The following is a 461,373-nucleotide window of genomic DNA, read 5'->3' on the forward strand; positions in this document are numbered from 1 at the left end:
TGGCCTGAAAAATCTTCGATAAATAAATTTTTAATGAACTCCACTTCTTTTAATCCGTAAACCTTATAGAGTGCTTCTTTTGCTGCCCAAAGCGTAATCAGTTTATCTGCTTTATCCTTTGCAAAAGAGAGCTCCGTTTCACTTAAAAACTTAAATTGAACGTTTTTTACTTTGTCGCGAATCTGTTCAATATCTATTCCTGTATTTTCTTTTTTATTTAAAATAATGACGAGTTTGTCGTGCGAATGCGAAATTGAAATATGTTCGTTTCTTCCCTTAAGAAAAGGTTTGTTCTCGGCTGTATAATTAAGCTCATAATCGTCTGATTTTAACAAATTTCTTAAAAGATGTCTGGTTCCTGCCCTTTCTAAATCGCGTTTAACAGCGATGTTTTGTCCAAGAGCAAACGCCCTCAGATCAAGCAGCGCTATTGATATATTTTCGTTTATAGTTCGTATTTCTACCACCAAATAAATAGTTGAGGATTACAAACTTATGACTTATCTTTGTAATCCTTAAAAAAAATAAATAATAACCTATATAACATGTCAGCAACAGCAACAAAGTACGAAGCGTACAAAGTAAAAGACATCTCATTAGCAGAATGGGGTCGTAAAGAAATTAAATTGGCAGAAGAAGAAATGCCAGGATTGATGTCACTTCGTGCAGAGTACGGTGCATCACAACCGTTAAAAGGAGCGCGTATTGCAGGTTGTCTGCACATGACTATTCAAACTGCTGTATTAATTGAAACACTAACAGCTTTAGGTGCTGAAGTTACCTGGAGTTCATGTAATATTTTCTCTACACAAGATCACGCAGCAGCAGCAATTGCAGCAGCGGGTATTCAGGTGTATGCCTGGAAAGGTATGACTGCTGAAGAGTTTGACTGGTGTATTGAACAAACCCTCTGGTTTGGCGAAAGTCGTCAGCCTTTAAATATGATCTTAGATGACGGTGGTGATTTAACGAATATGGTTTTTGACCAATTTCCTGAATTAGCTGCTGGTATCCGCGGTTTATCTGAGGAAACTACCACGGGTGTTCACCGTTTATACGAACGTATGAAAAACGGAACATTAATGTTACCTGCAATCAACGTTAACGATTCGGTTACCAAATCGAAATTTGATAACAAATACGGTTGCCGTGAATCATTGGTAGACGCGATTCGTCGTGCTACTGATGTAATGATGGCCGGTAAAGTTGCAGTAGTTGCTGGTTATGGTGACGTTGGAAAAGGTTCTGCACAATCTTTATCTTCTCAGGGCGTGCGTGTTATGGTAACTGAAATCGATCCTATCTGCGCTCTGCAAGCTGCAATGGACGGTTACCAGGTTGTAAAAATGGATACCGCAGCTAAAATTGCTGATATTCTTGTAACAACTACCGGTAACAAAGACATTATTGTAGGCCGTCATTTTGAAATGATGAAACACGGTGCTATTGTTTGTAACATCGGTCACTTCGATACAGAGATCGATATGGCATGGTTAAACAAAACTTACGGTAAAACTAAAGATGTAATTAAACCACAAGTTGATAAATACACAATCAACGGTAAAGATATTATCGTTTTAGCCGAAGGACGTTTAGTTAACTTAGGTTGCGCTAACGGTCATCCAAGTTTTGTAATGAGTAATTCATTCACAAACCAAACGATGGCTCAAATTGAATTATGGACAAACACAGCAGCATACGAGAAAAAAGTATACGTGTTACCAAAAATTCTTGATGAAAAAGTAGCGCGTTTACACCTTGCCAAAATTGGTGTTGAATTAGACACTTTAAATAAAGATCAGGCTGATTATATTGGTGTAAAAGTAGAGGGTCCATTCAAATCGGACGCTTACAGATACTAAACGCTGCGCTCAGGCTGGCTCAAAAGATCTTTAACTCTTTTGCCCTGCTAAGTTTGACGTATCCATAGCACTCGAAGTGACAATTCACTTCCTGGCGAATAGCTTCATAAAACCCCCAACATTGCTGTTGGGGGTTTTTTATTGACCGAAAAACCTTTGCATTTAAGAACCCCCCTTTTTCCGAAAAATCTTACATATGAAAAGAAGGCAGTGAATTCCAATTTATTAGCGCTGCCTCTCTCCGTAATTTTGTTGGGACGATAAACTCAGATATAAAATGAAAAAGGACTTTACAAAAGTATTTAAAACATTGGTGCTTAGTTGTGCCTTTGCTATTTCAAATCATTTGATATCACAGATCAGTATTACTGCTGTGCCTTTTACGCCAGCTTCAACAGATTTTAATTCCTTTAATCCAAACAGTGCCTCTAATGCCACTGCCACTATTCCAGCCGGTTGGTCTTTATCAAGTAGTGGAACTCCCGCCTATAACGGTCAGTCTATATCCGGACCTTCTGCCGGAGGTTATTGGTCGTACACTTACCTTCTTTCAGGAGACTATAACCTTGGGGGTTTGCGTGATGCCTCTGTAGGCAATATTACTTACCATGTTGATTATGTAAACAATACAGGCGGGTTAATTACAAGCCTGGTTTTATCGTGGGATTATGAGCAATGGCGCTTTGCGAATTTTTCGGGTTGGAGCTGCTTTGGAACAGGCGCTTTAGCAGGTAATTCTGTTTTAACTACGAAAGGATATATTGGAGCGAACAATAGTTTTTTAAATCCGGCAACTTCTACTCCGCTAGCCACTTTTACACTATCAGGTCTGTCTATCGCGAATGGAGACACATTCGGCATCTCCTGGATTACCAACGATGACACTGGTGCAGATAATGGTATCGCTATCGATAATTTTTCGCTTAATGCTTTTGCCACTCCTTCTATAACACTTGCTAATCAGACTATAGCTGCGGGAAACATGTATCAAACTTCCGTAAATAATGTCCTTTACAGAACGGATGTAACCGTTGCTGTTAGTCCCGCTACATTAACCTCAGCGGTTCTTGCCACCAGCGGCACTTACCTGTCGTCGAACATTAGTAATTTAAAACTATGGTATTCTACAAACGCTGTATTCTCAACATCCACAGCCACTTTGCTTTCAACAAAAACAACTGGTCTTGGAACCGGCGCAAAAACTTTTTCAGGACTTTCTCAAAGATTTGACATTGGAACATCTTATGTGTTTATGACAACCGATGTACCCTGCGCTACCACACCAGGAAATATAATTGGAGTAAATGCGATGACCCTCGGAAATTTTTCTTTTGCCAATGGTACTAAAACAGGGTCTGGATTCACAGCGACAGGATCTCAGTCTATAACCGCATTAACTCTGAATGCCGTGGCAAATCAATCTATTTGTTCCGGCAAATCTGTTGCGGCGATAAATTTTGTAACCTTTCCTTCCGGAAGTACTGTTAATTGGGCCAATACAAATACTTCTACAGGACTTGCCGCAACCGGAAGCGGTAACATTTCTTCTTATGCGGCGCCTGCAGTATCTTCTAATGAAAACGCCACTATATCAGCAACCATTTCTAATGGTGCTTGCATTGGTACATCAAGCTCATTCAATCTCCAGATTAAAAAAACTAATCAGGCTAATAGTGCCTGGACAGGGGCTGTCTCTTCCGACTGGACAGACTCCGACAACTGGAGTAACTGTGTTTGCGGCAGTGCCACTGATGTAACCGTTTCCACCACCGGATCTAATCCGGTTATTAATAGTACCGCGAACGTGAAAAATATTCAGATTAATGCGGGATCAAGCTTATCCGTTCAAAGTTCACAGGCTCTGAATGTTCAGGGAAATTGGGTAAACAATGGCAGTTTTAATGCCCAACAAGGCTCTGTAATTCTTTCTGGTACCACTCCGCAGACTTTATCAGGAAGCAGCACAACCTCTTTCTACGATCTTGTTTTAAGTAATTCTAATGGCGCCTTCTTATCTTCCGTACAACAAATAAGAGGAACACTTTATTTGAATTCAGGAGTATTTAATACTAATGACCTTTTAACCTTGGCTGCAAACGCTACAGAATCAGGTAAAATAGGCCCAATTAATGCGAGCGCTGATATTATCAATAAAGTAACCGTGCAACAGTATGCGCCGGGTGGAGCAACAGGCTGGGCGTTATTAGGTTCACCCATTTCTTCTTCTCTAACTATGGCTGACTGGAATGATAATTTCCCTATTACTTGCCTAACTTGTCCTGACGGTTATATGAACTTTCCATCGATCTATACTTATAACGAAAGTACTCCTGGTGATAACAGCAATCCGGCAAAATATACTCCTATAACAAGCATTACAGACCATATAACGCCTGGAGTTGGTTACTGGGCGTATATTGGAAACGGTTCTACCACTACTTCGGCCATAAATTTTGATGTGTTTGGAAATGTTGCGAAAAGTACCTGTTTGAGTTGCACGGGTGACATTACTATTCCCTTGTCTTTTACTTCGAATAACGGACTTGCTGATGATGGATGGAATTTGATAAGCAATCCGCTTCCTTCTCCTATAAGCTGGACAGCATTAAGAAATGGTAATCCAGATGTGGATGATGCCATCTATGTTTATAACCAGGATCTTAATAATGGTCAGGGCGCACATACCAGTTTTATTAATGGTGTAAGCAGCGATATTTCTGGTGGTGTATCTGATAATATTGGTATGTGCCAGGGTTTTTATGTACACGCAAAAGCCAATACCACTTTAACTGCAGGAGAAGATGTAAAGACAGATTCAAATCCTGCTTTTTTACGTCCTGCGGCCACCAAACCTATTTTTAGACTGGCTATGCATTCCTCTTCGTCACAGGATATGACCACTTTTTATTTTCAGCAAGGTGGTACAACTCATTTTCAAAATGATTTTGATGCGTACAAATTAAATTTTTCGTCAGGCGCATATATTGGGAGTATGAGTGATTCTATACTGACGAGCATTAGCGGGCTACCTGAATTGACTGCTAACACGTCTGTTTTGGTTAAGGTCATTACGCCTTCCACTGAGAGCTTTACTTTTTCTTCTTTAACGAAAGATTTTCCTACAGGTGTTTGTGTGAAACTTTATGACAGTTATACAGGCGCATCTACAAACATTTTAACCAATAGTTATGTTTGCACCCTATACGATACAACAACTGTTTCACGCTTTAAAATCAGCTTCTATTCTACTATTTCAACTGGAATAAGTCATATCAACCAACCAAGCTGCAATTCCTTAAACGGCTTTGTCAGTGCTAATGGCTCAGGTAATGGTCCGTGGGATTATGTTTGGAAAAGCGGTAATACTGTAGTTAAAACGAGTTTAAATAAAGCAACAAGTGATAGTCTCACAAATTTAAATGGTGGAAATTATTCTGTTGAAATTATTAACTCAGGAGGTTGCGATCATTTTTTAAAATCTTTTACGGTTGATCTTATTTCTGTTTCGAATGCTTCTTTTAGCGCTGACAGTTATCAAACCACTCTTTCAAATGCAGGCCTGATAAACTTTGTAAATCAATCTGGTAATTCACAATTCAGTTCCTGGGAATTTGGCGATAACAGCGGCACCTTCTTTGTTCCGTCGCCTTCTCACAACTACACTTCGCCAGGTACTTATACGGTAAAATTAATCACAGAAAGTAACACCCATTGTAAAGATACTGCTCAACAAGTAATAGTTGTCGTTGATGACGTAACCGCACTCAAATCATTTTCTAAAAACAATGAGGTTACATTAAGCACACTTTCACGCGGAAATTATGAACTAGCCATTTCTTTCGCCGATGCAAAAGATATAGAGATCAGTTTATTTGATTTGAGAGGCACGCTTCTTCAAAAAACCGATCTGAATCAGGTAAGCACGCTTCGTCACAGCATAGATCTGCAAGATCTTTCTCCAGGCATGTATCTTTTGAAAACAAACTCTGGTAAAGACTTTCAAAAGACCTTTAAACTACTAAAATAAACTTTTTATCAGCGAAATTTTAAACTCCCGAACTTTGTTCAGGAGTTTTTAGTTGGATCCTTTTCAGATTCCAATTACTCTGATTCATTGCGCATGTAAGATTCACAGCGTTTCCGACAAAATATTCACTCCAGGTCTCAATACATTTGACTCATAAACTTACCATTATGAAGCTCATTTACGCCACTTTACTTTTCGTATTATTATTGAGTTCGAAAACCATCAGCTCACAGTCTGCCAGTCCCGTGGTAAGACTCTTTATGAATACTTCTGGTTTTAACGATGAGACTGTATTTTATTTCCAACAAGGTGGCACAACAGCTTTTCAATCTGATATGGATGCTTACAAGTTAATTCCTAATCAAGGTCAATTTCCTTACATGGGAAGTTTAAGTGATTCTGTTTTAACAAGCATCAGTGGTTTACCTCCATTACCTGTTAATCTTACTATCGCTGTTAAAGCTATTAGTCCTGCAACAAAAAGTTTTACTTTTTCAGCAGAATCTACAGATTTTCCTGGCAGCGTTTGTGTAAGTTTATTTGATTGCTATACAGGTATAAGCACAAATATTCTTGCGGATAAATATGTTTGTACACTGTACGATACAACTACTTGCGCACGGTTCAAAATGAAATTTTTTACCTCGCTGGCACAAGGTATCAGCTCACTTAAACAGCCTGCTTGCAGCTCCCCGCAAGGTGGCTTAATCGTAGCTGCGGGCTCAGGTTCTGGTCCCTGGAATTTTGAGTGGAGTATTGGAGATAGCGTGATCAAAACCTGCTATAACAAAACAGTTTCCGATTCGCTAAACAATTTATCTGGCGGCATGTATTCACTAAAAGTTAGTAACGTCGGTCAATGTTCTGCCTTTACGAGAAATTTTGAAATCATTAGCGTAGTTATTCCCAGTGCTTCTTTTGTTGCAGATTCTTATACAACCTCTCTTTCTGATCTTGGAAAAATCAGTTTTACAAATACTTCCTCAGGAAATCAAATTAACAGCTGGGAATTTGGGGATAATAGCGGCACCTGGTTTATGCCGAATGCAAGCCACAATTACATTTCTTCAGGTACTTACACGGTTACTTTAACAACCGAAAGCATTCATCATTGCAGGACAAGTTCAAGTAAACTAATAACCGTAATTGATGATGTAACAGGCATGTCAGAATTGGATCTTAATAACCAGGTTCTAATAGCCACACTTTCACAAGGCAATTACGAATTAAAGTTTCAACTTAAACAGATGACGGATGTGCAATTGTATATCACCGACTTAAAAGGATCTATTATACAAAGCTCAGAACTCAGAAATATTAGTTCGGCTAGTCAGGCGATTAACCTGAGCTCATCGCCACAAGGAATTTATATAGTAAAGCTCGTGAGTAAAGAGGGTGCTCAGAAAAACTTTAAAGTCATCAACTAATTATTTTTCTTTTGCAGACTTCGGATCATTTCTCCGAAGTCTTGCTTTTTAAGCATAGCGTTAATGCTTTGTACAATCCTCCCCGCCTTAGTATCTATACCCTTTGCTGCGTTGATGTGATTGTGAAAATAATTTTGGTGAGCCATAGTCAAAGAATTAAACTGAGCTAAAGCAAGTGGTTCTTCTTTCAGTGCATCAAGAAAGTCTTGTGATTTTAAAACACCCGAATTGTCTTTTTCGAACTTAACAGAAACCAGCGCGCCCTCGTTCTTTCCAAGTTTTTTCCGAATTTCGGCTTTTAAAACTAGTATAAAGTTTCCTTCACCGCTTGGGAAACAAGTCATGCGTTCAAACTTAACGTCATCCACCAGGCCCTTTATCCTGAACTCTTTCCTGTTTTTAAGTTTTAGTTTTGTGATGATATCCGGGGGAACTTCCACATAATGCCAGCCGGTTTGCTGACCTTTAGTGTTGAATTTTTGGATGGACGCTTTGAAGGAATGCATTGTCAAATATAGAACATGTAAGTTGTATATGGAAGCTTGTGCCTTGTCTTAATGCCTATTTGTTCGCTCTCTAGCTTACAGGCAAGGTGCAGTTTACAAGTTACCACCTGCAATTCTGTATCTAAACCTTCTGCAATTCAATAACGGTAATCTCAGGCCAAATGCCCAAACGTCCTGGATATCCTAAAAATCCAAGCCCACGGTTAACGTATAAAAATTGCTTGCCTTCACGATAAAGTCCAGCCCACTCTTTATAGATCCACTTTGCAGGACTCCATTTAAACCCAGGAATTTCAATTCCCAATTGCATGCCATGTGTGTGACCACTTAAAGTAAGATCAATACTTCCGTACTCCGGACGCACTTGTTTGTCCCAATGGCTTGGATCATGGCTCATCAAAATTTTATAGGGATAAATCTCTGTTCCTTTATAAGCCTGATCTAATTTACCATAGCGGGGAAAACGCAGACTACCACCCCAATTTTCAATTCCTAATAACCCAATTTGCTGACCATTTTTTTCAATAGGAACATGTTCGTTCATTAAAAGTTTCCAGCCAAAAGATGCTTGAAGTTGTTTAAGTTTATCAAGGTTATCTTTCTTCTGCTGCGGTGTTTCCCACTCCACATAATCGCCGTAATCATGATTTCCAAGCACAGAAAAAACACCATGCGGCGCTTTTAGACGGCGAAACGAATCTTCATAACCTAGTGTTTCGTCTGCTACGTTATTTACAAGATCGCCCGTAAATAAAATTAAGTCGGGGTTCTGTTTTAAAACAATATCAAAAGCTTTGTTTATAGGATCTTTATCCATAAATGAACCTATATGAATATCCGAAAGTTGAACGATTTTAAATCCGTTAAACTCCTCAGGCAAATTCGGGGCAGGCACCTTTACATTGTGAACCCTGTATTTATAAGCTCCACGTACTATGCCGTACAAAAAGCCAATAGCCGGAATCACGGTAAATGTAATGGCTACCTGGCTTAAAAATTTTAACCTGCTAATGCCTTCGGTGGCCGTAGCGGTTTCTGTCGGTTTATCTTTAAATAAAGATATTATCCAGCGTAAAAGCCTAATGAGATCGTCGATAATTAAAAAGGTACATCCTAACAGTTTGCAAACAATGATGATAAAAGCAGCCGAAGAAATAAATCTCAAAAAAGTATTCCATTTTCCCGGAGGATAAACAATAGCCATTAATCCAATTGCTATGCTAAATCCAGCGAAAACGTATGCTGTCCATAAAATCCAATGTTTTCTGCTTTGAGAAAAATCCTGCGCAAAGGTTTTAACCGCCTGTAAGAAATAAAATTCTATCAGGAGTATGATAATAAAAAATATAATAAATCTACCTGTCATAAGGCTTCAAATGTACTAATTCCAAAAAGTCCGGTATTTACAAATCAATGTTAATTAATTCCAAAATCGGCCAACTGTACCAACGGAGTTTCTTTTAAATTTGAATAATAATCAATTTTGTAGTCTATTTCAATCATGGCAAAAACCCGCATAGGAATTATTTTCGGAGGACAGAGTAAAGAGCGTGAAATATCATTTGCCGGCGGTAGAACCGTGTACGACAATTTAAACAAATCTCTTTTTGAAGCAGTGCCTGTTTTCGTAGACAGCTTCGGAAATTTTATTGAACTGAATTGGGAATTTATTTACAAAGGTACCGTTCGTGATTTTTATCCTCCTGTTGAGTTTTTACCATCAGGCTCATCTTTTCAATTGTATGCTGAAAATTTAGGCAACTTAGATGAGAGACAACAAACTACCCTGATTGAAAAAATTGGAAAAAAATTAAGTCTTTCTGATCTTAAACACAAAATTGATTTTGCTTTTTTATGTCTTCATGGCCCGTATGGCGAGGACGGCCGCATACAAGGCCTTTTTGAATTCAATCATATTCCTTACAGCGGTTCCGGAATTTTAGCCTCTGCTATTGGCATTGACAAAGCAGTGCAAAAAGAAATGATGGTAAACAAAGGGTTTAATAGTCCAAACTACATTACCATTAAAAGAAACGATTGGATAGACGGCACTTCAAAAAATACTTTTAAAACTGTTAAAGAAAAGATCGGATTTCCCTGCGTTGTGAAACCTGCAAATCAAGGGTCCAGTATTGGCGTGAGTATATTAAATTCAGAAAACGAGCTGGAATTTATGATTGCCGTTGAAAAAGCGCTTTTTACAAGATGGCTCGATGCTAAGGAATGGCAGGCACTTTCGGCAGCACAAAAACATGATTTGGTAAAAAGTCTCGCTGACATTCGCGAAGGTATCGGTATGCCTTTGATGATTAGTCATCCTAAAGAACTAAATGCTCCGGTAATTTATGATCCAAATGAGTTGATCAGATATTTAGATGCAAATTTAAAAACCGAGGGATTTGTTGTTGAAAGTTTAGACGGGGAAAGCACTGTTTTAGTAGAAGGCTTTATTGAAGGAAAAGAATTTAGTTGTATTGTTCTCGAAGACGAACATGGCAAAGCAATCGCTTTACCGCCAACGGAGATTCGCAAAGGCAAAGAATTATTTGACTACCGTAGTAAATATTTGCCAGGCTTATCGCGTAAGATCACTCCGATTGATATTCCGGATGAGCAAATTGAAGCCATTCGCAAAGAGTGCGAGAAACTATTTTACGACTTACATTTTGATGTCTATGCACGTATAGATGGTTTTTTAAGCACAGACGGAAAAATATTTTTGAATGATCCGAACACTACAAGTGGGATGATGCCTTCATCGTTTTTCTTTCATCAGGCAGCGGAGATCGGCCTAAATCCCTCTCAATTTCTAACTTTCATCATTCGAACTTCTCTTTCAAAAAGAAGTATTCAGTCGAAGGGAAATGTCACTTACAAAAAACTGCTGACGAACTTAGACGAGGCTATTATAAAAGACAAAAATGCGTTAGGTCACAAAACCCGCGTAGCTGTAATTCTTGGAGGTTATTCTTCTGAACGTCATATTTCCGTTGAAAGCGGAAGAAATGTTTTTGAAAAATTAGCATCTTCTGAAAAATATGCTCCGTTTCCTGTTTTTTTAACCGGTGATAATTCTGCTCATCAATTGTATCACATTCCTATTAATTTACTATTAAAGGACAATGCAGATGACATAAAAGAAAAGGCAGAACATTTTAAGGTGCATCCGGTGATAAATAAAATAATGAATGAGTGCGCTGAAATTACTAATAAATATGCGGCTGCAAATCATACACTTTCTCCCGAAAAATTATCCTTTGAAAGTTTAAAAGAAAAATCAGACGAAGTGTTCATCGCCCTTCACGGACGCCCTGGCGAAGACGGAGCAATACAGGAAAAGCTGGATGCGATTGGACTTCCCTATAATGGTTCGAGCAAAGAAAGTTCCTCTATAACTATTGACAAGTACCGCACCAATGAAATTCTAAAAAACAACGGATTTCTTGTTGCAGAACATATTCTAATTACTAAAGACGATTGGCATTTTAATAAAGGTAAATTCGTTGAGCTCCTTCAGGATAAAATAAAATATCCTTTCATTGCTAAACCGGTTGATGATGGTTGTAGCAGCGCAGTGAAAAAAATAAAAACATTAGAAGAGTTCGAAGCCTTTTGCACATTGATCTTCAGAGCCACTGAAGATTTTGATTCAGCAGCAGCGAATACTTTAAACATTAAACCCAAAGAAGAATTTCCTCAAAAACAAGTGGTGCTTGTAGAAGAACTCATCAGTAAAAAAGATGCAGATCACTTTTTGGAAATTACGGGTGGCATGTTGACGCGTTACAATAGAAACGGAGAACTCGAGTACGAAGTTTTCGAAGCTTCAGAAGCTTTAGCAGATGGAGAAATTTTAAGTCTCGAAGAAAAATTCTTAGCAGGACAAGGTCAGAATATCACTCCTGCGCGTTATGCAAAATCCGCAAGTGACCGTCAGAAAGTAAGCGACCAGGTGAAGGCTGCATTGGGCGGTGCTGCGAAAGTTCTGGGAGTAACCGGGTATTGCCGCATAGATGCCTTCGTTCGTGTTTATAAAGATTGCAGTGCTGAAATTATTTTCATCGAAGTTAATTCATTACCGGGCATGACTCCTGCTACATGCATTTTTCATCAGGCTGCCATTAACGACTATAAACCTTACGAGTTTATAGATAACATTCTTGACTTTGGTAAAAAACGTCTAGCAACCGTTTAAAAATCTCTTAAATTTCTTCGGGCACATCCTTTGCAGGATTACCTTGAATTTATCTGTAGAAATGGAAAAAGAAAGTTTACTTAAATTATTTATGGTAATGATCGGCTGTAGACCAAAAGGCAGGCTTACCGAGCAGCACGATATTTTTTTCGGGATTGCAGAATCAATGAAAGAATTAATTCCACACATGAACGCTTTTTGGCCGGAAGCAAAAGGAAATATTCATGTAGACGCTTATCGTGAAGTCACCTTTGTAAACGGCTACAGTATTAAAGTACTCCCAAAAACAAATGAGAAAAAAAATGCTTCTCCAGAAAATTTATTTTTCCTGAATCTCGGTGGTTACAAAGTAAACGAGTTTGAGGAGTTTCATTACAAAGTCCTTGCAGTATCAGAGACCTCCGGAGAGGCCATTCAGCAAGCTAAACAAACGGCTTTCTATAAACATTTCGGATTTAAAGGAGCCACTTCACACATCGATGACAAATACGGCGTAGATGTAGATAATATCTATAGGATTACCGATATTCTAAATTCGTTTTTTAAAGAGCGTTATTCTTTGCAGATCACTAAAGAAGAAAGTCCTGAAGATCTACTTCATATTGGCTACTTCCCGCTTAAAAAACTTACTTAAGAATTTTATCACTTAATATAGAGAAGCGCTCTGCAATTTCTTTGTTACATAAATTATGAATACTTCCTTCGTGTGTGTGATGAATTTCTTTAGTAAATTCAAAAGTAGTACTTGCAATGTCGGCTCCTACCTTTTGGTAAGCTTCTCTGAACGAAAGTCCTTCTGTCACTAGTTGATTAACGGCTTCCACACTGAAAATAAATTTATATTTTTCTTCCTTTACACTGCTTTCGTTAACATGAATTTCCTTTAACATGTTCACAGAAGCCTGCAAACAGGCCTGCAATTCTCTGAAGGCAGGAAACAGCATTTCTTTTGTCAATTGAAGATCGCGGTGATACCCGGAAGGTAAATTGCTTAATAATAAAGTAAATTCATTTGGTAGAGCTTGCAGACGATTACATTTGCCGCGTATCAATTCAAAAACATCCGGATTCTTTTTGTGTGGCATAATACTGCTACCCGTTGTTAATGCATCGGGAAAAGAAACAAAACCAAAATTCTGCGAATTATACAAACAGATATCCATAGCAAGCTTAGAAAGTGTTGCCGCTATGCTTGCCAAAGCTGTCGCAGTAATTTTCTCACTTTTACCCCTTGTCATTTGCGCATAAACAACATTGTAATTCATGCCTTCAAAATGCATAAGCTCCGTTGTAAGAGTTCTATTAATCGGTAGAGATCCGCCATATCCCGCACCGGATCCTAAAGGATTTTTATTCGCCACATTATAAGCCGCAATTACAAGCTCCATATCGTCGCAAAGACTTTCTGCATAAGCGCCAAACCAGAGTCCGAATGAAGAAGGCATTGCGGCTTGTAAATGCGTATACCCTGGAATTAAAATGGCTTTATATTCTTCGCTCTTTTTCTGAAGTAAATTAAAAAGCTCCCCTACCAGAAGACTTGTTTTTTTTAGTTGGGCCAAAGAGTATAATTTTATATCCGTCAAAACCTGGTCGTTGCGCGAACGCGCGGAATGAATTTTTTTTCCCACGTCTCCAAGCTTCCTGGTCAATAAAATTTCAACTTGAGAATGTACATCCTCCACTCCTTCTTCAATTATAAACCCGCCCTTTCTTATGATTACTGCAATCTCTTTCAGCTCCTTTTCCAGTGCGGTAAACTCATCTGCTGAAAGTAAGCCAACTTTCGAAAGCATTTCTGCATGGGCCAAAGAACCTGTTACATCAAACTCTGCCAATTCCAAATCCAGCAACTGGTCATTACCAGCTGTAAAATCCATCAACCACTGCGGCGTAGTACTATTCTCTTTTTCCCAAAGTTTAGTTTTCATTTAATTTATTTAAAATCTTTATATAAATATCAATTCCTTCTTCTATTTCCTTCACATAAATAAATTCGTCGGCACTATGCGAGCGCGCGGACTCGCCAGGCCCCATCTTTAAAGAAGGCCATGGCATCAAGGCCTGGTCACTCATAGTTGGCGAACCATAAGTGCCACGGTTTAATTTTATTCCTTCCAAAACAAATGGATGATCTTTACGAATCTTTGACGGTTGTAAGCGAAACGAACGCGCGGTAATTTCACAAGGCACTCCCTTTTTTATGATCTCAAAAACCTGTTCATTGGTGTAAGCGTCTGTTGTCCTCACATCCACCGTAAATTCGCAGAGCGCCGGAACAACGTTGTGCTGCTCGCCCGATTTAATTACCGTTACACTCATTTTAATGTCTCCAAGAATTTCAGATTTCTTAGGGAATTTAAAACTGCTGAACCATTTAATATGTTCAAAAGCTGCGTAAATAGCATTCTGACCTTCATTGCGGGCAGCATGACCAGCTTTTCCCAGCACTTTACAATCCAACACCATCAAACCTTTTTCTGCGATGGCCATCTGCATTCCCGTAGGCTCTCCCACCACGGCAAAAGCAATTTTTGGTAAATCTTCGATCAAGGCCGCGATACCATTTGGTCCCGAAATTTCTTCTTCCGCCGTTGCGGCGAAAATAAAATTGTATTTTAATTCCTCCTTTTCATAAAAAAATAAAAACGCCGCAAGTAACGACACTAAAGGCCCCCCGGCATCATTGCTTCCAAGGCCATATAATTTTCCTTCTTTTATAAATCCTTCATATGGATTATTTGTATAACCTGAATTTGGCTTTACAGTATCATGATGAGAATTTAAAAGTATAGTTGGTTTAGCTGCGTTGAAATGTTTATTTCTACACCAAACGTTATTCAACTTTCGGGTAAGAGAAATGTTTTTATTACTAAGAAATTTTTCAATCAGATCTGCGCTCTCATTCTCCTGCCTGCTAAAAGACGGAATAGAAATAAGCTCCTGTAATAACCCTATTACTTCTTCTTTGAGCAGGGGGCCAGCAAGTCCATCATTATTTATAAAGTCGGGTTCCTTCATAATCGTTTTTATTCATTAGGTTTGGTAGTTTTTCTGCTTTACCAATCTGCACAAAATTAACGCCATTTTCCAATGCCTTAAAAGCATTATCCATTTTGGGAATCATTCCTGCATTGATAATTCCTTTATCTTTTAATTCTAAATAATTTTGATGGGTTATTTCTTTAATAACACTTTTTTCATCAGTTATATTTTGAAGGACGCCGTTTTTTTCAAAACAGTAAATTAACCGCACACTGTAATTTTTAGTTAATGCCATAGCAAGTTCCGACGCAATAGTATCGGCATTTGTATTTAAAAGCTGACCAGATTTATTATGTGTGATCGCAGAAAAAACGGGACTTAAATTATGCTCGAGGCAGTTAGAAATAAAACCAGAATTTATTTCATCGATATCTCCAACAAATCCATAATCTATTTTCTTAGTCTCGCGTTTATGCGAAACAATACTATTGGCATCTGCTCCCGAAAGTCCAACAGCATTGCAGTTCAGAGCCTGTAGTTTTGCAACAACTGTCTTGTTAATGTAACCCGCGTAAACCATAGTTACGACCTTCAACGTTTCAGCGTCTGTTACTCTTCGTCCTTCAATCATATTCACTGCAACGCCAAGTTTTTCCTGTAACTGGTTAGCAAGCTTCCCGCCACCGTGCACAAGAATTTTCTTTCCTGCCAGCAAACTAAAATTTTTCAAAAAAGAAAACAATGCGTTTTCATCATCAATAACGTTCCCGCCTATTTTAACTATACTTAGTAATTCCATTTACCTTTGAACCTCTTGATTAAGTTGAACACTGCTCTCTATTTTATAATTGGTTTCCAGCATCTTTTTTAAAACTGCTTGGGCAGCAAACACTCTGTTCTCAGCTTGTTGAAGAATTAAAGACCTACTGCTGTCTAAAATAGAATCCGGCACTTCCACATTCCTTCTTACAGGCAAACAATGCATAACTTTAGCGTTGTTAGTTGCTTTCATTTTAGTTTCACTCAAAAGCCAATCGCCTTTTACTTCGGGCATCATGCCGTACTCCTCATAAGACGACCAGTTTTTCACATAAACGAAATCGGCGTCTTTAAGCGCTTCCTCCTGATTATGGATAACTTTCGTTTGCTTGGTGAACTCTACAGATAAGTTATATCCTTCCGGATTCGTGATAACGAAATCTACTTCACGCGTCTGAATCCATTCGCAAAAAGAATTACTCACAGCTTGCGGTAAGGGTTTAATATGGGGGGCCCAGGTTAAAACAACTTTAGGCTTTTTACCGGCAGGTCGGTTTTCCTCTATAGTGATCATGTCCGCCAGACTTTGCAAGGGGTGACGCGTGCCTGACTCAAGACTAATTAAGGGTTTGTTGCAATACTTCATAAACTGAAGTAAAATTTTCTCACTGTAATCTTCCTGCTGATCCTTTAATCCAGGAAAACAACGCAAAGCAATGATATCGCAATATGAGCCAATAACAGCCGCCGCATCTTTAATATGCTCTACCGAAGTTCCGTTCATGATAGCGCCTTCATTGTACTCCAAAGCCCAACCTTCCTGGTTGATATTTATAACCATAGTATTCATGCCAAGATTTTGCGCCGCTTTTTGTGTGCTTAAGCGTGTACGCAGACTAGGATTCATAAAAACAATTCCTATTGTTTTATGTTTGCCCATATTCTCGTGAGCGAAAGGATTTGCTTTTAATTCAAGAGCTTCTGAAATCAAAGTGCTTGAATCTTGTATATCATATACTGTAGTGAAATACTTCATTTAGTTAACTTGTAATTGTTGTTGTAAAATCTTGCTTATAGCGTTTAGAAAAGTTTCTATCTCTGCTTTCCCAATGTTTAGCGGCGGAAGCAGACGGATAGTATTTTTTCCAGATGAAAAGCCAGTAAATACTTTTTCTTCGTCTAGAAGTTTTTTGCGGATTGAAGACGCGTCGCCTTCTGTTTCAATACCTATCATTAGTCCAAGGCCACGCACCTCTTTAATTCCGTCTATCTTCCTAAGCCCTTCCATTAAAAGGGTTCCGGCCTCTTCAGCGTTTTTAATAAGACCTTCATTCTGCATAACTTCTAAAACCGAAAGCGAAGCTGCACAGGCCAGGTAATTTCCGCCGAAAGTTGTTCCCAACATACCATGTTTTGCTTTTATGTTTGGGTTAATCAATACACCTGCCACCGGAAAGCCATTACCCATGCCTTTTGCAGTAGTAACTATATCCGCTTTTATATCTGAATGTTGATGCGCGAAAAATTTCCCACTTCTGCCATAACCCGATTGTATTTCGTCAAGGATTAAAATGGTGCCTGATTTTTTACAAGCTTCTTCCACTACTTTTAAAAAATTTGTAGTAGGAATATTTATACCTCCAACTCCTTGAATGCCCTCCACAATCACTGCACAAATGGTTTCGTCTATTGCGTTTAAGAAAACATTTGTATCATTTAAGGGTAAAAAAACTGTTTCATGATCTTTATTAATGTTAGCGGAGAGTTTAGCATCGTCTGTAGCACCTAAAGATAATGAGGTACGACCGTGAAAAGAATCCCTGAACGCAATTACTTTTTTTCTGCCATTATGGAAAGATGCGAGTTTTAATGCGTTTTCATTTGCTTCGGTTCCAGAATTACACAAAAATAAATTGTAATCTACATAGCCACTTTGTGCTCCTAATTTTTCTGCCAGCAAATTTTGTGAAGGCATTTTAACGGCGTTAGAATAAAAAGCAATTTGATTTAATTGTTCATTCAAAGCCTTTACATAATGAGGATGCGAATGTCCGATGGAAATCACAGCATGTCCACCATACAGGTCGAGGTATTTTGTCCCTTGCTCATCCCAGATATAAGAGCCCTGGGCTTTTACGGGGGTGATGTTGAATAATGGATAAACGTCGAATAAATTCATTTTTTTAAATATTAATAGTTAATTGCTTTTAGTTTTAATCCCGCTTGTTCTTCGAATCCAAACATCAGGTTCATATTCTGAACTGCCTGCCCGGCTGCTCCTTTCAATAAATTGTCGATCACACTTGTTACCAAAACGTAACGTCCATTCTTTTTAACATCAATAAAACACTTGTTCGTATTCACCGCCATTTTCATATCTACAGTTTTATCTACCAAAAAAGTAAATGGATGATTTTCGTAAAATTCTGTAAAAAGATTTTTTATTTCTGCTTCTGAAAGATCACTTTCCAGAACGGTAGTAGCCAAAATGCCTCTTGCAAAATTTCCTCTTTGTGGAATGAATAAAAATTCGCCATCGAAGCTTTGTTGCAGTTGCTTTAAACTTTCCTGTATCTCAAAATTATGTGCGTGCTCAAACGCCTGGTAAACAGAAATATTATTTTGTCTCCATGAAAAGTGAGTGGTGTCTGAAAGCTTTATGCCTGCTCCCGTTGAACCGGTAATAGCATTTACCTGAATTGTTCCTTTCAATAAATTATTATGAGCAAAAGGTAAAATCGCTAACTGAATCGCCGTTGCAAAACAACCTGGATTCGCAATGTAATTGGCCGATTTAATTTTTTCTTTGTTTAACTCCGGCAGACCATAAATAAACTGACCACTTGCTACAGTATTGTTAGAAATCAATCTGAAGTCACGACTCAGATCAATAATTTTACTCTTTAGTAAATCAGGATTTGTTTTCAAATAAGAAGCCGAGTCGCCATGTTGAAGACACAAAAAAACAAGATCAGAATTTTTAGACGCCTTATCTGAAAACAAAAGATCAGTTTCTCCGGCCAGATCTGTGAAGACGTCGCTTACTCTCTTGCCCTGTTGTGATTGACTTACCGCGCAAAGAGAATTCACTGCCGGATGATTAACGAGTAATCTTACCAGTTCGCCACCTGTGTATCCTGCCGCGCCAATAACGGTAACATTTACTTTTTTCATTGTACTGAATTAATCTGGTGGTAAATGCTCATTTGATTGCTCATGATTTTCGTAAACCCTTTCACATCTTGTCCGCTCCAGGTATTATTCATCTCGCCATAGCTTCCAAATTTGTTGCTCATCAGGTCATGTGCCGATTCAATTCCAACAATTGAAAAATTATAGGGCGAGAATTTTACGAAAACTTTTCCAGTCACATTTTTTTGTGTCGATTCGAAAAAACACTCTAAATCGCGCATCACAGGATCTAAAAACAAACCTTCATGCAGCCAGTTGCCATACCACATAGATTGTTGATCTTTAATGATCAATTGTAGTTTTGTAAGAGTGTGTTTTTCCAAAGCATGGTGAGCTTTAATGGTAATAAGGGCTGCGGCGGCCTCAAAACCAACTCTTCCTTTAATACCGATGATCGTATCTCCAACATGAATATCTCGTCCAATAGCAAAAGGACTCGCTTCTTTTTCCAAAGCCTGGATTGCTAAAGTAGGATGCCCAAAGATTCTTCCGTTGATTCCATGCAGTTCACCTTTTTCAAAATAAAGTTCAATATCTTTTTCTCCTGTCTCAGAAAGCTGAGTTGGGTAAGCTAGACCCGGCAAAGAAGAATGCGAGGTAAGCGTTTCTTTTCCGCCAACAGAAGTTCCCCAGATCCCTTTATTAATGCTGTATTTAGCCTTTTCAGCATTAATGTTGACGCCATTTTTAGCCAGGAAGGCAATCTCTTCTTCGCGTGATAATTTGTTGTCACGGATGGGAGTTAAAATCTGGATGTTTGGAATCAATATGTTGAACACCGCATCAAATCGCACCTGGTCGTTTCCTGCGCCTGTACTTCCGTGTGCTACATAATCTGCCTTTAATTTCTTAGCATAATTGGCAATAGCTGTTGCCTGTGAAATGCGTTCTGCGCTCACGGATAAAGGATATGTATTGTTCTTTAAAACATTGCCGTAAACCAGATACTTCACAACGCTGTTATAAAAGTTTTTTGTTTCATCCAAACACACAAAAGATTTTACGCCAAGCGCGCTGGCCTTTGCCTCAATTACTGAAATTTCTTCTGCGTCAAATCCTCCTGTGTTTACAATTACTGCGTGTACCTCAAGATTTAATTCCTGCGCTAAATAAATTGCGCAATAAGACGTGTCCAGTCCGCCGCTGAAGGCGAGTACCACTGATTTTTTCATGTGTTCTAAGTTTACTTTGTTTTAAATAAATAGTTGCTTTCATTTTTGTAACGCGTTCAAAAATTTTTGAATACTTTTTGAAATTCAAAAACTTGTGTGTCTTATCCGAATCTTTTTTCTCGTCTGGATTGTAAAGCATGGCCGTGCATAAACAGTTTTTTCGCTCTTTGCTTTTCAGAATTTCGAAATTCACGCAGCTCTGGCATCCTTTCCAAAAAGCCTCATCTTGTGTAAGCTCCGAGTAAGTCACGGGTTCATAACCGAGGTCAGAATTAATCTTCATTACGGCCAGTCCTGTGGTGAGACCGAATATTTTTGCCTCCGGATATTTTTTACGCGAGAGTTCAAATATCTTTTCTTTTATACTTTTCGCCAGTCCGCTTTTTCTGAATTGGGGAGAGACGATCAAGCCTGAGTTGGCCACGTAGTTACCATGACTCCACGTTTCGATGTAACAAAAACCTGCCCACACTTTATCGGAAGAAAAAGCAATGACGGCCTTTCCTTCGAGCATTTTTTGTTCAAGATATTCAGGCGAACGTTTAGCAATGCCAGTTCCCCTTGCTTTTGCTGACGATTCCATTTCGTCGCAAATAGTTGCTGCGTAGTGCAAATGACTGGAGTCAGCCAATTGCACAATGAATTTTTCCATTGTGAATGAATTAAAAATAAATAACACTACTTCCCCTTAGGAGAAATAATCACTTTTTTGGTAGTTTGGAAATTTAGACGTTTAAATCAACGTCTAATAGAATAGATAGCTCTAACCGGCACTGGAGTAACGGTTAATTGATTATTAAACAAAAACACACTCTTTAGCAAAGAGTGCAACCCGCGAAGGATTGAAACTGTTGTAAAAGTTTTTGTTTTCACTTTTTTTCGTGATTTTAAATTAGTAAAACACAAATGTATTAAAAAAATAAACGGTGTCTGAAAAAATTTGATCCTTAATCACAATAAAACTTAAAGTGCTATACAGTTGATTTATTAAGAAATCCAAATTACATTTACAGAGATGGAATTTGAAATAAAGCCGCAGAATAAACTGAGTCTTGGATTGAAGGAACTGTGGGAGTACCGGGAGCTTTTCTACTTTTTTACACTTCGTGATATCAAGGTAAAATACAAACAAACAGTTCTTGGTTTTCTGTGGGCCGTTCTGCAGCCACTTATTATGGCGCTTCTTTTCTCTTTTTTTCTTGGCAAAGCCATTACAAATTATACGGCACTTGATCTACCTTACGATATTTTTGCCTTAAGCGGGCTTGTTATTTGGGGAATTTTCTCTTCCGGACTTAACAATGCCGGAAACAGTATGGTTTCCAACGCTAACATTATTAAGAAAATTTACTTCCCTCGTTTAATAATTCCCATCTCTTCTGTACTCGTTGGTGTTTTCGATTTTGTGATGGCCTTTGCTGTTTTTATTATTTACACTTTATTAAAGGGAATAGCATTTAATGCCATCGCATTCATTTATTTCCCGCTTGCAATCCTATTAACGTGTGTAGCAACTTTTGGAGCCGGAAGTCTGCTTGCAGCGTTGAATGTAAAGTACCGCGATTTTCGTTACATCATACCTTTCCTTATCCAGCTCCTCTTATTCTTAACACCTGTTATTTACCCGGTAAGTATTACGAATAATATTTATCTTAATTGGATTCTCGCCCTAAATCCAATGACTGCGCCTCTTGATATTTTCAGAGCATCATTGGAAGGTGGAAGTATTCATTATTCACAAGATCTAATAAGCATTACAGCTTCTTTAATCCTTTTCATTACAGGATTAGTCTACTTCCGGAAAACAGAAGCCTATTTTGCAGATCTTGCTTAATTCGATTACTTATTAGGTTTCAAACCTTTGTCAACATAGAATTTCTCAATATCATCCCAAGGACCAAAAGCATGTTGTTCTTCTGAGAAAGGATCGATATATGGCCCTTTGAAATAATCTATTGGCTTGTGACTTAAGTTCGCATAGTCGATGTGATGTGGAACTGGTCTTGGATGAATGCTTCCGTCATTAATAAATGCGGCCACATCCAGAGCTTCCTGATCGCTAAGAACAGGCTTGTCGAGTGTCGCGATCAAATTAGGCATGTTGTATTTTATAAAGCTGGCGGCTTTCAGCACGCGGTGCATACTTGATCCTTCCTGGTAACTTTTTGGTCCCCATAAAGGAGGATAGGTATAGGTGGTATTATCACCGTTCATTTTCCCTTGCCCGTCTGCCTGGTGACAGCTTTTACACTGCGCCATGTAAACTTCCTCTCCTTTTTTTGGATCGGCATGAAGACCTTTAAATTCAACATACTTGAGAGCGTAGCCTTTATGCTTTTCAGTATCATATCCTTCGCCAACCCATTTAATATAAGAAACTATAGCATTCATTTCACGCGAGTCCATTTTTAAAGCTTTACCATTGTGTGGCCTTTCTACACAATTATTTACGCGGTCTATCATAGTAAGAATTGCATCTTCACGCGCACGGTATTGTGGATAGGTTTTATGCGAATTAAAAAAATTAAGTCCAAAAGCCTTGGTACCACTATTCAAGTGACAGTTGGTGCAATTCATTTTGTTTCCAAGGTTTTTGCTTACAACACCATCCGGACCAATATAATAACTTGTGTTTTGAACGAGGCGACGTCCGTATTTAACCTGCCTTCCCCATTCGTCATCTTTTAAAGTACTTGTATCGGGAACTTCGTAAATCTCTAATTCGGCTTTCTCAAGCGTTTTCGGAGCGGGTTGTTTATGACCTTCGGTATCACACGCATTCAAAATGGTGAGAATACCAAGTAGGGAAAGGATTTTTTTCATTTACTCAAACTTTAAAAAATTGTGTTGCGCTAATTTAGTTAATAATTTATTTTCTAAATAAGACTTAGTTCCCTTTTTAAAATAAAAAAGCCTCTCCGGTGAGGGAGAGGCTTTTTAACTTTCGTTTTCTTAAGTTATAGTTTTGCTTTAATTTCGATCATGTCGTACCCTTCAATGATATCTCCAACAACAATGTCATTGAAATTTTCAATATCGAGACCACATTCGTAACCTGCAGCAACTTCTTTTACGTCGTCTTTGAAACGTTTTAACGACCCGAGAGAACCTGTGTGAATCACTATACCATCACGAATTACGCGCACTTTTGTATTACGTGTAACTTTTCCATCCAACACATAACATCCTGCAATTGTACCAACACGCGTAATTTTAAATACTTCGCGTACCTCGATATTACAAACGATTTTCTCTTCAAATTCTGGAGCTAACATACCTTCCATCGCTGCTTTGATTTCGTTGATAGCATCGTAAATAATAGAATATAAACGGATATCAATTTCTTCAACCTCAGCTAATTTGCGGGCACTTGTACTTGGGCGCACCTGGAAACCAATGATAATAGCGTTAGAAGCTGAAGCTAACAATACGTCACTTTCACTAATGGCACCCACTGATTTGTGAATGATATTTACAGCTACTTTTTCTGTAGATAATTTTAATAAGGAATCTGCTAATGCTTCAATAGATCCATCCACGTCACCTTTTACGATTACGTTTAATTCTTTAAAATCACCAATAGCCAAACGTCTTCCGATTTCATCAAGCGTAATATGTTTGTGTGTTCTGATGCCTTGTTCCCGCTGTAATTGTAAACGTTTATTTGCGATTTCACGCGCTTCACGCTCATCCTTCATCACATTAAATTTATCTCCCGCTTGTGGAGCACCACTTAATCCTAATACTTTTACTGGATGCGATGGGCCTGCAGTATCTACTTTCATACCACGTTCGTTGAACATCGCACGCACGCGTCCGCTGAAACTACCCGCTAACATAATGTCGCCGACTTTTAAAGTTCCTGCCTGAACAAGAATTGTAGATACATATCCACGCCCTTCTTCCATACTGGCTTCAATCACCGATCCCACTGCATTTCTATCCGGATTTGCTTTCAGATCCATCATATCTGCTTCGAGTAAAACTTTTTCTAAAAGCAGATCAATATTTTTCCCTTGTTTTGCAGAAACTTCCTGGCACTGATATTTTCCACCCCACTCTTCTACCAGAATATTCATTGCTGATAAACCTTCGCGTATCTTATCTGGGTTTGCTCCCGGTCTGTCAATTTTATTTATAGCAAAGATCATAGATACACCCGCCGCTTGTGCATGGTTTATCGCCTCTTTAGTTTGAGGCATGATGCTGTCATCCGCAGCAATCACAATAATTGCAATGTCGGTTAACTTCGCTCCACGGGCACGCATGGCGGTAAACGCCTCATGACCCGGAGTATCTAAAAAAGTTATACTTCTTTCGCTGCCAGCTAACTTTACATTGTATGCACCGATATGTTGTGTAATACCACCCGCTTCACCAGCAACTACATTGGCTTTACGAATAAAGTCAAGTAACGATGTTTTTCCATGATCAACGTGTCCCATTACAGTAACAACCGGAGGTCTCTGGATCATGTCTTCAGGAGCGTCTTTTTCGTCTTCTTTAATAGACTCGAGTTCTTCTGCAGAACCAAACTCTACTTTATATCCAAACTCTTCTGCTACTATCGAAATTGTTTCTGCATCCAAACGTTGATTTATGGACACAAATAATCCAAGTGACATACAAGTAGAGATAATTTGCGTTACCTGAACATTCATCATCTGCGCTAACTGATTCGCACTTACAAATTCAGCTACCGTTAATAATTTTTTGTCAGCTTCAGCAATCTCAGCTCTCTCAGCCATTTTATCGCGAATCTCTCCACGTTTTTCACGACGGTATTTTGAAGTTTTAGATTTATTCCCTTTTTCACTTAAGCGTGCAAGTGTTTCTTTAATTTGTGCCTGAATCTCTTCTTCAGTTAATTCATGGCGCGGTTTGCCAGGGGTTGTTGCACCACCAGTACCCGGCTTTTTAGCACGTGGATCGCCGTATTTTTCTTTGGCACGTTCGCGCGCAATTGCCGATTGTTCTTTACCAACTTTTTTAATTTCCTCTTGCGACAATCCGCCTTTACGAATGCGTTTTCGTTTTTTCTTGTCAGCTGCACTTGCAGCCGCATTGTTCGCTGCAGTCTTTTTAGGCGTTTCTTTTGCAACCGGTAACTCTACTCTTCCTAAAATTTTAGGGCCTTCGAGCTTTTCGTATTTGGTTTCTAAAAACTCTTCCTTTGCTTCTTCCTTAACCTCTGCAACTTCCTCTTTCTTCTCTACAACTGGTTCTGGTTTTACTACTTCTTTTACAGAAGCAACTATCTCAGGTTCTGGTTTGGCAATCTTTTCAGATTCCTTTTCTCTTTTCGGCTTTTTATCTGGTTTAGTTTTAAGATTCATTGAATCCAAATCAACTCTACCAATAACTTTAGGACCACCTTCGTTAATTTCCGTTTCTTTTTTTGGCGGATCAATGATAACAGTGGTCTCTTTTTTTACTTCTTCGGCAACAACCTTTGGCAACTCTTCTTCTTTTTTAGATAAGGTCAGGTCTTTGATCACAACCTCGTCAACCTCATCTTCTTTCTGCTTTTTTGGTTTAATCTCATCAAGCACAATAGTTTCGCGCTTTAGCTTGCTGCTATTCTGCGCAACGGTTTCAGCTTCTTCGCGAGCCGATTTATCACTTGAAAATTCTTTCAGCAAAAGACGGTATTCGTCATCGCCAATTTTGGCGTTGGGATTACTATCTACAGGTTGCCCCTTAGAGGCAAGAAATTCAACAATCTTTCCGAGGGAAAGGTTGAATTCTTTGGCTACCTTGCTTAATCGAAGTGTTTTAGCTCCTTCTGACATATTTTACTTAAATCTTTCTAAATTAATTTGTCCTGCTTATCAAGGAAGCCGGAAAACCTTTGTTCAGTGCTTATTCTTCGAACTCAGCACTCAACACATCACGAACACTTTTAATCATCTCTTCGCTGATGCCTGTGCGGCGTGTTAATTCTTCGTCGCTCAATTCAAGAACTGATTTTGCCGTATCGCATCCAATGGCTTTTAATTGCTCAATGATGTCTGCTTCAATCTCATCTGAGAATTCTTCCAAATCAACGTCTTCTGTTTCAACATCAATATCTGTATCACGGAATACATCAATTTCGTAACCTGTTAATTTCCCCGCTAATTTAATATTAAATCCGCCTTTTCCAATGGCAAGGCTAATCTGATCGGGTTTAAGGAAAACTTCCGCGCGTTTTGTGTCTTCGTCAATTTTAATGGTGGTAATTTTTGCCGGACTTAGTGAACGTTGAATTAATAACATTGAATTGGTCGTGAAGTTGATCACATCAATGTTCTCGTTTTTCAATTCACGAACAATTCCGTGAATTCTCGATCCTTTCATCCCTACACAAGCTCCAACCGGGTCAATTCTATCATCATAACTTTCAACTGCCACTTTAGCTCTTTCTCCTGGCTCACGAACAATTTTCTTAATAGTGATTAATCCATCAAAAATTTCAGGAACTTCTGTTTCAAATAAACGTTCTAAAAATACAGGTGAAGTACGAGATACAATAATAGAAGGTGTTCCGTTTTTTAAATCAACTTTAGAAACAACCGCTTTAACAGTATCTCCTTTTTTGAAAAAATCAGAAGGAATTTGCTCCGTTTTTGGTAACAACAATTCGTTTCCTTCATCATCCATTAACATGATTTCTTTTTTCCAAACCTGGTAAACTTCAGCAGTAATAACATCGCCAACTTTCTCCTTGTACTTGTTATAGATTTCACTTTTTTCTAATTCAAGAATTTTTTGAACTAAGTTTTGACGCACCGACAATACAGCGCGACGACCAAAATCTTCTAATTTTACTTTTTCAGATACATCTTCTCCAATTTCAAAATCAGGTTCTATCTTTTGAGCGTCAGCAAAACTAATGTGCTTATTTTCATCAAAATCGAAAGAATCTTCCGCGAAATCATCATCAACAATCTTACGGTTTTTATAGATCTCCACGTCACCCTTATCCGGATTTACAATAATATCAAAGTTCTTATCGCTACCGTATCTTTTTATAAGCATACTACGAAATACATCTTCAATAATGGTCATCAACGTCGCACGGTCTATGTTCTTAATATCTTTAAATTCCGAGAACGACTCTATAAGGTTTACGCCTTCCATGGTTTTGTTTTTTTATTTTATTATTAGTAATTTTTTATCCAGGCTTAGTTAAATTGCCTAAAACTTTAATTTAATTTTTGACTCTTTTATTTGATCGTATTTTAAAATCTGTTGTTTTGTAACGGTTATCTTTCCTTTTCCAACAGGCTTATTCTCGCGAGAAGTAGATTCCAGTGTAATTTCATGCTCACTCCATTCTACCAGGTCACCTTCAGTTTTAGTGCCATCCACTAACTTTATTTCAAAAGTTCTCCCGATGTGTTTTTTATACTGACGGGGCATCACCAAAGGAGTAGTAGCACCGTGTGAACTCACATCAAGCGCATAATCTTCCTTTTCCCTGTCAAGGTTGCCCTCAATAGCACGACTAACCGCCACACAGTCTTTAATAGTTACACCTTCATCACCATCTAAAAATACATTGATGTGATTGTCAGAGCCAATTTTTATCCCGGTAACATACATGTTTGTTCCGTTCAAATACTGGTTCGCCAGCGCTATAATATGTTCTTTTGTTATCAAAATTTTTGTCAATAAAATAGGGGACTTCTGTCCCCTTCCCTTGCAATCCTATTTTCCGGCCACAAATATAGGCATTTATTTATATATATAAAAACAAAAAAAAGGATAAAAATAGCGTTCCTAACCAACCTTTTGCCCAAAATATACGTCTATGTATTTAAACAACGTACTAAATCCCGAATAAAACAATGAAAAAAGCAACCCTTCGAGTTATAATAATCCTGGTAGGCTTATTATTTGTTAACATAGAGGCTGCGCACGCAGGCCTGATTCACAAAGTTAAAATTTACATTCGTCACGAATTTTCTGACAACCAGTTTCTATACTTCGTTTGCGCTACATTATTTCTAGGCTTTTTAAGCTACATTATTTTCACGCCTGTACTTATTGGTAAACGCAAATGGGCATGGTTAAGTTACTATTCCTATACTCCAACACGCAACGATTATCAAAGCAAGCGCGATATGGTGAAAAAAATCGCTGTTATTCTTAAAAATGGCGAGTTCGGTAATCAATCTCATCCTTAGTCAGTTAGCGGTTTTGCTCTGTTAAAATTGAAGAATTTTCTAAAAAAGATCTGCAATTCTCAAGTTAAAGTTTTGTTTTAGCACCGATATTTTTATTTTTGTGCCAAATTTTTAAATCTAAAAATAATGTCTGACATTGCAAACAAAGTAAAATCAATCATCGTAGATAAATTAGGTGTTGATGAAAAAGAAGTAACTCCAACAGCTAGCTTTACTAACGATTTAGGTGCTGATTCACTGGATACAGTTGAACTTATCATGGAATTCGAAAAAGAATTTAACATCGCTATTCCTGATGAACAAGCTGAGAAAATTGGTACTGTGGGCGATGCTATCTCTTACATTGAGGCTAACGCAAAAAACTAATTCCACCATATGCAATTAAAACGTGTAGTAGTTACAGGTCTGGGCGCTGTAACCCCATTAGGCAATAGTGTTAATGACTATTGGAATAATCTTATTAATGGAGTAAGCGGAGCTGCGCCTATTACACGTTTTGATGCATCTAAATTTAAAACCCAGTTCGCCTGTGAGGTGAAGGGCTTTAATCCTGAAGATTATTTCGACAAAAAAGAAGCTCGTAAACTGGATGCTTATTCCTGGTACGGGATCGCCGCAAGCGATCAAGCCATGAAGGATAGCGGTTTATTAGCAGAAAATATCGATAGAAATGAAATTGGTGTTATTTGGGGAAGTGGTATCGGAGGTTTAGATACTTTTCAAAACGAAACTTTCGCTTTTGCAAAAGGTGATGGTACTCCCCGTTTTAATCCTTTCTTTATTCCCAAAATGATTGCTGACATTTGCAGCGGTCATATTTCCATGCGCTTTGGTCTTAGAGGGCCTAATTTTACAACCGTTTCAGCTTGCGCTTCCTCTACCAATGCCTTGATAGACGCATTTAATTACATTCGTTTAGGCAAAGCAAACGCCATTGTAACAGGCGGAAGTGAGGCTGCCATTAACGAAAGTGGTATTGGTGGTTTTAACGCCTGCCAGGCCATGAGCACACGCAACGACGATGCCGCAAAGGCTTCTCGTCCCTACGATAAAGACCGTGATGGTTTTGTTTTAGGAGAAGGCGGAGCTGCTATTATTCTTGAAGAATTAGATCATGCTCTCGCAAGAGGTGCAAAAATATACGCAGAAATTATTGGCGGAGGCATGAGTGCCGATGCCCATCATATCACTGCCCCACATCCTGAAGGATTAGGTGCTACTTTAGTAATGAAACGTGCATTAAAAGATGCAGGCCTTACAGGAACCGAAGTGGATTACATAAACACGCACGGAACCAGCACTCCGCTTGGAGATACAGCTGAATTAAAGGCGATTGTAAATGTGTTTGGCGAACATGCCTACAAATTAAACATCAGCTCTACAAAAAGTATGACCGGGCACCTTCTTGGTGCTGCAGGAGCAATAGAGGCAATAGCGGCTATCATGGCAGTTAAAACAGGTATTATTCCTCCTACTATTAATCATACAACTCCTGATCCTGAAATTGATCCAAAATTAAATTTAACGCTCAACAAAATGCAGACGCGTAATGTGGATGTAGCTATCAGCAATACTTTTGGCTTTGGTGGACACAACGCAGCGGTTGTGATTAGAAAATTTAATCCATAATATTTTGGCTTTAAAAAGACTATTATCGCTATTAGGTACCACTGATATCAAGAGCGATAAGGGTTTTAAGAACTGGATCAAAACCACTACGGGTTACTCTCCAAAAAATATTTCTTTATACCAACAAGCCTTTTTTCACAGTAGCATTTCTGTAAAACGAAGTGGTACCACTGTTAGCAACGAACGTCTTGAATTTCTTGGCGATGCGATTCTTGGCGCTGTGGTAGCCGATTACCTTTTTAAAATGTATCCATTTAAAGACGAAGGTTTTTTAACGCAGTTAAGAAGCAAAATCGTAAATGGTCAGAATTTAAAAGAGCTTGCTCTGAAGTTTGGGTTCAATCATTTTTTGAAAGCAAGCCTTACTAAGGACGAAAAAACTAAATCCAGCGCCTATGGAGATGCCTTTGAAGCTTTTATTGGCGCGGTGTATCTCGATATGGGTTATAACAAAACAAAAACGTTTGTTATCTCCCGTATTATAAAAATTCATGTAGACACCGAGAACCTCGCCAAAACAAATGAAGATTACAAAAGTCAATTACAAATTTATTGTCAGAAAAATAAATATGCACTGGAGTACAAGTTACTGAGTGAAGAACGGCAAGGCGCCAATAAAATGTATGTAATTGAAGTTTACGTTAACGGAAAACCCTATACAAAGTTTGAAAGTTATAGTAAACGTACAGCTGAACAAAAGGCAGCACAGCTTACCTTAGAGCAATTAAGCATAGAAGGTGGCTAAATACGTTTTACATAGCAGCGAAGACGATCTCGATTTTGTGCTGATTGGCATAACTTGTCCCGAAAATCAGTACGCTGTTCTCAGTATTGTAGATGATGCTTTAAAAATCAATTTAGTCCTCAGCGACTACATTCCTTTTAATTTAAAAGAAGGTCGAATTTTTAAGTTCTCTCTTTATCGCTTTCTGGATGAAGAACTCGGACTAGAATACTATTTTATACCTAATATCAGCAATTTCGAAGAGCCTAATTTAAGCGTGTCGGCAACCCGCGATCTATTCGCGGGACTTGAAATTGAAGAGAGTGTTAGGCTGATAAAAGAACTACCCAAAACTGATTATTTCCTCATTCTTAAAGGAGAAGATCTGCATAATTACCAATTCAAAATTATAGAACGTTTAAAACACTTTCCGGACATAATTCAAATCCAGGCTATAGAGCCCCAGGATCTTCCAAGTAAAAGAAATTTGATTTTTTAACCCTGGTCCTTTGTGCCTCGAAGCAGTGAACTAACGCCAGAAAAAATGCCTTGTTTAGTTTTTATAATTGTTGGCATTCTGTAACCCCAATTATTTCATTTTTCTAAATATCTTTACGCTATGGAAGACTTGAAAAATCACATCACCAAACTGAGAGAAGACTTTACAAAAGGAACTCTTAGCGAAGCCGATGTTAGCACCGAGCCGCTAAATCAGTTTACGCTGTGGCTACAACAAGCTGTAGATTCAAGGATTCCCGAAGTTCAGGCGATGAATCTTTCTACCGTTTCACAAAATGGACGTCCCTCTTCCCGAATAGTTTACCTCAGAGAATTTGATCAAGCGGGTTTTTCTTTCTATACAAACTACAATTCTAAAAAAGGAACTGAACTTCAGAATAATCCCTATGCAAGCCTCACTTTTTTTTGGCCAGAATTAGAAAGACAAATTCGCATTGAAGGCAAAGTAGAAAAAGCAAGCGCTGTACAAAGTGATGCCTATTATAATGCGAGACCTTACGATTCCAAAATTGGCGCATGGGCAAGCAATCAAAGTCACAGTATTTTTTCACGTGGCGATTTAGAAATAAAAATTGAAGAAATAAAAAAACTGAATACTCCTGAAGCCATTAAACGTCCTGACTTCTGGGGAGGATTCGTTTTGCAGGCAGACTATTTTGAATTCTGGCAGGGAAGAAAAAGTCGTCTTCATGATAGAATTGTTTACACCTTAGAAAATAACTACTGGAAAATTACAAGACTCGCACCCTAATGTGTCAACTACACTCTGCATGACAGTTTCCAAAGCAAACTATCACTTCTAACGTAGCCGGGAATGATTAAGCAAAGAATGCCATGACCGAGAGGGTAAAAAGAAAAATAACTAATATGACTAGAGAAGAAAAAATAAAAAACTTTGACGCAAACGGAATTGGTCAATTAAACGATGGAATGTTTGGTTTACCTTTTTCATTAGAAGAATGTGAAACGGTACTAATTCCTGTTCCATGGGAAGTTACAGTGAGCTACGGTGGCGGCACCGCTGATGGCCCCAAAGCCATATTAGACGCAAGTTACCAGGTAGATCTCTATGATCCATTTGTAAAAGATGCCTGGAAAAAAGGAATCGCCATGGATGAGTTGAGCGACGAGGTAAGAACTAAAAGCAATGAGTTACGTCAATCTGCTGAACGTTATATCGATGCGCTTGCTAATGGTGCTAACGAACACAATGAAGATATGATCAAAGTTTCTGCACACATTAAAAACGAATGTTTGTGGTTAAACACCTGGGTGAAAAACCGCGTGCTTCATTTTTTAAATCAAAACAAATGTGTTGGACTGGTTGGTGGCGATCACTCCACACCACTGGGAATGATGCAGGCTTTAGCAGAAAAATTCGAAAACTTCGCCATCCTTCAAATAGATGCCCATGCCGATCTTCGTGATGCATACGAAGGTTTTGAGTTTTCTCACGCTTCTATTATGTTTAATGCTTTAAAAATTAAACAGGTTGAAAAATTAGTGCAGGTTGGTATCCGCGATTACTGTGAAGATGAACTGAACATTATAAATGATAGTAATGGAAGGGTGAAAACGTTTTTTGATCGCGACATTAAATACGCGCAATATAATGGAGATAGCTGGGACCGGATTTGTAACCGCATTGTAAACGAGTTACCTCAGCATATTTATTTGAGCTTTGATATTGACGGACTTGATCCGAAATTATGTCCGAATACTGGAACCCCTGTTGCTGGTGGATTTGAAACGGAGCAAGTTTTGTTTCTACTCGAAAAAATCGTAAGCAGCGGTAGAAAAATTATTGCTTTCGATTTAAACGAGGTTAGTCCTGCTGAGGAAAATGACTGGGATGCAAATGTGGCCGCCCGTTTACTTTACCGTATTGCCAACATGGCTGCACTAAGTCAAAAAAAATAAATCTGTGAAATCTGTATCAAAACTTATACTTCTATTAATGCTGATTAGCACGAGCCTATTCTCTAAAAAGTTAAAACAAGGGGTATATCGTGGGGTCCTTTTTCTCAACGAAGAAAAAGGTATTGAGCTTCCCTTTAATTTTAGCGTGAATTACAAAGGTAAAAAACCCATCATTGTTATTACTAATGCTGACGAAAAAATAAGCATTGATGAAATTACCATAAAAGGGGATTCGGTAAATTTTAAAATGCCAGTATTTGATACAGAATTCAAAACTGTAATTGTTGGCGATAACCTCGAAGGCCTATGGATCAATAACTACAAGAGTGGCAACAATAAAATAAAATTTAAGGCCACTTTTGGAGAAGCAAGGCGATTTCTATTTACACCTGAAAAATCTGTCCCCTTATTTGAAGGAAAATGGGAAGTTGTGTTCTCTCCCGAAAATCAAAACGTTACTAAAGCTATTGGCGCCTTTCATCATACCGAACAAACAGAACAAGTTACCGGAACTTTTTTAACCGAAACCGGTGATTACCGCTACCTTGAAGGAATGCAGAGCGGCAATAAACTGTTTCTTTCTTCATTTGACGGCTCTCATGCATATTTATTCACAGTAGAACAAAATAAAGGTTTTCTCATAAATGGTAAATTTTATGCTGGCAGTACATGGGAAGAAAACTGGGGCGCCAGACTGAACCCTGATTTCAGGTTAGCGGACCCTGAGGAAATAAGTTTCGTAAAAAATAAAGATGAAAAAATAAATTTCACTTTCCCTGATTTAAATGGAAAACAAGTTTCATTAAACGATAAAAAATTTGAAAACAAGCCCGTAATCGTGCAGGTTATGGGAAGTTGGTGTCCTAACTGTATGGACGAAAGTCTCTATTTCTCTTCCCTTTATACAACTTATAAAAAAGAAGGTTTAGAAATAGTTGCCTTAGCTTTTGAAAAAACAACTGATTTTGAAAAAGCGAAAATACAGGTTGCACGAATGAAAAAACGATTGTCGATTGGTTACGATATTCTTATCACGCAGCAAACAGGTAAAGATAAAGCCGGTGAAGTGTTATCTGCATTAAATAAAATTACAGCTTTTCCTACCACTATCTTTTTAAACAAAGAACATAAAGTAGTTAAGGTTCACACGGGGTTCAGCGGGCCCGCCACGGGTAATGAATACGAAATTTATAAACAAAGAACCGAAAACCTAATTAAATCTTTATTAAAAGACTAATGTTTACAGGAATTATAGAGACACTTGCGAAAGTTGAAAAAATTGAAAAGGAGGAGTCAAATGTGCACTTTACCTTTTCGAGTAATATAACCGGCGAATTAAAGATAGATCAGAGTGTAGCTCATAACGGAGTTTGTTTGACCGTCGTCAAAATTGATGGTAATCGGTATACTGTAACTGCTATTGATGAAACACTTAAGAGAACCAATCTCGGAGAACTGCTAATTGGCTCACTTGTAAACTTAGAGCGTTGTATGCCTGCAACAGGTCGCTTCGACGGGCATATTGTACAGGGACATGTAGACACCACTGCTACCTGTAAAGAAGTGAATGATCTAAAGGGAAGTTGGGAATTTACATTCGAACATCAAAAATCAAATACAAACATCACTGTCGAAAAAGGAAGCATCACTATTAACGGTGTTAGTTTAACAGTTGTAAAATCTACAGACACTGGTTTTTCTGTGCATATTATTCCTTACACCTTTGAACATACAAACTTTAAATCTTTTAAACCTGGCTCTGTCGTTAATCTTGAATTCGATATCGTTGGAAAATACGTTGCCAGGCTTCTTGCCCGATAAAGTTTATTGCTTTCATTAGGCCTCTGATTAATTTTTTTTTTAAATAAAAAATTTCATCTTTACATAAATGAAGCTCAGAGCACTCATAGTGGATGATGAAATTCACGCAAGGGAAAATATAAAGTACTTACTCGAAAATTTTTGTCCCGAAATTGAAATTGTTGCCATGGCCGGCGACCTGGAGACCGCAAGAAGTTACGTTAAGAATTTGACTCCTCAAGTTCTGTTTCTGGACATCTGCATGCCTTCAGGCACCGAAGGTTTTGACTTTTTAGAGTCTCTTCCCGATAAAAAATTTCAGGTAGTATTCGTAACTGCCTTCAAAGATTACGCGATTCGGGCTTTGAACGCTAATGCCATTCATTATTTACAAAAGCCCGTAGATGTTGACGATCTAAAAGTCGCTGTAAAAAAGTTAGTTGCTACAAATCAACTCTTTATTGAAAATCAGGAGCAACTTTCAAATTACATCAAGTCACTTGAAAATCTTTCAAAAGCTCTTATCCCCTCTCTCGGCGTATCGCGCATCACTATTAATCACTCCAAAGGCTTTAAAATAGTCGACCCAAATGATTTTATGTATCTGGAAGGCGAAGGAAATTATACTTCGATAATTTTTGTAGATGGTACAAAGTATGTAGATACAAAAACTATTGGCATTTACGAGGACATGCTTGATCCCCAGCGTTTTTTTAGAATTCATAAATCACACATAGTAAACGTTTTATATGTTAAGGAATATCTCAACGATGGCGGACATTTTGTTGTAATGAAAGACAATTCCAAACTAACTATCTCGCGATTAAGAGTGCCGCAATTTCTCGAATTTTTTAAGCGCCGGAAAAAGTTATAATACATTTAAATACATCAATCCTACATTTTAACTGCTAAGAGCTACATTCCACGCAATCACAGTTAATTTTCGTTTTCCACCATTTTCTGTAAGAATATTTATCGTATTTTTAATCATATGTATCAAGCCATAAACAGGTCGGCGAAGCGCATGCGACTCATACTCACATTTTTGCTGATTTTTATTTCTAGTTTAACTCCCTTACTGGCGCAGCATTACAATTTTATTAATTACTCAACCGAATCCGGACTAGCACAATCTCAAATCAGATCTATTGCCCAGGATAGAAATGGCTATCTCTGGCTAGGAACACTTGCCGGTTTAACCAAATACGACGGCAAAAAATTCGTGAACTATTCCATTCAAAATGGCCTCATCGATAACCAGATTTTTTCCTTAACAGAAGACAAATCCATGGGGCTTTGGATAGGAACCCTGGGCGGGCTTAATTATTTTGACGGAGAAAAATTTAAGTCCTATCTATTTAAAGAAGATATGGCCGAAAACTCTGTTACCTCCCTCGGACAAGATCTGCAAGGGAACTTATGGCTGGCAACGGATGGTTCAGGAGTTTGCAAATTCAGCGGAAATAAATTTGAATATTTTACGGAGGAAAGCGGTATTATAAATAACAACGTACGGAGCGTTTGTGTTGACGAAAAAGGCTGGGTGTGGTTTGGAACAAAAGGAGGTATTTGTTATTACGATGGAAAAGGATTTAAAACACTCGACACTACTATTCTTCAGCCCCGAAACGTAAGTCATATTTTCACGGACAAACATAAAAAAATATGGTTCAGTACCTTTGGCGAAGGAGTATACAGCTTCGATGGCAAGAGTTTTAAAAATTACAACGAAACACATGGATTGATAAATGATTGGATTCGCTCAGCAATAGAAGATTCTGATGGTAACATTTGGTTCGCTTCAAAGTTTGGTCTCTCCCGTTATGACGGAAAAACTTTTATGAACTTCACAGAATCGGAAGGTTTGCCCGTTGACAACACGAATATTGTTTTTGAAGACAAAGAAAAAAATATCTGGATCGGCTCTGATGGAAAAGGCCTCTGCAAATTCTTGGGAGAAACCTTTACTTACCTTACAACGAAAGATAGCTTAAGCAGCAATTTTGTTTTGTCTATTGTTGAAGATAAGGATGAAAATCTTTGGTTTTCTACCTTTGGTAAAGGAATCACCAAAAAAGAAAAAGGGCACACTAAAGTTTACACAACAAATCAAGGCTTAAACAACAATACCATCTGGGCCAGTTTAAAAGACCGTGAAAATAATTTATGGTTTTGTACATCTGATGGGATTAGCAAATTCGACGGCAAAAAATTTAAAAATTACAGTCTTGATGATGGTTTAGGCGCAAAAATAGTTTACTCTATTTGCCAGGATTATAAGGGTAATTTATGGTTGGGAACCAGCAAAGGGGTTTCTGTTTTCGATGGCCAGCATTTTAAGAATTATATTTCAGGGGAAGATAATATCGGAAAAGAAGTTACAAGTATTGTAGAAGATAAAAACAAGCGTCTATGGTTTGCAACAAGAAATGGGCTCTTCAAATTTGAAAATGGCGTGTTTTCTAAATACACCACAGCAGATGGATTATGCAATATTCATTTGCTTTCTTTAGTCGTTGACAATGACAACAATCTATGGATAGGATCAAGAGCCGGAATTAATTATTACGATGGTAAAACATTTTCTAAAATTTTAATAGGAGATATTTTTAATTCAAACAATGTTTGTTTTCTCGCGCTTGATAAAAAAGAAATGCTTTGGATAGGAACAAACAGTGGCGTTTTTCTATTGGATTCCAGAGAATATATCCGCACAAAAAAAATTAAATTTCGTCACTACACCATTTTTGACGGATTACCAGGCATGGAATGTAACCAGAATGCAGCATTCAAAGATCACCTTGGAAACATTTGGATGGGTACTACAGAAGGGCTTATCAAATATGATCCGAATATAAAAGATTTTCACTCCAGCGATTTTGAACCCATCACACATATTTCAGGAATCAGATTATTTTTAAAAGATACCAATTGGACTAATGTCACAACAGAAATTGATTCCCTAACCCTATTACCGAAAAATCTGAAAGTAAAATATCAAACTACTCATTTTACTTTTGATTATATCGGTATAAAACTCAGCAATCCTTCTTCTGTTAGGTATAAATATATGCTTGAAGGGTTTGACGATAACTGGTCGGCTGTTACCGAAGCAAATTTTGCAACCTATTCAAATTTACCCAGTGGCAAATACACTTTTAAAGTTATAGCAGGAGATCTTGTGGGTAACTGGAACAAAATTCCTACTGCTTTTAGTTTCGAAATTCTTCCTCCATTCTGGACCACCTGGTGGTTTATTTTGTTGTGCGTGTTAAGCTTCCTGTTTCTTCTTTGGCTGCTTTATAAATGGAGAGTAAACGAGATCCGTAAAAAACATCAGACGCAGCAGCTCGAATACAAATCGAAACTCATGTTACTTGAACATCAAAGTTTGAATTCGAGTATGAACCGGCATTTTATTTTTAATGCGCTCAACTCTATTCAGTATTACATGAATAAAGAAGATAAATTGTCTGCTCACAAATATCTATCCCGCTTTGCAAAACTCATCCGCATGAACCTCGACAGCTCTATGAGTAATCTTGTTTCTGTGTCTGAAGAAATCGAAAGACTTGATCTTTACCTGCAAATAGAGTTGATGCGCTTTGAAGACAAATTCGAATACGACATTCACATTGCAGATGATGTAGATATTGAATCCATTGAAATTCCGCCCATGCTCCTGCAACCCTATGTTGAGAATTGTATTTTGCATGGCATATTACCTTCAGGTAAAAGCGGAAGAATAGATATTCGTGTTGAACAAAATACGACAGATGATGGAATTGTTTTTAGTATCGAAGACAATGGGATTGGAATTGAAGAAAGCAAGGCAAGAAAATTACTTACAAAAAACCCCCACGTTTCAAGAGGTACTTCCATAACGGCCCAAAGAATTCAATTATTGGGCGCTATGAATAATGTAAATATTACTATAAATGGTCCATTTGAGCTCAAAAATGTTAAAAATGAGGTCCTTGGCACCCGGGTCGAACTTATTATTCATTAAAAGTGTTAAATATTTGCATGTTAATAACTTGTTATGTACATTTATTGTCAGTTCAAGGAGGTTCCAAATGAGAATTTTAAAAATACTATTAATACTACTAATTCCTGCGATGGGATTTGTTGCTTGCGAGAAAGCAAATACAAGACCATGCAGCGAAAAATCTTCAAACACATCGTCAGGTAATTCTGATGTTAGTGGTAAAATTGTTGGTGGAGTTTATGTTGACGATAATGCTAATTCCGGAACCGGTACTACCATTGTTGGTTCAGGAGATGACGACAGAGATGGTGGAGACAAGAAAAAGAAAATTCGTTAAGAAATTAAATAAAAAATTTAAAGCCCTTTCTTAAAGGGCTTTTTTTATGTTCATAAAAGTTTTCCTATCCTCTATTAATTTATTTTAATTGCTTTTTAGCATTCCGAAAATCTGGAGAATGGCATAAAAAAATAAAGCCAGCAACAGCAGAAACAATAGGCTTTTTAAGCGCGCTTTAAATCCTGCAGGCCTTTTATCTATCTCTGTATTATCTTCAGCCCGATCATCGGTATCAGTTACACCCAAATGTTTGCGATGCCGGGCTATATAATCTTGTTTGCTTTCTTCCTGCATTTCTCAATACTTAAATCTAATCTATTAAATTACAATTTTTTATTTAGCTGTAAACAAAAAAACCATCCTTAAATAGGATGGCTTTTAATATGAAGCTTAATGAAAGAATTATTTATTTGTGATGATTAATTTTCGTTTAATAAAATTACCCTCCGAATAAGAGTTGATAAAATAAATTCCTTCGCTCAAATCGATTAATGGTTGAGTAAAATTATTTGTTTCATTGAGAGAAATAGTCTTGATCACCTGGCCTAATTCGTTTGTAATTTTAAGTTCCATGTTTACCAATGATTTCAGAGTTGTGTTACCATTGCTTGGATTAGGCATGATGATTAATTGCGAATTAGTGTTCGTTTTAAGAGTTTCAATGCCCACCGTTTCGGCCTCACGCTTGTACTTTTTACATTCTTTAAAAGAAATTCCGTCAAGCATAAGATCCATGCCATAAGTTCCATCATTGTAATTGCCATATATTCCCGTTGCAATTCTTATAGTAGCGGAAGTTGATGGACCTGAGTTCCAGACATAAGTTTTCTTTTTCCAAACGCCGCAAGTGCCAACCACATCACTTACCATTGAGCCATTTATATACACGTCAAAATTTGTACCGGATGGCTGCACTGCACAGTTTCCATTTGGTTCATATACCCAAAAAACAAGCACGTAAGTTGTATTTGGTGTAATGGAAAGAACAGTTTGTTTCCAAAAGTCCCAACCTACTTTTGAGCCATCAATATCCGGAAAGTGAAGAACATTGCCATTTGCACTGAAGCGATCTGTAACACCATAGCAGGTAGTAATTGCGTTAATATTATAATTCCCTGTCGTTCCATCTCCTTGAATTCCCCCTGGTGCGCAACCTGAATAACTTGCATAGCTGGATGTAATTACTGTTGTACTATCAAAATCTCCATCGCCAATTAGCTCTCCCAACAGATTTTCACAAGGAGTGGGCGGAATACATTTTCTCAAAGAGATATCATCTAATAAAAGATCCATTCCCGCCAAATTGACGTTTCCGTTTCCTGACCCGTTTCTTATTTCTATTTGAGCTAAGGTAGATGGGCCCGAAGACCAGGTATAAATTTTATTATGCCAACCTAAGCAATCAACAGTATTATCTGAAACTTGTACGGGCATGCCGTTAATATAAATATCAAAGATAGTACCTCCGGCCTGGAAACCGCAATTACCAGACGGCTCACGTACCCAGATAGACAGCTTATATACATTTCCAGGTGTTACCGTAATACCGGTTTGCTTCCAAAATACCTGGCCAACATTTGCCCCCTGTATATCCGGAAAATGCATCACATTCCCATTACCTCCATTGTGGTCTGTGAGTGAATAAGCGGTGGTAATCGGGTTAATGTTAAACGTATTGATAGTTGACCCGTTTCCATAGAGCCCAAGTGAACTTCCACCCATATAGGTAAAACCAGAGGTATAGCCCGTCGGGAAATCAAAATCACCATTTATAATTAAATTTGTGTCTAGCGAAGAGCACGGAAATTGAGCAGGTGCTACGTCGGCCTTTAATGGTGACGCAAGTGTAAGGCTCAAGAGACTTCCTAATAAAAAATTTGTTTTCATAATAATTGAGTTATTGAGTTTCTCCTACTTATGTTTTAAGCGTTTGTTCGGAAAATTCCGCTTTACCGGATTGCGCAATCCGTAACAAAGTAAGAAAAATGAAAAATGATTTTCAGCGTAAGTTTGCGGGAGAATACTTTAAGTTTACAGGAGAGGGAACTGAGTTGATATAGCGTTGAACTATTTTTTTTAGATGCCTTTTAGTTTTTCTAAAAAAATCTCTTTGTTTTTTCTTGTTATTTCAGGCATAGAGCCATCTGTCATTTGCGCGAAAAGTCCATCAGAGCTTACCATTTTAACTACCCTGTGCAAATTAATAATATGCGACTGATGACATCTGTAAAAAAAAGATTGGTCTAATAAAGGCTCGCACTCTTTCAAATTTTTAGATGCCATGTGTTTTACCTGGTCTACAAGATAAAAAACAGTATAACTGCCAGACGCTTCAAGGCGTATCACATCTGAAGGCTTGATAAAAATGATGCCATCTTTCACCGGTAACTCTATAAGATTTAAAGCAGTTGCTTTCTTTAATTCTATTTTCGGTTGAAGTTTCTCCGTTAGCCGGGCTGCGCAGTTTTTTAATTCGTCAATATCTATTGGCTTAAGTAAATAATCATCAGCTCCTTTTTTTATTGCTTTTATAGCATGCTCTTGATGCGCAGTTGTAAAAACCAGTTTAAAATCTTTATAGTTTAGCTGCTCCAGCAGATCAAATCCGTTCATCTTTGGCATGCTAACGTCTAAAAAAACAACTTCTGGTTGATAATCTTCTATGGCTTTAATGCCTTTATCCGGCTCAGTGGCCGTAGCTACAATCTTTATATCAGGTGTGTGTTTCTCTATCAGTACTTTTAGAGTATTTATACCTATTAGCTCATCATCAATGATTATTGCTCTGACTATTTTATTCATTCTTAAATATTGGAATGTTAATTGTGACTTTTGTTCCTGTACTTTTTCCTTCGCTATTTGTTTTATCAGTAATGACAAGGTCGTACGTTTCCTTATAAATTTTACTCATGAGTTGAAGTCTTTGCCTGATAAAATTAATTGCTAACGAGCGGTCACCTTTATTTATTGACTTCTCAACAGAAAATTTTCTTCCCACCCCGTTATCTTCTATAATGCAGCAAAGTGTTTTTTCTCCGCATTTTTCGAAGGAAATATTTAGATGTTTACCTCCGTCTTTCGGTAGAAGGCCGTGCCAGATCGCATTTTCAACAAAAGGCTGAATCAAAAAACGGGGAACGAAAATGGAGGTAGGATGTAATACTTTTTCAATATTAATATCATATTTAAATACACTATTAAATCTTATGGATTCAATTTCCAGGTACTGTTCAATGATCTTTATTTCTTCAGTTAGAGAAATTTTATCTTTTAAATTACTCTCTAAAATCATCCTTAATAATCTTGAAAATTTTGAAAGATATAGCTGTGCCTTATCGTTTTCGTTTATAATAATAAATTGCTGTATGGTATTTAAAGAATTAAAAATAAAATGCGGATCCATTTGGGCTGTAAGTACTTTGTTTTCCTGTTCATACCAATTATTTCTGAGCTGATTTTTTTCCTTTTCTTTTTTTATCGCCTTAGCAATGCGCCATTTAAGTAATACTGCGATCGAAAATATAAATGTAACCAGTGCCAGAACATACAAAATCCATTTTATAATTACAGAAGACTTTTTGGGGTTAGAAGCATTGTAAAGATCAAGAACTTCCAATGGGCTTAGTACTTTATCATAAATAAAAATATCATCAACGGTTCCCTGGAAATAACGTTGGTTTCTGGATCCATGTCGCCTGCCGACAAGTACCGAGTCGTCTTTTAAAAATTTACTTTTAAATTTTTTAGAAGCCGACCCTTCTAAAACCCCATTTATATATAAAGAAATATTGTCGTCATCATATGTCATTACTACATGATACCATTGTCTTAAATAATTTGTTTTAGGTGGGTAAAGGTGAACCATATTATATTTTGAAAGCGTAGTATTACAACACAGTTTGCGAATGTTAAACTGATAGGCTATGGTGTATGCGTCTGTAAAATCATCGTCCACCTGCGACCTTGCAAAAATTATAGGGTTATTATCTGCTCCGAAACCCTTATACACCACCTGGTCTATTGTGACCCACAACGAAATAGTTGCCTTTTCAGGTTTTAAAACTGAGTCTGTTCCAAGGTTAAGGTAACTGTCGTAATTTCCCTGCAAATAACACGCGGATCTGGGGTTACCGAAGCGGTCTTCAGCCCATATTGCACCATAAGCTTTTGCATCGTTTTTACCTACCTCATCTTTACTGTTTGCTTCATTAAATGAATATCTGGCTACTGGTTTTACCGAAGGCTGTGCCACAGAACAACAAGCTATGAAAATAAAAATTAAGTTTATTAAATACTTAGACATAGACTAGGCTAATTGAGATGTTGCTGATTGCTCTAAACTATTAATTAGCTCTTAAACATTCACTTATGGTTTGTAGGGAGGCCATTTTAGTTTATGAAATGAAGGTTTGAGTTTATATCACGCTATTAGTTATAGATTTTTAATTCTCTCTACAATCTCAAGAACAGCCGGACAAACCAAAGTATTTCTAAAAGTAATATCAAGAATTTGATGCATTTTTTTTCGATCTGTGTGAGGGTATTCTCTGCATGCGCTGGGACGGTCCTCGTAGATGGAACAATAGTTTTCGTGGTCTAAGAAAGGACATGGGGCCTGTTTAAGCACAAAGTCGCCATCTTCGTCCATGAATAAATACTCCTGGAGAAACTCGCCAGGCTTTTTATTAAGTGCTTTTGCTGCTCTTTCTATATCACGCTGGTAAAATATAGGGGATGTTGTTTTACAACAATTAGCGCATTTTAGGCAATCTGTTTTTTCAAAAACTTTTTGATGGTTATCGTGGAAGAGCCGATCCAGGTTTTTGGGAGGCTTGGCTTTCAACTTCTTAAAAAAAATTTGATTTTCTTTTTTCTGCTGTTGAGCTTTTTTATTAAAATCCTCAAGGTCCATTTTCCTCTATTACTAAAAAACCCCGGCTGACCGGGGTTTCGTTTTTAATGTTATTCTGCTTTTTTAGCGGCCTTTTTTGGAGCAGCTTTTTTAGCAGCAGCTTTTTTCGGAGCAGCTTTGGCACTAGATTTTTTAGCGGCTTTACTCTTTTTTGGACGCGTTACACCTGTTGAACCAATATGAATTTTGCCACGTTTAGTTCTTTTATCACCTTTTCCCATAATAATAATTTAGTTTTGTGTAAAAGTAAAAAATTATCTTTACCAAACAAAAAATTAGAAAAGCGCGAAGCCTTTCTGTAAGCACCTCACTTAAGTATACAAAAAATCAAAAATACCTTTCATAAACAGGAACGCTTATGCAGCAGAAAGCAAATGGAACTTCTGTTTAGCAAAGGAAAATCGCTAACCTCTTACCCGGTGAAATTGGTGTACACTGAAACTCCAGTGGAACTCATATTTCCGGCGCAGGCCATGTTTGTAGCTCCTAAGAGAAGTTTTAAGCGTGCACACGACCGCAATAAACTCAAACGCCGTATGCGGGAGGTTTATCGCTTGCATAAAGGTCCCTTTTACGAAAACCTAAAATTAAATAGCAAAAAACTCTTAGTAGCGTTTATTTATATAGGCAAAAAGCAGGAAGAATATCCTGCTATTGAAAAATCAATTTTAAAATTAATTTCGGGAATAGGTAAGCCTAAGATAAGCTGATTACTTTTTATTAGCTTCTTTTATATAATTGTCTAATGCTCCCGTCATACTAGGATTCTGAGGATTAGGAGCAAAAATATCCAGGCGAAAACCAAGATTTTTTACCATTTGAGCAGTTGCATGTCCAAAGGCAGCAATTCTTGTATTAGCTTGTTTAAAGTTTGGAAAGTTATGTTTTAAAGATCGGATTCCTACCGGTGTGAAAAACACAAGAATGTCATAATCGGCCAGAGACTTCATATCACTAAGGTCGGCGCTGACAGTTTTGTAGAAAGTGGCTTTTGTAAAAGTTATTTTCACTTCATCTAAAAAATCAACAATCTGCTCTTTGTGAACGTCACTTGCAGGAAGAAGAAACTTCTCTGCCTTGTTTTTACGGATTACATCCACAAGATCAATGATGGTGCCGTGTCCGAAAAATATTTTACGTTTACGGTATTGGATATACTTCTGTAAATAATAGGCAGTTTGCTCGTTAATGCAGAAATATTTCATGCTTTCCGGAACAGTTATGCGCATTTCATTACAAATTCTGAAGTAATGATCTACTGCTAATTTGCTGGTTAAAATTACTGCACCATGTTCTAAAATATCAATGCGTTGAGCTCTGAATTCCTGAGAAGTAAGGCCTTCCACTTTAATAAACTGCCTGAATGTTACACCCAAATTATGCTTTTTAGCAAGATCCAAATAAGGGTTTTTATCATTTTCAGCCGGCTTTGGTTGAGAAACAAGAAGGTTGCGAACTTTGGTTTTAGGATGATTACTTATTTCAATTGCAGGAGGAGATGGTAAAGTAATAACTTGTTTTTTTGAAGATTTTCTAACTCTTTTTACGGCCTGAGCCTTTTCAATACTCTCTTTATCTTCAGAATTGGTTATTAGCTTTTTCTCTTTTAGGGGTTTAACTGCCGTTTTAAGCTCTTTTTTAGAAGGCTTTGCTATCACAGGTTTTACTGCTTTAGCCGGCGCTTTCTTAACTGCTGCTTTAGATTTTTTTGCAGGAGGCCTGGCTGCTTTATTCTTCTTAGCCAAAGATGTTTTTACACTCTTTGTCGACTTTTTAACTTCCTTTTTTGCCTCTTTTTTTTTGGCTGGGCTTCTCTTTGCTGACATTAATTGTCCTGTGTTTAAAAAGTTTCAATTATATATTTTACCAAAACAAAAATTGGCAAAATTTCCAAACCGCAAAAGTAAGAGAAAATCTGCAATAATCCTATTCTTTCTTCAACCAGTCCCATTATTATTCCCCTATACCACTTAAGCAAGATGGCGCCAATAAGTACAAGCAGAGCGCCGATCACAAAAATACCAGGATTAAAGGGGCTAAATTCAATGAGAACTATTAAGGGGAAAAGGAAGAGTCCGAAACTCTGATTAATTAAGGTAGAACTTGTTACGTATTCAGAGATGACTTTTTTTTGCTCGGTAAAAAAAGCCAGTACCACATTCACAAAAGCTTTTAAAAGAAAAACCAGCGCAACAATAAAAAAGAAAAAACAAAACTGAGCAAATTGACTAGCGTCAACGAGTACATATTTATTCAGACTGTTTATTTTGTAGGCAAGAAAAGAAACATTCAGAATAAAAATGGCATTGAGAGCTATAGAATAAAACTTATAAGGATTAAACTCTTCGCGCTCAAGTTGCTGCAGCATCTGCGAGCTAAAGGTAGATTGTACGATTCTTACCACCTTTGGAAAAGCGTTTAATTTTATTACAACCAGCAAATACAAACAAACGAGCACGAAAATAGAAGGCCACACCTGTTCCGTACTAATTCTTAATACGGGTAATGGATTATGCGTTTGTAAAAGGTGTGCGTAAAATATATTATCGGTTGCTGAAGGGATCACATTATAATGCGAAAGTACGTGAAATACAGAATCCAAATTTTACCTGCCCCTTAGCCCAACTATCTGTAGTGTAAGGAATGTAGTTGTTTTCTATAAGTCCGCTTGCATTGGTGTAAAATAAACTGAATACATGGCCCCCCGTTTCGATTTCAATACCAAGTGATAATGGATTAAAAACCTTATCATTTTTTTGATAGAAAGCTGGCGTATTATAAAAGTAGTCTCCAATTAAACTTAAGCGTTTGGTTAACTTAACCCTACCACCTATTCCCATGCTAAAAAAACCATTTACATCTGCTGCGTTTCCATTTTTAGTGTTTACGTTTTCTTTGATGAAATTACGATACATGTAACTCGGCAATAACTCTACCGACAACCAGTCACTCACTTTACTTGCAATAATAAACTGGCTGAAGTAATTAAACCGGTGTGCTTCCTTAGTTGGAAAATCTTTTACGATGCCGTTGTAGATAGCAGACGTTGGCGCGTGAGAATATCCCATACTTGTAAAAAAAGCAAGTGAAATGGGCATATGAAAATCTGTGGTTTGCTCAAGGATTTTCCATTTTACATTGGCGTCTGCCAACTTGTTCAGCTTGCTTCTCCCAATACCAACACTTAGATTGTCAAGTATTCCGTAATCAAAACTTAATCGTATATCGGAGGCATTATCAAATCCTAAAGACGTTTGAAAGGTTTCGTTAATTGGATTTTTGTTGTTAGAGTCGTAAACATTTCCAAACCGGTGACTAATACGAAAGTCGAGGTGCTTTTTCTTCACCGTTTCAATAGTTTGAGCATTCCCTATTCTAACTGTTTTAAAGGTTGCGTAAACCTTTTTATGTCCTTCTTCTTTTTTATCATCTACAAGGCTAAGCAAGTCTTCCTGACCGAAACTCAGTTGTGAGTAAACGCTTAGGGTGAAAAGAAAAATTGATTTTTGTACTAAATTCATATGTGTGAATGCTGATTATTTTTTTTGAAGGGGTTCCAGAGTGCTGCTAACTGTAACATCTACTTCTTCCGCAATGTTTTTTACATACATAGAAGGGACCTTAATATTATAATCTGCTACTTTAACTCTGAACTTACTATAGATAATTACCTCTGTGCCTTTTTTTGTAACTGTGCCATTAAGCGTCACATCTTTGGTAACACCGTGCATAGTGAGTTTTCCTGTAATTGTTACTTTAGTTTCGCCGTCTTTGGAATAATCAACAGGTTCATTTATTTTACCTTTAAATTCTCCATTACGGTTGGGATAGGCTCCATCCACTTTCTTCTCAGTTTCCATGTAGTTTTCGTTAAAATGCTCTTCCATAAGTGCATTTTTAAACTTAAAATTTTGCATGGTAACTCTTATTTGAATTTCATTTGAAGACGCTTTTAAAACAATTATCGCCCCTTTATTGAGAGCTTCAATATTTTCCATTGGCGCTTCAGAATAAAAAGTAATAGCTGTGGCACCGGTCTTAGCTGTGTATATCTGAGCGTAAGTGCTTAGACTGAATACAACAGCCAAGAGAATAAGAATTTTCTTATTTAGCCTTTGTGGCGTTAAATTTAAAGCTTCGTGATTCTTTGATTTCATGGGGTTAATTTTAATCAAATTTATACTATTTCTTTTAAATCACAATCATCTAAAAATTTTCCGGTTAAACGTGGAAAGGCAAAGTCATTTAATTTGTCGATATTGGTAAGAATAGAGCTTCCACTACCTGTTTTTATGGAAGATTTTTTAAATACCTCCGATATCATTAAAACATAAAACTTTGCGTACAAATGTTGGTGACTCAAAATGTGTTTGTATTCAACCGATGTGTACTTAACGGTAAATGTACTTTTAAGGCCCTCTTTAAATTGTTTGGTTTTAAAAAGCTGTTGCTGAGTTAAGGCAGTATCCGTTTCTATAAGCGTAAACTCATACAAACCCTGCCAAATGTCGCCTGCCTGCCTTTTATGAATCACAAGATTTCCTTTCTTATCTATAGGTACGAGGTAATTAAAATGGCGCTTCCTGATTTTGACTTTTTTTGCCTTGATAGGAAGCTCAGCTACCAAACCATGTTTGAATGCGTAACACTTATCATTTAAAACACAACTTTCACAATCCGGATTCGAGGGTTTACAATACTGCGACCCAAATTCCATAATTGCCTGGTTATACCGAGCCGGATTTTTTTTATCCAGAAGCTGGTCTGCAAGTTCCTGAAATTCTTTTTTTGCCTTTGAGGCGTCGATAGGTGTTTTAATTCCAAACACCCTGCTTAAAACTCTGTAAACATTTCCATCCACTACGGCATGCGGCAAATCGTACGCAAAACTGGCAATAGCCGAAGCAGTATAATCGCCAACACCCTTTAACTCTTTAATTTGCGAATACGAGGACGGAAAAATACCTTTAAAATTCGCATGAATCAGCTTTGCCGAAGCGTGCAGATTGCGAGCGCGCGAATAATAACCTAAGCCCTGCCACAGTCTAAGCACCTCGTCTTCGGGCGCCATAGCAAGATCTTTTACGGTTGGATACTTTTGAGTAAACTTTAAATAGTAATTAAGGCCCTGAACAACCTGGGTCTGCTGAAGAATTATCTCAGAAAGCCAGATCTTATAAGCATCTTTTTCTTGTCGCCACGGCAAATCTCTCTTGTTTTTAAGATACCAGCCGGTAATATGCGTTCCAAACCAATTTTCCATCCCTTGAAGCCCTAAAAATACTGCATTTACAGATGGTTTTGGGCTTAATTTTGTAAAAACCAAAAAAAATTTTCAATTGATAATAATAGTAGTATCTTTGCTGCCCGTTTTAAAATACAATTAATTGATTTTAAATAGTTTGTAAAAATGACCAAGGCAGATATAGTTAATGAAATTTCAGAAAAAACCGGCATAGAAAAGATGGCTGTGCAGGCTACCGTAGAAGCGTTTATGAAAACCATACGCAACTCGATGGTAGAAGGTAAAAATGTTTATTTAAGAGGTTTCGGGACGTTTGTTGTAAAAAAACGTGCTGAAAAAATTGGCCGTAATATTTCCAAAAATACTACAGTTGTTATCCCCGCACATTATATACCAGCTTTTAAAGCTGCTAAAACATTCTCAGACAGAGTTAAGCGTAATGTGAAAACCGCTGAACCTTTGCCAAAAAACCTTGATTAACAAAAAAAATGAGCGCTAAAAAAACTCAGTTACTCTTAATAGTTGGCGCTCTTGTTCTATTCGTTCTTTTATTTATTGCTCCTAAAATAGCCCTCCAACATTCAGACGATGACGGTCATGATCATGCGGTTGAATCGCCGGCAGTATCGTCAGATGCAAATCTGGATGTGTATTTAAGCATGGCAATCAAAGTGGCAAATGCCGATCAAAAAGTAATTTTTGAAAAGTTAATTGCAGCCAAGAACTATGATAGTTTAACCGTAAGCTGGAACAAACTTAAACGCCCTGATCTAGCTGCCCATTATGCAGAAGAGTCTGCAAAAGTGAAAAATACGGCAGAAAGTTGGTTTAACGCCGGTAACCGCTACTATTATTCTGTTCAATTTACCCAGGATAAATCAGAAGTTCCGGTACTTTATCAAAGCTCAATGCGCTGTTTTGAAAAAGGCCTAAAACTTGATCCGAAAAATGTTGACGCACGCATTATGCTTGCTTCTTGTTATGTAGAAGGTTCGTCAGATCCAATGCAAGGCGTGAGCAAACTCAGAGAAATTGAAAAAACGGACAGTAACAATGTAAAATTGCAGTTAACCTTTGCTTTTTTCTCTGTAAAAAGTCAGCAGTTAGATAAAGCTATTGTGAGGTTTAAAAAAGTAATCCGTATTGATAGTAATTACGTGGAAGCGTATTTACATCTTGCAGATGCTTATGAGCAACAGGGAGAGACAGGTAAAACAATTGAAATGCTGGAAAAATATGCTGCAAAAACAAAGGATATAACAGCAAAGGTTGAAATTGAGAAGTACATACAACAATTAAAGCAGTCTAAGTAGAATGCTTTTAGTTTAATGAAACAGAAGAAAATTAATAAATTAAATAATAACAATTAAAATTTAGCATTATGCCAAGCGGAAAGAAAAGAAAAAGACATAAAATGGCAACTCACAAACGCAAAAAACGTTTGAGGAAGAATCGCCATAAAAAGAAATAATCTGATTCTCTCTTAATTCACTTTTAGTGGATAGAGATGATTATTTAAAACTACTATTACGGAAGAGCCGATGGCTTATTCCGTTTTAGTTATTTACCGTAATAAACAATTTTGTGTTTCTGAGCTTGCGAATCATACGCATTAGCGTGCCTTAAACACTGCTTGTTATCGGCTTTTAAGATTTTATAAATTAAAAATATTGAGCGCGTGAATCAAGAATTAATAATTAATTCCACGCCTAACGAGGTTGTAATAGCTTTACTACACGATAAACGTCTGGTAGAGCTTCACCGCGAGAAAAATAATTCAAAATTTTCGGTAGGCGATATTTATCTGGGAAGGGCTAAAAAGGTTATGACCGGCCTTAATGCTGCTTTTGTGGATGTTGGATATGAAAAAGATGCTTTTTTACATTACCTGGATCTTGGCCCTCAGGCCAATTCATTAATAAAATATGTTGAGACTACTCAAAACGGAAAACAAAACGTGAGTAACCTGATGTATTTTAAGAATGAGCCGGAAATTAAAAAGGACGGAAAAATTAATGAAATTGTAAAATCCGGTCAGAATTTATTGGTTCAGGTTGCTAAAGAACCTATCAGCGCTAAAGGACCTCGTATCACCACTGAAATTAGTCTTGCTGGTCGTTACCTTGTTTTAATTCCTTTTTCTGATAAGATTTCTGTTTCTTCAAAACTCAGAAATTTTGAAGAGAAAGCCCGTTTAAAAGACTTGATGCAAAAGATTAAACCAAAGAATTTTGGTGTAATTGTACGCACAGTAGCTGAAGGAAAATCTGTTTCAGATCTTGAAGGCGATTTAAATGATCTTATTGCCCGTTGGGACGAATGTTACAATGCTATTAAAACTTCTCAACCACCCATGCGTGTGTTGGGTGAAGTAGACAGAAGTAATGCTATTCTTCGCGACTTCTTAAATGCCTCTTTTAATGCCATTCACGTTAACGATGCAACTGTGTTTGAAGACCTTAAGGGATATATCAAAACTATTGCGCCGGATAAAGTTGACATCCTGAAATTATATAGCGGAAAACTTCCCATTTTTGACGGATTAGGTATTGAAAAACAAATTAAGAGTTTGTTTGGTAAAACCGTTCACATGAAAAGTGGCGCTTACCTGGTTATAGAGCATACAGAAGCTTTACACGTGTTTGATGTAAATAGCGGAAATCGCGCAAAGAGCGATAATACACAAGAACAAAATGCACTCGATGTAAACCTCGAAGCAGCAGTAGAAGTAGCGCGCCAATTGAAGTTACGCGATATGGGTGGAATTATTGTTGTGGATTTTATCGACATGCATAGCCCCGAAAATCGCAAATTACTCTTTGATAAATTAAAAGAGGAAATGAAAAGCGATCGTGCAAAACACAATATTCTTCCTCCAAGTAAATTTGGTTTAATTCAGATTACCCGTCAGCGTTTACGTCCTGAAGTAAACATTGAAGTATTGGAAACCTGCCCTAGTTGTGGTGGAACAGGACAGGTGCAACCAAGTGTTTTATTTGTAGATCAAATTGACAATACTTTACGTTTTATTGCGAAAGAGCAAAATCAAAAAAACATTACACTCCATACACATCCTTATGTAGAAGCTTACATTAAAAAAGGTGGTTTTTTAAGAAGTCACCAATGGAAATGGTACTTCGAGCACAAACAATGGATTAAAGTTGAAGGAATGGCAAGCCAGGGAATGTTGGAATTTAAGTTCTTCAATAAAGACATGGACGAAATCGTCGTATAATCCCTCATCAGTTTTTTAAAAACCTCTTCATCCTGATAAACATTGGAAGAAGGGGTTTTTTTATGCCACTTCCGAAAAATGCAAAACCAATTGCGTATGCTTACCCAGGCGTCGAAATATGGCTGGCTCTTCTACTTTTGAAAATTGTTTTTCAAGATGCATCACAATACGTTTTGCCGAATCTGTATTTTTTAAAAGAGGCGTTTCGTTATTTTTAGAGCCATTCAAGACATTTAAAAAACTTGCCCACTCTTGTAATGTTGAGGTTTTACCTGATGCTATCTGACTATTCATTTTTTAGTGTTTATAATTTCATAACAAAATTACTACGATTAGTAGCTATTTCTTGCTACGGTTTATAGCATTGTGCATAATAGCTGTATTTACAGGGGTTTTAATAGCTTCATTTCGGTTAAAAACTATAGCTTTATTTAAAAACTGCAAGTTTGATTTTAGGTATTTAATGCCTTATTTTGAACGTGAGCGAACATCACTACCATGGCTAATATTTTTGAATTCAACGGTTATAAACCGATTATAGACCGAAGTGCTTTTATTCATCCGAATGCTACTGTTACAGGGAATGTAATTATCGGTAAAAACGTTTATGTAGGGCCGGGAGCTGCTATACGAGGCGATTGGGGACAAATAATCATTGAAGACGGCTGTAATGTGCAGGAGAATTGCACAATACATATGTTTCCAGGCACAACAGTACTTTTAAAAGAAGCTGCACATGTAGGGCACGGAGCCATTATTCACGGAGCCACGCTTGGAAAAAACTGCTTAATAGGGATGAATTCTGTGATTATGGATAACGCAGTTATTGGCGATGAGTGTATTATTGGCGCCCTAAGCATGGTTCCTGCAGAAATGGTTATTGAAAAAAGAAAAATAGCTGTAGGAAATCCTGCAAAAGTAATTAAGGATGTAAGCGACGATATGATTGCCTGGAAAACCAAGGGCACACAACTTTATCAACAATTGCCGGCTGACTGTCATGCTACATTAAAAGCTTGCGAACCACTGCGAAGAATGCCTGCTTACAGACCCCAACAACAGGACGAATATAAAACCTGGCAAAAAGAGAAAAAAAAGTAAATTTTTCTTGTAACTTTTGAATAGAATTACCGGAAAAAACATTTGCAGTACTCTCTGTAAACGGCGATCAGGATAGCTATGGGGAGTGGCTTTTATCACGAAAATCTACTTTCAGAATTCATTTTTTTTACGTTAATTTAAAGTTCTTAAATAGTTAATTTTTTATGGCAAAAACCAAATCCATTATAACCGCAAACGCTACCAAATTTCTCTACGAATACCTTAATAATCCTTCTCCAACAGGTTTTGAAAGCAGCGGTCAAAAAATATGGCTCAATTATATAAAACCTTACATTGATGAGTATTTTGTTGATACCTATGGTACGGCAGTTGGGGTTATAAATCCAAAAGCAGAATATAAAGTGGTGATCGAAGCCCATGCAGATGAAATAAGCTGGTTTGTGCATTACATTACCAAGGACGGATTTATATACCTCCGTCGCAACGGTGGATCAGATCATCAAATTGCACCTTCCATGCGCGTAAACATTCACACCGATAAGGGAATTGTAAAAGGTGTATTTGGCTGGCCTGCAATACACGTGCGTGATGCAGCAAAAGAAGAAACGCCAAGTTTAAAAAATATTTTTTTAGACCTTGGTTGTAAATCAGACAAAGAAGTGGAAGACCTGGGTGTACATGTAGGCTGCGTAGTAACTTACCAGGATGAGTTAATGGAACTAAATGACCGTTACTACACGGGACGCGCTTTGGATAACCGCATCGGAGGTTTTATGATTGCTGAAGTTGCGCGGATGTTAAAAGAAAATAAAGACAAATTACCTTTTGGTTTATACATTGTAAATTCTGTTCAGGAAGAAGTTGGCCTCAATGGTGCCACTATGATTGCACGCAAAATAAATCCAAATGTGGCTATTGTTACCGACGTATGTCACGATACACAAAGCCCTATGATGAGTAAAATCACGAGCGGTGACCTGGCGTGTGGAAAAGGCCCGGTATTGAGCTATGCTCCGGCTGTTCAAAACAATCTTTTGAAACTGATTGTAGATGCTGCGAAGAAAAATAAAATAGATTTTCAGCGCCAGGCAGCTTCCAGGGCTACAGGCACAGATACGGATGCTTTTGCTTATGCAACAGATGGCATTGCTTCTGCGTTAATCTCTTTGCCTTTGCGTTACATGCACACAACTGTTGAAACAGTGAACAAGCAAGACGTGGAAGAAGTCATTAAACTTATTTATCACTCGTTAAAAAGCTTAAAAAACAACCACGATTTCAGATACATAAAATAGTTGCGCTCTTTTTAAAGCTATTCATTATCTAAAAATTATAACTACTAATGCCAATACTTGGTTCCATAATTAAAGGTGCTATCGACATCCGGTCCAGAATACCTGGAAGAAAAAATGTTTATAAGCAGCAGGTAAAACAACTTCACAAGCTTATTACCAAAGCAATGTTTACCGATTTTGGCACGGAGTTTAAATTCAGTGAACTTGCTTTACAAGAAGACCCAGTTAAGACTTTTCAAAACACGGTACCAATCTACGATTACCAGAGTATTTTCGATGCGTGGTGGCACAGGGCCTTAAAGGGCGAACGAAATGTTTGCTGGCCCGGCAAAATTAATTACTTTGCCCTAAGCTCCGGAACATCAGAATCGTCAAGTAAACATATTCCTGTAACGAAAGACATGATCAAGTCTATTCAAAAAGGAACCATTAAACAAATTCTTTCTACCAAACATTTTAACTTCACAAAAGAACAATACGAAACGGAAGTTTTATTTGTGGGAGGGAGCACAAATTTAAATTTTAATGGGACGTATTTTAGTGGCGACCTCAGCGGAATAACTACAGGCACTCAACCCCGTTGGTTTCAGAATTTCAGTTTACCAGGCCCTGATATTCGTTCATTGACGAACTGGGAAAATAAACTTCAGGAAATTGTGGATAACGCCAAGCAATGGAATGTCGGTTTTATTTGCGGTGTGCCGGCATGGATACAAATTTTGTTTGAACGTATCATTGAGCATTACAAAGTCAAAACCATACATGATGTTTGGCCGAATCTTGCCATTTTCGTGCATGGTGGCGTTGCAATTCATCCGTATAAAACAAGTATAGAGGCTTTGTGTGCTAAACCGTTGATTTATCTTGATACTTACATGGCATCGGAGGGGTTTCTTGCCTACCAGGAAAGGCCTAACGCACAACAAGGCATGAAGCTTATTACGGACAATAAAATGTTCTTCGAGTTTATACCATTTACTGAAGAATATTTTGATGCTGATGGAAATGTAAAGCCGGATGCGCACCCTCTTAACATAACGGAAGTGGAACTGAATAAAGATTACGCGGTTCTTATTACAAACTGTGCAGGTGCATGGCGTTATATGATAGGTGATACCATAAAATTCACAGATCTTAAACGTTGCGAAGTAATAGTTACAGGCCGCACTAAGCACTTCCTTAGCCTTTGCGGCGAACACTTAAGCGTTGATAATATGAACCAGGCGGTTAAGCTTACTTCCAATGATCTCGGTATTCATATTAATGAGTACGCTGTTGTTGGAACTCCCTATCAGGGATTGTTTGCCCACCATTGGTATGTAGGAATTGACAAGTCTGTAGATGAGAACGAATTAAAGGAAAAGCTCGATCATTATTTGAAGACTTTGAATGATGATTATGCCGTAGAAAGAAAACACGCTTTAAAAGAAGTTCTTATCACCGTTCTTCCTAACCAGGCATTTATTGATTTTCTTGCGAGCAAAAATAAACTTGGCGGCCAAAGTAAATTTCCGCGCGTACTAAAAGGTAAACAACTCAATGAATGGCTTGCCTTTTTAAAAACTTATAAAAGCTAATTTTTTTGATCTTAAGTTTAATATATCAAACGGTTGTAATTGTTTTGTTGCTGACTTTTTCTTTTGGTCCGGCCTTTTTTGCTCTTATAAATACGGGTATAACGCATGGCTACAAAACCGGCTCTCTACTTGCTATAGGGGTAGTAGCCAGTGATTTCCTGGTATCCATTCTCATTATTTTTCTGATCCATTTTGGGGCCAGTAACTTTATTCAGGACGAAAAAAGCCAAAGATTTATGGGCATCCTGGCCGGAATTATTTTAATTGTATTTGGTGTATTACACTTCAAACAACCTGCCCCAAAAGAAAACAATACTATTCAAATTGTTGCGCCCTCTGCACAAGCAATGATTTTAAAGGGCTTTCTGCTTAACTGCCTTAATCCGGCGGTATGGCTTTTATGGCTCGGCAATGTAACAGCCGTTAGTAAAACACTGGATTATAAAATTTTAAACATGATTGTTTATTTCAGCATAACGCTTGGCCTTGTTCTTCTTGTAGAGTTCGGCAAAGTAGCTGCTGCAGGGAAATTAAAGCAAATTTTAACTCCTAAAACCATGTACATTGTAAATGTAATAACCGGCGGATTATTGGTTATTTTTGGCCTTGTACTTATTTACAATCATTTTTTTGATACAAAATGACAGAAGAAGATCTAGAAAAACTCAGACTAAAACTTGTTGAAACGACCACCTTTCCAAGTGTATATATGTTTAAACTTATTGTTCCCAGCGACAACCGAACAATTGCCCTCGTTGAAAATATTTTCGAAGCCGAAACCGATATTCATACTAAAGAAAGCGACAAGGGAAAGTATACCAGCATTACCGCAAAACAAGTAGTTATGACTGCTGAAGAGATTATTGAAGTCTATAAAAAAGCAGGCGCCATAAAAGGGGTAATGATGCTTTAAGAAAGATGAAACATTTTCTTTCCTCAGAGTCGCTTGATGTATGCCTGCTTTTTTCAGGTGCTGAACTTTGCAGTGTAAAAAATAAAAACGGAGTGGAGTTCATCTGGCAAGCAGACAAAGACGTCTGGCCAAGACATGCCCCGGTTCTATTTCCTATTGTAGGAAAGTTAAAAGATAATTTTTTTATTTTCAAAGACCAACGCTACGAACTAGGTCAGCATGGCTTTGCGAGGGATCGCCACTTTCAACTTATTTCCAGCGGCAAAGATCACGCGACATTTGAGTTAGTATCTGATGAAAAAAGTAAGACAATTTTTCCTTTTGATTTCATTTTTCAGATAAAATATAATTTGATAGGGAATACATTAACAACAGAATATAAACTATTAAATTTCTCAGAAAACAAGCTTCTATTTAGCGTAGGAGCACATCCCGGCTTTAAATGTCCTTTATCAAACTCTGAACAATTTGATGACTATTACCTGGAATTTGAATCTTCTCATTATCAGGTTACCGCATTAAACAATGGACTTCGTAAATCAACCAAAGCCGATCTGGAATTGAAGGGCAAAAGACTTCAGCTTTCAAAAACGTTATTTGACAGAGACGCGCTGGTTTTTGAAAACAACCAGATCAACAGCATTTCCTTAAAATCTGATAAGTCTTCTCACAACATAACGATGGAATGCAAGAATTGGCCTTATTTCGGAATCTGGGCCAAAAAAGGCAGTGAGGAATTTATTTGCCTCGAACCCTGGTACGGCATTGCTGACCGTGAAAACAGTACACAAGATCTCGAACAAAAAGACGGGATCATTTCACTTGATGCGAAAAAAGAGTTTGCATGTAGCTTTTCCGTATCATTTCTTTGAATTTTGTTAATTTTCTCTTTTTCAACGGGTTAAAAGGCCAAATAAATAAAGAAAATTCCTTATTTTTGCCCTCCTAAAAATTTACTACTATGAATATTACAAAGCACGATATTGACAATTTAAATGCTGAGATAACAATTTCTGTAACACCTCCAGATTACGAAAATCGCGTGAGTGAAGGCATTAAAAAAGTGCAAAGACAAGCAAATATGCCAGGTTTCAGACCAGGTAAAGTGCCAACAGGTTTAATTAAAAAACAATATGGCACTCAAATTTTGGTTGACGAGATTAATAAATTATTGAACGACACCATTAATAAATACATTGAAGAAAACAAAATCGAGATTCTTGGAAATCCCTTACCAAAAGATCAGACTTCTGTTGACTTTAACAACCAAAAAGATTTTGAATTTGTTTATCAATTAGGGCTTGCGCCTGATTTTAAAATAAACTTAGACACCAAAAATACTTTTACTTACAAAACGGTAAAAGTAGACGATGAATTAATAGAAAAATATCTGAAAGACATTCGCCGTAATTATGGCAAGCCAACAACGCCGGATGTTGCGGGAGAGAAAGATGTAGTGTTTGTTGACATCAACGAGTTAGATGAAACCGGAGCTATTAAGCCAGGCGGAATTTTTAAGAGTACGACTGTAAGTTACGAGCGTACTAAAAATGAATCGGCAAAAGCAAAACTAGTAGGCCTTAAAAAAGATGATAAGGTGGTAATTAACATCAACGATCTTTATGAAAGTGCTTTAGATAAAAGTGTTTCATTAGGAATTGATAAAGACTCTGCTGAAACCGTAAATTGTGATTTACAATTAACTGTAAAAAACATTTCCCGCTTAGAAGACGCTGAACTTAATCAAGATCTTTTTGACAAAGTTTATGGTGAAGGAAAAATTACGAGTGAAGAAGAATTCAAAAACAAAATTCGCGAAGAGTTAGGATTAATGTTTAGCGCGGATTCAGAAAAATTTTTGAGAACGGAAGTGGAAAATAAACTGGTAGAAAAAACCAATCTTCAGTTGCCCGATACTTTCCTGAAAAAATGGTTGGCAGTTGCAAACGAAAAACCAATTACCCAGGAAGAAATTGAAAGTGATTATCCGAATTACTCTAAAGCCATGCAATGGCGTTTGATTGAAAATAAAATTATTAAGGATAATAACATTCAGGTAACTGGTGATGAGGCTAAGGAAGAAGCTAAAAACTTTATTAAAAGTGAATATGCCCGTTACGGACAAGTACCAACCGAAGATGATTTGGAAAAAATTTCTAAAGATCTTTTAAGCAAAGAAAAAGAAGCGCAACGTATCTTCGAAAACCTTTACAGCAAAAAAGTTTTAGGTTTGATTAAAGAAAAATGTACACTCGACACTAAAGAAGTTAGCTACGAAGAGTTCTTCAAAAACTAATTTCATATTAAAAATAAAACCCCGTTCTGAAATCAGGACGGGGTTTTTTATTTCTGAGAAGTTTTTTATTGTTTATCGCGCATTAAATAACCAGCCACCTGGATCCATTGTTTTCTGACCCTTCCAAATCTGGAGATTCATTGAAGTTTTATCTTCATCTTCATTGTACATCACTGTTCCTATAACCTGTTTCACACTTACCTTCTGCCCTGTTTTTACAAGAATATCTCCCAGGTTACAATACACGCTTAAATATTCGCCATGCCTGATAATTACGAGTTTTCCTCCTGTGGGTGAGACTGCGATACTAGTAACTTCGCCCTCAAACACTGCACGCGCCTGGGTACCTTTAGTGGCGCATATTTCGAGGCCGTTATTAAACATCATAAATCCTTTTATAGCTGGATGCTCGTGTTCGCCATAAGTTTCGCAAATAACGCCTTTTGCTACCGGCCAGGGAAGTTTACCGCGGTTGTTTGAGAAGTCAGCGCTTAAAGCAACTGCTTCCTCGCTGAGTTCAGGTACAGAAGGGTTTGACTTTTCGGGTTTTTCAACCTTTTCAGGTTTAACAGGAACTTCCGGCTTCACGTCTTTAGTATCGGGATGTGTTTTCTGACCCGCCTGCTTTTTCTTCTTCTCCTCTCTTTCCTTGTCTTCCCTCTTCTTTATTGCGGCCGCCTCGCGCGCTTTTTCTGCACGCACAGCCTCTTCCATTTTACGTTTTATCTCTGCTTCGATAAGTCGCTTAATTTCACGCTGCAATTCGGTAGCATCTTCTTTTTTCTTTTCAAGCTCTGTCTTTAATTCTTTCTCCTTTTTTTGAAGATCTGTAAGCACTTGTTCTTGTTCTGATTTTTCGCCACTGAGTTGTAATTTCTCTTCTTGTTCGTTTCCAAGCAGCACATTTTTTTGATGACGCTGCTCTTTTAATTCGCTAAGCTTTGCAAGTAAACTTGTTTGTGTATTTATGATTTCAATCGCCTGCTTTTTCCTGAATTCGGAATACTGTTGTAAATATTTTAAACGTGAATAGGCCTGATTAAAATTTTCGGCGGCAAAAATATACATCAGCACACTGTATGAATCCTGATTTCTTTGGGCAAATACAATCATTTGTGCGTATTCTACTTTTAACTTCTCAAGATTGTTTTTTAACTGAAGACTCTCGGTCTCATTGCGCTTAATATCACGGTTAACCTCAGCGAGCTGCAAATTAATGGTATTAATAAGCTCCTGGCGTTTTTCCAGTTTCATATTAATGTTTACGAGTGCTCCTATCGACGACTTTTTATTTGCTTTAGTCTCCGTTAAAATGGCATTGATCTCCTTAATCTCTGCATCGATCCGGCGACGTTTAGCTTGTAAATCCTGCTTCGAATTTTTAGAAGAGTGTTGGGCACGACCAGGAAAAGCAAATACAATAAAACAAACAAATGCTGTAACCAGCACCCACTTATTTTTTTTGTATTTGTATTGGATCATACTTTGATGGAATATTTAGAGTCAGTTTTTGAGGTGTATTTTTCTCCATGCGAACATAGTCAATTTTTATGTTTGCTTTCTTTTGCGCCACTATATCAATATCAACATGGTATGGTGCATAAACACTGTCCTTCTGCGTGAAGTTGGAGTAGTTTGCAATGAAAATCCTGTTGGTGGTTGACTCTATAAATTCATTTTTTAATATTTTATAATTATCAGGGTTAAGTGTTAATGTTTGCAGTGAGTTTTTAACGTCTGAGGCTCCTGTTTGAATTCTTTTTAAGCGGCGTTTACGCTCAGTACTAAGCAAATAATGACAATTCTGCCTATCGGTTACAGGTTTTAACTTTGTTTCGTCTTCCTGAAATTCGGCACTGTTTCCAAAAAGCACAGCTTGCAAAAGGTCAAAGTCCAGGTCGGCATTTAAAAGTTCGTTAATATATTTAAAGTCCCCCACAAAATATTGCTTCTTAATATCGATGCGCATTTTAACAGAATCTCTTGTAATCAAGATTTTCGCAATATCGATCGAGAGTTTTTCTATGGTAATAAAGATTGCACTGTCTTTTTTGCACTTCACTCTTACATCAAAACTTTCTTCATTGCCATCAACATTCGATTCTACATTGGCCTTGGCATTAATCCATTCAAACTTAAACTCGTTTTCTTTTACGTAACGGCTTAATGCCCTTGCATTTTTATAGTCTAAACGGCATTTGATATTGGATGTATCTTCTGTAACCACAACAGGAGCCTCTACAGTTTGCAGTTTCTTTTTGCTTTTACATGATGTGATAACAAGTATTAAAATGGAAGTACAAACAAGAATTGAAATATATTTAACGAAGGAACTAGTCATTTAATTTTTTACTTTTTATTTTATTCAGGAGGCTTTCTGAATTACCACCATTTTGTTTTGCTATCTCCCATTGCTTAACCGCCTCTGTAACTTTGTTCACTTTATAAAGGGCATCGCCGTAGTGTTCAAGAATTGTTGGATTCTTAGGGCCAATAGCAGCCGCTTTTGCTAAGAACTCTTCGGCCTCGGTATATTTTTTTTGCTGAAATAAAATCCAACCATAGGTATCGAGATAACTTCGATCATTTGGCCTGAGATCATTTGCACGTTTCGATAATTTTTCTGCTCTCTCAAGGTTTTCTGAGCGCAACGAGAGATAATAAGCATAATTATTAAGAACGTAGGTATTGTCGGCATTTATTTTTAATGCTTCTTCAAAACTGGTATCTGATTTTTGATAGTCTTTGTTATAATAGTATGCATCACCTAATAAACTTAGAAAATCAAGTCTCTGTGTATTATCAGATGCGAATTCCATGCCGTCTTTTAATGATTGAATTGCTTTTATGTAATTCTTTAACTCTGAGTTGGCTATGCCGTTGTATTTGTAATTGGAAGGCAGGCTGGGGAAAAGTTCCAGGGCTTTAGCACTGTGATGCTCAAGCGAATCGAACTGATGCAATTGATAGTCTATGTACAATAAATTATCCCAGATTCTAAAATCTTTTCTTTCGTTGAGGGCTGCTTTGTAGTAATAGATAGAAGCTTCTTTTATTTTTTTATCAAATCGCAAAAAATCGCCGTACATGGCATTTGCCTGAGTTGACTGAGGATGAGCTTCCAACATAATCACGGCTAATTCTACACCACGTTCAAAGGCACCTTTCTCTCCCGATTCAGCCCTTGTGTAAAAAGAAGATAAAATACTAGTTTTAGTTTCAATATCAAGATCAGGATTTAGAAAAGCTTTTTTTAAATTTTCATATGCCAATTCTTCATTTCCTTTTGCGCTGTAATAATTATGCAGTGCTAAATTAATTTCAGGATTTGCAGGATCAAGAAGTTGAATCTTATCATACATCAGTTTTGCATTCTCCAGATCATTTTGTTCCTGGTAAAACTCTGCCAAATAGCCATAATAAAGGGGTTCAGATGGGTTAGAAGAAACCAGCTTTTTTAATTCTGCTTCTGCTTCTTTCGTTTTTTTCTGGCTCTTTAATAATTTTACTTTATTGAGGATAATTTGTTCGTTGATGCCATATGTTTTTTCAAGCTCTTCATAAATTTTATAAGACTTGTCGTACATGCCCATTACAGCGTACTCGATAGCAAGATCCTCTTTAAACTCTGTTTTTTCAGGAAACTTTTTTATCAGCGCTTCTCTTATTTTTACTGCCTGTGAATATTGTTTGGTGGCATTGTAACAATCAATAAGCAATAGCTGATACCATTCGTTACCTGGGTTGGCTTCAGCACTATACTTGGCGTAAGCAAGGGCTTGTTCATTTGATCCCAGTAATTTGTAAAGCGTGGCCAATTCGTAATAAATAGCAGGATCTTTAGGTTCAATTTTTCTGCACTCCTCAAACATGCGAAGCGCTTCTTGTAAATTCCCTTTTTTTCTTTGCAGGCAGGCCTCTACATACAAATATCCCATGCGGGCATAATTGAGCTCCGTTCCCGCCTGATCGTTTCCTTTAATGGCAGGATCTTTTACGGCTTCTTTCTTTGTCTTACAGGCTACAAAAACCGTAAGGAGAATAACAAGTGCAAGACTAAGAAGGCTATGGTTTTTTGTTTTATACAAAGAGTTGAGTGTAGTCGCTAATGCTTATGTCTATTGGCTTACCATTTACTTCAGCACCAATACCCAGCATACTGTTGCTGATATTTGCGTTATTTATTTTAGCGTCTGATTGAATGATTGAATTTTTTAAAATACTGTTGCTAACCTTAGTGTTAGGGCCAATACTTGCGTGCGGACCAACGATTGAATCTTTTAATTCAACATTGTCGCCTATAAAACATGGTTCTATTATAATGCTGTTTGTGTTTTTTATGTTTTTACCTTTTAAATGTGCTTTTCCCTTGTCAAATTCAAGCACGCGTTGATTGGTGTATACCGTTGCGTTTTTATTTCCACAATCAAGCCATTCGGTTACCTGACCCGGCATAAACCTTGTGCCTTTGGTCTTCATATTTTCCAAAGCGTTGGTCAATTGAAATTCTCCTTTTTCAGTAATGTTATTATCGAGCAGATATTGTAGTTCGCTTTTCAGATAGTCGCCATCTTTAAAATAGTAAATGCCAATAATTGCGAGGTCACTTACAAAGGTTTCAGGTTTCTCAACAAAATCTGTAATCATCCCCTTTGCATCTAACTTCACTACACCAAACTGGCTAGGGTCCTCGATCTTTTGAACCCAGATCACACCTTCCTGCTCAGTATCCATCACAAAATCTGCTTTGAATAAAGTATCGGCAAAAGCTACAACTGTTTTACCTTTTATTGCATCTTTGGCACACATAATTGCATGGGCTGTTCCAAGGGCTTTATCCTGGTAATAAATGCTTCCTTTAGCGCCCTGACTTTCTGCCACTTTAATAAGATTCTGCTCAACATCTGCACCAAAATCCGGACCAATTACAAACGCTATCTCATTTACCTTTTGGCCACAAACCTGTGTAATATCTTCTACAAGACGTTGAACGATTGCTTTGCCTCCAACTGGAATTAAAGGTTTTGCGGTAGTTAGCGTATGCGGACGCATTCGTTTACCTTTGCCCGCCATTGGAATAATAATTTGCATAAAATTTTATTGTCACGCAAAAATAGCATATTTACCGGATGTTTCCTTCAAAATGACGCCAAAAAAGTACTTTCTTGCTATTGTAATTCCTGAGCCTCTGTTCTCTGAGATCGAGGCTATTAAACAAAACTTGTTTGAAGAACACCATTTAAAAGGAGCCTTAAGAAGTCCGGCCCATATTACGCTTCACCGGCCCTTTGAATGGAAAGAAGAGAGGGAATCAGAGCTCATTCAAAAGGTTTCTGATTTCAAGTTTTCAGTTCCTTTCCCCTTGCAAATTAAAAACTTTGCCTTTTTTGAACCACGGGTTATTTATGCAGACGTTCTTAAAAACGAGTTGCTTTACCAGTTGCATGCTGAACTCACACTTTACGCAAAAAAAGAATTAAAATTATTTAATGAATCTGAAGATATGAGGGGCTTTCATCCGCATATAACAGTGGCTTTCAGAGATCTTAAAAAGCCGAAATTCTATGAACTTCAAAAGACGTTTGAAAGTAAAAAACTGGAAGGGACTTTGGAATATACTGGTTTTAGTTTGTTGAAATTGGAGAAGAGATGGGAAGAGATTAAGTATTTTAAGCTGTAGTGGTTCTCCCTTATTGCCTTTTCAGAAAAACAAATTCAATTGTCCATTTCGATTCAAATTATTCTTGCATTACTAAGAACCAATCGAAAGAAAAATTTATTGTCTTCAAAATACTAAAACAACAGTGTCTACTGCTTTAAAGCGCAATTCTAATATTTAAATCTATTCTAAATAAGGAGTCTGAGCCTAAAAGCATCAGTTTCAGGCTGTTTTAGACTTTATGAGTTTACGGGGGTTCAAATCATTTCCAGCAAAACTTGATTGTGTAGCTTTTGCTTAATACATTTGCCTAGCATATTTTTCACGCAACATTAAGTCAAAAGCATTATGAGTAAAAAATCAGGTTTTCTATATTCTTCTATTGGAAAAAAAGTAATTATGGGCTTAACCGGCCTTTTTTTAATTTCCTTTCTCGTTGTTCACTGTTTTTTAAACTCTTTTATATTCTTCAATGACGGGGGAGTAATGTTTAATGAAGGAGCTCACTTTATGGCCACTAACTGGATAATCAGGGCTTTTGAAGTAGTTTTAATGGGTGGGCTTTTACTTCACATCATCCAGGCGCTTTTATTAACGATTGAAAATAAAAAAGCGCGTCCGATTGGTTATGCCAAATACAATGGCGCTGCCAACTCAAGCTGGTACAGTCGCTCTATGGGACTTTTAGGGACTTTATTATTGATCTTCCTTATCATCCACCTTGCACATTTCTGGGTTAAATCACGTTTTACGGGTCTGCCAATCGACGAAAACACTGGTCATGACAACCTATATATTATAATGGTAGAAACATTCAAATACTCCTGGGTAGTTATTGTTTATTGTCTTGCTATGGTTTCATTAGCTTATCACTTAATGCATGGTTTTCAATCAGCGTTCCAGACTTTAGGATTAAATCATAAAAAATACACCCCGCTTATTAAAACCGTAGGGATGGCATTTTCAATCATTGTTCCTCTGATTTTCGCTGCAATGCCTATCGCAATGCATTTCGGAATGATCAAATAATTTTTAAAATCAAATTGTAATATTCTAATATGGCTTCATCACCAAAATTAAACGCAAAAATACCGGAAGGAACTATTGAGAACAAATGGACCAAATACCGTTCTACTGTTCACTTAGTAAACCCTGCCAACAAACGTAGCCTTGAAGTTATTGTTGTAGGTTCAGGATTAGCAGGATCTTCTGCCGCTGCTACTTTAGCTGAAATGGGCTACAAAGTAAAAGTTCTTTGTTTCCAGGATTCACCGCGCCGCGCGCACAGTATTGCTGCACAAGGTGGTGTTAATGCTGCAAAAAATTATCAAAACGATGGTGACAGTGTTTACCGTTTATTCTACGATACAATTAAAGGTGGCGATTACCGTGCCCGCGAAGCTAACGTACACCGTCTTGCCGAAGTGTCGGGAAACATTATTGACCAATGTGTGGCACAAGGTGTTCCATTTGCACGTGAATACGGCGGAACTTTAAGTAACCGTTCTTTTGGTGGAACTCAGGTACAACGTACTTTTTATGCTGCAGGACAAACAGGTCAGCAATTGTTGTTAGGTGCTTATAGCGCGCTTCAACGCCAGGTTGGAATGGGTGCAGTGCAATTATTAACCCGTCATGAAATGATGGACGTTGTGAATATCGATGGCAAGTGCCGCGGTATTATTGCGCGCGATTTGGTGACTGGTAAATTAGAGCGTCATTTTGGACATGCAGTTTTATTATGCACGGGTGGTTACGGAAACGTATTCTATTTATCTACCAATGCCATGGGAAGCAATGTTACAGCGGCCTGGAAAGCTCACAAAAAAGGGGCTTTTTTTGGTAACCCTTGTTATACACAAATTCACCCTACTTGTATTCCTGTGTCAGGAGATCACCAGTCAAAATTAACTTTGATGTCAGAGTCTTTACGTAATGACGGAAGAATCTGGGTTCCAAAGAAAAAAGACGATAACCGCAAGGCTACAGATATTCCTGAAGAAGAAAGAGATTATTATTTGGAACGCAGATATCCGGCTTTCGGTAACTTAGTGCCACGTGACGTTGCGAGTCGTGCTGCGAAAGAGCGGTGTGATGCAGGTTATGGTGTAGGAGCCAGCAAAATGGCTGTCTATCTTGATTTTGCTGCTAACACAGAACGTTATGGAAAAATTGAAGCTACCAAATTGAATCTTCACAATCCAAGCAAAGAAGAGATTATGCGTTTGGGTAAAGATGTTGTGAAGGAAAAATACGGTAACTTATTTGACATGTACGCACAAATCACAGGAGAAAATCCTTACGAAGTGCCAATGCGTATTTATCCTGCTGTTCACTATACCATGGGCGGACTTTGGGTAGATTATAACTTAATGACTACCGTTCCAGGCTTATATGCTATGGGCGAGGCTAACTTCAGTGATCACGGAGCTAACCGTTTGGGAGCTTCCGCGTTAATGCAAGGTTTAGCAGATGGTTATTTTGTTATTCCCTATACTATCGGAGATTATTTATCTGAAGAAATTCGTACCAAAGCAATTCCTACCGACAACGAAGCATTTGTAAAAGCAGAAGCGGAAGTTCAGGAGCGTATTACCAAATTGATGACAATTAAAGGAAGTAAGTCGGTAGATAATTTCCATAAACGTCTTGGTAAAATTATGTGGGACAAGTGTGGTATGGCCCGTAACAAGGAAGGTTTAACCTGGGCAATTGCAGAGATTAGGAAACTAAAAGAAGAGTTTTGGAAAGATGTTCGCGTGCCAGGCGAAGCTAATGAATTTAATCCCGAACTGGAAAAGGCTCACCGCGTTGCCGATTTTATTGAATTAGGAGAACTTATGTGTATTGACGCCTTAGACAGAAATGAAAGCTGTGGCGGTCACTTTCGTGAAGAGTTTCAAACCGAAGAAGGAGAAGCTTTACGTGATGACGAAAATTACGCTTACGTTGCTGCCTGGGAATATAAATCTGATAGCAACTTCGAGTTACACAAAGAGGAATTAAAATACGAGAACATTAAAATAGCTGCGAGAAGTTATAAATAATTTGAAGCAGGAGGCGAGAATCAAGACACAAGTAGTCTTGACTCTTTACTCTTGATTCTTGAATCAAAAAATAAAAGACTATGAGTCACGGAAATATGAATCTAACCTTAAAGGTTTGGAAACAAAAAAATAAAAACGAAAAAGGTCGCTTCGAAACTATGGAAGCTAAAGGCATTTCGCCTGACATGAGTTTTTTGGAGATGTTTGACGTAGTGAACGAACAATTAATCAGCAGCGGTAAAGAGCCTGTTGCATTCGACCACGATTGTCGCGAAGGCATTTGCGGGATGTGCAGTATGTACATCAATGGTCGTCCGCACGGGCCAAAGCAAGGTGTTACTACATGTCAGTTACACATGCGTAGCTTTAAAGATGGCGATACTATTGTTGTAGAACCTTGGAGAAGCGCTGCTTTCCCTGTTATCAAAGATCTTGCGGTTGACCGTTCTTCTTTTGACAGAATAATGGCTTCCGGTGGATTCGTTTCTGTGAACACGGGTAACGCTAAAGACGCTAATAATATTTTAATTAATAAAGACGATGCGGATACTGCTTTTAATGCAGCAGCTTGTATCGGTTGTGGGGCCTGCGTTGCAGCTTGTAAAAATTCAAGCGCCATGTTATTTGTTTCTGCAAAAGTTTCTCAATTATCTTTGTTACCACAAGGTCAAATTGAAAAGAGAGACCGTGTATTAAACATGGTAAAACAAATGGATGAAGAAGGGTTTGGAAACTGCACTAACACCGGAGCCTGCGAAGCTGAATGTCCTAAAGGAATTTCTCTGGAGAATATTGCCCGCATGAATCGCGAATATATTGGATCCAGCTTAAAATAAAAGATAATTTTTTGAGATGAGTGAACCGTTCTTCGAAAGAGGAACGGTTTTTTTAGTGCTTTGAATGAGGCTAAACAAAAAGCCCCGCGGATAAACATCGCGGGGCTTTAGAACTTAAGATTAAATTATTTCGTCACAATAACTTTTTGATTTATTTTTCCATTAGTATTTTGTCCCACGAGGAAATAAACGCCGCCCGCTAAATTTGTTACTAAAGCTTTAAAGTTATTTTCTGACGTAAGAGAGAGTGTTCTTACTTCTTGTCCTAGTTCATTGATAACTTTTAAAGTAATTTCTGAATCGGTGCTCACATTAAAGTCACCGTTGCTAGGATTAGGATAAACGATTACACTATTTCCTATACCTTTTAACTCTTCGATGCCCGTGCAGGTTCTCACGTTTATGGTTACCGAGCCCGAGTTGATACAGCCATTTGCATTCATACCTGTAACAGAGTAAATGTTATTGTTTAAGGTTGTAGGGTGTACACTCACATTGCTTGCCGTTGTACTTGCGCTATTCGTGTTCGCACTCCAGCTATAAGTTACACCACCAGAAGCCGTTAATGTAATGTTAGCATCCGTTCTGCACACTACAGTTTTTGTAGCAATAACTGTAATTGTAGGGTTACTGTTAACCGTAATAGAAATGTTTGTTGTGCTTGGACAACTTAATCCCGTAACGGTTGTACTAGCAGTTACAGTATAGACAGTAGTTGTAGCAGGACTAACCATTGCAACCCCTTGTGAAGATGGAATGCCTGTCCATGTATAAGTATTTGCGCCACTTGCCGTTAGAGTTGTGCTTAAACCCTGACAAATGCCTGTCGTTGAGGCGCTCACAGATAAATTAGTAGCAAGCGTATTGATAGTAATCATATACTCGGCACTAGTGCAACCGTTTGTGCCAGTACCCACAACCGAATAAGTTGTTAACCCCGCAGGATTAACAAGGTTTCCCGCTGTTAAAGGTCCATTCACCCAGGCATAACTACTTGCGCCGTTCGCCGTAAGATTTACTGACCCTCCAACACAAACCAAAGTTTTTGTAGCCGCAACGGTTAATACCGGAGCTGCTTTCGTTAATATGATTTGTCCACCATTTGCAGAACAGCCAAATGAATTAGATCCGGAAACCTGGTAATTCGTTGCTCCAACCGGTGTTACAGAAATCACCGCACTATTAGAACCTTGACCCGTCCAGGTAAATGTGGACGCTCCACTCGCTGTTAGGGTTACTACCGAGCCGTCGCAAACTAAGCTGTTACTGGCAACCACGTTAATTGTTGGAACCGGATTTGTGTTTACCGCCACTGTTGCCGTTCCAATACAAGTGCCATCAGAGGCCGTAACCGTATATATTGTGTTAGCCTGAGGGGCTAAAGTCAGAGGGTTTGTAGCAACATTCTGAGGTGCCCAGGTATACCCGTTCACGGCAGAAACTGCTGTAAGCACTACGGTACTTCCTTGACAAACCAATGAAGAAGTTGTACTTGCTGTTACCACTAAAGGAGCAATTGTGATAGTAGCGTTAGCAGTGCTTGATCCACAACCATTTGTTCCTGTTACCGTATAAATTGTTGTTGCTATTGGAAAAAACCCAACACCATTTGTAACTGTTGTTGCTCCACCAGCCCATGAATAGGCAAGAGCTCCAGATGCAGTTAATGTAGCTGACTTTCCTACACAAATTCCGCTAGTAGCACTCGCTGTATTAACAATAGACAAAGATGGTACAGCGCCGTTTACAGTAATGCTTACGGATGCAGAAGAATTGCATCCAGCTGTACTTGTACCCGTTACTGAATAGATGCCACTTGCACTAGGTGAAACAACAATAGATTGTGTTGTGGCTCCTGTACTCCAGGAATAATTACTTATTGCATTTGTAGTTAAAGTTACAGAGTTACCGCTGCAAAGAGAATTATTTGCCATTAACCCGGTAGCACTTAATGTAACACTGCAGAGTTCGTTAATAATCACCAAACCGTCTGCCGTGCTGGTAGGACTTGACACAAAACCTGTCTGACCGAATGCTACGGTCGTGCCATTAGCCACCCCACCAATGTAACCTGAGCCTCCACTTTCACAACCGCCGCCGTACCAACCGCCGCCGCCGCCGCCATAGCTACCTCCACTTGAACTAGCATCCCAACCCTGGCCAAAACTAGCGCTTCCACCTGTAATAGCTGAAGTTCCTGCTGAACTCTGCGTTCCACCGGTGCAACCACTTCTGGTACTATTTCCTCCGGTTAATGCTCCACCGTCTCCAGGAGTTATACCTGTGCAACCACCTGCGCCGCCACCTGCAACTATAATAACAGCAGATGTGTTACTCGATAAGGCACTCAGAACTCCCGTTAAAGTGGCAACGTGTGAAGCCCCACCTCCGCCATTAAAGGCATAAGTGTAATATTTTCCGGGACCACCACCATTCCAACCACCTGGAACACTATTACTCGTTTGAGCCCCACCTGATCCACCAACTGATATGTAAAGAGTTGTAGTGGCAGTTAATGAGAGGGTTCCTTTTGAATATCCCCCTTTTCCTCTATACGAATTTGCATCATTGTTGTGCCAGCCCCCAATTGCTCCCCAACAGCTTATGGAATAGTTCCCTGCCGGAAGGCTCACAGTTTGTGTACTTCCCGTGTAATTAAATGTGTAGGTTGCCTGTGAGTACACTGTACTCGAAAATAAGATCAATGCCAGTGTACATATCACTTTAATTGTTCCTGATAAGAATTTGTAGATATTTACTTTCATAGTTTCGTGGGTTATATTGTTTTTATTTTAAAGCGTTTGTTCTACAAATCTAATCTCTTTTAGAACTAAAAAAAGAGATTTAACACAGCTTTTTGATTTTATGAATTCTGGTGCTATTTATTTTTTAACTTATCCAAGGACATAGGCAAACACTTTGTCACTTATTCCAAAAAAAAGCCCTGCTGAAATATTTCAGCAGGGCTTTCTTAATTAAGAAAATCTATTTTGTCACAATAACCTTCTGATTTATTTTTCCAGAAGCATTTTGTCCAACAAGGAAATAAACGCCGCCTGCCAGATTTGTTACTGAAGCTTTAAAGTTGTTTTCTTTTGTAAGAGAAAGTACTCTCACCTCTTGTCCCAGTTCATTTATAACTTTTAAAGTGATTTCTGAATCGGTACTCACATTAAACTCACCATGACTTGGATTTGGATAAACCATTACGCTGTTTCCAATACCTTTTAACTCTTCGATGCCGGTGCAGGTTTTCACGTTAATGGTCACTGAACCAGTATTAACGCAACCATTTGCATTCATCCCTGTAACAGAGTAGATGTTGTTATTTAAGGTGGTAGGATGTACACTTACATTTCCGGAAGTTGTACTTGCACTATTTGTATTTGCACTCCAGCTATAAGTTACACCTCCAGAAGCCGTTAATGTAATGTTAGCATCGGTTCTGCACACTACAGTTTTTGTAGCAATAACTGTAATAGTGGGATTACTATTAACCGTGATAGAAATATTTGTAGTGCTTGGACAACTCAATCCTGTAACCGTTGTACTAGCCGTAACTGTGTATACGGTGGTAGTAGCAGGGCTTACCATTGCAACCCCTTGTGATGATGGAATGCCTGTCCATGTATAACTATTCGCTCCGGTAGCTGTAAGGGTTGTACTTCCTCCTTCACAAATAGCAGTTGTTGCTGCGCTCACCGATAAATTGGTTGATAGTGTATTAATAGTAATCATATATTCTGGGCTCGGGCAACCATTTGTGCCAGTACCCACCACCGAATAAGTTGTTTGTGAAGTAGGATTAACTAGGTTGCCAGGTGTAGCTGGTCCATTTACCCAGGCGTAAGTACTTGCACCGTTAGCTGTAATGTTTACAGAGCCACCAACGCAAACTAAGGTTTTGGTTGCGGTTACCGTTAATACCGGAGCAGCTTTGGTTAATACAATCTGACCTCCATTTGAGGAGCAGCCGAAAGAATTACTCCCCGAAACCTGGTAATTCGTTGCGCCAATAGGTGTTACAGAAATCACAGCACTATTAGAACTTTGACCAGTCCACGTAAATGTTGAAGCACCACTGGCTGTTAATGTTACCACTGAGCCATCACACACTAAAGAACTGCTCGCTACAACGTTAATAGTTGGGATTGGATTAGTATTTACCGCAACCGTTGCTGTTCCAATACAGGTGCCATCCGAAGCAGTAACTGTATAAATTGTATTTGCCTGAGGCGCTAAAGTAATAGGATTGTTTGATGAAACGATAGGAGCCCAGGTATAACCATTCACGGCAGAAGTCGCTGTGAGCACCACGGTACTTCCTTGACAAACCAATGAAGAAGTTGTACTTGCTGTTACCACTAAAGGAGCAATTGTGATAGTAGCGTTAGCAGTGCTTGGTCCACAACCATTTGTTCCTGTTACCGTATAAATTGTTGTTGCTGTTGGAAAAAACCCAACACCATTTGTTACCGTTGTTGCTCCACCTGCCCAGGAATAAAATAGTGCTCCACTAGCAGTTAATGTTGCCGACTTGCCAAGACAGATCCCGGTTGTTGAACTTGTCGTATTTGCAATAGTTAATGATGGCGCAGCTCCATTTACTGTAATACTTACGGATGCGGAAGAGTTACAGCCAGCTGTACTTGTACCGGTTACCGAATAAATGCCGCTTGAACTAGGGGAAACAACAATAGATTGAGTTGTGGCTCCGTTACTCCAGGAATAATTACTTGCGGCATTTGTAGTTAGGGTTACAGAGTTGCCACTACATAAAGAATTTCCTGCATTAAGACCTGTAGCGGATAAGCTGATACTACAAAGTTCTGTAATTAATATATAACCGTTGCCTGCAGTAACAGGATTGGTAATGAAACCGCTTTGACCAAACATGATAGTTGTAGCACTGGTTACACCACCGATGTAGGAAGAACCGCCGCCGCCGGCACCACCATCACCACGACCGCCTCCACCACCATAATATCCGGCACCACCGCCTCCAGCATGGTCATTTCCTCCGGTAAAAGTACAGCCGCCACCGCCACCATTCCATCCACCATTGCCACCATTGCCACCCGAACCACCTCCAGCATGCATAGTTCCTGATGGTGAAGCTGCATTGGAAGTTCCATTTGCTGAACCGCCACCAAATCCATATCCACCTGGACTTCCTCCTCCATAACTGCCTGCTGTTGCAGACCCGCCGGCACTTTGTGATCCGCCGGTAGCTGCTGATCCTGTTGAAACCTGTGAACCATCTGTGGCAGTGGCTCCAGTTAAACCTCCTCCGTCTCCGCCAGTGCTTTCTTCTCCAGAAACACTACCTGAAGTGCTACCACCTCCGCCTCCGGCTGCAATTATAATTAAAGTGGAGTTAGATGCAGGTGCTATGTCGGACATTCCACCGCCACCGCCGCCAAGATTAGAAGCACCGGAAGCATTCCCTCCATGTCCACCAACGTAGATGTTAAATGTTGTAGTAGTTGCATTCGAATAAGTGCCTCTTGCATAGCCACCTATTCCGCCCGTTGTGGAATTTGTTCCACCAGTGGCATCTCCTCCATTAGCTCCCCAGCATTGGATTGAATAATTACCAGCAGGTAGGCTAATGGTTTGCGTACTTCCCGTATAATTAAAAGTATAAGTTGCTTGTGAATGCATAGTAAAAGAAAATAGAGTCAATACAAGTGCGAACAATCCCTGTTTCGAACCCGATAAGAATTTGTTTAGTTTTGTTTTCATAGAGTAGTAGTGTTTATGATTAATACTATTGATAGAACAAATGTCGTCGCCTAAAACAAGTAAGTTTTGGTTGTCCATTTTTCTACAGATTTTGTGTGTGTCAGGTAGTTTTGTTTCATGTTGTAGGATTTTTGTATGTGTTAATTATATACAAATCTAAACTCTTTTCATTTTAAAAAAAGACTTTTAACATTCATGTTCGGATTTGGAGTAGAATAAAAAAGCCCACACAATACTATGCGCGGGCTTTCATTATTTAAAAAACAGATCTTATTTCGTCACAATAACTTTCTGATTTATTTTTCCAGAAGCATTTTGTCCGGTGAGGAAATAAACACCGTTAGGTAGATTTGTTACTGAGCCTTTAAAGTTATTTTCTTTTGTAAGAGAAAGTACTCTCACTTCTTGTCCAAGTTCGTTAACAACCTTTAAAGTGATTTCTGAATCATTACTCACATTAAACTCACCATGACTTGGATTTGGATAAACCATCACGCTGTTGCCAATACCTTTTAACTCTTCGATGCCGGTGCAGGTTTTCACGTTAATGGTTACTGAACCAGTATTAATACAACCATTTGCATTCATCCCGGTAACAGAGTAGATGTTGTTGTTTAAGGTGGTAGGATGTACGCTTACATTTCCGGAAGTTGTACTTGCACTATTTGTATTTGCACTCCAGCTATAAGTCACACCACCAGAAGCCGTTAATGTAATGTTAGCATCCGTTCTGCAAACAACAGTTTTTGTAGCAATAACTGTAATTGTAGGATTACTGTTAACGGTAATAGAAATATTTGTGGTACTTGGGCAGCTTAATCCTGTAACCGTTGTACTAGCGGTAACTGTGTAAACAGTAGTCGTAGCAGGACTTACCATTGCAACCCCTTGTGAAGATGGGATGCCTGTCCATGTATAAGTATTTGCTCCAGTAGCTGTAAGAGTTGTACTTCCCCCTTCACAAATAGCAGTTGTTGCTGCGCTCACAGATAAATTGGTTGATAGTGTATTAATAGTAATCATATATTCTGGGCTCGGACAACCATTTGTCCCAGTACCCACCACCGAATAAGTTGTTAGCCCTGTAGGATTAACTAGGTTGCCAGGTGTAGCTGGTCCATTTACCCAGGCGTAAGTACTTGCACCGTTAGCTGTAATGTTTACAGAGCCACCAACGCAAACTAAGGTTTTGGTTGCGGTTACCGTTAATACCGGAGCAGCTTTGGTAATTACTATTTGTGCACCATTCGAAGAACAACCAAAAGAATTACTCCCCGAAACCTGGTAATTGGTAGAACCAACAGGTGTTACAGAAATAACAGCACTATTAGAGCTTTGACCAGTCCACGTAAATGTTGATGCACCACTGGCTGTTAATGTTACCACTGAGCCGTCACAAACCAAAGTACTGCTCGCTACAACGTTAATAGTTGGGATTGGATTAGTATTTACCGCAACCGTTGCTGTTCCAATACAGGTGCCATCCGAAGCAGTAACTGTATAAATTGTATTTGCCTGAGGCGCTAAAGTAACAGGATTGTTTGATGAAACGATAGGAGCCCAGGTATAACCATTCACGGCAGAAGTCGCTGTAAGCACCACGGTACTTCCTTGACAAACCAATGAAGAAGTTGTACTTGCTGTTACTACTAAAGGAGCAATTGTGATAGTTGTGCTGGCGGTACTTTGACCGCAACCATTGGTACCTGTAACTGTATAAACAGTTGTGGCTGTTGGAAAAAATCCAACACCATTGGTAACCGTTGTTGCTCCACCAGCCCAGGAATAACTAAGAGCTCCCGATGCTGTCAACGTAACAGATTTACCTACACAAATTGCAGTACTCGGTGTATTGGTGATAGCAAGCACAGGCAACCCCCCACTGACAGTTACAGTCATACTTCTTGAAGCTGTGCAGTTAGAAGCTGTTAATGCAGATACCGTATAAACAGTAGTTGCTGAAGGAGAAACAACTATCACAGAACTTGTAGTATTACCATTACTCCATGAAAAACTACTTACCCCGTTGGTTGTTAAGGTTACACTTTGACCCGAACAAATAGAAGGAGCAACGCTGCTGCTAGATCCTGAAGCCACTAAACTCATGTTACATAATTCCTGGATAATTACTGTGCCATTCCCAACACTAAAAGAAGCTGTGTTTACGGGGTTAGTACCGGCATTAAATGATCCCGCTCCACCGCCTCCTGATGCATATCCGTTAGCGCCAGATTGACCAACTCCGCCGGAATATCCGCCACCACCACCAGCTCCAAACGAACTAGAGCAATAACCATTACCACCGCTTGCTCCCCCGAAACCTCCATCACCGGTAACATCGGTACCAGCACATCCATGATAAACAACAATTGCAGTATGAGATGCCCCACCTGTTGTAACACCGCCCACATTCCCTGAACATTTTGCAGTGCAGCTTACTCCCGAAACAAAATCCACACCGTCTGAATACCATCCGGCTCCACCTGGATTTGCTCCGTTCCCTCCGGTTCCTGGCGTGCCATTGCCGTAAGATCCTACAGTTCCGCTTGTAGTAATAACAGCATGAGATCCATCAAATCCTGCGCCAGCTCCGCCGCCGCCGCCAGCAACGATGAGCGGTGTTGATTGTCCGTTTATCCAGACAAAACTGCCACCACCACCGCCGGTGTTATATCCGGAGGACAAATCTTCTCCTTGTTGACCAACAATAATATTAAGGACGGATGTTCCATTTATTTGAAAATCCCCCTGCATACTCACTCCCTTTCCTCCCAAATATCCAGTAGTATTACCACCTCTGGCACCAATAGCAGTAATTCTATATAAACCTCCATTGACAGTAAATGATTGGATTCCATTACTTGCAGTAACCAAGCCCATTAAATTTGTATTAGTGTAAGAAGTATTTACCTGCGTTTGCGTTGGCCCGTACCTGCCGGTTGCACCCGCAACGTTAAAAGTATAAGTGCTTTGAGACTTGGTAGCCCCTGATAAAAAAATAGTGACTATCAAAAACAAAAATGTTTTGACTGTTATTTTTTTACCCAATCGCTGTGTGTGTGTTTGGTAATTTTTTTCCATAAGTTTAAATTTTGTGATTTTGTGGGTGTTATTCGCTAACAAATCTAACCTCTTTTCTTTCTTAAAAAAGATATTTAACAAAAAGCACTCACTATTTTATTTGCGAAAATCAAGCGACATTAAATTAATGGTAAACTTTTTTGCCTTAGGTACGGCGGGACGTGAACTTGGCGCTAACTAAAATTTTAAGGAATTAACTTATTAAATAACTATTTTATTTAGTAAGTATTCTTTCGCGGTATTACACAAGATCAAAAGCCCGGGCATATTCAGAAAGTTCGAATGAAGACTTGATATTGAGTTTCTGATAAATGTTTTTGCGATGGGTTTTAACTGTCTCTGTGGTAATGTGAAGTTTCTCTGCGATCTTAACTGCGGTTAAACCCGTGGCAAGATTTTTCATTACCTCACGTTCTCTGTCTGACAATTTGCTGTAGTGCTTTATATTGGCGCGCAGAAAATTATTTTCTTCAAGTAAACGTGAAACTTTATGAGTAACATGATGCAATGGATCTATAGGAACAGCAAAAGTAATAGAGAGTAAAGGAAGGTTGTCTTCATCACGCAATAAAATTTTAGAAGAGCTAAGGTGCCATTCCCATTCGTGTTTGTCGGAGGGCCTTACCTGTTGAAAGAAAGAAAATATTTCATCCTCTTCGTTCTTCTGAATAAGGTCGTACATCTTTGGCACATAGTCTTTGGCGTCTTCTTCATTAAAAAATTTCTTGTGATAGTCGGCCCCAAGATTTTTGATTTTTTCAATACTCAAGCCAAGGCTTTTTACACCTCTTTCTGAAATGTATTCCACGCGTCCAAACTGGTCGCGTACATTGTGAATAATGACTACTCCGGGAAATTGATCGGCAACTGCGCTTATTTCTGAAATCTTGTTTTCTATCTTTTTGAGCTCCATAAATACCAATCTATTTCCGACTTAAAATTATTGCTTTATTAATTTTACAACTAAATTTTGGCTGCCATTAATTTTAAGATAGTATAATCCGTTAGCATAAGTAGTCAGGTCAATTTCTTCATAATACAGATCGTGGCTTTTAGATAAAACTAGTTTTCCGGTCGCATTGTAAATCTCCAGATTAATTTTTTCAGCAGAAGAAGATAGTTCAACATAAAAAATTCCCGAGCCTGGATTTGGAAATAGCTTAAAGTTAGTAGCATTATATGCGGTGTTTAAACCGGTGCAGTTATCTACAGTTTGTGTAAAAAAAGCCGTGGTCTTGCATCCATTGATATCACTGGCAACTACAGAATAGGTTGCATTTGTTATCGGAGCAATTTGTAGGGTAGTGCTGGTTGACAAGTCGTTCCATACGTAGAAATCTGCTCCGCTAGCTGTGAGGCTTACATTTTCACCAGTACAAATTACGGATGATGTACTAACAATATTCACCACTGGCAAAAGATTAACAAAAATGTTCACACTCGATGTATTTATGCAACCATTAAGGTCTTCACCCATAAGCGAATAATTGACTGAAGCAACTGGATTTACTAAAACAGAATTTCCAACTGATCCGGTATTCCATGTAAATGAGTTGGCTCCATAACTATTAAGCTGAATTTGATCGCCAGAACAAATTGTATCCTTGTCAGCAATTATAGTTAAAGTGGGTTGTGCATATACGGTAATCGTAACTGGTGTTTTTAAATTACTGGCCTCACATGTCCAAGCTTCAGCATAGTAAGTGTATATGCCCGGACTTAAATTAGCTAAATGCAAATTCCCTCCTGTGAAAAGGACTTGTGCTCCCGTTGTATCGTACCATACTATCTCGCTTAGTCCTCCCGAAGCGGAAAGGGTTGTACTGTTTGGAAAGCAAATAAAAGAATTGATAAGGCCAGTCGTATTGGTTGCTGATAAAGGTTTACTGCAGGATCCACCCCACTTTGTAATAAACGCATCAGTCTTTACCCCAGAGCTCAAAGAGTATACTGAAGGAAAGGGATTAAAATCGCCTGTACCCCGAAAGGCTCCTGTTGTATAAATATTTAAATGTCTATCTACCTGAATTGCTCTGGAAAATGAACTGTCTGAAAATGTTCGGGCCCATAGAAACTGCCCTGTAGAGTCAAGTTTAGCAACATATGCTCCTTCGGTGGCCGAGGCAGTATAGCTAGCAGGACCTGGATCAAAATCTGTAAGTCCGAAGAACGGACCAGTTAAATACACGTTTCCGTAATAATCAGAATCAATTATTTTATTACCCCAATAGGTGTTCCAGTTGAATACAAAATTTTTTGCCCATTTAAAATTTCCTGCTGTGTCTAACTTTAAAACAAAAAATGCTGCCCCTGAATCAGGCGATAAAGTATAAGTATTGGGCCCCGGATCAAAATCAGTAGTTCCACCAAAACTTCCATGCATATATATGTTTCCAAAGTCATCTGATTCTATTGCGTTTGAATACTCCAACCCAGAAGAAGAACCAATTTTGTGAATCCATGAAACCACACCTTGTTGACTTAATTTACATACAAAGAAATCCGTTCCTCCCTGTGCATTTAATGTATAAGAAGTTGAGCCCTGATGATATATTGTGCCGAACAAGTTGCCAGTAATGTAAACGTTACCGGAAGCCGAAAGGCTAATTGCCGTCGCATACTGAGAGCCTGGTCCGCCTATCCTGGTTGCCCAGCCAAAGTTTCCTGATGAATCTAACTTACAAACAAAAACATCATCTGAATTAGCTGATGAAAGCATGTATGTGTTAAGGTCCGGATCAAAATCTGCTGTTGACTGAAAAGAGCCGGTAAGATAAATGTCGCCATAAGAATTAACTTCCATATAGTAGGCAGCATCATCTAATGCTCCGCCCAACCTCTTAATCCAGATAAAATTACCATTTGCATCTAGTTTACAAACAAAGGCATCAAAATACCCCGCAGAGTGAGAAGTAATAGAAAATGTACTATTACCCATATTAACATATGCCTGAACAAAATACCCTGCCACATAAATATTTCCAATCGCATCAAGCTTAATGGAAGAGGGATACACGTTAAAACCTTTAATTGCTTTAGCCCAAACATATGCTCCATTGGAGTCTAGTTTACTAATAAAAACATTCGACGTAGAATTATATCCAATCACATTAGCAACGCCCGGACCTGGATCACAATCCACAGAATCTTCAAACGCTCCAAGAGTAAAAATATTTCCTACGGAGTCTGTCGTTATGGAAATCCCGGAGGCATCAGATGGCCCTCCCATACTTTTAGCCCAACGAAATGAAGGGCCTTGACTAAAAAGTTGTTGGCTCGAAATGATAATCAGAATGTAAATAATAAGCTTATTCATGTATTTGGGTATTAAAAAAAGCTAAGATACTCTATTTATAATTTACTTAATCTCTATCTAACTCTATCCTGAAAGTTGTTCCTTTATTAGGTTCGCTGTTAAGCACGTAAATTTTTCCTTTGTGATAAATTTCTATGATGCGTTTACAAAGACTTAATCCTAAACCCCAGCCACGGCTCTTGGTAGTAAAGCCAGGTTCGAACACAGTGGTGAATTTAGATTTAGGAATACCTTTTCCGCTATCTGTAATATCAATAATAAGGGTCTCGGGTATTTCTGTAAGACTTATATGTAGCGTGCCTTTGCCTTCCATAGCATCAATGGCATTTTTACAAATATTCTCTATTACCCATTCAAATAAAGGCTTGCTGAGATGCGCATGCATTATTTCGTCAGGAAGCTCAAGGGTGTATGCTACATTTCTTGATGTTCGTTTTTTTAAATAGTCTACTGCTTCAAATAAAACCTCATTTACGTTTTCTGAAACGAGCGTGGGCTGTGAGCCAATTTTACTAAAGCGATCGGTAATGGTATTCAGGCGCTTCACATCCTGCTGCATTTCATGTATTATAGATTCATCAACGCCTTGCGACAACAAATGTTCGTTCCATGCCATCAGTGAAGATAAAGGCGTTCCTAATTGGTGTGCTGTTTCTTTACTCATTCCCACCCAAACCTGATCCTGTTCTGCTTTACGAGCTGTACTAAATAAAATATAAGCGATGATAAGAAATAACCCTATTACCCCAAACTGTATATAAGGGTAGAATTTTAATTTGGTAAGCAATTCTGATTCGGCGTAAAAAATATAATTGGTTTCACCCTCTCCCAGATCAATAGCGATTGGCTGATTGGCCTGTGCTAGTTCAAGTAGTGTCGCTCTAAGTTTCTCTGGTGTATTTATTTTATTGGTATCAATTTTGTCGCTATGGTCAATCACATGGCGTTTACTGGCATCGGTAAAAATTACCTGTACTTCGGAAGTGGTGACGGCAACTTCTTTAAAAGATTTGATGAGATCTTCAAAAACGGTTTGAATATCCGAAAAAACTTTGCTGTCTTTGTAATAGAGATAAGAATTAAAGTCTTTGTAATAATTAATGACCACGGGATCATATTTTTTCTTCATCAGGTTTAATTCCTTTCGCAAATAGGCGGTATCCTGAGATTTCAGAGAGTCAAGATTTCTTGAGGTAATCTGGCCATTGTCATTCACCATAATTACCGGAACCGTTGTGTTTTCCTGAAGAACTCTTAAAACAAAATTGATATCGGCAGAATTATCATACTGGTTAAGCTGCTTAAAGGCCTCTGCAATGAGTTCCGCTTTCTTTCTTTCTTCAATTTTCATCTCACTAAAAAGATGATTTTCAGACTTAATAAGTTTTGCACGCCTTTGTACAGCGTCAGCCCATACTTTTGCCTTTAATTTTTCATCCTGGGCTATACGCTTCACCAAATTATTGGTGTACCAGAAGGAAGCCACAACAATAACAAGCGCCGCAAGAGCAAGCGCTAATTTCCATCGTTGTTTTTGGGCGTAAATATTCACTTAAAAGCGATTTTCAAATTTGGTATTTATAAATGTAGCGTTTTTAAAAGTCCTCGTCGTCCTCTTTTTTCTTTTTTAACTCAAGCCCTTTTTTAGGCACACTGCTTTCAGGCTTTTCTAACTCAAACGTAGTTTCTTCTTTTTTAGTCTTTTTAAGTGTAGAATCTTTTTTAAATAACTTAAATTCTTCTTTAAAAAGTTGTTTCATGTTAGTTTTCTCCTGACTCATGTCACTTTTAATCTTTTCTTTGAGTCCTTTTTTATCAAATTTTATTTTCGGATTATCGAGCGTTCCTGTCATCAAAATAAAGGCGCTCCGCTTGTTGTCTGGATCATTTTCTATTGGCCCGAATTCTGAATCCTGTACTTTTCTTTTCTTAGCTAATAAATGATTGATCAAAAGCTGAATGTGATAATCAATTCTATTGTCGAACGTGTGTGTGCCCCAAACTTCAATATCTAATGCTGAGTTTTTTATGGACGTTTTTGGAATGGTGATGGTACTGTTCTTGATTTCTACAGCACTTTGAAGTGAAGAGAACTTAACGCGTTTTAATTCTTCCACATCCACAAATTTTGAAAGGCTTAGTAAAGGTTTAAAATCATTGAGTTCTCCTTGCTCAATAGTTAAGTTACAAGTTGCCTGGATAGATCTTGGATCTGACACCAAATTATTATCCCATCGGCCTGAAAACTCTATGGCTGCCCCTGCAGAACCTTTAATGTTTTTTTCAGTTAAAGTAGTTTGCCCGAAACTGTTTAATTGCTGAAAGAGCTCAGAAATATTAATGTTCTTAAGATTACTTTGTAAAACAACATCTAATCTATTTTTTGAGTTGTCCGCAAAGGCATTGATCTCCGCTTCGCCTTGCATAGTTTGCAATTTCACGTCGCTCACCATGGCTTTTTGGTTTTTAATTTCTATTTCTCCTGTGATAGATCCTGCCTCAAATTTTCCAAAATTAAATTTAAGGATGCTTGCGTTTAATTTAAAATTAACATTGGATGGAATGAGTGAAGCATTAGAATTACTTGTGCCGGACTTTTTTCCTTCAGACATAAAATCCTCCAACAGCAATTTACTGGAATACAAATTCCCACTTATTATTAAAGGTGATTTTCTATCCAAAATATAATTAAAGACTCCCGGAATTTTTCCATTTAAAGTGATGTCAGAACTTCCTCTTTTTAATTTAAGATCTTGAACTTCAATTTCCCGTTCTCTGGCCTTGATCAAACAATTTTCAATGGCGTAAATTTTCGCATCGCCTTTGAATTGCGCTTCCAGAGCTGAAACCTTTGCCTCTAATTGAAGCTTTACTTTTTCTGTAAAAGTTTGATCTTTTAATGCGCTCAATAAGCCTTCTACTTCTGTATCAATTTGTAAATTTCCTTTTAACAGGCTAAGGGTATCAATAGGCCAGAAATTAATAATATTCTCCAGCTTGGTAGAAGCTTGCGCCGTGAACTTAATATAAGGATCGGAAAAATTATTAATAAGGCAATTTCCTTTTAATTCATCACTGTTAAGATTGAGGTGAATATTCTTTAAGTTTAAAACAGACGCCAAATTCGAATAATTCAAATAGCCTTCCAAGTTAACATTACTGGCGCTTGCAGACGTGGGTTTATATGAAATTTGCCCGTTTTTGATTCCAAAATCACTGATAAAACTATAAGTGTTTTTATCCAGGTAACGCATGGTTCCGGATGCGTAAAAATTTCCAGAACTTTTATAGTCGCTGATTTTGCCCTTATAATTTTCGGGTAACAACGACAAAAGAGAAGAAATATCAAGATTAGGCGCGTTGTATTTTATATCGGCCCGCTCAAGGCTATCGCTGAAATTAAATTGTCCGCTTAATTCTAACCCTAATTTATTGAGATTGATGTCAGCTTTCTTTAAGGTATAAGAATTGTCGCTAACATCAAGACTTATAGAAAAATCGCAATTTTTAGCCTGCAGATAATTGGTTTTGCCTTGCACTATTTCTTCAATATAGAGTCTTGCGTCACTGGCCATTTCGAAGTTTTCTTCCATGAAATGTCCTTTAAAGCTTAAGCTCTTAATGTTCAATGAGGTTTTAAATACAGTTTTCCTGTTTTTATAGCTCAGTTTACAATCTTCGATGCTTATTAGCTTTAAATCAAATTGTGTACTTGCATTGTCTTGAGCAGATTTCGTTTCAGTCTTTTTCCAAAAAATGTAATTAGGTTTTCCGTCTTTAAGGACGCGTAATTTTACAACTGCATCTTTTAATTTTATTTTTTCAATCTGGTAATTTTTATTCCAAAGGTCTTTGATATTAAAATGCAGATTTAATTGCCCGGCAAACAATAGCGTGTCCCTGTTCTTTATCGGTAAGGCCTCCAGCATCAACAAATTTTTAAACTGTATTGAACAATCGGGAAAAGTTTTGATTATTGTAAGATCAATATTTTTAGGATCTATCTTTACCTCAGCCTTCAAATGTTTATTGAGTTCGCCAACGATGGCTGATTTTACTTCATCTTCATAAATAAAAAGTAAGGCAATAAGTGACATGCAAAAAATTACAGCTATTGAAAAAATCCAAAGCAGAATTTTACGGATCCTTTTTAGAATCGGGGTTTTCGGTTTATTAAAGCTATTCGTCTCTTCCAACAGTATAAAAATGCGTAATTCTTTGCCTGCATTTATAACACTTTCAGGGAAAAATAAACAATTGGGTTTTTATAATTTTAGTTAAATAAGTAAAGTTGCTTTTTTTACTTTGAGATTTAAACTTGACACTTACTCTAACTGTACAGCCCTTCCCCGATAGTTTTCCGAACTATTACCAACGTTTTTTATTTCGTCGGGTTTGTTGGTGTAATAGATATTACCGTCCGATTTGATGTGGTATTCCATTTTTTTTAAGTTGGTAGCGTTAATGAAGCAGTCGCCAATAGTAAGGGTTTCAACAAATACATAGTCTTTTACCAATAAGTTTTGCGCGCGGATGTAATTTGTGCCATTAGTATATACGAAAAGACTATTTGTTTTGCCGCTGAAGTAAAAATCGCCGTTTCCGTGTGTACTTGTTCTTATTTGGTTAAATGTGCCGTTTACATAAGTATCCCCTGAATTTTCAATTCTTAACACTAGTGTATCCTGGTAAAAATCTTCCGCGAACCTTAGAGGAGCTACGCTGATGTTGGAAACCAATTCTATGTAGGGAACGGTTACGTTTACATAAATTTCGTGTTTATATCCTCTTACAAAATTACATTTGTTGTTGTTATCTAATTTTAAAGTGCCATTCGTTACTTTGGTAGAAATATTCCTGATAATATTTTCACCGGCTATTACTTCAACCTTAAACTGTGTGCCTTTGTAAATGGTGACATTAATTTTATCGTTCACCTCGATTTTTTTGAAGCTGCCCGTTTCGCGTATCACAGAAATCGATTTCCCGGTAGATTTAAAACAATCAAGGGCATTTTCCTTTCTGCAGGAAATTAAAATAACAATCACTAAAAAATATAATGAAGTAGCCCTTTTGCGCATTAGAATATCAGCTTCTAAATTACAAAATTTAGTATGGTCTCGCTATTATTGGCAGAAATAATATAGTTAGTGGTATATGTTGGAAATTAAAACTGTGTCAGTCCTCCGCAAGTTCAGTCGAAAACCTTATTCAGAATTTATATATTCGTTTTTTAAATAAAGACTTTCAGATTGATGAAACTAGTTTCTTTACTAAGAAAGAGATTTACATTAAATTACTTACTAATTAGCGTATTTATTGCGGTGACCTGGGTAAATTTTAACCAGGAACGCTGGAAAAGAAAGGACGTTATTGCCAGTGACGTTGCGCACTATTATTCCTATTTGCCTGCAGCGTTCTATGAAAAAGATCTGTCGCTTTCTTTTTTATCGGATAGTATAAATCAGTGGCAGGAAGTTTACTTCTATTCGCCTAACTACACTTCAGAACACAAAGCTGTTATCAAAATGAGCATGGGAATGTCACTAAGTTACCTTCCGTTTTTTGCTTTAGCTCATTTTTATGCACATTTATTTGATTATCCCGTAAATGGCTTCTCAGAGCCTTATCAGTTTGCCATACAATTCGCGAGTTTATTTTATTACCTCATCGGTATTTTCTTTTTATGGAAAGTATTGCGTTTCTATTTTTCACAGGAAGTGGCGTTCATTACACTCTTTTGTATAAGTTTTGGAACAAACGCCTTCTATTATCTTACACTGGGGGCGGGTATGGCTCATGTTACAGACTTTGGATGCATGAGTGCGTTTTTGCTGTTAACCCTGCAATGGCATAAGGAACCGCGTTTGAGCAAGGCTATACTACTAGGTTGTCTTGGCGGTTTTTTAGTTTTATTACGTCCAATAAACGTTTTGGTAGTTCTTTTCTTCTTCTTTTACCGTATTAGTTCAATTGGCAATTTCCGCTCTAAAATAAATTTTTTTCTCTCCTACAAGCTTCAGATAGTTGCAGTTATTTTCTTTTCCATTCTCGTCTTTATACCACAAATGCTATATTGGAAATTTGTGACAGGCCATTTCCTTTTTAATTCTTATGTAGGAGAACATTTCTTTTTTGATAATCCTCACATTTTTAAAGCTCTTTTCGGTTTTAGAAAAGGCTGGTTTATTTATACGCCCATAATGCTGGCGGCTGTAGTTGGTTTCTTTTTTCTTAGGGAAAAACTTAAGGAATTTTCGCTTGCTTTACCGGTATTTTTTATAGTATATCTGTATGTCGCCTTCTCCTGGTGGTGCTGGTGGTATGGCGGCTCATTCAGTCAAAGGGTTTTAATAGATATTTATCCTTTTCTGGCTATTCCTTTTGCTGCAGTTATAAAGTCCGTTCAAAATTTTAAAAAAACAAAGATGATACTTTACACCTTACTTATCTGTTTCATACTTCTCAATCTTTTTCAAACTATACAGGCAAAATATAACATCATTCATTACGACGCCATGACTCGGCAAAATTATTTCAAAGTATTTTTTACAATCACAAAACAAGAAGGCCGCGAAAAGTATCTCGATCATCCAGATTACGATAAAGCAAAACGCGGCGAAGAGGAGGATTAAGAATTAAAGGTTTTATTTTCTCAAAAAAGGTTTAACCCTTTTGAAAGCGAGCTTTACTATTTCCTTCTGGATTAGCTGCGCTGATCCAAAATAGAACCCCTCTTGATATAACAAAACTCCCTCTTTCAGAGGGTTTTTTATTTTCATGCCAATCTTGTTGAAAGCGAGCTTACTATTTCCTTCTGGATTAGCTGCGCTGATCCAAAATAGAACCCCTCTTGATATAACAAAACTCCCTCTTTCAGAGGGTTTTTTATTTTCATGCCAATCTTGTTGAAAGCGAGCTTACTATTTCCTTCTGGATTAGCTGCGCTGATCCAAAATAGAACCCCTCTTGATATAACAAAACTCCCTCTTTCAGAGGGTTTTTTATTTTCATGCCAATCTTGTTGAAAGCGAGCTTTCAAAAGCTTTGCATGAAAATAAAAACGCCGCATAAATGCGGCGAGTTTTGTTCTTATTGTAGTCCCACTTGGATTCGAACCAAGGGCCGCCGGTTTAGAAAACCGGTGCTCTATCCAACTGAGCTATGGAACCATTTTCCTCCAAATTGATGGTGAAACCAATTTTTTGAGAATGCAAAGGTAAAAAAAGAAATTATTTAAACAATTATAATTATTTTAGTGCGTTAAGCCACATCCTGCAACTATCGGTCATTATAGTCAATTACAATGTAAAACACTTCCTAGAACAGTGTCTTTTTTCTGTATTTAAAGCTTTAAAAAACATTGAGGCTGAAGTGTTTGTAGTGGACAACAACTCCGTAGACGGCTCTATTACACTTATCCGCGAAAAATTTCCCAATGTAATCCTGATTCAAAATAAAAATAATGCCGGTTTTTCTGTAGCTAATAATCAGGCTATTAAAGTTGCTAAGGGTAAATATGTGTTATTACTAAATCCCGATACGGTTGTTCAGGAAGATGTCTTTGAGAAGACATTGGCCTTTATGGACGCTCATCCTGATGCGGGTGGCCTGGGAATTAAAATGCTGGATGGCAAAGGAACTTTTTTGCCGGAAAGTAAACGCGGTCTCCCTACCCCTGCCGTGGCCTTTTATAAAATTTTCGGACTGGCAAGACTTTTTCCCAAGTCGCAAAAATTTGGTCAATACCATTTAACTTACCTTGATAAAACAAAAAATCACCAGGTAGATGTACTGAGCGGAGCTTTTATGCTCATGAGAAAAGAAGCCCTGGATAAGGTTGGGCTGCTAGACGAAACTTTTTTTATGTACGGAGAGGACATTGACCTTTCTTACCGCATTACACAGGGCGGATACAAAAATTACTATTTCGCTGAGAGCAGCATCATTCACTACAAAGGGGAAAGTACAAAAAAGAGCAGCGTTAATTACGTGATTGTGTTTTACAAGGCCATGGCAATCTTCGCACAAAAACACTTTAGCCAGAATAACGCGCGCCTGTTCAATATTCTAATTCATTTCGCGATCTATTTGAGAGCCGCCCTGGCTATTGCTGTACGTTTTGTAAAACAATTATTTTTTCCGGCCATCGATTTTATTATTATTTTGATCGGACTTTATTATTGCAAAACAATTTATGAAATCCGGTATAAGCTTTATCCCAATTTTTATTCGCGGGAAATGCTGGATCTCTTTTTTCCCATATATACGCTCATTTGGATGCTTTTCGTTTATCTCAGTGGCGGTTATGATGTGCCTACAAGTCTGAGAAAAATTGCCCGGGGTGTTTTAACGGGGTCTGCTTTCATCCTGATTATCTATTCTTTACTTCCTGAACATTACCGTTTTTCAAGAGCATTGATTTTGATAGGATCAATTTACACGCTATTAATTTACATGGTAACGCGTCTTATTTACCACTTTCTCAAAATTAAACGCTTCAAATTAGGAGCGAGTCGCGCTAATGCCCGCATAGCTATCATTGGCAGCGAACAAGAATTTAATCGCGTTAACGAACTTTTAAAAGAAACGAATATAAACTCTGAATTTATTGGCTTTATAAGCACCGAGACAAATGGTGTAAAAAATGAAGCTTATATAGGCCAGTTCAGCCAAATTGACGAGGCAATTGATATTCACGCGCTTAATGAAATTATTTTTTGCGCGCGCGACATTTCTTCCCGTGAAATTATTGATCAGATGATAAGCCTTGTAACAAAAGGTGTGGAGTTTAAAATAGCTCCTCCTGAAAGCCTTTCCATCATTGGAAGTAACAGCATTGATACTGCGGGCGATCTGTATGTAATAGATGTAAATAATGTGGGACGTGCCGAAAACAAAAGGAATAAACGTTTCCTGGATATACTTGTTAGTCTTTTCCTGCTATTGTTTTTCTGGGTATTTATCTGGTTTCAAAAACATAAATTGAATTTCATAGCCAATATCTTTAAAGTGCTATTTGGTTTTTATTCGTGGGTAGGTTATGGAAAAGGAATGCGAAAAGATTTGCCTTCCTTGCGTCCTTCTGTTTTAACTCCTGCCGACGGTCTCAAAGGAAAACTCAACAACGACCGCATTCACAAGTCACTTCTGAATTATTCTAAAGATTATAAAACTGAAAACGATCTGCAAATTATTTTCCTTGGAATTTCAAAATTAGGGCGATAAATGTTAAACTTTGTTTAGCCTTTTGCTGAACTAAAATAATAAGTTCATCTTAGATTCATCAATCTGAAACCATGACCAAAAAATTTCTTGCGCTTTGCCTATCCCTCTTTACTTTCCTATGTTCATTTTCACAAGCAAAAGATCCTGTAAAATGGACTGCAAGTTATAAAGCTATTTCGGCCACAGAGGGAGAAATTACTGTAGTAGCTACGATTGAAAAAACATGGCACACCTATTCACAAAAGGCAACACCGGATGGTCCGGTTCCTACGTCTTTTAATTTTACCGCAGGCAAACATTACCAATTGGTGGGTAAAACGGAAGAGAGCGAGGCGCATGAAGAATTTGACAATGCCTTTGGAGCTAAAACCTCTGTCTTTTCTGATAAAGCAGAATTCAAACAAAAAGTGAAAATCCTGGCTAAGGGTCCGCAAACTATTTCGTTTAAAGTGGAATATATGTGTTGCGACGATAAAATGTGTTTACCTCCTAAAACTATAGATCTTAGCGTTAAGACCTTATAACAAACTTCTTCATGACATTCCCTCTAAATAATTCTGCTATCAAAACACTACTTCTTTGCATTAGCCTTTTCGTTTTTTCTAAGATCTCTTCACAGAATAATCACATTAGCTGGACGGCCAGTTACAAAACAATCTCTGCTACAGAAGGCGAAGTTTTAATTAGCGGAACAGTAGATAAAGGCTGGCACACATACTCTCAAGAGAAAAACGATGCCGTTCCCTTTCCAACTTTAATTAGCTTTAAAGAAACCAAAAAATTTAAATTGGTGGGTAAAGCTGAAGAGACTAACGCGCACGAAGAATTTGACGCGGCTTTAAATGAAAAACTAATGGTGTTTACCGAGAAAGCATCTTTTAAGCAAAAGGTTGTTTTAACCGGAAAAGGACCTCAAACTATTGCCTTTAAAGTAGAGTACATTTGTTGCGACAATACCATGTGTTTGCCGCCTACAACGATTGACCTCAGCGTAAAGACACAGTAAAAAATTAATAGTACTTTTACCGTCCATTCACACACAGCTATGAAAAAGTTAATACTTCTCTTTCTATTTAGTTTTATCTACTTTGCTAGTGCTTTTTCGCAAGGCAAACAATATGTTACCTGGACTGTTTCCCAGAAAAAAATCAGTGCAGACGAATTTGAATTAATTTTTAAGGCAAAAATTGAACCTACATGGCATCTTTACTCACAAATTGAGTCTAAAGGCGCTGATGTACCTCTTCCAACATTATTTGAATTTGAAAAATCTAAAAATTACAAACTTGTAGGTAAGACCATAGAACCTTTACCTATTGAGCATTCTGAACCCGTTTGGGATGGTGCCGTTTTGCGTTATTTTGAGAATAGTGCAGTTTTTACACAAAAAATAAAGGCACTAACAGATAAACCTTTTACCATAAAAGGATTTATAGATGGAATGGCTTGCAACGATCAACAGTGCCAAAAATTTTCTCCGCCTTTTGATTTTAGTTTTAAGATAGAAGGCGTTACTCTTGCAGCTTCTGTAACTGCAAGCATAGCCGTTGAAGAAAAAACTGATTCTATTGACGTTGATAGCGTCCAAATTTCAGAAGCGAAACAAGATCAAATCGCCGTTACTGAAACGAATGCTAAAGACGAGAAATTAAAAGAAGCTCCACAAGAAAAAAATAATAAAACTTACTGGGGTTTATTTATCGCAGGATTCCTTGGAGGTCTGTTCGCTCTACTTACTCCTTGTGTATTCCCCATGATTCCTATGACCGTAAGTTTTTTTACAAAGCAAAGTAAAACTAAAGTGGCAGGAATTCGTAATGCTTTAATTTATTCTATCTCGATTATCGTAATTTACATTGCATTAGGTTTAGGAGTCACACTTATTTTCGGCGCCGATGCTATGAATAATCTGGCAACTAATGTATGGTTTAACCTCGCATTTTTTGTCCTACTAGTTGTATTCGCAATTTCATTTTTAGGTGCATTTGAAATAACACTTCCTTCAGGATTCGTAAATAAGATGGATGCCAAATCAGATAAGGGCGGTTTAATTGGAATCTTTTTCATGGCTTTCACTTTAGGCCTTGTTTCTTTTTCCTGCACAGGACCCATCATTGGAACTCTTCTTGTACAGGCAGCTTCTACAGGTGCTTTAGCCGGGCCATTCTTCGGTATGTTTGGTTTCTCGCTGGCTCTTGCTTTACCGTTCGGTTTGTTTGCCGCTTTCCCCGGTTGGCTGAATTCACTTCCTAAATCGGGGGGCTGGTTAAATTCTGTAAAGGTAGTTTTGGGCTTTTTAGAGTTAGCGTTGGCTATGAAGTTTCTATCTAATGCAGATCTTGTTGTTCAGGCACACATCATAACAAGAGAAATTTTTATCGTTATATGGATTGTAATCTTTGCACTGCTTGGAGCTTACTTAATGGGTTGGTTCAAGTTGTCACACGACAGCGATATCAAGCATGTATCTGTAGGGCGATTAATGCTTGCAATAGTTGCATTCTCCTTCACCTTTTATCTCGTTCCAGGTATGTGGGGCGCGCCTCTTAAACTTATTAGCGGTTTCCCTCCTGCTGACTTCTATGCGGAATCTCCCGATGGTGTTGGGAGAAAAAACGTTGGATCAGGGAGTGATAGTCAGGTGGATTTACCAGAACATGCTCATAAAGGGCCAAACGGAATTCCCTCTTTTGACGATTACTATGTGGCACTCGCCTATGCTAAAAAAGTTAACAAGCCCCTAATGCTTGATTTTACAGGTTGGGCCTGTGTTAATTGCCGTAAAATGGAAGGCCAGGTTTGGAGCGATCCATCAGTAAAAAGAAGGCTTAGCGAAGATTTTGTGCTTGTTTCCCTTTACGTGGATGATAAAAAAAGCCTCCCCGCTGAACTGCAAAAAGAAGTTGTCTGGAGTGGTTCCAATCGCAAGTTAAGCACTGTTGGAAGCAGATGGAGTTATCTTCAAAACACCAAATACCAGTCGAGTACACAACCTCAATATTGGATCATTGATAGTGAGGAAAATCATTTCAGCGATTCAACCAGTTACAATCCGGATATTGAAAAATATATTCAATGGTTGGACAGAGGGCTTGAAAAGTTTAAGGCGAAAAAATAAAGACTTGAACTTTCTGTTTCTCATGCAGAATTATATTTATTTATATTTGTAAAAAATATTCCTATGTTATCTCCAAAGGTTAGTAAGGCTCTAAACAAGCAAATAGAAGTAGAAGGGTTTTCTTCTCAGTATTATCTTTCAATGGCTAGCTGGGCCGAGACTCAAGGCTTAAATGGTGTTTCTACATTTTTATACCACCATGCTGACGAAGAACGTCTTCACATGCTTAAGCTTATTAAGTTTGTAAACGAACGTGGCGGACACGGTGTTGTTCCTGCATTAAAACAACCTCCGGTAACTTTTAAATCGGTGAAATCTGTTTTTGAAGAAATTCTGAAACATGAAATGATGGTAACAGGCGACATCAATGGATTGGTAGATGCTACTTTACAGGAAAAAGATTATACAACTCACAACTTCCTTCAGTGGTACGTAAGCGAACAAATTGAAGAGGAAGCTTTAGCAAGACAAATCGTTGATAAACTAAAATTGATTGGCGACGATAAGGGAGGGTTATACTTCTTTGACAGAGATCTTGAAAGTATGGCCAGTGAAGTTGCGGCTAAGGATACAGATATCAGAAAAAAACCTTAAAACGAGTTTTACTTTATTTGGTAACGAAGACGAAAACGTCTTCGTTTTCTTTTTTCATTAAGTACTTCTCTCTCGAAAAAGTCTCAAGACTTTTTTTATTGGTTCTCAACTCATTAAGATTTTCCTTATTATTCTCAATTTCAGCGAGGTAATAATTTTTGTCTTTCTCGAGCTTGTGACATTTTTGAATTAACTCGTATTGTGTAAATACATCGTTCTTGTCAAAAAAAACAATCCACACAATGAGCGCAACCACCGTTAAAAAATATTTATTTTTGAGGACTTTAAATAAAAACATGGTAATTTCAATAATCTTCTAAATCTAATAATTTCCTTAACCCCGTATGATTTTCTTTAAAAAGATTATTAAGACCTGCCTGTTAGCTAGTATTGGCTTCCTTTTAGCTTTCCAGGGATCTTTTAAAGCTTCGCAAGTAAAACACAGCCGGGTTAACACAGCATACACGAAACACTGGAGCGATTTGAAGGGCCTTCTGGCCTCAAAAAACATAAATAAAGATCAATTCGGTGTTTATATCCGCGTTTTTAAGGAGGAAGGGATTCTGGAGGTCTGGGCTAAAAACAAGAACCAGGATACATTCACGTTTTTGAAATCCTTTGCTATTTGCGCAAGCAGCGGAACAATTGGTCCGAAAAGAAAGCAAGGTGACGGTCAGGTTCCTGAAGGATTTTACGAGATCTCTGCTTTTCAACCTCAAAGCAGTTATCACCTGGCTTTAAAAGTGGGTTACCCAAACAAAAGTGATCGTTTAAAAACAACTTCCAAAGATCCCGGCGGCGATATTATGATTCATGGCAATTGCGTTACTATTGGTTGTATTCCCCTAAAAGACGAACCTATTGAGGAGCTTTATGTTTTAGCGGTGGAAGCAAAAAACCAGGGGTCGACAATTTATGCCGATATTTATCCTTTCAAATTCAACACAAAGAATACAGGCAGAATACAAAACATTTCAGACATGGAATTAAAGAACTTTTGGTTGGGTTTAAAAAAAGCCTGTGATTATTTTGATTTTGCAAAGAAACGAGCTTCTATTACTACAGACACAAAAGGTAACTACATTGTTAACGGAAAATAACCATGCATTATTCCAAATTTATAAAAGGACTTTTTATTTTTTCTTGCGCCCTGTTATTTTCTAATTGCGGGAAAAACCCGGAAGAAGAAAAAAACACTGTTCCGAAACACATTATGAGTGAAGAAACTTTTACCCGGGTGCTCACCGATTTTGCATTGGCTGAAAGTGCGGCTAACATGAACATTAAAAATGCAGACCTTCAGAAACTGGATTCCATTTATAACTTTAATCCTTTGTTGGATAATGGTGTAACACAGGTAGAATACGATTCAGCCGTAGCTTTCTATGCGCGGCATCAGGTTATCTATAAAAGAATTTACGAAAATGTACTGGCTGCATTAAACGATTTGCAGGCAAAAAGAAACCCAATAGTTAAGGATTCAATTTCAAAATAGCGAACTTTTCAGACCCATCACTGTTGAAATATAAAATCATGTCTTTTTGACTTTCTGAATAATATTTTAAAGGAATAAGCTCAAAACCCTCGTTTTTATAAATTAATTTTTTCTCAAAATCACCGGTAGACTTTAATGTATAAGCCACAATGTTTGCGCCACCCGGACCACTTGCCCTTTTAAAAGATTTGTAATGATAGTTTGCGGCATTACGTTTTAAGTTTCCAGCATTTTCCATAAGCAAAACAGTAAGGCTGCCTTGGTAATGACATACCATGGGTTCGGCAACATTTTTATAGCGGGTGCGGTTTGGGAAAAAAAATATTTTTCTGGGAATTATTTTCTGTGAAACAACTGCTCCCGTTCTAAGATTGGTCTTTCTAAAAAGTAATTCTTTATAATAGTTCAATCCTGCTCTTTCTGACAACGTATACATAAAATCGCCATGTGTGTAAGTGTTTAAAATAAAGTGCTGTTTGTGGTAAGATTCTTTATCGTCAGGTCCGTCGTAAAAAGTAAGCTGTTCCCTTATAGACTCTTCATAAAATGTTGTGGTATTTAGTAACTCCTTTCCTGAGTTGTAATCAAGCATAATATTTCTGAAAAGCTCCTTTGAATGGCGGGTAAGAGTATCGTCCAGCAATCCTTTAATAGAAATAAAAACACTGTGAGTATCAGCTACAACTGAAGTCTGTTGCATATGATCAAGCCCTGAAACATTCAGTTGAATTTCCCCTGGAGCTTTCGCATCCGGTTTCCATCTCCATAACAATAAAGAATCGAAACGCGTTATTCTTCTGGTAAAACCATTATATGTTTCTGTACCTATTATAGAATAAAGCGATTGAAAATAATACAATTCCCCATTGTTGTCACATGAGTATGAATACGTAGAATTAATGTCATTCTCTAAGGGTATTTTTTTCATCCACACCCATTCCCTTTTCTTTACAGAATAAAGCATCGCCACTTTACGCGTAATGCCACCAATTGCAATTTTTGTCGCCACAATTAAAATGTCACCGTTAGTTGTCGGTGTATATGAAAAATAGAAGTCCTCTGTATTCCTGTCGCTTTCAAGATTCGCAAGCTCTATAAAACCTGTTGATCTGCCAGTTGTATCAATAATTTTCAGGTAGAGCGTCTTCTTGGTATTAAGAACTTTCTCAAATAAAAAACACAATTTAGTGTTAACCTCAAAAGTAATGTAATCCAGATTTTCGTAGTCGAACCAAACGTTGTTAACGCTATCTAGTTTTAGAGGCGTAAAATTTAAAATCTCTGCATTGGGTTTAGCCCTGCGCTCTATAGTAATATCATGCACCGCTTTGTTTTGACGCAGCACATAAAAATAAGAAGAATGTGTGTTGATGATCTGTACAGCCAGATTCTTTTTAGGGGAGTCGAAAATCTTGCTAAAATGCAGATCTTGTCCAACTAAAAAAGCGCAGTAATTAACCAGAAAGATAATTACTGCGCTTCGAATCATAGTACCAGGTTTTTATTCAACCGTTACACTTTTCGCCAAATTTCTAGGCTGATCCACGTTGCAGCCTCGCATAACAGCTATATGATAAGATAATAACTGAAGAGGGATTACAGAAATTAAAGGCACAAGGAATTCGTCGGTTTCAGGAATTTCAATGACATAATCTGCCATCGCTTTCACTTCCTTATCACCAGAAGTTACAATAGCTGTAATCTTTCCTTTACGCGCTTTTACCTCCTGAATATTACTCACAACCTTCTCGTAGTTGCTTCCTTTGGTTGCAATAACAAAAACCGGCATTTCATCATCTATCAAAGCAATAGGGCCATGTTTCATTTCGGCAGCCGGATAGCCTTCTGCGTGGATGTAAGAGATCTCTTTTAATTTTAACGCGCCTTCAAGTGCCACTGGAAAAGAAACTCCGCGACCTAAATATAAAGCATTGCGACTGTCTTTGTATACATAAGCAATCTCACGCAACTTGTCGTTCAACTTTAGTACTTCTTCGATCTTTGCAGGAATCGCATCCATCTCATACAACAATTGTCTGTAACGGCTTTCTGTAAGTGTGCCTCTGATTTTGCCCATTTGCAAAGCCATACAAGTTAACACAGTTACCTGCGCTGTAAATGCTTTAGTAGATGCAACACCAATTTCCGGACCAGCATGAGTATAGCTACCACCATGTGTAGCACGGGCAATAGAAGAACCTACCACATTACAAATTCCCAATACAGTTGCTCCTTTTGATTTAGCAAGCTCTACAGCCGCCAGTGTATCTGCCGTTTCACCACTTTGCGATATAGCTATGACGATATCATCTTCATAAATGATCGGGTTCCGGTACCTGAACTCAGAAGCATATTCTACTTCAACAGGAACACGCGCAAATTCTTCAAATAAATATTCCGCTACCAAGCCGGCATGCCATGAAGTTCCGCAAGCAATGAAAATGATACGTTTTGCTTTTTCAAACTTCTTTTCATGATCATCTATACCACCCATTCTCACTTCACCCAGATCTGCCATTAAACGCCCTCTCATACTATCCAAAACTGAACGTGGCTGTTCGTAGATTTCTTTTAGCATGAAGTGATCATATCCGCCTTTTTCAATAGATTCTAACTCTACAGTCAACTCCTGAACGTAAGGCGTAATTTCTTTGTCTTTTAAATTCCGTATTTTTAATTCCTGGCCTCTGCGAATAATAGCTACTTGTTCGTCATCCAGGTAAACTACATTTTTTGTGTATTCGATAATTGGAGAGGCGTCTGAAGCGATAAAAAATTCATCACTGCCAATACCTATTACCATAGGACTTCCCTTTTTAGCCGCTACAATTGTGTCCGGATCGTTTTTATCTAAAACTGCAATCGCATAAGCCCCAATAACCTGTTTTAATGCTGCTTGTACAGCATGTCCCATTTTTACACCTTCATGTTTTTGAATATCTTCTATTAAATGGATTAATACTTCGGTGTCTGTTTGCGACTCGAATGTATGTCCACGTTTTGTGAGACGTTCTTTTATCGCTGCATAATTCTCAATGATACCATTGTGAATCATAACCAGGTTCTTACTTTGGGAATAATGTGGGTGAGAATTCACATCGTTTGGTTCACCGTGCGTAGCCCAGCGGGTGTGGCCAATTCCAATTGTACCACTAATATCTTTATCTTTTGCAAAAGCTATTAATTCACTTACTTTTCCTTTTCGTTTGTAAACATTCAAGTCTCCGCCTTTGTCAATTAGCGCCACTCCGGCACTGTCGTATCCACGATATTCCAATCTTGATAAGCCTTTTATCAAAATGGGATACGCTTCTCTTTTACCAATGTATGCTACTATTCCGCACATAGTTTATAGTTTAGATGTTGTAATTTTTAATCCGTCAAAGGTACGTTTTTTTGGGCGTTCTCTTAAATAGCAGGTGTTTTTTGATTAATGTCAAATCGTGCACTAACGCCTCATAGTTTATCCAATCATTTGTAAAAAGCTGATCTCTTTAGCCGTTAAAAAGCGGTGCTTTCCGCGGGGAAGATCCTTTTTTGTAAGTCCGGCAAAAACAACCCGGTCAAGCTTCAAAACATCATAACCAAGGTGTTCGAAAATTCGTCTTACAATACGGTTTCTGCCGCTGTGAATTTCAATACCAACTTCTTTTTTTCCTTCTCCTACAAAAGCTAAATCATCTGCTTTTACGATCCCGTCTTCCAATTCCAATCCTTCTGAGATCATTTTAAAATCTTCAGGTTTAAGCCCTTTATTTAAGCTTACCTGATATATTTTTTTGACACCATGTTTGGGATGCGTCAATTTCGTTGTCATCTCACCATCATTTGTAAACAATAAAAGACCCGTTGTGTTGCGGTCTAAGCGACCAACCGGGTATATTCGCTCTCTGCAGGCGCCTTTTACCAACTCCATTACCGTTTTACGTTCTTTAGGATCGTCAACGGTTGTGATGTAATCTTTCGGTTTGTTCAGAAGCAAATAAACTTTACGCTCTGCTCTAACAGCGGCATCGCCATAGGTAATTTTATCAGTCGGACTTACTTTTGTTCCTACTTGATCTACTACCACACCATTTACTTTAACTGCGCCACTGATAATTAAATTATCTGCATCGCGACGGGAAGCTACCCCTGCATTGGATAAATATTTATTTAATCGGATTAATCCATCTGCCCCCGTTTGTTTTGCAACAGGCGCTGGTTTCTTAGAACGTTTGTCTCCGAATTTTTCGCGTGAAGCTTGCGGCGTAAATGCTTTTCCCTCTTCAAATTCATCGTGTTTTACGCGTTTGGTAAATTCGCCTTCGTCTGCTTTGCGGGGTTTCGTTAATCGTCTCTTTACAGGTTTATCGCCTCGGTCAGATCTATCGGGAGAGTTAGCATACTTACCTGTTGCTTTTTTAAAGCCTGCAAACTTATCGTCTTTTGTTTTAATGGTTTTTTTGTAAGATTTTTTATCGCTTACATCTTCTGACTTTCTTCGCGGGCGAACATCTTCACTGCGTGATGATCTTTCGTCAAAGTCTCTTCTTGGTCTTTCATCTCCATCACGGGAAGATTTGCGTTCGTCTCTCTCTTTAAAATCACGACGTGGCCGTTCACTAAATTGGTCCTTCCCGAAAGAACCTTTATCATCTCTGTCATTAAAAGATTTTCTTTCTTTAAATTCTCTTTTTGGTTTTTCGCTGTAACTATCTTTTCCGAAGGATTTTTTGTCATCACGATCCCCGAAAGATTTTTTAGGCCTTTCGTCTTTATCACCAAAAACTCTTTTAGGTTTGTCGCTATAGCGTTCTTTTCCGAAAGACTTTTTATCGTCCCGGTCTCCGAAAGACCTTTTAGGTTTATCACCATAAGATTTTTCACCGCCAAAATCCTTTTTAAAAGGCTTGCGCTCGTCGCTTCCTGAAAATGATTTACGCGGTCTGTCGCCGCCTGCGTCTTTAGTATCTCTGAAGCTTTTGTTCTTGGTAAAAGAACGTTTTGCTTTATATTCTTTTTTTTCTTCCGTATCTGTTGTTCTACGTGGTCTTTTATCGCTACGGGAGCCGGATCTTCCTTTTCCCGAATCGGGTCTGCTACTGAATTTACTCATACTACAAATTTAATTTACTTAATTAGCGGATAAAAAGCTCCCTCCAAATGTTTTACAGTTTTATTGTTATTAAGCTGAATAACCGCAATTATATCGAATCTTGACTCTAGGTCAATATTTTTTTCGACAAGATATTGATTGGCGGCGCTTATTATAAAGTTCTGTTTTTGTTTGGTAACAAACAATTCCGGCTCACCAAAGGTATTGTTTTTCCTGGTCTTAACCTCAACAAACACGATGGTTTCTTCTTTTTTGGCGATGATATCTATTTCAAGTTTTTTATACCGCCAGTTTAATTCCAACACATCGTACCCCTGTTTGAGAAGATAGTTTCTGGCCAGAATTTCGCCCTCCCGCCCCTGCTTTTGAGATTTATTTTCCATTTATTCCTCTCTTTATACTAAAATACATAAATTAGTAACCTAAAATCACACATCTAATGAGAAAGCTCTTAATTTTAGTCACGCTACTTTTCAGTGCAAGCTTTTTAAAAGCCCAATTCAGCGGCACTATCGAATTCAGATATGCCAATCAAAAAGATACCTCCTTGAATATCTACTCTGTAAAAAATAAGTTAGTTAAACTGGACCAGTATGGTAAAAAAGGAAATATTGAGGGTAGTTTTCTTTTCGATCTTGCTGCCAACGAAATGAAATTCTTAAATCCCAAACGTAAATTATGGGGCATTCAAAAAAGTGAAACACCACAAGTGATTCGCGGAACGTGCGTTACAAAAAAAGGCCCGGCTACTAAAACAATTGCGGGTGTAAAATGCACAGAATACACTGTTTCAAATACAGAGGAAAATATCTCTATTACCTATTGGATCGCTGAAGGAAAATATCCTTTTTTCGCACCCATGGTAAAACTCTGGAACAAAAAAGATAAACAAAGTATCTATTTCGGACAGATTAAAAATTTACCAGAAGGCAGCATGCCTTTGTTGAGTGAAGAAAAACAGTTAAATGACGGCACCATTCTGACAAAACTTGAAGTTATTAAGATCGTAAATACACCGCCTGCTGATGCTGCTTTTGTTATCCCTGAAGGGTATTCAAAGTTTAATCAGTAGTAAGAAGAAACTAAAAACGCCGGGCAAAATGTCCGGCGTTTTTTTTTAACTAATTTCTTTAATCTTCTTCTTCTTTAGAATTAACACCAAACAACATGTTTAAGATGCCGGTGCAAAGAGAAAGAACGAGGCTGAAAAGCAGGGCAGAAAAAAACGAATTCACGTGAAAACCATTCACCAGCCGTCCGGCGAATATAATAATCAGGGCATTTATTACAAGCAGAAATAACCCAAGCGTAACAATCGTTATGGGAATTGTAAGAATAGTAAGAACAGGCTTCACAATTGTATTTAAAAATGCCAATACAACTGCAACCATTATAGCCGATAAATAATCATCTACAGTGATGCCTGGTAAAATTCTGGCAACAATAAAAACTGCCAGCGCCGAGACAAATATTTTTAATAGAAAATTGATGTGCTAAAATTACGTTTTTTGTTTCTTTTTCTTAGCGGCAGGAAATAAAATATTATTCAAAATCAACCTGTATCCTGGAGAGTTTGGATGCAGTGACAAGTCTGTAGGCGGCTCTTCTACCCTGTGTTGATAGTCTTCAGGGTCATGACCACTGTAAAAGGTCCAGGTGCCTTTGCCTAGATCTCCATGAATATATCTTGCCTCATTATAGGCCTTTGTTTCGCCCATAATCAGAACGTTCTTCTTAATGTATTGTTTGTTGAAGGCCGCAGTTTGTCCCCAGAACCCTTGAATCGTAGTTGCATGATTCTGGCAAAGCATTGTAGGAACAGGATCCCATTTTGCAGAAAATTCAAACAAGGTAAAAAGGTCGGTTTTTTGTGTAGGCCCATATTGATTTCTTGAGGAATAAGTATCAATAGTGGAGTATTCATACTCCATTGGATTCATACTTAACTTATAATCTTCAAAGGCAAAACCTTTGCTGTAATCTAATTTGCTGTTTGCATTTTTATCGGCAGGATCGTGGTCGAAAATACTTTCGCAAATATCAATTCCTTCTGCGGCTAGGGCTATATCGTAGCTATCGGTAGCACTGCACATCGCAAATAAAAATCCACCGTTAAATACAAAGTCTTTTATGCGCTTTGCACTATGCAATTTCATTAATGAAACTTTAGTAAATCCAAGTTTTTTTGCCATTGCTTCGTTATCGCTCACCTCAGCTTGATACCAGGCAGCATTGTGAAATGAACCATAAAACTTTCCAAATTGCCCTGTAAAATCTTCGTGATGTAAATGCAACCAATCGTAATCTTTTAATTTCTCGAGAAAAATTTCTTCGTCATAAATAACATCGTAAGGAATTTCAGCGTACTTTAAAACCAAGGTTACTGCATCGTCCCAGGGTTGCTTACCTTTTGGGGAATACACTGCTATACGTGGAGCCTTCTCTAATTTAACAGCATCCTGATTTATCTCCGGATTTCCAATGTCGGCTAAAATCGAGCTACTTTGTGCGTCTGAAATTGTTTCGTAGCTAATTCCCCGTATCAAACACTCATTCGCTACTGCCTTCACATTTGGTATCATAAAGCTGCCGCCGCGATAATTTAAAAGCCAATGGATCTCGAGTTCTCCTTTAAGTGCCCAATAGGCCAAACCATAAGCTTTCAGGTGGTTTTTCTGCGACTCGTCCATAGGTATAACTATGTATGAGGCAAAAGCTCTGAGACCGACAACAAAGAATAAAAACAGGAAAAGAATTTTTCTCATGATAGTGAAGTACTAAGATAATGATTCTTCATCTAAAGCACCTGCGACGCTTAAGAAAAAAAGTTAAAAGGATTTTTCGACCGCACTCGTTGAGGCATTAGCAACCTCACCAGTGGTATTGGTGATCTTATTCCGAAGTTCGGATATTTTATTGGTAATGCCCTCTATAGCCTTCCTATCAAAGGTTTTAGTGGTTTCTGCGATAGTATAGGTTTTATACAATTCTCTGAGCTCCTCTAAAACAAATTTTGCATTATCTTCTAATGTTACCCCTTCAAGCATAATGATGAGGTTTTTTAAAGACTCTTTTTGTTGCACAATTGCTTTGATAGAACTTTCTGCATTAGCATCCTGCGCGAGTTGACAAGAAACGTACAAACCTTCAACCCAGCATCCGGAAAGAATTATGGCGGATGTTGCAGGACGGTTATTGTATTTTAAAATTTCGTCTACCTTTTTAAATGCTCCGGTAACAATCTCAAGAATAGAATCTTTATTGTTTTCATTAGCATCTATGCGTTCAAACATACGCTGATCAAAAGCGCTATTAACTCCCAAATAACCGGCAAGAACATTTACGCACTTTAAAAAAACCATACTCTCTTGTGTCTGATCAAAAGAGCTGGCAATGCTTAAATCTGCTCCATAAATTCCTAAGTTTATAGCTTTTGAAAATTCTATAGAGTATTTGTTTGCTTTAGTGGGATCGTTTAAAAGATCGGGATTGTACTCAATTTTATTCTCTTCAATCAACCGCATAACCAGCTTTCTGTCTGGTAATGTATTAAACACATTTTGCGCGTTAAATTTACTTTCCTGTACATCAGGTTTACTACGTTCATCGTCAGTAATGATGTCTTCTGACTTTTCGCCGCCGCAAGAAAAAATAAAGAGTAGGGTAAATAAAAAGAGTGCTGTATGGATAATTTTGTTCATGGTTTCCGTCAATCCGTTAAAACAAATATAACAAAATATTCTAGTTACTTGCGGACACCATCCTCATAATTCATACGATTTATCTCTTTTCCATTTTTATCGTAAAAAATCCACTCCCCGTCGGGCACACTCTGTACTTTACCCTTACGGCGATCGTTAACTATTTTGTAATTGCACACACTTTGTATGTTTGAATTTGAGTAATAACTTACACTTTTACCACTTAATTTGCCATCCTTAAAGTTTTGCGTTCGGCTCACCCCACCTGTCTCAAAGTGATAAGTCCATTGCCCATTTTGATGGCCCTTTTTGTAAGACCCCTCTGTATCTACAAATCCACCTTTTTCAAACCATTGTATATATGTACCGTGCTTTACACCATTCAAATAATTAGTGAGTTCACGTGGCTGACCATTCTCATAAAAATAAGACCACTCACCTTTCTTATAACCTTTGTCGTCGTATTCGCCGGTATAATTTGGTTTACCGTTATAGTACCAACCTTGCCAGGAACTAATTAGCATAGTGCCTTTAATTGTTCCTTCGTCTTTTTTGGTGCCATTGTCCCACCAGCTTGTCCATAGCCCGTCTTCTTTTCCGTTCACATAAGGCCCTTCCTGAAGCTTTTGACCGTTTTCCCACCAGGTGGTCCAGGTGCCGGTTTTTATACCATTTTCAAAATTTCCTTGTTTCCATTTTTCGCTGGTTTTGTAAAAATAGTTCCAGGTGCCCGTTTGTTTATCATTTAAAAATTCTCCTTCGCTTTCTATTTGTTTGTTGGAATAATAATATGTCCATTTTTCTTCCCGACTATTATCCTTCAAAGTACCCATCATTTCCAGAGTTCCGGCAGATGTATAAAATTTCCATACACCGTTCTTTTTATTTGCTGTAAAATTACCTTCACTTTTAATGTTATGGTTTTGAAAGTAAGAAGAGTAATAGCCATTTAACATCCCGGCTTCGTAGGTTGCTTCGTAATTGAGCTCACCGTTAGGATGAAAAAACCGCCATACGCCATTTTGCAAACCGTCTTTGTACGCGCCCATGGCACTGATAATGCCGTTATCATAGGTGGCCGTTAGTGTTCCGGTTCCACCTGAAATAATCTTTCTTCCTCTATCGTCCCAAAGATCCATCAAATAGAGCACAGTATCTTTGTATTCTTTTACAGATTTATTTTTTCCGTTCTCGTAAAAATCTTCCCAACGTCCACAAGGTTCGTCGCTGCAATAAGTGTTGCGCGAGGCCAGTTTTCCAGATTTAAAATAGGTCTCTGCTTTGCCATTGCGTCTGTCGCGTTCAAAAGTTCCTTTGCTCTCGGGTAGGCCATTTTCAAAATAATATTCCCATTCACCTTCTTTTTTCCCCATCGCAAATGATTCGCGACTTTTTACGTTTCCGTTTTCGTAATAGGAAGTCCACACACTGTCGGCAATATCGTTGTCTCTGGTACCCGGCTGGTATTTCGTAATCTGCGAAAGCTTGCCCGACTTAAAATAATAATAGTTGGTGCCCGATCTTAATCCGCGTTCATAACGCTCAACTGCTTTTTTGGTTCCATCTTCGTAATAGAAAGTCCACACGCTATCTTCTTTGCCATAATAATAAGTTCCCTTACGACTGAGCTTTCCAGACTTGTAATATTCCCGATGCAAACCATGGGGCATACCTTTATAATAATCTGTTTCTGTTTTTACTTTAGTTTGTTGTACATCGTGGTATTCTTTTTTAACCTGCGAAAGCAGAGAAAGACTAAGAAACAGAGAAGAAATAAGGAATAAAAAACGCATAGGTTAAAATTACTCAGCATAATGAATAATCGGGCTTTTGGTTACGCGTTTTGTGAACAATTTTTTAGTGAAAAGTGGGGGCCGACATCGATAGAAAATAATTTGTGTATTTTTAGAAGCCCAAGTGTGTAGAAAGAAATGAAAAAAAACGCGTTAAAAATAAGCATTTCGTTTTTTCTTTTTCTATATCAAATTGCCGTTTATAGTCAGGCAGCATCCTGCATCCATAGCGGAGGGATTCATTTTCTTTCTGATGCCTACCTAGGTGCATTGGGAGCTTGTGATTGCGTGAGAACGGGAGTTTTTTTAACTTCGTTTGCAAAGTGCAATTCCGATCCATATGAACTCGAATTCGAAGATAACTTTGATGGTGATTCAATTGATCTTTTGAAGTGGCAACTTTCTCCGTCCACACAGGGCAATTATAAAGGCGGGCAAAGTCTTGAATTAAGAACCCTAAATAATGTGAGTGTTTCAAACGGGACGTGTCACATTGTTGCTAAAAAAGAAACAGTTGTAAGCAGACTCATCAATTATAAACCGGATGCTGAAATTCTACAGGATGGAAAACAAAATCTAAGAACATTCGAATATACATCCTCACTTCTCGTCACAAGAAAGGATTTTTTCCATGGTAAATATGAGATCAGATGCAGGATGCCAGAAGGAAAAGGGCTATGGCCTGCTTTTTGGACATTTGGAGGTAAACGATACAATGAAATAGATATTTTTGATTCATATTCAGGAACTAAAGAGTTAATAAACTGTATCTATCACGACTATGATGGAGATGGTAAGCCTTCCGGATGCAATGCGTCGTTTAAAAATTTCGATCTTTCACAGTGGCACACCTATAGCTGTATTTTTGAAACGGATCAAATAACCTTTTTAGTTGACGATCGCCCTGTGAACAATATTTACCGCGTGATGTCTTCAGCAAAAGAACCAATTGTGTGTAACGACAACATTGGTAATGGAACATTTTTTCAATTAGAATCTTATCCTTTAGAGCCAATGAAAATAATCTTTAACCTTGCTGTTACATCTAAAAAAGGTCCCGGCGGATCTTTTCCTGTGGATAACACAACACCTTTCCCAAGCTCTTTTGATGTGGATTACATTAAATTCTGGAAAAGGACGGAGAACACCTTTTATGTTTATCCAAATCCTTCTCATGAAAAAATTACCATTAAAAGTTCGAACAGCGCTATAACAGAACTTAAAATTTGTAATTTGCAGGGACTTAAACTTTATGATGCAGAGGTCAACACTTCTGACGTTGTATTAGACGTATCAGGACTTTCAGAAGGAGTTTACTTAATTGAGATTTTTTATGAGGGCGGGTCGCAAAGAAAAAAAATTGTGAAATTTAATTTACGCTAACATTATTCAGAAATACCGATATAATTGATAATTTGAATCCGGTTTATGATAGATAAAATAAATAGGCTGTTATTTAAACTGAATAGCCAGAAACAATTGCTGTTACTTACCCTTATACTTCTGGTTTTAATACTTTCTATTGTGAATAAAGGCACCCACAATCTGCAAGAATGGGACGAGTCGCGAAACGGAGTTAATGCCTACGAAATGTTACATAACAACGATTGCATTAATCTTTATTATAACAACAAGCTTGACACCTGGAATGCTAAACCTCCCCTAATGATCTGGCTCATTGCTGCCTCTTACAAAGTGTTTGGATTTAATGAATTCGCGCTGAGATTTCCATCCACTATTGCTGCATTTTTATTTTTTATTATTTGTTTCTACACTGTATTATTATTAGATACAACTTTAACAGCGTTTTTAACTTGTATGATTCTTATTGCAACAAAGGCAATTTTTGGAAATCATATTGGACTAACAGGTGATTTTGACGCTTTACTTTTGTTTTTCCTTACTGCCTCGGTCTACTCCTTTATACTTTATATAGAACGAGGAAAAAAATCTGCTATCTATTTTACGGCGCTATTTGTTGGTCTGGCTTTCTACACGAAAGGTCCTGCTGCTTTCGTCTTAATTCCGGGATTTGCTCTATACCTAACGTTTAAGAAAAAAATAATCGCTATTATAAAAGACAAAAATTTTTGGTTCGCAACGTTACTAATGTCTACCATAGTTGCATCTTGGTTTATGCTGGTTCTTATTTATGGAAAGACCAGCAACCAATCCGTTTATGGAAGTAAAAATTCTATCGAAACAATGTTAATTCACGATACCTTCAGAAGACTTACTGCAAGTGATTTCGAGCCCAATGGAACAAACGGTCATAGTCCCTTTTTCTTTTTTCAGGTTTTGGATTCCAGACTTAATTTGTGGAATTATTTATTTTATTTTGTCTTAGCCGTTGGGATTTTCTTTTCAATCCAAAAAAAGAATTTTATAAAATTTCTTTCTGAAAAATCGTCCCGGTTTATATTGTTGTCTTTTTGCCTTATTACTCCATTAACTCTCATTTTAAGTTTGTCTGCAAATCAGCATAATTGGTACCTCGCTCCCATTTTTATGTTTATTGCCTTTATAACCGCTAAAGGTTTGTGTATGATTGGCAAAAAGTGGAATTGGACTTACATAGTCGGTATTTTTTTACTTCTATTCACTCTTTCACGGCATGTGCATTATATCTATTCTCTTGATACAGACGTTCATGAAGCCCTGACCGAAAATAAGTTTCTAAAAAATAAACGACTCTTTGTTGTAAGTCCTTTGCGCCAAGACATTCTGCTTTACTTAAAATGGCTTAATGTCAGTATTTTTCGCACCGAAGACCCAAGTCAAAGTTTTCATCCGGGCGATCTTATCTTAAGCTCCGAACAATTGCCTGGTCTTAGCTCACTGCAAGAATTTGAGGGTTATTATTTGGGGATAAAAAATTAGTGAAGCGTTACTGTTTCATCCAATATTTTTTGGGCGGCCTCGATTCTTACCTTTATTTCTCTTTGAGATGACCGATTTGAAAAATCAAATTCTTCGAATTCTGAATTTATAGTTTTAGATAGAATTTCCGTGCCAGATAGTTCATAGAAAGTAATCTTATAGTTTATTTTTTTTCCTAAGCTCGTAACACTTATTTTCTTATTTAATGCTGGCATGACAGATATAGTAAGGGAATCCTTACTAAACTCGCTTTTGCGATACATAAAACCGATTTTCTTTTTAAGCTTAGAAGTTCCCGCGCTTTCTGATTTTACAAAATCGAAAGATGTATGTTTTTTACCGGCTATTGTATCGTAATCATTCTTTTGTTTGTGCCAAATACGCACATAGTCTACCTGTAAGCTATTTGGAAAGTAGGACTGATCATTGACTCCTGGAGAAAAGGGCTCGCCGTCTTTTCCAGGGCCCGTTCCAGTGATCAAATGCATTTTTTCAGTTGCAAATTCGCCTTTATAATAAGCTATGCCTACGCCATTTAAATACCATTTTACATAACCATCCTGCCATTCACCGGAAACAACATTGAAGCCATTTTTCAAATTCTCATTTGTTTTTATCCAGCCGCCAAAGGATCTTGGAAAAAGATTATTTCCTTTGTAACCATGGTCACAACCTTCCTTGCAATGTACGTCCACATGAATATCATTGTTTCGCTCCCCTTTTAATTCGAAAAAATCTATTTCATCTTTATTCTGTCCATAAAGCCAGAAAGCCGGCCACATCCCATAGCTATCATCATGTTTGAAGCGTATTTCAAAATACCCTTTACCATAAGCGCGTTTGCTTCTTACAATACCTGAAGAAAAATAGTACTTGAATCTATTGCCGTCTACCAAAGAAGACTGATACTTTTTTTTGAATACCGAATCGAGCTGCCAGTCCGGAACGCGATAAAAACCTGTATCCCGAACACAATTAAATTTACAAACTCCATTTTCAAATTGAATTTGCTTTGGATTCATAAAGAAATCAAAGGAGTAGTTAACTTCTGTCCAGCTATACGAAGTCTGCCACTTCTCTTTATCTATAGCCGAATCATTAAATTCATCGCCATCGTGATAATACCACTTAATAACCGTGTCTTTTTTAATCTGCCACATAACTTGTGCATTTAAATAATGCAAGAGAAAGCAGAATATGAAAAGAGTGAATCTCAAATTTTAATCGTTCAACTTCAAAACCGCCATAAAGGCGCTTTGCGGAATTTCTACGTTACCAACAGACTTCATACGTTTCTTACCCTCTTTTTGTTTGTCGAGTAATTTACGTTTACGGCTAATGTCACCTCCGTAACATTTTGCTGTTACATCTTTACGGATAGCGCTAATGGTTTCGCGGGAAATAATTTTTGCTCCAATCGCTGCCTGAATAGGAATTTCGAATTGTTGCTTCGGAATTAATTCTTTTAATTTTTCACAGATCTTTTTACCAAATAAATAAGCGTTGCTTCTGTGAATCAAACAAGACAAAGCATCCACTGGCTCACTCTTTAAAAGAATATCCAATTTCACTAAGTCCGAATCGCGCATGCCTATTGGATGGTAATCGAATGAAGCGTAACCTTTTGAAATTGATTTTAAACGGTCGAAGAAATCGAATACAACTTCTCCTAATGGCATTTCAAAAACCAGTTCAACACGGTCAGCCGTTAAATAATTTTGTGTAACAATTTGGCCGCGTTTTTCAATACACAGACTCATTACAGGACCTATAAAATCAGACTTGGTAATAATGTTTGCTTTGATATACGGCTCTTCGATTCGATCAATACGACCCGGATCAGGAAGATCGCTCGGGTTATTTACCGTTACAACTTCACCATTCGTTTGGTAAGCAATGTACGACACGTTGGGAACCGTTGTGATAACGGTCATGTTGAACTCACGCTCTAAGCGCTCCTGAACAATTTCCATGTGCAACATGCCCAAGAAGCCGCAACGGAAGCCAAAGCCAAGAGCTAAAGACGATTCCGGTTCCCAGGTTAAAGAAGCATCGTTCAGTTGAAGTTTCTCCATACTATAACGCAACTCTTCAAAATCCTCTGTATCTACGGGGTAAATACCTGCGAACACCATGGGTTTCACTTCTTCAAATCCTTGAATAGCGTCTTCACTTGGACGATCGAAATGGGTGATAGTATCTCCCACTTTAACCTCTTTCGCACTTTTAATTCCTGAAATAATATACCCTACATCTCCTGTGCTAAGTTGAGCGCGTGGCTCGGGTTTTAATTTTAAAACACCAATCTCATCTGCATTGTAGAACGCGCCAGTATTTACGAATTTTACTTTCTCGCCTTTTTTGATTGTACCGTTCTCAATTTTAAAATACGCAATAATTCCTCTGAAAGAGTTAAACACCGAGTCGAAGATCAGGGCTTGTAAAGGTGCCGCTGGATCTCCCACAGGAGGTTTAATGCGTTCGATAATCGCCGACAAAATTTCTTCAATTCCTAATCCTGTTTTTCCACTGGCAGGAATTACTTCGCTGCGATCGCAACCTATCAGTTCTACAATTTGGTCAGTAACCATCTCCGGCTCTGCACTCGGCAGATCCATTTTATTTAAAATAGGAATGATGGTTAGATCGTGTTCAAGCGCTAAGTATAAATTGGAAATAGTTTGTGCCTGAATTCCCTGCGCAGCATCTACGATTAACAAAGCGCCTTCGCAGGCAGCAATGGAGCGTGACACTTCGTAACTAAAATCTACGTGGCCGGGAGTATCAATTAAATTCAATACAAATTTTTCGCCTTTGTATTCATAGTCCATTTGGATGGCGTGACTCTTAATGGTGATGCCACGTTCTTTTTCAAGATCCATATCATCAAGCACCTGTGCCTGCATTTCACGGGAAGAGATGGTTTTTGTGAATTCTAATAAACGGTCAGCCAGGGTACTTTTCCCGTGGTCAATATGCGCAATAATACAAAAGTTACGTATGTTCTTCATTTTCTTTCTCTCACTTTTTTAACCACTAAGGCACGAAGAACACTGAGGGTCACTAAGTATTTCTTAGTGTTTCTTGTGGCCTTAGTGTCTTAGTGGTTTTAAGGGGGCACAAATATAGTAAATTGCTGGAAATGAAAGGGATTGTCAAAGTGAATATTCCCTTAATTTCTGCCATTTAAGGTTTAGGTTTGTTAATTTTGTTTTCTAAATTTTTACTTTGTCTTTCGATCCTTTTAAAATAGACCTTCCCGTTACTGAAATTATTTCGCAGGTCCGCGAACTTTTGTCGCAACAAAATACACTCATTGTAAATGCTCCCCCGGGCGCGGGAAAGAGTACTTTGCTTCCACTCGCTTTATTAGAGCAGGATTGGCTGCAAGGCAAAAAAATAATCATGCTGGAACCGCGCCGACTAGCAGCAAGAACGATTGCAGCCCGCATGGCCTCCCTTTTAGGTGAAGAAACTGGCCAAACAGTTGGTTACCGCATACGTTTCGAAAATCGTGTCGGACCAAAAACTATTATAGAAGTTGTAACGGAAGGAATACTCACGCGCATGCTTCACCAGGACAATGCCCTTGAAAATGTAGCGCTCGTTATTTTTGATGAGTTTCATGAAAGAAGCCTGCATGCGGATGTTGCGATGGCATTGTGTCGCGAAGCACAACAGGTTTTGCGTCCTGATTTAAGGATTATGGTGATGTCGGCGACACTCAACATGCCTCAGTTAACCTCCCTTCTAAAAGCGCCGGTTGCGATAAGCGAGGGAAAACAATACCCGGTAGAGATTATTTATACCAATGATGCAGATGAAAAACTTCTCCCCGAACTAACAGCAAGAACCGTAGCACGCGCAGCCACTGAGCATCCTGGCGACATTTTGGTTTTTCTCCCGGGCGAAGGTGAAATTAAAAGAACAGAAGAGCTTTTGAGAAATCAGTTGGATGGCTTTTTAATTCATCCCCTTTATGGCCAGTTGCCGCCGCAGGAACAATACATGGCTATTATGCCAAATAAATTCGGAAAAAGAAAAATTGTTTTAGCGACTTCTATTGCCGAAACTTCTTTAACCATTGAAGGCATTAAAATTGTTGTGGATTCTGGTTTCGGACGAACATCTAAATTTGATTCTAAGTCAGGTTTATCGAGATTAGAAACGATTCGTATTTCAAAAGATTCGGCAGATCAGCGTGCGGGTCGCGCAGGGCGTTTAAGCGCAGGTGTTTGTTACCGCATGTGGACAAAAGCCACACATGAAAGATTATCTGAACACCGGGTTCCTGAAATTGTGGAAGCAGATCTGGCTTCACTGGTTTTAGATATGGCACAATGGGGCGTTACGAATATCAATGATCTGGCCTGGTTGAGTCCACCGCCAAAGTCGGCGATTGCGCAAGCCACCGATACCTTGCAACAACTCAATGCCATTGAAAATGGCAAGATTACCGAGCATGGAAAACAAATTCATCGTTTGGCCTGTCATCCACGTATTGCGCATATGCTACTTTTAGCACAGGAGGAAGCAGATAAACAATTAGCCACCGATATTGCAGCCATTCTGGAAGAGCGCGATCCTTTACCTAGAGACTCAGGTATCGATATTAATTTAAGGATTGAAGCACTTCGCCGTGCCCGTAACAATTCGGGAAGTACTAATAAATTCGGGCGCATAGAAAAAGTGGCCGCCTCTTATCGCAAAATGTTAGGTGTTGAAATCAACAATGGTCCGGTAGATGTTTTTGAAACCGGCTTATTATTAGCTTATGCGTACCCCGAACGCATTGCATCTGCTCGTCCGGGCAATAATGCCCAATTTCAATTAGCTAACGGTAAGATAGCTGCCGCAGGACATAAAGACGATCTTGCCCACGAGCCCTGGTTAGCTGTGGCGCATATGGACTTAAGAGAAGGTCTAGGCAAAATTTTTTTAGCAGCTCCGTTAAATCCAAAAGATCTGCGGGCATTAGTTAAGGAAAAAGAAGTCATAACATGGGACACACGTCGCGGTGGATTGATTGCTACCAAAGATCTCCGAATTGGAAGTATTGTTCTGCAATCAAAACCATTAGCTACACCAAGTCCGGAACACCTTGCAGAAGCAATTTCAAATGCCATCAAAACGGAAGGCGAAAGTCTTTTATCTTTTGATGAAAAGATGACTCAATTGCAAAACCGCATCTTAAGTTTAGCCAAATGGAATCCAGATGAAAATTGGCCGGATGTAAGTACTTCCGAATTACTAGCAATAAATAAAACCTGGTTGGGTCCGTATTTAAAAGAGATTAAAAAACCCGATGATCTAAAAAAATTAGACCTCAGCGAAGCTTTGTATCATTCATTAGAGTGGGAAAAACAACAAGAATTAAATACTTTAGCGCCTGCTAAAATTGAAGTCCCCAGCGGATCAAAAATTAATATCCAGTATTTCTCCAATGGAGCAACGCCAGTATTGTCGGTGCGTCTGCAGGAAGTTTTCGGTTTAAGTGATACTCCACTTTTAAATAAGGGAAAAAATAAAGTAGTGATGCATTTATTGTCTCCCGGATATAAACCCGTGCAGGTAACTTCAGACCTCAATAGTTTTTGGAACAATTTATATTTTGAGGTAAAAAAAGAATTGCAGAGGCGTTACCCAAAACATTCCTGGCCAGATGATCCATGGACGGCGGACGCTGTGGCGAAGGGACGAAGTCAGAAGAAATAAGCAAAGTTTACGCAAACAGTATATCCCACTCTGTAAGTTGATCCCAAAGGGCGGACGAGTAAGCATAAAAATCTTCAACCTTATGCAATCAAAAATCGCAAACAGATGACGAAGGTAGAAGCTTGCTTATCAAATTACACTTTGCGCACCAAACAAATGGGTAATATGTTTAACCTTCAAAAGCCTTGGTTAAACTATGTAGCAGATTTTATGTGTAAAGAATCAAAACTAATCATTGAAGGTGACGGGTATAAACCTTTCCCTGAAGATGTTATTCCAAACCATAGAATGTGGCAAACCAGGGTTTACACCGAATAAGAGCTCAATGATCTACTTCCGCTCCAAATCAATTTTCTCATCGCCCTCCCTATAAGTCATGTAAGTAAAAATAAACTGGAACATTTCTTCCGTAGTTTTCATGCTCTCTACCCCGTTGCCTTGAGTAATAGTTCTTGGCGGATGATAAGGATTTTCAGGATTTTTATTGGTGTTGTCGTAAGTTCCAAAAACATGAACGGTAGTTCCTGCTTCGAGTTTTAAAGGGTTTTTAAAAGTATAATAGTATTGCCAGCGAAAGTCCCACTTATTTATTTTTATGATCGGGATTGTGTCTCCGTTTTGTTTTAAAGCAAAAGCCCAGAATTTTTTTCCTACCAGGTGCATGTGAGGGTTTACAGATAACATGGAGATTGTGGAAGACAATGTCATGCTGGTATGAAATGTTTTTATTTCATTTGGAGGAATTATAAATTCGGGTTCGATCTTTGAAACTCCGAATGTTCCGAGTTGCGTTTCGCTGACACGACGTTCTAATGGCGCTCTACGATAAAAAACATTTATATGGCTGCTATCGGTTAAATCTTTATTGCTCGGGCCATAATGAACGTTGTTTAATAAAAACGCCCCATTCTTCTTAAAGCGATAACCTCCCACTTCTTTAGGATATGCGGGCGGAATATAGCCCGGTAAATAATAAACGGTGTTAGGTGTAAGTGTTGGAAATTCAGATTGTCTCCCGTCTATGTAAGGAATATGCATGGCCCTGTATACATCATTCAACTGTGAGCGGGTATCTGTATGTATTGATTCTCCCGACATGTAATTAAATTTCCGCCCTTCATCATAACTAATCAGATGGCCATTCACATGATGAATTAATTTTCTTTGATCCGGCACAAACTCTACAAAATCAATGAGCGTATCTTTTTCGATCTGGTAAGGATACTTCATGATTAAAAAAACATCGCTGCCATTTCCTTTAACAGAGACGGCCTTTTGCGGATAGATGACCAAATCAGGCTTTCCAAAATAAGAACCTTTATAAAATTCAGGGGCTTTCGGTTCTTTTAGACTATCGCCGCGTTGTAAATTATTATCTACCCAATCTTTAATTAATTCTTTTTCTTCAGCTAAAAGAACTTTTTCTCCGATAAAATGAGAGTAGCTCGCATCTGCTGGCCATGGAGGCATGTAGCCACTCTGGGTAACGAATTTTATCAATTTTGCTTTTTTTACCGCGTCTGAATAGCTGAGTAGATTAAAGGGCCCGCTTTCGCCCGGACGATGACAAGGAGTGCAATTTTTAAAAACTAGTGGGGCAATATCTTCACTCCAGTTTATTTCAACTGCTTTTTTCTTAGCACGGTCATTACAGGAAGCAAACAAAAAAATGAGCACGGGTAGCCAGAGAAGAGTATGGTGCTGATTGTTTCTCATCGGCACTACTCTTCTTTTAATTTCAGATTAATATAAACGATAGTTCCTTCCTTAAGAATAGAATCCAGTTTAATGGTTCCATCGAGCATAGAAACCCTTGAATAGATACTCTTCCAGCCAATTCCTTTACTTTCGTTTATTAAGTTTGTATCAAATCCCACACCGTTATCGCTAATACTTATGTTTAAATTTGCGCCATTTTTTTCAATCTCCATAATGATATGATCTGCCTGAGCATGTTTTATCATGTTGTTCAAAACCTCCTGCACAATTCTGTAAATGGTAATATCCATCGATTTGCCGAGAGATGTCTCTACGTTTGTTGAAAAATCAATAGTCAGTACTTTTGCAGCATTGATGTTGCCTACAAGATCACGAATAGCCGGAATAAGACCTAAACGCATAAGAGCATCAGGCATCATGTTATGAGAAATATGGCGTACTTCGGTGTAAGCGTCATTCAAAATATCCATTGCTTTTTTTGCAAACTGCTTTTCTTTTTCACCTACCATACTCTGCAGGGCACTTACATGCATTTTTGAAGCTGCCAGCATCTGTCCTATTCCATCGTGTAAATCCTGTGCAATACGCGAACGCTCCTTTTCTTCTGCTTCTATAATAGCTCTAAAACGTATTTTTTCCTGTTTGGCAAGCTCTGCTGCCAGAACGGCTTCTTCTTTTTTCTTCCTGCGGTAATAAATAAAATAACCCAGCAAAAGTAAAAAAATGACAATCGAAAAAGCGATGATCAATTGTGTCCGTCTTTTCTGAGTTTCAGTTTTTATAAGTAATTCCTGTACCTGATTTTTTCTTTTTAACTCAAGATTTTCTTTTTCCTTTTTTTCGGTTTCATACTTGGTTTGTATTTCTGCCGTTTGTTGAATAAGGTTTTCACTGTAAAGCTCGCGTTGATTAGCTATATACAAAACGGAGTAACGTCTAGCTTCCTTATAATTTCCAATAGCTTCATAAAGCTCCGATAAAGAAATGTAAGTATCACCTAATATGCTCTTGTGCTGTGTATAGTTAAGACTTCTCTCGAGGTAACTGGCGGCGGTTTTATAGTCTTTTGCTATCTTATAATAATATTGTCCAAGGTTGATACAAATGCTGGCAATGCCGTCTTCATTTCCATCGACCTCCCACACTTTTAAAGCCTTTAAATAGTTGTCCCTGCTTAAATCATATTTTTCAAGATTATCGTAAATGCCGGCAAGGTTAGTGTAATTAACGCCTATCATATAGCGGTCGTTCAATTTAAACGCCATTTTCTGAGACTCTAATTCATACTCAAGAGCTTTTTGGTATTCACCCGTCTCGTCATGCACGCTGGCAATATTATCCAGGGTCATTGCTATCTGTCCTTCATCGTTAATCTTCTTCGCCATATCGAGCGACAAAGTGTAATATTCAAGAGCCTTAGGGTAATTTTTTAGAGAGAGGTTTAAATTGCCAACATTATTGTAAGCTTTTAAAATGCCAATACTATCGTGAAGACTTTCTTTAATTTTTAATGAAAGAAAGTGGCATTCAATGGCTTTTTTATAGTCTCCAATGCGCTCGTAGCAAGCGCCAAGGTTATTGTAACTTTTTCCTAATTTCTTTTGGTGATTTTGATCTTTCCTGATTTTTATTGCAAGGAGATGACATTCTATGGCCTTTTGATAATTTCCTTTCAGATAAAAGGTATTTGCCATATCGTTGTAAACATCCGCAATACCTCTTTGATACTTTAATTCCTCGGCAAGCTTCAGTGCTTTGTTGGCGTAGTCCAGCGCCTCATCATGTTTAGCAGCATTCTGGTATTTAACTCCGATAGTATTTAGAAGCAGTACTTTGTTTGTATCGTTGGCCGACGATTTTAAGACCTTCTCAAGACTATCAATAGCTCGTTCCTGCTGCGCAAAAAGAAAAGAGGGCGCCAGGCAAACCAAAAAAAATAAAACGATTTTCATTACGGGTTTCATGTAACAATCAAACCTTACTAAAGTAACATTTTATTTTAAAGACCGCCAGGCCTTTGCTAATAATTGTAGTAAGGGGAAATCATGAGGTAAACCACTACTCCTGTCACCGTAACATACAACCAAATAGGATAGCTGAACCTTGTCAGCTTTTTATGTTTCTCACGTTGATCTGTAAGGCCGTAATAAAAAGACAAAAGAACCATTGGTAAAACAACAATTGCTAAGAAGATATGCGTCAGAAGTATTACCACGTACAGTGGCTTTATACCGCTCACAGCTGCACTTTCGGCCGCTTCCATAACACCATCATGATTAACATCTCCATACTTGGTATCCGGAATAAAATAATGTGCCGTTACATAGCTTATTAAAAACAATGCGCTTAATACAAAAGCAGTAAGATTTAATTTTTTATGTAATTCGATATTTCTCTTTTTGATGGCCCAAAGCGAAAAAAGTAAAAGAATACTGCATGAACCATTTAACAGAGCATTCAGAGCAGGTAACTTGTAAATAAAATCAGGAAATACATCCGGGTGCGGAATCCATTTTTGATTTAAAATTGTAACCACCGCGCAAATTGCTATAGTAGTAACATAAACTGTAATCTTAACAGGCTTCTCGTTCGAAACGGATAAAATAGACATCGTGAAATTTTTTGTAAAAGTACGGGCTGGGGACTTATAAAAAAAGAAAAAGGCAGAATAAATCTGCCTTTTAAAAATATAAATTCTGAACTCTTATTTGGTCAATTGCTCTGAGCTAACGCCTGTTGACGAATAACCACCATCATGATACAGATTCTGCATTGTAACCATTCTGGTTAAGTCGCTGAATAAAGTTACGCAATAGTTCGCACAATCCTCTGCACTTGCATTTCCTAATGGAGATTGCATTTCTGCGAAGTCAAAAAAGTCCGTAAACCCTTTAATTCCGCCACCCGCAGTAGTTTTGGTGGGAGACTGTGAAACTGTATTAATACGCACTTGTTTGTGTTTTCCGTAATGGTAACCAAACGTACGGGCAATGCTTTCTAACATAGCTTTAATATCGGCCATATCTGTGTAGAACGGATATACTTTTTGAGCTGCTATATACGTAAGTGCTACAACCGAAGCATGTTGATTTAATGCGTCTAATTTATGCGCCACAGCTAGCATTTTATGTAATGTTAGTGCCGAAACGTCAATCCCTTTTTGATAAAAATCGTAGTTTAATTCTGTATAAGGAATGTTTTTACGAATGTTTACGCTCATACCTATGGAGTGAAGTACAAAATCAATTTTACCACCAAGGTGTTCCATCGATTCGGTATAAAGTTTTGTAAGATCTTCAACGCTGGTAGCATCTGCAGGAATAATTTTAGACCCTGTTTGTTCCGCTAATTTATTTATCTCACCCATGCGCATAGCAATAGGCGCGTTTGTTAATACAAAAGTTGCACCTTCTTCGTGTGCGCGTAAAGCTACTTTCCAGGCTATCGAATTTTCATCCAATGCCCCTGTAATAATCCCGCGTTTTCCTTTTAATAAATTATAAGCCATAAGTTTTTTTTAATACTACAAATATAACATTATCACTCTAAAAAGATGATTCTCCGCACATAATAATCTCCTATTGCCACTCATTTCAAAATCAGTTTTTCAATAAGAAAAGTACTCTTTCCTTATAAAATATTCTGCCGCGTCAAGCATCTGCAAAGCTCCCTTTTCCAGACTATCAGCGCGAGATTTGTTTTTTTCGTAAAAATCTTCTTGATTGAGATGATCGTACTTTTTTAGTCGCTTCGTTTTTTGAGTGATCAGATTGTAAAAAAAATATCCATCATCGCTAATACAACCAATTTTATCGTCAGCTGTAAAATAAACGAAGGGATGTTTTACTTTACGAATGTCTTCTCCAAAACTGCGGTTCGTAAAAGAGAGGTTTAAAATACCTGCTACAGTGCTAAGTACATCCGGTTGGTACCCTAAATTATGATTAGTGTCGGCTTTTAATGTGTTGGGCTTATATAACACCAGTGGAACATGATTGTAACTTAAAGGCATTTCATAGGTTCCACCAATGGAATAACCATGATCTCCTAAAAACACAAATAAGGTATTGCTAAACCAACTTTCTTTTTTTGAATTTTTAATGAACTCACCAACCGCCCAGTCGGCATATTGTGTTGAACGTTTTTCTTCTGTATCGGCGTCGGGCTTAAATGGAATATCTTTCGGGATTTGCCATGGACCATGATCCGAACCTGTCATAATAAAACCAAGAAAAGGTTTCGATGGATCTGAATTGCTCATGTTTTTTATAAACAAATTATAGATCTCATGGTCTGCAACACCGGTAACACTTATTGTTTTTTCTTTAGGAAGATCAAACGCACTATACGTTTCCTTGTATCCGTTCTGCGTAAAAAACCCTTCCATGTTGTCGAAGTGAGGATCGTGCGTGCTATAAAAATAGGTTTGGTAATTCTTTTGTAGAAGCAAATTGCCTAAAGTTGTGAATGGTTTTTTTGTATAACGTCTCAGAGCATGTTCGGTTAACATCCCTGGATATCCCGAACAGGTGGAGAACAATCCATTGAATGTGTGAATACCGGAAGAAAAAAACCGGTCAAAATAAAGTGACTCTTTAATCAGCTTATTAAAATTAGGCGTCAGTACTTCATAATTATTTATACCCATTTTATAGGAACTCATACTCTCCATACAAACTATAACTACATTGTAGGGCTTAAAAGCTGAATCGCTTTTTTGAATACGATCTATTGAACGTTGATACGGCTCATTTATTCCAAAATAGGTTCTTGCAAATGCAATACTCTTATCAATATCTTCAGGGACTTTGTAATTTTTTATTTTCTGAAAAAATAAAGAACGAAACAAAGTAAAGTTAGCGTTTAGGGCCACCTGGTTAATAAAAAGGTTGTCACTTACAATTGCCAATCCCTCGTGTGTTGTGCTTTTACTGGATGTGCGTCCACGTGCGCCGATAATTAAAAAAGGCACCAACAAAATTACAGCACTGATTTTTTTTAGAATGCCCTGCGGATAATTCTGTAAACGAATAAGATGATCTGCATAAATTCTTTTTACCAGTTTGTAAAGAATAATTGCCAGAATAATAAAAAGAAACAGGTATCCGTAATAAGAAATGTTTCCGAAAATTAATCCAAAAACAAAAGATGGTGAGTCGGCCCACAAAAAAGCCTGACGGTTTAGATGGCTGCTAAACTGATTGTAATAGGGCAAATCGGCAATCGAAACAAAAGCATAAAGCCATAAAAATAGAATAGTGATCCAAAAACTTATTTTATGAATCCACATAGTGCGTTTAAACAAAAAATCATTTAGAGCCAACAATAAGGCTGGAAGCAACAAAGCATAAGTCGTTACCACCATGTCAAATTCAAAGCCCATTCTGAAGGCTTTAAGAATAATAAAACCGTTTGTTTGTGAACTATCAATAGTTTTAAAACAATAATAAAAAACGAGTCTGAATAATGATAATGTAAAAAACTCAAGCAGAAAAAGCTTTGCCAGGGTAATAACGAAAGCCGGTAAAAAATTAAAGATCTTTTTCAGCATAGGAAAACAAGTAACATTCATTTAAGATTTGTGTGACCTTAAATTTACCGTCAAATGTAAAGATTTTTAATGGAGGCTGAGTAATTCCTTCGCGTTTTTTAATGCTGATTGCGTAGGATTACTTGTACTTAGCATTTTTGCTATTTCAATAACACGATCCTCTTTGCTGAGTTGTTTAATATAAGAAACCGTCTTGTCTTCATCGTCTTTTTTATAAACGAATAAATGATGCTGACCTTTGCTTGCCATTTGTGGAAGGTGTGTTATCGTAATAACCTGCATGGTACCGCCCATTTTTAATAAGATGTTTCCTATTTTGTCTGCAACATCGCCGCTAACACCGGTATCAATCTCGTCAAAAATAATAGTGGGTAATTGCTTTTTAGTAGCCAGCAAGGCTTTTAAACTTAGCATCAAGCGCGAAAGCTCTCCACCACTTGCTACTTTGTGCAACTCGTCAAGATGCCCGCCTTTATTTGCCGAGAACAAAAACTTAACCTGGTCAAATCCGGTTGAACCAATCTCTGTTTGCTGACTTAATTCAATTTTAAAATTTGCGTTCTCCATCGACAAGTCTGTGAGAATTTCCTTAACCTGCTTTTCAATACCAAGGGTCGCTCTAGTTCTAAGCTGCGTTAATTCCTTTGCAATTTTTGTACATCCAGCTGTTAACTTTACAATTTCCTTTTTATTTTTTTCAATCTCATTTTCCAACGACCCAAACTGGCTAAGCTTCTCTTCTATTTCTGTTTTTATTTTAACAAGATCTTCCTCTGTTGTTACCGCATGCTTTTTAAGCAAACGATTCATCTTGTCCATTTTAGAGTTAACCTCCTCGAGTTTCGAATTATCGAAGTGTACCTGCCCCTCCGAATCTTCGAGATCCCCTGCTAATTCTTTTAATTCGATGTATACCGAATTAACGCGCTCATAAAACTCAGCGTAATTTTTTCCGTATTTAGAAATGCTTTGAATAGCATTTTTTACACTGCTTAATGCGCTTAACACATTGGCATCGCCTCCGCTAATAGCTGTAGCTGCTTGTAACAAATTCCCTTTTATTGTTTCAGCATTTTCTAAAGATGTGCTTTCCTCTTCCAATGCATGTAATTGCCCCGGAACAATTTCCACCTGCTCTAATTCATCGAACAAAAACTGGAAGTAGTCAAGTTCTTTTCTTGCTTGCGCTTCCTGATCTAATAAAGATTTCAGGGAACTTGTCAGTCTGTTTAGCTTTGTATATTCTGTTTTATATTCTTTAAATAAACCCAAACTTCCAGCGAAGGCATCCAGAACCTCTAATTGAAAGTTGCCTTGGTTTAATAAAAGTGTTTGATGCTGTGAATGGATGTCAATTAATTTTTCAGATAAATTTTTTAACGCTGCTAAACTAACAACAGAATCATTTAAAAAACTTCGTGATTTTCCATCCACACTTATTTCGCGTCTTAAAATAATTGTAGGCTCGGGATCCAGATCGTTCTCTTCGAAGAAAGATGCCAGATCGAGTTCTTTAGCCTCAAATTCAGCTTCTACAATACATTTTTTGGTTTTATTTTTTAAGGCAGCGAGATCTGCCCTTTTGCCAAGCGCCAGCCCCAAAGCCTCAAGGAAAATTGACTTTCCTGCTCCTGTTTCACCGGTAATAACCGTTAGGCTACCTGGAAAAACAACATCCATTTCATTAATAAGTGCAAAATTACTTATGTACAATCTCTTTAACATTCGCCTAAAATTCGGAAATATCGCAGTAATTACATAAAATAGTTTTACATATTAGGTAAACTCTTTTTTTTGTAAAACAATGCTAAGTTCCATGCCTTGTTTAGAAAGCTTCATATAAAAGCTCATTAGCCTTGACAAAAATTTATTGGAAATAAAAGTATTGCAGGGATAACTTTCAAGAACACAAAGATTCAAATTAGTCATTTTAGCATACACTTTAAACGATAAGGCCGAATACTCGCAACAAGTGAAAGGTTTACGAAGAGCCGAGGTGTAAGGCACGTGCTTTCTGAAAGTAATTCTATATAGAAAAGCGAGTGCTATTTTGTAGAGCCATCTGCTGTTTGTAACCTCCAGATGCAAGTAACCACCCGGTTTAAGCCATTGTAAAGTTTTTTGAATGGCCGCATCAGGATTTTTAAAGTGATTCAGTGGCTCTAAAAAAATAAAGTCGAATGACTCGGCAACAAATGCCGTTGTTTCAAACGAAGCGTGGCTAGACTTATCGCGGTCAGTAAAGCCATTCTCAACCGAAAAATCAAAGAGTTCCTTCTTGGGTTCCACCGCATACACCTTATAACCAGCTTCCCTTAGCGCATAAGCCGTTATTCCAGTCCCTGAACCCATATCCAGTAGTTTTGACCCTTTTGCCATACGGGCAGTGTTTTCTAAAAAGTCAAGAATATCCTTGCATCCGGCCTCTGCTTTTAAACGTTCGGGATCTAGCAGGGTAAATTTCACTAAAGAGTCATCCTCATCAAAAATCTCCTTTTGATTTACAGGCGCCGGATAATTAAAGTAAAGTCCACACTTAAAACAACAATAAACTTTTGCGGCATTAGTATAATCCCTTTTAGGAAAAAGCCCTTGCTGGCCGTTTAATTTCAATCCTGCGAAACGGGCATTATTTTCAGTTCTGCAAAGAGGGCAAATTAAGGTGGTCTTTTGGCTAAGTTCCATTTAACCTGAAATATACCTTGTACTATCTATCTCGTAAAAAATAGTTTTAAACATCCACAATTGCTCGCTGGTTTAATGATTTAGGTTGCGGTTAATTGTTCGTTTACTCAGTCAAAGTGGCCTTTCATAGGTAAAAAGGTATCATTTACAAATTATAGTAAAATTTCACCCAACGTTCTGCCTTCTGTTATCGTATGTAATACAAACCCCCAGTTCTATTCAGCTAAATTTATGAGACAGTTAAAAATTACCAAACAGATCACTAACCGCGAAACAGCGTCATTAGACATGTATTTGCAGGACATTGGACGCGTTGAATTAATCACGGCCCAGGACGAAGTTGTTTTAGCTCAAAAAATCAGAGCCGGGGACCAAAAAGCTTTGGATAAGCTTGTAAAAGCAAATTTGCGCTTTGTTGTTTCGGTAAGCAAACAATATCAAAACCAAGGTTTGAGTTTGCCAGATCTAATTAACGAGGGAAATTTCGGTTTAATTAAAGCGGCTCAGCGTTTCGATGAAACAAGAGGATTTAAATTTATCTCCTATGCCGTTTGGTGGATTCGCCAAAGTATTTTACAGGCTTTGGCAGAACAAAGTCGTATTGTACGCTTGCCCTTAAATAAAATCGGCGCTATCAACAAAATCAACAAAACCATGTCTAAGCTTGAACAAGATTTAGAGCGCGAACCGAGTTATAACGAGTTAAGCGATGTGTTGGATATGTTGCCACAGGATATTCGTGATACGATGCGTAATCAAAGCCGTCACATGAGTATGGACGCTCCTTTAAGCAGTTCTAACGAAGATGGAGGCAGCCTTTACGATCTCATGCAAAATGAAGCTTCGCAAAATCCTGATAGATTACTCTTAACAGAAAGTTTACAACTGGAAATTTTCAGAGCTCTAAATACCCTTACCGAAAGAGAAGCCGATGTAGTAAAATTGTTTTTTGGTTTAGCGGGAAAACATGCTCACTCTTTAGAAGAGATCGGTGAAAAATTTCAATTGACTCGTGAGCGCGTGCGCCAGATTAAAGAAAAAGCCGTGCGCCGCTTAAAACATGGCTCCCGCAGCCGTTTACTCAAAGCCTATTTAGGTTAAAATAAACCCAACAAAACATACAATAAAACGAAAAGTCCTCATTACCCAACGGTGAGGATTTTTTATTTTCTATGCCTGGATTTAGTTTGCGAAAGCACTGAGTATTATTATATTTGATTTAATGACTGACAGAATTCGTTACCTCGATGGTTTGCGCGGCGTATTGGCAATAATCGTTTTTGTACATCATTATTTTTATGCCTTTTGTCCCGAGATGATCTTTGGTGGAACCTACCAGAATTTTCAAAATTCCGGACCATTTTCCTTTTATAAAATTATGGCCCTTACCCCGGTTAATGTTTTTTTTAATCCCGGTATGGCAATTCACTTTTTCTTTTTATTAAGTGGTTACGTTCAAACCCGAAATTATTTTATAAATCCTGATCTCAGCTTTTTACAGAAGAGTCTGTTAAAGCGCTACATTAGGCTGGCCCTTCCCGTCCTTCCGGTGCTAATTCTCGTTTACCTCTTCCACCATTTCTTTTTTATACGCAAAGATCTAATTCCCGCAAACCAACTAACATCCGATTGGATAAAAAGTTTGTTACCGAATAGTCTTCATTTTTTTAATGTTGTAAAAGAAGCGCTCGTCAATTGTTTTCGCGGCAATTCGCGCTACTATCAGGTATTGTGGACAATGCCCACAGAGCTTGTAAATTCATTTGTTGTACTGGCGCTTTTGATGCTTCTTCATAATACAAAACACTCTGTAAAACTTATTGCAGGCGTCCTCTTTGTTCTGTTTATAATTCTGCAGGAATACTATAGTGTGGCTTTTGTAGCAGGAATGTTATTAGCGAAACTCGAAGTAAACTCTGAAAAATTTAGGGTGGTTTTAGCTAATCCTTTTGTCCATTTTTTATGCTTACTCCTTGGTCTTTATTTTGGATCTTACCCTTTCACCGGATACCAAAACGCTGCAGCTAATTCTGTCTATGCTCCTATTTCCTTTTTTGAAGTCTATCCGCACATAATAAGTTATCTTATTGGGGTTATCTTCCTTTTTTGTTTTCTTTTATACTCTGATTTTGTCCAGAGAATTTTGTCAGGAAAAGTGTTTTTATTTCTTGGAGAAATTTCCTTTATGTTCTACCTAATACATTTTTTACTGCTCCTTAGTATAAGTCCTGTACTTTATTCTTGGCTTACGAAACACTATAATAATGGCTTGAATCTATTAATTACAGGGGTAGGATCTTTTGCTGTAATAACTGTAACAGCCGGCGTTTTAACGCAGCTCTTTGATAAGCCTGCCATTAAACTTAGCAAGCGCTTTGCAAAACTTTTTTTCTGAAAAGTTGAGATTATTACTTGCTTAGCATTACAAATGCGCTCCAGTAAAAAGGCTCTTTGTATTTTATTTTCAACTGTTTTATCGCATCTGAAAAAGCCTGGATTTTATTTCCACTCTTAGCGTAATTATTATAAAATAATGTCATCAGTTGCATTGTAGCATCATCACTTACACTCCACAAACTCATTACAATGCTTTTTGCCCCTGCAATTAAGAACGCCCGTTGCAAACCATAAACTCCCTCGCCTTGTTTAACGCTGCCAAGCCCTGTTTCACAAGCACTTAACACTACCAGGTCCGTTTTGTCGAGGTTCAAACTCATAGCCTCATAGGCCGTTAAAATGCCATTCTCGCTATTTGAAGCCGCGCGGTAACTTTCATCAAAAACATTGTCACAATTTGCAAGTAAAACACCACTTCTTAATAAAGGATTTTCTTTAGCAGCAGAGATATCCACGCCTAAAACCTTTGTAGTTTCCATTTGACTAAGATCTGCTAAAAAATAGCCGTGTGTAGCAATATGTAAAATGCTGGGGGAATTGATTTCTTTGATTTTTGCCTCGGTAGCCTTGTCTCCGTATAGAGACGTTGTTTTCACTTTATAAGGCACCAGTAATTTGGTAATGTTTTTTACTTCAGCCTCGGTGCCTGGCAGCTGTGCAATCATCTCATGTTTTCCGTAAAGTGGATTTCCGATCATAAACGCCGTTGCCGGTTTAACTGAAGCGCTTTCATTTTGTTTTATGTCAATAATGTCTTTAGTATTCCCAGCAAAAAGTAACGTATACCTGTCTACTAAATACTTTCCGTTTCCATCTTTTAAAGCGTTTATACTTAGCTGATGATAAGCCCCATCGAGTGACAAATATATTTTGGTTATGCCCTTCAACTGCTCATCCAGCACTTTCCAGGTTATGCCATAAGCTTCGTTCTCAGGTTTCATGTTAATTGTTTTCTCGCGGAAAGCACCAATAGCTGTTTCAATAGTCTTACCGTCGCCTAGGTCTATTAGTTTAATGTCTGCTACTGTTAAAGTAAGGGCTATGTAATTTTGTTTGTCTGTGAACCCATTTTTATATTCATTCAGTTCAACAATCTCTATAGCACATTCATTTGTTTTTAATAATTTTTGAATGGTTTCATACGTTACTGGTTTATCTGTCGTGGTTTCCTTAAACAACGCGCTTTTTTGAGAAAGCTCTCTTTCCAATTCGTCTGCTCTCCTTTTTAAACTATCCAGATTTACTTTTTCCTGTGCTAGTTCTTCTTTGCTCAACTGATAAGCTTGATTTAAATTTTCTTTAGTCTCAAGCCATTGCGAATAAGTTGTTTTTAACGACTCGTCGGTACTGGATGAAATTATGTTTCTGATTTTTGAAGAGTTGCTTAATAAAAACCCTTTTGTATTTACTACGGTGTTGTAGAATAGTTTTATTAAATCAGCATCATTTTTATAATTGTTGTAAACAAAAGAATAAAAGCGTTGCAGGCGCGTGTTGGTTTTTTCCCAGTACAAAGTCTTTTCATTTTCATTTAAAGCATCAAAGAAAGTATTAATGTAGTTGAGCGTGTTATCAATTACTATCTTATAATTTGCCTTAGCCTCACTAATTTTGTTTACCTGCCATTGCGTTAAAGAAAGGTCTTCAAGCGCTTGTATATAGTTTGGATGTGCTTCTCCATAAATTTCCTTTTTTTCAGCAACCACTTTTGTGATCAGCTCCATTGCCTTGTCGTTGTTATTTGTAAAGCGGTAAAAATTTGCGAGCTCCTGTTGAACGGCAACTGTAGCGGGATTTTTTTCACCAAGCTTCTTTTTATTAATGTCGTAGGCACTTTGTAATAATTTTTCAACTTCAGCGGTCTTACCCATCTCCATGTATAGTTGCGCCAGACCTTTTTTAAGATGCGCAAGATCCGGATGCGCGCCTAATTTTTTTTCTTTAATACCTATTGCTTTTTTATAAAGTTGCTCTGATTCTGTGTACTTTTTTTCGAAACGATAAATATTTGCCAGATTTATCTGAAGCTTTATAAAGTTGCTGGAGTTGTCTTTTAAAACTTCAGTAGCCTTTGCAATACTACTATTCATTGATGCTTCGGCTTCTTTAAGTTTATTCATGTCAAGGTAAGTCATGGCAAGATTGTTATAAATCAATGCTATGGCCAACTCATCGTCTTGCTCCTTTGAAAGATCTAAGGCTTTTTTAAAATCCTTTTCAGCCTCTGTGTAAAATCCTGTCTCCTTTTTTAAAACAGCGTTGTTGTTAATAGCAACAATGATCATGCCTTTGTTATCAACCCTTTCATGCAAAACGATAGCCTGTTCATCCAAAGGTTTTGCCTTAGTGTATCTGCCGCGCGACTGATAAAGCAATCCAAGATCAGTAATGGTTTGTGCGTAATTTAAAGTTGATGTTTTTGAATCTTTTTCATACAAAAACTTTGCAAGTTTTAAGTTTTGCTCAGCGAGGTAAAACTTGTTACTCGCCATTAAAAGTTCTCCATTTTTTAAATTGGTATACGCCCTGTCTTCAACGCTCTTAGTCTCATCGTTAGCTAATTTGGCCGAGTTTAAAAGAGTGCTGCTAAAAGCATTTCCTTTTTCATCTGCTTCAAAAGTACCACTGTTGTCTAAAAAAGAAATAGCGTAATTAAAATTACTTTCATCATATTCTTTACGTTGCTTATCGAGACTTTCGGTCGCTTTTTCCCTCCCTTTTTCTTTTAATTTTACTTTAGAGTCGTTTGCTTTATCTTTTAAAAAGCCCCCTACGCTTTGTGAATACGAGGTAAAAGTCAAAATCATCACTATAAAAAAAGGCAAAATTTTTGGCATCACTTAGGGTTTAAGAGAATAAAATTAAGCAGAATTTTTATTAAAACCGTTTTGTTTAGAAGATTTTGAAGCGTCATTCTACAAGCAAGCTTCAATCTCTATTTTTAATACTTGTTCCTATTCACATGAAATATTTTTTTGTTTTTATTTTTTCATCTCTCTGCGGGCTTTTACGCTCACAAGACACCGTAAAAGTGGCTCTGAATCTCGATCCGCAGCAGCTCGCAGAATATGATTACAACAAGGGGCTAGATGCTTTAAAAGCGAAAGATTACTACTCTGCTTTTACTCTATTTTCGAAATGCCTGGCTGTAAAGCCTGATTTTGATAAAGCATATGCAAACCGCGCGATAGCATCAACCAATCTAAAACGATACGACGAAGCGCTTTCCGATCTTGATCGTGCGATCTCAATTTCGCCCCAAAATCCCGATAACTATTTTAATAAAAGCATTGTGTTTATGCGTTTAAATAAAAAAGACAGTCAGGATGTGGCGCTGGATGTGTGTTTAAGGCTCAACGGAGAACATGCCGAGGCTTCCTATTACAAAGGGCTTTTAGCATATGAAGCGGGTGATTTTGATAAGGCTATTGGATATTATTCTGTTTCTGTAGTATCCAATCGTAATTATTCGTTCGCCTATAATGACCGGGCCAGTGCCAAACGTGCAAAAGGAGATTTAGAAGGGGCTGTAGAAGATTATGACAAAGCCTTGATTATTGACACTACCCATGCCTTTATTTTTAACAATGCCGGGTCTGCCTATAGAGCAAAAAAGAGTTATGATAAAGCAATTGCAGCGTACACAAAGGCGCTTAAAATCGATCCTAAGTACCTTACAGCATTGCTTAATCGGGGGGCGGCTTACTTTGAGAACAATGACCTCAAGTCTGCTCAGAATGACTTTGAAGAGGTTTTAAGCCAAGACCCTAAAAGCTCTTCTGCTTATAACAATTTGTGTTCGATTGCATTAAAAAATAAAGATTATAAGAAAGCGCGTGAACTTTCAACCAGGGCTATTGAATTGGATCCTAAGAATGGACCGGCTTATTATAATCGCGGTATTGCACGTCAACTATTGCGCGAAGAAGAAGGCTGCTGCAGCGATTGGAAAGCCGCCCTGGAGTTAGGTGTAAGTAGCGCCAAAGCCTTTATCAATGCATCTTGTACCGATTAATCAATTCAACGAATGATGAAATTAAATTACTATCTCTTTGCTTTTATTCTTGGATCTCTGCTAAGCACTGCACAAAGCGTTGCATTTGATAAAGCAAATTTTCCTGGGAAAAAAGATGAATTTAAAGATGCTGCCCGCAAGTTAGATGCAGGGACCGATTTTTACACTCAGGCGCGAAAAGAGTTTGACGAACAACGACGCTATTTTTTGATGACTAACCGGTATTTACCGGTTAGTCATCACGACCATCGTAGAGCGGGATACGCTCTTTTCAGAAGTGCCCTGAGCCCTCTTTCTGATGCCAACACCTTTAATCCAAATAATTTTGAGCTCAATTACATGCTGGGTTTCATCTGGTTTAATACCGATCCTGTTAGCAAGGAAACACTGAGATTTTTTGAAGCCGCTTATAAATTAAGACCCGAAAAAGAAACAGATCTTTCATTTTGGTTAGCATGGACTTATCAATTAAACAATAATTGGAACGAGGCAATAAAACTTTACAATAGCTTTCTCCAAACGCTTCTTCCCAAAGCAAAACTTAATGCAGGAAATATTGAAGACATTAAAAAGAAAATTTCTGAATGCGAAATAGGTAAAAAGTTAAGCGAAAATCCGGAAAGAGTTTTTGTGGACAATCTTGGCAACACAATAAATACTGCCTACCCAGAATACGGGCCATCCATTTCAACAGATGAAGCTACGATCTTTTTTACCGCCCGTAGATCGAATTCTGTTGGGGGAAAAAGAGATCTTAGCGACAATGGGTTTTTTGAAGATGTTTATACCTCAGAAAAAAAGGATGGTAAATGGCTTCCGTCAAAACAACTTAGTAAAAACGTTAACACCGACGACCACGATGCTACTGCAGGACTCTCTCCCGACGGAAGCAAACTCTATGTATACAGAAACATTGGAAACGACGGTGGAGATTTGTACGAAAGTGTACTATTTGGTCTCGACTGGGAAGAACCGGTGCGCATGAACAAAAACATCAACACAAAATACCATGAGTCTACTGTAAGTCTAAGCTTTGATGGCAAGCGTCTGTTTTTTGTTACGGATAGGGAGTCTGGGATTGGCGCCCAAGACATTTATTACAGCGATATGGATGTAAATGGCGAATGGGGCATTTCAAAAAATATAGGTCCTGAGCTTAACACCAAATACAGAGAAGAGGGCGTTTTTATGCATCCAGATGGTGTAACTCTTTATTTCAGCAGTCAAGGACATGGCTCTATGGGAGGTTTTGACATTTTCAAATCCACTTTAGAAAACGGGAAATGGTCCCCGCCAATAAATCTTGGTTATCCGATAAATGGACCTGATGATGATGTTTTTTTTGTTGTAAGCGGAAGTGGTAACCGTGCTTACTTTGCCTCTGCTAAACAGGGAGGGTTTGGAGAGCAGGATATTTATAAAATCACTTTCCTGGGTCCGGAGAAACAACCCCTTTTAAACACACAAGATCAGCTTATAGCAGCAGTTGGTAATGCCGTGAGTAATTTTAAAACAGAAAGCGCTGTAGAGGTTAAATCGTCTAAATTGACCATTTTAAAAGGAATTATAACAGACGAAAAAAGCCAAAAGCCCATTGAGGCTACTATCGAATTAACCGACAATGAAAAAGGAGTTCTTCTTGCTACCTTTAAATCTAATAGGAGTTCTGGAAAATACCTCGTAACACTACCCAGTGGGAAAAATTACGGACTTGCAGTTAAAAGCTTTGGTTATCTTTTTCACTCCGAGAACTTTAATCTTCCTGAAACCGCTGAATTCCAGGAGTTTAACCTGAACATAATTTTGAAGAAAATGGAAGTGGGAACTTCCGTAGTTTTAAAGAATATTTTCTTTGATTTCGATAAATCAACTATTAAGCCCGAATCCCAAAGCGAATTAAACCGGCTTATTAAACTCCTCAAAGACAATCCTGCGTTAAAGATTGAATTGTCAAGCCACACCGATGATGTTGGTTCTGACGAGTACAATACCCGTTTAAGTTTCTCGCGATCAAATTCGGTGGTAGATTATCTTATAGCCAAAGGTATTTCCCCTGCTCGTTTAATTCCTAAAGGATATGGAGAAAGTGCGCCTATCGATAAAAACGATACAGAAGAAGGCAGACAAAATAACAGACGCACAGAGTTTAAAATTCTCTCTAAATAGCATAAGTATTTTTCTCGTTAAAAATCTCTTAGTGTAAGCGTTCAATTTGTATTGGCAGACTTACACTTTTACATCCCCTGGATCTTGCGTTTTTTTAAACCATATAGATACCTTGACTGCCAGGGCTTACGATTAACATTATGGCGTTAGTGTATTCTTAAGTATATATCGCCCCTCTTCCATCTGGATCATGATTTTGCCCATATGATCAAATTAAGACCATTAGAAGCCCCAGAAGGTGCAAGCTGAATTGGCCTTTACTCATTGATTAATTTGTTGCGTTCCACGTGAAACAATTGCGTTGAGCATTGATGGATTTAAAGAATAAAAACCGCATTAAATCTCTGGCGAATGAAGTCAAAATCCTTACTAATCCTTATTCGTGGGATTATTTTATACCATACCTTATTGATTAACGCTTCATAGATTCTCCCAAAACTCGGTCTTCCATCAGACATATAAGTTGCCTTTTGTTGTATTTAAGTCCTCGTCGTGCATATAGGAACAGCTAAAGTGTATTAGAGACCTTGGCAAAGGCTTAATGGCAAAAATATGAGCATTGCTACCAATCGAAAACCTCGGGTCAGACTATCCCAATGAACGTTATCGTTTCAGGAAATCTTTATGAGCTGATAAAAACTTTGCGCCGCTTGTACACTTTAGGATAAGTGATAAAAAATTGCTGCACTAACCATTCCGAGACAAAGTATCGGGTTATGCTAAACTAGGCCCCTCTAATAACCACCTCCTATTGTTTTGAATGATTTTCTTGTTGAGCTTATTCACTAACAGGTAATCGAAATCGGTATTATTTTCCAGCCACTTTCCTTTATAATTCCCGGTAGAATTTAAACGACTAAATAATCGGTACAAACATCAATTTAGATTCTAGCACGTCAAAACGCCAACCTACCACCTTCTAGAACCTCTACAATTGAATTTACCGACGTCGATACAATGTGTTCTAACATATTACCAATTTTAAACTCAGATCAAGTAACTAACAGAGTTATACGCCTCATAGCAACTTTCGTTTAACAAGACATAATTATATAAAGAGCCTTTTGCCCAAAAACGAACCAAGCTCTTCGAGCATATATCGACAACACATTGATTCAATACGAACTCACGGGAATTAGTCGTAACGATATTTTCAGGGATACAAAAAAGATGTTCCACGTGAAACAAATGCACGAAAAAACGCGATATGCTCTTAATGATAGAGGGGGTTCTGTGTACGAGAATAAACGCATTCCATTTGTAGAACAGACCAAAAGCAGGAAGTGTTGCCATTAACTCTAATGCACTTCACATCTATTTTCAGGTTTTGATAAAAAATGCCCACCCAGCTATAATGAAATCCCACCCCTCTTCCAGTAAAGCACACTTCTTTCATGATTGTACTAGGCGCTATATGGATCATAAACCACAATGCATTTAAATAACTATTAAATGATTTGCAAGGAATGCTAGCATCTTTTATTTAAGAAATTCATAGGAACGCCTCTGGTTGAGCTCCACTAATAGACAAAAAGCTAACCGCGCTAAGTATGGAATACAAGCAAACAAACCGACTTTGTATCATGGGTGAATCAACACAATTATTCCGCTGCTTACTATGCTTGAAGACATCGAAGTTTACCTTCAATAGTCTTTCCTTGTACAAGAAGGCAAAACCAGCTAAGCTTAAAATACAACCAAACAGAACTATAGGGAATGATAGGTATAAGGCAAACGTGTCTATGGCAATCATTTTGGAGGCAGGGCAGGTTTGATTCGATACAACTACGATGTACAAAAAAAGAAACGGGGTACGAAAATTAAACACAACCACACAGAACTATTATGGATCGGTAACTCAACACAATCTTCTCTGTGTTGATCATACTGGGAGATATCCAGGTTAGCTTCGATACATTTTCCTTATGCATAAAAGCGAAGCGTGTTAGGAGACTTAAACAATACTATTCTGGATCGGAACTTAACACAATCTCATCTGTTAAACATGATGGGACAACTCCAGCTTCGCTTCGATAAACTCCCTTTTACATAAAACCGGGGTAAGAATTAAAGATAATCAAACAGAACTATTCCGGATCGGTAATACAAGACCATCTTCTCTCTGTTGATCATATTACAGAAATCCATCATTGTAAAAAACTTAACCCAGCCAAGTTCATACGAACCAAACTTTACTATAGTGCATAATGGGTAATCTAGCTCAAACATGACTCTGCTGATCATTGTGGGAGACATCCAGTTGCTTCGATATATTTTCCTGCTGCATAATAGGGAAGTGGGTTAGGAGGCTTAAACTATCCGACAATACTATTCTGGATCGATACTCAACACAATCTTATCTGTTAATCATGATGGCACAAATCCAGCCTCGCTTCGATAAACTTCCTTGTTACAAAAAACCGGGTAAGAGAACTAAAGACATTCAAACAGAAGTATTCCGGATGGGTAAAACACGACCACCTTCTCTCTATTGATATTAAAAAAACCCAGGCTTGTTCTATATACTTTCCTTGTACAAAAAACTAAACCCATCTAAGTTTTAAACTCAACCAAACTTTACTATGGTAGGTAAGCTAACGCAAACTTGTCTCTACTGATCATGATGGGAGAGATCCCGGTTTGCTTCGATACATTTTCTTTATGCATAAAAACGATGGGGGCTAAGAGAATTAAACAGACCATTCTGGATTGGTAACTCAGCGCAATCTTCTCTGTGCTGATCATCATGGAGACATCCAGTTGCCTCAACACATTTTCCTGCATAAAAGCAAAGCCGGGTAAGAGAATTAACAGAGTTGTTCTGGATCCCCTAAGTCCACACAATTATCCTATCTGTTGATCAAGCTGTGAGAAATGTATATTTCGTTCCCAGAGTCTATCTTTATACAACCCTAGGTTTTGCTAAACAAACTACAAATGTTAGGAAAAGATCCACAGACATAAGTACCCCAACTCTCTTACGTTAACACAAAGTGGCAGACTAAGTTTAGCTTGATTAATCACTCACGAAATTCTAAATACATAGACCGTTATCGAAAATCTTCCCTCTGCGGTTAAATAAAATAAGCTGGACCTATCTCTTAATAAGAACTTGGTTCACAAAAATAGAATACATTTAAGTGAGCGTGGTAAGGTTAAGCGTGAAACAAGTTCTCCAGATACCCCCATAAAAAAGCTCCAACAAATTGTTGGAGCTTAATAAAGGAATCTAGCTAATACACCTTCTATTTGAATCTAAACATGTATATAACGCTAGAGTAATCTCCAGCATCCTTAGCCTTAAGGTTTGATTTAAGGCCATTTAAAAAGGCACTAAAATACCTTATAGATCCTGTTTTGTATTTCTCACTAAGCATGCTTACATAAAAGCTATCGAATTTCATGGGAAGCTTTTGTGATAAAGTAAAGCCGTATTCTGAAAGAAGCGCTGTTATACTTATTGGGTCAAAATGATAAAGATGCCTTGGAACATCATAAGCTGCCCAAAATTGTTTGTAATGATTTGCATCATAACTTGTATGATTAGGAACCGCGATTATTAGAACCCCATCGCGATTCAATCTCGCTTTCAAAAAGTTGAGTGTATCTTCAAGGTCTGTCACATGCTCCAGTACGTGCCATAAAGTAATTGCGTCAAATTTCTCATCCGGATAAGCTTTGCTCAATTCAGTCTTATCGGCGTGTACCTTAAGATTCATATCCCGGGCAATTTTTCTTGCACCGGAATCGGGCTCCATGCCTATAGATCTCCAACCAGCATTTTGACATACATCTAAAAACATTCCTGTTCCACATCCATAGTCTAAAATTGTTCCACGTGAAACATTTGATGATACGAGTGCGAGTTTGTTCTTTAGTGTGTAATTTCTAACCAAATGATAAAGCCTCGATATGATTCCTTTTTTTGTATTAGAATGCGAAATATAATCTTCCGATTTATAATAATTTCCCAAATCCGAAAACTCTGGAATGGGGTTAGTAAATTTAAAACTGCATTGCTTACACGAAACAATTTCAAATTTTTCATGACTTACTGTGTAATCTTCGCAAGTAATAAAGTGCTCGAAGTTTTGGTTTTTACAAACCGGGCAATGGGTATGATTATGCATAATAGAATTGTTCCACGTGAAACATTAACGGCCAAGGTGGATTAAAAGAACTGAAACATCAGCAGGATTGATTCCCGAAATTCTACTTGCCTGACCGATTGTGGCTGGTTTAAATTTATTAAGTTTTTCTTTTGCTTCCGCGCCTAAACCACCAACGGTATCAAAATTGAATTCAGAGCTTATTATTAGGTCTTCTAATCTTTTAAGTTTGTCGGCGTTCTCTCTCTCTCTTTCAATATATCCTTCATATTTCATTAAAATCTCAGCTTGCTCTAAAACGTCATTGCTAAAATTTTTCATAGCTGAAGCAAGAACAGGATCATTGTTTTTAATATCCGGAATTCCGATGTTGGGGCGAGAAAGGATGTTTGTATATCTTAATTTTTGATTGATAGGGGCGGAGCCTATCGACTCTAAAAACGGATTAATAACTTCAGGTTCTACACTCGTATTTTTAAAATATGAAATTACCTTATTGTAGTTTTCTACTTTCTCATTTACGGCATTAAATCTTTCTTCACTTGCCAAACCTATAGTTCTTGAAATTGGAGTAAGACGAACGTCTGCATTATCTTGTCTTAACAACAAACGGTACTCTGCTCTAGAAGTAAACATACGATAAGGCTCATCGGTTCCTTTTGTAACAAGGTCATCAATTAAAACTCCTATGTAAGCTTCATAACGATTTAAAACCAGTGGTTTCTTATCTGATATTTTAAGATGTGCATTTATACCTGCCATTAAACCCTGGCAAGCCGCTTCTTCATATCCGGTAGTTCCATTAATTTGTCCTGCGAAATAAAGATTATCTACCAGATGTGTTTCGAGGGTTAATTTTAATTGTGTAGGTGGAAAATAATCATATTCTATGGCGTATCCAGGACGAAACATTTTTGCATTCTCGAGTCCAGGGATTAAGCGCAACGCTTTTTGCTGAACATCTTCGGGTAGGGAAGAAGAAAACCCATTCAAATAAATCTCAACAGTGTTCCAACCTTCAGGCTCAACAAATAATTGATGTCTTTCCCTTTCGCTAAATCTCGTAATTTTATCTTCAATGCTTGGACAATACCTTGGCCCAAGCCCTTGAATTCTTCCTTGAAACATAGGCGATTTTTCAAACCCGGTTTTTAGAATATCGTGTACTTTTTGATTTGTATATGTTACGTGACACGGAAGTTGCTTTTTTGGGTTAGCTCCTATAAAAGGAGATGTTCCGTCTAAATAAGAAAATTTATCAATTACTTCGTCACCACCTTGTTCTTCCATTTTGGAATAATCTAAAGATCTTCCATCTATCCTTGGAGGGGTGCCGGTTTTCATTCTTCCACTTTCAAATCCTATTTGGACTAGTTGTTCCGTTATTCCATGGCTTGCCGACTCTCCAGTTCTCCCTCCTCCTAATTGTTTTTCTCCAATATGAATAATGCCGTTTAAAAAAGTTCCATTTGTAAGAACCACCGCTTTGGCTCTAAATTCCATTCCCATTCCCGTAATAATTCCTTCTACGCGTTTTCCGTCTTTCGAAATTATTAATTGTCTCACCATGTCCTGCCAGAAATCTACGTTTGGAGTTTGTTCCAACATTTCGCGCCATAAACCTGCAAACATCATTCTGTCATTTTGCGTGCGTGGACTCCACATAGCAGGACCTTTACTTCTGTTTAGCATACGAAATTGTATCGCACTTTTATCCGAAACAATACCACTATAACCTCCAAGTGCATCAATCTCTCTAACAATTTGTCCTTTAGCAATTCCACCCATTGCAGGATTGCAACTCATCTGTGCGATGGTTTGCATATTCATAGTAACCAATAAAACCTTGGATCCCATGTTGGCCGCAGCTGCAGCTGCTTCACAGCCTGCATGTCCCGCTCCAACTACTATAATATCGTAAGAATTTTGCAAGATAATTTTTTGCAAAGATATAGATTTATTCCGCCACTAAGACGGTGATAGACAAGCTATTTAAGCTATTTGGGAATTATTTGATTTAATCTCTAATTATAATATAGGAACGATCGTTCTTATATTTATTCAATAGCATCTTCGATCTTTTCTAATTTGTCGTCAGTAAATTTTCCACTAACCATTTCCACTATTTTTCCATCTTTATTTACAACAAAAAAATAGGGGATTTTATTATCTTCAACACCTAACTGTTTTTGAAGTTCGTTGACATCTGTTTTTTCTGTGTCCATTATATGTGGCCAGAATTCTTTATCTGTACCTTTTTTAAAATCCTGCGCTATTTTCTTAAACCCAGAGATCATGGGTACAAAAATGAAATTAACATCATAAAGTTCAGCCATATCAAAATTCCCTGTTTTTTCTTTCTTCATGAAATTATCATAAAGCGGATTTAACCACTTCTTAAGATCTTCTTCTGCGCTCCGGTTAAAAGCGATGGCTATAATAGTAGACTTTCCATTTTCCATTGGTAAATTTGCCTTTTTATCGTCAAGAGTGGTTCCGATCACAGAAGGGAACATTTTTCCTTTTTGGGCAGTAGCATTAAAAGCTAGAATTGCGAAACTTATAATCAGAATTTTTTTCATGCAGACAAATTTAAATGTCTATTTTTTCTACGCGAGCCTGGTGACGTCCGCCTTCAAATTTTGTGCTTAAAAAAATATCAAGGCATTTCTCTGCTTCTTCCATTGTTATGTACCTGGCAGGTAAAACAAGTATGTTAGCATCATTATGTAAACGGGCCAAACTTGCTATTTCTGAATTCCAACACAATGCAGCTCTAATACCAGCGTGTTTATTGGCACTCATATTAATACCATTACCGCTTCCACACATTAAAACACCAAAATCTACCTCTTTATTAAGAACAGACATAGCCACTGCATGGCCAAAATCAGGATAATCAGCTCTTTCCGCTGAATAACATCCTTTGTCATTAACTGAATAAGTTTTAGACTTTAAATAATCCAGTAAATGTTGTTTTAAATCAAAACCTGCATGATCAGAGCCTATTGCAATTTTTATACTCATATTTTTTATATCTAAATGCACTTATAAATGATTGTTCAAAAATACTAATCAACGCTAATTAACACTAATAAATTAACTAACTGATAATGAACCATACGAAATACCTATTAATGAACATTATGTATGTTAGTTACTTTAATTAACGTTAATAAGTAAAAGCAACATTTTTACCATTTATCCAATACTACTTCTGCATGCATTATTTCTTTTCATTTCCTAGCAAAGTTATCATTATCCATCATAATTTATCAGAGTGTTTTTTAGGTTTCTAACATTCATACAAAGCCTTTATTTATTAAGACTCATAAGTACTAACTAATGTTAATAGTAGTTACGAGTACTGGTAATCAGCTTTTTAAATTATTAAATTTGTTTAAGACCTGTTAACTAGTTTTCATAAACTTAAAAAACGAATTAAAAACAAAAACTAGTTAACAGTATTAACATCTTATATATAGTAATACATACTTTTTAAAAATTTTAAAAAAATAAAATATATATATTATATATAGGATGAGTAATTATAAAATTTATCTCTATTTGATTTATATTTTTTTTGAACTACATTTAAATGCTGAAGACAATGATTAAGTACCATTTTCATATAATTTACTTTTCCTTATTATTTTTCTTCAATTCTTTCTTTTTAAGTTCCCAAACCACTAATCCGAATGGCTACAATAAATTTTACTACGAAAATGGTAAAATAAGTAGCGAAGGTCTAATGAAGGATGGTAAACCTAATGGTTATTGGAAGAATTATTACAAAAATGGAAAAGTGAAAATTGAAGGAAATAGAAAGAACTTTCAATTAGACAGTATCTGGAAATTTTATGATGAGAAGGGTAGAATAACAAAATCAATTGATTATAGGGATGGCAAGAAAAATGGCGTAAGTGCCACATATGATACTTTAGGAAAAGTGACATTGATTGAAAATTACGCTAACGACGTAAAAGAAGGATTAACAAGGAATTTTTATAAATCGGGAAAGACAAAGTCTATTACTCCATTTATTAAAGGCAGACAAGAAGGCATTGCATATGAATTTAGCCAGGATTCATTAATTACCGGTATATCAACTTACAAGGGTGGAATTTTACAGGGTTATGAAAAAATAAATCAGTTGGATGAAAATAATAAGAAGCAAGGTATCTGGAAGGAATTTTATGACAATAAAGAAGTAAAAAAAGAACAAAAATTCAATGATGATTCGTTAGATGGGTATGTAAAGGAATTTGATAGTAAAGGCAATCTCTTGTCAACTAAAAAATTCAATTTAGGAAAGCAAATATTTAACGCCCCTGAAATTGCTAACGTAGAGGTGTACAGAGAAGTATTCGAAGACGGGACTTTAAAATATGAAGGAGTTTACAGTGATGGTGTAGCTATTGGTACACATTTTAAATACATTCAAAAAAGAAGATGTGATAGTAGCTCATTCAGAAGAGATGATACAACTGATATTTTTGTAAGAAGACTTGTTTGCAGAAATGTTCCTATTCCTGATAGTGCTATAGAATATTTTGATGGAACACTTGTAGCTAAAGGAGCCGTTGATAGTATGAGAAACAGAATTGGTGTCTGGACAGAATATCACAATACTGGTGAATTTAGAGGAAAAGGTGTTTATAAAGAAGGTAATAGAACAGGAGACTGGAAGTTCTTCTATGCTTCGGGTAAATTAGAACAAGAAGGTAAATATGATAAAAAAGGGAGAGCGCAAGGTCCCTGGAAGTGGTATTACGAAAGTGGTAAATTATGGCGCGAAGAAACTTATATTAATGGCAGACGCGACGGTGAAATGAAAGATTACGATGAAGAAGGAAACGTAATAATGCAGGGAATGTACATTGACGGAAAAAAAGAAGGCAGATGGACATATGAGAATGCGGATTACAAAGAATTTGGTAATTATGTAAATGATGAACCGGATAGTTTATGGAAAAGCTATACTATGCCGGGAAAGATAAAAAGGTTTGAAGGAAGGTTTTTAGCAGGTGAAGCAGTTGGATTGCATCAAGGATATCACACAAACGGCGCGCGCGCTTATGTTGGGAACTATGTAAATGGTATGAAGGACGGGGATTGGAAATACTATGATGAAAATGACTTTAATTATTTGGTTGTAACTTATAAAAATGATATTGAAATAAAATGGCAGGGTGAAAAGATTCGTCCAACCTATGAAGAAAGCTTACGTACTTATACTATAAAAATTAATGAAAACAAAACTCAGACAATAAGAAAATAGATAAAATTATGGCAGTAAAGCACCCATTCCAGGTTGATGAAAACACTCTTAATTTACTGCCTGTTGCTGTTATATTATTTGATGAAAAAAGATTTTATTTTTTAAATAAAAAAGCAATAGAAATTTTAGCTATTCCTGTAAAGCTTCTAAAAACAAAAGATACACTTTCTATATTTCAATTTATCAGTGAAAAAATTCATCCTGAAGTAAGGAAGAATATAAAGCTTGTACTCAAAGGTAGCGAACTTCCGGCTATGGAAGTGAAGGTTATTAATTACAAGAAAAAGAATATTTTTATTGAAGCAAATTCGAATTTAGCTTTTTATAACTCTAAGAAAGTAGTACAAACAACTTTTTCAGAAATATCTGTCAGGAAAAATCTTTCTATTGAAGGAGAAAATGCCAGAGATATTTTACAAAAAATAAGTAGTAACAGTGAGGATGTTATCTTTCATCTGAGTTTTTTTCCACATCCAAAACTAAAGTTTATAAGTGATTCTTCAAAAAAGATACTTGGGTATACACCAGAAGAGGTTTATAAAACAAATGGTTTGATAGAATCAAGCATTCACAAAGACGATAGAGCTTTAATTGTTACTACAAAAAAAGAGTATTTAGAGAAAAGCAAAGCAAAAAACGAACATAAAGTTATAGTTCGCTTTAAGCACAAAAAAGGAAAAGAAAAAAAGCTTGAAATAGCTGTCAACCCTGTATTTAATAGTCAAAAAGAACTTAGTGGACTTATTGGCAATATGCGGGATGTTACAGATAGTATAGAAACAGAGAGTTTATTGATTGAAACAAAAAATAAGTTCGATCTCATTACCAATAATGGGAATGATATTATAGCGTTTTATACTTACTATCCAAAGGAAAAATATCTTTATGTAAGTCCAAATATTAAGAAAATACTTGGATATGATTACAAGGAACTACTCAATGATCACACTTTCTTTTCGAGGTATTTACTTGGAGATAAAGAAGTGTTTTCTAAAACTGAAAAATTAATAAAGGGGTATCAGAAAAAAAACATAGTAAAAAACCACCATTTTTCGTTTAAAATACTTAAAAAATCGGGAGAGGAAGTTTGGCTGGAAAATAGCCTTGTTCCAATAACGAATGCAAAAGGAAAGATTGATTTTTTCATAAATATTTTAAGAGATATTACCGAACAAAAAGAGGCTGATATTGAAATTGAAAATCAATATTTTAATTATAGAAATTTACTCGATTATTCACCAGTAGCTTACGTAATTCACGATCATGGAGTTTGTTTATATGTGAACAATGCTCTTATGGATCTTATGAAGGTGAAGAGTAAGAACCAGATCCTTGGCAAATTCATGTTGGATTTTTTTAAGCAATCTGACCGAAAAAGAGGCATGGAACGTATGCAGGAAATTTATACAAGAAAAAAGGGCCTGGATAAATTTTTTAATTATACTATAAAGGATGCCGAAAAAAATGAGATTGAAGTAGAGATAAAATCTGTACAAATTAAATTCAATAATAAAGATTGCGTTCTTTCTCTTGTAAATAACTTAACGGAGCAACAGCAGAGAGAAAACGAAAAAGTAAAAGCACAAATTACTGAGAGTACAAATAAACAATTACAAAAAGAGATTAAAGAAAGAAAAGACGCAGAGAAAAACTTAACCGATAAAACGGCCCATCTTTCAGCTATTTTTGAAAGTTCTACCCATCTAATTTGGTCCGTTAACAGTGATTTTAAGGTAACCTCATTCAACAGAAATTTTTTCAGTACTGTAAAGCTTCAGCAAGGAATTACAATAAAACCCGGGTATAAGATTGACGAACATCTTATAAAAAATCGCGATCAGTATATTCAATTTTGGTATACTAAGTATGCTGAAGCATTTAAAGGAAAAAAACTTGAGTTTGAGAAGGATGACATTAATAATGGAAGAAAGGTTTACAGGAAAGTTTTTATAAATCCCATTTTTAACGAGCTTAACCAAGTTAAGGAGATCAGTTGCATAGCCAGTGATATTACTGATTCGAAGATTTATGAACAAAAACTCCTGAATCAAACAGGAAAACTGAGCGCTATTTTCGACAGTAGTCATCATTACATTTGGACCATTGATCATGATGGAAAACTAACCTCTTTCAATAAAAATTATTATGACCTTATCACCAGTATTTATAATACAAAACCGTTTCTTGGTATTGTATTAAACAGGGGGGTTTTAGCTAATGATAAAGAATACACCGAACTTTTACAATTTCACTATGACAAATCTTTTCGGGGATTGGCAACAAATTTTGAAATAGAAACAAGAGATAAGGACAATAAGAATATTTATCTGGAGGTGTTTTTTAATCCGATATACGAAAATGAAAGAGTAGTAGAAGTTAGCGGTATAGCTCATAACATTACCGAAAAAAAACATGTACAGCAAAGAATGGAATTTTCTTTGAAAGAAAAAGAAGTTTTACTCAGAGAGGTGCATCACCGTGTTAAAAATAATATGCAGGTTATCAGTAGTATTCTAAACTTGCAGTCCTCTTACGTTTCTGACGAGTATGCCTTAACGCTGTTAAAAGAGAGCCAGAACCGCATAAAAACCATGGCTTACATTCACGAGAGTTTATATCAGAATAAGTCTTTCAGTTCAGTTGATTTTTCAGACTATGTTTACACGCTGGTGAATAACATTGTTCAGTCTTATTCGGCTTCCAGCGAAAAAATTAAACTGGAGCTTAATATTGAAAAAGTATCACTCTCCCTAGATAGCTCTATACCTGCAGGGCTTATTATAAACGAACTTATCACCAATGCTATAAAACACGCTTTCCCCGGGGAGAAACAAGGAATAATTACCTTTAATTTACGGTGCGAAAATAATTTTGTATTTTTAGAGTTGAAAGATAACGGCGTTGGATTTGCTCCAGGGATCGATTTTGAGAATAGCCACTCGCTTGGTTTACAATTAGTTAACACTCTTATAGAACAGATAGAGGGGAAGTTAAAATTTAAATCAAAAAAGGATATGGGTACCGAAGTTTTAGTTACTTTTAAAATGTAATTGTTATTATGGAAAAGCTAAACATATTTATTGTTGAAGATGAGAGTATAGTTGCTAAAGACATTCAAAATAGCCTCACTAAATTAGGTTATAACGTGATTGGATTTGCAAATAACGGGAAGGATGCTATTGATAAAATTACAGAGTTGATGCCCGATCTTATTTTGATGGATATCATGATAAAAGGTCCATTGACTGGCATTGAAGTGAGCGAGAAAATTAAGGAGAAAATGAATGTGCCGGTTATTTTCTTAACGGCGTATGCAGATGAAGGAACGCTTTCAAGAGCAAAAATAACTGAGCCATACGGATATATTTTAAAACCTTTCAAGGAAATTGACCTGCATTCTACAATAGAAATGGCGGTTTATAAACATCAGAAAGATTCGGCTTTATTAAAGGAAAGAGACTTTTTATATTCGCTTGTTGAAAACAAAGACGAAAAAGCAAAAGATATTTTGTTTGTAAAATCAAACAGTCGTTTAGTAAAAGTTTATTTGAAAGATATTTATTTTGTAGAAGCCCTTAAAGACTATGTGATTATAAATACAGAGTTTGCAAGATACACAGTGCATAGTACTATGAAAGAGCTGGATAAGAAACTTGGAAACGTTGAGTTTGTGAGGGTTCACCGTTCGTTTATTGCACGTCTTGATAAAATTCAAAGTATCGACAATCAGAATGTTGTTCTTGAAAACGAGAAAAAAATTATTCCGGTTGGTGGCTCTTATAGAGAAGAGTTGATGCAAAAGCTTAACCTGCTTTAAAATTACTAAAAGACATACTACAATTAATAGCAAGCGATTGCAGCAATAGGCTGTAAATTTGTTTCTTAATTTAGTTATGTCAAAAACCAAAACAACTTATTTTTGTCAGAATTGCGGGGCTCAGTCGGCTAAATGGATAGGAAAGTGTCCGAGCTGCAATGAGTGGAATACTTATGTGGAGGAAGTGATTCACAAAGAATCAAAGAATGACAGGCTACAATTATTTTCAGCTAATAAAAATCCAAAGAACACTTCGAATAAGTCTATCCTTTTACAAGACGTAGGACTCCAGGATTTTCCCCGCATTGCCGTTCCGGGAAAAGAATTAACGCGTGTGTTGGGTGGCGGCATTGTTCCGGGAAGCCTTGTTTTATTTGGTGGAGAGCCAGGTATTGGAAAATCCACCCTAATGCTACAGCTAGCTTTACGTTTAAAAAATTTAAAAATATTATACGTTAGCGGCGAAGAAAGCGAACAACAGATTAAGATGCGGGCGGAACGCATTGGCGTAACTACAGAAAGTTGTTTTATCCTGCAGGAAACAAATACTCAAAATATTTTTCAGCAGATCGCAGAAATACAGCCGCAACTTGTTATTATTGATTCCATTCAAACACTGCATACAAGCTATGTAGATAGCAGTCCGGGTAGTGTGAGCCAGGTGAGAGAATGTGCTGCGGAGTTTTTACGTTTTGCAAAAGAAACCAATACGCCAGTGTTTATGATCGGTCATATAACCAAGGAGGGAAGCCTTGCCGGGCCAAAAGTACTTGAGCACATGGTGGATACTGTTTTGCAATTTGAGGGAGATAGAAATCACATATACCGCCTTTTAAGAGCTACCAAAAATCGTTTTGGAAATACCAACGAAATGGGCATTTATGAGATGAATGGTGACGGGTTAAGGGAAGTTACCAATCCCTCAGAGATCTTAATTACAGATAGAGAGAATCCTACCAGTGGTGTTGCTATTTCTGCCACAATGGAAGGGAATCGTCCGATGTTGATAGAAACACAAGCTTTGGTAAGTAGTGCCGCTTATGGCACGCCACAACGCTCCTCTACCGGGTTTGATCTTCGTCGTTTGTCGATGTTGCTGGCGGTACTTGAAAAACGCTGCGGATTCAAGTTAGGAATCAAAGATGTTTTTATCAACATAGCTGGTGGTATTCGCGTGGAAGATCCGGGCATTGATCTTGCGCTGGTGTGTGCGATTTTAAGCAGCAACGAAGACCTGCCTATTCCTCAAACTGTTTGTTTTGCAGCAGAAGTAGGTTTAACCGGCGAGATACGTCCTGTAAGCCGGGTAGAGCAACGCATTATGGAAGCGGAAAAATTAGGCTTTGAGAAAATATTTATTTCTTCCTTTAATTTGAAAGGATTGAACACCAAAAATTTTAAAATAGAAGTTGTTGCGGTGTCTAAAATGGAAGAGGCTTTTAGCGCTTTGTTCGGATAGTTAGTAATAGTTAAACTTAATAAAGAAGCGGCTTTATTTTGCTGTTAATACGGTTTACATCTGGTTTGGGATATTCTTTAAATGTTTCGTACAAACTGATATTTAGCTGACTGATTGAAGAAGAAATTTTCTCATAGGTATATTCTTTTTTCAACTTAACTTTTGTTACAACATTTACATCATTTTTTGTAAGAACGGTTTTATTATCTGGATTTTCTTTCAAATCTCTCAGAAAAGTTCTATTCACCGGAAAATAGATAGCTGTAGCGAGCCCATTTTGGGCTGGTGTATAGCTGACTGGAAAAAAATAGTTTGTTGGACTAAAATTAATATCGCGTGTAGCATATGGCATAGGACTTTTAAGCTGATGACCATATTTATTTTTTAAAACCACGGCCATCAATTTTATTGGATTCCCAGTTTCCTTGATTGTACGAGCAGAATCTTCAGGAACAAAACCTATTGAAGAACTATAAGCAAAATCACTTTCAGCAATGATGTAAAATTCCTCTTTCATTTTAATGGAAGGGTCAATAACAAGATTTGTATCTAGAAAAATTCCGTCTCGTTTACCATTTAATAAACTATCGCTATAGTTGCTATACATAAAATAAACCTTGCAAAAATTCAAATTCTCCTTATAAGCAAATAGGGTGTTTCTGTTTACGGCAAAAAGTTCAAGTTGTTTTTCAAGAGCAAGACTTTGATTTCCTTGTTTTAGAAGCTCATCTATTAACAACTTGCTTGTTTTTAGTTTCACAACGATGGCCCCTTTTTCTTTAAGCGTATTAATCTGCCATGCGCCAACCACTAATCTCGTTCTACGAAAATTATCAAACTGCTCCGGATCTTTATAATCCTTATAAACAGCCGGCTCCGTTCCTATTTGTGCGAATAGAAAATTTCCTGAGAACAAACAGAAAAATAAAACTGCAAATTTATTATTTAACCAATGAGCCATTTTGAAAGTCATTTAATATAGGAGAAACAAAACATAATTCTCCTTTTGCATTTTCGGCCATTAAAATCATACCCTGACTTTCGATGCCTTTTATTTTACGTGGTGCAAGATTCGCCAGCAGGCACACCTTTTTACCAATAATGTCCTGAGGCTTATAATACTGGGCAATTCCGCTTACTACCGTTCTTTTATCCACACCCGTATCCAACAAAAGCTTTAAAAGTTTATCCGTTTTTGGCACAGCCTCTGCCTCTATGATAGTAGCTGTTCTGATATCCATTTTTGAAAAATCGTCAAAAGTGGTTTCTGATTTAATTGCTTCAACAGGTTTATTTTGTTCGTTTTCCAATTTGCTTTGTTGGAGCTTGTCTAATTGAACTTGAACTTCCGCATCTTCAATTTTAGAAAAAAGCAACTCGTCTTTATTGATCAAATGGTCTTGCGCCATATTAGACGTTTGTTTGGCTGAATTCCATTTTAAAGGATGGACATTAAGCATATCGAATAACTTCTTGGAGGTAAAAGGAAGAAAAGGTTCTGAAAGGATTGCAAGGTTACAGGAGATTTGGAGTGCGATATTCATAATGGTTTTTACGCGCTCTTCATCGGTCTTAATTAATTTCCAGGGTTCTGTTTCGGCCAGGTATTTATTTCCGAGCCTTGCTACATTCATTAGTTCACTAACTGCTTCTCTGAACTTAAATTGTTCTATAGCTTTAGAAATTTTTTCCGGAGCCTTCGCCAACTCCTCTAATACTACTAAATCTTCTTTAGTATAAGAGCTGGTATTGGGCACTTTGCCATTATAATATTTGTGTGTTAAAACAAGTGTGCGATTAATAAAGTTTCCAAAAATAGCAACGAGTTCGCTGTTATTTTTTGTCTGAAAATCTTTCCAGGTAAAATCGTTATCTTTTGTTTCCGGGGCATTTGCGCAAAGTGTGTAACGCAGAACGTCTTGTTTGTCCTTAAACTCAACCAGGTATTCATGAAGCCAAACAGCCCAGTTACGGGAGGTAGAAATTTTATCGCCTTCTAAATTTAAAAATTCGTTTGCAGGAACATTGTCAGGCAAAATAAAGCCACCGTGTTCCATAAGCATAGCAGGAAAAATGATGCAGTGAAAAACGATGTTGTCTTTTCCAATGAAATGAATTAAACGCGAATCGTCTTTTTTCCAATAATCTTCCCAGGTATCAGGTAGCAATTCTTTTGTTGCTGAAATATATCCGATAGGTGCATCGAACCATACATACAAAACTTTTCCTTCAGCTCCTTCAACAGGCACCGGTATTCCCCAATCAAGATCACGTGTCATAGCACGAGGTTGCAAGCCGTCACCGCTTTCTAACCAGCTTTTGCACTGCCCGTAAACATTGGGTTTCCAATCGCTATGTTTATCAAGGTATTCTTTAATCTGCGGTTGTAACTTATCAAGTGGGAGAAACCAGTTCTTTGTTTGTTTCAAAACAGGTTTGTTACCAGAAAGAGTAGACCTTGGATTGATAAGGTCGGTAGCGTTTAAGGTAGAGCCACATCTTTCGCACTGATCTCCGTAAGCATTGGGGTTAGCGCAATTAGGACAGGTTCCAACAATATAACGGTCTGCAAGAAATTGCTGAGCGGCTTCGTCGTAATACTGTTCGGTAACTTGTTCGGTAAAGCCATGCTTTTCGTACATTACCTTAAACATGTCTGAGGCCGTTTGATGGTGTACTTTTGAAGAAGTGCGAGAATAAATATCGAAAGAAATACCAAATTCTTTAAAGGCATCGCCCATAATTTTATGGTATTTGTCTACCACTGCTTGTGGCGTTGTATTTTCTTTTTTTGCTTTAATGGTAATAGGTACGCCATGCTCATCGCTTCCGCAAACGAACTTTACGTCTTGTCCCGAGCTGCGCAGGTATCTTACGTAAATGTCTGATGGAAGATAGCAACCGGCAAGATGGCCAATGTGCACTGGGCCGTTGGCATAAGGTAAAGCAGCTGTTATTAGTGTTCTTTTAAATTTTGAGTTCATATACCTGTAGACCCTTTGAATCTTAAAATAAAGGCCTGTTTATTTCTTTATGTGTTATAAATTATTACTTTTATACAAAGGTAAAATAAATCTATCATGAGCAATAAAAAAGAAATTTGGAAAGCTATAAGCATTGATGGGAAAAAGCCCACAGTACCTTACATGATATCTAACCACGGAAGATTTGGCGTTATGGTTGATGGCAAAGTGGAAGTGAGGCATTTTAAACCTACGGCCGGCAATTATCGCTATAACACACGTCAGAACGGTAAAAATAAGGCTATCTTTTTATCGCGTGAAGTGGCAAGACATTTTCTTACAAAGCCCTCAGCTAAACATAAATTCATTATTCATAAAGATCATAATTATCTGAACGATCACGCGGATAATTTAAAATGGTCTACCAACGAGGAGCATAGGGCGCATACTTCCCAGAGCCCAAGGTCAATTTTATCGCGACAAAAGAAGGCCATTACAAAAAGCACACATTCAAAAGTACTAACTGAAAAAAATGTTATTGCTTTAAAAAAAATGATTTGGGATCCAAAACGCAAACTATCTTTTAGTAAAATCGCTGAGAAATTTGGAGTTTCAGATATGCAGGTGTACCGTATAAAAAGCGGCGAATTCTGGTATCACTTAAAAGTAGATAACGAGCCTGAACATAAAAAATACAAACAGAACCTGAGTAATATTTCTTTCCACGCGAAGGCTGCAGCCAAGCAGACAAAAAATGATTCTAAGAAAAAAGCATCTCCAAAAAAAGTAGTAAAGAAGAAACGCTAAATGTTACTTGCACCATCGTATTTAAAGAAAGGCGATACCGTTTTAATTATAGGAACTGCCCGCGCCAGGAGTAAAGATCAAGTTGAACCCGCCATAGAAATTCTTAAAAGTTGGGGACTTAAAGTTGAAGCTGGAAAGCATCTTTACAAAAAGCACAATCAATTTGCGGGAACCGATAAGGAGCGGGCGCATGATTTACAATGGGCGCTCGATCACATAAGCGCAAAGGCTATTCTAATTGCAGGGGGAGGTTACGGCACTTTGCGAATTATCGATCTTATTAACTTCGAAAAATTTAAAAAAAATCCGAAATGGATCATTGGTTATAGTGATACCACTGTGATTCAGAGCCGCCTTACAAAATTAAAGGTAGCCAGTATTCACGGAACAATGGCTTTTCAGTTTACCAAAAACGCAGAGGCAACAGAGTCTCTAAAAAAGGCTTTATTCGGAGAGAAGTTAGAATACGAAATTCAAAAAAATAAATTGAACAGAAGTGGCAGCGCAGACGCAGAAGTCGTTGGCGGAAATCTTTCGTTGCTGTATGCTTTGAGTGGTAGCGTGGATGACATTTCCACAAAAAATAAAATCCTTTTCATTGAAGATCTCGACGAGCAACTTTATCATATTGACAGAATGATTCTTCAATTAAAACGCAGCGGCAAACTAAAAGATCTGAAGGGCCTTATAGTCGGTGGAATGAGCGAGATGAAAGACAACGCAGTTCCTTTCGGCAAAACAGCCGAAGAAATTATTAAAGATGCTGTGAAGGAATATAAGTATCCTGTTTGCTTTAGTTTTCCTGCAGGACATATTGAAAACAACATGGCCCTTTACTTTGGAAAGAAGGCACGCCTTTCAATTACAAAATCAAGAATTAAATTTGAGTACCTATAGAAATGATTTGCAAAACAGCTGACAATCTAAATCTCTATTATAAAATTACCGGTAACGAGAACGCCTCTCAAACACTTGTTTTTTTAAATGGGTTAACACAATCTACCGACTCGTGGATATTGATGCTTCCACACTTTAAAGACAAGTATAAAATTTTATTAATGGATTTTATTTTTCAGGGACAAAGTGATAAGTTGGGTGAGTGGCGTGATTTTGATACACATGCGAAAGATCTTAAGGCGATTCTTGACCAGGAAAATATGCAAGAAATAAGCATTGTTGGAATTTCATACGGCAGTATGGTAGCTCAGCATTTTGCAGTTAACTATCCATCTTATCTGAAAAAATTAGTACTGGTTTCCACTTTCGCCCATAAAACGCCTTATTATGAGGCAATAGAATTGAGTTGGTGGCGGGCTTTGGAAATGGGAGGTTATAGCTTAATGCTGGATATTATGTTGCCAAGTATTTTAAGCGAAAATTACTTTTCTAATCCCATGGTTTCTATTGCTAATTTAAAAAAGGGGCGTAAAGATCTTCAATTAAGTTCGGAGGCGATTTTTAACTTAATGAGGGCCACAAAAGAAAGAAAAGACTTTAGAAAAAATCTTCAAAAAATAACAGCTCCAACGTTAATTATTCAAGGAGAGAAAGACATGTTAGTTCCCGTGCATTTAGCAGAAGAGGTGAATAAGAGTATTCAAGGCTCAAAACTTATAGTGGTAGCAAACGCTGGCCATACACTTAATTTGGAGCACGTGGAGGAGGTTTGCAGAGATATAACTGATTTCTTAGATTAAATCAAACAAACTATTTACACCAGGATAACGACCCACCGTAAAGCCTTCTGCATAACGCGTCCCGATGGCGCGCCCCCAAAGGGCCATTTTACTATCCAGGGTTTCCAAAAATTCTTTGCTTGAAATGGGCGTTTGTGGCTCATTAGAACCGGCGCTAAAAAACTGCGAAGAAAAAGCCATAATTGATTTATGTTTGATATCATAAAATTCACTGATATCAATAACAAAATCAGGATGAATGTAATGATCCTGTATATAATGATATACTGCTTTTGGTCGCCAAGTCTTTTGTAATTTTCCTTCAAAAGACGTTTCGATCTTCATTAAACCACTGTAAAAACAAGCATCGGCAGTAAGTTTTGCTGCTCGCCCATGATCGGGATGCCTGTCACTGACTGCATTACAGAGAACAATTTCTGGCTGGTATTTCCTGATTTGCTGAATTATTTTTTTGAGATGCTCTTCATTGTTTTGGAAGAAGCCGTCTTTAAAATCTAATTGAGTTCTCGAACTCACTCCTAATAATTTTGCGGAGGCTGTTGCTTCAATGGTTCTGAGTTCGGCACTACCACGGGTTCCAAGCTCGCCTAGAGTAAGATCTAAAACAGCTACAGTTTTACCCATCGCAATGTGTTTTGCAATGGTGCCGCTGCAGCCAAGCTCTACATCATCAGGATGCACTCCTATTGCAAGCACGTCCACTTTCATTACTTAGAATTTAATTTTTTAGTGAGATCCGATATTTTGTCGTTTAATTTAGGAAGACTTCTGAATAAAACGTATGAGCGTTTGTAATCGCCAATACTAAAGGCCGGAGAGCCCTGAACGATTTCGCCTTCTTTGTCAATATTAGAACCTATACCAGACTGGCCTGCAATTTTTACGCCGTCTGCTATTCTTAAATGGCCAGCAATGCCCACCTGTGCGCCGATCATACAATTTTTTCCAACTTTGCTTGAGCCCGCAACTCCTGATAAACCGGCGATCACAGTATTTTCTCCCACCTCGGCATTATGAGCTATCTGCACAAGGTTATCTAGTTTTACGCCTTTACGTAAAATGGTAGAACCCATCGTAGCACGATCTATAGAAGCATTAGAGCCAATTTCTACATTATCCTCAATAACAACATTACCAATTTGCGGCACTTTTGCAAACGTTTGTCCTTCTGAATTTGGAGCAAATCCAAAACCATCGCTACCAATAACTGTGCTGGCGTGAACCGTGCAATTAGAGCCAACAACACATTCATGATAAATTTTAACTCCTGAAAATAAAGTGGTGTTATCTCCAATAGTGACATCGTCTCCCAAATAAACGTGGGGGTAAATCTTTACGTTGTTTCCAATTTTTACGTTTTGTCCGATGTATGCAAATGCACCTACATAACAATCGGTGCCCAAAACAGCATTACCTGAAATAAAACTGGGTTGTTCAATACCTGTCTTATTTCCTTTTATTTGCGTGTAAAGCTCTAACAATTTTGCAAAAGACTCATAAGCATTTTCGACACGAATAAGCGTACAGGTTGATTTAACCGGCTTGTCGAGAACTAAAGTAGTATTAACGATAACAATACTAGCATCGGTTGTATAAATATAATTTGTATAAGCAGGATTTGCAAGGAATGATAAGGTTCCAGACTTCCCTTCTTCAATTTTAGAGAGGTTGGTAACAACGCTGTTTTCGTCACCTTCTACAACCCCATGTAGTAAACCTGCTATTTGCTGTGCTGAAAATTCCATAGTCGTATAACTTCTCAAAATTAAGTAAATTAATAGAATGAAGATTTAATTTTATCACCGGGCCTGGTTAATAAGGTCAAGAAGCTTTATTTTTTCCGTCGACCAGTTAAGTTCGATTTTTGCCTTTTGTGTATTGTTTTTATAGTCTGTAAGTCGCGAAGATGCAATAAGGTTGGTTATTGCTGAGGCAATTGTTTTAGGTTGATGATCTGTTATAAATTCTCCCACACCATAAAAGGCAACGATATTTTCTATTTCCGGTAAATGGCTTGCTAATATGGGAACTCCGGCATTTATGTAATCAAAAATTTTATTTGGAAGGCTGTAGTGATAATTGAGATTTGTGTTTTTATCGATACTCAGCCCAAGATCAGAATTATAGGTATAATGCATCAGTTCAGTTTTGGGAATTTTCGAGATCAATCTTACTTTACCGGATAAGGATTTAGTTTTTATTTTTTCTTCAAGTAGTTTCCACACATCACCACTGCCAATAATTAAAAGAAGGGCGTTTTCTACCAATGCCATTGCATCAATTAACTCTTCAGCACCCCGGTCAACGTTAATACCCGCACCTTGTAAAAGCAGAATTTTTTTATCAATAGGAAGATTAAGGTCTTGTCGTGATTTTGGAATAAATGATGATTGGTATTCTGAAATGTTCCTGATGCTGTGAAACGGTACCCCGTATTTTTGGCTGAACACTTTCGCTATACTGTCGTTAACGGTAATGCAGGTTTTTAATTTAGGCACAATTGATCCTTCTATTTTCAGCCAGATAGTTCTTTTAAAAGGTGCATCTTGTAATTCAGGCACTTCACAAAACAATTCATGACTATCGTAAATAAGTGGAATTTTTTTAAGTTGAGAAATAAGATAGTTAGGAAGTAAAGTATCGAGATCGTTTGAATAGAGCAGGTCAGCCCTTTTAAAAAGCAACTTTAAAAAAAGTCTCAGGTTGAAAAAGAGGTAAAATAAAGGGCCTGTTTTAAAGAGCAAGTTCATTCGGATTGCTCTAAAAGGCCAGCTTGGAAGTTCTAAAGAAGAGGGTAATTTTCGCCCAATTAAGACGACATCATAACCCGATTCTTTGAGAGCAAAACAAGTTTTATTTACACGGTTGTCGGTTACAAGATCATTTATAACGCTAACAATTGCTATTTTTTTTGTTGTAAACAAATACTTTGTTGATATTGGCTTAAAGATAGAAATATTACACCTAATTTATTACATATTTTTGCTGCAGATGCTGCAGATTAAAGAAAAGGTTAACCTGAAATCCTACAATACGTTTGGTATTGAAGTTTATTGCGATTACTTCGCGGAAATAAATTCGGTAGAGGATTTTCAGGAATTAGTTTCTAACCCGCTTTATAAATCGAACCAAAAATTAATTATAGGGGGCGGTAGTAATCTGTTATTTACAAAAGATTTTAAGGGGATTGTTCTTAAAAACAATTTGAAAGGGATAAGCCTTGTTTCTGAAAATGAAGATGAGGTGATTGTAAAAGTAGCGGCAGGTGAAGTGTGGCACGAGTTTGTACTTTACTGTATTTTAAATAACTATTCAGGACTCGAAAATTTGTCTTTAATTCCTGGATGCGTGGGTGCCAGTCCTATGCAAAATATAGGGGCCTATGGAGTTGAAATTAAAGAGGTTTTTGATTCTCTGGAAGCTCATGCTATGCTGGATGGAACGCGAAGGGTTTTTAGCAAAGCAGAATGCGAATTCGGATATCGGGAAAGTGTTTTCAAACACAAATACAAAAGCGAGTTTTTTATAAGTTCGGTGAGCTTTAAGTTAAAAAAGCATGCTAAAATCAATACTAGTTACGGTGCTATTAACACGGAATTACACGCAATGAATATTTCGGAGCCCACTATTAAAGATGTTTCTAATGCTGTTATTCATATCCGTCAAAGTAAATTACCTGATCCAAAAATAACAGGCAATGCCGGTAGTTTTTTTAAGAATCCCGAAGTTCCAGCGGCAAAATTTCAAAGCCTTAAAAATACGTTTGAAGGATTAGTTGCCTACCCTTTGGATAATGGAAATTATAAATTGGCTGCCGGCTGGATGATCGAACAAAGCGGCCTAAAGGGATATGAGCGTAAAGGGGCGGCAGTTCACGACAAACAGGCACTTGTTTTAGTGAATAAAAACAACGCAAAAGGCGAGGATGTTTTAGAACTCTCGGCCTATGTTATTAAAGCTGTTCAGGATAAATTCGGAGTTACCCTTGAGCGAGAAGTAAATATTATTTAATGAAAGTCCTTTTTCTATATACTGAGCTTGCAGATTATTTTTTAAAATGTTGTGAAGAACTTGCTAAATCAGCTGAGGTACACATTGTTCGATGGCCGGTGAATAAAGAAGCTCCTTTTCAGTTTGACTATTCTGAGAAAATAAGAGTTTACGATAAAGACAAGTACAGCTTCCAACAATTGCAGGAACTGGTAACAGATATTAATCCTTCGCTGATTATTTGCAGCGGTTGGATCGATAAAGACTATTTAAAAATTACAAAACCCTACTTTAAAAAGATTCCAACTATTTTAACCTGCGACACTCATTGGAGAGGTGATTTAAAGCAATACGTGGCTATAATATTAAGTCGTTTCTTTTTATTAAATACCTTTTCACAGGCTTGGGTGCCGGGGCAGCCTCAAAGTACTTATGTAAAAAAGCTGGGGTTTAAACCATCAAAAATCGCAACGGGATTTTATTGCTGCGATCTTCTAAAGTTTAACCGCATTTATTCAGCTCAGAAGAAAACAAAACAAGAAGATTTTCCTAAGCGGTTTTTATACGTGGGCAGGTACTACGATTTTAAAGGCGTTCACGATTTATGGCAGGCTTTTATCGAATTGCAGAAAGAGAATGCCAGTGAATGGGAGCTTTGGTGTTTGGGCACCGGAAATTTAAAACCCCTGGAGCACCCAAAAATAAAACATTTTGGATTTGTTCAACCTAAAGATTTGGAACCTATCCTCGAAAAAACGGGTGTGTTTGTATTACCAAGTCGGTTCGAGCCGTGGGGTGTTGTAGCTCATGAGTACGCAGCATCGGGTTTTCCTCTGCTTTTAAGCAAAGCGGTGGGAGCCGGAGAGGCATTTCTTGAAGAAGGAAAAAATGGTTTTTCTTTCAACCCTCAGAATGTACCAAATCTGAAAAAAGACCTAAAAAAAATAATGGATTTAAACCATAAAGAGTTAATTTTAATGTCAGAACACAGTCATTTATTGGCTCAAAAACTGAATCCTGAAAAGTGGGCAAATACTGTGTTATCCTTCTATGAAAGCAGCAAAAAATAAAATTTTAGTAACCGGGGGTGCAGGCAATATTGGCAGTGCTTTAGTAGAAAGACTTATCAAAGACCCTTCGAACTTCGTTGTTATAGTAGATAACCTATCTACCGGTTTTTTATCTAAACTTCCTTCGAAGGAAATTGCGAATTGGAAATTAATTAAAGCCGACGTAAATAACTTTAATGATATTTCAGCGGTGATGCTCTCCTATAATTTTGATTACGTGTTCCATTTTGCTGCAGTAGTGGGAGTTATCAGAACACAGGAAAATCCAATTGATGTTTTAAATGATATAGAGGGTATAAAAAACATCCTGAATTTATCCAAGAACTCTTCGGTAAAGCATGTTTATTTTTCTTCAAGTTCTGAAGTATATGGCGAACCTGTTGAGCTTCCTCAGAATGAACATCGTACACCTCTTAATTCGCGCGTTCCCTACGCTGTTGTAAAAAATGTAGGAGAATCTTTCTTTAGAAGCTACTGGCAAGCCTATGGTTTACCCTATACAATTTTTAGATTCTTCAATACATACGGGCCAAATCAAAGTACCGATTTTGTAGTAGCTAAATTTTTGGCAGCGGCATTAAAGAATAAGGACATTTCTATTTATGGTGATGGCTCTCAAACCCGCACTTTTACTTATGTTGAAGATACCGTTGAAGTTTGCAATAAGATTTTTGAAAATCAGCTCTTATCTAATGATGTAATCAACATTGGTAATGATGAACTTATGACGGTTAAAGAACTTGCGGAACTTACTATTAAAGTTACGGGCTCTACTTCCAAGATTGTTTATCAGGCACCTTTGAAAGAAGGCGATATGACACGTCGCCAGCCCGATAACACCAAGATGCGCCAGATACTCAACAAGGGCTTAATTGGGATTGAAGAAGGTTTAAAAAAAATGATTAAAAATGAACGCTTCCTAAAATCTATAGAGTAGAAATTTATGTGCGGGATTAACGGATTTATTTCTGATCGCTTTTCGAATGAAGAAAAACTTCCAATAGTCCGGAAGATGAATGCTACGCTCTCTCACCGAGGTCCTGACAATGAGGGAAGTTGGCAAAGTGACAATATTTGTTTAGGACACAGGCGCCTTTCTATTATTGATCTGAGCCCGGAAGGAAACCAGCCATTTTTTTCAGCTGACAAACGCTATGTTATCGTATACAATGGAGAATTGTATAATTATAAAGAGCTAAAACTTGATTTGCAACGTTCTGTTCATGGGTCCAATACAGCACCCTATTTTTTTCAAACCAGCTCTGACACCGAAGTAATCCTTGCGGCCTTCATTAGGTGGGGAATTAAGTGTCTGGACTATTTTAACGGGATGTATGCTTTTGCTATTTATGATAATCAAGAAAAAAAGCTTACGATAGCAAGAGATAGAATAGGGGTAAAGCCTTTGTACTATTATTATGGTGACGAAGGTCTAATGTTCTCTAGTGAGATGCGGCCCATTATTCATTCAGGAATAAAGGCATTCAAACTTAATAAAGATGTGTTAGCCGAGTACGCCATGTACCAAACGGTGTTTGCTCCGAATACAATTGTAAAAGGGATAAAGATGTTACTGCCGGGACATCTCATGGAATATGAAAACGGCAAGGCTACTGTTACAAAGTATTATAACCTCAATAAAATTGACAACACTTCGCGAGATCTTTCTTATAAAGACATTTGCAAAAATGTGCATGACCTGTTGGGTCAATCTGTTCAAAGAAGGCTGGTTGCGGATGTGCCCTTTGGCGCTTTTCTTTCGGGAGGCATCGATTCCAGTGCTATTGTTGGTTTAATGAGTCAGGTAAGTTCTGAGAAAATACAGACTTTTAATATCAGCTTTGATGAAAGTGAGTTTTCGGAATCTAAGTATGCACAACTCATAGCAAAAAAATTTAATACTCAACATCACGAAATAAAATTAACACCAGAAGAATTTTTAAATCAATTACCGGAAGCTCTTGCTGCAATGGACCATCCTAGTGGCGATGGACCGAATACCTATATCGTTTCAAAAGCAACTAAACAAGCCGGTGTAACTATGGCGCTGAGTGGTATTGGGGGAGACGAAATCTTTGCAGGTTATGACGTTTTTAAACGTATGGCAGAGTTGCAAAAAAAATCGTGGTTAAATGCAGTTCCCGGTTTTGCACGAAAGGCAGTAGGTTTTGCTATTCAGCAACAAAAGAAAAGCATCAGTGGAAATAAAATTCAAGAGCTCTTAGCGCAGGATAAAATTGATTTTGAATCGGCTTATCCTCTGAACAGAAGTTTATTTACGCAAAAGGAATTGAACAAGCTGGTAATGGACGCCCACCCCTTTTCAAATATTGCAAAGCTGGTTTCTGAAGTGCAGCAAAAGGAAAATTATCTTTTAAGTGCGGTATCTATCGCAGAAATAAACACATATCTTCAAAACACTTTATTACGTGATGCTGATCAGATGAGCATGGCTGTAGCTTTAGAAGTTCGGGAACCCTTCTTGGACTATAAGCTCATAGAATTTGTTTTAGGCGTAACGGATGAACATAAATTTCCTCACACGCCTAAAAAGTTATTAGTTGATAGTCTTGGAGATTTACTTCCAGGGGAGGTAGTAAACCGCACGAAAATGGGCTTTACACTGCCTTGGAAGAATTGGCTTAAGGACGAATTAAAGAGTTTTTGCGAAATGAATATAAATGCCCTCGAAGACAAAAATCTTTTCTTAAAAAACAGTCTAAAAGATTTATGGAAAAGATTTTTAAATGGTGATATTACTGTTACCTGGGCAAGGATATGGCATTTGGTAGTATTAAATAATTGGATGGATTCAAATAAGATTGAGCAGTAAACCCAACATACTTGTTTTTATAGATTGGTTCTGGCCTGGTTATCTGGCAGGGGGACCCGTTCAGTCAATAGTTTCGCTGGTTAACTATTTAGGAAATGATTTTAATTTTAAAATTATTACTACCAACTCTGATCTTAATAGCGAAAAGTCATATCCCGGGATTGAATCGAATAAATGGACAAAGTCCTTTATGGGTTGTGATGTTTTTTATGCCGACGCAAAGACACTTAATGCCGACGCTATTAAAAAAATAGTTGATGGAATTACTTTTGAAAAAGTTTATATCAACAGTTTTTTTTCGAAACACTTTTCTATCGTACCCTTACAGATTCTCAATAAGTATTATAAAAACACACCTGTTGTTCTTGCTCCAAGGGGTATGCTTGGAGATGGCGCCCTTGCTATAAAAAAATTCAAAAAGAAATTATTTCTGATTTATTCAAAACTTGTTGGCCTTCATTCAAAAGTAATTTGGCATGCAACCTCTACACAGGAAGAACAGGAAATTAAGAAGAATTTTCATCCAAAACGGATCGTCAAAATCTCTAATCTTCCTAAAAAACTTAGCTCTACTTATAAGAAAACAAAGAAGCCAGGAAGTCTTCATCTCTGTTTTATCTCACGAATTAGCGAGAAAAAAAACCTTCTTTTTGCCTTACAGATTTTAGAGAAAATAGAAGACATTAACATTCGGTATAATATTTACGGGCCTTTGGAAGATCAACTTTACTGGGAGAAATGTGAGTTTGTAATAAAAAGGATGCCCTCAAATGTATGTGTAACTTATAAGGGAAGTATTGATCCAACCGAAATTGAGACTGTATTGGCAGATGAACATATGATGTTTCTTCCAACCTTAAACGAAAATTTTGGCCATTCGATCGTCGAAAGTTTATTATGCGGATGTCCGGTAATAATTAGCGATCAAACGCCCTGGAACGATTTAGAAGAGCACGGCGCTGGATATGCGATAAACCTTAGCGATAAACAAAAATTTAGGGAAGCTATAAAAAAATCGGCCGCTTTAAACGAGCAGGAATTTTTGAGCAGTAGTAAAAAAGCAATTAGTTATATTAGCGATAAAATTGATTTGCAAAGTATAACAGAACACTATAAAACACTATTTAATGAGTCAATTAAAGACTGATCTTTCAACATTCAATAACGATTGGTACAAGCCGGGTAAGAATTTATTTTACAGGGTAATGTGGTACACTATTAATCTTTGTTTCTTCCGCTCACCTTTTCCTTTCTATGGCCCGAAACGATTTCTTTTGCGCTTATTTGGCGCTAAAGTTGGCAAGGGGCTTATCATTAAACCCCATGTGTCTATCAAATATCCATGGAGACTGGTGGTTGGTGATCATGTGTGGATTGGCGAGGAAGTATGGATCGATAATCTTGCTAAAGTAACTTTAAAAAGTCATTCCTGCATTTCGCAGGGGGCCTTGCTTTTATGCGGCAATCACAATTATAAAAAAACAACGTTCGATCTTATTGTTGGTGAAATTACTTTAGAAGAAGGTTCGTGGGCGGGAGCCAAGACAGTAATTTGTCCCGGAGTGCGACTGGGCAGTAACAGCCTGCTAACAGTGGGTAGCATTGCAACTTCAAGCATCGAGGCGAATTGGATTTACCAGGGTAATCCCGCCAAAAAATTGAAAATCAGGGAAATTAAATATTAAGTTTTAAACTATTTCCTTCTGCTTCTCATCAATACGCTCCACATTATTTACACCTTTTACTTTTTTTAGATTTGAAATAAGGTGGTTTAAGTGTTTAGTATCGTGCACGTAAATCATAATAGTTCCTTCGAAAAGACCATCGTCCGTATCAAAGTTAATAGAGCGCATGTTCACGTTGTTTTCATTTGAAATAACTTTCGTGATATTGTTTACAATTCCTAATTCGTCTGTACCGGTAATTTTTAAGCCAGCTAAGAAAGAAATAAGCTGATCGTTAACCCACTTGGCTTTTACAACGCGATAAGCATAGTTGGAGAGTAATTTAATAGCGTTTGGACAATTTACACGGTGTATTTTTATGCCTTCTCCTACAGTAATAAATCCAAATACGTCATCGCCAGGAATAGGATTGCAGCAGGGCGCAAGATTATAATCGAGTTTTTGAAGATCATCTCCTATAACAAGCATATCTGTTTTTCCACGTGCGCTTGTAACGAGTTGCTCAATTTTCGGAGCTTCTTTCCTTCTTTTCTTTAAAGGGTTTTCTCTGAATTTTACAAAATCTCTTATTTCTTTCTGGTCAACATTTCCAAGGGCTGCTCGGTAAAAAAGTTCCTGCGAAGAGGGTAATTTTAAGAAAGTGCAAAACTCGTTTATGATCTGGTTATTAAATTCGAGTTTGTGACGATCGAACTTACGACTCATAATTTCTTTTCCTTCTTCGGCAATTTTTTTGCGTTGATCTTTTAAGCTATTCTTAATCTTCGACTTTGCCTTTGCTCTTATTACAAACGATAGCCAATCATCCTTAGGAACTTGTTTGCTACTGGTAAGAATTTCCACCTGGTCGCCGCTCGAAAGATGATGACTCAATGGAACCAACTTATGATTTACTTTTGCACCAATACAATGTTCTCCCACCTTGGTATGAATCTCAAAAGCGAAATCCAGGGCAGTAGAATTTACCGGAAGAGTCTTCATATCTCCTTTCGGAGTGAAAACAAACATTTCATCACTGAATAAATTCAGTTTAAAGTCATCAATAAATTCCAAAGCATTTGGATCGGGATTTTCCAGCATCTCGCGAATTCTTAATAACCAGTTTTCGAGTTTACTTTCTTTTTCCGCCGCACTATCCTTGTATTTCCAGTGCGCCGCATAGCCGTTCTCAGCAAGGTCATCCATACGCGTAGTACGAATCTGTACTTCTACCCATTTACCCTGTGGCCCCATAACTGTGGTATGGAGACTTTCGTAGCCATTGCTTTTAGGCGTGCTTATCCAATCTCGCAAACGTTCAGGACTAGGGTGATAAAAGTCGGTTATAATAGAGTATACTTTCCAGCAATCAGATTTTTCCTGGTCGAATGGCGAATCAATTACAATACGAATAGCAAACAAATCATAGATCTCATCAAAAGAAACATGTTTCGTTTTCATTTTATTGTAGATCCCGTAAATCGATTTCGGTCGGCCGAATATTTTCACTTTTAAACCTTGCTCAACCAGAATTTCTTTGAGGGGTTCAATAAATTTTTGAATGAATTTTTTTCTTTCGGGCTCGCTTTCCTTTAAACGAAGGGCAATTTCATTGTAGGATTCGGAATCTGTATATTTTAAACCTAAATTTTCAAGTTCGGTTTTAATGGCATTTAATCCCAGGCGATGAGCTAAAGGACCATACAAATAAAGTGTTTCACTGGCAATCTTCATTTGTTTGTCACGCTTCATGTGTTCAAGCGTACGCATATTATGAAGTCTGTCGGCAAGTTTTATGAGGATCACGCGAATATCCTCACTCATGGTCAGGAGTACTTTACGGAAGTTCTCAGCCTGTATGGATGAGGTATTGTCAATTACACCTGAGATCTTCGTAAGACCGTCTATAATCTGCGAAACTTTTTCTCCAAATAGGCCCTTAACATCTTCCAGCGTTAAATCAGTATCTTCGACGGTATCATGCAACAACGCGCATACTATGCCAGTACTTCCAAGGCCAATTTCTTCAGCACAGATTTGCGCAACAGCTATAGGATGGTAAATGTATGGTTCGCCACTTTTACGGCGCATTTCTTTGTGCGCTTCTACAGCTACCTCAAAGGCTTTGCGGATAATCTCCTTATCACCTTTTTCTAGTCGGCGTTTACAGGCGATGATAAGGTGTCTGTAGCGTTTTAAAATTTCTTTTCTCTCTGCTTCTAAGTCAATCTGCATACTAGCAACTAATTTATTCGGAATATAATGATGAAGGTATTAATTTTAGAGCATATTTAAAACCTAATAAATTGAAAATTGCGCTATATATCTATTACTTTTTTCGATCTATTATCTTGCGGGGACTGTTCAATAGCCTGGCATTGCTGAGAGCAGAACAGTTGTACGAAAAGAAGTTCGGCATAAGAACGTCTAAAATAAAGCGGAGTGATTCGGCAGAGTATTTTCATTACCAGGGCGCAAGTTATCAGCAGTTAAATCGTATTCTTACAGAGATCTACCCTTTTACAAAAGGCTTTCAATTTGTTGACATCGGTTGCGGCAAGGGGCGTGCTGTTTTTGTTGCTGAGTCGATAGGTTTTAATGATATAGCCGGCATAGAGCTGGATGAATCATTGCTGCATGAAGCCATCGAAAATCTAAAACTTTATCCTATGAAAAGGAAAGAATCTCACATAGAATTTTTGCAGGCAAACGCTTTAGATTATCATTATAAAAATATCAAGACTGTTTATTTTTTGTTTAATCCTTTTAATGAGGAGATTTTAAATAAAGTAGTGGAAAAAATAAAAGCAGAAAGCGCATCCGAAACCTGGTTTATTTATATGAATCCTCTCTACCCAAAACCTTTTGAAAACAGTGGAATAGAGCTGGTTAGGAAATTTAAAACAAGATTTTATACCGAGGCCAATGTATACAGAATGAATAACAAATTACATTAACTCGTACAATTTGCCCGGCTTGCTCTTGATTATGTTGCTAAACTCCAATTGTAACAAATAACCCGAAACCTTGCTAACAGGTAATTGCGTGGCCTGGCAAATTTCATCAATATGAATGCTTTTCTTTTCAGAAAACAAACTCACGATAATTTTTTCTTCTTCAGAAAGGTTTAACAGCAAGGGAACCTGTTTGGACTTATTTTTTGGTTTGTCTTTTTCCTGCCACTGCATCGCATATAGAAGATCGTCGGCATTTTCGATAAGTGCAGCGCGGTTTCTCTTTATAAGTCCGTTGCAACCTTCCGCCAGCTCATCTCCTGCTCTTCCGGGAAAAGCAAAAACATCTTTATTATAACTGTTTGCTATGGTGGCAGTAATTAAACTACCACCTGTTCTTTTACTTTCAATAACAACCAGCGCGTCGCATAAACCAGCAACAATACGATTGCGTTTTGGAAAATTAACAGCGTCGGGGTTGGTGCCGCTCATAAAATCAGTTAACAGTCCTCCTTGATTTATCATACGTTTGGCCACCTTATCATGTATCTGTGGATACATACGATCTAAACCATGGCCAACAACACCCACTGTTTGTAAGTTATGGTCAAGAGCTGCTTTGTGAGCCAATACATCTACACCATACGCAAGCCCGCTTAGTATAAGCGCGCCACTCTCGCTTAAGCCTTCTACCAGTTCCCTGGTCATTTGTTTACCATAATCACTCGGCTTACGCGTTCCTACAATGCCGATTATTTTTTCGCAATTGAGATTCGCATTACCTTTGTAATACAATAGAATTGGACCATCGCTGCAGTATTTTAGTCTTGAAGGATAATCTTCATCCGTAAAAAACAAAGGCTTGATCTTGTATTTCTCAATAAAACGTAATTCTTCTTCGGCACGGGTTAGAACAGAATGGCTGGCAATGATGGACTTTGCGTTGATTTCGCCTATACCGGGAATTTTCTGCAAATGTGATTTTTTCTGACGAAAAATTTCTTCGGCGTTTCCACAGTAGGCGAGCAGCGCTTTGGCGTTTATGTCACCAATCCCCTCAATTAAAGTAAGTCCAACTTGATAAAGGAGTTCAGATGATATTTGGGTTACTTGCATTTAAATGTAATCTCAACAAATCTAAAATAAATGATGCTCGCCTCTTGCTTTAATTTGTAGCATTTTTTATACTTAAATAAATTAATTAAGTTCGTTCAAAAATTCCTGTGGTATTCAGCAGCATCACCTTTCTGGTTTATTTTCTACCCTTTGTGATCCTGCTCTATCATTTTGTCGGAAAGCGCTTTAAGAACACATTTCTACTCATTGCCAGCATTGTTTTTTACGCCTGGGGAGCTCCGCGTTTTATCTTCGTTATTTTGGGTACAACCCTGCTTGATTTTTTCCTTGTTAGCGTCATGGATAATAGCCATAGCGAACGAAGACGTAAACTCATGATGATCTTTTCTATCTGCATGAATCTTGGGCTTCTATTCTATTTTAAATACTGCAATTTCTTCGTTGAGAATATAAACGCTGTTTTTTCCCTGGTGGGAGTTGAGCCTATAAAAATGCTGGAAATTGTTTTACCAATTGGCATCTCCTTTTATACTTTCGAGAGTCTTACCTATGTCATTGATGTTTACAGGCGTGTACATAAACCATTAAAGAATTTTTGGCACTATCAATTGTATATTATTCTTTTTCCAAAATTAATCGCCGGGCCAATTATTCGTTACCACGAAATAGCCGATCAGATCACAGATCGCAGCGCACAGGAAACGGTAGACAACAGGCTTGCGGGGTTTTTCCGTTTTGTGATCGGACTTTCCAAAAAAGTCTTTATCGCCAATACCATGGCCGTTTTTGCAGATTCAACTTTTAATGTCCCGGCTGATACATTAACCGCTGCTACAGCCTGGACAGGAATGCTGGCCTACACTTTTCAAATTTATTTTGACTTTAGTGGCTACAGTGATATGGCAATTGGACTTGCAAAGATATTTGGATTTCGGTTTCCTGAAAACTTTGACAATCCTTACACCTCGCAGAGTATCACAGAATTTTGGCGGCGTTGGCATATTACTTTGGGAAGTTGGATGAAAAATTATTTATACATCCCGCTTGGTGGTAATAAGGTTAGCAAAGCACGAATGTATTTTAATTTATGGCTGGTTTTTCTCGCTTCTGGTTTCTGGCATGGCGCTTCCTGGACCTTTATCATATGGGGGATTTATCATGGAACGTTTCTTGTTTTAGAAAGACTTTTTTTGTTAGAATTTTATAAGAAAATCGGAAAAATTCCATCAACCGCTTTTACTTTTTTATTAGTAGCCATTGGTTGGGTGTTCTTTCGCGCAGACTCGGCTTCCAGCGCCATTGGTATTCTAACAAAGTTGTTTAGTGTTAACTATACTTTACCAATTGGCTATTACACCAATCAATTTATTTTTTACTTTGGGCTAGCCGCGGTCTTTTCTTTTTTTACACTGGTTAAAGGCGCAGAAAAGCTTCAGATAAAAATTTTTGAACCCAGGGCAGCACTGGGAGGAACTTTGATTTATACTGTCACGGCTTGTATTTTATTTACTGTAGCCGTTGCCAGCATTGCGTCAAGTAGCTTTAATCCATTTATTTATTTTAGATTTTAATGGAGCAAGAAAAAATAGAAAGAAGTGGTAAAATCATAATCCTATTTGGATTACTGGCCTTTCTTTTTATTCCATTGATTCAAAATGTCACCCACATTAAAAAGTACGAAAAACCTCTTGAAGGCGCTTTCTATCCAGAGAGCGACACTGATATTTCATGGTTAAACTGGTTTAGCGGCGACTATCAAGCGCAGAAAGATAAATTTATTAAAGAAAATTTTGGCCTTCATAATTATTATATCCGGTTAATATGCCAGATAAATTTTTCGTTGTTTAAAAAAGCAAGCGTTTCTTACGTGGTTGTGGGTAAGGAGAATTATCTCTATGAAACTGGCTACATAGATGCTTATTACGGTAGAGATTTTATTGGACAGGCGAAGGTAGACAACTACATAAATAAGCTTAAGAGAATACAGGATACACTTGAAAAACAAAACAAGTTAATCTTTGCCGTATTCGCTCCAGGAAAAGCTTGTTTTTATCCAGAATTTATTCCTGACAATTACAAAAGTGAAAAAACAATAAGCAACTATCAAGCATTCAGAGACGCAGCTTTTAACAAAGGCCTTAACCACATAGATTTCTATAAATTTTTTCAGGACCAAAAAATAAAAAGTAAGTACCCTTTGTATCCACAATTAGGGATTCATTGGAGCAATTATGGCGCAATTTTAGCTTTTGATTCCATGGTTCACTATACAGAGAAAAAATTAGATATCGCTTTGGCGGATATCCAACTTACAAACATTGAACTTAGCGACTCCTTGCGAAATACAGATGATGATGCCATTAGAAGTTTAAACCTTTATAAGAATCCAAAGACTTTTAAAATGGCCTATCCGGACTTGAAAGTAAACTATGATTCGTTAAAACATAAAAAGCTTAGATTACTGGTTATATCCGATAGCTTCTGGTGGTACATTTATAGCACAGGACTTCCGGACAACATCTTCGCTCCAGCAAGATTCTGGTATTACAATAAAGAAATGTATCCTGAATCATTTACATCGCCCGTGCATGTTTCTGAAGTAGACTATGCAGCAAAAATACGGGAAGCAGATGTAATAATTATCATGCATGCAGAAGCAACATTGCATAAGTTTGGAGGGGGATTTGTAGATATGTGCTACGATACATATTACAAACCAAACAAACGGAAAGAAGAATTGCAGGCTATCAAAGAAAAAATAAGAAGTACGCCTGCGTGGTTTAAAGAAGTCTCTGAAAAAGCACAGAATAGTGGTTTGGAAGTTGATTCGATGTTAACCCTGGATGCCATCTACATGCTGGATCATAAAAAATAGAGGCCATAAAAAAGCCCTTCTGATTTCAGAAGGGCTTTTTTATTTAATTCTTAGCTCCGGGTTTAGGTGCCGCAGTTGGCTGAGGTTTTTTAGGATTTAGAAAAGCATTTGCTTTAACATTCGTTGGATCAAGTTCTTTTACGAGTAGCCATTGCTCTTTAGCTTTTGCATCGTCTTTTTTAGTTACATAATAAAAGCCAAGGTATTCATAAGCTTCAATAATATTAGCTTTGTAAGAAGAGGTTCTCTCTTCAGGTTTTACGAGTTGAATTACTTTTTCGTAATACGTTTTTGTAGAATCACTGGTTACTTTTGGATCAATGATAGAGTTTGTTCTGCCTCTCCATGTGTAGCCCCATGGCCAAACAGTGTTTAATTGCGTTAAATGTTTAAAGGCAGTGTCAGCTTTTACAAAGTTTGATAAAGCTTCTTCTTCTTTTGCGCTCACTTCAGGATTGTCGGTTGGCTTTTTCTTTTTCGCAAGCGCATCCTTCATGTCGTTAACTTCTTTTTGTTTGGCTGTACCTGTGAAATAATACGCTTTACCCAGATCAAAGAAATCGTTTACATTTAAATTTTTATAATTTCCTTTTGCTTTTTTCTCCATGTAAAGAATTACTTTATCGTATTTTTTATTTTTAGCAGCCATGGTGGCTAAAGTTCCGTAAATCTCACCTGCAGACGAAGAATCAAGTGCAATGGCTTTTTCCATTTGAATAACGCCCAAAGAATCTTTACCCATCTTAGATAACAGAATTCCCTTGTATTTGTAATCGTTTGAAATGTATTTAAAATTTGGACCAGCGGTGTCAAAAAATTTATTGATCGCTTTTAATCCTTTTGTGAAAGCAGCAGTATCTGTTTTGTTTCCAGCCTCAGCATAACTGTATGCAGCTAAACGCTCCAGGTAAACATTGTCAAAATTCGCTTTTTTCAGGCTTTCATATTCTGTTACGGCTTCTGAATATTGTTTGTTTGCGAAGAGTGCACTCATAAAACGGTAACGGGCATAATCACTGTTGTTTAACTCCAGGTATTTTTTCCAGTTCTCAATAGATTTAGATGGTTGTCCGGCTAATGAATACAGTTCTGCAATCTCCCTGTATGCCGGAGCGAAGTTAGGGTCAATGCCCATAGCTTTTTTATAATAATCTAAAGCTAATTGATAGTTTCTACCACGTTGGTAAAGTTTTCCTTCACGTAAAATACCTTTGGTGCTTTTTGAATTTAAGGTAGAAGCTGTCTGGTAACTTTTAACGGGAGCGCTACCATCTGTTGGATTTTTCTCCAATTGAGCGTCACCTAACAAAATATAATTCTCAGGATTTTTCGGATCAATTTTAATGGCGCTGGTAGCAAGAGCTATGGCTTCGTCTGCATTTTTAGTATCTGTCACTAACCATGCTTCAGCAATTCTGCGAAGAACTTCGGCGTTTTTATTTGCGCCTAACGTTACTGCTTTAAAGAATTGGGTTTTAGCTTCGGCAGTTTTTCCGTTTGCTAACAGGACTTTTCCAACTCCTACATAGTTTAAAGGATTTGTAGCATTTGTTTCTGCTCCTTTAGTATACATATAATTAGCACTGTCGATCTCTCCTTGTTTAAAAAAGTTTTCTCCAAAATAAAAATAATTCTCGCCTTTAGCAGGATCTTTAGCAATAAGAGATCGGTAGCCTGCTTCAGCTACTTCAAAATTCTCATTGTCGGTCTTTGTAATTAATTCCTGCAGGGTTTGTGCGAATCCTGCAACTGTTGACAGAGCAAACGCTGCTGTATAAACTAAATTTTTCATATGTTGCTTTTTAATATCGCGTTACTTCTTGTTTAATGATGATGAGAGAATCGGCGATAAACTATTATTTTTGAAAGTTTAAAAATAGGTATTTATGTGTTTACAAAGGGGATGCCAGATAAAATTGTAGGATCTTTTTTAAGGTATTTTAAGAGATTAATCCTGACTTTTATCAACTTCTCTTTCCATGTTTATATGCAGAGACCTTTCTCCCTGACGCGCAGGCAACAAGCCCTGCTTTAAAAAGGTAAGCTGCCCTTTGGGACCCGCTATAAAACTTTCAAAACCTTTGGCTAGAGAAAATTCTCCTGTTTTACGCATCACATATACAGTTCGGGTAAAAGGATAAGTTTCCAATTTAAAGCTGCTTTGACTTGGCAATTCGTAAGAAGTGGATCCTGCTTTGCTGACGCTAAGAAATTTTATCTTATCTGTATTGGCTTTATAAACAGAATCGTCTGTATCGCTCAGCCATGCAAAGTCGACAAAGGCTATGGAGTTTTTGTTTTTAGCTACATAGTTAATACTCTCAAGACTTGAATTTAAAATGCTACAGCTCGAAGAGAGTTTCTTTTCTTTGAGAACTGAATCCATCATGTAATGAAGTACAGCAGAATTATTTTTATCAAAAAGTACTGTCAGCGTTTGTTCTTTTCCCATGCTATCTTTAAAAGCATAGGGATGAGATAAGATTTCGATTACTTGTTCGTAAGAAAGACTTGTTATATTGGTGTTTACATTCGCGATAACAGCAATTCCACTCTTTGCAACCGCTGTGTATTTTGGAGAGTATTGCTTAGAATCGAACGCTTTTTTTTCTTTAGGTGTAAGAAGTCTGGATATTACAATTGCCTCGCAACTGTCAGTGTATAGCGCTTGCACAGCTTCATTCTCAGACGATTCAAAAAGTTCTATCTCAACATTTTTATAGTGTGATTCAAAGGTGGCTGTTTGATTTTTTACATGCAAAGCTAAGCCCTCATCGTAGTACACTTTTAGTTTCCCTGAAGTGGGCGAATTATCATTATAGTCATTTTTAAAGGGGCCACTACAGGATGTACACAGCAGTATAAAGGCCAGAACAGAGTAAACTTTAATGGTTTTAAGAGCTGAAATTCTAGTCTTCATATTTATTTTGTTTTAATAACTGACGTAATCTAAAAATGCGGTATACTGCATACGCTAACAATAGTAAAACAAAGAAAATGCGCTTTGGACCGAATAATCTGTCGTCCATAAAATTAGTAAAAGCAAAGGCTATGGCCCCCGATAAAACTAAAAGTATCATTATCATGCCAAACCAGATGGCCATTGTATTTAATCCGAGTTTCATAGTTTGTGTTTTTATACTTCTGTTGAGTGCCAAAAAAAGCCACAATGTTGATCTTGCGGCTTTTTTTGAGAGTGAGCTTAATTTATTGAATTTTGAAACTAAACGGTAAGTTGAAATAACATTTTACTGCGCGTCCCGTCATTTTTGCGGGTTTCCATTTCGGCATGGATTTAACCACACGAATAGCTTCCTTATCGCAATCAGGACATCCTGGAACGCCTTTTAAAACTTCAACATTACTAATATCACCAGTTTCGTTTACAACAAATTTAAGGAAACATTTCCCTGAAATTCCTGCTTCACGAGCCATTGCTGGATATTGAACATTTTGTTGAATGTATTTCATCATAGCCGCTATACCGCCTGGAAATTCTGCATTTTCTTCCACGATTGTAAAAATCTCCGGAGCTGCAGGTTCGCCTGGTCCATTATCAACGGTTGGAGGAGCAATAATTTGTTCACCTTCCTGATCTTTCACGCCAACTTGCGTTTCCTTTACTTCTTCCTGTAATTTTTGAGGCTCTTCTTCAACAGCATCATCTTTAATTACGGGAGGCGTAAATTTCACCATCTCAACCATTGGGGGTGGTGGTGGCGGCGGTGGGGGAGGTGGTTGTTCTTCCTGAGGCGGCGGCGGAGTCAAATCAATTTGTTCCACTTTAATAGTCTCAGCAATGATTTCTTTTTTCGGACGATCTGCAAATTTCTTTACGCCTAATAAAACGAAAGAAAATAGGATCATTCCACCAATAATAAGCGTTACACGTTTATTGTAGTTTCTTCTTAGTTCGTAAGCACCATAGTTTTGGTTACGACCTTCAAAAACAATGTCGTTCCTTTCATCTAGTGTTACGCTATTCCAGCTTTTAAACATTATTACCTCCTTTAGTTAGCTCCAACTTTTTCGTTAACCAGATCGAGCTCAGGTTTCATGATATCTACCATAACGTACTTTCCTACTACGTTAATGTTTAATTCGTCAATTACGTCAATTACGTTTTTATACGTTGCCTTATCATCTGTTTTAATAAGGTAGGTAAACGACGATTTATCAGCTTTAACTTCTCTAACCATGCGTTTAAACGTGGTATCAGCCATTTGTTTCTTTTGATGTCTGTCGTCTAAAGCTTTAATTTGATCCTGCATAGCCTTGTTTTTTTCAAGTAAGTATTTATGCAAACCGTTAGAGCCTCCCTGAGCGAAACTTAGTTCTGCCAAAGTAGTTTTTGGTCCTTTAACCGGATCATCCGTAGGTTTAAACTCACCTTCGTAATAGAAGATTCTATCATCCTTTGACAATAAAAAAGTAATACCATTTTTTATCGGAGGAGAGTCATCTAATTTTTCCGGAGGCGCCGGAAACGTAAGCTCCATGGATTTAGGTTTACTGAAAGTAGCTGTTAAAACGAAGAACGTTAATAACAAAAACGCTAAGTCAACCATGGGAGTCATATCTACACGGGTAGACTGTTTCTTGGCTCTTTTTTTACCGCCTTTGTGGCCACCGCCACCGCCGTCTTGTATCTCTGCCATTGTTAATTAAATTTTTATACTGCCTGGGCAGCGTTAATTCTTTATTTTACAGGATTTATAACTGTTCCGCCACCTTCTAAAGAAGTGATCAAATTAAACTGATAGATCTTTAGGTCGGTAAAGGTTTTAACAACGTCCTTCACAAAAATGTACTTTGTTTTAGCAGCACATTTAATAGCGTAACGTGGTTTCTCTGCTTTAAAATCCTGGTTTTTTGCTTCTGCAGCATCTTTAGCTGCCAGGTATGTTTCCACTGCTTTTTTACCACCAATCGCAATCCAGTCTTTTAACTGATTGTTAGGAGTAATAGTATCCAATGGAACTCCGGTTTGACCTTTAAAGTTTTTACGTTCATCTTCTTTTGCATTGATGTATGCAGGAAGATCTTTTATATCAACACCAAAACTCGGTAAACCGCTGAACTTTTTTATTTGTTCTTCGGTAAAACCAACTTTGTATTTAGCAGCCATCTCTCTCAGGGCTTCCATCTTTGCAGTGGAGTTGCTTATCCCGAAAAAGGAACGGCCTTTATCGTCGATGGTTACCATGATATGATTATCCGGTAAATCTACCTGTCCAATGGAGGAAGGAGGATCCACCACCACTGGTTCGGCCATACGAAAAGAAGCTGTCAACATAAAGAATGTAACCAGAAGGAACGCTAAGTCCACCATGGGCGTCATATCTATCGAAGGCGATCCGCCTTTTGATGGTTTTTTTGACATCTTTTGTTTCTTTTTATTTAGATGAATACTTTATTAAAATTCCATAAACTCAAGATGAAAAATTATCTGAATTTATTTTTCCCCGCATAAGCGGAAAGGAATTTATTTTCCGGTTGATTGAAATTCTTTTACAATAGAGAAACCTGCTTCATCCATTGCATAAGTAATCTGATCGATACGGTTACTGAAATAGTTATAAAAAATAATAGCTAAAGCAGAAGTTAAGATCCCAACCAAAGTGTTTACAAGAGCTTCAGAGATACCAGTTGCTAATGCCGAAGTATCAGGAGCGCCCGCAGCAGATAAAGCCGAGAATGCCGTGATCATCCCTACAACCGTTCCAATAAGACCAGCTAAAGTTCCGATGGAAGCCATTGTTGAAATAACAACCATGTTTTTAGATAACATTGGTAATTCTAAAGAAGTAGCTTCTTCAATAGATTTCGTTATTGCCTCAACTTTTTGCTCTTTATCCATATGCGAATCGTTTTCAACGAAACGGTATTTTAAAATACCTTCGTGAACAACATTAGCTAAAGATCCACCTTGTCTGTCGCATTCTGCTAAAGCACCTTCGAAATCGTGGTTAGAAATTAAGGTTTTAATTTTAGATACAAATTTATCGGTGTTTCCTTTTCCACTTGCTTTCATAATAGTGATGAAACGCTCAATAGCAAAAGTAATTACAGTTAATAAGAAACCGATTAAGATTGGCACAATGAATCCACCCATGTACATGGTTCCAAGAATATTAATGGGAGTTCTGTGACCGCTGGCGCTTGCATGTCCACCACCTTCAAAGTTAGAAGGAGCTCCTAAAATAGCCTTGTAAATAAAGACTCCAAGTCCAAGACAAATTACAATGGCTAAGGCCGAAACAATTAGTGGGAAACCTCCCGATGTTTTTTTTGTGCTCATGTTTGTTTGTTATTTTTGATTTGTTTGTTAGTTTAAATTTTAAGAACGCCAAACTTAATAAAATAGTTTTAAAAAACTATCAAGTGCTCAGTATTTTTGATGTTTTAACGGTAATTACAGTGCAAATATTTCGAAGTTTTATAAATAAATTAGGTGCTGTTTTACATCTGGCATTAAATTCAGGATATTTGGACACCAATATTAAGAAATTGTTATGAATGCTGTAATCAGTGTGGGAACGCAGTTTTTCGGGGATTGATGTGCGACGGAAACTACATAATTTTAAGTTTTTTTAAGCCTTTAAATATGGATCATTCTAAATTAAATCATATTAATAATTAATGTATTAAATACACTTATTCAATGAATGCAGAAGAAATCAGAGAAATATGCCTTTCTAAAAAAGGTGTTGAAGAAGGTTTTCCGTTTGGAAATGAAACGCTGGTATTCAAGGTTGGAGGTAAGATTTTTTTATTGGTAAGCCTTGAATCGCAAATACTACAATTTAATGCAAAATGCATGCCTGACCGGGCAATTGAACTAAGGGAAAAATTTTCTACCATTTTGCCGGGGTACCACATGAATAAAAAACATTGGAATACTGTAATCTGCGACGGCTCAATTCCTAAAGTATTGATAAATACTATCATAGAAGATTCTTACCAGCTCGTTTTATCCAGTTTAACTAAGAAAATAAGGGCTGAATTTGCTTTATAAAAAAAGCGGATCCAGAGTTATTCGTTTGGAAAAATTATTTATCTTAGACGAAAATTAATTCTAAAATCATGAAAAGAAAAATTACTCTTCTACTTCTTGCGGCTGGATCTCTATTCAAAATGAATTCGCAAGTGGTACTTTCTGAAAACTTTACGGCAACTTGGACGCCGGCTACCTTTAACTGGGGTGTGCAAAACAACTCTTCTGCTGCTGGCAGCTTAAGCTGGTTTCAGGGAAACGGTACAAATGTATTTCCGGCGTATAACGGCGGAGTTAACGATTATTACGCAGCAAACTTTAATAGCCAGGCTACTACGCAAGGCGGTATCAGCAATTGGTTAATTACTCCAACTGTAACTATTTACAATGGTGCGGTTATCGAATTTGCAACCAGAACTCCTAATACAGCAACTGTATTTCCTGATGGTTTACAATTAAGAATGAGTACTGCAGGTGTATCTTCTGTTATTCCTACAGGTAGTGCAAGTGTTGGTACTTTTACCAATTTATTATTAGACATTAATCCTTTATTATCAACAAGTACTGCATCTGCAGTAAGTAATGGAAGTGTTAACGGGTATCCTAACGCATGGACAGTTTATTCTGTTCAAATCAGCGGTGTTACAGGAACAGTGACTGGGCGTTTTGCGTTCCGTTATGTTGTTGATGATGGAGGTCCGAACGGAACTAACAGTAGCTATGTTGGAATTGACGCAGTGAAATATACTTTACCTTGCGGACCAACAGTTCAAAACTACACAACTTGTGCTGGTGCGTCTACAACAATCCAGGCAATGGGTTTACCAGTTACCACTTATTCATGGAGTACTGGTGCTACAACTTCTTCAATCGTTGTTAGTCCTAGTACTACTACTACTTATTCGTTATATCCTTCAGCCAATGCAACTTCTTGTGGTACTGTTATTACAGCAGTAATAACAGTTAGTACCAATTTACAAGTAGGTGTAAGCGCATCTGATAATACAGTATGTGCCGGAGAAACTGTTACTTTAACTGCTTCTGGATCAGCTACTTCTTACACATGGATTGCAGGTAGTACTCCAATCGGAACAGGTGCAGTAATTACTGTTACTCCGGGCGCTAATACTACTTATAGTGTAGCAGGTCAAACTGGTTTTTGTTTTGGTGGTACAGGTATTTCTATTACAGCTTTACCTAATCCAACAGTTACAATTGCAACTGCAAACTCTGTAGTTTGTGTTAACGGTCCTTCAACAACAGCAACTTTCTCAGCTGGTGGTGCAAGCGCTTATTTATGGGTAGTTGGTGCTAGCACAGCAACCAATGTTAATATTAACTTGATCATTTCTGCGCAAACGGCTACAACTCCTGCAGCTTACACTCAAACTGTAGGTTTACTTGGGCAAAGTGCTAATGGATGTATTTCTGAAGCTATTTACACTTTAACTATTAACAAGACTCCATCTTTATCTGTTGCTTCAAACACAGTAAAGGCTTGTACAAATTCAACTGTAACTCTTACTGCAACTGCTACTAATAGCACTGCAATCAGCGGTTATACATGGACTTCAGGTTCAGTTACGGGAACAACAAATCCTTTAGCTTTAGCAGTGGGTACTGTTGTGGGATCTAAAACAATTTCAATAGTAGTTAGTTCAGCTAATGGTTGTACAAACACTGCAACCTTCTCTCAAAGTGTTGCTGTTTGTAGTACTACTACAACTACTAATACAGTTGGAGTTGGTTCTTACAGCCCAAGCGAAGAGTTATCTATCTTCCCAAATCCTTTTGCAAATGAATTAAGAATTAGCGCTTTAGATGGTAAAGTGATTGTTTATAACACTTTAGGACAAGCTGTGATTACATCGGTTGTTCGTTCTTCAGAAACAATCAACACTTCAGAATTACCTAAAGGTGCCTATTTCGTTAAAGCATTTAACGAAAATGGTGAAGTGGTTAAAACTGTGAAATTGGTGAAAAACTAATTTAAGGTTTAAATTCTTTAAGAGCCCGTCCCGATAATTATCGGGACGGGTTTTTTGTTTTTTAACCTTGTTCAAACAAATGATTTGGTAAATTTGTAAAACCTTTTGGGGTGGCTAATAATTATGACCGTTGATTCACTTTTAAACCGCGCTCTAGCTTTCGATTTTTTAAGTATAGAGGAAGGCGTTTTTCTTTTTGAGAATGCACCCACAGCCGATCTGGCATTTGTTGCAAATGAACTCAGAAAGATTCAGAAAAAAAACTCTAACAAAGTTACCTGGCAAATTGATAGAAATTTAAATACCACAAACGTTTGTATTGCGAATTGCAAATTCTGTAATTTTTATAGAATTCCAGGACATGCTGAGGCTTATATAACTGATATTGACACTTACAAAACGAAAATTGCTGAGACAATTAAGTATGGTGGTGACCAGCTTTTATTACAAGGGGGACATCATCCTGACCTTGGGCTTTCTTTTTATGTGAACCTGTTTAAAGAAATTAAATCTCACTTTCCCCAAATCAAATTGCACTCTTTAGGTCCACCTGAAATTGCACATATTACTAAACTGGAGAAAAGCACCCATACAGAAGTTTTAAAAGCATTAGTGGATGCTGGCCTTGACAGTTTACCCGGTGCGGGCGCAGAGATCTTAAACGACCGCGTACGTAGGTTAATAAGCAAAGGAAAATGCACAGGGCGCGAATGGCTGGAGGTTATGAAAGCCGCACATCAGTTGAACATCACAACAAGTGCTACTATGATGTTTGGGCACGTGGAAACTATTTATGAGCGTTTTGAACATTTAGTCTGGATTCGAGAAGTACAAGCTCAAAAACCCGCAGAGGCAAAAGGATTTTTGGCATTTATTCCCTGGCCTTTTATGGATGATGGTACCTTGTTGAAACGTGTGAAGGGAATTAAAAATAATGTCACTTCAGACGAATATATACGGATGCTTGCTTTAAGCCGTATCATGCTTCCTAATATTGAAAATATACAAGCGAGTTGGTTAACTGTTGGTAAAGCTACTGCACAAATATGCCTGCATTCTGGCGCTAACGATTTCGGCAGTATTATGATAGAGGAAAATGTTGTGAGTGCTGCAGGAGCGCCACACAGGTTTACTTATAAAACCATACAGGATTCTATTCGTGAAGCGGGGTTTGAACCGCAATTAAGAAATCAACAGTATGGTTTTCGTGAAATTCCTGAAGGTATTGAAGAACAGGTAGTGAATTATTAATTCATTTGCTCTGAATCTTTTTTTCAAAAATAACCTTCCACAAGCGATCGTTTACAGCTTTTAAGTGGCATATATCGCTTTCAAGCATTTCAATGTTTTTTTTCAATTCAACGATATAGCCCTCAGCTTTATTTAAATCCCTTTCAACGGAGCAATGTTCTGTACTAAGTATATCAAATCCACGTATATTTAATACCCGACAAATTCTTATTAGTTTTTCAATACTAAGATTACTCTTGTCAGACTCGAGCTTTGAATAGGCGGCCTGTGTAATATTTAATTGCACAGCCATATATTCCTGAGAGTAATTATGACTTTCGCGAATTTTTTTTATAAAAAAACCAAACATAGATCGAGCCATTCAGGCGGATCAATATTATAAAAAAAAGTACAATTTTACGCTATAGGTGTACTATTTTTTAATACACATTATAAGTGCTTTTTTTCCACTGCGTTTAAATTGTTTGGTATGCTTATAATTGTTTCAGAAACGAAACCTGTTATTAAAAGTGTATGAATTTTGCATACACATGTAAAATGATTATTTTTGGATACAAAACGGATTATAACGTGTAGTTATAGTATTATAACTGGCAGGTATTAGCATCAGGGCAGATTGGATTTAGGTTTGTGGCATAAACTTAAATTTAGAAAAAATGAAAAAAAAGATTGTAATTGGATTGCTGGTTGGGGTTGTGTCCGTTGCCAGTGTATTGTTTTCATGTAAAAAAGAAACCGAAGAAAAAGTGGTTACTAGTAAAGCCATAGAACAAAATGAAAGTTTTGAAGTCGCCTCTCGTCTGATGGGCTCAAAGGTCTACTATTCGAAAAACAAGGCTGGTACGGTTTATAAACTGGTTGTTACAGGATCAGCTGAAGGTACCTTATCGGTTGATAGGAGTGTTTACCGTACAACAAGACCTGATACAATTAAGAAACGCATATTCTTTAGTCCCGAAGTACATTATACCGGATTGCAGTTACAACCGGATGGTAACTATAAAGGTAAAGCGGCCACCATAACAATTCCCAATGGGAAAAAGTATTACTATATACCTTTTACACCGGGCTTGCCTACTCATGAAGGCAGACCTGTTGAAGGCGGTTACGAAGTGGTTTGCTACAGTTGTTGCGATCAGTCACTTACTGACTGGACATACGACTGCGCTGTTTTCGGTAACACAAAAGAGTGTTGCGCAGATTGTATGTCGCTTAAATGCGATGATTGCGAGGTAATTTGCTATTGGAACCCTGGTAAAGCTTCGCCCTTCAGAGTTTATAATGATGGGGGCGGACTTATAATTGAAGGAGAGTCGGTAAATATTGTTCATTAATGGTAGAACTTAAAAATAAGACGATCAGATATCTGGCAAGGGGAATTGTTCTCCTTGCCTTTTTGAGTAATTTTTTGCGTGGACAAACTATCCTTGATTCCATTGATGCGTTCTATCAAAAAAAGGAAATTTGCTATCAGTTTACGGAAGTGCGTCACCTCTCAAATGACAAGGGTATTGTTACATATAATGGTCAATTATTAGCCACTACACCCTATGATAGTACCTTTTACATTATTGAGTTTGAGATACCAGAACTTGAAGTAAAATGCGAGGCGATAAAACAGGAATTTTATTATGGTAGAAATGACTATGTGAGAAAACACTTTAAAGATTACAAAATAAAACGTGATGGTGCTCATTATTTTTACGACGGCCATACTCCCGGGCACATTATTGTTAGAGGTGATAACTCATTGATAAATCAGATGCCGGATAGCGGTATACTAAAAATTAAGCGGGACAAAGACTTTTATTATGTTAGTTATGCTGATACCATGATAAATGAGACGAACATAAAAGGCCTTACCCGCAGATGGATAAAAGAATATAAAATTAATAAGCAGGATTATAGTATTGTATATTCCCGCAGTGAAGAAATATTTACCGGAAGCAATGCAGAATTGCGAAATGTATCTGAGTTTACGTACACTTACACCTGTAAAAACGGTGACAGTTTGATGAAAAGGCTTAAAAACTTTGTCCCCATGCAACTCGCAGCCCCACCTCAAATGGCTCAGCCGGGCAATCACAACTTACCAGATTATATTACAATCTTCCCGGCATTTCATTTAAAAGATACTGCCGGCTCAATGATATCTGATAAAGACATTCAGTCACGACTTGTATTTGTAGATTTCTGGTATAAGGGCTGCGCACCATGCCTGGCAAACATGTCGAATCTCTCACAGATTACCAGTAACTTTTCCTCCGAGGACGTTCAGGTGCTTGTGATAAATGCCCGCGACAGTCTTGATAACGATATAAAACGGATGATCGATAAATTTAACAACGGCAGCCGTTTTCTTTTTGGAGGAGGGCTACTTTACAAAGAACTGCACGGCAGAGCTTTTCCAATGGCTATTATTTATGATAACCAGACAAAAAAGATAATTTTTAGCAAACCAGGAGCGAGTTCAGAAAGCACGGCTTTAATGGTTGATCTCATGAGAGATTATATCCGCTTGAACAAGAATTAAAGAAATCTCTACTTTAAACCGGCCTCTGCTTAGTGGTATTTTTCTATCTCTCTAAAAGATATAAAAACTATATTTGTTGATGCTTAAAAAGCTCTCTTCAACTATTATATTACTGCTAATTTTGCAAATTTCTTTTGGGCAGAAAGCACAAGACACTATTTTCTTAATGAATGGTCACGTGATCGTGAAACAGGTTATTGATACAACCTTTAGCACTGTAACCATTATGAATCCCAAAAAACATGGTAAAAAGATTCATTATGAAATGGATCAATTATACATGGTGAAATTCGCGAATGGTTACCAACGCTTCTATTACACTCAGGATCCAAGCATTTACAACGAATTTACTCGGGAGGAAATGTGGCTTTTCACGAAGGGAGAGGCTGATGCGCGAAAAGGATTTAAGGCAAGAGGCGCTATGATTACTGCAGGTGTATTGGGTTTTGCGGCAGGTGCAACCGGAACTTTTTTTGCTCCCGTTGCCCCTTATGGTTTTATGGCTTTAAGCGGCATTACTAAAGTACGAATCAAACATAGTACAATTAGTAATCCAAAATATATTGAAAGCGATGCTTACATTTTGGGATATGAAAGAGTTGCTCGGCAGAAAAGGAAAACAAAATCTCTTGTGGGGGGAACAATTGGTCTGGCATTGGGTTATGGCTTTTACGCCATTTTTCACAACAGTTATCCTGAAGGTGGCAACATAGGGTTTAATAGATAGAAGAAAAAATTAATCATGAAAAAAATATTTTTTTTAGCTGCACTTAGTTCCTTAATTCAACTATGTAATGCGCAAAATTCCTTTAACTGTTCGAGTCATGAAATGTATTTGAACGAATTAAAGTCAAATCCTGCCTTTAAAATAAATCAACAACAACTCGAAAAGGAAACGGAAACTTACCTGGAAAGGATTTCGTCGGCAAGACCAAATGCTGCCAGTTATGTTATTCCTGTTGTATTTCATGTAATATACACAACCAATGCTGGAAATATTTCTGACGCTCAAATAGTAGATCAGATTGCAATTTTGAACGAGGAGTTTAACCGTCAGCAGCCCGATACTGTTTTAACACCAGCAGCATTCAAATCTGCTGCAGCGCCATTTAGCGTTGAATTCAGACTTGCCACTATTGACCCTAATGGCAAATGCACCAATGGGATCAACCGAATTTACAATTCTCTCACCAATTGCTCTTTCGCTCAGGATGATGTAAAAAGTTTATCCTACTGGCCAAGCAATATGTATTTAAATATTTGGATTACCCAATCTATGCATTATTCAGGTAGCCTGGATTGCAGTGGCGGCGGATATGCAACTTTTCCGGGAGGTAGTTCTGTGCTTGACGGTATTAACATTCGGGGCGATCTTATCAGCAATATTGGTACAGCCGCAACGAACACCTCCTGGGGGAATTTCAAAGGCCGCTATTTGATTCATGAGTTAGGGCACTGGTTTAATTTGAGACATATTTGGGGAGACGCAACCTGTGGCAATGATTTTGTTGCAGATACTCCTCCTGCGGAAGCATCCAACGGAGGTTGTCCCACGTTTCCGCACAATGCGTTCAGCAGCTGCTCGGGAAGTAATGGCGATGGTGAGATGTTTACAAACTACATGGATTATACAAATGGTCCGTGCTTAAACATGTTTACTTCGGGGCAGGTAGCCCGCATGACAGCATGTATAACTTCTGCAGTAGGAGGAAGAAGTAATCTTTGGTCGCCAGCGAATTTGAATGCAACTGGAGTAAGCAGCCCATACACTTACCCGGTAGCCTGTGTTTCTAATCCCGCTATTCTGCCCTATGGAACTTTAGTAGTGTGTAAAGGAGACTCCGTGCGATTCACAGATAATTCTTATGGTGGAAACTCTACTTCGCGCAGCTGGAGTTTCCCGGGAGGCTCTGCTTCAAGTCTTACTGACAGTATTGTGAAAGTTAAATACAATGCAGCAGGACTTTACACAGTTGCTTTAACAAAAAATTATCAAAGCACGAGTAAAACAGAAACATTTATAGACAAAGTTCAGGTTTTGGAAACTACCTCGAATATAAACTATTCTGCTCCTTTTAGCGAGGGTTTTGAAGATGGGTCTACTTTCGATACCGATTGGGTTGTGGTAAATAGTAACCAGGATGTTTCAAAATGGGAAGTGATAACAACAACCGGTTATAATGGCTCTAATTGCGTAGGTATTATGAATTTCGGAAAAAGCGCACCTTTAACCGACGATCTGATTTCACCGGCGTATGATCTTTCAACTATTTCCAGCCCCACACTCACCTTTCGTCTGCATTTTTCAAAAGTTGTCACCGCTAATACAGACAGACTGGTAGTTTCTATTTCTTCTAATTGTGGTAAGAGCTGGCAACAGCTATACTCGCGGAATGGAATTAGCAATTTAAGTACGGTTACCGGAAACATATCCAGCTCAAACATACCACCCTATAATTCGGATGAGGACTGGAGACTTGAAAAAATAAACATGATGACCGCATGGGCAAATGGAACTGTGCGTTTTAAATTTGCTTTTACAAGCGGCGGCGGAAATAATATTTTCATTGATGATATAAATATTGATGGGGTTAGTACAACAGGATTAACAAAAATCTCTTCTTCGGCCCAAATAACACTAGTACCAAATCCGGCAAAGGATGAGCTTCAGATAAAAGTAGGGCCTAATACACAGACATCTTCTGAGATTGAAATTTTTGATATAATGGGCAAACTTTGTCTCCTGCAAAAGATAGATAAAAGCAAAGAAAACGGAAGTCATATAAACATTAGCACTTTAGAGAATGGTGTTTATTTTGTGCGCGTTAAACAAGCGGATAACACGGTTTATACTAAGAAATTTATTAAACAAGATTTTTAAGGTTATGCAAAAAAAAGTAATGCTGCTTGGTAGCGGTGAACTTGGAAAAGAAGTTGTAATTGCACTTCAAAGATTAGGTCAGTATGTTATTGCGGTAGATAGTTATACCGATGCTCCTGCCATGCAGGTTGCGCATACCTTTGAAGTTATTAATATGCTGGACGGAGAAGCCCTCGATAAAATTGTTGCTAAACACAAGCCTGATCTGATTGTGCCTGAAATAGAAGCTATAAGAACTGAGCGTTTTTATGATTACGAAAAGCAAGGCATCACAGTCGTTCCAAGCGCGAAGGCTGCTAATTTTACAATGAACCGTAAAGCTATACGCGATCTTGCATCAAAACAGCTGGGACTAAGAACTGCAAACTACGCTTATGCAAGCACACTGGAAGATTTTAAGAAAGCTATTCTAGTTATAGGTATTCCTTGCGTTGTGAAACCATTGATGAGCAGCAGTGGCAAAGGACAGAGTGTTATTAAAACAGACGCAGATATCGAGAAAAGCTGGAATTATGCTATGGAAGGCTCTCGCGGAGATTATAAAGAAGTTATTGTAGAAGAGTTTATAAAATTTGATTCAGAAATTACTTTGTTAACTGTAACTCAGAAAAGTGGCAAAACTTTATTTTGTGCTCCTATCGGCCACCGACAAGAGCGTGGCGATTACCAGGAGAGTTGGCAACCTTGCGCCGTAAGCGATAAAGATTTAAAAGAGGCGCAGGAAATGGCTGAAAAAGTTACCCGGGAACTTACAGGTTATGGGATTTGGGGAATAGAGTTTTTTCTTACAGCTAAAGGAATTTATTTTAGCGAATTATCTCCTCGTCCACACGACACTGGTATGGTAACATTAGCAAACACACAAAATTACAATGAATTTGAACTTCATGCTCGCGCAATATTAGGTTTGCCCATACCCAATATTGAGCTTATTAAGCAGGGAGCTTCTGCTGTTGTACTTGCTTCAAAGGAAGGTATACGCCCTGATTTTAAGGGAATTGAGGAAGTTCTGGAAAATAAAAATACCGATGTAAAAGTGTTTAATAAACCAACTACCCGTCCGTACAGGCGCATGGCTGTTGTTTTATGCAACGATATTATTGAAGCGGATATTATGCTGACAAAAGAAAAGGCGATTGCGCTTTCTAAAAAAATTGAAATCATTCATTCATGAAAAAACTTCTGAGCCTCTTTTTTAATTTACTAGTTATTGGACTTTGGTCTCAAAACGAACCCAACACTATTGCATCTAACAGTTTATTTAAAGATGTAAAGCAAGGCGATTCGTTAACTTTTTATCAATGCCATGTGGAGGAAGCGGTTCAGCAAATGGCTACTGCTTCTGGGCAAACACTCACGGGTAAATCTCAAAAATATACGATAACTGAAAAGTATGTTTTCCATAGAAATGAAACCGGTTATTCCGTGAGCTATTATACGTCTTCTTTAAATGTATTTCCAAATAAAAAATTTTCGGGATTAAAAATAAGAGAAAGACCGTATTGGGCGTTTAAATTGGAAAAGATATTTCCATTAAAAGAAGACGACCTTAAAGTTTTTTTAGCGTTGGAGAAAAAGGGCAGGGAAGCAATTGAATATGATTTTGCCATCACACGTTACACCACCAATCAAATTATCATCAAGCAGAGAAAAGATTTTAAGCAGCTTGTTATAGATGGCAATTATGTGATTTCAAAACTGATTAGTTTCTAGAAAACTAATTAGAGCGAGAACCACATTTTGCGATAAAATAATTATTATGCATGTCTTCACGGTTGTAAACCATCGGAAGATTTGTTTCGAGATCAATAAGTTGACATCCGGCTTCTTCCAGAATGCATTGTCCCGCAGCAGTATCCCATTCCATAGTGGTTCCATAACGAAGGTACTCATGCGCTTTTCCCTCTGCTACCCAACATTGTTTTATACTGCTTCCTACGCTGATCATATCTACATCGCCATATAAATTGCGCAGCTTGTCTACATGCACATTAATTTCTCTGCTTAAATGTGAACGACTTCCAACAACGGTATAAGTTTTTGGTAGCTTTTGGGAAGGAAGTTTTTTTGCAAATTCAAAAAGGTGGTCGCTGAGGTTTTTTTTAGTCAGCTCCATGATCATGTCGTGTTGTGTTATTTTGTAGCTACCGCCTTTGTGATAAGCGAAATATATATCTTTTAAAACCGGGGCATAAATAATTCCAATAACGGGCTTGTTATTTTCAACCAGCGCAATGTTTACAGCAAATTCACCATTACGTTTTACATATTCTTTGGTGCCATCTAAAGGATCTACAATCCATACCCGGGGCCACGTTTTACGAATGGAGTAGTCAAGAATTTCTTCTTCTTCGCTTATAATTGGAATATTTGAGGCAGATAATATTTTTGAGATGCATTCTCCTGATGTGCGATCAGCTAGTGTAACCGGTGTATTATCAGATTTTGTCTCTACATAAAAATCTGTGCTGTAAATCTTTAAAATCTCTTCACCTGCTTTAAACGCTGCATTAATTGCGAGCTTAAGAAGTTCATTATAATCCATTAAAGTAAGTATTTAAAAGTGAGTTTATTTCTTGTGCTTTGTAAACTATCATGGCGTGGTTACCATGTTCAATGAGCTGATACTCTTTAATAGAGGTGTGAGAAAGCAAATTGTCGGCGTTTCCATGAATGTGATAAATTTTCTGCGTGTTACTTTTTTTATCCCAGTGAATGATCATGTCTACGCAATATTTAAAATAATTTTTAGGCATTTGTTCCAACATCCTTAAAAATTCAGGAAGATAGTCTTTTTCGAAACCCACAATCCAGTTGAGTTTTGAAGCAAGCGACCTGTATAGAGAGTCGGTAACTAATTTTTGAACCGGCAGTGTTTTTAAAATTCGGATGTTTGCCGGCAGCTCCGTTCGGTTTTTGCAAGAGGAAATCAAAACAATTTTATTTACAGGAATCATGTCTGCAATCTCGGCGCATAACATTCCACCAAAGGAAACGCCCATAAGATTTACAGGGGAGGTTGTATCAATTTGCTCAACAAATTCTCTGGCGTAATCTTTTAGATTCCAGCCAGTTTTTGGTTCTGGCCATTCCATTACTTTTACCTGGAAGTTTGGCACTGAAATGTTTTTAAACAGCTCTTTTGTAGTGCCTAATCCGGGTATGGTATAAATTACATGCAAGGTCTGAAAGATTTTATTTTACTGTTTCAAAACCTTTTCTTTTCCAATCGTCATAACCCTTTTCAAGATTAATTATTTCTTTAAATCCGGTTTTTTGCATTAGTTCTGCGCAGTCGCCGCTTCTGCCGCCACCGGCACAGTATATTAGGTAGGTTTTGCTCTTGTCGAGTTTAGCAATTTCTTTTTCAGAATCTTTTGAAAGAAAGTCAATTTGTTTAGCGCCCGCAATTTTACCTTTTGCATTAATCTCGTCGTTTGTTCGAAGATCAATTAAAACAGCACTTTTTTGGTCGATTAATTTTTTGAATGTTTCAGCATCTACATTTTTAATGGTTCCAGTGACTTGAGTTTGTGCAGTAACGAAAAATGCAGTGAAAAGAAGCAGAAGGGAAAGTGTTTTTTTCATAATCAATTTTGAATGTAAATTTAGTCTTAAAATAAAGAAAAATATAAGTAATGGCTTAATATTGCATCTAAAATAAAACTCTGGGCTTTTAATTACTGGCAAATGATAGCGCTGTTTTGCCGACTTATGAACAGGGGTTTTGAAAAACACTGTGTTTAGTAGTTTTATTATAGCGTATTAATAAACATATTTGTAAAAACTAAACTCATGAAATCAATGATTCACGAAATCACTTTTGCAAAAACGATGATAAAAAAAATAATTCTTGGTCTCGTTTTTCTTTTTTCTTTAGGCACTGTAAAATCACAAGGGGCTGATTCACTAATAGTACACTATTATGAAAATTTTCCGTATGCATACACAGAGTCGGGTAAATTAAAGGGAATTGAAATTGAAATTATTGAAGCGTATGTGAATTGGTGCAAAGAGAGAGGGGGAGATTTAAAAGTGATCTATAAGCCCTTTAAAGAATTTAGCACTTTCTACAATTCTGTAAAAGATGGAGGACCTAAAGTAATTGGGCTAGGGTCTGTTACAAACAGTAAAGACAGGGAAAAAGAGGTAGTGATCTCAGCACCATATTTGCAAAATGTAGCTGTACTTATTACTGCGGGAAAAGTAGCAACCGTTAAAACAAAAACAACAGATGAAATTTCTAAAACGCTTGGCGCCCTTAATGCTATAGTTGTTAATAAATCAAGTCACACGCTCTACCTTAACGAGATTAAGAAAAACTACTTACCGGCTTTAAAAATCGAAACAACCGAATCTCAAAACATGGTACTCGAAAGAATTCTGGCCGATAATAATAATTTTGGTTATGTTGATATCGTTGCCTACTGGGCATTTTTGAAAAGCCATCCTTCTAAATTTTTAAAAATTCAGAAGGTGTTTAATGAGCCGAAAGAATATCTTGGATTTATCATGCCAAAGAAAGCCGCGCATCTGAATTTAATAAACGAATTTTTTGAAAGTGGTTTCGGATTTACTTCAACAAAAGCTTACCATCAAATCCTGGAAAAATATCTGGGATACGAGATTATAGAGTCTGTGGAAATAAAGTAGGTCAGGATTTCTTTTTGAGAAGTGCCATGTAAAATCCATCGTAACCCTGATTGGGCAAAAGCGTTTTGTCTTTTACCAATTCAAAGTCATTTGTGTTTTTTAGAAATTCAGTAACCTGATCCTGGTTTTCAGATGGCAGCAAGCTGCATGTACTGTAAACCATAAGGCCACCCGGTTTTACCATTTTGGAGTATTCAGTAATAATAGTTTGCTGTAATTTTTTAGTACGTTCGATAGATTCGGCATTCAGTTTCCACTTAGCATCAGGATTACGTTTTAGAACTCCTAATCCACTGCATGGCACATCCAACAATAATTTATCTGCTTTATTATAAAGTTGCATAATTGTTTTATCGGGAAGGATAGCTCGTGTTTCAATGTTTGACACACCTGCACGTTTAGCTCGTTTTTTTAGTTCTTCGAGCTTCCAGTCTTCCACATCGAGACTGATAACTTTACCTTTGTTTTTCATCAGAGCTGCCAGATGTAAGCTTTTACCACCGGCACCGGCACATGCATCAATAACGTAATCGGTTGGTTTAGGGTCAAGAAATTCGCTGATAAGTTGTGAACCAGCATCCTGCACTTCAAAAGAGCCCTCTTTAAAAAGCCTGGTTTGAAAAACATTTTCCCTTTTAGAAAGTTGTAAAGCGTTTGTTATTTCTGGAACTGGTATGGTCTCAATTTTTTCATTTCTCAAGGCGTCAACAAGTTTTTCTTTACTTGTTTTTAGAGTATTAACCCTCAAGAAAACTGGCGCCTGCTGATTCATTGCGAGAGCCTGTAGCTGCCATGCGTCTTCTCCTAACTCTTTTGTCCCAAGTTCCCATAGCCAGTCGGGATAAGATTCATATACTGGTAAATTCGATTTTAAACTTTCTTTCTTATCACGAATGTAATTTACATCCACATGTTTAAACTCCTGCCAGTCGGGAATTTCTATATCTTTAAGTACTAACCAAACAGCTGTGATAAACCAAAAGTTATTGGGAGATTCTGCGAGTTCAGCATACAGGCGATAATTTCTTACGATATCATAAACACCTTCGGCCACAAAACGCCTGTCTCTGCTTCCCCACTGAGGATTTGCTTTGAATATCTTTTCAAGTGCCTTATCGGCGTAACGGTTCTTGACAAAAATTTCCTGTAAAGTTAAAGCAACAGAATTGACAAGGTTTTTATAAAGTTTCATGCTGCAAAGATAGTCGTAAAGCTGAAATTACCTTGCATTAACTAAGATCGCAGAATTAAAGTGCAAGAAAACCTAACGGGCTACATGAACAGTGCCTTTCAGCGTACGTTTTACAATGCCTTTTAAACGGGGCTCATAAACATCACATACATAAAAGTAGGTACCATCACTTACCGCTACTTTTGACACCATGCTCACACTACTCCATTGAAAATAAGGGTCTTTAGTGGTATAAACCAGGTTGCCCCAACGGTCAACGATAGATAAATTAATTTCTTTAATCATACGCACTTTAATAGCTTTAAAGAAATCATTAACACCGTCTTCATTAGGAGTAAAGATATTGGGAAGTTCAAATTCGGGACAATTGTCGATACAAAAATCCTGGCTCATTTGCCCTACATTATCGTGAATGTCAATAGCTTTAACAGCATAACAGCCTGAGAAAGAATTAGGATCGTCTTGTTGGAATTCAAGAGGATCATTTTTATAAACTGTGGCAATCTGGTTATAGGTGCCGTTTACCAAGGGCTTATAATACAAATAGTATTTTGCAACATCATCACTTCTCGGAATTTTACTAACATCGGTCCAGCTTACCTTTACGGTACCTTTTGGACAATCAGCTTCAATAGTGATTGTTGGACTTGTTGGAGGCGTTAAATCCTTCGGTTTGTTGCAGGTTATTTGAGAGGCATTCACAAGGGGATTAAAAATTGTCGGATCAGAATATTTTCCTTCGCTAAGTACATAGTAGCAATAAGTGCTTCCATTTACAAGATTCGTACTATCGCTAAAAGTGGTGAGTGAAGTTGTGCCAATCAACACAAAAGCGGGGGATGTAGAATCCTGACGCATTACCGTGTAGCGGTAATTCTTCCAAGGTGTTTTTGACGTCCAGGTTAGGTCAATTCTTCTGTCAGAAGGAACCGTACTTAAAAAGACAGAGGTGGCTTTTTGAGAAGATCCAACGGTAACAGTACCTGACATAAACTCAATCATGTACTCTTCCAGCCCTGTTTCGGTGTTTATATTGGTATGCAGAAATTGCGTATCTATTTTCGCTATAAAATTATTTGTAAAACTTTGCACATCTGTAAAGGTAGTAGCAGTGGCGGAACGATGCTTTAGAGTAAAGCGATAAGGCCCCGGATATTTAAGTGTATCCAGATTGGCGGTATCAGTAAGGGGCCTTGTCCATCTTATCCAAATAGAACCTGCGGCGGCGGTTGATTTAACATCAACATTTAAAATAACAGGAACATCTCTTTTTAATTTCGCACAAATTTGTGAACTGCCAAAACTTTCGGTGCCGTCTTTATAAAAGGCTACAACAATGTAACTGTAATCCTGTCCTACAACAAGTCCATCGCCGCCGTTATTATCCATTATTAAAGAATCAAGTGGACCTGTTGTTTTTATAAGTTCAAAGCCGCTCGTAGAAGGAACACCTGTTTTACAAGGATCAAAAATAAAAGGCGTACAATCCTGCTTTCTATATACTTTATAGCCTAACAGAGGATTAAGTGCGGGACTGCATTTAGAAGGCGTCCATGTAATTTTCATTTCCGTACCGCTGGGTGTAGCTTTTACGTTCTTTATACTAGGAGGAACAACCTTTATACTCATTGTACTAAATGAGACAAGTTTTACTTTATCGTCATCATCTTCTACTTTAAAAGTACTTAGATAGGGTAAACTCTGAATGTGGTCGCAAGTTGTCTGCCATGAGAAAAAAACATTAAATGCTTTACCTTTGGTAGAATCGATAATTCCGGAGCCTGGATTAAACGTAGCTACTGGATTTGTAGCAGCAAAGGCTCCACCGCCACCTTGCACCGTAACAAAGTCGCCGGCATTGGGATCAGAAACTGTTAAATTAGCTGTCACAGTTTTTCCAGCTTCAATGCATATATCGGGAACCGTTATAGAGGGAGGATCATTTTTACAGTCACGTACAATTACCTGCATATCGCGCAGTACATAGCCAATCAGATCATAAATACCACTTGTATTTTTCCGCCACTCTTTCACAATAAAAGCGATGTTATATTCGCCCAGCCTCCTGGGAGTACACCATTTTAAAAGACCCGTTGTAGCGTTTATTTCAAAAACACCACCGCCAGTTTCAGGAAATGAATACAATGGAACCGTTTGACCGTCTTCCCCCCTGGATGTAGTTAATTCATAACTCAAACTGTCACCATCTGGGTCGTAGGCACCCGGGTTATGTTCGAAGCAAACATTAAAGCAGGCTCTGTCAATTGGTGCAAAAGCAAAAATTGGAGAACTGTTGGCTCCGGTGAAAGTATTTATGATGAGTTGAGATTCAATATAAAAAGGAACATTAATAGAATTGGGAATATTAAAAACGCCACCGTTTCTGTTAGGATCAAAAGTTCTTATAAGATAAGAGCCAGCGCCGGGGTAAGTATGTATAATCGTATAAACATTTTTTTTAACGCGATAACCCGATTCATTGATTATGACGGAGCCGCAGGTAACAGGTTGACCATTTAAAAATCCACACTGATTATTGCTCGGACATACAGAACCGTTAACCCGTGGCGCTACACCGCGGGTATTGTCTCCAAAATAGACAGTATCCACACATCGATCAGCTATTCCGTTTCCATCGTCGGTGTATTTGATAACGGTAATAGAATATGTATATACCTGAACAACTATACCCGCTTTAACAGTGGTAAAAGGAGCTACACGTTTGTAAGTTATTTCTCCGGCCCGGTTGTGCGTGGCTTTAGCGTAAGAGAAAATGAGGAAGAAGAAAACAACAAAAAGTTTATAGCCGCGACCTGACATGGTAACAAATAGTATTTAGATGTAAGTGATTTTGAGAATCCTCAAAACGTTTAGAACAGTTAGTTATTATAAATTTAAAAGTTTATAGTTAGTTATAACAGTACTAAATTTATTAAAAAAATCAGCTATAATGATGTTTTTTAGCTTATTTAACGCAAAGAAAACGCCCTTTAGTTAAAGCTAAATTATTGTGCGATTATTGCAGGGGGTATGTGATTTTGTAGTAATTTTGCCCCGTTTAATTAAAACCCCTCATGGGACACCAGCTTCACGGCCACATCAATAAGATCACCTTCGGCAGTTTACTTGTTACACTTGGAATTATTTACGGTGACATTGGCACCTCTCCCCTCTATGTTATGAGTGCGGTGGTTGGCGAAAAAGCCATTGATGCCAGTGTTATTATTGGCGCTATGTCGCTTGTAATATGGACTCTTACGTTTCAAACAACCATTAAGTACGTTATTTTTACCTTGAGGGCAGATAATAAAGGTGAAGGAGGTATTTTTTCTTTGTACGCTCTTATTAAAAAGGCAAAAAGAAAATGGCTGATCTTTCCGGCAATTATTGGAGGATGTTGCATTCTTGGCGAAGGGATCATCACACCGCCAATTTCAGTAGCCTCAGCTGTAGAAGGTTTAAAATTAATTCCACGTTTTAGCGAAATCCACACTATTCCTATTGTGATTGCGATTATAACCGGCTTATTTTTCATTCAACAATTCGGAACAAAATTCATTGGTAAATTTTTCGGACCTGTAATGCTGGTATGGTTCCTGACTTTGGGAATTGTTGGAGTGAATGGTTTGATGAAGGACCTAACGGTGCTTAAAGCTTTTAATCCCTATTACGGCATTAATATGCTTATCAATCATCCGGGCGGATTTTGGTTGCTAGGAGCAGTTTTTCTTTGCACTACCGGAGCCGAAGCTCTTTATTCAGATATGGGGCATTGTGGCAGAAACAATATTCGTATGAGCTGGGTGTTTGTAAAAACAATGCTTCTTCTAAATTACATGGGGCAAACAGCATGGTTGGTTTCAAAAGACGGGCAGAAGTTAGAGGGAGCCAATCCGTTTTATTCTATTATGCCGGATTGGTTTTTACCTGTAGGGATTGGAATTGCTACAATTGCCACCGTTGTAGCGTCGCAAGCTTTAATAAGCGGATCATTTACGCTCATTAACGAGGCCATGCGTTTAAATTTCTGGCCTAAAGTAAAAATAAAATATCCTACAGAGTTAAAGGGACAGATGTACATCAGTTCTATTAACTGGTTGCTGTATTTTGGCTGTGTGTTTATTGTATTGTACTTTAAAGAAGCAAAAAACATGGAAGCGGCTTACGGCCTAACTATTATTCTTGGAATGATTATGTCGTCGCGTTTGCTTGCTTTCTTTATGCGGCTTAAAAAATATCCTAAATTATTTCTCTATATTTTTATTCCAACCTACATTGTTATTGAAGGAACGTTTTTAATTGCCTTACTTGAAAAATTCCCGAAAGGCGGGTACGTAACTTTGTGTATAGCGTTGTTCCTTGCTGCCGTGATGGGTTGCTGGTATATGGCAAAACTGATCAGACGCCGGTATATCGATCTTGTGCCGCTTGACAATTACAAACCAATGCTTGTGGATCTAAGTACCGACCCAAGTATTCAGAAATACGCCACGCACTTAATTTACATGACAAGTGCAAACAATCCGAATGAAATTGAATCGAAAATTATTTATTCTATTTTGCAGAAACGTCCTAAGAAAGCCGATATCTATTGGTTTGTACACGTGGATGTAATGGACGAGCCTTACCGCATGGATTATAAGGTAACACATATCGCAAACGAAGATATTATTCGTGTTGACTTTAGAATCGGTTTCCGCATAGCTCCACGCGTTAATCTTATGTTCCGTAAAGTGGTTGCTGATCTGGTAAAAAACGGAGAAGTGGATATTACCAGTCGTTACGAATCGCTTAACAAGAATAATGTCATAGGAGATTTTAAATTCGTTGTACTTGAAAAATTTCTTTCTTACGAAAACGATTTACCGCTTTTTGAAAAGTTAATTCTTAATGTTTATTTCACCTTAAAACGCTTTAGTTTAAGCGAAGCAAAAGCATTTGGTTTGGATAGCAGCTCTGTAAAGGTTGAAAAATTCCCAATGGTGATAAGTCCTCCAAAGGATATTAATTTAAAGCGGATTTCTTAACGAGTCTCCACATTTCTATAAATTACCTGCCCGTAAGGACTAGTGTTTAAAGTGTCTCACACCCGTCATCACCATGCTCATGCCATGAGCATTGCAATAGTCGATGCTTTCTTTATCTTTAATTGAACCACCAGGCTGAATAACCGCCCTGATGCCTGCATCATGGGCAATCTCTACACAATCAGGAAAAGGAAAAAAGGCATCGCTCGCCATAACCGCTCCATTTAAATCGAAACCAAAAGTGTTCGCTTTTACAATGGCTTGTTTTAAAGCATCCACGCGTGAGGTTTGACCGGTGCCACTTGCTATCAATTGTCCGTTTTTTGCAAAAACAATGGTATTTGATTTTGTATGTTTTACGAGTTTGTTAGCGAACAATAAATCTTTAATCTCGCTGGCAGACGGGGACAAATTGGTAGCCGGTTTTAGATCTGCTTCTGTTTCAATTTTTAAATCTTTATCCTGTTCAATTACGCCATTTAATAGCGTGCGGAAAGAATTTTTACTAAACTCTACTTTATTTTGAATGAGTATAATTCTGTTGGCTTTGGATTTTAATAAAGTTAAGGCGTCTTGGTCATATCCGGGTGCAATAATGACTTCACAGAACAGTTTATTTACTTCTGTAGCCGTTGCCATGTCAATAGTTCTGTTAGCAATTAATACTCCGCCAAATGCTGAGGTAGGATCGCCCGCCAGGGCATCTTTGTAGGCCTGCGCGATAGTTTCTCTCGAAGCAACACCACATGCATTGTTATGTTTTAAAATCGCAAAAGTAGGTTCTGTAAAATCACCAATAAGATTTACTGCTGCATCTACATCTAACAAGTTGTTATACGATAACTCTTTGCCGTTTAGTTTTGTAAAAAGGGCATCTAGGTCTCCGTAAAAAGTTCCTTTTTGGTGAGGATTTTCTCCATAGCGTAAAACCTGACTTTTTTGAACGCTTTGTTTGAATTCAGGAATATTTTCGCTGGTATTAAAATAATTGAAAATGGCCGTGTCGTAATGTGAAGACGTTGCAAAAGCTTTAGCAGCAAAACGCTTGCGGTCTGCAAGAGCAGATGTTCCGTTTTTACTTTCTAATAAATTCAGAAGTTCTGAGTAATCATTACGAGAAGACACAATAACAACATCGTTAAAGTTTTTGGCTGCCGCGCGAATTAATGAAATCCCTCCAATGTCAATTTTCTCTATAGTATCTTCTTCAGAAGCTTTCGCTGCAACAGTTTCCTCGAAAGGATAGAGGTCTACTATTACAAGGTCAATATCTGGAATATTATGTTGTTCTTTTTCTTTTTTATCAGACGCGTTATCCCGGCGATTTAAAATCCCCCCAAAAATAGCGGGGTGCAAAGTTTTTACACGACCCCCAAAAATCTCGGGGTAAGTTGTTACCGAATCTACCGCCGTTACAGGGATATTCAATTTTTCAATAAACGAAAGGGTTCCTCCAGTGCTATATAATTTTACACCAAGGGAGTGCAGTTTTTTAATGATCGGTTCTAAATTATCTTTGTAATAAACCGAAACTAATGCGCTTTTAATCGTTTTTGAATTATCCATTTTTTGTAAATAAAGCGCAAAGATACGCTTAGAAATGAAAATCCTGAACTTTGTTTAAAAAGGTTTAAAAGCTGCTTGCTATCGACTTGAAAGGTTAAGAACTGATTAATATACATCAATACCCTAAAGCAGGACCCAGCCATTTTTCGGCTTCTTCAAACTTCATATTCTTACGTTGAGCGTAGTCTTCGACTTGCTCTTTAGTGATTTTTCCGATTCCGAAATAATGCGCTTGCGGATGTCCAAAATACAGGCCACTTACAGCTGCTGTGGGCACCATGGCTAAACTATCTGTCAGGATGATTCCCGTGTTTTTTTCTACATCCAGTAATTTCCAGATGGTCAGTTTTTCAGTATGATCGGGTTGTGCGGGATATCCAGGTGCCGGGCGAATTCCTGCATATTCTTCCTTAATAAGTTCTTCGTTGGTAAAGGTTTCGTTGCTGGCATATCCCCAATACTCTTTACGCACCTTTTTATGAAGTAATTCTGTAAAGGCTTCCGCTAGCCTGTCAGCAATAGCTTTCAGCATAATGGCACTGTAGTCATCATGATCTTTTTCAAAACGCGCTACATGCTCATCGATACCAATACCCGTTGTGGCAGCAAAAGCGCCGATGTAGTCTGTCATTTGATTGTCACTTCGAGCGGAGTCGAGAAGGGCCTTAGGTTTAATAAAATCGGCAAGAGCAATATTGTATTGTCCAGCCGGTTTTTTTGTTTGTTGACGGATAGAATGGAAAGTATGTTTGGTTACTTTTCCATTTTCGTAGATCACTTCTATGTCGTCATCGTTAACGGTGCTTGCCGGATAAATTCCAATCACAGCATTTGCTCTGAGCCATTTTTCATCAATTATTTTTTTGAGCATCGCTTGGGCGTCGTCGAATAATTTTTGAGCTTCGGCGCCACGCGTAGGATCTTTTAGAATTTTTGGATAAGAACCCTTCATTTCCCAACTATGGAAAAACGGTGTCCAGTCGATGTATTCAGAGATTTCTTTTAAGTCGTAATCGCTAAACACTTTATTTCCAAAAAAGGTTGGTTTAGTGATCTCGGTTTTTTCCCAATCAATAGGAAATTTGTTTTGTCGGGCTTCCGACATAGAAATAAACTTATTTTGCGATTGCGCATTTTTATTTTGTTCACGAACGCGGATATAATCTTTAGTTACATCGGCCATGAAGGCATCTCTTAGTTCTTTAGAAATTAGGCTGCTGGCAACAGGCACAGATTTACTGGCGTCGTTAACGTGAACAACCGGGCCAGAATAATTTTGTGCGATCTTAACGGCAGTGTGCACTTTAGAAGTGGTAGCACCGCCGATTAATAAGGGCGTTTTAAATCCTAAACGCTCCATTTCTTTTGCTACATGTACCATTTCGTCTAACGAAGGAGTTATCAAGCCACTCAGACCAATAATATCAACATTGTGTTTTTTAGCTTCTTCCAGAATTTTATCGGCGGAAACCATTACACCAAGGTCAATAATTTCGTAGTTATTACATGCGAGTACAACACCCACAATATTTTTTCCAATATCATGCACGTCGCCTTTTACAGTGGCCATTAGAATTTTACCGGCATTTGTTCTGCCATCGCCTACAATTCCCGCTTTGGCATTATCTTCTTTTTCTTTCAAAAGATAAGGTTCTAAATAAGCAACTGCTTTTTTCATCACACGTGCGCTTTTTACAACCTGAGGTAAAAACATCTTTCCTTGTCCGAAAAGATCTCCCACAATGTTCATTCCATCCATTAAAGGACCTTCAATAACATGTAAAGGGCGACCCAGTTTTTGGCGTGCTTCTTCAGTATCGGCATCAATATGTTCTACCAGGCCTTTCACCAATGCGTGACTCAGGCGAGATTCTACTGTGCCTTTGCGCCACTCTTCATCCTTCTCTGTTTTTTCTTTGGTAATTCCTTTTAAAGATTCGGCATGTTCAACCAAACGTTCAGTAGCATCATCTCTGCGGTTTAATAAAACATCTTCTACCAGTTCTAAAAGTGTTTTATCAATATCGTCGTAAACCTGTAATTGTGCGGGATTTACAATTCCCATATCCATACCGGCTTTTACGGCATGGTATAAAAACGCTCCATGAATTGCTTCACGCACATGATCATTTCCACGGAAAGAAAAAGAAACGTTACTCACGCCCCCACTTACTTTTGCGTGTGGTAAATTTTCTTTGATCCATTTGGTGGAATTAAAAAAGTCAAGCGCGTTTAAGCGGTGCTCTTCCATTCCGGTAGCTACAGGAAAGATATTCGGGTCAAAAATAATATCCTGTGGCGGAAACTTTACTTTATCCACAAGCACGTCATACGCGCGTTTACAAATTTCTTTTCTTCTTTCTAAAGTATCTGCTTGCCCAACTTCATCAAAAGCCATCACAATAACAGCCGCGCCATATTGTTTTATTTTCTGAGCTTGTTCTATAAATTTTTCTTCTCCTTCTTTTAACGAGATTGAATTTACGATCGCTTTTCCCTGCACACATTTTAATCCTGCCTCAATCACACTCCATTTAGAAGAGTCGATCATTATTGGAACGCGTGAAATATCTGGTTCAGACGCAATCAAATTTAAGAAGGTTGTCATGGCAGCTTCGCTATCTAACATTCCCTCATCCATATTCACGTCAATTACCTGCGCCCCCCCATCTACCTGGTCTTTGGCAATAGATAAAGCTTCTTCATAATTTCCTTCTTTAATTAAACGCAAGAATTTTTTAGATCCAGTTACATTTGTGCGCTCACCAACATTTAAGAAGTTACTTTCCGGAGTTAATGTATAAGGTTCTAACCCACTTAAGTGCATTAAAGTATCAGGTTGAGGTTTTTTTCGAGGCTTGGCATCTTTAGCTAATTCAGCAATACGCTTAATATGCGAAGGAGTGGTTCCGCAGCACCCGCCCACAATATTTAAAAACCCGGCTTCCAGAAAATCTTCTATCTGGTGCCCCATCTCATGGGCGTCCTGGTCGTATTCGCCAAACTGGTTCGGTAAACCGGCATTGGGATAAGCGCTCACATAAAACGGGGCTTTAGAAGAAAGTTCTTCTAAATAAGGACGCATATCTTTAGCTCCAAGGGCACAATTCAAACCCACGCTCAATAAATCAACGTGAGAAACAGAATTTAAAAAAGCTTCTGTAGTTTGTCCGGAGAGCGTTCTGCCACTGGCATCTGTAATAGTACCCGAAACCATCACGGGCATTTTTCTATCAATTTTCTGACAATAATTCTGAATAGCATACAAAGCTGCTTTTGCATTCAGAGTGTCAAAAATGGTTTCGATCAAAAGCAGGTCGGCTCCGCCATCAATAAGTCCGCGCACTTGTTCAGTATAAGCATCTGAAAGCTCATCAAAAGTAATGGCTCTGAATCCAGGATCGTTTACGTTCGGAGATAAAGATAATGTACGGTTTGTAGGACCAATTGCTCCGGCAACGAATTTTGGAATGGAAGCAAATTCAGGAAATTCTTTTCTGAATTCAGCTATTGCTTCTTTCGCAATCTTAGCAGACTCGTAATTTAGTTCATATACAAGCTCTTCCATGCCGTAATCAGCCATAGCAATTGAAGTATCGCTGAATGTATTGGTTTCAATAATATCGGCACCTGCTTTTAAATATTCCTTATGAATGGTCTTTATGATTTGCGGTTGTGTAATCGACAATAAATCGTTATTCCCCTGCAGGTCCTTAGGCCAATCACTAAAACGTTTCCCACGGAAATCTTTTTCAGTGAGTTTGTATTGTTGAATCATGCTGCCCATTGCACCATCAATTACCAATACGCGTTTTTCTAATTCTTGTTGTATAGTATTCATATATAAAATAAAAAATCCCTTCCGTTTTTATCGGAAGGGATTAGTGTATATTGTTTTTAAATGTTGACTAATGTGCTCCGACTTATTTTCTCTCACGCTGATAAATCAGAACGAGAACGAATTCCCACCTTCTTTTAGAGTTTCTGATTTTTGGTTTCTTATTTGAGGTTTAAAACCAGAAACAGGAAACAAAAAAATAAGAAACCCCTGTAAGGGTTGGTAAAGCTTCAAAGGGCGTATCCCTCAGCTTTTCTTAATAAGTGTATTAAAGAACGAAGACCAAAGGTATCACATTTTAATTAAACCTACAATTCATCCTTAAAATTTAATTTTGAATTTACGTGCACATATGTTAATAATAGGGGCTGAGGCCAATAATAATTTGGTGCTTTCTGAAAATTAAACTTTTGAGTAAGGCAAAAAACAGTTTAGATTTGGAGCGACAATTCTTAAGTACTTCAGTTACTATTTATTTTAACGCAAAAAACAACTCATGAAAAAAAAGGCCACATCCCCTAATTCGGTTAAAGTTTTTTTAACCATTTGTTTGGTATTTATTTTAATGCACAGCACTAACATTTATGCCTATAAAGACAAGAATTTAAAACATATCACTCAAGAAAAACCTAAACCAGAAGAAGTTTCACTGGCAGAAAGTTCTGGATGGCTTAAACATCAAAACGTCGAATTTCTTGAAAACAAAGGGCAGATCATGAATACGGATGATAAACCTGCTACCAATGTTTTATTTAAAGCAGAAGCACCTGGACTCGATCTTTATATTACCAAAACAGGTTTGTCTTACGTATTTCTAAAATACGAGGAAGAAAAGCACAAAGAAAAAAGAAAAGGGGAGGCGAAAAAAGAAGAGCGAGAAGAAGAAAAAATTTCTTATGAACGCCTCGACTTAGACTTAGCAGGAGCGACTATTTTGAGTGAGAACATTCTTAAGGAAGATACCGGAATAGCATATTTTAATTTTCTTCTGGCGAAGGATAACGTAATTAATCATGTAAAAAAATATAGAAAAATTACTATTAAGAACGTGTATCCGGGAATTGATTGGGTGCTGTATAACTCAAGTGCAAGTGGGTTTAAATATGATTTTATCGTGCACCCTGGAGCAGATCCTAAGAACATACAATTAGTGTATAAGTCAAAAAGAAGCTTAAGTATTGATACCAAGGGTAACTTGCTTATACCTACAAGTTTGGGTACGATTGAAGAAAAAGCGCCCTACAGTTATATTAAAGACTCTGAAAAAAACATTGAAAGTAAATTTAAACTCATCTCTTCTCAAAAGAAGGGTGGTATGTATGAAACTTCTTTGGGCTTTGATTTGGGGGAGACAAATTACTCCAGTACTACATTAATCATTGATCCGCAATTGGTATGGTCTACGTTTTATGGAGGCACCAGTAACGAAGGAACTTTGTGCATTGATACTGATCCGTCAGGCAACGTATTTTTATGCGGTTACTTAGGTAGCACCGATTTTCCACTTTTGAGTATGGGCACCTATTTTCAAGCAACTCCAGGAACTTCTAGTGGATTTCTTGTGAAATTTAATAACACTGGAACCTTGTTATGGTCTACTTTTTTTGGTCCCGCAAGGGTTACCTACCTGGCAACCGATAAATCAGGAAATGTTTATGTGTGCGGCAGTACTCAATATACTGCTTTTCCAACAGTGAATAACAATACTTATTTTCAATCAGGTTTGGCAGGTTCGGACGAAGCTTTTATATCTAAATTCGATAACCTTGGAAATTATGTTTGGGGAACTTATTATGGTGGAAGTGGTGGGGACGAAGCAAGCAGTGTTGCTACAGATCAAAGTGGCAATGTTTTTCTTGTGGGATCTACTTATTCAACAGACTTCCCTACTCAAAACGCCTCTACTTATTTTGAATCCAGTCTTGCGGGTATGCATAGTGGCTTTATCGTAAAGTTTGATAATACCGGCAGCCGCCTGTGGGCAACTTATCTAAAAGGGATGGATTGGAATCCTGTCGCGGCAACTGATGTAAACGGACGTGTTTATATTACAGGATTTACCAACACTTTAATTCCACTTAATAATCCGGGTGGATCTTCCTTTTATCAAGGCACTCTATCGGGAGGTACCGATGCTTATTTAATAAGGTTTAGTAATACAGGAAGTTTACAGTATGGTACCTACTATGGGGGAAGTAATGGTTCCGATTACGGCACGAGTTTAGCCACTGATAAATACGCTAACGTTTTTATTACAGGGTATACATCATCCACCAATTTTCCTTTGCAAAATGCCGGCACCTATTTTCAAGCTGCTAATACCGGTAGCGTTAATGATGTTTTTATAGTTAAGTTTGACAGTACTTTAACAAGGAAATGGGCGACTTACATCGGCGGAAGCAGAGATGATACCAATTCCGAGAACGACAATATTACTATTGATACTTGTGGAAATGTTTTTTTAGGAATTACTACGCTGTCACGCAATCTGCCTTTTGTGCAGGCGTGTGATGGCGGCATGTATGACCATACCCTTGACACTTCGTTAAGCACAAGCAACCTGGCTGTTTATCTGGCGCGCTTTTCAAACAATGGCGATCTTATGTGGAGTTCGTATTTTTGTGGCGATGGTAATAGTTTTAGAACGACTCTGGCCGCTGATGCGTTCGGTAATGTTTTTTTTAGTGGGGAATGGAATGGTGTTGTTAATCCTTCTACCTATCCCCTGGTATATCCGTCAAGCTCTACGTATACGCAAGCTTTTATGGGTTCTGAAGATTTGTATGTTGCCAAGTTTACAAATAACCTTGGTCCCCAACATTTTTCATATCCGCCTTTATGTACCAGCAACCCCAACCAACTACCGAATCTGGCTACTGGGTTCTTAACTGGCGGTACTTTTAGCGCATCACCCGGATTAAGTTTAAATCCAGTCACGGGACAAATAACGCCATCGTTATCAACGGCAGGAAACTATACTATCACCTATAAAATGGCGCCTTGTTATTGTCCTGGAGCTGTGCCCGTGAGTGCCGGTAGCACTACTGTTTCTCTTATCGCAGGACCCTCCTTATCTATAGCAGGAAAAACAAGTATGTGCCTGAAGGAAAATCGCACTTATACGGTAAGCGGTGGCACAACTTACACCTGGAATACGAGCTCGAATTCTAGTACCATTAGCGCCAACCCTACAACAACAGCAACTATCGTTTATACAGTGAGCAGCAAGTCAAGTAATGGTTGCCTGGCGACAAAAACGTTGAGTATTACAGTAAGCAAATGCACGGGAGTGGATGAAGTCGAAATGGGTCAGGCAAAACTTAATATTTATCCAAATCCAAATAGCGGGCAATTTACAGTATCTTCAGATACTGACATCAAATTAGTGATCAGCAACGAACTAGGTCAATTAATACAGGAATTGGAACTTTCTGCTAAAAATGAAAGAAAAGTGGTGATTCAAAACTTGCCTACCGGAATTTATTTTATTAAAGACAAAAAAACAAATCAAACTACGAATTATAAAATAGTAGTTACAAATTAGATCAAATGCTAAGAATAGTTTTAATCCTGTGTTTATTTTTTGTTAGAACGACCTCTGCACAAAACAATACAGCCGACGTATTAAAGTGTATGAAAAAGCAAGAGGAGAGCTGGAATAAAGGCGATATTCCGGGCTTTATGAACTATTACTGGAAAAGTGATAGTCTCAAATTTATTGGTAGCAAAGGCATAACTTACGGTTGGCAACAAACGCTCGACAACTATATAAAAAGTTATCCGGATAAAACAGCGATGGGCATATTGAAATTTGAAATTAAAGAATGTACGCAGCTTTCTCCAACAAGTATTTATGTTATCGGGAGTTGGGAGCTGCAAAAAAAGAAACAGGCGGGTGGGTATTTTACACTTCTTTGGAAAAAAATAGATGGTAAGTGGGTTATTGTGACGGATCATACGAGCTAGTTAAAATGTAAAAGCGAAGATGGAAAATGTATCAGTAGGATTATACAAACATTACAAAGGTCAGATTTACGAAGTAATAGGTGTTGCGAGGCACAGCGAGACACTGGAAGCGCTTGTGGTTTACAAAGCAACTTACCAACCAGAGGGCGAGAATTTATGGGTGCGGCCGCTTGCTATGTTTGAAGAAAAGATTATTGTAGAGGGTAAAGAAATGAGACGCTTTGCCAGGATTTAATGCTCTTTTCTTAAACCATCTTCGCTATTTCAACGTAAGTGCATGTATGAAGGTGAACTATTTTTTCGTGCTTGTATTTTTAATGTCTTTAAGATCTTTTTCGCAAAACGATTCGCTGAGCAAACCTGTTCTCGAAAATTATTTCGGCTTTAATTACGACAATGATTTTTTCAGTGCCACTGACAGGTATTATACTCAGGGAATCCAACTAACCTTTATTCATCCCATTGTAAGATATTCACCCTTTTCTTATGCCTTGATAAAACTAAATAAGAGAGCGTTAAACTACTATGGCTTTCATGCCAAACAAGATGTATTTACGCCTAAAAGTATTCGGTATAAGGGTGGCTCTGTGTATTACGGGGAGAGGCCTTTCACGGCAATTTTCTACATATCCCATTCTTTGACTTCCATTAATTCTTCCAAAAAATTACTTCTCCGTACGCAGCTCGACCTTGGTATTCTCGGTCCTGAAGCATTAGGGGAAGAAGAACAAAAAGGCATTCACAAAGCCCTGGACAATATACAGCCATTGGGTTGGGAAAATCAGCTCTCAACAGACTATATCATTAACTACAATGTAAAGGCTGAGCGCGGTTTATCGTTGAAAAAAAACAGGGAGGCTATGGTTTCTCTTAACGCCAGGCTGGGAACATTATACACAGATTTTGGTATGGGATTAAATTTCCGTTTCGGAATTTTTAGTCCTTACTTCGACAACCTGGGCCTGGAGAAAACCTCTGCAAAAAGAAAGAACAGCTTTAAACTCTATGGTGTAGCAAAGGCTAACGGACGTTTCGTAGTGTACAATGCCACTTTGCAGGGGGGGCTCACAAATTCCGGTAACATTTACCAATTACCTGCCAGCTCTATAACCCGGGGAGTAGCCGATTTATCAGCTGGTATCGTAATGGCTTATAAAAATTTCCAGCTGGAATATACCAAAGTATACATAACTCCCGAATTTAAAGGGGGTGTAGACCATGGTTGGGGAAGATGCCTGATAACAGTTTGCTTCTAAATAATTTATTTTTGATCACTTTGTAACTTTTTTGCAAGGCCGGGCGTCTTATCACCAGTGGTATGCCATCATTGTTAAAATTGTAAAAAACTGGAATTTAATTAGCTGATTTTTACTATTTTACTATCTTTGCCCACCCATTTTCACACATGGATTTAAAAGCATCTATTAATAAAAATAACGTTCCTAAACATGTAGCCATCATCATGGATGGAAACGGACGTTGGGCAAAACAACAAGGGGAAGATCGTGTTTTTGGTCATTACGAAGGAGTAAACTCAGTACGCGAAATTGTAGAGGCTTGCGGAGAAATTGGCGTGAAATTTTTGACACTTTACGCTTTTAGCACAGAAAACTGGAATCGTCCGAAAGAGGAAGTAGATGCTTTAATGGAATTATTGGTTTCTACAATTAGCATGGAAACACCCAATCTTCATGAAAAGGGCGTGAGACTGCAGGTAATTGGTGATACAGATAGCCTGCCTGTTTCTTGTCAGAACGAACTTAAAGAATCGATGGATCTTACAGCAAAGAACGAAAGGGTTACTTTGATATTGGCTTTAAGTTACTCCAGCAAATGGGAAATAACCGACGCAGTAAAAAAAATAGCAGCCAAAATCGAAAAAGGCGAAATCAAAGTAAGCGATATCAATTCTCGTTTAATTGATGATAACCTGAATACCAAAAACTTTCCTGATCCCGAATTAATGATAAGAACCAGTGGAGAAAGCCGCATTAGTAATTTTTTACTTTGGCAACTTGCCTACGCTGAATTTTATTTTACAGAAGTGCTGTGGCCGGATTTTAGAAAAGACGAATTCTTTAAGGCTATTCTTTCCTATCAAAACCGCGAACGTCGTTTTGGAAAGACAAGCGAACAAATAACCAACAACTAATTATGACTAAAAGGTTCTATAAATTAATTTTTCTTTTAGTTATCTCCTTGCAGATCGCGGCACAACAGAATGATACGCTGTTTATGGAAGCCGCAAGAAACAAAAAGAAGTACACGCTTGGAGCTATAAAAATTGAGGGCGCTGATTTTACAGACAGAAATGTTATTAGTCTCTTGTCAGGTCTTACCGAAGGAGAGGAAATAACAATTCCCGGAGATAAGATTTCTGATGCCATCAAAAAACTTTGGAAACAAGGTTTATTTGAAGACGTACAAATTTTACAGGATAAGATTGAAGGCAAACAACTTTTTCTGATTATTAAAGTGGTTGAACGGCCGCGTTTATCAAAATTCAGTTTTAAAGGAAACGTAAAAAAGAGTGATGCAGATGAGCTTCGCGGCAAACTCCGTTTAGTGAAAGAGCGTGTGGTGACTGATTATTTAATTGGAACGGTGAAAAATACCGTTAGAGATCACTATTTAGCAAAAGGATATTACTTTAATAAAGTGGATATTACCCAGGTTAAGGATACAGGAACTAAAATCCCTCACACAACTCTTACCATTAAAGTTACCAAGGGAAGAAAAGTGCGAATTGGCAAAGTAAATTTTATTGGTAACACTGTGGTTAAATCTTGGAAGCTTCGCAATAACCTTGAAGACACAAAACAATTCAGATGGTACAATCCTTTTAATTCAGGAAAATATTTAGAAGAAAACCTTCAAAAAGACCTTCCGGCGATTGCGGCAAAATATAATTCGAAAGGTTACCGCGATGCGCGAGTGGTGAGAGATACAGTTTATTTCACGAGTGATAATCGGGTAAATGTTGATATTTATATTGCAGAAGGTAATAAATATTATTTCGGAGACTTTAAATGGTTTGGAAATACAAAATACAGAAGCGGGCAATTGGATACGGTTTTAAACATTCATGCCGGTGATGTTTATGACCAGAGTAAACTCGAACAAAAGTTATTCATGAATCCAACAGGGTTTGACATTTCGAGCCTCTACCTGGATGATGGTTATTTATTTTTCCAGGTGCATGAACAGGAAAGTAATATTCATAATGATACGATTGATTTTGACATTATGATGTTTGAAGGTAAACAGGCCATCATTAATAAAGTTACTATTAAAGGGAACGACAAAACGAACGATCACGTTATTTACCGTGAGATTATGACCAAGCCGGGGCAGTTGTTTCGTCGTAGTGATATTATCAGAACTAACCGCGAGTTAGCACAATTAGGTTATTTTGATCCTGAAAAAATGGATGTAAAACCTACGCCCAACCCGGTAGATGGAACAGTAGATATAGAGTATATTGTGGAAGAAAAACCAAGTGATCAGATCGAGTTGAGTGGCGGTTGGGGCGGTCGTTCACAATACAATACCGGTTCATCAGCACGTGGCTTGGGTATTATTGGCACACTCGGTGTTACTTTTAATAACTTTTCTACTAAAAATATTTTCAGGAAAGAAGCCTGGAGACCTTTACCAGCAGGTGATGGCCAAAGATTAAGCATTCGTGCTCAGACCAATGGTGTTTATTACCAATCGTATAATTTCTCTTTTACCGAACCCTGGTTAGGTGGTAGAAAAAGGAACTCATTAACGGTTTCCGCTTTCCACTCTTTATTTAATAATACAGCAGAAAAAAAATACATTAAAACAGATGGCGTTAAATCTATTAACCCGAACCGCTCAAGCATGAGCATCATCGGAGGTTCTATCGGGTTAGGCCGCAGGTTAAAATGGCCTGATAATTTCTTTAACATGTACACCAATTTGAACTACAACTACTATGAATTAATCAATTATAGTTCATTCGTTTTCAAAACGGGGTATGCTAACGATCTTAACTTAGGGATTAATATTTCAAGAAACTCTATTGATGCTCCCATCTATCCTAAGTCGGGCTCTAACTTTGTGCTAAGTGGACAGTTTACTCCGCCTTATTCTTCTTTCGATAAAAAAGATTATTCACAGCCAATGACAGACGCTCAACGCTATAAATACATTGAGTATCAAAAGTACAAGATCACTGCAGAATGGTTTACACAGCTTACAAATAAAAAAGCAGCAGAAGGATCGGAGGCACGCAACCTGGTGCTCCGTACAAAAATCGGATACGGATTTTTAGGGTATTACAACAAAAAAACCGGCTATTCGCCATTCGAACGTTTTTATATGGGAGGAAGCGGTATCAGTGGCTTCCAAAACTTCGTAGCGCGTGAGATCATTGGTTTGCGCGGGTACAAAGACAACACCATTTCCTCTCAATACGGAGATCCGATTGTAGGTCGTTACACAATGGAATTGCGTTACCCGGTGAGTTTAAATCCATCTGCAACCATATTTGTACTTGGCTTTGCAGAAGCAGGGAACAGTTGGGGTAGCTTCAAGCAGTTTAATCCTTTCAATGTAAAACGTAGTGCCGGTGTGGGTTTAAGAGTATTCTTACCAATGTTTGGCTTGTTAGGTGTTGATTATGGATGGGGCTTTGATAATCCAACAGGCAACACAGATTCCGGCAATGGCAATGGCAAAGGCCAGTTTCACTTCACTATCGGTGGAACATTAGGAGAACTTTAGAAAAAATGTTAATTCACGGATAAATTTTACATTGGCACGTTTTATGTTTAATTTTAAAAACGATAAAATTATGACAAAGAAATTTCTAGTAACACTTGCATTTTTACTTGGCACTTTGCTTGCTAACTCGCAAGGTAGCGCCGCAAAATTCGGGTACGTCGATACCGATTATATTCTGAGCCAGATTCCCGAATACAAAGCAGCTCAGAGCGAGCTCGACAAAACCTCTGTGCAATGGCAAAAAGAAATTGATGCTAAATATGCCGAAGTAGATAAACTTTATAAAGCATACCAGGCAGACGCTATTCTTCTTACTGAAGAAATGAAAAAGAAACGCGAAAACGAAATCATCAATCGCGAAAAAGAAGTAAAAGATTTACAAAAACAACGTTTTGGAGTTGACGGCGAATTATTTAAAAAACGTCAGGAGCTTGTAAAACCAATACAGGACAAAGTTTACAACGCTATTAAAGCGGTAGCAGAAAAAGCCGGCATGGGATTTATTCTTGATAAAACCGGGCAGGTATCCATTCTTTATGCAAATTCCAAGTACGATAAAAGCGACGACGTATTAGTTTACCTTGGATATAAAAAGTAAATTTAAACTCTAAAAACTATAAAAAGAACAGATGAACACAACAATTAAAAAGGTGGTATTAACACTTGCTGCGGCAGGTTCTTTAACCTTCGCACAAGCTCAAAAAATAGCACATTTAAGCTTTGATTCTCTTATCAATATGATGCCTGAAACTAAAATCGCTACAGATGCTGCAAAAGTATTTTTAGATGGGCTTGAAAAAGAAGTGATTGCTATGGATAGCGAATTACAGGCGAAGTATAAAAAATACATGGAAGAGTCGACAAATATGAGTGATCTTCTAAAAAGAAACAGAGAAGAAGAAATTCAGTCGCTTCAAAAACGTATCGAAGATTTCAGACAACAAGGTAACCAGGAATATACTCGTAAATCAGCTGAGTTAACAGCTCCGATCATGGAAAAAGCAAAAAAAGGAATTGATGCAGTAGCCAAAGAAGGAGGTTATAAATATGTGCTGGATACAAGTACTGACAGAACATCTGTGCTATACCACGAAGCTTCTGACGACATTTTAATGTTGGTAAAGAAAAAACTAGATAGTATGCCACTGGCGCAAATTCCTGGCGTTACGCCTGCTAACACCGGCGGAATTAAAGCTCCACAACAAACGCCACCACAAGGAGGCGCTAAACCACCGGCTCAGAAAAAATAAGATTTAAAAACCCTCTCCAAAAAAGAGGGTTTTTTCTTGCCTCATAAACAAATATTAAATTCAGGTGTTAACTAGTAAAATCGGGTTGTGCCATCTAAGTATTCCATAAAAGATCTTGAACTAATGTCAGGTATTAAAGCGCATACCCTGCGAATTTGGGAACTGCGCTACAATATCCTGAAACCTGAACGCACTACAACAAACATCAGGTATTATAATAATGACGATCTGAGGCGTATTCTCAATATTTCTATTCTCAATAAAAACGGACACAAAATTTCCAACATTGCCGATCTGGATGATGTGACCCTGGTTAAAGAGGTTGAAAAATACCTTAATGATTACCTGAAAGAAAGCAATAAGATCGAGGGCCTTTACATGTCTTTACTAGACATGAACGAAGACCGATTCGAAGAAATTATCAATAATTCTATCCTAAACCTTGGATTTGAAAATACCATTGAGAAAATAGTTTTTCCTTTTCTGAAACACCTGGGTAATATGTGGCAGATTGGAGCGATTAGCCCAGCACAAGAGCATTATATCTCAAATCTTGTTAGACAAAAACTTATAGCCGGATTAGATCGACTGAGCCCCGAAATACAAAAGAGTCCGAAAACTTTTTTGTTTTTTCTTCCCAACAACGAGCTCCACGAAATGGGTTTGCTTTACACCTGTTACCTTGCCAAGGCTAAAGGCCACAAGTGCTTATACCTTGGTCAGAGTGTGCCGCTTGACGATCTAATTGCCATTGGAGAATCGGTAGGACCTGATTATCTTGTAAGCATTCTTACAAGCCGTATGCCCGACAATGGATTGGAAGTTTTTTTAAATGGCTGCGAACAAGGGCTCAGGAAATGTAAATTTTTATTAAGTGGAAGATTGATAATGGACCCGGATGAAAAGGTAAAATTACCCTCGCAACGATTTCTGCAATTTGAAGATTTTAATGCTTTTAAAAAGCAACTTTAACGCTTTTATTTTAATAGTATTTAGGACTGGAAAATTTTTTTCAGTCTTTTTTTTTGCCGTAATTTACATGACTATGCAACCGTTATTTTTATACAACACCTTATCCCGTAAAAAAGAAGAATTTAAACCACTTCATCCGCCATTGGTTGGTTTGTATGTTTGTGGTCCTACCGTTTATAGCGACGTGCATTTAGGGAATTGCAGAACTTTTATATCCTTTGATCTTGTTTACAGATATCTTTTGCATTTGGGTTATAAAGTTCGTTATGTTCGAAACATAACGGATGCCGGGCATTTGGAAGGTGATCGCGATGAAGGAGATGATAAATTTGCAAAAAAAGCGCGGATCGAACAGCTCGAGCCTATGGAGATTGTTCAGAAATACACCGTAGGATTCAGAGATGTGATGCGTGAATTTAATACGCTTCCACCAAGCATAGAACCTACAGCTACAGGACACATTTCAGAGCAGATTGAAATGGTAAAGGAAATTATCGCAAATGGACTCGCGTACGAAATTAACGGCACGGTTTATTTTGACGTAGAAAAATACAGCAAAGAATTTAATTATGGTCAGCTTACCAATCGCAAGCTCGAAGAACTTTTAGAAGGCACTCGAGAGTTAGGCGGACAGGATGAAAAGAAAGGAAGACTTGATTTTGCATTGTGGATCAAAGCGAAACCTGAAACCATCATGCGCTGGCCATCGCCCTGGGGATGGGGCTTCCCGGGTTGGCACATAGAATGTTCTGCTATGAGCAGAAAATATTTGGGCGATACATTCGATATTCACGGTGGCGGAATGGATTTGCAGGCAACGCATCATACCAATGAAATAGCGCAATCGCAAGCATGTTACCATAAAACACCGGTAAATTACTGGATGCATACAAACATGCTTACTGTAAACGGCGTTAGAATGTCAAAATCTGCTGGTAATGGATTTTTACCGGGAGAATTATTTACAGGAAATCATCCTCTGTTGGAACGCGGCTACAAACCCATGGCCGTGAGATTCTTCATGCTTCAAACGCATTACCGCAGCACGCTCGATTTTAGTAATGAGGCTTTACAGGCAAGCGAAAAAGGCTTCGAGCGTTTAATGGATAGTTATACTACTCTGCAAACATTGCAAGCTTCAACAAGCTCGAATGAAAACATTAAAGACATTCAGGATAAATGTTACGAAGCCATGAATGACGATTTTAATACTTCGGTATTGATCGCACATTTATTCGATGCTGCAAGAATTATTAATTCATGCAACGATAAAAAAACAAATTTAACGCAAAGCGACATAGATCTTTTGAAAAAAATATTTTCAGATTTTCTATTCGATGTTTTGGGATTAAAGCAAGCAGAAAGTAACGACCGCCTGGATAATGCTTTAGATAAGGTGATGGAGCTCGTTCTGGATATGAGAGCAAAAGCTAAAACCGGCAAAGATTTTAAACTAAGTGATGAAATTCGTGATAAGCTAATTGCAGCGGGCATTCAAATAAAAGATTCAAAAGAAGGTAGTACCTGGAAAGTTTAAAAAGTATGAAGATCCAAAAAAACCTCCCGATAGCTATCGGGATAAAAAAAATAAGCTTTCTTGCTTTAATTTGTCTTATAGCTTACGCTTGTGGTACCGATAAAAAAGAAACCCCCGAAAATACCCAGCCAGTTGCAAAGACAGTTCCCGCAATTTCTTATTCCATTGTAAAAACCTACCCGCACGATACTACTGCATTTACGGAAGGTTTGTTATTTAACGAAGGACAATTATTCGAAAGCACAGGGGATGTTGATTACCTCCCTCAAACAAAATCTGCCTTGGGAATTGTGAACCTGGAAACAGGCAAACTCGATTTAAAAGTTGAAATAGACAAGACTGCGCACTTTGGCGAAGGAATGGTTATTCTAAATGGCAAGATCTATCAGGTAACGTTAGATAGCCATGTTGGATTTGTGTACGACGCGAAAACTTATAAAAAAATAGATCAGTTTAATTATCAAAACGAGGGTTGGGGACTAACTACCGACGGAAAAAGTATCATAATGAGTAATGGCACTTTTAATCTCACATACATAAATCCTTTAACCTATGCGATAGAAAAAACCGTAGCGGTAACTGAACAAGGGTACGGACTCGATCATTTGAATGAACTGGAATATATTAAAGGATTTATTTATGCAAATGTTTGGATGACAAATTACGTTGTAAAAATAAATCCCGAAACCGGAGAAGTAGTGGGTAAACTCGACCTGGACGATCTTAACGTTAAATCAAGAGAAAAGCAGCCGCGTTCCCTGGAAATGAATGGAATAGCATACGATGCGATTTCTGATAAAATTTTGGTGACTGGTAAATTATGGCCAAACATCTATGAAATAAGTTTTCCTCACTAATTTCTGAACTTAATTTATTCACACTTGCCAACATGCCTTTTATTACCGGGAAAATTTAATTTTCTTTATAAAAGATTTTCGAGAAAAGAAGGTTTCCTGACTTCAACAATCCGGTATCAGCAATAATTTGCCGAGTTTAGAAAGGAATGGTTTTCCTACAATTTTAATTATAAGAGCGCACAAAAGCGTTTAAAAACTTTAATGCCTGTTAGAAGGTTACTATTATGATCACAAAACAAACCGAGAAAAAATTATTTTTACTGGATGCTTACGCCTTAATTTACCGCGCGTATTTTGCTTTTAGTACTAACCCACGCGTTAACTCAAAGGGTTTTAATACCTCTGCTATTTTTGGATTCACCAACACATTACTTGAAATTCTGAATAAAGAAAAACCAAGTCACATTGCGGTTGTATTTGATATGGAGGGTCCAACACAGCGTCATGTAGAGTTTGAAGCGTATAAGGCTAACCGCGAAGAAATGCCTGAGGACTTACGCAAATCAATCCCTTTCATTTTTGAACTTGTAAGAGGGTTTAATATAGAAGTGTTGGGATTAGAAGGTTACGAAGCAGATGATGTGATAGGAACACTTGCTATTAAGGCAGAAAAAGCAGGCTTCACTACCTATATGATGACGCCTGATAAAGATTACGGACAGCTTGTAGATGCAAATACTTTTATTTACAAACCAGCGCGTTTAGGAAATGGCGCTGAAATACTGGGCGTTGAAGAGATTTGCAAAAAGTGGGAAATTAGAAATGTAGCAGAGTTGATTGATATTTTAGGATTGATGGGGGATAAAGTCGACAACATTCCTGGCATTCCCGGAGTGGGCGAGAAGACAGCCATTCAACTTATAAAAGATTATGGAAGCATCGAAAATTTATATCTCAATACCGACAAACTTAAAGGAAAATTAAAAGAAAAAGTTGAGAACAATAAAGAGATGGCGCTTCAATCAAAAAGATTAGCAACCATTTGTCTCGATTGTCCTGTAGAGCTTGACGAGGAAAAATTAAAATTAAGAGAGCCGAACAAACCTGCCTTGCTCGAAGTGTTCAAAGAACTCGAATTTAGAGCAATTGCTCAAAAAGTAATAGGTGAGGACATTGGAGGAAAAGAAAAACTTCCTGCAGAAAAACCTAAAGGAAATTCCGCTCAAGGAGATTTATTCAATACATCAGACGATTCATTGCCGGCTGATTCACCCTCAGAGCCCGCTCCAACCAACTTTAAAACGATTGCAGAGGTTGAACACGCTTACGAATTGGTTGATACGGATGAAAAGTTGGCTTCGCTAATGGCATTGCTTCAACAACACTCTGAATTTTGTTTTGACAGTGAAACAACTTCACTCAATACCCTGGAAGCAGAAATAGTTGGTTTTTCATTTGCGATAAAAGCTCACAGCGCTTATTATGTGCCGTTTCCAGCAGACAGATCGGAAGCTTTCGCGAAACTAAATGTCTTTCGCGAACTGTTTGAAGACGAATCAAAAACGTTAATAGGGCAAAACATTAAATACGATTTTCAGATTCTAAAAAATTATGGCATCGAAATAAAAAACAAATTGTTTGATACCATGGTGGCGCATTTTCTAATTATGCCCGAAATGCGACATAACATGGATATTTTATCGCAGACTTACCTTGGTTACACACCGGTGAGTATTGAAACCCTCATTGGAAAGAAAGGAAAAGAACAATTAAGCATGCGTGATGTGGAGATCGAAAAGATAAAAGAATACGCTGCTGAAGATGCTGATGTAACGTATCAACTTAAAACCGCTTTCGCCCCTAAACTGGAAGAAAACGAAGTAGAAAAATTATTTACGGAAGTAGAGGTTCCGCTAATTAAAGTTTTAGCAAATATAGAACGCGAAGGCATTAATCTTGATGTTCCGGCCTTACGCGAGTTCTCTGCGCAACTACAGGGCGATATAACTCTTGTTGAAAAAGAAATTCAGGATTTTGCCGGAACTAAATTTAATGTTTCGTCTCCGAAACAAGTAGGTGAAATTTTATTTGATTATTTGAAAATTGTAGAGAAGCCAAAAAAAACGAAAACCGGTCAGTATGCTACAGGTGAAGATGTGCTGAGCAAATTGGAAAACGCACATCCCATAGTCTCAAAAATTCTGGATTACCGCGAATTAGTTAAGCTTAAAAATACCTATGTGGATACTTTACCGGAACTGGTAAATGAAAAAACAAAACGCATTCATACTTCCTTTAACCAGGTGGTTGCTGTAACAGGGCGTTTGAGTAGTGACAACCCTAATTTGCAAAATATTCCAATTCGTACTGAGAGAGGGCGACAAATCAGAAAAGCATTTATTCCAAGAGATAGCGATCATATTTTATTGAGTGCCGATTATTCGCAAATTGAATTAAGAATCGTGGCAAGCATTAGTGGGGATAAAAATATGTGCGAAGCTTTTCAATTAGGCAAAGATATCCACACTGCAACAGCGGCAAAAGTTTTTGGAGTTGCTGAAGCTGATGTAACAAAAGAAATGCGTTATAAAAGTAAAAGTGTAAACTTCGGAATCATCTATGGCCAGGGTGCTTTCGGTTTATCCGAAAATTTAAACATCTCCCGTGGTGAAGCCAAAGAACTCATTGATAACTATTTTAAAGAGTACGGCGCCATAAAAAGCTACATGGACGAGACCATTAATTTTGCACGCGAAAATGGCTATGTGAAAACCCTACTTGGACGTAAACGCTGGCTGCGCGACATTACTTCAAACAACGCTACGGTAAGAAGTTATGCAGAAAGAAATGCTATTAACGCCCCTATCCAGGGCTCTGCGGCCGATATGATTAAAGTGGCTATGATAAACATTTATAAGGAGTTTGAAAGGCAAAACTTTAAATCAAAAATGTTATTGCAGGTGCATGATGAGTTAGTGTTTGATATTTATAAACCAGAGTTGGAATTAGTTAAACCCATCATTGAAAAATTAATGAGCGAAGCTTTACCTCTGGCAGTACCCGTTGAGGTTGGCCTTGGAACCGGTGAGAACTGGCTCGCGGCTCATTAGACCGTTTTAAAAAATCCATTAAAAAAGCAGGAGGGCAATATTTCTGTCATTGGTCCGTTTGAAGACTATGAAAAAATATGCAATAGTTCTCTTTGCTTTAATTTCTGTTCTCTCTGCTAAAGCACAAAAAGATAGTTTAAAAAAGATCCGCTTTTCAGGCATACAAGCCGATATCGGGACACATTATTTTCCTGACTACAAGCAGCTCAGTCGGGAAGACTATCAGAAATTTGTAAAGAATAACAAACTTCTTTATGCCGATGTTTCAGGATACAAAGTACAAAACGGGTATTATTACACCAGTTACGAGGGCCTTGTAGGACTTAGATTTTACGCTACTATCCAAGATTCTAGAAAATTAAAAAAAGAAGTCCATATGGGACTGCGATACGGACAGGAGAGTAATATCGGACTCAGTCTTAATAAAAGCACTCATGACACGGTAGCGGTTTACACAAGTGGAAATAACGAAACCTACTATAAGATAAGAACAACAGACAACAACTACAATTTCGGAATTAGTTCTCAAAAACTAATTTTACCACTCGGTTTTAATTTTACTACAAATAAAGATAAGCACATTTGGATCAGTTACGGTGTTGAAGTTTCACCATTTATAAATTTTAAATACCAGTTCCAGTCTTATTATAGTACGAGCTATATTTATACATTAGTGAAACAAGGCGATAGCTTAATGAGTCCGGAAAACTTAACCACTAACAATTCCCGCTTTAACACTAGTTATTATGGAGGTAGTGAAAGAACTAAATTAAATGGTGTAGGTTATGGAGCTTACCTTTCACTTCCATTCGCAGTTTACCTGCATCCCTTTTTAAAAACACGTTTCTTAAAACATATTAATCTTATGGCTTCCATAACGCCGGGTCTTGTTTACTCTTACAGTAAATTTTATGGATCTACAACAGCAGGTGGAGCAAACTTCGCAGTAGGAGTCAGGTACAATTGGTAGGGCAGGTTTCCTGTTAAATTATTTGATACCTGCAATGCTATGATTATATTTATGTAAACATAGCCCATGAAAAGACTTCTATTTTCTCTCTTCGTTTTTACTGCTTCAAATTTTTATTCTCAGTCTGCCTCCGATGCAGCAGTTCAATTGAGTGCTAGTGTGCAGGCAAGTCCCGCTCAAATTACATTAAACTGGATTGGCAATGCTACAAGTACCCAATACCAGGTGTATAGAAAATTAAAGACTTCTTTTTCCTGGGGTAGCTCCCTCGCTACTTTAAATGGAACAGCAACGAGTTATGTCGATAATTCAGTAATCTTAGGAGAAAATTATGAGTACCGCGTCTCCCGCAGTGGATCAGGGTATAGCGGACATGGTTATATTAATTCTGGGATTCGAGTTCCGGAAATTGCTTACCGCGGAAAATTAATTTTGCTGGTTGACAGTAGTTTTATTGTTGCATTATCGTCGGAGCTTTCGAGATTGGTAGCAGACATTGAAGGTGACGGCTGGGAAGTTATTCGCCACGATGTACTAAGAACAGCTTCTGTAACGCATGTAAAAGAGTTAATCGTTAACGACTACACAGCCGATACGTCTTTAACAACTAAAGCCGTTTTTTTGGTTGGACATGTACCTGTTCCCTACAGCGGAAATATAAATCCAGACGGGCACAGTGATCATCTCGGCGCCTGGCCTGCAGATTGTTATTACGGAGACGTTAACGGCAACTGGACAGACAGCTTTGTAAACTCTACAACGGCATCACCCGCAAGGACACAAAATACGCCAGGCGATGGTAAATTTGATCAAAGTATAATTCCAAGTGATTTGGAGCTACAAGTGGGTAGAGTTGATTTTAATAACATGCCGGCATTTACTTCTTCAGAGCAACAACTTTTAAAAAACTACCTTGATAAAGATCACGCCTATCGTAAAAAAATATTCGCTCCAGTGAAACAAGCTGTTGTGGATGATAACTTCGGCTACTTTAGCAGTGAGGCATTTGCAGCCAGCGGTTATAAAAACTTTGGCCCACTTGTAGGTACAACCAATGTTTCGAATGCCGATTACTTTACGAGTATGACTGGCACAAGTTATGCCTGGTCTTACGGCTGTGGTGGCGGCAGTTATACGAGTGCGGGAGGGATCGGTTCGACTTCTAATTTTGCGTCCTCAAATCTTGAAGGAGTTTTTACCATGCTTTTTGGTTCGTATTTTGGCGATTGGGATTCACAGGACAATTTTTTAAAGGCACCTTTAGCGCAGGGAAAAATATTAACAAGTGTTTGGTCCGGGCGGCCTCATTACCAATTTCACCATATGGGATTAGGTGAAAACATTGGTTATGGTGTTTTACAAACGCAAAATAATCCCGGTAATTTATATTATGCAAGTCCTACTTCTATTACAGGACGCTGGATCCACAATGCTCTGATGGGCGATCCTACTTTAAGAAATGATGTGGTGGCGCCGGTAGCAAATGTAGTGGCTACAAAAGTGGGATACAATTGTCACATCTCTTGGAGTGCAAGTACCGAATCAAACACCATTGGATATAATATTTATATGAAGAACGACACCAACGCTTCCTATGTAAAATTAAATGCGACACCTGTAACAAGTACAAGCTATACCGACAATTGTTTGCAGTATAAAGGAGTTTATACTTACATGGTTAGAACATTAAAGCTCGAAGATGTTCCCAGCGGCACCTATTACAATATGAGCGAAGGAATTTCAGATACAGCCTATAACTCCAGCCCCTCCAAAATATATGCGGCATTTTCAGCATCTCTGACAGGCGCACAAATTAATTTTTCGAATACAAGTATTAGCGCAACAAATTACTTTTGGGATTTTGGAAATGGACAAAACAGTACTTTAATGAATCCGTCTATTAACTACAATCAAAACAACCTTTATGTCATCACGCTAATAGCGAGCAATACCTGCGACCAGGATACCATTTACCAAACAATTCAAATAACAGAAGTCGGTCTAAAAGAGTTTTCAGAAAATAAGGCAGTTAAATTATTCCCAAATCCCAGCAAAGGAATTGTCAGTATCCGTTTCGAAAAAGAGGAAGTGTTTTCTGTTGACATATACAATAGCGAAGGAAGAATAGTGGCAGAGTTTCACACGGTTCTATCTGATGAAGAAATTAATTTGCAGACGCTGCCTAAAGGACTTTACCTGGCACGAATAAGCACAGAAGCTAAATCCGCTTTAAAGAAATTTATGATAGAATAAGATTAATCTTTTACGCAACGAATACTCAAACCAGAAGTTGCGTACATATAGTATGTATTTAAACTCGTGTAAGAATAGTTTAAACTTTTAGCAGATGTGGAGCTTCCGTTTATCCAGAAATAAGCACTGTAGGTTTGATCTCTAAAATACTGTGATTGATCACAATACCCACAACCCGTTCCAGAAAATCCACTTTCGTTCGTTCCAGTGTTATAATACCAATAGTCATTACCTACAATTCTCATTTTTGCAGCTGCATTTGATCCAAGTTCATTTTCCAGGGCCAGCCAGTCGCTGCTGTTTGCAACGTGCCAACCCAGCGGGGCAATATTTCTTGTGGAGTTTACACAGTACCAGTTGTATAACTTGCCATATGCAGGCAGAGTGGTTGAGGCATTATTATAATTGCAGTATCCAGCTGTTGAAAGACTACTCCATGAGGTAGTATTATTTACAAAGGGAATCGAAGTGCCATCGTTAAAACGATTAACTCTAAGGTTCTCGGTCATCCATTCTTTACCGCCAATTATCACAGTACCATAAACATTTCCATTATAATCCGTCACACTCCCGTAGGTAGTTTTAAATTTTATTTCATCACCATAGGCTGTACCATCAGCATTTGTAGCGTAGGCCCTCACGTAGTAGACAGTATTATTTGTTAGTCCGCTTAGTGTTAGGCTGTACGTGTAGCCGGTAAAAACAGAGGCTGTATACGTTTTTACGAAATTAGTGATCTTTGGTTTAGCAGTGGTGCTCCAGCAAAAACCTATAGATGTAATGGGTTTACTGGTAACACTTTGAAGGATTGCGGAACATACTGCCGAAGACTGCGTTACAGAAGTTGGATTATTTGTTTTAAGTGTAGGAAGCGGTGGAGGATTGGCAGTTGTGAAGGTCAAAGTTTTTCCATAGCCTGTGCGGTATTTATTTGTGGCGTAAGCCCGCACATAATAAGTCATATTTGCTTCCAAGCCGCTTGCTGTAGCATAAAAATTATCTTCTCCATCTCCCGCCGAAACATGATTGTCGGTGATGTCCGGAATATGATCATTACTCCAGCAAACACCTTTCTCAAGTATGGGGCCATTTTCAATTTCTGATCCACCCATACGTGCAGTATAACTGGTTATTGCTTGAATATCACTTGTTGCAATGCGCGGCGCCGACTCATCTTCCTTTTTTTTGCAGGAACTAATGATGGTAATGCACAGAATAAGAAAACAGATTGTTTTAAATTTCATTGGGTGTGATTTTTGAAGTCTAAAGATAAACGAATTATGTAAAAATTTATATTTCCTTGCGCATTCGCCCTACCGGAATATCAAGTTGTTCGCGGTATTTGGCAACCGTGCGTCGTGCAATGTTATAGCCTTTTTCGTTTAACTTGGCACAAAGCTCATCGTCGGTTAGAGGATGTTTTTTATCTTCTTTCTCGATATGATCTTTTAAAATATTTTTTATTTCACGACTACTCACTTCTTCTCCACTATCAGTGCTCATACTCTCACTAAAGAAAGTTTTCAATAAAAAAGTGCCATAAGGTGTCTGTACATATTTGCTGTTAGCCATTCGCGAAACAGTAGAAAGATCAAGTGCAACACGGCTTGCAATGTCTTTTAAAATCATTGGTCGCAGTTTACTTTCATCACCCGTTGCAAAATAATCGTTTTGATATTCAAGAATGCACTGCATACACATACTCATAGTTGCGTAGCGCTGCTGCAAAGCTTCAATGAACCACCCGGCACTTTCTATTTTACTCTTAATAAAACCAGAGGCTTCTTTGCTGCTTTTGTCTTTGCTCCTGGTATATTCTTTCAGCATTTCCTGGTAGTCTTTACTGATCTTAAGATCTGGCATATTTCGACCATTAATACTTAGTTCAGGTTTTCCATCATTAACCGTTACAATAAAGTCAGGAACAACGGCGCTAAAACCACTTTCCTTGGTATCAGTGTTTCCTGGACGAGGATTCAAATGGGTAATCTCACTAATGATATCTTTTAACTCTTCATTGTCAATTTCAAGACGCTTTAAAATTTTATCATAATGTTTCTTCGAAAACTCCTCCATGTGATGCCTGATCACATCCATAGCAAGAACAACTTCTTTAGTTTTTTCGGTTTTGCGTTCAAGCTGAATGAGTAAACACTCTTGCAAATTTCTTGCACCTACTCCCGGCGGATCAAAACTCTGAAGAATTTTTAAAACGGATTCTATTTCTTTTACGTCGGTAGTGATGTTGTAATTAAAAGCCAGATCATCAACAATCAAATCGAGCTCGCGGCGAATATAACCATCTTCGTCAAGACACCCTATCAGATAAGTGCCGATAGTATACTCACGGTCTGTTATATCTTTTAAACCTAACTGCTGTTCTAAAAGCTCCTGAAATCCTACTCCTTCAACAACCACAAAATCGCGTGTTTCGTCATCGGGCCCTTTATTTACAACTTCATATTTATAGGAGTCAAGCTCTTCGGCATCCATGTAGTCTTCCATCTCTACATCACTCGCCGAAGTTTTCATTTCTTCCTCTTTAAACTCGCCGTTATCGTCAAATTCTTCTTCAGGAGCGGTTTCCCCATCATTTTCATTGCTGTATAACTCTTCTTCAGTACTATTTTCCTGATCTTCCTCAAGTGCGGGATTTACTTCCAACTCTTCTTTAATGCGTTCTTCAAGTGCCAGTGTTGGTAACTGCAATAACTTCATCAGCAAAATTTGCTGAGGCAGCAGCTTTTGCGAAAGTTTAAGATATTGCGATTGTTTAAGTGCCATATTAATTAATGCTGCAGAGGTAGTAATTTTTTTTACCTTTCTGTATCACGATGTATTTATTATTAATGAGATGATTTGTATTCACGATAAGATCGTGACTCTCTACTTTTGTTTTATTTATACTTACACCGCCACCGAGAATCATTTTTCTCGCTTCGCCTTTACTCGGAAAAACAGAAGTTTTTTCGGCAAGAAGTTCCAGTACTCCTATGCCGGCCTCTAGTTCGGATTTTGTTACACTAAATTGCGGGAGTCCGTCAAAGACATCTAAAAAAGTTTGTTCATCTAAACCTGTAAGTTCGTTTAATCCGCCGTTAAAAAGAACAGAGCTTGCGTCTATGGCATTGCTGAGGTCTTCCTGGCTGTGCACCAATGTTGTTAAATCATTCGCCAAAGCTTTTTGCAAAATGCGTTTTCCCGGATCCTTTTCATGTTCGGCAATCATGGCTTCCGTTTCTTCCTGCGAGAAGAAAGTAAAAATCTTGATCCAGTTTTTAGCGTCGGCATCAGAAGTATTGATCCAGAACTGGTAAAATTTGTAGGGACTTGTTTTTGTGCGGTCTAACCAAACGCTTCCACTTTCGGTTTTTCCAAATTTTGTGCCATCTGCCTTGCGAATTAGTTGTGTGGTTAAAGCATAAGCTTCATTGCCCGACTTACGACGTATAAGCTCTGTTCCGCTGGTAATATTGCCCCATTGGTCAGAGCCGCCCATTTGGAGCTTGCAGTTTTTAGTTTCGTTTAACTTATAAAAATCGAAAGCCTGGAGTAGTTGGTAACTGAACTCTGTAAAGCTCATGCCGGTTTCTAAGCGGTTTTTAACCGAATCTTTTGCCATCATATAACTAACGGTTAGGTGCTTGCCGATATCACGAATAAAGGTCAGAAAAGAATAATCTTTCATCCAGTCGTAATTATTCACAAGAACCGCGCCATTTCCTTCAGATTTAAAATCTAAGAACTTTTCGAGTTGTTTTTGCAGACCGGCCACGTTTTTATTTAAAGCTTCTTCATCCAGCAAATTTCTCTCAGCAGACTTTCCACTCGGATCACCAACCATACCAGTAGCGCCGCCAACGAGAGCAATGGGTTTATGCCCCGCCTTTTGAAAACGCAACAAAGTAAAAACCTGTGTAAGATGACCAATGTGAAGTGAATCGGCTGTAGGATCAAAGCCAATGTAGCCACTTACAATTTCTTTTTCCAGCAATTCTTCAGTGCCGGGCATAATATCCTGCAGGAGCCCCCGCCAACGTAAATCAGCAACAAAATTAAATTTCATAATGCCTAAAATTACAAATATTGCCTGCATTTACAGCAATTATTGTTTTAAAATTTCGGCTTATTATTTCTAATTTTACAAAATGTTTATATACAATGTAACGGTTAATATATCCGACGATGTGCACCAGGATTGGGTGAAGTGGATGAAAGAAAAACACATTCCTGATGTTATGAAAACAGGATGTTTTATTGATAGTCAAATGGTGAAAGTTTTATACGTAGAAGATGAAGGTCACACTTTTTCAACGCAGTATAAGTTCTTAGAAATGTCGGACATCGAAAAATACCAGAAAGAATTTGCACCGGATCTGCAAGCAGAGCATAAAAAAATGTTTGGAGATAAGTATACAGCTTTTAGAACTTTGCTGCAGATTATTGATTAGGTCTCCAGTACTCTTGACCGGGAAAGTGGAAAAGAAGTTTTAAGCGTCCCCGATAGTTATCGGGGCAGAAAGGGTAAAAAGAAAAAAGTCGGTAACCAACCGACTTTTTCAACCAAAGCAACTAATTGTTTAACCCTTAATTATGACAATTGTTACTTATTCTCTCAACAAGAAACAGCACTAATTCATTTTAAACGGAGGAATTTTACCGTCTTTCATTAATTGTAAACTTTTCTTTTTATGTTCTTCAAAATTTCCGAAAGCCAGAGCATCCAGCATTTCCTGGCGACTCATGTCGGGATTATTAAAATTTTTGCGAATCTCATCTGAACAACGGTCCACATATTTTTCAAATTTCATTGGCGCCCAAACGTATTCTTTTTTTACGGCGTCTTTCTTAAATGCAAATTCTTTAGGAAGATCTCCTTCAATTTTAGATTTAATGTCCAAACCTTCGTAGGTTTTTGGCAACTGACGGTTGTCAAACAAGAATGGCTTACTCACCATAATTACATGTTTTTTACGTTTTGGATCTATCATCGACAGACCTTCAATGCGTAATCCTTTTTTCTTGAGGAGTCCGTATTTAGATTCAAAGTGTTTTAGGATTTCAAACATGAGAGCAGTAGTTTTAGGCAACTAAGTTAACTATTAAATTGTTAATAACTTAGTTTTAACATTGTTATTTAAGTTAATATTTTCAAAACCCTTTTCAGGGAATGTTAGCAAGTGGTTAGTAAGCGGTTGATAACAGGTTAAGTCTCTGAAAGAGAACAACTTGTTTTGGTTCAAAACTCGCGAATGAATGAAGAAAAAGGAACTTAATGCTAGTCTTTTTTGTAAACCAAAACATTAAAAACATATGGGTTTATCCTTTTAACCTGTTCAGAACGCTTCAGTTTTTTTAAACTGCCTTTTTTGCCATTCTGACTCAATAAATCTTGTTTTGTACTGTCTATATCACAAGATTTAATGGAATTTAAGATCTCTTTAGCTTTGATAGCAAAACCTGTGGCCTCAGCACCAGAAATTTTCCCACGAATTACGCCTATAATAGTACCATTTTCATCCAAAAGCGGGCCCCCACTGTTACCAGGATTAACCGGAATAGAAATTTGATACATATTAGTATCGTTAGAATAGCCGCTTAAAGAACTTAAAGAGCCTTCTCCATAAACCATTTCATTGCGGGGATAGCCTAAAGTAAAAACTTTCTCACCGACATCGGTACTTTTTTCATTTAAGCTAAAAGGTACCTGCCAGTTTTTATAAAGGTCTTTGTTATCAACCTTTATAACAGCAAGATCTAATTTCGGATCAAAGAATACTAAGGTTGTAAGCGCTCTTTCAGTAGAAGCATTTCTTATAAAGATACTATCGGCGCCTTTAATCATATGATAACTGGTGAGGATATACCCTTTATTATTTAAAGCAAACGCACTGCCTTCAAGATTCGCAGGTACATACGGCTTTTTATTATTGGTATTTTTAAGACCCTCTACAATACCATCAGTAGAAGCTTTTACTTCACTCACTTTGCGGTTAAGCTCTGTGAGTTCGTTGCTTTGTTTAGTGATGAATAAACCACCTGTGCTTAAAGCCGCCACGGTGCTCAAAACCGCAATAAAAGCAGTACTTGCAGCCACTACTATAGTGCGGCCGTGACGTTTTGCAAAATTTTCTTCCCTGTTAATTGAAATGATTTTCGAGTTTCCGAATTCTTTTTCGTGAATAGCTTTTAGTTTATTTTTAAACTCAACGCGTGAGGCATGTTTTTTCAATGAGTCAACCAGCGCTTTGTGTTCATTAAATGCGTTGGCCATAATGCTGTCGGTATTCAATAAATTTTCAAAGCCTGCTCTATCTTCAGCACTCATACTTCCATTCAGGTAATTGTCAAATAAATCACTAACTCTCATAATTTTCTTTCCCCTTTATTCTTGTTCAATAATTGCTTTATCAAAAAAATATTTCTTTAATCGTTGTAAACATTTGTACTTCTGGTTTTTTGCATTATCGGCATTTGTATAGCCAAACTTTTCAGCAATTTCATCCATATTCATTCTATGCACGTAGAAGTCCTTTATCAGTGTGGCGCAAGGTTCTCCAAGTTCTGCCAGACTTTTATTCATTTTTTCAATTTCCAGTTCTTTGGCGGTGTGCTCGTTTAAATCTGTGCTCACATCTACCACTTCATTCTCGTCGTCTTCTTTAAATAAAAATGTTTTGCCATTTTTTTTAAGTTGCTTTAACCAAAGACGCTTTGAAACAGAATATATGTAGGTCTGTAGCTGACAATTTAACTCAAACTCTGGCTTTTGCGCGTTTTCGTAAAGCACAATAACTGTCTCCTGGTAAATGTCCTTAGCTGCTTCTTCCGTGCCGCTGTTGTTTACAATAAATTTAAGAACGATGTTATAATACTTCTTATATAAGGCACTAAGCACTTCACTGTTGCCGCTGCGCAAACCATCAATAAATTGATCATCGGTAAACTGCGGTTTGGTTCTGGACATAGACACCTTGTTTAGATTAATACTTTGTTTTGATAAAGGTAACCTGTTTTTAACAAATAATTTATTCTAGATTTTTTTCCAAAGATCCGATACCTATCGGATTGGCAGATTGCACTCATTAGTTTTTGTAAAGATAAGAGCCTTAACTGGGTCAAATATAGCAGGTAACCTCCAATTGCAATAAATTTAAGACTTTGATTACCAGTTAATTATGAATTATTCTTAATTTTCGTTCTTTTTTTGGGTTACCATTTTCAAATTCTGGTATAAATGTAAAATTAACAATCAATTTAAAACTAAAACCAAAATGAAAAAAGTATTCTCTATTATCGCTGTAGCTGTTGTTGCTACTTTCGTTGCTTGTGGACCTTCTGCTGAAGAAAAAGCAAAATTAGAAGAAAGAGCGAAATTTATTCAAGATTCAATCGCTGCTTCAATCAGCGAATCAATGCAAACTACTGAGCCTACTGCTGATACTACAGCTGTTGCTGCTCCTGCTACTGAAACTGCTGCTCCTGCTGCAGATGCTCACGCACACTAAGAATTTGTGTTTAGTTAGTTAGCTGAATGGCCTCAAAGTTTTTACTTTGGGGCTTTTCTGTTTTTTGATTAGCTTTGTTTTCCATTAAATTACCTAGTATTTACTATGAAAAATCTTTTTTTACTCTCTGCTTTCGCTTTTATATTGATTTTAACTTCTTGCGGACCTGCTGCTGAAAACAGACAGGTGATGCATGAACGTGCTAAAGTTTTCCAGGATTCTATTGCGAATATGATCCGCACTTCCATGGCGGAAGCTGAGGCTCCAGGAGGTGTGGTAGTTCAACCTGCACCTGCTGCTACGCCGGCACCAGCGCCTGCAAAGAAATAAAAGCCAGATCGGCACTTATACCTTAATTTTGTAAACTCAATTATGGAAATTACAGTTCAAAACGTAATAGATGCCTTAAAGTATGTAGATGATCCGGATCTTAAAAAAGATTTGATCACTCTTAATATGGTTAAGGATATAGAAGTAGAAGGGAAGAATATTTCCTTTACAGTGGTGCTTACTACACCGGCTTGTCCTATGAAGGATATGATTCACAATGCATGCATGAATGCGATTCTACATTATGTAGATAAGGAAGCAAAAGTGAAGATCACCATGTCGTCGAACGTTACCACAAAAAAAGAAAAAGACGAAACGACCTTACGTGATGTGAGAAACATTATTGCTGTTGCCAGCGGTAAAGGTGGTGTTGGAAAAAGCACGATAGCGGCGAACCTCGCTGTTGGTCTTGCCCGACAAGGAGCTAAGGTAGGTTTGGTGGATGCTGATATTTATGGTCCTTCACAACATATAATGTTTGGTGTACAGGATGAAAACCCGGGTTCTGTCGAGTTTAACGGACAGAAAAAAATGTCACCGGTAATAAGTCATGGCGTAAAACTAAATTCAATTGGGTTTTTAGCCGGTCCTAACCAGGTAATTGCTTTACGCGGGCCTATGGCTACTAAAGCTCTGTCACAATTATTTTACGAAACCGTTTGGGGCGAGCTAGATTATTTGATAGTAGATCTTCCTCCCGGAACAGGCGATATTCAAATCAGTTTGTGTAGCCAGGTTCCTGTAACAGGCGCTGTTGTGGTTTGTACGCCGCAAGAAGTGGCTATTTCTGATGCGAGAAAAGGAATTGCTTTATTTCAATTACCACAGGTAAATGTTCCAATACTCGGACTTGTAGAAAACATGGCCTGGTTTACTCCTGAAGAATTGCCTGAGAATAAATATTACATTTTTGGTAAAGACGGTGTAAAACATTTAGCCGAAGAATTACAGGTACCACTTATTTCACAAATACCTTTGGTGCAAAGTGTGCGTGAAGCCTCTGATGCTGGTCGCCCGGCGGTGATGCAGGAAAATACACCGCAAGCATTAGGCTTTTTAGAGCTTGCGCAGAATGTGGCTCAGCAAGTTGCTATTAGGAATGCATCAACTACTGTTGAGGCTACCGTTTAATTTTAAATTTTCGGTATCTATTGTTCGAATGTAAACTCTGAAATTAAAGAGTATTCATATCCAGAATTGTCGGAAGTATTTTTTTCTGAGGTCAAAACAATTTTCTTGTTTCTGAGTTCCTTAATAGTGTAAGTTAAGTCGGTGCTGCTTCCCTTAGAAAATGTTGAATATCCGCCTCCAACATATCCGCCTCCACCAATTGGATTCAAGTATTGACTAACATACGAATCGAGGTGTATAACAATTTGCTCCTTATTTTTATGAGTACCTATTCCTGCAGTAAAATTCCATGTTCCTTTTTGGGTAATTCTGCTTTGATTATCTGTGATCATTTCTGAAAAAAATTCTCCATTTTTTTTGAACTCCATAGTATAAGAGACTGATCCCGTGTAATTATCTGAGAAAGCATTTCCTGCGGAGTCACTGTAAGTGGTTGTACTGGAATAGCGAGCGTCAGTGTAACTGGTAGAAATACTATTTGCCGAAGCGTTATTTCCTGTAGAAGAAGTATTATAGTTTTCAGTACCGCTTTTTATCTTCCATTCTCCTACAACCCTTGCCTTACGTGTTCTCAAAGATAACAAAGGATCATCTTCACCTTTTTTGCAGTTTGTAAATAATTGACAGAGAAGTAAAGTTATAAATGCAAAATTTAGTATTTTCATAGTCTTTGGGTTCAATTATAATGCTTGTGTAGTAAAATATTGCAGGGAAATTCCCTCGGGTAACTTATAAAGAGCTTAAAATTATTGTTCGAAAGTAAACTCTTCGTTAAAGCCATTTGCATTATACTGGTATCCTCTGACCAGCACGAGCTTTTTCGCTCTTAGTTCCTTAATGTTATAAACAATGTCTGAGGGGAAAATGACACGAGAATCATGAAGCAAGATTTCTTCCTTATTTTTTTTCCCACCAATTCCTCCGGTAAAATTCCAAGTACCTACAATACCATGTCTGTCGTTGTATTCTAGCTGACGAGACTCATTTACCTCACCATTTTTTTTAAATTCTATAAAATAGAATATGTCTCCTTTTTCTGTTTGATTAGACCCTGTATATTTTTGTATATATTCATTCCTCGTATATTCAGTCGTGGTAGTCCACGACGGAAAACTAACAGTTGTTTTTAGACCACTTACGAGTTTCCATTTTCCTACAACCCTTGCCTTTCGTGTTCTCAAAGATAACAAAGGATCATCTTCACCTTTTTTGCATTCGGTGAAACAAAGACTTAATAAAAGTAGAACTGACAAATAGATTTTTTGGGATTTCATAAGAAGTTGAATAGGGGACGAAACTACACATTTATTTTATTGTTCGAATGTAAATTCTTCTGAGTAAGTAAAATTAGTATTGATATTAGAATTTCTGCAGAGTACAAGTTTTTTATTTCTTAATTCTTTAATGGAATAAACAACTTCCCTATTTACACTTGTTTGAGGATCGACAATTACGAGTTGCTCCTTGTTTTTCAACTTTCCAACCCCACCCGTAAAATTCCACGTTCCGCTCATGGTATAAGAACCTGCAGATGCCAAAAGATTTTGGATATCTACAGCGCCGTTCTTATTAAAATTTATTTTAAAGAATGACTCACCTTCGCTAACAATTTGCTTGCCGTCAAAAGTACTCACCTGCCGGTAGGAGTCGCGGGTGAAAGTAGTCTCTATGACGGAACCAAAAACGTATTGGGAATGGATGCCTTTTGTCATCTTCCAGTTTCCTTCCACGCGCGCTTTGCGTGTGCGCAGAGAAATTGCGGGATCATCTTCTCCTTTTTTGCAGCTTGTGAGAAGTAGAGAAAATAATAAAATAGGCGTTATGAGCTTAAGTGTTTTCATAGTTTTAAAGGTTTAGTAAACTATATAAATATGACGGAAATATGTAACGTTTAGCTTTGTAATTTATGTGGCGATCTTTATCAGCGATTATGGATTTAACATTTTCCGGCATCATATCTGTTACTCTTATTTAAATTAATTTAACCCAAACCTATGAAAAAAAGCATTCACTATTTAATCCTGATCAGTACTTTACTTGTTTTTTCCTGTAGAAAAGATAAAAAGTCCGAAAGCGAGTCTTCACCGGAAACACCTGTTGTAATAGACAACTACACTTCACTAAGTGATTTTTATTTAAAGAATGGAGTGCAAAAAGAAACATTTACTTTTAATGCCGGAACAGGTGGTAGTTTTATATCACAGCAAGGAACTACTATCAATATAGCGCCCAATACTTTCACTCCAGCTTCAGCAAGTGTTGTAATTGAGTTTAAAGACATTTATAAAAAAAGCGATATGTTATTGTCTGACATGCCTACACAAGCGTATGATGGTACGATTTTAAAGTCTGCAGGCGAATTTTTTATTAAAGCTCTTATAAATAATAATGCGGTGGAATTAAAGTCAAACGCCAAGATCCAAATTTTACAGCCATTAAAACAAGCTCTTGACACAGGCATGAAACCTTTTGTGATATTAGTCGATACTAATAAAACCGGGTCTGGATGGTATAACAATCCAGGCGACTCTGTTTTTTATACTACGTCAAATTATGTTTATGACCTGTATAATTTTTCGAGTCCTGCAAGTAGCGGCACCTGGTGTAACAGCGATAATCCAAACTATTTTTCATCTTCTGTTCAAACAACTCTCACTATTCATGCTAACCAAACCGGTAATTTGAATAATATTTTTCTCGTTTTTAAGGATGTAAATAGTATGGTTCATGTATATAAATATAACCAGGCAGACGATTATATTTATAACTATGCTCCAACCGGCCTTAAATGCACGGTGGTAGCTTTAGGAGTGAAAGACAACAAACTCTATTCGTCCTTTACCCCCATCACTATAAGCTCCAACCAAACGGTTAGTTTTGACCTGATTGAGACAACTACTGAAAATTTTAAGGCCGCTTTAAAAGCGCTCGACTAGCCAACTCAAAGCACAGCTGCATATGATTACTTATTACTTTAGTGGCTCATAATGATAAGGACGGAAGCGATAAGCTAATCCTAATTCCATTAAGGCTCCTCTTTCGTAACCAACTTCCAGATTGAAGGCAAGGTTAGTTGTGATGTAATAACGGTAGCCAAGTGTTGGAGCAATATACAAACCATTGGGAAGTTTTACATCCGCAAAGCCATATCCGTAAGTTCCTGTCTGTGAAACTGTAATTGCTAAGGAGTTTTTGGTAAATCCAAAGGCACATCCTACAAATAAATCGGACTTTACACTTTCAAGCGGAATGTGATAATTAGGCCTTAGTCCGAGGGATCCGCTACTAAGCCTGTAGCTATATTTATCTTCCATTTGTTTTCCGGCCTGTGTACCATTGGCAACGGTATAAGAGTCGGTTACTCTGATCTCAATGCCATACCATGCAAAACTCAATCCCAGAGAGAAGTTTTTTGTGAGGGCGTATTCGTATTTTAAACAAAGAGGATTTGTTCCTTTTATTTTAGTTTGAATAGCCCCTTTAAAGCCTTCTTTAAAAGAAGTCTTCTCTGTTTGAAGGCGGGTAATAGATTTGTTAAGGTGCGGTATACCAATGCCCGCGCTACAAATAGCATCTTTTTTCTGAAAGGCCTGTGCAATTAAAAGTGTATTTACTACCATCAATACCAGAAGGAGGCAGCACTTTTTTTGGGTAAGAAAACGCATGCGTGTTATTTAAGATTCTCCAGCATATTCTCTACCAGTTTTGGAAGATCGTATTTTACTTTCCAGTTCCAGTCTTTTTGCGCGTGCGAATCGTCAATACTTTTCGGCCAGCTGTCGGCAATGGCCTGGCGGAAATCTGGATTATAAGAAATCTTAAAGTCAGGAATATGTTTTTTTATTTCTGCAGCTATTTCTTTAGGACTAAAACTGATTCCTGATAGATTGTAAGCACCTCTTATTTTAATACTTTCGGCAGGAGCGTGCATGATTTCAATGGTTGCGCGGATAGCATCTTCCATGTGCATCATAGGTAAAGCTGTGTTTTCACTTAAGAAACATTCGTAGCTTCCATTTTTTAAAGCTTCGTGAAAAATATGGACAGCATAATCCGTAGTTCCCCCACCCGGAGCGCTTTTCCAGCCAATTAAACCCGGGTAGCGTAAACTTCTAACATCTACACCATGTTTTTTAAAATACCATTCGCACCATCTTTCACCCGCTTGTTTACTGATCCCGTAAATAGTAGAGGGCTCCATAACGGTGTATTGTGGGGTGTTTTCGCTTGGTGTAGTAGGACCAAAAACCGCGATAGAACTTGGCCAATAAACTTTAGAAATGTGTTTTTCTTTAGCAAGATCTAATACGTGAAATAAGCTTTCCATATTGAGTTTCCAGGCTGACATAGGTTTTTGTTCGCCTGTGGCAGATAATAAAGCCGCAAGATGATACACCTGAGTGATACCATGTTTTTTTACTATGGAAAACATCGCATCCTTGTCCAAAGCATCCAGTCTTTCAAAAGGATTATTTTTAAAAGCATCTTCCGGTGCTTTTAAATCTGAGGGAACTACATTTTCAGCCCCATAAATGTTAGATAAATTTTCGGTTAATTCTAACCCGATTTGCCCTCCGGCCCCTATTATTAATACCTTTTCCTGCGTATTCGACATGACTTATATCACTTATGTTTTAGAACAATTTTTGTATCTTTGCAATCGTTTGCAAACGTAAAAAGAATTTTTGATTTAAAAAGCGCTTTTTGCACGATAATATAACCTGCAATTATTTTTATCAGATGTCAATTTTAGTAAACCGTACCGACAAAAACGTTCTTAAGCAACGTTTAAAAGAAGAAAATATCAAACGTAAAACCATTTCGTTTTACCGCTACGTTCAGATTCCTGAACCTCATGCATTAAGAGATGAACTTTTCAAAAGCTGGAACGACCTGAATTGTTTTGGCCGCATCTATCTTGCCAAAGAAGGAATTAATGCTCAAATGAGCGTTCCAGAGGAAAATTGGGAAGCCTTTGTAGCTTTAGTTCATGGCTTGCCTTATTTTAAAGATGTGCCTTTTAAGCACGCAGTAGATGGCAATGGAAAATCCTTTTACAAACTTATCGTAAAGGTGCGTGAAAAAATTGTGGCGGATGGAATCGAAGATGAAAATTTTGATCCCGCCAACACAGGTTCTTATTTAAATGCCGGGGAATTTAATAAAGCCGTTGCCGACGAAGATACCATTGTGATTGACATGCGCAATCATTATGAGAGTGAGGTAGGAAGGTTTGACAGAGCATTTTGTCCGGACGCGGATACTTTTAGAGAGGAGTTACCTTTAGTGATTGATCATTTAAGAGGTCAGGAAGACAAAAAGATTGTAATGTATTGCACGGGAGGTATTCGCTGTGAAAAAGCCAGTGCTTATTTTAAACACAAAGGGTTTAAAGATGTGCATCATTTAAAAGGCGGGATTATTCAATACGCGCAGGAAATAAAAGAACAAAACCTTGAAAGCAAATTCAAAGGGATGAATTTTGTTTTTGATGAGCGTATTGGAGAACGTATTACGGAAGATATTTTATCAGAATGTCACCAATGCGGCAAACCTTGCGACACACACACGAATTGCAAAAACGATGATTGCCACCTGTTATTTATTCAGTGTGCCGAATGTGCTGAGAAAATGAACGGCTGCTGCACCCCGGATTGCGTTAGAATTGCAGCGCTTCCGATAGAAGAACAACGCGAGCTTCGCAAAGGCAGAGTTAAGAATGGTCCGGAGTGTTTATCTGTTTATAAAAGCCGCCTGCGCCCCAATTTAAAGGAGATATTGAAAAATAACCTATCTTTAAAATAAATAAAATTAACCCCCCACACACATGAAAAACGCAGCCATAGTAATTTTAGCTGTCCTGGTATTTGCAGGGATTACCTCCTGCCAAAAAACAAAAGATGAAGTAAATAAAGCTACGGCGTTTGATATGAATTATACCACAGGTGATATTACGATACCATCATCTACTTTAGCGGCTGTAGTTACAGGTACAACTCAAACTGTTGAGTTTAATACTCCTGAAATTTCAACCGCTTCGGCAAGTCGCTTCACATCAGAATCTACCACACAAGATCTTATTGAAGAAATTAAAATGACAAAGTTTACTATTTCTAACTCTAGTGGAAATTTGAACTTTTTAAAATCCATTAATATTTACATTAAGACGAGCGGACTAGGCGATCTTCTTATTGCGACTAAAACTGTTATTCCGCAAAATGTTTCTACGGTTAATGCAGATTTAACGGATGTGAACATAAAACAATTTATTTTCAAGGATAAAATTCAATTTAAAGTAAGTGTTACTTTGATTGCAGGAACTAATGCATCGGGAGATCAAAAATTAAAGACCTCGCAAACCATGCACGTAAAAGGAAAACGTATTTAAAATTTAAAAGCATCCCTATGCCGATCTATCACAAGCTTGGAGAAATTCCACAAAAAAGACATACAATTTTTAAAGACAAAAAAGACAACTTTTATTACGAGCAATTGTTCGGAACGGAAGGGTTTCACGGTATGTCTTCGTTGCTTTACCATGTGCACCGTCCTACTCAGGTAAAAGAAATAATCAAAAGTTATTCGGTTGAGCCTAAAATAGCCATTGGTAAAAACATTAAAGCGCTTTTATTAAAAGGTTTTGAAATTAAACCTGAAGCAGATTTTTTAGCAAGCAGAAAAACACTTTTAATTAATTCTGATTGTGCAATTGGTTTAGCAGCCCCCACTCAAAGTCAAACCGAGTACTTTTATAAGAATGCCGATGCCGACGAAATGCTTTTTATTCATAAAGGGAAAGGCACTTTGAAAACAATGATGGGTAACATTGACTTTGAATACGGCGATTACCTGATCATTCCGCGTGGCATGATTTATCAAATGCATTTTGAAACGAGCGATAACCGTTTGTTGTTTTGCGAAAGTCATTCGCCCTACTACACGCCGAAACGTTACAAAAATTCGCAAGGGCAATTGTTAGAACATTCACCCTTTTGCGAGCGCGATTATAAATTACCAACGGTTATAGAAACGCATGATCAAAAAGGAGACTTCTTGATTAAGATAAAAAAGGAAGGTATGATGCATGAAGTGATTTATGCTACGCATCCTTTTGATGTGGTGGGTTGGGACGGTTATAATTTTCCATGGGGGTTTTCTATTCATAATTTTGAACCTATAACAGGTCGCATACATCAACCGCCTCCGGTGCATCAGACTTTCGAAACAAACACTTTTGTAGTTTGCAGTTTCTGTCCACGTTTATACGATTATCATCCTTTAGCAGTGCCCGCTCCATACAATCACAGCAACATTGATAGCGATGAGGTTTTGTATTATGTAGATGGGGATTTTATGAGCCGTAATAATATTGAACAAGGCCATATTACTTTGCATCCAAAAGGCATTCCTCATGGTCCGGCCCCCGGAGCTATGGAGCGCAGTATAGGTCATAAGGAAACACAAGAACTGGCTGTAATGATTGATACCTTTAAACCTTTGATGGTGACTGAAGAGGCCATGGGTATTGATGATGGAAAATATTACAAGAGCTGGGTTGAATAGACGACAAAGGCATCGATGAAATGGTTTTATCTTTTTGGTTTGCTTGTGTATTCAGTGTCAATAAAGTCGCAGAACATGCTGGCATGGGACAAAAATTATCAGCTTCAATTTTCTGATTTTCAATCACCCGCAACTCAGGTAGGACAAGGAAGTAATTACAGTATATATTCCACTGCTAGTTTCGACTATTCCTTTTACATGCTTCAGGCAGAATTTATGTTCACTAAAAACTTTAATTCCAAAGTAAATTGCTCATTTCAACGGAATGCTTCTTCCATTGTTGCTGTTGACAGCACAATGGCGTATCAGCTTTTGAACTTTGGAAGGTATTCTTTTGATCTTGCGGAATTGTATGCGAGAAAATTCAGAAAGAAAATTTACGAAGAGAAGACTGCTTTTTCCGATGTAAGTTTTTGCAAGCCTATCTATGAGGAAATGTCTCAGGCACTTAATACGCAACATGCTTTTGCGGCAAGACAATGCGATCTCGGTAGGAATGAAGAAAAGCTCAAACAACTGCATGGAGAAATTTTAAAAGAAATAGAAATGCTTTCAGATTTCTGTAAAACTTGTAAACCTCCTAAAAAGAAAAAATAATTAGTACCCCAAAACCTCTCGTATCTGCTTCAGCTTATCATTCGCCATTTTATTAGCCTTCGCTTCTCCAATAGCTAGTTCTTTTTCAAGTAAATCAGGATTAGCCATAAAGTGATCGTAAGTTTTACGGGGCTCTTTATATTTTTCGAGAATCAAATTCAACAAGGCCGTTTTTGCGTGACCATAACCAAAGCCGCCTTTCAAATAATTCTGGCGCATGGTTCCTGTTTCTTCGGGGCTTGCTAAGAGCGCGTACAATTTAAATGTATTATCTGTTTCCGGATCTTTGGGATCCTCCAGGCTCTTGCTATCACTTACAATGCTCATGACTACTTTTTTCAATTCTTTTTCCGGAAGAAAAATATTGATGAAATTGTTATAAGACTTACTCATTTTTTGCCCGTCGATTCCCGGAACGATCATTACACGAGAATCTGTCAATCCTTCAGGAACGACAAGAATTTCCTTCTCCAGTTTATGGTTAAATGATCTTGCAATGTCCGCAGCGATTTCCAAATGTTGCATTTGGTCTTTTCCAACTGGAACAAATTGCGCATCATACAATAGAATATCAGCCGCCATTAAAACCGGGTAAGTAAATAAACCGGCATTTACATCACTCAAACGCTCACTTTTATCTTTAAAAGAATGCGCGTTGGCCAACATTGGAAAAGGGGTGAAACAATTCAAATACCAGGTTAACTCCGTAACTTGTGGCACACGACTCTGACGGTAAAAAACCGTTCTATGCGGATCGAGTCCGAAAGCCAACCAGGTGGCTGCTACTGACTTTGTACTTTCTTTAATAAATTCAGCGTCCTTCTTACTGGTTAAAGTGTGAAGATCTGCAATAAAAAATAAACTGTCGTTCTCAGCTTTTTTACTTAGTTCAATGGCAGGTATAATAGCGCCCAGCAAATTACCAAGATGCGGAACGTTAGTGCTTTGTATACCAGTTAAAATTCGTGACATAATTTAAAAATACAAATGTACTATTTTTAGTAATTCAAACTGTTGGCGCAGCGCTCGCCATCCATGGCGGCACTTACAATACCTCCGGCATAACCTGCCCCCTCTCCACAAGGAAAAAGATTTTTCAATTGGGGATGATAGAGCAGATCTTTATCGCGTGGAATTCGCACAGGAGTTGAGGTGCGCGACTCTACGCCAACTATCAAAGCTTCGTTTGTCATGTAACCGCGCATCTTAGTTCCAAAAGCTTTAAAACCTTCTTTTAAGGCGGGGCCAATTAACCTGCCTAAAACTTGTTGCATTTCTACACTTTTTAAACCTGGTTGATAGCTGCAATCTGGTAAAGAAGAACTTACTCGCCCATTTGTAAAGTCTTGCAGACGTTGGGCTGGCGCTGTCTGTGTCTTTCCGCCAAAAGCCCAGGCGGTGTGTTCAAATTGTTTTTGAAATTCAAGCCCGGCCAATGCCCCAAATTTTTTATAGGGTTCAAAATCTTTTAATTCCAGTCCCACAACAATTCCACTATTAGCATAGGGATTATTTCGTTTACTCGGGCTCCATCCGTTAGTTACCACTTCTTCCTGGCTTGTAGCGCAGGGCGCTATGATTCCGCCCGGGCACATACAAAAAGAATAAACGCCATAACCTTTTACCTGTTGAACCAAACTATAACTTGCGGCCGGTAAAAATTCGCGTTTCTCAATAACTTCATTCAGACTTCCACAATGATATTGTATACTGTCTATTAAGGATTGAGGATGTTCGACGCGAACACCAAGCGCAAAAGGTTTTGCTTCGAGGAGGATGTTTTTAGCGTTGAGCAATTCATAGATGTCGCGCGCAGAATGCCCTGTGGCCAGGATAACATTTTGTACGGGAAAATCTTGTTCGCCTTTTTCGCTTGATAATTTTATAGAAGTGAGCTTTTCATTGCTAGTAGAAAAGTCAATTAACTTAGAATTAAAATGTACTTCACCACCAAATTGCAAAATGGTTTCGCGCATAAATTGAATCAATTGCGGCAATTTATTAGTACCAATGTGAGGATGCGCGTCAATTAAAATTTCTTCGCTGGCACCATGATAAACAAAGGTCTTAAGTATTTTATCAATGTCACCGCGCTTATTTGACCTTGTATATAGCTTGCCATCGCTGTATGTTCCGGCACCACCTTCTCCGAAACAATAATTACTTTCGGGATTTACGATCTGTTCTTTATTGATAGCGGCAAGATCTCTCCTTCGTGCTTTCACATCTTTACCGCGCTCTATAATAATTGGTTTTATGCCCAGTTCCAGGCAACGTAATGCAGCGAATAATCCTGCAGGTCCTGCCCCTATAATGTGACAGGTTTTGGCAGATGACGAAACATCGGGATAAGTAATGTGAATTTTTTCACGCAGAATCTCTTCATCCACTGCCGCCTGAACAGTAAGGTTAATTCGGATCTTTCTTCCACGTGCATCAATACTTCGTTTTAGAATTTTTATGTGAAGCGTTGAATCTGATTTCAAAGAGAGCTGTTCGCGCACTTCTTCTTTTAGCAGGACTTCGTTTAAAGCCGTTTGAGGACTAACCTGTAGTTGTAGTTTTGTTTGCATAGTTGGAAGATTTTTATTCTTCAGTTGGACACGAAGTTTATCAATTTTTTCGGTTCCTATCCTTCAAAGGTAATACTAAATACCACCATTCGTGAACGTATTTTATCGATGCTATTTGTAAATACACTATTCTCTTTTTTAAGGAGATTTTTAGTTCCTATCAATAATTTTAATTCAAAACCCAGTTTAAAATATTGCAGATAGAAATCGGTGCCCGCACCGGCACTGTAAAAGTAGTCATCACGCAAAACTTTTACATTATCATCCAATTGATTTGGGCCCCCTGTTGAACCATTTCCGGCTTTCTTTCTTGCAGAGAGATCGAGTGTATAACCACCGCCGCCAATAACATAAGCAGAGAAATTAGCCTGACGTTTTGATTGTATTTTAACTTCCATCGGAAAAATGAGAAAAACAGATTCTACTGTTTTTTCAAAGATCTTTACACTATCTCTGTCAGGCGTATTAAGAGTATATTGAATTTTGCGGGTCCCAAAACTAATGTTAGGCGTAAATCTTAAACGCACATATTGTGCAATTCGGGCGTCTCCAACCAGGCCTATAGCGAAACCTCCCGAGGGTTTAGAGTAAATGGTTTTAATTTGATAACGAGAGTCACCTATCAATGTATCAGGAAAGAAAGAATTGGGCACGGGATTAATTCTAAAATCGGTTTGATTTCCGGCAATAGTAAATCCGAAATGAATTTTTTGTTGATAGAACCTTGGCAGGTTAACTCCGTAACCATCACTTTCCTGCGACAAAAGAAAGGCTGAGTATAAAAACGCGGTAAGTATTAAGGCTATTCTTTTCAGAGAGATGATAAGTAATTTACACGTTTAAATGTGCAAAGTTATTGATTTAGTTGAGTTTAACCGGAGTATAAAACTAATAAAAAAACCTAAATCTTCTCTTCGTATTCAAGGTAAAAGTCAGGGGCCCTCAAAAGTAATGCTAAACACAACCATACGTGAACGTACCTTATCGATACTGTTTGTAAAAACGCTGTTCTCTTTTTTCATGAGATTTTTGTTTCCTATAAGGAGTTTCAATTCAAATCCGAGTTTGAAATAATTGAGATAAAAATCGGTTCCTGCACCGGCGCTATAAAAATAATCGTCGCGCAAAATCTTTACGTTATCGTCTAATTGGTTAGCGCCACCTGTAGATCCGTTTCCGGCTTTTTTTCTTGCTGAAAGATCGAGCGTATAACCACCGCCACCAATTACGTATGCCGAAAAATTGCCCTGACGTTTGGATTGTATTTTAACTTCCAAAGGAAAAATGAGGAAAACAGATTCAACAGATTTTTCGAAGAACTTTAGAGTATCCCTATTCTGACTTGCTAGAGTATATTGAATTTTGCGCGTTCCGAAACTAATGTTGGGTGTAAATCTTAAACGGAGATACTCTGCTACTCGTTTGTCTACGACCAATCCAATAGCGAAGGCAGATGAAGGTTTCGAGTAAACGGTTTTTACAGTGTAACGTGATTCTCCCATAAGTGTATCTGGAAAAACAGAATTAGGAACAGGGTTAATTCTAAAATCTGTTTGATTGCCGGCGATAGTAAATCCGAAGTGGATTTTATCCTTGTAAAATCTGGGCAGATTAACGCCATATCCATCGCTAACCTGTGAGAAAAGAAGTGCTGAGTGTAAAAAAGCACTGACTATTAAAGCTATTCTTGCCAGGTAATAATAACGCGAAAAAATGAGGTTAAATTGTGCAAAGCAGTTGATTTTAGCGGGTTTTTTATTCTTCAATTACTAATAAAAAACCCTAAATTTGTAGCCTTATGGAAATTCAGGTTATGAAATCTAAACTGCATTGTGTAACTGTTACACAGGCGGAATTGGATTATATAGGAAGTGTTACTATTGATGAAGATTTGATGGATGCTGCAAATTTGATTGAGAACGAGCAGGTGCACATTTTGAACAAAAATAATGGTGAACGTTTTATCACTTACGTCTTAAAAGGAGAGAGGGGAAGCGGAGTAATTTGCCTGAATGGTCCTGCAGCTTTAAAGGTAAAATTGAGTGATGTTGTTATCATCATTTCATACGCGAACATGGATTTTGAAAAAGCAAAAACATTTCGTCCCTGGGTTGTTTTTCCGGATACTACAACAAATAAACTAAAATAATATGGGCAAAAATACCAGGTCAATTATACAGTTTGTTGTTTTATTGGGTATTGGTATTTTGTTAATCTGGTTATCTGTCAGCGGAATTACACCCAAACAGAAGCAAGAAATTTATGTGGCATTTCAAACCGCAGATTATCTGTGGGTAGCAGTGGCAATGGTAATTTCTTTTTTCAGCCACTTTTTAAGGGCTTACCGTTGGAATTATTTATTACAACCCGTAGGGTATAAAACAAATTTGCTGAATGCTACCTGTCACGTCTTAGTCGGTTATTTTGCAAATTATGGCATTCCCCGCATGGGTGAAGTAACACGCTGCACGCTAGCTTCCAAATACGATAAAGTGCCTTTTGAAGTGGGCTTTGGAACAGTGATCACAGAAAGGATTATAGATTTCATTTTGTTTCTTATCATTTTTGTGTTGACCCTCGCATTACAATTTTCTGAATTAATAGGGCTTGCAAATAAACTTATTTTTGATCCGCTTCGTCTTAAACTAGCGGGAATGGGTGCTAGCCCCTTAAAATTGGTCATACTGGCTAGTGTTGTTCTTGGTTTTTTTGCAGTACTATTTTTATTAAGAAAAAAATTTACAGCTCTTTTAAAAGGAAAGCTGGGAGGCATTGTAAAAGGGATGGGGGAAGGCATTGGTTCTGTTAGGAAAATGGAAAGTCCTTTAAAATTTATAGGACTTAGTTTAATGATCTGGGCCTGCTATTTTTACTCGCTCTATTTTTGTTTTTTCGCATTGCCAGGAACTTCGCATTTGGGACAAAAAGAATGTTTGACCTTATTGCTTTTCGGAACGTTTGGTGTGATCTTTTCGCCGGGCGGATTGGGAGCCTATCCAGCCATTCTTGGAGGAATTTTGATCACCACTTACAACATCGACAAAGTTTCTTCTTTTGCTTTACCTTGGCTTTCCTGGACCAGTCAATTTATACTAATTGTTTTTCTTGGAATTATAAGCCTGATAATTTTACCACTTTACAACCGTAAAAAAGATGTCGTTTCACCAACTGCTTAAAGATAAAATTGTAAGCAAAGAAGAGGCTTTAAAAAAGTTAGAAGTCTATCGCAATGCCGGTAAAAAAATTGTTTTTACAAATGGCTGTTTTGACATTTTACATCCGGGTCATGTGGATTATCTGAGCCAGGCGAGAGACCTCGGAGATACTTTGGTTCTTGGCTTGAATACCGACAATTCTGTAAAACGTTTACAAAAAGCTCCTAATCGTCCCATAAACTCGGAAGAAACGCGTGCCATTGTTTTGGCTGGATTAGCCTGCATTGATTTGATTGTTTTTTTCGACGAAGAAACACCTTACGAGCTCATTCAATTTTTGCAACCTAACGTACTCGTTAAAGGTGACGATTACAAAGCTGAGAATATTGTAGGCTACGATATTGTAAAAGCAAATGGCGGAGAAATTAAAACTATTCCCATGGTTCAGGGATACTCAACTACCAAAATCATTGCAAAAATTCTGCAATAAAAATTTAACGTTAGTAGCTATCTAATCTTGGGATACTGCGTTTCGGAATTTTGACATCGCTTAGCATAGAAGATTTTAGATTTACAGTCAGGTTATAACTTTTGTTAGGTCCAAAGGGAATCCAGTCTATACGAGCCTCCCAGCATTTAAGATCACGGTAAATATTAACGCTGGTGTAACTTAAGCGTCTTGTATTAAAATCAAAACCACTGGTAATACCAAGTTTCCAGAATTTGGTAGGCATCAAGTCTCCCGAAAAATTAAGTAGCTGACTGGTAAGAACTTTTCTATCATTGTTATTGGTCAAATTAAGATTATACCCCACACGTAAGTTCCAGGGAAGTTTTTCCTGGGCATTTAAATCGTTTTGTGCGCCACGCTCAGCTCCGTTAGTCTGATCGGTTGGCTGCCTTGTTTTTCGCAAAGCTTCGAGCATATTACTGCCTATAGAAGTATTAATACCAACGCCGGCGTTTGTAAACCGCGCTAAACGACCATCGGCACTGTAAACATAGTCTTTGGTTCTGTTGCCTGAAATTTTATTGTACACATACGGATCAAAAGCAGAACTTGCATTAATATCAAAATATTTGAACAGCACTGTTCTCAGGGTGATTCCAACTGTACTCATTTTCTGACTATCGGCCGCAAAATTATAAGCGCCATTTAATCCCAGTCCCTGTATCAATGTAACTTTTTTGTACGTTATTCCGGTGTCGGATTTTTGTTTGAGTTTTGCTTCAATGGTGTTGTTTAAATTTAAAGACAAAGCACTTTGTTTTCCTCTTGCAGGACCGCCGTATATGCCTTTTTCAAAAATCGAATACTTTGTTTTATTTCCAAGTGTGTCGTACTGTATGTTTTTCCAGATAGTGTATTTAGGTTCGCCAAAATCGGGTCTGTAGGTATAGGCAAGTGTCGGAATGAGTAAATGCCGTATTTGTTTGACCTTTCCTTTTTTAAACATGTAATCGAAATATACTTTTGTATTAAAAGAAGTGGAGAAATTTGCGTCGTAGGCTGCTACTAAATCTTTGTTTGTCTTTGTGTTAATAAGGGCCGTATTAACGGTTCTTTGAACAATAACTGAATCTTGCCCTGTTACCAGACTTTTAATCGCAAAGTCTTGGAGGGTTGGTTGTGTGGTATAAGTTTTACTGATACTCTTAGTGTACATCACCGAGGTTAAATTAATGGCGGGAGTAGCGGTAATGTATTTGAGAATATTAAAATTTGTGCTGATGGGCACTGTATGTCTTATTCCTAGGTTCATGCTATCAAGTGGAGAGCCTTTAAAAATTGTGGAGTCTGTACCACTCAGTTTATTTTGGGTTTCTAACAAGTAGCTGATTCCAATTTTGTCGATCACAGTTTGTTTTACAGCATTTTGCCTTTTAAAAGGATAAAAACGGTTGATGTTGAAGGTGAGTTGGGGGAAAACTATTTCCACCTGCTTGTTTGCACTTTGACTGTGCATGGCATTAATGCTTAAAGAACTGAGTTTGTAGGTTTTTGTGAAATTAATGTTCGACAAAAAGGTATTGGTAAGATACTGCCCGGTATTAATAGCATTAAAGCGGTTGTAACTTTGGTTTTTTATGAAATTCACATTAGCTCCAAAACGCATGGAAGGATCGCTTTTGTTATCCTGGTTGTGTATCCACCTGATTTCGTATGCCCTTTGCTGCGTGTAAGATGTTGGCACATCTTTATCACCAATGTTAAATTTGCTATAACTCAGATAAGCCGATCCGCTTGACTTATAGAGTATCCTGTAATTGTTGGTGGTATTTAAAGCCCAGGTACCGTTCGCGTATATATCTCCTCGAACGACCATGTCCGTTTTGTCGTTTATACCTATGTAATAGCCCCCATTACGCAAATTCAGACCTCTTTCGGCGGAGGTTCCAAAGGTTGGCATTAAAATGCCATTGGCTTGTTTTTTCGTATTTGGAAAAAAACCAAACGGCAAACCGAGTGGCGTAGGAACATTTCCTATTTCAAGATACATGGGTCCGGTTACAATCTTATCGTCAGGAATTGCCTTGGCCTTCGTGGCCCTAAAGGCAGTTCGGGCATCCGCTTCCTGGCAGGGGAGGCAACGCATGTCTTTAAAATAAACATTGTTTAAACTATCCTTTTTAATTTCCTTCCCAATCACCAGTATCTCACCTTGCTTGGTGAGTGCATTAAATATTTTTCCTTTTTTGGTTTTAAGATTGTACATGATCTTATCGGCTTCCATGGTTTCTGAACCATCTTTAAATACCGGGGTCCCCACCAGTTTGCCCGTACTATCTTTTTTACCGTAAGCCATGATCATATTTTTTGTATAATCAATTTCTATGTATTCGGCTTCAATGTCTGTACTTCCGTAGGTCACTTTTGCTTTCCCATAAAGCAAAGCTTTGCCTTCATTAGGAAGAGCCACGATACTATCTTGAGCAGAATATTTAACTTGCTCTTCCAGACTTTCAGAATCTTCTTCGGGTTTTGCGATTGGAGCGGCCATAGTATCAACGCTAACTTTTTTTAACGTATCTCCGGGACCAGTTTGGGCGTTTAACTCGCTAATAATCAAAGATATTAACAAGACTAAGAAGAAAACTACTTTATTATGTGTGACGACTATCAAGCAGAATCAGATACTTTTATTCAAAGCACAAGTGTGCACAAAGCTACAATACTTTAACGTATTGCATAACAATTTATTAGGGTTCATGGTTAAAAAATTACAATATTTTATTGTACTGGTAGGTCTTGCTATTACTGGGTTTGCGTTCTCTTATTTACATAAAGCGGGCGGAAATGCAATTAAGATAATTGTCATTGATCCAGGCCATGGGGGCAAAGACCCCGGCTGTTCAGGCGCTATTCATAAGGAAAAAGAAGTAGCTTTAGCTGTTGCCCTGAAACTGGGAAAATACATCGAAGAAAATTTTAAAGATGTAAAGGTCATTTATACCCGTACAACCGATGTATTTGTAGAGTTAGAAGATCGCGCTCAGATTGCCAATAAAGCCAAGGCAGATCTTTTCATTTCGATTCATTGCAATGCGGCCGGAAAGCCTGTAATGATCAAAGATCCCAAAACTGGCAAAAAACGTCCGAAGGTCTATAAGAATAAAAAAGGAAAACTCGTTGTAGTAGAAAAGCCAAATCCTGTTCCTTTCGGCACTGAAACTTACGTAATGGGTTTAAAAAACGAAGAGGGAAAAATGAAGGTGGCAACACGTGAAAACTCCGCGATTTTTTATGAAGACGATTATGAAAAAAAGTATGGAGGATTTGATCCGGAAAGCGAAGAGAGTTATATCATCATGAGTAATTATACTTCGGCTTATGTGATTCAAAGTGCCAGTCTGGCCATGAAAATGCAGGAAGAGTATGGTAAAAAGGCGGGGCGTATTGACAAAGGCGTTCACCGTCAAAGTATCTGGGTGTTATGGCGCACTTCCATGCCAAGTATTTTAACAGAAATCGGCTATCTTACAAATCCTTTGGAAGAAACTTTTTTAGGAAGCGCGAAAGGCCAGGAATATCTTGCCAAGGCTATGTTCAGGGGACTTCGTAAATATAAAGACGAGGTAGAGGGAAAAAAAAAAGAGTACAATGACGAATTCGAAAACCAGGTAGCCCTTGAAAACGAAAATATAAAGGCAGGAAACATACCCGGCGTGAAAAAAGTAAGTGACGACGATGAGGATGAAGTGGAAGCGCCCAAAGCTCCGGAGAAAGTTAAGGAAGAGGTTGTTGAAGTAAAAATTTCTGAACCCGATTCGGAAAAAATAAAATCAAAACCCATCGCTGTTGAACAAGGTTCTGTAGCACTCAAGCAAGAAAATCCACGAGAAGTAGTTCCTGAGGTTAAACAGCCGGAAGTTGTTGTTAAACAGCCGGAATTGGAAACTGAGCCAGAAAAACAAGAAAAAACGGATACGGTAGTTTCTGCTGCTGCTATAGCTGAAAAATTTAAAAAAGAATTAAAACCTGTCAACGACCCAAAAAAGGAGGCTGTTGTTGCTGAAAAAAAGGAACAGGAAGTGAAGCTCCAGGAAATAAAGAAAAAAGAGGAAGTACTGAAAACAGAAATTCTTTTTAAAGTGCAATTCGCTACAAGCGATATCGCCTTAAATTTAAAACAGGAGAAATTCGCGGCTATTGCAGATGCGGATTTTTACAGAGTAAATAATACTTTAAAATATACTTCAGGAAAATTTTTAGCCCTAAAAGATGCTTCTGCACACCAAAATTACCTGAGAGAAAAGGGCTTTAAAGACTGCTTTGTTATCGCCTTGAAAAATGGTCAGAGAATAGATTTAGCGGAAGCAAAGAAACTTTCAGGACAGTAAATAAAAAAGAATAAACTAAAAAACCGGTTAACGTTTTGCGTTAACCGGTTTCTTTTTAAAAGGACTTTTTATTTTGTTAGCACTAATTCATCGATGATGTTTTTAGCACCTCCTAATTTGTCAACTACAAATAACAGGTAACGTACATCTAAACAGATGGTACGGTTAAGTTCTCCGTCGAAGGCGATCTTATGGCTTAAAGCTTCGTAATTTCCATCAAAGGCAAGACCAATTAACTCTCCTTTAGCGTTTAATACAGGCGACCCGGAATTTCCTCCGGTGATATCGTTTGTAGTAATAAAGCTTACCACAACATCGTTGGCTTTTTTGTCAATGTATTGACCGTAGTCTTTAGCTTTTATCAATTCAATCAACTTAGCAGGAGCATCAAATTCATAATCGCCTGGTTGATATTTTTCCATTACGCCATTCAAGGTGCAAACTTCGCTGTATTTAACCCCATCTTTTGGAGAATAAGATTTTACATTGCCATAAGACACACGCATGGTGAAATTTGCATCAGGATATAAAGCTTGTCCTTTTTTCATTTCAAGGATCCCTTTTAAGTATAGATTGCTGTACGCATAACCATTAGCAATAAAAGCTGTAAAATACTTCTGGTAGTTTTTTGAAAAGTTTGAAGTAAAGGCAGTTGCGGTTTTGTAAGCAATATCCTGGTGTAATGTTGCAGTATCTAATTTTGAAAGGAACACACTGTCCATAATATGTATCTCTTTACGGAACAGTTCTTTTCTTTCGGTTGACAGGCGTAAACTATCTTCTTTTTTCATTCCTTTTAAAGAAGCGCTATAAACTGAAAGCTCTTTATTTTTTGTAGCTATTACTTTAGCCGAGTTTAAAAATAGTGTTTTCTCAAAAACAGCATCTGCAAACTTTTTATAAGTCTCATCTGAATTCAGATCGCCATAGTCTTTTTGAATCATGTCGTAGAATGCTTGTGGGCGTTGACTTGCATCCACATCAGTATAATACCTTTTTAAAACAACAGCCAGAATTTTTTTGTCAGAAGCCATATTTTCGCCTTGAGAAAAACGTTCATAAATAGGAGTTACATTAGGACCTTTCTTTAGATCTTCTGGTTTTTTTGCAGCCTTTTCATCAAGTATTCTGCCCATGTTCGAAGCTACAGACATTAATGGCGAACCTAGAATCCCTTCCGTTAAATAAACACGTCCTTTAGCATAAGGAGTCCATGCATCATAAGTGTTTTTAATATTTTGAAAAAGATTATCGTATTCTGATTTTCCTTTTGCCCATAATTCAAACGCTTTTTCTTCTTTTTCTTTTTGAGCAAGCACATTGTGTTTTACAAGTTGTTTACTTTCCCCGTAAAAAAATTTCCAGTAGTTAGCAATACCGGCATAAGAACTTGCCAATTGTATTTTAACTTCAGGATCTTTCACCATTTCAGCCAACATCAATTTTAATCTTTCATTTCTGAGATTTACAAGATTTGGATTCTCAACATCAATCTTCAGTTTTACGCCATAAGAAGTTTCATAACGGTTTGTTCCACCCGGATAGCCATAAATCATAGCGTAATCACCGTCATTCACTCCTTTTAAAGAAACATTTAAAAACTGTTTTGGTTTATAAGGCACGTTGTCTGCTTTGTAGTCAGAAGGTTTTCCATCTGCTGACATGTAAACACGAAAGATAGAAAAGTCACCGGTATGACGCGGCCATTCCCAGTTATCAGTGTCGCCACCAAATTTTCCAATACTTTCAGGAGGTGTTCCCACTAAACGCACATCTTTATATGGCTGGTAAGTAAATTGTAAAAACTGATTGCCTTTAAAGAAGCTGCTTATGCGCACTTCCTGTCCTGTGCCTTCAGAAGCCTTAGCAGACATCTCCGTAAGAATGGCAGGAAGTTTAGAAGTTACTTCATTTGCTTTTACATCCTTCAATTTTTCAAGAACAACTGCAGTAACATCGTCTATCTTAACCAGGAACTGCACACTTAAACCCGGACAAGGAATTTCTTCCTGTTTTGATTTTGCCCAGAAGCCGTCTTTTAAATAATTATGTTCTACAGTACTTCTGGCTGCGATTTGATCGTAACCACAATGGTGATTTGTAAATAATAAACCCTCTTTGCTTACTACTTCTGCTGTGCAGCCTCCTCCAAAAATAACAATAGCATCTTTAAGACTATTTTTGTTCATGCTGTAAAGTTGCTCTTTGCTCAGTTTCAGACCTCTTTTCACCATGTCGGCGTAAGTTTTTTCACCAATAAGGTGAACAAGCCACATTCCTTCATCGGCTTTAACTGTATTAATCGTAAAGGCTACAATTAAGGCTAGTATTAATTTTTTCATGTATAGATTGATTTTTGCTGCAAAAATAGCATTGAATTTGATATAACCGGAAGCTTTATTATAAAAGCCGTTTCTAGAGTCATAATTGAGTGGTTGCAGGGCAAATATCCCCTCTTTAGGGGGAGCGGTAAATATGGTATCTTTGTGAAAAGACAGCACCTTATGAACCTCAAACTTTTTTGTCTGACTGCCTTAATTTCGTGGCAAGTTGCTTTTTCGCAAAACGAAGAAAAAGAATACAACGATGGTCACGGAGGAAAAATAAAACTTCCTTTAGGAGACATTTCTTTTGCTGATAGAGTAATAAGTTATAAACCTGGCAATCCTGCACCTATTGTTGAAAATTCAAAGCCTAACGACGCTGTTGGAAAACCTGATTTTGTTGAAGCAACTGTTTCGGGTTTTGTTTCTTTAGGCACAGGAGGCGAACTCGTTGTGGCTTTTACCGATAATGCCCTGGTAAATGTGGAAGGCCCTGATCTTTATGTGTTCGAGGTTGGAAGATATGTGGAAGAAACGTTTTTATATGTTTCGCGGAACGGGAAAACCTGGAAAAATGTAGGAAAAATAAGCGGTGGTAATGCTTTAATAGATATAGGGGATTCTACAAAGCCGGGAGAACTATTTACCTATGTAAAATTGGTAGATGCTGCAACTCCGCTTAAGAAAGTAGATAAAATGTGGCCGGGTGCCGATATCGATGCTATCGCGGCAATTGGTTCTGCCAAACAAATGGCGTTAAATGCACTTTATCTTTTTAATACCAACGAATCAAAAATAAAACCCGAAGCAAAAAAAGAACTCGATGCTATTGTGGAAGAGTTAAAAAAGAATCCTACGTTTAATCTGGTAGTGAGTGGGCATACAGATAGCACAGGGAACAAAACCTTGAATCAAAAATTATCGCTGGCGAGGGCCGATGCTATTCAATCTTATTTTATTAATAAAATGCCAGAGCTAAAGGGAAAGATTCGCACAAACGGGTATGCAGATGATTTTCCGGTGGCAACAAATGCTACTACAGAAGGGCGGGAGAAAAACAGACGCGTAGAAGTGTTTTTTGTGCCGTTAAAAAAATAGAGTATTAAATATAACGTGTCCAGATTAACTGTAACGATATAATCAGGCATATCAATGTTATTGAAATCGATAAGAACATCGAAAGTTTTTTTGCACTAAAAAGGCGATTATAAAATACAACGAAAAAAAGCGGAACAAAAGGAATAAAATACCTGCCCTGTAAAGTCACAATGAATTCTGCGCCAACGTAATCCCAAATAAGGTGTTGTGACAATAAAACAAGAAATAAAATGATCACAAAAGAAAGCAGGAAAATAAATTTTGTTCCAAGTCCGACGTGTAGCTGTGAGCTGCCATCTGCCAGGGATAAAAGAATAAGCGCACAATAAGCACAACAAACCAGCCAAAAAGGAAGCGAAAATTCAAGCCAGCCAAAAGTTCCAATGTACCCGTTGAAATACATGTCGAAAGCAAAAGTGGAAGATTTCACAACAACATCGTAAAAATACCAGCCTCCGTGTAAAATAAGGTGCATCTGTTTGCCTGCATCAGCACCATTTACAAGGGCCGCCCCATCGCGAAATTGCGGATTGTAATTTTCGTAATTTATGTAAAGAGGGCTCAGCAGCGTGTTCCAGAAAACAAAAAACACAAGGCCTGCCAAAACTAAAACACCCAGGTTAAACACACGGTTTTTAAGGCTTGTAAATTTATCGCCTGGAATAACTAATAGTAGCAGGAGTAGTGGTGCGTAAACTAATTTTATAGAAACCAGCAGTACTATCACTCCTAATAATTTCGCTCTCCGGGTAGCATTAAAAGCAAACGGATCGTAGGCATAGCCAATTACGGTTGCTATAAAAAGAAAACAAACCGCGTTGGTAATAACATCTGCACTCAGCGACATATTTACGAACAAAGACATAGGTAGTAAGGCCAAAAAAGAAAACAGCCATTTATAAAAAGGAAGAATTTTAATAGCGCAAAAAACAAGCATAATCCAGGTTAAAAGCGAGAAGAGGCGTGCAAGATAAAAAGCGTAAAAAGGATTTGCATTACAAAGGTTTGTGATAAAAATAGCAATGGCTCCCGGTATATAACAAACAGGAGAGTATAGCGCAGTGTTATTAAAATCGTAAAATTTTTGCTGTTCCTGTTCTAATGGAATTTCCCTGATTTTTTGTATTTCCAGATCTTTGATCTTAAAATCCTTTACACCAATCATGCGCGTATAAGAGTGCACTAGTTTTTCGAGACTTGTGGGTAAATTTCCTCCTACTCTTTTATCTTGTTTAACCGAAATAAGTTCACCTTCTGCTATCTGCCAGGTGCGGTAAAAATGATTGGGTTCGTCGGGCACCTGGAAAGGTGGAGTGATAAATAAAAAACAGAGTCCGAAAAACAGAGAGGTGAAAAGAAAAAACTTTTCTGCACGGACTTTATTAAAAAAAGAAAAGAAAGAAGTCATACGCCAAACGTCCTGTTAGAATCTGGCGGTTAAGATAAACTATTTTAAAGAATTTGAAGGGATTGGCTACGCCGGACCCTTCTCGTGCGAAGTCATAATTCAAAAGTAAAATGCTTTGCATTTCCTTTTTGTTTTATCCTCGTCGCTTTAAAGATTGCTTTAGGTTTTTTTTACACTGAAGGGATTGGCTACGCCGGACCCTTCTCGTGCGAAGTCATAATTCAAAAGTAAAATGCTTTGCATTTCCTTTTTGTTTTACCCCTGTCGCTTTAAAGCAAGCTTTAGGTTTTTTACACCGAAGGGATTGGCTACGCCGGACCCTTCTCGTGCGAAGTCACAATTCAAAAGTAAAATGCTTTGCATTTCCTTTTTGTTTTATCCCCGTCGCTTTAAAGCAAGCTTTAAGCGCCTGGGATAAAACAAAAAAGTTTTGGCATAGCCAAAACACTTTTGCATTTATTCGTGACTCCGAAGGGACTCGAACCCCCAACCAACAGAACCGGAATCTGTCATTCTATCCATTGAACTACGGAGCCTTATACCGATAGTAATCGGGAGAACAAATATAGCACCATATTTGCTCGCGGAGATATAATATTATTGTAATTTTAGCGTTATAATACAATTGCTGAATTTAAAATATGATGCGGATACTTAGTTTTGTTTTTACTGTAATTTTTTTTCAGGCTTTTTCACAAATTGGCCCTAGAACCTGGCAAGATCATTTAGGCATAAATACCTGCAACAGTGTTACAAGGGTTGGCAGCACAATTTACGCTTCGTATTTTAATGGAGTAATCAGATTTGACGAAAAAGAACTGGCTCCGCAAACGCTTAATAAAATCAATGGTCTTAGTGATATTGGTGTTAGGCTTGTAAGGGCAAATCCTTACAACAATAAAGTTTTAATTATTTACGATAACTGCAACATCGATGTTATTGATGCCAATAAAAACCTTAAAAACTATCCCGATATAAAACTCAAAGCCTTAAATGGAAAAAAATTAATTAACGCGGTTACTTTCGATAAACAATTCGCTTACTTATCCTGCGGCTTTGGGATAGTGGTTTTTGATATGGATAAGTTTGAGACTAAGGAAACCTATATTATTGGTCCTGATGCTGGCTATCTTGAGGTAAATGAGCTAGCCTTTAATGATTCTCTCATTTTCGCTGCAACTCCAGATGGGATGTATAGCGCGAACCGTTCCAAAGCGCTGATTAACTATAAAAACTGGCGTCTCGATACTTTAAACAACATGCCACAAGGGTATTTTGGTGGTGTTAAAAACGTAGGCGGTACTATTTTGACGGTTTACAATCCAAGTCATGTAGATTACGCCAATGCAGGAAAAGATACCCTTTATATCTACAGCAATACGGGTTGGAAAAAATATCCACCTATGGATAGCGTTGGCTCTTTTATTCGCTTTTTAGGACCCGTTTATGAGAATTATTTTTCTTTCGCAGATCTTACTGGTTTATGGGTTTTAAATTTAGCTGATGGCAAGTCAACCCAACACCTCGAAAGTTACAAGGGTGAAGTAGACTACTCCACGTTAAGAGATGCCTATATTGGTAAAGAAGCGAATGGTAACGTGGCTCACTGGACCGCCGACGCGCGTTTTGGCTTGAATCGTTTTTATTTTTTCTGGGACAATCCTGACAAAATTACAAGGAATGGAATGAATAAAAATACCATAAGCAATACTGATATTTTTAGAGGTAAGGTGGCGGTGTCGCCTTCGTACATTAATAATGCCGGAACAGGAAATTATTCCCGCGAAGGCATTAATATTTTAAAAAATGGTGAGTGGTCATATTTAAAATGTTTCCAGGACGACGGAGCTATAGTAAATGATGTTACTTCTGTATTGTGGGACAGGCTTGATACCACAGTGCTGTGGGCATGTTCGTGGTATTACGGTGTAATAAAGTATAAAAATGGAAAACAGGTAACACCTTCCTATTGGTCGGGAAATTACCCTATGCCTGGTATTCTTCCTGGAGAACCGCGCTGTTCTGGATTAAGCATGGACAAGAGTGGTAACCTGTGGTTTGCCAACAGCGATGTTAAGAGTTATTTAAGTGTAATTAAAAGAAACGGACAGTATCAGAATTTTGGCTTTGAGTCAAATAGGGGATTTATCCGTAAAACATTTGTTGACAAAAACAACCAGATTTGGATTCTACATGAGAGAGATGCCGGAATAACAGTTTATAATCATAAAAATTTTAATACACCGCAGTTGGGCGTTAACTATAGAATTCTGACGAATGCTGTTGGTAGTGGACGCTTACAATCGAATACGGTTTACGCTATTGCCGAAGACCTTGATGGAAAAATATGGATAGGAACCGGCGAAGGAATCAGTGTTTTTTATAATCCCAGCGCTATTTTTAGCGGCAATGATTTCGATGCTCAGCCAATAAAGATTGTTCAGGATGGAAACGTGGAGTTGTTGTTGGGAAAAGAAGTTGTTACCTCTATTAAGGTAGATGGAGCCAATAACAAATGGTGCGGCACTTTGTCGGGCGGCATTTACTGTTTCAGTCCCGATGGTCAAAGAGAACTTTATCATTTTACCAAAGAAAACAGCTCTTTATATTCAAACACAATAGTTGAGATCAATTACGATGAAGTTACCGGAGACCTTTTCTTTGCTACCGACGCAGGCCTGCAATCCTACCGCGGCATTACACTCGCTGGCGGAGAAACGTATTCAGATGTATATGCGTACCCAAATCCGGTAAAACCAAATTACACAGGCTCTGTATTAATACGCGGACTAATAGATGACTCAGTAGTAAAAATTGCTGATGAAAGCGGCAACATGGTTTGGGAAGCTAAATCAACCGGTGGACAAATTGAGTGGCCTGTAACAACTTTCGCTAACAACCGCGTGAGTTCAGGTGTTTACATCGTATATGCTGCAACAACTACAGGCGAACTAAAAGCACTAACGAAAGTTCTGGTGGTTAATTAATGCGGGTTTCAGACAAAGCCATTGTTCTACAAGCCATCAAGCATGGCGATAAAAAGTTCATTATAAAGCTTTATACCCGCTCTCAGGGCATGGTAACTGTTTCAACCCACGTTGCAAACGCACCTTCCTCTAAAATTAAACCAAGCGCTATCTTGCCTTTAAGTTTGCTCGATGTTGAACTTATCATTAAGCAGAATAAAGAAATTCATCAGCTCACCGAGGCTTCTTGTTATTATATCAATACAAGCATTTCAAATTCCATCGTAAAGCTTACCATTGCCCAGTTTTTAAACGAAATTCTTATTAAGACGTTAAAGGAGCAAGGAGCCAATGCCCACCTATTTGAGTTTGTAGAAACCTGTCTTAAATTTTTGAACGATACAGATGAGGCAGTGAACCTGCATCTGTACTTTTTAACGGAGCTTACAAAATATCTTGGCTTTGAACCACAAAATAATTTTAGTCAGCAAACACCTTATTTTGATTGCAGAGAAGGTAAGTTCTCGGCAATAGGATTAACCATGCCTTTGGGACTAACCAAGGAGGACTCTTTTTTATTTTCCGAATTCTTAAAGATCAATAGTTTAAAAACAAACATCAGCAATTCACAGCGTCAACTTATTTTGGAAATACTTTTGGCTTATTACAAATTACATATTCCTAATTTTAATGAGGTGAAAAGCCTGGAAGTGCTGCGTGAAGTAATAGTGGGCTAAGGCAGCTAATCACAAACTCTCGATTCCCATAGGTTTATGTAAGCTCTTCCATTTTAGAGTTAACTTCTCAATTTCGTAACACTAGCTTAAAGAGGTTTGTAGTTTATCTCTGTAATTTTGTTTCGTTGAAAAGCGGTTTTGGTAGTTCCGTTTTTCAGATATAGATTGGTTAACCGCTTTCAGCTGCAAAAGGGAAGGCGGTTTTTCATTTAATATACTCCGAGTCAATCTGAAAAGTTGGAAAAAGTTGAAAGAATACGCTTTCAGTTTAACAGTCTGGAGTGATTTTCTGGCCAGGCTCCCTTTAAACCCGGGAGGCCACTTTTCTTGATCAGGTCCAAAAGGAGTGGTGTAAAACTCACCAGCTTTATACCAGCTCCTTGGTTCCTTGCACAATACTCCCTACTTACCCCGTACATATCCCGTCTTTTAGTATAAAATACATCCATTCACTCAGCTTCTCATACACCTTCCCTCAGAGGTCAAGGCACTCTTACTCATTCGTCAAATTTTTCGTTCAATTTCGAGGTATCTTTGTATATGGCATTTCAGGTCGGTGATATAAAACTCTCAGGTACTGTAAATGGTATTTCTTTTTACCACAGTGTCTTTGGCTGGCTGGCCAGGGCCAAGGGAGGGCCGGGCCGCAAACAATTCAAAACCTCACCGGCATTTGTCCGATCAAGAGAGAACAGCGAGGAATTCACAACTTGTGCACGGGCTGCTGCTGCTCTGCGCCGCCTGGTAATAAAACACACTGCTCATAGAGACAAAAGCCTTTACCACCGGCTCATGAAGTTGATGCGCCTGCTCGCAGATAACGATAAGGACTCTCTTCGTGGAAAGCGCGATCCAATGAAAGGGATGCAGACAATAGAAGCCAGGGCACTTTTAAAGGAATTCAAAATAAGCGAAAATCTTTGCCTGTATGATCTTCTGCTCATAGAAGGGTTGATTAAAAAATCTCATGAGAAAGTGAAGGCATCCAAGACACCTGCTATCCCGTCAGCAGCTATTAAGCGAAGACGAACCAAACAGCTTTCGCCTTTTTATACTCTTTCTAAAGCTCTGCCGGCACACTTATCTTTAAGCCAGATCCGGAAACAAATACAGGGTAACACCGCTTTCGGTTAAAGCCGCAGATAGAAAGCTATTTATAGGATTAGCATCTACACTACAATCAAACTTTATTTTCTTCCCCATGGCATTTGAGCATGATCCCAACTTTCGCGCCTGATCCCCTTTCCGATTGATTTAGGATTTTAATGAAGGTTCATGGGAAAAGCAAAAAAGCCGTACGGAGATCCGGACGGCTTCAATTTTTTAAACAAAAGAATTCTATTTGTGAGTTTTTTCGCTGCTAACAGTCAATTTTGCGCGGCCTTTTGCACGGCGGGATGCTAAAACACGACGTCCGTTTGCAGTTGCCATACGCTCTTTAAAACCATGTTTATTTTTTCTCTTGCGTTGCGATGGTTGGAAGGTCCTTTTCATGATATTCTGTAATTAAAATGTGTTTATATTCCTAAAAATGGAGTGCAAATATAGGGCTAATTTTGGTATTGACAAATTTTATTTCGAAAAAGCAGACATATAAAACTGCCAAATTACAATTAAATGACAGGACTAATCAATTTATCGCCTAATTTTGTGCCTTCTATGGCGAAAAGACAAGAACAGGCAGCAGAAAAACCCATTACAAAGGACGAGTTACCAAAAAGTAAACTTACTCTTGCAAACCTCAGGAAATCAACGCGTTTGTTCTCCTATTTGGGCAAACAGAAATGGAAATTTATCCTTGGTTTGATCTTTTTGGCTGCCAGTGCGGGAGTTGGTCTTGTATTCCCCATGAAGTCTGGAGAAATGCTGGGATACATTGGAGATAATTCTAAAACCGGCGGGGCTCTTAGGCAGGAATTAATGGAAATAGGAGTGGTATTGCTTGTTATTCTGGTTGCCCAGGCGGCGTTTTCTTTTGGAAGGGTTTATTTATTTGCACAGGTAACTGAAAATGTTTTAAAAGCCATTCGTAAAGATACCTTTGATCGTTTGATTCAAATGCCTATGAGTTTTTTCTCAAAAAACCAGGTCTCAGAATTAAGTAGTCGTATAGCGACAGATATAAACGTAATATCGGAGGCCTTTACTGTAAACATCGCCGAAATTATTAGGCAATCTATTGTTGGTGTTGGTGGCCTGGTGCTTTTAATGGCCACAACAAAATGGGTTATTGCCAAATGGTTTCTTATCATCATTCCGCCACTTACTATTGTTGCAATTTTGTTTTCCAGAAAAATTCGCAAGTTCTCAAAGAGTTACCAGGAAAAAATTGCAGAGTCTAACGTTATTGTTGGAGAGGCGTTTACCGGTATTACCAACGTAAAGACTTTTACAAACGAACAGTATGAAATTAATAAATACGATGTTGTAACAAATGGCGTACGAGAATTTGGTTTAAAATACGGTATTTTCAGAGGTTTGTTTTTTTCGTTCGTTATGCTTTTTGTTTTTGGGTCTATCTTTTTTATCCTTTGGCAGATGCTTTATGCACTAAAAGTTGATGGAAGTATTCAACCTAAAGAATTCGGAACTTTTATGATGCTTTCTCTTTTTGTAGCAGGATCATTAGGTGGTCTTCCCGAACAGATCGCGTCTTTGCAAAGAGCTCTGGGAGCTACTGACAGGGTGTTTGAGTTAATAGATGGCGATATTGAAAGTATCGATCTTTTAAAAGATAATAAAGTTGCCGGAAGTTACACCAAAGGCGAAATTCAATTCAACAGCGTTTCGTTTAATTATCCTTCACGCCCTGATTTTAATGTATTAAAAAATGTTGACTTTAAAGTAGAAGCGGGGCAAACGGTTGCTCTGGTGGGATCAAGCGGTTCCGGCAAAACTACTATTGCCTCTTTAATTCTTAGGTTTTATGATCCTACAAGCGGCACCATAACCATCGATGGAATTAACAGCACCTCTATTTCTTTAACTGAACTCAGAAAACAAATTGCTCTTGTTCCGCAGGATGTTATTTTGTTTGCAGGAATTATAAAAGATAACATTGCCTATGGCAGACCAAATGCAACGGATGCTGAGATTGAAGAAGCGGCGCGTAAAGCCAATGCCTATGACTTTATTATTTCTTTTCCTGATCAATTTAAAACATTGGTTGGAGAACGCGGCATTCAGTTATCAGGCGGACAACGTCAGCGTATAGCCATTGCCAGGGCAGTTTTAAAAGATCCGAGCATTTTAATATTAGATGAGGCCACCAGCAGTCTCGATAGCGAAAGTGAATACCTTGTACAAGAAGCCCTGGATAAATTAATGGTTGGTCGCACCAGTGTGGTTATTGCCCACCGTTTGTCCACCATTAAAAAAGCAGATAAAATTATTGTTCTTCAGGATGGCGTAATTCAGGAAACCGGAACGCACCAGGAATTAATTTTAAACGACAAAGGACTTTACTACAAACTTAGTAAAATGCAATTTGAGCTTTCTTAAAGCCTCTTGGAAGAAACGGTCAGTGTTTGAACATAAAAAAACAGGCTGCCTTTCGGAAGCCTGTTTGGCGATAACCTTTTTGTTCTTCTAACTAAACACTAGAGCGTAACAATCTATAATTACTGGGTTAATAAAATCTAGCCTTGGTTATCACCTGTTCACTCATCTTTTACAGGGTAATACAAACAAATACAAAGTGTTTTAAAGAAGCGTTGGGTTCAGCCGGAAATTTAACACTCGCCGGGCCTATTGATTTTATAACTACTGAATTCCCAATTAGTTATAATTAAATTTGGTATGGCGTTAAATTCGATTTTGTTCCCCTAATTCTTCTTATTTTTAACACATCTAAAATTTAACATAACTATGACCACTCCAAAACCTAAGAAAAGCTTAATCAGACGCATTTTAAAATGGACAGGCATCTCTTTGCTTGTAATTATTCTTTTGTTGATTGCCGCACCTTTTATTTTTAAGGATAAAATTGTTGCGATAGTAAAAGAACAGGCAAATGCTAACCTGAACGCAAAAGTAGATTTTGGAGATTTTGATCTCAGTTTGATCTCCTCTTTTCCTGATTTCCGATTTAAAATTCAAAAAGTAAGCGTTATTGGAGTGAATGAATTTGAAGGAGACACGCTGGCTTATATTGGCGAATTAAAAACCGATATTAATTTAAAAAGTGTTTTAAGTGGTGATCAGTACCAGATTAATTCTATTGTGATCGATAAAGCACGCATCCAGGTGAAAGTTCTAAAGAGTGGTAAAGCTAATTACGATATCGCCAAACCAAGCGCTGACACAATAGCTGCAGCTCCCGATACTTCAGCTCCTACAAAATTCAAAATGCAGTTAAAAGAATTTAAAATCAGTGAAGCTTATATTGTATATGATGATCAGCAAGGCAACATGTACAGCAAGCTTGAGAATTTTAATTACACAATGAATGGCGATTTCACGCAGGATGTTTTTGTAATGAACAACTTAATTGACATTGCAAAAACCACTTTCAAAATGGATGGTGTTGCTTACTTAAACGAAGTACATACCAAAATGAAAGCTGATCTGGATATGGACATGCTTAAAATGAGATTCGGATTTAAAGAAAATGAGTTGAGTCTCAACGATCTTACTTTAGGATTTGATGGCTACGTTTTAATGCCTGATACTAATATTGATATGGATCTGAAATTTGCCGCGAAACAAACAGAGTTCAAAGCTATTTTGTCCTTGATTCCAAGCGTTTACAGCAAAGACTTTGCTTCGGTAAAAACTTCCGGAAAGTTAAAATTAGATGGACATGCTAAAGGCAGGTACAATGCTGCACAAATGCCCGCATTTGGTGTTAATCTGGCTATCATGGATGCGATGTTTAAATATCCTGATCTTCCGAAAGCGGTTAATAATATTAATATCGACGTAAAAGTTCTTAATCCAACAGGAGTATTAGATGCAACTACAGTTGATGTAAACAAATTTCATATCGAGATGGCGGGTAATCCTATAGACATCGTAGCTCACGTAAAAACTCCGATTTCAGATCCAGGCATTAGGGCTAATATCAAAGGCTTGATCAATCTTGCTTCTGTAAAAGAGTTTGTACCGATGGATAAAGGGGATGATTTAAGTGGGATCATTAAAGCCGACATTAGTGCTGATGGTCACATGAGTGCTATCGACAAAAAAGAATTCGACAAATTTCAAGCTAGTGGTTCGTTCGAAATTGATAAGATGAATTACAAAACGGCCACTCTTCCTTACGAAGTAAAATTAAATACCATGAAGTTGAACTTTACAACTCAGTTTGTAGAGTTAGCGGCATTTGATGCCCTAATGGGTAAAAGTGATATCAAGGCTTCGGGACGTATTGACAATTTACTTCAGTATATTTTTAAAGACGATTTAATCAAAGGCTCCTTTGCGTTAAACAGTAATTTGATGGATCTGAATGAACTGATGGCTTCTACCGATACTTCAGCTGCGGCTACGGCAACTGTGGCGGCTGATACTGCAGCTGCAAGTGTTTTTGTAGTTCCTGCTAATTATGATTTTAATCTGGATGCAAAAATCGGCAAGGTACTTTACACAAACCTCGTGTTAGATAACATGATTGGTAACATAGTTGTGCGTGATCAAAAAGTAGACATGACCAATTTAAAAATGAATGTTATCGGAGGTGGTCTTACTGTAAATGGGTACTACGAAACAACCAATCCTAAAAAACCAACAGTTTCCATGAATTTAAAAATGGAGAACTTTGACATTCAAACAACCTTCAAAACTTTTAATACTGTTGCAAAACTCGCTCCTATTGGTCAATACGCCAAAGGAATGTTTACTGCGACTCTGGAGAACTTTAAAACTTCTTTAAATGAAAAAATGGAACCAGATTTGAATGCTGTTGACGCACATGGTGTTTTCAAAACAAACAAAGTAAGTGTAGGTGGTTTTCCTCCTTTTGTAAAATTAGGCGAAGCATTAAAAATTGAGCAGCTGAAAAATATGGAAGTGGATAATGTAAATGCAAAATACTTTATCAAAGCAGGACGTTTAAACCTCGAACCATTTGATGTAAAAATTGCTGGTATTAATACAAACATAAGCGGAAGCACTGGATTAGATCAAACCATTGATTACAAATACAAAATGGAGATTCCACGCAAAATGTTTGGTGGAGCGGCTAATAATGTGTTAGATGGGCTTATGGCACAAGCGAACTCAAAAGCAGGCACCAATGTATCTTTAGGAGAAAAAATAAATGTCAATGTTTCTATGGGTGGAACAGTAACCAATCCAACCATTAAAACAGGCATGAAAGGCACTGAAGGTCAGCCGAGTGTTGTGTCAACAGTTACAACACAAGCTCTGAACGCAGGTATTGATAAAACCAACGAAGAAGTACAAAAAATTCTGGAAGATGCAAAAGCCCAGTGTGAAAAACAAAAAGGAGAAGCGCAGGCTCAGGCTGAAAAACAAAAACAAGAAGGTTACGCAGCAGCAGATAAACTGGTGGAACAAGCCAGCAATCCAATAGCGAAAGTAGCCGCTAAAAAGGCAGCAGAAAAAGCAAAACAGGAAGTCGATAAAAAAGTTGTAAAACTCATCAACGACGCAGAACAGAGATGTATCAAAGAAATGGAAGATGCCAAAGTGAAAGCGGATGCTAAGGCGGCGGCTAATAAGAAGTGATCAAAGTAGTTTTAAAGGAAGCCCTGCGTTTATTACGCGGGGCTTTTTATTTTTACAAAGCCAAATGCACAGAAGCCACATCCTTCCCATAAAACAAACTCGCTGCTTTATCAAAGGTTTCCGGGAGGTCGGTGGTAAAAAAATGAAGGGATTTATTTTTACTGCAAACTCTTTCTATTTCGGGGTGACGATTTAAATAGTCTTTTAACCCCTTGGCCACAATGGTTCCCTGAGAGAGTAATTCGACATTTGCAGGAAGGTATTTTTTTATTTTATCCTGGATCAGAGGATAGTGTGTGCAACCCAGAATAATGGCATCAATTTCTTTTTGTTGCTGCATCAAATGTTCCACGTGTCGCTTGATAAAAAAGTCAGCGCCTTCATTATCAAATTCATTGTTCTCAATAAGCGGAACCCACATAGGGCAAGCTTCCTGGTAAACCTTTAAATCCGGAAAAAATCTTTCAATTTCTACAAGGTAGGATCCGGAACTAACGGTTCCCTGGGTGCCGAGAACGCCTACGTGTCCACTTTTACTATGGTGACCAATAATTTCTGTGGTCGGACGAATAACGCCTAGCACGCGATTATCAGGCGCAAGAACAGGAAGATCTTTTTGCTGAATGGTACGCAAAGCTTTAGCCGATGCAGTATTACAAGCTAATACGACGAGATGACAACCTTTATCAAATAAGTGTTTTACGCATTCCAGCGTGTAGTCGTAAACCGTTTCAAAACTTCTCGATCCATAAGGCGCGCGCGCATTGTCGCCAAGGTAGAGGTAATCATATTCAGGCAATTGTGAAACGATTTCTTTTAAAACAGTTAAGCCTCCGAAGCCGCTATCGAAAACGCCTATAGGTTGGTATTTTTTTTCTTCTGGCAATGCGTGTATTTTAGAACCACAAATCTAAGCAAACTATAAATGGATTAATACTTCACGAGTAGTAATTTACCAGGCTTTAGCCTCCTTAAGACCCTTAAATATTTAGAGTTTTTATGACTTATCCTCCCGAAAAAGCACAATAAAAGGGTTAAATTTACGTTTCTAGTATTGATTTTGTTAAAAAGAGTCCTTTTATATTTTTTCTGCCTCCTCACCCTTGCGGGCGCTGCCCAATTCAGGAGGTCGATCGCCAAGATTAAGAAACGTACTTTTTCCCAAAGAGAATTAGGTTTTTTTGGTGGCGCATCTTACTATATTGGTGACATTAATCCTAGGGGCCATTTCAAAGCCTCCAGCCCTGCAGTGGGCATTTTTTACAGGCATGCACTCAGTTATCGTTATGCTCTGCGTTTTGGCTTTAACTATGGACAAATTAGTGGGAGCGATGCTGCGAGTGGAGAACCTGACCAGGTAGAAAGAAATCTCAATTTTAAAAGCCAAATTTTAGAATTAAACGGTACGGGGGAATTTAATTTTGTGGAATACCGCATTGGTAACGACCGTTACAAATTTACCATGTTTGTTTTCGCAGGTTTTGCCTGTTTTTATTTTAATCCAAAAGCCAATGTGGATGGCACTTATATTCCTTTAAGAGATTTACATACAGAGGATCAAACCAAATCCTACCGTAAAATTCAAGTGAGTATTCCGTTTGGTGTTGGACTCAAATGGAATATGGGCGAGAAGGTTGGTTTGGGCATAGAGTGGGGCCCCAGAAGAACATTTACAGATTACCTGGATGATATTAAGGGGGCATATCCCAATTCAGTGGGTACCGACAATGCGGGAAGTTTAACCGATCGTACACTTGATGGCTCTGCTAGTCCGGGAAGTATGCGCGGAAACCCGAGCACCAGGGATTGGTATTTTTACTACGGAGTTACTTTAAACATCAAATTACGCGATCGCAGAAAAGATTGTCATGGCATTGGTCGCCGTGCGCGCTCTAATTAAATTCTACAGCTTTTTCATTGTTAGGCGGGTGAAACCAAAAGCTGCAATGAGCAAAGCAACTCCTAAAACAATAAACAGTGTTTCAAAATTTGTTGCCTCTACAAGATTAGAGCACAGAAAAGGGCCAAAGGTTTGTCCCAAACCCCAGGCAATAGTATACAATGCAGCATACTGACCACGGTTGGTTTCGTTTGAGCGCGAGATCCAGAAAGAATTCATGAAGGGCATGCTGATAATTTCTCCTACAGTAATGAGGAGAATCATAAAGAGTGTAACATATTTAGCATTTCCGGGAAGCAATAAACTAAAAAACGATACTGCACACACGAATGTGCCCAGGCTTATAAAAAAAACTGTTCTCTTTTTTTGTTCCAGAATATAAACCAATACCATTTCTACACCAACTATTATAAGACCATTAACGGCCATTATAAAACCAATATAGTTCTCGCTCAGAAACAAGTTATCTCGCCAATACTTTGGAATAGTAGTGAACATTTGGAAAAAACACAATCCGAAAATGGTCACTAAAAAAATAAACCATAAATAAGTTTTATCCCGGTAAGCAGACTGTGCAGGTGGAACTTCGGCATGATTCACTTCCACCTTCTTTTCTATTTTTGCAGGTCTCAAAAAAATGAAGAGTAAAATCGCCGCGAAAATATTTGTGAATCCATCTACCCAAAACAATAACTCATAGTTGTAGGACGCAATGAAGCCTCCCAAAGACGCGCCCACTGCCCAACCCAGATTTATCGCAAGACGGTTTAACGAATAAGAACGTGTTCTGTTTTCGGGCTTGCTGTAAAAAGCAATGGCAGAAGAGTTGGCCGGACGAAAAGCCTCGTTTACTGCACTCAATAAAAAAGTAAACAAACAAATAAGCGGGTAAGATTTTATCTGACCTAGAATAATAAATAACAGTCCCCCAAAAATTAAAGTGAAAAGTTGAATTTTAAAGAAGCCGATCTTGTCAGAAAATTTTCCCCCAAAATAGGCGCCAACTATTGATCCTAAGCCGAACAAACCCATTACGGTGCCGGCCTCCGCCAGCGTGCGATTCATGGTCTTGCCGGTTAAATAAAGCGTCATAAAGGGAACAACCATGGTGCCACTCCGGTTAATGAGCATAATAAACGAAAGCAACCAGGTTTGTGAAGACAATCCGGTGAATGAGGTTTTATAAAGGGAAACCGTTCGGGTAATCATTTGATTTTTAATGGAGGATTGCTTTTACAAATTCCGTACCAATTTTAGAATTTCATTTTGCAGGCTTTTTGTTTTATCGGCATTATACCAATTTTGCGTTATCAAACCTTTTTCGGTGTGTGATTTATTTTCTTTTTTTAATTGCACCACTATCTCTTGTAACGCGGAAGGCCGGGGTCCCCAAACAAATTTTTCTTCCAGGGTTATTTTATCAAGAAAAATAACTTTCGGAATAGAACGCGCCCCGTTAGTAAGATAGCGATCCATAATTTCTAAATGCTCGTCGCGAAGAATGAGTTTTAGTTCAATAGCTTCACATGTTTTTTCAATAAGGTGAAAAATAGGAAGATTTTGCGCCGCATCGCCACACCAGCCTTCTGTAATAATTAAAAGAAGATACTTGCCCGAAACATTTAAAAGGGCTTTTTTTAAATCTTCCTCCAGGTTTATCGTCTTTTCGAGACGCTGCATACGTTGTAAATTTATTTTGGCGTAGGCAATGTATTCTTCACTCTGATTTGGTCCGGTTGTTTTTCCATGAGCAAGTAAATCTTCTAATAAGCTTCTGTATTGAGCGTAGCTCATGGCTTTGTCAAGTAGTTCTTTCGTTATCATAAATTTTGGAGAAGTAAATAAACTCTAAAATTACTTATTAGTTCCCATCTTTTTATCGGGCTTTTCGCTATCTGAATAAGTTAATTTCCTTGTTAATAAACATTTTCCGCCGTTAAAGCAGAAGGGACCCAATTCCCTAATTTTAAAGCATGATGCATAAAAAAATAATAGCTTGTCTTCTTGGACTCACTCTATTGAGTGCCTGCGTTCCACAAAGAAAAATGGAAGAAACAACTACCAAGTTAACAGCTTGTGAAACCAGTCTGGCAGAGCTTAAAAAAGCAACCATGGAAAACGACGCTAAACTGGCAGAGTTAAAAGAGAAAGCAGTAAACGATGAAAAAACCATGGTCTCCCTTCGCAGAGACACCCTCCTGAATGGGAATAACTTAAGAAATCTGGTTTCCAAATACGACAAGCTAAATATTTTGAACGAACAACTTATCGATCGCTTAAATAAGTTAATGAGTGGTGCTGAGAAAGATAACGCCAAGCTTAGTGGCGATCTTCAAATGACCACGGAACAACTTCTTAGAAAACAAGATGAGTTAAAAGCTTTGGAAACTGTTTTAAATAAACAAAAACTTGATCTGGATAACTTAAGTACCGAACTTAAAAAACGTGAAGCCCGCGTAAATGAACTGGAAGATATTCTCAAGAAAAAGGATCAGGCGGCTGCAGACTTAAGAAAAAAACTAAGCGATGCCCTTGTAGGGTTTGAAAATAAAGGACTGACCATTACGCAAAAAAACGGTAAAGTGTATGTGAGTCTGGATGAAAGTTTATTGTTCGCGAGTGGAAAAACAAATGTAGAAGCTAAAGGGATTGAAGCTTTAAAAAATGTAGCGAAAGTACTCGAGCAAAACACCGATATTAATGTGATGGTGGAAGGTCACACCGATGATGTAGCTATGAAAGGAGCAGGAGAAATAAAAGACAATTGGGATTTAAGTGTGATGCGGGCCACATCTGTAACTAAAATTTTATTGGGAAGTGCCAAGATAGATGCCCAGCGTATTACAGCAGCCGGACGCGGAGAGTTTTTTCCATTAGACAAAGGCAAAACACCAGAGGCCAGAAAGAAAAACCGCCGTACTGAAATTATTCTGACCCCAAAATTAGACGAGTTATTAAAAGTATTGGAAAGCAATTAGTACATTTCGAAAAATTTAAGCTATGGGAGTCATAAAAGAATTTAAAGAATTTGTATTGCGGGGTAATGTAGTTGACCTTGCAATTGGGGTAATTATTGGCGGTGCCTTTAATAAGATTGTGTCATCACTTATCGAAGACGTCATCACCCCGCTTATGCTAAAACCGGTTTTAGAGGCGGCGCACGTAGCCACTCTGCAGGAGTATGCATGGCATGGAGCCAAAATAGGCTTGTTTATAAGCTCGGTAATTACTTTTATACTAACGGCTTTTGTATTATTCCTTATTATTAAAGCCATGAATGCAGCTAAGAAAAAAGAAGAAGCCATGCCTGCAGCTGTAGCAGAGATTCCAAACCAGGAAAAACTCCTTATGGAAATAAGAGATGCTTTGAAGAAGTAGCCGCGGAAAACAAGAAAGTAAAGTTTTTTGTTGCTTTTGTTAACCATTCCTTAACATTAAGTTTAGTTTAAATAAACTTTGTAATATTTATTTTGCATTCAAATAACATTAAGTTATATGAACAGAGCAATTTATTTATTTTCAACAGTTTTTACTTTACTGTCAGGCCTTCTATTTGCACAGGATCCGCAGACAAAGGCCCCCTATTTTAGTTATAAAAACGGCCTTGGTTTCGCCACTCCCGATAGCTCCTATTCTTTAAACATTAGGTTCAGGATTCAAAACAGGGCTTTGATGAATACCCAAAGCGATAACGATTTCGCGCCTGGTTCTTTTGAAGCAAGGGTGAGAAGGTGTCGCTTAGTTCTTACGGGACACGTGTTAAATCCAAAGTTAAGTTATTACATGCAGCTTTCCTTTGCCAGAGGTGATATGGATTGGAGCGTTGCCGATGTAACCTCGCAAAACGTAAGTCCTAATGTGCTTCGTGACGCCATGATTTTTTACAGACCGTCAAAACACCTTTTGTTTGGTTTTGGACAGGGAAAACTCCCTGGTAATCGCCAACGTATAAATTCTTCGGGGGCTTTACAGTTCTATGACAGATCTTTAGTTAATGTAAACTTTACAACCGACAGGGACTTCGGTTTTTTTACTACCTACACTATAAAAACAAAAAGTCCCTTCACTACCTTATTAAAAGGCGCCATTACCTCGGGGGAAGGACGAAACTCGAATATTAGTAATTATGGCCTGGCTTATACCGGACGCGTTGAGGTTTTACCTTTTGGCGCCTTCACGGATGGTGGCGATTTTTTTGAGGGAGACCTTGCACGGGAGCCCAAACCTAAATTAAGTATAGCCGCTGGTTACATGTTTAACGATATGGCAGTGAGAACAGGTGGTCAATTGGGTAAGGACCTTTATGGACAAAAGTCCTTTAATCTTTATTTTGCGGATCTGATTTTTAAATACCGCGGCTTTTCTTTCTTAAGTGAATATATGAGAAGGGATGCGAATAGCCCCTACCTTTTAGGAACGGACAATAAAATGCACCTGATAACCACGGGCGATGGACTAAATAACCAGGTAAGTTATTGCTTTAAAAGTATGTGGGAACTTGCCCTGAGGCAAACACTCGTTAGTCCACACCACGACGTAATTAAAGGATTTAACCAGGCAGAGCAATATGCAGTGGGAGTGAGTAAATACCTTAACAAACACAAGGTAAAAGTGCAGTTTAACCTCCTGTATAATAAAGAACGAAATCTTGCCACCCAAAAGGATATAAGCGGTTATTACACAGCAGTTTTTCAGCTGGAATTGGGAATTTAACATTAACTTAACATTCTAAAGGCAATTTACCGATAGTTTTGCCGCAGATTAAATGGATTAATATGTTTGGATTAGACACTACCTTAACAGCACTCTTAATAATTTGTATTGTACTCGCCTGCTTTTTTGAGTTCATAAACGGATTTCACGACACAGCAAATGCAGTAGCAACTGTAATTTACACCAACTCTTTAAAACCCACTGTAGCAGTAGTCTATAGCGGTTTGCTTAACTTCTCAGGCGTTATGCTCGGAGGAATAGCAGTAGCCATGGGCATTGTAAACTTGTTACCGATGGACGTGCTTGTGGATGCAAATCCCTACCACGGTATTGCTATGATTCTTGCGCTTTTATTAAGCTCTATTATCTGGAATTTCGGCACCTGGTATTTTGGAATTCCCTCGTCGAGTTCTCACACTTTAATTGGGTCTATTTTAGGAATTGGTATAGCTTTTAATTTTTTGCCGGGCGATTTAGGCATGAGCGCCGTTAACTGGGATAAAGCGAAAGATACAGGCGCCGCTTTATTACTTTCTCCACTTTTAGGTTTCTCAGCAGCTATCATTATAATGTTTGTTTTTAAACGTTTAATTAAAAACGACATCATTTATAAAGAACCAATTCCTGGAAAAAAACCTCCTATTTGGATCCGTGTACTGTTATGGGTTACTTGCGGAATGGTGAGCTTTTTTCATGGACAAAATGATGGTCAAAAAGGCGTGGGTTTAATTATGATGATTTTAATTGCGGTATTACCTGCGCAATTCTCAGTGGATTCAAGTATTAAATTAAATGAGATAAGCAGCAATGTTCAAAGAATTGAAACCCTCATGCTTAAAGCCGATACTACAGTGTTGGCTGCAAAAGAAAAGAAATTATATTCACAGCTATTAATTCACGCCAAACATTTTGAAAAAGAAACGGAAGGTAAAATTAATTCTGACGCCGTTGCTCTTGCTACCCGTTTTACTTTGAGGCAAGATGTAATCAAAATCACAAAAGGCGCCGATAAAATTATTACTGGAGGCAATTTAACTTTAAGTCTGAACGAAATAAAAGAATTAGGAAAGGAAATTAAAGCCACCAAAAAACTAATTGAATTTGCCCCTTCATGGGTAATCATTTTAATCTCGGTGTGTTTAGGTATGGGAACCATGGTAGGTTGGAAACGTATTGTAAAAACAGTTGGGGAAAAAATCGGTAAACAACACATGAGTTACGCACAAGGGGCCAGCGCTGAGATCGTAGCCTCAATCGGTATTGGTCTTGCCAGCTGGAAAGGTCTTCCTGTAAGTACAACACACATGCTTTCTTCAGGTATTGCCGGATCTATGGTGGCCAAAAAAGGATTAAAAAATCTTCAGAAAGGAACTATTAAAACAATTGTTTTAACCTGGGTGCTTACTCTTCCTGTTACAATTATTTTATCGGGTTCATTGTTCTTACTGTTCAGAGCAATCCTTTAATTTATATACTACTATTAAAAATGGAGCGCGGAGAGATCCGCGCTTTTTTTATACTAATAATTTCTTGGAATCTTAAGTAGAATAATTACTTTAGATCATCAGATCTTCCTACAAAATAATTTTCCTATCCATAGCTCTTCTTGGGCTTACGGTTCATTTTGTATTGATCGCTATCTTTGCAAGTCCTTATACTAAATCAAAAACCAAACTCAACTATTATGCTGAATGGTACGTTTACCCGTACTTCTCACAAAACTGGAATTTATTTGCCCCTACTCCAGACACAAACTATAAATTATTTGTAGAATACGAAGACAAGGGAAAACAAAAGACAGATCTTTTCCAGGAAATTTTAGTAAAGCACCAAACCAACCGTTTGAAAGGCTACGGACCCTTGGTGCTGGCCTTTTCAAACACCATTCATTATTTCGAAAAAAGCACAGAGCTCCAAAACAAATTAAACGGTCCGATAAAAGAAGACAAGTATTTTTCTATCCTTGAAAAAAGTGTCTTGAATTATTTACGAGCTACAAGAAAGACTGACCTCAAAAAAGTGAAAATTCAACTGCTTGTACAGGCTTTGGATTCAAAGGAGATGAAGGTTTATTATAACTGATTCCACAGGCCAGCTTAGCCACGATGGCGCGGATTCAACAAATTTTTTACCGAGAAAATTTTAGAAAACAAAAAGTCTGCACAAATAAATTCTAACCTAAGTCCTGCGCAAATCGGCGTCAAACCTAAGCGCAAAGATCTGTGCAATCAGCGCCATCTGTGGCGACATCTTTTAAATCCAGGTTTGTAATCTTCTAATCTATTGTTTAATTTTAAAGACTAACCTATACACTATGCGCAACTACGTAAAACCAGATTTCAGCGTTACCAGCTGGGATTTATTAAAACCATATTTTACCGAATTACAACAACGCCCATTAAATTCAGCCGCAGACCTTGAAAAATGGTTAAAAGACTATAGCGAGCTAAGTGCTGTTGTGAGTGAGAACATGGCATGGCGTTATATTAAAATGACTTGCGATACAGCCAATACCGAACTTCGGGACAGCTTTAACGACTTTGTTCAGAACATAGAGCCACACATGGCTCCGATCGCCAATGATCTGAATAAAAAATTAATGGAGACACCTTTTAAAGATGGTCTTACAAAAACGGGCTATGATATTTATTTACGAGGAATAAAAAACAGCATTGATCTTTTCAGAGAAGAAAACATTCCTCTCAATACACAATTACAGGAATTGGAGCAGCAGTTCGGTGAAATTAATGGAGCTCAAAGCATTGAGTACAACGGAGAAACAATAACACTTCAAAGAGCTTCAGTTCATTTAAAAGATCTTGATCGTGGTATTCGCGAAATTGTTTATCACAAAGTACAAAAGCGCAGATCAGAAGATGAAACGGCATTGAATGATTTATTCACCAAACTTGTTAAGCTGCGCCACCAGATTGCCGTAAACGCAGGATTTAGAAATTACCGTGATTACAAGCATCAATCCCTTGCACGTTTCGATTACACGGTTCAGGATTGTTTGAATTTTCACGAAGCTGTAAAATTGCACGCGGTTCCTTTAATTAACGAGCACGACAAAAAACGGAAAGAAAAATTACAACTCGCCGACTACCGTCCCTGGGATACCGCAGTAGATGAAGAAAGTCTGCCTCCTCTAAAGCCCTTTGCAAACGCTCAAGAGTTAATTGATCGCACCATAGAGTGTTTTAATAAACTCGATCCTTTTTTTGGAGAAAGCATCTCTACTATGCAGAAAATGAAACGGCTCGACCTGGACAGCCGCTTAGGAAAGGCTCCCGGAGGTTACCAATATCCTTTGTATGAAACAGATGTTCCTTTTATTTTTATGAATTCCGTGGGGTTACACCGCGATCTTGTGACGATGGTGCACGAAGGGGGCCACGCTATTCATTCTTTTCTTGATTTTGGATTAGAATTGGTAGATTTTAAATCGCCGCCCAGTGAAGTTGCAGAGCTCGCCAGTATGAGCATGGAACTAATGAGCATGGAACATTGGGATGTGTTTTTTAAGACCGAGGAAGAGTTAAAGCGCGCCAAACGCCAGCAGCTAGAAAGTGTAATGGACACTTTACCCTGGATCGCCGCTATAGATAGATTTCAACATTGGATTTATCTTAATCCGGAACATACCGTAGAGGAACGTTACGAGGAATGGGAAAGAATTATTAGCGACTTTGGCAGTAAAGAAATTAATTACAAAGGTCTTGAAGATAATTTACGTCGCCGCTGGCAAGTGCAGCTGCATTTGTTCGAAGTTCCTTTTTATTATATAGAATATGGATTCGCGCAGTTGGGAGCAATCGCTGTATGGCGCAATTACAAACGTAATCCAAAGAAAGCGGTGGAAGATTATAAGAAAGCTCTGGCCCTCGGCTACACAAAATCTATTCCTCAAATTTATGAAACAGCAGGAGTAAAATTTGATTTTAGTCCTGATTACATTAAAGAATTAATGGATTTCGTGAAAGAAGAATACGATAAGATCTAAGAATGCGTTATTGTAGGTATGAAAAACTGTCTTGTCTTAATTGCCCTTTCTCTTCTTTTATCTGGCTGTGTTAAGCTCATCTATGGTTTGCACGATACAAAAGCACTTGATAAAAAAGAGATCGTTGAACTATCGCTGAAAAGAAAAATTCCGGCTGCAGATAATTTTGAGCTGGACACGATGTATTTAATGTTTTTGAACAAAGTAGATACATTTAAATACAAAAGTTCAGAGCGTAAAAATCATTATCAACCCTTGCAGGCGCTTTATTACAATAAAGCCGGGGGCTTGGACGCATTTATTATCAATTGTTACAGCCGCGGCTTTCCAAATTTAAAATGGAATCGCCGCGGCATACTGGATACTTTTGTTCCAAAAAAACAGGCGCCACCAGACAGCATTCTTCCCATGTTTGAACATTTAAAATACCTGAAAGCCTTGCCCGGCGCGCAACGCTTTACCTTTGGCCAGGATGATTATACGGTAATTGTTTACTGGAGTTATTTTATGGGACGCCAGAGTAAGCGACTTAATAAAGCTATAGAAAAAAATGTAAAATTGGCAAAAGGTAAAAAGGTTCGAATTCTGTATGTAAATACCGATAACTTTTTTAAGAAAACACTTTAAGAATTTTCAGCAACCCTTCCATTATCAAAAGTAAGAGTACGCGACCTGAATTTATTGTAAACCAGCATATCGTGTGTAGCAAATAAAATGGCGCGACCACTATCGCTGAGATTTTTAAGTAATACTAGAATTTCTTCAGAAGTAGTTGGATCTAAATTTCCTGTAGGCTCATCAGCGAGAATGAGTTCCGGATCATTCACTAAAGCGCGGCCAATACTAACCCTTTGTTGCTCTCCACCGGAAAGCTCGTGTGGCATTTTATTTTCTTTTCCTTCGAGATTTACCTTTTTTAAAATTTCCTGGATGCGTTCTTTTATTTTTTTCTCATCGCTCCAACCTGTGGCTTTCATTACAAACTTTAAATTGTTGTATATACTTCTGTCGCCCAACAATTGAAAATCCTGGAAAACAATTCCCAGCTTTCTTCGCAGAAAAGGAATTTCCCTTTGTTTTAAGTGGGTGAGGTCAAAACCACAACATGCCGCAGTACCTGTGGTTACCGGTAAGTCACCATACAATGTTTTAAGAAAGCTACTTTTACCGCTTCCCGTTTTTCCGAGTAAATACACAAACTCGCCCTTGTTCACTTCTAAACTCAGATCATTGATCACAGGACGTTCGTCCTGGAAAATAGTAACATTTTTGTAGTTGATCAATTCACTCATAGAGACGTCTAAGTTAAAATGATTGTAACTTTTGTGGCAATCATAGTTATACCAATATCAACACCAGCGGGTTAATAACTGTAGGTCAACACGACGAAAGGGCTCCTGTAAGAAAACTAAATTTATTGAGATAAAAATTTACTTGGATTTTATTTTAATGAGGTATCTTATAAAGACGAGCTTACTATTGCTTTTTGTGTTCAGTGGATTAGTGTTTAAGGCACAAAGAACCGCTATTTACGCGGATGCGGATGCGCTCTACAAACAAGGATTAGATCTCTTCGATAAAAAACTTTACACTTCGGCGCAGGAAAGTTTCACCGAATTTGCGGCAAAAACAAAATCAACTCTTTTAAAAGCGGATGCTACCTACTATGCAGCGGCTTGCGGCATAGAACTTTTCAATAAAGACAGCGAATGGTTAATGCGGGAGTTCATCGCAAAATATCCTTCCAGCACAAAAATTAATAACGCCTGGTATTATTTGGGTAAGTCAAATTTCCGGAAAAAAAAGTACGAAGAAACTATAGAGTATTTAGAAAAAGTAGATCTCTATAAATTGGATAAGGATCAACTGGCAGAATTATATTTTAAACGGGGCTACAGTTATCTGCAGGAAAAAAATGAGGCTAAAGCAAAAACAGATTTTTACGAGATCAAAGACGTAGAAAATAAGTATGCGGCTCCGGCAGCTTACTATTACTCGCACTTGGCTTACAAGGAAAAAAATTATGAGATCGCTTTGCAGGGCTTTAATAAATTGGTGGGGAATGAAACCTTTGGTAGTGTGGTTCCTTATTACATCACGCAAATTTATTTTATCCAGGGTAAATTTGATAAAGTAGTTAAAGAAGCGCCGAAATTATTAAATGATACGGCTTACATTCAAAAGGCAGGCGACATCAACCGCATGATTGGGGAAAGTTACTTCAACATGAAAGACTATGCAAACGCGCTAACCTATTTGAAAAAAACAGAATTAGGATTCGGAATGAATGCTCAGGGAAGTTATGTGCTGGGTTACTGCTATTATAAAATGAAAGACTACAGCAACGCTGAGAAAAACTTTCAAAAAGCCACCGAAACGAAAGACTCTCTGGCTCAAAGTGCCTGGTATCACATGGCAGATTGCGATATAAAGATAGGCGAGAAGGTAAAGGCTAAAAATGCATTTTACAGCGCTTATCAAGTAAACTTTGATAAAAAAATTGCTGAAGATGCTCTGTTTAGTTTTGCAAAGCTGAGTTATGAACTAGACTTCAATCCGTATAACGAAGCAGTAAAAGGATTTACCAAATATTTAAAAGAATATCCTCAATCCTCCCGAAAAGATGAGGTCTATAATTTTTTAATTGTGGTTTATTCTACTACAAAAAATTATGAGGAGGCAATTAAAAGCATTGAAAGTCTGGAAGGAGGAATTAACGCGATCTTAAAAGTCACTTATCAAAAATTAATCTACTTCCGGGGTGTTGAATATTTTAACAACAATGATTTGATAAATGCACGAAAGCAGTTTGACAAATCGCTGAAACAAAATGCCGATTTGAAATTGAATTCTTTGAATCAATATTGGCTGGGAGAAATCTCCTATTTAAACAAAGATTACACTACCGCTATCGATGCATGGAAACGCTTTCAGGTAACACAAGGTGCAACCAGTTTATCAGAATACGATTTAAGTAACTATGCTTTAGGTTACGCCTATTTTCAGCGTAGAGAAAAAGACGACTATACGAATGCGAATATTTCGTTCCGTAAATTTTTGCTCACCAGGAATACCTACGACGAAAATAAAATTGCCGACGCAAATATTCGTACGGCAGATTGTTATTTTATGAATCGTGACTTTCAGCAGGCTTCCGATTATTACAAGCGAGCAATTGCTTTAAATAAAATTGACGTAGATTATTCCTTATATCAAAAAGCACTTTGTGACGGTTTAAATAAAAACTACACAGAGAAAATTGCAGAGCTTAAAAAAATAGAAACCAAGTATCCGCAGTCAAATTACATTGTTTCGGCTTTAAACGAAATTGCCGAGACTTATTATAACAATCTGAAAGAAGAGTCGAATGCAATTCTTTATTACGAAAGGATCCTTAAAAATTACCCGAATTCGTCTTTCGTAAACAATTCTTATGCACAGCTGGGTAATATTTATTTTGCCAGAAAAGAAGACGAAAAAGCTTTTTCTTACTTCGATAAATTTGTAAAGACAGATTCAAAAAGTGAAGCAGCTAAAGACGTTCTGGAACAAATTAAGAAGATCTTTGAAGCCAAGGGCGATGTGGAAGGAATGGAAGCCTATTTCAAAAATATAGGAAATCCTCTGTCTGAAGGCCAAATAGAAAAGGACACGTACCTTGCAGCTTATAACGCCTATTATACGGATAAAAATTGCGACTTGGCTATCCAGAAGTGGGAGGCATACATAACAAGATTTCCTAATGGCAAACATGTTGCCGAAGCACAATTCAATGCAGCAGAGTGTTATTACAGTAAAAGTGTATTTGATAAGGCAATTAATGGGTACCAGTACATTATTACCAAACCTCGAAGTATTTACAGTGAGGTGTCTCTTGCTAAAACATCGTATTTATTTTACAAGGATAAAAAATATACCGAAGCTCTGCCATTATTCCAGCAGCTGCAGGAAATTGCGGAAACACCTTCCAACAAAAGCGCCGGTAAATTCGGAGCTATGCGCTGCGCCTACTATCTTAAACAATACGAGACGGCTCTAACGGAATGCACTAAAGTACTGAGTACTGAGAAACTCACACCACAGGAAACAACAGAGGCAAAATATATCAAAGCAAAATCACTTTACGAAACCAATCGTCTGGATGATGCGATGATTGAGTTTAAGGCCATGACTAAAGCCTCTAAAAATTTAACGGGTGCCGAAGCATATTACTACATCGGTAAAGTTCAATACGCGAAACAAGATTATAAAGAAGTAGAGAAAACAGTAAATAAACTTGTCAGCTACGAATACAGCAACGACGACTGGAACAATAAAGGAATGCTATTACTGGCAGATGCTTATATAGCTCTTAATGATGACGCCAATGCGCAAGTTATTTTAGAAACCGTTATTGGTGGAAAAGTAAAACAAGAATATGTGGATGAAGCCAACAAACGCTTAAGCGCCTTGAAAGAAAAACAAGCCAAGGCAAACGCCGGGCCAACAGATGTTAATGGCGTTCCTGTAAATAAGGATTTAAAAATTCAGTATAACCAAAGTAAAAGAGACAGTGCTTTGTTTGCTGAGCCAGAGGTTAAACCCGCTCCGGCATCAACACCAACTATAAGCGAACAACCAAAATAGGAAACGATGAATTCAGGTAACGTGTATAGCGAAAAAAATCTTGATACAGCACCTTTGTTGAGCAAGAGACAGAAAAAGCAGATAGAGTGGATGCTGATTCTTTTCCTGGTAATTTTTTATGCCCTTGCTGCGGTGGCACAAACTTCGCCAGTGGAAGATATCGTAAAAATGAAAAGCGTGTTCGAGCCAACAATTAAAGATGTCAAGAAATTCTCAGACATTCCTGAAATTAAAGATAGCGTAAAGCCGATTCAGAATATTAAATATGGAATTACCAGTTCTCCTATTTTTCCGAAATACCAAACCCAGCCAATAGAAGCAGCAAAACTTCAAAATGAGCCGCTTACTAAATTATACCATTCTTTATTAAAGTTAGGATACAGTCCTTTTTACAATATGCCCTACGGTGAGTTTTGGGTGGGTAATACAAGAGCGAAGGAAAGTAGCTATGGCGCGCATTTAAAACATTTTTCAAGCACTACAACGCTGAAAGATGCTGGTTATGGCGGCTTTAGCGACAATGAAATAAATGTGTTCGGAAAGCGTTTTTATAAAAAACATACTTTAAGCGGAGATCTAAATTACGAAAGGAACGTTGTGCACTACTATGGCTATGATCCGGATAAAAATACCTTAGACAAAGATTATACCCGCCAGCGTTATCAGTTGTTTGAACCCAAACTTCAATTACAGAGTCATTATACCGACAGTACCCACATCAATCACAACATTCGACTGACTTACTACAATCTGCAAAATCTTTACAGGGAAGCGGAAAATAATGTGAAGTTAAATGCTCTGGGAACCATGTACATTAATAAAGAAAAATTTAATTTGGGATTTCTAACCGACTTCTACAATCACAAACAGGCAAACGACAGTTTGAATGATCTTATTATGAGCATTAATCCCTCTTTTGAAGCTCATGGAAAAAAATGGCATGCCGATATCGGTCTTACCGGCACACTGGATAATTTTAATAAGTCGACACGGTTCTATTTTTATCCGCAACTGAACTTACACTACGATATTTACGAGAACATGGTTATTCCATACGCTGGCGTGAGCGGAGGTTTGGTAAAAAACAGCATGAGAAGTTTAACCCGCGAAAACGCTTTTGTAGATACCACTATTAATTATAAAAACACGAATAACAAATATAATCTCTACGGAGGTTTGCGCGGTAATTTAAGTAGCAGTACTTCTTACGATGCTAAAATAAGTTATGGTCAATACGATAACCTGCACTTCTTTGTAATTAATTATGGCGGTCCTAATTTATTGTACAACCAATTTGATGTGCTTTATGGCAATACCAGTGTTTTAAATTTAAGCGGACAATTAAAATACGAGTTCAAAGAAAAACTGAATATTATTGGGAAAGGAAATTATTACATCTACAAAACAAAAACCCTAACACGCGCCTATCACAAGCCTGACTTTGATTTAACGGGATCAGTGATCTATAATCTGAAAAGTAAGATTATTTTACGAGCCGATCTTTTTTTTATGGGCAAACAATGGGCATTAACGCAATTGGATGACGGAGCGTTAGCTAATAAACAATTGAAAGGCTGGGCAGATATAAATCTTGAGGCCGAATACCGTTACAGTAAAATGCTTAGTTTTTTTGCACGCGTTAATAATCTTGCTGGCCAGCGGTATTACCGTTGGGAACGTTATCCAAGTCAGCGCTTTAATTTTATGCTGGGCTTAACTTTCGTGCCTTTTTAATTTCAAAATAGCTGTTATCTTAAGCTTTCAAAAAATAACATGCCTCGCCTCAACGTTTTAAAAACATACAAGATTTTTATTGGCGGACAATTTCCCCGAACAGAAAGTGGGCGGTATTATGAATTAAAAAATTTGAAAAAACAGACGATAGCGAACATCTGTTTGTCGTCGCGAAAAGATGTGAAGAATGCCGTTGTGGCAGCGCGTGGAGCCTTTGCAGGATGGAGTGGTAAAACTGCATTTAACCGTTCGCAAATCTTATACCGCATTGCAGAAATGCTGGAGGGGAGAAAATCTCAATTTGTGGAAGAGTTAGTTGTGCAGGGAGTTACCACAAAATCTGCTGAAAAGGAAGTGTTGTTGAGCATCGACCGCCTGGTTCATTACGCCGGTTGGTGCGATAAGTATCAACAGATTTTTAGTTCTGTAAATCCGGTTGTTTCGTCACATTTTAACTTTTCAGTTCCTGAACCAACAGGGGTGGTATCTCTTATTGCGCCGTCAGATTTACCTTTATTAGGCCTGGTAAGTGTTATTGCTCCCATTATTGCCGGTGGCAATACTTGTGTGGTTCTGGCTTCCGAAAAGTTCCCTTTGTCTTCTATTACCTTCAGTGAAGTGCTTTCAACGTCAGACCTTCCAGCAGGTGTGGTAAATATTCTCACGGGTTCTCACGGGGAATTGCATTCGCATTTTTCTTCTCACATGGATGTTAACGCAGTCGTTTATTGCGGGTCTAAAAAAGAGGCAATAAAAAGTATTCAGCAAAATTGTTCTTTAAACGTAAAACGTTTTTTTCACTGGAACAAAGATTGGTTAAAGGAGGAGAATCAAAATCCTTACCTGATTCTTGATCTACAGGAAGTAAAAACAACCTGGCATCCTATCGAAAACATCGGAATTGGCGGCGCCAAATATTGAAATGTAACTTTTTCATACAACATTTCGTCTTAGTACAAAACCTAAAGCGATGCGATTGATTTTTATTTTAGCCTTCTGTATGATTTGTCATGTAGTTTTTAGCCAGACCTTGTGCAAAGGCCGTTTAATAGATGTTACCACAAACCAACCCATAGAATTTGCGAACATTGGCGTTGTTGGAAAAGCACTTGGAACCGTTAGCAACGAAAGGGGGGAATACAGTTTTACAGTTCCCGATAGCCTTTTATACGAGACGCTTAAGATTTCAATGATCGGTTATAAAAGCGAATCTTTTTCTGTAAAAGAATTTCAAAAACACACTGAAATTAAATTAACACAAAGTGCAACTGTTTTAAATGAAGTAGCGGTTTCTGTAAAAAAAACTAAGATCAAAATTCTCGGCAATGACACAAAAACAAAATCTGTTTCAGCAGGGTTTAAAAATAACAGTCTTGGCGCTGAATTAGGAATTAAACTCAGTGTGAAGCATCCGCAAACGCATATCCGAAAGGTGATGTTCAATATCAATACAAACACTTTAGATAAGCTTCCTATTTTTCGGTTGAACATCTATAAAGTAGATAAACAAGGAAATCCAGCGGAAAATATTCTCACTCAGAACATTATAATCAGCCCCGCTGAGAAAACCGGTTATATAGCATATGATTTAAATCCTTACGGTATTTTTGTAGATGACGATGTTATTATTTCTATTGAGTGGATTAAAGATCTGGGCGATGCAAAAGGCCTTTATTTTTCTACCAAGATGTTGGGGAGCGGAACCTACTACAGACAAACCAGCCAGGCCAAATGGGAAAAAATCGCTTCCATAGGCATTGGTTTACATGCGGAAATAGCTTATTAAGCGAAAGATGCTTTACCGTTTAGGCGTTTGTGGGAACTAAAAAGAACCCTTATTGTGATGCCTTACTTTTTTGTGTTTGGAAACACCAGGGCAAGAATCACATTTATTCTTCTGTAAGAAACAGCTTTCCATACCGCAAATCAGAATCGCAAAAACAGAAAGCAGAAGTAAATATCTTTTGAGCATAATTATAGCTACAAATATAAGCGATTATTTTACTACTTTTAGGCTTTGTCAATTAGAACGTTTTGAAGCTATTTACGCATATAGGACAGTACAGTATGTTGATGTACAAGGTTTTTAAAAAGCCTCAAAAATTCAGTGTTTATGTGCGTCAGATTATTGTTGAAATCGATACCATTGGTATTTCTTCCTTATCTATAGTTGCTATCATTTCAGTCTTTATGGGTGGTATTATAGCCCTGCAAACTGCCAACAGCATTTCAAGCCCGTTAATCCCTCTTTACGCAGTTGGATTTACAACCCGTGAAAGTATTATGCTGGAGTTTAGCCCAACTGTTGTGTGTTTAATTTTAGCGGGAAAAGTAGGATCTAACATCGCCTCTGAAATTGGTGCCATGCGCATCACAGAACAAATAGACGCTCTGGAAATTATGGGAATAAATTCTGCCGGATATTTAATTTTTCCAAAAATTGCGGCAGCGGTTATTATTTTTCCAGTTTTAATTGCGTTGAGTATGTTTTTGGGAATTGCCGGAGGTTATGTCATGGGAGTTTCTTCAGGAGATTTTACAGCGTACGAATATGTGTATGGTATACAGGCGTTTTTTGAACCCAGAAAATTATATTACTCTTTCACAAAAGTTTTACTTTTTGCTTTCATTATTACATCGGTTTCTTCTTACTACGGATACCGAACTTCGGGTGGCGCTCTCGAAGTAGGAAAGAGCAGTACCAATGCAGTTGTTTACGCTAGTATTTTAATTTTGTTGTTCGATCTTATCCTAACTAACATATTTCCGAAATATTGATCGAAATAAAAAATATCAATAAAAGTTTTGGGGAGAGGCATGTGGTTAAGGATGTTTCTTTTCAATTTCATCCCGGCAAAACGAATCTGATCATAGGCGAGAGTGGAAGTGGCAAAACCACTATTCTCAAATTAATGGTGGGATTGCATCAAATCGACTCCGGAGAAATTATTTACGATGGACAAAATTTTCCGGAATTAAATTCAGACGAACAGCAGGAGATAAGAACCCGCATTGGCATGTTATTCCAGGGCGGCGCTTTATTTGACTCTCAGACTCTTGAAGAAAATGTTCGTTTTCCACTGGACATGTTTACCAGTTTAAGTAAAGAGGAAAAACAGGAGCGCGTAAATTTTTGTCTGCAACGTGTAAAACTGGAAGGTAAAAATGCTTTGTATCCTGGCGAATTGAGTGGTGGTATGAAAAAACGGGCGGCCTTAGCCAGGGCGATCGCAAATAATCCCAAATATTTATTTTGTGATGAACCTAACTCTGGTTTAGATCCAAAGACCTCTATCGTAATTGACAATTTAATTAAAGACGTTACCGAGGAATACAACATCACTACGATTATCGTAACCCATGATATGAATTCGGTGATAGAGATAGGCGATAATATAATGTTTGTTTACAAAGGCGAGAACTGGTGGACCGGCGATAAAAGCCAGGTTTTAAACAGTAAAAATCAGGAGTTGACAGACTTTGTTTTCGCAAGCTCTTTTATGAAAACAGTTTTTAAAGCGCAATAGTTTTTAGAATAGATTTGGCTTTCTCCAGATTTAAATTTTTCCCATCATTTATTTCAAGAAAAAATTCGGATTGCCACTTTTGGGTTTTCTCCGCTTGTTTATTTTCAACACGCTCCCAGTCGGGATATACCCGAAAGCCACGTTTACCTTCTTTCCCGTGCCTTGATAAGACTCCCTGCTTGATTAAGGCAGATTTTGGAAATACAAATTGTCCGAAAAAATCTTCTTTCCGAACGCTGATCACATAAAAATTAAAAGGGTCTGTGTCGTTGTGGGGGCAAGTGATTCCGGTTGCATTTCTTTTCCATAAAGTCACAAAAGCCCCTGTTTTTGTGGGCGTTATTTTTGCCGTTCTAAATTTTACTGGAATTCCGTTCAACACAAAAGTGCTGGCTGAATACTCTTTGCTTTCAGATTCTTCTATAAAGTCTGAAAGAGTAAAATCTAAAGGATCGTAAAGTAGCTGTTTCGTTAAAATTAAATCAGGAGACATAATTACATTTCATCCTGGATTTCTAACCAGCGCATCGATTTTTGATCCAGCTCTTCCGTTACAGTTTTTAATTCGTCGGTACGTTGCTGAACCTCATTATAATCCGTTAAACCACTCGCCAGTTCATCGTTGAGACGCATTTTTCTTTCTTCTAAAACAGGAATATCAATTTCCAGTTCTTCGAGTTCACGTTGCATTTTAAAAGATAATTTCTTCGCAGGCGTTTTAACTTCCTGTTTTGCTGCAGCGGCTTCCTGTTTCTTCTCGACTACGCTCGAAGTGACTTCTGCCGGCTGCTTACTGCCCACTGCTGACTGCTTACCGCCCAATGCCTCCTGCTTACTGGCTTCTTTCTGTTCGCTGATCCAGTTTCTGTATTCGGTATAGTTACCCGGGTAATCTTTAATAGCGCCATTGCCTTCTAACACGAAAGTATGATCTACCAAACGGTCAATAAAATAACGGTCATGGGAAACAATCAAAACACAGCCTTTGAATTCTTCCAAGAAATCTTCAAGTGTTTGTAAAGTCACAATGTCTAAATCATTGGTTGGCTCATCAAGAATCAAAAAGTTGGGATTCTTCATCAACACCGTTAAAAGAAACAATCTTCTTTTTTCACCACCGCTTAATGTATGGGCATAGCTGTATTGCACATTCGGCGGGAAATTAAAGCGTGTCAACAATTGCGAAGCAGATAAGCTCGCCCCATTTGCCAAAGGAATGTGTTCTGCGATATCCTGGATAATTTCAATAATACGTTTGTCCGTATTAATGATCATTCCTGCCTGAGAATAGTATCCAAACACAATAGTATCTCCCAGGGCTACTCTTCCTGCATCTACTTCTTCTTTGCCTTGAATAATGTTTAATAAAGTTGTTTTCCCGACACCGTTTTTCCCTACAACACCAATTTTCTCTCCCGGAATAAAAGTATAAGTAAAGGGTTCAGATAAAATAACTTTGTTGGGATAATTTTTTGTGATGCCATGAAGCTCCACAATCTTAGAACCCATACGTTCCATCTTCACCGTTAATTCAATTTTTTTCTCAACGCGTTTTTGTTTTGCCTTCTTTTCAATTTCATAAAAAGCATCTACGCGCGATTTTGATTTGGTTCCGCGGGCCTTTGGCATCTTACGCACCCAAACCACTTCTTTGCGGTATAGGTTTCTGGCTTTATCAATTTCAGCATCGCTGATCTGTTCGCGTTCAGCTTTTTTCTCTAAATAATAATCAAAGTTTCCTTTGTATTCATAAAGCATGTGGTTATCTATCTCAATGATTTTATCACACACTTCATCTAAAAAATAACGGTCGTGGGTTACTAATAAAATACTAATTGATCCATCCTGTAAATAATTTTCCAACCATTCAATCATCTCAATATCGAGGTGATTGGTAGGCTCATCCATAATAATAAGGTTAGGCTTATTAATTAATGTGAGAGCAAGAGCCACACGTTTTTTTTGTCCACCCGAAAGAGTACTTATGATGCGGCTTGTATCTTTGATCTCTAATTTTGTCAGAATCTCCAGGATATTTTTTTCATAATCCCAGGCATCGATCAAATTCATTTCGTTCAAAGCAATTTCCATTCTGTCGGCAACAGAGTCGCTCGAATCGGTCTCGCTTAGTTTAATAACAGCATCGTAATTACGAATGCAGCGTACAAACTGATTGTCGGCGGTATCAATGAGTTGTTGAATAGTAAGTGTTTCATCAAATGCAAAGTTCTGTTCTAAAAATCCAACCGTAATGTCTTTTCTAAAAACAACCTCTCCTTCATCAGCTATTTCGATCCCTTTTAAAATTTTAAATAAAGTTGTTTTCCCGGAACCATTTTTGGCAACCAGAGCTACTTTTTCGCCGTAATTAATACCGAAACTTATTTTATTAAACAGCACTTTTGCACCGTATGCCTTAGAAATATTATTAATAGAGAGTAAATTCATGGCCGCAAAGGTAGTCATTCGTTGTGAATCGCTTATAAATATCCAATCCAGGCTTTTCGTTTTTTTTAATTAACTTTATTGAACCAATGTCTCCTGAAAAAAAGATATTTATAACTGAAGAGGAAAAACTTCAGATTCGCCTGAATCGTACGCATACGGAGCGTTTCCGGATGTTGATGAAGCTTATTAAAATCAGTCAGAAACTTAAGAACGCTAAAATTGTTGATGCAAAATCTTAATGGACCTTCTTGATGATGAAATATTGCACCTATGGAAAACTCTAAACAAGCACAATACCTTATACATAATAGTGGGAGGCTTTGCTACAACATTTCATGGGTTTAACAGATCAACAGCAGATCTCGATGTGTGGATTAAAGACACTTTAGAAAATAGAAAAGGCTTGCGGGCTGCTCTGAAAGAGCTCGAAATTGGTGATTTCGAAAGCATTGAAACAACACAATTTATTCCTGGATTTACATCTTGCTTTAAATTCAGGCTTTGAACTAGACATTATGACTTCCATAAAAGGATTTGATCAGGTACGTTTTGACGAGTGCTATGATCTTGCACCAACAGCTGTGGTGGAAAATATTCCTGTAAAATTCATGCATTTAAACCAATTGATCGAAGCAAAAAAAGCATCCGGAAGAGCTAAAGACTTAATGGATATTGAAGAGCTAGAAAAGATAAGAAAAGCAAAAACCCCACCAGAGGCAGGGTTTTAAGTTTTTAAGAATTTTATTTTTAATTAGCGTGGCTGTAATCTTTGGTTCCTGCAACTGCACCATTTTCATCCCAGTTTGTCCAAACACCGGTTTTTTCACCATCAGCATAATTCATTTCAAAACGTTTTTTTCCGTTTTCATCATACACTAACCAGGTACCGGTTTTTTTACCAAGGTTATAGAATGCAACTGCAGAAGTAGTTCCATTAGCATTAAAACGCACCCATTTTTGATCTTTCTGACCTTTTGTAAAAGTTCCCTTTTCTAATAAATTTCCAGATGCTGAATAATATGTAGCTTCTCCTTCTACAACGCCTTCTTTAACGGTGAGTTCAGATTTAATCCCATTTTTTGTTTCAGAAAGAACACCAGTAAACAATTCTCCGCTAAACTGAGTTGCTGCGTTTTCGCTTTCATTTACGTATAAGCCTTTATCGTTTAATTTTTGTGCGTTTAAAAAGCTGAAACTCACAACAGATAAAACTAAAACTACTAACTTTTTCATAACCTTGATTTTTTAAATTGTAAAACAATCAATTTGTTGAATCAAAGATATTAAGTTAATGGTTTAGAAACAATGAGGTAATAAAAAGATAACTTTAACTTTACCTAAAATACCACAAAAATGGCTGAAAGGGCTGTTTTTAGCGGTTAAAGTTAGAAAATCTTAAAGTGATTTTAAAGAAAGGTCAGAAAAAGCTGTTAAACGTGAAGCTTTTAACTCTAAGGGAGCGTATCCTATTGTATTAATGGTAACAGAATAATCTTTATCCATCTTTACTATAAGTTTAAAATTACCATCCATGTCAGCGAAAAAAGTCTCACCCGTTTCCGGAACTAAAATCTTTGCACCGGGTATTGCCTCGCCATTCGCATCAGTTATTCGGCCAGCTACAGTTTTATGAGATACTTTTTCTTTATCAGCATTTCCTGCAAAAGAAGTTGTAGTTAAAGTTATAAAGAGAAGAATGTAAAGAATGTTTTTCATTGATATAAAGGTAAAAGCACAGTCTTCGTTTATGGTTATCTCAATATTACCAAATCGTTAAGCTGTATTTCCCGGGAAAAAGTACCTTTGCACCATGCGTATTGATATAATTAGCGCCGTTCCCGACCTTATGACCAGCGCGTTCGGGCATTCCATTCTAAAAAGGGCCATTGCCAACAAATTGGTGGAAGTAAACCTTATTAATTTAAGAGACTATTCCACCAACAAGCAAAAACAACTCGATGACTATGCCTTTGGCGGCGGTGCTGGTATGGTAATGATGATAGAACCCATTGACAACTGTATTAAGGATTTAAAATCTAAAAATAGCTACGACGAAATTATCTACATGTCGCCGGATGGTGAATTGTTAAATCAAGGTATTTGTAACCAGCTTTCGTTGGTTAAAAACATCATTATTTTGTGCGGACATTACAAAGGCGTCGATCACAGGGTTAGAGAACACCTGATAACCCGGGAAATTAGTGTGGGAGACTATGTTTTAAGCGGTGGAGAGCTCGCCGCGGCTATTTTAAGTGACTCTATCATCCGCTTATTGCCAGGTGTGTTAAACGACGAAACTTCTGCCCTAAGCGACTCTTTTCAGGACAATTTACTGGCACCTCCGGTTTATACCCGTCCATCTAACTACAATGGCTGGGAAATTCCACCCGTTTTATTGAGCGGACACACTGCCAACATTGATAAATGGCGTCACGAACAAAGTGTTGAACGTACTAAAATACGGCGTCCTGACTTATTGAAATAGCAAAATTATTAACCTGAGGAGGTTTTATTTTCCCAATAAATTTACGTTATTTGGGACCCTGAATTAATCTATGAAATTGTAATGTTTATCGAAATCCAAACCCAGGGACGGTAAGCCTTTGTTTCAGTAGATATCTAAAATGATATATATGAAAGTTGGAATCCCAGCGGAACTATTTCCTGATGAATTAAGAGTTGCGGCAACCCCAAAAACTGTAAAACGACTTCAAAAACAAGGATTTGAAGTACAGATCCAGCACAACGCTGGAAAAAAAGCAAATTTTTCGGATAAAGAGTTTGAAGAAGCCGGTGCTAAAATAGTGCAGACTGCTGAACAGATTTATGCAAATTCAGATATTGTGCTTAAAGTTAAAGAGCCTACCATTCCAGAAATTGAGATGATGCGCGAAGGTTTGGTTTTGCTGAGCTACTTATGGCCGGCACAAAATCAGGCATTACTTCAAAAATTAGCGGATAAAAAAGTAAATGCTGTGGCTATGGATGCGATTCCCCGCATTTCGAGAGCACAGAAAATGGACGTTCTTTCTTCTATGGCGAACATAGCGGGTTACAGAGCAGTGGTGGAAGGCGCTTACCATTTCGGAAGATTTTTAAACGGACAAATTACTGCGGCGGGAAAAGTAGAACCTGCAAAAGTTTTAGTGATTGGCGCTGGTGTGGCGGGTTTAGCGGCATTAGGAGCGGCAAATTCATTGGGTGCTATTGTGAGAGCTTTCGATACCCGTAAAGAAGTAGCAGAACAAATTGAATCTATGGGCGCCACTTTTCTCACCGTTGAACTGGAAGAAGACGGCGCAACATCATCGGGCTACTCTAAAGAAATGAGTAAAGAATTTATTGATGCAGAAATGCTTTTGTTTAAAGAGCAGGCTGCTGAAGTAGATATTATTATAACAACGGCACAAATTCCTGGCAAACCAGCGCCTAAGCTGATTCTTGATTATCATGTGGCCGCTATGAAGCCTGGATCTGTAATTGTGGATCTTGCAGCTTCTTCTGGTGGAAATTGTGTGCTCACAAAACCAGGAGAGGTTTATACAACCGATAATGGTGTTACCATTGTTGGTAAGCTGAGTCAACTACCAAGTCAGGCATCACAACTTTACGGAAACAATCTTTGTCATTTATTAGATGACATGGGCAAAGCCGACAAGTTTAAAATTGATATGGAAGACGCGGTGGTTTCCAGAGCAATGGTGACGCATGATGGCAAGATCAATTGGCCACCCGCACCTCTTCCCGTAAGTCCTGCAAAACCAAAAGTCTCAGCGGCTGTTACGGCAGAGAACGAAAAAGCTTCTGAAGCTCAAAAAATAAAAAAGCAAGCGACTTCCATGGCAATACGTTTAACCTTTATAGGATTGCTTTTGTTATTGTTAGGGCAGTTTGCTCCGGCTGAATTTATGCAACATTTCACCGTGTTTGTGTTATCGGTATTTATCGGCTGGCAAGTTATATGGAATGTATCCCATTCTTTACATACACCTTTAATGGCCGTTACCAACGCCATTAGTGGTATCATCATCGTGGGAGGTTTATTACAAACCAACGATGATTTTTCAAGTCCGATGACTATTCTGGCCTTTCTCGCTATTTTGGTTGCCAGCATTAATATTGTCGGAGGATTTGTAGTGACACGTCGTATGTTGAACATGTTTAAAAAATAAGAAAAGAGAGTATGGAAATTGGAATTCAAACAGCAGCGTATTTATTCGCAAGTATCTTATTTATTTTAAGTTTAGGTAGTTTGTCCTCGCAGGAATCTGCAAAACGCGGTGTACTTTATGGTATCATTGGAATGGTGATCGCTATTTTAGCAACTGTTCTCGGAGCGGGTGTTCATGGACAAATCTATATCATTGCAGCCATAGCCATTGCCTCTGTTATTGGTTTATTATTAGCTCGCAAAGTAGAGATGACCTCTATGCCTCAGCTGGTAGCAATTCTTCATAGCTTTGTGGGACTGGCAGCAGTACTTGTAGGTTTTGGCTCTTACCTCGATCCGCATACCCATATGCTTACGGGAACAGAAAGAACTATCCACTTAGTAGAAGTTTTTGTGGGTGTATTTATTGGAGCTCTTACTTTTACCGGATCTATCATTGCCTGGGGCAAGCTCGAAGGCAAAGTAAGAAGCAAACCTTTGTTATATCCTGGCCGCCATTTTGTAAATATTATTATGGTAGTTGCCAGTATAGTGTTGGGCGTGTTGTTCGCTAATGCCGAAGGAACAAGCGGAATGACGCAGTTATGCATTATGACTGCTATTTCAGGATTTGTAGGTGTGATGTTGGTTATGGCTATTGGTGGTGCAGACATGCCGGTGGTGGTTTCTATGTTGAATTCTTATTCCGGTTGGGCCGCATCAGCTGCGGGTTTTATGCTTGGAAACGATTTACTGATTGTTACAGGCGCATTGGTAGGTAGCTCAGGTGCTATTCTTTCTATCATTATGTGTGAAGCAATGAACCGTTCTTTCTTCTCTGTTATTTTAGGTGGATTTGGAAATGCACCTGCTGCAAGTGGCGATGCAAAAGCTATTGAAGGAGAAGTAACTTCTGTGAGTCATGAAGAGGTTGCTGACTTATTGAAGGAGGCAAAATCTGTAGTAATTGTTCCTGGGTATGGAATGGCTGTTGCAAAAGCGCAGTATCCTATTTTTGAGATGGTACAACGTTTACGCAAAGCGGGTAAAAAAGTGAGATTCGCTATTCACCCAGTGGCAGGGCGTTTACCTGGACATATGAACGTGCTATTAGCGGAAGCAAATGTACCTTATGATATTGTTTTAGAAATGGATGAGATCAACGAAGATCTTCCGGAAACAGATGTAGTAATGGTTATTGGGGCTAACGACGTTGTAAATCCTGGTGCACAGGATGATCCCTCAAGTCCTATTTACGGAATGCCTGTAATAGAAGCATGGAAAGCAGAAAAAGTAATTGTGATGAAACGTTCTATGTCTGTGGGATATGCGGGTGTTGAGAATCCTTTGTTCTACAAATCAAATGCAGAAATGCTTTACGGCGATGCTAAAGAGAGCGTTGAGAAAATTTTAGGCTTTCTAAAAGCTTAATTTAAATAGTTTGAAATAGAAAAGAGGCTGTCAAAACTACGCATCTTATGACGTGTCACATCGAACGTAGTCTGGATGGTTGTGAAGGCAGCGGGGTAAGTCGTTCTCGACTACGCTCGAACTGACATCTGCTTGACTACGCTCGAACTGAGATCTGCTTGACTACGCTCGAACTGACATCCGCTTGACTACGCTCGAACTGACATCTGCTTGAGTACGCTCGAACTGACATCTGCTTGACTATGCTCTAACTGACATCTGCTTGACTACGCTCGAACTGAGATCTGCTTGACTACGCTCGAACTGACATCCGCTTGACTATGCTCGAACTGACATCTGCTTGACTATGCTCGAACTGACATCTGCTTGACTATGCTCGAACTGACATCTACTCGACTCGGTGACAACCTCTTTTTATTTATTCGAAAATAGATCTTATTAATTTTTGATCATGCCATGCGGATCAATCACAAATTTTTTTGCGGCGCCCTTATCAAAATCGTGATACCCGCGAACGGAATCCTTTAAGGAAATGACTTCCACGTTTACGGCTTTTGCAATTTCAATCTTACCATATAAAATGGCATTCATCAATTGTCTATGGTATTTCATAACCGGACATTGACCTGTATGGATAGAGTGAGACTTTGCCCATCCTAAACCAATACGTATGCTTAAGCTACCTTTTTTAGCAGCTTCGTCTTTTGCACCAGGATCGCCCGTTACATATAAACCCGGAATTCCTAAAGAACCGCCAGCACGTGTAACTTCCATGATGGAATTTAAAACGGTAGCAGGTTGTTCTTCTCCGCTGTCGTGTCCGTGTCCCTTTGCTTCAAAGCCTACACAGTCTACGGCACAATCTACTTCCGGTATGCCGACAATAGCAGCTATCTGATCTCCCAAAGGAATATCTTTTTTCAGATCGATAATTTCACAACCAAAACTTTGCGCCTGCGTTAAACGCTCGTCGATCATATCGCCAACAATCACTACTGCAGCTCCCAACAAATGACAAGAGGCGGCACAGGCGAGGCCTACAGGACCCGCACCAGCAATGTAAACAATACTTCCCGGACCAACACCTGCGGTCACAGCACCGTGAAAGCCTGTCGGAAAAATATCAGATAATAAAGTAAGATCTTTTATTTTTTCCATCGCCTGATCGCTGTTTGGAAATTTTAGCAGATTAAAATCGGCGTAAGGAATCATAACATACTCTGCCTGTCCACCAACCCAGCCGCCCATGTCTACGTAGCCATACGCTGCACCTGGACGTGCGGGGTTTACATTTAAACAAATGCCTGTTTGTCCAACTTTACAATTTCTGCAACGTCCGCAAGCGATATTAAAAGGTACAGAAACAAGATCTCCTACCTTTACAAATTCAACATCGCGGCCCGCTTCTATTACAAGGCCGGTAATTTCATGGCCGAGCACAAGACCTTCCGGGGCGGTGGTTCTTCCGCGCACCATGTGTTGATCGCTTCCGCAAATATTTGTAGAAACGATTTTAAGGATTACGCCATGTTCACATTTTCTGTTTCCCAAAGCAAGTTTAGGATATTCTATTTCTCTTACTTCAACCACTCCCGGCTTTACATAAGTTACTCCATGATTATGACACATAAGAATCGGATAAGTGACTATTATTTTACCGCCTCAGCTCCGGCTAAAGCCACTGTGTGGTCGTTCTCAACAGTACTTCCTGAAACACCAATAGCACCAATAATTTCTCCTTTAGCATCTTTAATACAAACACCACCGGGAAAAGTAATAAGTCCATTATTTGAATGTTCGATATTGTACAAAGATCCGCCGGGTTGCGATAAACTACCAATGATACCGGTATCCATGTTGAAATAGCGTGCAGTGCGCGCTTTTTTCATCGAAATATCAATTGATCCAAGCCATGCTCCGTCCATACGCGCGAAAGCTGTTAGGTTAGTACCACTATCCACGATTGAGATATTCATTAATAAATTTAAGTCTGCCGCTTTCTTCTTCGCTGCTTTAATTGCTGTTTCTGCTTGTTCTAATGTAATATTCATAATTTTTAGTTTAAATGGTTTAGGCAAACCTAACACTATAGCTTAGGTATTATTTGCATTATCCTCCCTATTTAGCGCCTTATTGTTCCATCCTTCCACTTGCTTACATTAAAAGATAAAAAAAGGGTAAATTCACTTAATAGTTTTTCTTATGAAGCATACTCTACAACCTTTAAAAACCACGCTTTATAGCGAAGCCTCAGCGCTGGTTGAAAATAAAAAGGTTTTCACGATGAAAAATTGCGAGCTGAATATTTTTGAAACCTTTCAGCATTGTACGAATGTTCCTTTGGTTTATGATGGACTGGTAATAACCAGCATGCTTCGCGGAAAGAAAATCATTCGCCTGCAGGAAGAAGAAGCCTTTTCTTTTTTGCCAGGAGAAACAATGATCTTGCCGGATAATAAAAACTTTCATGTAGATTTTCCGGAAGCCAGTGCCACAAATCCTGTGCAATGTGCTACACTCACCATCGATACGCAGGAAGTAAAACGGACACTTGATTTTTTAAACGATAATTATCCTAAGAATAACGGAGAAGAAAACTGGTCACTGGATTTTAACCGCTACCATTTCCACAACAATAAAGAGCTGGCCATGTTGCTGAATAAAATCATTCATGTGAGCATGGAAGATAATCTCGCCAAAAACGCGTTAGTAGATCTTACTTTAAAAGAACTCCTTATCCGTACCATTCAAATACAAAACTTAGAAACCGTAAAAGTGCTTCCCGATAACAATCGTTTTGCAGGCGTGGTTCAATACATTCATGCTCATATAAAAGATCAGATAACCATTGAGAAATTATGTCGTGAGGCCTGTATGAGTAAAACTACGCTTTTCAGATACTTTAAAGATACTTTCGGAATTTCTCCCGTAGATTATATTATCCGCGAACGCTTAATTTACGCAAAAGAATTATTAGGAAATCCCGGCATTACAATTGCCGAAGTCTGTTACAACAGCGGCTTTAACAATGTGAGCTACTTTTCGCGTCTATTTAAAAAGACCGAAGGCCTTACTCCAAAAAGTTTTCAAAAGGGAAATTCCTGAATGGATTGAGAAACTTTATTTAACGGGTAACTCTTTTGTCATCACATCGTTTTTAAAAAGAAATTTGCGCGATACAGCTCCGGTAGAATCGTAATAAGTCCAGATACTATCTTTCAGATCGTTTTTGTAAAAACCAGTGTAACGTGTTTTGCCATCTTCGAAGTAAGTAAGGTTTGGTCCATGACGCAGGCCTTTATCGTAATGCAGTTCGCTCCAGGCTAAACCGTTTGGATAGAAAGACAGCCATTGTCCGTGAAATTTTCCAAAACGAAAATTACCTCTGAATTTGGTGATACCGTTTGGATATTTATCCACATAGTCGCCGGTGTAGTTGCTATCAGGAGGCATTATTAAAAGTGGATTTTTTTTCTTTAAAGAATCAGCATTTAATTTTTGAGCGATGCGCGAAAGAGAATCCTGAATGTATTTTTCAGCGTCCGTCAATTTTTTTTCTTCCTCTGGGGGGTCACAAGATGACACGACAGAAAGAATGAAGCAGCAACAAATAAAATAGAACAAATTTTTCATAGAAGGTATTATTTTTTTCTTTCGATGGCATAAACCAGAAGGCGTTCAAGACTTTGCCGCGCTTCGTTTTCTGGAAATTGTTTTAAAACAGCGAGGGCCTGGTCTTTATACTGATGCATGATTTTATTCGCGTAAGAGATGCCTCCTTTAGCGATAACAAAATCAATTACTTTTTTTACTTCTTCACTTTCTTCGTTATGATTTTTAATGATGTTGATGATTTTGCGTTTCTCCAGCCAGGTGCTATTGTTCAAAGCATAAATCAATGGCAAAGTCATTTTCTTTTCTTTGATATCGATGCCTGTTGGTTTACCGATGTTATCATCACTTCCAAAATCGAAGAGATCATCTTTTATCTGGAAGGCAATTCCGGTTAATGTCCCAAAGTCGCGCGCAAGATTGATTGCTTTTTCATCATTTGTAACCGAGGCTGTGCCCGCTGCGCAACAGGCGGCAATAAGGGTTGCCGTTTTTTTAGTAATAATGTCAAAATAAACTTCTTCTGAAATATCCAGTCTCCTGGCTTTTTCAATTTGTAGAAGCTCTCCCTCACTCATCTCCCGAACTGCGGTACTTACTATTTTTAAAAGATGAAAGTCATTATTATCGAGTGAAAGCAAAAGACCTTTGGAAAGCAAAAAATCGCCTATTAAAACGGCAATCTTGTTTTTCCACAGGGCGTTTACGCTAAAAAACCCTCTGCGTTCATTGCTGTCATCTACTACATCATCGTGAACAAGTGTGGCAGTATGCAAAAGTTCTATTAGAGCAGCCGCGCGATGCGTGCTATCATTTATTTCCCCGCTTACCTGTGCAGATAAAAAAACAAACATGGGTCGGATTTGTTTTCCTTTTCGTTTTACAATATAAGAAGTGATTTTATCCAGCAGTGGAATGGAACTTTTCATGGCGTCCTTGAATTTTTCTTCAAAGACCTCCATGTGATCTGCAACCGGATTTTTTATTTCATCAACTGTTTTTGACACAGGGCTAATTTACTTTTTTATACCAGATTAAAGAAATATAAAAATCTTTTAGTATCATTTCAATTCAGGAGAAATAAGTTTGTTTTTATTTGCCAGTTGTCCGCAGGCAGCATCAATGTCCTTACCCCGACTATGGCGAACGTTACAAATGATACCATGACTTTCGAGGTGTTTCGTAAAAGCAAGAAGTCTTGTGGTACTTGTTTGCTGAAACTCTCCTCCGTCAATAGAGTTATATTCAATAATATTTACTTTGCTTTTTACGCGTTTACAATATTCAACTAATTCCTGCGCGTCCTGTAACGAATCATTAAAGTCTTTAAAAACAATGTATTCAAAAGTAGGGCGGGTGCCGGTTTTTTCTGTAAAATATAAAAGTGCTTCTGCTAAATTATCGAGTGTATTTGTTTCGTTAATCGGCATTAGTTTGTTGCGTTTTTCGTCGTTTGCCGCGTGCAGAGAAAGTGCAAGATTAAATTTCACATTGTCGTCTCCAAGCTTCTTAATCATTTTTGCAACACCCGCTGTAGAAACGGTAATACGTTTTGGCGACATGCCCAATCCGGTGGGGCTGGTAATTTTTTCAACCGACTTAAGAACTTCTGTATAGTTTAAAAGAGGTTCACCCATGCCCATGTAAACGATGTTTGTAAGAGGTGCCTCATAACGTTCAGAAGCTGTATTCTTAACCAAAACAACCTGGTCAAAAATCTCGTCTGCATTGAGGTTTCGCATACGTTTTAATTTTCCGGTCGCACAGAATTTACAAGTCAAACTACAGCCCACCTGCGAAGAAATACAGGCCGTCATCCTTTCGTGGTGCGGAATTAGAACACTTTCCACAACATAATTGTCGTGCAGTTTCATGGCACATTTTATTGTACGGTCGGAACTTACCTGTAATTCATGTATTTGTACGGCGTTGATAGCAAAGTTTTCTTCCAGGTAATCGCGTAATTTTTTTGAAAGATTCGACATCTCACCGAATTCAACTACTCCCTTAGCCCAAAGCCAGTCGTATACCTGCTTTGCACGGAAGGCGGGTTCGCTGATCTCCTCAAATAAGTGCGTGAGTTGAACGAGTGATAAAGCTCTTATATCTTTTTTTGTCATGAATTGCGAGGCAAAGATACCACTTTTAGCGCAATAGAGCGAAGATTCCACCTTTTTTGGTTCCGATGGCTATCGGGATAGGTTCGCCTTTTTTTCTGCCTTACCACTTACAAAATCCCTGCCACCACTTACATCACGTGAGAGTGTTTTTTCAGCTTCTGCATAGGCTTAAAGCTATATTTCGCTAAATTTACACATGCGTTTTTTGAAGGCAGATAAAATTTTTGATGGACAGAATTACCTGGCTGCAGATGCTTTATTGGTGCTCGATGGTAAAAATACTCTGACGGAAATTATTTCTGAAACCCGTGTAGAAAAGGCTGAGGTAGAATACCATGTAGGCATTCTCACACCAGGTTTTATAAATGCGCATTGTCATCTCGAGCTAAGTCATTTAAAAGGTAAGATCGCTCAACATAGCGGTCTGCCGGCTTTTGCAAAAGAAGTTGTTTCATTAAGAAACACCATCCGTAAGGAAGAAATTTCTTCAGACATGCAGGAAGCCAATATCCAAATGTGGAATAAGGGCATTGTAGCTGTGGGAGATATAAGTAACACTGAAGATAGCTTTCAGGAAAAACTCAACAGTAAAATTTATTACCATACCTTTTTAGAACTTATTGGATTAAATCCTGCAAATGCGAATGTTATTTTTGCAAAAGGACTGCAGCTATTAGAGAAATTGTTGTCTCTTAATTTAGCGGGAAGTCTTTCGCCTCACGCTCCCTACAGCACTTCCAAAGAGTTAATTAAACTCATAGCCGATCAAAATGTTTTAAGCAATACCTCTCTGAGCATTCACAACCAGGAAAGTGAAGAGGAACATAAATTTTTTCACGGTGAACCGAGCGCGTTTGAAGATCTTTATAGATCATTGGGACTGGATCTTACCTGGTACAAGGCTCCGAACACTGCTAGTTTATTGCATTACGTGGAAGTTTTATCAGCAAAGCCTTCTATTTTGGTTCACAATACTTTTACAAAAGCGCCTGAGTTAACATCCACAGAAACTAAAAACATTTTCTGGTGTTTCTGCCCTGGAGCAAATCTTTACATAGAAAATAAATTACCCGATTTTTCCATTTTCGCGGGTAAAAAAAACACTGTTGTATTAGGCACCGATAGCCTTGCCAGTAATACAGACTTAGATATTATAGCCGAAGCAAATCTGGTCTCAAAAAATACAAACGTTTTCTCGAAGGAAGACCTGCTGAGAGCAGTTTGCAGTAATGGTGCTGCGGCATTAGGAATCTCTGAACATTACGGACACCTTCTCCCTGGAAAAAATGCGGGAATTAACCTCATAAACTTTACGGATTCAAAAATCAATTTTATAAAAAAAATAGCTTAGAAACTTATGCTTTATCTAAAATCTTTCACCTTTAATCCTTTCCAACAAAATACATATCTCGTTTATGATGATGAAGGAACAGCGTATTTATTCGATGCTGGAAATTCTACAACAAGCGAACATGCTGAATTAAAGAAATTTATTGAAGATAAAAAACTGACACTCAAGCGTTTTCTTTTAACTCATGCGCATATTGACCATATCCTGGGTGCACGTTATATCCTGGATACCTGGGGACTTTTACCTGAAATGCATGAGAATGAAATTTTCTTTATTGATCGTATGGCTCAAAGCGCAAACATGTATGGAATTAATTTTGAGCAGGCACCCATGGCGGAAAAGTTTTTGAAGGAGGGTGACGTTGTGCAACTTGGCAATTATGCATTCGAATGTATTTTTACTCCGGGACACTCACCGGGAAGTATCTCTTTTTACAACAAAGAAAATAAATTGTTGATAGGTGGCGATGTTTTATTTAGAGGAAGTATTGGTAGAACAGATCTTCCATTAGGAGATCACGACACCCTGATTACGGCTATTAAGGAAAAACTTTTCGTATTAGAGGATGATGTAAAAGTGTATAGTGGTCACGGACCTTCCACCACCATTGGTTTTGAAAAACAAAACAACCCGTTTTTAGTTTGATCTTAATTTTATAGAAATGAAAAAATTAAAACTACTTCTGTTCTTCGTTACCGCTGCCCTGAATATGTTAGCGCAGGAAAAACCAAAGAAAATGCCGGACTTTTTTCGCAAAGAAGAAATCATTTATGACAACAAACGCTATAGAATTCACAATTGTTATCTCACACTAGGACCTGGTTTCTTGCAAACAAGTATTCGAAAGGAGGTACAAAGAACAATAGCTTTGGATTTTCAATTTCCTATCCGTCGTCATCATTTTCAGGCGGGTGTGCAGATGAGTGGTGAGTCTTTTGGTTCAAACAACAATATACAAGGACATGTATGTTATGGCTGGCGGAAGGAAAAAACCCGCAATAACCTTGCTGCATATGTGGGACCAAGTGTTTATACGGGCGTTGAAACAGGTTCTATGGGAGAAGCGGTTTTTTACCAGGGACTTGGCCTTTATGGTTGCGTTCAGGCCGTTACAAAACTTGCATACGACATTGGAATAGGTGCCGAACTCTTCGGCGACATCAGTCCAAAGCAAGGTATGGTAGGATTAAAACTGATAGTGTTTTTTTCAGGAGCTTATCGTGGCCCTAAAAAGAATGTCAATATAAATGTAAGGTCAGAAAATCCTTAGCTTTATCTTTTATGCTGGATTTTATAATTGTTGGCAGAGGTCTTGCGGCTACAACGCTGGCTCATAGCTTTGAAACACATAACCTGACGTTTAACATGGTGGGTGATGAAAACCTGAGCGCTTGTTCTAAAGTGGCTGCGGGTATCTGGAATCCCGTGGTTTTTAAGCGCCTGACAAAAAGTTGGTTGGCTGATGAGGTGGTTGACCATCTCAATCTGTTTTATTCTGAGTGTGAAAGCAGGATAGGCGTCAAAGTAATGACTCAAAGGCCTATATTAAAGCCCTTTACAGAAGATCAGGAGAAAGCACTCTGGCTAAAAAAAGCCAGAACTGATTTGGAAAACTTCTTGGATGAAAAAATTCACGAAGCTTCAGAAAAGGCGTTAACTAATTTTAAAATTACTAACGGTTATGGCCTTGTTAAAAATAGTGGAAATCTGAATGTTGTCTTATTTTTAGAAGCTTCGTCCCGCTATTTTAAGGATCAGATCAGAGATGAGGTTTTCGATTACCACCAATTAGAAATTACAGACGAAAAGGTTTCCTACAAAGGACTGGAAGCGAAGACTATCATTTTTTGCGAAGGCTACCTTGTAAAAAACAATCCTTTCTTTAACTGGATTCCTTTAAAGCCGGCAAAAGGCGAAATAATCACGATTAAAGCCGAAGGACTAACCTTAAAAAATGAAATTTTTAATCGGAATGGTTTTTTAATGGATGTTTCTGAGGAGACTTACAAAGTAGGGGCGACGTATGCATGGGACGATCTCACAGATCAGATAACCAGTAAAGGTCTTGAGGAATTGAAATCAAAAACCAGGCAAATGATTCAAAGCGATTACTCGGTAGTAAAACACGAGGCCGGAGTACGCCCGTCTTCTCTCGATAGGCGTCCGATCATAGGAAATCATCCTTTCTATAAAAATGCGCATGTGTTTAATGGACTGGGAACAAAAGGAGTTATGCTGGCGCCGTATTTCTCAAAAAATTATGTAAATTTCTACTTACAAAAGGAACCGCTTCACACAGAGGTGGATGTAAAAAGGTTCTACCATTTTTATGGCAAAGAAAAATAAGATTAGATTAATCGGACGCAGGGAATTTATAAATTTTCTGAGCCTTGACATTTCGCAGGTGGAAGCAAAAATTGATACAGGAGCTTATACGTCTTCTCTACATTGCGAAAACATCACCATAAATTATGAAAATTCAAAACCAATTCTTTATTTTACTATAGAGCTGGGAGAGCCTAAAACCTTTCGCTTTGAAGAGTATACGCAAAAGAAAATAAAAAATTCTTTTGGCGAAATGGAAGAACGCTATGTTATTAAAACACTTGTGCAAATTGGAAGAAAAAAAATTAATGCAACTATTTCTCTTAGCAACAGGGATAATATGCGTTACCCGGTGCTTATTGGCAGAAGGCTGCTAAAGGCAAAATTTTTAATCGATGTAAATCAGATTCACACTAACGGATTCAATTTAAAAAAGTCCCCTACACTTTAAATTCAACTACAATGAAAATCGCTGTATTATCCCGCAATAAAGGTCTTTATTCTACCAAGCGTCTAATCGAAGCAGGTGAAAACAGAGGTCACGAAATGGTTTTGCTTGACCATATGAAATGTGTTCTTGTCATTGAACAAGGCCGACCGCATATTTATTTTAATGGTAAAGAAGTAGTTGGTGTCAATGCCGTTATTCCTCGCATTGGTGCTTCTGCTACGTTTTACGGATCGGCCGTTGTTCGCCAGTTTGAAATGATGAAAATATTTACCGCAGTTGAATCACAGGCATTGGTACGTTCGCGTGATAAGCTGCGTAGCTTACAGATTCTGGCCCGCGCGGGTATAGGTATCCCCAAAACAGCTTTTGCGTCTTCACCAAAGGATAGAGACATTGACAATGTAATCGAGAATATTGGTGGCGCACCTTGTGTAATCAAGCTATTGGAAGGCACTCAGGGTATTGGTGTTATCCTTGCAGAAAATCAAAAGGCCGCTAAAAGTGTTGTGGAGGCTTTTTTAAAATTAGAAGCGAACATGTTGGTGCAGGAATTTATTAAAGAGGCCGGGGGCGCTGATCTGCGGGTGTTTGTGGTAGACGGACAAATTGTGGGTTCTATGAAACGGCAAGCCAAAGAAGGAGAATTCAGAAGTAATTTGCATCGGGGTGGGTCTGCATCTCTCATTGATCTTACCGCCGAAGAGCGCTCAACAGCTATTAAATCTGCAAAGAAACTAGGACTTGGCATTGCCGGAGTCGATCTTCTGCAATCAAGCAGGGGGCCATTAGTAATGGAAGTTAACTCTTCGCCCGGATTAGAAGGTATTGAAGGCGCTACAGGAGTAGACATAGCCGGAAAAATTATTGAGTACGTTGAACGCAACGAATTTACGAAACCAGGTGAGTAAACAATATAAGCCCCTGGCAGGATTTAAAAACAATAATCTTGTCAGGGTTTATTTAACCAAATGAATTGAAAGTGCAAAAAACTATTACGATTAACGGACAGACTATTGAACCAGGAGAAACAAAAACAGTGGTCCTGAATTCATACGAATTGCATACACAAACCAAGCTCGAAATTCCGGTGGTTGTTATCCATTCGAAAGAAGAAGGTCCGGCAGTGTTATTGAGCGCCGGCATGCATGGTGAAGAAACAAACGGGATTGAGATTATTAGAAAAGTCATTACTAATCCTGAAGTACAGTATCTTAAAAGGGGTACTTTAATTGCTATTCCCGTTATCAATGTTATTTCTTTTTTATTCGGAAGCCGTGATTTGCCTGATGGACGTGACCTTAACAGGTGTTTCCCGGGAAATAAAAGAGGATCAATAGGAAGTAGAATTGCTTACGATTTAATGAAACACATTTTACCAATCATTGATTTTGGTATCGACTTTCATACTGGCGGGGCTAAGATCAGCAACTATCCACAATTGCGTTGCGTGTTCGATTTTCCGGACAATGTAGCTTTGGCAGAAAAATTTTCGGCACCGTTAATCATTGATGCTCCTTACAGAGAAGGGACTTTTCGTCATGAAGCCTCTTTAAAAGGTAAACCTATCCTGGTGTACGAAGGTGGCGAAAGTATGCGTTTTGATTACATCGCGATCCAGGAAGGTTTAAATGGATGTTTACGTTTGATGAATTCTTACGGGATGATAAATTTTGAAAGCTTAGGAAACGCGTCTGTAAAAATTAAAAAAGATACCTGGGTTAGGGCTAATAGCAGTGGATTGTTCCATATGACTGTGAGTAATGGCGCTCCCGTATCAAAAGGTGATCTTTTAGGAATTATTCACGATCCTTTTGGCGATGAGGAAGAAAAGATGTTAAGCCCTACAGATGGCTACATTGTTGGGATCAACAATCAGCCGGTGGTAAACCAGGGGGATGCTTTGATCCATATAGGGATCCGGGAAGAATAAAATTTCGTAAATTTGTTTATGAGAAATTCAATTGACCTTAGCGACCTTTTCATCATCCTTTTTGTGGCGATGATCTTTGTTTCGGGTTGTGTGGTGGTTTTTAAATTTATGCGCGGAGGCAAACGATAATGGTACTGAATCAATTTATAGCATTTTTAAATTTAGGTGGCGGCGAAGTAGTCATGATCGTGTTAGTGATTCTGCTTTTATTTGGAGGAAAGGGAATTCCAACCATAGCTAAAACTTTAGGAAAAGGTATCAGGGAGTTTAAAGATGCCACCGACGGTTTGAAAAAAGATTTGCGGGATAGCACCAGCGGTATAACAGACCAGGTGACCGAACACATCCAGGAAGTAAAAAAAGAAATTGAAAAGGAGTAGGGTCTCGACTACGCTCGACCTGACACTCGACTACGCTCGACCTGACACCTGAGTACGCTCGAGCTGGCACCTGAGTACGCTCGAGCTGCCACCTGAGTACGCTCGACCTGACACCTGATTACGCTCGACCTGACAGTTGAGTACGCTCGAGCTGTCACCTGAGTACGCTCGAGCTGGCACCTGAGTACGCTCGACCTGACACCTGACTACGCTCGAGAAACGAACCTTCAAAACTAACAACGTAAAAAATTGAACCTAAAAATTTTAATATTTCTTTTCATTTTAAGTTTTTTCGGAATACTTTCAGCGCAACCTGTCGAAAAGATCAGATTCAAAAAAGATCAGTCGCTTATTTATTTTTTTCAGAAAGGCTCTAAAACTGACACGCTTCACAAAAACCGAGATAATTTTTTTTATCTGATCGTTCCGGATTCTATTAAAAAAAATTTATCCATCGCTGTTGAAAACGGTCAGCTGATGGCCACAGTAAACGACAGCCTTGTAAAATTTAATTATTTGCCAGGGTTTAAGTATGAATCTTTTTATACGGCCAAAGATGTAAACGCAGGTAAAAAAGCGAAGCCCGAATACGAGTATAAAACCATGGTAGATGGAATTTCTATTCTGCCGGAAAATAAAATAAGTATTAGTTTGATCAATAAACAAACCGGCGGTTTGATCCTTGAGAACGTGTTTTTCTATACGAAATAGATCGCTAGATCCTCTTCACTAATTCTTTCATAATCAGCGTCATCTTTGGCTCCTGAAGGCTGGCAATATGTAAAACCTCTTCGTGTGTTACGGTTTGCACTTTTCCTTCTACACCTAAATCGGTAACAATGCTGATTCCAAAAACATCCATGCCGGAGTGTTTTGCTACAATAACTTCAGGAACAGTACTCATACCTACTACGTCCGCGCCTATGCGCCAGAGCCAGCGGTATTCGGCAGGGGTTTCAAAGCATGGTCCGGTTAAACCGGCATAAACACCTTCGCTGATTTTAATATTATTTTCTTTGGCAATTTGTTTTCCTAATTCTACATAGGTTTTTTTGTATGTCTCGCCCATGTCCGGAAAACGCACTCCTAAAGAGGCTTCGTTTCTTCCTATGAGTGGATTGGTTGGAAATAAATTAATATGATCGTTGATGATCATTAATTCTCCGACTTCGAAAGTGGGATTCATTCCACCGCAGGCATTGCTCACGCAAAGTGTACGCACACCTAAAGCTTTCATGATTCTTACAGGAAAAGTTATCTGCTGCATGGTGTAACCTTCGTAAAAATGAAAGCGACCTTGCATGGCCACTACTTTTTTTCCACCCAGTTCTCCGAAAATGAGTTTGCCACTGTGGCCTTCTACGGTACTGGTCGCAAAGTTAGGAATGTCGGTATAAGGAATAATAAATTCGGCTGTGATCTCTTTTACTAGTCCGCCAAGTCCTGTGCCCAATATAATACCAACCGAAGGCAGAAAGTTGTTGGTTTTTTCACGTATACTTTTGGTGGTAAATTCTATTTGTTCTAACATACTTTAAAATAAGCTCATTCAACTCTTCTTCCTTGTCTTTAAATGTAATTTCGAGAGGCAGGATATAAATGTTCATGCGTTTTGCCACGTCCCAAAGTCCGGGATTTTTTAGGCGCATCAAATCTTTCTCAGTAGTCACCAATATCTTATTTCCACCCTCAAAACTGTTGTAATAGCGTTCAATATCTTCGAGATCTTTCAGGGTATATTCGTGATGATCAGAAAAAGGTAAATGTTTTACTTCTGCAGAATATTCTTTCAGATAATTGATCATAGGTTGGGCATTCGCAATACCAGCGAAAGAAATCACACGGTAACGAAACAACTCGTTCAGAGTATCCAGTTTTTTGTTTTTGTTATCTAAAGCATAAAGTTCTCCGTACTTTAAATAACTAAAGAACACACGCTGGTGCGCCTTAGGAGCAATATCTTTAAGTATGTTTCTTATTTCTACAGGACTGGTCCTTTCGGGAGTCTTACTTATGATGATCAGATCTGCACGAATAATCCCACTCTTAAATTCCCGTAAAGTTCCTGCGGGAAGCATCATGTCTTTAAAATACAGATTGTTGTAATCGCTCACCACTATATTGAGTCCACATCTTACAGAGCGGTGCTGAAAAACATCGTCGAGCAAGATGATTTTCGGTGCTTTTTCTTTTAAGGCCATCAGGTTTTTAATGCCATTCACCCTTCTTGCATCAACAGCTACCTGCACATTGTACTTTGTTTTGTACATCAGGGGTTCATCACCGATATCTTCGGCAGTGCTATTTTCGTCAGCCAAAACATAGCCTTTTGTTTTACGCTTGTAACCGCGGCTTAAAGTAGCTATCTGCGAATCTTCTACGGTTAGTAACCGGATCAGGTATTCCACAAGGGGAGTTTTGCCCGCACCACCTACAGCAAGGTTTCCAACCCCAATGGTATGAATATCGAAACGTCTTTCTCTGAGAAGTCGCCAGTCGTATAAACTATTCCTAAAAAAAGTAATGATGCCGTAGAGAAATGCAATCGGCATTAACAGTATTTTTAACCCGTTATTCAAACAGGTTAAATATGCTTATTTTTTCTTAGAAATTGAAATTTGCAGAGAATTTGATGAAATAGCTGCAATAACGTTTTATGATCGCAGAATAACTCTGGCACAGTAATTGTGAAATTGCTAATCATGAAAACCCAAATTACCTTTCTGTTAGTATTTTTTTTCCTGCAAAGTTTTAAATCGCAGAATGGGATTTGCCTAACTCAGGCTCAGAATCCAAATGCCTCTCTAGTATCAACTCCAGCGCTTGATAAGGGTGATTTTAATAATGATGGGAAAGAAGATATATGTGTGAGCGGATCTGACACTTCTTTATATGGGATTAGCGTTATCAAACTCTACTCTTCATCCGGATCTGGCAGTTTTACTGCTTCGACCCATACTTTAAATTTCGCTAACAAGTTGAATGCTCGTAGAATTGATTTTCTAAAAACAGGTGATTTTAATAGTGACGGCAAACCAGATGTATTTGCCCTCTGCCACTCAGATAGCATCTTTTATTTGAACGGAACTGGGAATGGAAGTTTAAATGCGGCTGTCAGTTTTTCTTTGCCTTATGAACCCACGGCTTTACTAATTAATGATTTTAACAGTGACGGTAAAAACGATTTGGTTGTAACAAGCAATGTTACACCATCCGTTTCTATTCTTTTCGGAAACGGTACAGGCGGATTCAGCAGCATCAATCATTACAGCCTTGCATTGCCCGCAACTCAATTGGTGTCGGGCGATTTTAATAATAATGGCACGCTGGACATCTATTTAATTACCGGTGGTAACTCCTATTTTATGAAAGGTTCCGGCACCGGTGGATTTACAATAACCCCCACATTTAGTTTAGACTGTGGTAGTTTAAAAGTAGAAGACATTAATTCGGATAATAAGCTGGACCTTGTTTACAGCGATTTAACAAGTAGTAAACTCTGTGTGCGAATGGGCAATGGTAATTTTACATTTAGTTCTGTAACTACATACTCTGTAAATAAAATAAAAGGAGGTTCCAGCATCACTGCTGTGGGTCCAGTTGAAATAGCTGATTTTAATAAAGACGGCAATAAGGATATAGCTGTTTTATCTGACGACATGAACATAAGCGTTTTTCTAGGAGCCGCAAATGGAGTTTTTTCGAATTCAGCAACCTATACTCTTAATTCCACAGGGTTTTATTTGATTGTGTTTAATTTGATTGCGGCTGATATTAGTGGAGATGGAAAGCAAGATATTGTTGTGCTAGCCGGGGATATGGGTCAAACATATCTCGGAGAACTAAAAGTTTTTCTAAACTGCAACACAGTTGGAATTAACAAAGAATATTATATAGCAGGGAAAATCAAACTCTTCCCAAATCCCGCAAAAGATTATTTGCAAATAGAAACATCAGAAAACACCTTTAATCGCATTTTTATTTATAACGAACTAGGGCAGCTGCTAAGAGAAGAAGAATTAGAAAACAACACTCTAAACATAAGTGAACTTTCAAACGGAGTTTATTCTCTTGTTTTAAAAGATAAAAATTCTTTAACTGTCAGTAAATGCTTTATTATCGCCAGGTAACTCTGGCACAGTAATTGTCAAATCGCTAATCATGAAAACCCAAATTACCTTTCTGTTGGTATTTCTTTTCCTGCAAAGTTTTAAATCGCAGAATGGAATATGCCTGTTACCTGCGCCTGATCCTTCGCTTAGCGTTTTTTCCAGTGTTGTTTTAGAAAAAGCAGATTTTAATAACGATGGTAACGAAGATGTTTTTTCAATTGGGCCTGCACCTGTAAGCCCTTACTACAATAATTTGGTAGTATTTCTATCTAATGGTACTGGTAGTTTTACGGCGTCTAATTTTACGATAAACAGTGCTCATACCTTTTCCAATGATCGTATAATTTTTGCCAAGCCTTGCGATTTCAATATGGATGGTAAGCAGGATATTTTTATCTCAACTACTTGTGATACCCTGTTTCTTTTAAAGGGTAACGGAGCTGGAAGTTTTACTGCAACCCCAAGTTTTACTTTGTCATATAGTCCAACTACATTTATTTCATCCGATTTCAACGGTGATGGAAAGCCAGACATCGCAATGACAAGCACCTCCACGCCCTCTGTGTCTGTTTTACTGGGAAATGGAACAGGAGGATTTTCATCTATCACCAATTATGCTCTTGCCAGTGCTGCCAAATTACTAGTGGCCGGTGATTTTAATAATAATGGCACGAACGACATTTTTGCTTTAACGGGTGGACCATCTTATTTTTTACGCGGGAATGGTATAGGATCGTTTACAGTAACAAACGGGTTAAGTCTTGCAGCCGATGATGTAAAAGCTGTGGATATTAATTCGGACAATAAGCTTGATCTCATTTATACAGATATTGCGTCGGGTAAATTAAACATTATTAAAGGCAATGGAAATTTCACATTTGGCACAGCTACGTCTTTTACTGTTGCGCAGATTGGGGGTGGATCAATGAACATCATGCCAGGGACATTACACTATGCAGATTTTAATAAGGACGGAAAAACTGATATAGCGGTACTTTCAGACTTTATGGGAATGTCCATTTTTCAGGGTACAGGAAACGGTTCTTTCGCAGCGCCTGTAAGCTATTCCGTTAATTTAACATCATGGTTTACCGTTTTTAATTTTGTGGTTGCAGATATAAATAATGACGGGAAGCAAGATATTGTGGCTCTTGCAGACAACGGAGGTTCTATACCTTATGGTGAATTGAAAACCCTGGTTAACTGCAACACAGTTGGGATCAACGAAGAAAATTATATGGCAGCAAACATAAAACTCTTTCCCAACCCCGCAAAAGATTATTTACAAATTAAAATATCAGAAAACACCTTTAATCGCATTCTTATTTATAATGACCTTGGTCAGCTCCTTAGAGAAGAAGAATTAAAAAACAACACCCTAAACTTAAGTGAACTCGCAAATGGTGTATATTCTCTTGTTTTAAAAGACAAGAATTCAAATGTCACTAGCAAACGCTTTGTAATAGCCAGATAAAATTAGCTGGAGAAATTTTCGATTTAGTTAGCGGTATCCCCAGTACTTTGAAAGCCCTGTAAATAATTTTGCGGATCGAATTTTAACTCTACAAAATTTTGAGCGCCTTTGTGGTATTTCCAAACAATAGGAGAAGACTTGTCCCAATCGTCTACCGATTCAGTGCTCATATCGGTAATAGCTTTCATGCAGGATTCAACGGTTTTAATTCTTACCACCGCTTTATTGGTGGCGGTATTCCAGCGAACGAAAAATAATTTTACTTCTTTACCGGCATCGCAAGCGGGTTTGTCAAAGGGTTTACTGAATGCACGTACATACACCAAAACATATGTACTGTCGCCTTGTTTTTTCTCAAATAAAATTTTAGAAACTTCCGGATCTTTTGTAAGAGAGTCGTTGATGCAATGGTTAAAGACTGTTCCATTACTTACAAGATTAATGCAGAGTTTGTTTCTCTCGCCTTTTATTTTTGAGCGTTTGGTGTAAACAGCAAATTCTTTTGGAATAGCTGCTGCTTCCGCGAGACGGAGAGCTGCTGTATCTATAGCAACAGGTTTAACGGTGTCTTTTGTGGCGACTGGTTTTGTGGTTTTAGCTACAGGTTTTTTTGTCTGAGCGTTTGCGAACGATGCAAAAAATATGGTAAGGATAAGAATTCTATACATAGGGATAAAAATAGCAATAAAAAATTAAATGGCAATTGAAGAACCCATGACATGGAGGAGTGTTAGCGGCTGGAGTAACTGTTTGGCCTTTGTTAAGAATCTTGGTGAAAATCAGAATTGTCCGGCTTCAACCAATTTTACGGCCCGTTCAATCATAATGTCTTCCACCTGGGCATCGTACTCGACTTTCATGTTATGGCCAAAGATTCTGGCAACGGTTTGCCACATGGCAGCCTGAAAGCTTCCCCGTAATTGTTTTACGATTTCGTAAGTCGTTTTTTCGGTTTCACGATCTATCAATTTCATCAGGATTTTACCTTGTGAAACGGTAAGTCCTTTTAATTCGTCTTCAAACTCCGTACGGAGGTCTTTTTCGCAGACTTTAATAAAAGCTTTTCTCAAATTTTCTTCTTTTATAGCAGCCAGTGCTTTATCGTATTCTTTCAGCTTTGCTGCAGCAAGAATAGCATAAGGATAAACTTTTTTTACGTTAAATTTTACACGGGTCCATTGTTCGCGCTGGCGGGTGTTAGAGAAAACAAAATTGGTAACGATCTCTACCTCATTAAAAACAACCATGGGGAAAGTATCTTTTCCAACCACTTCGGCACGGCAACGAAAGCCATTTTCAGGCGGCGTTAGAATGTCGGCCGCTTGGGGACTTTGCGAAAATAAGGAAACAGAAAATCCGGAAAACAGAATTATAAAAACTGATTTTAAAGGAACCTTTGGATATTTATAAAAACGATCTAACATTCAATCATTTATATACTTAAACGCCTAAAGTAACCTGCAAGTTGCGTGCTAATTCAAGCGATTTGTTTTCCATTTACTTTTTTTAACAGTGACCTCTCCGGTCTTAACATTTTGTGTTCCTGCTGAGAAAATAAGGGAAGCGGCTATAGCGGCTACTTCTTCGAGTTCGTCATTCTGCACATTCAGCATTTCTGGCTTGTAATGGGTTGCTATAAAACCAGTATCAAATTTCCCACTTACAAAAGCATCGTGCTTTAATACGAATTTACAAAAATCAAGGGTTGTTTCAACGCCTACAATTTTATAATCGTCGATGGCCCGAATCATTTTTGCGATGGCTTCTGTGCGGTCTTTTCCATGCACAATTAGCTTTGAAATCATAGGATCGTAATAGATAGGGATTTCCATTCCTTCTTCAAAACTATCGTCAACACGTACTCCCGGACCCGATGGTGTTTTATAAACCACCAATTTGCCAATGTCTGGTAAAAAGTTATTTGTAGGATCTTCTGCGCAAACCCTCACTTCAAGAGCGTGTCCGTTTATTTTAAGATCTTCCTGGGTAAAAGAAAGTTTTTCGTTGCGAGCCACTTTAATTTGTTCTTTCACCAGATCAAGTCCGGTAATAAGCTCAGATACCGGGTGCTCAACCTGCAAACGTGTGTTCATTTCCAGGAAGTAGAAATTCAATTTATCATCTACTAAAAATTCAACGGTGCCGGCACCGCTGTAATTACAAGCCTTTGCCACATCTACAGCACATTTTCCCATTCTCTCACGTAACTCAGGACTTAAAACACTGCTGGGCGCCTCTTCGATAAGTTTCTGGTGACGGCGTTGAATACTGCACTCACGTTCAAAAAGGTACACACAATTGCCATGATTATCCGCCAATAACTGAATTTCAATGTGACGGGGTCCGGTTGCATACCTCTCAATAAATACAGCGCCATTCCCAAAAGCAGAAATAGCTTCGCTTACCGCCATATTCATTTGCTGTTCAATGTCTTCTTCACGTTCTACAAGACGCATACCTTTTCCGCCACCACCGGCGCTGGCTTTAATCAATAAAGGGAAACCTACTTCTTTGGCTACGCTAATGGCTTCCTTAATATCACTGATAGCACCTTCAGATCCCGGGATCATAGGCACTTTATATTTTTTTGCTGTGGCTTTTGCGCTGAGTTTATCGCCCATAAGGTCCATACTTTCAGGACTGGGTCCGATAAAAGTGATGCCTGCGTCCCTTACTTTTCGGGCAAAATCAGCGTTTTCACTTAAAAAGCCATACCCTGGGTGAATAGCATCTACGTTCAGTTCTTTGCAAATTGCAATAATTTTATCGCCTTGTAAATACGACTGTGCGCTTGGTGGAGGTCCCACACAAACAGCTTCGTCGGCATATCTTACAAAAAGCGCATTTCTATCGGCCTCTGAATAAATGGCTACAGTTTTAATTCCCATTTCACGTGCGCTGCGCATAATACGCAAGGCAATTTCTCCGCGGTTAGCTATAAGGATTTTTTGCATAAAAATTTTAATACAGCTTAAAGATAATGATTAATTTTTGTATACATCTGCGGCTATTATGGGAATATCTGCACAGTATTTCTGGGAATCTTTTGTTATTTTAGTCAATCATTATGTTTTTCTACTTCTCAAAATTAATTGCTTTTTTATTTTCTCCACTTGTTTGGGTTTTTGTTTTATTTCTTTGGTCTTTTAGAACAAAAGTGGAGGGAAGGGCCCGTAGATTGCGGATTATAGCCGTAACCGTTCTTTATTTATGCAGCAACCCTTTTTTAGTAGATGAACTTTTCCGCGCCTGGGAACCTGTGACGCCTGATTATGATCTTATGGACACGAAGTACGAAGGCGCTATTGTATTAGGTGGTATTGGAGACATTGATATGAGACTGGAAAAAATAAATTTTAGTCATAGTGGTGACCGTTTATTTCAAACCCTGCCCCTTTATTATAAAGGAAGAATAAAGCGTATTATTTTCACAGGCGGATCAGGTAGCATTGAATTTCCTGAAAAAAAAGAAGGTTATTTTGTAGGCAAATATTTAAAAAGTATAAATTTTCCGGATAGCAGTTTGATCATTGAAGCGCAAAGCAAAAACACATATGAAAATGCGGTCTTCACCAAAAAAATTCTCGACAGTCTTCATATTGATGGAAATTTTCTGTTGGTAACATCGGGTTATCACATGCCCAGATCTATGGCGATATTTAAGAAGGCAGGTTATAAAAACGTGACACCTTATATAACAAATAGATCGAGTGGAGTGAGGCGTTACACGTTTGATCATCTTTTTATACCGAACCCGGGAACTCTTTTTGCTCTTCAGTTTTTAATTCATGAGTGGATCGGTTATCTTACTTATAAGGTAAAAGGTTATGTTTAGATTCAGCGAGGAACTACTGCAATTTATCTGGCGGCACAAACTACTGAAGCCTGTGCCGTTGATCACAAAAGCAGGAAACACGCTAACACTGCTAAACCCCGGTGAATTAAATGTAGATGCGGGTCCCGATTTTTTTAATGCGAAGATTAAAATAAATGAGCTGATGCTTGTGGGCAATGTGGAAATTCACATTCTCACGAGTGACTGGTTAAAGCACAGGCATCAGCAGGACAAAAGTTATAATACAATCATTCTTCACGCGGTTTATGAGCACGACATTGATCTTGATCAAAACACAAAACACAATGTCGAAATTTTAGAACTAAAACCCTTTATTGAAGAAACTACTTTGATGATGTATGAGCAGCTTGCAACAGCTAAAGCAAAACTACCTTGTAGTAAGCAATTGCCGTTGGTTAGTGATCTCAAATTTATCGGCTGGATAGAGCGTATGACCATCGAAAGGTTAGAGGATAAAGTACAAAAAATTGAAGATTTATTTACAGCCTTTGAAGGGGATTACACGCAAACATTTTACACCTGCCTTCTTCGTAGTTTTGGTTTTAAAGTGAACGCACTTCCATTTGAAATGCTGGCTAAACACTTGCCGATTCATCTTGTTTTGAAGCATTCAGATAACCTCATGCAACTGGAAGCTCTGTTCCTGGGCATGGCCGGACTTCTGGAAGATCAGTTTAAAGATAAGTATATTCAAAATCTTCAAAATGAATTTGAGTATCTGAAAACGAAATATCAGTTACAGCCTTTAGCAAAGGAGTTATTTAAATTTTCAAAAATGCGTCCTGCTAATTTTCCAAATGTAAGGCTGGTGCAGTTCGCAGCGGTGATACGCGGGAATAAAGGTTTATTTACGAATCCTCAAAGTAAAAGAGAGTATAAAACTTTAATGCAGGCTTTTGAGTTTGAAGTGAGCGATTACTGGAAAAAACACTATAGTGCTGATGGCAAAGTTCTAACTAAAGAACTTTCATTCGGAAGAAATTCGGCTGAGAGTGTTATAATCAATGCATTTGCTCCATTCTTTTTCTTTTATTCCAAAAAGCTGGCAAAACCTGAGTTTACCGAAGCCACAATTAATCTTTTAAACAGTTGTAAAGTAGAAGTAAATACAAAAACAAAGTTATTTGAATCACGTAAACTGCATTTGCAGAATGCCGCGGCAAGCCAGGGAATTATAAATCTTCATGACAACTATTGTACTAGTCGCCGCTGCTTAAAATGTGGTATTGCCGCGGCAATTTTGAACCCGGCACCGAAAATATAAAATGGGGAAGACGGAAGATGTATTAAATGTTTTATCTTTGTTTTATGATCAGCAGAATTTCTAAATGGTTTGAACAAAGAGCTTTTGGTGTTTGCCAGTGGCTTGGTAAAAAAATGGGTATTCGCACCACAACGGTTAGGATGTACTTTATTTATCTTTCTTTTTTTACGTTTGGAAGTCCGATCATCATCTATTTTATTCTTGCTTTTCTTTTAGAGCATAAAAATTACTTTAAGCCTTTTTATACAAGAAAACGTCCAAGTGTGTGGGATATAGATTGATAATGTAGAATGTTATCTGGCGGAAGGGAAAAGCGTTACTTAAGTTACATGGTAATATTAGCTGGCTTCTGAATTTTCAGGCTTATCAGAGTTCTCCAGAGAACGATCAGGCAATAAAGAAAGAATAATAGTTGCTATTCCCGGTAAAAAAAATCCGATCAAAAACCATTTCTTAGGATTTCGTCCCATTTCTCTAGCATAAAAATAAGTGATTGTTGGTAAGCCCAGCAGAATTGCCGAAACAAAGCTTACTATAAGTAATGCGCCCATGCAGGTTATTTACTAAGTTCTTCCCAAAATTCGGCGCCACGGCGGGTGTGTGGAATTACAATGGTTCCACCCACAATGTTTGCTACGGCAAAAATCTCGTAAATCTCTTCAGTAGTACAACCCTGTTCTTTACATTTTTCAAGGTGGTATTTAATGCAATCATCACAACGTAAAACCATGCTTGCAACAAGGCCCAGCATTTCTTTTGTTTTCACGTTTAAAGCGCCTTCAGAATAGGTCTGGGTGTCGAGATTGAACAAACGTTTGATTACCAAATTATCTTTTGCGAGAATAACCCCGTTCATTTTTGCGCGGTACTCGTTAAATTCTTTTACCTGATCTGACATGATTCTTTTTTAAGCGTTCAACTTATGTTTCTTAATAGCCCAACCAGATACGAAAATACTGATCTCGAACAGTAAATACATAGGGATTGCTACTACCATTTGCGAAGTAACATCGGGACTCGGAGTGATAACCGCCGCCGCAATTAAAATGATAATAACCGCATGCTTACGGTATTTACGCATAAATTGGGGTGTAAGAATAGTCATGCGCGTGAGAAAATAAACCAGCACGGGCATCTCAAAAATAATTCCTGAAACCAAAACCATTGTGCTTATCAAAGAAATATAATCGTCGAAAGTATTTTGTGTTTCTACAATACCACTGGATGATACCTGGTAATTAACAAGAAAATTGTAACTCATTGGAAATAATAGAAAATATCCAAACCCAATTCCAACTAAAAAAAGAAAAGAGGCGATAATGACAAAAATTTTAACCGGACCCACTTCCTGATTTTTTAAAGCCGGGCGAATAAATTTCCAGAGTTCCCATAGAACAAAGGGAAAGGCAAGAATTAAACCCGTAACAAGGGAGATCCACATGTGATTAAAAAATTGTTCCGAAGCACTGAGTGTTTGCAGGTGTGCAGGTTTCACAGTCATGCACATAACATCTCCGGCACCAATTTTATACCCTAAAGCACAAAGAGCCCGGTAAGAAATGAAGTCCTGTTTTAAGGGCCCAAAAATTATCGTATCAAATAAAAAGTCGTTGAGGCAAAATGCTGCGATTCCGAAAACCACAATTACAGCGGCGCTGCGTACAAGGTGCCAACGTAGCTCTTCGAGATGTTGAAGGAAAGACATTTCTACCCCTTCTGCAGTATTTTTTTTGGATCCGAAAAAAGCCATATTAAGGATGCAAATTTACACTAAAACCCACGGATTTCAAATCTTCCCAGAACCTGGGATAAGATTTAGCTACTACAGAAGAATCGTCCATCATAATTTCTTTAACCACCAGCGCTAAGGGAGCAAAGCTCATAGCCATTCTGTGGTCATTATAAGTACGAATTAGTTGGGTGTTCGGATCAGTAAATTTGTTTTTTAATTCTTGTGGATCAGATTTTTTAAGACTTAGTGAGTCAGACGTTAGTTGTATTTGGGCTCCAAATTTTTCCAGTTCAGTTTTTAAAGCAAAAAGGCGATCTGTTTCCTTCACTTTTAATGTGCTTAAACCTGTGAGTTCAGCTCTTATACCTAAAGCGAAACAGGTTACCGCCACAGTTTGAGCAATATCCGGGCAATTAGTAAAATCATAATAAAACTCTTTAGCAAGAACTGTTTCTGAAGAAAGAAGGATGGCGTTTTCTTTAAAAATAGTTTTTACACCGAGGTTTTTATAAAGTTCAGGAAGAATTGAATCGGCTTGCAGGCTTTTTGGATGAAAATAAGTTAGTTCAATTTTTGAATCTGGCAACAAGGCACATATACTATACCAGTAGGAAGCTGAAGACCAGTCTGATTCTACGAAATACTGTGGCATAACTTTAGGTATATGATCAAAAGGAATTACCTGGATGGTTTTTTCTTTCTGCGAGACCTGAATTCCGGTTTGTTTCAGGAGTTCAACTGTCATATCAATATAAGGTTGCGAAACCGTTTTTCCTTTCAGATTAAGCTTTAAGCCGTTCTTAAATTTGCAGGCTATTAAAAGAAGTGCTGAAATAAATTGACTGCTCACGCTGCTCTCGATTTCGATATCACCGCCGTTTAAAGTTTTTCCTTTTATAAGCAAGGGAGGATAATTCTCTTTTTCAAGATAGTTAATTTCAGCACCAAGTGTTCTAAGAGCAGTTACCAGTTCGCCAATAGGCCGTTGTTTCATGCGCTCTGAACCAGTAAGCATCCATTCACCTGGAGTAACCGAAAGATAGGCGGTAAGAAAGCGCATGTCGGTGCCAGCATGATGTATATCGATCGTAGCCTGATTTTGATCTTTGATTTGTTGAAGGGCTTTTTGCAGAAGTTGGGTATCTTCGGAAGTGGAAAGGTTTTCAACTGTCTGATCAGAATTTAAGAGCGCACTCAATACAAGGAGCCGGTTGCTGATACTTTTGGAGCCGGATAAGCTCAACGAAGTTTGTCCGATAGTGTTTGTGGCCTTAAGTCTGATCACTTCCTTGAGAGTTTGATGTAGTACTCGAAAGATTTCTTAATCTGCGCTTCGGTGACTTCTACATTGATTTTGCAAGAGCCTATTTTATCGATCAAAGCAAAACGAAATTTATTTTTCAGAGATTTTTTATCGTTTTTGATGTGAGTAAGAATACTTTGTAATGTGAGATCATGAATAGGTAACATCGTAAAATGTTCCCGAAATAATGAAACTAGCTCTGTGAATTCTGTTTTGCCGAGAAGTTTCTTTTGAAAAGCGATATGACTCTCCAACATCATCCCTATAATAATGGCTTCACCATGCAGCAACTCGTTTTTGCTTCCTAACAAGAGGGCTTCAAGTGCATGGCCGATGGTATGCCCGAAATTTAAAATGTTACGGATGCCTCTATCAAATGGATCTTTTAAAACTAGTTTGTTTTTTAAGTCTATGCTCTTATTGCAGAGTGTTTGTGGATCGAGTCCTACTTTTAATTGCTGCCAGAATTTTTTGTCGCTAATTAATGCAATCTTGTAAATCTCGGCTAAACCATTCTGAAAATGGCGTTCAGATAACGTGTCAAGAAAATCTGTATATACAAAAACCGCTTTGGGTTGCGCAAAAGTTCCGATAACGTTTTTCAGATTCAGAAAGTCAATTCCGTTTTTTCCACCTACACTTGCATCGGCCATAGCTAAGAGTGAAGTGGGAACATTTATAAAGTCAATCCCTCTTTTATATACTGAAGCAGTAAAACCGCCGAGGTCGCTTACCACACCGCCACCTAAATTAATTAACAAAGAATTTCTGTCCGCGTTATTTTCGATCAAAGTCTGCCAGATATTTGCGCTAAACTCTAAAGATTTGCTTGTTTCTCCGGCCTCTATTTCAATAATTTCAGCCGGCGCTAATTTCGGGCAGGAAGTTATTAGCAGGGGGAGACAGTGCTGCAAAGTATTCTCATCGCATAGAATAAAATAAGAGGAATACGAGTTCTTTGCAAGAAAAGCGTTTAAAAACTTAAAAGTGTCTTTCCCTGTAAAGATGGAATAGCCATTCGATTTGATTACTGCCATAAACAATCAAAATTAATTATTTAAAGTTAACCAGTTCCGGATGATTATCTCACCGTATTCTGAAAGGATAGATTCGGGGTGAAATTGTACCCCGCGTACATCATAATGTTTGTGTTTTGCCGCCATAATAAGATTCTTTTCATCCACAGCTGTCACCAGAAGATCAGTACTTACTTTTGTTTCGTCGATTACCCAGGAATGATAACGCCCAACCTGGAAGGTGGGTGGACAATTATTAAAAAGTTGGTCAGGGTGCGTTAAAATAATTGGAGTTGCCATGCCATGCATAACCTGTGAAAGATTCCTTAATGGTGAATTGAATGTTTCGCCAATAGCTTGTAATCCTAAGCATACGCCGAAAATGGATTTACTCGCATGGTATCTTTTTAAAAGATCAGGCATAATGCCAGCCTCAGAGGGAAGTCCGGGGCCCGGTGACAAAAGTATTTTAGAATACTGGTTTATTTGTTCCAGAGCGATTTCATCGTTTTTAATTACATCGAAAGAGATGTTGCTCACCTTCTCAATCAAGTGAACAAGATTGTAGGTAAAACTATCGTAATTGTCAAGAACCAGCAATCGCATCAGGCTTTAAAGGTAAGTATTTTAGAACTGTTAAGCAGTCAATTTTAAATCCAAAATAAAACCGATCTCGTAAATTTGGTTGATGATTTTAATTAAAGGATTTTTATACACGACGGTTTCTATCGTCATTTTAGTATCGGCGCACTTTATGCAAAATTCAAAAATTATAACCTATCTCCCTTTGGGTGATTCTTATACCATTGGAACGGGCGCTTCGAAAGACGAGGCCTGGCCTGCTCTTTTAGCCGAACATTTAAATGCAAATAAAATTCGCTGTAAGCTTTTGGCAAATCCTGCAAGAAATGGATTTACCACGCAGGATCTTATTGCAATTGAATTGCCCCAGGTGAAACAGCTTAATCCTGATTTTGTAACGCTATTAATTGGCGTGAATGATTGGGTGCAGGGTGTGTCAAAAGCTAGTTTTACAAAAAACCTGGTTTTTATTTTAGATGAAGTTGAACGACAAATACCGGATAGAAAGAAACTGCTGCTTGTAACCATTCCTGATTTTGGGGTAACACGTACTGGAAAAAATTATTCGGGCGGAAGAAATATCAGTGACGGAATTTCGGAGTTTAATACGGTGATAAAAGAAGAAGGAAGAAAAAGACACCTCACTGTGGTGGATATTTTTGAAATCTCAAAAAAAATGGGAAGCGATAACTCTTTAGTAGCTGGTGATGGCTTACATCCTTCAGCGAAAGAATATGCTGTTTGGGAAACAATCATCTTTCCTGAGGCTTTAAGGCTTTTGAAGTAACTTCTCGACTACGCTCGAAGTGGCATGGTGCAAGTCAGTTCCGGCGTGTTTGCGAACATAAAAAAGGCGGTCTTTTCGGACCGCCTCAAATTTTTTCAAGCAACTTATTTTCCAAGATCTTCGAAACTGATATCAGCTGAGTCTGTTTTTTCGCCAGATTCGTATTTGTCTCCGCCGCCTTCGTAGCTGGATTCTACTTCTGGAGCGTTTTCTTTAATGTGCGTAATAGCTTCATTCAAACCTTCAATAAATTTTTCGAAATCCTCTTTATATAAAAAGATCTTGTGTTTTTCGTAAGTAAATTTCCCATCGGTTCCAAAACGTTTTTTGCTTTCGGTAATGGTTAAGTAATAATCGTTACCGCGTGTACTTTTCACATCGAAAAAGTAAGTACGCTTTCCAGCTCTAACAGATTTTGAGAACAAATCGCCCCTATCATTTTTTTCAAGTTCTTCTGACATAATTTTTAGTTTGAATTAAGCAAATATTAGAAAAATCTTCTGAGAATAGGCATGCTGTTAATAATTTAACGTTATTGTTAATAGTCATATATGAAAAAAGCCGCTATTGAATAACAATAGCAGCCTATACAGCCAAAAAAGAAAAATGTTTAAGAATGTTCTTTTTTTAGTTCTTTAATGTTTTTTGCAGAGTCAAACATTTTTTGAATGGCATCTTTCCCTAAAGTCGGGGCTTCAGTATCGTGAATGTCTTCAAAGTTATAATCGCTGTTTCCTATTTTTTGATTCATTAAAAAATGAAATTGAGGTTGTTCTGCGATCTCGCTCTCCCACATGATAGCATTTGGTTCGTCGGCGATATAGTTTTTAAACTTGTTAACCTCGTCACCTTTAATGTCTTCTTTGCGCATAGCAATGTCGGCAGCTTGCTCGTTGATGCTAATAGCGAAACTCTTTCCTACTTTAATATCAAGCGCTCCGTTAGATTGTTCGATGATCTCCATTTTGTTCGCAATGGTATCTGGCACAAATATCGCGAAGGGTTTTCCGAAACGATTCAGGTCAAGCGTATTCATTCCTTGAGGAGCAACAATGTCTTCTTGTTTTTTTCCACCGCAGGAAACCAATGCAGCTATAAATGCAGCTGACAATACTGTGATAAGTGTTTTGTACATGATGTTATTTTAAAATTAATGTTTACGACTGTATTTGATCATGTAAATATAAGAAACGAATTAAACCTGCTGAAGTATATGTGTTTTAAATCAAACACGCTGATGCGGAACTCTCTTAGTGAATACAAATAAAAAACCCTACTTGCGTAGGGAGTTTATTGTAAACAAAAAACCCCGCTAATGCGGGGCTTTTATTACTTTTTCTTAGCTGCTTTTTTTGCAGTTTTTTTAGCTGCTTTTTTTGGAGCTGCTTTTTTTGTTGCTTTCTTAGCTGCTTTTTTAGGAGCTGCTTTTTTTGCTGCTTTTTTTGCCATGGTTTCTTGTTTTTGAGATTTGTTGATACGAAGTAAATAAATTTTTGAGTGTTATCTAATTATTAAGTGATTATTTTTTCAACATTGATTTGTTGAAATTGTTAATAGCGTAAATTCCGCCGACGTTATTTTCTCACAGTCTTGTCATTCAAAGCTTCAGTTTTTTTTTGAATGGTCTGTAAGTATTGATTTTAAAGGGCTTTTCGGGAGAGTGATTTTAATTTATTTTTTTAAACGCCTAAATTTGAAAAAAACGAAGCCGAAAAAATAAAATGAGCGAATTACTCTTTAATCAAAATTTCTTCTTCAATTTCCCAATCTGATAAAACTTTTAGTTGTTTTGAATTAATAATGACCTTTTCGGGTTGTTGTTTGCGAAGAATATTACCACTGTCCCATTTTTTATTTTTATTGTCGTCAAAAATAATTTTTGTTGTGTATACAGCGGGCAAAACATCAATAAATTCAAGTGTTACAGCGTTACTATCAGAAAGTGAAAGAGCTACTGTTTGTTCTCTTACAACTTTTTCCTGCTCATTTATAAGTTGAACTACATAATCTTGTTTTTGATCAAAAAGAAGTTTAAGGGTCAGTTTTCCGAATTCGATTTTGCTTTGCGTTGTAAAATTGACCATGCTGCTATCGTTTGTTATTTGTTTGAGATCAAAAAACGCACTCGTATCAACTTTGAGTGTATAACTGACTCCTTCTTTTAATTTGTGATCGATTTCATACACCGTAATGCCTGTCCAGCGGCCTTTTACGGGCACTTCGCTTATTAGTGAATCTTCTTTGCTGCTGAATTTGATTTTACTGAGATCACTTCGCGTGGTATCCATCCAGGTTAAAAAATTAAATCTTAATTTGTCATATAAGGCCAGTTTATTACCAATGGTATTTATCGTATAGGCTTTTAATTTTCTTTTCGCACTTAATCTTGGTAAAGTTAGCTTTAGAGTATCCGTTTTATTTATGCTGAGGTTTTCGAGTACTATTCCCAGGGTGTCAGTGGCATTTTTATAATAGAATGAAACCGTGTCTTTCTCTTGTCCCACGCTGGTTTCGGAAAGATTGCTCAGGTCGGCTGGTTTTAAAGAGCTTAATTGCACCTTTGCTTTTTTATTCAGAACAATCTGGCTAAATCCGTAGTAAGGACTGAGTGTTTTTTTGATAAAGGACTTTGAAGCTTCTTCCTGGAAAAGTTTTAAACGAATAGTGGTATCTGAAATTAATTTCAGGCTTGAACCCAAAAAAGCTATTCGCTCAGCGTCACCGTCGTAAAGATTGTTTTTATTTTTATCTGCGAAAGCGTAAAGCAAAAAAGATCTGTAAGGTAGGTTGGTAATCGAAAAAGCCCCGTTATCGCTGCTTCGTGCAATGTAATCAGGTTCTGTTTTGTAAGGAAGACTGTCGTTTGCTTTTTCGGAGTTGTAAAGTGCGATCAAAACGTCTGAAACGGGTTTATTTGTAAAAGCGTCAATAACATCACCTTTAATTTTTAATGTATCGATAAAAGTGCCGGTTGAAAAAACATATTCAAAATCTTGAATTGAATTGGATTCGTTCATATCGGCAATGGCTTTGCCGAAGTAGATGCGGTATGTAGTATTGGGTGCAAGTTCTTCTTTTTTAAGTTTCACCAGAATTTTCTTCCCGTCTGCACTTATATCGGGAGTGCTTTTTAAACGTGGGGTTACGATTAACTGATTGGTGAGATCTTTTACCTGCACAAATTCATCAAACCTAAGCGTGATGACTTCTGAATTAAAATTCGTTGTCTTAGCCGCAGGAACAGCTTCCAGCATTTTTGGGGGAGCTTCGTCTCTTTTACCACCGCTTAACGGAACTACCTGAGCGCAGCGCACAATCACTAAAATTAAGCTAAAAACAAAAAGTATTTGTAGTACTTGCCTGGTCATTGATTAACTTTGTAAAAGTAATGACAATAGTTGAGATAGCCCTTAGGTTTAGCTTTCTTTACGATTTTAAAATTTAAGCGTTTGCCAGACTATTATATAGGTATATTAAAAAAGCTAAGCTTGGCAAAATGTTTTAATTTTTTAAAACTGTTTGCAGGATTTCATTATTCACGACTTATTGGCCAGCCCAAGCAATTCGGACTTCCCGTTTTTGTGAGTATAGAACCCACCACCAGTTGCAATCTAAGATGTCCACAGTGTCCGAGCGGTTTGCGTGAGTTTACGCGTCCAACCGGAATGCTGCAAAATCAGCTTTTCGAAAAGATCATCCTTCAGCTTAAAAAACACTTGCATAGCCTGACTTTTTATTTCCAGGGCGAACCTTATCTCAATCCTGATTTTTTAAAAATGGTTTCTTTTGCCAATGAGAATAATATTTACACCATCACAAGCACCAATGCTCATTATCTTACTGAAGAAAACGCTAAACAAACAGTAAAAAGTAAGTTAGATAAGCTTGTGATATCTGTGGATGGCATTACCCAGGAGGTTTATCAGCAATACCGCATTGGCGGCAAACTTGATAAAGTTATTGAGGGTACAAAAGAAATTTTAAAACAGAAGAAAGCATTAAAGAGTAAAACACCACATGTTGTTTGGCAATTTGTTGTTTTTAAACCGAACCAGGGGCAAATTGAAGCGGTAAAAAAATTAGGAAGGGAACTGGGCGTAGATGAGGTGAAAATTAAAACCGCCCAGATTTATGATTTTGAAAATGGACACGATCTTATTCCGGAATTGGATGCCTATTCGCGTTACAAAAAGAATGAGTCGGGAAACTTTGAAATTAAAAATAAATTATTGAACCAATGCTGGCGTATGTGGCAGGGCTGCGTAATAACCTGGGATGGAAAAATTGTGCCTTGTTGTTTTGATAAAGATGCCAAGTATAAGTTGGGGAATCTGGAATCTGACTCTTTCGAAAAAATATGGTTTTCTGATTCTTACAACAATTTCAGAAGATCGGTTCTAAGAAGCAGGAATCAAATTGATATTTGTACGAATTGTACGGAAGGTACGAAGGTTTGGTCTTAGCAGAAACATCCTTCATTTTTAAAACACATAGAGACATAGTTCCAATAGCTATCTGGGCTATAGATTGCACTGTGTCTAGCTTAGAGTGACATAGGAATTGCGCTAAGCGCAATTATGTGATTCTTACAACAATTTCAGAAGATCGGTTCTAAGAAGCAGGAATCAAGTTGATATTTGTACGAATTGTACGGAAGGTACGAAGGTTTGGTCTTAGCAGAAACATCCTTCATTTTTAAAACACATAGAGACATAGTTCCAATAGCTATCTGGGCTATAGATTACACTGTGTCTAGCTTAGAGTGACATAGGAAGTGCGCTAAGCGCAATTATGTGATTCTTACAACAATTTCAGAAGATCGGTTCTAAGAAGCAGGAATCAAATTGATATTTGTACGAATTGTACGGAAGGTACGAAGGTTTGGTCTTAGCAGAAACATCCTTCATTTTTAAAACACATAGAGACATAGTTCCAATAGCTATCCGGGCCATAGATTACACTGTGTTTAGCTTAGAGTGACATAGGAATTGCGCTAAGCGCAATTATGTGATTCTTACAACAATTTCAGAAGATTGGTTCTAAGAAGCAGGAATCAAATTGATATTTGTACGAATTGTACGGAAGGTACGAAGGTTTGGTCTTAGCAGAAACATCCTTCATTTTTAAAACACATAGAGACATAGTTCCAATAGCTATCTGGGCTATAGATTACACTGTGTTTAGCTTAGAGTGACATAGGAATTGCGCTAAGCGCAATTATGTGATTCTTACAACAATTTCAGAAGATCGGTTCTAAGAAGCAGGAATCAAATTGGTATTTGTACGAATTGTACGGAAGGTACGAAGGTTTGGTCTTAGCAGAAACATCCTTCATTTTTAAAACACATAGAGACATAGTTCCAATAGCTATCTGGGCTATAGATTACACTGTGTTTAGCTTAGAGTGACATAGGAATTGCGCTTTGTTCAATTTTAACCGGAACTATTCTTTATTAAAGACCAGGGTAAAACAGGCACCGCCGTCGTTGAAGAACCGTGATTTTCCGTTTAACTGTTCTGAAAGTCCTTGTATAACACTTACTCCCAGCGAATCATGTTTATCGAAATCTTCTTTTAGCCCGCTTCCATTGTCTTTTACGGTTAACATTAACTCGTCGTTTTTTGTAATAACCAGATCAATGTTGATCATGCCTTTTTTTGCATCCTTAAAAGCATGTTTATAGCAATTATTTAAAACCTCATTTAAAATGAGCGCACATGGAACCGCAGTATTCAGATTTAGTTTTACATCTTCGATATGTGTTTTCACCATAACCGAATTCACTAACGAGGGATAAGACTCCTGTATCTCCACCAGCAGATCTTTCAGATAGTTTGTAAAATTTATTTCTGAAAAATTACCGGTTTTGTATAAGCGATTATGAATAAGTCCCATGGAATTTACATGGTTCTTACTTTCCCGGAGGATAGTATGAACTTCTTCATTCTCAGTACCATTTAGTTTCAGATTAAAGTAACCCACTATAACGGCAAGATTATTTTTTACGCGATGGTGCAATTCAGCCAACAAGATTTCTTTTTCAGCCAGTGTTTTTTTGATCAGCGCTTCATTTTCTTCTTTTTCTTTCAGACGCTGTTCGTAAAGCTTACTATTGAGATTATTGTCCTGGATGGTGAGGTAAATAAAGAATCCCACAGCGGCCGAGCTCACTACAAGATTAATGACGAACATCTGGTAACGCACACTTCCGGCACTCATACTTATTTCTGCTGAAGAGCTGTAAGTTATTGCATAAATAAGAAGTAGAACAGTGGTAAAACAAAACAGAAAGATCATAATTTTCCTGTCTTTCTCAGCATCAAAGATAAAGGATATGGCCAGCACGAGTGGAAAATAATAAAGATAATCGCCGGCCTGGATACTGGCGAGTGTACCAAAATAAAAAATGGTAAGGCTAATGTGAAGAAAGGTAGCAACGACAATAACCCGGTTATGCTGAAGGTTAAACGCTATCAAAGTAATTAAAATGGCTGCAGTTGCCAGGAGGATAGATGATTCCAAATAATAACCATACCAAAAATCAGAAAAGCCGTTAATCAGGTAAATAAGAATAGCAATGGCAGAATATTGGTTAACCAGTGTAAAACGCTTAATCTCTTTAGGAGTGAGTTCTGGTGTAAGGCCAAGTTTACAAATTGAAGCCCAGAGTTTTTTGATCATGTACGGAGGTAAAGATAAGAGATTATTCGGGTTTGGAGTTTATGTAGCGTTTTTTGAAACTCAAAATTGCCTGGTCAGATTTAGGATAGAAGTTTACGATTAGTCTTCCGCGCCAAAAATTTTTGCAATTAAAGTTTGGTTTTTTTCCACAATGGCTTTTCGTTTTAAACTTAGTTTAGGTGTTATTTCACCGCTTTCTACACCCCACACGGCGTTGATAAGCTGGTACCGTTTTATTTGTTCAAAAGGAGCAAGGCTTGTATTTATTTTTTTGACATGATCGGCAATAATCTTTTTGAGTTCTTCATTTTGAACCATTTCTGCATTGCCCCTCCATTCAATTCCATGATCGTTAGCGTATTCTTTGAAATTTGCAAACGAAGGCACAATGAGGGCGGAAGCAAATTTCTGGCCTTCACCAATTACCATCGACTGTTCGATATATTTTGATTCCTTTAATTTATTTTCAATCGCAATGGGTGAAATGTATTTTCCTCCACTATTTTTGAAAATTTCTTTTTTACGGTCGGTAATTTTTAAGAATTTGCCTTCTACAAAAGTTCCTATGTCGCCTGTATGGAACCAGCCGTTTTTATCGATGACTTCTGCAGTAGCTTCCGGATTTTTATAATAGCCCAACATTAAACTCGGACCTTTCATTAAGATCTCACCATCTTCGGGCGCAATTTTTACTTCTGAATTCTCAACCGGAATTCCTACGGTTCCAAACATCCGGTGATCTTCGTCGAATCGGTTTACAGAGACAACTACGCAGGTTTCGGTTAAACCGTAGCCTTGCAAAAGGTTTAATCCTGCGCAATAAAAAATCCTTTCCAATCTTGGATTAAGCGCTGCTCCACCGCTTACTACAGCAACAACTTCACCACCAACAGCCGCGCGCCATTTTTTATAAACAAGAATGTCGGCAATTTTTACCTGCAGCGCATACCACATTCCGTTTTTGCCGTGTAGCTCAAACCTTTCGGCCAGGCGCATACTCCAATCGAAAATTTTCTTTTTGAAACCGGTGAGCTTTTCGCCTGTATCTGTGATCTTTTCTAAAACACGCTCTAAAACCCTGGGAACTGCTACAAAAATCTGCGGATGAATTTCCCTGCAATTGTCACCGATCGTTTCAACGCTTTCGGCATAATAAATACTTACGCCATGATACAAATAAAGCGTATTCAGGAACCGCTCATAAACATGATTTAAAGGTAAAAAACTTAAGGCTTTCCATTTGTTTGTAAATGGAGCAATGTGTTCGCAGACATACACATTGGCCATCATGTTTTTGTGTGAGAGCATCACACCTTTGGGTTGACCTGTAGTTCCTGAAGTATAGAGAATAGTCATCAGATCATTTTCGTCCACTTTATCTTTCAGAGCTGCAATTTTGTCGAGATCAAGATTCTTTTTTCCGAGCTCGATGAATTCCGAGAAAGTTTTTAGCCCTTCTAAGCCATCCAGACTGAAAACATATTTTAAATGCGTTAACTCCTTTTCTATAGCTGCTAATTTTAACCAGGTAGATTTTTCGGAAATAAAAATCAGCTTGGCCTCACTGTGATTTAAAATAAACTTTAGATCATTATTGCTGATGGTTGGAAAAATCGGGGCTGTTAAAATGGATACCTGCTGACAACCATAATCCACAAAATTCCACTGCGGAGAATTGGCAGCCATGATTGCTATGTTGTCGCCGGGCTTAAGCCCAAGATGCAATAAACCTGAGCTCACGTAATTGGCGTTATTAATAAAATCATCTAAACTATAACTTACCCATTGCCTGCCGCCTTTGTCTGCACCTAAATTCTCTTTTGCATTTAAAATGTCTTTTTTAGGAGCGTAGGTTTTTAGCCGGTCCAGGATATCGAATACACGTTTTAATTCCATGAATCTAATATCGGAATTTTTGTAGAATGCGTGTTCTTTTCGTCGCTGATTACAGTGAGGACACTGTTTTTTTTGATAATTATCAAAAGCGCTTATGTTGACGCAACATTTTTTCAAGTCTTTTTTAGCTGAGTATTAAATCCTAACTTTGTATCCGTATAAAGTATATGGTAGTAATTACAGGTTCGGCAGGATTCATAGGAAGCTGCCTCGTTTCAAAGTTTAATTCAGAAGGAATTACTGATCTGATTTTAGTGGATGATTTTTCTAAAACAGAAAAAGACAAAAATTCTGTTGAAAAAAAATTTCAGCAGAAAATTGAACGCTCTGAGTTTATTGAATGGCTGAAAAAAAATTCTGATAAAGTGGAGTCTGTTATCCATATTGGAGCAAGAACCGACACCACTGAGTTTGATGTTGAACTGTTTAACGAACTAAACTTAAACTATACCAAGTCTCTTTGGACCATTTGCACGGAAAATAATATTCCTTTTATATACGCTTCTTCAGCAGCTACATACGGCTTGGGCGAACAAGGATACAAAGACGATGAAACAAAAATTCCCTTATTAAAACCACTGAATCCTTATGGAGACAGTAAAAATGATTTTGATAAATGGGCTATTATTCAAACAAAAACGCCCCCACATTGGCAGGGATTAAAATTCTTTAATGTGTATGGGCCGAACGAATATCACAAAGGCCGCATGGCATCGGTAATTTTTCACTCCTTTCATCAGATTAATGCTACCGGAAAAGTTAAATTATTCCGTTCTCATAATCCTAATTATACCGATGGCGGGCAATTGCGTGATTTTGTGTATGTGAAGGATGTGGTTAATGTAATTTGGTTCTTATTTAAAAATAAGCCAAAAAGTGGCATTTATAATTTAGGAAGTGGTAAAGCCAGAACTTTTTTAGATCTTGCCAAATCTACTTTTAAAGCTTTAGGTAAGGAGGAAAACATTGAATTTATTGATACACCCGTCGATATCCGTGACAAGTACCAGTATTTTACAGAAGCCGACATGAATAAATTAATTGCTGTGGGCTATTCAAAACCGTTTACCTCTTTGGAAGAAGGTGTGGAGGATTACGTAAAAAATTATCTGGTTAAGGAAACTTATTTGTAAGAGGCAAAGCTTTACTGCTCTGTTTTGCTTTTCGGCTTTGATTCAAATATACAGAATCAACTAATTTACATTTCTTTTTGTACATTTAAGTATGAAGAATTTGTTTTTATCTAAACGTTTAGCATTTCTGTTTTTTGTAGTTTGGACCGGTGATTTTTTAACGGGACAGAACACTGCTTGTCAATCTTGCAAAAGCATGCAAAACCTGGGCCTTTACTATTCTGCTGAAAATCTTCGCAGTGACACATTCAATGTTTTAAACTATACCATCAACCTCGAAGTAGGAACAACCACCAACGCTCTTTTGGCAGGTAACACACAAATTCGCTTCGCCCCCAAATTGAATAACCGGACATTCATTCGTTTTGATCTATTAAAACTCACGGTTGATTCGGTAAAAGAAGGAAATCAGATCTTGACTTATACTTACAACGATACGCTTCTCAAAATAAATTTTACTAGTCCGAAAAACACCACTGATACCTCGGTTTTTACAGTGTATTATAAAGGCTCACCGCAAATTGATGCAACGGGCTGGGGAGGATTTTATTTTGACAATGCGCAAAATGCGCAGTATGCATTTAATCTCGGCGTAGGTTTCGGCGCCAAACCTCACAACTATGGACGCGTATGGTTTCCCTGTTTCGATAATTTCGTTGAACGCAGTAAATATGAATTCAATATTACTTGTGACACTATGCGCAGAGCTTATTGCAACGGTCAATTAATTTCAGATTTAGTAGTAGCCAACAAGAGAACCCGCAAATGGATCTTGAATGAGGAAATTCCTACTTACCTTGTGAGTGTTGCTGTGGCAAATTACACGCAGGTTAATTGGACTGTGAATACTCTTACTGGTGTTAAACCCATTACGTTGGCGGCTCATGCAAATGATACAAGCGCCCTGAAAACCGGTTTTGTGAATCTAAAAAATTGCATTGCCGGCTTTGAAAATTATTTTGGCCCGTACCAATGGAATCGTTTTGGTTATTGTCTGGTACCTTTTAGTGGCGGCGCTATGGAGCATGCTACAAATATTGCATATCCACGGGGATTTATCGGCAATCTTACTTACGAAGCTGATCTTATGGCACATGAGTTATCACATCATTGGTGGGGCGATTTGATCACTTGCGAAACTCAGGAAGATATGTGGATCAATGAGGGTATGGCCACATTTAGTAGTTACATGTTTACTGAATGGCAATATGGAAAAGCCGCTTATTTCAATAAAGTTAAATCAGTACACGACGAGCTGTTACATTTTCTGCATAAAAGTGAAGGCTTTCGCCCCATTAGTGGAGTACCGCATGCTTTAACGTATGGAGATCATGTCTATAAAAAAGGGGCAGACATAGCTCATACTTTAAGGGGCTATATGGGCGACTCGGCTTTTTTCGCCGCATCAAAATTTACGCTGCAGCAAAATGCGTTTAAAAGCATAAACAGTAATGAGTTCAGAGATCACATGCAAACGGGAAGTGGACAAAGTCTCACAGATTACTTCACAGATTGGGTTTTTTCACCAGGTTGGTCACAGTTCGCGATTGATTCGGTTCGTTATATTCAAGGCGTTGCTGGAACCGATGCTATTGTTTTTCTGAAGCAAAAATTATATGGCGCAAGTAATTTACATAACAATGTTCCATTAGAATTAAGTTTTTTCAGCAGTAACTGGACCCGCACTATTAAAAAAGTAGTCATGTCCGGAGCTACAAAATCATTTACCCTTTCAAATGTAAACGGTACAAGTTATTGTGCTTTAAATTACGATGATAAAATTGGAGACGCTACTTCGCATGAAGCAAAAATTATCAAAGCTATTGGTAATCTCAATTATACGCTCGGCAAAGTGTTTTTGCAAGTTCAGAAGAAGGGCGTTGATTCTTCTTTAATAAGAATAATTCACAATTACGTAAAACCCGATCCTTTTAAATACAACCCACTTAACCAAAAATTATCTGACCAACATTTCTGGAAAGTGGAAGGGATAATGTCTCAAGGTTTTGTGAGTAAAGCCAGATTTAATTACGATGGTAACAAAACAATTGGCGGCACCTATTCGTATATGGATACCTTACTCACCAGTGTGAATGCAGACAGTATTAATTTATTTTATAGGAAAGATGCTGCCGATGAATGGAAATTGCTGACTGGAGTAACCAAATTTTCTTCAGGAGCAAGATCAGGGTATATTCAAATCGATACTTTAAAATTAGGTGAATATAGTTTTGGAAATCATGGAGACTCTAGCCTGGTAGGCATCAAACAACACACAAAAGAAATTGAAAGTATAAAGATCTATCCTAGTCCAGCCGCACATAAATTCACACTCGAATTTAAAGAGTATTTGAAGAAAGAATATCAAATGATCATTTTAGATGCTGAAGGGAAGATAGTTTTATCTAAATCTATTAGCGCTAAATTAACTTCAGTAGACATTAATCATTTGTCTAAAGGTTTGTACCTCGTACAAGTGAGCATAAAGGGCACGCCCGTATACTCAAACAAATTAGTGGTTGAATAGCATCAAGATAAACTGAAAATTTGTCCTGTAGTTTACTGAACCGTAATCAACTTCTGACTCACTTTTTGTTGGTTCGCGTTGGTTTTAATAAAGTAAACACCCGAAGCAACTCCATTAAGATTTAAAATTTGGGTGTGAAAACCTGGAGCGTCCTCCTGTTTGTATAATTCTTTTATCACTTGCCCTTTAATGTCTATTAGCTGAATAGAGATGGTTTTAGACTGACTTAAGAAATAAGAGATATTTGTAATGTCACTTGCCGGATTCGGAAAAACAGAAACTTGTGAAATACTACTTGCATTTTCTTTCAAACCAACCGTATTTGGTTCTTCAACGGTGGGCGTTGGAGCGGCCACCAGTGGCAAGTTTACAGGAGAAATAATAAAATCGCCACTCGTAGTTCCGTTATTATTAACAGCATTTGCAATAGCATAAATAGTTGCAGGATCTCCTGTTTTTGGCGCTTTCCATTGGTAAATAAAAACGGTAGGTGTATTGGCTGCAGCAAGTTTAGGTGTGGTATGAACAGCCGTTCTCTTAGATCCTGCATTTAAAAATTTTACGCCGGTTCCCGGGGTTTGTAATGTTCCGGAATTAATATTAGAGGCAGTCAAAATTTGCGATGCAAAGCCATAGCGCGTAAATCCACTTGCTGCAACTTCAATTCTGATAGTGTACAATGAATCCTGCATATACTCCAATTCAGAATTTGTATTGAGTGAAAAATCCGGAACAGAAGTAATAGTTATTCCAGAGGCAGCAGAAGTGCCGCCACTGTGGCAATTTGAACAAGTGCTTTCTCCAGGTGATCCTGCATATCCTTGAATGCCTGAGCTGTTTTTAATAATAAAAGCCGACGTTCCTATAATAGTAAGAGACGCAAGAAGAAGTGTAGTAATTGTTTTTTTCATAGGTTCTAAGTGAATGGTGTATGATTCGGTTTAACAAATTTAGTTTAGATGGATAGGATACTACTGTCTCATTTCAGGAAGGTCTTGCACTTTTCAACGATTTGGTGTGGAATTGACTTCTGTATGCCAGAGGACTTAATCCAGTATGTTTTTTAAAGAAACGATTAAAGTAGGGCAGATCTTCAAAATGAAGGTAAAAGGATATTTCTTTAATATGCATGTCTGTTGCATACAAAAGTCGTTTCGCTTCCAGTAATGTTCTTTCCTGTATTACCAGGCTTGCAGTTTTGCCTGTGTATTTCTTGCAAATCGCATTTAAATGATTTGGTGAAACATTTAATTTTTTGGCATACTCGGAAACCGAAATATGCGAGAAATAATGTTTGTCAATAAGTGTCTTGAACTGAAAAACCTTATTACTTATTACCTGGGAATCTTGTTTTAAGTTTTTTATTTTTTCATTAAATACAGCTTTGAGTTTTAATAGAATAATATTCAGATAAGAACGGCAGATGTCCATATCGGTTTGTTCATTAGCTTGCATTTCTGCCTGCAAAGATTTTATCAACTCTTCAATCTGCGCGCTAAGATCTTTCGTAAGGATAATTATGGGAGGCTGAGAACCGTTATAAAATGGAAAGGCCTCGGTAAATGGTTCTTTTGATTTTAAAGAAACAAAGTCCTCATTAAAACAGAGTACATAACCCTTGTTTTTTTTGAGAATGAGCTTATGAATTTGGCCCGGCGATACTAGGTGGACGCTGTTTTTTTCTACTGTAAAATGATCGAAGTCTATTTCATGTTTTCCCTGAGCTTCATTAAAAAACAAAAGTTCATAAAAGGTATGCCTGTGTGGCACACTGCTGTCGTATACCTTCCCTCCGCTACCGAACAAGTCTATAATTCCAAAACCAGAGGGACCCATTTCCTTGGTTTTAATAGTATGCAGTGGAACTTTTTGTGTGTAAGAATTCATTCAGCTAAAAGCAAAAATAAACTATTTGCTGATTAAGCCATCAAAAACGCGAGAAATAATGCTACTGATAGCCGGTATAAATTCTAGTTTGGCCTCTTTTTTATTTCAAGGTTTTGCAGGTCTTTTGTGCTGAAGGGTCGGGAAACCAGGTAGCCTCCCTGGTTTGCGGCAACACAAACAAATAAAGAATCTCCATCTTTATAGGGAATAATTCTAGTTGTAGCACCGTTAGACCAAAGGTAAGAACTGTATCCTCTACCTGCATCTAAAAAGAGCTGACCATTTTTTTGAAAGTACTTAATTTTCGGTCTTTGTACCTGCAAAGCCGGATTTTTATAGTTAAAGACGCGATAACTCCGTCTGTTATCATTAAAATATAATTCCAAGCATTTTTCACCATGGGGTGTCAAAACCGTAAATAGCGTTTTTGATTTATTACTGTTACCGTAATTGACAAGTGTACCGCCGTTGTCAAGTCTTTGCACGCTACCCATTCCCATACTACTGTGCGCCGTAGAATCATTTATATACGACCAGGCAAGTGTGGCAGTGAAATTTTTTTCGTCGAGACTATATTCCTTAGCAGTAGCAGGGTGTATTTTTTGACCCTGTTTTCCGTTATCAAATAAGGAAATATTTCCATTAGGTAAACGGACAATATGATGCTGGCCACAAAATTTGAGCGAATCATTTCTGAAATCAAACTGGTTGTTTTTTCCGCCCAGGCGCCACATAATAGATCCATCTTTTCGGTTTATTTTAGTGATCTCGCTAAAATTTTTTGAGGAGAGAAGAAGATTTCCATCCCAATCTTCTTCAATGGCGTTGCAATGGGTAATATCTATTTTGGTCGGATCTTTTATGTAGAATGTGTCGATGTCTGTTACTCTAAAATGCTTTTTACTGCGCCATTCAAATACAAGATTTTTAGCGGCGTCAAATTCTTGTATAACACCAAAGGTGATTGTAGTAGTAGGAGCAGAAAAAAAACCCGACTTGAGAAGTTGATAGGGGCGAATGTCAACTGTTTCAGATTCCATAGCAAGTAGAAGGTAGTGACCGTTCTTTGTGAGTTTAAGTTCGTGATGATCAGAATTGAAGCTACGTGTAACAGAGATGGAATCAACCACACTAAGAGACTTATTCATAAAGTAGAATTTACCGTTCGAGTGATAAGAAATAAGTCCGTTTGGCAGCAATTTGAAATCAACTGGTTTAGAATCACCGGTAAATTTTTTAAAGTAGAAAAGATCTCCTTTTTCATCCAGTATAATATTAAACGAAATAGATTGTGTGCCAATAGTTCCCCTGATAGCAGGAGTTAAAAAATAATAGCCCTCTGATTTTTCGTTGCAAATAGTTACCGTGTAAGGAGGCGGAATTTGCGCTGTTGATGAAAGGCGACAAAAAAGTATTAAGAAGAAAATCGTTACCCGCATATCCTGGAATTATAAATCTGAAACCACATGTGGCAATGAACCAATCCAACCACCATCCTGCGAAGGTATAAACGCTTTATAAGTCCCATTCGCTTTTGCGGCAATAATGCGTGTTGTTTCACCTGTTGACCATAAATAAGATTTGTAACCTTTGCCCGCATCTAAATAAAGCATACCCTCCTTGCGAACAGTTCTTATCACGGGACGTTTTACTTTGAAAGTAATACCACTGAAATTAAATGCACGGTATGTTAAGCGACCACCGGCCAGTTGCATTTCGAAATTCTTTTTTCCATCGGGTGTTAAAAGTGTAAATAATACAGGCGACTTATTAGTTCTGCCGTAACCTACAAGTGTGTTTCCGTTAGCGAGTCTTTGAACATTCCCAAGCCCTGCTCCACTGTGCACGGTAGAATCATGCACATGTTTCCAAACGAGCGTTGCTGTTTTTGCGTTTTCATCTAAGGCATATTCTTTTGCAGCGCAAGGATGAATAGGTATTTCACCTCTTCCATTATCAAACAAAGTAATGTTTCCATTCGGCAGCCTTCTTATGTCGTGCTGAGTAAGGAATCTTCCGGTATCGTTTTTAAAGGTAAACTGATTGTTCCGCCCGCCCAGATGCCAGATAATGCTACCATCTTTACTATTAATTTTTACGATCTCATCAAAATTCCGAACAGATAAAAGATAGTTCCCATCTGCATCCAATTCCACGGCATTAAAATGCGTCCAGTCTAAAATTTTTGGATCCTTAATAAAAAAGGTGTCCATATCCAAAAAGGTAAAATGGTTTTTGGCGCGCCAATCAAACACTACATTTTTGTGGCCATCTAATTCCTGGAACCCTCCGCATATAACTGTGGCCGCAGTACTTCCTGCACAATTGTTCGGCTTAAAGAGTTTATACTTGCTTAAATCAATCAATGGTTGTTCTTCACCTAATAAAAGATAGTGACCATTTTTTAGAATCTGCATATCCTGCCGTGCAACGGTTAAGCCATTCTTGCAAGCTACAGAATCAACAATTTTAAAAGCCATGTCCATCAAATAATAGTGATTGTTTGAAAAATAAGACATCTGCCCATTTTGCTGAACTTTAAAATCATTGGATTTGTAATCCCCTGTAAATTTTTTAAAGTAAAAGAGATCGCCTGTCGAATCTAATATCATATTAAACGAGATAGAATAATTAGACATGGTGCCCGGCTTGGCGGAATTCATAAAATAGTAGCCGGTAGATTGTTCGTTACAAATGGTAACACTGTAGAGCGGAATTGTTTGAGACTTTAAAATGAAACTGCCAGAGAGAATTACGAGGAGAACGAAGAAATTTTTGAAAATTTTCGAGAACATGTTAGACGCATTTTAAGCGTTGAAGTTACTGAAAATCTTTTATTTAATTTGATTGTGTAGGCCAATTAGATCTACTTACAGTATCGTGTAATGCCGGCAAGTAGCGGTATAAAGATATGGATACTAAGAATCCAGAATTAGTTCAGAGCGAAGAAAGTAAGCCTCCGTGTCCGGCAGCTACAAAAACCAGCTAAGTTCCTAGAGTTTATTTCGAGGGTCTGCGTGGTTTTACTCTTTTCCAATTATAAGATTTGTAACCAATTACTGCATCGAGATAAGTCATACACCCTTTTTTAGAACAGCGAATGAGTGGCCTTTAATTACAATAGGAAGTCTCGTACCATGAAATTCGGTAGCTTCATAAAGTATCTTGAAAACTAATTTCAAAAAAATTTTTTCTTTTGATGCAATGCACAAAGCACAGTGAACTTTGTTATAGCAGAAGAATGCCTATCGGACATTTTGTGAAGTGTCGATCATAATCACAGGCATGAATCAAAAGCTGAAGCGAACATTTGGAATTGTTTTTCTTAATTTCAAGAGACTTTTTTGGGTCGCGAGAACATAATAAGGATAAGCGAGAATCTTTTTAAAATCTTTGTTTTCTGAAAAATTTCTGATTTTTTTCTCAGCTTTTTTCTGGCGGTAAAGCTTATGTATGTAGTGATGCAGTTGTTTGTAAAACGCGGGTGGATAGGTGTTATTAAACATGAGGGTCATATCATCAGAATCGGACCAGTTTGTTTTTTCCTTAAGATCGAGTTTTACTTTTTCATAAAATTTTGTGCCAGGTAAGGGATAAGATACAGAAATTCCAATATCGTCGGGCAATAGATCTGCCACCATTTTTAAAGTCAGTTTTATGTCGTCAATTTGTTCACCGAGATAACCAAGTTGAAGAAATAATGAGACGCGGATGTTATATCTTTTAAGCAGAGCAGTTGCTTCGTAGATTTGTTCTACTTTTGTACCTTTATCCATGGCATCCAAAATTTTCTGTGAGCCACTTTCAGCGCCCATCCACACTTCTTTGCAACCCGATGCGGCAAGTGCTTCCACATAGTCTGCCTCTACAAGTAAATCAGCACGCGACTGAATTTTATAGGATATTTTAAGATTTTCCTTTTTTATCCAATTGCTAAATTCAATAACCCAACTCGACTTTAATCCAAAAATATCATCCGCAAACCAAACATGGGTGAATCCAAAAACTTCCTGCCATTTTTTGATCTGTTTTGCTATTTGTTCCGGACTGTGCGTATTATACCGGTTACCATAAATAGGTTTTGCGCACCAATTGCATTTATAAGGACAGCCCCTGGTGGTAACGAAATTTAAAGAGAAATAGCCATGACTTTGAAGCCACATGTTTTTATAAGGAGTTATATCCAATAAGTCCCATGCGGGTGGCGGCAGTGTATCGAGATCTTTGATCACAAGCCGTTTACCTGTTTTTTTAACTACACCGTTTTCTTTATGAGCTATCCCTGAAATATGAGCTATGCTCTTATTTGTCTTAAAAGCATCACAAAGTTCAAGAACAGTCTGTTCAGCTTCGCCTATTGCAATAGCATCTGCGCCATTTTTTAAGTAAGATTCAGAATGATCTGCTGCATCTGAACTGGAAGTGATGACTTTAATACCTTTGGATTTTGCATAAGCTTGCATACTAAAACAAGCCTCCCGCATGTTTGTTAAGCACATTTTTGTTAGATAATTAAACCCGTCATCATAACTGATTAAAATATCCGGTTTATAGTCATCTATCGTTGCTTCTATCTCTTTTGCTGAATCGCAGAACATCGTATCAAACAACTTCACCTCATAGCTTTGTTCGCGTAAATACGCCATGGCATACAAGGTTCCTAAGGGAGGATAGGGCATTGCAGTTTTAAATTGCTTAAGATCGAACTTTAAAAAATAACTATGAGTGAAAAGCACTTTCATTGTAATATGGAAAGATTTAAATTAGTGAAGCTTTATCTGAAAGCGCTGTTCGAATTCTTCCATTTTTTCCTGCCACATGGTTAGTACTTTGTTTTGAAATCCATGGGTATGTCTTTTGCATACATCTTTACGTGTACGGAATTGTAATTCAAAATCTCCACTGTTTAGTTCCGGGTATTTTTTTCTCCAGCGCTTAAGTGTGAGGCCAAGCAGAAGATTATCGAGCCTGTTTCCGCCAAAAACTTCCAATAATGTTTCGATCGACTTTTTTAGGAAGTTTTTTCGCATAGGAGTGCATGTAGTAGCGAGTGCTTCTGTTTTATTTGGAAACCTTGATTTGTACCAGCTGTTTTTATCTACAAGTTTTTTGTAAAGCTGATAATTTACTGTTGGAATAAGATATGCCAGTTCAGTTGAAGTAAAAGCATTTACATCTGGAATGGAAAGGTTTTCTGAGCTTACAAAATAGTTGGTGCACCAGAATTTTTTTAAAGGGCCCGGTAGAAATTTGTAAACTATAATTAAAAGACTACGACAGATCCAAAGACGGTTAGGGCTTGTAATGATGAAAAAATCAATGTCACTATAGGCGTCATAATAATTTTTCGAAAGTCCCCCAGAAAGACAAACCGCTTCAACGAAAGGAAAGCCCGCTATCAGCCGACTATATTTTAATGCCTTGGGCATAATTTTTTTTGCACCTTCATTTCCCTGCAACCGTTTTTGAAGATCGAGTTTTGTTTTGTCAAAATTTAAGATAAACTCTCCCTCTGATCTAATGAGATTCATTTGCAGAAGTTGATCCAGTTCGCTGTTAAACTTTTCTTTCGAAATAGTAATTGCAGAATTTTCAAAAAGCTCTTGTCGTGTTAACGGATATCTAAAAACATCAAAGTAGAATACTGCTTTGAGAATTTCAGTTTGTTCACCCGTTAAAGCTTGTTGTAAAAGTTTGACCATAGTTTTGCCAACTAAATTATAAAAAAAAATAGCAAGTTTCACAACAAAACCTTCGCGAACAAGCCATAAAGTCTACAAACTACCCGAATTCGGATAAACGCGAAAAATATAATTATTTTCCCATCTTATTTTTTTTTCTTCCTGTAAACTGAAACTAAATCCGAATTCTTTGGCGAGCGTAAAAATTCTTTTTAAATCACAATTTTCGGCTAGAACCATATAAATTTCAGTTTGTCCTTGTAGATAAGAAGATAGTCCTGAAAATAATTTTTTAAAATATTCGCCATTTTTTCCGCAATTCCAGGCCCATTGTTGTTTGCTTTTTATTTCTTCAAAAAAATAGGGTGGATTAATAACAACTACATCATAAGTTGTAGGAGCAATATTTTCAAAGAGGTCGCTTAAGAAACATTTAAAAGTGGGCGAGTGAACACCGAAATTTTTTGCAAAATTAATGAGAGTGCATTCTACAGCCGCGGGATTAATGTCTGTGCAACTTACATCTGCACCTTTTCGATACGCGGTTAGACTTATCAATCCTGAGCCACAGCCTATCTCCAGGAATCTTTTATTCTTAAGATCAAGACCTTTTACAAAGTCTGAAAGATAACCGCTGCTAAAAAAGAAAGCAGGATGAAATACGGTAGGTTTAACCAGAAGAGTAAATCCCCGATAATGTGCCGTGCGGTCGTGTCTAAGATATCTTTGCAGAAGAGGCTTGACAAAGAGTGTTGTTAATTTTTTTTGTAAGGCATCCAGCATTTTAAAACCCTTCTGTTTCCGGCTGACGGTATTTCCACTGGTAGTGAAGAAAGCGGATCTCTTTTGGAAATTTATAGAATCCCGATTTGTAACGCCACCCACTTATCAGTTTTAGAAATTTTCTTTTTGCCGGCGTTAGACGAATGTCTGAATTGGTTGGATAATAACCGTTCAAAACGGTCTCGAATTGTTTGATCTTATCGATCATATACGGTTTTAACCAGGGAGTGAGAGGATTTTTACGTAAGTCGAAATTTTCCCAGACCGGATTTACCCAATCTTCAAGCTTTTCAGGAAATTTGAAACCACTTGCCAATACCTGATTATACATATCCGAACCTTCTGTTGGTACCGGGCTATAAGTGTAGATAATTATTTCAGTATCCGGATTTACGGTTTTAACTTTTTTAATAAAAGCAATGTCTTCTTCTATTTGTCTATTAACCTGTTCTTCGCTATCCCCTGGAATGCCCAGCACAAAAGAGTATTCAGGAATAATATCAAATTTTTTAAGGCGCTCGGCAAATTTTAAGATCTGCGCCCCTGTTTGTGTTCCGCCTTTGTCCATTTTTTTAAGCACTTCATCATTACCGGTTTCTGCGCCAAAAAAAATCATTTTACAACCCGATTCCCGGATTATCGCTAAGGACTCATCTTTATATTTATCCATTGTATCGATCCTCGCCTCACCCCACCAGATCATATTCTCATCCTTAAGAAGCTTCGCGAATTCTACAGTTCGCTTTTCTGATACAAAAAAATTATTATCGTGAAATTCTATAGCGTCTGCCTGATATTTATCTTTCAGCGCTTTCACATCATTGTAAATTCCAAGAGCCGATTTACCTTTCCATCGTGCGTTATAAATAGGCACTACAGCGCAAAAAGAACAGGTGAATGGACAGCCAAAACTGCTGTGATAAGCAAGAGTTCGGTTTCCAAGATAAGACTTGCCCAAATATTTTTTTATGGGATAAAAAGAATTTAATTTTTCATAAGGTAGAAAAGGAAGTTTATCAAGGTCGAGTAATTCTTCTTTAGCGGTTTTTATAATTTTGTCGGCTTCTTTATAGATAAGATTTTTAATGTTAGCCAAAGGGCCGTTTGTTTCGAGTGCTTGTAAAAGCTGCGGAAACGCGTTATCTCCTGGACCATTGATAATATAATCGACATAGCCTGAATCAAGACAAACCTTATATTGATTAGAAGCAAAATATCCACCCCAGATTATTTTTATGCTGGGATATATTTCACGGATTTTTTTTGTAAAAGGAATAGCTTCTTTTAATTGTGGTCCGGGCATTACAGTGCAGCCAAAATAGGCAAATTTGCCCGAGGCTAAATAAGCATTTATTTTGCTCCAGGGATCTGTTTCAAGATTTCCGTCAACAATAACCCAATCGTGCGTGCTGTTAATGCTTGCAGCAACCTGCAGTACGCTGTTCGGCACACGAGGCTTATATTTGGCAGCACGGGGATTAAATAGAAGTAGAGATAACACGGATTATACAATAAAAACGAAATTAGTGAATTTTTGAATACTTTGCACTGAATTTAGTCTGCCGTTTTTTTTAAACATGTAACCTTGTAGAAAAAATACCTTTCTGATTTAATGATGGAATTATCCTGCGTTTCAATGGGTTTTAAGGACAGGCCCTCTATCCTTTTGCTTTGCCAGTTTTGTGTCATAATTTTTCCGGCTATATCTTCCGTATTACAGATCAGAACCATAGTCTTATGTTTCTCCAGGAGTATTACCAGCCTTTCTAAAATTACACTATCACTTATCAATATTGGATTTGTATTCCATTCACAAAAGCTTCCGTTGCGATTTGGTTCCAGGTAAAAGAAAGAGCGATTTGTGTAAACACTAAGGGCTGGGCCTGAAGCAAAATGCGTTATTGCCAGTACCTCGTTTTTATTCAGGGAATTGTTTATATAGTGCGCTGTTTTTTTAGAAGCCGAAAATGGAAGACAAAGGTCCATAAAGTAATAAAATATGCCGCTGAACAATTGCAGCACAAGGATAAAAGCAATGCAAGGTTTTCCTGCTTTTTCCAGAAGAACTAAAAGTTTGAAATCTTTTTTCAGGAGAAGTCTTTGCTTAAGTGTTCTTGTCAGCCAAAGTGCCGCAAACAATGATATTGCAAGAAATCCGCAATGCCGCGTTGCTACTCTCAGTGGAGTGAAATAAACAAAAGCAAGTGTTAAAATAACACACCCATAAAAAAAGAGGAACGAAGTTTTATTCCTGGCTAGAACTGGAAACGAAAAAAGTAAAATGCTCAAGGCCAAAACGGGACTAAGCATGTGACAGTGATTCAAAATAAAAGAGTTGTTCCAGAAATTGGAAGAGGAAAGATCAGGTATAGGAAAAAAGCCCAGGATAAAAGCATCAAAGCATTTCCAGACACGTTTTAGTGACATAAGTGCATCTTTATTATATGCATGCATAAAATGATCTGCAGGTGGAATAATGTGTACTGCACAAAAGGCAATACAAACAGTAAAGATCACAAATCCATAAATTTTAGTGCGGGTGTTTTGTTTTTGCAAATCGTTCCAAAGAACAGGAAGAAACATGAAGGCAATAAACGCAGACAAAATATGCGTGTTTAAAAGTAAGCCCAGAAGAATAAAGATAAGCAGGTAGTTCCTTTTTTGTGAGGAGAGCTGTATGAGGATCAGTAAGACAAATAGTAAACTTATAGAATAATTACGGCTAATAACTGAATATTCATAAAGCATGTAATATCCAAAGCAAATCAGAATATTAATAAAGAACTTAAAAGGAGAAAAGCGGAGAATAATAAAAACGCAAGTGCTCGAGATTAACACATGAAAGATCTGTACAAGCAAGACGTCAGTACTTATACCAGTTAAAAAGTACAAAATAAAATTCCATAATAGCGGATGTCCTTCATAGCGAGCGTTGTAGATCAATTGATAAAGAGAGTTGCTATCTCTCGCAATTAAAATATGCTGCGCTTCATCGAGCCAGAGTTCGTGATTCAGAATACCACAAACCATTAAAATAAAATGGAACAAAGTTATAAGTAAAGATACCTCCCTTTTCATTTTGAGGTCTGTTAGTATACGCGTTTGAAAAAATTGGGCTCCGATTCAGTTTCGTCACGGATATTTCCAGGTAATTGACCTAAGCTATATTTTGTAAGAGTTTTTATTTCACTGCGGTTAACAAGATCACCAAGAAAAGAAAACTCGTGATGCTTATGGGTTGGTAGGGATTTCAAAAGGTGCCTTACTTTTTTCTCAGACATTCGCCATTCTTGTGATAAACGTCGCACAGAGGGCTCCATAAAACTGATATAAATAAGTTCCTGATAAGTGTGATCCTGCACTCTTGAAAAATCTATATCACTGTCTAATCCAGCCCTGTATAATGTTAGTAGATCATTTTGAGCCCTTATTTTTCTTTGGAAATCGACAGGACTCATATATCCCAATAAAGTATCTGTATTTACAAACAAAGGCTGAATAACAATTTCATGGCACCATATACATTTTGCAGGTTTGCCCGCATCTCCAAATTTTTTGACAGAAGAACTTACTAATTTACCACCTTGATCATAGATCATAAACCGTAGCTGGCCATTCTTCATTACATCCATTGCTTCATATTCTAAAGCATTAAAGGTATTGGTTAAAAGATCGCCGTCGCCTTCTTCGGCAACAAAAGCAGATTGCTGCACGATATCATCCAGCTTCATTTTTAACATTCGGTGATGATGCGAAATAGAAGATTTGGTTATGGGCATCAATTCATACTTTGTGAACTTATGAAGCTCTATAAATTCCTGGTAAGTTTTTGGCACATCTGTTATTTGATAGTAATGCCAGCTACTTCCAAGTGTAAGTGTTATGAAATGACCAAGGTCAACAGCCTTTCGTTTTTTATATGCATCTGTTTTTTTTAGGCTGTCAAGGATAATTACTAACGTTTGTAACGCTCTTTTTGTAAAACCTAAGTTTTCAAAATTAATGGTGAATGTTTGCTTGCCTTTAGAAACAATACTTTTGTCAAAACTGTTTTTTGGCAAAGTGGCTCCAAGATAGGATAAAGTCCAAAGCAATCCGGTTTTGTTATTTTGCCAACTATCATTATTAAAATTTAAAGTATAGTGAATGGTAAGAGTATAATCTTCTTTTTTTGAATGAGAAGACGTCAAGATCAGACTTAGACAAATAAGTAAACTAACTATGATTTTATTTTTATTCAAAATATTCTAAATGGCAACTTCTGTTGGTCTATGATCGCTGTACTTTGTAAATAAAATGTAGATAAATATCAGAGTGGCAGTGTTGCTTATAAATGCACCTTCTATTCCTAAAAACGGCACACAAACAAATGACATTAAAACGTTGAATAAGCCGGAAAATAAAATGATCTTTCCCATTAATTTTTGATTATTAGTGCGAGTGTAATTAAGTATAGATGTGCAAATCAAAGTGAAAAAAAGAAGATTGATAATTATAAATATGGAAAATAAATAATTTAATGTGATATTATAATAAATAGCACTCATTAAAAATATTGCTAAAGTACAAAATAGCGAATAAAATATACCAAGCCTCAACGACCATAAACTAAAACGTTTGAAAGTTGCTTCATTATAACGAAGAATGTTTGGGCGGAAAGTACTTATGAAAGTATTAAAAACAATTTGACCAAGGATCACTAGATTAATTATAATAAAATAACGACTTAATTCATTATTATTTAATAGGAGTCCAACTACGTAAAGATCGGCTCTGGAGCACAAAAATCCGGCAAGAGATATGTAAAAAAAATACCGCGATTCTTTTAAAAACGCAAAAGTTTTTTTAAGGTTCGGTTTAAATAAAACGAATTTTCCAAAGAAACTGAAATTAATCAGTGTCCTCAGCAATTCCATACCAATTAATTCGGCAAGAAAAATTTCTGGCCGGGAAATATTTTTATCAAATAATAAGGTAATAACCAGCAAAGTATTTAAAGAAAGGTCAACAAATAAAAACGCATGGAACTTTTTTTGCACTGTAATAACAGCTTCGATAAAGGCTCCAAGAACTTTAAGCACTAAATATATCCCAATAAAAAATTTAAACGACAATAGTGCGGGTAAAAAGAAAACCGGTAAAATGCCTGGCAAGATCAAAAGGATCCGACTTGCTAAGATCAAGTTAAAAGTTTCCCGAAATTTATTGGTGTTTTGTGAAAACGCCTGTATGCTTTGATCTTTGCCACCCCAGTTACATAATACAAAAAGAAAACTAGTAACAGTGTTGCAATAAACATAAGCTTCAAATACTTCTCTTGATTTATAATTGATAAGAATAAAATTTATAACCAGACCAATGATACTGACAAATAATCCTCTCGAAATATTTGAAAAGGACATTAGGAACCTGTTAAATTGCTTTACGGTATTAGGACGTAGTTTTTTTTTAAACATTCTAATTCTTTGCGCTTAAGCGATTGCTAAAAAATCTCCAGGCCAATGGGGGGGTAATATTTTTCAATAATAATCGAACTCTCTCTTTTAAAGTAGGTTGAAAGGCATCAAAAATAATATCTTTTTCTTCTTTTAGCATAGCCGCCTCTTCAAGCGTGTATAAGGATAGACTCACATAACCAAGCCACATCAATATGAGCGCTTTTTTTAATTTAGACGGTTTATCTTCGACTTCAGAGTTAAGAATATAAATTGCATCGCCGGAAGGACCTGAGTGTTTTGGAATTATTTTTTTTGAGAAAGCCGATGTAAAATCATCGCGGTAAATCCTGAAATCAACCAAGGTATAATGGAGATTACGTAGAAAAAGATCAATTTCTGAAAACAAAACCTGTTCTTTATAAATCGGAACAGTTGAAACTTCCAGCATAATGGTATTTACTTTTTTTTGGCGTAATAATTCCAGCGCTCCTTTTAAAACTGTTAGTTCGCTTCCTTGGGTATCTATCTTTAGAAAGTCGATTTTATTATTACTGCTTTCAAAATACGAATCTAAAGTTTCGGCCTTCACCTCAATTTTCTTATCTAAGTTCATAAACTTTTCCCACCGTTCAAATTCTTTGAGTTTGCCAAAATGTTTTTGATAATTAGGCATGTCCGATTCCAGCAAGCTACTCATGGAATCGTGCTCGAAAATATAAAATGGAAACATACCTTTTTTGTCAGACAAGGCACGTTCATTTAGATGTAATTTTTTAAAGCCTGAAGTTTTATATTTTGTAGCAAGTTCTTTAAGTGCACTTGGATTAGGTTCAAAAGCGTGAAGTATAGTTATTTCCTCCAGCCCTTTAATATATTGTAATTCTCCTTTGGCGCCGACATCTACAAATAACAGATCTCCAGCAAGGTGTTTAGTGAATAGTTCCCTTATTTTTAAGGTATTTTTCATTTTACAAAGGAACGCTTCTTAATTTATAAAACCTAACAGCCTGGTTAAGATCACTCATAAAGACAATTGAATTATTATAAAGGAAAGGCTGTTCTTTATTACTCTTGTCATTGCATACTACTTTATGGTTGTAATAAATTATGTTGTTTCGAATAAACAAACTGTCAGAAAAATGAGCTTTCTCTTTTAAAGGATATTTTTCGAAAATATTTTTATCACCCATACAACTTTTTAAAATAAGTGAATCATTTTTGATATCTATTTCGTACAGGATCCCTTTGGTATTTTGAATGCTAAAGTAACTTACATCTGCAACAGGCAAAGAAAAATACTTTAAAATTAAAACGGGTAGAATTAATGCTGCGAAAATTTTATAGTTGAAATGAATCCGGTAATGGTATAGGATAAGCGCAAGCAATATCAAAAGCCCATACAGGCGTATGAAAGGTAAATTAAAAAAACCTTCAATAAATACATTTGGAATAGTAGCCATTCCCAAACTAATAAAGAATATAGTACCTGACAGAAACGACGGTTTTTTGTCTGATAGTAAAGCAATGAGAACAGGCAGTATCAGGATCATACCATAACTTGTTGAATAACGCGAAAGGAGAAGTCCGGTGAGCGACACAAATCCAAAAAATATAGTTGGACTGCGTTTTAGCATAGAGAAACAAAAACCAAGTATAAGTGCAAAAAATACACTTTCAAAAAATACCACAAATAAAGGTTGATTTATGAGAGGATTAATATTGGCAAGACCATCATAAGAAAACAAGTGAAGAAGCAGGGTATAAAAACTTTGGTTACCTGCATGGTAGGTCCCTACAATGTCATTATTGAAAAGACGAGGAAGTATGTCTGTAAAATAACTAAACGTAACGGTATCTGGTAAAAGCAAACTGGTAACGCTCGTAAGAATAATTAACATAACTATAGAAAGTCCCACAATGCGCCAGTTTTTTTTAAAAATAAAATACAGCAAGATTATTCCAGGAAAAATTTTAAGAGCAATAATAACTGCAATAAGAAAAGACGGATAAAACAGCCGTTTCTTTTGGGAGGAATAAAAAATCTCAAAAAGCAATGCTACAATAAGCAGATAAGTTTGCCCCTGCTGAATATTAGCATAGAGTGGAAAGAACAGTATCAATGGAAGGATATATAATGTCTTGGAGTTTGTATCTAAAAACTTTAATAGACGAAAGAGACTCCAGCAAAAAAGACAAAGACTTACTAAGTTAAAAACAAACTTTGCTTTGAGACTTGAGAAAATACAAAAAGGAATATAAAACAGTGCGCTAAACGGCGGCACTGGAATGTAATTTTCAAAGTAGTTTGTTTCACCATAACTCCCAATCTGTTCGTTAAAGTGATGAATACTGGTATAAATTTCAGAACTGAAGTTTCCGTCAAGTAGCAAACGACTGCCGTAGTAATAGTTTCCAAAATCGCGAATGGGTTCATGTCGACTGAAGAAAATGCAAAGCAATCCTGCAAAAAGAAATAATAGTGGCACCCATATTTTGATTTGCGACCCTTTCATCTTAAGCTATTATTGCAATCAAGTTCGCTGTTATGATTTTAGGAGGGATTTGCCTGCGCATAATTTGCACTAATATAAAAAAGAATAATCTAAATTCCCTGAGCTGTAGCTTTTAGTGAAACATTTGTGAATACCGCATATTAAAATAGTTTAATTTAGTATACATGTTTTGTTACAAGATTACTAAATCTGCAAATAGCATCGTTTATCTTTGTATTTATTTGTTGGTTTAACTGTAGTTTTGTAATTAAGTATTAAATTTTACTGTCAGATTATTGTCACCTTAATTGTTTCCACAACTCCAAGCTACAAAAAACATGATACTTTTAACACACGGATATTTTCTTGAAGATGATTTAAAAGAACAGGCGATCATGCGTCCTTATGTCCCGCTTGGAATTCTCTATATATCTGCTTATCTTGAATCTAAAGGAATTTCACACAATCTTCATGATTCCACTTTTTCTTCGTTTGAAAAATTCAAAGACTATCTTCTCAAAAATAAACCCGGTCTCATAGGAATCTACACCAATTTAATGACAAAGCTCACGGTGGTAAAGATGATGGACTTTATAAAAGCTAATCCTGATCTTCAGCATTGCAAAATTATTTTAGGCGGGCCTGAAATACGATACAACGCTCAAAACTATTTAGACGCAGGTGCTGATATGCTTGCAGTTGGAGAAGGCGAACAAACATTCTTTGAACTCTGCGATTTTTTTCTGAAAACTGGCGAGTTGCCTTTCGATACCGATGGTACAGCCTACTTAAAACAGGGAGTAACAATTTTCAATTCTGAACGCACTCTTATCAAAGATATAAATGTTCTACCAATGCCTGCACGCAAAAAAATAGACCTTTCTCTTTATGGGAAAGCGTGGAAAGAGCATCATGGGTACAGCATGTATTCTGTTAGTACCATGCGTGGTTGTCCATATACCTGCAAATGGTGCAGCCGTGCTGTTTATGGAGGAACTTACCGCAGGCGGAGCCCTAAACTTGTGGTGGATGAATTAGAATCTTTAAAACAAGATTATGATCCGGACAGGATCTGGTTTGTGGATGATGTATTTACCATTAATCATAAATGGTTAAGAGAATTTAAAGAAGAGCTGCTCAATAGGGGTATAAGTATTCCCTACGAGATTATTACCCGGGCTGACCGAATGAATGAAGAAGTCATTCAGATCCTGAAAGAAACAGGTTGCTTTCGGGTTTGGATAGGCGCAGAAAGCGGTTCTCAGAGTGTGATTGATGCCATGGACAGGCGTGTGGAGGTTGGTATGGTTCGCGAGATGATTATAAAGGCAAAAGCAGCAGGGATAGAAGCAGGTACTTTTATTATGCTTGGTTATCCCGGTGAAAGACGCGCTGATATAAAAGAGACTATTAATCATTTGCGGCTTTCAGATCCGAGTTTTTATACAATTACTGTTGCTTACCCAATTACTGGAACTCCTTTATACAATGAAGTGAGCGGATCTTTGAATTCGGAAGGTTCCTGGAAAGAGAGAACAGACAGGGATTATGATTTTAAGCGGAAACATTCCCGTAAATTTTACGAACACGCTGTTACCTGGGTCTATAATGAAGTAAATTATAACAAAACAGAAAGTGTGTTAAGTAAATTGAAGTTTAAATCAAGATCGTTTTTGGCCCAGGCTATGATGATGATTAGTTAAAGGAACCTGTTAAAAGGGCTTTCTCATCGGCTTTTCTGTAAATAAAAACAAGTACCTTCACAAAACAATAATAGGCAAGGTTTGTTATTAAAGTGACGCGATGTTTGGAACTGCAGATCTCATAAACGAAATTACCGCACTGCGAAAAAAAACGCAATACAATGGCGATGCTGCCATATCGGAAGCGCGAAAAATCTTAAAAAAAGATCTTTTTGCCGAGAAGAAAATTTTGCAGAACCTGAATCTTTACAAAAGCTCTTTTTCGGTGGCAGATGAAGAAGATCTTGATCGATCAAAGATCTGGAGCCTGCAGGAGATTAAAGAAATGGCCACACTCTACCGGTTAAAGTTTCTCGAAAGCAGATATTATAAACCCGAAATTCCTTTTGAAGTAACAGCCAGACTTCAGAATATAAACGAAGAATTTAAAAAAGAAATCAAAGACTTTTATATCCTTTCAGTTCCCGAAAGTTTTAAGAAAGCAAATTCTGATAATAAAACACTGGTACTTTTGCGCACAAACTACGACAATTATTATGTCATGCACAGTTGGGGAAAAGAACTCGCTAAAAGCCGGAAATTACTTTACTGGCCTTTAAGAAGATTCGAAACACTGATAATTACCATTCTAATTGCAACATTGATCATTGATCTGTCATTGCCCACCCGCCTTATTACTCTTGATCATAAAGCCGTTTACTGGAGCGGTTACCGTGCGGCAGCTTTTTTCCATCTGCTGATTTTTAATTCAGGAGTAACCGTGTATTTTACCTTTGCATTCGCGCGTAATTTTAGCAGCACGGTTTGGAACCGCTATAAAGATTTCTGAGAGTTAAATCCCGTCGCCCATTATTTTTACTGTCACTTCATTCAAACTATCGTTTAAACGCAACTGACAGGCAAGGCGTGAAGTAGGAGTAATATTGGGAAGGGTATCAAGCATCGCGTATTCGTCGTCGGAAATTTCAGACAGATTATCAAATCCTGAAACTACTTCTACGTGACAGGTGGCGCACAATGCCATTCCCCCGCAGGTAGCAAGGATGTCATAATCGTTTCCTTTTAAAAATTCCATAAGGCTTAATCCCATATCTGTGGGAGCTTCCAGGGTGGTAATGGAGTTATCAGGATTTTGTATATTGATTTTTATGTCGGTCATAATTTTTTCGGATGTAAAGTTCCGCAATTATAGGAATCAAAACAAATTTACTTGTCTTAACTTTTTTAGAAATGCGTCATACTAGTGTTTCTCTTCACACAGTTCCACAAGAACACCGTTGGTAGATTTCGGATGCAAAAAACAAATACGTTTATTGTCCGCCCCGTCTTTTGGCTCTTTATTTATAAATTCGAACCCTTCAGACTTTAAGCGTTCCATTTCTTCTTCAATATTATCTACGGCATAAGCAATATGATGAATGCCCTCGCCCTTTTTTTCAATAAATTTTGAAATGGCGCTCGTTTCACTGGTCGCGGCAACCAATTCAATTTTTGTTTCTCCCAGCATAAAAAAAGACGTGCTCACACCTTCACTTTCCACGGCTTCGATTTTATAATGCTCTTTGCCAAAAAGTTTCTTAAATAAGGCATTGCTCTCATTAATATTTTTTACAGCAATTCCGATGTGTTCAATTTTTTGTATCATTCTGTTTATTTGCGTAATTAAAAAATTCCTTTTCGCTTATTTTTTTAAACCCTTCGTTATTTCCAGCCACCAGGGTAAGTTCGCTCAATGAGTTGAATATACTTGCCTTGTTGCTTTTGAAAAACTCTTCTTCTTTCGTAAATCTTCCCGAACCATTTATGGCTGTTAATGAGAGTGAGGAATCAAAAACTTTTCCGCTTACATAAAAAATAGAAATAGGTTCTTTTGGAAGTTGCGCCACTTCAGCCGAGATATTATCTGTCATGTAAAAACACCGCACAAATTCCTTTTTTGCAAAGAGGCATACGACGAGTTCTTTACCGCTTAAATTTTTTATGGAGAGGGAAGTATAATCTTCAGTAACATAAAGAGGCTGCCCAAAAATCATGTTATACGGAGCATCTCCAAGTTTTACATCAGAAACCTTTTCAATAGGAGCGGCTTTCTCTGAACGCACCGGACTCATGGAACTAGTTTGAACGAATTCACTCCGGTCTTTTGACGCGAAATGCATGATCAATAAAAACAACAGAACTGCCAGGGGTGTAGCAAATAAAATATACTTAAACTCGTTGTAGTTTTTTTTTGTCTCCGCTTCCGCCATGTATTGGGAAGTTTGTTTTGCGTATTTTTTGATATGCTCGTTATAATACTGCCTGCGTTTTAATTCGCGCTCGTCAAACTTCCAGGTTTTTGTAGTTTGAGGTGCAGTCTTCGTTTCACGCTGGTACTGCGTTTGAGCCTGGTGATAATTAAGTTTATAATCGTACGAAGCCTTTAAGGTGGGGTTAGAAAGCGTTTCGTAAGCCTTCAGAATTTTTGTAAAATGCTCAATGCCATCAGGATTTTTATCTGGATGGTAAAGTTTGGCGAGATTACGAAACGCGGCTTTTATTTCAGAAATTCCTGCACTATTACCTAAGCCCAATATTTCGTAGTAATTGATCAAACGTTTTTAATGTGCAAAAATTTTCTGTGGTTTTTAGATTATAATTTAATGCAGACATTCTTAGGTTCAGTAAAAAAGTCAAGCGCTTCAAAACCTCCTTCACGACCAACACCACTGGCTTTTACGCCGCCAAAAGGTGTGCGCAGATCACGCAGCAACCAGCAATTTATCCACACAATGCCGGCATGAAGCGAATTTGCCAGGCGATGCGCGCGGGTTAAATTTTCCGTCCACACAATACTTGCAAGTCCGTAAATGGTAGAGTTGGCCATCATCAAAGCTTCGTCTTCTGTGTCAAAGGGTGTTATAGTTACTACAGGCCCAAAAATTTCTTCCTGATTCGTTCTGCAATCGTAGCTCAAACCTTCAATAATGGTGGGTTCAATGTAATATCCCTCTGACAGGTTTCCTGGCGCTGTGAATTTCTTTCCGCCGCAAAGCACCGTGCCTCCTTCTTGTTTGGCGAGTTCTACATAGCTTAAAACTTTTTCCTGGTGTGGCTTAGAAACTACGGCGCCAATCCGCGTCTTCTCATCTAAAGGATCACCGATGATCATAGCCTTGGTTTTAGCAACAAAATCGGTTTTAAATTTTTCGTAAATACTTCTTTCCACAAAAATGCGTGAACCGCAAAGGCAAATTTGTCCCTGGTTAGCGAAAGACGAATTCAAAGTCATGCTTAACATTTTATCATAATCGCAATCGGCGAAAATGATGTTTGGATTTTTTCCGCCAAGCTCTAAGGATAATTTTTTAAACATCGGAGCCGCAATAGATGCGATCTGTTTTCCGGTAACCGTGCCACCGGTAAAAGAAATAAGCGGAATATCTTTATGACTTACAATGGCATTTCCAACCTTGCCACCTAAGCCATGCACTATATTTAATACACCGGCAGGTAAGCCGGCTTCAATACAAATTTCTGAAAGCAAATAGGCGGTCATTGGGGTAATTTCCGAAGGCTTTGCAACTACGGTACACCCTGCTGCAAGCGCGGGTGCTATCTTCCAGCTAAATAAATACAAAGGCAAATTCCAGGGAGATATGCAACCGGCAACACCAACAGGTTGACGTAAAGTATAATTTATTGCAGAGTCTTCCATGCTATGCGCATGTGAAGCGTAATGCAAAATGCCTGTTCCATAAAAATGAAAATTAGCAGCTGCTCTTGGAATATCTACAGATTTTGCGAGTTTCAGCGGTTTGCCATTATCACTACTTTCAGCAAGCGCGAGTTTATCAAGATTTTTTTCGATAAGTGCAGCAATCTTTAATAAATATTGCGAACGCTTATCTTTTGGTGTAATGCTCCATTCTTTAAAAGCCGCATTAGCAGCGGCATAAGCTAAGTCTACATCTTTTTCATCACTATCAGGAATGTAAGAATAGACTTTGCCGGTAGAAGGATTATAATTATCTAAATAGGATTTAGAAACGGGTTCTATAAGTTGACCGTTAATGTAATTTTTTATGTACTGCATGAATAAGTATGAACCCTTAAAAATAGTATTTTATTACGCACTTGCAGAGAGATTAATCGCAAATTCTGATAAAAAGCGCCATTTTAAAGGCTTTTTACCCCTTTTTTTAACTTTTAAAGGCATTGTTGCCTGATCAATTTGTTTTAATTTTACTAACTAAAAATTATCATAAAAACCCACCTCAAAATGAAAAAATTTACGAAAGGCGCTCTTTTTGTTGCAAGTCTTTTTTTAACGACTCTCAACTTTCAGGCTCAGAATCAACAAACAAAACTGGCAGAAATTCCAAAAAGCAAATCTACCACTAACACAACTCACAAAGCTCTTGTGGCTTCGTCAGAATCTTTAGCAAAGCCGCAAAATTCTGCATACGTTGCAGGAAAATCAATGGCGCTTAATACCTGTACTGATCTAATAGAGTACGTGGGTAACACTGGTAGTAATTATATAACTATTGGAAGTAACACAAATACTTCGTCCACATGGGAAATTGGATCATTTCAAGTGTACCCGGCATATACAGGAGCAGTTGTAGGTGTTCAAATGGCTGTTGCAAAATATAGCACCACTTACAGTCCTAAATTGTATGTGGCTATTTTTGATTTAGACGGTTTTGGCCAACCTGACGAGTCAAGTCAATTAAACGTTGCACAAGTAACAGTTACCAATACTACCGGCGCATTTGTACCGGTTACATTTACCAGTCCCGTTACTGTGAGCAATGGTTTCGCCATTGGGCTTTATGTACTCGGTCAGGATTCCGTTAAGACCTATGCAGGACCTACGCTTCCAAATGTGTCTCCTTACTATTCTTACGTTTATAATTCTTTAGGAAACATGTATTCTATGAGTTATTACTTTAACGTTAATTTAAATTTTCTTTCTCAACCTATTGTTACAACAAGCGTAAATCCAACCTGGTTATCCGCCAAAACATCTACCGGTTGTGGTATTCCTGTAGTTTATAATTTTACAAATACAACGGCAGCCTCCCCGGCGTATGCTACCAACACCATAATTACCGCAGGCATTACACGTTCTGTAGATTTTGGTGATGGAACGCCCGTATTAAACTCTTTCCCGACATCTCCTTCGCCGGTAACCCATTCTTACACAGCCCTTGGAACCTTTACAGCAGGCTACACCCAAACTTATTTGGGTTGGACAAATAATTGCGTGCAAACAGAAACAATTCTTGTAGTAGTGGATAATCCACTGCCATCATTTACTTATAATACTAGCGGTTTAACTGTAAATTTTACAAATACTTCTACTGACATGAGTACTTTTACATGGAATTTTGGAGATCTCTCTACTTCTACACAAACAGATCCAACTCATACCTTTTCTTCTCCCGGCACTTATGTTGTTGAGTTAGAAGGAACAGCTGCTTGCGGAACTGTGAAGTATTCAACAAGTGTTGTTGTAACAGGAAGTGGAGTTGGCATTAAAGAGAATACAACCATCAGTCGCATGATCCGTATTTTCCCTAATCCTGCAGCAAACACATTGCAAATAAGCAATCAATCGCAAGATGCTCTTAATTCACGAATCGAAATTTTAAGTTCTGTTGGCGCTTTGGTTAAAGTTGTAAATGCAGTAAGTATTTCCGGAACAACAAGCGTTGACATATCTGATCTTTCAAAGGGGATGTATTTTATTAAATTAAAAAGTACCCAGGGCGATATCGTTAAATCTTTTGTGAAAGAGTAAATTCTTTCTTAATACGTAAGCAGAGCATGAGTTTTAAAATTCATACTCTGCTTATTGTTTTTAAACAAATTCAAATAGGAAGTAACGTTCTGATTGCCACAACAAAAAATAATAGCAAACTATGAAAAAACAACTATTCTCTTTTTTATCCTTGTTAACGCTGTCAGCCTTTGGTCAGGGCTTTCCATCTACAAATATCAATTGGCCTTTGCCCGATGGGGGGCGCATTTCAGCTGGAAAATTTTATGGCTATAACACTACAAATAATGTAGCTTTTCCTTCTGAAAACGCGGGTTCACAATCCTGGTTTCTTTCCGATATGAATGGCGACAAATCTCCTGATCTTATTGTGAGCGCGCAAAAGCAAGGAAATGATGTTACATGTTTTTCTCCCGGACTAAATCAATACTGGAAAGTATACTTGAGCACAAGTACAGGGTATTCTACCATGCCTATCAATTGGGCATTGCCGAACGGAGGAACGATAAGAAATGCTATAATCTATGGTTTTGATGCAGCGGGAGGATTTGCTTTTTCCAGTGATAATGCGGGTTCGCAAAGCTGGAGTTTAATGGATATGGATGGCGATGGCAAATCTGATCTTGTTGTAACGGCGCAGTTGCAGGGCGGTTTTGTAACTTGTTTTTCACCAGGTTCAGGGGCGTACTGGAAAGTGTACTTAAATACAGGAAACGGTTTTTCGACCAATGCTGTAAACTGGAATTTGCCAAATGGCGGAAGGCTGTCCGGCGGTACCACTTATGGCTTTAATGCTATCAGCAGTGTAGCTTTTACTTCAGAGAACACAGGTTCTCAATCCTGGTCGGTACTAGATATGGATGGCGATAAAAAACCTGATCTGGTAGTTACAGCGCAATTACAAGGCGGCAAAGTCACCTGCTTCTCACCGGGATCTGGTCAATACTGGAAAGTTTATTTAAATAACGGAAGTGCTTTTGATAATACAGCTGTAAACTGGTCGCTGCCGAATGGCGGTAGATTAAACGGTGGTACTACTTTTGGTTACGATCAATTATCCGGCACCGCTGTGTCATCCGATAACACAGGATCTCAAAGTTGGTCAGTAATAGATATGGAAGGAGATGGCAAGCCGGATCTGGTTGTTACCGCACAATTACAGGGAGGAAACGTCACCTGCTTTTCTCCCGGATCTAACCAGTACTGGAAAGTTTCTTCAAACACTTCTACCGGCTTTTCTAATTCTGCTACTAACTGGTCTTTGCCAAATGGAGGTAAAATTACTGGTGGCGTAACTTATGGATATAATAGCATTTCTGGCATTGCAGCCAATTCAGATAATACAGGTTCTCAAAGCTGGAATGTTTTAAATCTTGATGAGTACGCCTCGCCAGAACTGGTTGTTACCGCGCAATTGCAAGGGGGTAACGTCACTTGTTTTTCGCCGGGAAATAATCAATACTGGAAAGTTTACAAAAATGATAATCCGGGGTATTCAACTAACGCTATAAATTTTAGTTTGCCTATCGGCGGAAAGTTAAATGGAGGCACAACTTTCGGGTTTGACTTTACAAATAGAGTAGCGCAAACATCTGACAATACCGGTTCACAAACCTGGATGATTACCGACATGAACTCTGACAAGATTCCAGATCTGGTAATTACAGCCCAATTGCAGGCAGGTGATGTTACTTCTTTTTCTCCAACATCTTCGCAGTACTGGAAAGTTTACAAAAGTGATTTTGTTACAGGCATTAAAGAGAATAGCCGTAATAAAGCTACTTTCTCACTTTTCCCAAATCCAAATGCGGGAGCCTTTTATATTCAATCTACTACTGAAGAGACCTTGGTAGTAAGCAACGAGTTGGGACAGGAGATCAAAAGAATTGAACTTAATAGCATCACAAATAATTCAGCAAAGATAGAAGGTTTAAAAAGCGGAATTTATTTCGTTTCCGGAAAATCTGGAACTCTAAAAATTGTAGTGCTTAATTAATTTGTGTTTATCATTTAAAAAAACGCGGAAGATCTACCTTCCGCGTTTTTTATGATGACAGTCTGCAAAACAGATTCAAATTTGCGCTCTTTCCCAAAATTGATATCTTTATGAAGCATTAAAAAATTATGGCAGCTAAAAAGGTTTCGAAAACCGGAAAATCAGATACGGAAATCCAGAGCCATTTTATTTCCCGTTTCAAACAGGTCTTACCTCCGGGAATGGGTTTTGCTGAGGAAATGGCGGATGTTTTAGAGGTGAGCATAGACAGTGCTTACCGCCGTATTCGCGGAGAGACAGAGTTAACTATAGACGAAATTTATAAGATTACAAAAAAATACGCCATTAGTATGGATGAAGTATTTAGCAATCGTGGCGATACTGTTACGTTTGCCTATACTAAACTTACCGACAGTGCTAAAAACTTTAAAGACTACCTGACGCGCTTATACACGCATTTAAATACCATCAATAAGTTCGAGAATAAAAAAATTTATTACGTAGCGGAAGAAATTCCCATGTTTTATTCTTTCTTTTCCAGGAAGCTTAGCGATTTTAAATTATTCTATTGGCAGCGCAGTGTTTTAAATATACCAGAGTACCAACAAACAAAATTTGCTTACGGCATTGTACCCGAAGAGCTCGTAACTATTGCGCATAACTCCTATCAGGAATACTTAACTATACCAAGCACTGAAGTTTGGACAGATGAAACAGTTTACACAGGCTTAAGACAAATTCGTTTTTACCTTGATAGTGGCATTCTTACTAAAGAAATAGCGCTTGAACTTTTTCAGGAATACCGTAGCATGATTGAAATGGTGCATAAAAATGCAGAGAACGGGCGCAAAAACATCAGCGATAAAACCGAAACTTACATGCTTTATAACAGTGAAGTGGTATTAGGAACCAATTGTATTTACGCCATCATGGGCGAAGCACGCTACTCTTACATTTCTTTTAACAGCATTAATTCACTTACCACCAATAATCCTGAATTCTGCGAAGAAACAGAACATTGGATGCGAAATCTGGAAAAGAAAAGTACGTTGATAAGTGGTGTAGGAGAAAAGCAACGTTATCAATTCTTCAGCCAAATGTATAAGCAGATCGATGCGTTTATTGAAAAAGTACGCAACGAATAGTGAAAACAAAAATCTCTATAGTGGGCGGCGGCGCATGCGCTCTCATGCTTGGCTGCGAATTGGATCCCGAAAAATTTGAAGTAACACTTTACGAAAAAAATGCCGCGCTCGGAAGAAAATTTTTGGTGGCAGGCGAAGGTGGATTAAATCTGACACATTCTGAAAACACAGCAAATTTCATCAAACGCTACACTCCGTATGGTTTTTTTGAAGAAGCATTCTCACACTTCTCTAATGAAGAACTTAGAACGTGGTTTAAAAATCTCGGTATTGAAACCTATGTTGGGAGCAGTGGTCGCGTGTTTCCTCTAACTGGAACGAAGCCTATTGAAGTCTTGAATAAACTACTGGAGCGTCTTAAAAAAAACAAAGTTTTTGTCTTAACAAAACATACTTTGCTTGATTTCACGAAAGATAAAGAACTTGTTTTTGAAACAAATGGAATAAAAAAAACGATTAAAAGCGATCTGGTAATTTTTTGCATGGGCGGTGCCAGCTGGCCTGTAACAGGAAGCACGGGCAACTGGGATGAACTTTTAAAAAGCCACGCAATCAAAATAAATCCTTTCCAGGCAAGCAATTCATCTTTTAAAATCGAATGGCCGCAGCAATTAATTGCTAAACTGGAAGGCAAAGTTTTAAAAAATATTTCCATTACATGTCAAACTAAAACACAAATGGGAGAGGTGGTTTTAACACGGTTTGGTATCGAAGGAAGTGGCATTTATCCTTTTAGTCCCGACATTCGATTGCTACTGGAGCAGAAGGGCAAAGCAGAAATATGCATAGATTTAAAACCTTCTTTTTCTTTAGAAAAGATCATAGAAAAATTAAAGCAAAAACCCGAAAAGATAAATCTGACCGAATATTTAAAAACAAACCTTCATCTCAGTGACATACAAGTGGTTCTTATTAAGAATTTTTTATCTAAAGAAGACTACCTGGATGTGAGTTCTCTTGCCACTCGTATAAAACAATTTACACTCTCTGTAACGGCAATGGGCCCTATCGAAGACGCTATTTCTACTGTAGGTGGGGTAGATCTTTCAGAAATTAGTGCAGATTTTGAATTAAAAAAAATTCCACGGCATTTTGTTGTGGGCGAGATGCTTGATTACGACGCGCCTACAGGTGGTTACTTATTGCAATCTTGTTTCAGTATGGCCTGTTTTTTAGCAAAGCGTATAAATTTAAGTCATTTTTAACTTTAGGTTTTATAGGCCAATTTTCCCAATTTATCCCGTAAATACACGTTTTCAGCGGTAAAAACTTATTCACCACCTGTGAATAAATATGCTTTTTTTTACGCTCAATAAGTCTATATTTGTCCAGTTTTAAAAAATAGACATGGTGGCAACAAGCGAGTTCATAGTATGTGAAATGAAAAACAGCGTGTTGGTTATTACAATCAACCGACCTGATAAATTAAATGCGTTAAATAAACAAACCATAGAAGAGCTTCACGAAGCCCTGGTTGAAGCAGAGAACCAGGAGGATATCCGCGCGATCATTATTACTGGTTCAGGACAAAAAGCTTTTGTGGCAGGCGCTGATATTGCGGAGTTTGCAAACTTTTCGGTTACAGAAGGAAAACAATTAAGCTCTTTAGGGCATTTTAAAGTATTTAATTTTATAGAAAACTATAGCAAACCCATCATTGCTGCTGTAAATGGCTTCGCGCTGGGTGGTGGTTTGGAGCTTGCAATGGCTTGTCATTTAAGAGTTGTAAGCGATAACGCTAAAATGGGTTTACCGGAAGTGAGTCTTGGGTTAATTCCGGGATATGGCGGAACACAACGTTTAGCCCAACTATTAGGAAAAGGAAAAGCTTTTGAGATGATTGTCACAGCAGATATGATCAATGCTCAGGATGCTTATAAATGGGGACTTGCCAACTATGTAACTACCCAGGAAGACTTATTAACTAAGTGTTTCGAAATTACTTCTAAAATCGCGACTAAAAGTCCAACGGCCATTAAAACAGCCATCAAAGTAATAAATGCCGGTTACAATAATAACCTCAACGGTTACGAAGTAGAAATTGAAGAATTTGGCAAAGCTTTCGGCACAAAGGATTTTAAAGAAGGTGTAAGTGCCTTTATGGAAAAACGAAAAGCAGATTTCAAAGGAGAATAGAATGAGAAACCCCGAATTTTCGGGGTTTTATTTTTTACGGCGCATGCAGAATTATCCGTAAATTTGAGCAGTGAAAAACAAGAAAATATATCTTACTTTTTTTGTGCTTGTACTAAGCCTGTTTGTATTTCATACTGAGGTTTCTGCGCAATGCGCCATGTGTAAACAAGCTGCCGAAACCTCCATGCGTTCCAATCCAAATTCAATGGCTCGTAGTCTTAATACGGGTATTCTGTACCTCATGGCTGTTCCTTACCTGATGATCATGTTTATCTTCAGAAAACAGATCGTTCAGCTCTGGAAAAGTAAATTCGGAAAAGTTTCTAAAACCGAAGTGGAAGGTTAAGCACTCCCTATCGCTATCGGGAATTCACAAAAATAAAGTTTCTAATTCTCTCAGCAATTACATATGCGCTACCAAAGCATAGCATCGCTTGTACTATGTGTTGTCTTTAGTGTAATTGGTGGAATTAGTATTGAAACAGGTTAGCGATTTTGCTCTATCACTTTCGGTGCTTTAAAATAATCGCTGTCTTTTTTTGGAGCGTTTTTTAAAGCCTCTTTTTGAGTGAGGGTTGTTTCAGGAATATCCGCACGAAGGATATTTTTCTCATTAGTCATGTAGATCAAAGGTTCTACATGAGTTGTATCCAGTTCATTTAGTTTGTCTACAAAACTCAGCATACGGTTAATATCGTTCATGATCTCCGGTTTCGAAGTCTCATCAAATTCTAAACGCGCCAGATGCGCAATCTCGTCTACTGTTTTTATGTCAATCTTATTTGCCATTTTGTTTTTTAGGATCAGCTAATAGTTGATCTATTTTGTTTTATACCGTTCTAATTCTGCGTTTATAAAGGTAGTAACTTTCTCTTTAAGTTCCGGGATATTTTCTTCCGTCAAGCCTGTGGTATAAATGGGGTCACCTACCACAATCCTGGGCACACCCGGTCGTCCATTACTTTTAAAAAAGCCGCCATTTTGCAAAAACTTCCAGTTATTCACATTCGCAACGGGAACAATCGGTACTTGTTTTTCCACCGCCAATTTAAAAGCGCCATTTTTAAAAGGCCTTAGTTTTCCATTTTCACTAATAGTTCCTTCTGGATAAATAACCTGGCTCAAACCTTCATCCAGTTTTTTACCGGCATCAGAAAAAGCTTTGTGCGCATCTTTAATGCTTTTGCGGTTTACCGGAATATCCAGGTAAACAAAAAAATACTTAAACAATGGAATTTGAAGCAATTCGTACTTGCCCATATAAACGGCGGTATGATCGATGTAGAAAGGACTAAAAATAATATCCAGATAAGATGTATGATTTGAAACTATAATGCAGGGTTTTGGCAAGGCGTATTTTTTTGATTTGTAAATCACAACCGGGTATAAAAACGATCCAATAGAAATAATCCTCGCCCAGAAACGTTTAAGCTTATATACAAAATCAAATTTTTTAGTTACCAGGGCAATGTAAAAAAGTGGAAACATTACCAGGAAAGGCAGTGCAAACCACAACACAAACCAAATCTTCCACAGGGGGCGCAGTATGACTGAAATTACTTTCATGAGTGAAGATTGCTAATTTACATTTTTAATTGCAAGAGCCTGCTTAGAAAGTCTCTTAAAATCAGTAGAAAAAGAGGATTTTTTTTATTACTTTAACAGAGCTGTTTAACTACAGCTGTTATATCTCAAACAGATTCTGTAAGAACTTTAACCCCAAATTGAGTTTGCATGAAAAAGTTACATTTTCTTTTCACAGTTCTGATTTTATTAGTTACCGCATCTTTTTCCCAAAACACCCATGAAAAGGTTATAATTGATGCGAAAACAAAATTTCCTATCGATTATGTATATGTAAACTCTGATGGCAATCGCATTAATTTAATGAGTAATAGTGAAGGCAGACTTATTTTAACTGCCGATCCAAAGACGAAGTCCTTCACTTTCTATAAAATCGGTTACTATCCTAAAACTGTTTCGGTTGAAGATCTTGCATTAACGGATTCGGTTTTTTTGAAAGAAAAGTCCGTTACCCTATCTGAAGTAACCATCACTACCGGTGTTCTGGAAACCATTGTGAAAGACAAAAAATATTATGTAGATGATTATCTGGTTCTTCCGAATAAAGATTTTCTCCTCATCACAAGCGTAATTAATATCGAAGCTTTCGAAGTCTCTTATTATAAAAAAGACAAAGGGATTACCTGCAAAAAAAGATTTACAAATGAAGAAGGAGAGTATCTGTTTACAGATTGTTTTAAAAATATCCACCTCGTTACTAAGAATTTTTCGAGACAAATAGTTTTTACATCCGACAGTTCATTTGATTTCTTACATAGATACACGAGAGCAAAATTTGATAGCACGCTGGCTAATTGTGTGTTAAAAGTAGATACGCAGCTGATCTTTAAAATTTATCCGCCTCCTGTTAAAGTTGAATTGCCAAACTTTAGTTACATGCAAAATGCTACTCATTTAACTTACATGAAAGTTTATAAAAAGAAACGAGATTATTTTTATACACTGGCGTTTAATGAACGCTTAATGGAGATGTATAAAAATGAGGTTTCAGATAAATTGCACTCAAGACAAAATATCTCTTTAGTAGGCGGTCGTGGTCAGTGTGCGGAGGCAGACGAATCGCAAATAGAATATTTCTTCCGCAAGGTAGCTAAGCCAATATATGCGCCTGTGTTCCTTGTAAAAGACACCGTGATAATTTTTAATTTTGAGGAAGGCGTGATTGTTTTTTTAAACAAAGAAGGAAAACTACTTAACGAAGTTAAACTTAAAGACAAAGAAATCTCCACCTTTCATGACTTTGAAATTCTGTATGATCCAACAAAAATAAAATTCTATTTCAAAACAAAGGAGTTTGATAAATCTGTTTTAAGTAGCATTGATATTTATTCTGGATCGGTTAAAGAAAAAATTCATCTGGAGAAGATCTTTGCAAAAAATATTCAGGTACTTAATGATAAGCTCTATTACCTGGTAAAAGAAAAGGAGTGGGACGATACCTGTTACCTCTATCAGCAAAATTTATAAGTAATAAAATAGCAAATTTTGCTAAATTCGTTAGAAACAATTCTTTATGGCTTCCTTACTTCTTGTATTTGTACACGGCTACAGCGTAACCAATCTTGATACTTATGGTGAACTGCCGCTTCGTCTTCGTAACGAAGCCCTAGCTCGCGGAATAGAGGCGAGAATAGAGAATATCTTTTTAGGGCGCTACATTAGTTTCAACGATGAGGTACGCCTGGATGATGTCTCACGTGCCATGCACCTGGCAGTTCAGGAGCAAATTCCTAAGAACATGCGCTTTGTCTGCATTACGCATTCAACGGGCGGCCCGGTGGTGCGCAACTGGCACCATTTATTTTATGAAAATCAAACTGCTGTTTGTCCCATGTCACACCTCATTATGTTAGCTCCGGCTAATAATGGATCTGCATTGGCTCAATTAGGCAAGACAAAATTAAGCCGCGTAAAATCCTGGTTTGATGGAGTGGAGCCAGGACAAAAAATTCTTGATTGGTTAGAACTGGGAAGCAGTCAGGCCTGGGATCTGAATAAAAACTGGATCGTAAATGGCGACAAAGAAATTTCTGAGCAAGGCATTTTTCCATTTGTATTAACCGGGCAAGACATTGATCGCAAATTATACGATCATATAAATTCCTATACCGGCGAATTAGGATCAGACGGAGTTGTACGGGTGGCTTCGGCAAATTTGAATTCCAATTATATTTCTTTAAGACAACAAACTCCGGTTTCCAGCGGAACAAGAATCGCAGCAATAAGCCTGGAAGTCGAAAGAACAAAAGAAGCCCCGCAAACGGCAATGCGCATTATTTCACAGAAATCACATTCCGGAGATAAAATGGGCATCATGCGCAGCGTATTGCAAGAAACTTCAGATCAACACAATGCAGAAACGGTGAAAGCTATTTTTGATTGCATGGAAGTAAGATCTACAGCCGATTATCTGAAAGTTTGCGAGCTTTTTTCCGCTGAAACAAATCAGTTGCAAAAAGATTTTCTGATTGAAACAGAAAAGAAACTTCTAAAAACAACCATCTACATTCACGACCGTTATTGCATGGTGATATTTCGTATTAAAGATAGCGAAGGATATGCGTTGACAAATTTCGACCTTGTGCTTACGGGGCCAAATGATGATCCGGATATGTTGCCTTCAGGATTTTTTGCAGACAGGCAAAGCAACAAAAATAACCCTTCCATCTTAACCTACTACTTTAATTACGACGTAATGGTGGGGGCTCCGGCTGTTGTTAAGGATGGAGAAGAAATTCGTAAAGCTTTACCGGGTATTGATAGCCTTGGATTAATAATATCACCACGACCAGACGAAGGCTTTGTGCGCTATTTGCCCTGCAAACTAAGTGCTACTAGAGAATTGTTTGAAAAGGCAATTAAACCCAATGCAACTACATTGATTGAGATACAACTGCAACGCATTGTAAGCACAGAGACTTTTCGCTTTGAAAATCCAGAGCCCGATAAGTTAACCGAAAGAAGTTTTAAGAATACCGATCCGGGGAATGGGATATTGGGATAGAGGACAGGGTTTGCCGCAGATTATAAGGATAACACAGATACTTGATAAAGGCTTACAATCGTGAGAAGAAGTAACTACGTTAAGGTGTACAACTCGTAGTTATCATAAAGGTCTCTCCAACTCAAAGATCTAAATTTTCTCAAAAGATAATCCAAGCAATCAGTGGCAAGTTTAGTCAGCTAAAAACCCAAACTTCCCGGCATTGTAATCTTCAATCGCTTGTTTGATTTCTGCTTCGGTATTCATTACAAAAGGACCATAACTTACATATGGCTCATTTAAGGGCTGTCCGCTCAAAACCAACAAAACACTTTTTTTTGTTGCTTTGATGTGAATTTCGCCGGCTTCGTTTTTAAATTGCGCATAATGATTTTCATCTACCTTATGTTCATTATTTACTGTCACGCCTCCGTCAATAACAAGAATTGCAGAATTAAAATCTGGCGGTAGAGTGAAAGAAACTTCACCATTTGTATTCAGATGAAAATCATAAATATGCACCGGAGAAAAAGCAGAAGCAATTCCTTTAATACCGTTGTAGTCGCCCGCTACCACATGCACGGAGCCCATATTATTAGGAAGTTGTACTGCGGGTTTATCTTTATGTAAAATGCTTTGGTATTTTGGTTTTGTCATTTTGTGTTGCTTCGGAAGATTGATCCAGAGCTGCACCATTTCAAAAGCGCCCCCTTTTTTATCGAAATTCTTTTCGTGGTATTCTTTGTGAAGCACACCACCGCCGGCTGTCATCCACTGAACATCACCAGGATTGATCACTCCCGAATTTCCGGCACTATCGTGATGTGCCACCGAGCCTTTATAAGCAAAGGTAATAGTCTCAATTCCACGATGCGGGTGAACGCCCACACCACGCGAAATTTCAGAGGGAGGAAAATTTACTTCAGCATTAAAATCCAATAGAAAAAACGGGCTCATGCGTTCTTCAAAACCTTTTCCGTTTGGAAAAAAATTCATCACTTTAAACCCATCTCCAACCATGTGCGTGTTGGTGGGAGAAAAAACACCTTCAATACCACGGTAATGAGAGAGCCTTGTGCTTGCTGCAAATAGGTTTGTAAAGGTTGATGAAAGGCCAAGGAAAAAAGCACTCATGCTTCCCTTTTTAATAAAATCTTTTCTGTCCATTTAAAAAATTGCTTTAAACGAATTTACTTATTCTTCACAAGAAAAGATTCGGAACAATCTTAAAATTTATCATTTCAGGTTTAAATGCCTTGTTAATTCAAGCCTGGTTGACTGTCACTTCGAGCAGGATTAACATCCAGTGGATGTTAAGGCCAGCTTGTGTGTAGTTGACTGTCACTTCGAGCAGGATTAACATCCAGTGGATGTTAAGGCCAGCCTGTGTGAGTCGACTGTCACTTCGAGCAGGATTGACATCCAGTGGAAGTTAAGGCCAGCTTGTGTGTAGTTGACTGTCACTTCGAGCAGGATTGACATCTAGTGGATGTTAAGGCCAGCCTGTGTGTAGTTGACTGTCACTTCGAGCAGGGTTGACATCCGGTGGATGTTAAGGCCAGCTTGTGTGTAGTTGACTGTCACTTCGAGCAGGATTGACATCTAGTGGATGTTAAGGCCAGCCTGTGTGTAGTTGACTGTCACTTCGAGCAGGGTTGACATCCGGTGGATGTTAAGGCCAGCTTGTGTGTAGTCGACTGTCACTTCGAGCGTAGTCGAGAAGTTACTGACTCTTGCTACTTTTCTTGAGCATGATATTTTTGGTACGCTCCAGATTTACCTTGCCCATGTCGCTTACAACAAGATCTTCTTTGTAACGTACAAAGCCTTTAGAATGTGTTACCAACTTGTAATTGCCGGCTGGCAAGGCCATTACATAACGGCCGGTTTTTGAATGCGGTGTAAAAGTATATTCGTAGTTGGTAGAAGTATTTGTAACGGTAATATCAATGGCATAATTTTTAGGTTGATTGGCAGGAATAGTATCCCCCATAAAAAACTGTCCCGTATAAATTACACTAACAGGCTCAGTGTCTTCAAATTTGATACGGTAAATATCCAGGTCGCCAAACCCGTTCGGACGATAAGCGCTTAAATAGGCGAGACGATTATCCTGCGTTACGCAAATACTGCGATCATCATCGGTTGAATTAACCGGGTATCCCAAATTTTCAGGCTTCGAAAAAGTAGTTGTTTTTTGATTCCAGCTGCATTTAAAAAGATCGTAGCCACCCATAGAATTAGGCCCATCGCTTGAAAAATACAAAGTTTTCATGTCTATTGAAAGAAAAGGCAAATCTTCATTATAAGGCGAATTAATAAAATCAGGAAGTTTTTGCGGAATACCCCATTTACCGCTCGGTAAACGCCGTGCCATATAGAGATCGCTATTATCATTCATCCCTTCACGTCGCGCAAAAAAGAGTACGCTTCCATCTTCACTCACACAGCCGCTGGTTTCAATTTTTTCGTTTACAATGGGGTCTACAATTTTTGCCTTTCCGAAATCAATGCCTGCATCTTTTCGGGAAGTGATATAGATATCACCGAATTTATCAATGTGGTCGAGGTACACGTACATTTCCATGCCATCAGAACGCAAACCTGTTACTTGTTCATCGAGATTTGTATTTACTCCTTTACCCGCATTTCTTGCGCTAGTCCACTTACCGTGAGAATCCAGGTTACTTTGATAAATATCGCTACTCCGATAGCCATCCATCTCTACTTTTTTTCCACCAAGATTATCTTTTCTACGCGAAGTAAAAACCAGGTACATTTCATCTTTATCTATAAAGGGATAATAATCGGGTTCACTGCTGTTGATTTCGCTACCGAGATTTTGAAAACTAACATTGTTAGGCTTTTTCATCAGCTTGGCAGCATTCTCGCATTGTTCGATATTGCGTTCAACTTCAGGAGCACGCTTAGGTTTAAGTTCTGCAAATTTTTCGAACGCGGCGATAGCATCTTCTATGCGATTATTTAAATGATAAGCTCTTCCTAAATAGGCCCATACATCTTCTTCCAATTTGGGATCTTTGGAGGCTGCTTCCAGAAAGGTTACGGCTTTATCGCGGTCGATGCGCGTATTCAGATAACACAAACCCAGTTTGTACTTTATTTTAGAATTATCTGGATCTTTTTTGAGTTCGGCTGTATAAATAGGTATAGCGGCGAAATAATTTCCGTGTTTAAAGTGTTCGGTCGCATCTTCGATTTGCAGCGTTTTAGCAGGTTGTGCAAACACGAAAACAGAGCTGATTAAATAAATAAGTATGAGTACTTTTCTAAGGGTCATTACAGGCTCCACTAATATAGACGAAAACAAGATGTTCTGCAAAAAGCAGAATTTGATTTATTAACAATTGGCTCCTTAAGATTTAATTGGAAGTTAATTGAAGGTGCCGCAGAGGTATATTTTGTGTTTGGCAAAAATCTATAGTAATTCCGGGCTATAGCTCCCATATAATAGATAGATACGGAACTGAAGTTCTACAGAGTTTTGACAGATCGATGCTATTTTTTTTGAGAAAGCCTGAACAGCTCATCTTTTTCACTTTTAGTAAGACTGTCATAACCACTTTTTGAGATCTTGTCAAGCAGTTCATCCATTGTGTGCTCTTCGGTAGATTTTGGTTTAACCGAAGTTGTAGTGTAGGTTTTGTTGTTGCTCACTACCTTTAATTTACTTTTCTTTTTAAAGCCAAAAGAAAATTTAAAAAGATCGTTTCCGTTTTTTAGAGCATAGCCGTAAATTACTCCAAACAAAGCTCCGCCCATGTGCGAAATTTTTCCGCCGGTATTCTCAGAGAGGTCGATAAGCGTTGTAACCACAAATATGATCAAATAAAAATATTTGTAAGGCAATTGAAAAACCCCGAATAAAAAAACAGTGTAGTTGGGTGAATAAATCGCCATTACGGCTCCAACACCAAGCACAGATGCTGAGGCTCCGATAAGTGTTGCATTTCCCTGATTAAAAGCTGCCGGAAAAAGCATTCCCAGAATTATCAGTAAAGCGCCTCCTGTTATACCACTCATAACATAGAGATAAAGCAACGTTCTTTGGCCCATGATGGTGAAAAAGATCTGCGCCATAAAATAAAAATTTACCATATTCCAGAACACATGACCTAAACCTTCGTGGGTGAACATATAAGTAAACAAAGTCCAGAATTTTCGTAAAAAGGAATTTGAATTTACAGGCATTCCAAGGTAATCTACCAACTGCAAATGCGATACGTTACCAACAATGTTAACGGTTAGAAAAATAGCAACGTTAACGATGATAATCTGCGTTAAAACTTGTTGTCTCTGAAAAGTATCTTTAAGGTCCCCGAAAATGCTCATCTGTCTTTTCTCTTTAATAAAAATTTCTTCTGTCTCGTCGCCAGATCAATACTAAAATTAAACCCACAAATAGTCCGCCAAGATGCGCGAAGTGAGCTACATTGTCCATACGATCATTGCGTAAACCTGAAAATAATTCAATAGCGCCGTAACCTATAACCAGCCACTTGGCCTTGATAGGAAAAAAATAAATATAAATTTCTCTGTTTGGAAATAACAAACCGAAAGCTCCTAACAATCCAAATAAAGATCCTGAAGCACCAACCACAACAAGTCTGTTGAGGTATGTAAATTTCCCGTCTATTAGTTCGGCAATTTCACTTGGCGAGGTATCCGGTGCATTAATACGGTCGTTAAAATAGGCTATGATTTCCTGTGCCTGAAAATGCATAATGATGTACTGTCCCGCAGCAGCTCCAAGTCCTGTCACAATATAAAAAATCAGGTAACGCTTTGGCCCCCAAACCTGCTCTAAGGCCTGGCCAAAAACAAAAATCCCGATCATATTAAAAAAGATATGCTGGAAATCTGCATGCATAAAAATGTAAGTAATAAACTGGTGAGGTTTAAAGTCAGGAGCAAGGTAATAGTGAAGCCCCAGGTACGCATCAAGGTCGACTCCTCTTGATCGCCCCAGCAGAGTCATGATAAATACGATCACGTTAATAATGATAATATTTTTGGTCACCACAGGTAAGCCGCCAAAGCTTCCGGGACGGTATTGATTGTTGAAATTCATTATTTTTTAAAGAATCTTTCTATGTCGTTGTATTCCATGTCCATCATTACCACTTTGCCATTAGCCGTGTATAAAGGATTTTCGCATTGCATTAAATGATTAAGCAATAATTTCATTTCTTCGGTTTCGAGCACCTTGCCATATTTAATGCCAATGTTTTTTGCGATAGACCTGCATAAATTATCATGTTTTTCTACCTTGGCATCTATGGTATTTAATTTGTAAGTTTCAATAATTCCTTCAATGGTCTGAACCACGTTAAACTCCTGCATGTCAACAGGAGTGCCATTTACAACAATACTATTCTTGCCGAAGATCTCAAGATCAAAGCCCAGGAATTTAAATTCTTCGAACAAACTTTTAACCAGGGTAAAATCGTTTGCGCTCATCTCAATTTGTTCGGGAAACAATAATTGCTGAGAAGCAATACTGTTTTCCTTTTTCGAATTCATGTAATGCTCGTAAACGATCCGTTCGTGGGCCCTTTGCTGATCAACGATCATCACGTTTTGATTGTAGGCAGTAACTATGTATTTGAAATTTAACTGGAACACATTAAAATCAATGGCTTCTTTTTTTATAGACTCCATAAATTGCTGTTCCTGTTCAGGCGCTACAGTTAGTGTATCGGCGCTGTTTTTAAATCCCTCAAACATACTTTCCCAATTTTGTTTGTTGGCCTTTTCAAGACCCGGATTGCCGGCATTGGCCGCTGAAGAATTGAAAGGATTGTAATTTGTATTGTAACTTACTTTAGGTTGCGTGTAAACTCTTCCCACCTCAGCAGTATCCTGCATACTCATTTCAGATTCAAAATCAAGCGAAGGAGAAACGTTGGCTTTTCCTAAGGCACGTTTTATAGAACTAACCAGGAGCATGTAAACCGTTTTATCATCGGTAAATTTTACTTCCGTTTTTGTGGGATGAATATTAATATCAATGTGTTTTGGATCTAATTCCAAAAAAATAAAATATTTAGGATGTGATTGAAATCCGATCAATTCTTTATAGGCTTCGTAAATAGCATGATTTAAAAAGGGGTTACGCACGAAGCGGTTATTTACAAAAAAATACTGTTCTTTCTTTGTTTTTACAGCGTTTTCGGGCAAACTTACATAGCCATGAATTTTTACAAAAGAAGTAGTCTCATCAATGAGTACCAGCTCTTTTTGAATATAACTTCCTAAAAGCGATTTGATGCGTTGCATTAAATTTCCGGCAGGAAGATTTAAAATTTCGTTACCATTACTCTGCAAAGTAAAATGAATACCCGTATGCGGAATAGCAACACGCTCAACCTCATCAATAATGTGTTTTTGCTCGATCTGGTCGCTCTTTAAAAAATTTCTGCGGGCAGGAATATTGTAAAATAAATTCTTAACAATAAAACTTGTTCCCGTAGCCGTCTGGCATTCTTCCTGTGAGATGATTTTTCCACCCTCCATAACCAGGTGCTGACCCACAACGTCTTCTTCCTGTTTTGTTTTTAATTCTACCTGCGCAATGGCTCCTATACTTGCTAAGGCCTCGCCACGAAACCCTTTGGTAGTAAGCGTAAAAAGATCATCTGCCTTATTTATTTTTGAAGTGGCGTGCCGTTCAAAACACATACGCGCATCAAAAGGATTCATTCCTTTTCCATTATCAATTATCTGGATAAGACTTTTTCCGGCATCTTTTATAATGATACGAATATGTGTGGCACCAGCATCAATGGCGTTTTCGAGGAGTTCTTTCACCACACTGGCAGGACGCTGCACAACTTCACCGGCGGCAATCTGGTTGGCTACGTGATCTGGTAAAAGTGCGATGGTATTGCTTGACATAAACCCTCAAATTTAGTGAAATTTGGGTGGTTATTTTTATCCGGAATTTTAATTAATACTAAAAGTTTAAAAGATCTATTCCACAAAAAATCAGGCAAAGGTGCAAATTATAGCGCCGTAGTTTATTCAGACAAAATCATGCGATAAAATTCACAACTTATTGACAGATTGACTATTGTGTAGTTTTGTGTTTTTTTGACAAAAAGCGTAAAAATGAAAGATTTTTCAACGCTCTTTACTAAATAAGTTGTGATTTTCGGCTTTTTGATCTTATTTAAGTTGCTGATTACTAGTTCCTTAAAAAAGGTTGGGTGAAAATCAAAAATTTTGCAAAAAATTGTTTAAAAAAATGTAGTAAGTTTAGTGTCAATATAAGAGATATTATTTTATGAGATCACCACGTCTACTGGTCATTTTTTTGGCCGTATTTTCTTTTTTTAACACCGATTTATCTGCCCAGATAAATCATTTTTCTTTCGCTCCTGTTCTGGCACAAGATTCGCTCGCGGGCTTTAACGAACCCGCAGTTCAGCAGATTGCACTCAAAGAAGGAATTTTTGGATTAGCTTATCAAAACCTCCTGGCACAGAAAAAGAGAAGTTATGTAAACCTCAAATATAAACTTTACTCTACCCCTCAGGGAGCCTCTCCCATGTTGAGTTTTAGCAATGCTAAACCTATAGGTGGTGGAATGGGTGCTGTTATTAATGCATCGCCCTGCGTAAATGAAGGCTTTGAATCTAATAGTCTTAATGGATGGTCGACAGGAAGTGGTTTTAACCTTACTAATTCTTGTGCTACAGTGGTAACAACGGGTACTAACCCGGTATTAGCTGTAATGTCTACACCCTTTACTGACGCCGTTATAGGAACAGTTCCTAATTCGCCGTTCACAGGTTCTAAAGTTTTAAAGATTAATGATGATATTGCCGATTGGGGTGTAACAAGAATCTCACAAACTTTTCCAGTAACAACCGCTAACTTTTTGTACGAATTTGCCTACATGGCTGTAATGGCTACGCAGCACTCGTGTTGTGAACAAACCTACATGCAAGTGAAACTTTATAATTTTCAGGGAACACCTTTATCATGCCCCCTGTTTACATTTGCGCCTCCGCCTCCATCAGGTCCTACTTGTTCTTCGCCGGGTATTGCGTGGACGTCCACAACTTCAGGAGGGTTAAACGTAGCTTATAACGCCAGCTGGCAAAACTATTCGATAGACTTAACCAATTATATGAACCAGAACGTAACTATAGAGGTTACTGTTGCCGATTGCATTTATGGCGGACACTGGGGTTATTCTTATTTTGACTCTAACTGTAATCAACTTGGCTTTACTTTAAACGGCAGTACCTTCGTAACCGCGCCATCTCAAACGGTAAATCTCGCGGGACAATGTAGCCAAACGGCTACCATTACAGCCCCCTTTGGTTTAGCTCCCTACTCATGGACCGGCCCATCTTTTACCAGCACAAACCAAACCATTTCTACTGGTGTTCCGGGCAACTATACACTATCCATGAATCCAGCAGGATCTTGTTTACCTATTACCCGTATTGTCAATCTTACTTTTCCACCTCCAACAACCATTACAGCATCTTCCTCTAATCTTTGTTCTTCCGGTACAAATACAGCTGCTACTCTAACAGCTGTGGGAGCATCGGCCTACACCTGGCAACCGGGGGGATCTACTTCATCCGTCATTGTCGTAAGTCCTGCTTCGACGACAATTTATACTGTGACTGCCCAAACAGGAACCTGCGTGGGAACATATACTACTTTGATTACCGTTAATACCGATCCGAATGTTTCTACACTCGCAAGTACTTTTAGCGTATGTCCAGGCGAAAGCGCCACCATTACCGCCTTAGGAGCGAGTTCGTATGTTTGGAATCCGGGAGGGATGACTGGAAGTATTATTGTGGTTACTCCTGTTTCAACGACTTCTTACACCACCATTGGTACTTCCACTGCAGGCTGTACGGGTAGTTTTGTCACAACAATAAACGTATCCTCGCCCTTAACATTAACGCTACAAACTTTTGCTACACCCTCACTTTGTATAGGAGGCACACCAGTAACGGTTGTTGCAGGTGGTGCCACTACCTTTACATGGCTTCCGGGTGGATCGAATATCTTTTTTCAGTCTCTATCGCCTACAGTAACAACTCAGTATACTGTTATCGGAGCTTCCGGAGCGTGTACTGCTACGGCAAATATTACCGTAACTGTCGATCCGGGTCCAAGTATTACCATTACTCCTAATCCAACTATAACTTGTCCGGGAAATACCACTACTTTAACAGCTACAAGTGCGGCAGCTGTTGGATCATTTACCTGGGCTCCCGGCGCTTCAAATGCTGCTGCCATCACTGTTACCAATGCTTTAGCGGGTGGTTATTCGGTAAGTGCAGTTAATTCTAACGGATGTAGATCCACATTTACTTCAAATCCTAATTTAAGTCCTGTGCCGGTTATTAATGTTACCCCGGCAAGTCCTTCTGTCTGTGCTGGCGGTTCTATAACGCTTTCAGCTACAGGAGCTGTAAATTACACCTGGACGCCTACCGGTCAAACAGGTGCCAGCGCAGTCTTTACGCCAAGTGCTACTACTACTTACACAGTACTGGGTGAAAACGGCGCCGGTTGTATCGGTCAAACTACTGTTTCTATAGTTGTTGTTCCTATTCCTGTTATCAATGCTTCTGCTTCTCCAACAGCTATCTGCGCTGGAAGCTGTGCTACCATTATTCCGGGAGGTGCATCTACCTACACTATTTCAGGAGGTTCTTTTATAGTATGCCCTTCATCAAATGCAACTTTCACGGTTACCGGCAGCAGCGCAAATGGTTGTGTAAGCAATCCTATCAATGTGCCTGTAGTGGTTAACAGTCTACCTGTAATTACAGCGAGCGCTAACCCTGCATCCTTTTGCGCAGGAAGTAGCTCTACCTTAACCGCTTCAGGGGGTATCAATTATCTCTGGTCAGATGGAACGGTTGGCGCTGTAGATGTAGTTTCTCCACCGTCAAATCAAACTTTCACTGTAACAGGCGATAACGCATTCGGCTGCTCCAACTCCACAGTGGTTGCGGTAACAGTTATTCCTTTACCTGCAATTTCAATAAGTCCTGCCGCATCTACTATTTGTCCGGGAGGTTCTGTTTCTCCTTTGGCAAGCGGGGCTACAAATTATACCTGGATGCCGGGAAATATCACGGGTGCAAATCCTACATTCAATCCTGCATCAAGTACTATATATACTGTAACAGGTGCTAATGGCGCCTGTACGGGTCAAACTTTATATCCTGTAACGGTTGCTCCTGCACCGGTTATAACCGCCACTTACGTTCCGGGAACTATTTGTGCCGGCGATTGTGCTACACTCTCTACCACAGGTGCTGCTACTAACTTTATCGTAACTGGTTTAAGTCCGGTGGCATGCCCTACAATTACCACTAACTACACCGTTGTTGGTGTAAGCATTGATGGATGTTTAAGTAATACCGTTACCGGAACATTGTTCGTTAATAATCCGCCGACACTTTTTGCTACGGCTAACCCTACGGCCATTTGCCCTGGTGATAGCTCTTTGGTTAGCGCAAGTGGCGCCGTTACCTATACCTGGTTGCCAGGTGGTATCACAACAAACTCATTTTATGCAAAACCAGGCTCTACAACTATTTACACCGTTTCGGGTACCAATGCCAGTGGGTGTGCAGGTACAACTACTACTGAAGTGGTGGTTAATCCGATTCCTGTTGTTGGGGTAACGCCAAGTGCTACAACTATCTGTCCTGGCGATCCTGTGACACTTACAGCAAATGGCGCTTCCACATATACCTGGGTGCCTAACCTGCCGGGAATCACCCTCATCGATTTCCCTTCAGCAACAACAGTTTATACAGTAGTAGGTTCTATAGGTACATGTACCGGTATGGCTACTGCTACAGTAACAGTGGCACCTTCGCCTGTTATTACTGCCTCATTTAATCCGCCTTCTATTTGTGCAGGAAGTTGTGCAACCCTTGTTGCAACAGGAGCTGCATCTTATTCTATAACAGGATTAAGCGGTGTTGATTGCCCGGCAATTACTACTAATTATACGGTTGTTGGAATCAGTTCTTTTGGATGCAACAGCTTACCTGTGGTTGGAACTTTAACCGTTTTACCTGCACCGAACATTTCAGCTTCGGCAAGTCCCACTGTTATTTGCGCCGGAGATATTACTACCATTTCTGGAAGCGGCGGTGTGTCTTACAGCTTTCAGCCTGGCAATGCAACAGGACTTACTTTTGTTGATACTCCATCTGTTACAACAAACTATAGTGTAACAGGAACAGACGCCTCGGGTTGTACGAATACAGCAGCGGTTACTGTAAGCGTAAATAGCATTCCAACCGTTTTTGCGATTGCAACACCAACAGCTATTTGTTCGGGTGATGTTGCTGTTCTCAACGCCGCAGGTGGTACTACCTACAGCTGGTCACCAGGCTTTTTATCAGGGGCTAGCGTTACAGTTTCTCCTGTTGTTACAACAATTTACACTGTTACCGCCTTTAATGGAATTTGCAGTAATAGCACTACCGTTCAACTGGATGTGGATATTGCACCAACTGTAAGTATCACCGCATCGTCACTAACTATGTGTACAGGCGGCTCGGTATCTGTTTTTCTTAGCGGTGCTGCGAGTTACAGTTGGAGTGATGGTGCAACTGGTGCTGTTAGAGTGTTAACGCCATCTGTTACAACAACCTATTTTATTACCGGCTTTAGTGCTAATGGTTGCGCTGGTTTGCCGGCTTCGATCACCATAACAGTAAATCCTGCTCCAACAATTAGTGCTTCGGCTAGTCCAACTAATATTTGTGCAGGTGGAAGTTCTAATTTAACTGCAACCGGTGGGCTTAATTATTTATGGATGCCAGTTAATGTTACCGGCGCTTCTATTAATGTAAGCCCATCTGTAACAACTGTTTACCAGGTTACTGGCACAGATGCTTTTGGCTGTTCTGCTACTGACAACGTAACCGTTACGGTATCACCAGCTCTTGCTATTACAGCAGCTGCATCACAATCTGCTATTTGTAGTGGTAATAGTACAACACTTTCAGCAACTGCCGGAGCTACAAGTTATTCATGGCTTCCAACAAGTTTAACCGGTTCTGTTATTATCCTCGTTCCGGCTGTAAGCACTGTTTACACGCTTGTTGCTACAAATGGAGCCTGCACTACGCAAGTAACAGTGCCGGTTGTAGTAAATTCTAGTATTTCGGTGAATGTTTCATCTACTTCTGCTAGTTTGTGTGCCGGATCATGTGCCACATTAACTGCAACAGGCGCTTCTTCATATACTTGGAGTGACGGTTCCACTGGACCAGTAACAGTTGTTTGTCCGAGTGTAACTACTTCGTATTCTGTTATTGGCGGAGCTGGTTCTTGTACAAACTCTGCTCAAACACTAATTGTTGTAAGTTCTATACCTAATTTATCCATTAGCGGAACTCAAAATACTTTATGTCCATCAAATCCTGCTACTCTTACAGCTTCGGGCGCCTTAACCTATAGCTGGAGTACCGGATCTACCAATTCTATAATTGTTGTTGCTCCCTTAAGTACCACCATCTACACCTTGGTTGGTTTTAATTCAATTTGTAGCTCCGTTTTACAATATACACAAACGGTTGTTGCTCCAGGCAACTTCAGCATCGTAGCCAGCAGCCCTTCTATATGCGCTGGATTTACGGTAGGTTTACTTGCAGTGGGTGCTGTAGGAAATTACACCTGGCAACCTGGTACTTTTGTAGGCAATCCTTATGTTGATTCACCAACAAGTACTACTACTTATACAGCAGAACTAAACAATGGTGGATGCCCGACTACGGCTACCGTTACTGTGTTTGTTAATCCTTTACCTACTGTTAACTTAAGCGCTAATCCAAGTTCTGTTTGTGTTGGCGGAACGGTTACGGTTACTGCCTCCGGCGCTGTTACTTATAGCTGGATTCCAAGTTTGGTGGGTGGAAATACTTTTACTGACGCTCCTTCTGTTGCTACAACATACACCGTTGTGGGCTTCGACGCAGTTGGTTGTCCGAATGCAGATACCATTACGGTTGGCATCATAAATCCAGCGGCTCTTACCGCCTCGGCAAGCGCCAACAAAATTTGTTCAGGTAGCCCGGTATCTCTTACCGCGAGCGGCTCAACAAATTACACATGGTCTCCTGGCGGACAAACCGGAGCCTCAATTATTGAGAATCCAACTTCCACAACAGTTTATACGGTTAGTGGTGGTAACGCAGGATGCCTGGGTACAGCTACAGTTTTAGTAAATGTTGATCTTTTACCAACTATAGTTGCAACGGCTTCAAGTCCTAGCATCTGTCCTGGTTCAACCGTTCAGCTAAACGCTACCGGTGCGGTTAATTATACATGGAATCCTACAGGCCAAAGTGGTCAACAGATCACTGACATTCCTGCTGCTTCAACAAATTATACGGTTACTGGTACCGATGCCAACGGATGTACAGGGACTTCTAATGTTTTTGTTTTCGTAAATCCTTTAACTAACATTCTGGCTCTGGCAAGTCCTTCTAATATTTGTGCAGGAGATAGTTCTACACTTACCGCGAGTGGTGGTTTAAGTTATACCTGGAATCCAGGTGGACAAACTACATCAACACTTGTTGTTAATCCATCTGCAACAACTATCTACACACTACTTGCAAATGATGTCAGCGGTTGTACTGGGGCTTTCAGTGTTGTTGTAAATGTTACACCAATTCCAACGCTTAATGTTAGCCCACTTAACTCCTCTATCTGTATTGGATCTACGGCTACTTTAACAGCAAGCGGTGCCGGTAATTATACCTGGTTGCCAAGTGGTACAACTTCTTCAGTAACTTTTGAAAATCCTACGGTTCCTACAACTTATACTGTAATTGGCGATATAAATGGTATTTGTGCTGTTTCGCAAACGGTAACCGTTTTTGTAAACCCACTTCCAGCTAACGTGGCTGCTGTGAGTTCGGGCACGGTGAGCTGTACCTCTCCAACAGCGCAACTCTTCGGTTTATCTACAACTACAAATGTTTCCTACTTCTGGGCTAATTCTACTTTCTCAGTGGCAGGACAAAATCCAGTAATTTCAGGAGTATGGGGAGTATTTACATTGAGTGTTATTGACAATGTTACAGGTTGTGTAGCAACTGCAACAGTAAATGTTCCTACAGACAATTCTATTCCGTTAGTTACTGCAACTACATCAGGCAGTATTACCTGCGCTGTGCCAAGCGTAACGTTAAACGCAGCTAATACAACTGCGCTTCCCGGGTATAGCTGGTCAGGTCCATCTGCTTTCACTAGTACAGTTCAAAGCCCAGTAGTAACTGCGCAAGGTTCGTATACCATTATAGTTACCGATTTAACGAGTCTTTGTACTGGTAGCGCCGTTGTATACGTCACTACACATACAACTGTAGCAATGACGGCATCTATTTCTGCTGCTACCTGCAACAGTGTTGGTGGAAGTAACAACGACGGAAGTATTTCTGTTTCAGGATTCACGCTCACCGATAAGTATGATCTTGTTAGTGGTGCTACATATACCGGTACAGCCACGTATGCAAATGCAGCTTCTGTTCCCGTAGGCGGAGTTATTACAAACAACTTGTCTAATCCAACTACTACGCTGGCTTACACATTACGTTTGTTTGATATTGAAGGCTGTACAAAAGATACAACACTTTACTTAATACCGGTAAACTGCTCTTTACCAAGCTTTGGTATAGCAAAAGCAGTTTCAGTTCCGCAGGTGAATTCAGATGGCTCATATAATTTAACTTACACCGTTGTACTTAAAAACTACAGCAACGCAGTTTTAAATGTTCAGAATGTAGTAGAGAATCTTTCAGCTACTTTCCCGGCGCCCACTAGTTTCACAGTAATTCCATCTTCTATGCGTATTTCCGGAAACAGTGGAATAAGTTTAAACAGTGCAGCCTTTGACGGATCTTCACAAACGAATTTAATAACGGGTGTAGCCAACCCTCTTGCAGGCGGCGCATCAGATACTATTATATTCGACGTAAGGGTTAAGACTTTAGTGTTTTTTACAAACTTTAAAAATACCATCACAGGTCTGGCAGCTGATATTAATAATATAATGATTGCCGATTCGTCTAATGCCGGTCTCGATCCAGATAAGAATTCACCAACGGATGTTGCGGATGGAAATCCAACTAACAATAACGTTGCAACTTCTGTAATGTTTGAGCCTAATAAATTCTTCGGAATCACCAAGGCTGGAGAAATTCATAAATCAGACAACGATAGCTATGATATCACTTATACTATCACGGTTCATAATTTAGGAAATGATACTGTTAGAGATGTTATTCTAAAAGACAGCTTGTTTGAAATGGCTATCAGAAATCCTGTTACGTATAGTATACGTTCTGGTCCGATTTCTCTTGGAGGCGGCCTTGTAGGAAATTCTTCCTACGATGGAAAAACCGATATTAATTTGGTTACGCCTTTGGCAAGTAAAATTGCTCCGAACACCACAAGTTCTCTTTACTTTATTATAAACGTGGTTCCCGGAACTGTAACAGCCATCAGCAACAGTGCGTATGGAAGTGGGGTTGTAGCAAGCGGTTTAACCAGCACTATGGTATTGTCTGATACATCCAATGCCGGTTCAAATCCCGATGCTAACAATAACGGAGTATGGAATGAAGCTTCTGACAATGTACCGACAGTTTTACTCATTTCAAATACACACACCTTGTTCATACCAGAAGGGTTCTCTCCTGATGGAGATGCGAACAACCAGTATTTTGTAATACAAGGTTTATCAGAGTTGGGTAATAATTCACTCACCGTATTTAACCGTTGGGGTAATAAGGTTTACTCTTCATCCAACTACGATAATACGTGGGACGGTACTCCGAATGTAAGCGGCACCATTGGTAAAGATAAATTACCGCCGGGAACCTACTACTACATTCTTGAAATGAAAGGGAGTGGACAGAAAGCAATTACAGGATTTGTTGTATTACAGTACTAATCAGGAAAAAGATATTCTATGAAAACGATCATCATAAAAACAAAAGCAGTTATTCTGGCCACAGGGCTTCTGTTAGCTGTTAACACGGGTAAAGCACAGTACGATGCTATGTTTACCCAATACATGTTTAATGAAATGTTTATTAATCCTGCCTATGCCGGAAGTAAAGACGCAATGAGCGCAACCTTACTTCACAGGCAGCAATGGGTAAGTTTCCCGGGCCGTCCGGTAACAACTTCATTCTCTTTGCATGGTCCGCTTGAAGGAAATAAAATGGGCGTTGGTTTAAGCATTCTTAACGAAAAAGTAGGCGTTATGAATCGTAACCTTATTTACGCGAGTTATGCTTACCGTTTAAAATTTGCAGATAAAAGCACATTGGCCTTGGGTTTAATGGGCGGACTAGACAATCAAAGCAACCGCTTAAATACTTTAAAAGTCAGCAATGATGTTTCTGCGGTTGCAGATCCTCAGTTTGGAAATTCGCCCAATGTGGTGGCTCCGAATTTTGGTGCAGGACTTTATTACAGTACTTCTAAATTTTATGCCGGCTTATCTATTCCGCGTATGATTGATAATAAAGTACGTTTTGGTCCGGATGGCAGTAGTACTATCAGGACTACAAAAGTGGCTGCAAACTTATTCACCTATTATTTAACGGCCGGCTATTTATTTACACTTAACGAAGAGTTAAAATTAAAAACTACAGTAATGATGAAAGCTGTGCAAAACGCACCGCTGCAAGCAGATATTGGCGCTAACCTTTTAATTAAAGACGTTATCTGGACAGGCTTAAGCTATAGAACAGGATCTTCTTTATCACTCATTTTAGGTTACCAGATCAATAAACAGTTTTTGGCCTGTTATTCTTATGATTACAATTTGAACCAGATTCAAAAGTACTCTTCTGGCTCGCACGAAATTGTTTTAAACTATTTATTCTCGTTTACAGGAAGAAAAGTTATCACTCCTCGTTATTTCTAAATTATTACTGGTAAATTATTATGACACATTATAAATTATTTTTGGCCTCTTTATTTTTCAGTGCTTCTTTCGGAATTCACGCACAAACGGCGGTTCCTGAACAAACAGCAACACCAGCAACCGAAACGCCAGCTGTTGCACCTGCTACAGAAACACCTGCAGCGCCGGCAACTACTGAGTTAAGCACCACTCCTGCAACAGAAACCCCTGCAGCTACTACTGAACCTGCTGCTGAGGTAGCGGCCGAACCTAAACCTAAAAAGGAGAAAAAACAAAAAGCTCCTAAATCAAGTGTGCCTGCAAGTGCAAAATCGAAAGAGAATGCCATGAAGAAAGGTAATTTATATTACAGCGAAAAATCTTACGCTGAAGCAATTCCTTTCTACGAAAAAGTTTTTAAGTCCGATAGTAGTGATAAAATGCTTTTATCAAATCTTGGCGACTGTTACCGTTTAACAAATAATACCGACGGACAATTGCTTTGTTACGGCGGTCTTGTTCGTCAAGGTAAAGCCGAACCTATTCACGAATTATATTATGGTCAGGCCCTTGTTGAAGCAGGTCAGCCCGAGCAGGCAAAATCATATTTTGATAAGTACGCGGCAGATAGCAGAGGATTAAACCTTGCTTCTTCTTTGGCTAAGATGAAAACCTATACGCGTAATGCAGATGCTTATAGCGTTACACCCGTGGCATACAACTCCCCACAAAATGATATGTGCGCTGTATTGTTTCACGATGCTGTTGTATTTTCTTCTTCCCGCAAAAAAACTTCGTGGATCAATAAAACACAAGGCTGGACAGATGGAAGTTACCTGAATGTATACGCTACAGAAAAAGACGAAAATGGTAAAGACATGACACCAACCATGTTTATGGGAGATTTAAATTCCAAATTCAATGATGGCCCTGTTTGTTTTAGCAGAGATTTTAATATGCTGTATTTTACCCGTAACAATGCCAGTAAAGCAGAAATGGCAAAAGACGGCACCTACAAATTAAAAATCCTCGAAGCCACTATGGATGAGAATGGCTTCAGTATGGTAAAACCGCTTCCTTTCAATAATAACGATTACAACTTTGCGCATCCGGCTATTTCAGCAGATGGGTATGTACTTTATTTTTCTTCTGATATGGAAGGCGGTAAAGGGGGTATGGATATTTACATGAGTAAAAAAGATTCAGGTGGTGTATGGGGAACTCCGGTAAATCTTGGCGATAAAATAAATACCGCAGGAAATGAAGTGTTTCCTTTTCTTGCTGCAAATGGCGTGCTTTATTTTTCTTCTAACGGCTTAGATGGCTTAGGCGGACTGGATATCTACGAATCAAAATTACAATTTGATATGCCTACCAAAGTTTACAACATGGGCGAGCCCGTAAATAGTAAGATGGATGACTTCGGCGTATTTTTAATGGAAGATAATAAAAATGGGTATATCACTTCTAACCGTAAAGAAGGCGGTATGGACGATGATATTTATCAACTACAAATTCTTCGCGAAATTAAAAGAGGTAAGGAAGTAAAAATTATCACCAAAGATAAAGCATCGGGTGAGGCACTTGCTAATACAAAAATAGTAATCAATGGCGATACAGTTAAAACAGACGACAAAGGCGAATACATAACCATGGCGGAAGAAGATACCGAATACAAATTGGTAGCCGTAAAAGACGATTATTTTAAAGCTGAAGATAACATGTCTAGTAAATCTTCTTTAGACGAAAGTTTTACAAAAGAATTATTGCTTGAAAAAGATCCTAAATTATTTTTACGCGCTTTAATTACCGATGCAAAAACAAAAGCTTTGTTAGAAGGTGTAACTTTAAAAGTAACAGATATCTCTACCAATACAGAGCTGGACGTTTATACAACCACCGCTGAAGGAGATTACTTTAAATTTTTATTTGCCAACCGTCTCGGAGATAAACTGACATACCTTATTCGTATTGAAAAACCGGGTTACCTGCAACGTACGGTGATCTTCACGCACACCATTGAAAAACCAGGTGAAATCAACATGAACGAAACGCTTAACTTATCTCTAGGTAAAGTAGAAGTGGGTATGGACTTAGCAAAGATGATTGATATGAAACCTATTTATTTTGATTTAGGAAAATCAACTATCCGTAAAGACGCTGCCATTGAATTAGATAAAATTGTTCAGGTTATGAACGAGTATCCAAACATGTCGGTTGAACTAGGTTCACATAGCGATTGCCGTGGAGCTGCTGCGCAAAATTTAAAACTTTCTGCAGCCCGTGCTAAAGCCAGTGCCGCTTACATTGTGAAGAAAGGAATCAAAAATACAAGAATCGTAGGTAAGGGTTATGGCGAATCTAAACTTCTAAATAATTGCGGTTGCGAAGGCAAAGTGGTATCTACTTGTAGCGAAGATGAACATGCAGCAAACAGAAGAACAGAGTTTATCATTACAAAATTGAAATAGGTTTTTTAACGCACTACTTCAAAAAAAGAGCTTCCGGTTTGGAGGCTCTTTTTTTATTCACTCAAACTCCGCGCTAGGTAATTGTTTTACGAATTAACATTGGCCTTGGTTACCTTCATTTCACGAAGAAGGTGGAATGCCACCCAGGCATCTTTTCGAAGCGATGGCATGCGTTTTGCGATACCATATTAATTATTTTCTGGATTTACCTACCAAATTATAGAGGCTATTTATTCCTGATCAAGGTTATATATCCACTGTACTTTTTATTACTCTTCTTAAAAGTAAGAATGTAAAAGTAGGTAGCATCCGGTAGTATTTCTCCGCCCTGGTTCTTGCCTTCCCAGGTGCTATTGTACTGATCTGCTTCAAAAATCCGTTGATTCCATTGATCAAAGATGACCACTTTATTGTCAGGGTAGTATTGAATGTTTTTTATTCTCCATGTGTCGTTCATGCCGTTGTTGTCTGGGGTTACCACGTTATAGATAAAAATATCAAGATCGCTGTTTATTTTTACGGTCACTGTATCTGTTCCTTTGCAGCCATGAACGTCGGTTCCTTCCACAAAATAGGTTGTGGTGGAATCGGGGTTTGCAAAAGGATTTTTCAAAATGGGATTGTTCAGGCCACTTAATGGAAACCAATTGTAGGTAGAAGCTCCCGTGGCAGTTAAACTAATTCCCTGACCTTTATCGATGAGCGTGTCTCTGCTTGCAGTAATTTTTGGATTGGAAAAAACTTCTACTAAAAGTGATGTAGAGTCGGTACATAAATTGGCTGAGGTTACTTTTAACCAGACTTTTTTAGAAGCCGCAGTAGTATAACTATGTGAAGGAGAATTCTGGTCGGAGGTGGTCTCGTCTCCAAAACGCCAGGATGATGAATACGTTCCTGCCTGTAAAATACTTTGGTTGCTAAAAGTAATTGCCGTATTGAGACATGTGGCAGAGGCTGTAAATTTGGCAATAGGACCTTCATAAACATTCACAGTCTTTCTTGCTGTGTCTGTGCATCCGTTAGAGGACTTCCCAATAAGTGTTACCGTATACGTTCCGTCATTCAAATAATCGGAAGATGGATTCAATGCCGAAGAGGTAGAGTTATTGCCGAAGTCCCAAAGATAGCCGCTTATAATTCCAGTAGTTACAGTTGTAGCATTCGTAAAAGTTATCGGGAAACCATTACAGGCATTGGTAAAATTGAAATTGACTTTTGGTGCGTCGAAAATGGTAATGGGTTTTTCGATCGTGTCATAACAATCAGAATTACTTTTTACGATTAGCGTCACCAGATAATTTCCTGGCTGCGAATACAAAGCTGAAGGGGATTTCAGAAGACTCGTGCCTACTCCGAGGTTCCAATAATAGGATAGAGTACCACTAGGAATATTGCTAATGTTGTAATACTTCACGCTATCTGCCGTGCAAGCATTATTAACATTAAAGTCGGCATTAGGTTTAGAATATATGGCTATAGTGTTGTTAATTAGACTTACGCAACCGGAGTCTGTAAGGGCTGTGATAGTTGCTATGTATGTTCCAGAAGCTGTATAGTTGTGAGAGGTTGTGATATTTGAGCTGGAAGTTCCGTCGCCAAACGATAACAGCACAGAAACGTTAAGTGAGGTTGGAGTGATGGCAGAATTAAAATTAACCAGGTTTCCCAGGCAAGCATTATTTATAACAGAAGTAATACCGGCTTTTTCGTTCACGGTTATGGTTCCAAAAGCAGTGTCTTTGCAGTTTTGGTTGGAACTACTAATGAGACTAACGCTGTAAGTGCCTGAAACCGGATAAGTATAAGATGGTGATTGCGCTGATGAGAAATTTCCATTTCCAAAATTCCAGCTGTGACTTAAGTTGCCATTTGAAATACCGGAGGAGTTATTAAAAAAAGCTAGCGATCCTCTACAAACATTGGCAACTGTAAAAGAGCTTAGAGGTTTAGGATAAATCGTTACAAATTTGACGGTAGAATCTTTGCATCCGAAATCACTTGTTGCTTTAAGGGAAACAGAATAAGTTCCGCTGCCAGGGAAAAAATGTATAGCTGGGCTTAATGTGGAATTTGTGCTGCCATCACAGAAGTTAAAAATAAAAGTCGAAATATTACCGGAGGAAATAGTACTTGCATTTAGAAAAGTTATTTGTGTGCCATAACAGGCTGTATCACTGCTTAAAATGGCAGCCGAAGGTTGTGGATAAATTACGATGGTCTTCTTTAAAGAATCAATGCAGCCATAAGAATTAGTGGCCGTAAGTTTTAAGGTGAAAAATCCATCAGCAGAATAAACGTGTGAGGAATGATAGTTGTTCGAGCTTCCGGAATCACCAAAATTCCAGGCATAGGTATTACTACCTGAAGTTAAATTCGTAAAAGAAAGCAGAGAAGATTTGCACCCGTTTGCACTATTAAAAGTTACCGTAGGCACGGGATTTACATTTACACTAAAACTACTGCTAAGCGTAGCAGAACATAAACCATTTTGCACCTGTACCCTGTAAATATAGGGTGAAGGAATATTTGAAAAGGTTTGAACCATATTGGTATTAGAAATTACAGACCAGTTAGCACCAGCATCGGAAGAATATTCCCAGTGATTTACAGAACCAAGATTAGACAAAAGTTGCAGAGTGCCTGAATTTGTAGCTGCGCACACCTGCTGCGATCCCGTTATATTTCCGCCATTGCTGGCTTGATCAACGTGAACAGCAAACGCAGGTGACGTGGCGGCAGCACAATTTGCATTTTGAACACGCACACGGTACCACGTGTTTTGAGTAAGGTTAAGATAAGTTATAGATGTTGTGTTTGTGCTGGATGCAATAATACTGTATGGTCCACCCAAAGAAGACGCGCTTTCCCATTGTTGAACAACTCCTAAATAATTTGAAAGAGAAAGCGTTGCACTGTTAGAAGTAGCACAAACACTTTGGGTTCCACCAATGGTTCCCCCGCTGCTTGGTGAAGCGGAATTTACGGTAAGCGTATTTGTGTATACAGCCGGGCAAACACCATTTTGTATATACGCGCGAACTTGAGTAGTGGTTGTGAGAGAAGAAAGTGTTGCAAGTGTAGTATTGCTAGAAGTGATGGTATTTGTGCTAATCCAGTTGTTTGTAGTAGACTGCCAGGAAATTACGCTTCCGGTATTTCCAGCAAGTGTGGAGGTAAAAGAAGTGTTGATGCACTGTAAGGTGTTAGTTGCAATAGTTCCTGCAACTGTTTGCAAATCGCAGTTAACAAGAACAGTGTTGCTATACACAGATGGAAACCCGGTTAGTTGCACTAGCACTCGAAAATAGGAAGACTGTGTAATATTAGTATAATTGTAGGCATTTCCGTTAAAGCCTAATATCACCCAGGGACCGGTGGAATTGTTGGAAGTTTCCCACCTGATAATAGTTCCCACATTGGCCGTCAGCGTTAATACACCCTTGTTCATGCCCTGACAAACCGTAGTGTTTGAACTCAGCGTTCCGCCGGAAGATTGTGAAGATACTTTTAGAGATGCGATCAGAATTATGAAAATAAAATACCTCATGTAAATTAGTTTAAAGTTTGAAGGATCCAGGCTTCTCCTTTTGTTATTTCAATAGTTTTGGATTTTATTGTTTTTCGAACTGATTTAAGTGCGTTTAAACCATCGCTTAACTTAGTGTACTCTACTACCGTGCATACATAAATATAGTTTTTCGGATGCCCGGGAAGTTGTACAAGCTTAGTATCCAAATCCAATTCTCGCTTTATAAATTTTTGGAAGTCTTTTGAGTAGCCCGAATTTTGATATACACCCAACACGATTTTATAGTTAGCGTTCTCTGATTCTTTAAACGACTCAAAATCATTGCCTGTCTTAGCACGTATGACTTTGTATTTTGCAGCAGATTTTTTTCCGGTAGCATCCTCAGGGCTTTCTTTTTTACTGAGATAAGTTTCAATGGCCTTATTCAAATCTTCTTCGCTAACTTGTTGGTTTTTTAATAAATCTATTTCTGATTTTAAAGCGGCAAGTTTTTTGTCTAATGAATCTGTTTTTTTGGATACGGTTTCAATTTGCTGATCATGTTTATCAAGACGTTCCAATATTTCGTCGAGCTTACTTTGGCTTAGGGTTTCGGTCTTAGTTTTCGATGGCCTGTTAGAAAGATTAAAAGTGATACCTAGTTCGTGGCCTCCTTTTGTATGATTCTGGATTCCAAGGCTGTATTCGTAACTGTACATAATTCTTAACTTTTCATTGATACTGAATCCTAATGTGGCATAGGCGGCATAGTAATTGCGGTACCCCAAAGCGAAAAGAAATTTGTTTTTATAATCAAGTGTATTCACAAAATCAAACTGAACCGGTAATCCCTGAGGTGTTCTTAAAATTAATTGGGGAATATAAAACCAGGTTGCGGGCTTTAGGATAAAGGTGTTTTGCAAAGCAAGAATAAACTGAGAAACAGATTTGTATTGGAGTTCTTTATTGAAGACGGGTTCTTTGTAGATATAGTTTTGTTGCAGCAGTTGTTTAGCCGCAAGGCTCACTAGTAATTTTTTAAATGAATATACCAATCCGAATGCAGCATCAGGAATAGTAACGGCTTGCTGCGATGGCCATTGGGAAAACTCTGCAGGCGCATCTGCTTTCATTTTTGAGAAGTCACTATTCAGCCTTTGGAATCCAGCCGAGATACCAAAAAAAAGTGCGCTTTCTTTATTCAAATTTATTCGATAGCGAAAAGCACCGGATAGATAAGTCTTAGAAAAGATACCGGCTTTTTCGTTAATGATATTTAAACCTAGTCCGGCCTTATTTTTAGAAGTGGCGCCATCAATCGTGAGTTGAAGAATTTCAGGACTCTCTGTAATTCCCAACCAATTTTTTTTATAGTGACAATGCGCTGTGGCGTCCGCATTTAAACCAATTGCTGCTGGATTAAGCGCAAAAGGATTATAGGCCGACTGATTTAGTAAAATGGTTTGCTGCGCTGAACTGCATTTGAAGCAGACGATGCCAACCAAAACAAAAAACGGTTTTTTAAATTCAGATAGCATTTTTAATTTGTTTTGATGAATTTGAGAGTTTTATTAATGTCTCCTTTTAGACTATGACTTTGGAAATGTAAAAAGTAAAGACCGTTTTTGAATTCGCAGGTGTTTATCACTGAAAAATTTGTAATGGAATTTTCGGCACTGTTCTCTAAGAGTAGTTTTCCTGTGAGATCATAAACTTTCATTTCGATGTTTGCATAATCATTTAGTTCAAAAGAAATGTTCAAGTAGCTATTTGAAGGATTTGGAAAAGCCATGAGGGAAAGGAGTTCCAGCTTGCGGACGGGTCTTTGAATTTGAATCGGTGATTGTTTAAACAAAACACTTAGTTGTTTAGTTATTTTATCGCTGCAAAAACCATTACTTACTTCAAGTGTCACGCTAAAGTCCTGTGGAAGAACATAGGTGTGAACAGGACTTAAGTCTGTACTTGTGAGGCCGTCACCAAAAGTCCACAGTTGATGGATGGGTGTTGGATTACTGAGGTTGACAAACTTCACCGGTTTGTTTATGGTATCAAGAGTCGATGCTAGAAACGATGCTTGAATTGTATTGCTAGTAGAAATAATTAAAACGGAATCGCTGGCACTACATCCAGAGGCACTTACATTTGCCCAATACATGCCGGGCTTAGTGATTATCAGTGAAGGGCTAGTGGCAGACAAACCTAAAGAAGACCCCCAGGTTATAACCCCTGTATTAGTGAGTTGCAGGTCTACGGTATTAGTTCCGCAGAGATACCGTATGTCATTGCCGAGTTCAACTATTGGAGCACCTATGAGCGTTACAGAAATATAGTCAGACGAAGAGCAGCCGTTAGTGCTTGTAACTGATACGCCATAGACACCGCTGCTTGTAACGGCAATGGTTTGGGTGGTTTGTGAACTAAGCCAACTATAAGATGAGCCAGTATTTCCAGCGTCTAAAGAGAAACTCAGATTATTACACAAAGTCGTGTCGTTGCCTAGTGAAACTGTCATCAGCGTATGAATAGTAACAGTTATTGAATCGTTTTGCGAACAGGCGTTGGTTGTATTTGTTACCGTGATCCAGTATAGTCCGCTACTGGTAAGATTTATGATTTGATTTGCAGAGCCATTGCTCCATGAATAAGAACAGCCAAAGTTTTGCGCATCTAATAAAGTTGTTCCGCAGGCAGATTTGTCTGGGCCCAATTCTATCTGCGGTGTGTTTAAGAAATTAATTTGAATTGTATCTCTCGCTTTGCATCCATTGGTGGCTGATGCTTCCAGCCAATAGCTTCCGCCTGATGAGATTGTAATGATTGATGTCGTTAAGCCAGTACTCCATAAAAAGCTGGAAGCATTTGAATTTGCAGATAGACTAAAACCATATTTTGGTTTGCAAATTTGCACGTTATTGCCAAGATTCACGGTCGGTGGTGCATTTAATACAATAGCAATGCTATCAGTTCCTACGCAACCATTCTGGTCCGTTACCTGAACACTATATATACCGCTTGAACTTGCGAGAACAGTTTGAGTTGTAGCGCCTGTGTTCCATGCATAAGAACTTCCGGCATAACCCGCATTCAAAACAAGGGCGCCACAGACAGTTGTATCATTTCCAAGATCGGGATTTACCAAAGCATTTAGTGTAACCATCACGGTTTCGGTGCTGACACAATTATCTGTGTTGGTAACAGTCACGTTATAAAATCCGCTTGTCAGAACTTGCAGTGTTTGAGTGGTAAGATTTCCAGGTAGCCAAAAAAAAGTAGCGCCCGAGTTATTTGCGTTAAGTGTGTAAGAACTGCCGCATGTAGTTATATTGCCGCCCAGTGAAATTTGCGGAGCTGGAACTATGGAAGTAACAAGGGCTGATGTGTCGCTACAACCCCAGGTATTAAAAGCAATAAGCTGTGTGGTATAAGTTCCGGTGGAGGGATAGGTATAATTTTGACTATGGGCACTTGTTGTAGTGGTCACAACAGTGTTTCCATAATTCCAGATATAATAGAGATTTTGGCCAGATGAAGTAGACACAAAGTTTGACGCTGATCCAAAACACGCATTACTAACCTGGTACTGTGCCGTAGGCTGCGGTCGAGCTATAACAGGTAAAGTGAAACTATTCACGCAGCCGGAATCTGATTGTGCACTTAAGGTAATCGTGTAAATTCCTGCACTTGTATAATTTACTACTGCATTTGTACCTGAAAAGGATGAGTTGCCAAAATTCCAGCTATACGACAAGATATTTCCTGAACTAAGAGTGGAGGTATTTGTGAGGTAAATAAAGTTATTGATGCAGACACTCGTGTTCGTAGTAACGAATGAAGTAGCCGGTTTAGGATGAATGTATACGTATGAACTTGTAGAGTCGGGACAGCCCTGTGGATTTGTCACCTTAAGTTTAACGGTATAAAGACCAGAACTTGTGTAAACCTTTTTTGGTACAGCTAACGTAGACTGAGTTGCATCTCCGAAAGACCAGGTGTAACTGCAGCTGCCAGTGTTGCAGGCAGAAGTGTTTGCGAAATAAACTGTATCATTTAAACAGGAATTGTTTTTTGTGAAGTGAGTTTGGTTGGCAGGAAAGATTACAATGGCCTTAACAACAGAATCTTTGCAGCCAAAGCTTGTAGTTGCTAAAAGTTTAACGGTGTAAGATCCGCTTGCCGAATATGTTTGTGAGGGAGAATTTAAAGTACTTGTATTTAATGGCCCCTGACCCAACCACCAAAAAGAACCCGAAATAGCCATTGATGTATGATTACTCACCGAAATGTTTGAAAAGGATACAAGTCCGCTTGAACAATTTAAGCTCTGCGTAAAAGCAGGAGTAGGCAGAGGATAAACAATAACATTTGTAGAAGATGACGTTGCGGAACATCCAAAATTGGACGTAGCTGTTAATTGAAAACTGTATAAGCCCGAAGCATTAAATTTCTTTCTGAATAATTTTTGAGGGGTAGAGCTGGCGCTACCATCACTAAATAACCAAGAGTTTGTGGTGGTGCCTGAGATTATTTTAACAGTATCCTTTATCGTTATAGAATCACCGATGCAGGAATTCAAATGATTGAGGTATGTAATTTGTGGATAAGGCGCTTGCGGCGCAATAACTATACTATCTTTTGTTTCACAACCGCTGGCGTCCATTAAAGTGACCACGAACTTTTGATAGCCGTTTGTTGGATTCACCGTGTGAGTTTGGGTATATAAAACGGGACTTGTATTCCATTGCCATCTTAGAGTTGTGTTTTGTATGGAAGAATTATTTCCGGCATCTAAAGTAGCCGTTGTTCCGGCGCAGATATGAAGTGTGTCAAGCGTCAAAGCAGACACCGGAGGGTTAGGACAATCAGGATCTGCAACAGTGATTCGGAACGCTTTCCCAAGGATATTGATGTGCGGATGATTCAGGTCAGATAGATTTGCACTCATCCCTCCATTGTTTACCGGGCCAATCGGAGTTACTAAAGTGTTTTGAATTGTGGAAAAAAGAGGCGACCAATTTTGGTCCTGATTTAAAGAGACAAAAAGTCTAAGTTGCTGTAAGTGAAAATAGGATGCTGGAAAATAACTTGTGTCATTTGCTAAATAATTGACAGTGATGGTATTGTTTACAAGCGAATGGCCCGGCGAATAGATGTCAAAATACCTTTGTATACTGCCTTTACCTGCATTTACCTGAGGTAAAAAGCCTCTGTAAACACTGAAAGGAGAGCTAATATTTACAGGTCCGGATATTGAAATTCCCATGTTGGCAGCAAGAGCATTTACTGAAGTATTATAAATGGATTTGTAAATAACCAGCCCGGTATCGGTAATGGAGTTTGCAAAAAACTGGGACCCATTCCTTTCATTTTTTATAAAAGGATGATTAATTACTGAGGGTGCGCCAACGGGATCTATGAGATTCCATTTAAACCCGTTCATTAATACCAGGCCCGTTTTAAAATTTAAAGTGTCTGAACAATTTATATTGGTGCTTAGGGTTAACACTCCGGAGCCTTTATCCAGCTCTACTTCCCAAAACTTTGGTTCAACGTTTCCTCCAATAACAGCAAATGCTCCAAAAGGATTTGTTAGCGAATTTGTGAAAATGATCCTGGCCTTTTTTGCGTTGCCTGGTCCTGGAGCTGCTGTAAATTTTAGAAGGTCGTTATTAATAAGACTTCCGGACAGATACAGTGGACCATTAAAACGCACATATTTAGTTGGATCACATTTTAGGTTTTGGAAATCGCCATCCACGCTTATAAAAGATGTAGAATCTACACGCAAGGAAGCATCCGATCCATTAATGAATAAACCTCTCTGTCCCCAGGCAGAACCATGAATTACTAAAAGAAGATATATCAGAAATCTTTTCAAATTTTTTAGGGAAGTTTTATGATGTAAGCCAGCACATAATAGGGTGGTCGATTTTCGTGCATAGTATTGTTTAGACCAGAGCTGGTACCATCCCCTGAATTTCCACCCAGCGTATGATTGTGAGATTTTATATTTACGATGCTATTCGAAATAGCACCTCCACCGCCATTCGCAAGGGGACCTCCACTCTGAAACCCTGAAATATCGTCCTGAATAGAAGTGTTAGTTATACTTGACGTACTTCCATCCGTTCCATTTTGAAGAGCATGCTGGTGTTTGGGTAATTCCGCGATGACTAAAGTATGACCATTTTCACCGCCAGTATTTCCTATTGTTCCGTAGTTGATTACTGTTCCAGTATTGGGCGCTACGGCAGGCGTTGTGCCCGCCCGACCATAAACCAAATGTTGCCCTCCAGCGTTTGTGGTGCCTGCAAAATTGTCTACCCCTACAATAAATCTACCTCTAAGATCAGGAGTCAGTAATCCATTATAGGTTCCGCCATCACAAAGACCCCATCCAAGCGGTACTACAGTCCCACTCCACATAACAATAATTCCTGTAGGAACTAATGCATTTGAAGCAAAGCCCGGAATACTTAGCGTGCCTGTGATATTTGCATTTCCAGTCACATTGATATTTCCACCTGCGCTTATGTTTCCGGATACGGTTGTATTCCCAATGACATCCAATGCTTGAGAAGGATTTTGTTTGTTGATTCCCATGGAAAAGGTAGTTGAAACGGCTGGTGTTGTTATTATACCGGAAGGACTTGTTGAAGACCCACCCGCAGCTAGTGCTAATGGGCTCATGGATATCCATTTGCTCTGAGATCCATGATAATAATAGTGCATGTGATGGTCTTTATCGTATACTACTAATCCATCGGCAGCTGTATTTGTGCCTGAGCTTATGCTAACTCTTTGTACTGTTGTCATAGTGGGAGTTAGCAATCCTTTAGCCATGCCTGCAGGAGATTCAATCTGCATGGCTGCCGAAGAATGTGGTGTGAGAATATTGACGCCGACCTGCGCGTAGTTCTTAGTTAACATAAAAAAAAAGAGGACAAGCAAAATGTGTTCGCCCCTTTTTCTTTTCTTATTTTTTGGGTAAGTAGCTTCCATTATCATCTATTTTATAAAAAGTGTAATTTTTTCGGATTTAAAAACGTCGCCGTTGCGGTTATAAACTCTCAGTTGGTAGGTGTAATTTTTACCTAACTCTATGTCTTTGTCAGAATGAGACATTTCATCGAGCAGCCCTGTAACTGCAGACATTCCAGTTTCTCCTGTTTTAAGTTTGTAAATAACAGAACCTTTCACATGTGCTTCGTTCCTGAGTTTCCATTTAATAATAACTTGTTTCTGTCGTACACTATAATTCACTTTGAAATCGGAAATGCGTAATTGATCATCGTCTTCTTCTAATCTTAACTTGAATTTAAGATGATTGGAATTTTTGGATTTGTTGCCGGAACTATCCTGAGCTTCGATGTAATATTCATAGACACCGGTATCTTCTGCATTTCGGTCTGTAAAACGAAAAATTACTCTGTCTAAAAGCTTCGCATTTAATTTTTTGTAAGAAGAGGATGAGTCGTTGAGATATTTTCTATAAATAGAATAACCGGCAAGATCAGGTTCGGCATTCGGAATCCATTCAACGATAATTTGTTTCTTCTCATTAAGAGAAACTGTTTTTAAAAAAGGCAGACCCGGTGAAGTAACGTCCGGCATGCTGGCAATTGCGAAATCGGAATAGGCGCTACGGTTTAAACTTTTATCTACTGCCACAACTTTGTAAAGAAATTTGTTTTTAATTTTTTTGGCTAAAACATCGGTATAAGTATTTGAACTAAGTGGATCGGGAGTAATCTTCACGTAAGTATCCTCCGTATTTATATTTATGGTCCTGTAAACAAGATATCCTTTCAAATCTTTCTCCTGGTTCTTATTCCAATTTAAAACGATTCGACCCGAATCAGATTCTATGGTGAGGTTTTCTGGTTTTTGCGGAGGTTCATTGTCATATACTTCTATGTGAAAAGGATTGGATACAGTTTCGTTACTGTCTCTGTCTATACAAGAGACTGCGTACATGTATGAACCGAATTGCTGCACATGATCTATAAAGACAGAGTCTTCTAGGGCTACCGGTTGTTTGTTGAGCTTAATAAAGTCTGTATCGTTTTGTGTTGTTCGATAAATGTTAAAACCAAGAAGATCTTCCTCTTTATTTTTCTTTTTCCATTTGATAAAAACATTTTTACCATCCAAAGAATTGTAAATGCTGTCAGGTGACTTTGGCGGGTCGAGATCTTTCAGAAAAACAATTATAGGTTTGGATAAAATAGATGCACTTCCAAAAAAGTCGATGGCTTGTAATTGATAATAATATTTAGTGTGAGGTTTTAATTTTCCATCTACAAAAAATTCTTCGCCGTAAACCTCTTCATTGTTTTTATTTTTTATTTTGGAAAGAATGATTGGCTCTTTTGTTATTTGACGAAAGGTGCCTGTATCATTGATCTTTCGATATACGTTAACACCGAAATAGGCGTCAGGTTCGGGCGTCCATTTAAAAGAAACTTTTTTGTTCCCGGTTTTTGTGATGACGTTTTGAGGAGCATCAATAGGCACATATTTATCTGTTTTCAGCTTTTTAGAGATGCCAATTTCCGTTTCTCCGGAAGCAGTGTGAGAAGTTACTTTGTATTCATATTCTTTTCCTTTTATTGCCGTTATGTCGTCGTAACGTATACCCAGATAGTTAGAAAAGGCATCGCTTTTAAATGATTTTACAAGTACAGCCAATAAAGCCAGATCTTTTATATTCGCTTGAGATGCGGCGAGTTCCAGGTAACTTTTAAGTTCTTTGTCTTGTCGCAATTCTTCTTCTGAAACTTCGTAAGATTTGTACAAGACAGGTTGAGCATTTATTTTGTCCCAGTTTGTCGCTGTAATTTCCTTACGGTAAATAGTATATCCCATGCTATTTATTATCGAAGGACAGTACCATTTTATCTGCACCACGTTTTGGTTGTTCGGACTAACGCGGCACAGCACGGTATTTTGACTCCAGGTTTGGAAACAAACAAAAATCAAAACGGCGTGTATCACTAATCTCTTCATTTTACTTTGCCCTTTTTTTTAACGTGACACCAAAATTATAGACGTAAGAAAGTGAAGCCCTCATCTCACTGAATTGTTGAGCAGTTTGTTTTACCGCGTTTTTTTTGAGGTAAGAGTAATTTGCTTTTAAGGATTGACATTTATCGAGAGTAAAACTAAAATTGAAGGCATAGGTTTGATTTTTGTTTAAGATCTCGCCATCGATAAAGGTATTTTGGAAACCTGCATTTAGCTGGAGACGGATTTTGTTTTTGAATAAAGATTTTTGAATTCCGAAATTCGGACCATACCCTTCATTCACTCCCTGACCTTGGCTTGTTGCTTTATTGTATAGTCCTGCTACTGTTAAACCGAAACCCAAGTCAATTAAATTGGCCGTATAAGAGAACGTTTCGTTAAAAAAAGTAGTAAGGCCCTGCTTATTTCCACCGGATTCCTGGTAGGTAGCGCTGTTGCTTAAAGTGTGTTTAATTTTCTTTTTACCAAAAGCATAACTTGCATTTAATCCTTCGTTTTGCGTTAGCTGAACGAATTTTATGGAGTCTGTAAAAACATCTCTTACAGGTAGGGTATTTGAACTAAAATTAGAATAGTTTGCACTAAGATTGAGATTGGAAGTAATATTGCAGGAAACGTTCAGAGAACCAATGATTCTTTGTGAAGTCATCACCTGAATTTTATCAAGGTTGTTCTTTTGAACTCCCGAAGCTGCGCTGATGGAGATCTTGTTTTTTAATAGACTAAAATTTGTATTCAATGAGAATTCTTCAATGTCATTGGTAAGAAAAATAGCACCAAGTGTTTTGTAATCTGGATCAATACGTTTGTATTTAAATCCTAGAAGGTATTTACCAGGTGTAAAATCAATACCGGCGGTTATGGCTTTATCGTAATGTGAAGATGTGCGTGGTGAATAGATTTGATTAATGTAAGTGAACCGCTCTATTTTGTATAGTTCGTCGAAAAGATTTTTTGTATAAAGGCTGTAGGCCAGATGTCCATTAACACTAATAAATTTGGTTATTTTTTGTTTGGTCCCTAACGCAAAGATCTGGTTTTCCTGTGGCGTAACGTTTAGAGACGTATCGAAGGCTAAAGAATGGATATTGTCTTGTATTTTTAAGAAGATAAATTCTCCATAATTATTTTCGGAACCTACTTTTATTTTTCCACCGCCACCCCAGCGCTCGTAAGCAGGCATACTCACAACAATTCCGTCTACGCCCCCTTTTGGAATAGCTTTCTCGAAACGCCCGTAAAAACCCGCACCACTCACCAAATATTTTTTAGGTTTAACTTCCAACCCTCCTCCTAAAAACATAGCACCTGACAAAGTGTATTCTGAAAATTCAAGAGATCTGAATCCAGCGTGAACAGTAATCCAGCGGTACTGAGGGCTGATTCCGAATTGATTGAACGGTTGACTAAACTTATCCAAACCTGACGAGTAATTTTTGTCCTGCTGGGTTATTACGGCGGTAAAAGGCACATTTACCTTATTAAAAAGTGTGAGATTAAGATTTGCATTTAGGGTCCAGTAAAAAGGATCGCGGCGTGGCGCAATGCCATCGGCTTTGTAAAAAACCATATTTGCCGCTATAGAACCAGTGACAGATAATGGAACTTCATTGGGAATGTTTTTTACATTTCGCAATGTCTGTTCCACATCCTGAGCAAAACCTTTATTGAGTATCATAAAGAGTGAAATCGGTATTGTAATTCTATAAATCAACGGGCCTAAATTAAATTAAAAACCCTGGTATGCTGAGTACGAAGGCCCATTAAGAGCGTTAATTAAGACGGAGAGTTAGCACCTGACAACAAGGGAAATGAAACTGTCGATGAACAAAAAATATTTTAACGGATTTATTTTGCAACCTGGAAAGACTTTTTTTAAACAGATATTAGAATGGGATTAGAAGGCGGTAAGGGCCGTAAAAACTGACTTTTTGTACTTTGTTGACGTGTGGATAAAAAATTTGCTAAGTCTGGCGTTGCTTTTGCGGTAAACAGATATACCTCAGTACTTACAGTTATGTACAAAAGTTCAGCTTTGTCTACAGAAAAAATTGTATCTTTTGCCCATCCCAAATAATTTTTGATAGATAAATTTTAATTTTTTTAGAATGATAGCATTAACTACCAAAGAAACTAAGATCTTAAAAATGGTTTGCGACGATAAAAGTAACATGGAGATCGCTACCAAATTAAAAGTAAGCCTCAGGTATACCGAGAAACTAAAAACAAAACTCTACGCAAAAACCAAAACCAGCTCCAATGTGGGCCTTTTAAAATGGGCAGTGATAAATAAACTCTACGTTATCAAAAAAAAGCAGAAAGCTAAGTAGTGTAGTTTGTAAATGGGGAATTCAATCGAATAAAGTTCAACACTTATTCCCTTATTATACTCACTTATTCTGTTGTGATTTTAACAAACGGTTAAAGTACATGGCACGTCCTGCAAACAGAGTTTTAAGGTCTGTCAAACGGCACTGCACAGTCAAAAATCAGCAAGCTCTGAAAGAGCGGTGCTTAAAGCCATCAGCTCTAAATACAGCCATTATCTAAACCTGCAATTAAGGCAGAGCTATGGGCAGTACTTCCGGGTTTTAAGCACTCTTTCACCAGTGGTATAGGTGAGTTATAAAATTTTGAATACATTTGAGTTGTACTCTGTATATCACACACAAACAACTACAACATGAGTTCAACCCAAATTATTTTTACAGACAATGTAGAAAGATACAGGACGTCTGTACTCCAGGATTTAAAAAAATTCAACATTACCTGCATAGGTGAGGCATCTAACGGATTGGAGCTTTTACGCCTGCTTAAAGACAAGCGTCCCGATGTTGTGCTGCTCGATCTTCAAATGCCCGTGATGAATGGAAGTGAGACATTAAACAAGATAGCCGAAGAATTTCCTTACACCAATGTAATAATACTCAGCATGTACTACGAACCCCTGTTGGTGGAAGATTTTATAAGAAGAGGAGCGAAGGGATACATTGCAAAAGAGGAACTTCTGGATATCAGGATTCTTTCAGAAGCCATTGAAACGGTAAAAAACGGGGGAATATTTATTTATCCAAAGTCTGCCGCATTAGACGAAAAGGCTATAAAGTACACGCAAAAGCAAAAGGAGATAACGCCCTTTATGTGCCAGGGATTTACCAATGAACAGATTGCCGCGGAGATGAATGTGAGTGTGCGTGCGGTAGAAAAACTCAGGAGTAAAATATATGTAAAGGTTGAAGGAGAAAAAGCCATTGACTTTTATCGCTATGCCTTTTCTAAAGGATTGCAGTTTTTAAAAGTAATACGCAGAAGTAAATGAAGGAACCTATTTACAGGAGAGCAGTCCTATCTGACATACCACAGCTTTGCGCCTTAGGCCTCGCATCCTACGGGCAGTTTAAGCAAACGCTGGGCGAAGAGTGGAAAAAAATGGAGGCCGGGATCGGCAATTCACAAACCTATACCAAACTTTTAGAAGTAGGGGTAGGCTTTGTCTGCGAACAAAATGATAAACTTCTGGGTATGGCATTTTTGGTGCCGAGAAATAATCCTGTGGGATTTTTTGAAGCAGGCTGGTCGTATATTCGGTTGGTTGGTGTGCTGCCAGAGCACGGTGGCCAGGGCATAGGCAAAGAACTTACAAAACTTTGTATTAAGCAGGCCAAAGAGAGTGGCGAAGAAATTATTGCCCTGCATACCTCTGAGTTTCAGAATGCTGCGCGGCACATTTATGAAACTATAGGATTTACAAAATTAAAAGAGATCGATAAACTCTTCAATAAACGGTATTGGATCTATACTTTAAATTTAAAGGCCTGACTAGTTGCCTGCGTGTTCGCTAACTTCAATAAAATCGGTAACCTCAATAACTTCTTTTAGTGCCATATACAAATGGTCGAGGTCGGCCTGAGAGTTAAAGCCATTGATAGAGTAGCGCAGGTAACATTTTTCGCGGTGACGCATTACCGGAATTTCGATAGCGTATGTTTGAAATAAGTAGCGCTGTAATCTTTCTGCGCTTAAAGGTTTTATAGGTATACTAAGCATTTGTACCAGGAATTCGTCATTAACCGGACATAAAGGTTTAGAGCCTAAAAGATCACAGAAGCGTAAAGCATTTTTCTGTACTAACGCCCTGCAGTTTGACGCAACCTCGTCCCAATTGTTTTCCTTCATAAACTGTAATGCTTTTGGAACAGTTAAGAAAGAAGAATATTCGCGCGTGCCCTGCATCTGGTGGTAGTCGAGAAATTGTGAAGCAGAAGGAAATTCGGCCTCGTAGCCCCAGCTAACCACCAAAGGATCGAAGAGGTGTTGCAGTGCTTTTGTAACATATAAAAAAGAACAGCCTTTCGGTGTCAACATCCATTTGTGGCAGGCGCCTGTATAAATGTCTGCTTTTAGTTCTGCAAGGTTTAATGGAATTTGTCCGGGTGCATGTGCACCATCTACTATAGTAATCAGTCCTTTTTCTTTAGCTATTTCGCAAATTTCTTTTACCGGTAATAGTAAAGCTGTAGAGCTGGTAATATGGCTTATAAATATGGCTTTTGTTTTTGGAGTGAGGCCTTTAAAAAAGTTTTCAATAAAAGCTTCTTTTGTAGTTAAGGGTAAAGTTATGGCTTGCTGAATATACTTTGCGCCGGCTTTCCTGGTATAGTAGCTCCAGGTGCGGTCGAGCGCGCCATATTCAAGGTCTGTACTTAATACTTCATCGCCGGCATTTAATTTTAAACTCTTCGCTATAATATTCAGCGCATACGAAGGATTGGTTACAAAAACCAGGTCGTCTGCAGCACAACCAACGTAGGCACCCAAAGCTTCTCGCGATTCTTTCAAATACTTCAGGCTGTTAACCGTAATAAACTGCACGGGCTCATATTCAAGCTCCATTTGAAATTTCTGGTAGTCCTCAAAAATTTCTTTCGGACAAGCGCCGAAAGATCCGAAATTGAGATAAGTGACTTCAGGATTAAGAAGAAATTTATCTTTTAGGTTAAGCGTTGACATTCTTAAAAAATCTACTGTAGGTGGTTAAAACAAAAATATAAATTTAAATTGTGAAACAGTCTTAAAGTCCAAAAGAGTTCATATCTGAGTGGTTTTTGTTGATTATTGAGGCCGATCCTCAACTCCTGTTTACTTAACCTGTAACAGGCTCAAAAACGTCTGAAGTCTTTACCCTGCCCGGGTTAACACGTAGTGGCTCGCAGTTGCAGGAGCAGAAGTGTGTCACCGGGCAGGATAAGAGCTCCTGGATTGTATAACCTTCGTTAAACAAACTAGTGTTTAACCTGGCAGAAAAAAATAGCATCGCGCCGATGTTAAGGCCAGCACCTTAATCAATCATATCAAAAAAACACGAAATGCCGGCACCCGCAGGTTGCATGCTATACATGTGTTTTACATTTTTAAAAATGTTGCTTACGACTATAGCTGTTGTAAAAAGAATAGCAGCTAAAATAAAGGTGTGTACCAATGATTTAAAAGTTAAAGATTTCATTTGCGTTTGTTTTTGTTTGTGAGGTCAAAATTACATCCCGCTAAGGCCTGGTGAAAACGACAAATCGCCTGCAAAAACAAGTTTTTAAGGAGAAGTAGAAAAGCATGGCTTAAACACCGCTCAAAAGGTGTTTTTTTTCAGGAGACAATTAGGAAAGGCTGCAAATTTGCATTTATCGCAAATCTATCCGCTCAAAAATGCAGAATACAGCAAAGAAATTTAGTTAGAGCGAATGATAATTGCATTGGCAACCCATTGATAGAGAATAAAAGCAATGAGGTAGATGGTCACGAAAATATTAAAAAAGTCTCCGGATTCGTTAAAATTCACGATTCCTAATACCCCGGTTAAAAGCATGGCGATAGAATAAATAGCCAGGGCCGTTCTGCCTTTGCTTTTAGCAGCAGCGGCAAATGTGCCGGCAATAGGTATGGCCATGCTAAACATCAAAATGCATAACAGGAGAAATTCATAATTCCGGAAAAGTAAAAAAGCAATTCCTGAAAGTACCGACACTAAAAGACTAATGCCGGTGAAGTTGGACGACCTGGTTTCATTATCGTCTAAAGCATAACGTCCGTATACATTAAGACGTAAAAAAAGATTAGAGAGCGGAGTAATGATCCAGGTAGTTAAAGCAAAAATTGTGTAAAGCACCACTATGGGAACCGTTATAACCTGTATACCTGGATAGTGATCTCCCAGGGTACGAATAACATTAGAACCAATGTAAAAACCAATAATAACAAACCATTGCGCCTTACCTTTTAAATTTCCTATCCAGAAAGCGTAACGTAAAAACAGCCTGTAAAACAAATAACGCGCTTTTAAAGCTTCTACCATGCCCGCGCGGGCATGACTGTTGCCTGGATCGATGGAAAGTGATTGTTTAAAGTGTTCGAGTGCTTTTTTATGCTCGCTTTTTTCTAAAAGTCCCCAACCAAGATTAGCGTGAGTTGCTGCGTTATCAGGATCGAAATAGAGAGCCTCGTTAATGGTATCGTAAGCTTGCTGTTTATTGTCGAGTTTAATTAAAGCTTTGGCTCTGGCATTGAGGCAACCAATGTTTTCGGCTTCAATGGCCAGCCCTTCATTCGCAGCATCCAGAGCTTTTTGCCACTCTTTTTTATTTAGCAGGAGAATAGATTTTAATTCATAGTATTCTGCTTTATAAGGATTGAGCGTAATGGCCGAATAACAAAAACTTTCAGCTTCTTTTGAGTCTGTTCCCAAAGCAACAATGGCCGCCACATAAAAACTAAAATCATCAGATGGACTTGAAAAGATGCCTTGTTTAGCATGACGTTCGGCATCCTTCTTTTTATCAAGATGCAGAGCGCAAAGTGCCAGCATAGAATGGAAATAGCCATTAGTGGGATCGCTGGTAACAAGTGCTCCGTATTCCTTTTCAGCTTCTGCGTAACGCCTGTGTTCAAAAAGGAGCGCAGCTTTCTGTAGTTGTTTTTCTTCGAACATAGACTATTTTTTTATTTTCAGATAGTCTAAAATTTCGTCGTAGAGCCCCGACTCATTGGCATACAAGGCATAATTGCGCGCTACAGTAAACCATTCTTTGGTAGAGGGAACAACACGTTTTACAGCGGAAGAAAAATCTTTGGTCACAATAGGAGCGGGAATGCCGGTTTTCATGGCTTCTGTGAGCTTATCTTCAATTACCACATCAACCAGTGATTTAAGATCTGCGCCCGAAAATTCTTTGGTTTTCGAAACCACATCTGTTGTATCAAGGTCTTTTAAGGGTTTGCCTTTTAAATGAATATCTAAAATTTGTTTGCGTGCATCTTCATCGGGTGGTTGCACAAAAATAATGCGGTCAAAGCGGCCCGGTCTTCTGAATGCCGGATCTAAATGCCAGGGAGCATTGGTAGCAGCGAGAATGAGAACCCCTTCGTTGGATGCGTCGAGTCCGTCCATCTCGCTTAAAAATTGATTAATTAAATGTCTGCCAGTAGAATTTTTCATGTCAGAACGATTCGCGCCTAAGGCATCTACTTCATCAAAAAATAAAACGCAGGGGGTATTTTTTCTTGCCAGCTCAAATAGTTTGTGAAGGTTTTTTTCACTGTTACCCATCCACATATCAAGAATGTCGTTAATGCCAACACTGATAAATTTGGCGTTCACTTCTCCCGCTGTAGCCCTTGCTATGTGTGTCTTTCCGCAACCCGGCGGTCCGTACAATAAAATGCCTCCACCGGTTTTTTTACCGTAGGCTTTATAAAGTTCAGAATGTGTAATGGGGTGAATGATTTTTAAGCGGATCTCTTCCTTCACCTTATTCATGCCGCCAATGTCTTCAAATTTTGTAGAAGGTCGTTCTATAGTTAGCTTATCACTGAATTGTTCTTGTTCTTCGTTTTCTTCGGAGCTTTGCATTTGCGCAGCGGGACTGCGAAAAACGGCATCTAATTCCTTATCAGAAAGTGTATTATCTTTTGCAAGGGCTTGCTGGTATTGCTCCTGCGCTTGCGAATGTTGACCGTCTTTTAAAAGTACTTTCGCAAACAAAAGATGGTATTCGGCAGCAATAGATGGCATAGCGCATAGTTCTTCAAGAAGCACTTCTGCAACCGCGTAATTTCCCTGGTTGTAACAAGCCTTGCAGAGCCCGCATTTTGCTTCTAAGTTTCCTTTAGAATAGTCGAGTACCAATTTGTATTCTTTTTCTGCGTCAGCAAAATTAGCGCTACTCATTAATATTTGTGCGAGGTATAAACGCAGGGGAACGTTATCGGGTGAAACCGAGAGGGCTTCTTTCAGGTTTTTGATGGCTTCAGAACTCATGTTGTAAAATTATCAATTATTATTTGAGGATGCTATTTTAGCGGCAGATTCCAGTGACCTGCAAATACAAAAGCACTATTTGCTTATCTTTAGACTTTGACAAACAACTTGAAAATAAGTTTAAACACATCCTTGCTCAGCAAGCTCTTTTTATTTCTGGGTTTGTTGCCTTTTTATGCCATAATTGGCCAAACTAAAAATACAGAATGGTTGGTTAGTTCATCGTCGGTTACTTTTAAAATAAAGAATGCGGGCCTAACGGTGAATGGTTCGTTTCTGGGTTTAAATGCAAAAATTAACTTTGACGCATCAAAAAGTGCCGGTAATTCTATACAAGCCACTGTAGAAGCAAAGACTATTGATACAGATAATAATACGCGCAACGCGCATTTAAAAAAAGCGGAATATTTTGATGTAGAGAAGTATCCGAAAATTTCGTTGGTTTCCACTTTTTTCGGAAAAGATAAGGAGGCTTTCAGAGGCTATTTTAATATTACCATCAAAGACAAAACAAAAGCTGTAACGGTACCATTTACTTTCAGTGAGAAAAATGGCAAAGGGGTTTTTAAGGGAAGCTTTACATTAAACCGATTGGACTTTGGGGTAGGCGAGTCCAGCATTATTCTTTCAGATAATGTCACTGTAACTCTTGAAGTAAATGTGCTGAAGAAATAATTAGTCTGTTTCTTTCTCTATCCTTCCGTCTAACAAATTAATAATACGCGAACCGTAAGCCGCATTTTTTTCGGAGTGTGTTACCTGGATAATAGTCACATTACTTTCTTTATTAAGTTTGCTGAAGAGTTCCATTATTTCTTCGCCCTGTTTAGAATTCAGATTTCCTGTTGGTTCGTCGGCCAATAATAATTTAGGATTGTCAATCAAGGCTCTGGCAATACCAACTATCTGTTGTTGTCCGCCGGATAATTGCGTGGGAAACAGATCTTTTTTTCCGACAATATTAAAACGGTCGAGCATGTCAGATACGGCGGCTTTGCGTTCAGAAGACTTCATGTCGCGATACAACAAAGGGGTTTCAATATTTTCGGCAACTGTTAGTTCATCAATTAAGTGGTAAGCCTGGAAGACAAATCCAATGTGATCTTTATAGAGTTGTGAACGGTATTTTTCTTTCAATTCCTTCACACTTTTATCCAGGAATTTGTATTCCCCTTCGTCAAAAGTATCCAACATGCCAATGACGTTTAACAAAGTTGATTTTCCAGAACCCGATGGGCCCATGATGGAAACAAACTCTCCTTCGTTTATAGTTAAATTAATGTCTCGCAATAAAAATGTTTTATTTCCACCGCTGTTTACATACTTGTAGATGTTTTTTAATTCTATCATAAGAAGTTTAGCTAATTATTAAGTAATGTTATTCAGATCTTAAACTCTTCACCGGATTTACAATCGCAGCTTTAATAGCCTTATAACTCACGGCTAAGAAGGCAACGCACAAGGAAGTTAGCATGGCAACCACATATATGCCGGCGTTCATTTGAATGTGGTAAACAAAATTATTGAGCCATTTACTCATTACTAACCAGGCCAGTGGGGCTGCTATTACAAATGCTACACCAATTAAAACGGCAAATTCTTTAGAGAAAAGAATCAGAATACTGGGTATACTTGCTCCCAGCACTTTTCTTATTCCCACTTCTTTTGTTTTTTGAACCACCATAAAAGAAATCAAGCCATACAAACCCAGGCAGGAAATAAAAATCGCTAAGCCTGCGAAGATCTTATAGAGCAGTGCCATTTGCGATTCCTGCTGGTAAAAATTTTCAATGGTTTCGTCCATAAAGGAGCCGTCGTACACATAGTCTGGAAAGAATTTATCCCAGGTATCCTGAATTTCTCTTTGCGTTTTCAACATATTTTGTGTTTGCAGTTTTATACAGGTAAGCTGGTAACGATTTCTTTTTGAAGAGATCATAATTGGTTTTACTTCTTCACGTAAAGAATTTGTTTTAAAATCTTTAACCACGCCACAAATCGATTTCCATTTTCCACCGCCTATTCTTAGGTCTTTTCCCAGGGCTTGTTCGGGCGATGCGATGTTTAATTTTCTAAGAAGGGTTTCGTTCACAACTACGGTACTTATTGTGTCGCTCTTAGCGTAGGCTTTCCCTGCGAGGAATTGTAAGCCAAAAGTTTTAAAATAATCTTCATCGCCAAATTTTAAATACAAAGTAAAATTTTCGTCGGGTTTATGATCTACGGCAAAATTCGTTCCCTGATTACTATCCGAAGAAGGCATGTCGCTGGCGAAGGAGATTTCTGTTACTCCTGGAATTTTTGCAAGTGCTTCTTTAAATGCAGGCTGATTTTTTAGTGTTGTACTATCTGTGTTCCCCCCCAATAATAAAAGGGCATCTTTATTAAAACCAAGATCAGCGTTACGCACATAATTCATCTGGGAAATAGCTACTATAACACCAATTATCAGTACCTGTGAAATAGCGAACTGAATTACCACTAATGTTCTGCGTAAAGAAATTCCACCAACTGTTGCGGAGGTAATTTTATTTCTAAGGGCGATGATAGGCGTAAATCCTGATAGGATAAATGAAGGATAAATTCCCGCAAGCAGGGTAACTAAAATTATGGATAGGATAAAAAAGAGGAAGGTTTGTAAATTAAACAGGCTTAAGTCTTCTTCAATCGAAACAACGTGCTTGATGTAGGGAAGTGCCAGCCATGCCAGGACGAGAGAAATTAGAGCCGCAATAAGAACAATAAATTTAGTTTCTACGATCATTTGCCAGAACAATTGATGACGGTTACTTCCAAGAACTTTACGGATGCCAACCTCCTTAGACCTTCCCACTGCTTGTGCCGTTGAGAGATTTATAAAATTGATGCAAGCCATCAGGATGATCAGAAAGCCAATTAAAGATAAGGTGGTAAGAGTGCTGCGCGCCATAACGTGTGTTCCAGTATTGCCGATGTTCGTATCGTAATGAATTTCTTTTAAGGGGCGAAGTAAGTTTAGCCTTAGATTTTTGCCTTCGTTCTTATAGTATTTTTTTGAAAGCCCGACCAATTGTTTTTCAATGGCGTCTTCGGTAACATTTTCCGGGAAAAGCATGTAGATCTGAAAGTTGCTTGTAGTGGAACCCCAATCATCCTGGTAGTTGTACATTTTGGCATTCTTTATCGTGATAAACGAGCCAATCACATTCATGCGAAAATCTGAGTTGTAGGGTGCATCTTCAATTATACCGGCTATCCGAAAATCTATGGCATTATCAAGTCTTAGAGTTTTTCCTACAACTGTTTTCCAGTCGTTATAATATTTCAATGCAGTACTTTTACTTAGTACCACTGCATTTGGCTGAGACAGTACTGTAGCATTTCCCACTAACCATTTCGCCTGGAGGATATCAAAATACTCTGGATCAGCAAAGTATACGCCGTGATCTTCTACAAATTTTTTGTTTTGCGAGCCTTGTCCTATTGTGATCTGGTTTCCAAAAGTACTGCAAAACGCGCCGATTTTAATATTCGGGAGATCTGCACGCAATGCTTCAAGGGCAGGAAATGGAATTCCCGGAGTATAATCAATGCCATCTGAATAAGTGTCCTGCGTATAAATATGATAGATGTTATCGTAATTCGGTCTGAACTTATCGTAGCTCAATTCATAACGCACCACTAGAAATAACAGGAGACAGGCAGCGATGCCAATAGCGAGGCCGGCCACATTAATAATTGCATAGCCTTTGTGGCGGATTAGATTTCGGTAAGCGGTTTTAAAATAATTGAGAATCATATTAGATGAATTTATTCGGATCTTAAACTAGTAACTGGATTTGACAGGGCAGCACGAATGGACTGGTAGCTAACGGTTATTAAAGCGAGCAATACAATAAGGCAAATGGGTAAAACAAACAGTGCGGGTTTTAAGGACATACGGTAGGCATAGAGTTCCAGCCATTTGTTTATAGCCCACCAGGCCGCAGGAACAGAGATGCAGGCTGCAATAAAAATTAATTTTAAAAAGTCTGAAGATAGATTTTGTATTATTGATCTTGCCGAAGCTCCCAGAACTTTTCTTATACCCATTTCTTTCGCCCGTCTCTCGGCAGACAATGCAGCCATGCCAAAGAGTCCGATACAGGAAATGAAAATGGTAAGCAATGCGGAAAAGGCTACAATTTTTTTCCATTTTTCTTCGCTTTCATACTGTTTATAAATTGTATCATCGAGAAAGCTATACTGGTAGGGAGTGGCGGGAAACATGGTCTTAATTGTCTTCTCAATATGTCGCAAAGCTGCAGTTCTGCCGGCTGGGTTTATTTTTACATACAGCAAGTTATAGTGCATTTGCGGGTCCATTGTAAAGAATTGTGATTTCAATTCCTGTGAAAGCGGACCATTTTGAAAGTTTTTAACAACGCCTATCACGCTATATTTTTTATTGCTGTAATGAAAATCAACAATTTCACCTATTGGATTTTTCCATCCGGCTTCCTTTACAAATTTTTCATTTACCATTGCTGAACCGATGGAGTCGGAAGGAAATTCTTTAGAAAAGTTTCGCCCCATAACAACCGGTATCTTTAACAGGGAAAAACTCTCTTCATCAATTTTGTCCATCTTGAATCCCAGGTTAACTGTTCCATTAACATGCGCCAAGGTATAACGCTCGCCACCTTGTCGACCTGAAACCCTTTGAATTGCGGGTTCTTTTTGTAGTTCGTTTTTTACACTTTGTAATTTAAAAGCAGTCATATTGCCCGTTAGTACAGAGATGATATTTTCTTTTTCGTATCCAAGATCGTAGTGAATCATAAAATTGAATTGAGAATAAATAGCAAGTGTTGCGATAATAAAAAAACTTGCTAAAGTAAATTGCAGAACAACTAAACTTTTCGACAGGTAATTTTTACCTGAAAAGCGTAATTTTCCGTAAAGCGTTTCTACAGGATTGAAGCCCGAGAGAACCAGTGCGGGATAGGAACCGGCAAGAAAACCAGTAAGTAAAAATAAAAGACTATACCCTAAAATGAGTTCGATATCGAAGAGGTAAGAGAAAGAAAGTTCTTTGCCGGAAACAGAATTAAAAAATGGAAGTACTAAAACAACCAAAAGAATGGCAAAGACAAAAGAAAATAAGCTCATCACGAAAGATTCACCAAGAAACTGAAGGATCAACTGTTTTCGCTGACTTCCTACAACTTTACGAATGCCAATTTCTTTTGCTCTTTTTAAAGAACGCGCTACTGTGAGATTCACAAAATTAATGCAGGCTATCAGCAGGATAAATGCGGCAATACCAACAAGTATGTAGGAATAAACGGGGTTGCTGCCATCAGAAAGTCCATTGCCTGAAACGTAATTTGTATCCAGATGCATATCACTAAGTGCTTGAAGATGATAAACATATTTGTCGTCGAATTCGTATTTTTCACGCATTTCTTTTATCTGGATCGCAGCTTCGCTTTGATAAATGCTGTTACATTTTGCAGCTACTATTTTTAAATCAGATCCTGGTTTTAAAACTACAAAGGTGTTCAGAAAAGAATTCATCCATTCTGTATCATTTTCGTAAAGCTGGTGTAACTTGATAGGTAAAAGCATTTGCGCTTTTATGGAAGAGTTTATGGGAGAATTTTTAAGAACTGCAGTTACCGTAAAATCTGAAAAGGCGGTATCTGCATTCATATGTAAGGTTTTCCCGACAACATCTGATTTCCCGAAATATTTCTTTGCCAGATCTTCTGAGATAACCACAGAGTGGAGATCCTTTAAGGGATTAATCGCATTGCCAAATAAAACCGGGAAAGTGAAAACTGAAAGAAAATTTTCGTCAACCCATAAAGCGTCTTGCCAGAGGACATCTTTATTTTTCTGAATGTCGCAGGAGGCAAATTGAATTCTCACAAAATCTTCTATTTCAGGGATATTTTTTTTAAAAGTGGGGCCCGGCATCATGCCTGTGCTGGAAGTATAGCTCACTTCGCCTTTTGAGTCGATCATATCCAGGGTGAGATGATAAATCTGTTCTCCCTTTTTATGAAATCTGTCGAAGCTGGTTTCGTCTTTCGCGTATAAAAAAATAAGCATGCAGCAGGCAATGCCAAGGCTAAGACCAAAAATATTTATAAAGGAAAAAAATTTGTTCCTCCAGAGATTGCGAAGTGCCGTTATGATATAGTTCTTTAACATTTTAGTAGTATGGTTTCATTTAGGTAAATGTTCAAACACTGTTTTTACATATGCTTCACTATTCGGTTCGTAAACTTTTAGCTGGATTTGCGCTGGCCGCTCTAAAAGTTTGTGAGCTTACTGATAAAACGGCTATCGCTAAAGAAATAATTCCTGCCAGAACGAATACCCACCAGGAGAGATTAATATGGTAAGCATAGTTGCGTAACCAAAGACTCATAATCCACCAGGCAAGCGGCCAGGCTATGAGATTAGCAATTAAAACAAGTTTTACAAAATCTTTTGAAAGCAACTGAACAATATTTGTTACCGAGGCACCAAGAACTTTGCGCACACCAATTTCCTTAGTACGCGTCTCAGCAGAATGTAAGGCAAGACCCAATAAGCCCAGGCAGGCAATTATGACAGCGAGAATTCCCAGACCTGCAACTACTCTGCTCACCTTCATATCATTTTTATAAAGCGTAGCAAAATGTTCATCGAGAAAAATATAGCTAAAAGGATAGGAACTTATATTCTTTTTGTACGTAGATTCTACAAAAGCAATAGCTTCTCTGACTTTGGCAGCGTCGATTTTTACGGAAATGTCGTGGAAGCCCCGCGTTCTGTAGTTAACTAAAGCAAGTGTTTCAACTTTGGTATGCAAAGAGTTAAAATTAAAGTCTTCTACTATACCTACTATGGTGCTAACCGAATCATTGCCGGTATCCTGAAAATCTACCATGAATGTATCACCGATTAAGGATTCGTAAGATGAGTTTGGCTTGTCTTTTAATAGTTCTTTTGCCAGTGATTTATTAATAATGAATTCCTTGCCGTTTCCATGTTCTGTGAAATTTTTCCCGGCAATCATTTTTATTTCATACAGCGAGATAAAGTCTTCGTCTACTATGATGCTCGAAGAAGACAGATCGCGTGCCGGACCGTCTCCTTTATATTTGAAACTACTTTGATGCAAATTATTTCCCAGACTTTGAGATGATCCGCTAACACCTTTTACCAATGGGCCCGCCTCTAGCGCAGCCTTTAATCGTGTAAAACCGCCATAAGCTCCAGAAATAGTTATAACCTGATCTTTATTAAATCCAAGCTCTTTGCTACGCATAAAATTTAACTGGCGAATTACAAAAACTGTTGCAATGATCAGGAATGTGGCGCTGGCAAATTGACCAATCACAAGGGAGTTTCTCATATAACTTTTGTTTTTGCTTTGAAAGACACCCTTTAAAACAAAAACAGGTTTGAAGGACGAGAGATAGAAAGCAGGATAAAGCCCGGCGAGTATACCTACGATTACTGTTGCGAGGAGTAATTCAAAAAACATCAGGGGAGATTTCCATGGTAAAAATTGCATATCGTGTTCAGTTAATAAATTCAAATACGGCAGGAAGAGTGTTACAAGAATGGTAGCTAAAAGCATGGAGGTAAATGCTAATAGCATAGACTCACTCAGGAACTGAAAAACTAATTGTTGGCGGTGTGCGCCTATGGATTTTCGTACCCCTACTTCTTTCGCCCTGCTGGCTGAACGAGCAGTAGAAAGATTTATAAAATTAATACAGGCAATTAACAAGACTATTACAGCTATAACACTGAAGAGGTTAGTATAACTTCGGTCAAATTTTTGATAATTAAAATAATCGTGTGTAATGTCGGAAGAGGTTGCGTGGAGATTTTTAACGGGTTGTAAAAACAGTGAAAGCTCTTTAGTAATTTCTTTATTCATGTATTTTGTGAGAAATGCCGGGAAGCGGGATTCAAGCTTTTTGATATCTGCGTTGTCGGAAAGTTCAAGATAGGTGATCATCCAATTGCCTCCCCAGCTATCACTTTCACTAGCGGGCTTCACAATTGTTGTAAGAGAATATAATCCATCAAATTGTAAATGCGAATTTTCAGGAATATCCTGCAGGATGCCAGTTACAGTAAAATGGATGGTATCGCGCATATTGTGGGTTGAAAGGGATTTACCTATAGGGTCTTCTTTCCCGAATAATTTCTCTGCACTTTCTTCCGTTAATACAACACTGTTCTCATTTGCGAGTGCTGATTTTCTATCACCCTTTAGTAATTTGAAATCGAATAAGTCAAAAAAGGAAGCATCTGTCCAGAATACATTGTCAAGAAAAACTTTTTTTTCGTTGTTGGCAAGTCCGGCCATTTCAAAAGACACGAGGCGGGCATAATTTTTTACTTCAGGGAAATCTGCCTTTAATGCTGGTCCCATGGGACACATGGAGAGGGCTACTTTTTGAGGCGCAGCCATGCCTTCCGGACTCTGCAACTCATTGAGTCTGTAAATGTTTTTAGTATGCATGCCATCGAAATTCTTTTCATACTGCACAAAAAGTAAAATGGTTATACACACCGCCATGCCTAATGACAGTCCAACTATATTGATCGCTGAGAAAGATTTACTCTTCCATAAATTTCTTAAGGCGAGCTTTATATAATTCTGAAACATAATTTCTCTATTTTTAAAATCACTCGGTTCGTAAACTTTTAACCGGATTTGCTCTTGCTGCTTTCATAGCTTGAAAACCAACTGTCATTAATGCTATAACCAATGCGAGGCATCCTGCTGTCACAAAAACACCAGCGCCAATAGTAATTCTGTAAGCGTAATCTAACAGCCATTTATTCATGAGATATAATGCTATAGGCGCAGCAATAATGAATGAGATGACGACAAGCTTTAAAAAGTCTTTCGACAAAAGGGAAATGAGACTGGAAACGGAAGCGCCTAAAACTTTTCTTATCCCAACTTCTTTAGTACGGCGTTCGGCAGTATATGCAGCTAAACCAAACAGACCAATGCAGGAAATACTAATTGTTAAGAGAGCAAATAGAAAAGAGAGCTTACTTATGAGTGCTTCATTCGCTAGTTTTTTATCCAATTCGTCATTGATAAATTTGTAATCGAAAGGATAACCTGGGTTACTTTTTTTCAGAGAAGTTTGAATGGTGATTAAGGCCGTCTCTATGTCGGCAGTTTCTTTAATGCGCATAAACAAGGTGTTGGTCTCCGGTGGAGAGCAGAACATTGCTATTGGTTCAGCATTTTTATAGAGGTCATTGTAAACGTAATCTTTAATGATCCCAACAATTTTATATTCTGAACCCGAAAATTTCAATGTGGTATTCAATACTTCTTTGTCTGGATTTATAATATCTGCAAAACTTTGATTGATGATAACGCTGCTCGAATCGCTTTCAGAATCTGAATGAAAGTCCCTGCCCTTGAAAAGTTGAATTCCCGCCGTTTCGAAAAAGCCAGAAGTAATCGCGTCAGTAGAAATCAAAATATTTTTAGAAGGATCTTTTCCCGGCCAGTCGAAGCCATCAGTGTTAGCGCCCACATTGATGATCATGTTTCCCGAAGCAACGCTTGATACAACGCCGGAGGCTAATAATTCTTGTTTTACAAGACTAAGATGATCACGCATGTCTGTATTCATGTCTATACGGATAACATTTTGTGCATTGTAACCCAGGTCGCGGTTTTTAATGTGACGCAATTGCTGGTAAATGATGATGGTTCCAATAATTAAGACAATGGAGGTGATAAACTGCGCCATTACCAGCCCTTTTCTTACAAAGGCAACACTGCCATAACGGTCATAATCCGCACCTTTAAAAATAGCAACTGGTTTAAAGGAAGAAAGGTAAAAGGCAGGATAACTTCCGGAAATAAGTCCGCAAAAAAGTGCCAGTGATAAAAAGATCAGCCATTGCATTGGATTGCTCGCACCCAGGGATAATTTTTTATCTACAAACGTATTAAAGGCTGGTAGTGCCGCTATTACCAGTAAACAAGCAATTCCCATAGCCACTATGGAAGTGACAAGCGATTCTGCTAAAAATTGTTTCACGAGGGAACTGCGTTGTGCACCAATTGCTTTTCTTACACCAACTTCTTTTGCTCTTTTTTGGGCGCGTGCCGTTGAGAGATTCATAAAATTAATACAAGCAATGAGGATGAGCAAAATGGAAATGACACCAAATATTTTCACGTATTGAATTCTGCTTTTTTCTTCTGCGGGTTTTCCATTGGCAAAATTGCTTCTCAGCCGCCAGTTTTTCATTGGCATTAAAAAGGGTTTTGAAAGAGCACCCTCTGCCTTATTACCTATGAAATTATTTATTTTGCGATCAACGCTAACTATATCGTTTTCTGATTTTAATTCAACATAGGTTACCAGGCCGTTCTCGGTCCAACTGCTGGTCCATGGACAGGCCTCTTCAAACAGTTTAAAGGGTGCGAGCCACTGAAAATGAAGGGTACTGTTTAAAGGTGGATTTTTTATGACAGCGCTTATCAGATAGTTTTCCTTGTTGTTTACTTTTAGATATTTACCCACGGAGTTAGTTGTACCAAAAAATTTGGTGGACATCAGATCTGTGATCACGATTGATTTAGTATTTGGGAAGATAGTCCTGGAATTTCCATAAAGAATTTCAAAAGAAAATAATTCCAGGAAAGAAGGATCAACATAATTGCCACGTTCGTAAAACTCTTTGTCACCATAGCTAAATGACCAGTTGTCGCCCCAGCCTGTGCGTGCAGAATTTAAGACTTCTGGTATTTCTGCTTTTAAGGCGGCTGACAATGGACCTGGAGTAGAAGCAGTGGAAAAAGTCTTGCCATCGTAAGTTTGGTTTACCATTACTTCAGAAATGCGATCGTATTTTGTATGAAAACGATCATAGCTTACTTCATCCTGTATCCACAATAAAATCAGTATCGCGCAGCTTAAGCCGAGCGCAAGTCCGAACATATTCAACAGTGAAAAACCATTGTTTTTCTTTAACTGGCGAAAGGCTACTATAAAATAATTTCTCAGCATTTATGAATCTGTTCTTAAACTTTTTACGGGGTTTACAAGTGCGGCTTTTGCCGCCTGCAGTCCAACAGTCATTAAAGCTATAACGAAGGCGAGAAGTCCAGCGATGATAAACACCCAGAAGCCAATGTCAATTCTAAAGGCATAATCCTGCAGCCATTTATTCATAAGATACCAGGCAATTGGTGAAGCAATAACAAAAGAGATTACCACAAGCTTTAAAAAGTCTTTGGAGATAAGTTTTACTATGTCCTGTACACTTGATCCTAAAACTTTGCGAATACCAATTTCTTTAAAGCGTTGTTTTATGGTAAAGGATGCGAGCCCGAATAACCCCAAACATGCTACTAATACGGATAAGAAAGTGAAGGCACTTAAAACATTGCGAATGTTTTTTTCAGTATGGTATAAGCTATCAAAATCTTCTTCGAGAAAACCAGTATCAAATGGACTTTGTGTGGCCACAGTTTTCCATGTTGCTTCGAGCTCTTTTAAAGTAGCATTCAAATTTTCGGTTTTTAAACGAACGCTTATTGTCTGACCCCACTCTGTGGTATAACCCATTACAAGAGGTTTGATTTCATCGTGAAGAGAAGCGAAATTGAAATTCTTTAGAACCCCAACAACTTTTCTTTCACCGCCTAAATCTAATTTTTTTCCAATGGCATCTTTTGGATTTTTCCACCCGAATTCTTTTACGGCAGCTTCATTGACTATAACAGCCTGCTCAGCATCTGATGCAAAATCCCGGGAAAAATTTCTTCCGGCAACTAAATTCATCTGATAGGTTTTAATGAAATTCTCGTCAGCAAAGATTACATAGGAAGAGGCTGTTTCACCGTCTTTAAAGCCTTCTGGAGTCATTAATTGATAGCCTATACCTTTAAAAGAAAAATTATTCACCGAACCCTGTACAACTTTTGAATTTTTTTTAAGTTCATTTAATATGGTCGTTGCTTTGTCTGCATCCTGCGGCTTTAGTTTAAGGTTTAAGATCTGGTCTTTGTTCATACCAATGTTTCGGTTTTGAATAAATTCCAATTGGTTAAGAATAAGGGTCGTTCCGATAATAAGTATGATAGCGATTGTAAATTGAAAAACCACGAGGCCCTTTCTCAAAAATATATCGCTCCATCCATGACTGATCTTTCCTTTTAAAGATTGAACAGGCGCGAACGAAGACATCAAAAGGGCTGGATAAAGGCCGGCTAAAATACCCACGCCTAAAATAATTGAAAGGTTAAGCCACAACAGATCCAGGCTTAGAGTGAGCGGTATGCCGAGCAACGTGTTATAAAAGGGAATGGAAATTAAAACTATAAGAAAAGAAATAAGACTTGCAAAGCTTGTGAAGACCAGAGATTCGCCGAGAAATTGGGAGATGAGTTGCGACCTTTCAGCACCTACCACTTTTCTTAAACCAATTTCTTTTGAACGGTTGAGTGAGCGTGCCGTGGAAAGATTGATAAAATTGCAGCATGCTATCAGCAAAATTAATAGCGCAGCCCCGCTAAAAATATAAACGTAAGTAATATCTCCTTTCACTATCCCTGGAAACTCCGTATCCATATGCGATTTAAGGTGGATATCAGTCACAGGTTGCATTTTAATATGCATAACAAGACCCACCTGTTTATTGATATCTGCCATTTCTTTCTCAAGCATGGCGTTTATTTTCTTTTCAAGAATTTGCGGATTTGTATGCTCTTTAATTAAGATATAAGAAAATATATTGCAGTTTAACCAGGCTTTTTCACCTTCCATAAAGTTGGGATCATTTTTAAAAAGATCGTTTCGTGTTACCGAAGAGATAAAGCAGTCGGTAGTAAAATGCGAGTTTTTTGGAATGTCTTTCATAATGCCGGTTACCATTAAATTAACAGTATCGGCTAGCTGAATCATTTTTCCAAACGCTGGTTCATCACCAAAATACCGCTTGGCCATGCTTTGCGTAATGACAATGTTATAGGGGTTAGCAAGCGCTCTATGCGCATCACCTTCTAGTAGTCCCAGACTAAACATTTCGAAAAGAGAGGAATCCGCGTAAAGAATTTTAGTATCCGGTATTTTTTTGCCTTTGTAGGAGATCTGTCTTTGTGATTCGCTAAATCGCGTAAATGCACTTACTTCCGGAAAGTTATATTTAACACGATCAGCTACAGGGGGAGAGGTGCGTGCAAACTCCACTAATTTTTTTGGTTCTTTCACGCTAGTAACTAATCTGAAGAGGCGATCTGCTTTTTCATTATAGTCGTCATAACTTAATTCGTAACTCACATATAAGTATATGATAGAGCAGCAGGCAATGCTTATGGAAAGTCCAATAATATTAATGGAAGAAAATAATTTGTTCCGGATAATATTTCGCCAGGCTATTTTGATATAATTCTTTAGCATGTTTCAGGGGTTTAAAAAAGCTTAAGATGGAGCAAAGGAAAATTTGGAAAGGCTATTTTTTGTTCTAAATTTTTTGTTTCGGGTTCTTTATGTTTCCTGTTAAATCTTACCAGCGCTGTGAAGGGTTTAATGTAACTTAATTCGTGAGGAATGAATTTACCAGGCGTTACAGGGCTACTTTCGCGTCTTAAATGGGCTTTTAAAAATGCGTTAGCGTTCAGGTTATTTAGGAAAAGTGTAAGAAAAATCAAGCATGCCGCAACATATAGTAAAATAATTTTTTGAATATATAAAAGCTGTTGGGATTTCATTTTTTATATTTTAATATTTTGAGTCACTATCTGCCCATCGAGCATATTGATAACGCGGTGAGTGTAGCGCGAATCATGCTCGGAGTGAGTTACCATAATAATTGTAGTTCCTTGCTCATTTAAATCAGTTAGTAGTTGCATCACATCATTACCGTTTCTTGAATCCAGATTCCCCGTGGGCTCATCGGCTAAAATTAATTTCGGATTATTTACTACTGCACGCGCAACAGCCACACGTTGTTGTTGTCCACCCGAAAGTTGCTGTGGATAATGGTTGCGACGGTGTGCGATCTGAATTTTATCAAGAACTTGATCCACAATGCGTTTTCTTTCTGCAGTTGCTACACCCGTGTAAATAAGTGGAAGCTCTACGTTTTCAAACACGGTAAGCTCGTCAATGAGGTTAAAACTTTGAAAGACAAATCCAATATTGTGTTTACGCATTTCTGCGCGTTTACGTTCGTTGAACTTTGCAACTTCTGTATCGTTAAAAATAAAACTGCCGCTATCTAAATCATCAAGAAGACCAATGATGTTTAAGAGCGTTGATTTGCCGCAACCTGAGGGACCCATGATGGCAACGAATTCGCCGGTATTAATTTCAAATGAAATTTTATTTAAGGCAACTGTTTCAACTTCTTCCGTGCGATAAATTTTTTCGAGGTCTTTTACTTTTATCATATATCTATTACTGGTTTGTTAATGGCTTATCTTTTAAAGGACGTTTTCCTGAACTTTATAATGTTCTTTGCTACGCGTCCAGTAAGGTTTTATAATTTTGTTTTGTTTGTTACAAAGCATCAATAAAACAAAGGTTGCCAGTAAACAAAAAACCGTTGCTTGTACCGACCCTTCAGGCCCGAAGGCGCCACCTGTATACCAGTCTTCGCCTTTAATGGTGGTAGTTAATAAAGATTTGGTAGTAGAGTTGCCAGAAACCGTTGCTCCAAAAATACCTGACTGGCTAAAATTCCAGGCAAAGTGTATGGCAATAGGAAACCATAAGTTTCTTGAGAACATAAATGCTGCAGCCAGGAATAGCCCGGCTTGTAAGGCTAAACCGACTGCTGCGGCTATAGTGCTGTGAGGATTTCCAAGATGCAAGGCTCCAAAAATCAAAGCCGATAAGATCAAAGAAATATAACTTCCTAATTTTTCTTCCAGAATCCGAAAGATTATTCCCCGCACTAAAACTTCTTCGAAAATAGCAGAAGTAAAGGCCATGGTTAAGGAAGGAATCAGAAAAAGAAGGGGGTTTACAGAGAGCACTGTGAATCCACCTTTTAAGTAAATCACTGAAATAGTAAGAGATTGCAAAAGAGCTCCTAACAAAATTCCCACAAGAAGGTGTTGTCCAATTTTTTTTGTGTTGAATTCTGTTACGTCTCGTTTTTCATAATTTTTGAAAAGCAGAGTATAACTTAAAAAAGATAAAACCGCCGTGATCAAGCCAACTATTAAATGTTTTGTCGGTTTTTCTGTTCCAAGATAATCCAGTAATTGCCCCGCAAGGTATTGCCCAAGGCCAACGGTAGCTACTACAGCCACTATCCCGATGATAATTTTCGTTAGTGGGAAGTGTAAAATATTTTGGGCCAGGTTTTTTTGCATGATTTATTTTTTATCTGATAAAATTAGTTCCTGGGTGTTCTCGTAATTATCATAACCAGAAGTAATTATTTTATCGCCGGGCTGTAAGCCTTGCATAACTTCATAATATTCCGGATTTTGTCTTCCGAGCTGAATATCGATTCTGTATGCTCTCGATCCATCATCACTCACTTTAAATACCCAGTTGCCCCCGGTTTGCTGATAAAATCCACCTTTTGCTAATAACACTGCCTGTGTTTCATCGCTTAAAGCGAGACGAATCTGAAGTGTTTGCCCGCGACGGATTTCCTTCGCAACTTCCCCTTCAAATTTCATATCTACCTGGAATTTTCCATTCTTTACCTGTGAATAAACTTTATGAATTTTTAATTTGTAATCTTTTCCATTGAAACTAAATTCTCCAATCAATCCTGTGTAAATTCTTGAGATATAATGTTCATCTATGTCAACGCGAACTTTAAAACCACTTAGCACATCTATTTGTCCGAGACGCTCGCCTTTATTTTTATTCTGGCCAATTTCAGCGTCTAATGAGGTAAGCTGTCCGTCAATAGGAGCACGTACTATAAGATCTTCTACTTTCTGACGCATAATGGCTAACGACTGTTGGGTGCGTTTATATGATTCCTGTGCCTGTTCGTATTCATCTTTTGTGGAAAGGGAATCCTGGTTTAAAATCTTATCCGTCAATATTTTTTTCTTTACGGCGTAATTGTAATTGTTTTCCGATTGTTTGTATTCCTGCAATGAAATCACATTTTGTTCGTAGAGTTTTTTATTCAGAGTGTAAAGACGTTCGGCTTCCCGTAAGGTACTTTCCACATCAGTACCCTGGTTTAATTTCATAATGGTATTTTGTTGAGCCGCGTTTCTTGAAATACGCATCTGCGTTAATAAATTAAAAACAGAAGTTTCCTGGTTAGCCAGGCTTAATTCAAGATCGGTGTTAGAGAGTTTCAGAATGGCTTCTCCCTTTTTCATCATTGCGCCGTCTTCTGCAAATTTCTCCTCTACACGGCCGCCTTCAAGGGCATCTAAATAAATGGTGGTGAGCGGCAATACGATCCCATTTACCGGGATAAATTCTTTAAACGGGCCTTTTTTTACTTCACTGATGGTAAGCCTTTCCATATTCACATTCAGTTTTGAACCTCCTGATGTAAAATAAATACTTCCTGAAATTAATAACACAATGGCTGTTACAAATGCAATTGTCATTAGTTTTTTTGTAGTCCACTTCTTCTTTTCAATAACCCTGTCCATATTCTTTTTCCGGTTTCGTTAGCCAATTTAGATAAAATAAAAATGTATGGTGGCTCAATTAATTTGCAGCTAATAAAGCCACCATACTATCGTAATGAACAAACAACAAGCAACAGATAAGCATAATCGTGCCACAATAATTAATTGTTGAAAATGAAGCACTTATGTTTTTGAGAAAAGAAAAACTGTCCGTTACTGAAACGGATACTGTCCGCTTTTGGTACACTTTTTTAAGATTTATTTTTTAGCGGGAATTCCACAGTTAATCCGAGCTTTCAGGTATATTTATGCCGTCAATATTTTTGTCCTGCGCCAGGCAGGGTATCACGATTAAAAAAATAACAGAAACCCCATATGAATTTAAAGCAGGCAAAAATTTTAGTACTCGATGACGATAAGGATGTGCTTACCGCCATTAGTTTGCTTTTGAAGAAAGAAGTTCAGCAAGTGATCACCGAAAAAAATCCTGAGAATTTATTGGGCCTGCTCAAAAAGCATTCTTTCGATCTCATTTTGCTGGACATGAACTTTAACGCGTCTATTAATACAGGGAACGAAGGAATTTATTGGCTGAAGCGTGTAAAAGAATTGTATCCGGCTTTGTGTGTAATTATGATCACGGCATATGCGGATATTGATCTGGCCATTCGTTGTTTAAAAGAAGGCGCTTCAGATTTTATTGTGAAGCCCTGGAACAATCAAAAGTTAGTAGAGGCCATTGAAGTTATATTAAAGAAAAAAGATTCAGATAAAAATCATATTAAACAGCAAAATTACGGAGATTTAGGTCTTCTGGGTCAAAGCGAGGTGATGCTGGATATTTTTAATAAGATCGAAAAAGTTGCACCAACCGACGCCAACATTTTAATTTTAGGTGAGAATGGAACGGGAAAAGATTTAATCGCGCAAGCTATTCATCAGCGCTCTTTGAGGGCAAAACAGACCTATGTAAAGGTGGATGTGGGTTCACTCACTGAAAGTCTTTTTGAAAGCGAGTTGTTCGGACATAAAAAGGGTGCTTTTACTGATGCCCGGGAAGACCGCGCGGGTAGGTTCGAAGCGGCCAACGGCGGTACATTATTTTTGGATGAGATCGGAAATATTTCACTGCATCAGCAAGCGAAACTTTTAACCGTTTTGCAAAACAGACACATTACAAGACTTGGAACAAATACAACTATCCCTGTTGATTTACGATTAATTTGCGCTACAAATATTCCGTTGAATGAATTAGCCAATGAAACAAAATTCAGAAAAGATTTAATTTACAGGATAAATACAGTAGAGATCATGGTACCGCCTTTACGCGCGCGCAAAGGCGACATTGCTTTACTGGCCAGGCATTTTCTGAAATTTTACGGTAATAAATATTTTAAACCAGAGGCAGAATTCAGTTCCAAAGCTCTGGATAAACTTTGCGCTTATCATTTTCCGGGAAACGTTCGCGAGCTGCAATACATTGTAGAACGCGCCGTTATAATGGCAGATACGGAAACACTTCAACCAGGGGATCTTATTTTTTCGCCAATAGAGTCGGGCCAAAAAATCTTATCAGAAGAAGAGAGTGAGACAAAATTAAGCGCGATAGAAAAACAAACCATTTTGCGCGTGATAGAAAAAAATAACGGCAACATTACCAAAGCCGCAAAAGAACTAGGAATTACACGCACAGCTCTTTACCGCAGATTAAGTAAATATGAAATTTAAGCGCTTCGGTTGGAACATATTTATAAGAGCAGTGTTTGTTTTCGTGACATTGTTCTTTGCATCCTTGTGTATCTTGAAAGAATGGTATCTGGCAGAAATAATTATTGTCCCTATTATCTTCTTCCAGTTTTTAGATTATTATAAATTTCACCGTAAAGCACAAAGTGAAGTGGAGCAATTTGTCGAAGCCATTCATTACCGCGACTTTTCACGTTATTTCGACATCAAAAGTGCGCCTGCAGAACTACAACCCTTCCGTAGTGGTTTTAACGAAATCAATTCTACATTCAAGATCATGAGCAAGGAAAAAGAGACTCAGTACCTGCATCTGAAAACGATTTTGGAAATTGTAGACACGGGAATTTTATCCTATGAAATGGGCCAAGGTGAGATTTTATGGATGAATGAATCGTTAAAAACTTTGCTTCAAATCCCTTATTTAAAAACTATTCATTCTTTAGAAAAAAGAAATAAAGAGTTGTATGAGCAAATTTCTGAATTAGCTGCGGGAAATCATGTGATATCCTCTGTAGTTAGGGATAGCAGTGTTTATAAAGTATTGTTGTCGGCAACTATGTTTCAAAACGAAAATAAAACATATAAATTAATTGCATTTCAAAACATTAACGAAGCATTAGAAGAAACGGAATCTAAAGCCTGGCAAAAATTATTGAGTGTTATGACTCACGAGATCATGAATTCGGTTGCGCCAATTTCTTCTCTCGCAGAAACTTTAAAAAATAATATCCAGGAATCAATGAAGTCTTCTGAAAATTCTAAAGAAACTTTGAGTGATATTGAAACGGGAATCAGCACCATAAAAAAAAGAAGCGAAGGCCTCTTAAAATTTACCGAGACTTACCGTAACATGAGTAAGATCACAAAAGCAAACCTGGGGAAGCTTTTGGTGATAGAACTTTTTGAACAAGTTCAGCAATTGATGCAGCCCACTATTGAAAAAAAGAGCATTGAACTTGAAGTTATTTTGCGCGATCCATTTTTAAGTTTCGAAGCGGACGCAGATCTGATAGAACAAGTTCTGATCAATTTAATTCTGAATGCGATGGATGCCGTGAAAGATCAGGCGAATCCCAGGGTTACGCTTACGGCAGAAACAAATCAAAACGGAAAAGTCACGATTAAGGTTGGCGACAATGGCACAGGAATAAAACAAGAGCTCCTCGATAAAATTTTCATTCCATTCTTCAGTACTAAAAAAACCGGTAGTGGTATCGGTTTAAGCCTTTGTAAACAAATCATGATCCTTCACAAAGGAAATATCCAGATACAATCGAAAGAAGGCGAGGGCACGGTAGTGAGTCTTCTCTTCTAAGTATGCCGAAGACTACTCAGATAACACAAAGTTAGTTTATCTAAATCAGTAGTAATAGGCGAAATTTTCCAGGCGTTTACAATCAACGTCGGGTCGTTTTTTCATAACTCAATAAAGATCTGTAACTAGTTTGTCTCTGGTATCCTCTTTAAAGTCTCCAACAAATAACCCCAATATTTTTGCACTGAACTGATCTGCACTTTTTCGTCAGGTGAATGCGCCCCGCGAATGTTCGGACCAAAAGAGATCATTTCCATCTCGGGATAATTTTTCCCTAAAATACCACACTCTAAACCGGCGTGACAAGCATTAACAGCAGCATCTTCTTTGTAAATTTCTTTATAAAGTTCACTCATTAATTTCACTAGAGAAGAAGAAGGGTTTGGTGTCCATCCCGGATAAGCACCTGCAAAATTTACACTCGCGCCCATCAATTCAAAGGTGCTTTTAATAGCCTGGGCGAGATCCATTTTTTCTGAATCTACCGAACTACGGGTTAAGCATTGAATAGAATACGTTCCATCTTTTACCAAAACGCGTGCAAGGTTGTTAGAAGTTTGTACGAGACGGTCAATATCAGGACTCATGCGGTAAATGCCAACGGGACACGCGTAAACAGAACGCAATAATTTATTTTGAAATTCTTTATTAAAGATAGTTTTAGGTGTATCGATAACAGTTGCTGTTACAGACAAATTCGGATCTGTGGTTCCATGCTCTTGTTTCAGAACAGAAGCCATTTCCTTTATGAAGGCGATAAAATCATAATCACTTTTAGCAGAAATAATAATATCTGAAAACGATTCGCGTGGGATCGCATTTCTCAAACTTCCACCATCAATCTGGTGAATGCTAATACTGAAAAGATCTGCAGCGCGCGTCAAAATACGGTTCATTAATTTGTTGGCGTTACCGCGACCGAGATGGATGTCCATACCAGAATGCCCGCCTGTTAAGCCCTTTACCGAAATACGAAATGCTTTTACCGTTCCACCAACATTTTCCGTTTGATAAGTTCCTGTAGCTGTAACGTCCACGCCACCTGCACAGCCAATCGTTAATTCGTGATCATCTTCAGTATCAAGGTTCAGCATATATTTTGCATGCATCAACCCTCCTTTTAAACCAAGGGCTCCGGTCATGCCGGTTTCTTCATCAATGGTAAATAGAGCTTCTATCGCAGGATGCTGAATTTCTTTAGAAGCAAGAATTGTCATGATAGAAGCCACGCCAATTCCGTTATCTGCGCCAAGCGTTGTTCCTTTTGCTTTTACCCAATCGCCATCTACAAACATTTCAATGCCTTGTGTTGCGAAGTCAAAGTCGGTATCACCGTTTTTTTGATGCACCATGTCAAGGTGACTCTGCAAAGCCACGGTAGCCTTACCTTCCATGCCTTTTGTGGCAGGTTTTTTAATGATCACATTTCCTACTTCATCTTTTGAAGTTTCAAGTCCCAGGTCTTTTCCAAATTGCATGATAAATTCAATCACACGTTCTTCTTTTTTGGATGGGCGCGGCACAGCGTTAAGAGCTGCGAAATTGTTCCAGAGTTCTTTTGGTTCTAATGTATTTAAGGAATTGCTCATAGGATTCAGATTTAGATCGCCAAAAATACAAAGCAGAGCGTTGGTATGCTAAATTAAATGGATTGTTTTCTAAAATCATCCCATTTTGAAGAAACGCATGAAATTCCGTATTTTAGGGGTTCGCAAAATTATATAAGCTAACCGAAAACTACCAAAAATGCAAAACACACTTCTGTATCAAAGATTTATCAGATCTAAAAATCTAAATCGTTTTATATGTTTATTAGCTTTAGCGCTGATTTTTCAGTCGGGGCTTATTAAAGCACAGGCGCCCGGGGACACGATTTTCGTAAAAGGCTTTAAGTATGGAAGTACAACGCGCGATACGATGATTCAATTTCCTTCATCGAGCCTTACTTTCGAAAAAATCATTATGAAGTACAATATGCGTTGCAAAAATAATCTGGTGTCAACGCAGGCAGCTCCAAATCAAGGCTGTGGAGAGTGGGATTATTCCTGCAATACCTATATAGTAGATTCAAGCCGCATCGAAAACGAATTAAACATAGCCCCTAAATATGTGATCTCTAATTTTTCAGGCAATACGTTTAATTATACCAGTCTGCCTGTTTATGACTACTGGAACTTTACACAAACACAGGTAGTTTTAGGAAATGTAATCAGCGAAACTTCTCATACTTTAAGCGCCGGCACAACAGCGGTTCCAAACTTTTTGAAAGCAAGCGAACGGTCGGGCCACTCACAGCTGTTATATACAGCTGCAGAGCTTACCAGTGCCGGGTTTACAGCGGGTAATATCGATGCATTTTTATTAAATGTTGCAAACGCCGGTGGACCAGTTCACTTTTTAAAAGTTGGAATTCAAAATACTTCACAAACTGTTTTAACCGCAAGTGCCGTTACTCTTACAGGTTTCACAAACGTTTACAATGCGAATTATACTTTTACTGCAGGTGCTAATCGCGTTCAGTTTCACAGTCCTTTTGTGTGGAATGGAACGAGTAACATTTTGATTGATTATTCTTTTACAAATACAAATGGTGCTACATCACCTGTATTTAATGGGTCTGCAGCAGCTGGTATCATGAGTCTGTATGCAAATAACAATTACGCTTTAGATCTTTCGGCCTCTGGTCACGTAAACATTAACACAGTTGCTTTAGCGGCTATAAGTAACGAATTAAGTATTTCACTTTGGGCTTATGGAACAGCAAGTCTTATGCCTACCACTACATCTATTCTTTATGCCACGGACGCCAATGCCAATCACCGTCAATTAAATATTCATTTGCCTTGGGACAATAACGATGTGTATTTTGATTGCGGGTATGTAGGAACTGATTTCGACAGGATACAAAAAACGTCTGTAGCTGCAGAGCAGGGGGGACAATGGAACCACTGGACTTTTACTAAAAACGCAAGCACAGGCCTGATGGCCATTTATTTGAATGGAGCTTTATGGACTTCGGGAACAGGAAAAACAAGAGCCATTTCTATTTTAAACATGGTACTTGGAAAAACAGTTGACCTAACAAACAACTACAAAGGAAAAGTAAATGAACTGGTTATCTGGAGTAAAGAATTATCACTGGCAAACGTTCAGGCATGGATGAAAAAGCCGATAGACGCATCGCATCCTAACTATGCGAATCTTGTAGGGTATTACAAAATGAACGAAGGAAGCGGCTTAATTTTAAACGACAGTAAAAATAACGCAACTTCTTTGGCAAGTAATGTTCAATGGACTTATGAACGGGGTGATAAATTAAACAGAATGTTTTATGAAACGAACTTAAGACCAGAGCTAACTTTTTTAAGAGGTACTTATGCCATGACTACCACTACGGTTACTGTGAAAGATTCGGTAGCAAGAAATCCAAACATTGTTCTGCAATACTCTATTACTTCCAATGCTTCGGCGTCTCCTGCTATTAATGATGTAGTTCAGCTTGTTTCAACTACAGGGTTATACCAGGCATTAGCTTCAAATGTTTACAATGGAGATACAGGGGTTCTTACCGGAACAATTGCTGTAGCTACGCAAAGCAGTTTAACCATGGCAGGTATGAACTATTATAAGCGTTACCCTTATTATAATGAAATTATGTCATTTGTTACTCCTTACGGAAAAGGGCTTACTATGACGGCTAAAGGAAAAAGCTGGTACTTTGACGTAAGCGATTTTGCACCCATCCTGAAAGGCAAAAAGCGTTTGATGATGGCATTGGGTGGAGAGAACCAGGAACAAATGGATATCGATTTTTGGTTTATAGTTGGAACACCGCCGCGCAACGTGGTAGAATTTAATCAGCTTTGGCAGGGTGCTGCGCGTGCAGGTCAGGCAAATATTGGAAGTATAGTAAACGATACCCGCTACACAACACAAACAGTTTCTATAAATAGTGCAGCACAAACATTTAAAGTACGTTCAACAATTACCGGCCATGGTCAGGAAGGAGAATTTTCGCAAAGTGGTGGAGTGATAAACCATTATTTTAATGTTAACGGCGGCGCAAATGAATTCAGCTGGCCCATCACTTTAAAATGTTCTGCGAATCCTGTTTACCCGCAAGGAGGAACGTGGATCTATATGAGACAGGGTTGGTGTCCCGGTATGGCTTCGCGACTTACTGAAAATTACATTACCCCTTTTGTAACGCCAGGCTCTACTGTTACTTTGGATTATAATTGTTCAACGCCAGCCAACATAAATGGCGATTACAGATATATTGCGGCGCACCAGCTTGTAAGCTACGGAGGGGCTAATCATACGCTCGATGCAGCTATAACGGACGTTTTATCGCCGAGTACAAAAGTGCTTTATTCACGTCAAAACCCGATGTGTTCTGATCCTTTGATCTTAATAACAAATACTGGTTCTGGTCCGGTAACAAGCATGGATATTGATTATTGGTTGAATGACGCAGATGAGAAACAAAACTTTCAATGGACAGGTAATCTTGCTTTTATGGATACAATCACCATTAAGTTACCTGTAGGATCGCTATGGTCGAAAGGTTTAGTGCCGGCCAATAATATATTTCATGCAGAAATTAAAACAGTAAATGGCGTAGTGGATCAATATGCTTATAATAATAAATATAACTCTGCTGTCGCTATTCCAGATGTTCTTCCGGAAGATATTACCGTAGAATTTAAAACCAACGTCAATTATTTTGAAAACAGTTATCAGCTTTTTGATAGCGAGGGAACAGATGTTTCATTACAAACTCCTTTAACTTCTGCAAACACATTGTACACCGATGTTTATAGTTTAAGCGGGTGTTATACTTTGAAAGTTCAGGATAGCGGAGAAGACGGATTATCGTTCTGGGCTAACACTGCGCAGGGTTCTGGTTTAGTTCGGATTAAAAATAGCGCTGGAACTGTCATTAAATCGTTTAATATGGATTTTGGCAGCGGCTTCGAATATAGCTTCAGTACTGTTCCGTCTGATTTTGTTGGTTTGAAAGAACAAAATTTTGCTTCCGGAATTAAGATGTATCCAAATCCCACTCACGACAAATTTTTTGTGAATGGAAAAAATTTAGAAGGTAGTACTATTAAACTCATTGATCTTTTAGGAAGGGAAATTTCTGTTCCTGTAAGCAATGATAAATCAGGACTTGTGTTTGATGTGAGTTGTCTGAAAGCCGGAGTTTACCTGGTTTCTATAACTTCCGGAAAACAATCAGCAATTAAAAAGATCGTAGTGAATTAATTAGAATTTTTTTCAACTATGGGCCCGCATCTTTTTGCGGGCTTTTTTATTTTCGGCGCCTGGAATGTTTTTTGCGATTACCAATAGTTGGTTTAATAGTGTGACTTTAAAAGAATGGATTTTGATCAGGATAACAATGAAATACGAATTTAAGGTGAAGCAGGTTTTTCTATTTTGTATATCACACGGCAACTCATTTCAACAAAAGCAGCAAAAAGAAAATGATGGCCGTTGGGAAACCCTCCCTGAATTAGTGTTACAGGGCATAATCTTTGCTTTTTTTGAAAATATTTCTTAGGTTTATGGTAAATCTCCAGCCTATTTACACGAATGAACATAAGCACTAAATGCTCCGAAATTTCCATAGCCATTTATTAAGAGTTTTTACTTTCCTCTGCTTATTTGTTGTGTTATCCACTCAGGTTTCCTTCTCCCAAAACGAAACTAAAAAATGGTATTTTGGATCTGCAGCCGGACTGGATTTTGTTAGCGGCACACCTACCATGATAACTACCAGTTCTATGGCAGGCTATAGAGAGGGAACTTCAAGCGTGGCCGATGCTTTTGGAAATTTATTGTTCTATACTGATGGCGCAACCGTTTGGGATAAAACCAATCAGGTAATGGCTAACGGTAGTGGCTTATTCGGAAGTGTTATTACCACACAATCTGCTTTGGTCGTTAAAAAACCGGGTAGCGCAACCATTTATTACGTTTTTACTTTAGGACCACAAGGCAGTTTATCCGGACTCTGGTATTCTACCATAGATATGTCACTGGCGGCGGGAAATGGGTCTGTTACCGTAAAAAATACTTTAGTACATACCCCAAGTTGTGAGAAACTTACCGGCACTAAACATTGCAATGGTACCGATATTTGGGTGGTGTCTCACGATTACAACAGTGCTAATTTTCGTTCTATTTTAATTACTGCCTCGGGTGTGAGCTCAACAGCAACGCTCACAACAATTGGTTCAGTATGGAATACGCGCTATATGAGTTATGGCTCTGCAAAAATTTCGCAAAACGGAAAAAAATTAGGCTGCGCGTTTTATAATCAGTCGCTACCCTATGGAACTTTTGAGGTATATGATTTTAACAACGCCACAGGAGTGCTTTCAAATCCCTTAACTTTACCTATTCCTCTATATTTCCCTCCGCAGCCTATATGGACAGGGCAATCACCGCCGCCGCCACGAAAATTGTTATCGCGACCGGAAGTTTGTTTTCCGTATGGGTGTGAATTTTCGCCAGATGCCAGTAAGTTTTACGGTTCAGGAGCAGGAGATTTAGTTTTTTATCAGTGGGACCTTTGCGCCGGATCTGCCGCCAACATTACTAGTTCAAGATACGCCATCACGTCCTTTACTAGTTCTGCGCTTCAGTTGGCGAAAGATGGAAAAATTTATGTAGCGCGCCTGGGGCATCAAACTATAGGGGTCATTAATAATCCCAATCTCTCTGGCGCAGCCTGTAATTACGTGGCTCAGGGACCCTCCATCGCACCTGCTCTTTGCTCTTATGGCTTGCCAAATTTTATCTCTCAACCACCGCAATCTTCTTTCAGCGTATCCATAAACGGTGCGGTTAGTTGCAATAATGTTTTTTTTACTTTGCCTTCGCCACCAACTATCACAACTACAGCCTGTGCAAGTACCGGCTATAGCGTCACTAGTTTTGCCTGGTTCTTCGGCGATCAGTCTTCCGGAGCATCAAATACGTCCACGCTAACTAATCCTTCTCATTTATATCCCGCTCAGGGTATTTATACTGCCAGTCTTGTTTACAGGTATACAAATTCCTGCGGTGGCGCCAGCACTGATACCTTAAAGCAGGAAGTAAAAGTAGGTTCGCCACCTTTACTTAGTCCTATGGGATTTAATATCTGCAACGGAAATTCTATAACCCTTTCTTTAAATGGCATGCAGAGTTATGCCTGGAATGAGGGATCTAATGCATCCTCTATCGTTGTTAGTCCAAGTATTACCACAACTTATACGGTATCCGGAACAGACGCTGTTGGCTGCCCTTATGTTTCTTATCAAACCGTTGAGGTTTATAATTCTCCCACGCTTACGGTAAAAGGCCCCACAGTTACCTGTCCCAATTACCAGATCAAACTCACGGCTTATGGTGCCAATACCTATTCCTGGAACACCGGCTCTACCACTTCTGTGAATCTTGTTATTCAAACGTCGACAGCTACAACTTATACGCTATCGGGTATTACAAATGGCTGCGTAACAAAGACAACCGTTACTGTTTTGCAAAAGAAACCCGATGTGCTTATCAGCGGCGGGAATGTTACTGTTTGTCCGGGAACCGCTGTAACGCTTACAGCCAGTGGAACTCCCATTTTTGCCTGGAGCACAGGAGCTAACACAAGCACAACAACCATTACACCTACTAAAACGATGGTTTATTCTGTGCAGGGTATGGATAACAAAGCCTGTACAAACACAAACTCTGTGACTATAACCGTGCAGACAAAAACGGTCGCTGTAGATTTTACTTATCCCTCGCCGGTTTGCGAAAGTACGCCCACATTGGCGCCTGTGTGGGCAGCAGGTTCTGACTCGAGTGGCAAGTACTCTTCTTTCTTTTTTCCGGTAGACTCTATTACCGGTAAAGTGGATCTGACATCCGTAGGTGCCGGAATTTATTACGTCAATTATTATCTTCCAAAAAAAGCCTGCACCGATTCTGCAACTAGTGTAGCTTCTGTAACTGTTGTTTCTGCGGTTCCTCTTAACCTCACTCCTGACCTTGCTATAACTCCAGGATCAAGTGTGGCTTTGCAGGTGAGTGGCGGCATCAACTACAACTGGAGTCCTGCTGCTTACCTGAGTTGTACTAACTGTGCTGAGCCTGTCGCTTCACCACCAGAAAATACAACTTACTGCGTGGTTTCCGATTCAGGCTCTTGTGTTAGTAAGGCCTGCGTTACCATCTCAGTAACCTGTGAAACAAAAAATGATTATTCTATGCCGAATGCTTTTACTCCCAATGGCGACGGCATTAATGACCAATACTGCCTCAAAGGTTGGAGCGCTTGTTTAAACTCTTTTCACATCATGATCTATGATCGCTGGGGCGAAAAGGTATTTGAATCTTCAGATCCTGATTTCTGCTGGGATGGATTTTATAAAAATGTAGCTTTAGCTAGCGATGTTTTTGTTTACGTAGTGAACATTAAAAAAACCGATGGCTCTACGCTTGATAAGAGTGGAAACATTCATTTGATTAGATAGCTTTCTTAACGTGGAAATTCAGACTTTCCATGGTTTACTAATTACTTGCTTCTGATGCCCCATGTGTATTTTTAAAGGTCGAAATACGACATTAAATGTTAATAATCAGGCACTTAACATGTAAAAGAGTAATTTTGCAAAAACCCGAATAAACTATGAAAAAAACAAGTACCCTATTTTGCCTCATTACTTTGGCAACGATCAACAGTTCGTATTTAAGTGCACAATGTGGTAGTCCTGTAACGCTTGGCACTTCGTCCAACATGCTTACCAAGGCCCAGTTCAATGGTAACACCGTTGTAGCGGATAAAAACCTGAACACTGTAATTTTTATACACCGTAATAATCCTACAAACTTCGGTGGCAGTTCAGGAAATTTAAGATACGATATCTCTACCGATGCAGGCGTTACGTGGACCAATAATGTCGGCACTCTAAATCCCAACTTAACAAAACAAGCGCGTTATCCTAACATCGCTCTTCATAACCCGGCGAATAATACCGACCCTAACAATGCTTATCTCACCTTTATGGCCCCAACTCTCAGTAATGCGGGTGCGTGGAGCGGTCTTGTAACAGGCGGGCAAAAGCTAAATGGGAGTGGTAATACGGAGGCTTACATTCAGCCAGCCACAACCAACTATATTTCCGGATCTTTAATAAAAGGAGCGCCAGGAGTTTTTTGGGCAACAGATTTCTCTTATAATGGAACTCAGTTTACCGGAAATATTTTTGTTTACAAGGGTCTATGGAATTCAACTAGTAACAGCATTAGTTGGAGTCTGAACAAAACGTTCAGTCCTTCCTTTAATCTTTCTTATTCAGGAAATCCACCTTTGGGCGAATGCAATATTGCCTTTGATCCTACAGGGATGATCGGGTGGGTATGTGTTACCACGCATCCTAATTCTTCGTCCGGCGCCTACCGCTATCAACCCATGTTTTATAAAACAGTGGATGGGGGTTTAACCTGGAGCAGCGGGATGGTTGTTGATCTGGCCCAGTTTAGTTGCATTACAGGTGGCTTGGGGGCAAATACTGTTCCTGGTGTTTATTATGCGAATGATTTAACGGTAGATGTTTACGGACATCCGCACATGATCCTCACTGTTGGAGCCAGCGATAACACTTACGGTATATCCAGCAACCAATGGCATCATATACTAGATGTTACGCAACAACATGGCGTGTGGACAGCCTATGACGTAGCAAATGTTATGGCGGAAGTTGCAACTATATTTCCTGGGTCTCTTGGTTCTAACATGAATCAGATCATGCATCCGCAAATTAGTCGCAGCTCCGACGGTACAAAAGTATTTTTCAGCTGGACGGACAACATAAATTATCCACTAGGGTTTGCCAACATGTTCCCTGAACTTTATGCGAAAGGATTTGATGTGGTACAAAATAAGTGGACTGCGATAAAAGATTTTACAGATTGCAGTTCCACGGCCACCGGACAAATCTTTTTTCCGCACATGGCTGCCGAAGTACTCGAACCATCCAGCGGCAATTACAAACTTGCAGTTGTATACGCCCAGTTTTCAGGCGATCCGGATGATCAGGGAAACTTTAGATTTTTAGATAACGCAACGTTTAGCAGTACAGATTTTATAAACAGCCAGGTTTTACTTAATCCGCTTACCGTTTCTCCGGTAGGAACAGTTGCTATTTGTTCAGGAAATTCAGCAACGCTGCAAGTGAGCGGTAATTACCAGGACATACAGTGGAGTAATGGTTATTCCGGCTCTACAAGTTATGCTAATAGCCCTGCAGTGTATTATGTTGGTGTGCGCCAGGGATGTAACGTAGGATGGGATAGCGTAGTAGTAAAAACACTTAGCCTCACCCTGTCTTCTGCTACCTTAAATGCTTGTAAAGGCATAGCGCAAACCCTCAGTTTGACCGGAACCGCGCTTGGATATACATGGACACCAGGACCATTAATAGGATCAAGCGTAACACTAACGCCCGTTTCAAATGTCATTTATACGGTTACCGGCGTGGGAATTAATACCTGTGTAGTCACTAAAACTGTCAATGTAGTAGCAAACCCTTTACCCACTGTAAACATAACCAGCAGTCAGAGTGTTATTTGTGAGGGGGAACAAGTGATTCTTGAAGCCTCAGGAGCAACAAGTTATTCATGGAACTCAGGAGCTTCCACAGCTACTGTTTCGGTTTATCCTTTGTCTACAAATGACTACATGGTAACGGGATATAGTAATGTTGGCTGCGTTGATACTTTTACTTTTAGCCAAGTAGTAGATGCCTGCACAGGAATTTCGAAAATCAACAATACGTCTCACCAGCTGCAGGTGTATCCGAATCCTTCTGCCGGTAAAATAACGATCCATTCAACCGTGGCTGTTCGCGTTAGCTTGAGTAACGAACTGGGACAGGTACTGCAAATTGTAGAGCTCACTGCTGAAAGCAATCAAACAGTTATTTTACGAAATCTGGCACCTGGGATTTATTTTTTAAGTGATGGATCTCAACTGCATCATAAAATAGTCGTTCAGAACTAATTTTTATAGAAATTTTAAAACCCTTTGGTCTGTATTTATGGATCGAAGGGTTTTTGGTTTGTAGTATCTTGGAATCTCTATCTGAGAATAACACATCATATAGTAGCCTCAAATTATGAAATAACATGATTATGTGATTGTATTTTATCCATTCTTCTTTTAATTTTAAAATCATAGAAAAGAATTAGTGAAATTGCATTCTACTAATAATAAAGTAAGCGTGTTGCCGAAGGCTTCATTTTTTGGGATACTCTTATTATGCCTGTTTAGCAACTCTTCTGCGCAGTTTCATGCACCCCATTTTTCGAGGATAGATAAAGGCAAAGGCGCTGAAACGAGTTTTCCTATGGATGTTGCGGTAGATAAAGACTACCGTTACTGGATTGCCACCTTTAATGGTTTAATGGAGTACAACGGAACGAGTTTTAAGAACTATCAAATGCCCTTTTCGCAGAATGGAATTCTGGGTTCGGCCTATCTCTTTCGTTTGTGTTTTGAGAATGACAGTATTCTTTGGATAGCCCATGGCGGTGGAATAGCAAAGTTTGATATTTACCGCAAGCAGTTTGAATTGGTCCCCATTCCTCATATTCCTGCAAACACTTCTCTTAATTTTATCGAATCTTTTAAAGATTCGGAGGGGAAACTTTTTTTTATTTCCACCCAATTAAAACTTTTGTACTATGATGCGAAAGAGAAATGCGTAAAACCCTTTGGAGAGATAGACCAGTCTAAAACAGGATTTATTTTTAAGGTTTCTGAAAGCAAAGATAAAAAGTACTACCTGTTTCACTCAAAAAAGGGATTACTACTTTTTGATAAAAAAAAGAAGTGCATAGTAACTGCAAAAGAAAGCCCCGCCGAATATAAGTGGTTTTTTAGAAAAGAATTTCAATGCGCTTTAAACGACTTTGCCGAGATAGGCGAACAAAAATACATTTCGCTTTTAGACACTGTAACACACTTATACTCTGTTATAAAATTTAATGAACGTACAAATGAATTCGGCGAACTACCTATTAAATCCAACAAAGGACGTTTGTTTTTTGTAGACTCTTTTAATAAACTCTGGATCTATGGTTTTGGAGGCAAAGATGAAGCATGTTTGCATGACCCGGTTACAAATACCAGTTATCTGCTGCCTGATAAAGAAATAAATTCGTCGGAGGTGGATTTTAGTTTATGCTATAAAATTGTAGAAGATCACGAGAATAACATCTGGCTATGCACAAATACAGGACTGTTAACCTACAACCACCGTCAAAGCAATTACACCATTATTAGTAAAGACCTGCCAAAGAACATTTACAGTTATATCGAACAAATTGACAGCTCTCATATTTGGTTTGGCACCTTATTTAATGGAATTTATGAATACGACGTGCGCACACGCACATTCAAAAATTATAATTTTTTAAAATCCGGCGGCGATATTTCTTACAATGACATTTGGCAAACCATTAAAACAAAAAAAGGAGATCAGATCTGGATCCTTCATCAGGAGGGTAAAATAACGCGGTATGATGTTAACAAAAAAAAGTTCTATCATTACAACGATACGCTTTTTAATGGCGATGCTATGTCGTTTTCGGATGACGATGAAGGCCATAGCTTCTTTGTAACAACCGAAGGCAGAATTATTACCTACGATAAAAAAACAGATCAATTCAGGCTTTTGCTTCATTTAAATCAGGTGGAAGGAATTTCTGAGGATATTGAAGTGAGTGATGTCGTTGGCATAGGAGACAAAACACTTATTTTAAGCACATCGGGTGAAGGTTTAATAAAGTTTGACCTCAACACCCGAACCTATAAAGTAATCAGGGTAAACTCAAAAGATCCTACTTCGGTGCGAAGCAATATAATTAATATGATGATGCGCGCTGATAAGCAATTGATCTATGCCGGCACCACAAATGGCATATTCTCATATAATGCAAATACCGATAGTATTCACAACTATAATTATTCCGACAGGTATAATCTTGGGTTTGTATATCAAATAGCTAACGATAAAAATGAGGACTATCTCTATTTTATTGGCACTAGTAAATTGTATTGGCTGAATTGGAAGACCAAAGATATTATTGACCTTGGCCGGCGTTCGAACATTGAAAGAGCTAACCTTACCGAAATTTGCTACAGCTCTAATTTAAATAAGTTGTATGTTATTTCTGAGGAATCTATTTACGAGGTTCAGGTGAACCAAAGTGAATTCAGCACCGATTTAAAACCTATTTTGTATTCACTTGAAAGTTATGACAAGATTTTTTACATTAAGAATGATGGGGAAATTTTTCTTGAACATGGCTTCAATTCTTTCCGGCTAAGTTATGGAGCATCCACCTATCGTTATAAAGACGATTTGGAATACTTTTATGATTTTGACAATAGCGGCTGGATTCCTGCATTAACAAATGAAATCGCTTTTAGCAATTTAAGAGGTGGCGATCACCTGTTTAAATTAAAACTGGTTTATAAAGGCAACAGAAGTATTAGTCATGAAACATCTTTTACCATTCATTTAAAGAAAAAATTTCACGAAACGGTTTGGTTTTATCTGCTGATTGCCTTGCTGATACTTACTTTTTTTTACACACTCTACAGGATAAGGATAAATCGACTACTCGCTGTTGAAAAGGTACGTTTTCAATTATCCCGAGACCTTCATGACGATATGGGATCAACATTGAGTACCATAAATATTTTGAGCGAGATGGCTAAGAATAAATTAGCGAAGGAACCAATAACTGCTCAAAATTATTTAGAGAAAATATCTACCTACAGTCAGGTTATGATGGACAGTATGGATGATATTGTTTGGAGTATTAACCCCGGCAATGACACTATGAGTAAGGTGCTAAACCGTATGAGAGAGTTTGCCAACAACATTCTCGAAGCAAAAGATATTGAATTGATCTTTGTTACGAGTTCGCAGCTGGATGAGCTTAAACTCAACATGGCTCTGCGCCGCGACTTTTTTCTTATTTTCAAAGAGGCCATTAATAATGCCGCAAAGTATGCAGAATGCACAAAAGTTAAAGTGGAATTAAGTGTCAAAAATAAACAGCTGTTATTAAGTATTATGGATAACGGGAAAGGATTTGAGTGGAAGAAGGAATCAGAAGGCAATGGTTTAATGAACATGAAAAAAAGAGCCGAAAAAATCAAAGCGCAATTTGAACTCAACTCATCCGCCAACGAAGGCACCAGAATAGAATTACGTTTGAATTTAAATTTATTATGATCAGGATTTGCTTATACGAAGACAATAAACAACTACGGGATACTTTGTGTTTATTAATTGAAGGAGACGATAACTTTAAATTGGAAGCCTCATTTGCGCATTGTATGAATGTGCTGGACGATTATAAAAGATACCGCCCGGATGTGATTCTTATGGATATTGACATGCCAGGTATGACTGGCATCCAGGGTCTCATTCATCTGCGCTTTGCGGGATTTACAGAGGTAAAGGTGCTGATGCTTACCGTTTTCGACGACAATGAAAATGTCTTCGAAGCAGTGAAGAACGGAGCCAATGGTTACATACTCAAAAAAACGCCACCCTCGCAACTGTTGCAGTATATTCATGATGCTTTTGAAGGGGGTGCTCCTATGACCTCCAGTGTAGCGCGGCAAGTGCTGACCATGTTTACGGATGTTTATAAACAGAAAAATGATTCGTATAATTTGAGCGAACGTGAAAGAGATGTTTTAAAGGCGTTGGTTAACGGATATTCTTACAAAATGATTGCGAACGAATTGTTTATATCCATTGATACGGTTCGAAGTCATATCAAAAAGATCTATGAAAAGATGCACGTTAACAGTAAAACTGAGGCTGTGGCTCTTGCCTTCCGAAACAATCTCCATTAAGATCGGGTACTGCCAAAGTAACCAACAGATTTTTTTTCTTAACACTTTTTTGCAAGTTACTACTCTAAACTCACACAGATATGTGATTGATAGGCGAAGGCAAATGCACCAACTTTGTCGAAAAAAAAATGAAAACACTATTTTTGCCAGTAATCAGCGCCTTTTTATGGATGAACATCCAAATCACTTCCGCGCAAGTTAGCAGCTACACGTTTAGTCAGTCGCTACAGTCTTACGGAAATCCCAACAATGGTTCCCTGGTTGGAACAACAATGCAGGACGACGATGTTAACACAGCCGTTTTGCCGTTTAACTTTGTCTACAACGGCACAACATACACAACAGTTAATGTATGCTCAAACGGTTATTTAAGTTTCGGAACTCTTTCAGGTTTTGAGTATCAGGCTATTTCTGATATGTCTACAAGTAACATTCTTGCACCGTTTGCTCAGGATATGTTTATGGGTACTGTGATTAAAGGTGACCTTAGCTCGGGAAGTAATTCCGTTGTGAATGTAAGTTCCCTGGGAAATTTAAGCGTTGGAGATTCTTTAATGGACATATTTTTTGATTTTGGCGGAAGCACTCCCATCATTACAGCCATCACGGGCAATACCATCGTGTTAAACATTAATTCGCTTAATACTGTTTCGAATCAGGATATGTTTATTATGAACGGAGTTATTCGTCAGAATGTTACAGGTACTTCACCCAATCGTATCTGTGAGTTTGAATTTAGAAACATGTGCCGCTTTACTGTGTATGATGAAAGCATTCATTTTAAAGTTAAATTGTATGAAACCACAAACAAAATTGAGTTTTTGTACGGAAATACCATACCAGGACTTTCAAGTGCTTCGCCCGAAGTTGGTTTAAAAGGAGCAAACAACCTCGATTACAATTCACGTCTCGTAAACTCTTCTAATTCTTGGTCTACTTCGATTGCATCCTCATTTATTTCAGATGTCTGTGATTTTACACCAAATAGTGCGCCTGATCTTGGATTGAGTTATGTATGGTCTCCTACCGTGTGTGTTAACCCTACACTAACTATTAGTTCTTCAAACCCTTCAGTATGTGTGGGTCAGACAGTAACTTTAACTGCAATGGGCGCTGCAAGCTATAGCTGGTCTACCGGCTCTACTTCTTTAAACACAAGCGTTTCTCCAACAGTAAATACAACCTATACAGTAACTGGTTTTGTTGGAACCTGCAGTAGTTCTTTAACTGTGCTTCAAAGTGTAACACCACTGCCAACGCTCAGTATTGCACAAACCAAGACATTAATTTGTAAGGGAAATTCAGCTACGTTAACGGCAAGTGGAGCCGCAACCTATTCGTGGAGCAATGGTTCCAATGCATCTTCTATTGTGGTTTCCCCTACAGTAACAACAACTTATACTCTTACAGGAGCTAATTCTACCTGCGTTTCCAAAAAAATCATTTCTCAGGTTGTAAGTAATTGCACGGGGATAGATGAGGCGAAAACTAGCGTCGAGAACCTGAACGCCTATCCAAATCCATTTGCAAATAAACTAACTGTTCAAAACCCCTTCAGCCGAACTGTAAGCCTGAAATTAATGGATATGACGGGAAGACTTGTATATGAAAATACCATAGAGGCGGGTACTAATCAGGCTATAGATACTGAACGTTTAAATACAGGAATGTATGTTCTGTTACTTGAAGAAGGAGATAATAAGCTCGCAAAAAAAGTCATTAAACACTAAAAATGCCGAAAAATATAAATGGCCATCCGTTCCAGGATGGCCATTTCATTGAGCTACCATTGCTCTCATAGGGCATTTCAAAGGTCATAAAGCAAAAAAGCCACTCAAAGAGTGGCTTTTTTGCATTTTCTGTGATCCCATTGGAGTTTAAAAATATTACTGGAATTTTATGATAAGTTTCTGGACTATTGTTTTAATACGGAAGACTATAAGAAAGGGTATACCGGAAAATTAATTAAAGATCTGAAAGCATTTTTGAATTGGGCCACCGAAGAAGGTTATAATATCAATCTCGAATTTCGAAAAAAAGCCTTTAAAAAACTGACAGAGGAGCCTGAAATAATTTATCTCACTTACGAAGAATTGATGAAATTGTACAACACGACTTTAAAGCAAATACCCGGCTTGACCAGGTTAGAGATGTGTTTTGTTTCGCTTGTTTTACAGGTATGCGTTATTCCGATGTTTTAGCGCTCGTTCCAGAACACGTGCATAAGGACTTTATCAATTATAGGATCGTAAAAACAACTGTTAGCAATACCCTTCCGTTAAATCCATTCTCTAAAGCTATACTGAAGAAATACAAAGGGAAATTAGGTGACAAGTGTTTACCTGTGATCTCCGAGCAAAAAACCAATGATTATCTGGAGGAGGTTTTTATTGATGTAAAATTAAAAGCGAATGGTTCAAAAGATAAACTTCCAGGGTGCAAAAGTCATAAAAGTCACGGCGCCCTTACATGAAGTTGTTACTTATCACATTAGTAAAAAACCTTTATGACCAATTTCCTGGCTAAAGGTGGAAGCCTATTAACTGCGACGTCTATTACAGGCAATAAAGATTTAAAGACGGCCCGCCGATATTACAAAGTTGTAGATACCTTGAAAGCTGATGAAATGGCGAGGGTGTTTGGGAAATAGCCTCGTTTACAAATATTGACCTAATTATTCACCAAATCGCGGGTTTTGCACTTTTCTATACATGTTCGGCGAACATATATAGTTTTTAGGCAAAATCCATATATAAGTTTGCAAATTGTCTTGCATTTGACTTGTATTTGACTTGCATTTGTTTACAAATATGTTAAAATCTATACATATCTCAAAAACATGTATAGAAAATAGCGTTTTTCTATATATATATTTGTATTTACATTAAGTATGATCAAGTCTTTACCACCCGAAGGTCCTGTAGAAACGGTTAAAATCCTGCGCAAGCTAAATGAGGCGCATCGCTACCTAGCTGAGTTAAAAGGTGTGGCGGCGTCCATTCCAAACGAGCGTATCCTTATTGACACTTTGTCCTTGCAGGAGGCAAAGGATAGTTCTGCCATTGAAAATATCATTACTACCCACGATGAGATTTATCAGAGTGACTACGACCAAAGTTCTTTTACCTCCCCGGCAGCGAAGGAAGTTCACAGATATGCCCAAGCACTTAAGCTTGGCTTCGCCGAGGTCAAAGCTAAACCGTTTATTACCCTAAATCTTATCTTGCAGATGCAAGAAGTAATAGAATCCAATAAGGCTGGTTTTAGAAAGGTGCCTGGTACAGTATTAAAAAATGAGCAGAACGGGGAGTTTATTTATACGCCACCTCAGCACCCAGATGAAATAAAGTCGCTCATGTCAGATCTCGAAAAATTTATCAATGACGATGAACTATACAAGGCAGATCCTTTAACGAAAATGGCAATTATTCACCATCAGTTCGAAAGCATACATCCGTTTTATGATGGCAATGGACGTACCGGTCGAATCATAAACATTTTGTACTTGATCAAATGCGAGCTTTTAAATCTTCCCATTCTCTATTTAAGTAGATATGTTATTAAGAACAAAAATTTATACTACCAACTGCTTCAGGACACACGGGTAAAAGGCGAGTGGGAGCCCTGGATTTTATATATGCTGGAAGGCGTTGCCCAAACGGCTAAGGAAACAATCGTGCTCGTGAAAGAGATCAAAAAGCTGATGATCGAGTACAAGCAGCTCATAAGAAGCAAGCAACCGAAAATATACAGCCAGGATCTCTTAAACAATCTTTTCAGGCACCCTTATACAAAGATTGAATATATTATGAATGATCTGCAGGTGAGCCGCCTGACAGCGACCCGGTATTTAAATCTCTTAAGCGAAACAGGCATTCTCGAAAAGATAAAAATCGGAAGGAACAGTTATTATCTGAATAACCGATTGTTCTCTCTCTTGCACAACAAAAAGTAACGACTATAAATTTTTCAGCAGCGATTTAGTATAACAGATCACTACAGCGAGGCCTTCTACGTAGGCAAATTTGAACAATAGTATCCTTCTGGAAAATTAAAGTGCTCTGCTAAAGCTAAAATGGACAGAGGAGAATGGTAGGTGTAAAAGATCTTTTCGTCGCGATTCAAAATTATGAACCCATTTTCCGTTTTTCTTCCCGTCTAAATAGTTTCCGTCTACAGTCTGAAACGGGTAGTTGTTTCCTGAAGCCTCGCATTCATAGTGAAACTTCCCATTGTAAACTCTTTCGCTGTCTTCGTTCTCTTAAAGCAAAGTATAAAGCCTAAAAAACGCCGTAAGCCTATATCCGACCAAAAGGGATTGGAAGCCTTTGCGATTAATCTAAAAGAGGTAAGGGCGAAGTACGCATATAGTCAAGTGCAGCTTGCCTACGAAGCAGATTTATCTCTTAGTCAAATCGCAAGAATTGAAACAGCTAAAATTAATCCTGGTCTCAGTGCAATTTTTGCGATAGCCAGGGCAATGAATGTTCCGTTGTCTGAGCTTTTTGATTTTAAACTATGATAGCAGCTTGTTAACAAACTGCTATATAACATTAAAATTTCAAAATATTTTTACATCTCTTGAATTTATACGGTGGCTTTACCTGCAGATGTTTATTGGTTTTCATCCATATAATTTTCTAGGCAGTCATTTCAATACTCTCAAAGTCTTGCCTCTCTTCATCAGTTAAGTTGAATGTGGTAAGTACTTTCGACTTAAGCATATTAAATTCAGCGGTATACTTTACATTGTGTCGATATAGATCAAGAAGAAGGTAATTGTAGGTAACTTGATGTGCATTTTTTTCTGTAAGATATAGCGCTATTTTTATAGCCGTGTCGATATCTTTAAGTTTAAAATATATTACGGACAAATTATGAAGTTCGAGATTATCATTTCCCGAGTGCAAAATGTGATTCTGCACAACTAGTTTGCGGAGAATAGTCGCTTGAATATTAAAACCCTTTTCTTCCATGAAATCTGAAAGTGTGCCTACCAAAGTGGTGAACCGATTTGTTACTAGGGTATCTTGAATTTCATTCAACCTTATCCGGTTATCTTCAATTTTTAGTAATGGTTGAAAGAATTGATTCGAGGATTGTAAAAAACAATCAAAAAAAAACTCTTTATAAAAATGTTCTAGGGAATCCGATAAGTGATGATGACCGAAAACATACTCTGAAAGCAAAACGAGTGATAAACTTAATTTTTCAAATAGATTTGCATGGGAACTTAATATTGACTTTATATGTGATGAATAGTTACTCGAATCAGCACTATGCTTACCTGTTGAACTTCTTCTCGCACTCAAATCAATGCCAAATAAGGCTTTCATCGCGACACACTTCCCTTGCAGATTTGTGGTATTAAAAATTTCGATGCAACGTTGAAATGTTTCTTCCGAACGATTTCGGGATAATTGTCCCAAAGCTTTGATAAAATATAATCGCAAGTTAATGTCGCTTGGATAAGTTTTGTCTAATAAATGAGCGAGAGTTTCTGGATTCCCAGACCGGCACTGCAGAAACAACTCAATAATTGCTATTTTATCAGTTATCGCAATACCAACATCTAAAAGCTTGTTTTCAAAAAACGCGTGGACTTTTCTAAAGCTATGATAGTGATAACTTTCGCTGCCCGATAGTGTTGGTATCACGACTTTCACTCGATCAATAACATCAGAATCAACAAAGCAATTCCAGAAATGACTACGCGCACTATCACTCTTTGTCTCAATCCATTGCCTATATTGCTCCTCATAGAGATTTATGTCATTTGGGGATTTATAGCTAGACGGTGTTTCTGGAAATGGCTCGCCATCGAAAGAAGATATTTCCAGAGCCACCATTTTTTCTACACCTTGTAATTTTTGGAATGGATCAAACAGATACTGCGTTAAATAATCTGTAGTGTGACAAACTGACTTGAATATTGCTTTAAGTCTCTGATAGAATTCATGAAATTTGGTGAGGGTAATGCCATTTATAATTTCCTCCAACTCGCTAACTGTAAATGTGGTGTCGATATGACCACATACTTTGTTGCGCGCATACCTTAATTCCGAAATGTGATCGTTAAGCTTGAAATTAAGTTTGAATTGAGCTAATATTTCATCAGCTTCTCGAGTGCCATCATCTATATTACTTGTAATGTGAAAATCGAAACCCGCTTCATACTGTGAAGACGTATCTGTAATATCAGTTCGTGTAAAGAAATTATCTACATAACTCAATAGATCTGTAATAAATAATTTAATAAAAGGAGCTACAATATCAGTATCATTTTTTAATTGCTCAATCATTGTCCACTCATAATCTATTAGCAGTTCTAAAGACTTAAGAACACCCGCTTTTGTATGAATCATACTGAAATTCAAGAGACCACCAGAGTTTGGCCGCGTGAGCGAAAGAATATCTGATGCAATACTGGGAATTTGCTCAAGATTAAATTTTTCATTAACATCAATGATTTTTGAAGTAATACCAAGTGTGATAGTTGCTGGCAAATAGGGTATAAATCCGGGAACAAAATTAAATTGACCATATATATCAATAGGTACTTTAGTAAAAAAACTCGCCTTATCTGCGTTTATGTCAGACCAAGCCTCCAATCTTTTACCAAAATCCAAGTACTGGAAATGAGCTCCATATTTGTCCCGCTGCAACTTGAAATGGTCATTGTAAAGTTCTTGCAAGGTATTTAACTCCTTTTTGATTGCTTTGCTATTTAGAGTATGCTTATTTACTGAGAAGCCTAATTTCAGAAAATCATCTATACGCATAGCGATCAATCTAGCTATCGATCTCTTAAAAAAAGTAGAATTATTTATAGCGAGGATATGTGATGTAACATCAATTTCTTTTAATATATAGTGTAAGTGATAAATGCTCATGAAAAACTAGTGAATCTTATTTAGTTTCTTGTGTATTAATGAAATTGTTGTCATTATGTCTAATGCTTCGTCTTCGGTTATCGCCCATACCACTTTTGGAGCATGCGCTGTCGTGTTTCTAAACATGCCGAAAACTCCTTTAATCAAATTAGCAAATCCTTTTTGTTCACTTTGTTCTGTTTCGGTTTGTAAAGAATTTATTTTAATCAGTGGCGTATTAACTGATAGAGCTTTTTCAACTAATTCTGAACCATCAAGATTTAGGTTCGTCCTTTGCCGTATTTCTTCAGCAATACTTTTAACAGCCTCAAAAACTGAATGGAAATAGTTCTCAGTGATTAGTTCCGAATTGCAATACTCGTAAATTTTATGGTGGATATTTCTACTTTCCAGTTTAGATTTAAATCTATTTATTCGCTGTTCTGCTTCAGTTATAGTTTTGGAAGTTGTTACTGGGTTAAACACTCCCGCATCGTTAAGCATTAAACCAATAAAAGAAAGCCGCTTGTTCAATTCTGCTCTAATACTTTCGTATTTATCATTCTGTCCTATATAGCGAGAGGGCTTCATCGCTAGATTAATGAATTTTAAAATACAATTCGAATTTTGATTTTTATTTTGATAGTTAACGAAACTGTTATGAAGTCGTTTCCATTTTGTGTTTGCAGGATCAATGTCACTAAGCCCTGATTCAGGAATGAACTTAGATAACTCTGTTCCGGTTAGTCCTTGTCCTGTATCAGCTAAAATTTTTGCCAGCGCTTCTAAAGTACCACTTTCGATTGGGTTAAATATTTTTTTTGTCATATATTCTAATACATTGTTTTTCAAATTGTTTAAAACTCTTACTGTTAGGTCAAACTGTTCTTCACGATTGAATCTAACTATGTTATTATTCTCAACATGAGGCTTTCGAACTAAATACTAAATTTGTTATAAATTTTCCAACGGGAAGTTCTTCCCACTCAATATTGGGTTGTAATTTTTGCATGATTATAATTACTAAGATAAAGAATAAGTTATATAGGAAGGACTTTAATAGAGAGAATGAATGATAGAAGACATTAAATACAAAGGATACTGGAAATTGCCCACAGATTCAGATTATAAGGTTAGTGGTGAACTTTCATTTACTAAGGAAACAGGGATTCAATTGGCTCTACTTGGTAGTTTGACCGGAAAACATAGTGGACGTCAAAATTATAAAGCTATACAAGGGTTCACGTCTGATGGAAAGTTAATCACTGTGTTCGACTGCAATGGCGCGAGCGGTCATTCTAATCCAGGATTTACAACCTCATCTTTCAGAGGAGAGTTTATGTTCGTTGGAGCCCATTATTCAAAGTTGGAAGATCTTATAATTGAAAATACTGCAATCCACTTTTTGCTTTTAGATCAGTGGGTTGATATACACGGTATAGAAATTACGGAACTAGAATACAAACCTTATAGAGTTCAAACAACATATACTCATCCGCCAAGCATATCATTGTACTCAGACGATGAAAAAGAAATTCTCATTTGGTTTAGTTCAACCAATCCCTTAATGGGAGATATTTTGGACATTACTATCGCACAAAAGATTTATATTAACATCAATTATAAATCTCCTACAACTGTCAAAGTAATATTAACGGACATTCAGAAGTTTCGAAACTTCTTGTCATTCGGATTATCAAGAACTATAGTTCCGACGGAAATAAAATTGTATCCCAAGGCTGGTGAGCATGGGTCACAGTTCATTTATAAAGAAAGTTATTATCCTAAGATTAATAATGCTAAGGAACATATATTTGATTACACAACACTTTTTAAATATCTTCATATTCAAAAAAATGCTCATGAAGTTGTAGAGAGATGGTTTCAAAAATATGAGATACTAAGACCTGTTTTTGATCGCTATTTTGATTGCATTTATAACCCTACACTTTATGAAGTCAATCAGTTTCTAAATCTAATGTTTGCGATAGAAACCTATCATCGACGGACAACTGTTTCGCATAGTTTCCCCGTAGAAAAATTCGAAGAATTAAAAAACACTCTTGCTGTAGCACTCCCACAAGGAAAAGAATACTCTGAATGGTTCAAGAATAAGTTTAGCTATGCAAATGAGGTTTCTCTACGGCAGCGTTTGAAGGATGTTTTTAAAGAATTCAAAGAAGTTCTGGACGAACTCGAATCCAAACCTAAAGAATTTATTTCGAAAATAGTGCAAACCAGGAATTATTATGTGCACTATGACGAGTCTTCAAAATCCGGCATAGTAACTGAAGAAGAATTCGAGTCGGTTAATTCTACACTTGTAATTATCTTGCAGTTGGTACTACTTAAAGAACTCGGTTTTAATATGGAAGATAGTAAGGCGGCAGTTAAAAGATCCTTGCCGAACTGGCATAGATTTAAACATTAGAAGAACAACACACATGTAGTTAACCCATAATTACTTTTTAAGAAAATCTTCTCCGAGAAATTGTTTTTTTGGAGAGTAAAATTGCTTTTCGGTCTGGTTGATTGTTTGCAGATTTACATCTTTGACAATGGTAGAATCGACGTCTAAGGTATAAGGCAAGTTTTGGTGCGTCGCTAAAAAGCAGGTGTGTATGCCTAATGGAAGTGTAACAAAATTTCGTTGCTCCAAATGTCCTAACGTCCTTTGTCCTGGCGTTGCTGGATTGTTTGATAAATAGTATGGGTTGTCTGAAGTTACAAAATAATCGTTACCCTTGGAGTAAAGAAAAGTCCAATTCATATTAAGTAGTGCGTTTGCGCCGGCTTCAATAGTTTCAAGCAAAAAGGACTTGGTCATGTCCGCAGTATTAAATTCCCAATGATCTGGATTAAAAAATTCTTGAGTGTATTCCTCCGACAAATTAAATTTTGCTTTAATATTTTCAAATGCCTTTTCGTTCGTATGATATGCTCCAATAATTTGTTTCAAAACATTAGAAGAGAATCCACTCATTGCATTTATAAATGAAGGTACTCTGGTTCTCATAAGCATAGAGAATATTGAAAAAAGTGATTTTTCTTCTTCTGTGAGCGGTATTCTTTTATGGATTTTATTTTTTATGATTGTTGAGACGAGGTTTTCTATCTCAGCAAGTTTTTTTTCGATAAGATCAATTTTATTTCCATCATCGTCGCTAATAACATAATAATCATCTATAAAGCCCACGTTTTTGGTCCCCTTGTGCGCCCATTTTTTTGTTGCCTTAGTATAATACCAAATTTCTTTACTTCTACCCTCGGGAATGTTAGGGTCCAAAAATAGTTTTAGATAAAATTCTGGAACAATATGTCCTTTAGCCATTAATGAATTTTCAAAGTGCAAATACTTATGGGATTCTGCCATAAGGGCAGTCATAATTTTATTTCATATTGAGGCATAAGCCCCATTACTGTATTTTTATTGTGGGTTGTTAAAGATGATGCGCCAAAAAGAGTTGGGCCCGGAAAAATATTTACCAGTCCATGCGTCTCATGTGAATGGTACAAGTTAACTAGAAAAAGTCCTGATACTGCTTTCAACACATTTTCCAGTTTTGCATGTTTGTAGTGAGTATGCCGCTGATGTTTTACTTTATTGTTTCCGGTCCACCAGTCAGGTGTTTTATCTTTTTTCCATTCAGAAAAGGGCACATAGCCAATTTCAAATTTTAAAATGTCGACCTCAGTCTTCAATAGTTTGGGAAATTTTTTCCGAAAGAAGCGTCTATAGCCAGCTTCATTTTCGGCTTTGTCCCCATACTTTGCACAAATTTGTTTTAAAATGACGTCAATTTCTTGTGTTGCTGTCATAAGTATTCTTGCGGTTTCAATGGAATAGCATTCGTAGTTATCAGGAGAAAATTCAATATAACGACTTAATTTATGCACGTCCTGTTCGATCGAGAGAAAATACGTCCAATGCGATAAACTCATAAAGTTCTTTTTTGTTGTGTGATATAATAAATATACGCCTATCATCTGTACTTTGCAAAATAGCCTAATTAGCTAATTTCACTAATCCTAAGGCATGAAAACGAGCGAAAACTGAAACATTGTGAAAACTGAAACATTTACTGAAACATTTTTGAGCAGAAATAAGCGGAAATGATCACAAATGAGCAATAAAAGGCTTGAAAACCAATAAAAAAGCCTTGGTAACAGTGTTAGTTTTGATTGTGAGGATTAACTGCGTTGATCCCATAGGGCATGTCAAAGGTCATAATTCAAAAACTCACCGCCTTTCAGGCGTTGTTTTTTTGTTTTCCAAACACTTCACTGAAAAGCAAAGCTTTTCGCTTGTGTCTGGAAAACAAAAAAGCCACTCAAAGAGTGGCTTTTTGCATTTTCTGTGATCCCGCTGGGATTCGAACCCAGGACCCCTACATTAAAAGTGTAATGCTCTACCAGCTGAGCTACGGAATCATTTAAGATTTATTATCACTTTTCGCAGGAACCGTCTTTGATTTGCTAAGACATTTCGTGTGCGGGCCCGAACAAAGAACGTAGTCATTTATTCGGGGTGCAAATATAGTAGACTTTTATTCAGTATACAAATAAATTTTAAAAATTTTTTTTGGCAAATATTTTTTCGTGTATGCAACAATATCTATTTTAGTCGCCTATGTTCGAAAAACCTGAAATTATTTTATTGAAAGGCTTCTGCGGTTTGCCCTTTGGAACCAGTAAAGACGCTGCTGTAGAGGTTTTTGGACAACCTGAAGAGATCCAGAATTTAACCGACGATATCCTCAATAATAACTCCATGGTTTACCACTATTGGAACGAAGGTTATTCGCTGTTTTTTGACACAAATAAGGATCAAACCTTCTGTAGTGTGGAAATTGACAACCGCGACGCTGTTTTATTCGAAACCAAAGTCTTTAGTTTAAAGGAAAAAGAAATTGTGGAACTGATGAAAAGCAACGGTTATGCTCTTAGCGACTCAGAAGTTCATAAATGGGGTGAAAAACGCATTAGTTTTGATGAAGCAGGACTCGATTGTTATTTCGAAAATAATCGCCTGGTTTCCATTAATTTTGGTGTGCTGGAAACAGAAACGAACTTTTATTACTTCCCCAACTAATTACTCGATTACGATTTTAGTCCGCTCAATTTTATCTTTTGTGCTTAGTTGCATAAAATAACACCCAGGCGGTAAATTTCGTGTTGAAATTTTTAACCCTGTTTTAAAAGGTTCCACTTCTGATTTTTGTAGTTGACCAGCTAAGTTAAAAAGGTCTACATGAGCAATTGGTTCATCGCTGGTGATAACTATAAATCCTTCACTCGCTGGATTTGGAAAAACAAGAAGGTTATTAATCTGATTTGCATTTTCAGGTAATCCGACGGTTGTAACGGTAGTTGTTGTGATCTTATAACTGCACGATTTAATAAGGCAGCCGTCACTCTCTTCTGCTATAACTTTATAAAGGCCAGTGCCCTGTATAGTAACGGTGGGTGTATTGGCAAGGTAGACATTGTTCTTGTACCAAAAATACTTCGTGTAGTTGCCTGCAAGTTTAAAATAGCCATTAGTATGATAGATCGGATCCAATCTTTTTATTCCTCCCAGATTATATTTGCTATGAAAAGCACTTCCAAAAACAGCGCTGTCTCCAAAGGCTCTTAATTTGCTGGCGTCTGTGCCATTCAGAGTTCCAATATAATTTTGCGGCAATGCAAGGGTATCAAAAATCGTAGAAAAAATCACAGAAGCAGTGAGATAGCTTCCCGCGTAAGAAGGATGAGCATCATCAAAATCCCATAAATTTACCGAGGGCAAATGCTTAGAGGCTTTGATCCAGGCTTCTCCTATGGGAGCAATAATTTCTTTCATAGTATCATTTAAAACGCGGTAGTTCACTAAAATTCTTTGAATACATTCAATACCGGTGTTTCCAAAGGGTGGAGAGCCGTTCTTCCATGCCCAGCCTCCGAATAAAACAATTTTGGCGCAATTATTATTCGCTTTCAAAGAGTCCATAATATTCAAATGTCCCTGTACAACTTTACTGGCTCCTGAAAACACAGCAGAATCACGTACAAAACGTCCCTGATTATCTTGTATCACGGCCACATCCCATTTTTTAGAACGGATCAATGAAAATAAAGCGGGATTATTCATGTGCGCCATGGTGCCTTGGGCAGTATCTCCAACTGATACCCCGCCCGGGGCATGCATACCCGTTATTACTTTTATTTTGGCCGAGTCAGCCAAAGCTTTCACCATGGCAGGCATGTTATTGTAAAATGTAAAACTGTTACCGATAAAAAGTATACGGGTAGTGTCTTGCGCTGAAGAAAATGCAACAGATAAAAAACAGAGCAAAGAAAAGAGAGCGTAATTTATTTTCATTTTGTAAAAGTATCAAATCCAAAAATCCTTTTAGCTTTCTTCACTCGCTGAAAGAGACGCTTCCCTAATTGATCGTGTAGGACTTCCATTTATACACCGAAGATTGCACGTGGTTTCAGAATCATTACCACTTATAATTTACCTATTAATTAATTACACTTTATTTAATTTTGAAACGTTATCTTTAACAGTATCCTATACACCCAAACAGTATGAAAAACCCCAATTTTATCTTTCTTACGCTTCTTATTTTAAATATTTCCGCCATAGCTCAAAACTGGAATGTATTCAACACCACTTACCGTTACAATTATAAATATGATAATAGCCAGCTCGTAAGCCAGGTTTTGTTTGCGGACTCAGTGAATTCTGCGACTACCTTTACGATAAATCATCTCAACCGTATAGGTGTGCAATGCAAAGGCAGCTGTCCAACAATTACCACCGCGCTAAATCAGACCCTTGCGATCATTGTTCCAAATATGCCTCAGTTTCTTCAACGGAAAATCATTCAATATAACAATGGTTTTGTGGTGTTACGAGATACCGCAACGTTGGTGCTGCTTCCCAACTGCCAGCCTGGCCAAACATGGGTGTTCGACAGTATCAATACTAAAAATGCAACTTGTGTAAGCAAAAGTTTACAAACAATTTTTGGTCAGCCAGACAGCGTTAAATTAATTATTGTGGACGGAACCGACACTTTGAAATTGAGTAAAGTATTTGGAATACTTCAATTTCCAAAACTATACAATCAGAATAAATACTATCGCTTAGTAGGAATTGAAAACGCGGCGTCCTACGACTTGACTTCGCTTTACGGTGAGAAAGTGCCGAATGCATGGGATTTTTATAATTTTGATGTGGGCGATAAATTTTGTTATAATCAATCTAAGGTGTTTACATCGCTTCAGTATCAATATTGGTGTAAGTCTGGTAATTTTACAATGTTAAATAAAACTATCAGCAACGATTCCTATGTTTACACAGTGCAAGAGAACTGGGACAGCTGCGGCGGTCATCACACCTATGTAGACTCCGAGTTTCAGTCAGGTTCTAACACTGTAAGGACTTACACAGGATTATCTACGCCCATGTATGAAAACACAATGTATCCTGGGAAAGTGATTGGTTCATCCTTCAAATTGAATGCGGGTGCTGAGTATAATATTGCTCGTTTCGGAAGGAATCAAAATGGGATTTTTTTTAAATACACTGGTATTGGTTGCAGCGATACCGTGATTCCCGGAGGTCTTTTGTCTTTTATTCCACAAACCGCTACCTCATGGGGCTACCAGCCCACTCCGAACTACTTAACGCCAGCTTATGTTCTTTTATCAGAAGTATACGGTGTTGGACTCGGTTTATTTGCAAAAAAATATTGGAGTTCTCTTTGGGGAGGTCAGCAGGATTATTGCCAAACCTGCGCTGTAAAGGCAGGAAGTTTGTATCACGGTGCGGAAACATTTGTGAGTGTGAAGGAAGAAACTTATGAAGCAGTAAGTTTTAAGTTGTATCCAAATCCCAATTCTGGTAAATTTAATTTATCAATAGCTAAAACAGCAGCGAATGAGGTGAGGGTTACTTCTGTTTTAGGACAAACTATTTTAAATCTGAAACAAAACTTGAGTGAACAGAACTTAGAACTTGATCTTGGCAATCAATCTACCGGAATTTATTTCGTGCAATTATTAAAAGACGGAAGCTTATTAAAAACTGTAAAGATCATCCGGAATTAGTACTGTTATAGCTTGTTTTAAACGCTTTTAATCACTTTGATAAACGCCTAATAAAGCTTATTTTTACAGTTCAAAAAACTTATCATGCCAGGAACAGAATTATTCGGCGCTGAAGAGCGCAAAGAAATTGAAGATGTATTGTCAACAGGAGTGATGTTTCGTTACAACCACGATGCGCAACGTAACAACATCTGGAAAGCAAAAGATTTTGAAGCGGAAGCTAAAAAGATCACCAACGCAAAATATGCTTTAGCAGTTTCCAACGGTTCTGCAGCTATAATGGCAGCTTTAGCAGCGTCAGGAATCGGTACCGGTGATGAGGTTATTTGTCCTCCCTTCACATATATTGCCACTATCGAAGCTATCTTGTTTTTAGGCGGACTTCCGGTTTTTGCTGAGGTAGATGAAACACTTTGTTTGAGTGCAGAAGGAATTAAGGCTGCTATCACTCCAAAAACAAAAGCAGTTTGTCTTGTACACATGTGTGGCGGTAATGCCAATATGGACGAGATCATGAAAGTGGTAAATGATAACAAGTTAATTTTAGTGGAAGATGCAGGACAAGCATTTGCCTCTTCTTACAAAGGAACTTTCACAGGTTTATTCGGAAAAGCAGGAGCTTATTCTTTTGACTTCTTTAAAATTGCAACTGCCGGCGAAGGTGGAATTTTTGTAACCAACGACGAGCATACTTATAAAATGGCGGATAGTTTTTGTGATCATGGTCACGATCACGTGGGCGATAAACGCGGTATGGAAAACCACCCTATTATTGGGTTTAACTTCCGTATCAGCGAATTACACGCAGCTGTGGGAGCAGCTCAAACCCGTAAGGTGCCGCATATTCTGACTACCAACCGTAAACATAAAAAATTCATGCAGGATCAACTTTCTAAAACGGAAGGCATTGGTTTTGCAAAATTAGGGGATGAAAGCGGCGACTCTGCTACGTTTTTAAACATCTTACTGCCTACAACAGAAATTGCACAACGCGTGGTGGATGAATTCAACAAAGCGGGTGTAGCGGGATTTGATTACTGGTTTAAAAACATGTACCATTTTATCAATCAATGGGATCATATTAAAGGGTTGAAAACGGCTTCAAAATTACCCGTTGCTGTATTAGGCGCTCCTCAGGATTATAATAATTTGGATCTTCCAAAAACACAGGCAGTCATCGGACGATTAATTTCATTCGGTGTGAAAACGGCGTGGACAGAAGAATATATGACGGAGATGGCAAATAAAATTTCCTCTTGTGTAAAGAAAGCAATGACGCCTGTTAATGCATAATAGGATTTAAATTTTTTTACGATCCACCTGTAGATCTCTGCAGGTGGATTTTTATTTTAAGTGTCTTCAGAAAACAAACATATCAAAGAATTAGGCCATGCCCTGGAGCCTTTTGCTGTCAGCACAGTCCTGGCTGGCGAAATAATTACTTTTAGTAAGACAAGTAAAAAAATTAAATTCATTTTAGCTGGAAAAGATTTTGACTCTGAAAAATATAAGGAGGAAGTGGTTATTTATGAAGATCAATTAAAAAGATCTCCTGAAAAAATAAAGGCTTTGGTTCTTTCTAAATTGCAAGCCAATAAAACTATTTACGCGAGAAACTGTGAGGTGAGAAAAATAGATAAGGAAACGGCTGTTAATTTTTTGGAAAACTATCATCTGATGAATTCTACACAAAGTGGTTTTAATTTTGGATTGTTTTATTTGGATGAATTAGTCGCAGTAGCCTCCTTTTCAAAAGGAAGAAAGATGAACCGCCTGAGGGAAGATCAGCGTTCTTTTGAGTTAATAAGATTTTGTTGTAAGAGCGGGATCACTATTACAGGTGGCCTAAGCAAATTGATAAAAAACTTTTGCGAAGAGAAAAAAGCGGGCGATGTAATGACCTATGTAGATAAAGATTTGTCTGATGGAACCTCGTTTATTCGCGCGGGTTTTAAAAAGCACAGCGAAACAGAAGCCACTTATTTCCTGGTAAACAGAGTTACTTTTGAGCGAAACATGGCAACTAAGGATGAACTTTATGATGCAAAGAAATTTTACCGGATCAAAAATTCGGGCAATGTAAAATTAGTTTATACACCTTGACAAAACATAATTGCATAGTCGTATTGGGCCCTACCGCTAGTGGCAAGACACACCTTGCCTGCAAGCTCGCCTATGAATTAAGCGGAGAAGTGATAAGCGCCGACTCGCGCCAGGTGTACAAGGGTTTAGATATTGGAACAGGAAAAGATCTCCAGGAATACCTGGTGAATGGCAGGCAAATTCCTTATCATTTAATTGATATTGCCGAACCGGGAGAGCAATTTTATTTACATCAGTTCACTGAAAAATTAAAAAGTGCGTTTTTAGATATTCGGTTAAGAAATCAAATCCCAATCATTTGTGGCGGTACAGGGTTATATTTGGATGCTTTAAAAAAGGATTTTTCTTTCACACAGATAAAAGAGAACGAAAGTTTAAGAGAAGAACTGGAATTCTTACAGAAAGAAGATTTACTAACGCGTTTAGATAGATACCCGGTAGAGTTTACAAAACAAGTAGACCGTAATTCGAAAAAAAGAATCATCCGGGGAATAGAAATTGCCGAACACTTTTCAAAGCATGGAAAAGATATTTCCTATATGGAGCTTCCCTATAAACCTTATTACATAGGTATTGCCACAGAAGTGGAAGAAAGAAAAAAACACATATCTGAACGTTTGAAAAAAAGATTGAATGAAGGATTAATTGCTGAGGTGGAGAATTTGATATCCTCAGGTATCAGTCATGAGCGCTTACATTTATTCGGACTCGAATACAAGTTCGTTTCTTCTTACCTGAAAAAAGAAATTACCAAAGAAGAATTATTTACGCGTCTTCAAACGGCTATTTTTCAATTTGCAAAGAGGCAAATGACCTGGTTCAGAAAAATGGAGAAGGAAGGGGTAGAAATACATTGGGTGGAAAAAACTAATAGCGATCAAATCATTGAAAATCTAAGGACCGAATTTGATTTTTCTTAAGGAATTGAATCTTTTAAGACTTCAATGCTCACTTTTGTTAAGCCTGCTTTTACAAAATTTAATTGTTTAGCGGCTCGTCTGGTAAGATCGATGATGCGTTTTGATTTTTTCGGAAGACGATCATTTATCCTGACGATAACAACGCTGTCATTTTTTAAGTTGGTTACTTTCACTTTAGTTCCGAATGGTAGCGTTTTGTGGGCTGCGGTAAGACTATCGTTTCTGAACTTTTCACCGCAACTGCATTTTCGTCCTTCGAATTTTTTAGCGTAATAACTTGCAATGCCAATTTGTTTTGGCAGGGAGTCACTCTGACCATAGAAAATGCCCACTTTAGCAAATAAAACTAATAAAAGAATTAACCTCATTAAATTAAAGATAAGAAATTGCAGCAGATTCAATTTATATTAATTCTTAACGAATCATAAAAAAGAATTACTTTCAAAACGGAATTATGAAAAGGATAACGGGTATCGGTTTACTGTTTCTTCTTATTGTCTTTTGCGTATTGATGATACGATTAACGCTGCCCTATTTTTCTATGCGCTATGATGTGGATTTTCTTTTAACCAAACAAAAAATCATCCACTTAAAAGTATGGCGCTATGCTTTTTACTTGCATATTTTTTTGAGCATCTTTGCTTTAATTGCCGGTTTTACGCAGTTTTCGGTCTATGTCCTAAAGAAACACAAGCGGCTTCATCGGCTTATGGGCTACATTTATGTAACAGACGTTTTGCTTCTTGCCGGGCCTGCAGGATTGGTAATGTCTTTTTTTGCGAATGGAACTGCACTCGCCAAAACAAGCTTTGTCTTATTATCTGTTTTATGGATTTTGTTTACAACAATTGCACTTATTAAAGTAAAAAGGCAAGAGTTTAAAGCGCACCAAAACTGGATGATTAGAAGTTATGCTTTAACCCTGTCAGCTATTAGTTTAAGATTGTATGCAGTTCTATTCCCGAAATTTTTTCACATCAATGCTTTTGACCAGTATGCCCTGATGGCCTGGTTAAGCTGGACAATAAATCTTTTAATTGCCGAATACATTATTTATAAAAAACGGAACGGTCAGGGTTTATTTTCTGCGGCAGTCATCTCAGCAGGCGTGTGGGTTTCTTTCACACTATTTTCTTTAGTGATCTTGTAAGTTTGATGATTCGTTTGCTCCTTAGAAACAACTTTATTGTTGGCGTATCCTTTTTCAAGTGGGTCAAATTGCCAATTCGTTTTGTAA

At 38.1% G+C, this 461,373-nt stretch carries 371 protein-coding genes, 3 tRNA genes, 3 pseudogenes and 1 riboswitch (2 of these 378 running past the window's edge); of the genes and pseudogenes, 188 read left to right on the plus strand and 189 right to left on the minus strand.

Annotated features, from left to right (window positions below):
* Positions 1-476, minus strand: partial view of a hypothetical protein gene (locus CNR22_09575; protein PBQ32008.1) — the 5' portion only. The gene continues 106 nt to the left of window position 1, outside the view; 476 of the gene's 582 nt are visible here — the first part of the coding sequence; the start codon lies at positions 474-476; the stop codon falls past the left edge of the window.
* A gap of 69 nt (positions 477-545) precedes the next feature.
* Here CNR22_09575 and CNR22_09580 point away from each other — a divergent pair, with 69 nt between their 5' ends.
* From CNR22_09580 to CNR22_09590, 3 genes are all read left to right on the plus strand, one after another.
* Complete coding sequence (locus CNR22_09580) at positions 546-1,862, plus strand: adenosylhomocysteinase (protein ID PBQ32009.1); 1,317 nt, start codon at positions 546-548, stop codon at positions 1,860-1,862.
* Positions 1,863-2,139: 277 nt separating this feature from the next.
* Positions 2,140-5,889: a hypothetical protein gene (locus CNR22_09585; GenBank protein ID PBQ32010.1), complete on the plus strand. Its 3,750-nt coding sequence runs from the start codon at positions 2,140-2,142 to the stop codon at positions 5,887-5,889.
* A gap of 167 nt (positions 5,890-6,056) precedes the next feature.
* Positions 6,057-7,316: a hypothetical protein gene (locus tag CNR22_09590; GenBank protein PBQ32011.1), complete on the plus strand. Its 1,260-nt coding sequence runs from the start codon at positions 6,057-6,059 to the stop codon at positions 7,314-7,316.
* Here the strand turns inward: CNR22_09590 and CNR22_09595 are convergent.
* Positions 7,313-7,822 (minus strand): hypothetical protein, encoded by a 510-nt coding sequence (locus CNR22_09595; GenBank protein ID PBQ32012.1) that lies wholly within the window; start codon positions 7,820-7,822, stop codon positions 7,313-7,315. The two genes, CNR22_09590 and CNR22_09595, sit on opposite strands and share 4 nt — an antisense overlap.
* 121 nt (positions 7,823-7,943) lie before the next feature.
* The gene (locus CNR22_09600) at positions 7,944-9,188 is read right to left on the minus strand and encodes a metallophosphatase (GenBank protein ID PBQ32013.1); all 1,245 of its coding nucleotides are present in this window, start codon (positions 9,186-9,188) and stop codon (positions 7,944-7,946) included.
* Positions 9,189-9,323: 135 nt separating this feature from the next.
* On the opposite strand from CNR22_09600, the gene CNR22_09605 reads away from it, so the two are divergent.
* Both CNR22_09605 and CNR22_09610 read left to right on the plus strand, forming a co-directional pair.
* Entirely contained in the window at positions 9,324-12,017 is a 2,694-nt protein-coding gene (locus CNR22_09605; protein PBQ32014.1) for a D-alanine--D-alanine ligase, read from the plus strand.
* A 61-nt stretch (positions 12,018-12,078) separates the two neighbouring features.
* The gene (locus CNR22_09610) at positions 12,079-12,651 is read left to right on the plus strand and encodes a hypothetical protein (GenBank protein PBQ32015.1); all 573 of its coding nucleotides are present in this window, start codon (positions 12,079-12,081) and stop codon (positions 12,649-12,651) included.
* On the opposite strand, the gene argH is transcribed toward CNR22_09610, so the two are convergent.
* From argH to CNR22_09650, 8 genes and pseudogenes are all read right to left on the minus strand, one after another.
* The gene (gene argH / locus CNR22_09615) at positions 12,644-13,948 is read right to left on the minus strand and encodes an argininosuccinate lyase (GenBank protein PBQ32016.1); all 1,305 of its coding nucleotides are present in this window, start codon (positions 13,946-13,948) and stop codon (positions 12,644-12,646) included. The two genes, CNR22_09610 and argH, sit on opposite strands and share 8 nt — an antisense overlap.
* Positions 13,938-15,038, minus strand: coding sequence for an acetylornithine deacetylase (locus tag CNR22_09620; GenBank protein PBQ32017.1), 1,101 nt, complete (start codon positions 15,036-15,038; stop codon positions 13,938-13,940). The genes argH and CNR22_09620 overlap by 11 nt, the downstream gene beginning before the upstream one ends.
* Entirely contained in the window at positions 15,013-15,801 is a 789-nt protein-coding gene (argB, locus tag CNR22_09625) for an acetylglutamate kinase (protein PBQ32018.1), read from the minus strand. Before argB ends, CNR22_09620 begins: the two co-directional genes overlap by 26 nt.
* Entirely contained in the window at positions 15,802-16,797 is a 996-nt protein-coding gene (locus tag CNR22_09630) for an acetylornithine carbamoyltransferase (GenBank protein PBQ32019.1), read from the minus strand.
* Positions 16,798-17,940: an aspartate aminotransferase family protein gene (locus CNR22_09635; GenBank protein PBQ32020.1), complete on the minus strand. Its 1,143-nt coding sequence runs from the start codon at positions 17,938-17,940 to the stop codon at positions 16,798-16,800. It abuts the gene before it with no gap.
* 11 nt (positions 17,941-17,951) lie between these two features.
* Entirely contained in the window at positions 17,952-18,935 is a 984-nt protein-coding gene (locus CNR22_09640; protein ID PBQ32021.1) for an N-acetyl-gamma-glutamyl-phosphate reductase, read from the minus strand.
* Complete coding sequence (locus CNR22_09645) at positions 18,932-20,125, minus strand: argininosuccinate synthase (protein PBQ32022.1); 1,194 nt, start codon at positions 20,123-20,125, stop codon at positions 18,932-18,934. The genes CNR22_09640 and CNR22_09645 overlap by 4 nt, the downstream gene beginning before the upstream one ends.
* 1 nt (position 20,126) lies before the next feature.
* Positions 20,127-20,777 (minus strand): annotated as a pseudogene (locus CNR22_09650) (GNAT family N-acetyltransferase).
* Between the two features lie 363 nt (positions 20,778-21,140).
* Between CNR22_09650 and CNR22_09655 the strand changes: the two are divergent.
* Complete coding sequence (locus tag CNR22_09655) at positions 21,141-21,959, plus strand: phosphate ABC transporter permease (GenBank protein ID PBQ32023.1); 819 nt, start codon at positions 21,141-21,143, stop codon at positions 21,957-21,959.
* 5 nt (positions 21,960-21,964) lie between these two features.
* On the opposite strand, the gene CNR22_09660 is transcribed toward CNR22_09655, so the two are convergent.
* From CNR22_09660 to CNR22_09675, 4 genes are all read right to left on the minus strand, one after another.
* The gene (locus CNR22_09660; GenBank protein PBQ32024.1) at positions 21,965-22,948 is read right to left on the minus strand and encodes a cytochrome C class I; all 984 of its coding nucleotides are present in this window, start codon (positions 22,946-22,948) and stop codon (positions 21,965-21,967) included.
* A gap of 134 nt (positions 22,949-23,082) precedes the next feature.
* Positions 23,083-25,917, minus strand: a complete 2,835-nt coding sequence (locus tag CNR22_09665) for a translation initiation factor IF-2 (GenBank protein PBQ32025.1) — start codon at positions 25,915-25,917, stop codon at positions 23,083-23,085.
* 70 nt (positions 25,918-25,987) lie between these two features.
* Positions 25,988-27,247: a transcription termination/antitermination protein NusA gene (locus CNR22_09670; protein PBQ32026.1), complete on the minus strand. Its 1,260-nt coding sequence runs from the start codon at positions 27,245-27,247 to the stop codon at positions 25,988-25,990.
* A 57-nt stretch (positions 27,248-27,304) separates the two neighbouring features.
* Positions 27,305-27,766, minus strand: coding sequence for a ribosome assembly cofactor RimP (locus CNR22_09675; protein PBQ34866.1), 462 nt, complete (start codon positions 27,764-27,766; stop codon positions 27,305-27,307).
* A 191-nt stretch (positions 27,767-27,957) separates the two neighbouring features.
* On the opposite strand from CNR22_09675, the gene CNR22_09680 reads away from it, so the two are divergent.
* The 12 genes from CNR22_09680 to CNR22_09735 all read left to right on the plus strand — a co-directional run bounded on the left by CNR22_09680 (position 27,958) and on the right by CNR22_09735 (position 39,213).
* Positions 27,958-28,296, plus strand: coding sequence for a hypothetical protein (locus tag CNR22_09680; protein ID PBQ32027.1), 339 nt, complete (start codon positions 27,958-27,960; stop codon positions 28,294-28,296).
* Between the two features lie 126 nt (positions 28,297-28,422).
* Entirely contained in the window at positions 28,423-28,662 is a 240-nt protein-coding gene (locus tag CNR22_09685) for an acyl carrier protein (protein ID PBQ32028.1), read from the plus strand.
* Positions 28,663-28,671: 9 nt separating this feature from the next.
* On the plus strand, positions 28,672-29,925 hold the full coding sequence (gene fabF, locus CNR22_09690) for a beta-ketoacyl-[acyl-carrier-protein] synthase II (protein ID PBQ32029.1): 1,254 nt from the start codon (positions 28,672-28,674) through the stop codon (positions 29,923-29,925).
* Positions 29,918-30,670: a ribonuclease III gene (rnc, locus tag CNR22_09695; protein ID PBQ32030.1), complete on the plus strand. Its 753-nt coding sequence runs from the start codon at positions 29,918-29,920 to the stop codon at positions 30,668-30,670. The genes fabF and rnc overlap by 8 nt, the downstream gene beginning before the upstream one ends.
* The gene (locus tag CNR22_09700; protein ID PBQ32031.1) at positions 30,663-31,148 is read left to right on the plus strand and encodes a hypothetical protein; all 486 of its coding nucleotides are present in this window, start codon (positions 30,663-30,665) and stop codon (positions 31,146-31,148) included. Before rnc ends, CNR22_09700 begins: the two co-directional genes overlap by 8 nt.
* Before the next feature lie 120 nt (positions 31,149-31,268).
* Positions 31,269-31,919 carry a pyridoxamine 5'-phosphate oxidase gene (gene pdxH / locus CNR22_09705; protein ID PBQ32032.1) on the plus strand — a complete coding sequence of 217 codons (651 nt, stop codon included), beginning with the start codon at positions 31,269-31,271 and terminating at the stop codon, positions 31,917-31,919.
* A gap of 116 nt (positions 31,920-32,035) precedes the next feature.
* On the plus strand, positions 32,036-33,088 hold the full coding sequence (locus CNR22_09710; protein ID PBQ34867.1) for an agmatinase: 1,053 nt from the start codon (positions 32,036-32,038) through the stop codon (positions 33,086-33,088).
* Between the two features lie 37 nt (positions 33,089-33,125).
* Positions 33,126-34,325 (plus strand): hypothetical protein, encoded by a 1,200-nt coding sequence (locus tag CNR22_09715; protein PBQ32033.1) that lies wholly within the window; start codon positions 33,126-33,128, stop codon positions 34,323-34,325.
* Positions 34,325-34,909 carry a riboflavin synthase gene (locus CNR22_09720; GenBank protein ID PBQ32034.1) on the plus strand — a complete coding sequence of 195 codons (585 nt, stop codon included), beginning with the start codon at positions 34,325-34,327 and terminating at the stop codon, positions 34,907-34,909. The genes CNR22_09715 and CNR22_09720 overlap by 1 nt, the downstream gene beginning before the upstream one ends.
* A 67-nt stretch (positions 34,910-34,976) precedes the next feature.
* Positions 34,977-35,762 carry a hypothetical protein gene (locus CNR22_09725; protein ID PBQ32035.1) on the plus strand — a complete coding sequence of 262 codons (786 nt, stop codon included), beginning with the start codon at positions 34,977-34,979 and terminating at the stop codon, positions 35,760-35,762.
* Positions 35,763-35,879: 117 nt separating this feature from the next.
* The gene (locus CNR22_09730) at positions 35,880-38,897 is read left to right on the plus strand and encodes a hypothetical protein (GenBank protein ID PBQ32036.1); all 3,018 of its coding nucleotides are present in this window, start codon (positions 35,880-35,882) and stop codon (positions 38,895-38,897) included.
* A 109-nt stretch (positions 38,898-39,006) separates the two neighbouring features.
* Positions 39,007-39,213 (plus strand): hypothetical protein, encoded by a 207-nt coding sequence (locus CNR22_09735; GenBank protein ID PBQ32037.1) that lies wholly within the window; start codon positions 39,007-39,009, stop codon positions 39,211-39,213.
* Positions 39,214-39,297: 84 nt separating this feature from the next.
* On the opposite strand, the gene CNR22_09740 is transcribed toward CNR22_09735, so the two are convergent.
* The 6 genes from CNR22_09740 to CNR22_09765 form a co-directional block, all read right to left on the minus strand.
* Positions 39,298-39,507, minus strand: a complete 210-nt coding sequence (locus tag CNR22_09740; GenBank protein PBQ32038.1) for a hypothetical protein — start codon at positions 39,505-39,507, stop codon at positions 39,298-39,300.
* Between the two features lie 108 nt (positions 39,508-39,615).
* Positions 39,616-41,100, minus strand: coding sequence for a hypothetical protein (locus CNR22_09745; protein ID PBQ32039.1), 1,485 nt, complete (start codon positions 41,098-41,100; stop codon positions 39,616-39,618).
* 189 nt (positions 41,101-41,289) lie between these two features.
* Positions 41,290-42,015 (minus strand): DNA-binding response regulator, encoded by a 726-nt coding sequence (locus CNR22_09750; protein ID PBQ32040.1) that lies wholly within the window; start codon positions 42,013-42,015, stop codon positions 41,290-41,292.
* Entirely contained in the window at positions 42,008-43,516 is a 1,509-nt protein-coding gene (locus CNR22_09755; GenBank protein ID PBQ32041.1) for a hypothetical protein, read from the minus strand. Before CNR22_09755 ends, CNR22_09750 begins: the two co-directional genes overlap by 8 nt.
* A gap of 129 nt (positions 43,517-43,645) precedes the next feature.
* On the minus strand, positions 43,646-44,125 hold the full coding sequence (locus CNR22_09760) for a zinc/iron-chelating domain-containing protein (protein ID PBQ32042.1): 480 nt from the start codon (positions 44,123-44,125) through the stop codon (positions 43,646-43,648).
* 50 nt (positions 44,126-44,175) lie between these two features.
* Positions 44,176-44,346 carry a 30S ribosomal protein THX gene (locus CNR22_09765; protein PBQ32043.1) on the minus strand — a complete coding sequence of 57 codons (171 nt, stop codon included), beginning with the start codon at positions 44,344-44,346 and terminating at the stop codon, positions 44,176-44,178.
* 153 nt (positions 44,347-44,499) lie between these two features.
* Between CNR22_09765 and CNR22_09770 the strand changes: the two genes are divergently transcribed.
* Complete coding sequence (locus CNR22_09770) at positions 44,500-44,835, plus strand: ribonuclease P protein component (protein PBQ32044.1); 336 nt, start codon at positions 44,500-44,502, stop codon at positions 44,833-44,835.
* Here CNR22_09770 and CNR22_09775 read toward each other — a convergent pair whose 3' ends face one another.
* The 5 genes from CNR22_09775 to mutY are packed head-to-tail and all read right to left on the minus strand — an operon-like array spanning position 44,836 to position 49,388.
* Positions 44,836-45,951, minus strand: coding sequence for a hypothetical protein (locus CNR22_09775; GenBank protein PBQ32045.1), 1,116 nt, complete (start codon positions 45,949-45,951; stop codon positions 44,836-44,838). It lies immediately after the preceding gene.
* Positions 45,952-45,965: 14 nt separating this feature from the next.
* Positions 45,966-46,727: a hypothetical protein gene (locus tag CNR22_09780; GenBank protein ID PBQ32046.1), complete on the minus strand. Its 762-nt coding sequence runs from the start codon at positions 46,725-46,727 to the stop codon at positions 45,966-45,968.
* Positions 46,693-47,646 (minus strand): hypothetical protein, encoded by a 954-nt coding sequence (locus tag CNR22_09785; GenBank protein ID PBQ32047.1) that lies wholly within the window; start codon positions 47,644-47,646, stop codon positions 46,693-46,695. Before CNR22_09785 ends, CNR22_09780 begins: the two co-directional genes overlap by 35 nt.
* Positions 47,647-47,661: 15 nt before the next feature.
* On the minus strand, positions 47,662-48,282 hold the full coding sequence (locus CNR22_09790) for a hypothetical protein (GenBank protein PBQ32048.1): 621 nt from the start codon (positions 48,280-48,282) through the stop codon (positions 47,662-47,664).
* A 20-nt stretch (positions 48,283-48,302) separates the two neighbouring features.
* Positions 48,303-49,388 carry an A/G-specific adenine glycosylase gene (gene mutY, locus CNR22_09795; GenBank protein PBQ34868.1) on the minus strand — a complete coding sequence of 362 codons (1,086 nt, stop codon included), beginning with the start codon at positions 49,386-49,388 and terminating at the stop codon, positions 48,303-48,305.
* A gap of 147 nt (positions 49,389-49,535) precedes the next feature.
* Between mutY and CNR22_09800 the strand changes: the two genes are divergently transcribed.
* The 3 genes from CNR22_09800 (at position 49,536) to CNR22_09810 (ending at position 52,605) form a co-directional block, all read left to right on the plus strand.
* Entirely contained in the window at positions 49,536-49,850 is a 315-nt protein-coding gene (locus tag CNR22_09800) for an integration host factor subunit beta (protein PBQ32049.1), read from the plus strand.
* Positions 49,851-49,858: 8 nt separating this feature from the next.
* Positions 49,859-50,683 carry a hypothetical protein gene (locus CNR22_09805; GenBank protein PBQ32050.1) on the plus strand — a complete coding sequence of 275 codons (825 nt, stop codon included), beginning with the start codon at positions 49,859-49,861 and terminating at the stop codon, positions 50,681-50,683.
* Positions 50,684-51,048: 365 nt separating this feature from the next.
* A complete protein-coding gene (locus CNR22_09810) occupies positions 51,049-52,605 on the plus strand; it encodes a ribonuclease E/G (GenBank protein PBQ32051.1) in 1,557 nt (518 codons plus the stop codon).
* A 60-nt stretch (positions 52,606-52,665) separates the two neighbouring features.
* On the opposite strand, the gene CNR22_09815 is transcribed toward CNR22_09810, so the two are convergent.
* Complete coding sequence (locus tag CNR22_09815; GenBank protein ID PBQ32052.1) at positions 52,666-52,899, minus strand: hypothetical protein; 234 nt, start codon at positions 52,897-52,899, stop codon at positions 52,666-52,668.
* A 204-nt stretch (positions 52,900-53,103) separates the two neighbouring features.
* Here CNR22_09815 and CNR22_09820 point away from each other — a divergent pair, with 204 nt between their 5' ends.
* The 7 genes from CNR22_09820 (at position 53,104) to tig (ending at position 59,748) form a co-directional block, all read left to right on the plus strand.
* Positions 53,104-53,706, plus strand: a complete 603-nt coding sequence (locus tag CNR22_09820; GenBank protein PBQ32053.1) for a gamma carbonic anhydrase family protein — start codon at positions 53,104-53,106, stop codon at positions 53,704-53,706.
* Between the two features lie 164 nt (positions 53,707-53,870).
* A complete protein-coding gene (locus tag CNR22_09825; protein ID PBQ32054.1) occupies positions 53,871-54,962 on the plus strand; it encodes a peptidase M42 in 1,092 nt (363 codons plus the stop codon).
* A gap of 47 nt (positions 54,963-55,009) precedes the next feature.
* The gene (locus CNR22_09830) at positions 55,010-56,539 is read left to right on the plus strand and encodes a GH3 auxin-responsive promoter (GenBank protein PBQ32055.1); all 1,530 of its coding nucleotides are present in this window, start codon (positions 55,010-55,012) and stop codon (positions 56,537-56,539) included.
* On the plus strand, positions 56,539-57,183 hold the full coding sequence (locus CNR22_09835) for a hypothetical protein (GenBank protein PBQ32056.1): 645 nt from the start codon (positions 56,539-56,541) through the stop codon (positions 57,181-57,183). The genes CNR22_09830 and CNR22_09835 overlap by 1 nt, the downstream gene beginning before the upstream one ends.
* Positions 57,180-57,452: a hypothetical protein gene (locus CNR22_09840; protein PBQ32057.1), complete on the plus strand. Its 273-nt coding sequence runs from the start codon at positions 57,180-57,182 to the stop codon at positions 57,450-57,452. The genes CNR22_09835 and CNR22_09840 overlap by 4 nt, the downstream gene beginning before the upstream one ends.
* A 5-nt stretch (positions 57,453-57,457) precedes the next feature.
* Positions 57,458-58,324 (plus strand): hypothetical protein, encoded by an 867-nt coding sequence (locus CNR22_09845; GenBank protein PBQ32058.1) that lies wholly within the window; start codon positions 57,458-57,460, stop codon positions 58,322-58,324.
* 89 nt (positions 58,325-58,413) lie between these two features.
* Entirely contained in the window at positions 58,414-59,748 is a 1,335-nt protein-coding gene (gene tig / locus CNR22_09850) for a trigger factor (protein ID PBQ32059.1), read from the plus strand.
* Positions 59,749-59,820: 72 nt separating this feature from the next.
* On the opposite strand, the gene CNR22_09855 is transcribed toward tig, so the two are convergent.
* Genes CNR22_09855 through CNR22_09870 form a run of 4 tightly spaced genes read right to left on the minus strand, consistent with a single transcriptional unit; the run spans position 59,821 to position 64,839 of the window.
* The gene (locus CNR22_09855) at positions 59,821-61,230 is read right to left on the minus strand and encodes a hypothetical protein (GenBank protein ID PBQ32060.1); all 1,410 of its coding nucleotides are present in this window, start codon (positions 61,228-61,230) and stop codon (positions 59,821-59,823) included.
* Positions 61,202-62,089, minus strand: a complete 888-nt coding sequence (locus CNR22_09860) for a hypothetical protein (protein ID PBQ32061.1) — start codon at positions 62,087-62,089, stop codon at positions 61,202-61,204. The genes CNR22_09855 and CNR22_09860 overlap by 29 nt, the downstream gene beginning before the upstream one ends.
* Entirely contained in the window at positions 62,082-63,836 is a 1,755-nt protein-coding gene (locus CNR22_09865; protein ID PBQ32062.1) for a hypothetical protein, read from the minus strand. Before CNR22_09865 ends, CNR22_09860 begins: the two co-directional genes overlap by 8 nt.
* Positions 63,829-64,839 (minus strand): nucleotidyltransferase, encoded by a 1,011-nt coding sequence (locus tag CNR22_09870; GenBank protein PBQ32063.1) that lies wholly within the window; start codon positions 64,837-64,839, stop codon positions 63,829-63,831. Before CNR22_09870 ends, CNR22_09865 begins: the two co-directional genes overlap by 8 nt.
* A 52-nt stretch (positions 64,840-64,891) precedes the next feature.
* Between CNR22_09870 and CNR22_09875 the strand changes: the two genes are divergently transcribed.
* From CNR22_09875 to CNR22_09890, 4 genes are all read left to right on the plus strand, one after another.
* Positions 64,892-65,428, plus strand: coding sequence for a 2'-5' RNA ligase (locus CNR22_09875; protein ID PBQ32064.1), 537 nt, complete (start codon positions 64,892-64,894; stop codon positions 65,426-65,428).
* Between the two features lie 327 nt (positions 65,429-65,755).
* Entirely contained in the window at positions 65,756-66,436 is a 681-nt protein-coding gene (locus CNR22_09880) for a succinate dehydrogenase (protein ID PBQ32065.1), read from the plus strand.
* Positions 66,437-66,465: 29 nt separating this feature from the next.
* Positions 66,466-68,454 carry a succinate dehydrogenase flavoprotein subunit gene (sdhA, locus tag CNR22_09885; protein ID PBQ32066.1) on the plus strand — a complete coding sequence of 663 codons (1,989 nt, stop codon included), beginning with the start codon at positions 66,466-66,468 and terminating at the stop codon, positions 68,452-68,454.
* An 80-nt stretch (positions 68,455-68,534) separates the two neighbouring features.
* Complete coding sequence (locus CNR22_09890) at positions 68,535-69,290, plus strand: succinate dehydrogenase/fumarate reductase iron-sulfur subunit (protein ID PBQ32067.1); 756 nt, start codon at positions 68,535-68,537, stop codon at positions 69,288-69,290.
* A 125-nt stretch (positions 69,291-69,415) separates the two neighbouring features.
* Here CNR22_09890 and CNR22_09895 read toward each other — a convergent pair whose 3' ends face one another.
* The 7 genes from CNR22_09895 to CNR22_09925 form a co-directional block, all read right to left on the minus strand.
* The gene (locus tag CNR22_09895) at positions 69,416-72,055 is read right to left on the minus strand and encodes a hypothetical protein (protein ID PBQ32068.1); all 2,640 of its coding nucleotides are present in this window, start codon (positions 72,053-72,055) and stop codon (positions 69,416-69,418) included.
* Between the two features lie 220 nt (positions 72,056-72,275).
* Positions 72,276-75,113 (minus strand): hypothetical protein, encoded by a 2,838-nt coding sequence (locus tag CNR22_09900; GenBank protein PBQ32069.1) that lies wholly within the window; start codon positions 75,111-75,113, stop codon positions 72,276-72,278.
* 192 nt (positions 75,114-75,305) lie between these two features.
* Complete coding sequence (locus tag CNR22_09905) at positions 75,306-78,197, minus strand: hypothetical protein (GenBank protein PBQ32070.1); 2,892 nt, start codon at positions 78,195-78,197, stop codon at positions 75,306-75,308.
* A gap of 160 nt (positions 78,198-78,357) precedes the next feature.
* Positions 78,358-79,029: a helix-turn-helix transcriptional regulator gene (locus CNR22_09910; protein ID PBQ32071.1), complete on the minus strand. Its 672-nt coding sequence runs from the start codon at positions 79,027-79,029 to the stop codon at positions 78,358-78,360.
* A 27-nt stretch (positions 79,030-79,056) separates the two neighbouring features.
* Positions 79,057-81,432: a hypothetical protein gene (locus CNR22_09915; protein ID PBQ32072.1), complete on the minus strand. Its 2,376-nt coding sequence runs from the start codon at positions 81,430-81,432 to the stop codon at positions 79,057-79,059.
* A 46-nt stretch (positions 81,433-81,478) separates the two neighbouring features.
* Positions 81,479-82,561, minus strand: coding sequence for a hypothetical protein (locus tag CNR22_09920; protein PBQ34869.1), 1,083 nt, complete (start codon positions 82,559-82,561; stop codon positions 81,479-81,481).
* A 466-nt stretch (positions 82,562-83,027) separates the two neighbouring features.
* Positions 83,028-85,529 carry a hypothetical protein gene (locus CNR22_09925; protein ID PBQ32073.1) on the minus strand — a complete coding sequence of 834 codons (2,502 nt, stop codon included), beginning with the start codon at positions 85,527-85,529 and terminating at the stop codon, positions 83,028-83,030.
* On the opposite strand from CNR22_09925, the gene CNR22_09930 reads away from it, so the two are divergent.
* Positions 85,528-85,713 (plus strand): hypothetical protein, encoded by a 186-nt coding sequence (locus CNR22_09930; GenBank protein PBQ32074.1) that lies wholly within the window; start codon positions 85,528-85,530, stop codon positions 85,711-85,713. The genes CNR22_09925 and CNR22_09930 overlap by 2 nt on opposite strands.
* Before the next feature lie 44 nt (positions 85,714-85,757).
* On the opposite strand, the gene CNR22_09935 is transcribed toward CNR22_09930, so the two are convergent.
* Entirely contained in the window at positions 85,758-86,513 is a 756-nt protein-coding gene (locus CNR22_09935; GenBank protein ID PBQ32075.1) for a hypothetical protein, read from the minus strand.
* A gap of 174 nt (positions 86,514-86,687) precedes the next feature.
* Between CNR22_09935 and CNR22_09940 the strand changes: the two genes are divergently transcribed.
* Entirely contained in the window at positions 86,688-88,067 is a 1,380-nt protein-coding gene (locus tag CNR22_09940; GenBank protein ID PBQ32076.1) for a hypothetical protein, read from the plus strand.
* 143 nt (positions 88,068-88,210) lie between these two features.
* On the opposite strand, the gene CNR22_09945 is transcribed toward CNR22_09940, so the two are convergent.
* Entirely contained in the window at positions 88,211-88,474 is a 264-nt protein-coding gene (locus CNR22_09945; GenBank protein PBQ32077.1) for a hypothetical protein, read from the minus strand.
* Positions 88,475-88,527: 53 nt separating this feature from the next.
* Positions 88,528-88,604 (minus strand) — tRNA-Arg (locus tag CNR22_09950).
* A 103-nt stretch (positions 88,605-88,707) separates the two neighbouring features.
* Here CNR22_09950 and CNR22_09955 point away from each other — a divergent pair.
* The 5 genes from CNR22_09955 (at position 88,708) to CNR22_09975 (ending at position 94,372) form a co-directional block, all read left to right on the plus strand.
* A complete protein-coding gene (locus tag CNR22_09955) occupies positions 88,708-90,660 on the plus strand; it encodes a glycosyl transferase family 2 (GenBank protein PBQ32078.1) in 1,953 nt (650 codons plus the stop codon).
* Between the two features lie 71 nt (positions 90,661-90,731).
* A complete protein-coding gene (locus CNR22_09960) occupies positions 90,732-91,184 on the plus strand; it encodes a hypothetical protein (GenBank protein ID PBQ32079.1) in 453 nt (150 codons plus the stop codon).
* An 11-nt stretch (positions 91,185-91,195) separates the two neighbouring features.
* Positions 91,196-91,666: a hypothetical protein gene (locus CNR22_09965; GenBank protein ID PBQ32080.1), complete on the plus strand. Its 471-nt coding sequence runs from the start codon at positions 91,196-91,198 to the stop codon at positions 91,664-91,666.
* 39 nt (positions 91,667-91,705) lie between these two features.
* A complete protein-coding gene (locus tag CNR22_09970; GenBank protein PBQ32081.1) occupies positions 91,706-93,778 on the plus strand; it encodes a thiol:disulfide interchange protein in 2,073 nt (690 codons plus the stop codon).
* A 63-nt stretch (positions 93,779-93,841) separates the two neighbouring features.
* A complete protein-coding gene (locus CNR22_09975) occupies positions 93,842-94,372 on the plus strand; it encodes a ferritin (protein PBQ32082.1) in 531 nt (176 codons plus the stop codon).
* 13 nt (positions 94,373-94,385) lie between these two features.
* Here CNR22_09975 and CNR22_09980 read toward each other — a convergent pair whose 3' ends face one another.
* The gene (locus tag CNR22_09980; protein PBQ32083.1) at positions 94,386-94,670 is read right to left on the minus strand and encodes a septum formation initiator; all 285 of its coding nucleotides are present in this window, start codon (positions 94,668-94,670) and stop codon (positions 94,386-94,388) included.
* A 46-nt stretch (positions 94,671-94,716) separates the two neighbouring features.
* On the opposite strand from CNR22_09980, the gene CNR22_09985 reads away from it, so the two are divergent.
* Together CNR22_09985 and CNR22_09990 are read left to right on the plus strand one after the other, a co-directional pair.
* A complete protein-coding gene (locus CNR22_09985) occupies positions 94,717-95,472 on the plus strand; it encodes a hypothetical protein (GenBank protein ID PBQ32084.1) in 756 nt (251 codons plus the stop codon).
* 2 nt (positions 95,473-95,474) lie between these two features.
* Positions 95,475-95,867: a hypothetical protein gene (locus CNR22_09990; GenBank protein ID PBQ32085.1), complete on the plus strand. Its 393-nt coding sequence runs from the start codon at positions 95,475-95,477 to the stop codon at positions 95,865-95,867.
* Here the strand turns inward: CNR22_09990 and CNR22_09995 are convergent.
* The 4 genes from CNR22_09995 to CNR22_10010 form a co-directional block, all read right to left on the minus strand.
* Positions 95,845-97,356 carry a hypothetical protein gene (locus tag CNR22_09995; GenBank protein ID PBQ32086.1) on the minus strand — a complete coding sequence of 504 codons (1,512 nt, stop codon included), beginning with the start codon at positions 97,354-97,356 and terminating at the stop codon, positions 95,845-95,847. The two genes, CNR22_09990 and CNR22_09995, sit on opposite strands and share 23 nt — an antisense overlap.
* Before the next feature lie 12 nt (positions 97,357-97,368).
* Positions 97,369-99,213, minus strand: coding sequence for a glutamine--fructose-6-phosphate transaminase (isomerizing) (gene glmS / locus CNR22_10000; GenBank protein ID PBQ32087.1), 1,845 nt, complete (start codon positions 99,211-99,213; stop codon positions 97,369-97,371).
* Between the two features lie 117 nt (positions 99,214-99,330).
* Positions 99,331-100,965, minus strand: coding sequence for a pseudouridylate synthase (locus tag CNR22_10005; GenBank protein ID PBQ32088.1), 1,635 nt, complete (start codon positions 100,963-100,965; stop codon positions 99,331-99,333).
* A 14-nt stretch (positions 100,966-100,979) separates the two neighbouring features.
* Entirely contained in the window at positions 100,980-101,348 is a 369-nt protein-coding gene (locus tag CNR22_10010) for a YraN family protein (GenBank protein ID PBQ32089.1), read from the minus strand.
* Positions 101,349-101,404: 56 nt separating this feature from the next.
* On the opposite strand from CNR22_10010, the gene CNR22_10015 reads away from it, so the two are divergent.
* Complete coding sequence (locus CNR22_10015) at positions 101,405-102,037, plus strand: hypothetical protein (protein ID PBQ32090.1); 633 nt, start codon at positions 101,405-101,407, stop codon at positions 102,035-102,037.
* Positions 102,038-102,095: 58 nt separating this feature from the next.
* Here the strand turns inward: CNR22_10015 and CNR22_10020 are convergent, their stop codons facing one another.
* The 4 genes from CNR22_10020 to CNR22_10035 form a co-directional block, all read right to left on the minus strand.
* Positions 102,096-102,455, minus strand: coding sequence for a hypothetical protein (locus CNR22_10020; GenBank protein ID PBQ32091.1), 360 nt, complete (start codon positions 102,453-102,455; stop codon positions 102,096-102,098).
* Positions 102,456-102,464: 9 nt separating this feature from the next.
* Positions 102,465-103,730, minus strand: a complete 1,266-nt coding sequence (locus CNR22_10025; GenBank protein PBQ32092.1) for an asparagine synthetase B — start codon at positions 103,728-103,730, stop codon at positions 102,465-102,467.
* Between the two features lie 63 nt (positions 103,731-103,793).
* Positions 103,794-104,666, minus strand: coding sequence for a hypothetical protein (locus CNR22_10030; protein ID PBQ32093.1), 873 nt, complete (start codon positions 104,664-104,666; stop codon positions 103,794-103,796).
* Positions 104,667-104,710: 44 nt separating this feature from the next.
* A complete protein-coding gene (locus CNR22_10035; protein ID PBQ32094.1) occupies positions 104,711-106,459 on the minus strand; it encodes a hypothetical protein in 1,749 nt (582 codons plus the stop codon).
* A gap of 138 nt (positions 106,460-106,597) precedes the next feature.
* Here CNR22_10035 and CNR22_10040 point away from each other — a divergent pair, with 138 nt between their 5' ends.
* Positions 106,598-107,842, plus strand: coding sequence for a hypothetical protein (locus CNR22_10040; GenBank protein ID PBQ32095.1), 1,245 nt, complete (start codon positions 106,598-106,600; stop codon positions 107,840-107,842).
* 45 nt (positions 107,843-107,887) lie between these two features.
* Positions 107,888-109,339: a hypothetical protein gene (locus CNR22_10045; GenBank protein ID PBQ32096.1), complete on the plus strand. Its 1,452-nt coding sequence runs from the start codon at positions 107,888-107,890 to the stop codon at positions 109,337-109,339.
* On the opposite strand, the gene CNR22_10050 is transcribed toward CNR22_10045, so the two are convergent.
* Positions 109,336-110,499 carry a hypothetical protein gene (locus CNR22_10050; GenBank protein ID PBQ32097.1) on the minus strand — a complete coding sequence of 388 codons (1,164 nt, stop codon included), beginning with the start codon at positions 110,497-110,499 and terminating at the stop codon, positions 109,336-109,338. The genes CNR22_10045 and CNR22_10050 overlap by 4 nt on opposite strands.
* A gap of 60 nt (positions 110,500-110,559) precedes the next feature.
* The gene (gene lepA / locus CNR22_10055; protein ID PBQ32098.1) at positions 110,560-112,350 is read right to left on the minus strand and encodes an elongation factor 4; all 1,791 of its coding nucleotides are present in this window, start codon (positions 112,348-112,350) and stop codon (positions 110,560-110,562) included.
* 217 nt (positions 112,351-112,567) lie between these two features.
* On the opposite strand from lepA, the gene hrpB reads away from it, so the two are divergent.
* Positions 112,568-115,054 (plus strand): ATP-dependent helicase HrpB, encoded by a 2,487-nt coding sequence (hrpB, locus tag CNR22_10060; protein PBQ32099.1) that lies wholly within the window; start codon positions 112,568-112,570, stop codon positions 115,052-115,054.
* A 105-nt stretch (positions 115,055-115,159) separates the two neighbouring features.
* On the plus strand, positions 115,160-115,372 hold the full coding sequence (locus CNR22_10065; GenBank protein PBQ32100.1) for a hypothetical protein: 213 nt from the start codon (positions 115,160-115,162) through the stop codon (positions 115,370-115,372).
* A 12-nt stretch (positions 115,373-115,384) separates the two neighbouring features.
* Here the strand turns inward: CNR22_10065 and CNR22_10070 are convergent, their stop codons facing one another.
* The 7 genes from CNR22_10070 to CNR22_10100 form a co-directional block, all read right to left on the minus strand.
* The gene (locus CNR22_10070; GenBank protein PBQ32101.1) at positions 115,385-116,770 is read right to left on the minus strand and encodes a hypothetical protein; all 1,386 of its coding nucleotides are present in this window, start codon (positions 116,768-116,770) and stop codon (positions 115,385-115,387) included.
* A 5-nt stretch (positions 116,771-116,775) separates the two neighbouring features.
* Positions 116,776-118,737 (minus strand): hypothetical protein, encoded by a 1,962-nt coding sequence (locus CNR22_10075; protein ID PBQ32102.1) that lies wholly within the window; start codon positions 118,735-118,737, stop codon positions 116,776-116,778.
* Between the two features lie 56 nt (positions 118,738-118,793).
* A complete protein-coding gene (locus CNR22_10080; protein ID PBQ32103.1) occupies positions 118,794-119,384 on the minus strand; it encodes a hypothetical protein in 591 nt (196 codons plus the stop codon).
* Between the two features lie 93 nt (positions 119,385-119,477).
* Positions 119,478-120,281 (minus strand): enoyl-ACP reductase, encoded by an 804-nt coding sequence (locus CNR22_10085; protein ID PBQ32104.1) that lies wholly within the window; start codon positions 120,279-120,281, stop codon positions 119,478-119,480.
* A gap of 99 nt (positions 120,282-120,380) precedes the next feature.
* Entirely contained in the window at positions 120,381-122,345 is a 1,965-nt protein-coding gene (locus CNR22_10090) for a hypothetical protein (protein ID PBQ32105.1), read from the minus strand.
* Between the two features lie 45 nt (positions 122,346-122,390).
* A complete protein-coding gene (recN, locus tag CNR22_10095; protein ID PBQ32106.1) occupies positions 122,391-124,049 on the minus strand; it encodes a DNA repair protein RecN in 1,659 nt (552 codons plus the stop codon).
* 51 nt (positions 124,050-124,100) lie between these two features.
* Positions 124,101-125,009 (minus strand): hypothetical protein, encoded by a 909-nt coding sequence (locus CNR22_10100; GenBank protein PBQ32107.1) that lies wholly within the window; start codon positions 125,007-125,009, stop codon positions 124,101-124,103.
* Positions 125,010-125,240: 231 nt separating this feature from the next.
* Between CNR22_10100 and CNR22_10105 the strand changes: the two genes are divergently transcribed.
* Complete coding sequence (locus tag CNR22_10105; protein ID PBQ32108.1) at positions 125,241-126,110, plus strand: RNA polymerase subunit sigma; 870 nt, start codon at positions 125,241-125,243, stop codon at positions 126,108-126,110.
* A gap of 121 nt (positions 126,111-126,231) precedes the next feature.
* A complete protein-coding gene (locus CNR22_10110) occupies positions 126,232-127,404 on the plus strand; it encodes a hypothetical protein (GenBank protein ID PBQ32109.1) in 1,173 nt (390 codons plus the stop codon).
* Positions 127,405-127,417: 13 nt separating this feature from the next.
* On the opposite strand, the gene CNR22_10115 is transcribed toward CNR22_10110, so the two are convergent.
* The gene (locus tag CNR22_10115; GenBank protein PBQ32110.1) at positions 127,418-130,243 is read right to left on the minus strand and encodes a hypothetical protein; all 2,826 of its coding nucleotides are present in this window, start codon (positions 130,241-130,243) and stop codon (positions 127,418-127,420) included.
* A gap of 125 nt (positions 130,244-130,368) precedes the next feature.
* Here CNR22_10115 and CNR22_10120 point away from each other — a divergent pair, with 125 nt between their 5' ends.
* From CNR22_10120 to CNR22_10130, 3 genes are all read left to right on the plus strand, one after another.
* Positions 130,369-131,421, plus strand: coding sequence for a hypothetical protein (locus tag CNR22_10120; GenBank protein ID PBQ32111.1), 1,053 nt, complete (start codon positions 130,369-130,371; stop codon positions 131,419-131,421).
* Between the two features lie 12 nt (positions 131,422-131,433).
* Positions 131,434-133,587 (plus strand): hypothetical protein, encoded by a 2,154-nt coding sequence (locus tag CNR22_10125; GenBank protein PBQ32112.1) that lies wholly within the window; start codon positions 131,434-131,436, stop codon positions 133,585-133,587.
* 1,583 nt (positions 133,588-135,170) lie between these two features.
* Positions 135,171-135,362, plus strand: coding sequence for a hypothetical protein (locus CNR22_10130; GenBank protein ID PBQ32113.1), 192 nt, complete (start codon positions 135,171-135,173; stop codon positions 135,360-135,362).
* A gap of 805 nt (positions 135,363-136,167) precedes the next feature.
* On the opposite strand, the gene CNR22_10135 is transcribed toward CNR22_10130, so the two are convergent.
* From CNR22_10135 to rpiB, 5 genes are all read right to left on the minus strand, one after another.
* Positions 136,168-136,371, minus strand: coding sequence for a hypothetical protein (locus CNR22_10135; GenBank protein ID PBQ32114.1), 204 nt, complete (start codon positions 136,369-136,371; stop codon positions 136,168-136,170).
* Positions 136,372-136,832: 461 nt separating this feature from the next.
* The gene (locus CNR22_10140; GenBank protein ID PBQ32115.1) at positions 136,833-137,717 is read right to left on the minus strand and encodes a methyltransferase; all 885 of its coding nucleotides are present in this window, start codon (positions 137,715-137,717) and stop codon (positions 136,833-136,835) included.
* 24 nt (positions 137,718-137,741) lie between these two features.
* Positions 137,742-139,628: a tRNA uridine-5-carboxymethylaminomethyl(34) synthesis enzyme MnmG gene (locus CNR22_10145; GenBank protein PBQ32116.1), complete on the minus strand. Its 1,887-nt coding sequence runs from the start codon at positions 139,626-139,628 to the stop codon at positions 137,742-137,744.
* A gap of 125 nt (positions 139,629-139,753) precedes the next feature.
* Positions 139,754-140,278: a hypothetical protein gene (locus tag CNR22_10150; GenBank protein ID PBQ32117.1), complete on the minus strand. Its 525-nt coding sequence runs from the start codon at positions 140,276-140,278 to the stop codon at positions 139,754-139,756.
* 10 nt (positions 140,279-140,288) lie between these two features.
* On the minus strand, positions 140,289-140,723 hold the full coding sequence (rpiB, locus tag CNR22_10155) for a ribose 5-phosphate isomerase B (GenBank protein PBQ32118.1): 435 nt from the start codon (positions 140,721-140,723) through the stop codon (positions 140,289-140,291).
* A gap of 571 nt (positions 140,724-141,294) precedes the next feature.
* On the opposite strand from rpiB, the gene CNR22_10160 reads away from it, so the two are divergent.
* From CNR22_10160 to CNR22_10175, 4 genes are all read left to right on the plus strand, one after another.
* Positions 141,295-142,977 (plus strand): hypothetical protein, encoded by a 1,683-nt coding sequence (locus CNR22_10160; protein ID PBQ32119.1) that lies wholly within the window; start codon positions 141,295-141,297, stop codon positions 142,975-142,977.
* A gap of 8 nt (positions 142,978-142,985) precedes the next feature.
* Positions 142,986-146,027: a hypothetical protein gene (locus CNR22_10165; protein ID PBQ32120.1), complete on the plus strand. Its 3,042-nt coding sequence runs from the start codon at positions 142,986-142,988 to the stop codon at positions 146,025-146,027.
* Positions 146,028-146,035: 8 nt separating this feature from the next.
* Positions 146,036-146,794, plus strand: a complete 759-nt coding sequence (locus CNR22_10170) for a DNA-binding response regulator (GenBank protein PBQ32121.1) — start codon at positions 146,036-146,038, stop codon at positions 146,792-146,794.
* A gap of 76 nt (positions 146,795-146,870) precedes the next feature.
* Positions 146,871-148,253, plus strand: coding sequence for a DNA repair protein RadA (locus CNR22_10175; protein PBQ32122.1), 1,383 nt, complete (start codon positions 146,871-146,873; stop codon positions 148,251-148,253).
* Positions 148,254-148,269: 16 nt separating this feature from the next.
* On the opposite strand, the gene CNR22_10180 is transcribed toward CNR22_10175, so the two are convergent.
* Both CNR22_10180 and CNR22_10185 read right to left on the minus strand, forming a co-directional pair.
* On the minus strand, positions 148,270-149,226 hold the full coding sequence (locus tag CNR22_10180) for a hypothetical protein (GenBank protein ID PBQ32123.1): 957 nt from the start codon (positions 149,224-149,226) through the stop codon (positions 148,270-148,272).
* Positions 149,195-151,237, minus strand: coding sequence for a methionine--tRNA ligase (locus tag CNR22_10185; protein ID PBQ32124.1), 2,043 nt, complete (start codon positions 151,235-151,237; stop codon positions 149,195-149,197). Before CNR22_10185 ends, CNR22_10180 begins: the two co-directional genes overlap by 32 nt.
* A gap of 96 nt (positions 151,238-151,333) precedes the next feature.
* Here CNR22_10185 and CNR22_10190 point away from each other — a divergent pair, with 96 nt between their 5' ends.
* From CNR22_10190 to CNR22_10200, 3 genes are read left to right on the plus strand one after another with little or no spacing between them, the layout of a single operon-like run.
* Positions 151,334-152,023, plus strand: coding sequence for a hypothetical protein (locus tag CNR22_10190; GenBank protein ID PBQ32125.1), 690 nt, complete (start codon positions 151,334-151,336; stop codon positions 152,021-152,023).
* On the plus strand, positions 152,024-152,920 hold the full coding sequence (locus CNR22_10195) for an LD-carboxypeptidase (GenBank protein PBQ32126.1): 897 nt from the start codon (positions 152,024-152,026) through the stop codon (positions 152,918-152,920).
* A 2-nt stretch (positions 152,921-152,922) separates the two neighbouring features.
* Positions 152,923-153,720 carry an alpha/beta hydrolase gene (locus CNR22_10200; GenBank protein ID PBQ32127.1) on the plus strand — a complete coding sequence of 266 codons (798 nt, stop codon included), beginning with the start codon at positions 152,923-152,925 and terminating at the stop codon, positions 153,718-153,720.
* Here CNR22_10200 and bshB1 read toward each other — a convergent pair.
* The 3 genes from bshB1 to CNR22_10215 are packed head-to-tail and all read right to left on the minus strand — an operon-like array spanning position 153,712 to position 156,644.
* Positions 153,712-154,428: a bacillithiol biosynthesis deacetylase BshB1 gene (gene bshB1 / locus CNR22_10205; GenBank protein PBQ32128.1), complete on the minus strand. Its 717-nt coding sequence runs from the start codon at positions 154,426-154,428 to the stop codon at positions 153,712-153,714. The two genes, CNR22_10200 and bshB1, sit on opposite strands and share 9 nt — an antisense overlap.
* A complete protein-coding gene (gene lpxD / locus CNR22_10210) occupies positions 154,428-155,465 on the minus strand; it encodes a UDP-3-O-(3-hydroxymyristoyl)glucosamine N-acyltransferase (GenBank protein ID PBQ32129.1) in 1,038 nt (345 codons plus the stop codon). Before lpxD ends, bshB1 begins: the two co-directional genes overlap by 1 nt.
* A gap of 54 nt (positions 155,466-155,519) precedes the next feature.
* A complete protein-coding gene (locus CNR22_10215; GenBank protein PBQ32130.1) occupies positions 155,520-156,644 on the minus strand; it encodes a glycosyltransferase in 1,125 nt (374 codons plus the stop codon).
* 67 nt (positions 156,645-156,711) lie between these two features.
* On the opposite strand from CNR22_10215, the gene CNR22_10220 reads away from it, so the two are divergent.
* From CNR22_10220 to CNR22_10245, 6 genes are read left to right on the plus strand one after another with little or no spacing between them, the layout of a single operon-like run.
* Positions 156,712-157,731, plus strand: a complete 1,020-nt coding sequence (locus CNR22_10220; protein ID PBQ34870.1) for a UDP-N-acetylenolpyruvoylglucosamine reductase — start codon at positions 156,712-156,714, stop codon at positions 157,729-157,731.
* Entirely contained in the window at positions 157,731-158,780 is a 1,050-nt protein-coding gene (locus tag CNR22_10225) for a glycosyl transferase family 1 (GenBank protein ID PBQ32131.1), read from the plus strand. Before CNR22_10220 ends, CNR22_10225 begins: the two co-directional genes overlap by 1 nt.
* Positions 158,761-159,717: an epimerase gene (locus CNR22_10230; GenBank protein ID PBQ32132.1), complete on the plus strand. Its 957-nt coding sequence runs from the start codon at positions 158,761-158,763 to the stop codon at positions 159,715-159,717. Before CNR22_10225 ends, CNR22_10230 begins: the two co-directional genes overlap by 20 nt.
* A gap of 6 nt (positions 159,718-159,723) precedes the next feature.
* A complete protein-coding gene (asnB, locus tag CNR22_10235) occupies positions 159,724-161,613 on the plus strand; it encodes an asparagine synthase (glutamine-hydrolyzing) (protein PBQ32133.1) in 1,890 nt (629 codons plus the stop codon).
* Entirely contained in the window at positions 161,603-162,760 is a 1,158-nt protein-coding gene (locus CNR22_10240) for a glycosyl transferase family 1 (protein ID PBQ32134.1), read from the plus strand. The genes asnB and CNR22_10240 overlap by 11 nt, the downstream gene beginning before the upstream one ends.
* A complete protein-coding gene (locus tag CNR22_10245; GenBank protein ID PBQ32135.1) occupies positions 162,741-163,298 on the plus strand; it encodes a colanic acid biosynthesis acetyltransferase WcaF in 558 nt (185 codons plus the stop codon). Before CNR22_10240 ends, CNR22_10245 begins: the two co-directional genes overlap by 20 nt.
* Positions 163,299-163,301: 3 nt before the next feature.
* Here the strand turns inward: CNR22_10245 and CNR22_10250 are convergent, their stop codons facing one another.
* A complete protein-coding gene (locus tag CNR22_10250) occupies positions 163,302-165,512 on the minus strand; it encodes a RelA/SpoT family protein (protein ID PBQ32136.1) in 2,211 nt (736 codons plus the stop codon).
* A 116-nt stretch (positions 165,513-165,628) separates the two neighbouring features.
* Here CNR22_10250 and CNR22_10255 point away from each other — a divergent pair, with 116 nt between their 5' ends.
* A complete protein-coding gene (locus CNR22_10255; protein ID PBQ32137.1) occupies positions 165,629-166,234 on the plus strand; it encodes a hypothetical protein in 606 nt (201 codons plus the stop codon).
* Here the strand turns inward: CNR22_10255 and dprA are convergent.
* The gene (dprA, locus tag CNR22_10260) at positions 166,226-167,347 is read right to left on the minus strand and encodes a DNA-protecting protein DprA (GenBank protein ID PBQ32138.1); all 1,122 of its coding nucleotides are present in this window, start codon (positions 167,345-167,347) and stop codon (positions 166,226-166,228) included. The two genes, CNR22_10255 and dprA, sit on opposite strands and share 9 nt — an antisense overlap.
* 107 nt (positions 167,348-167,454) lie before the next feature.
* Here dprA and CNR22_10265 point away from each other — a divergent pair, with 107 nt between their 5' ends.
* Together CNR22_10265 and CNR22_10270 are read left to right on the plus strand one after the other, a co-directional pair.
* Complete coding sequence (locus CNR22_10265) at positions 167,455-168,879, plus strand: sugar acetyltransferase (protein ID PBQ32139.1); 1,425 nt, start codon at positions 167,455-167,457, stop codon at positions 168,877-168,879.
* Positions 168,879-170,183, plus strand: coding sequence for a hypothetical protein (locus CNR22_10270; GenBank protein ID PBQ32140.1), 1,305 nt, complete (start codon positions 168,879-168,881; stop codon positions 170,181-170,183). Before CNR22_10265 ends, CNR22_10270 begins: the two co-directional genes overlap by 1 nt.
* A 43-nt stretch (positions 170,184-170,226) precedes the next feature.
* On the opposite strand, the gene CNR22_10275 is transcribed toward CNR22_10270, so the two are convergent.
* Positions 170,227-171,975 (minus strand): hypothetical protein, encoded by a 1,749-nt coding sequence (locus tag CNR22_10275; GenBank protein PBQ32141.1) that lies wholly within the window; start codon positions 171,973-171,975, stop codon positions 170,227-170,229.
* A 156-nt stretch (positions 171,976-172,131) separates the two neighbouring features.
* Positions 172,132-173,103, minus strand: coding sequence for a hypothetical protein (locus CNR22_10280; GenBank protein ID PBQ32142.1), 972 nt, complete (start codon positions 173,101-173,103; stop codon positions 172,132-172,134).
* A gap of 35 nt (positions 173,104-173,138) precedes the next feature.
* Between CNR22_10280 and CNR22_10285 the strand changes: the two genes are divergently transcribed.
* Positions 173,139-173,417 carry a hypothetical protein gene (locus tag CNR22_10285; protein ID PBQ32143.1) on the plus strand — a complete coding sequence of 93 codons (279 nt, stop codon included), beginning with the start codon at positions 173,139-173,141 and terminating at the stop codon, positions 173,415-173,417.
* On the opposite strand, the gene CNR22_10290 is transcribed toward CNR22_10285, so the two are convergent.
* The 4 genes from CNR22_10290 to CNR22_10305 all read right to left on the minus strand — a co-directional run bounded on the left by CNR22_10290 (position 173,391) and on the right by CNR22_10305 (position 176,484).
* Complete coding sequence (locus CNR22_10290) at positions 173,391-174,182, minus strand: energy transducer TonB (protein ID PBQ32144.1); 792 nt, start codon at positions 174,180-174,182, stop codon at positions 173,391-173,393. The two genes, CNR22_10285 and CNR22_10290, sit on opposite strands and share 27 nt — an antisense overlap.
* An 11-nt stretch (positions 174,183-174,193) precedes the next feature.
* Positions 174,194-174,841 carry a biopolymer transporter ExbD gene (locus CNR22_10295; protein PBQ32145.1) on the minus strand — a complete coding sequence of 216 codons (648 nt, stop codon included), beginning with the start codon at positions 174,839-174,841 and terminating at the stop codon, positions 174,194-174,196.
* A 41-nt stretch (positions 174,842-174,882) separates the two neighbouring features.
* Positions 174,883-175,566, minus strand: coding sequence for a biopolymer transporter ExbD (locus CNR22_10300; GenBank protein PBQ32146.1), 684 nt, complete (start codon positions 175,564-175,566; stop codon positions 174,883-174,885).
* Positions 175,567-175,668: 102 nt separating this feature from the next.
* Positions 175,669-176,484: a flagellar motor protein MotA gene (locus CNR22_10305; GenBank protein PBQ32147.1), complete on the minus strand. Its 816-nt coding sequence runs from the start codon at positions 176,482-176,484 to the stop codon at positions 175,669-175,671.
* Positions 176,485-176,486: 2 nt separating this feature from the next.
* On the opposite strand from CNR22_10305, the gene CNR22_10310 reads away from it, so the two are divergent.
* From CNR22_10310 to mqnC, 4 genes are all read left to right on the plus strand, one after another.
* Positions 176,487-176,702, plus strand: coding sequence for a hypothetical protein (locus CNR22_10310; GenBank protein PBQ32148.1), 216 nt, complete (start codon positions 176,487-176,489; stop codon positions 176,700-176,702).
* A gap of 145 nt (positions 176,703-176,847) precedes the next feature.
* The gene (locus CNR22_10315) at positions 176,848-177,201 is read left to right on the plus strand and encodes an MmcQ-like protein (protein ID PBQ32149.1); all 354 of its coding nucleotides are present in this window, start codon (positions 176,848-176,850) and stop codon (positions 177,199-177,201) included.
* A 68-nt stretch (positions 177,202-177,269) separates the two neighbouring features.
* Positions 177,270-179,168 (plus strand): hypothetical protein, encoded by a 1,899-nt coding sequence (locus tag CNR22_10320; protein PBQ32150.1) that lies wholly within the window; start codon positions 177,270-177,272, stop codon positions 179,166-179,168.
* A gap of 123 nt (positions 179,169-179,291) precedes the next feature.
* On the plus strand, positions 179,292-180,419 hold the full coding sequence (gene mqnC / locus CNR22_10325) for a dehypoxanthine futalosine cyclase (protein ID PBQ32151.1): 1,128 nt from the start codon (positions 179,292-179,294) through the stop codon (positions 180,417-180,419).
* A gap of 1 nt (position 180,420) precedes the next feature.
* On the opposite strand, the gene CNR22_10330 is transcribed toward mqnC, so the two are convergent.
* Positions 180,421-180,780, minus strand: a complete 360-nt coding sequence (locus CNR22_10330; protein ID PBQ32152.1) for a hypothetical protein — start codon at positions 180,778-180,780, stop codon at positions 180,421-180,423.
* A 295-nt stretch (positions 180,781-181,075) separates the two neighbouring features.
* Here CNR22_10330 and CNR22_10335 point away from each other — a divergent pair, with 295 nt between their 5' ends.
* From CNR22_10335 to CNR22_10360, 6 genes are all read left to right on the plus strand, one after another.
* Positions 181,076-181,753, plus strand: a complete 678-nt coding sequence (locus CNR22_10335; protein ID PBQ32153.1) for a hypothetical protein — start codon at positions 181,076-181,078, stop codon at positions 181,751-181,753.
* Positions 181,753-182,952 (plus strand): hypothetical protein, encoded by a 1,200-nt coding sequence (locus CNR22_10340; protein PBQ32154.1) that lies wholly within the window; start codon positions 181,753-181,755, stop codon positions 182,950-182,952. Before CNR22_10335 ends, CNR22_10340 begins: the two co-directional genes overlap by 1 nt.
* Before the next feature lie 79 nt (positions 182,953-183,031).
* On the plus strand, positions 183,032-183,679 hold the full coding sequence (locus tag CNR22_10345) for a hypothetical protein (GenBank protein ID PBQ32155.1): 648 nt from the start codon (positions 183,032-183,034) through the stop codon (positions 183,677-183,679).
* Positions 183,680-183,694: 15 nt separating this feature from the next.
* A complete protein-coding gene (locus tag CNR22_10350) occupies positions 183,695-185,833 on the plus strand; it encodes a hypothetical protein (GenBank protein ID PBQ32156.1) in 2,139 nt (712 codons plus the stop codon).
* Between the two features lie 4 nt (positions 185,834-185,837).
* Positions 185,838-187,007, plus strand: a complete 1,170-nt coding sequence (gene purT, locus CNR22_10355) for a phosphoribosylglycinamide formyltransferase 2 (GenBank protein PBQ32157.1) — start codon at positions 185,838-185,840, stop codon at positions 187,005-187,007.
* Positions 187,004-187,546 (plus strand): hypothetical protein, encoded by a 543-nt coding sequence (locus tag CNR22_10360; GenBank protein PBQ32158.1) that lies wholly within the window; start codon positions 187,004-187,006, stop codon positions 187,544-187,546. Before purT ends, CNR22_10360 begins: the two co-directional genes overlap by 4 nt.
* A 4-nt stretch (positions 187,547-187,550) precedes the next feature.
* On the opposite strand, the gene cysQ is transcribed toward CNR22_10360, so the two are convergent.
* From cysQ to CNR22_10375, 3 genes are read right to left on the minus strand one after another with little or no spacing between them, the layout of a single operon-like run.
* Positions 187,551-188,378: a 3'(2'),5'-bisphosphate nucleotidase gene (gene cysQ / locus CNR22_10365; protein ID PBQ32159.1), complete on the minus strand. Its 828-nt coding sequence runs from the start codon at positions 188,376-188,378 to the stop codon at positions 187,551-187,553.
* Positions 188,368-189,015 carry a hypothetical protein gene (locus tag CNR22_10370; GenBank protein PBQ32160.1) on the minus strand — a complete coding sequence of 216 codons (648 nt, stop codon included), beginning with the start codon at positions 189,013-189,015 and terminating at the stop codon, positions 188,368-188,370. The genes cysQ and CNR22_10370 overlap by 11 nt, the downstream gene beginning before the upstream one ends.
* 13 nt (positions 189,016-189,028) lie before the next feature.
* Positions 189,029-189,421: a hypothetical protein gene (locus CNR22_10375; protein PBQ32161.1), complete on the minus strand. Its 393-nt coding sequence runs from the start codon at positions 189,419-189,421 to the stop codon at positions 189,029-189,031.
* A 207-nt stretch (positions 189,422-189,628) separates the two neighbouring features.
* On the opposite strand from CNR22_10375, the gene CNR22_10380 reads away from it, so the two are divergent.
* Complete coding sequence (locus CNR22_10380) at positions 189,629-190,486, plus strand: hypothetical protein (protein PBQ32162.1); 858 nt, start codon at positions 189,629-189,631, stop codon at positions 190,484-190,486.
* 1 nt (position 190,487) lies between these two features.
* Here CNR22_10380 and CNR22_10385 read toward each other — a convergent pair whose 3' ends face one another.
* Positions 190,488-191,678 carry an RNA methyltransferase gene (locus CNR22_10385; GenBank protein ID PBQ32163.1) on the minus strand — a complete coding sequence of 397 codons (1,191 nt, stop codon included), beginning with the start codon at positions 191,676-191,678 and terminating at the stop codon, positions 190,488-190,490.
* A gap of 72 nt (positions 191,679-191,750) precedes the next feature.
* The gene (locus tag CNR22_10390) at positions 191,751-194,498 is read right to left on the minus strand and encodes a hypothetical protein (GenBank protein ID PBQ32164.1); all 2,748 of its coding nucleotides are present in this window, start codon (positions 194,496-194,498) and stop codon (positions 191,751-191,753) included.
* Positions 194,499-194,752: 254 nt separating this feature from the next.
* Between CNR22_10390 and CNR22_10395 the strand changes: the two genes are divergently transcribed.
* Positions 194,753-196,705 carry a potassium transporter Kup gene (locus CNR22_10395; protein PBQ32165.1) on the plus strand — a complete coding sequence of 651 codons (1,953 nt, stop codon included), beginning with the start codon at positions 194,753-194,755 and terminating at the stop codon, positions 196,703-196,705.
* A 39-nt stretch (positions 196,706-196,744) separates the two neighbouring features.
* On the opposite strand, the gene CNR22_10400 is transcribed toward CNR22_10395, so the two are convergent.
* Both CNR22_10400 and CNR22_10405 read right to left on the minus strand, forming a co-directional pair.
* Complete coding sequence (locus CNR22_10400) at positions 196,745-198,271, minus strand: bifunctional phosphoribosylaminoimidazolecarboxamide formyltransferase/inosine monophosphate cyclohydrolase (protein ID PBQ32166.1); 1,527 nt, start codon at positions 198,269-198,271, stop codon at positions 196,745-196,747.
* A 115-nt stretch (positions 198,272-198,386) separates the two neighbouring features.
* Complete coding sequence (locus tag CNR22_10405; GenBank protein ID PBQ32167.1) at positions 198,387-202,112, minus strand: methionine synthase; 3,726 nt, start codon at positions 202,110-202,112, stop codon at positions 198,387-198,389.
* Between the two features lie 79 nt (positions 202,113-202,191).
* Positions 202,192-202,375, minus strand: a riboswitch (SAM riboswitch).
* A gap of 230 nt (positions 202,376-202,605) precedes the next feature.
* Here CNR22_10405 and CNR22_10410 point away from each other — a divergent pair.
* From CNR22_10410 to CNR22_10475, 14 genes are all read left to right on the plus strand, one after another.
* Positions 202,606-205,653, plus strand: a complete 3,048-nt coding sequence (locus tag CNR22_10410; GenBank protein ID PBQ32168.1) for a hypothetical protein — start codon at positions 202,606-202,608, stop codon at positions 205,651-205,653.
* Positions 205,654-205,658: 5 nt separating this feature from the next.
* Positions 205,659-206,075, plus strand: coding sequence for a DUF4440 domain-containing protein (locus CNR22_10415; protein PBQ32169.1), 417 nt, complete (start codon positions 205,659-205,661; stop codon positions 206,073-206,075).
* Between the two features lie 19 nt (positions 206,076-206,094).
* Positions 206,095-206,310: a hypothetical protein gene (locus tag CNR22_10420; GenBank protein PBQ32170.1), complete on the plus strand. Its 216-nt coding sequence runs from the start codon at positions 206,095-206,097 to the stop codon at positions 206,308-206,310.
* Between the two features lie 46 nt (positions 206,311-206,356).
* Positions 206,357-207,331: a hypothetical protein gene (locus CNR22_10425; protein PBQ32171.1), complete on the plus strand. Its 975-nt coding sequence runs from the start codon at positions 206,357-206,359 to the stop codon at positions 207,329-207,331.
* A 149-nt stretch (positions 207,332-207,480) separates the two neighbouring features.
* Entirely contained in the window at positions 207,481-208,227 is a 747-nt protein-coding gene (locus tag CNR22_10430) for an isoprenyl transferase (GenBank protein ID PBQ32172.1), read from the plus strand.
* Between the two features lie 2 nt (positions 208,228-208,229).
* A complete protein-coding gene (gene bamA / locus CNR22_10435; protein ID PBQ32173.1) occupies positions 208,230-210,827 on the plus strand; it encodes an outer membrane protein assembly factor BamA in 2,598 nt (865 codons plus the stop codon).
* 70 nt (positions 210,828-210,897) lie between these two features.
* Complete coding sequence (locus CNR22_10440) at positions 210,898-211,425, plus strand: hypothetical protein (GenBank protein ID PBQ34871.1); 528 nt, start codon at positions 210,898-210,900, stop codon at positions 211,423-211,425.
* Between the two features lie 31 nt (positions 211,426-211,456).
* Positions 211,457-212,077, plus strand: a complete 621-nt coding sequence (locus CNR22_10445) for a hypothetical protein (GenBank protein ID PBQ32174.1) — start codon at positions 211,457-211,459, stop codon at positions 212,075-212,077.
* A gap of 123 nt (positions 212,078-212,200) precedes the next feature.
* Positions 212,201-213,049: a helix-turn-helix-type transcriptional regulator gene (locus CNR22_10450; protein PBQ32175.1), complete on the plus strand. Its 849-nt coding sequence runs from the start codon at positions 212,201-212,203 to the stop codon at positions 213,047-213,049.
* Positions 213,050-213,122: 73 nt separating this feature from the next.
* Positions 213,123-214,586, plus strand: coding sequence for a cysteine--tRNA ligase (locus CNR22_10455; GenBank protein ID PBQ34872.1), 1,464 nt, complete (start codon positions 213,123-213,125; stop codon positions 214,584-214,586).
* A gap of 5 nt (positions 214,587-214,591) precedes the next feature.
* Positions 214,592-215,443 (plus strand): glutamine cyclotransferase, encoded by an 852-nt coding sequence (locus tag CNR22_10460; GenBank protein ID PBQ32176.1) that lies wholly within the window; start codon positions 214,592-214,594, stop codon positions 215,441-215,443.
* Between the two features lie 227 nt (positions 215,444-215,670).
* Entirely contained in the window at positions 215,671-218,493 is a 2,823-nt protein-coding gene (locus tag CNR22_10465; GenBank protein PBQ34873.1) for a DNA polymerase I, read from the plus strand.
* Positions 218,494-218,560: 67 nt separating this feature from the next.
* Positions 218,561-219,463, plus strand: a complete 903-nt coding sequence (locus CNR22_10470) for a hypothetical protein (protein ID PBQ32177.1) — start codon at positions 218,561-218,563, stop codon at positions 219,461-219,463.
* A 66-nt stretch (positions 219,464-219,529) separates the two neighbouring features.
* Positions 219,530-221,716, plus strand: coding sequence for a hypothetical protein (locus tag CNR22_10475; GenBank protein ID PBQ32178.1), 2,187 nt, complete (start codon positions 219,530-219,532; stop codon positions 221,714-221,716).
* A gap of 2 nt (positions 221,717-221,718) precedes the next feature.
* On the opposite strand, the gene CNR22_10480 is transcribed toward CNR22_10475, so the two are convergent.
* The 3 genes from CNR22_10480 to CNR22_10490 are packed head-to-tail and all read right to left on the minus strand — an operon-like array spanning position 221,719 to position 225,782.
* Positions 221,719-222,960, minus strand: coding sequence for a hypothetical protein (locus CNR22_10480; protein PBQ32179.1), 1,242 nt, complete (start codon positions 222,958-222,960; stop codon positions 221,719-221,721).
* A 46-nt stretch (positions 222,961-223,006) separates the two neighbouring features.
* Entirely contained in the window at positions 223,007-224,500 is a 1,494-nt protein-coding gene (gene rpoN / locus CNR22_10485; protein PBQ32180.1) for an RNA polymerase sigma-54 factor, read from the minus strand.
* A gap of 1 nt (position 224,501) precedes the next feature.
* Positions 224,502-225,782 (minus strand): tyrosine--tRNA ligase, encoded by a 1,281-nt coding sequence (locus CNR22_10490; GenBank protein ID PBQ34874.1) that lies wholly within the window; start codon positions 225,780-225,782, stop codon positions 224,502-224,504.
* A gap of 82 nt (positions 225,783-225,864) precedes the next feature.
* Between CNR22_10490 and CNR22_10495 the strand changes: the two genes are divergently transcribed.
* Positions 225,865-226,167: a hypothetical protein gene (locus CNR22_10495; protein PBQ32181.1), complete on the plus strand. Its 303-nt coding sequence runs from the start codon at positions 225,865-225,867 to the stop codon at positions 226,165-226,167.
* A gap of 180 nt (positions 226,168-226,347) precedes the next feature.
* Here the strand turns inward: CNR22_10495 and CNR22_10500 are convergent, their stop codons facing one another.
* The 3 genes from CNR22_10500 to CNR22_10510 form a co-directional block, all read right to left on the minus strand.
* Positions 226,348-226,785: a hypothetical protein gene (locus CNR22_10500; protein ID PBQ32182.1), complete on the minus strand. Its 438-nt coding sequence runs from the start codon at positions 226,783-226,785 to the stop codon at positions 226,348-226,350.
* Positions 226,786-226,994: 209 nt separating this feature from the next.
* Positions 226,995-228,086, minus strand: coding sequence for a hypothetical protein (locus tag CNR22_10505; GenBank protein ID PBQ32183.1), 1,092 nt, complete (start codon positions 228,084-228,086; stop codon positions 226,995-226,997).
* A 15-nt stretch (positions 228,087-228,101) separates the two neighbouring features.
* The gene (locus CNR22_10510) at positions 228,102-228,683 is read right to left on the minus strand and encodes an RNA polymerase subunit sigma-70 (protein ID PBQ32184.1); all 582 of its coding nucleotides are present in this window, start codon (positions 228,681-228,683) and stop codon (positions 228,102-228,104) included.
* Positions 228,684-228,990: 307 nt separating this feature from the next.
* Between CNR22_10510 and CNR22_10515 the strand changes: the two genes are divergently transcribed.
* The 3 genes from CNR22_10515 to CNR22_10525 all read left to right on the plus strand — a co-directional run bounded on the left by CNR22_10515 (position 228,991) and on the right by CNR22_10525 (position 230,685).
* Positions 228,991-229,224: a hypothetical protein gene (locus CNR22_10515; GenBank protein ID PBQ32185.1), complete on the plus strand. Its 234-nt coding sequence runs from the start codon at positions 228,991-228,993 to the stop codon at positions 229,222-229,224.
* Positions 229,225-229,329: 105 nt separating this feature from the next.
* A complete protein-coding gene (locus CNR22_10520; GenBank protein PBQ32186.1) occupies positions 229,330-229,554 on the plus strand; it encodes a hypothetical protein in 225 nt (74 codons plus the stop codon).
* Positions 229,555-229,596: 42 nt separating this feature from the next.
* The gene (locus CNR22_10525; GenBank protein PBQ32187.1) at positions 229,597-230,685 is read left to right on the plus strand and encodes an MRP family ATP-binding protein; all 1,089 of its coding nucleotides are present in this window, start codon (positions 229,597-229,599) and stop codon (positions 230,683-230,685) included.
* A gap of 17 nt (positions 230,686-230,702) precedes the next feature.
* Here CNR22_10525 and CNR22_10530 read toward each other — a convergent pair whose 3' ends face one another.
* The 3 genes from CNR22_10530 to CNR22_10540 form a co-directional block, all read right to left on the minus strand.
* Positions 230,703-231,350 carry a hypothetical protein gene (locus CNR22_10530; GenBank protein PBQ32188.1) on the minus strand — a complete coding sequence of 216 codons (648 nt, stop codon included), beginning with the start codon at positions 231,348-231,350 and terminating at the stop codon, positions 230,703-230,705.
* Between the two features lie 81 nt (positions 231,351-231,431).
* On the minus strand, positions 231,432-231,959 hold the full coding sequence (locus tag CNR22_10535) for a hypothetical protein (GenBank protein PBQ32189.1): 528 nt from the start codon (positions 231,957-231,959) through the stop codon (positions 231,432-231,434).
* A 36-nt stretch (positions 231,960-231,995) separates the two neighbouring features.
* Positions 231,996-232,526, minus strand: a complete 531-nt coding sequence (locus CNR22_10540; GenBank protein ID PBQ32190.1) for a hypothetical protein — start codon at positions 232,524-232,526, stop codon at positions 231,996-231,998.
* 153 nt (positions 232,527-232,679) lie between these two features.
* Between CNR22_10540 and CNR22_10545 the strand changes: the two genes are divergently transcribed.
* The gene (locus CNR22_10545) at positions 232,680-233,621 is read left to right on the plus strand and encodes a hypothetical protein (GenBank protein ID PBQ32191.1); all 942 of its coding nucleotides are present in this window, start codon (positions 232,680-232,682) and stop codon (positions 233,619-233,621) included.
* A 33-nt stretch (positions 233,622-233,654) separates the two neighbouring features.
* On the opposite strand, the gene CNR22_10550 is transcribed toward CNR22_10545, so the two are convergent.
* Both CNR22_10550 and CNR22_10555 read right to left on the minus strand, forming a co-directional pair.
* Positions 233,655-234,350, minus strand: a complete 696-nt coding sequence (locus CNR22_10550) for a hypothetical protein (GenBank protein ID PBQ32192.1) — start codon at positions 234,348-234,350, stop codon at positions 233,655-233,657.
* Positions 234,351-234,355: 5 nt separating this feature from the next.
* Positions 234,356-235,300, minus strand: a complete 945-nt coding sequence (locus CNR22_10555; protein PBQ32193.1) for an NAD-dependent epimerase — start codon at positions 235,298-235,300, stop codon at positions 234,356-234,358.
* Positions 235,301-235,425: 125 nt separating this feature from the next.
* On the opposite strand from CNR22_10555, the gene CNR22_10560 reads away from it, so the two are divergent.
* From CNR22_10560 to CNR22_10575, 4 genes are all read left to right on the plus strand, one after another.
* Entirely contained in the window at positions 235,426-236,490 is a 1,065-nt protein-coding gene (locus CNR22_10560; protein ID PBQ32194.1) for a hypothetical protein, read from the plus strand.
* A 22-nt stretch (positions 236,491-236,512) separates the two neighbouring features.
* Positions 236,513-237,073, plus strand: coding sequence for a hypothetical protein (locus tag CNR22_10565; protein ID PBQ32195.1), 561 nt, complete (start codon positions 236,513-236,515; stop codon positions 237,071-237,073).
* Between the two features lie 17 nt (positions 237,074-237,090).
* Positions 237,091-238,248: a homogentisate 1,2-dioxygenase gene (locus tag CNR22_10570; protein ID PBQ32196.1), complete on the plus strand. Its 1,158-nt coding sequence runs from the start codon at positions 237,091-237,093 to the stop codon at positions 238,246-238,248.
* Between the two features lie 75 nt (positions 238,249-238,323).
* The gene (locus CNR22_10575; protein PBQ32197.1) at positions 238,324-238,845 is read left to right on the plus strand and encodes a hypothetical protein; all 522 of its coding nucleotides are present in this window, start codon (positions 238,324-238,326) and stop codon (positions 238,843-238,845) included.
* On the opposite strand, the gene trpS is transcribed toward CNR22_10575, so the two are convergent.
* From trpS to CNR22_10595, 4 genes are all read right to left on the minus strand, one after another.
* Positions 238,846-239,817 carry a tryptophan--tRNA ligase gene (trpS, locus tag CNR22_10580; GenBank protein PBQ32198.1) on the minus strand — a complete coding sequence of 324 codons (972 nt, stop codon included), beginning with the start codon at positions 239,815-239,817 and terminating at the stop codon, positions 238,846-238,848.
* 26 nt (positions 239,818-239,843) lie between these two features.
* Positions 239,844-241,418, minus strand: a complete 1,575-nt coding sequence (locus CNR22_10585) for an FAD-binding protein (protein ID PBQ32199.1) — start codon at positions 241,416-241,418, stop codon at positions 239,844-239,846.
* A gap of 56 nt (positions 241,419-241,474) precedes the next feature.
* Complete coding sequence (locus tag CNR22_10590; GenBank protein PBQ32200.1) at positions 241,475-242,242, minus strand: hypothetical protein; 768 nt, start codon at positions 242,240-242,242, stop codon at positions 241,475-241,477.
* 108 nt (positions 242,243-242,350) lie between these two features.
* Positions 242,351-243,184: a hypothetical protein gene (locus tag CNR22_10595; GenBank protein ID PBQ32201.1), complete on the minus strand. Its 834-nt coding sequence runs from the start codon at positions 243,182-243,184 to the stop codon at positions 242,351-242,353.
* Positions 243,185-243,216: 32 nt separating this feature from the next.
* Here CNR22_10595 and CNR22_10600 point away from each other — a divergent pair, with 32 nt between their 5' ends.
* Genes CNR22_10600 through rfaE2 form a run of 3 tightly spaced genes read left to right on the plus strand, consistent with a single transcriptional unit; the run spans position 243,217 to position 245,063 of the window.
* On the plus strand, positions 243,217-243,567 hold the full coding sequence (locus tag CNR22_10600) for an aspartate 1-decarboxylase (protein PBQ32202.1): 351 nt from the start codon (positions 243,217-243,219) through the stop codon (positions 243,565-243,567).
* A gap of 1 nt (position 243,568) precedes the next feature.
* Positions 243,569-244,594, plus strand: coding sequence for a hypothetical protein (locus tag CNR22_10605; protein ID PBQ32203.1), 1,026 nt, complete (start codon positions 243,569-243,571; stop codon positions 244,592-244,594).
* Complete coding sequence (gene rfaE2, locus CNR22_10610; protein ID PBQ32204.1) at positions 244,572-245,063, plus strand: D-glycero-beta-D-manno-heptose 1-phosphate adenylyltransferase; 492 nt, start codon at positions 244,572-244,574, stop codon at positions 245,061-245,063. Before CNR22_10605 ends, rfaE2 begins: the two co-directional genes overlap by 23 nt.
* Positions 245,064-245,073: 10 nt before the next feature.
* Here rfaE2 and CNR22_10615 read toward each other — a convergent pair whose 3' ends face one another.
* Positions 245,074-247,644 carry a hypothetical protein gene (locus tag CNR22_10615; GenBank protein PBQ32205.1) on the minus strand — a complete coding sequence of 857 codons (2,571 nt, stop codon included), beginning with the start codon at positions 247,642-247,644 and terminating at the stop codon, positions 245,074-245,076.
* Between the two features lie 139 nt (positions 247,645-247,783).
* Here CNR22_10615 and CNR22_10620 point away from each other — a divergent pair, with 139 nt between their 5' ends.
* Positions 247,784-249,415 (plus strand): hypothetical protein, encoded by a 1,632-nt coding sequence (locus CNR22_10620; GenBank protein ID PBQ32206.1) that lies wholly within the window; start codon positions 247,784-247,786, stop codon positions 249,413-249,415.
* A 68-nt stretch (positions 249,416-249,483) separates the two neighbouring features.
* Here the strand turns inward: CNR22_10620 and CNR22_10625 are convergent, their stop codons facing one another.
* Positions 249,484-250,359, minus strand: a complete 876-nt coding sequence (locus tag CNR22_10625; GenBank protein PBQ34875.1) for a hypothetical protein — start codon at positions 250,357-250,359, stop codon at positions 249,484-249,486.
* Positions 250,360-251,919: 1,560 nt separating this feature from the next.
* On the opposite strand from CNR22_10625, the gene CNR22_10630 reads away from it, so the two are divergent.
* On the plus strand, positions 251,920-252,837 hold the full coding sequence (locus CNR22_10630) for a hypothetical protein (protein PBQ32207.1): 918 nt from the start codon (positions 251,920-251,922) through the stop codon (positions 252,835-252,837).
* A 4-nt stretch (positions 252,838-252,841) separates the two neighbouring features.
* Here CNR22_10630 and CNR22_10635 read toward each other — a convergent pair whose 3' ends face one another.
* Positions 252,842-254,245 (minus strand): hypothetical protein, encoded by a 1,404-nt coding sequence (locus CNR22_10635; protein ID PBQ32208.1) that lies wholly within the window; start codon positions 254,243-254,245, stop codon positions 252,842-252,844.
* A 460-nt stretch (positions 254,246-254,705) separates the two neighbouring features.
* Positions 254,706-254,781 (minus strand) — tRNA-Arg (locus tag CNR22_10640).
* Positions 254,782-254,886: 105 nt separating this feature from the next.
* On the opposite strand from CNR22_10640, the gene CNR22_10645 reads away from it, so the two are divergent.
* Positions 254,887-257,232 carry a hypothetical protein gene (locus CNR22_10645; GenBank protein ID PBQ32209.1) on the plus strand — a complete coding sequence of 782 codons (2,346 nt, stop codon included), beginning with the start codon at positions 254,887-254,889 and terminating at the stop codon, positions 257,230-257,232.
* Positions 257,232-257,948 carry a DNA repair protein RecO gene (recO, locus tag CNR22_10650; GenBank protein PBQ32210.1) on the plus strand — a complete coding sequence of 239 codons (717 nt, stop codon included), beginning with the start codon at positions 257,232-257,234 and terminating at the stop codon, positions 257,946-257,948. The genes CNR22_10645 and recO overlap by 1 nt, the downstream gene beginning before the upstream one ends.
* An 81-nt stretch (positions 257,949-258,029) precedes the next feature.
* Here recO and CNR22_10655 read toward each other — a convergent pair whose 3' ends face one another.
* Positions 258,030-258,344 carry a hypothetical protein gene (locus CNR22_10655; GenBank protein ID PBQ32211.1) on the minus strand — a complete coding sequence of 105 codons (315 nt, stop codon included), beginning with the start codon at positions 258,342-258,344 and terminating at the stop codon, positions 258,030-258,032.
* A 144-nt stretch (positions 258,345-258,488) separates the two neighbouring features.
* Here CNR22_10655 and CNR22_10660 point away from each other — a divergent pair, with 144 nt between their 5' ends.
* Positions 258,489-259,082: a hypothetical protein gene (locus CNR22_10660; protein ID PBQ32212.1), complete on the plus strand. Its 594-nt coding sequence runs from the start codon at positions 258,489-258,491 to the stop codon at positions 259,080-259,082.
* A 204-nt stretch (positions 259,083-259,286) separates the two neighbouring features.
* On the opposite strand, the gene CNR22_10665 is transcribed toward CNR22_10660, so the two are convergent.
* The gene (locus CNR22_10665) at positions 259,287-259,442 is read right to left on the minus strand and encodes a 50S ribosomal protein L34 (GenBank protein PBQ32213.1); all 156 of its coding nucleotides are present in this window, start codon (positions 259,440-259,442) and stop codon (positions 259,287-259,289) included.
* Positions 259,443-259,607: 165 nt separating this feature from the next.
* On the opposite strand from CNR22_10665, the gene CNR22_10670 reads away from it, so the two are divergent.
* Both CNR22_10670 and CNR22_10675 read left to right on the plus strand, forming a co-directional pair.
* Positions 259,608-261,449, plus strand: a complete 1,842-nt coding sequence (locus CNR22_10670; protein PBQ32214.1) for a multidrug ABC transporter ATP-binding protein — start codon at positions 259,608-259,610, stop codon at positions 261,447-261,449.
* A gap of 366 nt (positions 261,450-261,815) precedes the next feature.
* Complete coding sequence (locus CNR22_10675) at positions 261,816-264,638, plus strand: membrane assembly protein AsmA (GenBank protein PBQ32215.1); 2,823 nt, start codon at positions 261,816-261,818, stop codon at positions 264,636-264,638.
* A 52-nt stretch (positions 264,639-264,690) separates the two neighbouring features.
* On the opposite strand, the gene murI is transcribed toward CNR22_10675, so the two are convergent.
* A complete protein-coding gene (gene murI, locus CNR22_10680; GenBank protein PBQ32216.1) occupies positions 264,691-265,524 on the minus strand; it encodes a glutamate racemase in 834 nt (277 codons plus the stop codon).
* Positions 265,525-265,698: 174 nt separating this feature from the next.
* Here murI and CNR22_10685 point away from each other — a divergent pair, with 174 nt between their 5' ends.
* A complete protein-coding gene (locus CNR22_10685; protein PBQ32217.1) occupies positions 265,699-266,538 on the plus strand; it encodes a hypothetical protein in 840 nt (279 codons plus the stop codon).
* A 3-nt stretch (positions 266,539-266,541) separates the two neighbouring features.
* Here the strand turns inward: CNR22_10685 and CNR22_10690 are convergent, their stop codons facing one another.
* The gene (locus tag CNR22_10690) at positions 266,542-267,747 is read right to left on the minus strand and encodes an MFS transporter (protein ID PBQ32218.1); all 1,206 of its coding nucleotides are present in this window, start codon (positions 267,745-267,747) and stop codon (positions 266,542-266,544) included.
* Positions 267,748-267,771: 24 nt separating this feature from the next.
* The gene (locus CNR22_10695; GenBank protein PBQ32219.1) at positions 267,772-268,362 is read right to left on the minus strand and encodes a thioredoxin family protein; all 591 of its coding nucleotides are present in this window, start codon (positions 268,360-268,362) and stop codon (positions 267,772-267,774) included.
* 149 nt (positions 268,363-268,511) lie between these two features.
* Here CNR22_10695 and CNR22_10700 point away from each other — a divergent pair, with 149 nt between their 5' ends.
* The 7 genes from CNR22_10700 (at position 268,512) to CNR22_10730 (ending at position 275,881) form a co-directional block, all read left to right on the plus strand.
* Positions 268,512-269,516, plus strand: coding sequence for a hypothetical protein (locus CNR22_10700; protein PBQ32220.1), 1,005 nt, complete (start codon positions 268,512-268,514; stop codon positions 269,514-269,516).
* Between the two features lie 22 nt (positions 269,517-269,538).
* Complete coding sequence (mscL, locus tag CNR22_10705; protein ID PBQ32221.1) at positions 269,539-269,916, plus strand: large conductance mechanosensitive channel protein MscL; 378 nt, start codon at positions 269,539-269,541, stop codon at positions 269,914-269,916.
* A 117-nt stretch (positions 269,917-270,033) separates the two neighbouring features.
* The gene (locus CNR22_10710) at positions 270,034-271,251 is read left to right on the plus strand and encodes a porin (protein PBQ32222.1); all 1,218 of its coding nucleotides are present in this window, start codon (positions 270,034-270,036) and stop codon (positions 271,249-271,251) included.
* Positions 271,252-271,313: 62 nt separating this feature from the next.
* The gene (locus CNR22_10715; protein ID PBQ32223.1) at positions 271,314-272,717 is read left to right on the plus strand and encodes an anion permease; all 1,404 of its coding nucleotides are present in this window, start codon (positions 271,314-271,316) and stop codon (positions 272,715-272,717) included.
* Positions 272,718-272,880: 163 nt separating this feature from the next.
* Complete coding sequence (locus CNR22_10720) at positions 272,881-273,333, plus strand: hypothetical protein (protein ID PBQ32224.1); 453 nt, start codon at positions 272,881-272,883, stop codon at positions 273,331-273,333.
* A gap of 232 nt (positions 273,334-273,565) precedes the next feature.
* Positions 273,566-275,254, plus strand: coding sequence for an oligoendopeptidase F (locus CNR22_10725; protein PBQ32225.1), 1,689 nt, complete (start codon positions 273,566-273,568; stop codon positions 275,252-275,254).
* 18 nt (positions 275,255-275,272) lie between these two features.
* The gene (locus CNR22_10730; protein ID PBQ32226.1) at positions 275,273-275,881 is read left to right on the plus strand and encodes a hypothetical protein; all 609 of its coding nucleotides are present in this window, start codon (positions 275,273-275,275) and stop codon (positions 275,879-275,881) included.
* Here the strand turns inward: CNR22_10730 and CNR22_10735 are convergent.
* On the minus strand, positions 275,878-276,546 hold the full coding sequence (locus tag CNR22_10735; GenBank protein PBQ32227.1) for a phosphonate ABC transporter ATP-binding protein: 669 nt from the start codon (positions 276,544-276,546) through the stop codon (positions 275,878-275,880). The two genes, CNR22_10730 and CNR22_10735, sit on opposite strands and share 4 nt — an antisense overlap.
* 157 nt (positions 276,547-276,703) lie before the next feature.
* Between CNR22_10735 and CNR22_10740 the strand changes: the two genes are divergently transcribed.
* The 6 genes from CNR22_10740 to CNR22_10765 all read left to right on the plus strand — a co-directional run bounded on the left by CNR22_10740 (position 276,704) and on the right by CNR22_10765 (position 285,141).
* Positions 276,704-279,880: a hypothetical protein gene (locus tag CNR22_10740; GenBank protein PBQ32228.1), complete on the plus strand. Its 3,177-nt coding sequence runs from the start codon at positions 276,704-276,706 to the stop codon at positions 279,878-279,880.
* 90 nt (positions 279,881-279,970) lie between these two features.
* Positions 279,971-281,614 carry a hypothetical protein gene (locus tag CNR22_10745; protein ID PBQ32229.1) on the plus strand — a complete coding sequence of 548 codons (1,644 nt, stop codon included), beginning with the start codon at positions 279,971-279,973 and terminating at the stop codon, positions 281,612-281,614.
* A 39-nt stretch (positions 281,615-281,653) separates the two neighbouring features.
* Positions 281,654-282,535, plus strand: a complete 882-nt coding sequence (locus CNR22_10750; protein ID PBQ32230.1) for an aldehyde dehydrogenase — start codon at positions 281,654-281,656, stop codon at positions 282,533-282,535.
* Between the two features lie 49 nt (positions 282,536-282,584).
* Positions 282,585-283,400, plus strand: coding sequence for a hypothetical protein (locus CNR22_10755; GenBank protein PBQ32231.1), 816 nt, complete (start codon positions 282,585-282,587; stop codon positions 283,398-283,400).
* Between the two features lie 281 nt (positions 283,401-283,681).
* Entirely contained in the window at positions 283,682-284,392 is a 711-nt protein-coding gene (locus CNR22_10760) for an ABC transporter permease (protein PBQ32232.1), read from the plus strand.
* On the plus strand, positions 284,389-285,141 hold the full coding sequence (locus tag CNR22_10765) for an ABC transporter ATP-binding protein (GenBank protein ID PBQ32233.1): 753 nt from the start codon (positions 284,389-284,391) through the stop codon (positions 285,139-285,141). Before CNR22_10760 ends, CNR22_10765 begins: the two co-directional genes overlap by 4 nt.
* Here CNR22_10765 and CNR22_10770 read toward each other — a convergent pair.
* Both CNR22_10770 and CNR22_10775 read right to left on the minus strand, forming a co-directional pair.
* Positions 285,128-285,634 (minus strand): MepB family protein, encoded by a 507-nt coding sequence (locus tag CNR22_10770; GenBank protein ID PBQ32234.1) that lies wholly within the window; start codon positions 285,632-285,634, stop codon positions 285,128-285,130. The two genes, CNR22_10765 and CNR22_10770, sit on opposite strands and share 14 nt — an antisense overlap.
* Positions 285,635-285,636: 2 nt before the next feature.
* Positions 285,637-287,589: an ABC transporter gene (locus tag CNR22_10775; protein PBQ34876.1), complete on the minus strand. Its 1,953-nt coding sequence runs from the start codon at positions 287,587-287,589 to the stop codon at positions 285,637-285,639.
* Between the two features lie 238 nt (positions 287,590-287,827).
* Here CNR22_10775 and CNR22_10780 point away from each other — a divergent pair.
* Positions 287,828-288,317: pseudogene (locus tag CNR22_10780) on the plus strand (hypothetical protein).
* A gap of 19 nt (positions 288,318-288,336) precedes the next feature.
* On the opposite strand, the gene CNR22_10785 reads toward CNR22_10780, so the two are convergent.
* Entirely contained in the window at positions 288,337-288,822 is a 486-nt protein-coding gene (locus tag CNR22_10785) for a hypothetical protein (protein ID PBQ32235.1), read from the minus strand.
* A gap of 162 nt (positions 288,823-288,984) precedes the next feature.
* A complete protein-coding gene (locus CNR22_10790; protein PBQ32236.1) occupies positions 288,985-289,305 on the minus strand; it encodes a hypothetical protein in 321 nt (106 codons plus the stop codon).
* Between the two features lie 94 nt (positions 289,306-289,399).
* On the opposite strand from CNR22_10790, the gene CNR22_10795 reads away from it, so the two are divergent.
* From CNR22_10795 to CNR22_10805, 3 genes are all read left to right on the plus strand, one after another.
* Positions 289,400-290,074: a tRNA (guanosine(37)-N1)-methyltransferase TrmD gene (locus tag CNR22_10795; GenBank protein PBQ32237.1), complete on the plus strand. Its 675-nt coding sequence runs from the start codon at positions 289,400-289,402 to the stop codon at positions 290,072-290,074.
* Between the two features lie 139 nt (positions 290,075-290,213).
* Complete coding sequence (locus tag CNR22_10800; GenBank protein ID PBQ32238.1) at positions 290,214-291,761, plus strand: NAD(P)(+) transhydrogenase (Re/Si-specific) subunit alpha; 1,548 nt, start codon at positions 290,214-290,216, stop codon at positions 291,759-291,761.
* An 11-nt stretch (positions 291,762-291,772) separates the two neighbouring features.
* Complete coding sequence (locus tag CNR22_10805) at positions 291,773-293,170, plus strand: NAD(P)(+) transhydrogenase (Re/Si-specific) subunit beta (GenBank protein PBQ32239.1); 1,398 nt, start codon at positions 291,773-291,775, stop codon at positions 293,168-293,170.
* A gap of 438 nt (positions 293,171-293,608) precedes the next feature.
* On the opposite strand, the gene fdhA is transcribed toward CNR22_10805, so the two are convergent.
* Both fdhA and CNR22_10815 read right to left on the minus strand, forming a co-directional pair.
* Positions 293,609-294,799: a formaldehyde dehydrogenase, glutathione-independent gene (gene fdhA / locus CNR22_10810; GenBank protein ID PBQ32240.1), complete on the minus strand. Its 1,191-nt coding sequence runs from the start codon at positions 294,797-294,799 to the stop codon at positions 293,609-293,611.
* 20 nt (positions 294,800-294,819) lie between these two features.
* Entirely contained in the window at positions 294,820-295,221 is a 402-nt protein-coding gene (locus CNR22_10815; GenBank protein ID PBQ32241.1) for a glycolate utilization protein, read from the minus strand.
* A gap of 151 nt (positions 295,222-295,372) precedes the next feature.
* Between CNR22_10815 and CNR22_10820 the strand changes: the two genes are divergently transcribed.
* Complete coding sequence (locus tag CNR22_10820; GenBank protein PBQ32242.1) at positions 295,373-296,275, plus strand: AraC family transcriptional regulator; 903 nt, start codon at positions 295,373-295,375, stop codon at positions 296,273-296,275.
* A 15-nt stretch (positions 296,276-296,290) separates the two neighbouring features.
* Here CNR22_10820 and CNR22_10825 read toward each other — a convergent pair whose 3' ends face one another.
* The 3 genes from CNR22_10825 to rlmN form a co-directional block, all read right to left on the minus strand.
* Positions 296,291-296,755, minus strand: a complete 465-nt coding sequence (locus tag CNR22_10825) for a hypothetical protein (protein PBQ32243.1) — start codon at positions 296,753-296,755, stop codon at positions 296,291-296,293.
* 56 nt (positions 296,756-296,811) lie between these two features.
* Positions 296,812-297,744 carry a polyprenyl synthetase gene (locus CNR22_10830; protein PBQ34877.1) on the minus strand — a complete coding sequence of 311 codons (933 nt, stop codon included), beginning with the start codon at positions 297,742-297,744 and terminating at the stop codon, positions 296,812-296,814.
* 99 nt (positions 297,745-297,843) lie between these two features.
* Entirely contained in the window at positions 297,844-298,902 is a 1,059-nt protein-coding gene (gene rlmN, locus CNR22_10835) for a 23S rRNA (adenine(2503)-C(2))-methyltransferase RlmN (GenBank protein PBQ32244.1), read from the minus strand.
* Between the two features lie 196 nt (positions 298,903-299,098).
* Here rlmN and CNR22_10840 point away from each other — a divergent pair, with 196 nt between their 5' ends.
* The 9 genes from CNR22_10840 to CNR22_10880 all read left to right on the plus strand — a co-directional run bounded on the left by CNR22_10840 (position 299,099) and on the right by CNR22_10880 (position 306,050).
* The gene (locus CNR22_10840) at positions 299,099-300,253 is read left to right on the plus strand and encodes an amidohydrolase (GenBank protein PBQ32245.1); all 1,155 of its coding nucleotides are present in this window, start codon (positions 299,099-299,101) and stop codon (positions 300,251-300,253) included.
* A gap of 6 nt (positions 300,254-300,259) precedes the next feature.
* On the plus strand, positions 300,260-300,898 hold the full coding sequence (locus CNR22_10845) for an MBL fold hydrolase (protein PBQ32246.1): 639 nt from the start codon (positions 300,260-300,262) through the stop codon (positions 300,896-300,898).
* Between the two features lie 16 nt (positions 300,899-300,914).
* Positions 300,915-301,523 carry a hypothetical protein gene (locus tag CNR22_10850; GenBank protein ID PBQ32247.1) on the plus strand — a complete coding sequence of 203 codons (609 nt, stop codon included), beginning with the start codon at positions 300,915-300,917 and terminating at the stop codon, positions 301,521-301,523.
* 11 nt (positions 301,524-301,534) lie between these two features.
* Positions 301,535-302,599 carry an FAD-dependent oxidoreductase gene (locus CNR22_10855; GenBank protein ID PBQ32248.1) on the plus strand — a complete coding sequence of 355 codons (1,065 nt, stop codon included), beginning with the start codon at positions 301,535-301,537 and terminating at the stop codon, positions 302,597-302,599.
* Positions 302,583-303,029: a hypothetical protein gene (locus CNR22_10860; protein PBQ32249.1), complete on the plus strand. Its 447-nt coding sequence runs from the start codon at positions 302,583-302,585 to the stop codon at positions 303,027-303,029. Before CNR22_10855 ends, CNR22_10860 begins: the two co-directional genes overlap by 17 nt.
* 11 nt (positions 303,030-303,040) lie before the next feature.
* Complete coding sequence (locus tag CNR22_10865) at positions 303,041-303,937, plus strand: 30S ribosomal protein S6--L-glutamate ligase (protein ID PBQ32250.1); 897 nt, start codon at positions 303,041-303,043, stop codon at positions 303,935-303,937.
* A gap of 71 nt (positions 303,938-304,008) precedes the next feature.
* A complete protein-coding gene (locus CNR22_10870) occupies positions 304,009-304,959 on the plus strand; it encodes a succinylglutamate desuccinylase (protein ID PBQ32251.1) in 951 nt (316 codons plus the stop codon).
* Positions 304,960-305,087: 128 nt separating this feature from the next.
* Positions 305,088-305,339, plus strand: coding sequence for a twin-arginine translocase TatA/TatE family subunit (locus CNR22_10875; GenBank protein PBQ32252.1), 252 nt, complete (start codon positions 305,088-305,090; stop codon positions 305,337-305,339).
* Between the two features lie 249 nt (positions 305,340-305,588).
* On the plus strand, positions 305,589-306,050 hold the full coding sequence (locus CNR22_10880) for a hypothetical protein (protein ID PBQ32253.1): 462 nt from the start codon (positions 305,589-305,591) through the stop codon (positions 306,048-306,050).
* A gap of 4 nt (positions 306,051-306,054) precedes the next feature.
* On the opposite strand, the gene CNR22_10885 is transcribed toward CNR22_10880, so the two are convergent.
* Positions 306,055-306,870, minus strand: a complete 816-nt coding sequence (locus CNR22_10885; protein PBQ32254.1) for a purine-nucleoside phosphorylase — start codon at positions 306,868-306,870, stop codon at positions 306,055-306,057.
* Positions 306,830-307,891, minus strand: coding sequence for a tetraacyldisaccharide 4'-kinase (gene lpxK / locus CNR22_10890; GenBank protein ID PBQ32255.1), 1,062 nt, complete (start codon positions 307,889-307,891; stop codon positions 306,830-306,832). Before lpxK ends, CNR22_10885 begins: the two co-directional genes overlap by 41 nt.
* Positions 307,892-308,026: 135 nt before the next feature.
* Here lpxK and CNR22_10895 point away from each other — a divergent pair, with 135 nt between their 5' ends.
* The gene (locus tag CNR22_10895) at positions 308,027-309,469 is read left to right on the plus strand and encodes a hypothetical protein (GenBank protein PBQ32256.1); all 1,443 of its coding nucleotides are present in this window, start codon (positions 308,027-308,029) and stop codon (positions 309,467-309,469) included.
* Between the two features lie 31 nt (positions 309,470-309,500).
* On the plus strand, positions 309,501-310,925 hold the full coding sequence (locus tag CNR22_10900) for a hypothetical protein (protein PBQ32257.1): 1,425 nt from the start codon (positions 309,501-309,503) through the stop codon (positions 310,923-310,925).
* A gap of 23 nt (positions 310,926-310,948) precedes the next feature.
* Here the strand turns inward: CNR22_10900 and CNR22_10905 are convergent, their stop codons facing one another.
* The 3 genes from CNR22_10905 to accC all read right to left on the minus strand — a co-directional run bounded on the left by CNR22_10905 (position 310,949) and on the right by accC (position 313,879).
* Positions 310,949-311,593: a hypothetical protein gene (locus tag CNR22_10905; protein ID PBQ32258.1), complete on the minus strand. Its 645-nt coding sequence runs from the start codon at positions 311,591-311,593 to the stop codon at positions 310,949-310,951.
* 111 nt (positions 311,594-311,704) lie between these two features.
* Complete coding sequence (locus tag CNR22_10910; GenBank protein PBQ32259.1) at positions 311,705-312,349, minus strand: hypothetical protein; 645 nt, start codon at positions 312,347-312,349, stop codon at positions 311,705-311,707.
* A 48-nt stretch (positions 312,350-312,397) separates the two neighbouring features.
* On the minus strand, positions 312,398-313,879 hold the full coding sequence (accC, locus tag CNR22_10915; GenBank protein PBQ32260.1) for an acetyl-CoA carboxylase biotin carboxylase subunit: 1,482 nt from the start codon (positions 313,877-313,879) through the stop codon (positions 312,398-312,400).
* 113 nt (positions 313,880-313,992) lie between these two features.
* On the opposite strand from accC, the gene CNR22_10920 reads away from it, so the two are divergent.
* The 3 genes from CNR22_10920 to CNR22_10930 are packed head-to-tail and all read left to right on the plus strand — an operon-like array spanning position 313,993 to position 316,326.
* Positions 313,993-314,760 (plus strand): hypothetical protein, encoded by a 768-nt coding sequence (locus tag CNR22_10920; protein ID PBQ32261.1) that lies wholly within the window; start codon positions 313,993-313,995, stop codon positions 314,758-314,760.
* Positions 314,753-316,045 carry a hypothetical protein gene (locus CNR22_10925; protein PBQ32262.1) on the plus strand — a complete coding sequence of 431 codons (1,293 nt, stop codon included), beginning with the start codon at positions 314,753-314,755 and terminating at the stop codon, positions 316,043-316,045. Before CNR22_10920 ends, CNR22_10925 begins: the two co-directional genes overlap by 8 nt.
* 44 nt (positions 316,046-316,089) lie before the next feature.
* The gene (locus CNR22_10930) at positions 316,090-316,326 is read left to right on the plus strand and encodes a PspC family transcriptional regulator (protein ID PBQ32263.1); all 237 of its coding nucleotides are present in this window, start codon (positions 316,090-316,092) and stop codon (positions 316,324-316,326) included.
* Between the two features lie 57 nt (positions 316,327-316,383).
* Here CNR22_10930 and CNR22_10935 read toward each other — a convergent pair whose 3' ends face one another.
* The 6 genes from CNR22_10935 to CNR22_10960 are packed head-to-tail and all read right to left on the minus strand — an operon-like array spanning position 316,384 to position 320,702.
* Positions 316,384-316,596 (minus strand): hypothetical protein, encoded by a 213-nt coding sequence (locus CNR22_10935; GenBank protein PBQ32264.1) that lies wholly within the window; start codon positions 316,594-316,596, stop codon positions 316,384-316,386.
* A gap of 5 nt (positions 316,597-316,601) precedes the next feature.
* Entirely contained in the window at positions 316,602-316,943 is a 342-nt protein-coding gene (locus tag CNR22_10940; protein ID PBQ32265.1) for a carboxymuconolactone decarboxylase family protein, read from the minus strand.
* A gap of 9 nt (positions 316,944-316,952) precedes the next feature.
* A complete protein-coding gene (gene tatC / locus CNR22_10945; GenBank protein PBQ32266.1) occupies positions 316,953-317,795 on the minus strand; it encodes a twin-arginine translocase subunit TatC in 843 nt (280 codons plus the stop codon).
* A 1-nt stretch (position 317,796) separates the two neighbouring features.
* On the minus strand, positions 317,797-319,059 hold the full coding sequence (gene aroA / locus CNR22_10950) for a 3-phosphoshikimate 1-carboxyvinyltransferase (GenBank protein PBQ34878.1): 1,263 nt from the start codon (positions 319,057-319,059) through the stop codon (positions 317,797-317,799).
* Positions 319,059-320,117, minus strand: coding sequence for a 3-dehydroquinate synthase (gene aroB, locus CNR22_10955; protein PBQ32267.1), 1,059 nt, complete (start codon positions 320,115-320,117; stop codon positions 319,059-319,061). Before aroB ends, aroA begins: the two co-directional genes overlap by 1 nt.
* A gap of 12 nt (positions 320,118-320,129) precedes the next feature.
* On the minus strand, positions 320,130-320,702 hold the full coding sequence (locus tag CNR22_10960; GenBank protein PBQ32268.1) for an aminodeoxychorismate/anthranilate synthase component II: 573 nt from the start codon (positions 320,700-320,702) through the stop codon (positions 320,130-320,132).
* An 82-nt stretch (positions 320,703-320,784) separates the two neighbouring features.
* Here CNR22_10960 and CNR22_10965 point away from each other — a divergent pair, with 82 nt between their 5' ends.
* On the plus strand, positions 320,785-321,465 hold the full coding sequence (locus CNR22_10965) for a lysophospholipase (protein ID PBQ32269.1): 681 nt from the start codon (positions 320,785-320,787) through the stop codon (positions 321,463-321,465).
* 104 nt (positions 321,466-321,569) lie between these two features.
* Here the strand turns inward: CNR22_10965 and CNR22_10970 are convergent, their stop codons facing one another.
* The 3 genes from CNR22_10970 to CNR22_10980 all read right to left on the minus strand — a co-directional run bounded on the left by CNR22_10970 (position 321,570) and on the right by CNR22_10980 (position 324,833).
* Entirely contained in the window at positions 321,570-321,926 is a 357-nt protein-coding gene (locus CNR22_10970; GenBank protein PBQ32270.1) for a DNA-binding protein, read from the minus strand.
* 149 nt (positions 321,927-322,075) lie between these two features.
* A complete protein-coding gene (locus CNR22_10975) occupies positions 322,076-322,600 on the minus strand; it encodes a hypothetical protein (GenBank protein PBQ32271.1) in 525 nt (174 codons plus the stop codon).
* Positions 322,601-323,195: 595 nt separating this feature from the next.
* Positions 323,196-324,833: a hypothetical protein gene (locus tag CNR22_10980; GenBank protein PBQ32272.1), complete on the minus strand. Its 1,638-nt coding sequence runs from the start codon at positions 324,831-324,833 to the stop codon at positions 323,196-323,198.
* An 81-nt stretch (positions 324,834-324,914) separates the two neighbouring features.
* On the opposite strand from CNR22_10980, the gene CNR22_10985 reads away from it, so the two are divergent.
* Positions 324,915-325,928 (plus strand): radical SAM protein, encoded by a 1,014-nt coding sequence (locus tag CNR22_10985; GenBank protein PBQ32273.1) that lies wholly within the window; start codon positions 324,915-324,917, stop codon positions 325,926-325,928.
* 980 nt (positions 325,929-326,908) lie between these two features.
* On the opposite strand, the gene CNR22_10990 is transcribed toward CNR22_10985, so the two are convergent.
* Positions 326,909-328,147: a hypothetical protein gene (locus tag CNR22_10990; GenBank protein ID PBQ32274.1), complete on the minus strand. Its 1,239-nt coding sequence runs from the start codon at positions 328,145-328,147 to the stop codon at positions 326,909-326,911.
* A gap of 99 nt (positions 328,148-328,246) precedes the next feature.
* Positions 328,247-330,043 (minus strand): long-chain fatty acid--CoA ligase, encoded by a 1,797-nt coding sequence (locus CNR22_10995; GenBank protein ID PBQ32275.1) that lies wholly within the window; start codon positions 330,041-330,043, stop codon positions 328,247-328,249.
* A gap of 167 nt (positions 330,044-330,210) precedes the next feature.
* Here CNR22_10995 and rfaD point away from each other — a divergent pair, with 167 nt between their 5' ends.
* Together rfaD and CNR22_11005 are read left to right on the plus strand one after the other, a co-directional pair.
* Positions 330,211-331,176, plus strand: a complete 966-nt coding sequence (rfaD, locus tag CNR22_11000) for an ADP-glyceromanno-heptose 6-epimerase (GenBank protein PBQ32276.1) — start codon at positions 330,211-330,213, stop codon at positions 331,174-331,176.
* 91 nt (positions 331,177-331,267) lie between these two features.
* Positions 331,268-333,703, plus strand: a complete 2,436-nt coding sequence (locus CNR22_11005) for a hypothetical protein (protein PBQ32277.1) — start codon at positions 331,268-331,270, stop codon at positions 333,701-333,703.
* A gap of 32 nt (positions 333,704-333,735) precedes the next feature.
* On the opposite strand, the gene CNR22_11010 is transcribed toward CNR22_11005, so the two are convergent.
* The 13 genes from CNR22_11010 to CNR22_11070 form a co-directional block, all read right to left on the minus strand.
* Positions 333,736-334,614 carry a hypothetical protein gene (locus CNR22_11010; GenBank protein PBQ32278.1) on the minus strand — a complete coding sequence of 293 codons (879 nt, stop codon included), beginning with the start codon at positions 334,612-334,614 and terminating at the stop codon, positions 333,736-333,738.
* 73 nt (positions 334,615-334,687) lie between these two features.
* Complete coding sequence (locus CNR22_11015; protein ID PBQ32279.1) at positions 334,688-335,590, minus strand: hypothetical protein; 903 nt, start codon at positions 335,588-335,590, stop codon at positions 334,688-334,690.
* 83 nt (positions 335,591-335,673) lie between these two features.
* Positions 335,674-337,029, minus strand: coding sequence for a hypothetical protein (locus CNR22_11020; protein ID PBQ32280.1), 1,356 nt, complete (start codon positions 337,027-337,029; stop codon positions 335,674-335,676).
* Between the two features lie 9 nt (positions 337,030-337,038).
* Complete coding sequence (locus tag CNR22_11025; GenBank protein PBQ32281.1) at positions 337,039-338,385, minus strand: hypothetical protein; 1,347 nt, start codon at positions 338,383-338,385, stop codon at positions 337,039-337,041.
* Between the two features lie 495 nt (positions 338,386-338,880).
* On the minus strand, positions 338,881-340,332 hold the full coding sequence (locus CNR22_11030) for a radical SAM protein (GenBank protein ID PBQ32282.1): 1,452 nt from the start codon (positions 340,330-340,332) through the stop codon (positions 338,881-338,883).
* 21 nt (positions 340,333-340,353) lie between these two features.
* Positions 340,354-341,334, minus strand: a complete 981-nt coding sequence (locus CNR22_11035; protein ID PBQ32283.1) for a hypothetical protein — start codon at positions 341,332-341,334, stop codon at positions 340,354-340,356.
* A 30-nt stretch (positions 341,335-341,364) separates the two neighbouring features.
* Complete coding sequence (locus CNR22_11040) at positions 341,365-342,054, minus strand: hypothetical protein (protein ID PBQ32284.1); 690 nt, start codon at positions 342,052-342,054, stop codon at positions 341,365-341,367.
* Position 342,055: 1 nt separating this feature from the next.
* A complete protein-coding gene (locus CNR22_11045) occupies positions 342,056-343,555 on the minus strand; it encodes a radical SAM protein (protein PBQ32285.1) in 1,500 nt (499 codons plus the stop codon).
* Positions 343,556-343,608: 53 nt separating this feature from the next.
* Positions 343,609-345,084, minus strand: coding sequence for a hypothetical protein (locus tag CNR22_11050; GenBank protein ID PBQ32286.1), 1,476 nt, complete (start codon positions 345,082-345,084; stop codon positions 343,609-343,611).
* A 59-nt stretch (positions 345,085-345,143) separates the two neighbouring features.
* Positions 345,144-346,244: a hypothetical protein gene (locus tag CNR22_11055; GenBank protein PBQ32287.1), complete on the minus strand. Its 1,101-nt coding sequence runs from the start codon at positions 346,242-346,244 to the stop codon at positions 345,144-345,146.
* A gap of 57 nt (positions 346,245-346,301) precedes the next feature.
* The gene (locus CNR22_11060; protein PBQ32288.1) at positions 346,302-347,510 is read right to left on the minus strand and encodes a hypothetical protein; all 1,209 of its coding nucleotides are present in this window, start codon (positions 347,508-347,510) and stop codon (positions 346,302-346,304) included.
* Position 347,511: 1 nt separating this feature from the next.
* Positions 347,512-348,459: a hypothetical protein gene (locus CNR22_11065; GenBank protein ID PBQ32289.1), complete on the minus strand. Its 948-nt coding sequence runs from the start codon at positions 348,457-348,459 to the stop codon at positions 347,512-347,514.
* A 1-nt stretch (position 348,460) separates the two neighbouring features.
* A complete protein-coding gene (locus CNR22_11070; GenBank protein ID PBQ32290.1) occupies positions 348,461-350,005 on the minus strand; it encodes a hypothetical protein in 1,545 nt (514 codons plus the stop codon).
* A 317-nt stretch (positions 350,006-350,322) separates the two neighbouring features.
* On the opposite strand from CNR22_11070, the gene CNR22_11075 reads away from it, so the two are divergent.
* Positions 350,323-351,687: a B12-binding domain-containing radical SAM protein gene (locus CNR22_11075; protein ID PBQ34879.1), complete on the plus strand. Its 1,365-nt coding sequence runs from the start codon at positions 350,323-350,325 to the stop codon at positions 351,685-351,687.
* 100 nt (positions 351,688-351,787) lie between these two features.
* Positions 351,788-352,516, plus strand: a complete 729-nt coding sequence (locus CNR22_11080) for a hypothetical protein (protein ID PBQ32291.1) — start codon at positions 351,788-351,790, stop codon at positions 352,514-352,516.
* Positions 352,517-352,519: 3 nt separating this feature from the next.
* Here the strand turns inward: CNR22_11080 and CNR22_11085 are convergent, their stop codons facing one another.
* The 4 genes from CNR22_11085 to CNR22_11100 all read right to left on the minus strand — a co-directional run bounded on the left by CNR22_11085 (position 352,520) and on the right by CNR22_11100 (position 355,762).
* Positions 352,520-352,849, minus strand: a complete 330-nt coding sequence (locus CNR22_11085; GenBank protein PBQ34880.1) for a ferredoxin — start codon at positions 352,847-352,849, stop codon at positions 352,520-352,522.
* A 78-nt stretch (positions 352,850-352,927) separates the two neighbouring features.
* Positions 352,928-353,332: a methylmalonyl-CoA epimerase gene (mce, locus tag CNR22_11090; GenBank protein PBQ32292.1), complete on the minus strand. Its 405-nt coding sequence runs from the start codon at positions 353,330-353,332 to the stop codon at positions 352,928-352,930.
* A complete protein-coding gene (locus CNR22_11095; protein ID PBQ32293.1) occupies positions 353,316-354,281 on the minus strand; it encodes a hypothetical protein in 966 nt (321 codons plus the stop codon). The genes mce and CNR22_11095 overlap by 17 nt, the downstream gene beginning before the upstream one ends.
* A 38-nt stretch (positions 354,282-354,319) precedes the next feature.
* Positions 354,320-355,762: a 2-hydroxymuconic semialdehyde dehydrogenase gene (locus CNR22_11100; GenBank protein PBQ32294.1), complete on the minus strand. Its 1,443-nt coding sequence runs from the start codon at positions 355,760-355,762 to the stop codon at positions 354,320-354,322.
* Positions 355,763-355,948: 186 nt separating this feature from the next.
* Here CNR22_11100 and CNR22_11105 point away from each other — a divergent pair, with 186 nt between their 5' ends.
* The 6 genes and pseudogenes from CNR22_11105 (at position 355,949) to CNR22_11130 (ending at position 363,014) form a co-directional block, all read left to right on the plus strand.
* Positions 355,949-357,475, plus strand: coding sequence for a hypothetical protein (locus CNR22_11105; GenBank protein ID PBQ32295.1), 1,527 nt, complete (start codon positions 355,949-355,951; stop codon positions 357,473-357,475).
* Positions 357,476-357,596: 121 nt separating this feature from the next.
* A complete protein-coding gene (locus CNR22_11110) occupies positions 357,597-359,450 on the plus strand; it encodes a hypothetical protein (protein ID PBQ32296.1) in 1,854 nt (617 codons plus the stop codon).
* Between the two features lie 128 nt (positions 359,451-359,578).
* On the plus strand, positions 359,579-360,595 hold the full coding sequence (locus tag CNR22_11115) for a hypothetical protein (protein PBQ32297.1): 1,017 nt from the start codon (positions 359,579-359,581) through the stop codon (positions 360,593-360,595).
* Positions 360,595-361,800, plus strand: a complete 1,206-nt coding sequence (locus CNR22_11120) for an aminoacetone oxidase family FAD-binding enzyme (GenBank protein PBQ32298.1) — start codon at positions 360,595-360,597, stop codon at positions 361,798-361,800. The genes CNR22_11115 and CNR22_11120 overlap by 1 nt, the downstream gene beginning before the upstream one ends.
* Positions 361,801-361,975: 175 nt before the next feature.
* Positions 361,976-362,731, plus strand: a complete 756-nt coding sequence (locus CNR22_11125) for an enoyl-CoA hydratase (GenBank protein PBQ34881.1) — start codon at positions 361,976-361,978, stop codon at positions 362,729-362,731.
* Between the two features lie 85 nt (positions 362,732-362,816).
* A pseudogene (locus CNR22_11130) lies at positions 362,817-363,014 on the plus strand (hypothetical protein).
* 203 nt (positions 363,015-363,217) lie between these two features.
* On the opposite strand, the gene CNR22_11135 reads toward CNR22_11130, so the two are convergent.
* Positions 363,218-363,520 (minus strand): Asp-tRNA(Asn)/Glu-tRNA(Gln) amidotransferase GatCAB subunit C, encoded by a 303-nt coding sequence (locus tag CNR22_11135; GenBank protein PBQ32299.1) that lies wholly within the window; start codon positions 363,518-363,520, stop codon positions 363,218-363,220.
* 30 nt (positions 363,521-363,550) lie between these two features.
* Entirely contained in the window at positions 363,551-364,297 is a 747-nt protein-coding gene (locus tag CNR22_11140) for a hypothetical protein (protein ID PBQ32300.1), read from the minus strand.
* A 168-nt stretch (positions 364,298-364,465) separates the two neighbouring features.
* Between CNR22_11140 and CNR22_11145 the strand changes: the two genes are divergently transcribed.
* Entirely contained in the window at positions 364,466-365,782 is a 1,317-nt protein-coding gene (locus tag CNR22_11145; protein ID PBQ32301.1) for a hypothetical protein, read from the plus strand.
* 46 nt (positions 365,783-365,828) lie between these two features.
* The gene (locus CNR22_11150) at positions 365,829-367,319 is read left to right on the plus strand and encodes a phospholipase (GenBank protein PBQ32302.1); all 1,491 of its coding nucleotides are present in this window, start codon (positions 365,829-365,831) and stop codon (positions 367,317-367,319) included.
* 171 nt (positions 367,320-367,490) lie between these two features.
* On the opposite strand, the gene CNR22_11155 is transcribed toward CNR22_11150, so the two are convergent.
* The 5 genes from CNR22_11155 to CNR22_11175 all read right to left on the minus strand — a co-directional run bounded on the left by CNR22_11155 (position 367,491) and on the right by CNR22_11175 (position 374,216).
* Positions 367,491-368,432 carry a short-chain dehydrogenase gene (locus tag CNR22_11155; GenBank protein ID PBQ34882.1) on the minus strand — a complete coding sequence of 314 codons (942 nt, stop codon included), beginning with the start codon at positions 368,430-368,432 and terminating at the stop codon, positions 367,491-367,493.
* A 589-nt stretch (positions 368,433-369,021) separates the two neighbouring features.
* The gene (locus CNR22_11160; protein PBQ32303.1) at positions 369,022-370,611 is read right to left on the minus strand and encodes a hypothetical protein; all 1,590 of its coding nucleotides are present in this window, start codon (positions 370,609-370,611) and stop codon (positions 369,022-369,024) included.
* A 206-nt stretch (positions 370,612-370,817) separates the two neighbouring features.
* Positions 370,818-371,651: a hypothetical protein gene (locus CNR22_11165; protein PBQ32304.1), complete on the minus strand. Its 834-nt coding sequence runs from the start codon at positions 371,649-371,651 to the stop codon at positions 370,818-370,820.
* A gap of 13 nt (positions 371,652-371,664) precedes the next feature.
* Complete coding sequence (locus CNR22_11170; GenBank protein PBQ32305.1) at positions 371,665-372,390, minus strand: rhomboid family intramembrane serine protease; 726 nt, start codon at positions 372,388-372,390, stop codon at positions 371,665-371,667.
* Complete coding sequence (locus tag CNR22_11175; protein ID PBQ32306.1) at positions 372,390-374,216, minus strand: DNA mismatch repair protein MutL; 1,827 nt, start codon at positions 374,214-374,216, stop codon at positions 372,390-372,392. Before CNR22_11175 ends, CNR22_11170 begins: the two co-directional genes overlap by 1 nt.
* Before the next feature lie 418 nt (positions 374,217-374,634).
* On the opposite strand from CNR22_11175, the gene CNR22_11180 reads away from it, so the two are divergent.
* The 3 genes from CNR22_11180 to CNR22_11190 are packed head-to-tail and all read left to right on the plus strand — an operon-like array spanning position 374,635 to position 386,723.
* The gene (locus tag CNR22_11180) at positions 374,635-383,289 is read left to right on the plus strand and encodes a hypothetical protein (GenBank protein ID PBQ32307.1); all 8,655 of its coding nucleotides are present in this window, start codon (positions 374,635-374,637) and stop codon (positions 383,287-383,289) included.
* 18 nt (positions 383,290-383,307) lie between these two features.
* Positions 383,308-384,273: a hypothetical protein gene (locus CNR22_11185; protein ID PBQ32308.1), complete on the plus strand. Its 966-nt coding sequence runs from the start codon at positions 383,308-383,310 to the stop codon at positions 384,271-384,273.
* 20 nt (positions 384,274-384,293) lie between these two features.
* On the plus strand, positions 384,294-386,723 hold the full coding sequence (locus CNR22_11190) for a hypothetical protein (GenBank protein PBQ32309.1): 2,430 nt from the start codon (positions 384,294-384,296) through the stop codon (positions 386,721-386,723).
* Positions 386,724-386,949: 226 nt separating this feature from the next.
* On the opposite strand, the gene CNR22_11195 is transcribed toward CNR22_11190, so the two are convergent.
* The 7 genes from CNR22_11195 to CNR22_11225 form a co-directional block, all read right to left on the minus strand.
* Positions 386,950-390,270, minus strand: a complete 3,321-nt coding sequence (locus CNR22_11195; protein PBQ32310.1) for a hypothetical protein — start codon at positions 390,268-390,270, stop codon at positions 386,950-386,952.
* 5 nt (positions 390,271-390,275) lie between these two features.
* The gene (locus CNR22_11200; GenBank protein PBQ32311.1) at positions 390,276-391,769 is read right to left on the minus strand and encodes a hypothetical protein; all 1,494 of its coding nucleotides are present in this window, start codon (positions 391,767-391,769) and stop codon (positions 390,276-390,278) included.
* 2 nt (positions 391,770-391,771) lie between these two features.
* A complete protein-coding gene (locus CNR22_11205) occupies positions 391,772-396,109 on the minus strand; it encodes a hypothetical protein (protein ID PBQ32312.1) in 4,338 nt (1,445 codons plus the stop codon).
* A gap of 5 nt (positions 396,110-396,114) precedes the next feature.
* Positions 396,115-397,239 (minus strand): hypothetical protein, encoded by a 1,125-nt coding sequence (locus CNR22_11210; protein ID PBQ32313.1) that lies wholly within the window; start codon positions 397,237-397,239, stop codon positions 396,115-396,117.
* Positions 397,240-399,240 carry a hypothetical protein gene (locus tag CNR22_11215; protein ID PBQ32314.1) on the minus strand — a complete coding sequence of 667 codons (2,001 nt, stop codon included), beginning with the start codon at positions 399,238-399,240 and terminating at the stop codon, positions 397,240-397,242.
* A 1-nt stretch (position 399,241) separates the two neighbouring features.
* The gene (locus CNR22_11220; GenBank protein PBQ32315.1) at positions 399,242-400,936 is read right to left on the minus strand and encodes a hypothetical protein; all 1,695 of its coding nucleotides are present in this window, start codon (positions 400,934-400,936) and stop codon (positions 399,242-399,244) included.
* Between the two features lie 197 nt (positions 400,937-401,133).
* Entirely contained in the window at positions 401,134-401,331 is a 198-nt protein-coding gene (locus CNR22_11225; protein ID PBQ32316.1) for a hypothetical protein, read from the minus strand.
* A 35-nt stretch (positions 401,332-401,366) separates the two neighbouring features.
* Here CNR22_11225 and CNR22_11230 point away from each other — a divergent pair, with 35 nt between their 5' ends.
* The 3 genes from CNR22_11230 to CNR22_11240 all read left to right on the plus strand — a co-directional run bounded on the left by CNR22_11230 (position 401,367) and on the right by CNR22_11240 (position 403,077).
* Complete coding sequence (locus tag CNR22_11230) at positions 401,367-401,588, plus strand: hypothetical protein (GenBank protein PBQ32317.1); 222 nt, start codon at positions 401,367-401,369, stop codon at positions 401,586-401,588.
* A gap of 353 nt (positions 401,589-401,941) precedes the next feature.
* Positions 401,942-402,577, plus strand: coding sequence for a hypothetical protein (locus tag CNR22_11235; protein ID PBQ32318.1), 636 nt, complete (start codon positions 401,942-401,944; stop codon positions 402,575-402,577).
* Entirely contained in the window at positions 402,574-403,077 is a 504-nt protein-coding gene (locus CNR22_11240; protein ID PBQ32319.1) for a GNAT family N-acetyltransferase, read from the plus strand. The genes CNR22_11235 and CNR22_11240 overlap by 4 nt, the downstream gene beginning before the upstream one ends.
* On the opposite strand, the gene CNR22_11245 is transcribed toward CNR22_11240, so the two are convergent.
* The 3 genes from CNR22_11245 to CNR22_11255 all read right to left on the minus strand — a co-directional run bounded on the left by CNR22_11245 (position 403,078) and on the right by CNR22_11255 (position 407,566).
* The gene (locus CNR22_11245; protein ID PBQ32320.1) at positions 403,078-404,268 is read right to left on the minus strand and encodes an aminotransferase; all 1,191 of its coding nucleotides are present in this window, start codon (positions 404,266-404,268) and stop codon (positions 403,078-403,080) included. It lies immediately after the preceding gene.
* A gap of 712 nt (positions 404,269-404,980) precedes the next feature.
* The gene (locus CNR22_11250; protein ID PBQ32321.1) at positions 404,981-406,237 is read right to left on the minus strand and encodes a hypothetical protein; all 1,257 of its coding nucleotides are present in this window, start codon (positions 406,235-406,237) and stop codon (positions 404,981-404,983) included.
* Between the two features lie 3 nt (positions 406,238-406,240).
* Positions 406,241-407,566: a cell division protein gene (locus CNR22_11255; GenBank protein PBQ32322.1), complete on the minus strand. Its 1,326-nt coding sequence runs from the start codon at positions 407,564-407,566 to the stop codon at positions 406,241-406,243.
* Between the two features lie 96 nt (positions 407,567-407,662).
* Here CNR22_11255 and CNR22_11260 point away from each other — a divergent pair, with 96 nt between their 5' ends.
* Positions 407,663-408,241, plus strand: coding sequence for a hypothetical protein (locus CNR22_11260; protein ID PBQ32323.1), 579 nt, complete (start codon positions 407,663-407,665; stop codon positions 408,239-408,241).
* On the opposite strand, the gene CNR22_11265 is transcribed toward CNR22_11260, so the two are convergent.
* The 10 genes from CNR22_11265 to CNR22_11310 form a co-directional block, all read right to left on the minus strand.
* Positions 408,242-408,916, minus strand: coding sequence for a phosphonate ABC transporter ATP-binding protein (locus CNR22_11265; GenBank protein ID PBQ32324.1), 675 nt, complete (start codon positions 408,914-408,916; stop codon positions 408,242-408,244).
* 28 nt (positions 408,917-408,944) lie between these two features.
* Positions 408,945-411,344, minus strand: a complete 2,400-nt coding sequence (locus CNR22_11270) for an ABC transporter permease (protein PBQ32325.1) — start codon at positions 411,342-411,344, stop codon at positions 408,945-408,947.
* An 11-nt stretch (positions 411,345-411,355) separates the two neighbouring features.
* Positions 411,356-413,743: an antibiotic ABC transporter permease gene (locus tag CNR22_11275; GenBank protein PBQ32326.1), complete on the minus strand. Its 2,388-nt coding sequence runs from the start codon at positions 413,741-413,743 to the stop codon at positions 411,356-411,358.
* 58 nt (positions 413,744-413,801) lie between these two features.
* Complete coding sequence (locus CNR22_11280; GenBank protein ID PBQ32327.1) at positions 413,802-416,207, minus strand: ABC transporter permease; 2,406 nt, start codon at positions 416,205-416,207, stop codon at positions 413,802-413,804.
* A 19-nt stretch (positions 416,208-416,226) separates the two neighbouring features.
* Positions 416,227-418,590: an acetylornithine deacetylase gene (locus CNR22_11285; protein ID PBQ32328.1), complete on the minus strand. Its 2,364-nt coding sequence runs from the start codon at positions 418,588-418,590 to the stop codon at positions 416,227-416,229.
* Positions 418,591-420,984, minus strand: coding sequence for a cell division protein FtsX (locus CNR22_11290; protein ID PBQ32329.1), 2,394 nt, complete (start codon positions 420,982-420,984; stop codon positions 418,591-418,593). It abuts the gene before it with no gap.
* A gap of 11 nt (positions 420,985-420,995) precedes the next feature.
* Positions 420,996-421,235 (minus strand): hypothetical protein, encoded by a 240-nt coding sequence (locus CNR22_11295; protein ID PBQ32330.1) that lies wholly within the window; start codon positions 421,233-421,235, stop codon positions 420,996-420,998.
* 63 nt (positions 421,236-421,298) lie between these two features.
* On the minus strand, positions 421,299-421,976 hold the full coding sequence (locus CNR22_11300) for a phosphonate ABC transporter ATP-binding protein (protein ID PBQ32331.1): 678 nt from the start codon (positions 421,974-421,976) through the stop codon (positions 421,299-421,301).
* Positions 421,977-422,009: 33 nt separating this feature from the next.
* On the minus strand, positions 422,010-422,909 hold the full coding sequence (locus CNR22_11305) for a CPBP family intramembrane metalloprotease domain-containing protein (GenBank protein PBQ32332.1): 900 nt from the start codon (positions 422,907-422,909) through the stop codon (positions 422,010-422,012).
* Positions 422,910-424,169, minus strand: coding sequence for an efflux transporter periplasmic adaptor subunit (locus CNR22_11310; protein PBQ32333.1), 1,260 nt, complete (start codon positions 424,167-424,169; stop codon positions 422,910-422,912).
* Between the two features lie 354 nt (positions 424,170-424,523).
* Here CNR22_11310 and CNR22_11315 point away from each other — a divergent pair, with 354 nt between their 5' ends.
* Together CNR22_11315 and CNR22_11320 are read left to right on the plus strand one after the other, a co-directional pair.
* Positions 424,524-425,876, plus strand: a complete 1,353-nt coding sequence (locus CNR22_11315) for a sigma-54-dependent Fis family transcriptional regulator (protein PBQ32334.1) — start codon at positions 424,524-424,526, stop codon at positions 425,874-425,876.
* Positions 425,866-427,209 (plus strand): ATP-binding protein, encoded by a 1,344-nt coding sequence (locus CNR22_11320; GenBank protein PBQ32335.1) that lies wholly within the window; start codon positions 425,866-425,868, stop codon positions 427,207-427,209. Before CNR22_11315 ends, CNR22_11320 begins: the two co-directional genes overlap by 11 nt.
* 125 nt (positions 427,210-427,334) lie before the next feature.
* Here CNR22_11320 and CNR22_11325 read toward each other — a convergent pair whose 3' ends face one another.
* Complete coding sequence (locus CNR22_11325; GenBank protein PBQ32336.1) at positions 427,335-428,798, minus strand: cytosol nonspecific dipeptidase; 1,464 nt, start codon at positions 428,796-428,798, stop codon at positions 427,335-427,337.
* Positions 428,799-428,955: 157 nt separating this feature from the next.
* Here CNR22_11325 and CNR22_11330 point away from each other — a divergent pair, with 157 nt between their 5' ends.
* From CNR22_11330 to CNR22_11380, 11 genes are all read left to right on the plus strand, one after another.
* Positions 428,956-432,480: a hypothetical protein gene (locus CNR22_11330; protein ID PBQ32337.1), complete on the plus strand. Its 3,525-nt coding sequence runs from the start codon at positions 428,956-428,958 to the stop codon at positions 432,478-432,480.
* Positions 432,481-432,544: 64 nt separating this feature from the next.
* Positions 432,545-432,778, plus strand: coding sequence for a hypothetical protein (locus tag CNR22_11335; protein PBQ32338.1), 234 nt, complete (start codon positions 432,545-432,547; stop codon positions 432,776-432,778).
* A 49-nt stretch (positions 432,779-432,827) separates the two neighbouring features.
* Positions 432,828-435,731 (plus strand): hypothetical protein, encoded by a 2,904-nt coding sequence (locus tag CNR22_11340; GenBank protein ID PBQ32339.1) that lies wholly within the window; start codon positions 432,828-432,830, stop codon positions 435,729-435,731.
* A 155-nt stretch (positions 435,732-435,886) separates the two neighbouring features.
* The gene (locus CNR22_11345) at positions 435,887-438,259 is read left to right on the plus strand and encodes a hypothetical protein (protein ID PBQ32340.1); all 2,373 of its coding nucleotides are present in this window, start codon (positions 435,887-435,889) and stop codon (positions 438,257-438,259) included.
* Positions 438,260-438,446: 187 nt separating this feature from the next.
* Complete coding sequence (locus CNR22_11350; GenBank protein PBQ32341.1) at positions 438,447-441,506, plus strand: hypothetical protein; 3,060 nt, start codon at positions 438,447-438,449, stop codon at positions 441,504-441,506.
* Entirely contained in the window at positions 441,503-442,138 is a 636-nt protein-coding gene (locus CNR22_11355; protein PBQ32342.1) for a DNA-binding response regulator, read from the plus strand. Before CNR22_11350 ends, CNR22_11355 begins: the two co-directional genes overlap by 4 nt.
* An 86-nt stretch (positions 442,139-442,224) precedes the next feature.
* Positions 442,225-443,868, plus strand: a complete 1,644-nt coding sequence (locus CNR22_11360) for a hypothetical protein (protein ID PBQ32343.1) — start codon at positions 442,225-442,227, stop codon at positions 443,866-443,868.
* Between the two features lie 255 nt (positions 443,869-444,123).
* Positions 444,124-444,339 carry a hypothetical protein gene (locus CNR22_11365; GenBank protein PBQ32344.1) on the plus strand — a complete coding sequence of 72 codons (216 nt, stop codon included), beginning with the start codon at positions 444,124-444,126 and terminating at the stop codon, positions 444,337-444,339.
* Entirely contained in the window at positions 444,318-444,611 is a 294-nt protein-coding gene (locus CNR22_11370) for a hypothetical protein (protein ID PBQ32345.1), read from the plus strand. Before CNR22_11365 ends, CNR22_11370 begins: the two co-directional genes overlap by 22 nt.
* Positions 444,612-445,028: 417 nt before the next feature.
* Complete coding sequence (locus CNR22_11375; protein PBQ32346.1) at positions 445,029-446,093, plus strand: addiction module protein; 1,065 nt, start codon at positions 445,029-445,031, stop codon at positions 446,091-446,093.
* Between the two features lie 318 nt (positions 446,094-446,411).
* Positions 446,412-446,660, plus strand: a complete 249-nt coding sequence (locus CNR22_11380; protein ID PBQ34883.1) for a transcriptional regulator — start codon at positions 446,412-446,414, stop codon at positions 446,658-446,660.
* 118 nt (positions 446,661-446,778) lie between these two features.
* On the opposite strand, the gene CNR22_11385 is transcribed toward CNR22_11380, so the two are convergent.
* Together CNR22_11385 and CNR22_11390 are read right to left on the minus strand one after the other, a co-directional pair.
* Entirely contained in the window at positions 446,779-448,920 is a 2,142-nt protein-coding gene (locus CNR22_11385; protein ID PBQ32347.1) for a hypothetical protein, read from the minus strand.
* 117 nt (positions 448,921-449,037) lie between these two features.
* Positions 449,038-449,838, minus strand: coding sequence for a TIGR02391 family protein (locus CNR22_11390; GenBank protein ID PBQ32348.1), 801 nt, complete (start codon positions 449,836-449,838; stop codon positions 449,038-449,040).
* Between the two features lie 244 nt (positions 449,839-450,082).
* On the opposite strand from CNR22_11390, the gene CNR22_11395 reads away from it, so the two are divergent.
* Entirely contained in the window at positions 450,083-451,441 is a 1,359-nt protein-coding gene (locus tag CNR22_11395) for a hypothetical protein (protein ID PBQ32349.1), read from the plus strand.
* Positions 451,442-451,471: 30 nt separating this feature from the next.
* Here CNR22_11395 and CNR22_11400 read toward each other — a convergent pair whose 3' ends face one another.
* The 3 genes from CNR22_11400 to CNR22_11410 all read right to left on the minus strand — a co-directional run bounded on the left by CNR22_11400 (position 451,472) and on the right by CNR22_11410 (position 453,441).
* Positions 451,472-452,395, minus strand: coding sequence for a hypothetical protein (locus tag CNR22_11400; GenBank protein ID PBQ32350.1), 924 nt, complete (start codon positions 452,393-452,395; stop codon positions 451,472-451,474).
* Entirely contained in the window at positions 452,392-452,997 is a 606-nt protein-coding gene (locus CNR22_11405) for a hypothetical protein (protein PBQ32351.1), read from the minus strand. Before CNR22_11405 ends, CNR22_11400 begins: the two co-directional genes overlap by 4 nt.
* Positions 452,998-453,368: 371 nt before the next feature.
* Positions 453,369-453,441, minus strand: a tRNA-Lys gene (locus CNR22_11410).
* A 199-nt stretch (positions 453,442-453,640) separates the two neighbouring features.
* Between CNR22_11410 and CNR22_11415 the strand changes: the two genes are divergently transcribed.
* The gene (locus CNR22_11415; protein PBQ32352.1) at positions 453,641-454,102 is read left to right on the plus strand and encodes a hypothetical protein; all 462 of its coding nucleotides are present in this window, start codon (positions 453,641-453,643) and stop codon (positions 454,100-454,102) included.
* On the opposite strand, the gene CNR22_11420 is transcribed toward CNR22_11415, so the two are convergent.
* A complete protein-coding gene (locus CNR22_11420; GenBank protein ID PBQ32353.1) occupies positions 454,103-455,374 on the minus strand; it encodes a hypothetical protein in 1,272 nt (423 codons plus the stop codon).
* Between the two features lie 212 nt (positions 455,375-455,586).
* Between CNR22_11420 and CNR22_11425 the strand changes: the two genes are divergently transcribed.
* The 4 genes from CNR22_11425 (at position 455,587) to CNR22_11440 (ending at position 460,136) form a co-directional block, all read left to right on the plus strand.
* Positions 455,587-457,113 (plus strand): hypothetical protein, encoded by a 1,527-nt coding sequence (locus CNR22_11425; protein PBQ32354.1) that lies wholly within the window; start codon positions 455,587-455,589, stop codon positions 457,111-457,113.
* A gap of 84 nt (positions 457,114-457,197) precedes the next feature.
* A complete protein-coding gene (locus CNR22_11430; protein PBQ32355.1) occupies positions 457,198-458,406 on the plus strand; it encodes an L-glutamine--2-deoxy-scyllo-inosose aminotransferase KanB in 1,209 nt (402 codons plus the stop codon).
* 60 nt (positions 458,407-458,466) lie between these two features.
* Entirely contained in the window at positions 458,467-459,216 is a 750-nt protein-coding gene (locus CNR22_11435) for a hypothetical protein (GenBank protein PBQ32356.1), read from the plus strand.
* The gene (locus CNR22_11440; GenBank protein ID PBQ32357.1) at positions 459,165-460,136 is read left to right on the plus strand and encodes a tRNA (adenosine(37)-N6)-dimethylallyltransferase MiaA; all 972 of its coding nucleotides are present in this window, start codon (positions 459,165-459,167) and stop codon (positions 460,134-460,136) included. Before CNR22_11435 ends, CNR22_11440 begins: the two co-directional genes overlap by 52 nt.
* Here CNR22_11440 and CNR22_11445 read toward each other — a convergent pair.
* Positions 460,133-460,504 carry a septal ring lytic transglycosylase RlpA family lipoprotein gene (locus CNR22_11445; GenBank protein PBQ32358.1) on the minus strand — a complete coding sequence of 124 codons (372 nt, stop codon included), beginning with the start codon at positions 460,502-460,504 and terminating at the stop codon, positions 460,133-460,135. The two genes, CNR22_11440 and CNR22_11445, sit on opposite strands and share 4 nt — an antisense overlap.
* 86 nt (positions 460,505-460,590) lie before the next feature.
* Between CNR22_11445 and CNR22_11450 the strand changes: the two genes are divergently transcribed.
* Complete coding sequence (locus CNR22_11450; GenBank protein PBQ32359.1) at positions 460,591-461,286, plus strand: hypothetical protein; 696 nt, start codon at positions 460,591-460,593, stop codon at positions 461,284-461,286.
* Here CNR22_11450 and CNR22_11455 read toward each other — a convergent pair.
* Positions 461,208-461,373: the final stretch of a hypothetical protein gene (locus CNR22_11455; GenBank protein ID PBQ32360.1), read on the minus strand. The gene runs 986 nt beyond the window's last position; only the last 166 of its 1,152 coding nucleotides appear in the window; its start codon lies off the right edge, out of view; its stop codon occupies positions 461,208-461,210. The genes CNR22_11450 and CNR22_11455 overlap by 79 nt on opposite strands.

The sequence above is a fragment of the Sphingobacteriaceae bacterium genome, assembly GCA_002319075.1.
Taxonomy (GTDB): domain Bacteria; phylum Bacteroidota; class Bacteroidia; order B-17B0; family Aurantibacillaceae; genus Aurantibacillus.

Excerpts from the sequence above, each read along its gene's own strand:
- CNR22_10495 (PBQ32181.1), top strand. The coding sequence starts at position 225,865 with ATGTTTATATACAATGTAACGGTTAATATATCCGACGATGTGCACCAG.
- argB (PBQ32018.1), bottom strand. The coding sequence starts at position 15,801 with ATGGAATTACTAAGTATAGTTAAAATAGGCGGGAACGTTATTGATGAT.
- CNR22_11015 (PBQ32279.1), bottom strand. The coding sequence starts at position 335,590 with ATGAATTCTTACACACAAAAAGTTCCACTGCATACTATTAAAACCAAG.
- CNR22_09975 (PBQ32082.1), top strand. The coding sequence starts at position 93,842 with ATGTTATCTCCAAAGGTTAGTAAGGCTCTAAACAAGCAAATAGAAGTA.
- CNR22_10320 (PBQ32150.1), top strand. The coding sequence starts at position 177,270 with ATGAAAAGAAAAATTACTCTTCTACTTCTTGCGGCTGGATCTCTATTC.
- CNR22_09930 (PBQ32074.1), top strand. The coding sequence starts at position 85,528 with ATGCAAAAAATTACAGCTATTGAAAAAATCCAAAGCAGAATTTTACGG.
- CNR22_10475 (PBQ32178.1), top strand. The coding sequence starts at position 219,530 with ATGAAAAGACTTCTATTTTCTCTCTTCGTTTTTACTGCTTCAAATTTT.
- CNR22_10275 (PBQ32141.1), bottom strand. The coding sequence starts at position 171,975 with ATGAAAAATTTAGTTTATACAGCAGCGTTTGCTCTGTCAACAGTTGCA.
- CNR22_09935 (PBQ32075.1), bottom strand. The coding sequence starts at position 86,513 with ATGCGCAAAAGGGCTACTTCATTATATTTTTTAGTGATTGTTATTTTA.
- CNR22_10315 (PBQ32149.1), top strand. The coding sequence starts at position 176,848 with ATGAATGCAGAAGAAATCAGAGAAATATGCCTTTCTAAAAAAGGTGTT.
- CNR22_10120 (PBQ32111.1), top strand. The coding sequence starts at position 130,369 with ATGAAATATTTTTTTGTTTTTATTTTTTCATCTCTCTGCGGGCTTTTA.
- CNR22_11030 (PBQ32282.1), bottom strand. The coding sequence starts at position 340,332 with ATGAAAGTGCTTTTCACTCATAGTTATTTTTTAAAGTTCGATCTTAAG.
- recN (PBQ32106.1), bottom strand. The coding sequence starts at position 124,049 with ATGTTAAAGAGATTGTACATAAGTAATTTTGCACTTATTAATGAAATG.
- CNR22_10470 (PBQ32177.1), top strand. The coding sequence starts at position 218,561 with ATGAAAAAATATGCAATAGTTCTCTTTGCTTTAATTTCTGTTCTCTCT.
- CNR22_11250 (PBQ32321.1), bottom strand. The coding sequence starts at position 406,237 with ATGTTCGAAGAAAAACAACTACAGAAAGCTGCGCTCCTTTTTGAACAC.
- CNR22_10130 (PBQ32113.1), top strand. The coding sequence starts at position 135,171 with ATGGGTGAATCAACACAATTATTCCGCTGCTTACTATGCTTGAAGACA.
- CNR22_10960 (PBQ32268.1), bottom strand. The coding sequence starts at position 320,702 with ATGCGATTGCTGGTTCTTGACAATTACGATAGTTTTACCTACAATCTT.
- CNR22_10775 (PBQ34876.1), bottom strand. The coding sequence starts at position 287,589 with ATGAATTTACTCTCTATTAATAATATTTCTAAGGCATACGGTGCAAAA.
- CNR22_11310 (PBQ32333.1), bottom strand. The coding sequence starts at position 424,169 with ATGGACAGGGTTATTGAAAAGAAGAAGTGGACTACAAAAAAACTAATG.
- CNR22_10670 (PBQ32214.1), top strand. The coding sequence starts at position 259,608 with ATGGCGAAAAGACAAGAACAGGCAGCAGAAAAACCCATTACAAAGGAC.
- CNR22_10450 (PBQ32175.1), top strand. The coding sequence starts at position 212,201 with ATGTCAGGTATTAAAGCGCATACCCTGCGAATTTGGGAACTGCGCTAC.
- CNR22_11040 (PBQ32284.1), bottom strand. The coding sequence starts at position 342,054 with ATGCTGGATGCCTTACAAAAAAAATTAACAACACTCTTTGTCAAGCCT.
- CNR22_10460 (PBQ32176.1), top strand. The coding sequence starts at position 214,592 with ATGAAGATCCAAAAAAACCTCCCGATAGCTATCGGGATAAAAAAAATA.
- lepA (PBQ32098.1), bottom strand. The coding sequence starts at position 112,350 with ATGAAGAACATACGTAACTTTTGTATTATTGCGCATATTGACCACGGG.
- CNR22_10270 (PBQ32140.1), top strand. The coding sequence starts at position 168,879 with ATGGAGCAAGAAAAAATAGAAAGAAGTGGTAAAATCATAATCCTATTT.
- mqnC (PBQ32151.1), top strand. The coding sequence starts at position 179,292 with ATGACCGTTGATTCACTTTTAAACCGCGCTCTAGCTTTCGATTTTTTA.
- CNR22_10520 (PBQ32186.1), top strand. The coding sequence starts at position 229,330 with ATGAAAAATCTTTTTTTACTCTCTGCTTTCGCTTTTATATTGATTTTA.
- CNR22_09785 (PBQ32047.1), bottom strand. The coding sequence starts at position 47,646 with ATGAATTTAGTACAAAAATCAATTTTTCTTTTCACCCTAAGCGTTTAC.
- CNR22_09745 (PBQ32039.1), bottom strand. The coding sequence starts at position 41,100 with ATGAAAACAAATTTTTTATTAGGAAGTCTCTTGAGCCTTACACTTGCG.
- CNR22_09815 (PBQ32052.1), bottom strand. The coding sequence starts at position 52,899 with ATGAATAGTCAGATAGCATCAGGTAAAACCTCAACATTACAAGAGTGG.
- CNR22_10750 (PBQ32230.1), top strand. The coding sequence starts at position 281,654 with ATGCCTCGCCTCAACGTTTTAAAAACATACAAGATTTTTATTGGCGGA.
- CNR22_10585 (PBQ32199.1), bottom strand. The coding sequence starts at position 241,418 with ATGCAAACAAAACTACAACTACAGGTTAGTCCTCAAACGGCTTTAAAC.
- CNR22_11385 (PBQ32347.1), bottom strand. The coding sequence starts at position 448,920 with ATGCGTATAGATGATTTTCTGAAATTAGGCTTCTCAGTAAATAAGCAT.
- CNR22_10525 (PBQ32187.1), top strand. The coding sequence starts at position 229,597 with ATGGAAATTACAGTTCAAAACGTAATAGATGCCTTAAAGTATGTAGAT.
- CNR22_11330 (PBQ32337.1), top strand. The coding sequence starts at position 428,956 with ATGCAAAACACACTTCTGTATCAAAGATTTATCAGATCTAAAAATCTA.
- CNR22_09580 (PBQ32009.1), top strand. The coding sequence starts at position 546 with ATGTCAGCAACAGCAACAAAGTACGAAGCGTACAAAGTAAAAGACATC.
- CNR22_10865 (PBQ32250.1), top strand. The coding sequence starts at position 303,041 with ATGAAAATCGCTGTATTATCCCGCAATAAAGGTCTTTATTCTACCAAG.
- CNR22_11145 (PBQ32301.1), top strand. The coding sequence starts at position 364,466 with ATGAAAAAGTTACATTTTCTTTTCACAGTTCTGATTTTATTAGTTACC.
- CNR22_10695 (PBQ32219.1), bottom strand. The coding sequence starts at position 268,362 with ATGATAACGAAAGAACTACTTGACAAAGCCATGAGCTACGCTCAATAC.
- CNR22_10510 (PBQ32184.1), bottom strand. The coding sequence starts at position 228,683 with ATGTCCAGAACCAAACCGCAGTTTACCGATGATCAATTTATTGATGGT.
- CNR22_11420 (PBQ32353.1), bottom strand. The coding sequence starts at position 455,374 with ATGAAAATAAATTACGCTCTCTTTTCTTTGCTCTGTTTTTTATCTGTT.
- CNR22_09890 (PBQ32067.1), top strand. The coding sequence starts at position 68,535 with ATGAGTCACGGAAATATGAATCTAACCTTAAAGGTTTGGAAACAAAAA.
- CNR22_10140 (PBQ32115.1), bottom strand. The coding sequence starts at position 137,717 with ATGCATAATCATACCCATTGCCCGGTTTGTAAAAACCAAAACTTCGAG.
- CNR22_10855 (PBQ32248.1), top strand. The coding sequence starts at position 301,535 with ATGCTGGATTTTATAATTGTTGGCAGAGGTCTTGCGGCTACAACGCTG.
- accC (PBQ32260.1), bottom strand. The coding sequence starts at position 313,879 with ATGCAAAAAATCCTTATAGCTAACCGCGGAGAAATTGCCTTGCGTATT.
- CNR22_10965 (PBQ32269.1), top strand. The coding sequence starts at position 320,785 with ATGATTTTAATTAAAGGATTTTTATACACGACGGTTTCTATCGTCATT.
- rfaE2 (PBQ32204.1), top strand. The coding sequence starts at position 244,572 with ATGTCGTTTCACCAACTGCTTAAAGATAAAATTGTAAGCAAAGAAGAG.
- CNR22_11270 (PBQ32325.1), bottom strand. The coding sequence starts at position 411,344 with ATGATTCTCAATTATTTTAAAACCGCTTACCGAAATCTAATCCGCCAC.
- CNR22_09740 (PBQ32038.1), bottom strand. The coding sequence starts at position 39,507 with ATGCAGGAAGAAAGCAAACAAGATTATATAGCCCGGCATCGCAAACAT.
- CNR22_10045 (PBQ32096.1), top strand. The coding sequence starts at position 107,888 with ATGATAGATAAAATAAATAGGCTGTTATTTAAACTGAATAGCCAGAAA.
- CNR22_10885 (PBQ32254.1), bottom strand. The coding sequence starts at position 306,870 with ATGTTAGAACAAATAGAATTTACCACCAAAAGTATACGTGAAAAAACC.
- CNR22_10360 (PBQ32158.1), top strand. The coding sequence starts at position 187,004 with ATGAAAAAACTTCTGAGCCTCTTTTTTAATTTACTAGTTATTGGACTT.
- CNR22_11325 (PBQ32336.1), bottom strand. The coding sequence starts at position 428,798 with ATGAGCAATTCCTTAAATACATTAGAACCAAAAGAACTCTGGAACAAT.
- CNR22_10040 (PBQ32095.1), top strand. The coding sequence starts at position 106,598 with ATGAAAAAAAACGCGTTAAAAATAAGCATTTCGTTTTTTCTTTTTCTA.
- CNR22_11355 (PBQ32342.1), top strand. The coding sequence starts at position 441,503 with ATGATCAGGATTTGCTTATACGAAGACAATAAACAACTACGGGATACT.
- CNR22_11155 (PBQ34882.1), bottom strand. The coding sequence starts at position 368,432 with ATGAGTGCTTTTTTCCTTGGCCTTTCATCAACCTTTACAAACCTATTT.
- CNR22_09600 (PBQ32013.1), bottom strand. The coding sequence starts at position 9,188 with ATGACAGGTAGATTTATTATATTTTTTATTATCATACTCCTGATAGAA.
- CNR22_10805 (PBQ32239.1), top strand. The coding sequence starts at position 291,773 with ATGGAAATTGGAATTCAAACAGCAGCGTATTTATTCGCAAGTATCTTA.
- CNR22_09970 (PBQ32081.1), top strand. The coding sequence starts at position 91,706 with ATGAAAAAGTTAATACTTCTCTTTCTATTTAGTTTTATCTACTTTGCT.
- CNR22_09805 (PBQ32050.1), top strand. The coding sequence starts at position 49,859 with ATGAGCGCTAAAAAAACTCAGTTACTCTTAATAGTTGGCGCTCTTGTT.
- CNR22_10420 (PBQ32170.1), top strand. The coding sequence starts at position 206,095 with ATGGAAAATGTATCAGTAGGATTATACAAACATTACAAAGGTCAGATT.
- bamA (PBQ32173.1), top strand. The coding sequence starts at position 208,230 with ATGACTAAAAGGTTCTATAAATTAATTTTTCTTTTAGTTATCTCCTTG.
- CNR22_10005 (PBQ32088.1), bottom strand. The coding sequence starts at position 100,965 with ATGAGTAAATTCAGTAGCAGACCCGATTCGGGAAAAGGAAGATCCGGC.
- CNR22_10850 (PBQ32247.1), top strand. The coding sequence starts at position 300,915 with ATGAAAAAATTAAAACTACTTCTGTTCTTCGTTACCGCTGCCCTGAAT.
- CNR22_11010 (PBQ32278.1), bottom strand. The coding sequence starts at position 334,614 with ATGAAAAAAACAATTACTACACTTCTTCTTGCGTCTCTTACTATTATA.
- purT (PBQ32157.1), top strand. The coding sequence starts at position 185,838 with ATGCAAAAAAAAGTAATGCTGCTTGGTAGCGGTGAACTTGGAAAAGAA.
- CNR22_10100 (PBQ32107.1), bottom strand. The coding sequence starts at position 125,009 with ATGGAACTTAGCCAAAAGACCACCTTAATTTGCCCTCTTTGCAGAACT.
- CNR22_09840 (PBQ32057.1), top strand. The coding sequence starts at position 57,180 with ATGACAGAAGAAGATCTAGAAAAACTCAGACTAAAACTTGTTGAAACG.
- fdhA (PBQ32240.1), bottom strand. The coding sequence starts at position 294,799 with ATGTGTCATAATCATGGAGTAACTTATGTAAAGCCGGGAGTGGTTGAA.
- CNR22_09920 (PBQ34869.1), bottom strand. The coding sequence starts at position 82,561 with ATGAAGAAAAAATATGATCCCGTGGTCATTAATTATTACAAAGACTTT.
- CNR22_10990 (PBQ32274.1), bottom strand. The coding sequence starts at position 328,147 with ATGATCAAAAAACTCTGGGCTTCAATTTGTAAACTTGGCCTTACACCA.
- CNR22_10175 (PBQ32122.1), top strand. The coding sequence starts at position 146,871 with ATGTCAAAAACCAAAACAACTTATTTTTGTCAGAATTGCGGGGCTCAG.
- CNR22_10410 (PBQ32168.1), top strand. The coding sequence starts at position 202,606 with ATGAAAAAAAAGGCCACATCCCCTAATTCGGTTAAAGTTTTTTTAACC.
- CNR22_10080 (PBQ32103.1), bottom strand. The coding sequence starts at position 119,384 with ATGTCTATTTTATCCGTTTCGAACGAGAAGCCTGTTAAGATTACAGTT.
- CNR22_11020 (PBQ32280.1), bottom strand. The coding sequence starts at position 337,029 with ATGCGGGTAACGATTTTCTTCTTAATACTTTTTTGTCGCCTTTCATCA.
- CNR22_11340 (PBQ32339.1), top strand. The coding sequence starts at position 432,828 with ATGCTCCGAAATTTCCATAGCCATTTATTAAGAGTTTTTACTTTCCTC.
- CNR22_10290 (PBQ32144.1), bottom strand. The coding sequence starts at position 174,182 with ATGTTTAAAAGCTGGAATAGCGTAACACTAGATGAAAGGAACGACATT.
- CNR22_09910 (PBQ32071.1), bottom strand. The coding sequence starts at position 79,029 with ATGGAGCTCAAAAAGATAGAAAACAAGATTTCAGAAATAAGCGCAGTT.
- CNR22_11115 (PBQ32297.1), top strand. The coding sequence starts at position 359,579 with ATGGCAGCTAAAAAGGTTTCGAAAACCGGAAAATCAGATACGGAAATC.
- CNR22_10445 (PBQ32174.1), top strand. The coding sequence starts at position 211,457 with ATGAACACAACAATTAAAAAGGTGGTATTAACACTTGCTGCGGCAGGT.
- CNR22_11240 (PBQ32319.1), top strand. The coding sequence starts at position 402,574 with ATGAAGGAACCTATTTACAGGAGAGCAGTCCTATCTGACATACCACAG.
- CNR22_10280 (PBQ32142.1), bottom strand. The coding sequence starts at position 173,103 with ATGAAGACTAGAATTTCAGCTCTTAAAACCATTAAAGTTTACTCTGTT.
- CNR22_10735 (PBQ32227.1), bottom strand. The coding sequence starts at position 276,546 with ATGAGTGAATTGATCAACTACAAAAATGTTACTATTTTCCAGGACGAA.
- CNR22_09710 (PBQ34867.1), top strand. The coding sequence starts at position 32,036 with ATGACTAGAGAAGAAAAAATAAAAAACTTTGACGCAAACGGAATTGGT.
- CNR22_09990 (PBQ32085.1), top strand. The coding sequence starts at position 95,475 with ATGCATTATTCCAAATTTATAAAAGGACTTTTTATTTTTTCTTGCGCC.
- mutY (PBQ34868.1), bottom strand. The coding sequence starts at position 49,388 with ATGGAAAATTGGTTTGGAACGCATATTACCGGCTGGTATCTTAAAAAC.
- CNR22_10300 (PBQ32146.1), bottom strand. The coding sequence starts at position 175,566 with ATGTCAAAAAAACCATCAAAAGGCGGATCGCCTTCGATAGATATGACG.
- CNR22_10180 (PBQ32123.1), bottom strand. The coding sequence starts at position 149,226 with ATGACTTTCAAAATGGCTCATTGGTTAAATAATAAATTTGCAGTTTTA.
- CNR22_11210 (PBQ32313.1), bottom strand. The coding sequence starts at position 397,239 with ATGATAATGGAAGCTACTTACCCAAAAAATAAGAAAAGAAAAAGGGGC.
- CNR22_09720 (PBQ32034.1), top strand. The coding sequence starts at position 34,325 with ATGTTTACAGGAATTATAGAGACACTTGCGAAAGTTGAAAAAATTGAA.
- CNR22_10530 (PBQ32188.1), bottom strand. The coding sequence starts at position 231,350 with ATGAAAATACTAAATTTTGCATTTATAACTTTACTTCTCTGTCAATTA.
- CNR22_10330 (PBQ32152.1), bottom strand. The coding sequence starts at position 180,780 with ATGGCTCGATCTATGTTTGGTTTTTTTATAAAAAAAATTCGCGAAAGT.
- CNR22_09765 (PBQ32043.1), bottom strand. The coding sequence starts at position 44,346 with ATGGGAAAAGGTGATAAAAGAACTAAACGTGGCAAAATTCATATTGGT.
- CNR22_11375 (PBQ32346.1), top strand. The coding sequence starts at position 445,029 with ATGATCAAGTCTTTACCACCCGAAGGTCCTGTAGAAACGGTTAAAATC.
- CNR22_09730 (PBQ32036.1), top strand. The coding sequence starts at position 35,880 with ATGTATCAAGCCATAAACAGGTCGGCGAAGCGCATGCGACTCATACTC.
- CNR22_09770 (PBQ32044.1), top strand. The coding sequence starts at position 44,500 with ATGGAACTTCTGTTTAGCAAAGGAAAATCGCTAACCTCTTACCCGGTG.
- CNR22_11215 (PBQ32314.1), bottom strand. The coding sequence starts at position 399,240 with ATGAAGAGATTAGTGATACACGCCGTTTTGATTTTTGTTTGTTTCCAA.
- CNR22_10500 (PBQ32182.1), bottom strand. The coding sequence starts at position 226,785 with ATGTTTGAAATCCTAAAACACTTTGAATCTAAATACGGACTCCTCAAG.
- CNR22_11445 (PBQ32358.1), bottom strand. The coding sequence starts at position 460,504 with ATGAGGTTAATTCTTTTATTAGTTTTATTTGCTAAAGTGGGCATTTTC.
- fabF (PBQ32029.1), top strand. The coding sequence starts at position 28,672 with ATGCAATTAAAACGTGTAGTAGTTACAGGTCTGGGCGCTGTAACCCCA.
- CNR22_09965 (PBQ32080.1), top strand. The coding sequence starts at position 91,196 with ATGACATTCCCTCTAAATAATTCTGCTATCAAAACACTACTTCTTTGC.
- recO (PBQ32210.1), top strand. The coding sequence starts at position 257,232 with ATGCGGGTTTCAGACAAAGCCATTGTTCTACAAGCCATCAAGCATGGC.
- CNR22_09630 (PBQ32019.1), bottom strand. The coding sequence starts at position 16,797 with ATGAAGTATTTCACTACAGTATATGATATACAAGATTCAAGCACTTTG.
- CNR22_10785 (PBQ32235.1), bottom strand. The coding sequence starts at position 288,822 with ATGAAAAAGTTAGTAGTTTTAGTTTTATCTGTTGTGAGTTTCAGCTTT.
- rpiB (PBQ32118.1), bottom strand. The coding sequence starts at position 140,723 with ATGAGTATAAAAATTGCAATAGGCTCTGATCATGCAGGTTTTGATTTA.
- CNR22_09635 (PBQ32020.1), bottom strand. The coding sequence starts at position 17,940 with ATGAATTTATTCGACGTTTATCCATTATTCAACATCACCCCCGTAAAA.
- CNR22_10740 (PBQ32228.1), top strand. The coding sequence starts at position 276,704 with ATGAGGTATCTTATAAAGACGAGCTTACTATTGCTTTTTGTGTTCAGT.
- CNR22_10430 (PBQ32172.1), top strand. The coding sequence starts at position 207,481 with ATGGATTTAAAAGCATCTATTAATAAAAATAACGTTCCTAAACATGTA.
- CNR22_10560 (PBQ32194.1), top strand. The coding sequence starts at position 235,426 with ATGTCAATTTTAGTAAACCGTACCGACAAAAACGTTCTTAAGCAACGT.
- CNR22_09735 (PBQ32037.1), top strand. The coding sequence starts at position 39,007 with ATGGGATTTGTTGCTTGCGAGAAAGCAAATACAAGACCATGCAGCGAA.
- CNR22_11450 (PBQ32359.1), top strand. The coding sequence starts at position 460,591 with ATGAAAAGGATAACGGGTATCGGTTTACTGTTTCTTCTTATTGTCTTT.
- CNR22_09895 (PBQ32068.1), bottom strand. The coding sequence starts at position 72,055 with ATGAAAGTAAATATCTACAAATTCTTATCAGGAACAATTAAAGTGATA.
- CNR22_10970 (PBQ32270.1), bottom strand. The coding sequence starts at position 321,926 with ATGTCAGAAGAACTTGAAAAAAATGATAGGGGCGATTTGTTCTCAAAA.
- CNR22_10730 (PBQ32226.1), top strand. The coding sequence starts at position 275,273 with ATGAAAAACTGTCTTGTCTTAATTGCCCTTTCTCTTCTTTTATCTGGC.
- CNR22_10790 (PBQ32236.1), bottom strand. The coding sequence starts at position 289,305 with ATGAAAAACATTCTTTACATTCTTCTCTTTATAACTTTAACTACAACT.
- CNR22_10620 (PBQ32206.1), top strand. The coding sequence starts at position 247,784 with ATGGTTAAAAAATTACAATATTTTATTGTACTGGTAGGTCTTGCTATT.
- CNR22_10200 (PBQ32127.1), top strand. The coding sequence starts at position 152,923 with ATGATTTGCAAAACAGCTGACAATCTAAATCTCTATTATAAAATTACC.
- CNR22_10225 (PBQ32131.1), top strand. The coding sequence starts at position 157,731 with ATGAAAGTCCTTTTTCTATATACTGAGCTTGCAGATTATTTTTTAAAA.
- CNR22_11335 (PBQ32338.1), top strand. The coding sequence starts at position 432,545 with ATGTTTTTTGCGATTACCAATAGTTGGTTTAATAGTGTGACTTTAAAA.
- CNR22_09875 (PBQ32064.1), top strand. The coding sequence starts at position 64,892 with ATGACGCCAAAAAAGTACTTTCTTGCTATTGTAATTCCTGAGCCTCTG.
- CNR22_10820 (PBQ32242.1), top strand. The coding sequence starts at position 295,373 with ATGAAGCATACTCTACAACCTTTAAAAACCACGCTTTATAGCGAAGCC.
- CNR22_10375 (PBQ32161.1), bottom strand. The coding sequence starts at position 189,421 with ATGAAAAAAACACTTTCCCTTCTGCTTCTTTTCACTGCATTTTTCGTT.
- CNR22_10570 (PBQ32196.1), top strand. The coding sequence starts at position 237,091 with ATGCCGATCTATCACAAGCTTGGAGAAATTCCACAAAAAAGACATACA.
- CNR22_10755 (PBQ32231.1), top strand. The coding sequence starts at position 282,585 with ATGCGATTGATTTTTATTTTAGCCTTCTGTATGATTTGTCATGTAGTT.
- CNR22_10245 (PBQ32135.1), top strand. The coding sequence starts at position 162,741 with ATGAGTCAATTAAAGACTGATCTTTCAACATTCAATAACGATTGGTAC.
- CNR22_10165 (PBQ32120.1), top strand. The coding sequence starts at position 142,986 with ATGGCAGTAAAGCACCCATTCCAGGTTGATGAAAACACTCTTAATTTA.
- CNR22_10665 (PBQ32213.1), bottom strand. The coding sequence starts at position 259,442 with ATGAAAAGGACCTTCCAACCATCGCAACGCAAGAGAAAAAATAAACAT.
- bshB1 (PBQ32128.1), bottom strand. The coding sequence starts at position 154,428 with ATGAAAGTGGACGTGCTTGCAATAGGAGTGCATCCTGATGATGTAGAG.
- CNR22_10605 (PBQ32203.1), top strand. The coding sequence starts at position 243,569 with ATGGGCAAAAATACCAGGTCAATTATACAGTTTGTTGTTTTATTGGGT.
- CNR22_10285 (PBQ32143.1), top strand. The coding sequence starts at position 173,139 with ATGCGGTATACTGCATACGCTAACAATAGTAAAACAAAGAAAATGCGC.
- trpS (PBQ32198.1), bottom strand. The coding sequence starts at position 239,817 with ATGTCACGAATTTTAACTGGTATACAAAGCACTAACGTTCCGCATCTT.
- CNR22_10925 (PBQ32262.1), top strand. The coding sequence starts at position 314,753 with ATGTTTAGATTCAGCGAGGAACTACTGCAATTTATCTGGCGGCACAAA.
- CNR22_10770 (PBQ32234.1), bottom strand. The coding sequence starts at position 285,634 with ATGTCTCCTGATTTAATTTTAACGAAACAGCTACTTTACGATCCTTTA.
- CNR22_10830 (PBQ34877.1), bottom strand. The coding sequence starts at position 297,744 with ATGGAGGTCTTTGAAGAAAAATTCAAGGACGCCATGAAAAGTTCCATT.
- CNR22_10690 (PBQ32218.1), bottom strand. The coding sequence starts at position 267,747 with ATGATTACCCGAACGGTTTCCCTTTATAAAACCTCATTCACCGGATTG.
- CNR22_09915 (PBQ32072.1), bottom strand. The coding sequence starts at position 81,432 with ATGAATAAGCTTATTATTTACATTCTGATTATCATTTCGAGCCAACAA.
- CNR22_11345 (PBQ32340.1), top strand. The coding sequence starts at position 435,887 with ATGAAAAAAACAAGTACCCTATTTTGCCTCATTACTTTGGCAACGATC.
- CNR22_11285 (PBQ32328.1), bottom strand. The coding sequence starts at position 418,590 with ATGCTGAGAAATTATTTTATAGTAGCCTTTCGCCAGTTAAAGAAAAAC.
- CNR22_10975 (PBQ32271.1), bottom strand. The coding sequence starts at position 322,600 with ATGTACAAAACACTTATCACAGTATTGTCAGCTGCATTTATAGCTGCA.
- CNR22_11175 (PBQ32306.1), bottom strand. The coding sequence starts at position 374,216 with ATGTCAAGCAATACCATCGCACTTTTACCAGATCACGTAGCCAACCAG.
- CNR22_10905 (PBQ32258.1), bottom strand. The coding sequence starts at position 311,593 with ATGTATAGAATTCTTATCCTTACCATATTTTTTGCATCGTTCGCAAAC.
- CNR22_09755 (PBQ32041.1), bottom strand. The coding sequence starts at position 43,516 with ATGTCTAAGTATTTAATAAACTTAATTTTTATTTTCATAGCTTGTTGT.
- CNR22_10565 (PBQ32195.1), top strand. The coding sequence starts at position 236,513 with ATGAAAAACGCAGCCATAGTAATTTTAGCTGTCCTGGTATTTGCAGGG.
- pdxH (PBQ32032.1), top strand. The coding sequence starts at position 31,269 with ATGGAAGACTTGAAAAATCACATCACCAAACTGAGAGAAGACTTTACA.
- CNR22_09725 (PBQ32035.1), top strand. The coding sequence starts at position 34,977 with ATGAAGCTCAGAGCACTCATAGTGGATGATGAAATTCACGCAAGGGAA.
- CNR22_10195 (PBQ32126.1), top strand. The coding sequence starts at position 152,024 with ATGTTACTTGCACCATCGTATTTAAAGAAAGGCGATACCGTTTTAATT.
- CNR22_10480 (PBQ32179.1), bottom strand. The coding sequence starts at position 222,960 with ATGAAATTTAAAACAATCTGTTTTCTTATTCTGTGCATTACCATCATT.
- CNR22_10105 (PBQ32108.1), top strand. The coding sequence starts at position 125,241 with ATGAGACAGTTAAAAATTACCAAACAGATCACTAACCGCGAAACAGCG.
- CNR22_11025 (PBQ32281.1), bottom strand. The coding sequence starts at position 338,385 with ATGTTCTCGAAAATTTTCAAAAATTTCTTCGTTCTCCTCGTAATTCTC.
- CNR22_11050 (PBQ32286.1), bottom strand. The coding sequence starts at position 345,084 with ATGGTTTGTGGTATTCTGAATCACGAACTCTGGCTCGATGAAGCGCAG.
- CNR22_10535 (PBQ32189.1), bottom strand. The coding sequence starts at position 231,959 with ATGAAATCCCAAAAAATCTATTTGTCAGTTCTACTTTTATTAAGTCTT.
- CNR22_10725 (PBQ32225.1), top strand. The coding sequence starts at position 273,566 with ATGCGCAACTACGTAAAACCAGATTTCAGCGTTACCAGCTGGGATTTA.
- CNR22_11235 (PBQ32318.1), top strand. The coding sequence starts at position 401,942 with ATGAGTTCAACCCAAATTATTTTTACAGACAATGTAGAAAGATACAGG.
- CNR22_10035 (PBQ32094.1), bottom strand. The coding sequence starts at position 106,459 with ATGCGTTTTTTATTCCTTATTTCTTCTCTGTTTCTTAGTCTTTCTCTG.
- CNR22_10515 (PBQ32185.1), top strand. The coding sequence starts at position 228,991 with ATGAAAAAAGTATTCTCTATTATCGCTGTAGCTGTTGTTGCTACTTTC.
- lpxD (PBQ32129.1), bottom strand. The coding sequence starts at position 155,465 with ATGGAATTTTCAGCACAGCAAATAGCAGGTTTACTACATGGGGTTGTA.
- CNR22_10335 (PBQ32153.1), top strand. The coding sequence starts at position 181,076 with ATGAAAAAAAAGATTGTAATTGGATTGCTGGTTGGGGTTGTGTCCGTT.
- mscL (PBQ32221.1), top strand. The coding sequence starts at position 269,539 with ATGGGAGTCATAAAAGAATTTAAAGAATTTGTATTGCGGGGTAATGTA.
- CNR22_09670 (PBQ32026.1), bottom strand. The coding sequence starts at position 27,247 with ATGGAAGGCGTAAACCTTATAGAGTCGTTCTCGGAATTTAAAGATATT.
- CNR22_11430 (PBQ32355.1), top strand. The coding sequence starts at position 457,198 with ATGCCAGGAACAGAATTATTCGGCGCTGAAGAGCGCAAAGAAATTGAA.
- CNR22_09665 (PBQ32025.1), bottom strand. The coding sequence starts at position 25,917 with ATGTCAGAAGGAGCTAAAACACTTCGATTAAGCAAGGTAGCCAAAGAA.
- CNR22_10715 (PBQ32223.1), top strand. The coding sequence starts at position 271,314 with ATGTTTGGATTAGACACTACCTTAACAGCACTCTTAATAATTTGTATT.
- CNR22_10630 (PBQ32207.1), top strand. The coding sequence starts at position 251,920 with ATGAACCTCAAACTTTTTTGTCTGACTGCCTTAATTTCGTGGCAAGTT.
- CNR22_09640 (PBQ32021.1), bottom strand. The coding sequence starts at position 18,935 with ATGAAAAAAGTAAATGTTACCGTTATTGGCGCGGCAGGATACACAGGT.
- CNR22_09760 (PBQ32042.1), bottom strand. The coding sequence starts at position 44,125 with ATGGACCTTGAGGATTTTAATAAAAAAGCTCAACAGCAGAAAAAAGAA.
- CNR22_11075 (PBQ34879.1), top strand. The coding sequence starts at position 350,323 with ATGATACTTTTAACACACGGATATTTTCTTGAAGATGATTTAAAAGAA.
- CNR22_10010 (PBQ32089.1), bottom strand. The coding sequence starts at position 101,348 with ATGGAAAATAAATCTCAAAAGCAGGGGCGGGAGGGCGAAATTCTGGCC.
- CNR22_10645 (PBQ32209.1), top strand. The coding sequence starts at position 254,887 with ATGATGCGGATACTTAGTTTTGTTTTTACTGTAATTTTTTTTCAGGCT.
- CNR22_10295 (PBQ32145.1), bottom strand. The coding sequence starts at position 174,841 with ATGGCAGAGATACAAGACGGCGGTGGCGGTGGCCACAAAGGCGGTAAA.
- CNR22_09620 (PBQ32017.1), bottom strand. The coding sequence starts at position 15,038 with ATGAAGGAACCCGACTTTATAAATAATGATGGACTTGCTGGCCCCCTG.
- CNR22_10935 (PBQ32264.1), bottom strand. The coding sequence starts at position 316,596 with ATGGGCGCATTACTTATAGTAAGCTTTGTTTCGGCAATTCTGCTGGGC.
- CNR22_09940 (PBQ32076.1), top strand. The coding sequence starts at position 86,688 with ATGAAACTAGTTTCTTTACTAAGAAAGAGATTTACATTAAATTACTTA.
- CNR22_10625 (PBQ34875.1), bottom strand. The coding sequence starts at position 250,359 with ATGATTCAAAAAGACTATGGCGATCTGAATTCAGATGAGACTTATAAA.
- CNR22_11265 (PBQ32324.1), bottom strand. The coding sequence starts at position 408,916 with ATGATAGAATTAAAAAACATCTACAAGTATGTAAACAGCGGTGGAAAT.
- CNR22_09825 (PBQ32054.1), top strand. The coding sequence starts at position 53,871 with ATGGCAAAAACCAAATCCATTATAACCGCAAACGCTACCAAATTTCTC.
- CNR22_09715 (PBQ32033.1), top strand. The coding sequence starts at position 33,126 with ATGCTGATTAGCACGAGCCTATTCTCTAAAAAGTTAAAACAAGGGGTA.
- CNR22_11005 (PBQ32277.1), top strand. The coding sequence starts at position 331,268 with ATGAAGAATTTGTTTTTATCTAAACGTTTAGCATTTCTGTTTTTTGTA.
- sdhA (PBQ32066.1), top strand. The coding sequence starts at position 66,466 with ATGGCTTCATCACCAAAATTAAACGCAAAAATACCGGAAGGAACTATT.
- CNR22_10980 (PBQ32272.1), bottom strand. The coding sequence starts at position 324,833 with ATGACCAGGCAAGTACTACAAATACTTTTTGTTTTTAGCTTAATTTTA.
- CNR22_10995 (PBQ32275.1), bottom strand. The coding sequence starts at position 330,043 with ATGGAATTAAAACGTGTATTCGATATCCTGGACCGGCTAAAAACCTAC.
- CNR22_10505 (PBQ32183.1), bottom strand. The coding sequence starts at position 228,086 with ATGAGAGTTAGTGATTTATTTGACAATTACCTGAATGGAAGTATGAGT.
- CNR22_10025 (PBQ32092.1), bottom strand. The coding sequence starts at position 103,730 with ATGAGAAAAATTCTTTTCCTGTTTTTATTCTTTGTTGTCGGTCTCAGA.
- CNR22_11395 (PBQ32349.1), top strand. The coding sequence starts at position 450,083 with ATGATAGAAGACATTAAATACAAAGGATACTGGAAATTGCCCACAGAT.
- CNR22_10385 (PBQ32163.1), bottom strand. The coding sequence starts at position 191,678 with ATGAAACTTTATAAAAACCTTGTCAATTCTGTTGCTTTAACTTTACAG.
- CNR22_10185 (PBQ32124.1), bottom strand. The coding sequence starts at position 151,237 with ATGAACTCAAAATTTAAAAGAACACTAATAACAGCTGCTTTACCTTAT.
- CNR22_09750 (PBQ32040.1), bottom strand. The coding sequence starts at position 42,015 with ATGAATAAAATAGTCAGAGCAATAATCATTGATGATGAGCTAATAGGT.
- CNR22_11140 (PBQ32300.1), bottom strand. The coding sequence starts at position 364,297 with ATGAAAGTAATTTCAGTCATACTGCGCCCCCTGTGGAAGATTTGGTTT.
- CNR22_11060 (PBQ32288.1), bottom strand. The coding sequence starts at position 347,510 with ATGTTTAAAAAAAAACTACGTCCTAATACCGTAAAGCAATTTAACAGG.
- CNR22_10745 (PBQ32229.1), top strand. The coding sequence starts at position 279,971 with ATGCTGATTCTTTTCCTGGTAATTTTTTATGCCCTTGCTGCGGTGGCA.
- CNR22_11425 (PBQ32354.1), top strand. The coding sequence starts at position 455,587 with ATGAAAAACCCCAATTTTATCTTTCTTACGCTTCTTATTTTAAATATT.
- CNR22_09925 (PBQ32073.1), bottom strand. The coding sequence starts at position 85,529 with ATGTCACTTATTGCCTTACTTTTTATTTATGAAGATGAAGTAAAATCA.
- CNR22_09985 (PBQ32084.1), top strand. The coding sequence starts at position 94,717 with ATGATTTTCTTTAAAAAGATTATTAAGACCTGCCTGTTAGCTAGTATT.
- CNR22_11200 (PBQ32311.1), bottom strand. The coding sequence starts at position 391,769 with ATGCTATCTGAATTTAAAAAACCGTTTTTTGTTTTGGTTGGCATCGTC.
- CNR22_11165 (PBQ32304.1), bottom strand. The coding sequence starts at position 371,651 with ATGAGCATTTTCGGGGACCTTAAAGATACTTTTCAGAGACAACAAGTT.
- CNR22_10345 (PBQ32155.1), top strand. The coding sequence starts at position 183,032 with ATGCTTAAAAAGCTCTCTTCAACTATTATATTACTGCTAATTTTGCAA.
- CNR22_10415 (PBQ32169.1), top strand. The coding sequence starts at position 205,659 with ATGCTAAGAATAGTTTTAATCCTGTGTTTATTTTTTGTTAGAACGACC.
- asnB (PBQ32133.1), top strand. The coding sequence starts at position 159,724 with ATGTGCGGGATTAACGGATTTATTTCTGATCGCTTTTCGAATGAAGAA.
- CNR22_10150 (PBQ32117.1), bottom strand. The coding sequence starts at position 140,278 with ATGAAAAAAATTCTGATTATAAGTTTCGCAATTCTAGCTTTTAATGCT.
- CNR22_11220 (PBQ32315.1), bottom strand. The coding sequence starts at position 400,936 with ATGATACTCAATAAAGGTTTTGCTCAGGATGTGGAACAGACATTGCGA.
- glmS (PBQ32087.1), bottom strand. The coding sequence starts at position 99,213 with ATGTGCGGAATAGTAGCATACATTGGTAAAAGAGAAGCGTATCCCATT.
- CNR22_10440 (PBQ34871.1), top strand. The coding sequence starts at position 210,898 with ATGACAAAGAAATTTCTAGTAACACTTGCATTTTTACTTGGCACTTTG.
- CNR22_09655 (PBQ32023.1), top strand. The coding sequence starts at position 21,141 with ATGGAATTTGAAATAAAGCCGCAGAATAAACTGAGTCTTGGATTGAAG.
- CNR22_11100 (PBQ32294.1), bottom strand. The coding sequence starts at position 355,762 with ATGCAGTACATAAAAAATTACATTAACGGTCAACTTATAGAACCCGTT.
- cysQ (PBQ32159.1), bottom strand. The coding sequence starts at position 188,378 with ATGGATTATAATGAACTTCTTAAGCTCGCAATTAATGCAGCGTTTAAA.
- CNR22_10090 (PBQ32105.1), bottom strand. The coding sequence starts at position 122,345 with ATGAATGTTACTTGTTTTCCTATGCTGAAAAAGATCTTTAATTTTTTA.
- CNR22_10710 (PBQ32222.1), top strand. The coding sequence starts at position 270,034 with ATGAACAGAGCAATTTATTTATTTTCAACAGTTTTTACTTTACTGTCA.
- CNR22_11275 (PBQ32326.1), bottom strand. The coding sequence starts at position 413,743 with ATGTTAAAGAACTATATCATAACGGCACTTCGCAATCTCTGGAGGAAC.
- argH (PBQ32016.1), bottom strand. The coding sequence starts at position 13,948 with ATGAAAACTAAACTTTGGGAAAAAGAGAATAGTACTACGCCGCAGTGG.
- CNR22_10700 (PBQ32220.1), top strand. The coding sequence starts at position 268,512 with ATGATGCATAAAAAAATAATAGCTTGTCTTCTTGGACTCACTCTATTG.
- CNR22_09790 (PBQ32048.1), bottom strand. The coding sequence starts at position 48,282 with ATGAAATCAAAGAATCACGAAGCTTTAAATTTAACGCCACAAAGGCTA.
- CNR22_10115 (PBQ32110.1), bottom strand. The coding sequence starts at position 130,243 with ATGCCAAAAATTTTGCCTTTTTTTATAGTGATGATTTTGACTTTTACC.
- CNR22_10395 (PBQ32165.1), top strand. The coding sequence starts at position 194,753 with ATGGGACACCAGCTTCACGGCCACATCAATAAGATCACCTTCGGCAGT.
- CNR22_10160 (PBQ32119.1), top strand. The coding sequence starts at position 141,295 with ATGCTGAAGACAATGATTAAGTACCATTTTCATATAATTTACTTTTCC.
- CNR22_11315 (PBQ32334.1), top strand. The coding sequence starts at position 424,524 with ATGAATTTAAAGCAGGCAAAAATTTTAGTACTCGATGACGATAAGGAT.
- CNR22_09590 (PBQ32011.1), top strand. The coding sequence starts at position 6,057 with ATGAAGCTCATTTACGCCACTTTACTTTTCGTATTATTATTGAGTTCG.
- rfaD (PBQ32276.1), top strand. The coding sequence starts at position 330,211 with ATGGTAGTAATTACAGGTTCGGCAGGATTCATAGGAAGCTGCCTCGTT.
- CNR22_10230 (PBQ32132.1), top strand. The coding sequence starts at position 158,761 with ATGAAAGCAGCAAAAAATAAAATTTTAGTAACCGGGGGTGCAGGCAAT.
- CNR22_11185 (PBQ32308.1), top strand. The coding sequence starts at position 383,308 with ATGAAAACGATCATCATAAAAACAAAAGCAGTTATTCTGGCCACAGGG.
- CNR22_09900 (PBQ32069.1), bottom strand. The coding sequence starts at position 75,113 with ATGGACAACCAAAACTTACTTGTTTTAGGCGACGACATTTGTTCTATC.
- CNR22_10635 (PBQ32208.1), bottom strand. The coding sequence starts at position 254,245 with ATGACTTCTTTCTTTTCTTTTTTTAATAAAGTCCGTGCAGAAAAGTTT.
- CNR22_10390 (PBQ32164.1), bottom strand. The coding sequence starts at position 194,498 with ATGTCAGGTCGCGGCTATAAACTTTTTGTTGTTTTCTTCTTCCTCATT.
- CNR22_10050 (PBQ32097.1), bottom strand. The coding sequence starts at position 110,499 with ATGTGGCAGATTAAAAAAGACACGGTTATTAAGTGGTATTATCACGAT.
- CNR22_09775 (PBQ32045.1), bottom strand. The coding sequence starts at position 45,951 with ATGTCAGCAAAGAGAAGCCCAGCCAAAAAAAAAGAGGCAAAAAAGGAA.
- CNR22_10920 (PBQ32261.1), top strand. The coding sequence starts at position 313,993 with ATGTTTTTCTACTTCTCAAAATTAATTGCTTTTTTATTTTCTCCACTT.
- CNR22_10550 (PBQ32192.1), bottom strand. The coding sequence starts at position 234,350 with ATGCGTTTTCTTACCCAAAAAAAGTGCTGCCTCCTTCTGGTATTGATG.
- tatC (PBQ32266.1), bottom strand. The coding sequence starts at position 317,795 with ATGGCTTTTTTCGGATCCAAAAAAAATACTGCAGAAGGGGTAGAAATG.
- CNR22_09855 (PBQ32060.1), bottom strand. The coding sequence starts at position 61,230 with ATGATCCAATACAAATACAAAAAAAATAAGTGGGTGCTGGTTACAGCA.
- CNR22_09860 (PBQ32061.1), bottom strand. The coding sequence starts at position 62,089 with ATGACTAGTTCCTTCGTTAAATATATTTCAATTCTTGTTTGTACTTCC.
- CNR22_10170 (PBQ32121.1), top strand. The coding sequence starts at position 146,036 with ATGGAAAAGCTAAACATATTTATTGTTGAAGATGAGAGTATAGTTGCT.
- CNR22_11070 (PBQ32290.1), bottom strand. The coding sequence starts at position 350,005 with ATGAAAGGGTCGCAAATCAAAATATGGGTGCCACTATTATTTCTTTTT.
- CNR22_09680 (PBQ32027.1), top strand. The coding sequence starts at position 27,958 with ATGAAAAAAGCAACCCTTCGAGTTATAATAATCCTGGTAGGCTTATTA.
- CNR22_09685 (PBQ32028.1), top strand. The coding sequence starts at position 28,423 with ATGTCTGACATTGCAAACAAAGTAAAATCAATCATCGTAGATAAATTA.
- CNR22_10030 (PBQ32093.1), bottom strand. The coding sequence starts at position 104,666 with ATGAACAAAATTATCCATACAGCACTCTTTTTATTTACCCTACTCTTT.
- CNR22_10760 (PBQ32232.1), top strand. The coding sequence starts at position 283,682 with ATGTTGATGTACAAGGTTTTTAAAAAGCCTCAAAAATTCAGTGTTTAT.
- CNR22_10555 (PBQ32193.1), bottom strand. The coding sequence starts at position 235,300 with ATGTCGAATACGCAGGAAAAGGTATTAATAATAGGGGCCGGAGGGCAA.
- CNR22_10800 (PBQ32238.1), top strand. The coding sequence starts at position 290,214 with ATGATATATATGAAAGTTGGAATCCCAGCGGAACTATTTCCTGATGAA.
- CNR22_10340 (PBQ32154.1), top strand. The coding sequence starts at position 181,753 with ATGGTAGAACTTAAAAATAAGACGATCAGATATCTGGCAAGGGGAATT.
- CNR22_11230 (PBQ32317.1), top strand. The coding sequence starts at position 401,367 with ATGATAGCATTAACTACCAAAGAAACTAAGATCTTAAAAATGGTTTGC.
- CNR22_11065 (PBQ32289.1), bottom strand. The coding sequence starts at position 348,459 with ATGAAAAATACCTTAAAAATAAGGGAACTATTCACTAAACACCTTGCT.
- CNR22_10845 (PBQ32246.1), top strand. The coding sequence starts at position 300,260 with ATGCTTTATCTAAAATCTTTCACCTTTAATCCTTTCCAACAAAATACA.
- CNR22_10545 (PBQ32191.1), top strand. The coding sequence starts at position 232,680 with ATGAAAAAAAGCATTCACTATTTAATCCTGATCAGTACTTTACTTGTT.
- CNR22_09995 (PBQ32086.1), bottom strand. The coding sequence starts at position 97,356 with ATGATTCGAAGCGCAGTAATTATCTTTCTGGTTAATTACTGCGCTTTT.
- CNR22_10135 (PBQ32114.1), bottom strand. The coding sequence starts at position 136,371 with ATGCAGGAAAATGTGTTGAGGCAACTGGATGTCTCCATGATGATCAGC.
- CNR22_09585 (PBQ32010.1), top strand. The coding sequence starts at position 2,140 with ATGAAAAAGGACTTTACAAAAGTATTTAAAACATTGGTGCTTAGTTGT.
- CNR22_11150 (PBQ32302.1), top strand. The coding sequence starts at position 365,829 with ATGGCTTCCTTACTTCTTGTATTTGTACACGGCTACAGCGTAACCAAT.
- CNR22_10400 (PBQ32166.1), bottom strand. The coding sequence starts at position 198,271 with ATGGATAATTCAAAAACGATTAAAAGCGCATTAGTTTCGGTTTATTAC.
- CNR22_11135 (PBQ32299.1), bottom strand. The coding sequence starts at position 363,520 with ATGGCAAATAAGATTGACATAAAAACAGTAGACGAGATTGCGCATCTG.
- CNR22_11370 (PBQ32345.1), top strand. The coding sequence starts at position 444,318 with ATGCGTTATTCCGATGTTTTAGCGCTCGTTCCAGAACACGTGCATAAG.
- CNR22_11190 (PBQ32309.1), top strand. The coding sequence starts at position 384,294 with ATGACACATTATAAATTATTTTTGGCCTCTTTATTTTTCAGTGCTTCT.
- CNR22_10795 (PBQ32237.1), top strand. The coding sequence starts at position 289,400 with ATGCGTATTGATATAATTAGCGCCGTTCCCGACCTTATGACCAGCGCG.
- CNR22_09980 (PBQ32083.1), bottom strand. The coding sequence starts at position 94,670 with ATGTTTTTATTTAAAGTCCTCAAAAATAAATATTTTTTAACGGTGGTT.
- CNR22_11320 (PBQ32335.1), top strand. The coding sequence starts at position 425,866 with ATGAAATTTAAGCGCTTCGGTTGGAACATATTTATAAGAGCAGTGTTT.
- CNR22_10660 (PBQ32212.1), top strand. The coding sequence starts at position 258,489 with ATGGCATTTCAGGTCGGTGATATAAAACTCTCAGGTACTGTAAATGGT.
- CNR22_09595 (PBQ32012.1), bottom strand. The coding sequence starts at position 7,822 with ATGCATTCCTTCAAAGCGTCCATCCAAAAATTCAACACTAAAGGTCAG.
- CNR22_09845 (PBQ32058.1), top strand. The coding sequence starts at position 57,458 with ATGAAACATTTTCTTTCCTCAGAGTCGCTTGATGTATGCCTGCTTTTT.
- rpoN (PBQ32180.1), bottom strand. The coding sequence starts at position 224,500 with ATGGCACTTAAACAATCGCAATATCTTAAACTTTCGCAAAAGCTGCTG.
- CNR22_10490 (PBQ34874.1), bottom strand. The coding sequence starts at position 225,782 with ATGAAATTTAATTTTGTTGCTGATTTACGTTGGCGGGGGCTCCTGCAG.
- mce (PBQ32292.1), bottom strand. The coding sequence starts at position 353,332 with ATGATACAAAAAATTGAACACATCGGAATTGCTGTAAAAAATATTAAT.
- CNR22_10220 (PBQ34870.1), top strand. The coding sequence starts at position 156,712 with ATGCTGCAGATTAAAGAAAAGGTTAACCTGAAATCCTACAATACGTTT.
- CNR22_11290 (PBQ32329.1), bottom strand. The coding sequence starts at position 420,984 with ATGCTAAAGAATTATATCAAAATAGCCTGGCGAAATATTATCCGGAAC.
- CNR22_11255 (PBQ32322.1), bottom strand. The coding sequence starts at position 407,566 with ATGAGTTCTGAAGCCATCAAAAACCTGAAAGAAGCCCTCTCGGTTTCA.
- CNR22_10015 (PBQ32090.1), top strand. The coding sequence starts at position 101,405 with ATGAGAAAGCTCTTAATTTTAGTCACGCTACTTTTCAGTGCAAGCTTT.
- CNR22_10840 (PBQ32245.1), top strand. The coding sequence starts at position 299,099 with ATGCGTTTTTTGAAGGCAGATAAAATTTTTGATGGACAGAATTACCTG.
- CNR22_11195 (PBQ32310.1), bottom strand. The coding sequence starts at position 390,270 with ATGAGGTATTTTATTTTCATAATTCTGATCGCATCTCTAAAAGTATCT.
- CNR22_11415 (PBQ32352.1), top strand. The coding sequence starts at position 453,641 with ATGTTCGAAAAACCTGAAATTATTTTATTGAAAGGCTTCTGCGGTTTG.
- CNR22_10110 (PBQ32109.1), top strand. The coding sequence starts at position 126,232 with ATGACTGACAGAATTCGTTACCTCGATGGTTTGCGCGGCGTATTGGCA.
- CNR22_10075 (PBQ32102.1), bottom strand. The coding sequence starts at position 118,737 with ATGAAACCCGTAATGAAAATCGTTTTATTTTTTTTGGTTTGCCTGGCG.
- CNR22_10085 (PBQ32104.1), bottom strand. The coding sequence starts at position 120,281 with ATGGCTTATAATTTATTAAAAGGAAAACGCGGGATTATTACAGGGGCA.
- CNR22_10455 (PBQ34872.1), top strand. The coding sequence starts at position 213,123 with ATGCAACCGTTATTTTTATACAACACCTTATCCCGTAAAAAAGAAGAA.
- CNR22_11245 (PBQ32320.1), bottom strand. The coding sequence starts at position 404,268 with ATGTCAACGCTTAACCTAAAAGATAAATTTCTTCTTAATCCTGAAGTC.
- CNR22_09880 (PBQ32065.1), top strand. The coding sequence starts at position 65,756 with ATGAGTAAAAAATCAGGTTTTCTATATTCTTCTATTGGAAAAAAAGTA.
- CNR22_11170 (PBQ32305.1), bottom strand. The coding sequence starts at position 372,390 with ATGAATTTCAACAATCAATACCGTCCCGGAAGCTTTGGCGGCTTACCT.
- CNR22_10305 (PBQ32147.1), bottom strand. The coding sequence starts at position 176,484 with ATGAGCACAAAAAAAACATCGGGAGGTTTCCCACTAATTGTTTCGGCC.
- CNR22_10125 (PBQ32112.1), top strand. The coding sequence starts at position 131,434 with ATGATGAAATTAAATTACTATCTCTTTGCTTTTATTCTTGGATCTCTG.
- CNR22_11405 (PBQ32351.1), bottom strand. The coding sequence starts at position 452,997 with ATGATAGGCGTATATTTATTATATCACACAACAAAAAAGAACTTTATG.
- CNR22_09660 (PBQ32024.1), bottom strand. The coding sequence starts at position 22,948 with ATGAAAAAAATCCTTTCCCTACTTGGTATTCTCACCATTTTGAATGCG.
- CNR22_10875 (PBQ32252.1), top strand. The coding sequence starts at position 305,088 with ATGGTACTGAATCAATTTATAGCATTTTTAAATTTAGGTGGCGGCGAA.
- CNR22_09610 (PBQ32015.1), top strand. The coding sequence starts at position 12,079 with ATGGAAAAAGAAAGTTTACTTAAATTATTTATGGTAATGATCGGCTGT.
- CNR22_10815 (PBQ32241.1), bottom strand. The coding sequence starts at position 295,221 with ATGAATATTACATTAGAACAAGCAGAAACAGCAATTAAAGCAGCGAAG.
- CNR22_10070 (PBQ32101.1), bottom strand. The coding sequence starts at position 116,770 with ATGAGAAACAATCAGCACCATACTCTTCTCTGGCTACCCGTGCTCATT.
- dprA (PBQ32138.1), bottom strand. The coding sequence starts at position 167,347 with ATGCAAGTAACCCAAATATCATCTGAACTCCTTTATCAAGTTGGACTT.
- CNR22_11400 (PBQ32350.1), bottom strand. The coding sequence starts at position 452,395 with ATGACTGCCCTTATGGCAGAATCCCATAAGTATTTGCACTTTGAAAAT.
- CNR22_10930 (PBQ32263.1), top strand. The coding sequence starts at position 316,090 with ATGATCAGCAGAATTTCTAAATGGTTTGAACAAAGAGCTTTTGGTGTT.
- CNR22_10350 (PBQ32156.1), top strand. The coding sequence starts at position 183,695 with ATGAAAAAAATATTTTTTTTAGCTGCACTTAGTTCCTTAATTCAACTA.
- CNR22_09830 (PBQ32055.1), top strand. The coding sequence starts at position 55,010 with ATGCCAATACTTGGTTCCATAATTAAAGGTGCTATCGACATCCGGTCC.
- CNR22_11390 (PBQ32348.1), bottom strand. The coding sequence starts at position 449,838 with ATGACAAAAAAAATATTTAACCCAATCGAAAGTGGTACTTTAGAAGCG.
- CNR22_09870 (PBQ32063.1), bottom strand. The coding sequence starts at position 64,839 with ATGCAAATTATTATTCCAATGGCGGGCAAAGGTAAACGAATGCGTCCG.
- CNR22_11125 (PBQ34881.1), top strand. The coding sequence starts at position 361,976 with ATGAAAAACAGCGTGTTGGTTATTACAATCAACCGACCTGATAAATTA.
- CNR22_09605 (PBQ32014.1), top strand. The coding sequence starts at position 9,324 with ATGGCAAAAACCCGCATAGGAATTATTTTCGGAGGACAGAGTAAAGAG.
- CNR22_10900 (PBQ32257.1), top strand. The coding sequence starts at position 309,501 with ATGAAAACCCAAATTACCTTTCTGTTGGTATTTCTTTTCCTGCAAAGT.
- CNR22_11300 (PBQ32331.1), bottom strand. The coding sequence starts at position 421,976 with ATGATAAAAGTAAAAGACCTCGAAAAAATTTATCGCACGGAAGAAGTT.
- lpxK (PBQ32255.1), bottom strand. The coding sequence starts at position 307,891 with ATGCCGATTGCATTTCTCTACGGCATCATTACTTTTTTTAGGAATAGT.
- CNR22_09960 (PBQ32079.1), top strand. The coding sequence starts at position 90,732 with ATGACCAAAAAATTTCTTGCGCTTTGCCTATCCCTCTTTACTTTCCTA.
- CNR22_10425 (PBQ32171.1), top strand. The coding sequence starts at position 206,357 with ATGAAGGTGAACTATTTTTTCGTGCTTGTATTTTTAATGTCTTTAAGA.
- CNR22_09800 (PBQ32049.1), top strand. The coding sequence starts at position 49,536 with ATGACCAAGGCAGATATAGTTAATGAAATTTCAGAAAAAACCGGCATA.
- CNR22_10575 (PBQ32197.1), top strand. The coding sequence starts at position 238,324 with ATGCTGGCATGGGACAAAAATTATCAGCTTCAATTTTCTGATTTTCAA.
- CNR22_10540 (PBQ32190.1), bottom strand. The coding sequence starts at position 232,526 with ATGAAAACACTTAAGCTCATAACGCCTATTTTATTATTTTCTCTACTT.
- CNR22_10380 (PBQ32162.1), top strand. The coding sequence starts at position 189,629 with ATGAAATCAATGATTCACGAAATCACTTTTGCAAAAACGATGATAAAA.
- tig (PBQ32059.1), top strand. The coding sequence starts at position 58,414 with ATGAATATTACAAAGCACGATATTGACAATTTAAATGCTGAGATAACA.
- aroB (PBQ32267.1), bottom strand. The coding sequence starts at position 320,117 with ATGGCAGTAATCAAATCGAATGGCTATTCCATCTTTACAGGGAAAGAC.
- CNR22_10065 (PBQ32100.1), top strand. The coding sequence starts at position 115,160 with ATGACGAAGGTAGAAGCTTGCTTATCAAATTACACTTTGCGCACCAAA.
- CNR22_10250 (PBQ32136.1), bottom strand. The coding sequence starts at position 165,512 with ATGCAGATTGACTTAGAAGCAGAGAGAAAAGAAATTTTAAAACGCTAC.
- rlmN (PBQ32244.1), bottom strand. The coding sequence starts at position 298,902 with ATGACAAAAAAAGATATAAGAGCTTTATCACTCGTTCAACTCACGCAC.
- CNR22_10600 (PBQ32202.1), top strand. The coding sequence starts at position 243,217 with ATGGAAATTCAGGTTATGAAATCTAAACTGCATTGTGTAACTGTTACA.
- CNR22_10910 (PBQ32259.1), bottom strand. The coding sequence starts at position 312,349 with ATGTTAGATCGTTTTTATAAATATCCAAAGGTTCCTTTAAAATCAGTT.
- CNR22_10675 (PBQ32215.1), top strand. The coding sequence starts at position 261,816 with ATGACCACTCCAAAACCTAAGAAAAGCTTAATCAGACGCATTTTAAAA.
- CNR22_11280 (PBQ32327.1), bottom strand. The coding sequence starts at position 416,207 with ATGTTTCAGAATTATATAAAGCTCGCCTTAAGAAATTTATGGAAGAGT.
- CNR22_11105 (PBQ32295.1), top strand. The coding sequence starts at position 355,949 with ATGAAAAAATTTACGAAAGGCGCTCTTTTTGTTGCAAGTCTTTTTTTA.
- CNR22_10940 (PBQ32265.1), bottom strand. The coding sequence starts at position 316,943 with ATGTCAGATCAGGTAAAAGAATTTAACGAGTACCGCGCAAAAATGAAC.
- CNR22_09820 (PBQ32053.1), top strand. The coding sequence starts at position 53,104 with ATGGCTAATATTTTTGAATTCAACGGTTATAAACCGATTATAGACCGA.
- CNR22_11110 (PBQ32296.1), top strand. The coding sequence starts at position 357,597 with ATGAAAAAACAACTATTCTCTTTTTTATCCTTGTTAACGCTGTCAGCC.
- CNR22_11080 (PBQ32291.1), top strand. The coding sequence starts at position 351,788 with ATGTTTGGAACTGCAGATCTCATAAACGAAATTACCGCACTGCGAAAA.
- CNR22_10860 (PBQ32249.1), top strand. The coding sequence starts at position 302,583 with ATGGCAAAGAAAAATAAGATTAGATTAATCGGACGCAGGGAATTTATA.
- CNR22_10190 (PBQ32125.1), top strand. The coding sequence starts at position 151,334 with ATGAGCAATAAAAAAGAAATTTGGAAAGCTATAAGCATTGATGGGAAA.
- CNR22_09645 (PBQ32022.1), bottom strand. The coding sequence starts at position 20,125 with ATGAAAAAATCAGTGGTACTCGCCTTCAGCGGCGGACTGGACACGTCT.
- CNR22_10405 (PBQ32167.1), bottom strand. The coding sequence starts at position 202,112 with ATGAATACTATACAACAAGAATTAGAAAAACGCGTATTGGTAATTGAT.